The organism is Streptomyces sp. CCM_MD2014, assembly GCF_000772045.1.
Lineage (GTDB): Bacteria > Actinomycetota > Actinomycetes > Streptomycetales > Streptomycetaceae > Streptomyces > Streptomyces salinarius.
Map to the genome: position 1 here is coordinate 622,091 of NZ_CP009754.1, position 460,420 is coordinate 1,082,510.

368 protein-coding genes, 3 tRNA genes, 8 pseudogenes and 1 riboswitch (2 of these 380 cut by a window edge) are annotated in these 460,420 nt (G+C 72.5%); of the genes and pseudogenes, 151 read left to right on the forward strand and 228 right to left on the reverse strand.

The window, feature by feature from the left end; all coding sequences use genetic code 11:
• The 5 genes from NI25_RS02890 to NI25_RS02910 all read right to left on the reverse strand — a co-directional run.
• On the reverse strand, window positions 1-318 hold the beginning of the coding sequence (locus tag NI25_RS02890) for an NADPH:quinone reductase (protein WP_061440909.1). Its footprint begins 684 nt before the window's first position; 318 of the gene's 1,002 nt are visible here — the first part of the coding sequence; the start codon lies at window positions 316-318; the stop codon falls past the left edge of the window.
• A 147-nt stretch (window positions 319-465) separates the two neighbouring features.
• Complete coding sequence (locus tag NI25_RS02895) at window positions 466-2,160, reverse strand: hypothetical protein (protein WP_061440910.1); 1,695 nt, start codon at window positions 2,158-2,160, stop codon at window positions 466-468.
• Between the two features lie 34 nt (window positions 2,161-2,194).
• Window positions 2,195-3,313 carry a DUF4185 domain-containing protein gene (locus NI25_RS02900; RefSeq protein ID WP_061440911.1) on the reverse strand — a complete coding sequence of 373 codons (1,119 nt, stop codon included), beginning with the start codon at window positions 3,311-3,313 and terminating at the stop codon, window positions 2,195-2,197.
• Window positions 3,314-3,406: 93 nt separating this feature from the next.
• Window positions 3,407-5,041, reverse strand: a complete 1,635-nt coding sequence (locus tag NI25_RS02905; RefSeq protein ID WP_061440912.1) for a fucose isomerase — start codon at window positions 5,039-5,041, stop codon at window positions 3,407-3,409.
• 105 nt (window positions 5,042-5,146) lie between these two features.
• A complete protein-coding gene (locus NI25_RS02910; protein ID WP_061446719.1) occupies window positions 5,147-6,625 on the reverse strand; it encodes an FGGY-family carbohydrate kinase in 1,479 nt (492 codons plus the stop codon).
• A gap of 281 nt (window positions 6,626-6,906) precedes the next feature.
• Between NI25_RS02910 and NI25_RS02915 the strand changes: the two genes are divergently transcribed.
• The 4 genes from NI25_RS02915 (at window position 6,907) to NI25_RS02930 (ending at window position 11,285) form a co-directional block, all read left to right on the forward strand.
• Window positions 6,907-7,998: a glycoside hydrolase family 172 protein gene (locus tag NI25_RS02915; RefSeq protein WP_061440913.1), complete on the forward strand. Its 1,092-nt coding sequence runs from the start codon at window positions 6,907-6,909 to the stop codon at window positions 7,996-7,998.
• 68 nt (window positions 7,999-8,066) lie between these two features.
• The gene (locus tag NI25_RS02920) at window positions 8,067-9,452 is read left to right on the forward strand and encodes an ABC transporter substrate-binding protein (protein WP_061440914.1); all 1,386 of its coding nucleotides are present in this window, start codon (window positions 8,067-8,069) and stop codon (window positions 9,450-9,452) included.
• On the forward strand, window positions 9,449-10,411 hold the full coding sequence (locus NI25_RS02925) for a carbohydrate ABC transporter permease (RefSeq protein ID WP_061440915.1): 963 nt from the start codon (window positions 9,449-9,451) through the stop codon (window positions 10,409-10,411). The genes NI25_RS02920 and NI25_RS02925 overlap by 4 nt, the downstream gene beginning before the upstream one ends.
• Complete coding sequence (locus NI25_RS02930; protein WP_061440916.1) at window positions 10,401-11,285, forward strand: carbohydrate ABC transporter permease; 885 nt, start codon at window positions 10,401-10,403, stop codon at window positions 11,283-11,285. The genes NI25_RS02925 and NI25_RS02930 overlap by 11 nt, the downstream gene beginning before the upstream one ends.
• Before the next feature lie 72 nt (window positions 11,286-11,357).
• Here NI25_RS02930 and NI25_RS02935 read toward each other — a convergent pair whose 3' ends face one another.
• Window positions 11,358-12,401 carry a LacI family DNA-binding transcriptional regulator gene (locus NI25_RS02935; protein ID WP_228954125.1) on the reverse strand — a complete coding sequence of 348 codons (1,044 nt, stop codon included), beginning with the start codon at window positions 12,399-12,401 and terminating at the stop codon, window positions 11,358-11,360.
• A gap of 30 nt (window positions 12,402-12,431) precedes the next feature.
• Window positions 12,432-12,968, reverse strand: coding sequence for a DUF2269 domain-containing protein (locus NI25_RS02940; protein WP_107072000.1), 537 nt, complete (start codon window positions 12,966-12,968; stop codon window positions 12,432-12,434).
• A 191-nt stretch (window positions 12,969-13,159) separates the two neighbouring features.
• Here NI25_RS02940 and NI25_RS02945 point away from each other — a divergent pair, with 191 nt between their 5' ends.
• The gene (locus NI25_RS02945; RefSeq protein ID WP_061440919.1) at window positions 13,160-13,585 is read left to right on the forward strand and encodes a hypothetical protein; all 426 of its coding nucleotides are present in this window, start codon (window positions 13,160-13,162) and stop codon (window positions 13,583-13,585) included.
• A gap of 13 nt (window positions 13,586-13,598) precedes the next feature.
• Here the strand turns inward: NI25_RS02945 and NI25_RS02950 are convergent, their stop codons facing one another.
• Both NI25_RS02950 and NI25_RS02955 read right to left on the reverse strand, forming a co-directional pair.
• Complete coding sequence (locus tag NI25_RS02950) at window positions 13,599-14,666, reverse strand: sugar kinase (protein WP_061440920.1); 1,068 nt, start codon at window positions 14,664-14,666, stop codon at window positions 13,599-13,601.
• A complete protein-coding gene (locus NI25_RS02955; protein WP_061440921.1) occupies window positions 14,663-15,295 on the reverse strand; it encodes a bifunctional 4-hydroxy-2-oxoglutarate aldolase/2-dehydro-3-deoxy-phosphogluconate aldolase in 633 nt (210 codons plus the stop codon). The genes NI25_RS02950 and NI25_RS02955 overlap by 4 nt, the downstream gene beginning before the upstream one ends.
• 390 nt (window positions 15,296-15,685) lie before the next feature.
• On the opposite strand from NI25_RS02955, the gene NI25_RS02960 reads away from it, so the two are divergent.
• Together NI25_RS02960 and NI25_RS02965 are read left to right on the forward strand one after the other, a co-directional pair.
• On the forward strand, window positions 15,686-16,087 hold the full coding sequence (locus NI25_RS02960; RefSeq protein ID WP_061440922.1) for a hypothetical protein: 402 nt from the start codon (window positions 15,686-15,688) through the stop codon (window positions 16,085-16,087).
• A gap of 122 nt (window positions 16,088-16,209) precedes the next feature.
• Complete coding sequence (locus tag NI25_RS02965; protein WP_061440923.1) at window positions 16,210-16,704, forward strand: GNAT family N-acetyltransferase; 495 nt, start codon at window positions 16,210-16,212, stop codon at window positions 16,702-16,704.
• Between the two features lie 43 nt (window positions 16,705-16,747).
• On the opposite strand, the gene NI25_RS02970 is transcribed toward NI25_RS02965, so the two are convergent.
• Both NI25_RS02970 and NI25_RS02975 read right to left on the reverse strand, forming a co-directional pair.
• A complete protein-coding gene (locus NI25_RS02970; RefSeq protein WP_061440924.1) occupies window positions 16,748-17,668 on the reverse strand; it encodes an alpha/beta hydrolase in 921 nt (306 codons plus the stop codon).
• Window positions 17,669-17,766: 98 nt separating this feature from the next.
• A complete protein-coding gene (locus NI25_RS02975) occupies window positions 17,767-18,327 on the reverse strand; it encodes a quercetin 2,3-dioxygenase (RefSeq protein ID WP_061440925.1) in 561 nt (186 codons plus the stop codon).
• A 202-nt stretch (window positions 18,328-18,529) separates the two neighbouring features.
• Here NI25_RS02975 and NI25_RS02980 point away from each other — a divergent pair, with 202 nt between their 5' ends.
• The gene (locus NI25_RS02980; RefSeq protein WP_107071603.1) at window positions 18,530-19,435 is read left to right on the forward strand and encodes a helix-turn-helix transcriptional regulator; all 906 of its coding nucleotides are present in this window, start codon (window positions 18,530-18,532) and stop codon (window positions 19,433-19,435) included.
• A 149-nt stretch (window positions 19,436-19,584) separates the two neighbouring features.
• Here NI25_RS02980 and NI25_RS02985 read toward each other — a convergent pair whose 3' ends face one another.
• The 4 genes from NI25_RS02985 to NI25_RS03000 form a co-directional block, all read right to left on the reverse strand.
• Window positions 19,585-20,451 carry a hypothetical protein gene (locus tag NI25_RS02985; protein ID WP_061440926.1) on the reverse strand — a complete coding sequence of 289 codons (867 nt, stop codon included), beginning with the start codon at window positions 20,449-20,451 and terminating at the stop codon, window positions 19,585-19,587.
• Window positions 20,448-25,661: a caspase family protein gene (locus NI25_RS02990; RefSeq protein WP_061440927.1), complete on the reverse strand. Its 5,214-nt coding sequence runs from the start codon at window positions 25,659-25,661 to the stop codon at window positions 20,448-20,450. Before NI25_RS02990 ends, NI25_RS02985 begins: the two co-directional genes overlap by 4 nt.
• 257 nt (window positions 25,662-25,918) lie before the next feature.
• Window positions 25,919-27,532: an MFS transporter gene (locus NI25_RS02995; protein ID WP_061440928.1), complete on the reverse strand. Its 1,614-nt coding sequence runs from the start codon at window positions 27,530-27,532 to the stop codon at window positions 25,919-25,921.
• A 133-nt stretch (window positions 27,533-27,665) separates the two neighbouring features.
• Window positions 27,666-28,673, reverse strand: a complete 1,008-nt coding sequence (locus NI25_RS03000) for an NAD(P)/FAD-dependent oxidoreductase (RefSeq protein ID WP_061440929.1) — start codon at window positions 28,671-28,673, stop codon at window positions 27,666-27,668.
• Window positions 28,674-28,765: 92 nt separating this feature from the next.
• On the opposite strand from NI25_RS03000, the gene NI25_RS03005 reads away from it, so the two are divergent.
• On the forward strand, window positions 28,766-29,380 hold the full coding sequence (locus NI25_RS03005; protein ID WP_199560805.1) for an XRE family transcriptional regulator: 615 nt from the start codon (window positions 28,766-28,768) through the stop codon (window positions 29,378-29,380).
• A gap of 130 nt (window positions 29,381-29,510) precedes the next feature.
• Window positions 29,511-30,404 (forward strand): class I SAM-dependent methyltransferase, encoded by an 894-nt coding sequence (locus NI25_RS03010; RefSeq protein ID WP_061440931.1) that lies wholly within the window; start codon window positions 29,511-29,513, stop codon window positions 30,402-30,404.
• A 221-nt stretch (window positions 30,405-30,625) separates the two neighbouring features.
• Here the strand turns inward: NI25_RS03010 and NI25_RS03015 are convergent, their stop codons facing one another.
• Complete coding sequence (locus tag NI25_RS03015) at window positions 30,626-31,591, reverse strand: pirin family protein (RefSeq protein WP_061440932.1); 966 nt, start codon at window positions 31,589-31,591, stop codon at window positions 30,626-30,628.
• A gap of 163 nt (window positions 31,592-31,754) precedes the next feature.
• Between NI25_RS03015 and NI25_RS03020 the strand changes: the two genes are divergently transcribed.
• A complete protein-coding gene (locus NI25_RS03020; protein ID WP_061440933.1) occupies window positions 31,755-32,102 on the forward strand; it encodes a tetratricopeptide repeat protein in 348 nt (115 codons plus the stop codon).
• Between the two features lie 86 nt (window positions 32,103-32,188).
• Window positions 32,189-32,845, forward strand: a complete 657-nt coding sequence (locus NI25_RS03025; protein ID WP_061440934.1) for a peptide deformylase — start codon at window positions 32,189-32,191, stop codon at window positions 32,843-32,845.
• Between the two features lie 51 nt (window positions 32,846-32,896).
• Here the strand turns inward: NI25_RS03025 and NI25_RS03030 are convergent, their stop codons facing one another.
• Window positions 32,897-34,330 (reverse strand): dihydrolipoyl dehydrogenase family protein, encoded by a 1,434-nt coding sequence (locus tag NI25_RS03030; protein WP_061446720.1) that lies wholly within the window; start codon window positions 34,328-34,330, stop codon window positions 32,897-32,899.
• A gap of 120 nt (window positions 34,331-34,450) precedes the next feature.
• Between NI25_RS03030 and trxA the strand changes: the two genes are divergently transcribed.
• The gene (gene trxA / locus NI25_RS03035) at window positions 34,451-34,846 is read left to right on the forward strand and encodes a thioredoxin (protein ID WP_061440935.1); all 396 of its coding nucleotides are present in this window, start codon (window positions 34,451-34,453) and stop codon (window positions 34,844-34,846) included.
• Window positions 34,847-34,865: 19 nt separating this feature from the next.
• Here the strand turns inward: trxA and NI25_RS03040 are convergent, their stop codons facing one another.
• Window positions 34,866-35,900, reverse strand: a complete 1,035-nt coding sequence (locus NI25_RS03040) for a LacI family DNA-binding transcriptional regulator (protein WP_061440936.1) — start codon at window positions 35,898-35,900, stop codon at window positions 34,866-34,868.
• A 72-nt stretch (window positions 35,901-35,972) separates the two neighbouring features.
• Window positions 35,973-36,677 (reverse strand): TetR/AcrR family transcriptional regulator, encoded by a 705-nt coding sequence (locus NI25_RS03045; protein ID WP_061440937.1) that lies wholly within the window; start codon window positions 36,675-36,677, stop codon window positions 35,973-35,975.
• A gap of 140 nt (window positions 36,678-36,817) precedes the next feature.
• On the opposite strand from NI25_RS03045, the gene NI25_RS03050 reads away from it, so the two are divergent.
• Complete coding sequence (locus NI25_RS03050; protein WP_061440938.1) at window positions 36,818-37,381, forward strand: NAD(P)H-dependent oxidoreductase; 564 nt, start codon at window positions 36,818-36,820, stop codon at window positions 37,379-37,381.
• Window positions 37,382-37,441: 60 nt separating this feature from the next.
• Here the strand turns inward: NI25_RS03050 and NI25_RS03055 are convergent, their stop codons facing one another.
• A complete protein-coding gene (locus NI25_RS03055; protein WP_061446721.1) occupies window positions 37,442-38,347 on the reverse strand; it encodes a LysR family transcriptional regulator in 906 nt (301 codons plus the stop codon).
• Between the two features lie 193 nt (window positions 38,348-38,540).
• On the opposite strand from NI25_RS03055, the gene NI25_RS03060 reads away from it, so the two are divergent.
• A complete protein-coding gene (locus NI25_RS03060) occupies window positions 38,541-38,744 on the forward strand; it encodes a hypothetical protein (protein WP_061440939.1) in 204 nt (67 codons plus the stop codon).
• 66 nt (window positions 38,745-38,810) lie between these two features.
• Here the strand turns inward: NI25_RS03060 and NI25_RS03065 are convergent, their stop codons facing one another.
• Window positions 38,811-39,764, reverse strand: a complete 954-nt coding sequence (locus tag NI25_RS03065; protein WP_061440940.1) for a TerC family protein — start codon at window positions 39,762-39,764, stop codon at window positions 38,811-38,813.
• A 155-nt stretch (window positions 39,765-39,919) separates the two neighbouring features.
• On the opposite strand from NI25_RS03065, the pseudogene NI25_RS03070 reads away from it, so the two are divergent.
• Window positions 39,920-41,119 (forward strand): annotated as a pseudogene (locus tag NI25_RS03070) (polysaccharide pyruvyl transferase family protein); the annotation flags it as partial.
• A 66-nt stretch (window positions 41,120-41,185) separates the two neighbouring features.
• Here NI25_RS03070 and NI25_RS40720 read toward each other — a convergent pair.
• Window positions 41,186-41,536 (reverse strand): annotated as a pseudogene (locus NI25_RS40720) (hypothetical protein); the annotation flags it as partial.
• Window positions 41,537-41,679: 143 nt separating this feature from the next.
• Here NI25_RS40720 and NI25_RS03075 point away from each other — a divergent pair.
• Window positions 41,680-43,119 carry an FAD-dependent oxidoreductase gene (locus tag NI25_RS03075; protein WP_061440941.1) on the forward strand — a complete coding sequence of 480 codons (1,440 nt, stop codon included), beginning with the start codon at window positions 41,680-41,682 and terminating at the stop codon, window positions 43,117-43,119.
• Between the two features lie 62 nt (window positions 43,120-43,181).
• Here NI25_RS03075 and NI25_RS03080 read toward each other — a convergent pair whose 3' ends face one another.
• The 5 genes from NI25_RS03080 to NI25_RS03100 form a co-directional block, all read right to left on the reverse strand.
• Entirely contained in the window at window positions 43,182-44,201 is a 1,020-nt protein-coding gene (locus NI25_RS03080) for a sigma-70 family RNA polymerase sigma factor (protein WP_061440942.1), read from the reverse strand.
• A gap of 41 nt (window positions 44,202-44,242) precedes the next feature.
• Window positions 44,243-44,587, reverse strand: coding sequence for a DUF6343 family protein (locus tag NI25_RS03085; protein WP_199560806.1), 345 nt, complete (start codon window positions 44,585-44,587; stop codon window positions 44,243-44,245).
• 68 nt (window positions 44,588-44,655) lie between these two features.
• Window positions 44,656-45,081 carry a CBS domain-containing protein gene (locus NI25_RS03090; RefSeq protein WP_061440943.1) on the reverse strand — a complete coding sequence of 142 codons (426 nt, stop codon included), beginning with the start codon at window positions 45,079-45,081 and terminating at the stop codon, window positions 44,656-44,658.
• Between the two features lie 88 nt (window positions 45,082-45,169).
• Window positions 45,170-45,604 carry a PPC domain-containing DNA-binding protein gene (locus tag NI25_RS03095; RefSeq protein ID WP_061440944.1) on the reverse strand — a complete coding sequence of 145 codons (435 nt, stop codon included), beginning with the start codon at window positions 45,602-45,604 and terminating at the stop codon, window positions 45,170-45,172.
• Window positions 45,605-45,749: 145 nt separating this feature from the next.
• Window positions 45,750-47,762 carry an AfsR/SARP family transcriptional regulator gene (locus tag NI25_RS03100; protein ID WP_061440945.1) on the reverse strand — a complete coding sequence of 671 codons (2,013 nt, stop codon included), beginning with the start codon at window positions 47,760-47,762 and terminating at the stop codon, window positions 45,750-45,752.
• A 213-nt stretch (window positions 47,763-47,975) separates the two neighbouring features.
• On the opposite strand from NI25_RS03100, the gene NI25_RS03105 reads away from it, so the two are divergent.
• Both NI25_RS03105 and NI25_RS03110 read left to right on the forward strand, forming a co-directional pair.
• Window positions 47,976-48,854, forward strand: coding sequence for an alpha/beta fold hydrolase (locus NI25_RS03105; protein WP_061440946.1), 879 nt, complete (start codon window positions 47,976-47,978; stop codon window positions 48,852-48,854).
• 83 nt (window positions 48,855-48,937) lie between these two features.
• Entirely contained in the window at window positions 48,938-50,221 is a 1,284-nt protein-coding gene (locus NI25_RS03110) for an MFS transporter (RefSeq protein ID WP_078884485.1), read from the forward strand.
• A 487-nt stretch (window positions 50,222-50,708) separates the two neighbouring features.
• On the opposite strand, the gene NI25_RS03115 is transcribed toward NI25_RS03110, so the two are convergent.
• A complete protein-coding gene (locus NI25_RS03115; RefSeq protein WP_061440947.1) occupies window positions 50,709-51,137 on the reverse strand; it encodes a VOC family protein in 429 nt (142 codons plus the stop codon).
• 237 nt (window positions 51,138-51,374) lie between these two features.
• On the opposite strand from NI25_RS03115, the gene NI25_RS03120 reads away from it, so the two are divergent.
• The 3 genes from NI25_RS03120 to NI25_RS37185 all read left to right on the forward strand — a co-directional run bounded on the left by NI25_RS03120 (window position 51,375) and on the right by NI25_RS37185 (window position 54,418).
• Window positions 51,375-51,746: an ArsR/SmtB family transcription factor gene (locus NI25_RS03120; protein ID WP_061440948.1), complete on the forward strand. Its 372-nt coding sequence runs from the start codon at window positions 51,375-51,377 to the stop codon at window positions 51,744-51,746.
• A complete protein-coding gene (locus NI25_RS03125) occupies window positions 51,743-52,057 on the forward strand; it encodes a hypothetical protein (protein ID WP_061440949.1) in 315 nt (104 codons plus the stop codon). Before NI25_RS03120 ends, NI25_RS03125 begins: the two co-directional genes overlap by 4 nt.
• A gap of 222 nt (window positions 52,058-52,279) precedes the next feature.
• On the forward strand, window positions 52,280-54,418 hold the full coding sequence (locus tag NI25_RS37185) for an MMPL family transporter (RefSeq protein ID WP_078884486.1): 2,139 nt from the start codon (window positions 52,280-52,282) through the stop codon (window positions 54,416-54,418).
• Here NI25_RS37185 and NI25_RS03135 read toward each other — a convergent pair.
• Together NI25_RS03135 and NI25_RS03140 are read right to left on the reverse strand one after the other, a co-directional pair.
• Window positions 54,348-54,770, reverse strand: coding sequence for a PPOX class F420-dependent oxidoreductase (locus NI25_RS03135; protein WP_061440950.1), 423 nt, complete (start codon window positions 54,768-54,770; stop codon window positions 54,348-54,350). The two genes, NI25_RS37185 and NI25_RS03135, sit on opposite strands and share 71 nt — an antisense overlap.
• 85 nt (window positions 54,771-54,855) lie before the next feature.
• A complete protein-coding gene (locus NI25_RS03140) occupies window positions 54,856-55,746 on the reverse strand; it encodes an NAD(P)-dependent oxidoreductase (protein ID WP_061440951.1) in 891 nt (296 codons plus the stop codon).
• A 134-nt stretch (window positions 55,747-55,880) separates the two neighbouring features.
• Between NI25_RS03140 and NI25_RS03145 the strand changes: the two genes are divergently transcribed.
• Window positions 55,881-56,387 (forward strand): type II toxin-antitoxin system PemK/MazF family toxin, encoded by a 507-nt coding sequence (locus tag NI25_RS03145; protein ID WP_061440952.1) that lies wholly within the window; start codon window positions 55,881-55,883, stop codon window positions 56,385-56,387.
• Here the strand turns inward: NI25_RS03145 and NI25_RS03150 are convergent.
• A complete protein-coding gene (locus tag NI25_RS03150; RefSeq protein ID WP_061440953.1) occupies window positions 56,372-57,211 on the reverse strand; it encodes a TIGR02452 family protein in 840 nt (279 codons plus the stop codon). The genes NI25_RS03145 and NI25_RS03150 overlap by 16 nt on opposite strands.
• A gap of 286 nt (window positions 57,212-57,497) precedes the next feature.
• Between NI25_RS03150 and egtA the strand changes: the two genes are divergently transcribed.
• Genes egtA through egtD form a run of 4 tightly spaced genes read left to right on the forward strand, consistent with a single transcriptional unit; the run spans window position 57,498 to window position 61,898 of the window.
• Complete coding sequence (gene egtA, locus NI25_RS03155; RefSeq protein ID WP_061440954.1) at window positions 57,498-58,796, forward strand: ergothioneine biosynthesis glutamate--cysteine ligase EgtA; 1,299 nt, start codon at window positions 57,498-57,500, stop codon at window positions 58,794-58,796.
• Window positions 58,796-60,130, forward strand: coding sequence for an ergothioneine biosynthesis protein EgtB (gene egtB / locus NI25_RS03160; protein WP_061440955.1), 1,335 nt, complete (start codon window positions 58,796-58,798; stop codon window positions 60,128-60,130). The genes egtA and egtB overlap by 1 nt, the downstream gene beginning before the upstream one ends.
• Window positions 60,130-60,930 (forward strand): ergothioneine biosynthesis protein EgtC, encoded by an 801-nt coding sequence (egtC, locus tag NI25_RS03165; RefSeq protein WP_061440956.1) that lies wholly within the window; start codon window positions 60,130-60,132, stop codon window positions 60,928-60,930. The genes egtB and egtC overlap by 1 nt, the downstream gene beginning before the upstream one ends.
• Window positions 60,927-61,898, forward strand: coding sequence for an L-histidine N(alpha)-methyltransferase (gene egtD / locus NI25_RS03170; RefSeq protein WP_061440957.1), 972 nt, complete (start codon window positions 60,927-60,929; stop codon window positions 61,896-61,898). The genes egtC and egtD overlap by 4 nt, the downstream gene beginning before the upstream one ends.
• Window positions 61,899-61,943: 45 nt before the next feature.
• Here the strand turns inward: egtD and NI25_RS03175 are convergent, their stop codons facing one another.
• Window positions 61,944-63,212: an extracellular solute-binding protein gene (locus NI25_RS03175; protein WP_061440958.1), complete on the reverse strand. Its 1,269-nt coding sequence runs from the start codon at window positions 63,210-63,212 to the stop codon at window positions 61,944-61,946.
• A gap of 251 nt (window positions 63,213-63,463) precedes the next feature.
• Here NI25_RS03175 and NI25_RS03180 point away from each other — a divergent pair, with 251 nt between their 5' ends.
• Window positions 63,464-63,679, forward strand: coding sequence for a dodecin (locus NI25_RS03180; protein WP_061440959.1), 216 nt, complete (start codon window positions 63,464-63,466; stop codon window positions 63,677-63,679).
• A gap of 1 nt (window position 63,680) precedes the next feature.
• On the opposite strand, the gene NI25_RS03185 is transcribed toward NI25_RS03180, so the two are convergent.
• Window positions 63,681-64,172 carry a hypothetical protein gene (locus NI25_RS03185; RefSeq protein WP_061440960.1) on the reverse strand — a complete coding sequence of 164 codons (492 nt, stop codon included), beginning with the start codon at window positions 64,170-64,172 and terminating at the stop codon, window positions 63,681-63,683.
• A 98-nt stretch (window positions 64,173-64,270) separates the two neighbouring features.
• Here NI25_RS03185 and NI25_RS03190 point away from each other — a divergent pair, with 98 nt between their 5' ends.
• Complete coding sequence (locus NI25_RS03190; RefSeq protein ID WP_061440961.1) at window positions 64,271-65,290, forward strand: LLM class flavin-dependent oxidoreductase; 1,020 nt, start codon at window positions 64,271-64,273, stop codon at window positions 65,288-65,290.
• Between the two features lie 40 nt (window positions 65,291-65,330).
• Entirely contained in the window at window positions 65,331-67,676 is a 2,346-nt protein-coding gene (locus NI25_RS03195) for an ATP-binding cassette domain-containing protein (protein WP_061440962.1), read from the forward strand.
• 45 nt (window positions 67,677-67,721) lie between these two features.
• Here NI25_RS03195 and NI25_RS03200 read toward each other — a convergent pair whose 3' ends face one another.
• The 6 genes from NI25_RS03200 to NI25_RS03225 form a co-directional block, all read right to left on the reverse strand.
• Complete coding sequence (locus NI25_RS03200; protein WP_061440963.1) at window positions 67,722-68,633, reverse strand: PRC and DUF2382 domain-containing protein; 912 nt, start codon at window positions 68,631-68,633, stop codon at window positions 67,722-67,724.
• A gap of 72 nt (window positions 68,634-68,705) precedes the next feature.
• On the reverse strand, window positions 68,706-69,533 hold the full coding sequence (locus tag NI25_RS03205; protein WP_061440964.1) for a lysophospholipid acyltransferase family protein: 828 nt from the start codon (window positions 69,531-69,533) through the stop codon (window positions 68,706-68,708).
• Complete coding sequence (locus NI25_RS03210; protein ID WP_061440965.1) at window positions 69,530-70,315, reverse strand: GNAT family N-acetyltransferase; 786 nt, start codon at window positions 70,313-70,315, stop codon at window positions 69,530-69,532. Before NI25_RS03210 ends, NI25_RS03205 begins: the two co-directional genes overlap by 4 nt.
• 202 nt (window positions 70,316-70,517) lie before the next feature.
• Window positions 70,518-71,267, reverse strand: coding sequence for a succinate dehydrogenase/fumarate reductase iron-sulfur subunit (locus tag NI25_RS03215; RefSeq protein ID WP_061440966.1), 750 nt, complete (start codon window positions 71,265-71,267; stop codon window positions 70,518-70,520).
• Window positions 71,264-73,213 (reverse strand): fumarate reductase/succinate dehydrogenase flavoprotein subunit, encoded by a 1,950-nt coding sequence (locus NI25_RS03220; RefSeq protein WP_061440967.1) that lies wholly within the window; start codon window positions 73,211-73,213, stop codon window positions 71,264-71,266. The genes NI25_RS03215 and NI25_RS03220 overlap by 4 nt, the downstream gene beginning before the upstream one ends.
• Window position 73,214: 1 nt before the next feature.
• A complete protein-coding gene (locus tag NI25_RS03225) occupies window positions 73,215-73,886 on the reverse strand; it encodes a succinate dehydrogenase (RefSeq protein WP_061440968.1) in 672 nt (223 codons plus the stop codon).
• A 131-nt stretch (window positions 73,887-74,017) separates the two neighbouring features.
• Between NI25_RS03225 and NI25_RS03230 the strand changes: the two genes are divergently transcribed.
• Window positions 74,018-74,902 (forward strand): LysR family transcriptional regulator, encoded by an 885-nt coding sequence (locus NI25_RS03230; RefSeq protein WP_061440969.1) that lies wholly within the window; start codon window positions 74,018-74,020, stop codon window positions 74,900-74,902.
• An 18-nt stretch (window positions 74,903-74,920) separates the two neighbouring features.
• On the opposite strand, the gene NI25_RS03235 is transcribed toward NI25_RS03230, so the two are convergent.
• The gene (locus NI25_RS03235) at window positions 74,921-75,820 is read right to left on the reverse strand and encodes an NAD(P)H-binding protein (protein WP_061446725.1); all 900 of its coding nucleotides are present in this window, start codon (window positions 75,818-75,820) and stop codon (window positions 74,921-74,923) included.
• Window positions 75,821-76,002: 182 nt separating this feature from the next.
• Between NI25_RS03235 and NI25_RS03240 the strand changes: the two genes are divergently transcribed.
• The gene (locus NI25_RS03240) at window positions 76,003-76,839 is read left to right on the forward strand and encodes a LysR family transcriptional regulator (RefSeq protein ID WP_061440970.1); all 837 of its coding nucleotides are present in this window, start codon (window positions 76,003-76,005) and stop codon (window positions 76,837-76,839) included.
• 525 nt (window positions 76,840-77,364) lie between these two features.
• Here NI25_RS03240 and rmdA read toward each other — a convergent pair.
• The 3 genes from rmdA to NI25_RS03255 form a co-directional block, all read right to left on the reverse strand.
• On the reverse strand, window positions 77,365-79,509 hold the full coding sequence (gene rmdA, locus NI25_RS03245) for a cyclic Di-GMP phosphodiesterase RmdA (protein WP_061440971.1): 2,145 nt from the start codon (window positions 79,507-79,509) through the stop codon (window positions 77,365-77,367).
• Window positions 79,506-80,318 carry an SAM-dependent methyltransferase gene (locus NI25_RS03250; RefSeq protein ID WP_061440972.1) on the reverse strand — a complete coding sequence of 271 codons (813 nt, stop codon included), beginning with the start codon at window positions 80,316-80,318 and terminating at the stop codon, window positions 79,506-79,508. Before NI25_RS03250 ends, rmdA begins: the two co-directional genes overlap by 4 nt.
• 226 nt (window positions 80,319-80,544) lie before the next feature.
• The gene (locus NI25_RS03255; RefSeq protein WP_061440973.1) at window positions 80,545-81,495 is read right to left on the reverse strand and encodes an SCO0930 family lipoprotein; all 951 of its coding nucleotides are present in this window, start codon (window positions 81,493-81,495) and stop codon (window positions 80,545-80,547) included.
• A 746-nt stretch (window positions 81,496-82,241) separates the two neighbouring features.
• On the opposite strand from NI25_RS03255, the gene NI25_RS40450 reads away from it, so the two are divergent.
• The 3 genes from NI25_RS40450 (at window position 82,242) to NI25_RS03270 (ending at window position 83,876) form a co-directional block, all read left to right on the forward strand.
• Window positions 82,242-82,373, forward strand: coding sequence for a hypothetical protein (locus NI25_RS40450; RefSeq protein WP_042822795.1), 132 nt, complete (start codon window positions 82,242-82,244; stop codon window positions 82,371-82,373).
• A 16-nt stretch (window positions 82,374-82,389) separates the two neighbouring features.
• A complete protein-coding gene (locus NI25_RS03265) occupies window positions 82,390-83,154 on the forward strand; it encodes a DUF4239 domain-containing protein (RefSeq protein WP_107071605.1) in 765 nt (254 codons plus the stop codon).
• A 200-nt stretch (window positions 83,155-83,354) separates the two neighbouring features.
• On the forward strand, window positions 83,355-83,876 hold the full coding sequence (locus tag NI25_RS03270) for a hypothetical protein (RefSeq protein WP_061440976.1): 522 nt from the start codon (window positions 83,355-83,357) through the stop codon (window positions 83,874-83,876).
• A gap of 83 nt (window positions 83,877-83,959) precedes the next feature.
• On the opposite strand, the gene NI25_RS03275 is transcribed toward NI25_RS03270, so the two are convergent.
• Entirely contained in the window at window positions 83,960-84,454 is a 495-nt protein-coding gene (locus NI25_RS03275; protein WP_061440977.1) for a hypothetical protein, read from the reverse strand.
• Window positions 84,455-84,784: 330 nt separating this feature from the next.
• Between NI25_RS03275 and NI25_RS03280 the strand changes: the two genes are divergently transcribed.
• Window positions 84,785-85,450, forward strand: a complete 666-nt coding sequence (locus NI25_RS03280; RefSeq protein WP_061440978.1) for a class F sortase — start codon at window positions 84,785-84,787, stop codon at window positions 85,448-85,450.
• 33 nt (window positions 85,451-85,483) lie between these two features.
• On the opposite strand, the gene NI25_RS03285 is transcribed toward NI25_RS03280, so the two are convergent.
• On the reverse strand, window positions 85,484-86,323 hold the full coding sequence (locus NI25_RS03285) for a polysaccharide deacetylase family protein (protein WP_061440979.1): 840 nt from the start codon (window positions 86,321-86,323) through the stop codon (window positions 85,484-85,486).
• Window positions 86,324-86,433: 110 nt separating this feature from the next.
• Here NI25_RS03285 and NI25_RS03290 point away from each other — a divergent pair, with 110 nt between their 5' ends.
• Together NI25_RS03290 and NI25_RS03295 are read left to right on the forward strand one after the other, a co-directional pair.
• Window positions 86,434-86,895 carry a universal stress protein gene (locus NI25_RS03290; RefSeq protein WP_007389268.1) on the forward strand — a complete coding sequence of 154 codons (462 nt, stop codon included), beginning with the start codon at window positions 86,434-86,436 and terminating at the stop codon, window positions 86,893-86,895.
• Window positions 86,896-87,017: 122 nt separating this feature from the next.
• Complete coding sequence (locus NI25_RS03295) at window positions 87,018-88,424, forward strand: amino acid permease (RefSeq protein WP_061440980.1); 1,407 nt, start codon at window positions 87,018-87,020, stop codon at window positions 88,422-88,424.
• Here the strand turns inward: NI25_RS03295 and NI25_RS03300 are convergent.
• Window positions 88,421-89,236 (reverse strand): alpha/beta fold hydrolase, encoded by an 816-nt coding sequence (locus NI25_RS03300; RefSeq protein WP_061440981.1) that lies wholly within the window; start codon window positions 89,234-89,236, stop codon window positions 88,421-88,423. The two genes, NI25_RS03295 and NI25_RS03300, sit on opposite strands and share 4 nt — an antisense overlap.
• A 58-nt stretch (window positions 89,237-89,294) precedes the next feature.
• On the opposite strand from NI25_RS03300, the gene NI25_RS03305 reads away from it, so the two are divergent.
• Entirely contained in the window at window positions 89,295-89,768 is a 474-nt protein-coding gene (locus NI25_RS03305; protein WP_061440982.1) for a MarR family winged helix-turn-helix transcriptional regulator, read from the forward strand.
• A gap of 1 nt (window position 89,769) precedes the next feature.
• Here NI25_RS03305 and NI25_RS03310 read toward each other — a convergent pair whose 3' ends face one another.
• The gene (locus NI25_RS03310; protein ID WP_061440983.1) at window positions 89,770-90,924 is read right to left on the reverse strand and encodes a CapA family protein; all 1,155 of its coding nucleotides are present in this window, start codon (window positions 90,922-90,924) and stop codon (window positions 89,770-89,772) included.
• A 252-nt stretch (window positions 90,925-91,176) separates the two neighbouring features.
• On the opposite strand from NI25_RS03310, the gene NI25_RS03315 reads away from it, so the two are divergent.
• The 3 genes from NI25_RS03315 (at window position 91,177) to NI25_RS03325 (ending at window position 93,221) form a co-directional block, all read left to right on the forward strand.
• Window positions 91,177-91,731: a sigma-70 family RNA polymerase sigma factor gene (locus NI25_RS03315; protein ID WP_061446726.1), complete on the forward strand. Its 555-nt coding sequence runs from the start codon at window positions 91,177-91,179 to the stop codon at window positions 91,729-91,731.
• Between the two features lie 140 nt (window positions 91,732-91,871).
• The gene (locus NI25_RS03320; protein ID WP_061440984.1) at window positions 91,872-92,387 is read left to right on the forward strand and encodes a hypothetical protein; all 516 of its coding nucleotides are present in this window, start codon (window positions 91,872-91,874) and stop codon (window positions 92,385-92,387) included.
• A 183-nt stretch (window positions 92,388-92,570) separates the two neighbouring features.
• Window positions 92,571-93,221, forward strand: coding sequence for a zf-HC2 domain-containing protein (locus tag NI25_RS03325; protein WP_061440985.1), 651 nt, complete (start codon window positions 92,571-92,573; stop codon window positions 93,219-93,221).
• A gap of 30 nt (window positions 93,222-93,251) precedes the next feature.
• On the opposite strand, the gene NI25_RS03330 is transcribed toward NI25_RS03325, so the two are convergent.
• Together NI25_RS03330 and NI25_RS03335 are read right to left on the reverse strand one after the other, a co-directional pair.
• The gene (locus NI25_RS03330) at window positions 93,252-94,115 is read right to left on the reverse strand and encodes an Fpg/Nei family DNA glycosylase (RefSeq protein ID WP_061440986.1); all 864 of its coding nucleotides are present in this window, start codon (window positions 94,113-94,115) and stop codon (window positions 93,252-93,254) included.
• Window positions 94,116-94,155: 40 nt separating this feature from the next.
• Complete coding sequence (locus tag NI25_RS03335) at window positions 94,156-96,246, reverse strand: SpoIIE family protein phosphatase (protein WP_061440987.1); 2,091 nt, start codon at window positions 96,244-96,246, stop codon at window positions 94,156-94,158.
• A 116-nt stretch (window positions 96,247-96,362) separates the two neighbouring features.
• Here NI25_RS03335 and NI25_RS03340 point away from each other — a divergent pair, with 116 nt between their 5' ends.
• Window positions 96,363-97,784 (forward strand): lipase maturation factor family protein, encoded by a 1,422-nt coding sequence (locus NI25_RS03340; RefSeq protein WP_061440988.1) that lies wholly within the window; start codon window positions 96,363-96,365, stop codon window positions 97,782-97,784.
• A 57-nt stretch (window positions 97,785-97,841) separates the two neighbouring features.
• Here the strand turns inward: NI25_RS03340 and NI25_RS03345 are convergent, their stop codons facing one another.
• The 5 genes from NI25_RS03345 to NI25_RS03365 all read right to left on the reverse strand — a co-directional run bounded on the left by NI25_RS03345 (window position 97,842) and on the right by NI25_RS03365 (window position 105,418).
• The gene (locus tag NI25_RS03345) at window positions 97,842-100,865 is read right to left on the reverse strand and encodes an alpha-mannosidase (protein ID WP_061440989.1); all 3,024 of its coding nucleotides are present in this window, start codon (window positions 100,863-100,865) and stop codon (window positions 97,842-97,844) included.
• Between the two features lie 62 nt (window positions 100,866-100,927).
• Window positions 100,928-102,220, reverse strand: coding sequence for a glycoside hydrolase 5 family protein (locus NI25_RS03350; protein WP_107071606.1), 1,293 nt, complete (start codon window positions 102,218-102,220; stop codon window positions 100,928-100,930).
• A gap of 49 nt (window positions 102,221-102,269) precedes the next feature.
• Window positions 102,270-103,190, reverse strand: a complete 921-nt coding sequence (locus NI25_RS03355; RefSeq protein WP_061440991.1) for a carbohydrate ABC transporter permease — start codon at window positions 103,188-103,190, stop codon at window positions 102,270-102,272.
• Complete coding sequence (locus NI25_RS03360) at window positions 103,187-104,119, reverse strand: carbohydrate ABC transporter permease (protein WP_061440992.1); 933 nt, start codon at window positions 104,117-104,119, stop codon at window positions 103,187-103,189. Before NI25_RS03360 ends, NI25_RS03355 begins: the two co-directional genes overlap by 4 nt.
• Before the next feature lie 6 nt (window positions 104,120-104,125).
• Window positions 104,126-105,418 (reverse strand): ABC transporter substrate-binding protein, encoded by a 1,293-nt coding sequence (locus NI25_RS03365; RefSeq protein ID WP_061440993.1) that lies wholly within the window; start codon window positions 105,416-105,418, stop codon window positions 104,126-104,128.
• A gap of 225 nt (window positions 105,419-105,643) precedes the next feature.
• On the opposite strand from NI25_RS03365, the gene NI25_RS03370 reads away from it, so the two are divergent.
• Both NI25_RS03370 and NI25_RS03375 read left to right on the forward strand, forming a co-directional pair.
• Window positions 105,644-106,690 (forward strand): LacI family DNA-binding transcriptional regulator, encoded by a 1,047-nt coding sequence (locus NI25_RS03370; protein ID WP_061440994.1) that lies wholly within the window; start codon window positions 105,644-105,646, stop codon window positions 106,688-106,690.
• A gap of 149 nt (window positions 106,691-106,839) precedes the next feature.
• A complete protein-coding gene (locus NI25_RS03375) occupies window positions 106,840-108,183 on the forward strand; it encodes an amidase (protein ID WP_061440995.1) in 1,344 nt (447 codons plus the stop codon).
• 6 nt (window positions 108,184-108,189) lie between these two features.
• On the opposite strand, the gene NI25_RS03380 is transcribed toward NI25_RS03375, so the two are convergent.
• Window positions 108,190-108,672: a GNAT family N-acetyltransferase gene (locus NI25_RS03380; RefSeq protein ID WP_061440996.1), complete on the reverse strand. Its 483-nt coding sequence runs from the start codon at window positions 108,670-108,672 to the stop codon at window positions 108,190-108,192.
• Window positions 108,673-108,727: 55 nt separating this feature from the next.
• Window positions 108,728-108,904 (reverse strand): hypothetical protein, encoded by a 177-nt coding sequence (locus NI25_RS38250; RefSeq protein WP_061440997.1) that lies wholly within the window; start codon window positions 108,902-108,904, stop codon window positions 108,728-108,730.
• A 476-nt stretch (window positions 108,905-109,380) separates the two neighbouring features.
• On the opposite strand from NI25_RS38250, the gene NI25_RS03390 reads away from it, so the two are divergent.
• Window positions 109,381-109,824 (forward strand): hypothetical protein, encoded by a 444-nt coding sequence (locus tag NI25_RS03390; protein WP_061440998.1) that lies wholly within the window; start codon window positions 109,381-109,383, stop codon window positions 109,822-109,824.
• A gap of 7 nt (window positions 109,825-109,831) precedes the next feature.
• Here NI25_RS03390 and NI25_RS03395 read toward each other — a convergent pair whose 3' ends face one another.
• From NI25_RS03395 to NI25_RS03425, 7 genes are all read right to left on the reverse strand, one after another.
• The gene (locus NI25_RS03395) at window positions 109,832-111,334 is read right to left on the reverse strand and encodes an SDR family NAD(P)-dependent oxidoreductase (protein WP_061440999.1); all 1,503 of its coding nucleotides are present in this window, start codon (window positions 111,332-111,334) and stop codon (window positions 109,832-109,834) included.
• Between the two features lie 103 nt (window positions 111,335-111,437).
• Window positions 111,438-112,778 carry a wax ester/triacylglycerol synthase family O-acyltransferase gene (locus NI25_RS03400; RefSeq protein WP_061441000.1) on the reverse strand — a complete coding sequence of 447 codons (1,341 nt, stop codon included), beginning with the start codon at window positions 112,776-112,778 and terminating at the stop codon, window positions 111,438-111,440.
• A 219-nt stretch (window positions 112,779-112,997) separates the two neighbouring features.
• Entirely contained in the window at window positions 112,998-115,316 is a 2,319-nt protein-coding gene (locus NI25_RS03405) for a GH92 family glycosyl hydrolase (protein ID WP_061441001.1), read from the reverse strand.
• Window positions 115,317-115,380: 64 nt separating this feature from the next.
• Window positions 115,381-117,999 carry a glycoside hydrolase family 2 gene (locus NI25_RS03410; protein ID WP_061441002.1) on the reverse strand — a complete coding sequence of 873 codons (2,619 nt, stop codon included), beginning with the start codon at window positions 117,997-117,999 and terminating at the stop codon, window positions 115,381-115,383.
• Window positions 118,000-118,143: 144 nt separating this feature from the next.
• On the reverse strand, window positions 118,144-119,364 hold the full coding sequence (gene glgC, locus NI25_RS03415; protein ID WP_061441003.1) for a glucose-1-phosphate adenylyltransferase: 1,221 nt from the start codon (window positions 119,362-119,364) through the stop codon (window positions 118,144-118,146).
• 50 nt (window positions 119,365-119,414) lie between these two features.
• Entirely contained in the window at window positions 119,415-120,578 is a 1,164-nt protein-coding gene (gene glgA, locus NI25_RS03420) for a glycogen synthase (RefSeq protein WP_061441004.1), read from the reverse strand.
• 37 nt (window positions 120,579-120,615) lie between these two features.
• A complete protein-coding gene (locus NI25_RS03425) occupies window positions 120,616-121,443 on the reverse strand; it encodes a (2Fe-2S)-binding protein (RefSeq protein ID WP_061441005.1) in 828 nt (275 codons plus the stop codon).
• A gap of 227 nt (window positions 121,444-121,670) precedes the next feature.
• Here NI25_RS03425 and NI25_RS03430 point away from each other — a divergent pair, with 227 nt between their 5' ends.
• The gene (locus NI25_RS03430; RefSeq protein WP_061441006.1) at window positions 121,671-122,807 is read left to right on the forward strand and encodes a DMT family transporter; all 1,137 of its coding nucleotides are present in this window, start codon (window positions 121,671-121,673) and stop codon (window positions 122,805-122,807) included.
• Here the strand turns inward: NI25_RS03430 and NI25_RS03435 are convergent.
• Complete coding sequence (locus NI25_RS03435; RefSeq protein WP_061441007.1) at window positions 122,797-124,074, reverse strand: transglycosylase family protein; 1,278 nt, start codon at window positions 124,072-124,074, stop codon at window positions 122,797-122,799. The genes NI25_RS03430 and NI25_RS03435 overlap by 11 nt on opposite strands.
• Before the next feature lie 286 nt (window positions 124,075-124,360).
• Here NI25_RS03435 and gndA point away from each other — a divergent pair, with 286 nt between their 5' ends.
• Window positions 124,361-125,800 carry an NADP-dependent phosphogluconate dehydrogenase gene (gene gndA, locus NI25_RS03440; RefSeq protein WP_061441008.1) on the forward strand — a complete coding sequence of 480 codons (1,440 nt, stop codon included), beginning with the start codon at window positions 124,361-124,363 and terminating at the stop codon, window positions 125,798-125,800.
• A 584-nt stretch (window positions 125,801-126,384) separates the two neighbouring features.
• Here the strand turns inward: gndA and NI25_RS03445 are convergent.
• The 3 genes from NI25_RS03445 to NI25_RS03455 form a co-directional block, all read right to left on the reverse strand.
• Window positions 126,385-126,729 (reverse strand): GNAT family N-acetyltransferase, encoded by a 345-nt coding sequence (locus NI25_RS03445; protein WP_061441009.1) that lies wholly within the window; start codon window positions 126,727-126,729, stop codon window positions 126,385-126,387.
• A gap of 56 nt (window positions 126,730-126,785) precedes the next feature.
• On the reverse strand, window positions 126,786-127,205 hold the full coding sequence (panD, locus tag NI25_RS03450; RefSeq protein ID WP_061441010.1) for an aspartate 1-decarboxylase: 420 nt from the start codon (window positions 127,203-127,205) through the stop codon (window positions 126,786-126,788).
• A gap of 531 nt (window positions 127,206-127,736) precedes the next feature.
• On the reverse strand, window positions 127,737-128,366 hold the full coding sequence (locus NI25_RS03455) for a helix-turn-helix domain-containing protein (RefSeq protein WP_233520669.1): 630 nt from the start codon (window positions 128,364-128,366) through the stop codon (window positions 127,737-127,739).
• 441 nt (window positions 128,367-128,807) lie between these two features.
• On the opposite strand from NI25_RS03455, the gene NI25_RS03465 reads away from it, so the two are divergent.
• Entirely contained in the window at window positions 128,808-129,800 is a 993-nt protein-coding gene (locus NI25_RS03465; RefSeq protein ID WP_061441012.1) for an Acg family FMN-binding oxidoreductase, read from the forward strand.
• 182 nt (window positions 129,801-129,982) lie between these two features.
• Window positions 129,983-131,509, forward strand: coding sequence for an AAA family ATPase (locus NI25_RS03470; RefSeq protein ID WP_061446727.1), 1,527 nt, complete (start codon window positions 129,983-129,985; stop codon window positions 131,507-131,509).
• Window positions 131,510-131,813: 304 nt separating this feature from the next.
• Here NI25_RS03470 and NI25_RS03475 read toward each other — a convergent pair whose 3' ends face one another.
• Window positions 131,814-132,212 (reverse strand): DUF302 domain-containing protein, encoded by a 399-nt coding sequence (locus NI25_RS03475; RefSeq protein WP_061441013.1) that lies wholly within the window; start codon window positions 132,210-132,212, stop codon window positions 131,814-131,816.
• A gap of 257 nt (window positions 132,213-132,469) precedes the next feature.
• Window positions 132,470-133,345, reverse strand: a complete 876-nt coding sequence (locus NI25_RS03480) for a universal stress protein (RefSeq protein WP_233520670.1) — start codon at window positions 133,343-133,345, stop codon at window positions 132,470-132,472.
• Between the two features lie 956 nt (window positions 133,346-134,301).
• Here NI25_RS03480 and NI25_RS03485 point away from each other — a divergent pair.
• Both NI25_RS03485 and NI25_RS03490 read left to right on the forward strand, forming a co-directional pair.
• The gene (locus tag NI25_RS03485; protein ID WP_061441015.1) at window positions 134,302-134,760 is read left to right on the forward strand and encodes a cyclic nucleotide-binding domain-containing protein; all 459 of its coding nucleotides are present in this window, start codon (window positions 134,302-134,304) and stop codon (window positions 134,758-134,760) included.
• Between the two features lie 34 nt (window positions 134,761-134,794).
• Window positions 134,795-135,457 (forward strand): CBS domain-containing protein, encoded by a 663-nt coding sequence (locus NI25_RS03490; RefSeq protein WP_061441016.1) that lies wholly within the window; start codon window positions 134,795-134,797, stop codon window positions 135,455-135,457.
• 215 nt (window positions 135,458-135,672) lie between these two features.
• Here NI25_RS03490 and NI25_RS03495 read toward each other — a convergent pair whose 3' ends face one another.
• Window positions 135,673-136,383: a CBS domain-containing protein gene (locus tag NI25_RS03495; RefSeq protein ID WP_061441017.1), complete on the reverse strand. Its 711-nt coding sequence runs from the start codon at window positions 136,381-136,383 to the stop codon at window positions 135,673-135,675.
• A gap of 176 nt (window positions 136,384-136,559) precedes the next feature.
• Here NI25_RS03495 and NI25_RS03500 point away from each other — a divergent pair, with 176 nt between their 5' ends.
• Both NI25_RS03500 and NI25_RS03505 read left to right on the forward strand, forming a co-directional pair.
• Window positions 136,560-137,879 (forward strand): nicotinate phosphoribosyltransferase, encoded by a 1,320-nt coding sequence (locus tag NI25_RS03500; RefSeq protein WP_061441018.1) that lies wholly within the window; start codon window positions 136,560-136,562, stop codon window positions 137,877-137,879.
• A 114-nt stretch (window positions 137,880-137,993) separates the two neighbouring features.
• Window positions 137,994-138,452: a universal stress protein gene (locus NI25_RS03505; RefSeq protein WP_061446728.1), complete on the forward strand. Its 459-nt coding sequence runs from the start codon at window positions 137,994-137,996 to the stop codon at window positions 138,450-138,452.
• Between the two features lie 119 nt (window positions 138,453-138,571).
• Here NI25_RS03505 and NI25_RS03510 read toward each other — a convergent pair whose 3' ends face one another.
• Both NI25_RS03510 and NI25_RS03515 read right to left on the reverse strand, forming a co-directional pair.
• The gene (locus tag NI25_RS03510) at window positions 138,572-139,225 is read right to left on the reverse strand and encodes an OsmC family protein (RefSeq protein WP_233520671.1); all 654 of its coding nucleotides are present in this window, start codon (window positions 139,223-139,225) and stop codon (window positions 138,572-138,574) included.
• Window positions 139,226-139,357: 132 nt separating this feature from the next.
• On the reverse strand, window positions 139,358-140,266 hold the full coding sequence (locus tag NI25_RS03515; protein WP_061441020.1) for a pyridoxamine 5'-phosphate oxidase family protein: 909 nt from the start codon (window positions 140,264-140,266) through the stop codon (window positions 139,358-139,360).
• 182 nt (window positions 140,267-140,448) lie between these two features.
• Between NI25_RS03515 and NI25_RS39945 the strand changes: the two genes are divergently transcribed.
• The 3 genes from NI25_RS39945 (at window position 140,449) to NI25_RS03530 (ending at window position 143,095) form a co-directional block, all read left to right on the forward strand.
• Entirely contained in the window at window positions 140,449-140,811 is a 363-nt protein-coding gene (locus tag NI25_RS39945) for a CBS domain-containing protein (RefSeq protein WP_107071611.1), read from the forward strand.
• Between the two features lie 323 nt (window positions 140,812-141,134).
• Window positions 141,135-141,716 carry a hypothetical protein gene (locus NI25_RS03525; protein ID WP_061446729.1) on the forward strand — a complete coding sequence of 194 codons (582 nt, stop codon included), beginning with the start codon at window positions 141,135-141,137 and terminating at the stop codon, window positions 141,714-141,716.
• Between the two features lie 494 nt (window positions 141,717-142,210).
• The gene (locus NI25_RS03530) at window positions 142,211-143,095 is read left to right on the forward strand and encodes a universal stress protein (protein ID WP_061446730.1); all 885 of its coding nucleotides are present in this window, start codon (window positions 142,211-142,213) and stop codon (window positions 143,093-143,095) included.
• Between the two features lie 434 nt (window positions 143,096-143,529).
• Here NI25_RS03530 and NI25_RS03535 read toward each other — a convergent pair whose 3' ends face one another.
• The 6 genes from NI25_RS03535 to NI25_RS03560 form a co-directional block, all read right to left on the reverse strand.
• The gene (locus NI25_RS03535) at window positions 143,530-144,600 is read right to left on the reverse strand and encodes a zinc-dependent alcohol dehydrogenase family protein (protein WP_061441021.1); all 1,071 of its coding nucleotides are present in this window, start codon (window positions 144,598-144,600) and stop codon (window positions 143,530-143,532) included.
• Window positions 144,601-144,790: 190 nt separating this feature from the next.
• Window positions 144,791-145,642 (reverse strand): universal stress protein, encoded by an 852-nt coding sequence (locus NI25_RS03540; RefSeq protein ID WP_061441022.1) that lies wholly within the window; start codon window positions 145,640-145,642, stop codon window positions 144,791-144,793.
• A gap of 26 nt (window positions 145,643-145,668) precedes the next feature.
• Window positions 145,669-146,571: a universal stress protein gene (locus NI25_RS03545; RefSeq protein WP_061441023.1), complete on the reverse strand. Its 903-nt coding sequence runs from the start codon at window positions 146,569-146,571 to the stop codon at window positions 145,669-145,671.
• A gap of 168 nt (window positions 146,572-146,739) precedes the next feature.
• Window positions 146,740-147,477 (reverse strand): FAD:protein FMN transferase, encoded by a 738-nt coding sequence (locus NI25_RS03550; RefSeq protein ID WP_107071612.1) that lies wholly within the window; start codon window positions 147,475-147,477, stop codon window positions 146,740-146,742.
• Window positions 147,470-147,913: an FMN-binding protein gene (locus tag NI25_RS03555; protein WP_061446732.1), complete on the reverse strand. Its 444-nt coding sequence runs from the start codon at window positions 147,911-147,913 to the stop codon at window positions 147,470-147,472. Before NI25_RS03555 ends, NI25_RS03550 begins: the two co-directional genes overlap by 8 nt.
• An 8-nt stretch (window positions 147,914-147,921) precedes the next feature.
• On the reverse strand, window positions 147,922-149,292 hold the full coding sequence (locus tag NI25_RS03560) for a ferric reductase-like transmembrane domain-containing protein (RefSeq protein ID WP_061441024.1): 1,371 nt from the start codon (window positions 149,290-149,292) through the stop codon (window positions 147,922-147,924).
• A gap of 145 nt (window positions 149,293-149,437) precedes the next feature.
• On the opposite strand from NI25_RS03560, the gene NI25_RS03565 reads away from it, so the two are divergent.
• From NI25_RS03565 to NI25_RS03575, 3 genes are all read left to right on the forward strand, one after another.
• On the forward strand, window positions 149,438-150,169 hold the full coding sequence (locus tag NI25_RS03565) for a response regulator transcription factor (RefSeq protein WP_061441025.1): 732 nt from the start codon (window positions 149,438-149,440) through the stop codon (window positions 150,167-150,169).
• Entirely contained in the window at window positions 150,166-151,632 is a 1,467-nt protein-coding gene (locus NI25_RS03570; RefSeq protein WP_061441026.1) for a sensor histidine kinase, read from the forward strand. Before NI25_RS03565 ends, NI25_RS03570 begins: the two co-directional genes overlap by 4 nt.
• Before the next feature lie 164 nt (window positions 151,633-151,796).
• Window positions 151,797-152,330, forward strand: a complete 534-nt coding sequence (locus NI25_RS03575; protein ID WP_061441027.1) for an ester cyclase — start codon at window positions 151,797-151,799, stop codon at window positions 152,328-152,330.
• A 39-nt stretch (window positions 152,331-152,369) separates the two neighbouring features.
• Here NI25_RS03575 and NI25_RS03580 read toward each other — a convergent pair whose 3' ends face one another.
• Entirely contained in the window at window positions 152,370-152,972 is a 603-nt protein-coding gene (locus NI25_RS03580; protein ID WP_061441028.1) for a DUF4383 domain-containing protein, read from the reverse strand.
• Window positions 152,973-153,137: 165 nt separating this feature from the next.
• On the opposite strand from NI25_RS03580, the gene NI25_RS03585 reads away from it, so the two are divergent.
• From NI25_RS03585 to NI25_RS03620, 8 genes are all read left to right on the forward strand, one after another.
• On the forward strand, window positions 153,138-154,097 hold the full coding sequence (locus NI25_RS03585) for a hypothetical protein (protein ID WP_233520672.1): 960 nt from the start codon (window positions 153,138-153,140) through the stop codon (window positions 154,095-154,097).
• A 21-nt stretch (window positions 154,098-154,118) separates the two neighbouring features.
• Entirely contained in the window at window positions 154,119-155,690 is a 1,572-nt protein-coding gene (locus NI25_RS03590) for an SDR family oxidoreductase (protein ID WP_061441029.1), read from the forward strand.
• A gap of 48 nt (window positions 155,691-155,738) precedes the next feature.
• Window positions 155,739-157,112, forward strand: a complete 1,374-nt coding sequence (locus tag NI25_RS03595) for a cryptochrome/photolyase family protein (protein ID WP_061441030.1) — start codon at window positions 155,739-155,741, stop codon at window positions 157,110-157,112.
• An 11-nt stretch (window positions 157,113-157,123) separates the two neighbouring features.
• Complete coding sequence (locus tag NI25_RS03600) at window positions 157,124-158,620, forward strand: cryptochrome/photolyase family protein (RefSeq protein WP_061441031.1); 1,497 nt, start codon at window positions 157,124-157,126, stop codon at window positions 158,618-158,620.
• Window positions 158,621-158,756: 136 nt separating this feature from the next.
• Window positions 158,757-159,899 (forward strand): polyprenyl synthetase family protein, encoded by a 1,143-nt coding sequence (locus NI25_RS03605; RefSeq protein ID WP_061441032.1) that lies wholly within the window; start codon window positions 158,757-158,759, stop codon window positions 159,897-159,899.
• Window positions 159,896-161,467: a phytoene desaturase family protein gene (gene crtI, locus NI25_RS03610; RefSeq protein WP_061441033.1), complete on the forward strand. Its 1,572-nt coding sequence runs from the start codon at window positions 159,896-159,898 to the stop codon at window positions 161,465-161,467. Before NI25_RS03605 ends, crtI begins: the two co-directional genes overlap by 4 nt.
• Window positions 161,454-162,449, forward strand: a complete 996-nt coding sequence (locus NI25_RS03615; protein WP_061441034.1) for a phytoene/squalene synthase family protein — start codon at window positions 161,454-161,456, stop codon at window positions 162,447-162,449. The genes crtI and NI25_RS03615 overlap by 14 nt, the downstream gene beginning before the upstream one ends.
• Window positions 162,446-163,456, forward strand: a complete 1,011-nt coding sequence (locus NI25_RS03620; protein WP_061441035.1) for a DUF5914 domain-containing protein — start codon at window positions 162,446-162,448, stop codon at window positions 163,454-163,456. Before NI25_RS03615 ends, NI25_RS03620 begins: the two co-directional genes overlap by 4 nt.
• A gap of 13 nt (window positions 163,457-163,469) precedes the next feature.
• On the opposite strand, the gene NI25_RS03625 is transcribed toward NI25_RS03620, so the two are convergent.
• From NI25_RS03625 to NI25_RS03645, 5 genes are all read right to left on the reverse strand, one after another.
• Complete coding sequence (locus NI25_RS03625) at window positions 163,470-165,038, reverse strand: FAD-dependent oxidoreductase (protein WP_061441036.1); 1,569 nt, start codon at window positions 165,036-165,038, stop codon at window positions 163,470-163,472.
• Complete coding sequence (locus NI25_RS03630) at window positions 165,035-165,775, reverse strand: methyltransferase domain-containing protein (RefSeq protein WP_061441037.1); 741 nt, start codon at window positions 165,773-165,775, stop codon at window positions 165,035-165,037. Before NI25_RS03630 ends, NI25_RS03625 begins: the two co-directional genes overlap by 4 nt.
• The gene (locus NI25_RS03635) at window positions 165,772-166,989 is read right to left on the reverse strand and encodes a lycopene cyclase family protein (protein WP_061446733.1); all 1,218 of its coding nucleotides are present in this window, start codon (window positions 166,987-166,989) and stop codon (window positions 165,772-165,774) included. The genes NI25_RS03630 and NI25_RS03635 overlap by 4 nt, the downstream gene beginning before the upstream one ends.
• Window positions 166,990-167,228: 239 nt before the next feature.
• Window positions 167,229-168,488 (reverse strand): NAD(P)/FAD-dependent oxidoreductase, encoded by a 1,260-nt coding sequence (locus tag NI25_RS03640; protein ID WP_061441038.1) that lies wholly within the window; start codon window positions 168,486-168,488, stop codon window positions 167,229-167,231.
• A 236-nt stretch (window positions 168,489-168,724) separates the two neighbouring features.
• The gene (locus tag NI25_RS03645; RefSeq protein WP_061441039.1) at window positions 168,725-169,732 is read right to left on the reverse strand and encodes a MerR family transcriptional regulator; all 1,008 of its coding nucleotides are present in this window, start codon (window positions 169,730-169,732) and stop codon (window positions 168,725-168,727) included.
• Window positions 169,733-169,893: 161 nt separating this feature from the next.
• Here NI25_RS03645 and NI25_RS03650 point away from each other — a divergent pair, with 161 nt between their 5' ends.
• Together NI25_RS03650 and NI25_RS03655 are read left to right on the forward strand one after the other, a co-directional pair.
• A complete protein-coding gene (locus NI25_RS03650; protein ID WP_061441040.1) occupies window positions 169,894-170,502 on the forward strand; it encodes a sigma-70 family RNA polymerase sigma factor in 609 nt (202 codons plus the stop codon).
• Window positions 170,503-170,607: 105 nt separating this feature from the next.
• Window positions 170,608-171,464: pseudogene (locus NI25_RS03655) on the forward strand (DUF4397 domain-containing protein).
• 784 nt (window positions 171,465-172,248) lie between these two features.
• Here the strand turns inward: NI25_RS03655 and NI25_RS03665 are convergent.
• From NI25_RS03665 to NI25_RS03700, 8 genes and pseudogenes are all read right to left on the reverse strand, one after another.
• The gene (locus NI25_RS03665; RefSeq protein ID WP_061441042.1) at window positions 172,249-172,689 is read right to left on the reverse strand and encodes a pyridoxamine 5'-phosphate oxidase family protein; all 441 of its coding nucleotides are present in this window, start codon (window positions 172,687-172,689) and stop codon (window positions 172,249-172,251) included.
• Between the two features lie 177 nt (window positions 172,690-172,866).
• Complete coding sequence (locus NI25_RS03670) at window positions 172,867-173,385, reverse strand: flavodoxin domain-containing protein (protein ID WP_061441043.1); 519 nt, start codon at window positions 173,383-173,385, stop codon at window positions 172,867-172,869.
• Window positions 173,386-173,401: 16 nt separating this feature from the next.
• Window positions 173,402-174,133: a CBS domain-containing protein gene (locus tag NI25_RS03675; RefSeq protein WP_061441044.1), complete on the reverse strand. Its 732-nt coding sequence runs from the start codon at window positions 174,131-174,133 to the stop codon at window positions 173,402-173,404.
• A 12-nt stretch (window positions 174,134-174,145) separates the two neighbouring features.
• Window positions 174,146-176,834: pseudogene (locus tag NI25_RS03680) on the reverse strand (GNAT family N-acetyltransferase).
• A gap of 147 nt (window positions 176,835-176,981) precedes the next feature.
• Window positions 176,982-177,845, reverse strand: coding sequence for a universal stress protein (locus NI25_RS03685; RefSeq protein WP_061441045.1), 864 nt, complete (start codon window positions 177,843-177,845; stop codon window positions 176,982-176,984).
• Between the two features lie 5 nt (window positions 177,846-177,850).
• A complete protein-coding gene (adhP, locus tag NI25_RS03690) occupies window positions 177,851-178,873 on the reverse strand; it encodes an alcohol dehydrogenase AdhP (RefSeq protein WP_061441046.1) in 1,023 nt (340 codons plus the stop codon).
• A gap of 38 nt (window positions 178,874-178,911) precedes the next feature.
• Window positions 178,912-179,817: a universal stress protein gene (locus NI25_RS03695; protein WP_061446734.1), complete on the reverse strand. Its 906-nt coding sequence runs from the start codon at window positions 179,815-179,817 to the stop codon at window positions 178,912-178,914.
• Window positions 179,818-179,969: 152 nt separating this feature from the next.
• Window positions 179,970-180,590 (reverse strand): DoxX family membrane protein, encoded by a 621-nt coding sequence (locus NI25_RS03700; protein ID WP_199560807.1) that lies wholly within the window; start codon window positions 180,588-180,590, stop codon window positions 179,970-179,972.
• A gap of 271 nt (window positions 180,591-180,861) precedes the next feature.
• On the opposite strand from NI25_RS03700, the gene NI25_RS03705 reads away from it, so the two are divergent.
• Entirely contained in the window at window positions 180,862-181,845 is a 984-nt protein-coding gene (locus NI25_RS03705) for an Acg family FMN-binding oxidoreductase (protein ID WP_199560808.1), read from the forward strand.
• A gap of 95 nt (window positions 181,846-181,940) precedes the next feature.
• Here the strand turns inward: NI25_RS03705 and NI25_RS03710 are convergent, their stop codons facing one another.
• The 7 genes and pseudogenes from NI25_RS03710 to NI25_RS03735 all read right to left on the reverse strand — a co-directional run bounded on the left by NI25_RS03710 (window position 181,941) and on the right by NI25_RS03735 (window position 190,176).
• Window positions 181,941-182,609: an OsmC family protein gene (locus NI25_RS03710; RefSeq protein WP_233520673.1), complete on the reverse strand. Its 669-nt coding sequence runs from the start codon at window positions 182,607-182,609 to the stop codon at window positions 181,941-181,943.
• A 246-nt stretch (window positions 182,610-182,855) separates the two neighbouring features.
• The gene (locus NI25_RS03715) at window positions 182,856-184,613 is read right to left on the reverse strand and encodes a GAF domain-containing protein (RefSeq protein ID WP_061441048.1); all 1,758 of its coding nucleotides are present in this window, start codon (window positions 184,611-184,613) and stop codon (window positions 182,856-182,858) included.
• A 121-nt stretch (window positions 184,614-184,734) separates the two neighbouring features.
• A pseudogene (locus tag NI25_RS37195) lies at window positions 184,735-185,108 on the reverse strand (type I glyceraldehyde-3-phosphate dehydrogenase); the annotation flags it as partial.
• 172 nt (window positions 185,109-185,280) lie between these two features.
• Window positions 185,281-185,979, reverse strand: a complete 699-nt coding sequence (locus NI25_RS03720) for a response regulator (RefSeq protein WP_061441049.1) — start codon at window positions 185,977-185,979, stop codon at window positions 185,281-185,283.
• Window positions 185,980-186,072: 93 nt separating this feature from the next.
• Complete coding sequence (pflA, locus tag NI25_RS03725; RefSeq protein ID WP_061446737.1) at window positions 186,073-186,825, reverse strand: pyruvate formate-lyase-activating protein; 753 nt, start codon at window positions 186,823-186,825, stop codon at window positions 186,073-186,075.
• Window positions 186,826-186,830: 5 nt separating this feature from the next.
• Entirely contained in the window at window positions 186,831-189,089 is a 2,259-nt protein-coding gene (pflB, locus tag NI25_RS03730) for a formate C-acetyltransferase (protein WP_061441050.1), read from the reverse strand.
• 142 nt (window positions 189,090-189,231) lie between these two features.
• Window positions 189,232-190,176: a universal stress protein gene (locus tag NI25_RS03735; protein WP_061441051.1), complete on the reverse strand. Its 945-nt coding sequence runs from the start codon at window positions 190,174-190,176 to the stop codon at window positions 189,232-189,234.
• 231 nt (window positions 190,177-190,407) lie between these two features.
• Between NI25_RS03735 and ppdK the strand changes: the two genes are divergently transcribed.
• The 5 genes from ppdK (at window position 190,408) to NI25_RS03760 (ending at window position 197,826) form a co-directional block, all read left to right on the forward strand.
• Window positions 190,408-193,110 (forward strand): pyruvate, phosphate dikinase, encoded by a 2,703-nt coding sequence (gene ppdK / locus NI25_RS03740; protein WP_061441052.1) that lies wholly within the window; start codon window positions 190,408-190,410, stop codon window positions 193,108-193,110.
• Window positions 193,111-193,245: 135 nt separating this feature from the next.
• Window positions 193,246-193,626 (forward strand): hypothetical protein, encoded by a 381-nt coding sequence (locus tag NI25_RS03745; RefSeq protein WP_061441053.1) that lies wholly within the window; start codon window positions 193,246-193,248, stop codon window positions 193,624-193,626.
• A gap of 117 nt (window positions 193,627-193,743) precedes the next feature.
• Window positions 193,744-194,364 (forward strand): CBS domain-containing protein, encoded by a 621-nt coding sequence (locus NI25_RS03750; protein ID WP_051851093.1) that lies wholly within the window; start codon window positions 193,744-193,746, stop codon window positions 194,362-194,364.
• A gap of 232 nt (window positions 194,365-194,596) precedes the next feature.
• Complete coding sequence (gene adhE / locus NI25_RS03755; protein WP_061441054.1) at window positions 194,597-197,239, forward strand: bifunctional acetaldehyde-CoA/alcohol dehydrogenase; 2,643 nt, start codon at window positions 194,597-194,599, stop codon at window positions 197,237-197,239.
• A 158-nt stretch (window positions 197,240-197,397) separates the two neighbouring features.
• A complete protein-coding gene (locus NI25_RS03760) occupies window positions 197,398-197,826 on the forward strand; it encodes an STAS domain-containing protein (RefSeq protein WP_078884833.1) in 429 nt (142 codons plus the stop codon).
• A gap of 107 nt (window positions 197,827-197,933) precedes the next feature.
• Here the strand turns inward: NI25_RS03760 and NI25_RS03765 are convergent, their stop codons facing one another.
• The 3 genes and pseudogenes from NI25_RS03765 to NI25_RS03775 all read right to left on the reverse strand — a co-directional run.
• Window positions 197,934-200,318 carry a phosphoketolase gene (locus NI25_RS03765; protein WP_061441055.1) on the reverse strand — a complete coding sequence of 795 codons (2,385 nt, stop codon included), beginning with the start codon at window positions 200,316-200,318 and terminating at the stop codon, window positions 197,934-197,936.
• A 339-nt stretch (window positions 200,319-200,657) separates the two neighbouring features.
• Entirely contained in the window at window positions 200,658-201,578 is a 921-nt protein-coding gene (locus NI25_RS03770) for a universal stress protein (RefSeq protein WP_061441056.1), read from the reverse strand.
• Window positions 201,579-201,703: 125 nt separating this feature from the next.
• Window positions 201,704-202,233: pseudogene (locus NI25_RS03775) on the reverse strand (carbamate kinase); the annotation flags it as partial.
• A gap of 1,112 nt (window positions 202,234-203,345) precedes the next feature.
• Here NI25_RS03775 and NI25_RS39595 point away from each other — a divergent pair.
• Entirely contained in the window at window positions 203,346-203,771 is a 426-nt protein-coding gene (locus NI25_RS39595) for a hypothetical protein (protein WP_061441058.1), read from the forward strand.
• On the opposite strand, the gene NI25_RS03785 is transcribed toward NI25_RS39595, so the two are convergent.
• Both NI25_RS03785 and NI25_RS40725 read right to left on the reverse strand, forming a co-directional pair.
• Window positions 203,747-204,295, reverse strand: coding sequence for a GNAT family N-acetyltransferase (locus tag NI25_RS03785; RefSeq protein WP_033275420.1), 549 nt, complete (start codon window positions 204,293-204,295; stop codon window positions 203,747-203,749). The genes NI25_RS39595 and NI25_RS03785 overlap by 25 nt on opposite strands.
• 312 nt (window positions 204,296-204,607) lie before the next feature.
• Window positions 204,608-205,032 (reverse strand): annotated as a pseudogene (locus tag NI25_RS40725) (transposase); the annotation flags it as partial.
• Between the two features lie 144 nt (window positions 205,033-205,176).
• On the opposite strand from NI25_RS40725, the gene NI25_RS03790 reads away from it, so the two are divergent.
• The 3 genes from NI25_RS03790 (at window position 205,177) to NI25_RS03800 (ending at window position 207,189) form a co-directional block, all read left to right on the forward strand.
• Window positions 205,177-205,482, forward strand: a complete 306-nt coding sequence (locus NI25_RS03790) for a hypothetical protein (RefSeq protein WP_061441059.1) — start codon at window positions 205,177-205,179, stop codon at window positions 205,480-205,482.
• Between the two features lie 638 nt (window positions 205,483-206,120).
• Window positions 206,121-206,528, forward strand: a complete 408-nt coding sequence (locus NI25_RS03795; protein WP_061441060.1) for an FKBP-type peptidyl-prolyl cis-trans isomerase — start codon at window positions 206,121-206,123, stop codon at window positions 206,526-206,528.
• Between the two features lie 331 nt (window positions 206,529-206,859).
• Window positions 206,860-207,189 carry a hypothetical protein gene (locus tag NI25_RS03800; protein WP_061441061.1) on the forward strand — a complete coding sequence of 110 codons (330 nt, stop codon included), beginning with the start codon at window positions 206,860-206,862 and terminating at the stop codon, window positions 207,187-207,189.
• A gap of 23 nt (window positions 207,190-207,212) precedes the next feature.
• Here the strand turns inward: NI25_RS03800 and NI25_RS03805 are convergent, their stop codons facing one another.
• Window positions 207,213-207,869: a TetR/AcrR family transcriptional regulator gene (locus NI25_RS03805; RefSeq protein WP_061441062.1), complete on the reverse strand. Its 657-nt coding sequence runs from the start codon at window positions 207,867-207,869 to the stop codon at window positions 207,213-207,215.
• Window positions 207,870-208,017: 148 nt separating this feature from the next.
• Here NI25_RS03805 and NI25_RS03810 point away from each other — a divergent pair, with 148 nt between their 5' ends.
• From NI25_RS03810 to NI25_RS03820, 3 genes are all read left to right on the forward strand, one after another.
• The gene (locus NI25_RS03810; RefSeq protein ID WP_061441063.1) at window positions 208,018-209,028 is read left to right on the forward strand and encodes a hypothetical protein; all 1,011 of its coding nucleotides are present in this window, start codon (window positions 208,018-208,020) and stop codon (window positions 209,026-209,028) included.
• Between the two features lie 65 nt (window positions 209,029-209,093).
• Window positions 209,094-209,567, forward strand: a complete 474-nt coding sequence (locus tag NI25_RS40730; RefSeq protein WP_061441064.1) for a transposase — start codon at window positions 209,094-209,096, stop codon at window positions 209,565-209,567.
• 44 nt (window positions 209,568-209,611) lie between these two features.
• Complete coding sequence (locus NI25_RS03820) at window positions 209,612-210,337, forward strand: DUF4097 family beta strand repeat-containing protein (RefSeq protein ID WP_061441065.1); 726 nt, start codon at window positions 209,612-209,614, stop codon at window positions 210,335-210,337.
• Between the two features lie 210 nt (window positions 210,338-210,547).
• Here NI25_RS03820 and NI25_RS03825 read toward each other — a convergent pair whose 3' ends face one another.
• The 12 genes from NI25_RS03825 to NI25_RS40455 form a co-directional block, all read right to left on the reverse strand.
• Complete coding sequence (locus tag NI25_RS03825) at window positions 210,548-211,033, reverse strand: phospholipase (RefSeq protein ID WP_061441066.1); 486 nt, start codon at window positions 211,031-211,033, stop codon at window positions 210,548-210,550.
• Window positions 211,034-211,177: 144 nt separating this feature from the next.
• Window positions 211,178-211,795 carry a hypothetical protein gene (locus tag NI25_RS39040; protein WP_061441067.1) on the reverse strand — a complete coding sequence of 206 codons (618 nt, stop codon included), beginning with the start codon at window positions 211,793-211,795 and terminating at the stop codon, window positions 211,178-211,180.
• 30 nt (window positions 211,796-211,825) lie between these two features.
• Window positions 211,826-212,779, reverse strand: a complete 954-nt coding sequence (locus NI25_RS03835; protein ID WP_158508428.1) for a trypsin-like serine peptidase — start codon at window positions 212,777-212,779, stop codon at window positions 211,826-211,828.
• 49 nt (window positions 212,780-212,828) lie between these two features.
• On the reverse strand, window positions 212,829-213,992 hold the full coding sequence (locus tag NI25_RS03840) for an NAD(P)/FAD-dependent oxidoreductase (protein ID WP_267886328.1): 1,164 nt from the start codon (window positions 213,990-213,992) through the stop codon (window positions 212,829-212,831).
• A gap of 5 nt (window positions 213,993-213,997) precedes the next feature.
• Window positions 213,998-214,747 carry a thioesterase II family protein gene (locus NI25_RS03845; protein ID WP_158508429.1) on the reverse strand — a complete coding sequence of 250 codons (750 nt, stop codon included), beginning with the start codon at window positions 214,745-214,747 and terminating at the stop codon, window positions 213,998-214,000.
• Window positions 214,744-216,072 carry an L-lysine 6-transaminase gene (gene lat / locus NI25_RS03850; RefSeq protein WP_061441071.1) on the reverse strand — a complete coding sequence of 443 codons (1,329 nt, stop codon included), beginning with the start codon at window positions 216,070-216,072 and terminating at the stop codon, window positions 214,744-214,746. The genes NI25_RS03845 and lat overlap by 4 nt, the downstream gene beginning before the upstream one ends.
• A 35-nt stretch (window positions 216,073-216,107) precedes the next feature.
• Window positions 216,108-216,308: an MbtH family protein gene (locus tag NI25_RS03855; RefSeq protein ID WP_061441072.1), complete on the reverse strand. Its 201-nt coding sequence runs from the start codon at window positions 216,306-216,308 to the stop codon at window positions 216,108-216,110.
• Between the two features lie 66 nt (window positions 216,309-216,374).
• Complete coding sequence (locus NI25_RS03860; RefSeq protein ID WP_061441073.1) at window positions 216,375-218,003, reverse strand: cyclic peptide export ABC transporter; 1,629 nt, start codon at window positions 218,001-218,003, stop codon at window positions 216,375-216,377.
• Window positions 218,000-224,509, reverse strand: coding sequence for a non-ribosomal peptide synthetase (locus tag NI25_RS03865; protein WP_061441074.1), 6,510 nt, complete (start codon window positions 224,507-224,509; stop codon window positions 218,000-218,002). Before NI25_RS03865 ends, NI25_RS03860 begins: the two co-directional genes overlap by 4 nt.
• Window positions 224,506-227,661 carry a non-ribosomal peptide synthetase gene (locus tag NI25_RS03870; protein ID WP_061441075.1) on the reverse strand — a complete coding sequence of 1,052 codons (3,156 nt, stop codon included), beginning with the start codon at window positions 227,659-227,661 and terminating at the stop codon, window positions 224,506-224,508. The genes NI25_RS03865 and NI25_RS03870 overlap by 4 nt, the downstream gene beginning before the upstream one ends.
• Complete coding sequence (locus NI25_RS03875; protein WP_158508430.1) at window positions 227,658-228,779, reverse strand: TauD/TfdA family dioxygenase; 1,122 nt, start codon at window positions 228,777-228,779, stop codon at window positions 227,658-227,660. The genes NI25_RS03870 and NI25_RS03875 overlap by 4 nt, the downstream gene beginning before the upstream one ends.
• A gap of 162 nt (window positions 228,780-228,941) precedes the next feature.
• Complete coding sequence (locus tag NI25_RS40455; protein ID WP_158508431.1) at window positions 228,942-238,226, reverse strand: non-ribosomal peptide synthetase; 9,285 nt, start codon at window positions 238,224-238,226, stop codon at window positions 228,942-228,944.
• 342 nt (window positions 238,227-238,568) lie between these two features.
• Here NI25_RS40455 and NI25_RS03885 point away from each other — a divergent pair, with 342 nt between their 5' ends.
• Window positions 238,569-239,831: a helix-turn-helix domain-containing protein gene (locus NI25_RS03885; RefSeq protein ID WP_061441078.1), complete on the forward strand. Its 1,263-nt coding sequence runs from the start codon at window positions 238,569-238,571 to the stop codon at window positions 239,829-239,831.
• Between the two features lie 112 nt (window positions 239,832-239,943).
• Here the strand turns inward: NI25_RS03885 and NI25_RS03890 are convergent, their stop codons facing one another.
• Together NI25_RS03890 and NI25_RS03895 are read right to left on the reverse strand one after the other, a co-directional pair.
• Window positions 239,944-240,648 (reverse strand): 4'-phosphopantetheinyl transferase family protein, encoded by a 705-nt coding sequence (locus NI25_RS03890; RefSeq protein WP_158508432.1) that lies wholly within the window; start codon window positions 240,646-240,648, stop codon window positions 239,944-239,946.
• A 124-nt stretch (window positions 240,649-240,772) separates the two neighbouring features.
• Complete coding sequence (locus NI25_RS03895) at window positions 240,773-242,998, reverse strand: MMPL family transporter (protein ID WP_078884496.1); 2,226 nt, start codon at window positions 242,996-242,998, stop codon at window positions 240,773-240,775.
• A 182-nt stretch (window positions 242,999-243,180) separates the two neighbouring features.
• Here NI25_RS03895 and NI25_RS03900 point away from each other — a divergent pair, with 182 nt between their 5' ends.
• From NI25_RS03900 to NI25_RS03910, 3 genes are read left to right on the forward strand one after another with little or no spacing between them, the layout of a single operon-like run.
• On the forward strand, window positions 243,181-244,455 hold the full coding sequence (locus NI25_RS03900) for a sensor histidine kinase (RefSeq protein ID WP_078884497.1): 1,275 nt from the start codon (window positions 243,181-243,183) through the stop codon (window positions 244,453-244,455).
• Window positions 244,456-244,460: 5 nt separating this feature from the next.
• A complete protein-coding gene (locus NI25_RS03905) occupies window positions 244,461-245,138 on the forward strand; it encodes a response regulator transcription factor (RefSeq protein WP_199560809.1) in 678 nt (225 codons plus the stop codon).
• Window positions 245,139-245,160: 22 nt separating this feature from the next.
• A complete protein-coding gene (locus NI25_RS03910) occupies window positions 245,161-245,985 on the forward strand; it encodes a DUF4097 family beta strand repeat-containing protein (RefSeq protein ID WP_061441081.1) in 825 nt (274 codons plus the stop codon).
• 71 nt (window positions 245,986-246,056) lie between these two features.
• On the opposite strand, the gene NI25_RS03915 is transcribed toward NI25_RS03910, so the two are convergent.
• The 5 genes from NI25_RS03915 to NI25_RS03935 all read right to left on the reverse strand — a co-directional run bounded on the left by NI25_RS03915 (window position 246,057) and on the right by NI25_RS03935 (window position 253,155).
• Entirely contained in the window at window positions 246,057-247,586 is a 1,530-nt protein-coding gene (locus NI25_RS03915) for an aldehyde dehydrogenase family protein (RefSeq protein WP_061441082.1), read from the reverse strand.
• Window positions 247,587-247,655: 69 nt separating this feature from the next.
• The gene (locus NI25_RS03920) at window positions 247,656-247,934 is read right to left on the reverse strand and encodes an acyl carrier protein (protein ID WP_061441083.1); all 279 of its coding nucleotides are present in this window, start codon (window positions 247,932-247,934) and stop codon (window positions 247,656-247,658) included.
• Window positions 247,935-248,015: 81 nt separating this feature from the next.
• Complete coding sequence (locus tag NI25_RS03925) at window positions 248,016-249,701, reverse strand: acyl-CoA dehydrogenase (RefSeq protein WP_061441084.1); 1,686 nt, start codon at window positions 249,699-249,701, stop codon at window positions 248,016-248,018.
• Window positions 249,698-251,383: an acyl-CoA dehydrogenase family protein gene (locus NI25_RS03930; RefSeq protein ID WP_148315101.1), complete on the reverse strand. Its 1,686-nt coding sequence runs from the start codon at window positions 251,381-251,383 to the stop codon at window positions 249,698-249,700. The genes NI25_RS03925 and NI25_RS03930 overlap by 4 nt, the downstream gene beginning before the upstream one ends.
• Window positions 251,380-253,155 carry a fatty acyl-AMP ligase gene (locus NI25_RS03935; protein ID WP_061441086.1) on the reverse strand — a complete coding sequence of 592 codons (1,776 nt, stop codon included), beginning with the start codon at window positions 253,153-253,155 and terminating at the stop codon, window positions 251,380-251,382. Before NI25_RS03935 ends, NI25_RS03930 begins: the two co-directional genes overlap by 4 nt.
• Window positions 253,156-253,611: 456 nt before the next feature.
• On the opposite strand from NI25_RS03935, the gene NI25_RS03940 reads away from it, so the two are divergent.
• Window positions 253,612-254,154 carry a DUF1707 SHOCT-like domain-containing protein gene (locus NI25_RS03940; RefSeq protein WP_061441087.1) on the forward strand — a complete coding sequence of 181 codons (543 nt, stop codon included), beginning with the start codon at window positions 253,612-253,614 and terminating at the stop codon, window positions 254,152-254,154.
• A gap of 13 nt (window positions 254,155-254,167) precedes the next feature.
• Here NI25_RS03940 and NI25_RS03945 read toward each other — a convergent pair whose 3' ends face one another.
• The 12 genes from NI25_RS03945 to NI25_RS04000 all read right to left on the reverse strand — a co-directional run bounded on the left by NI25_RS03945 (window position 254,168) and on the right by NI25_RS04000 (window position 279,470).
• Window positions 254,168-254,566, reverse strand: a complete 399-nt coding sequence (locus NI25_RS03945; RefSeq protein WP_199560811.1) for a TM2 domain-containing protein — start codon at window positions 254,564-254,566, stop codon at window positions 254,168-254,170.
• A 362-nt stretch (window positions 254,567-254,928) separates the two neighbouring features.
• A complete protein-coding gene (locus NI25_RS03950; RefSeq protein ID WP_061441088.1) occupies window positions 254,929-255,558 on the reverse strand; it encodes an aromatic ring-opening dioxygenase LigA in 630 nt (209 codons plus the stop codon).
• A 218-nt stretch (window positions 255,559-255,776) separates the two neighbouring features.
• Window positions 255,777-257,237, reverse strand: a complete 1,461-nt coding sequence (locus NI25_RS03955; RefSeq protein WP_061441089.1) for a salicylate synthase — start codon at window positions 257,235-257,237, stop codon at window positions 255,777-255,779.
• Window positions 257,238-257,313: 76 nt separating this feature from the next.
• Window positions 257,314-259,071 carry an ABC transporter ATP-binding protein gene (locus tag NI25_RS03960; protein ID WP_061441090.1) on the reverse strand — a complete coding sequence of 586 codons (1,758 nt, stop codon included), beginning with the start codon at window positions 259,069-259,071 and terminating at the stop codon, window positions 257,314-257,316.
• Window positions 259,068-260,957 (reverse strand): ABC transporter ATP-binding protein, encoded by a 1,890-nt coding sequence (locus NI25_RS03965; RefSeq protein ID WP_061441091.1) that lies wholly within the window; start codon window positions 260,955-260,957, stop codon window positions 259,068-259,070. The genes NI25_RS03960 and NI25_RS03965 overlap by 4 nt, the downstream gene beginning before the upstream one ends.
• Window positions 260,954-261,682 carry a class I SAM-dependent methyltransferase gene (locus tag NI25_RS03970; protein WP_061441092.1) on the reverse strand — a complete coding sequence of 243 codons (729 nt, stop codon included), beginning with the start codon at window positions 261,680-261,682 and terminating at the stop codon, window positions 260,954-260,956. The genes NI25_RS03965 and NI25_RS03970 overlap by 4 nt, the downstream gene beginning before the upstream one ends.
• 111 nt (window positions 261,683-261,793) lie before the next feature.
• Window positions 261,794-262,651, reverse strand: a complete 858-nt coding sequence (locus NI25_RS03975; protein ID WP_061441093.1) for a thioesterase II family protein — start codon at window positions 262,649-262,651, stop codon at window positions 261,794-261,796.
• Window positions 262,648-263,916, reverse strand: a complete 1,269-nt coding sequence (locus NI25_RS03980) for a cytochrome P450 (RefSeq protein WP_061441094.1) — start codon at window positions 263,914-263,916, stop codon at window positions 262,648-262,650. The genes NI25_RS03975 and NI25_RS03980 overlap by 4 nt, the downstream gene beginning before the upstream one ends.
• Window positions 263,917-263,924: 8 nt before the next feature.
• Window positions 263,925-266,066, reverse strand: a complete 2,142-nt coding sequence (locus NI25_RS03985; RefSeq protein ID WP_061441095.1) for a Gfo/Idh/MocA family oxidoreductase — start codon at window positions 266,064-266,066, stop codon at window positions 263,925-263,927.
• Entirely contained in the window at window positions 266,063-267,214 is a 1,152-nt protein-coding gene (locus NI25_RS03990) for a saccharopine dehydrogenase NADP-binding domain-containing protein (protein ID WP_061441096.1), read from the reverse strand. Before NI25_RS03990 ends, NI25_RS03985 begins: the two co-directional genes overlap by 4 nt.
• Window positions 267,211-272,781: a non-ribosomal peptide synthetase gene (locus tag NI25_RS03995; protein WP_061441097.1), complete on the reverse strand. Its 5,571-nt coding sequence runs from the start codon at window positions 272,779-272,781 to the stop codon at window positions 267,211-267,213. Before NI25_RS03995 ends, NI25_RS03990 begins: the two co-directional genes overlap by 4 nt.
• Window positions 272,778-279,470: a non-ribosomal peptide synthetase gene (locus NI25_RS04000; RefSeq protein WP_078884499.1), complete on the reverse strand. Its 6,693-nt coding sequence runs from the start codon at window positions 279,468-279,470 to the stop codon at window positions 272,778-272,780. The genes NI25_RS03995 and NI25_RS04000 overlap by 4 nt, the downstream gene beginning before the upstream one ends.
• A 129-nt stretch (window positions 279,471-279,599) precedes the next feature.
• Here NI25_RS04000 and NI25_RS04005 point away from each other — a divergent pair, with 129 nt between their 5' ends.
• Window positions 279,600-281,249, forward strand: a complete 1,650-nt coding sequence (locus NI25_RS04005) for a (2,3-dihydroxybenzoyl)adenylate synthase (protein WP_061441099.1) — start codon at window positions 279,600-279,602, stop codon at window positions 281,247-281,249.
• A gap of 84 nt (window positions 281,250-281,333) precedes the next feature.
• On the opposite strand, the gene NI25_RS04010 is transcribed toward NI25_RS04005, so the two are convergent.
• From NI25_RS04010 to aztB, 9 genes are all read right to left on the reverse strand, one after another.
• Window positions 281,334-282,914, reverse strand: a complete 1,581-nt coding sequence (locus NI25_RS04010) for an ABC transporter ATP-binding protein (RefSeq protein WP_061441100.1) — start codon at window positions 282,912-282,914, stop codon at window positions 281,334-281,336.
• Window positions 282,911-283,771: an ABC transporter permease subunit gene (locus tag NI25_RS04015; protein WP_061441101.1), complete on the reverse strand. Its 861-nt coding sequence runs from the start codon at window positions 283,769-283,771 to the stop codon at window positions 282,911-282,913. The genes NI25_RS04010 and NI25_RS04015 overlap by 4 nt, the downstream gene beginning before the upstream one ends.
• Complete coding sequence (locus NI25_RS04020) at window positions 283,768-284,718, reverse strand: ABC transporter permease (RefSeq protein WP_061441102.1); 951 nt, start codon at window positions 284,716-284,718, stop codon at window positions 283,768-283,770. The genes NI25_RS04015 and NI25_RS04020 overlap by 4 nt, the downstream gene beginning before the upstream one ends.
• Window positions 284,715-286,301, reverse strand: coding sequence for an ABC transporter substrate-binding protein (locus tag NI25_RS04025; protein ID WP_061441103.1), 1,587 nt, complete (start codon window positions 286,299-286,301; stop codon window positions 284,715-284,717). The genes NI25_RS04020 and NI25_RS04025 overlap by 4 nt, the downstream gene beginning before the upstream one ends.
• A gap of 112 nt (window positions 286,302-286,413) precedes the next feature.
• Window positions 286,414-286,632, reverse strand: a complete 219-nt coding sequence (locus NI25_RS04030) for a ferredoxin (protein ID WP_061441104.1) — start codon at window positions 286,630-286,632, stop codon at window positions 286,414-286,416.
• 102 nt (window positions 286,633-286,734) lie between these two features.
• Window positions 286,735-287,934, reverse strand: coding sequence for a zinc metallochaperone AztD (gene aztD, locus NI25_RS04035; RefSeq protein WP_061441105.1), 1,200 nt, complete (start codon window positions 287,932-287,934; stop codon window positions 286,735-286,737).
• An 87-nt stretch (window positions 287,935-288,021) separates the two neighbouring features.
• Complete coding sequence (gene aztC / locus NI25_RS04040; RefSeq protein WP_061441106.1) at window positions 288,022-288,984, reverse strand: zinc ABC transporter substrate-binding protein AztC; 963 nt, start codon at window positions 288,982-288,984, stop codon at window positions 288,022-288,024.
• The gene (locus NI25_RS04045; protein WP_061441107.1) at window positions 288,981-290,213 is read right to left on the reverse strand and encodes a hypothetical protein; all 1,233 of its coding nucleotides are present in this window, start codon (window positions 290,211-290,213) and stop codon (window positions 288,981-288,983) included. Before NI25_RS04045 ends, aztC begins: the two co-directional genes overlap by 4 nt.
• Before the next feature lie 9 nt (window positions 290,214-290,222).
• On the reverse strand, window positions 290,223-291,107 hold the full coding sequence (aztB, locus tag NI25_RS04050; RefSeq protein WP_061441108.1) for a zinc ABC transporter permease AztB: 885 nt from the start codon (window positions 291,105-291,107) through the stop codon (window positions 290,223-290,225).
• Window positions 291,108-291,121: 14 nt separating this feature from the next.
• Between aztB and aztA the strand changes: the two genes are divergently transcribed.
• Entirely contained in the window at window positions 291,122-291,865 is a 744-nt protein-coding gene (gene aztA / locus NI25_RS04055; RefSeq protein WP_078884500.1) for a zinc ABC transporter ATP-binding protein AztA, read from the forward strand.
• Between the two features lie 185 nt (window positions 291,866-292,050).
• Window positions 292,051-293,091: a LacI family DNA-binding transcriptional regulator gene (locus NI25_RS04060; RefSeq protein WP_061441110.1), complete on the forward strand. Its 1,041-nt coding sequence runs from the start codon at window positions 292,051-292,053 to the stop codon at window positions 293,089-293,091.
• A 612-nt stretch (window positions 293,092-293,703) separates the two neighbouring features.
• Here NI25_RS04060 and NI25_RS04065 read toward each other — a convergent pair.
• Genes NI25_RS04065 through NI25_RS04075 form a run of 3 tightly spaced genes read right to left on the reverse strand, consistent with a single transcriptional unit; the run spans window position 293,704 to window position 297,214 of the window.
• Window positions 293,704-294,414: a sulfite exporter TauE/SafE family protein gene (locus tag NI25_RS04065; protein ID WP_061441111.1), complete on the reverse strand. Its 711-nt coding sequence runs from the start codon at window positions 294,412-294,414 to the stop codon at window positions 293,704-293,706.
• Window positions 294,411-295,883, reverse strand: a complete 1,473-nt coding sequence (locus tag NI25_RS04070) for an amidohydrolase family protein (protein ID WP_061441112.1) — start codon at window positions 295,881-295,883, stop codon at window positions 294,411-294,413. Before NI25_RS04070 ends, NI25_RS04065 begins: the two co-directional genes overlap by 4 nt.
• Window positions 295,880-297,214, reverse strand: a complete 1,335-nt coding sequence (locus NI25_RS04075) for a uracil-xanthine permease family protein (protein WP_061446741.1) — start codon at window positions 297,212-297,214, stop codon at window positions 295,880-295,882. Before NI25_RS04075 ends, NI25_RS04070 begins: the two co-directional genes overlap by 4 nt.
• 853 nt (window positions 297,215-298,067) lie before the next feature.
• Here NI25_RS04075 and NI25_RS04080 point away from each other — a divergent pair.
• Window positions 298,068-302,924, forward strand: coding sequence for a hypothetical protein (locus NI25_RS04080; protein WP_061441113.1), 4,857 nt, complete (start codon window positions 298,068-298,070; stop codon window positions 302,922-302,924).
• A 22-nt stretch (window positions 302,925-302,946) separates the two neighbouring features.
• Here the strand turns inward: NI25_RS04080 and NI25_RS04085 are convergent, their stop codons facing one another.
• Complete coding sequence (locus NI25_RS04085; protein WP_148315102.1) at window positions 302,947-303,366, reverse strand: hypothetical protein; 420 nt, start codon at window positions 303,364-303,366, stop codon at window positions 302,947-302,949.
• A 185-nt stretch (window positions 303,367-303,551) separates the two neighbouring features.
• On the opposite strand from NI25_RS04085, the gene NI25_RS04090 reads away from it, so the two are divergent.
• Together NI25_RS04090 and NI25_RS04095 are read left to right on the forward strand one after the other, a co-directional pair.
• A complete protein-coding gene (locus tag NI25_RS04090) occupies window positions 303,552-305,066 on the forward strand; it encodes a hypothetical protein (RefSeq protein WP_061441115.1) in 1,515 nt (504 codons plus the stop codon).
• On the forward strand, window positions 305,063-306,580 hold the full coding sequence (locus NI25_RS04095) for an SAV_2336 N-terminal domain-related protein (RefSeq protein ID WP_061441116.1): 1,518 nt from the start codon (window positions 305,063-305,065) through the stop codon (window positions 306,578-306,580). Before NI25_RS04090 ends, NI25_RS04095 begins: the two co-directional genes overlap by 4 nt.
• Window positions 306,581-306,755: 175 nt before the next feature.
• On the opposite strand, the gene NI25_RS04100 is transcribed toward NI25_RS04095, so the two are convergent.
• The 4 genes from NI25_RS04100 to NI25_RS04115 form a co-directional block, all read right to left on the reverse strand.
• Window positions 306,756-307,349 carry a GNAT family N-acetyltransferase gene (locus tag NI25_RS04100; RefSeq protein ID WP_061441117.1) on the reverse strand — a complete coding sequence of 198 codons (594 nt, stop codon included), beginning with the start codon at window positions 307,347-307,349 and terminating at the stop codon, window positions 306,756-306,758.
• A 123-nt stretch (window positions 307,350-307,472) separates the two neighbouring features.
• Window positions 307,473-308,402 carry a hypothetical protein gene (locus NI25_RS04105; protein ID WP_061441118.1) on the reverse strand — a complete coding sequence of 310 codons (930 nt, stop codon included), beginning with the start codon at window positions 308,400-308,402 and terminating at the stop codon, window positions 307,473-307,475.
• 4 nt (window positions 308,403-308,406) lie between these two features.
• The gene (locus tag NI25_RS38270) at window positions 308,407-309,510 is read right to left on the reverse strand and encodes a C40 family peptidase (protein ID WP_061441119.1); all 1,104 of its coding nucleotides are present in this window, start codon (window positions 309,508-309,510) and stop codon (window positions 308,407-308,409) included.
• Window positions 309,511-309,687: 177 nt separating this feature from the next.
• On the reverse strand, window positions 309,688-311,412 hold the full coding sequence (locus NI25_RS04115; protein WP_061441120.1) for a carbohydrate-binding module family 20 domain-containing protein: 1,725 nt from the start codon (window positions 311,410-311,412) through the stop codon (window positions 309,688-309,690).
• 461 nt (window positions 311,413-311,873) lie between these two features.
• On the opposite strand from NI25_RS04115, the gene NI25_RS04120 reads away from it, so the two are divergent.
• From NI25_RS04120 to NI25_RS04160, 9 genes are all read left to right on the forward strand, one after another.
• Entirely contained in the window at window positions 311,874-312,818 is a 945-nt protein-coding gene (locus tag NI25_RS04120; protein ID WP_078884501.1) for an endonuclease/exonuclease/phosphatase family protein, read from the forward strand.
• Between the two features lie 38 nt (window positions 312,819-312,856).
• Window positions 312,857-313,867, forward strand: coding sequence for a LacI family DNA-binding transcriptional regulator (locus tag NI25_RS04125; protein WP_061441121.1), 1,011 nt, complete (start codon window positions 312,857-312,859; stop codon window positions 313,865-313,867).
• Window positions 313,868-314,129: 262 nt separating this feature from the next.
• A complete protein-coding gene (locus NI25_RS04130) occupies window positions 314,130-318,422 on the forward strand; it encodes a discoidin domain-containing protein (RefSeq protein WP_078884502.1) in 4,293 nt (1,430 codons plus the stop codon).
• Window positions 318,423-318,481: 59 nt separating this feature from the next.
• Window positions 318,482-319,495 (forward strand): LacI family DNA-binding transcriptional regulator, encoded by a 1,014-nt coding sequence (locus NI25_RS04135; protein WP_061441123.1) that lies wholly within the window; start codon window positions 318,482-318,484, stop codon window positions 319,493-319,495.
• Window positions 319,496-319,646: 151 nt separating this feature from the next.
• Window positions 319,647-321,062 (forward strand): extracellular solute-binding protein, encoded by a 1,416-nt coding sequence (locus tag NI25_RS04140; RefSeq protein ID WP_061441124.1) that lies wholly within the window; start codon window positions 319,647-319,649, stop codon window positions 321,060-321,062.
• A gap of 67 nt (window positions 321,063-321,129) precedes the next feature.
• Entirely contained in the window at window positions 321,130-322,089 is a 960-nt protein-coding gene (locus NI25_RS04145; RefSeq protein ID WP_061441125.1) for a carbohydrate ABC transporter permease, read from the forward strand.
• Window positions 322,090-322,107: 18 nt separating this feature from the next.
• The gene (locus tag NI25_RS04150) at window positions 322,108-322,983 is read left to right on the forward strand and encodes a carbohydrate ABC transporter permease (RefSeq protein WP_061441126.1); all 876 of its coding nucleotides are present in this window, start codon (window positions 322,108-322,110) and stop codon (window positions 322,981-322,983) included.
• 146 nt (window positions 322,984-323,129) lie between these two features.
• Entirely contained in the window at window positions 323,130-324,734 is a 1,605-nt protein-coding gene (locus NI25_RS04155) for a glycoside hydrolase family 13 protein (RefSeq protein WP_061441127.1), read from the forward strand.
• Window positions 324,735-324,847: 113 nt separating this feature from the next.
• The gene (locus NI25_RS04160; protein ID WP_061441128.1) at window positions 324,848-326,629 is read left to right on the forward strand and encodes an ATP-binding SpoIIE family protein phosphatase; all 1,782 of its coding nucleotides are present in this window, start codon (window positions 324,848-324,850) and stop codon (window positions 326,627-326,629) included.
• A 16-nt stretch (window positions 326,630-326,645) separates the two neighbouring features.
• Here NI25_RS04160 and NI25_RS04165 read toward each other — a convergent pair whose 3' ends face one another.
• Window positions 326,646-328,520, reverse strand: a complete 1,875-nt coding sequence (locus tag NI25_RS04165) for an ABC transporter ATP-binding protein (RefSeq protein WP_107071617.1) — start codon at window positions 328,518-328,520, stop codon at window positions 326,646-326,648.
• 195 nt (window positions 328,521-328,715) lie between these two features.
• Here NI25_RS04165 and NI25_RS04170 point away from each other — a divergent pair, with 195 nt between their 5' ends.
• Window positions 328,716-329,615 carry a lysylphosphatidylglycerol synthase transmembrane domain-containing protein gene (locus NI25_RS04170; protein WP_061441130.1) on the forward strand — a complete coding sequence of 300 codons (900 nt, stop codon included), beginning with the start codon at window positions 328,716-328,718 and terminating at the stop codon, window positions 329,613-329,615.
• A gap of 37 nt (window positions 329,616-329,652) precedes the next feature.
• Here NI25_RS04170 and NI25_RS04175 read toward each other — a convergent pair whose 3' ends face one another.
• The 3 genes from NI25_RS04175 to NI25_RS04185 all read right to left on the reverse strand — a co-directional run bounded on the left by NI25_RS04175 (window position 329,653) and on the right by NI25_RS04185 (window position 334,263).
• Entirely contained in the window at window positions 329,653-330,894 is a 1,242-nt protein-coding gene (locus tag NI25_RS04175; RefSeq protein ID WP_061441131.1) for an NAD(P)/FAD-dependent oxidoreductase, read from the reverse strand.
• Window positions 330,891-332,294, reverse strand: a complete 1,404-nt coding sequence (locus tag NI25_RS04180; protein WP_061441132.1) for an FAD-dependent oxidoreductase — start codon at window positions 332,292-332,294, stop codon at window positions 330,891-330,893. The genes NI25_RS04175 and NI25_RS04180 overlap by 4 nt, the downstream gene beginning before the upstream one ends.
• Before the next feature lie 529 nt (window positions 332,295-332,823).
• Window positions 332,824-334,263: an FGGY family carbohydrate kinase gene (locus NI25_RS04185; RefSeq protein ID WP_061441133.1), complete on the reverse strand. Its 1,440-nt coding sequence runs from the start codon at window positions 334,261-334,263 to the stop codon at window positions 332,824-332,826.
• A gap of 276 nt (window positions 334,264-334,539) precedes the next feature.
• Here NI25_RS04185 and NI25_RS04190 point away from each other — a divergent pair, with 276 nt between their 5' ends.
• The 4 genes from NI25_RS04190 (at window position 334,540) to NI25_RS04205 (ending at window position 340,682) form a co-directional block, all read left to right on the forward strand.
• Window positions 334,540-335,580 (forward strand): hypothetical protein, encoded by a 1,041-nt coding sequence (locus NI25_RS04190; RefSeq protein WP_061441134.1) that lies wholly within the window; start codon window positions 334,540-334,542, stop codon window positions 335,578-335,580.
• 31 nt (window positions 335,581-335,611) lie between these two features.
• Window positions 335,612-337,126: an amino acid permease gene (locus NI25_RS04195; protein ID WP_061441135.1), complete on the forward strand. Its 1,515-nt coding sequence runs from the start codon at window positions 335,612-335,614 to the stop codon at window positions 337,124-337,126.
• Between the two features lie 154 nt (window positions 337,127-337,280).
• Window positions 337,281-338,360, forward strand: coding sequence for a mechanosensitive ion channel family protein (locus NI25_RS04200; RefSeq protein ID WP_061441136.1), 1,080 nt, complete (start codon window positions 337,281-337,283; stop codon window positions 338,358-338,360).
• Between the two features lie 102 nt (window positions 338,361-338,462).
• Window positions 338,463-340,682 (forward strand): NADP-dependent isocitrate dehydrogenase, encoded by a 2,220-nt coding sequence (locus NI25_RS04205; RefSeq protein WP_061441137.1) that lies wholly within the window; start codon window positions 338,463-338,465, stop codon window positions 340,680-340,682.
• Window positions 340,683-340,748: 66 nt separating this feature from the next.
• Here the strand turns inward: NI25_RS04205 and NI25_RS04210 are convergent, their stop codons facing one another.
• Window positions 340,749-341,090 carry a DUF5713 family protein gene (locus NI25_RS04210; protein WP_061441138.1) on the reverse strand — a complete coding sequence of 114 codons (342 nt, stop codon included), beginning with the start codon at window positions 341,088-341,090 and terminating at the stop codon, window positions 340,749-340,751.
• A gap of 79 nt (window positions 341,091-341,169) precedes the next feature.
• On the opposite strand from NI25_RS04210, the gene NI25_RS04215 reads away from it, so the two are divergent.
• Both NI25_RS04215 and NI25_RS04220 read left to right on the forward strand, forming a co-directional pair.
• Entirely contained in the window at window positions 341,170-341,967 is a 798-nt protein-coding gene (locus tag NI25_RS04215) for an N-formylglutamate amidohydrolase (RefSeq protein ID WP_061441139.1), read from the forward strand.
• Between the two features lie 83 nt (window positions 341,968-342,050).
• Complete coding sequence (locus NI25_RS04220; RefSeq protein WP_061441140.1) at window positions 342,051-343,274, forward strand: cytochrome P450; 1,224 nt, start codon at window positions 342,051-342,053, stop codon at window positions 343,272-343,274.
• Window positions 343,275-343,297: 23 nt separating this feature from the next.
• Here NI25_RS04220 and NI25_RS04225 read toward each other — a convergent pair whose 3' ends face one another.
• The 3 genes from NI25_RS04225 to NI25_RS04235 all read right to left on the reverse strand — a co-directional run bounded on the left by NI25_RS04225 (window position 343,298) and on the right by NI25_RS04235 (window position 345,875).
• Window positions 343,298-343,798: a hypothetical protein gene (locus NI25_RS04225; protein ID WP_061441141.1), complete on the reverse strand. Its 501-nt coding sequence runs from the start codon at window positions 343,796-343,798 to the stop codon at window positions 343,298-343,300.
• On the reverse strand, window positions 343,795-344,370 hold the full coding sequence (locus NI25_RS04230; RefSeq protein ID WP_061446743.1) for an RNA polymerase sigma factor: 576 nt from the start codon (window positions 344,368-344,370) through the stop codon (window positions 343,795-343,797). The genes NI25_RS04225 and NI25_RS04230 overlap by 4 nt, the downstream gene beginning before the upstream one ends.
• 71 nt (window positions 344,371-344,441) lie before the next feature.
• A complete protein-coding gene (locus NI25_RS04235; RefSeq protein WP_061441142.1) occupies window positions 344,442-345,875 on the reverse strand; it encodes a S8/S53 family peptidase in 1,434 nt (477 codons plus the stop codon).
• Window positions 345,876-346,080: 205 nt separating this feature from the next.
• On the opposite strand from NI25_RS04235, the gene NI25_RS04240 reads away from it, so the two are divergent.
• A complete protein-coding gene (locus tag NI25_RS04240; RefSeq protein WP_233520833.1) occupies window positions 346,081-348,957 on the forward strand; it encodes a CHAT domain-containing protein in 2,877 nt (958 codons plus the stop codon).
• Between the two features lie 29 nt (window positions 348,958-348,986).
• Here the strand turns inward: NI25_RS04240 and NI25_RS04245 are convergent, their stop codons facing one another.
• A complete protein-coding gene (locus NI25_RS04245; protein WP_078884503.1) occupies window positions 348,987-350,831 on the reverse strand; it encodes a LuxR C-terminal-related transcriptional regulator in 1,845 nt (614 codons plus the stop codon).
• Between the two features lie 72 nt (window positions 350,832-350,903).
• Between NI25_RS04245 and NI25_RS04250 the strand changes: the two genes are divergently transcribed.
• Window positions 350,904-351,983, forward strand: a complete 1,080-nt coding sequence (locus tag NI25_RS04250; RefSeq protein WP_061446744.1) for a hypothetical protein — start codon at window positions 350,904-350,906, stop codon at window positions 351,981-351,983.
• Between the two features lie 229 nt (window positions 351,984-352,212).
• Here NI25_RS04250 and NI25_RS04255 read toward each other — a convergent pair.
• Window positions 352,213-352,286 (reverse strand) — tRNA-Pro (locus tag NI25_RS04255).
• Window positions 352,287-352,395: 109 nt separating this feature from the next.
• Here NI25_RS04255 and NI25_RS04260 point away from each other — a divergent pair.
• Together NI25_RS04260 and NI25_RS04265 are read left to right on the forward strand one after the other, a co-directional pair.
• Window positions 352,396-353,373 carry a bile acid:sodium symporter family protein gene (locus NI25_RS04260; RefSeq protein WP_061441145.1) on the forward strand — a complete coding sequence of 326 codons (978 nt, stop codon included), beginning with the start codon at window positions 352,396-352,398 and terminating at the stop codon, window positions 353,371-353,373.
• Between the two features lie 420 nt (window positions 353,374-353,793).
• A complete protein-coding gene (locus NI25_RS04265; RefSeq protein WP_061441146.1) occupies window positions 353,794-354,957 on the forward strand; it encodes a Gfo/Idh/MocA family protein in 1,164 nt (387 codons plus the stop codon).
• Here NI25_RS04265 and NI25_RS04270 read toward each other — a convergent pair.
• Together NI25_RS04270 and NI25_RS04275 are read right to left on the reverse strand one after the other, a co-directional pair.
• The gene (locus tag NI25_RS04270) at window positions 354,935-355,576 is read right to left on the reverse strand and encodes a TMEM175 family protein (protein ID WP_189747718.1); all 642 of its coding nucleotides are present in this window, start codon (window positions 355,574-355,576) and stop codon (window positions 354,935-354,937) included. The genes NI25_RS04265 and NI25_RS04270 overlap by 23 nt on opposite strands.
• 63 nt (window positions 355,577-355,639) lie before the next feature.
• Window positions 355,640-356,674 carry a LacI family DNA-binding transcriptional regulator gene (locus tag NI25_RS04275; protein ID WP_061441147.1) on the reverse strand — a complete coding sequence of 345 codons (1,035 nt, stop codon included), beginning with the start codon at window positions 356,672-356,674 and terminating at the stop codon, window positions 355,640-355,642.
• Between the two features lie 130 nt (window positions 356,675-356,804).
• Between NI25_RS04275 and NI25_RS04280 the strand changes: the two are divergent.
• Together NI25_RS04280 and NI25_RS04285 are read left to right on the forward strand one after the other, a co-directional pair.
• A pseudogene (locus NI25_RS04280) lies at window positions 356,805-357,967 on the forward strand (phytanoyl-CoA dioxygenase family protein).
• A gap of 72 nt (window positions 357,968-358,039) precedes the next feature.
• Window positions 358,040-359,044 (forward strand): Gfo/Idh/MocA family oxidoreductase, encoded by a 1,005-nt coding sequence (locus NI25_RS04285; RefSeq protein ID WP_061441148.1) that lies wholly within the window; start codon window positions 358,040-358,042, stop codon window positions 359,042-359,044.
• A gap of 37 nt (window positions 359,045-359,081) precedes the next feature.
• On the opposite strand, the gene NI25_RS04290 is transcribed toward NI25_RS04285, so the two are convergent.
• The 5 genes from NI25_RS04290 to NI25_RS04310 form a co-directional block, all read right to left on the reverse strand.
• Window positions 359,082-359,495: a VOC family protein gene (locus NI25_RS04290; RefSeq protein WP_061441149.1), complete on the reverse strand. Its 414-nt coding sequence runs from the start codon at window positions 359,493-359,495 to the stop codon at window positions 359,082-359,084.
• 119 nt (window positions 359,496-359,614) lie between these two features.
• Window positions 359,615-360,517 carry a sugar phosphate isomerase/epimerase family protein gene (locus NI25_RS04295; protein ID WP_061441150.1) on the reverse strand — a complete coding sequence of 301 codons (903 nt, stop codon included), beginning with the start codon at window positions 360,515-360,517 and terminating at the stop codon, window positions 359,615-359,617.
• 2 nt (window positions 360,518-360,519) lie between these two features.
• The gene (locus tag NI25_RS04300; RefSeq protein WP_061441151.1) at window positions 360,520-361,521 is read right to left on the reverse strand and encodes an ATP-binding cassette domain-containing protein; all 1,002 of its coding nucleotides are present in this window, start codon (window positions 361,519-361,521) and stop codon (window positions 360,520-360,522) included.
• A gap of 5 nt (window positions 361,522-361,526) precedes the next feature.
• Window positions 361,527-362,603, reverse strand: coding sequence for an ABC transporter permease (locus NI25_RS04305; RefSeq protein WP_061441152.1), 1,077 nt, complete (start codon window positions 362,601-362,603; stop codon window positions 361,527-361,529).
• Window positions 362,603-363,625, reverse strand: coding sequence for a sugar ABC transporter substrate-binding protein (locus NI25_RS04310; RefSeq protein ID WP_061441153.1), 1,023 nt, complete (start codon window positions 363,623-363,625; stop codon window positions 362,603-362,605). Before NI25_RS04310 ends, NI25_RS04305 begins: the two co-directional genes overlap by 1 nt.
• Before the next feature lie 253 nt (window positions 363,626-363,878).
• On the opposite strand from NI25_RS04310, the gene iolC reads away from it, so the two are divergent.
• Genes iolC through NI25_RS04335 form a run of 5 tightly spaced genes read left to right on the forward strand, consistent with a single transcriptional unit; the run spans window position 363,879 to window position 369,402 of the window.
• Window positions 363,879-364,841 (forward strand): 5-dehydro-2-deoxygluconokinase, encoded by a 963-nt coding sequence (gene iolC / locus NI25_RS04315; protein WP_061441154.1) that lies wholly within the window; start codon window positions 363,879-363,881, stop codon window positions 364,839-364,841.
• A gap of 13 nt (window positions 364,842-364,854) precedes the next feature.
• Window positions 364,855-365,751: a Cgl0159 family (beta/alpha)8-fold protein gene (locus tag NI25_RS04320; protein WP_061441155.1), complete on the forward strand. Its 897-nt coding sequence runs from the start codon at window positions 364,855-364,857 to the stop codon at window positions 365,749-365,751.
• Window positions 365,752-365,791: 40 nt separating this feature from the next.
• Window positions 365,792-366,688 (forward strand): 5-deoxy-glucuronate isomerase, encoded by an 897-nt coding sequence (gene iolB / locus NI25_RS04325; RefSeq protein ID WP_061441156.1) that lies wholly within the window; start codon window positions 365,792-365,794, stop codon window positions 366,686-366,688.
• Window positions 366,685-368,559 carry a 3D-(3,5/4)-trihydroxycyclohexane-1,2-dione acylhydrolase (decyclizing) gene (iolD, locus tag NI25_RS04330; RefSeq protein WP_061441157.1) on the forward strand — a complete coding sequence of 625 codons (1,875 nt, stop codon included), beginning with the start codon at window positions 366,685-366,687 and terminating at the stop codon, window positions 368,557-368,559. The genes iolB and iolD overlap by 4 nt, the downstream gene beginning before the upstream one ends.
• Window positions 368,560-368,616: 57 nt before the next feature.
• On the forward strand, window positions 368,617-369,402 hold the full coding sequence (locus NI25_RS04335; protein WP_061441158.1) for a GntR family transcriptional regulator: 786 nt from the start codon (window positions 368,617-368,619) through the stop codon (window positions 369,400-369,402).
• A gap of 18 nt (window positions 369,403-369,420) precedes the next feature.
• Here the strand turns inward: NI25_RS04335 and NI25_RS04340 are convergent, their stop codons facing one another.
• Window positions 369,421-370,407 carry an aldo/keto reductase gene (locus NI25_RS04340; protein WP_061441159.1) on the reverse strand — a complete coding sequence of 329 codons (987 nt, stop codon included), beginning with the start codon at window positions 370,405-370,407 and terminating at the stop codon, window positions 369,421-369,423.
• A 97-nt stretch (window positions 370,408-370,504) separates the two neighbouring features.
• Here NI25_RS04340 and NI25_RS04345 point away from each other — a divergent pair, with 97 nt between their 5' ends.
• Window positions 370,505-370,927: an ankyrin repeat domain-containing protein gene (locus NI25_RS04345; protein WP_061441160.1), complete on the forward strand. Its 423-nt coding sequence runs from the start codon at window positions 370,505-370,507 to the stop codon at window positions 370,925-370,927.
• An 80-nt stretch (window positions 370,928-371,007) separates the two neighbouring features.
• Here the strand turns inward: NI25_RS04345 and NI25_RS04350 are convergent, their stop codons facing one another.
• The 4 genes from NI25_RS04350 to NI25_RS04365 all read right to left on the reverse strand — a co-directional run bounded on the left by NI25_RS04350 (window position 371,008) and on the right by NI25_RS04365 (window position 375,835).
• Complete coding sequence (locus NI25_RS04350) at window positions 371,008-371,457, reverse strand: hypothetical protein (RefSeq protein ID WP_061441161.1); 450 nt, start codon at window positions 371,455-371,457, stop codon at window positions 371,008-371,010.
• A 121-nt stretch (window positions 371,458-371,578) separates the two neighbouring features.
• Window positions 371,579-373,420, reverse strand: coding sequence for an asparagine synthase (glutamine-hydrolyzing) (asnB, locus tag NI25_RS04355; RefSeq protein WP_061441162.1), 1,842 nt, complete (start codon window positions 373,418-373,420; stop codon window positions 371,579-371,581).
• 321 nt (window positions 373,421-373,741) lie between these two features.
• The gene (locus tag NI25_RS04360; RefSeq protein ID WP_061441163.1) at window positions 373,742-375,478 is read right to left on the reverse strand and encodes a SpoIIE family protein phosphatase; all 1,737 of its coding nucleotides are present in this window, start codon (window positions 375,476-375,478) and stop codon (window positions 373,742-373,744) included.
• Window positions 375,479-375,761: 283 nt separating this feature from the next.
• Window positions 375,762-375,835: transfer RNA gene (locus tag NI25_RS04365), tRNA-Pro, on the reverse strand.
• A 100-nt stretch (window positions 375,836-375,935) separates the two neighbouring features.
• Between NI25_RS04365 and NI25_RS04370 the strand changes: the two genes are divergently transcribed.
• From NI25_RS04370 to NI25_RS04380, 3 genes are all read left to right on the forward strand, one after another.
• Window positions 375,936-376,475: a DUF309 domain-containing protein gene (locus NI25_RS04370; RefSeq protein WP_061441164.1), complete on the forward strand. Its 540-nt coding sequence runs from the start codon at window positions 375,936-375,938 to the stop codon at window positions 376,473-376,475.
• Between the two features lie 66 nt (window positions 376,476-376,541).
• Window positions 376,542-377,315 carry a precorrin-6A synthase (deacetylating) gene (gene cobF / locus NI25_RS04375; RefSeq protein ID WP_061441165.1) on the forward strand — a complete coding sequence of 258 codons (774 nt, stop codon included), beginning with the start codon at window positions 376,542-376,544 and terminating at the stop codon, window positions 377,313-377,315.
• A gap of 123 nt (window positions 377,316-377,438) precedes the next feature.
• Entirely contained in the window at window positions 377,439-379,559 is a 2,121-nt protein-coding gene (locus NI25_RS04380) for an MDR family MFS transporter (RefSeq protein ID WP_061441166.1), read from the forward strand.
• Here NI25_RS04380 and NI25_RS04385 read toward each other — a convergent pair.
• The 3 genes from NI25_RS04385 to NI25_RS04395 all read right to left on the reverse strand — a co-directional run bounded on the left by NI25_RS04385 (window position 379,486) and on the right by NI25_RS04395 (window position 383,090).
• Window positions 379,486-380,259 carry a sulfite exporter TauE/SafE family protein gene (locus tag NI25_RS04385; RefSeq protein WP_061441167.1) on the reverse strand — a complete coding sequence of 258 codons (774 nt, stop codon included), beginning with the start codon at window positions 380,257-380,259 and terminating at the stop codon, window positions 379,486-379,488. The genes NI25_RS04380 and NI25_RS04385 overlap by 74 nt on opposite strands.
• A gap of 61 nt (window positions 380,260-380,320) precedes the next feature.
• A complete protein-coding gene (locus NI25_RS04390) occupies window positions 380,321-381,844 on the reverse strand; it encodes a long-chain-fatty-acid--CoA ligase (RefSeq protein ID WP_061441168.1) in 1,524 nt (507 codons plus the stop codon).
• Between the two features lie 58 nt (window positions 381,845-381,902).
• Window positions 381,903-383,090: a thiolase family protein gene (locus NI25_RS04395; RefSeq protein ID WP_061441169.1), complete on the reverse strand. Its 1,188-nt coding sequence runs from the start codon at window positions 383,088-383,090 to the stop codon at window positions 381,903-381,905.
• Between the two features lie 192 nt (window positions 383,091-383,282).
• Between NI25_RS04395 and NI25_RS04400 the strand changes: the two genes are divergently transcribed.
• The 8 genes from NI25_RS04400 (at window position 383,283) to NI25_RS04435 (ending at window position 389,670) form a co-directional block, all read left to right on the forward strand.
• A complete protein-coding gene (locus NI25_RS04400) occupies window positions 383,283-384,092 on the forward strand; it encodes an alpha/beta hydrolase (RefSeq protein ID WP_061441170.1) in 810 nt (269 codons plus the stop codon).
• Window positions 384,093-384,161: 69 nt separating this feature from the next.
• Window positions 384,162-384,482, forward strand: coding sequence for a WhiB family transcriptional regulator (locus NI25_RS04405; RefSeq protein ID WP_233520834.1), 321 nt, complete (start codon window positions 384,162-384,164; stop codon window positions 384,480-384,482).
• Window positions 384,428-384,760: a DUF3140 domain-containing protein gene (locus NI25_RS04410; protein WP_061441171.1), complete on the forward strand. Its 333-nt coding sequence runs from the start codon at window positions 384,428-384,430 to the stop codon at window positions 384,758-384,760. Before NI25_RS04405 ends, NI25_RS04410 begins: the two co-directional genes overlap by 55 nt.
• Before the next feature lie 2 nt (window positions 384,761-384,762).
• The gene (locus NI25_RS04415) at window positions 384,763-385,413 is read left to right on the forward strand and encodes a hypothetical protein (RefSeq protein ID WP_061441172.1); all 651 of its coding nucleotides are present in this window, start codon (window positions 384,763-384,765) and stop codon (window positions 385,411-385,413) included.
• Between the two features lie 102 nt (window positions 385,414-385,515).
• The gene (locus NI25_RS04420) at window positions 385,516-386,385 is read left to right on the forward strand and encodes a hypothetical protein (RefSeq protein WP_061441173.1); all 870 of its coding nucleotides are present in this window, start codon (window positions 385,516-385,518) and stop codon (window positions 386,383-386,385) included.
• 126 nt (window positions 386,386-386,511) lie between these two features.
• Complete coding sequence (locus NI25_RS04425; RefSeq protein WP_061441174.1) at window positions 386,512-387,912, forward strand: glutamine synthetase family protein; 1,401 nt, start codon at window positions 386,512-386,514, stop codon at window positions 387,910-387,912.
• A 1-nt stretch (window position 387,913) separates the two neighbouring features.
• On the forward strand, window positions 387,914-389,062 hold the full coding sequence (locus NI25_RS04430; RefSeq protein WP_061441175.1) for an amidohydrolase family protein: 1,149 nt from the start codon (window positions 387,914-387,916) through the stop codon (window positions 389,060-389,062).
• An 80-nt stretch (window positions 389,063-389,142) separates the two neighbouring features.
• Window positions 389,143-389,670, forward strand: a complete 528-nt coding sequence (locus tag NI25_RS04435) for an NUDIX hydrolase family protein (RefSeq protein WP_061441176.1) — start codon at window positions 389,143-389,145, stop codon at window positions 389,668-389,670.
• 12 nt (window positions 389,671-389,682) lie between these two features.
• Here the strand turns inward: NI25_RS04435 and mnhG are convergent, their stop codons facing one another.
• The 20 genes from mnhG to NI25_RS04535 all read right to left on the reverse strand — a co-directional run bounded on the left by mnhG (window position 389,683) and on the right by NI25_RS04535 (window position 408,318).
• A complete protein-coding gene (gene mnhG, locus NI25_RS04440; protein ID WP_061441177.1) occupies window positions 389,683-390,048 on the reverse strand; it encodes a monovalent cation/H(+) antiporter subunit G in 366 nt (121 codons plus the stop codon).
• Window positions 390,045-390,362, reverse strand: a complete 318-nt coding sequence (locus tag NI25_RS04445) for a monovalent cation/H+ antiporter complex subunit F (protein WP_061441178.1) — start codon at window positions 390,360-390,362, stop codon at window positions 390,045-390,047. The genes mnhG and NI25_RS04445 overlap by 4 nt, the downstream gene beginning before the upstream one ends.
• Window positions 390,359-390,958 (reverse strand): Na+/H+ antiporter subunit E, encoded by a 600-nt coding sequence (locus tag NI25_RS04450; protein WP_061441179.1) that lies wholly within the window; start codon window positions 390,956-390,958, stop codon window positions 390,359-390,361. Before NI25_RS04450 ends, NI25_RS04445 begins: the two co-directional genes overlap by 4 nt.
• Window positions 390,955-392,652, reverse strand: coding sequence for a Na+/H+ antiporter subunit D (locus NI25_RS04455; RefSeq protein WP_061441180.1), 1,698 nt, complete (start codon window positions 392,650-392,652; stop codon window positions 390,955-390,957). The genes NI25_RS04450 and NI25_RS04455 overlap by 4 nt, the downstream gene beginning before the upstream one ends.
• A complete protein-coding gene (locus NI25_RS04460) occupies window positions 392,649-393,413 on the reverse strand; it encodes a Na(+)/H(+) antiporter subunit C (protein ID WP_061441181.1) in 765 nt (254 codons plus the stop codon). Before NI25_RS04460 ends, NI25_RS04455 begins: the two co-directional genes overlap by 4 nt.
• Window positions 393,410-396,313, reverse strand: coding sequence for a Na+/H+ antiporter subunit A (locus tag NI25_RS04465; RefSeq protein WP_061441182.1), 2,904 nt, complete (start codon window positions 396,311-396,313; stop codon window positions 393,410-393,412). The genes NI25_RS04460 and NI25_RS04465 overlap by 4 nt, the downstream gene beginning before the upstream one ends.
• A gap of 116 nt (window positions 396,314-396,429) precedes the next feature.
• A tRNA-Pro gene (locus NI25_RS04470) sits at window positions 396,430-396,503 on the reverse strand.
• 105 nt (window positions 396,504-396,608) lie between these two features.
• The gene (locus NI25_RS04475; protein WP_061441183.1) at window positions 396,609-397,937 is read right to left on the reverse strand and encodes an MFS transporter; all 1,329 of its coding nucleotides are present in this window, start codon (window positions 397,935-397,937) and stop codon (window positions 396,609-396,611) included.
• A 157-nt stretch (window positions 397,938-398,094) separates the two neighbouring features.
• Window positions 398,095-398,454 (reverse strand): MmcQ/YjbR family DNA-binding protein, encoded by a 360-nt coding sequence (locus NI25_RS04480; RefSeq protein ID WP_007389074.1) that lies wholly within the window; start codon window positions 398,452-398,454, stop codon window positions 398,095-398,097.
• 30 nt (window positions 398,455-398,484) lie between these two features.
• Entirely contained in the window at window positions 398,485-399,042 is a 558-nt protein-coding gene (locus NI25_RS04485) for a GNAT family N-acetyltransferase (RefSeq protein ID WP_061441184.1), read from the reverse strand.
• Window positions 399,039-399,617 (reverse strand): helix-turn-helix domain-containing protein, encoded by a 579-nt coding sequence (locus NI25_RS04490; RefSeq protein WP_061441185.1) that lies wholly within the window; start codon window positions 399,615-399,617, stop codon window positions 399,039-399,041. The genes NI25_RS04485 and NI25_RS04490 overlap by 4 nt, the downstream gene beginning before the upstream one ends.
• Window positions 399,618-399,663: 46 nt before the next feature.
• Window positions 399,664-400,566, reverse strand: coding sequence for a LysR family transcriptional regulator (locus NI25_RS04495; protein WP_061441186.1), 903 nt, complete (start codon window positions 400,564-400,566; stop codon window positions 399,664-399,666).
• Window positions 400,567-400,597: 31 nt separating this feature from the next.
• Window positions 400,598-401,791 carry a glycine C-acetyltransferase gene (locus NI25_RS04500; protein WP_061441187.1) on the reverse strand — a complete coding sequence of 398 codons (1,194 nt, stop codon included), beginning with the start codon at window positions 401,789-401,791 and terminating at the stop codon, window positions 400,598-400,600.
• 31 nt (window positions 401,792-401,822) lie between these two features.
• A complete protein-coding gene (tdh, locus tag NI25_RS04505) occupies window positions 401,823-402,851 on the reverse strand; it encodes an L-threonine 3-dehydrogenase (protein WP_061441188.1) in 1,029 nt (342 codons plus the stop codon).
• A 268-nt stretch (window positions 402,852-403,119) separates the two neighbouring features.
• Window positions 403,120-403,695 (reverse strand): GAF domain-containing protein, encoded by a 576-nt coding sequence (locus NI25_RS04510; RefSeq protein WP_061441189.1) that lies wholly within the window; start codon window positions 403,693-403,695, stop codon window positions 403,120-403,122.
• Window positions 403,692-404,321, reverse strand: coding sequence for a GTP-binding protein (locus NI25_RS04515; protein ID WP_061441190.1), 630 nt, complete (start codon window positions 404,319-404,321; stop codon window positions 403,692-403,694). Before NI25_RS04515 ends, NI25_RS04510 begins: the two co-directional genes overlap by 4 nt.
• A complete protein-coding gene (locus NI25_RS04520; RefSeq protein ID WP_061441191.1) occupies window positions 404,299-404,673 on the reverse strand; it encodes a DUF742 domain-containing protein in 375 nt (124 codons plus the stop codon). Before NI25_RS04520 ends, NI25_RS04515 begins: the two co-directional genes overlap by 23 nt.
• Before the next feature lie 2 nt (window positions 404,674-404,675).
• On the reverse strand, window positions 404,676-405,113 hold the full coding sequence (locus tag NI25_RS04525) for a roadblock/LC7 domain-containing protein (RefSeq protein ID WP_061441192.1): 438 nt from the start codon (window positions 405,111-405,113) through the stop codon (window positions 404,676-404,678).
• A 122-nt stretch (window positions 405,114-405,235) separates the two neighbouring features.
• Complete coding sequence (locus tag NI25_RS04530) at window positions 405,236-407,125, reverse strand: sensor histidine kinase (RefSeq protein WP_061441193.1); 1,890 nt, start codon at window positions 407,123-407,125, stop codon at window positions 405,236-405,238.
• Between the two features lie 242 nt (window positions 407,126-407,367).
• Window positions 407,368-408,318 carry a LysR family transcriptional regulator gene (locus NI25_RS04535; RefSeq protein ID WP_061441194.1) on the reverse strand — a complete coding sequence of 317 codons (951 nt, stop codon included), beginning with the start codon at window positions 408,316-408,318 and terminating at the stop codon, window positions 407,368-407,370.
• A 126-nt stretch (window positions 408,319-408,444) separates the two neighbouring features.
• Here NI25_RS04535 and NI25_RS04540 point away from each other — a divergent pair, with 126 nt between their 5' ends.
• Genes NI25_RS04540 through NI25_RS04570 form a run of 7 tightly spaced genes read left to right on the forward strand, consistent with a single transcriptional unit; the run spans window position 408,445 to window position 415,238 of the window.
• A complete protein-coding gene (locus NI25_RS04540) occupies window positions 408,445-409,446 on the forward strand; it encodes a fumarylacetoacetate hydrolase family protein (RefSeq protein WP_061441195.1) in 1,002 nt (333 codons plus the stop codon).
• A complete protein-coding gene (locus tag NI25_RS04545; RefSeq protein ID WP_061441196.1) occupies window positions 409,443-410,405 on the forward strand; it encodes a cyclase family protein in 963 nt (320 codons plus the stop codon). The genes NI25_RS04540 and NI25_RS04545 overlap by 4 nt, the downstream gene beginning before the upstream one ends.
• Before the next feature lie 23 nt (window positions 410,406-410,428).
• Window positions 410,429-411,559, forward strand: coding sequence for an FAD-dependent oxidoreductase (locus NI25_RS04550; RefSeq protein WP_061441197.1), 1,131 nt, complete (start codon window positions 410,429-410,431; stop codon window positions 411,557-411,559).
• A 5-nt stretch (window positions 411,560-411,564) separates the two neighbouring features.
• Entirely contained in the window at window positions 411,565-412,563 is a 999-nt protein-coding gene (locus NI25_RS04555; protein ID WP_061446746.1) for an amidohydrolase family protein, read from the forward strand.
• Between the two features lie 4 nt (window positions 412,564-412,567).
• On the forward strand, window positions 412,568-413,506 hold the full coding sequence (locus tag NI25_RS04560) for a VOC family protein (protein WP_061441198.1): 939 nt from the start codon (window positions 412,568-412,570) through the stop codon (window positions 413,504-413,506).
• A gap of 11 nt (window positions 413,507-413,517) precedes the next feature.
• Window positions 413,518-414,489: a fumarylacetoacetate hydrolase family protein gene (locus tag NI25_RS04565; RefSeq protein ID WP_061441199.1), complete on the forward strand. Its 972-nt coding sequence runs from the start codon at window positions 413,518-413,520 to the stop codon at window positions 414,487-414,489.
• Window positions 414,486-415,238 carry an SDR family NAD(P)-dependent oxidoreductase gene (locus NI25_RS04570; RefSeq protein WP_061441200.1) on the forward strand — a complete coding sequence of 251 codons (753 nt, stop codon included), beginning with the start codon at window positions 414,486-414,488 and terminating at the stop codon, window positions 415,236-415,238. Before NI25_RS04565 ends, NI25_RS04570 begins: the two co-directional genes overlap by 4 nt.
• 208 nt (window positions 415,239-415,446) lie before the next feature.
• Here the strand turns inward: NI25_RS04570 and NI25_RS04575 are convergent, their stop codons facing one another.
• The gene (locus NI25_RS04575) at window positions 415,447-416,574 is read right to left on the reverse strand and encodes a saccharopine dehydrogenase NADP-binding domain-containing protein (protein ID WP_061441201.1); all 1,128 of its coding nucleotides are present in this window, start codon (window positions 416,572-416,574) and stop codon (window positions 415,447-415,449) included.
• Between the two features lie 143 nt (window positions 416,575-416,717).
• On the opposite strand from NI25_RS04575, the gene NI25_RS04580 reads away from it, so the two are divergent.
• Window positions 416,718-417,305, forward strand: a complete 588-nt coding sequence (locus NI25_RS04580; RefSeq protein ID WP_061441202.1) for a TetR/AcrR family transcriptional regulator — start codon at window positions 416,718-416,720, stop codon at window positions 417,303-417,305.
• A 746-nt stretch (window positions 417,306-418,051) separates the two neighbouring features.
• On the opposite strand, the gene NI25_RS04585 is transcribed toward NI25_RS04580, so the two are convergent.
• Window positions 418,052-419,245, reverse strand: a complete 1,194-nt coding sequence (locus NI25_RS04585; RefSeq protein ID WP_061441203.1) for an MBL fold metallo-hydrolase — start codon at window positions 419,243-419,245, stop codon at window positions 418,052-418,054.
• Window positions 419,246-419,397: 152 nt separating this feature from the next.
• Here NI25_RS04585 and NI25_RS04590 point away from each other — a divergent pair, with 152 nt between their 5' ends.
• Window positions 419,398-420,018 (forward strand): TetR/AcrR family transcriptional regulator, encoded by a 621-nt coding sequence (locus NI25_RS04590; RefSeq protein ID WP_061441204.1) that lies wholly within the window; start codon window positions 419,398-419,400, stop codon window positions 420,016-420,018.
• 223 nt (window positions 420,019-420,241) lie between these two features.
• On the opposite strand, the gene NI25_RS04595 is transcribed toward NI25_RS04590, so the two are convergent.
• Entirely contained in the window at window positions 420,242-421,027 is a 786-nt protein-coding gene (locus tag NI25_RS04595) for an SGNH/GDSL hydrolase family protein (RefSeq protein WP_061441205.1), read from the reverse strand.
• 219 nt (window positions 421,028-421,246) lie between these two features.
• Entirely contained in the window at window positions 421,247-422,164 is a 918-nt protein-coding gene (locus NI25_RS04600; RefSeq protein ID WP_061441206.1) for a M23 family metallopeptidase, read from the reverse strand.
• Between the two features lie 4 nt (window positions 422,165-422,168).
• Window positions 422,169-422,326: riboswitch (cyclic di-AMP (ydaO/yuaA leader) on the reverse strand.
• 425 nt (window positions 422,327-422,751) lie between these two features.
• Here NI25_RS04600 and NI25_RS04605 point away from each other — a divergent pair.
• The gene (locus NI25_RS04605) at window positions 422,752-423,549 is read left to right on the forward strand and encodes a tyrosine-protein phosphatase (RefSeq protein WP_061441207.1); all 798 of its coding nucleotides are present in this window, start codon (window positions 422,752-422,754) and stop codon (window positions 423,547-423,549) included.
• Window positions 423,550-423,569: 20 nt separating this feature from the next.
• On the opposite strand, the gene NI25_RS04610 is transcribed toward NI25_RS04605, so the two are convergent.
• From NI25_RS04610 to NI25_RS04705, 20 genes are all read right to left on the reverse strand, one after another.
• Window positions 423,570-423,689 (reverse strand): DUF6126 family protein, encoded by a 120-nt coding sequence (locus tag NI25_RS04610; protein WP_061441208.1) that lies wholly within the window; start codon window positions 423,687-423,689, stop codon window positions 423,570-423,572.
• A complete protein-coding gene (locus tag NI25_RS04615) occupies window positions 423,686-424,300 on the reverse strand; it encodes a helix-turn-helix domain-containing protein (RefSeq protein ID WP_061441209.1) in 615 nt (204 codons plus the stop codon). The genes NI25_RS04610 and NI25_RS04615 overlap by 4 nt, the downstream gene beginning before the upstream one ends.
• 64 nt (window positions 424,301-424,364) lie before the next feature.
• On the reverse strand, window positions 424,365-425,750 hold the full coding sequence (locus NI25_RS04620) for an aspartate aminotransferase family protein (protein WP_061441210.1): 1,386 nt from the start codon (window positions 425,748-425,750) through the stop codon (window positions 424,365-424,367).
• A complete protein-coding gene (gene dxs, locus NI25_RS04625; RefSeq protein WP_061441211.1) occupies window positions 425,751-427,703 on the reverse strand; it encodes a 1-deoxy-D-xylulose-5-phosphate synthase in 1,953 nt (650 codons plus the stop codon).
• Window positions 427,704-427,728: 25 nt separating this feature from the next.
• Window positions 427,729-428,883, reverse strand: coding sequence for a flavodoxin-dependent (E)-4-hydroxy-3-methylbut-2-enyl-diphosphate synthase (gene ispG / locus NI25_RS04630; RefSeq protein WP_061441212.1), 1,155 nt, complete (start codon window positions 428,881-428,883; stop codon window positions 427,729-427,731).
• A 4-nt stretch (window positions 428,884-428,887) separates the two neighbouring features.
• Window positions 428,888-429,910: an adenosyl-hopene transferase HpnH gene (gene hpnH, locus NI25_RS04635; protein WP_061441213.1), complete on the reverse strand. Its 1,023-nt coding sequence runs from the start codon at window positions 429,908-429,910 to the stop codon at window positions 428,888-428,890.
• A gap of 6 nt (window positions 429,911-429,916) precedes the next feature.
• Entirely contained in the window at window positions 429,917-430,558 is a 642-nt protein-coding gene (locus NI25_RS04640; RefSeq protein WP_061441214.1) for a 1-hydroxy-2-methyl-2-butenyl 4-diphosphate reductase, read from the reverse strand.
• Window positions 430,558-432,600 (reverse strand): squalene--hopene cyclase, encoded by a 2,043-nt coding sequence (gene shc, locus NI25_RS04645; protein ID WP_061441215.1) that lies wholly within the window; start codon window positions 432,598-432,600, stop codon window positions 430,558-430,560. The genes NI25_RS04640 and shc overlap by 1 nt, the downstream gene beginning before the upstream one ends.
• Window positions 432,601-432,716: 116 nt before the next feature.
• A complete protein-coding gene (locus NI25_RS04650) occupies window positions 432,717-433,781 on the reverse strand; it encodes a polyprenyl synthetase family protein (protein WP_061441216.1) in 1,065 nt (354 codons plus the stop codon).
• A 68-nt stretch (window positions 433,782-433,849) separates the two neighbouring features.
• Window positions 433,850-435,286 (reverse strand): hydroxysqualene dehydroxylase HpnE, encoded by a 1,437-nt coding sequence (hpnE, locus tag NI25_RS04655; RefSeq protein WP_061441217.1) that lies wholly within the window; start codon window positions 435,284-435,286, stop codon window positions 433,850-433,852.
• Window positions 435,283-435,441, reverse strand: a complete 159-nt coding sequence (locus tag NI25_RS39970; protein ID WP_061441218.1) for a DUF6380 family protein — start codon at window positions 435,439-435,441, stop codon at window positions 435,283-435,285. Before NI25_RS39970 ends, hpnE begins: the two co-directional genes overlap by 4 nt.
• Window positions 435,441-436,391, reverse strand: coding sequence for a presqualene diphosphate synthase HpnD (gene hpnD, locus NI25_RS04665; protein ID WP_061441219.1), 951 nt, complete (start codon window positions 436,389-436,391; stop codon window positions 435,441-435,443). The genes NI25_RS39970 and hpnD overlap by 1 nt, the downstream gene beginning before the upstream one ends.
• Entirely contained in the window at window positions 436,388-437,290 is a 903-nt protein-coding gene (hpnC, locus tag NI25_RS04670; RefSeq protein ID WP_061441220.1) for a squalene synthase HpnC, read from the reverse strand. Before hpnC ends, hpnD begins: the two co-directional genes overlap by 4 nt.
• Window positions 437,291-437,649: 359 nt before the next feature.
• The gene (locus NI25_RS04675; protein WP_061441221.1) at window positions 437,650-438,429 is read right to left on the reverse strand and encodes an ABC transporter ATP-binding protein; all 780 of its coding nucleotides are present in this window, start codon (window positions 438,427-438,429) and stop codon (window positions 437,650-437,652) included.
• Window positions 438,422-439,351, reverse strand: coding sequence for an ABC transporter permease (locus NI25_RS04680; protein WP_061441222.1), 930 nt, complete (start codon window positions 439,349-439,351; stop codon window positions 438,422-438,424). The genes NI25_RS04675 and NI25_RS04680 overlap by 8 nt, the downstream gene beginning before the upstream one ends.
• A 97-nt stretch (window positions 439,352-439,448) precedes the next feature.
• Window positions 439,449-440,321 carry a glycosyltransferase family 2 protein gene (locus NI25_RS04685; RefSeq protein ID WP_061441223.1) on the reverse strand — a complete coding sequence of 291 codons (873 nt, stop codon included), beginning with the start codon at window positions 440,319-440,321 and terminating at the stop codon, window positions 439,449-439,451.
• 8 nt (window positions 440,322-440,329) lie between these two features.
• Complete coding sequence (locus tag NI25_RS04690; RefSeq protein ID WP_078884505.1) at window positions 440,330-441,109, reverse strand: CDP-alcohol phosphatidyltransferase family protein; 780 nt, start codon at window positions 441,107-441,109, stop codon at window positions 440,330-440,332.
• The gene (locus NI25_RS04695) at window positions 441,087-442,148 is read right to left on the reverse strand and encodes an iron-containing alcohol dehydrogenase family protein (RefSeq protein ID WP_061441225.1); all 1,062 of its coding nucleotides are present in this window, start codon (window positions 442,146-442,148) and stop codon (window positions 441,087-441,089) included. Before NI25_RS04695 ends, NI25_RS04690 begins: the two co-directional genes overlap by 23 nt.
• Window positions 442,136-442,888, reverse strand: coding sequence for a sugar phosphate nucleotidyltransferase (locus tag NI25_RS04700; RefSeq protein ID WP_061441226.1), 753 nt, complete (start codon window positions 442,886-442,888; stop codon window positions 442,136-442,138). The genes NI25_RS04695 and NI25_RS04700 overlap by 13 nt, the downstream gene beginning before the upstream one ends.
• The gene (locus NI25_RS04705; RefSeq protein ID WP_061441227.1) at window positions 442,885-444,741 is read right to left on the reverse strand and encodes a DUF5941 domain-containing protein; all 1,857 of its coding nucleotides are present in this window, start codon (window positions 444,739-444,741) and stop codon (window positions 442,885-442,887) included. The genes NI25_RS04700 and NI25_RS04705 overlap by 4 nt, the downstream gene beginning before the upstream one ends.
• 476 nt (window positions 444,742-445,217) lie before the next feature.
• On the opposite strand from NI25_RS04705, the gene NI25_RS04710 reads away from it, so the two are divergent.
• Window positions 445,218-446,156 (forward strand): cation diffusion facilitator family transporter, encoded by a 939-nt coding sequence (locus tag NI25_RS04710; RefSeq protein WP_061441228.1) that lies wholly within the window; start codon window positions 445,218-445,220, stop codon window positions 446,154-446,156.
• 304 nt (window positions 446,157-446,460) lie between these two features.
• A complete protein-coding gene (gene idi, locus NI25_RS04715) occupies window positions 446,461-447,054 on the forward strand; it encodes an isopentenyl-diphosphate Delta-isomerase (RefSeq protein WP_061441229.1) in 594 nt (197 codons plus the stop codon).
• A gap of 63 nt (window positions 447,055-447,117) precedes the next feature.
• On the opposite strand, the gene NI25_RS04720 is transcribed toward idi, so the two are convergent.
• Window positions 447,118-447,570: an ATP-binding protein gene (locus NI25_RS04720; protein ID WP_061441230.1), complete on the reverse strand. Its 453-nt coding sequence runs from the start codon at window positions 447,568-447,570 to the stop codon at window positions 447,118-447,120.
• A gap of 236 nt (window positions 447,571-447,806) precedes the next feature.
• Here NI25_RS04720 and NI25_RS04725 point away from each other — a divergent pair, with 236 nt between their 5' ends.
• Entirely contained in the window at window positions 447,807-448,562 is a 756-nt protein-coding gene (locus NI25_RS04725) for an enoyl-CoA hydratase/isomerase family protein (RefSeq protein ID WP_061441231.1), read from the forward strand.
• On the opposite strand, the gene NI25_RS04730 is transcribed toward NI25_RS04725, so the two are convergent.
• Entirely contained in the window at window positions 448,549-449,184 is a 636-nt protein-coding gene (locus NI25_RS04730; RefSeq protein ID WP_061441232.1) for a DJ-1/PfpI family protein, read from the reverse strand. The genes NI25_RS04725 and NI25_RS04730 overlap by 14 nt on opposite strands.
• A gap of 44 nt (window positions 449,185-449,228) precedes the next feature.
• A complete protein-coding gene (locus NI25_RS04735) occupies window positions 449,229-450,206 on the reverse strand; it encodes a GlxA family transcriptional regulator (RefSeq protein WP_061441233.1) in 978 nt (325 codons plus the stop codon).
• 113 nt (window positions 450,207-450,319) lie between these two features.
• On the opposite strand from NI25_RS04735, the gene NI25_RS04740 reads away from it, so the two are divergent.
• From NI25_RS04740 to NI25_RS04745, 3 genes are all read left to right on the forward strand, one after another.
• Window positions 450,320-451,189, forward strand: a complete 870-nt coding sequence (locus NI25_RS04740) for an SCO6745 family protein (RefSeq protein ID WP_061441234.1) — start codon at window positions 450,320-450,322, stop codon at window positions 451,187-451,189.
• 143 nt (window positions 451,190-451,332) lie between these two features.
• Window positions 451,333-451,464 carry an LPFR motif small protein gene (locus NI25_RS40460; RefSeq protein WP_007389050.1) on the forward strand — a complete coding sequence of 44 codons (132 nt, stop codon included), beginning with the start codon at window positions 451,333-451,335 and terminating at the stop codon, window positions 451,462-451,464.
• A gap of 113 nt (window positions 451,465-451,577) precedes the next feature.
• Window positions 451,578-453,920, forward strand: a complete 2,343-nt coding sequence (locus tag NI25_RS04745; RefSeq protein WP_061441235.1) for a Tex family protein — start codon at window positions 451,578-451,580, stop codon at window positions 453,918-453,920.
• A 163-nt stretch (window positions 453,921-454,083) separates the two neighbouring features.
• Here the strand turns inward: NI25_RS04745 and NI25_RS04750 are convergent, their stop codons facing one another.
• Window positions 454,084-455,727: an ABC-F family ATP-binding cassette domain-containing protein gene (locus tag NI25_RS04750; RefSeq protein ID WP_061441236.1), complete on the reverse strand. Its 1,644-nt coding sequence runs from the start codon at window positions 455,725-455,727 to the stop codon at window positions 454,084-454,086.
• Window positions 455,728-455,841: 114 nt separating this feature from the next.
• Here NI25_RS04750 and NI25_RS04755 point away from each other — a divergent pair, with 114 nt between their 5' ends.
• Window positions 455,842-456,804, forward strand: coding sequence for an FAD-dependent oxidoreductase (locus tag NI25_RS04755; protein WP_061441237.1), 963 nt, complete (start codon window positions 455,842-455,844; stop codon window positions 456,802-456,804).
• A gap of 38 nt (window positions 456,805-456,842) precedes the next feature.
• Here the strand turns inward: NI25_RS04755 and NI25_RS04760 are convergent, their stop codons facing one another.
• Window positions 456,843-458,579, reverse strand: coding sequence for a BCCT family transporter (locus NI25_RS04760; RefSeq protein WP_061441238.1), 1,737 nt, complete (start codon window positions 458,577-458,579; stop codon window positions 456,843-456,845).
• A 256-nt stretch (window positions 458,580-458,835) separates the two neighbouring features.
• On the opposite strand from NI25_RS04760, the gene NI25_RS04765 reads away from it, so the two are divergent.
• On the forward strand, window positions 458,836-460,347 hold the full coding sequence (locus NI25_RS04765; RefSeq protein ID WP_061441239.1) for a M1 family metallopeptidase: 1,512 nt from the start codon (window positions 458,836-458,838) through the stop codon (window positions 460,345-460,347).
• A gap of 38 nt (window positions 460,348-460,385) precedes the next feature.
• On the opposite strand, the gene NI25_RS04770 is transcribed toward NI25_RS04765, so the two are convergent.
• Window positions 460,386-460,420: the 3' end of a macro domain-containing protein gene (locus tag NI25_RS04770; protein ID WP_061441240.1), read on the reverse strand. The gene runs 451 nt beyond the window's last position; only the last 35 of its 486 coding nucleotides appear in the window; its start codon lies off the right edge, out of view — the gene reads right to left on this strand; the stop codon is at window positions 460,386-460,388.

The window sequence follows — 460,420 nt, forward strand, 5'->3', positions numbered from 1 at the left end:
GGAGCCCTGCCGACCTCCGTGGCCCAGGCTGTTGCACCACACCCGCTGTCCGACCGTGCGGCCCGCGGCACCGGGCCCGGTCGCGACGACCTCGCCCACCAGGTCGCGGCCGACGACGAACGGCGTGGGCAGCGGTGTGGCGTACGCGCCGGACCGTACGAAGGTGTCCACGGGATCGGCGGCGACGGCCGACACCCGCACCAGTACGTCCGTGGGCCCGACCGGCGGTACGGGCAGTTCCCCGTACCGGATGGCGTCGGCGGGTCCGACGGCGTCGATGTACGCCGCCCGCATCCTGTCCGGAACCGTGCCGTTCATGACCTCATGCTACGAACCGCCCGGTGGTGACGCAGCGGAGCGCCGAGCGCCCCCTGGGGGGCGTCGTTTGGATCTTGCCGGGGGGCGGGGTCTGGCACGCACATCTGCGGCGTTGCCTTGAGTCGGCCTGATCCGAACGACACCCCCCTAGCGGTGGAAGACCTCCAGTTCGGCGATCGACGTGAACGTCTGGGTGCCTCCGCTGCCTCCGACGACGCGCACGCCGTCGCCGCTGGTGGTGGCGAAGTCGAAGAGGTACGTGCGGTGGGTGCCGGCGGCCGACGAGGTCGGGTAGGCGGGTGTGACGCGCTGGGCCTCGACGTCGCGCCAGACGCCGTCGCGGCGGACCTGGATCCTGGGCGCGCTGCTGAACCAGCCGCCGTCGCCGAACATCGTGCCGGTCGTGTACGCCACCTGGTTGACGTGGTACTGGCGCGGCCAGGTGTAGCCCCACCAGCTCGTCGCCTTGCGTTCGTCGTTCCAGTCGTCCTCGTTCTGGGCCTTGTTGCCGTCGTTGTAGACCGCGGTGCCGAAGTGCGTGGCGCGCTCGACCGGGACGGTGCCGGGTTCGCGCGCGAGGTTGCGCGCGCCGTCGGGTGCGTTGCCGGGCGTGGTGGGCTCGTACGGGGTGAGGGACATCCTGCGCAGCGAGTACGTGTAGGCCCAGAAGTCCCCGCCCGGGTAACCGCCGCCGCAGGGGCAGACGTTGGACTGGAGCCACATCGACCGGCCGTCGGCGCTGATGTACTTGGACGGGATGGTGGTCGCGTAGCCGCCGTGCTTGGTGTGGGTCCAGGGGTAGCCGCCGAAGTCCTTGGGGGTGAAGCGCTTCCACGGGCCCCAGGGGCTGGCCGCCTCGTAGAACTCGAAGGTGTACTCCGTCCACGAGGTGTAGATGTAGCGGTTCAGCGGCTTGTTGTAGACGACTCCGCCCTGGCTGATCACGCTGAGGTCCCTGACCCGGCCGGGAGTGCCCACGTTCTGGTAGACGCGGCGGTCGTCGTGCAGGACCGCGACCCGCTGGTCGATGTCGGGCGTCCAGCGCGGGGTGCCGCCGCCGTCACCGGCGTAGAACTGCCAGGTGGACCTGTCCTGGACGGAGTCGGCGGGCACCCGGGCCAGGTAGAGGTCGGTCGGGTCCGGGTCGGGGTCGAAGGTGTCGCGCCAGTTGTGGTCGAGGCCGTAGGCGTAGACGTATCCGTCCGGGCTGTTCGCGTTGTCCCTGCCGTAGTCGAGGAACATGACGGTGGTGAACTTCTCGTCCGAGAACATCGGCGTCGTCTTGTCCGACGTCCATGTCGCGCCCTTGTCGGTGGACTTGACGACGGTGGCGCTGGGCGCGTTGTCGAGCGTGCCGCGTTTGAGGTCCTGGACGGCGAGGTACAGGTCGCCGTTCACGCAGGCCATGCCGGTGGGTTTGCGGTAGTACTGCTGCGGGTCGCCCCAGATCCGGCCGACCCGGTCGCCGGCCGCGCGCTGGGTGCCGGTCAGGTTGCCGGGCATGCCGCTGACCCGGGCCACGCCGATGTCCTGCCAGGTGTCGCCGAATCCGACGCCGTCGCCGTACGCGGCGTACACGTTGTCGTCGTCCGACCAGCACGACGGCCACAGGTCGCCGTGCTCCTTGTTGTCGCCGACGGCGGGGGCTCCGACGGTGGCCCCGGGGTCGATCTGGACCGTGGAGAAGTAGGTGCTCTCCGGGGCGTTCCCGAGCGTGGAGGTGTCGGCGGCGCGGGCCGACGGGGTTCCGGTGTCGGCCTGGACGGCGGGGATGGTGGACGCCGTGACGGCGGCCAGCCCGGTCACCAGGGTGATCAGCAGTCTGCGTCTGCGGTGGCGCACGAGTACTCCTCGGTGGGTCGGACGGGGAACGTACTCAGACCGCGAGGCCGTTGATCCGGTACTGCATGACCCGGTAGTTCCGGGCGTCGTACCACTGGCTCACGGTGATGTCGAAGTCGCTGAAGGTCGATCCGGGGACGATGAAGCCGCCGTAGGGGCTGGCGACCGCGTTGCCCGTCTCGTGGCCCGGGGTGGTCGGGACGATGACGGTCTGTTCCGGGGTGGTGAACAGGTTGCTGGTCGGGAGCGCGAAGATCTGGGCGCGCATCGACAGGGGCTCCATGTTCAGCCAGGTCAGGGCGTACCGTCCGCCCATCGCGCGGAAGCAGATCTCGCCCCAGCGGCGGCGGGCCGTGATCGTGGTCGGATAATTGCCCCACGCCCAGGCGCCGTTCGCGTAACCCCACGGCTGGTAGGCCGCCGGGTCGCCCACCCGGTCCTGGCGGACGCGGTGCAGCAGGAGGTCGGAGGCCACGTCCCGGTTGAACACCGTGGACAGGACATAGCAGTAGCCGTCGTCGGCGACCGCGTAGGTCTTCTGCTGGAACTGGCCGCCGTACTGGTCGCCCGGCCACTGGCACAGGTACTGCCAGGTCTGGCCGTTGTCCGTCGAGCGCCAGAAGTCGGAGTGGTGAGTGCGGTACAGGACACCCCGCATCAGGTGCATGTACATCGTGCCGCCGACGGTGAAGACGTCCGACGGTATGGCGGTGGTGTTGTTCTCGTGGCCCTCCGGGACCAGCCCGACGGCGTGCGCGCCGCCCACGCTGTCGTCGACGACGAGGGCGTCGAGGTCGGGGTGCCGGGCGCGCAGGCCCACCGGGGCCCGCCAGTCGCCGTCGCCCACGCCGGCGCCGTCGAAGGTGTCGCCGCAGACGAAGAGCATGGTGCCGTCGGGACAGCGGACCGGTATGCCGAGGTCGGTCCAGGCCGCGCCGAACGGGCCCGTCTCGTCGGGGCCCGTGAGGTTGCGGATCTTCCTGCCGGTGACGGCGACGGTGCTCGCCGGTGCCGCGCTCGCGGTCGCGGTCGCCGCGCCGATGGTGAGCCCGGCCGCCGTCAGGCCGAGGCCCGTGCGGAGCAGGAGGCGCCGGCTCGGCCCGCCGGTCGCCGGCGGTTCACCGGCCTGCCCTGAATGTTGTGAACCTGTCATTTGTACCATGCGGAACTCCTCGGATTCGTGGGGGTGTTCCGCCCGTCGCAGGCAACGGGCGGAACGCCGGGAGCGGTCGGTACTACAGCGCCACTACAGCGCCACGTCCCCGCACAGGTGCACCTCGACGCCCAGTTCGGCGAAGAGGGCGGCTTTGGCGCGCAGCGCCTGGTCGGCGGTGGCCGCGTCGGGCGCGTAGGCGACGTTGAGGTGGTTGGCGCGGTGGCGGGCCATGAACTGGTCGCGGGTGACGCCGTGCAGGACCGCGTGCATGATCGGCCACTGCGGGTTGGTGGCGTCCAGCCGGCGCCGCGTCTCCTCCTCGGGCAGCTCGACGGCGGTCGCGCGGCCGAGGTCGACGTGGAGGCGGCCGTCCATGAGGAAGACCCGCGACCAGACGATCTCGCCGGGCTTGGAGACACCGCTGAGGGTGCCGCCGCCGAGCGGGAAGAACATCGGCGGCTGCCGCATGCTGTAGGACTTGTCGTAGCCGCCGTGGTGGGAGGCCGGGACGGAGCCGGAGATCTCGAAGACCCAGACGAACCGGCCGTCGTACTCCTCGCCCCAGCGGATGTCGTGCAGCGTGGTGGCCGGGTCGAGGCCCATCGCCGTCCAGATGCGGTTGGTGACCAGGGAGTCGACGGCGACGCCCTCGTCGACCTCGTTGAAGTGCGGCAGCGGCGCTCCGGCGTACAGCTCGCGGGCGCCGTCGCGGCTGCGCACGGGCGGGCGCTGGACGTTGTTGAGCAGTCCCTCGGCGAGGTCGCTGGCCGGGACCGTGTCCTTGAGGCCCTGCTGGTACTGGATGCCGACCGCGTCGAGTCCGAAGTCGTCGGAGATGCGCAGCGCGGCGATGTACATCTTGAACTGGCTGAGCAGCTGCGCGTCGGTGAGTTCGGTGGCCTCGTCCGTGCCGGTGTGGAAGGTCATGCCGGCGTCGTCGAGCCAGGTGCGGACGGCCTGGGCCTCCGCGTCGGAGACCTTGTTCATCTCCGCGACCAGGGCGCTCTGCGAGAGGCGCTCCTTGTAGATGCCGAGCGGGTTGAGGAACTCGTCGTCGATGATGGCGTTGTACATGCCCATGCAGCCCTCGTCGAAGACGCCGATGATCGCCTTCTCCTCGCGCAGCTGCCGGGCGAGGGCCGTGCCGAGTTCGGTCTCGGCGTCCTTCGGCAGCTCGGGCAGCGGCCGGACGTGGCTGGTGTCGTGGGCGAGGGTGCCCGTCTCCAGCCAGGTGCGCAGGCCCTCGCGCGCCCAGTCGTCGGTGAAGTCGGGGCTCCACAGGACCGAGTAGTCGATGCCCGCCTTGGTGAGGCTCCCGGCCAGGCCGAGCAGGCCGACCAGACCCGGGAACTCGCCGCTCCAGTTGGCCACGACCAGGATGGGGCCCCTGTGGTCGCGCAGCCCGGCGAGGACGTGGTGGCTGTACTGCCACACCGCCTCGACGACGATCAGCGGGGCGTCCTTGGGCAGGTTCCTGAAGACCTCGATGCCGGCGCGCTGGCTGTCGATGAACCCGTGTCCCTTGGCCTCGTCGACGGGGTGTCCGCGGCGCACCTGCCGGCCGAGGGCGGTGACGGCCGCCGCGAGGTCCTTCTCCAGTTTCTCCTGGGTGGGCCAGCAGGTGGTGTTGGCGGCGGGGCGGAGATCGCCGCTGGCCACGGTGTAGACGGTGGCCGGCTCGGCGGCCGGCGGCTGGTGGAGTACGGGCAGGGTGTACGCGGTCATGCGGTCTCCGTAGGTTGTGCGTCCGGCCGGTGGGGCCGGCGGGGTCGAGCGGGTCCTGCGCGGCGGTCCCCGGGCGGTCGGTCGGTGGCCCGGGCGGGCCGTCGGTCAGCGTTCCTGATACGTCGCCAGGGTGTGGACGATCTCCGAGGTGGCCGGGTAGAGGCGCCGGTAGAGGGCGTAGAGGTCGTCGTAGCGTTCGGTGTGCTCGGGGCGCGGCGTCACCGTTTCGCGCACCGGGTTCCAGACGTCGACGGAGACGTCCTGGACGAGCCCGGCGGCCAGCAGCGCGCCGCCGTAGCTCGCGCCGATGGTGGTGGTGCGCAGCTCCTGCGGGCGGCCGGTGATGTCGGAGACGATCTGCGTCCACAGGTCGCCCCGCGTGCCGCCGCCGACGGCGACCACCCGGCGGATGTCGCCCCCGGCCGCCTCGATCACCTCGATGTTGTGCCGGACGCCGAAGCCGGTCGCCTCCAGGGCCGCCCGGTAGAGGTCGCCGCGGGTGTGGGACAGCGTGAGGCCGGCGACCACGCCGCGGGCGTCCGGGTCCATGACCGGGGTGCGTTCGCCGGAGAAGTACGGCAGCATCAGCAGGCCGTTGGCGCCGGGCCCCGACTCGGCGGCCAGGCGAGTCAGGCCGGCGTGGTCCTCGTCGGCGAACAGGTCCCGGAGCCAGTTGGTGACCGCCCCGGAGGTGGCCATGCCGCCGGCCAGGTTGCGGGTGCCGGGCAGGGCGCCGACCGTGCCCCACAGGGACTCGCTCGTGAGGGGCTCGGGGACGGTGTGGACGAGGAACATGGTGGTGCCGTACATCAGCATCAGGTCACCGGTGCCCTGGGCGCCCACGCTCAGCGCCTCCGCCCAGGCGTCGATCGTGCCGGTGGTCACCGGGATGCCGGCGGGCAGGCCGGTCTCCCGGGCGGCGTCCGCCGTGACGGTGCCGGCCGCCTCCCCGGACCAGCGCAGCGGCGGCAGGTCGATGCCGGGGGCGATTTCGGCGGCCCAGGGGGCGTACCACTGGCGGGCGTGGGTGTCGTAGAGCGGCGTGCACTGGCTGGCCGAGTGGTGGTCCAGGACGTAGGTGCCGGTGAGCCCGCGGACCAGCCAGGAGCTGGGCATGTAGAGGCGTCGGGCGCTGGCGTAGTGCCCGGGTTCCTCGTCGGCGATCCAGGCGATCTTGGGTCCGGCCGCCTGGGTGGTGAGGGCGGAACCGCCCCGGCGGATGATCTCCTTCGCGCCGAGCCGGGCCTCGATGCGCTCGATCTGGCGGACCGAGCGGGTGTCCACCCCGTAGAGGATCGCGGGGCGCAGCGGTGTGTCGTGCTCGTCGGTGAGCAGGACGCACGGTCCCATTCCGCTGACGCCGACGGCGGTGACGGTGACGTCGCCGGGGGCGGTCAGTTCGCGGGCGATCCCCGTGAACTCGTCCCACCAGACGGCGGCGTCCATCTCGAAGCGGCCGGGGCCCGGCCTGGCGGGGGTGTGCTCCCGTACGGCCGAGCGGATCAGGGTGCCGTCGGGACCGACGAGTACGCCCTTGCTGCTCGAGGTGCCGATGTCCACACCGATGACTGCGTTGCGAGGCATGGCGAGCACGCTTGCAGAAATCGATTTCAGCGTCAAGAGAGCGCACACATGACGCTACGTGCCTCTAGAAGGCCGGGTCAGGCGGGGCGCGTGAAGCACAGAGGCGCACGACCGTCTCAGCTCTTGACACCCCCTGGAGGCCGCTCTACGTTTCGGTGAAATGGATTTCAGGGACGCCGAAACGCCGCGTCGCCACGACGACGGCGTAGCGTCCTCCCTCGCGCACCATGCCCCCTCGGGCCACGGCGCACTCCGCAACTCCACCTTGAGGGCAAGACACGATGACGACCTTTGGACTCGACGGCATCTCCCGCAGGACGCGTGCCGTGAGCCGCTCCATCAGTGCCGAGAACTTCACCGGCGCCAGGGCCGGCGGCGGCCGGGCAACGGAGGGCACGGGGGCGGTGGCGGCGAGCCGCCTGGGACCGGGCTGGAAGATCTCCCCCAGCATCGACATCGCCGCCGGCGAGACGGCCGTGCTCGCGGACATCGAGGGCCCCGGCACCATCCGTCACCTGTGGTGCACCACCGACCCGCACGGCGCGTGGCGCGGCACCCTGCTGCGGATGTACTGGGAGGGGGAGGAGACCCCGGCCGTCGAGGTCCCGCTCGGGGACTTCTTCTGCAACGGCTGGAACGTCTTCAGCCAGGTCTCCTCCGTGCCGGTCGCGGCCAACCCCAACGGGGGCTTCAACGCGTACTGGCCGATGCCCTTCCGCCGCGCGGCGCGCATCACCCTGGAGAATCTGACCGCCGAGAAGGTCACGCTGTACTACCAGGTGGACTACGAACTGGACGAGGTCGGCGAGGACGCCTCCTACTTCCACGCCCAGTGGCGCCGCAGCCACCCCGTCCCGTTCGGCGAGGTGCACACCCTGCTCGACGGCGTCACCGGCGCGGGCAGCTACGTGGGCACGTACCTGGCGTGGGGCGTGAACAGCCCCGGCTGGTGGGGCGAGGGCGAGCTGAAGTTCTACCTCGACGGCGACGAGGAGTACCCGACGATCTGCGGAACCGGCACCGAGGACTACTTCGGCGGCGCCTGGAACTTCGACGTACCCGGTCAGGGCTACACCGCGTACACCACCCCGTATCTCGGCCTGAACCAGATCCTGCGCCCCGACGGGCTGTACCGCAGCCAGCAGCGGTTCGGGATGTACCGCTGGCACGTCCTGGACCCCATCCGCTTCGCCGAGGACCTCCGCGTCACCGTGCAGAGCCTCGGCATCGGCCCGGGGCAGGGCAACGGCCTGCCGCACCGCTACCGGCACACCAGCGACGACATCGCCAGCACCTCGCTCTTCTACCTGGACGCGCCCGCCTGCGCGTCCCGTCCGGCCACTCCGGACCTGCTCACCCTCGAAGTCGACTGACCCCGCTCGCCCTCTCCCCACACCTCCCCCACAGCCCCGTCCCATCCCACTCCGACAGGAGCGCACGCATGCTCCAGCACGGCAACGACGCCGGGCAACCGGCGCCGGCTCCGTCCCCGGCCGGCGCCTCACGCCGGCGCTTCCTCACCGCCATGGCGGGCACCGGCGCGGCCGTCGCGGCCCCGGCCCTGCTCACCGGGTGCGGCACGGCCCGGGCGAAGGGGGGCAACCTCCAGTTCTGGAACTTCTACGGACCCCAGCGCTCACCCGACCCGGCGATCAACGCGCAGTCCAAGTGGTTCACCGACATGGTCGGGAAGTGGAACGCCACCCACGCACGGCAGATCGACCTCGTCTATCTGCCGCAGCCCACCTACCTCAACGGGTTCAAGCTGCCGTCCGCCTTCGCCACCGGCGAGGGCCCGGACATCTTCATGCTCTCCCCCGGCGACTTCCTGCGGTACTACAACGGTGGCGTCCTGGAGGACCTCACCCCGTACATGGAGAAGGCGGCCGTCGACGACTTCGGCTCCGCCCTGGACAGTCGCAAGGTCGGCGACAAGGTCTACGCCCTCCCCATGGAGGTCGAGCCGCTGGCGATGTTCTACTCCCAGCAGCTCTGGGAGAAGGCCGGCCTGTCCGAGGCCGACATCCCCACCACGTGGGACCAGATGCTCGACATCGGCGACAAGCTGGGCTCCCGCACCACGGCGGGCCTCGTCTTCGAGACCAACCCGGGCTACTACCAGAACTTCACCTGGTATCCGTGGATGTGGCAGGGCGGCGGCGACGTCCTCGACGAGCGCGGCGACGTGGCCTTCGACTCCAAGGCCACGCGCCAGGCCCTCGCGCTGTGGCAGGACGCCGTACGGCACGGCATCGCCCCGCGCACCGTGCCGGCCGCGGGCGACGTGATCGGCGGTTTCAAGGGCGGCAACGTCGGCATGTGGCAGCAGGGGATCTGGAACGTCTCCAGCTTCAAGGCCTTCGCCCCCGACTACCCGTACGGCGTCTTCAGGCTCCCCACTCCCCCGGGCGGCGACTACGTCACGGCCCTGGGCGGCTGGTCCTTCTGCGCCAACGCCCAGGGGCGCGACCCGGAGGCCGCGGCCGAGTTCTGCGTCTGGGCGCTGGGCTCCATGGAGGACGAGTCCGTCGACCGGATGGTCGACTGGTGCGTCGGTGCCAAGTCCGACGTGGCGCCCCGCGCCACCGCACTGGAACGCGGCGCGGCCAAGGGCGGCTACGACTCCGAGGTCATGCGGAAGTTCAAGGACGAGATCTTCCCGGGAGGGCGTGCCGAACCCCGCTACCCCCCGGTCGTCTACAAGGCGATCTCCGACGCCATCCAGGGCACCATGCTCGCCGGACGCGGCGTGGGGAGCGAGATCGAGCGGGCCACCCGGTCCATCGAGGCGTACACCAAGAGCTACAAGGGGGCGAGCCTGATATGAGCAGCGTCGCCGCCAAGGAGCGCCGGGCCGCCGCGGCCACGGCCGAGGCACCGGTCTCGACGAGAGGCCCCGGGCTCAGCCGCCGGCACCGCGAGTGGCTGGCCGCCGCCCTCTTCCTCGCCCCCGACGTCCTGGGGCTGCTGGTCTTCGTCGCCGTCCCGATGGTGCTGTCCATCGCGCTGAGCTTCTTCCAGGTCAGCGGCTTCGGCAGCTACGAGTGGATCGGGCTCGGCAACTACGAGCGGATGATGAACGACCCGCTCTTCTGGGACTCCATGAAGATCACGGGCCTGTACGTGGTGATCCTCGTGCCCGTGCTGTTCTGCGTGAGCCTCGGGCTCGGCCTGCTGGTCAAGCAGAAGCTGCCCGGCATGGGCGTCTACCGCACGGCGCTGTTCCTGCCGTACGTCATCAGCCTCGTGGTGGTCGGCGTGCTGTGGAAGTTCCTGCTGGACGAGCAGACCGGCGCGGTCAACCGGGCCATGCGGGCGGCCGGTCTGGACGGCGAGTCCTGGCTGGGCAGTCCCTCGCTCGCCCTCGGCTGCGTCATCGCGGTCATGGTGTGGGTGATGATGGGCTACTACATGATCATCTTCCTGTCGGGACTCCAGGAGATCCCCAAGGAGTACTACGAGGCCGCGAAGCTGGACGGCGCGGGACCGTGGACGCAGTTCCGCTCCATCACCTGGCCGCTGCTGCGCCCGACCAGCTTCTTCGTCCTGATGATGTCCACGGTCGCGGCCATCACCGGCGGCCTCGATCTGATCTTCGTCCTCACCAACGGTGGGCCGGCCAACGGCACGTCACTGGCCATCTTCTACATCTACCAGCAGGCCTTCGGGTTCGGTGAGTACGGCTACGCGTCGGCCATGGGCTCGTTCCTGGTGCTGATCATGGTCGCCGTCTCCGCGGTGATCTTCAAGTTCACGAGGGGCGGGAGGTTCGACGATGGCGAGTGACACCCTGACGTCGACGGCAGGACGGGCCGGCGGGTCCGGCAGCGGCGAGGGTCCCGGCCGCCGGCGGCCGCTCTCCCCGCGCGCCGCGCTGACCGCCCTGGCCGTCCTCCTGTCCGTGATCAGCGTCCTGCCCGTCCTGTGGATGCTCACGTCGTCCTTCAAGACGCGCGAGACCGTCACCGACGGCAGGCTGATCCCGACGGACTTCACCGTCGACAACTTCGTGTACGTCTTCACGGAGGTGCCGTTCGCGCGTTACCTGTGGAACAGCTTCTTCATCTCCGCGGTGATCACGATCGCGGCCCTGTTCTTCCACTCGATGGCCGCCTACGCGCTGGCCCGGCTGCGCTTCCCCGGCCGCGAGAAGCTCTTCGGCGCCATCTTCGCGACCCTGCTGGTCACCGCGCCCGTGGTGCTGATCCCCCTGTTCATGGTCGCCCGCGAGCTGGGGCTGCTGGACAGCTACGCCGGACTCGTCATCCCGGCGATCTTCAACGCCTTCGGCATCTTCCTGCTGCGCCAGTTCTATCTGGGGCTGCCCAAGGAGCTGGAGGAGGCGGCCGTCATCGACGGCTGCGGCCACTGGCGGGTCTACTGGAACATCGTGCTGCCGATGTCCCGGCCGATCCTCTCCGCGCTGGCGATCTTCTTCTTCCTCGCCAACTGGAACGCCTTCGTCTGGCCGCTGGTCGCCACCAACGACCAGGACCTGACGGTGGTCCAGCTGGGCATCGCCTCGTTCCAGACGCAGTACACGTCGAACTGGAACTACATCCTGGCCGCGGCGACGGTGGCCGCGCTGCCCATGCTGATCCTCTTCTTCGTCTTCCAGCGCCAGATCGTCGAGTCGATCAAGACGTCCGGCATCAAGTAGCGGGGCCGTGGAGGGGCCCGCTCCTGCGGCGCCGCACCGGTTGAGAGACCGGTGCGGCGCCGCTCGGCGCGTTCACGGGCCGGCCGGGCCGCCGGTGCTCTCCCGGACCTGGAGCGTCGTGCGCAGCACCACGGTCTGCAGGGGCGCGTCGCCGCCCTCGATGCGCTGGAGCAGCAGGTCGGCCGCCGTGCGCCCCAGCTCGTACGAGGGCAGCTCCACGGCCGACAGGGACGGCCGCACCAACGACGCCCAGGGGACGTCGCCGAAGGAGAGGACGCCGATGCCGGGCGGGGTGAGCCCGGCCTCGCGCAGGGCGTCGAGTACGCCGATGGTCATCAGGTTGTTGGCCACGAACACGGCGTCGGGCGGCTCGGGCAGCGACAGCAGGTCGCGCATCGCGGCACGTCCCCCTTCGACCCGGAAGTCGGCGTGGCGCACGTAGGTGTCGTCCACCGCGTCCTCCGGCCGGGCCGCCCGCAGCGCGCTCCGGTGACCGGCCAGGCGTTCCTCGGAGGTCGAGGCGCCCTGGGGTCCGGTGATGCAGGCGATCCTGCGGTACCCCGCCCGCAGCAGGTGCCGGGTGGCGGCCTCGCCGCCGTGGCGGTCGTCGAGGCGGACCGCGTCCACCTCCGCGTCCCGAGGACGGCGGTCGACGGCGACGACCGGAACCCCTCGGGCGATCAACGGTCCGAGGTCCGTCTCGTCCTGGGAGGCCGCCGCCACGATCACGCCGGCCATCTGCTCGCCGAGCGCGACCTCCAGATAGCGGCGCTCCTTGTCGGTGTCCTCGTCGGAGTTGCACAGCACCACCGAGAGACTGGTGCGCTGCGCCGCGTCCTCGACGCCTCGGGCGAGCGAGGTGAAGAACGGGTTCTCGATGTCCGGGATGAGCAGGGCGATCACGCTGGAACGCTGTTTGCGCAAGGACCGGGCCAGGCGGTTGGGCGCGAAGCCGAGCGCCGCCGCCGCCTGTTGCACGGACTGGGCCCGTGCCGGGGTGACATTGCCGCCGTTGAAGACCCGTGAGACGGTCGCCGGGGATACTCCGGCGGCTCGCGCCACGTCCTGGATGGTCACCACCTGGGTCCGCGCCCTCTCACCGTGCGTAAGGTCCACCCGCTCACCCTACCGTGTCTGAAAAGGATTTCACCCTGCCCCTGAGCGGGCGAGGGGCGAACGGCCCCTGTCGGCACGCGCGCGGAGACGGCGACCGCGCCGGGTGAGTCCCCAGGGCTTGAGGAGCGAGATCACGGTCATGAACACGTACGCCGACAGGGAGACCACCGGTCCGAAGAGCACGTCCCCCGCGTCGGGCAGCGGCTCGCCGGCGGCCACGGCGGCGGCCGCGGAGTTCACGCCGGGGCGCAGGGCGAAGAACGTGGCGACGGTCGTGCCCGTGGTGAGCCAGAACTTGGTGTACACCCACCGGTGCCGGGCGAGTCCCCACGGCGTGCCGAGGGCCAGCACCAGGCCGCTCGCCAGGGTGAGCAGGGCCAGGGGAGGCAGCAGCCAGTCGGCGAACAGCTTCATGCAGCGGACGGCGGCCTCCACCGTCTCCGGGGAGGCGTTGGCCGCCGCTGTCGCGCCGAGCGCCAGCAGCCCGAGGGTGAGCCCGAGCCAGGAGGCCGAGGCGACGGCATGGACGACGAGGCAGGCCCGGCGTGCGGGGCGGTTGAGTTTCACCCCGCCCACGCTGCCGGTCCGCGGCCGCCACGGCGTCCCACGACGGGAGTAACCCGCCGTACCGACCCGGGCGTACGCGACGGGGCGGCGCCGTGCCCCGGTCGGAGCAGACCGCGGCCGCCCGCGCTGCGCGCGGGACGCGTGCCTCGTAGCCTGAGCGTGTCTCCGAGGAAACGCCGCTAGGAGTTCCCATGCGTCTGCCCATCGAGCTCAGGCATGTCGCCCCACGACTGGCCACCGGGGCTTTCATCCTCAATTCCGGTCTGGCCAAGCGGGGAGCCGACGAGCAGACCGCCGCCATGATGCACGGCATGGCGAAGAACACCTATCCGTTCCTCGGCAAACTCCAGCCCACGACCTTTCTCCGGCTGCTCTCCGCCGGTGAGATCGCGCTCGGCTCGGCGCTGCTCCTGCCCGTCGTGCCGACGGCGCTGGCGGGCATCGGCCTGACCGCCTTCTCGGCCGGGCTGGTGGGCCTGTACCTGCGTACTCCGGGGATGCGCGAAGAGGGCAGCCTGCGTCCGACGCAGGAGGGGACGGCTCTGGCGAAGGACACGTGGATGCTCGGCATCGGCGTGGGATTCGTCGTCGACGGAGCCACGAACAGGTCGTGCTGACGGCCGGTTCGCTCTACCGTGCCGGCGCCCGGCACCAGTCCCGCTCGGTGAGGGCCAGCATGGCTTCGACGGTGTCCCCGTCCGGCAGGGGCCCGTGGTCGCCCACGACCTTCAGCGCGGAGGCCGCGGTGATGTGGCCCAGGCGCAGGGCGCGGGTGAGGTCGGTGCCGCGCCACAGTCCGGCGAGGAATCCGGCGGCGAACGCGTCGCCCGCGCCGACCGGCTCGACGACCTTCGCGGCCAGGGCGGGCACGGTGCACACGCCCCGTTCCGTGAACGCGGTGGCGCCCCGCCCGCCGTCCTTGACGACGAGGACGCGCGGGCCGCTCAGCAGCCTTCGGACGTCGGCTTCGCTCAGGCCGGCGCCCCACAGCTCCTGTGCCTCGTCCAGGCCGACGAAGACGATGTCGGCGCGATCGGCCAGGTCCCGGAGCACCGCGGGCGCCGTGTCCGGCGGCCACAGCGCGGGGCGGTGGTTGACGTCGAAGCTGACGGCGTGAGTGCGCCGCGCCCGCGGTGTGTCCAGCGCGCGTTCGACCAGGGCCCGGCAGGACGGTGACAGGGCCGGGGTCACCCCGGTCAGGTGGAGGAGGGCGGCCCCGCCGACCCGTGCGTCGTCCAGGACGTCGGGGCCGAGGGCCGAGGCCGCCGATCCCTGGCGGTAGTAGTGCACGCGGGTCCCGGCCGCGCCCGGGTCCTTGAGGAGCAGGCCGGTCGGCCGGGCCGGGTCGGTGCGCACGCCGGAGACGTCCACGCCGGCCCCTTCGACGGCCGCCCGCACCCGCCGGCCGAGTGCGTCGTCGCCGACCGCGGAGAGCCAGGAGACGGGCAGGCCCAGGTCCGCGAGGTACATGGCCACGTTCGACTCGGCGCCCGCCACCGACAGGCGCAGTGATTCCGCGCCGTCCAGCGTGTGCGGCGGCGCCGGGGCCATGGCCGCCATGGTCTCCCCGAGGCACACCACGGGTCCCCGCCCCGGCCGCCAGGGGCTCGCGGCCGGCGGTTCGGTGTCGGGGCCGTTGCCGCGCGTGCGTAGGGAGGTGTCGTCGTCCCCGTCGGACCCGGGCCGGGCGCCGGTCACGGCCGGGCCTCCCGCACGGCGGCGCGGAAGGCGCGGGCGCGGGCGCGGAGGGCGTCGACGCTGCCTCCGTCGGCGGCGTCGCCGATCAGCGGGGAGCCGACCCCGACGGCGGTGGCGCCGGCCGCCAGGTAGGCGCGGGCCGCCGCCTCGTCGACGCCGCCGACGGGTACGAGGGTCTCGTGCGGGAAGGGTCCGCGCAGGGCCTTGACGTACGCGGGCCCGCCGGCCTGGGCCGCCGGGAAGATCTTCAGCGCGCCGGCGCCGAGGGTGCGTGCGGTGATGACGTCGGTCGGTGTCATGACGCCGGCCAGGACGGGCATGCCCAGCTCACGCGCGGCCACCACACCCTCTCCCAGCCCCGGCGTGACCGCGAAGTCGGCGCCTGCGCGGTGGGCGGCCACGGCGTCGTCGGCGGTGAGGACGGTGCCGGCGCCGAGGGGCCGGTCGGGTCCGAGAGCGGCTCTGGCCCGTTCGACGACCCGGAGGGCGTCCTTGCCGGTCAGCGACACCTCGATGAGCTCGACCCCCTCCTCGGCCAGGGTCAGTACGGTGCGCAGCGCGGCGTCGGCGTCGTCCCCGCGCACGATGGCGACGAGGCGGTGGGCGGCGAGGGTGGCTCGCAGATCCACGGGCGAGGCTCCTTCTCCGGGGGATCGTGGGGATGTCGGGTCGGTCGGCGCACGGCGGCACGCGGCGACCAGGGTAGAAGGCACTCGCGCCCGGTCCGGAGGCCGGGGGCCCCGCAAGTGCCGGTGGGGAGGGACGGCCGTGCGGCACCGGCGACCGTACGGGCGTCGCCCCGTGCCGTCGGCAGACGTCACTTCTCCCACCGGGCGGGGAGGGTGACACCCCGTCATGGTCAGGGCGCACCCGGCACGGACGGTCCCACTCGCAGCGGCGGCTCCCACCCCCGTGCCGGACAGCCGCCGCACACATCCGCCATGTGCACGTTGCGTGTTTTGCACCATTCGTCATGGTGACCCGGGTGGAGGACATCCACGTGCGACGAGGTGAGAAACATGCTGGTGCTGGGTCTCCTGCTCATGGCGGGCGCCGCCGCCTTCGCAGGCCTGCTGATCGCGTACAACCTGTCCGGCGGTCCGGACTACACCGTGACTCTGCTGGGGAGCGAGCCATTCACGATCAGTACGCTCGGGGCGTTTCTCGGCGGTATCGCCCTGACACTGATCTTCGGCCTGGGCATGTGGATGCTCATGGCCGGGACCGTGCTGGCGCGCCACCGCGGCAAGAAGCGCCGCAGGGAACGCGAGACCGCCAGGCAGGCCACCGCCGAGCGCGACGCACTGGCCGGCCGTCTGGAGGGCCGGGGCAGCAGCACGACCGCCGCGGAGGAGCCGGCCGGACAGCGCCGCCCGGCGTCCCACCGACCGCAGTGGCTGCGGCCGCACGGCCACCACTGACCGACCGGGAGCAGGCCGGCCGGCCCGGCTCACCGCCGGGCCGGCCGGCCTCCGGGTCGAAGGGGCCGGCCTGCGGCGGAAATCCGGGTGGTCCCGGGGCCCGGTCCCGGTAGAGTCGGGAGGTGCCCGAGCTGAAGCGGCTGCATGCCGACCACGCCCCGGCGGTCCTGGCCTTCGAGCTGGCGAACCGCGCCTACTTCGCGGCCTCGATCCCCGACCGCGGCGACGACTTCTTCGACCGGTTCCCCGACCGGCACAGCGCCGCGCTGGCCGAGCAGGAGGCCGGCGTCTGCGTCTTCTATCTGCTCGTGGCCGAGGACGGCTCGGTACTCGGCCGGTTCAATCTGTACGACCTGGAGGACGGCACCGCCAGACTCGGCTACCGGGTCGCGGAGCACGTCGCCGGCCGCGGGGTGGCGACGGCGACCGTCCGGGAACTGTGCCGGACGGCGGCGGCGGTTCACGGCCTGCGCACCCTGCGGGCGGCCGCCTCCCACGACAACGCCGCGTCCCGGAAGGTCCTGACCGGGGCCGGGTTCGTTCCGGTGGGTCCCGCCGCCCCGGCCGATCTCGGCGGCAAGTCCGGCACCTGGTACCGGCGCGATCTCCAGCCGTAGGCCCCGGCGCCCAGGAGGCGGCCCGCGCGCCGCGGCTCCGGTGTCAGGCGCTCGTACAGCGGCGGGCGAACTCCAGGGTGCGCAGGTAGCAGTCCTCCACGTCCTCGTCGGACAGGCCCGCCCACAGGTGGTTGCCGCCGGTGAGGAGGCGCAGGTCCGGTCGGTGTCCCGCCGCCCGGAGGGCCTCGGCGAGACGCACGGACTGCCGGGCGGGCACGAGGGTGTCGTCGGTGCCGTGCAGGATGAGGAACGGCGGTGCGTCGGGGTTCACGTGGGTGACCGGGCTGGCGTCGCGCGCCGCCTCGGTCCGCTCCGCCAGGGCGCCGCCGAGCAGCAGGGACTCACGGGAGGCCGGGTCGTTCGGGTCGTACGCGCCCTCGGGGTGGTCCTCGGCGAGTCCGGTCAGGTCGGAGGGGGCGTACCAGGTGACGCACCCGGTGACGGTGGCACCGGCGGCACGGGTGTGCCGGGTCAGCGCGGTCAGGGCGGCGAGGTGCCCGCCGGCGGACTCGCCCCACAGCACGGTCCGCCCGGTGTCGAGGCTCAGGTCGGCGGCGCGGGTGTGGAGCCAGGCCAGTACGGCGGCCAGGTCGTCGGCCTGCGCCGGGTGGGGTGCCTCTCCGCTGAGCCGGTAGTCGGGGCAGGCCACGGCGAAACCGGCCTGTGCCAGCCGGGCGAAGGGGCCCGGCTGCCAGTGGCGGAAGCGGGGGCCGGCGTCGTCGCGCAGACCCTTGCGCCAGCCACCGCCGTGCACGAAGACGACGACCGGCACGGGTCCGGCGGCGTCCTCGGGCAGCCACAGGTCGACGGCCAGGGGTCGGCTGCCGTCCGGAATGCCGTAGACGGCGCCGCGCAACAGGCGGACTCCGGCGGCGGGGCGGGCCGGGTGCGGCAGGGGCAGCTCGGCCGGGTCGGGCGAGGCGAGCAGTGGCAGGGGGAAGGGTTCGGAGCCGTTGTCGGTCACGACGGTGTCCTTCGTCGGTCGGTGCGGGCGCCGGTCGGTGCCGACGACGTTCGGCGGGAGGGGAAGCCGACGGGGGCGGGGAGCCGACGGGGGCCGAGTCAGCACCCCGTACGCCACTGGTGGCCGGGCAGGAAGGTCACGTCGTACTGCTGGGGCACGGTCCCGAACTTCTGCGGGTCGGGGATGTACGGCGTGCGGGGCAGGCCGCGCTCGTCGGTGGGTGTGCCGAGGTTCTCGAAGAACCGCTCGAAGGTGCCGCCCGGCCCGGCCGCCACGCCGACGATCCGGCTGTGGTGCCGCTCGATGCGATAGGCGTGGGGGCAGTTCTTCGGGACGAAGCCGAAGTCGCCGGCCGTGAGCAGCTTCTCGTACTGCTCCCCCTCCAGATCCTCGACGAACAGGCGCACCGCGCCGTCGGTGACGTAGAAGACCTCGTAGGTCTCCGGGTGGGAGTGGGCGGGGATGATGTCGCCCTTCGGGCCCTCGCAGGTGAAGAAGTTGAAGGTGTTCTCGGTCTGCTCGCCGCCCGCGTAGATCGTGAACATGTCCGTGAAGAGGTGGGCACGGTCGCCCATGTCCTTCTCGATGAAGTACGGCCTGCCCGGCTCGGGCGGGATGTGGGAACGCCGGCGGTAGCGGGTGGCGAACTCGATGGTCATCGTGGGCCTTCCTGGTTCTGGGCAGCACTCGGCCGGGCCGGGCGCGTGAGGGAGTGCGGCCGTCGCGGGCCGCGGGAGGGCGGCACCGCGCGCGGGCGCCGGCCGGTGCGCCTGCGGGATGTGCGCGGCTCTCCGCGGCGCGGCCGCTTTGATCAAACTAGGACCGGTGGGTGGGGGTGTGCGGCATACACTCGGGCACGCGATGAAGAAAAACGGACAGTTCGCGGCCGGCCGCCGGGCGACGGGCATTCCGACCGTGTCCTACCGCCCGACGCCGGGAAGGCCGCCGGGCCTGGAGGTCCTCGACCTGCCCGGACTCGCCGCCCGTGCCGACGCGAGCGAACGGCCGCTCACCGTGCCCGTGCGCCCGGCCTTCCATCTGCTCGTCGCGCTGCGGAGCGGGCGGCTGGCGTGCTCGGTGGACTTCACCTCGTACGTCCTCGAAGCGGGCGACTGGCTGTGGGTGTGGCCCGGGCAGGTGCTGCGGTTTCCCGGCGGTCCCGGGGCCGCCGACGCGACCGTACTGGTCTTCCCGTCGGGCTTCCCCAGCGCGGCGACCGACACCCTGATCCGGGGCTGCGAGCACACCCCGTACCGCCTCGTCACCCCGGACAGGACACGCCAGACGGCCCTGCTTCGCATCCTGGACGCCCTGGTCGAGGAGCATGCCGACCTGTCCGGCCTGGGGCCGGAGGCGTACGTCGAGACGCTGCGCCACCTGCTCGCGGTGATCCTCGTCCGGCTCGTCCACCTGATGGATCCGCGACACCCAACGAGGCCCGGCGGCGGCGAGCCGTTCCACCTGTTCCGTCAGGCCGTCGAGGAGGGCTTCGGCCGGACCCACCGCGTCGAGGACTACGCCGCCCGGCTCGGCTACAGCCCCCGTACGCTCACCCGCGCCACCCGGGCGGCCCTCGGCTGCGGCGCCAAGCGCTTCATCGACGACCGTGTGCTGCTGGAGGCGAAACGCCTGCTCATCCACACGGATCTGCCACAGGCCGCCATCGGAGAACGCGTCGGGTTCGCCCATCCGACCGCCTTCAGCGCCTTCTTCCGTCAGCACACCGGCATGACACCGACCGAGTTCCGGTCCGTGACACAGTCGTGAGGGTCACGCCCGGCAGGAGGGAACCGGTGGCCGGTGGAGCCAGCCCTCTCCCCGAGGGAGGTCTCCCTCTCGGCACGCCGACTCGCCGCGGCCCGACACCTGCCCGGCCCCCTCGTGACCGTCCGCGCCGGGCCGGCGCCCGTGCCTCATCACCGGGACGTGTCGGACTGGTTCAGGGCACGGGCCACGGCCGCCCCCGTCTCGCGAGCCGTGAGGTAGGGGCGGGCATCGTGAGCTCGGGCCCCATTGTGTACAGGGACGTCATTGATCCGTCGCCCGAAGGCGGGCGCCAGTTCTTTGACCAGGGCCACCGCGTCGCCGGCATCGGCGACGTTCGTCCACGCCTTGACGGGCACCGGCCAGCGGGCGGCGCCGTCGGCCGGGGGCGGCACGAGCCTGTCGAAGACCAACTTGCGCACCCCCAGGGGCGAACCCAGCGTCACCAGCGTGAGGTCGCGCCACCCAGGGTGCGCGCACAAGGCCTCATAAGCCACCACCGATCCCAAGGAGTGCGCCACTACGACTTCCGTGCGGTCCGTGACGCGTTTGGCGAACTCGTCCTGGACGGCTGACCGTACATCGGGTTCCGTGAAGTAGCGGCGTACCTGGCGTGCCGCGTGCACCATCAGACTCTCGCCGAGTCCGGCGAAGAACGCCGAGTGGCTCAGGGCGTTGAGCGCACGCTGGACCAGGCGAGGCGTGCGCAGCCGGGCCGGCTCCTCCGGGCCGGGAACCCGCCGCTCGGCAGCTGCGGCCGCCTCCCACCAGCCGAGCAGCAACTCCTCCTCCAAGCCCTGCTCGACGTCGAAGGCGTCGAGCGGTGGCAGTCCCAGGGCACGATGGCCGGCCGGCCGGAACACATGGCCCCAGAAGGCCATCGAGACCTCGGTCCGGCCGATGGGCACGGCACCGGCAAGCGCCAGTCCGTCGCACAGTGCCGGGTACCACTCACCGAGAAGGCTTTCCTCCCCCTTGGTCTCCTGGGCGATGCCGTGGACGAATACGACACGGGTCATCTGCTGGTCACATCCTTCGCAGACGGCGGAAGGTGGAGACTGAGGGCAGCGAGGCCCATGTCGGTGGCTACGCAGACTCGGCCGGTCTCGTCGACTGTGATGTCGTTGATGCCGCTGCCGATGTCCAGGGTCAGGTTCCAGGACGGCGAGCGCAGGTCCCACACCCGCATCTGCCCGTACCGATCGCCGGCGACGAGTACGGCTTGATCGCTGACGGGGATGGCGGCGAGGGCGGTGACGGGCGAGGCGAACGGCTCCGGCTCCAGTGCCATGCGGTCGCCTTCGGCCAAGTCCCACACGAGTACCCGGCCGCTTCCGGTGCCGCAGACGGCGATGTCGCGGTCGAGCCGGACCAGCTCCAGCGATGCCGCGCCCATCTCGTGTCCGTGCAGAGTCGCCGTTGTCACACCGGTGGCGAGGTCCCAGAGACGGAGCGTCCCGTCCAGGGAGGCGCTGACCAGACACGGACTGCCCTGCTCGGGGACCCAGAAGCGCAGGGCCCGCACTTGTGCGGTGTGCCCCTTCATCACCGGGCAGAGCGGGACTCCGGTCGTCGGTTCCCAGGCGTGGACGTCGTACGATTGACTCGTTGCCGCTGCGGCTGCCCAGCGGTTGTCCAGCGCGCCCAGCGCCGGGGTGTCCGTGCCGGGCGGACGACTCATCAGTCGCCGCCGTTCCTCCAGCGCCCATACCTCGACGGCGCTCGAAGCGCCGCGCAGCAGCAACACCCGTCCGTCCACCTCGGCGGTGGCGATGCCTCGGCTGTCGTACGAGGTGCTGGTGAGCGGATTGCCGACCGGACGTCCGTCGCGGAGGTCGTGCAGGCGGAGTGCTCCGTCCCGGCCCTCGGCGGCCACCGCGTCGAGTCCGTCCGACGTCCGGACCATCAGCGTCCGGCTCACACCGCGGTCGGCCCCGCAAAGCGCCTCGCCCCAGGGCTGGAGGCCTTCGATGTCCCAGATGCGTACGCTCCCGGAGCGACCGCTCGTCAGCAGCACATCCACTGCGCCGATCCGGCCGAACACCGGCTTGACCGTGTTGTACTCGTAGTAGTCCTCGAGGGGTTGTGCATACGGCTGGGCCGTCGTCACGTCCCACAGCCGTACCGTGTCGTCCCAGGATTCAGTGGCCATCACTTCCCGGCCGGCCACCCGGCCAAGGGCGGCACTCCTGACGGTTCCGGTGTGACCGCAGAAGGGGCCCGCGACCCGTCCGCCTGTCGCCACGTCCAGAATGTGCACGTTGTATCCCTCGACCGCACACACCACGAGCGGCCGCCCCTGGCTGAAGGCCGCACTCACCGGGTGAGCGGACTGGGAGTAGTCGTCCAGAAAGAGGTGTGCGATGACGCCTCCGCAGGTGTCCCGCACGTAGCAGTGCCGGGAGGAGGTGACCAGGACGATGCGCAGTGCCGGTCCGTCCTGGTGCAGTGCGAGGGTGTCCACCCCGCCGATGTGCCCGGCGAGCGGCTCCCCGACCGCTTCTCCGGTTTCGCCGTCCCAGACCCGGACCGTGCCGTCCTCGCTGCCGCTGACCACCACGGGCCGGCCGTCCAGTTGGCCGGCGGCCAAGCAGGTGACGGTGTTGGTGTGGCCGGTCAGCACTCGGCCCACGGCTCTTCCGGCAGCGGCGTTCCACAGCCGGATGGTCGTGTCGGCGCCGCCGGTGGCGGCGAAGGCCCGTCCGTCGCGCACCCAGAGGGCGCAGGCGCGGACCGGTCCGGTGTGTCCTTCCGTCGCCGGGCCGATCTGGCGGCGGTCGACGAGGTCCCAGAACCGGGAGGTGCCGTCCGCGGACGCGGTGAGCGCCACCGTCCGGCCGTCCAGTGTCGCGCAGGCCAGGGCGCTGATTCTGCCGACGTGCTCGTCCTCCGGCTGCTCGGTGGTCAGGTCCCAGACCCGGGCTGTGCGGTCCTCGCTGACGGTCACGGCCATGGATTCGGTGTCCCGGACGTTCAAGGCCGCAGCGGTGATGTTCTCGACATGGCCGAGCAACGGGCGGCCGATCTGCTGCAGGGTGTGCAAGTCCCACAGCCGCACGTCGTCGAAACCGCTCGTGAGAGCCACGGCACGACCCTGGAAGCGGCCGATCGTCACGGACCTCACCGAACTCCCCGACCGCGACATGTGCGCGAGCACGGGCTCACCGATCTGGCGGCGATCCGCCAGGTCCCATCTGCTGAGCAGACCGCTGGAGTCGCCCACCAGTGCCACCGCGCGCCCGTCCACCTCTGCGACCCGCAAGGCCGTGATGTCGCCGGGTGTGCCCAGCAACGGCAGTCCGTCGATGCGGGCGTCTCCTCCCCCGGGTACGTCGCTCAGGTCCCAGATGTACACCGCCTGGTCCGCACCGCCGGTGACGGCGATCGGTTGACCGTTGAGTTCTCCCAGGTCGGCGTCGTTGACAGTGCGTTTGTGCGCGGCGAGCGCACTGCCGAGTTGCCGGCGGGTCTGCAGATCCCACAGGCGGGCTGTGCCGTCGGCGCTGGCGGTCAGCGCCACGTCGGTGCGGGCGATGCGGCCGGTCACGATGCTCTCGACCCTGTTGGTGTGGCCGGTGAGGGGATCGCCGTGTTCCTGGCCGACCGACAGGTCCCAGATGCGGATGGTGCCGTCCTCGGCCCCGGTGAGTACCAGGGTGTAGTCGTCGAGTTCGCTGATCTCGATCGCGCTGACGGCTACGCCGACGGCCAGGGGCACGCCGATCTGCCGCTGGGAGATCAGATCCCACAGGCGTGCAGTGCCGTCCTGACTGCCCGTCACCGCGACGGGCCGGCCGTCCAGTTCGCCTACCGCGGTGCACTCGATGGACTTGGTGTGGCCGCTGAGCAGCCGGTGAACGCCGCTGGCGGACCACCAGGCCCAGGTGGCCGACCACGGCATCGCCAGTTGGAGCCCGTCGATCCGACGGGCCAGCTCGTCGGCGCCGCAGCGGCGAGCCGACAGCTGAAGGTCGGCGGCTCGCTCGCCGAGTGGTCGATCGGCGGTGAGCCGGTGGGCGACCTGCTCGTACGCGCCACGGATACGGCGTGCCGAGCTCTGACCGCCCACCGAGGCGAACGCCCGCAGCAGGGCGAGGGGTTCGGCAGCGAGCAGGAATCCGGGATCCTCCATCAGCACGTCCAGAGTGCCGGCTGCCGCGGCATGGGTGGACAGGTGCATGCGAACGTACGGCGGAGCAGCCAGCCAGTCGGGGCGGCCGTCGGCGGCGCTCGGCACCAGGGCCTCCAGAGCTTGGCCGACTGATCGCTGAACGTCCGCGGCGGATCGTCCGGCGGTTGCGCGGAGGTGCTCGGCAAGCGCCTTGTGGTACAGCCGGTAGGCCGAGCGCCGGTCGTCGTCGATCACCTCGGCGATGTACGCCTCGGCCACGTCGAGGGCCCAAGTGACATCCTCCTCCGTGCAGGCGACGCCGGACAGGACACTGCTCAGCTCGGTCCAGACCCGTCCCCGGGGCAGGCCTTTGCCCTCGGAGAACGCCAGCGCGAGCAGCATCCGGCGCACCCGCTGCTCGTCCGCGCCGAAACGGGCCAGGTAGTCGTCGAAGGCGCCGCCGACCTCGCTGGGCAGGGCGTCCGCCCAGCCGGGCCGGCTCACATCGACCGGTGTCCGGTCGGAGCGCAGGGTGCGAGCAGTGGTCCGCGCGTACAGGTACACGCCGGCTGCTTTGGCGGCGACGCCGCGGGCCACGGTCCGGGTGAGTTCCGGCTCGTCCCGGTAAGGCGTCCGAACCTCGGGTTCCTCGGAGGCTGCGAGGACGCGGGCGACATAGCCCGCCACGTCTTCTTCACTGGCACGGTAGCGAGGCAGATCAAGGTCGAGGGTGGTGAAGGTGGGCCCGAGGGAAGCGATCAGCTCCTGTCGTGTACCGACGAGGAGCCGAACTCCGTGGATCTCCGACATCGGGCGCAGGAGTTCGCGACTGATCCGGCGGGGCTCGCCGTGCCCTCCGGCATCGGCAGCGGTGTCGGAGCCGGCCTCGTCGAGAGCGTCGACGACAATGACCAGCGGCGGTCCCTGGCGACCGCGTCGGGACAGCTCCTGGAGCAGGGCGGCCGAGCCGTCGGCCTCAATGCCCAGGGCATCTCCGATGCGCTCCACGATCTCTTCGAGGCGCTTGTGGCGCGCGTGCACCGCCGCCCCCACCAGTCCTGCCGGCACCACTGTTGCGGAGTCGACGCCGGAGAGGTCGAGGGCCGCCCGGTAGCCGACGTCGGACAAGGCGACGATCCGGCCGAGGACGGCGGACTTGCCGCAGCCGGGACTGCCGGTGACGATCCGGCCGCGGCCATCGTCCTCCTCGGCGGTGAGCCAGGCCACGAGTTCGGAAAGGACGCTGGCCCGGCCGCTGAAGTAGAGGCCCTGCTCCGATTCGAACTCCACCCCGCGCGAGCGCGGCCCGAAGTGCTCGGCGAGGTCACGGCCGGCCACCCGGCGCTGGATCTCCAGGTCGGTGCCGAGCGGAGGCAGTTCGGGGCGGTAGCCGGCGTTGGGCAGGAACGGCGCGAGTCCCGTGACCAGGCCGCTGGCAAGCTCGGCGCGCTGGGCGCGTCCGGCGGCGTCGAAGCGTTCGTTGATCGCTTTGACCAGCTCGGTCAGATCGAGGTACTGCTGGCGTTGGCCGGTCCGCCCGGTAGTGGTCGCGACAGCCTCGGCGAGGGCGGCGGTGAACTGCCCGTCTGTGGCGATGTCCTTGCGCCGGGCTGAGGCGAGGAACCACAGCCCGCTGTTGGCGGATCCGCTCGGGGTGCCGTAAACGAGCCGCTGCAGCGCGAGTGCCGCGGCCTCCGCGCTGCCGGCCCCGCCCGCGCAGGTGTCCAAAACCAGCAGCAACTGGCACAAGTCACCGTTGCACAGGATGCGGACGAGGTCCTCGGTGGCAAGGGCGGTAGCCGCCAGGTCGTCGGGGGACGAGTCCCAGCAGAACAGATAGTGCCGGTCGCCGGGAGCGGTGACGCCGTGGCCGGCGAAGTAGAGGACCACGATGTCGTCGCTGGTCAGAGCGGTGTCCGTGGCCCAGTGCCGGAGCTTCTGCCTGATCTGCTCGGCACCGTCGTACTCGCCGAGCCCGGGGAGTGCCGGTTCGTAGCCGAAGTCGCAGAACAGCCGGGTGGCGGCCTGTTTGTCCTCCTGGACGAACTCGAGTTGCTCCGCGTCGGGGAGGTGCTGGTAGCGGCCGCTGCCCAGTGTGATGAAGAACCGCCGTTCCATCCCGATGCGCCCCCTGCCGTGCTTGCCGCACGGTGCTGCTCGTGTCCCGACCGCCCCTGCAGACAACTGTATCGGCGGCGCGACGCTTCGTTCAGGGTTGCGAGCGACTTCGGGGGATCTTGCCAGTGCCCGCGCCGGCGCGGGCGCGGGCGCGGGCGCTGTACGGCCTTCGGGTACACCGCGAGGTCGCGGTGTACCCGGAGGCCTGCGGCGGCGCGGGCGGCGTCGTGCTCCGTCCGCACGGGGTTTCGGCGAGGTCAGCGAGCGGCGACGTTGTCCGCGACCCCGGTCTCGGGGGCTGCCTCGGCGCCGGGCTGACGGGGTGCGGTGTTCTTCGGGCCGCGCAAGGCGACGTAGACGAGCAGCACGGCCATGACGGCGGCGCCGACCCACATGGACTGCTGCCAACCGTCGACGAAGGATTGCCGCGCGGCGTGGATCAGATCCTGGGCGTGGCCTCCGGTGGTGGGCGCGACCTCTATGGCGTTGGCGATGCCCTCGCGTGCGGTGTCCGCGGCCCCGTCGGGGATGCCGTCGAGCTTGCCGTCGATGGCGCCGCGGTAACCGCCGGCCAGGAGCGCGCCGAGCATCGCGACGCCGAGAGCGGTGCCGAACTCGCGGGTGACGTCGTTGAGCGCGGAGGCAACGCCCTGCTTCGCGCGGGGCAGGGAGCCGGTGATGGCTTCGGTGGAGGGCGTCATCGACAGGCCCATGCCGGCACCCATGACGATCATGCCGGCCAGGATGGACGGGTAGCCGCCGTCCACGGACACGAACAGCGCCATCAGCGCCAGGCCGAGCGCGGACAGGGCGACGCCCACCGTCATGGTGGAGCGGGCACCGATTCCGGCGGCCACCTTGGGGGCCAGGCCCGAGCCCGTCATCATCATGACGGCCATCGGCATCAGCGCCACGGTCGACAGCAGCCCCGACATGCCGAGCACGGCCTGGAAGAACGGGAAGAGGACCACGGCGATACCGGCCTGGACACCGAAGACGACCAGCAAGGTGATCGAGCCGCCGGCCAGGCCCCGCTCACGGAACAGGCGTACGTCCAGCAGCGAGGCATCGCGGCGGCGCAGCTCCCAGACCACGAAGGCGATGGCGGCGGCGACGCCGACGGCCAGGCTGACCAGCGTGATGGGGGCGGTCCAGCCGCGCTCGGGGCCTTCCTGCAGGACGAAGATGAGACCGGTCACGGCGACGACGGAGAGCAGCGCGCCGATGGTGTCGAAGGAATGGGCGGAGCGTTCGCGGGAGTTGGGAACCGACTTCAGTGTCATCACCAGCGCGACGGCCCCCAGGACCACGGGCAGCACGAACAGCCAGCGCCAGTCGGCGACGTCGACCAGCAGGGCGGACAGGAACATCCCCACGATGCCACCGCCTCCGGCGACACCGGTCCACACACCGATGGCCTTGCCGCGTTCCTCCTCGGGGAAGCTGGAGGTGATGACGGCCAGGGTGACCGGCATGATCATCGCGGCGCTGACGCCGGCGGCCACCCGGGCCGCGATCATCGTCCCGGCCGTCGGGGCGAGCCCCGCGACGACGCTGGCGGCGCCGAAGACGACCAACCCCGCGATCAGCATGGGCTTGCGGCCCAGGCGATCACCGATGGCGCCGAGTGGCAGCAACAGCGCGGCCAGGGCGAGGGTGTAGCTGTTGATCATCCACAGGACGGCGGTCTGCGAGGCGCCGAACTCGACGGCCAGGTGGGTCTGGGCGACGCTCAGCCCCGACACCGAGGCGATGACGGCCATCAACGCGATCGAGACGGTGATCAGGATCGCGCGCAGCTGACGTGCATCCGGCGCGCCCTCGTCGCCGGCCGGCGTGGCCGCCGCCTGATGAGGCTGATGAGTACTCATGGTGTCCTTCCGAAAGGGCATGCGGAATCAGCGCCGGGACAAGACCGGTCGCCGGTTGGGTGAGACAGGGACTTGCTCATCGCGCGGACCGCTCGATGGCGGCCGCGCGGTTGTTCAGCGGCGGGCGTACGTGTCAGCCGGTGGCCCTCTGTGCGGCGGCGAGCGCGGCGTCGGTGTCCGCCGCGGCCAGCATCGCGTTGATGTGGGAGGCGGCCAGGGCTCCGGCCGCCGCGGAGGCGCCGACCTGGGCGGCGAGGTCGGTGGCGTTGCCCGCCACCCACACACCCGGGATCTCGGTGGTACCGGCCGTGGCGGAGGCGAAGCGGCGGCCCATGTTGTCCGGCAGGTCCTCCATGGGCAGTTTCAGCCCGTCCAGGCCCTCAGTGCGGGCCTCCATCCTTGTGGTGACGGCCAGGACCCGCCGCTCGACGAGGGTGCCGTCGGTCAGGCGGACACCCACGAGGGCACCGTCGGTGTCGTTGACGACTTCCCTCACGTCGGTCTCGACGACGCGGATGCCCCGGGCGGCGAAGCGGGCGAGGGTCTCGGAGTCCGGTTCGGTGCCGCGGGCGAAGTAGATCAGGTCGTCCGTCAGCTGGCGGAACAGCCAGGCGTGGTGAACGGAGAGAGGGCCGGTGGCGAGGATGCCGATGGGCTCGTCGCGCACCTCGTAGCCGTGGCAGTAGGGGCAGTGCACCACGCTGTGGCCCCAGTGCTCGGCCAGGCCGGGCACCTCGGGCAGCACATCGCGCAGGCCGCTGGCCACCAGCACACGGCGGGCCGTCAGCGCCCGGCCGTCGGCCAGAGTGACGGCGAACCGCAGATCGCCGTCCGCCGACGGGGCGGCGGGTTCCGCCGCGGCCACCTCTCCGAAGACGATCCGGCCGCCGTACTGGCGTACCTGCTCGCGTCCGCGTCCCAGGATCTCGGACGGCGGGGTGCCGTCCAGAACGATGAAGCCGTGCATGGCGGCGGCGGGGGCGTTGCGCGGGGTGCCGCTGTCGATCACGATGACCGAGCGGCGCGAGCGGGCCAGCATCAGCGCGCCGTTCAGGCCCGCGGCGCCGCCGCCGATCACGACGACGTCCACGGTCTCGGCGGGCATTTCGTCGCTGTCGTGGCGGGGAGTCTGCGCAGACATGTCGTGCCCTTTCGTCGTACCCGGCCCCGTGGGCCGGACCATCTGCGTTCGACGTTAAGCGCATGTTGCACCATGGGCATACCATGTTGCTTATGACGCAAGAAGATGGGCAGCTGGACAGCCTCGTACGCAAACGGATCCGCGCACTGCGCGTCGCGCAGGGCTGGTCCCTGGAGGAACTGGCTGGCCGGGCCAACCTCAGCCAGTCCTCACTGAGCCGCATCGAGAACGGTCAGCGCCGCCTCGCCCTGGACCAGCTCGTCACCCTCGCCCGCGCCCTGGACACCACCTTGGACCAGCTCGTGGAGAACGCCGCCGACGACGTCGTCATCAGCCCGATGATCGACGGCGCCCACGGGGTGATGCGCTGGCCCGTGAAGGGCGACCCCGGCATGACCGTGATGCGCCAGCGGATGACCGACCCGCCGCCCGACAACCCGGCCCGCATGCGCGCCCACCCCGGCCGCGAATGGCTCGTCGTACTGTCCGGCACCGCCGTCCTCATGCTCGGCCACCGGCGCTTTCGTATCGAAACCAACCAGGCCGCCGAGTTCCCCACCATGATGCCGCACGCCATCGGCGCCGAGGGCGGTCCCTGCGAGATCCTGGGCATCTTCGACCGCGACGCCCGCCGCGGCCACCAGAAGGACACCGACACCGACGACTCCGAAGCCGACCGCCCCGGCACCCAGGCCCCCTGCGCGTAGCGGGCCGTGGCCGGGCGGGAGGCCCCGGCAAGGCGGGCGGCCTTGCGCGCCGGGCAGTGCGCCGAACGAACTTCTTGCTTCCTACGCAACGAGTCGTGCGGGACGAGCATGGCCAGCTTACGGTGAAGTCATGACCCACACTCATCAGCACACCCCCCACCACGGCCACGGCGGTCACCACCCCGGTCACGGCCGGGGCGGACACCACGAGGGCGGCAACGGCGGCCAGGCAGAGCTCCTCGACCTGGACGCCGAGGTGCTCGCCGAGCACCTCGCGTCGATCACCGCCTGGCTGCCGCTGGAGGACGAGCCGCGCCACATCGCGGACCTGGGCTGCGGCACCGGAGCGGGAACCTTCGCCCTCCTCGAACGCTTCCCCGACGCGCGCGTCACCGCCGTCGACACCTCCGCCGAGCACCTGAAGCTCCTACGCGAGAAGGCGTGCGCCCGCGGCATCCAGGAGCGCGTACGGACCGTGCAGGCCGACCTCGACCACAGCGACTGGCCCGACCTCGGCCGACCGGACCTGGTGTGGGCCTCGGCCTCGATGCACCACATGGCCGACCCCGGCCGCGCCCTGCGTATCGTCCGCGAACTGATCTCCCCCGGCGGCCTGTTGGCCGTCGTCGAGCTCGCCGGCGTCCCCCGCTTCCTGCCCGCCCACGCCCCGGCGAACCGGCCCGGCCTCGAAGAGCGCGCCCATGCCGCGACCAACAGCTTCCACGCCGAGCGCGTTCCGCACCGCGGCGCCGGCTGGGGCCCGATGCTGACCGCCGCCGGCTTCACCGTCGAGGACGAACGCACCCTCACCGTCAGCGTCGCAGGGGCGCGCAGCGAAGCGGTCGGCCGCTACGCCTACGGCGTTCTGCAGCGCGTCCGCAGCGTCGCTGCCCCCGCTCTCGGCCCCGAGGACCTCGCCGCGCTGGACGAGCTCCTGGACACCGGCAGCCCGAACAGCCTGCTGCTCCGCGAGGACCTTGCCCTGCGCACCGAGCGCACGGTGTGGGCCGCCCGCCGTGCCTGACGCCCGGCCAGGTGCGACGGTTCGGGCCGGGGATGCCGACGTCCTCCGGAAACACCACCATCTCGTGGTCGCTGCAGGCGGTCCCGAACCGCCTTCCGGCACCGGCATCGCACGCTCACGCGCCGGCCCCCCGGTCAGGGCGCCCGTGCACCACGAAGGCGGCGCGAACGGCCCGGCCTACTTCCGCCCCACGGCCGCCGAAGACGACGAGTATCAGCAGGTCAGCGCACCCTTCCCCGCGGCTTCAACGGCACCGGCGGCAGTTCCGGTGCAGGCAGTGGCGCCCCGTCGTACCCCTTCACCTCGCCGAACCGGGAGCCTTCCATCCAGTCCCGCCGGGCCTGGACGATCTCCTCCTGGGAGCGCCCGATCCAGTTCCAGAACATGATCAGCTCCTCCTCGAACGGCTCGCCGCCCAGGAGCATCAGGCCCGCGTCCGAGTCGGCCCGCAGGGGAAGTTCGTCGCGGCCGCAGCCGAGGTAGAGCATCGAGCCCGGCACCAGGGGCACCCCGTCGACGTGGGCCTCGCCGCTCATGGCCAGTACGGCGTACTCGAAGTCCCGCTCCAGCGGCAGGCGTACGTCCGTGCCGGCGGCGAGGGTCAGGTCGGCGCCGACGAGCGGGGTGTAGGTCGTCCCCGGCGAGGTGGCCGTGTCGAGGGTGCCCATGAGGACGGTGGCCGTCAGGCCCGGGGCCGTGACCCGGGGCAGCTCCGCGTGGAACTCGAAGTGCGGGTCGGTGTGGCGGTGGGTGTCGGGCAGGGCCACCCACAGCTGGGCACCGTGCAGCAGGCGGGCGTGGGAGCGCGGGCTCTCCTCCGAGTGGCTGATCGCGCGACCGGAGGTCATCAGGCCCAGCTGGCGCGGGCGGATGGTCTGCAGGCTGCCGGTGGAGTCGCGGTGCAGCACCTCGCCCTCGTGCAGCCAGCTCACCGTCTGCAGACCCATGTGGGGATGCGGGGGCACCTGCATGCCGGGCTCGTCGGCAATGTCGTCGGGACCGTAGTGGTCGACGAAGCACCAGGCGCCGACCATGCGCCTGCCCAGGTTGGGCAGCAGACGGCGGACCTCGGTGGACTCGCCGAGCTTGACGTTGCGAGGGCTGAGGAGTTCACGCACGGGCTCCGCCACCACGAAGCCGCGGCCGCCGCACAGGCTGGGAACCGCATCCCGGTCAAGGTTGCTCATGCCGCACAACGTAGCCCCCGCGCGGCCCTCCGTGCGACGCGGTCCCCGAGGCGTCACCGTGGCGGGCGACGCGGGACCCGTCGGCGGCGGGATCAGGCGGCGAAAGCAGGTAGTGGAATGTTCAACCGTGTGGCGTGGTTCAGTGGGTCGAAGGAGGTCTCACGTGGACACGACGTACTACGACCACGGAACGCCGGCGGAGCGCTGGGAGCGCGCGCGGATGTTCTTCGACGCCAAGGACTACGCCGCCGCGGCCCGCGTCCTGGACCGTCTGGTCGCCGAGGTGCCCGAGCAGACCGGTCCGCGGCTGCTGCTGGCGCGTTCCTACTACCACTCGGCCCAGCTGCGGCGGGCTGAGGCGGAGCTGCGGATCGTCGTCGAGCGCGATCCGGTCGAGCAGTACGCCCGGCTGATGCTGGGCCGTACCCTCGAGCGGCAGGGGCGGCAGGAGGAGGCCGACGCACAGTTGCGGATCGCCTCCGCCCTCGCGGGTGACTTCGCCGAGCTCTGAGCGGGGACGACGCACACGGGCCCGTGCCGGGCGTTCCCGGCGGCGGGCCCGTGGCGCCGTGGCATCCTGGCGCGATGGGAACCGCGATGGGAACTCCGAGTGATGGTGCCCCGCTTGCCGAGCGGGTCGAGGAACTGCTCGCCGTCGGCGGCCCGTTGCCGATCGTCGCGGCCGGGGATCCGGTCCTGCGGCGCGCGGCCGAGCCGTACGAGGGGCAGTTGGCGCCCGCGCTCCTGGCGCGGTTCGTCGAGGCGCTCCGGCTGACCATGCACGCGGCGCCGGGTGTGGGCCTGGCCGCGCCGCAGGTCGGGGTGGGTCTCAGGATCGCGGTGATCGAGGATCCGGCGCCGGTGCCGGACGAGGTGCGGGTGGCGCGGGGGCGGGTGCCGCAGCCGTTCCGGGTGCTGGTCAATCCGTCGTACGAGCCCGTCGGCGCCGGGCGGGCCGCGTTCTTCGAGGGGTGTCTGAGCGTGCCGGGCTGGCAGGCGGTGGTGGCGCGCCACGCCGAGGTGCGGCTGCGGGCACGGGACGAGCACGGGCGGGCGGTGGACGAGGTGTTCGCGGGCTGGCCGGCCCGGATCGTGCAGCACGAGACGGATCATCTCGACGGCATCTTGTACCTCGACCGGGCCGAACTGCGCTCGCTGGCCTCGAACGCGGCGATGGCGGACCTGTGGGCCCAGCCGACGCCGGAGCGGGCGGCGTCGGCGCTGGGGTTCGAGCTGCCCGGCCCGGCGGCCTGACCGGCCGCCGGGCCCGCGCTCGCGCTCGCGCGACAGCTCGCCTCCAGTCCGTCAGCTGTCCCGGTACGTCTCCAGGAGCCTGAGCCACACCTCGCTGATCGTCGGATACGACGGGACCGCGTGCCACAGGCGGCTGACCGGGACCCGGCCGGCGACGGCAATCGTCGCGGAGTGGATCAGCTCGCCGACGCCGGGTCCGACGAAGGTGACACCGCGCACGATCTCGTCCTCCAGGTCGACCACCATGCGGGCGCGGCCCCGGTAGCCGTCGCCGTACAGGCTGGAGCCCGCCACCGCGATGGGGACGTCGACGGCGCGGACGCGGTGTCCGGCCTGCTCGGCCTCGGCGAGGGTCAGGCCGACGGAGGCGGCCTCGGGGTCGGTGAACACCACCTGGGGCACGGCGTCGTGGTCGGCGGTCGCGGCGTGCGCGCCCCACGGGTCGGACTCCAGGATCGGCACCCCGGAGGCGCGGGCCGCGATCGCGGCGCCCGCGATGCGCGCCTGGTACTTGCCCTGGTGGGTGAGGAGGGCGCGGTGGTTGACGTCGCCGACGGCGTAGAGCCAGTCGTGGCCCGTCACGCGGAGGCTGTCGTCGACCGGCAGCCAGGAGCCCGGCTCGAGGCCGACGGTCTCCAGGCCGATGTCGCCGGTGCGGGGGGTCCGGCCGGTGGCGAAGAGGATCTCGTCGGCCTCCAGGCGGTCGCCGGTGTCGGTGACGGCGACGACGGTGCCGCCCTCGCGGGTGACGGACTCGACGGAGACGCCGGTGCGGATGTCCACGCCGGCCTCGGTGAGCGCCTCGGCGACCAGTTCCCCGGCGAATGGCTCCATGCGGGCGAGCAGGCCGCCGTCGCCGCGCACCAGCATCGTCACCCGGGAGCCGAGGGCCTGCCAGGCGGTGGCCATCTCGACGGCGACGACCCCGCCGCCGACGACGAGGAGGCGACCGGGCGCGCTCTCGGCGCTGGTGGCCTCGCGGCTGGTCCAGGGGCGCACCTCGGCGAGTCCGGGCAGCGGGGGCAGGGCGGCGGCGCTGCCGGTGCAGACGGCGACGGCGTGGCGGGCGGTCAGGGTCCGGCGGGTGCCGTCGGGAGCGGCCACCTCGACCGTGCGCGGTCCGGCGAGCCGGCCCTGGCCGCGGTACAGGTCGGCGCCGATGCCCTCGACCCACTGAACCTGGCCGTCGTCCTTCCAGTGCGAGGTGAACTCGTCGCGACGGGCGAGGACGGCCCGGGCGTCGAGGGGGTCCCGGACGGCCTCGGCCAGGCCGGGCAGGCGTCGGGCGTCGGCGCGGGCGATGACCGGGCGCAGCAGCGCCTTGCTGGGCATGCAGGCCCAGTAGGAGCACTCGCCGCCGACCAGTTCGCTCTCCACGATCGCCGTGGACAGCCCGGCCGCGCGGGTGCGGTCGGCGACGTTCTCGCCGACGGGGCCCGCGCCGATCACGACGACGTCGTACACGAGGGAATCCGATTGCGTCATGAGGTCAGTCTGGTGGGTGGTGTGCGACGTGGCCACATGGGTACGTGCGCGGAATACCCACCCGGTCGGCAGTGTTGTGCCGACGGCTACTCCCCCGAAACCAGGAAGAGGGAATACCTCATGACCAGCACCGTGGAACTCACCAAGGAGAACTTCGACCAGACGGTCACGGACAACGAGTTCGTGCTGATCGACTTCTGGGCGGAGTGGTGCGGTCCGTGCAAGCAGTTCGGCCCGGTCTACGAGAAGGCCGCCGAGGCCAACCCGGACCTGGTGTTCGGCAAGGTGGACACCGAGGCGCAGCCCGAGCTGGCGCAGGCCTTCGGCATCCAGTCGATTCCGACGCTGATGATCGTGCGGGACCAGGTGGCCGTGTTCGCGCAGCCGGGCGCGCTGCCGGAGGCGGCCCTCACGGACGTGATCAGCCAGGCCCGGAAGCTGGACATGGACGAGGTCCGCAAGGCGGTCGCCGAGCAGCAGGCGCAGGCCGGGCAGAACGGCCAGGAAGGCCAGTAGCGGGCGGGTCGGCCGCCGGTCAGCTCGACTCCCGGTGCACCACCGTCGCGCCCAGCACCTTGTGGCGCTCGGGCGGGGCGGCGGGGTCCTGCACGGCCCGGTCGACGAGTGCGGCCAGGTCACGGCCCGCGGGCAGCTCCAGGTGGACGGTGCTCAGCCGGGGCCGCAGCAGCCTGCCGAGCATCAGGTCGTCGGCGCCGATCACGGCGGCGTCGCCGGGGATGCCGAGGCCCTCGTCCTGAAGGGCCCGCATCAGCAGCATCGCGTACTCGTCGTTGTACGCGAACACCGCGTCCAGCCCGAGGGGACGCCAGCGCGCCGCGAGGCGGGCGGCGTCCCCTTCGTCGTAGGCGAGGGGCAGCTCGGTGACGGTGGCGTCGGTGCCGGAGACGGCCTCGCGGGCGCCCGCGAGGCGCGGTGCCGAGAAGACGTCGAGGCCGCGTTCCGCCGGCACGACGACGCCGATGCGGCGGCGTCCGCGGTCGTACAGGTGGCGGGTGGCGCCGCGGCCGACGCCCTCCTGGTCGGTGAGCAGGGCGTGCGCTCCGTCGACCGCCTCGGGACCGAGGGTGAGGACCGCCCGGGCGCCGGAGCGTTTGAGGATCTGCACCCCCCGCGGGCCGAGGTCGGAGCCGGGGGCGAGGACGGCTACCGGGCGCAGCTCGGCCCAGGCGCGGGCGGCCTCGTCGCCGTGCACGCCGACGGTGCCGTGCTGCACGACGGTGTAGTCCAGGCGGCCAAGCGCCCACTGGAGTTCGGTGAGGAAGCGGTTGTAGAGCGGGCCGGCGGGGAAGGACGGCGCCGGCATCAGGACCATGCGGCTGTGTCCGGCGCGCAGTGAGCGGGCGGCGGCGTGCGGAACGTATCCGAGTTCCCGGGCGGCCTCGCGGACGCGGCGGCGGGTGGGTTCGCTGATCCGTACGGCGTCGGCGTTGTTGAGTACGTAGGAGACGGTCGCGCGCGAGACGCCGGCCAGGCGGGCCACATCGGCGCTCGTGGGGGCGGAGCGCGGTGCGGGGGGCTCGGGGGCCGGCTGATTCGGTATCTGCACCATGACGTACGGCATCCTGACAGAGGCCGGACGCGGGGCGGCGGGCGGGGCAACATCGGCCGCCCCGGAGGGAGTTCAGGCCGTCGGCTCGGTGGCCGGGGACTCGCTCCCCCGGGCCGGGGATTCGGTGCGGGTGACGCGTGCGACCAGGTCGAGCCAGCCCGCCCGCACGCGTTCCGTGGGCAGCCCGCGCTGCTCGGTGAGGTGATGGATCAGGGGAGCGTCGAGGTAGGCCATCAGGGTGTGCGCCAGAAGCTCGCAGTCGGCGTCCGGCACGGCCTCCCGCAGCAGCAGTGTCACGTGTTGGTGCAGGAATCGGCGCGGGGGAAAGGCGTGGCGTCGCTCGGCGCTGGGCTCCCCGGCCAGGAGCAGCTCGAGTTTGTCGACGGAGCGGTCCAGCAGCGCGCAGCCGAAGGCCCGCAGCCGCTCCACCGGCGGTGCGCCGGGACCCAGCGGCGGCGGACCGCTCAGGAGCGCGGCCTGGAACTTGCGCTCGGAGTGGTCGAGGAGCGCCGCGAGCAGTCCCGTGCGGTCGCCGAAGCGGCGGAAGACCGTGCCCTTGCCCACGCAGGCCGCCGTGGCCACCGCCTCCATGGTGAGGGCGGCCGCGCCGTGCTCGGCGACCAGACGCTCGGCGGCCTCCAGGAGGCGGGCGCGGTTGCGCGCGGCGTCGGCGCGCAGGCAGGGCTCGTCCTCGTCGATCCCGGTGCCGAGCTGCAGCAGCTCAAGCGGACCGACGTTCTCCTGGGGTCGGGGGAAGGGCGGCAGGGCGGCGGACATGAAGCCAGCGTAAAGCATCGGGAAGAAAACTGGACCGCGGTCCGCTTGGGATGTTAGAAATTAAACGGACCCCGGTCCGGATCGTTGCCCGCAGGGTTTCGACCCGCCCGTCACCATCTGTTCCAGTAGTGGGAGTACTCATGTCTGTCCGCATCCTCGCGCTCGTCGGCAGCCTTCGCGCCGGTTCGCACAACCGCCAGCTCGCCGAGGCGGCCGTCAAGTTCGCGCCGGAGGGCGCCGAGGTCCAGCTGTTCGAGGGCCTCGCCGAGATTCCCTTCTACAACGAGGACATCGACGTCGAGGGCAGCGTCCCGGCCGCCGCCGCGAAGCTGCGCGAGGCCGCGCAGGGCGCGCAGGCCTTCCTACTCTTCACGCCGGAGTACAACGGCACCATCCCGGCCGTTCTGAAGAACGCCATCGACTGGCTGTCCCGTCCCTTCGGCGCCGGCGCCTTCACCGGCAAGCCGGTCGCCGTGGTCGGCACCGCCTTCGGCCAGTACGGCGGCGTGTGGGCGCAGGACGAGGCCCGCAAGGCCGTGGGCATCGCCGGCGGCAAGGTGATCGAGGACCTCAAGCTGTCCATCCCCGGTTCGGTGACCCGCTTCGCCGAGACCCACCCGGCGGACGACGCCGAGGTCGCCGCGCAGCTGACCGAGGTCGTCGCCCGGCTGCACGGTCACGCGGACGAGGCCCTCGCCGCCTGACCGGCACGGCCTGACGCACGAAGGGACCGGAGCTCGCGCGAGCTCCGGTCCCTTCGTGCGTCAGGCCACCGCGGCGGCGGCCAGGGTGCGCAGTTCCTCGAGGGCGACCGCGACCGCCGCGCGCCGGTGGCCACCGGCGCGCGTGCAGGTCATCAGCTTGCGGTGGGGCCGGTTGGCGCAGGGCACCCGGACGACCGGCAGCTCGGGGGTCAACCGGGCGAGCCGGGGGACCAGGGCGACGCCGAGCCCGTTGGCGACCAGGTGGGCGGTGACGTTCCAGTCCACCGTGTGATGGACCACGTCGGGGGTGAACCCGGCGGCACCGCACGCCGACATGATGTGCGTCCGGCAGGGCGTCTGCGGCATCGGCGCGATCCAGGCCTCGTGCGCCGCGTCGGCGAGGTCGGCCACGTCCCGCCCGGCCAGCGGATGGTCCGCGGGGACGACCAGGTCGAACGGTTCGTCCAGCAGCGGCCGCTGGTCGAAGCGCGCGTCGGCCGACGGCGGGCTGGAAGGGGTCGCCTCCACCACCGCCAGGTCGCTCTCCCCCTCGAAGAGCAGGTCGAAGCTCTCCACCACCTCGACCTCGCGGATCCGCACCGACAGCCGCGGGCACCGCTCGCGCAGCCGCGCCGCCATCGGGGCCAGCAAGACGCAGACGGCCACCGGGAACCCCGTCACCCGCAGCGGCCCGGCCGGCACCCCCTCCCCCGCCCGCAGCTCCAGCTCGGCCTCGTCCCAGCGGGCCTCGATCGCGTCGGCATGTCCCAGCAGGCTCTCCGCGGCCGGGGTGAGCCGCACCCCGCGCCCCTGCGGCTCCAGCAGGTCGACGCCCAGGTCCCGGGACAGCTGCCGGATCTGCTGCGAGGCGGCGGAGGTGGTGAAGTGGAGGGCGCGGGCCGCCGCGGTGACGGTGCCGTAGTGGGCGACGGCCCGCAGCACGTGCAGCCTGCGCAGATCAATCATGAAGTACACGCTTCACGGTGGAGTCCGTAAAGTCAACCTGGACGTGAACGGATGCGTGGCCGCACCCTGGTCAGTGGCGCCACGGTGGGATCGATGTCCCACAGCGGCCTTCCGACGCACCACCGACCCCTGACGCATCACTGCCGCATACGCAACGCTGCCCCTGACGCACCACCGACCACGAGGAGTCGCCATGCCCAGCACGACCGGTGTCGTCTGCCCGCACTGCGGGTGGCCCGACAGCGCCGAACCCTTCCAGGTGCTGTCCGCCCACCCCACCGGCGCGGGCGGCACCCTGTGGACCCGCTGCGCATGTGGTTCCCTCCAGGCCCGCCTCGTCGACGAGCACGGCAGCCGGGTGGTCTCGCGCGGCAGGCCCACACCGGCGGGCTGCTGACGCGCTGCCAGGAGGCGCGCGAGACGCTCGACCGTCCGCGGGTGGGACCGGTTCCGTGGGCAGGCCTCACGCCCGCCCACGTCGCCGCGTGACCCACAGGCTCGTCGCCGTGGTGACCGCGAGGACGAGCACGATGAACCCGAGCGAGAACGGGATGCCGATCTCGGGCACGTGGACGCCGGACTCGTGCAGGGCGTGCAGCACCAGCTTGACGCCGATGAAGCCCAGGATCACGGACAGGCCGTACGAGAGGTGCACCAGCTTCTTCAGCAGGCCGCCGATGAGGAAGTACAGCTGGCGCAGGCCCATCAGGGCGAACGCGTTGGCCGTGAACACGATGTACGGGTCCTGGGTCAGCCCGTAGATGGCGGGGATGGAGTCCAGGGCGAACAGGACGTCGGTGAACCCGATGGCGAGCATCACGACCAGCATCGGGGTCATGACCCGCCTGCCGTTCTCCTCGACCCACAGTCTGGTGCCGTGGTACCGGTCGGCGACGCCGAAGCGCCGCTCGATCGACTTCAGCAGCTTGTTCTCCTCGTACTCCTCCTGCTCGAGCCCGCCCTTGCGGGCGTCCTGGATCAGTTTCCAGGCGGTCCAGATCAGGAAGGCGCCGAAGAGGTAGAAGACCCAGGAGAAGGCGGAGATCATCGCCGCACCGGCCGCGATGAACGCGGCGCGCAGGACGAGGGCCACCAGGACGCCGACCATCAGCACCCGTTGCTGGTACTGCGAGGGCACCGCGAACTTCGCCATGATCAGGACGAAGACGAAGAGGTTGTCCACGCTGAGCGACTTCTCGGTGATGTAGCCGGCGAAGAACTCGCCGCCCGGGCCGCCGCCGCGGAACACGAGCAGCCCCGCCCCGAACAGACAGGCCAGCACCACCCAGACGGCCGTCCAGATCCCGGCCTCCCGCAGCGACACGTCGTGCGGCCTGCGGCCGATGAAGAAATCGGCGGCGACGAGGACGCACAGGGCCGCGACGGTCAGCAGCCAGACGCTGAGGGAGACGTTCACCGGTGCTCCTCGTGCGGGGACGGGGTCGCGTGCGGGGTGGTTCCTGATCAGGGTGTTTCCGGCATGCCGGGCAGGCAACCCGGCACCGTGCGCGGCACACCGCGCGGCCGGACCGGCGCGCGCGCCGGCCGACTCCGACGTGACGGGAGTTACGGATGACTCTTCGGCCCTCGCATCCGCACTCCGCCCGCCGAGGCCCGCGCATCGGCGTCCTGGGCTCCTACGGCGGCTTCAACACCGGCGACGAGGCGATCCTGACCTGCGTACTGAGCTGTCTGCGCGCCCGGCGCCCGGACGCGCACCTGGTCGTCCTGAGCCGGAACGCCGAGCACACCCTCGCCCATCACCCCGACGCGGACGAGGTGGTGCCCTGGGAGGGGGTGAGCCGCAACCACGTCCTGGACGTGCTGCCCGGCCTGGAGCTGCTGGTGCTGGGCGGTGGAGGCATCCTCTACGACGGCGAGGCGCGGCGCTATCTGCGGTTGGTGCGCGCCGCGCAGATCCGGCGCGTGCCCACCTTCGCCTACGCCGTCGGCGCCGGGCCCCTCACGGACGCCGAGGACCGGGACGCGGTGCGCACGGTGCTGGCGGAGATGGACGATGTGGTGGTGCGGGACGAGGAGTCGCGGCTGGTGCTCGAGGAGGTCGGCCTGGAGCGGGAGGTCACGGTCACCGCGGACCCGGCGCTGCTGCTGGCCCCGGAGCCGTTCACCGAGGCGATGATGCGGGAGGAGGGCATACCGTCCGGCGCCCGGCTGGTGGGGATGTCGGTGCGCGAGCCGGGGCGGGCGGCCGAGAAGCTGGACGAGGGCGACTACCACGCCCTGCTCGCCGACGTCGCCGACTTCCTGGTCCGCCGGCTGGACGCGCGCGTGGTGTTCCTGCCGATGGAGCGCCACGACGTACGGCACGCGCACGCCGTGCTGTCCCACATGACCGCCCCGGACCAGGGCCGCATCCTGCACGGCGACTACAGCCCGGGGCAGGTGCTCGGCTTCATGCGCCACCTCGACGTGGCCGTGGGCATGCGGCTGCACTTCGTGATCTTCGCCGCGCTCACCGGCGTGCCGGTGCTGCCGCTGCCGTACTCCGGCAAGGTCTTCGACTTCGCGCGCCGGCTGGGCGCCCCGGCCCTGGTGGGGGTGGCGCGGGAGCAGGCCGGGCTGCTGCTCGCGGAGGTGGACCGGCTCTGGGACGAGTATCCGCAACGCCGGGACGACCTCGGGGCCCGGATGGCGGAGCTGTCGGCGTCGGCCCGGGAGACCTGCGAGCGATGCGGGGCCCTGCTCGACCGGATCGGCGCCGCGCGCGACACGGCCGGCGACACGGCGCCGGCTGCGGGGTCGGCTGCCGCATCGGCCGCCGAGGGCACGACGAGCGGCGGCCCGGCGGGCGGCCGGCTGTCGGGCGACGGGCCGGCGGACGGCAGCCCGCCGGACGACGACCTGACGGGTGACCGGCCTGCGGACGGCAACCCCACGGACAGCGACCGGGCGGATGACAACCCCTCGGACCACACCCCCGCGGACGGCAGCCCGCCGGACGACGACCTGACGGGTGACCGGCCCGCGGACGGCAGCCCGCCGGACGACGACCTGACGGGTGACCGGCCCGCGGACGGCAACCCGCCGGACGACGACCGGGCGGATGACAACCCCTCGGACCACACCCCCGCGGACGGCAACCCGCCGGACGACGACCTGACGGGTGACCGGCCTGCGGACGGCAACCCGCCGGACGACGACCGGGCGGATGACAACCCCTCGGACCACACCCCCGCGGACGGCAGCCCCGCGGACGGCGACCCGGCCGGCGGCGGCCCCACGGGGGACGGCCTCGTCGACGGCGGCCCGGCGGACGGCAGGTCGTACCGGGCCGAGCCGCGGCCGTTGAGTGCCTGACCCGGAGGTCTGCGATGCCGATCCTGGAAGAGCCCCGCGAGTCCCGCACCGTCACGCTGCCGCCCCGGTCGGCCGGACACGGAGGCCGCTGCGACGTCCTGGTGGTGGGCGGCGGTCCCGCCGGGTTCGCGGCCGCGGTCGGCGCGGCCGACGCCGGGGCCGACACCGTGCTGGTGGAGCGGTACGGCTTCCTCGGCGGCAACGCGACCGTGGCGCTGGTGATGCCGCTGATGTCGTTCCACAACGAACACAAGCAGGCCGCGTTCACCGAGGCCGGGGACACCTCGCGGCTGCTGCCCACCGACCACGGAGAGGGCGAGCCGGTGGTGGCCGGCGTCCTGTGGCAGCTGCTCGACCGGCTCATGGGCCGCGGCGGCTGTCTGCCGCCCTCCCCGAAGACCGGGTACACGGTCCCCTTCGACCCGGAGCTGTTCAAGCTCTCCCTGCTGGAGATGATGGACGAGTCGGGGGTGCGGATGCTGTTCCACTCGTTCGCCTCCGGCGCGCTGCCGCTGGAGGACGGCTCGGGCTGGCGAGTGGTGTTCGAGACCAAGTCGGGACCGGTGGTGATCGACGCGGGGGTGGTCGTGGACGGCACGGGCGACGGCGACGTGGCGACGGCCTGCGGGGCGCCGTACGAGATCGGCCGGCCCGAGGACGGACTGGTGCAGCCCATGACGCTGATGTTCCGCGTCGCCGACTTCGCCCGGCCGGACTTCGCCGCCTATGTGCGCGAGCATCCCGACCAGTGGCGGGGCGTGCACGGGCTGTGGGACCTGATCGAGGAGGCCAGGGCGGGCGGCGAACTGCGGCTGCCGCGCGAGGACATCCTCTTCTTCGCGACCCCGCATCCGAGGGAGGTCGCCGTCAACAGCACCCGGGTGAACCGCGTTCTCGGCACCAGTGTCTGGGACCTCACCCGCGCCGAGTACACGGCCCGGCGCCAGCTGGCGCAGATCGACCGCTTCCTGCGCACCCGCGTACCCGGCTTCGAGGAGTCGTACGTGGTGCAGAGCGGTACGCACGTCGGTGTGCGGGAGAGCCGGCGGGTGCTCGGCGACTACCAGCTGACCGGCCACGACATCCTGGGGGCGCGCACCTTCCCGGACGTGATCGCGCACGGCGCCTATCCGGTCGACATCCACAACCCGCGCGGTTCCGGCACCGTCCTCAAGCGGGTGCCGCGGGGCAGCTTCTACGACATCCCGCTGCGCTGCCTGCTGCCCCGGGACACCGACCGGCTGCTGGTCGCGGGGCGCTGCATCTCCGGGACGCACGTCGCGCACTCGTCGTACCGGGTGATGCCCATCGCCATGGCCACCGGGCACGCGGCCGGGGTGTGCGCGGCGCTGACCGTCCGGCACGGGCGCGGGCCGCGTGGGCTGCCCTACCGGCTGGTCCAGCGCGAGCTGCTGCGGCAGGGGGCCCGGCTGCGGACGGAGCAGTCCGGCTGACGCCCTGGACCGCTCCGAGGGGCAGACACCGGCCCGTGGGGGTCGGCTCGCCCAGTCGGGGGTCAGCTCGCCCAGTCGACGAGGCGTTCCCGGTTCTCGGGGGCGCGCAGGTGGGCGAGGGAGGCCTTCTCGAGCTGGCGGACCCGTTCCCGGGTGAGGCCCACGTGCTGGGCGACCTGCTGCAGGGTGCGCGGGCGGCCGTCGTGGAGGCCGTAGCGCAGGCTGAGGATCAGGGACTCGCGGGGTGCGAGGGTGCCGACGGCCTCCCGCAGTTCCGCCGCCAGCGCCTGGAACTCGGCGACCTCGGGTGCCCGCAGCACCTCGGTGTCGGGGATGAGATCGCCGACGACGGTGTCTCCGGTCTCGTCCACGGGGGTGTCCAGGCTGACCGCGTCCCGTCCGACCCGGCGCAGCCAGACGACCTTGTCCGCGTCGATGCCGCTCTCGGCGGCGACCTCCTCGGTGGTCGGCTCGCGGTCGAGGCCCGCGCGGAGCTTGCGTTCCACCTTGGCGAGCTTCTGGAGCTGCTCCACGACGTGGACGGGCAGCCGTACCGTGCGCGCGTGGGTGGCCAGGCCCCGCTCGATGGCCTGGCGGATCCACCAGGTGGCGTACGTGGAGAATTTGAAGCCCTTGGTGTGGTCGAACTTCTCCACGGCCCGGATGAGTCCCAGGTTGCCCTCCTGGATGACGTCGAGGAGGGGCAGACCGCGGTGGGCGTGGCGCTTGGCCATCGACACGACGAGCCGGAGGTTGGCCCGCACCATGTGGTCCTTGGCCTCCTGGCCGTCGTGGACCGTCTCCTCCAGCGCGCGGCGCCGTCCGGGCGCGGGGACGGGCTCGCCGGTGTCGGCCGCCTCCAGTTCCTCCCTGGCCCGGACGCCGGCCTCGATACGGGTGGCGAGCCGGACCTCGTCCTCGGCACTCAGCAGGGGTGTGGCGCCGATCTGGGTCAGGTACTGGCCGAGCAGGTCGGGTTCCTCGTCCGGTTCGGGGATCCGGCTGCGCAGCCGTGCGGTGCGGGTGGCGGCACGGCGGTCGTCCCGGGTGCGTGCCGCGGGTGTGCGTGCCGTGGGAGCCATGTCGCTTCCTCCGTCTCCCTCCCCTGCTCGGGTCCTGGGAATCAGTGCGGTACGGGGGTGCCGCGTTCGCTCCGCAGCCGGCGGATCACCACCAGCAGGTCGGCTGCCGCGAGGAGGGCGAGCGCTGCGCACACCACGGCGATGACCACGAGCATGCCGCGGCCCGGACTGTCGCCGGTGCCGGTGCCGGCCGCCCACTGGCCGAAGTAGGCGGCCCCCGCGAGGAAGAGCGGCAGGAAGACCGCCGACAGCAGCAGTCTCAGCCGCAGGGCGCTCTGCGCGCGGACCGGTTCGGTGCCGGTGCGCGGGTGGTGGCGGCCGACCGTGCCGGAGCGGGAACGGGGGGCGGGTTCCGTGGCCCGGTGCGGGCTCCGTCGGTCGTTCATGCCGTTCCTCCCCGGTGCTCGGGGTGTCGGTGCCCGTGCGTCTTCGGCCGGGCTCGGGTGGCCGCGCTTCAGTGTCCGGGTGCGGCCCGGCTGATGTCCGCGAGCGCGGAGTGCGGGTCGTCGGTGGTGGCGAGGTCGCCGAGGGTGACCACGCCGACCGGGACGCCGCCGTGCTCGACGACGGGGAGCCGGCGCACGGCGTGACGGCGCATCAGCTCGGCGGCGCGGTCGGTGGTGTCGTCGGGTTCGAGGGTGACCACGGGCGGGGGTGTGCACACCGCGCCGACGGTCGTGGCGTCCGGGTCGCGGCCGTCGGCGACGCTGCGGAGCACGATGTCGCGGTCGGTGAGCACGCCGAACAGGTCGCAGTCGTAGGTCACGAGGACGTCGCCGACGTCCTCCTCGCGCATCAGCCGGGCCGCCCGCGCCACCGTCGTCATGGGCTCGACGGCGACCGTCGCCGGCGACATCACGTCTCGGACGCTCCGTGTCATCTCGCGCCTCCCGGGGGTGTCGGTACGGGACTGCCTGCGGGCCGCGTAGCCCGCACCCGGGCCGGTAAACCGTCCCGCGACGCCCGGTTCAGCCCAGGTCGATCAGGGCCAGGCCGATGTCGGGGCGGTGGGTCTTGGCCAGCTCGGCCGGGCTGTCCCGCACGACCACCTCCAGCGTCGGCCAGACCCGGCCGGACAGCAGGTGGCCGCCGCGCGTGGAGCCGTCGGACAGGCCCAGTACGGCGTGCAGGTGCGGGGTCGGTCCGTCGTCGGCGACGGCGATGTCCCCGATGAGCGACAGCACCTCGCACTGTTCGTCCACCGGGATGGGCCGGTAGTCCTTGGCCTGCCGGTCGAACCAGCCGACGACCGCTTGGGAGAAGGCGCCCACGGCGGTCACCTGGGAGGCCCCGAGCGACCGGTCGCGGGCGAAGGCGGTGAGCTCGGCGACCGGGTCCTCGCCGGGGTCGAGCACCGCCACGTACACCGCGGACGGACCGTCCTGCACCTGCTGCCACTTCATGGCCGGGCGGGTACCCGGGGCGGGCCCGGGCAACCCCGGTCCGCGTGGCGCACCGTCCCCGACTCGCGTCGGGGACGCCGGGGAACCGACGGCGGTACGGGAGCAAGCGTGACGCCGGCGGTCTCGCCGCCTCGCTCTCCCGCCGTCACGCCTCCAGCGCCCGGCGGATCGCGGCGAGCCACCCGTCGACCGGTCCGAACGTGAGCAGTCCGCTGCCCGCGCCCGCGAGTTCGCCGGCCGCGGGCAGCAGCCTGTCGTACGTCCGCCGCAGCGCCGGGCGGTCGCCGAGGGCGAGGGCGAGCGCTGCCTCGGCGCAGCACAGGGCCTCGTAGAGGAGGTCGGGCGGGGGTTCGGGCAGGGCCCGCAGGGCGCCGCGGGCCTCGGTGTCGCGGCCTTCGGCCAGGAGGGCGAACGGCTCGGCCCAGGGCCGGTACGGTCCCCAGTCCGCGCGCGGGTCCACCTGCGCCGGTCGGCCGCGGGACAGGCGCAGGCCGAGCAGCGCGAGGGGCAGCAGTCCGCGTTCCAGACCCGGCATCCCGGCGCCGTCGAGCCGTGCGGCGGCCGACCGGTAGGCGGCCTCGGCGCCGTCCTGGGTGCTGCCGGAGGAGTCGGGCGAGTCGGAGGGGGCGGGGGACGAGTCGGCGCGGACGGCCTCGCGCAGAGCCCGGTACCAGGCGGTGAAGACGGCCACCAGGGGGCGTTCGTGCCGCTCCGCGAGGCGGTCCGCGGCCCTGGCGTGCTCGTCGGCGGCGGTGAGGTCGGCGAGGGCCGCGCGGGCCTGGAGCCGGATCAGGTGGCCGAGCACCTCGTGGTTGACCAGGCCGTGCCGCAGTCCGAGAGTGACGAGTTCGGCGCCGATCGCGTCGCGGCGCGGCGCCAGCCCGGCGCGGGTGCAGGACTGCATGAAGACGCCGTTGAGGGCGAACGCGAGCAGCGCGGGGTCGTCCAGGCGGCGGGCGATGTCCTCGGCCTCGGCGGCCGCCTGCGGCCCGCGCGGGGAGCGCACGCCCCGCGACTCGAGGGCGACGGTGGCCAGCAGGCGGCAACGTGCCGCGTCGGCGGACGGGGTGTCGGGCAGGACGACGAGGGTGCGTTCGGCGGCCTCGACGATCCGCCGGGCCAGTTCGGGGTCGTCGCTGCGGGTCCAGTTGGCGGGGACGTCGTAGGCGCCGATCACCCGGGCCGCGAGGTCCGCGTCGCCGGTCTCCTCCGCCGCCTGGACCACCGCCGTCCGGTGTTCCCGGGCGGCCTCCAGGCCACCGCCGCCGGTGACCGCGAGGCTCCGCAGCAGGCCGACGGTGGACTCCAGGCGGGCCCGGGCGCCGGCGGCGACGGTGCGGTCGTACGCCTCGGTGGCGCGGGCCCACAGCCGGGCCGCCGCGTCCGCCGGTTCGCCCGGCGGGTCCAGGTCCGGGTCCTGGGCCAGGATGCCGGCCTCCAGGCGGCGCAGCCGGGGCCCCGGATCGATGCCCAGCCGGCCGGCCAGCAGGGCGCGGGCCCGGCGCAGCACGGCGAGGGCGTCCGCCTGCCGCCCGGTCCGGTACAGGGCGAGCGCGAGCAGGCGCCAGGACTCCTCGCGCCAGGGGTGCTCGGTGAGGTGGGCGTCGAGGTCGGGGACCGCCTCGGCGGCGCGGCCCAGTTCCACCAGCAGCTCCGCGCGGCGTTCGACGGCGCGCAGCCGCAGTTCGGTGAGCCTGGAGCGCTCCCCCCGGGCCCAGTCCTCGGTGCCGAACTCGGCGTACGCGGGCCCCCGCCACTCCCCCAGGGCCGCCCGCAGCCGGTCGGGTGCCTGGGCGGCGGGCAGCCGGTCGGCCTCGGCGACGGCGGTCTCGAAGCGCCAGGCGTCCACGGCGTCCGGCGCGGCGCGCAGGGCGTATCCCGGGCCCTCGGTGACCAGCAGGCGGGCCGGGGCGCGCGGCGGGCGGTCGGGTTCCAGGGCGCGGCGCAGGTCCCCCACGAAGGTGCGCACCGCTCCGACGGCCCGCGGCGGCGGTGTCTCCCACAGGTCCTCGACCAGGCGGGCGACCGGGACGACCCGCCGCCTCGCCAGGATCAGCCGGGCGAGCACGGCGCGGTGCCTCGGGCCCTTGAGGGCGAGCGGGTGCGGGCCTCGCCCGGCGGTGACGGCGCCGAGCACACCGAACGTGACCGCGTCCATGTCCCGTGTTCCGTCCGCTCCGATCCACCACCGTTCGTGCGCTCACCACGGTACGCGTACGGGCCGGTGCCCGGCCGGGCACCGCTCGGTCGCCGCTCGGTCGCCGCTCGGTCGCCGCTCGGCGTGCTGATCGGTTGCTGATTCGCCCGCGGGAGGCTCGAGGACGTCACGAGGACCTGTGACGCGAACAGCGAGAAAGAGGCACCGACCACCATGGAACCCACCATCCCCGGCTTCACCCACGACCGTGTGACGGTCGCCGACGGCGTGGACCTGCACGTGGCCGTCGGCGGCACCGGCAGCCCCGTCGTACTGCTGCACGGATTCCCCCAGACCCACCTGATGTGGCGGCACGTCGCCGCCGACCTGGCCGCGGACCACACGGTCATCTGCCCCGACCTGCGCGGTTACGGCGCCAGCGACAAGCCCGCCGACCCGGACGGCACCGCGTACGCCAAGCGGGCCATGGCCGCCGACGTGGTGGCCCTGGCCCGGGAGCTGGGGCACGAGCGGTTCGCGCTGGCCGGTCACGACCGGGGCGCGCTGGTCGCGGTGCGCGCCGGGCTCGACCACCCCGACGCGGTGACCCACCTGGCCGCGCTGGACGTGCTGCCGACGCTGGACATGTGGGACGTCCTGCACGGCACGACGGCCGCGGTGGGCTTCCACCTGTACCTGATGGCGCAGCCGCCGGGCCTCCCCGAGGAGCTGATCGGCGCCGCGCCGGACGCGTTCTTCGGCCACTTCCTCGACCTGTGGACCCGGGATCCGGACGCCCTGCCGGCCGACGTCCGGGCCGCCTACCTCAAGGCGTCCCGCGAGGCGGTGCCCTCCATCGTGGCCGACTACCGGGCGTCGGCCGGCATCGACGTGGACCACGACCGGGCGGACCGGGAGCACGGCAACCGGCTGCGGATGCCGGTCACCGTCCTCCAGCAGGACTGGGGCGCCGCTCTGGGCTACGACGCCGCCGCGCTGTGGCGGGCGTGGGCGCCGGACCTGCGGCACGAGACCGTGGGCTGCGGGCACTTCATGGCGGAGGAGGCGCCGGACGAGGTCGCCGGGGCGCTGCGCGCGCTGCTGACCCGGTAGGGCAATCCGGAGGCGCGTGCACAACGATCGGTTGTACCCGCCGCCCGGCCGGTTGTTTGATCCGTCCGGCCCGGATCGCTTTGATGTCGGGCGTGACGGAGTCGGGTGCGGTCGAGTCGGATGTGGTGGGCGGCGGGTCGCTGGGGAGGGGGTTCCGGTGGCTGTGGGCGGCGTACGCCGTCAGCACGTTCGGCACGCGGCTCGCCTTCGACGCCTTTCCGTTGATCGCGGTCGTGGTGCTGGACGCCGGTCCGGGGCAGGTGGCGGCGCTCGCTGCGGCGGGTCTCGCGGTGGGCGCCGTCGTGGCGGTGCCGCTGGGGCCGTGGGTGGAGTTCCGGCGCAAGCGGCCGGTCATGGTCGCGACGGACCTGGTCCGGTGCGCGGTGCTGCTGAGCGTGCCGCTCGCGTACGCCTTCGGACGGCTCGGCTTCGCCCAGTTGCTGGTCGTGTCGGTCGTCGTCGCCGCGGCCGACATCACGTTCCGGGCCGCCTCCGCCGCCTGCCTCAAGGCCCTGGTGCGCCCACCGGACCTGCTGACCGCGAACGGCCGGTTCGAGGCGACGACCTGGACCGCGACCATGCTCGGGCCGCCGGTCGGCGGGGCCGCGATCGGGCTCTTCGGCCCGGTGGTGACGGTCGCGGTCGACGCCGCGAGCTACCTGCTCTCCGCGCTGGGAATCCGTGCGATCGGCGGCGCGGAGCCGCGCCCGCGGCGCACGGAGGCGGCCCGGTTGCGCGCCGGCGACCTGCTGGACGGCTGGCGGTACGTGCTCGCCTCGCCGGTGCTGCGTCCGCTGTTCCTCAACACGGTCCTGGTCAACGCGCTGATCATGGCCACTGCGCCGCTGCTCGCCGTGCTCATGCTGGGCGAGTTGGGTTTCGCTCCCTGGCAGTACGGTCTCGCCTTCGCGGTGCCGTGCGTGGGCGGGCTGGTCGGCTCGCGGCTGGCCCGCCCGCTCGTGGCGCGCTTCGGGGAGCACCGGGTGCTGGTCGTCAGCGGGGTGCTGCGCGTGTGCTGGCCCGTCGGGCTGGCCTTCGTCGGCCCGGGGACCGCGGGCCTGGTCCTGGTGATGGTGGTGGAGTTCGGGCTGATCGCCTCCGTGGGCGTGTACAACCCGGTGTTCGCGACCCGTCGGCTGGAGCTGACGCCCGCGGACAGGGTGGCGCGCACCCTGTCCGCCTGGACGATCAGCGGGAAGCTGACGACCGCCGCCCTGACCGCGGTGTGGGGTCTGCTGGCGGGCCTGACCGGAACGCGTACGGCGGTCGCGCTCGCGGGCCTGCTGATGCTGGCGACCCCGCTGCTGCTGCCACGACGGACCCGCACTCCGGCACCCGCACCGGTCCAGCCGGCCGCCGACGGATGAGGCTCGCCCTCCGCGCCCGCTTCGCCCCCTCCACCGGAGCCCGGGCCGAGCACCGACGAATCCGCCGAGCCGAGCGCGCCGGCCGGTACGCCACGCACACCCCCGCGGGGCACCCGCCCTCTCCCGCCCCGGCGGACGCGACGGAGCCGTCGGCCGCCCCGCCCCACGCGCCCGGCGACGTGTCCGCGCCAGGTCCGGGAAGCACCGCTCGAGGCGGTCAGCGGCCGGAACGACGCCTCCACCACGTCCTCCCAGCGGCCCTCGTGGGGCGGCGCGGTGCCGTGCGCCTCGACGGTCAGCGCGACTCTTCCGCCGCTGAGGCCCGTGCACAGGAAGAGACAGCCCGCAACGGCCGCGCCGCACAGGCCGTTGGTCCGTCCGGCACGGGCCTCCCCCTCGCATATCCGGCACGCCGAGGCCACCAGTATGCGCAGGGGGTCTGACAACCGTTCCGAGGACGGACGCGCGACGGTGTCGGGGGCGACGGTCAGCGGGCCCCGGGCACGTCCTCGGTGACGCCGTTCAGCGGCGAGGACGGGTCACTGCCGTACGGGCGGGTGAATACTTCCATGCCGTGCCCGGAGGGGTCGGTGAAGTACACGCCCCGGCCGCCGTCGTTGCGGTTGATCCGGCGCGGGTGCCGGCCGTGCGGGTCGGCCTGGATGGGGATCCCGCCCTCGACGAGGCGGGCGAGGACGGCGTCGAACTCGTCCTCGGAGACGAGGAACGCGTAGTGCTGCACGGGGATGTCGATGTCGACGGTGGCGAAATCGAGGGTGACGCCGTTGGCGGTCGACACGGGCAGGAACATCCCGGCCGGTTCGCCGACCTCGAGACCGAGGACCCCGGCGAGGAAGTGGGCGGACGTCTCCCTGTCCTGGGAGAGAACGATGGTGTGGTTGAACTGGACTGACACGGGTCAATGCCTCCAGGGGCATCTCCGCGGCGCCTCCATGCCTCACCCGGACGGTGACCGACACGCGATGCCGCGCGGAGATCTTACGTCCCGGACCCGTCGCCGGCCCACCCCTTGTCCGCCCCCGAGGGACCCCCGACGTGTCCCTGATGTGTCCCTGATATGTGTCAGGAATCTTTGACAGGTGACAGCGGTCCCTGTCAGCGTTTCCTGACAGGTACGACGGAAAGGGGTGCGATGCCCGAGGCCCCACCTCCGGCACCGACCGGTGACGAGTTGCTCAAGGTGCTCTCCGCGCTCGGCAACCCGCACCGCATGCGGATCGTCGCGGCACTCATGGAGAGCCGGAACTACGTCAGCGCGCTGGCCCGGCTGATCGGCATGGGCCGTCCGCTGCTGCACATGCACCTGCAACGGCTGGAGGCCGCGGGACTGGTCGCCGGCACGCTCGAGGTCGCGGAGGACGGCAAGACGGTGAAGTACTTCGACGTCACGCCGTTCTTCTACGAGCTCACCCCGCGGGTCGTCGCGCAGGCGGCCGCGACGATCACCGACACCACCGAGACCGACCGGACCGCCGGCCGGAGTGCGAAAGAGGAAGCGAAGTGAACGAGGACCTGGTGAGTCTCGCCGCAGGGGGAGAGGAGCTGGGGGTCCTGGTCGGCGCCGTGGGCGCGGCCGGGTTCTTCGGCCTGATGATCGTGATCGTCTGGCAGGTCGCCGCCACCTGGCGGGCCCGGATGCTGGCGGCGCGCGAGGAGCAGTACAAGGAACTCGCCACGCGGTACGCCCGACTCCTGGAGGACACGGTGGAGTTGCAGCGCCGCACGGCGGAGGAGCAGCGGCAGACCCTCGACGAGCTGACCCAGACCCGGCTCGCGGTCGGGTCGATGGAGAAGATGATGCGCGAGATCGAATAGCCGCCGCCGGCAGGCGCCGCCGCACGGGTACGGCCGGGAGCGGCAACTCCCGGCCGTACCACGGCGGAACACACCCGGCATCGCATCGATGTCGTACCCGAGACACACACCCGTCCCGTACACCGCGGCAGGCCGACACACCTGAGCGCCGCGGTGCGGGTCCCGTGCGCCCCGGCGCCGGTCGGCGACCGGCGGGCGCGTTCCCCATGAAGGAGATTACTCATGCGTGCGCTGTTGCGGCATGTGGCCCGTGCCCCCGGTGGGCGGCGCGGCAAGTGGTACGTACTGGCGGTCTGGCTGATCGTGGCCGTCGCGCTGGGGCCGCTGGCCGGCCGGCTGGGCGACGTCGAGGACACGGGGGCCAACGCCTTCCTGCCGCGTGGCGCGGAGTCCGCGCGGGTCAACACGGAACTGGAGAGGTTCCGCACGGACACACTGGTGCCCGCCGTCGTCGTCCACACCGGTGAGGGGGCGAAGGCGCAGGCGGCCGCCGACCGGGACCTCCTCGCCCGGTACGCCGCCGCGGGCGAGGAGGTGTCGCCGCCGATCCCGTCCGAGGACGGGAAGGCGCTGATGACGGTGGTGCCGCTGGACGGCGACGACGACGTCACCGGCACGATCGACGAACTGCGCGAGTCCGTGGGCGTGAACGCGCCGCCCGGCGTGGAGGTCGTCGTCGGCGGACCGGCGGGTTCGCTCACCGACCAGGTCGCCGTCTTCGACAGCCTGGACACCACCCTGATGCTCGCCACCGGGCTGGTGGTGGCCCTCCTGCTGCTCATCACGTACCGCAGCCCCGTGCTGTGGCTGCTGCCGCTGCTCTCCGTGGGCTTCGCGGCCGTCCTCACCCAGGTCGGAACCTATCTGCTGGCCCGGTACGCCGGGCTGCCGGTGGACCCGCAGAGTTCGGGCGTGCTGATGGTGCTCGTCTTCGGTGTAGGCACCGATTACGCGCTGCTCCTCATCGCCCGCTACCGCGAGGAGTTGCACCGCCTCGCCGACCGGCACGAGGCGATGCGCATCGCGCTGGTCCGCTCGGGTCCGGCGGTCCTCGCGTCGGCCGGCACCATCGCGGCGGGCCTGGCCTGTCTGGGCTTCGCCGACATCAACTCCTCGCGCTCGCTGGGACTGGTGGGCGCCGTGGGCGTGGTCTGCGCCTTCCTGGCGATGGTCACCGTGCTCCCGGCCCTTCTCGTCGTCACCGGCCGCTGGGTGTTCTGGCCCTTCGTGCCGCGGGCCGGTACACCGGCCCGCGCGTCGCGCACGGTGTGGTCGCGCATCGGGTCCGCGGTCGCCCGGCGCCCGCGCCGGTCGTGGCTGATGTCGGTGGCCGTCACCGGTGTCCTCGCGGTCAGCACGGCCGGCGTCTCCATGGGGCTGACCCAGGAGGAGATGTTCCAGGACAAGCCGGAGTCCGTCGTCGCCCAGGAGCGGATCTCGGAGCACTACCCGTCGGGCGCGTCCGATCCGGTGAAGATCGTCACCGCCACGGCGCACGCCGACGCGGTACGGCGGGCCGCGGCGGACGTCAGGGGCGTGGCCCGGGTGGAGGCCGGAGGCGACCGCACGCCCGACGGCGGCCGCACCCAGCTGTCGGTCGTCCTGGCGGACACCCCGGACAGCGAGCGTGCCAAAAACACGGTCGACGCCCTCCGGGACGCCGTGCACCGGGTGCCGGGCGCGGAGGCGCTCGTCGGCGGCACCACCGCCCAGTACCTGGACACCCAGCGGGCCGCCGGCCGCGATCTGACCACGGTCGTTCCGATCGTGCTCCTGGTGGTCCTGGCCGTCCTGGTCGGGCTGCTGCGCGCCCTGGTCGCCCCGCTGCTGCTCCTGGCCACCGTCGTGCTGTCGTACCTGGCGGCGCTGGGCGCGTCGAACCTGCTCTTCGAACACGTGCTGGGCTTCGCCGGGGTCGACTGGTCGATTCCGCTGATGGGCTTCGTGTTCCTGGTCGCCCTGGGCATCGACTACAACATCTTCCTCATGCACCGGGTGCGTGAGGAGACCGCCCGGCTCGGTCACGCCCGGGGCGTGCTGGAGGGCCTGACCAGCACCGGCGGTGTCATCACCTCCGCCGGCGTCGTCCTCGCCGCGACCTTCGCCGTCTTCGCCGGACTGCCGCTGGTGACCATGGCGCAGATGGGCGTCCTGGTGGGGATCGGCGTCCTCTTGGACACCTTCCTGGTGCGCACGGTGCTGGTGCCCGCTCTCGCGCTCGACCTGGGCCGCCGTTTCTGGTGGCCGGGCGCGCTGTTCCGGCGCCCGGCCCGGGAGGAGACGGCGGCCGTCAGCCCGACTGGGAGCTGTCCTTCATCGCCCCCCACCCGTGCCAGCGCTCCACCTCGATCCAGGCACTGACCCGGGGCCGCTCCCGGTTCGGGTACGGGTTGCCCGTGTAGTGCCGGGAGAGCCGGTCGATGCCGGAGAGGTCCTCGTCGTCGCGCATCTCGGCGACGCGGCCGATCAGGGTGACGTGTGTGTACCAGTCGTCGCCCGCGAGGACGGTCAGGGTGACGCGCGGGTCGCGGCGCAGGTGTCCGAGGCGCACGCGGCCCGCGTCGAGGTTGACCAGCACGCGGCCGTCGTCGTCCCAGAGGTACCAGGTGGGCGTGGAGACGGGGGCGCCGTCCGAGCGAAGGGTGGCCATGACGCAGGGGTTGGGGCGGCGCAGCAGTTCGACGGCCTCGCGCGGCAGCGGCGGCTTGGACATGCGGGCTCCTCACGTTCGGTGTGGTCCGGCACCGGTTCCGGTGCCGGTGTGGGGGTGTCTCGTGCACCCGGTACCCCGGGCGGGCTCAGTCGGTCGCCTTCTCCTCGAAACTGGCGAAGTACGCCGCCGCCATGTCCTCGTCGCCGTGTCCCTGGGCGGCGGCGCGGGCGAACCGCTGCGCACCGGCCGCGGCGAGGTCCAGCCGGACGCCGTTCGCCTCGCCGGCCTCGACGATCAGGCGGGCGTCCTTCTCGGCGGTGGTGACGGCGAACTGGGCCGGCGTCAGCGCGCCGTCGCGGATCAGGCCGGCCTTGGCACGCAGGTAGCCCATGTCGAGCGGGCCGCCGGCGACGGCGTCGAAGAAGGCGTCCGGGTCCACGCCCAGCGCCTTGGCCAGGGCCAGGACCTCGCCGACCGCGTTGGTGGCGGCGAGGACCCAGCTGTTGGCGACCAGCTTCAGCCGGGTCGCGCTGCCGGCCGCCCCGTCCTCGCCGGTCCACACGGTGCGGGAGCCCACGGCGTCGAACACGGGCGCCACCCTGTCCCGCGCCTCGCCGGGACCCGCGGCCAGCACCAGCAGTTGACCGGCCTCGGCGGGCTGCCGGGTGCCGAGGACGGGGGCGTCGAAGAAGACGAGCCCGTGCTCGTGGGCGAAGGCGGCCAGGTCGGCGACCGCGTCGACGCCCGCGGTGGTGGACTGCGCCCACACGGTGCCGGGGCGCAGGCCGGGCGCGGCCCGCCGCATGACGTCGAGGGCGGCCGGGCCGTCGTAGAGCATCGTGAGGACGACGTCGGCGCCGTCCACGGCCTCCTCCGGGCTCTCGGCGACGTGCGCGCCGTCGGCGGCCAGTGGCTCGGCCTTGTCCCGGCTGCGGTTCCAGACGCGGACGGCGTGTCCGGCGCGGGCGAGGTTGCGGGCCATCGCGGCACCCATGATGCCGGTGCCCAGGACGCTCACGGTGAGCTGGTCGGTCATGACGTCGCTTTCTGCCTCGTACTGACTCGATGTCGCCGGTGGCCGGGCTCCTGCGAGCCGGGCCCGGGGGCCCAGCCTGCCACCGGACGCGGGTCCCCGCGCGTCCGGGCGAGCCCGTCGCGTACGGTACGGCCGTGAGCGCCTTCACCGACGACATCGACAGCAACGGCGGGACGGTCCCGGGCCGTTACGGACCCTACGCCACCACGGAGGCCGACCCGCGGGAGGTGGGCCGGGTGCGGACGGAGTACTCCCCCGCGCACGACGGCGACCCCGATCCCGGCGAGATCGTCTGGACGTGGGTGCCCTTTGAGGAGGCGGACGGCCGGGGCAAGGACCGGCCCGTGCTCGTGGTGGCCCGGGAGGATGCCGGGACGGTGCTGGCCGTGCAGCTGTCCAGCAAGCGGCACGACGGGGCAGCAGGGGGCGCGGCGAAGCCGCTCCAGTGGAGCCGGGGCTCGCACCGGTGGGTGCCGATCGGGAGCGGGCCGTGGGACCGCTCCGGGCGCGACTCCTGGGTGGACGTGGACCGGGTCCTGCGGCTGCACGACGCCGGGATGCGCCGCGAGGCGTGCGCCCTGGACCGGATGCGCTTCAACCTCGTACGGCAGCGGCTGCGGGAGCGCTACGGCTGGAGCTGACCGGGACGGCCGGCACCTTCGGGGAAGGCGTGCTCGAAGGCCGCCCGGACGGTGGCGCCCGGGGTGCGGTCCAGGATGCCGAACGCCACCCGTTCGAAGGCACCGGCGAATCGCCCGCCGGGACCGAGCAGCGTCCGGAACGCGCCCGCCACCCGGGCGGGGTCGTTGCGGAACACGCCGCAGCCCCAGGCGCCCAGCACCAGCCGCCGGTACCCGTGGGCCGCGGCCGTCTCGAGGACCCGCTCGGCGCGCACGGTGAGGGCGGCGGGCAGGTCCGCGGCGCGTTCCGGGGCCGTGCGCAGCACCACACCCGCGTTGGGTGCGGCCGAGGTCAGGAATCCGGCCGTGAACGGCTCGTCCAGCAGGCGGCCCCGGTCGTCGCGGAAGACGGGCACGCCGGGCGAGTGGACGACGCGGTCCGTGTAGAACGGGTCGCGGTGGGCGCGGTGGTGGTCGTAGAACTCGCGCGCCCGCAGCAGGCAGGTGTACAGGGCGGAGGCCCGGCACAGGGCCTCCTCCTGGGCCTGGGCGCCGTTGAGATAGCCGCCGCCCGGGTTGCGGGCGGAGGCGAAGTTGAGCACGGCGACCTCACCGCCGAGGCGGCGGGCGGCCTCCAGGCTGCTCTCGCCGGTGACCTCGAAGACCGTCCGTCCCCGGTCGGGGACGGCCACCTCGACGGGCCCCGGTCCGTACATCCGCGTACCGTCCCTGGCCGCGCCGACCGCCGCCGCGAGGGACACCTCGCGGCCGTCGGACGTGCGGTAGGACCCGGCCGCGACGATCTGCTCCGTCTGCTGTGCGATGCCCCGCAAACGCGCGCTCACGGCGCCACCCCCGTGGACGCCGTGACCGCGCGCGGGGCGGTCTCCCCCGTCGTGCTCATGAGGGAATCCTGGGCGATGCTGGGGATGCGGTGCAACGGAGTTTCCCGACCGGCGAACGACGTGGAAATCCCCTGGAAACAGGCGGAGCGCGGAGATTACCGAGCGGGAACGTCCCGAAATGCATCCTTGTGCGGAGCGGCACGAGGGTCTTGGGTGGGACGAGTGTGCCGGCCCGGCCCACCGCAGAAGGGCCGGCGGCATGGTGGAATCTCAGGAGGATCCCGACATGTCCGATTCGGTTGGTGGCTGCGTCCGGCCACGTACCGCGGTCAGTGAGGCCGAGGTCGAGGCGCTGGTCCGCGGCATCTGCTTCAAGACCGGTCCACCCAGGCTCCTCGGTGTCGAGGTGGAATGGCTCGTCCACGAGCTGCGCGCGCCGCGGCTCCCCGTGTCACCCGAACGGCTCCACGCGGTGTACACCGCGCTGCGGGCCGTGCCCCTGAGGTCGGCGCTGACCGTCGAACCCGGCGGCCAGCTGGAGCTGAGTTCGCTCCCCGCCGCCTCGCTGACGGAGTGCGTCCGCTCCGTCTCCGCCGATCTCGACGCCGTCCGCGCCGTACTGCGCGAGGACGGTCTCGCCCTGGTCGGCCTCGGCCACGATCCCTGGCAGGCGCCGCGCCGCTATCTGCGGCAGCCGCGCTACGACGCCATGGAGTCCTGTCTCGACCGCACCGGCCCCGGTGGCCGCTTCATGATGTGCGCCTCCGCCTCCGTGCAGGTGTGCGTGGACGCCGGGCACGAGGAGCCCGGCCCGATGGGTCACGTACGCCGCTGGTGGCTGGCCCATCACCTGGGCGCCGTCCTGCTCGCCGCGTTCGCCAACTCCCCGCTGTCCGGCGGCCGGCCCACCGGCTGGCGGTCCACCCGGCAGCTGCGGTGGACGCAGATCGGCCGCGGCCGGGCGGGCGGCCCCCCGCTGAACACCGACCCCCGCGGCGCCTGGACACGGCACGTGCTGGACGCCCCGGTGATGTGCGTACGCCGCGACGGCGGGCCGTGGGACGTGCCGGAGGGGCTGACCCTGCGGGAGTGGACCCGTGAGCTGGTGCCGAGGCCGCCGACCCGGGAGGACCTCGACTACCACCTGACCACACTCTTCCCGCCGGTCAGGCCGCGTGGCCACCTGGAGCTGCGGATGATCGACGCGCAGCCCGGGGACGACGGCTGGATCGTGCCGCTGGCGGTGACCGCCGCGCTGTTCGACGACCCGGAGGCCACCGAGACCGCCTACCGGGCCGTCAAGCCGCTGGCCGAGCGCACGCTGGGGCTGCCCGCGCCGCACAACCCCCTGTACGAGGACGCGGCCCGTGCCGCGCTGACGGATCCCGAGCTGTGCGAGGCGGCCGTCACCTGCTTCAGGGCGGCGCTGGCCGCCCTGCCCCGGCTCGGTGCGGGCACCGAGGTGACGGACGCCGTCGCCGGGTATCTGGAGCGCTACGTGCTCAGGGGCCGCTGCCCCGCCGACGATCTGCTGGACATGCCGGGCGGCGCGGACCGTGGCCCGCACGGGAGGGAGACCCGCTGATGACCGACCCCACCCACGCGCCCACGACCACCACCGCCGAGGCCCTGCGCGAGCGGGCCCTGACCACGCTGGTCACCGCCCGCGAGCGCACCACGCTGCTGACCGGCTGTGTGGAGGGCCCCGACCTGACCGCCCAGGTGTCGCCGCTGATGTCCCCGCTGGTGTGGGATCTGGCGCACATCGGCAACCAGGAGGAGCAGTGGCTGCTGCGGGCGGTCGCCGGGCAGGAGGCGATACGCCCGGAGATCGACAGTCTGTACGACGCCTTCGAGCATCCCCGCTCCGAGCGGCCGAGCCTGCCGCTGCTGTCGCCTGCCGAGGCCCGCCGGTACGCGGCCGACGTGCGCGGCCGGGCCCTGGACGTGCTGGAGCGGACCGCGTTCGACGGGACGCGGCTGACGGAAGCGGGCTTCGCCTTCGGAATGATCGCCCAGCACGAGCAGCAGCACGACGAGACCATGCTGATCACGCACCAGCTGCGCAGGGGTCCGCAGGCCCTGACCGCACCCGATCCCGATCCGGCGGGGCTGTTCACCGGACCGGCCGAGGTCCTGGTGCCGGGCGGTCCGTTCACGATGGGCACCTCGGCCGAGCCGTGGGCGCTGGACAACGAACGCCCCGCGCACCGGCGCGAGGTCGCGCCGTTCTTCATCGACACCACCCCCGTGACCAACGGCGCCTACCAGGCGTTCATCGACGACGGCGGCTACGACGACCCCCGCTGGTGGACTCCCCGAGGCTGGGACCACGTTCGCCGGCACTCCCTCACCGCCCCGCTGTTCTGGCGCCGGGACGGCGGGCAGTGGCTGCGGCGCCGCTTCGGGGTCACCGAGGCGGTCCCGGCCGAGGAGCCGGTGCTGCACGTGTGCTGGTACGAGGCCGACGCCTACGCCCGCTGGGCGGGACGCCGGCTGCCCACCGAGGCCGAGTGGGAGAAGGCCGCCCGGTGGGACCCGGCCGGCGAGCGCGCCATGCGCTACCCGTGGGGCGACGCCGACCCCGGCCCGGAACACGCCAACCTCGGGCAGCGGCACCTGCGCCCGGCACCCGCGGGCAGCTACCCGGCGGGCGAGTCGCCGCTCGGCGTACGGCAGCTGATCGGCGACGTCTGGGAGTGGACGTCGAGCGACTTCGCCCCGTACCCGGGATTCGAGGCGTTCCCGTACCGGGAGTACTCGGAGGTGTTCTTCGGCCCCGACTACAAGGTGCTGCGCGGCGGTTCCTTCGCCGTGGACGCGGTGGCCTGCCGGGGCACGTTCCGCAACTGGGACTACCCGATCCGGCGGCAGATCTTCTCCGGGTTCCGCACGGCCCGTTCGGCGGAGGGTTCCTGATGTGCCGGCACCTGGCCTACACGGGCCCCGGGGAACCGCTCGGCGCGCTCCTCGTGACGCCGCCGCACGGTCTGTACCGCCAGTCCTGGGCGCCCCGGCACCAGCGGTACGGCACGGTCAACGCCGACGGGTTCGGCGTCGGCTGGTACGCCGAGGGCGACCCCGTCCCGGCCCGGTACCGCAGGGCGGGGCCGATCTGGGCGGACCAGTCCTTCGCCGACCTGGCCCGCGTCGTGCGCACCGGCGCGCTGCTGGCGGCCGTACGGGACGCGACGCTGGCCGGCGCCGACGCGGAGGCGGCCGCGGCACCGTTCGCCGCGGGGACCTGGCTGTTCAGCCACAACGGCGCCGTGCGGGGCTGGCCGGACTCGCTGGCGCCGGTGGCCGCGACGCTGCCGCCCGGTGAGTTGCTGTCGCTGGAGGCGCGCAACGACTCGGCGCTCGTGTGGGCGCTGGTGCTGGCCCGGCTGCGCGCCGGGGACGACGAGGGCCGGGCGCTGACCGAGACGGTGCTGGAGGTCGCCGCGGCGGCCCCCGGTTCCCGGCTCAACCTGCTCCTCACCAACGGCTCCACCGTCACCGCCACGACCTGGGGCGACACCCTGTGGTACCTGGCCCGTCCGGGCGGCGGCACGGTCGTCGCCTCGGAGCCCTACGACGACGGTCCCGGCTGGCAGGAGGTCCCCGACCGCACCCTGCTGACCGCGAGCCGCACCGACGTGCGGCTCACCCCGATCAAGGACCCGGGCGAGACCGCCCCCGCAGACGCTTTCGCCTCTGACAAGGAGCCTCGAACGTGAGCCAGTTCCGTCTGACCCGGACACTGCCCGAGGACGCCACGGACGCCGCGCTGCGTGCCGACGTCCTGGCGGGCCTGACGAGCACGCCCAAGTGGCTGCCGCCGAAGTGGTTCTACGACGCACGGGGCAGCGAGCTGTTCGAGGCGATCACCGCGCTGCCGGAGTACTACCCGACCCGGGCCGAGCGGGAGATCCTCGTCGACCGGGCCCGGGAGATCGCGGACGCGACCGGTGCCCGCACCCTGGTCGAGCTGGGCTCCGGCTCCTCGGAGAAGACACGCGTCCTGCTCGACGCGCTGACCGAGCGGAACGGGCTGCGCGGCTACGTGCCGGTCGACGTGAGCGAGAGCGCCCTCACCCAGGCCGGGCAGGCGCTCGTCGCCGAGCGTCCCGGCCTCCAGGTGCACGCGCTGATCGCCGACTTCACCGGAGGGCTGACGCTGCCCGACACACCGGGCCCGCGGCTGGTGGCGTTCCTCGGCGGCACCATCGGCAACCTGCTGCCCGAGGAGCGCGGCGCGTTCCTGGCCTCCGTCCGCGCCCTGCTCTCGCCGGGCGACGCTCTGCTGCTGGGCACGGACCTGGTCAAGGACGAGGGGGTGCTGGTCCGCGCGTACGACGACGCGGCCGGGGTGACGGCCGAGTTCAACAAGAACGTGCTGTCGGTGGTGAACCGCGAACTGGAGGCCGACTTCGTGCCCGCGGCCTTCGCGCACGTGGCGCTCTGGAACGCCGAACGGGAGTGGATCGAGATGCGGCTGCGCTCGCGCGCCGCGCAGACCGTCAAGATCCAGGCGCTCGACCTGGTCGTGGACTTCGCGGACGGGGAGGAGTTGCGCACCGAGGTGTCCGCGAAGTTCCGGCGGGAGGGCGTGCGGGCCGAACTGGAGGCCGCCGGGCTCGATCTGGCCCACTGGTGGACGGACCGGGAGGGGCGCTTCGCCCTGTCGCTGAGCGTGGCGCGCTGAGGTGCGGCGAGGCGGGACCGTCGGGCCGGCCCCGCCTCGCCGCGGTCAGCGCGTGTTGGGGTCCAGCAGTTCGGTGATGCGGTCGGAGGCCTTGCGGGCCTCCGACTTCGCGTCCGCCCCCTTGAGCACCCTCGTCATGTACGCCTTGATCGGGTTGTCCGCCTCGACGGCGCCCCACTGCGGCGTACCGGGGGTCGCCCGGCCCTGTGCGGCGCCGGCGGCCATGGCCTCGGCCCCTTCCTCGCCGGAGACGGCCTCGGCGAGTGTCTTCTTGTTGGGGACGTAGTTCATGGTGCGGGCCAGGTCGGTGTTCCACTTCTCGCCCGCGAGCGCCTCGACCACGGCGAGGGCGCCTTCCTCCTGGTCGGTGTTCTTCGGGACGACGAGGTCGGAGCCGCCGGTGAAGACGGCGCCGGGCTTGTCGGCGCTCTTGCCGGGCACGGGGAAGAACCCGATCTTGCCCTTGAGGCCGGGGTTCTCGCGCAGCACGGACTGCGCCTGGCCCGGCACCGCGATGATCTGCGCGACCCGGCCCTTGGCGAAGACCCCGGCCTGCGGCGGGTGTTCCTCGTCGGCGTCGACCGGTCCGTCGCCCAGTGCCTGCAGTTCGCGGTAGAAGTCCATGCCGCGCAGGGCCGCCTCGGAGTCGAGGGCGCCCGTCCAGACACCGCCCTCGCCGGCCTGGGTGGCCAGTTCGCCGCCCTCGTCCCAGATGAAACCGGAGAGCGTGTACCAGTCCTGGCCGGCCAGGTAGATGCCCTGGTCGCCGTTCTTGTCGAGCTTCTCCGTGGCGTCCAGCCACTCCTCGCGGGTGCGGGGCGGCTCGTTGATGCCGGCCTGCTCGAAGAGGTCCTTGCGGTAGATGACGACGCGGTTGGCGGCGTACCAGGGCACGCCGAACTGCTGGGACATCCACTGCCCCGGTTCGGCGAGGCCCGGCAGCCAGTCGCGGATGCCCCAGTCCCGCATCGACTCCAGGGTCAGGTCCTGCAGCCGGCCGCCCTCCGCGTACTGCGGGACCTGGGTGTTGCCGACCTCGATGACGTCGGGTCCGTCCGAACCGCCGGCCTTCAGCGCGGCCTGCACCTTGTCGCCGATCCCGGTCCACTCCTGGATGCGGATGTCGAGTTCGAGGCCGGGGTGGTCGGCCTCGAAGCCCTCGGTGAACCGCTTCAGGAAGTCCTGGGAGGCGCTGTCCTTCATGAGCCAGACGGTGACGGTGTGCCGATCGCCCCCGCCGTCCTGCGAGATCAGGCCGCAGCCGCTGAGCACGGAGGCGGACACACAGACAAGGGCGAGGAGGCGACGTCTCACGAGGGGTCCTTCTGACTGACGAACAGAGGGCGGAGGCAGGTGCGTCCTGCACACGCGAAGGGAGACCCGACGTGGGGGACGAGCCCGAGGCTCGAACGGGTGTCTGGGATTTTGGTATGGACCATTACAAAGGTCAAGGGGAACCAACGGGAGGATTCCACCCCGAAGGCAGACGCCTCGCGCTCCGTCCCGACTTGGGGCACGGTGGAGTGACGCAGGGCACACGGCTGCCCTGGGAACGGAGCACCCGCATGTCGAACCACACCTACCGGGTCACCGAGGTCGTCGGCACCTCACCCGACGGCGTCGACCAGGCCGTCCGCAACGCCATCACCCGTGCCTCGCAGACCCTGCGCAGGCTGGACTGGTTCGAGGTGACGCAGGTGCGCGGCCAGATCGAGGACGGGCAGGTCGCGCACTGGCAGGTCGGTCTCAAGCTCGGCTTCCGTCTGGAGGAGTCGGACTGACTCAGGTGCGCCCCTCGCGCTCCTGCGCCACGCGCAGCTCGGCCGACCGGGCCGCCCAGCGGGCCCGGAGCACGGTGAAACCGGCCCGCTCCGCGTCGTCGCAGACCAGCTCGTCGTCGTCCACCAGGACCCGCACCTCGCGGGTCCGCGCGAGACGCCGCAGGATCTCCAGCTTGGTGCGCCGGGCGGGCCTGCGGTCGGCGTTGCCGCGCATGTGCACGGCGCCCTCGGGCAGGCCGTGCGCCGCCAGCCAGTCGAGCGTGTCGCGCCGGCAGCGCTCGGGCCGGCCGGTCAGATAGACGATCTCGCACTCCTTCGCGCTCTCCCGCACCAGTGCGACGCCCTCCGCGAGCGGCGGATCGTGCGGCGCGGCCGCGAAGAACGCGTCCCAGTCGCGCGGCCTGCGCTCCAGGAACCGCTGCCGGTGCGCGGTGTCGGAGAGGGTGTTGTCCAGGTCGAACACGGCCACCGGGGGCTTGCTGCTGTCGCTCACGCGGTCACCCTAGAGGGCGCCGCCGGAAAAGGGACGCCGGACTTCCGTACGGAGGGCCGCGTCGGGAATCTGTGCCGGGCGCGGGCGTTGAACCTCATGTGACCACCTCGATCGCCACCACCCGCTTCTCCGTCCTCGACCGCTCCCGCATCCGCGCGGGCCGCAGCGCCGGGGAGGCGCTGCGCGACACCGTGGAGCTGGCACGGGAGGCGGAGCGGCTCGGCTACCACCGGTTCTGGGTGGCGGAGCACCACGGCGTGCCCGGCGTGGCCGGGTCGGCTCCGACCGTCCTCGCGGCCGCCGTGGCGGGGGCGACGCGGCGCATCCGGGTCGGCACCGGGGGCGTGATGCTGCCCAACCACCGGCCGCTGGTCGTCGCCGAGCAGTTCGGCGTGCTGGAGTCGCTCTTCCCCGGCCGGATCGACATGGGGCTGGGCCGCTCGGTGGGTTTCACCGACGGCGTCCGCCGGGCGCTGGGCCGGGAGAAGGACGACGCGGAGGACTTCGACGCGCAACTGGCGGAGCTGCTCGGCTGGTTCCGCGGCACCTCGCACACGGGCGTGCACGCGCGCCCCGCGGAGGGGCTGACCGTACCGCCCTTCGTGCTGGCGATGGGCGAGGGCGCGGCCGTCGCCGCGCGTGCGGGCCTGCCGATGGTCATCGGGGACCTGCGCGACCGGGACCGGATGCGCCGCGGCATCGACCGCTACCGCGCCGGCTTTCGCCCCTCCGAGTGGAGCACGGAGCCGTACGTCGTCGTCTCCGGCACCGTGGCGGTGGCCGCGACACCCGAGGCGGCCCGGCGGCTGCTCGTCCCGGAGGCGTGGTCCATGGCCCACGCCCGCACGCGCGGCTCCTTCCCGCCGCTGGCCCCGGCCGAGGAGATCGAGGCCCGGACGATGACCGGCAAGGAACGCGACCTGTACGAGGCGGGCCTCGCGGGCCACCTCGCCGGCACGGAGGAGCAGGTCGCCGACGAGCTGGAGACGCTCGTGAAGGAGACGGGCGCGCAGGAGGTCCTGGTCACCACCAGCACGTACGACCGCGAGGCGCTGCTCGACTCCTACCGGCGGCTCGCCCGTGTCACCGGCACCGGACCGCTCGGTTCCCCGGCGTAGAATCGCGGAGTTTGTCCCCCACCGTACGGAGCTCCCCGCGATGCACAGCCCCCACGACCCGTACGTCCGCGTGCGCGACGCCCGCGAGCACAACCTGAAGGGCGTCGACGTGGACGTCCCCCGGGACGTGGTGGCGGTGTTCACCGGCGTCTCGGGGTCGGGGAAGTCGTCGCTGGCGTTCGGGACGGTCTACGCGGAGGCGCAGCGGCGCTACTTCGAGTCGGTCGCACCGTACGCCCGCCGGCTCATCCACCAGGTGGGCGCGCCGAAGGTGGGCGAGATCACCGGGCTGCCGCCCGCCGTGTCGTTGCAGCAGCGGCGGGCGACCCCGACGTCCCGGTCCTCGGTGGGGACGGTCACCAGCCTCTCCAACTCCCTGCGGATGCTCTTCTCCCGCGCGGGCGACTACCCGCCGGGCGCCGAGCGGCTGGACTCCGACGCCTTCTCGCCGAACACGGCGGCCGGTGCCTGCCCCGAGTGCCACGGGCTCGGCCGGGTGCACCGCACCACCGAGGAGCTGCTCGTCCCGGACCCCTCGCTGTCGATCCGGGACGGCGCGATCGCCGCGTGGCCGGGAGCCTGGCAGGGCAAGAACCTGCGGGACGTCCTGGACGCGCTGGGGTACGACGTGGACCGGCCCTGGCGCGAGCTGCCGGCCGAAGCGCGGGAGTGGATCCTGTTCACCGACGACCAGCCGGTGGTCACGGTGCACCCGGTGCGGGACGCGGGCCGCATCCAGCGGCCGTACCAGGGCACGTACACGAGCGCCCGGCGCCATGTGATGAAGACCTTCGCGGACTCGAAGAGCGCCGCACTGCGGGCGAGGGCGGAGCGCTTCCTGACCAGCGCGCCCTGCCCGGTGTGCGGTGGCGGCAGGCTGCGGGCCGAGTCCCTCGCGGTGACCGTGGGCGGCCGCACCGTCGCCGAGCTGGCCGCCCTGCCGCTCACCGAGCTGGCCGCCGTGCTGCCGACCGAGGGCGAGACGGCCAGGGTGCTGACCGAGGACCTCGTCTCGCGGATCGCGCCCGTCGTCGAGCTGGGACTGGGCTATCTGAGCCTCGACCGGCCCACGCCCACCCTGTCGGCGGGCGAGCTGCAGCGGCTGCGGCTGGCGAGCCAGCTGCGCTCCGGGCTGTTCGGGGTGGTGTACGTCCTCGACGAGCCCTCCGCGGGGCTGCACCCGGCGGACACCGAGGCCCTCCTGACGGTGCTGGCGCGGCTGAAGGCGGCCGGGAACTCGGTGTTCGTGGTGGAGCACCACCTGGGGGTGATGCGCGGCGCCGACTGGATCGTGGACGTCGGTCCGCGGGCCGGCGAGCACGGCGGGCGGGTGCTGTACAGCGGCCAGGTCGACGGGCTGGCCGAGGTCGCGGAGTCCGCCACCGCCCGTCACCTCTTCGGCCGCGCCCCCGCGCCCGCGCGCGAGGTGCGCGTGCCGCGGGGCACGGTGACGGTGGGTCCGGTGACCCGGCACAACCTGCGCGGGGTGACCGCGCGGTTCCCGCTCGGGGTGCTCACGGCCGTGACGGGCGTGTCGGGCTCCGGGAAGTCGACGCTGGTCGGCGAGATCACCGAGGACCTGGCGGGGGTGGACCGGCTGGTCTCGGTCGACCAGCGGCCGATCGGCCGCACGCCGCGCTCCAACCTCGCCACCTACACGGGCCTGTTCGACGTCGTGCGCAAGGTCTTCGCCGCCACCGACCAGGCCCGGGAACGCGGGTACGGCGTGGGCCGGTTCTCCTTCAACGTGGCGGGAGGGCGCTGCGAGACCTGCCAGGGCGAGGGTTTCGTCAGCGTCGAGCTGTTGTTCCTGCCGAGCACGTACGCGCCGTGCCCCGACTGCGGCGGGGCCCGCTACAACCCCGAGACGCTCGAAGTGACGTACCGGGGGCGGAACATCGCCGAGGTGCTGGACCTGACCGTGGAGGGCGCGGCGGAGTTCTTCGCGGACACCCCGGCGGTGGCCCGCAGTCTCGCCGCGCTGCTGGACGTCGGTCTCGGTTATCTGCGGCTCGGCCAGCCGGCCACGGAGCTGTCCGGCGGGGAGGCGCAGCGCATCAAGCTGGCGAGCGAGTTGCAGCGGGGGCGGCGCGGTCACACCCTGTACCTGCTCGACGAGCCGACCACCGGTCTGCACCCGGCCGATGTCGAGGTGCTGATGCGGCAGTTGCACGGTCTCGTCGACGCCGGGCACACGGTGGTCGTGGTCGAGCACGACATGGGTGTGGTGGCCGGCGCCGACCACGTGATCGACCTGGGGCCCGGCGGCGGTGACGCGGGCGGCCGGATCGTGGCCGCGGGGACACCCGTCGAGGTGGCGGGCGCCGAGGGGAGCGCCACCGCTCCCTATCTGGCCCGGGCCCTGGGCGGCGGGAAGCGCCGGTGAAGTCGGGTCACCGGCGCGTGGTCCCGCGCTGACGCCGGGGGACGGTCACTCGCGGCCCCGCCGCTTGCCGCCCCGCCGGGTCTCGTCCTCGGCGAAGGTTTCGGTCTCGGCCTCGATGCGCTCCTTGCGGACCTGGCCGCGCACCGTCTCGTTCTCCGTGAGTTCCTCCGTGGTCATCCGGACGCGCTCCACCGGCACCGTCTCCGTCTCCACGACGGGGCGCTCCGCGTGCAGCGTGACCTCGTGCTCGGCCTCGCCGATCTCGGGCCCGGCCATCGCCTCGTCACGGTTGGCGTCCGTGATCGGCTCGCGCACCACGCGCACTTCCTCGTGGGTCACCGGGACGGTCTGCTGCACCTCTTCCGTGACGACGTACTTGCGGAGCCTGGCCCGGCCCGACTCGTGGCGTTCGACGCCGACGCGCATCTGCTCCTCGGAGCGGGTCATCGCCTCGCCACCGCGCATGGCCTCGCGCCGCGCGGCGTCCTCGCGGCCGGTCGTACCGCCCGGCGTCGTGTCGGCCACGCCCGCGGCACCCGCCGCTCCGGCGGCTCCGGCGGCTCCGGCGGTGCCCGCCGGGCCCGGGCCCGCGGCGAAGCGTCCGTCGTCGGTGCGCTCGGCCTCGGACAGCACGCTGTCCCAGTTGATGCCGTAGTAGTCGTAGAGCCGGTGCTCCTCGGTCTCCGACAGATGGCCGCCCGCGTCGACGTCGACAGAGGGCGCGCCCTTGACCTGGTCCTTGCCGTAGGGAACCTCGAGGTGGTCCTGCACCAGCGCGGCGTCGCGGATGGGCACGAAGGACTCGGCCGAGCCGAACATGCCCGTCTTGACGCTCACCCACTCGGGGCGCCCGGTCATGTCGTCGAAGAAGACATGCTTCGCGTCGCCGATCTTGTTGCCGTCCCCGTCGTAGACCGGCTGGTCCAGGACGTTGGCGATCTCTTCACGGGTGATCATCTGCCATCACCCTCCTTTCGGGTGCCTGCTTTCCGATTGTCCGCATCCAGCGGTGAGGAAACGGCACAAACATCACAAACTGCACATACTTTTCGAATGTGCTTTCTCCTGGTGGCCGTGGACCGCCTGCTCCGCGGCCCGGGCCAGGGAACGGCGGTCAGGGTGACGGCCGGGCGGTACGGCCGGACACACCTGTACCTCGGCGGTCAGTCCCCGTGCCGACGCCACCCGCCAGAGGGAGGCGAGCAGCGTGTCCGCGCCGACGAACGCGGGCGTCGTGCTCACCGCCCGCTCCCCGGCCAGGTACCGGATCCGCACCGGCTGGACCGGCACCCCGGCGTCCAGGGCGGCCTGGAACACCGCCCGGCTGAAGGGTCCCCGGGCGCGTCCGCACCAGGTGCTCCCCTCGGGGAAGGCCGCCACCGCGGCGCCCGCGCCGAGGGTCCGGGCGATCGCGTCGACCGTGTGCGGCAGGGCCCGCATACGGTCCCGTTCCACGAACAGCACCCCGGCGCGTGCGGCCGGCCCGCCCGCCACGGGCCAGTGCCGGATCTCGCTCTTGGCCAGCATCCTGGCGGGCCGTACGGCGGCGAGCAGGGGGATGTCGAGCCAGGAGACGTGGTTGGCGACGAGGAGCAGGCCGCCCTCGGGGGCAGCGGCGCCCGTGACGCGGACCCGGACGCCCGCGGCCCGTACGACCCACCGGCACCAGTTTCGCACCAGGGCGGCGGGCAGCCTGCGCCGCAGGCCGGACGGCGCGAGCACGGCGGCGAACCCGGCGAGCAGGAGCGCGGCGACGGCGGTGAGCCGCAGCGCGGCGCGCGGCACGGCCGCGGCGCCGCGGGACGGTTCCACGCACGCCCCGGGGGTGCAGGGCGCGACGGGCAGCCAGCCGCTCACCGTGCCGGGACCAGCGAGAGGAAGTGGCGCAGGTAGCGCGGGTCGACCCGGCTCATCGGCAGCAGCACGTACAGGTCGGCGACGCCGAAGTCGACGTCGTGGGCGGGCTCCCCGCAGACCCAGGCGCCCAGCCGGAGGTAGCCGCGCAGCAGCGCCGGCAGCTCGGTGCGCCCGGCGGGCGCCGCCGGGCGCGGGACCGGGCGCGGGACCCACGGCAGCAGCGGCCGTACCCGGTACTCCTCGGGCGCCAGATGCTTGGCCCGCACCCGGTCCCAGGCGCCGGCGGCGAGGCTTCCGCCGTCGGCCAGCGGGAGGGAGCAGCAGCCCGCCAGCCACTCGTGGCCCCGGTCGGTCATGTACCGGGCTATGCCGGCCCAGATGAGGCCGATGACGGCGCCGTCCCGGTGGTCGGGGTGCACGCACGAGCGGCCGACCTCGACGAGCCCGGGCCGGATCGCGTCCAGCGCCGCGAGGTCGAACTCGTTCTCGGCGTACAGCCGTCCGGCGACCGCCGCACGCTCCGGGGGCAGCAGCCGGTAGGTTCCGACGACCTGCCCGGTCGTCTCCTCGCGCACGAGCAGGTGGTCGCAGTACGCGTCGAAGGGGTCGACGTCGTGTCCGGGCTGCGGGCTCGCCAGCAGCGCGCCCATCTCTCCGGCGAAGACGTCGTGCCGCAGCCGCTGTGCGGCGCGTACGTCGTCCTCGTGACGGGCGAGGGTGATCGTGTAGCGGCGGGGCGCGGCGGGATTCTGGGGGCGGTCAGCGGTCAGTACGCCGGTCATGGGTGCTCTCCTGGGCCGGGGACGGGTCCGCCATATTTCTTCCGACGTCCGCTGTACTGCACATGACGACTGCCGGGAGCACGGATGTGCGCTTCCTGAATGCCGGTCTCCCGGACAGGGGTCCGGGCAAGCGAAACGGGGCCGGGAGGAGCACCTCTCCCGGCCCCGTCCGTCCGCACCTGTCGGCGAACGTCGTGGGGGGCTACTTCTTGGCCGCCTTGCGCGTGGCCCGCAGCCATTCCCTGTTCATGCTGGTGATGGAGACCAGGGGGATGCCCTTGGGGCATGCGGTGGCGCACTCGCCGGTGAGCGTGCAGCCGCCGAACCCCTCCGCGTCCATCTGCCCCACCATGTCGAGCACCCGCGTCTCCCGCTCGGGCGCGCCCTGCGGCAGCACGTTCAGGTGGTTCACCTTCGCGGACGTGAACAGCATCGCCGCCCCGTTCGGGCACGCGGCGACGCACGCGCCGCAGCCGATGCACTCCGCGTGCTCGAAGGCGAGGTCGGCGTCCGGCTTCGGCACCGGCGTGGCGTGCGCCTCCGGCGCGGCACCGGTGGGCGCGGTGATGTAGCCGCCGGCCTGGATGATCCGGTCGAAGGCCGAGCGGTCGACGACCAGGTCCTTGACGACCGGGAAGGCGGAGGCACGCCACGGCTCGATGTCGATGGTGTCGCCGTCCTTGAAGGACCGCATGTGGAGCTGGCAGGTGGTGGTGCGCTCGGGGCCGTGGGCGTCGCCGTTGATGACCAGCGAGCAGGCGCCGCAGATGCCCTCGCGGCAGTCGTGGTCGAAGGCGACCGGGTCCTCGCCCTTGAGGATGAGCTCCTCGTTGAGGGTGTCGAGCATCTCCAGGAAGGACATGTCGCTGGAGATTCCGTCCACCTCGTACGTGGACATGGCGCCTTCGGCGTCGGCGTTCTTCTGCCGCCAGACGCGCAGGGTGAGCTTCATGCGTAGCTCCGCTGGGTGGGGTGGACGTACTCGAAGACCAGGTCTTCCTTGTGCAGGGTGGGGGCCTCGCCGGTGCCGGTGAACTCCCAGGCGGCGGCGTAGCCGAACTCGTCGTCCTTGCGGGCCGCCTCGCCGTCGGGGGTCTGGGACTCCTCGCGGAAGTGGCCTCCGCAGGACTCGGAGCGGTGCAGCGCGTCGAGGCACATCAGCTCGGCGAGTTCCAGGTAGTCGACGATGCGGTTGGCCTTCTCCAGGGACTGGTTGAACTCCTCGCCGGTACCGGGGACCTTGATGCGCCGCCAGAACTCCTCGCGGATCTGCGGGATGCGCTCAAGCGCCTTGCGCAGTCCCGTGTCGGTGCGGGCCATGCCGCAGAACTCCCACATCAGCTCGCCCAGTTCACGGTGGAAGGAGTCCGGGGTGCGGTCGCCGTCGACGGACAGCAGCAGGTTCAGCCGGTCCTCGGTCTCGGCCAGCACCTCCTGCACCACGGGGTGGTCGTCGTCCACGTCGTCCCGGTGGGGGGTGCGGGCGAGGTAGTCGTTGATGGTGGCCGGCAGCACGAAGTAGCCGTCGGCCAGGCCCTGCATCAGCGCGGACGCGCCGAGCCGGTTGGCGCCGTGGTCGGAGAAGTTGGCCTCGCCGACGGCGAACAGGCCGGGGATCGTGGTCTGGAGGTCGTAGTCGACCCACAGGCCGCCCATCGTGTAGTGCACCGCCGGGTAGATCCGCATCGGTACCCGGTAGGGGTCCTCGTCGGTGATCCGCTGGTACATGTCGAAGAGGTTGCCGTACTTGGCCTCGACCGCCTTGCGGCCCATGCGCTCGATCGCGTCGGCGAAGTCCAGGTAGACGCCCTGGCCGCCGGGGCCCACTCCCCTGCCCTCGTCGCAGACGTTCTTCGCGGCGCGGGAGGCGATGTCGCGGGGGACGAGGTTGCCGAAGGAGGGGTAGATGCGCTCCAGGTAGTAGTCGCGCTCGTTCTCGGGGATCTTGTTCGGCGGCCGGTCGTCGCCCTTGGCCTTCGGCACCCAGATCCGGCCGTCGTTGCGCAGCGACTCGCTCATCAGCGTCAGCTTGGACTGGTGGTCGCCGGTGCGCGGAATGCAGGTGGGGTGGATCTGCGTGAAGCAGGGGTTGGCGAAGTACGCGCCGCGCCGGTGCGCCCGCCAGATCGCGGTCGCGTTGGAGTTCATGGCGTTGGTGGAGAGGTAGAAGACGTTGCCGTAACCGCCGCTGGCCAGGACGACGGCGTCGGCGAAGTAGGTGTCGATCTTCCCGGTGATCAGGTCGCGGGCGACGATCCCGCGGGCCCGGCCGTCCACGACGATCAGGTCGAGCATCTCGGTGCGGGCGTGCATCTCGATGTTCCCGGCCGCGATCTGCCGGCTGAGCGCCTGGTAGGCGCCGAGCAGCAACTGCTGGCCGGTCTGGCCGCGGGCGTAGAAGGTGCGGGAGACCTGGACGCCGCCGAAGGAGCGGGTGTCGAGCAGCCCGCCGTACTCGCGGGCGAAGGGCACGCCCTGGGCCACGCACTGGTCGATGATCTCGACGGAGATCTGCGCCAGCCGGTGCACGTTGGACTCCCGGGAGCGGAAGTCGCCGCCCTTGACGGTGTCGTAGAACAGGCGGTGGATCGAGTCGCCGTCGTTGCGGTAGTTCTTGGCGGCGTTGATGCCGCCCTGCGCGGCGATGGAGTGGGCCCGGCGCGGGGAGTCCTGGTAGCAGAACTGGACGACGTGGTAGCCCTGTTCGGCCAGCGTCGCACCGGCGGAGCCGCCCGCGAGGCCGGTGCCGACGACGATGACGGTCTTGCCGCGCCGGTTGGCGGGGTTGACCAGCTTCGCCTCGAAACGGCGGGTGTCCCAGCGCTCGTTGACGGGGCCCGCGGGGGCCTTGGTGTCGGCGATCGGCTCGCCGGTCGTGTAGTCGGCGTAGGTTGTCATGTCAGCTCACCACTCCGGTCATGACGCCCACGGGTACGGCGACGAAGCCGATCGTGAGCAGCAGCGCGAGGACGTTCGCGGTCGTCTTCAGGGCACGGTCGCGGGTGCGGCTGGCGGCGCCGAGGGTCTGGGCGGCGCTCCAGAAGCCGTGCCGGATGTGCAGGCCGAGGGCGAGCATCGCGACGATGTAGATGACGTTGCCGTACCAGGTGGAGAAGGTGTCCACGACGTTCTGGTAGGGCTTGCCGGTCTCGAAGCCGCCGGAGTGCACGGTTCCGGTGGTCAGGTCGAGGATGTGCCACACGATGAAGAGGCCGAGGATGATCCCGCCCCAGCGCATGGTGCGCGTCGCGTAGCTGGAGCGGGGTTTCCTGTGCACGTACTTGCTGGGCCGCGCCTTGATGTCGCGACGGCTGAGCTGGTACGCGGAGACGGCGTGGGCGACGACGGCGACGACCAGCACGACGCGGATCAGCCAGAGCGTCCACTCGTAGTGCATGAACGGTTCGCCGACCGTGCGCAGCCAGTGGGCGTAGTGGTTGAACTCCTCGGTCCCGAAGTAGATCTTCAGGTTCCCGATCATGTGGGCGACCAGGTAGAGCAGCATGACGAGACCGCTGACCGCCATCACTGTCTTCTTGCCGACGGTCGAGTCCCACACGGTGCGCGCCATGGACGGCCGTCGGTCCGTCCGCGTTGCCAGAGCCATGTCACAGGACGTTACGGGGACCGGGCCCCATCGGTCCAAGACATGGAATGCCTGGATTCCATAGGGCATGCCTATCGAGGCCGTATGCTCACGGTATGCAGTTGCAACAGCTCCAGTACTTCGTGGCGGTCGCCGAGACCCGGCACTTCACCCGGGCCGCCGAGCTGGTCCACGTGGCGCAGCCCTCGCTGTCGCAGCAGATCAAGGCGCTCGAGCGGGAGCTGGGGGCCGACCTGTTCCTGCGGGCGCGCGGCAACATCACGCTCACCGATGCCGGGGAGGCGCTGCTGCCGCTGGCCCGGCGCATCCTGGCGGACGCGGACACCGCGCGGCACGAGGTGCTGGAGCTGGCGCAACTGCGCCGCGGCCGGGTCCGGCTGGGCGCCACCCCGAGCCTGTGCACCGGCCTCCTCCCGGACGTGCTGCGCGCCTTCCACGACCGCTATCCCGGCATCCGGCTGCTCATCGAGGAGAGCGGTTCGCACGATCTGGTGCGGGAGCTGGCGCGCGGCGCGCTGGACCTGGCCCTGGTGGTGCTGCCGCTGCCCACCGCGTCACCCGCGCTGACGACGGTGGAGCTGCTGCGGGAGGACCTGGTGGTGGTGTCGTCCCCGGAGTCGCCCCGGCCGGGCGGCGGGCGCCGTGCCGTGCGCATCACCGACCTGGAGGGCGAGCGGCTGGTGATGTTCCGGCACGGCTACGACCTGCGGGAGCTGACCGTGGCCGCGTGCCGCTCGGCCGGGTTCGAACCGGACTTCGCCGTGGAGGGCGGGGAGATGGACGCGGTGCTGGGCTTCGTGCGGGCCGGGCTCGGCCTGGCGGTCGTCCCGCGGATGGTGGCCGCCCGCTCCGGGCGCGGGCTGCGGGTGACCCCGCTGGCCCGGCCCGGCCTGTACCGGACCATCGCCCTGGCCCACCGCAGCGACGTGGCTCCGCCGAGGGCGGCTCGGGAGCTGCAGCGGATGCTGCTGGAGCGGTGACGGTCCCGCCCCCGCCCGTCAGACGAGCGCGGCCGGACTGAGGACCTCCTCGCACCAGCGGCGGAAGCTCGTGGGCGCGGTCTCCGGGGTGCTGGGCTCGGCCGCGCCGTAGAAGTCCTGGGCGTCCATCGCCGAGGCCATGTCGGCAAGCCCCTGGGCGCCCGCCTCACTCGCCCCGAACCGCAGGGCGGACGCCCGGTACTCCTGAGGGGTCGTCTCCCGTACCCGTACCGGACGGCCCAGTACCTCGGACAGGACTTCCGCCATGCCCGCGGGGGTCAGCGCGTCGGGGCCGACCAGGGGGACGTCGGCGCGGCCGGTCCAGGTGCCGTCGAGGAGCAGGCGGGCGGCCGTGGCGGCGATGTCGGCGGTGGCGCAGGTCCGCAGGACGCGGTCCGCGGCGTACGCCATGCGGAACTCCCCGGTGTCGCGGAGGGCGGCCGCCTGGCCGAGCAGGTTCTCCATCAGGAACGGCGGGCACAGGGCCCGGTAGTGCACGCCGGTGGCCGCGATGCGGTCGTCCATGGCGAGGGAGGCGGTGATCGGTCCGGCGTCCTTGGCGACACCGCGGCCCAGGCTGGAGACGGCGACGACCCGTGCGACGCCCTGCCGCGCGATCACCTCGCACAGCGGCAGCGTGAAGGCGCGGAAGTGTCCCTCGACGCTGTCGGCGCCGGGCGCGGGCGGCACCAGCCAGAACACCTGGTCGGCACCCTCGCAGGCCGCGCCCAGGACCCCGGGGTCGGCGTGCGAGCCCTGGAACACCTCGGCCCGCTCCCGGGCCCGCGCGGTGAGGCGGGCGGGGTCGCGGGCGATCACTCGGACCGCGGTCCCGCCGTCCTGGGCGTCGAGGGCGTCCAGGACGTTGTCGAGGACCTGTCGGCCGATTCCGCCGGTCGGGGTGGTGATGACGATCACGAGCACAACTCCGGTTCAGGGAAGGAGAAGAGAGGATCGCGCCGGGGCGGGAATCCCGTTCCGTTCGCTTCCCGGCGCTCTCCCATCCTGTGCGCCGGCCCGGCGGAACTGAAGGATCGATCGGATCCCGCTTGTTACCCTGAAGGCAATACCGGGCGGCATCGGACGGCGGGAGGCGGAGCGTGGAGTCACGGTCCCTGCGCTACTTCGTGGCGGTCGCCGAGGAACTCAACTTCGCGCGCGCCGCCGAGCGGCTGGGCATCTCCCCGCCGCCCCTGTCCAGGGCGATCCGCCGCCTCGAGGCCGAGCTGGGCGTCAGCCTGTTCGAGCGCACCACGCACCGTGTCACCCGGACTCCGGCCGGGGACGTCCTGCTCGCCGAGGCCCGCGTCGCGCTGGACGCCCTGGAGGCGGCGGGGCGCCGGGCCAGGCGCGCGGCCGGGGAGCCGAAGCTGGTGCTGGCCGTGAAGGCCGACGGGGACGCGGGGCTGCTGGAGCCGATCCTGGCACGTTACGCGTCCCAGCCCGGGTCCGTACCGGTCGCCGTCCGGCTGTGCGGGTGGCAGGAACAGCCGGGGCTGCTGCGCAGCGGTGAGGCGGACCTCGCCCTGGTGCACGCGCCGTTCGACCGGACCGGCCTGGACACGGAGACGCTGGCCTCCGAACCACGCGTCGCCGTCCTCGCCGCGGACCATCCCCTCGCCGCCCGCGACCGGCTGGAGCTGTCCGACCTCGGCCTGGACGCCGGCAGCGTGGAGCGGCACATCGCCGAGGCCGCGCGCGGTCACGGCGACCTGGCCCAGGTACTCACGGCCGTCTCCCTGGGCAAGATCGTCACGCTGCTGCCCGCGTCGGTGACCGCCCGCTACCCACGCCCGGGCGTCGCCTACCGACCGGTCCGGGACGCCCCGCCGGTCGTCCTGGCCCTCGCCTGGCCCCAACAGTCCCGTTCCACGGCGACCGCGGCCCTCGTCCGCACGGCAACCGAGGTCGCCGAGGCGGCCCGCACGGGGACGTGACCCGGGGCGCCGGGGCGGGAGCCGAGCCCCCGCCCCGGAAGGGGAGCCGAGCCACCCGCACCGCGAGGAAAGCAGACGCATCCGCGCCAGGACACGATCCGAACCACCCACGCCGAGGCGGAAGCCAAGCCACCCCCTCCAGGACAGCAGCCAAGCCACCCGCACCGCGAGGAAAGCAGACGCATCCGCGCCAGGACACGATCCGAACCACCCACGCCGGGGCGGAAGCCAAGCCACCCCCTCCAGGACAGGAGCCGAGCCACCCGCACCGCGAAGAAAGCAGACACATCCGCGCCAGGACACGATCCGAACCACCCACGCCGAGACGGAAGCCAAGCCACCCCCTCCAGGACAGCAGCCGAGCCACCCGCACCGGGACGCGACCCGAGCCACCCCGCGGCAAGCCCGGGCTGGGCCGCCCCGGCGCTGGGGGTGTCGCACAGGCACATGGGCAAGGCCCGGAACGCCCGGGACGGGGCCTGAGCCGGCCATGACGGGCGGCTGTGGACCGACCGGCGGCTCCGCTCAGCCCGTGGCGTCCACCAGCGCCAGCTCGTGCAGCCGCTCCGGGGGGCCCGGGCGGGCGTAGTACCAGCCCTGGGCCGTGTCGCAGCCCAGTATGCGCAGCTGCTCGGCCTGGGCGCCGGTCTCCACGCCCTCCACGGTGACCGCGAGGTCCAGGCTGTGGGCGAGGGCGACGATCCCCTCGACGATCTTCAGGTCGACGGGGTCGGCCGGGAACTGCTGCATGCTCTGCGTGAACGAGCGGTCCAGCTTGAGGACGCTGACGGGCAGCCGCCGCAGGTTGGCGAGGTTGGAGTAGCCGGTGCCGAAGTCGTCCAGCGCGATGTCCACGCCCATCTCGGCCAGCCGGCGCAGCGGTTTGAGCAGGTCGTCGTCCGCGCCGATCAGCGCCGACTCGGTCACCTCCAGGCACAGCGCGTCGGGCGTGACGCCGGCCCGCTCCAGGATCTCGACGGTGTCCTGGACCAGGCCGGGGTGGGTGAGCTGGCAGGGCGAGAGGTTGACGTTGATGCGCAGCGGGCCCGCGGCGCCGCCGTCGCCGTACCGCTCCCGCCACAGGCGGGCCTGGCGTACGGACTGCTCCAGGACCCAGCGGCCGAGCGGCACGATCAGCCCCGTGTGTTCGGCGAGCGGGATGAAGCGGTCGGGGCCGAGCACCCCGTGCTGCGGGTGCAGCCAGCGCACCAGCGCCTCGGCGCCGCGCACACTGCCGTCACCGAGGTGCACCAGCGGCTGGTACTCGATGAAGAACTCGCCGCGTTCCAGGGCCGCGGGCAGTGCGGTGGTCAGCCCGTGCCGGGTGATGACGCGGGCGTCGGCCTCCGGGTCGGCCAGCTCGAAGCGGTTGCCGCCCGCCGACTTGGCCCGGTACATGGTGATGTCGGCGCTGCGCAGCACCTCCGCCGGGCTGCGCTCCCCCGCCGGGCCCTCGACGATGCCGATGCTGCCGCGCACGGTCAGTTCCCGGCCGTCGACGCTGACCGGGGCGAGCAGCGCGTTCATGATGCGGCCGGCCAGCTCGTCGACCTCGTGCCGGGTGTCGGGGCCGGTGGTCAGCGCCACGAACTCGTCGCCGCCGAGCCTCGCGACCATCTCTCCGGGGGCGGTGGCGCAGGCCTGGAGCCGGTCGGCGACCTCCACGAGCAGCCGGTCCCCGGCCGCGTGGCCGAGGCTGTCGTTGACCGTCTTGAAGCCGTCGAGGTCGAGGTAGCACAGGCCGAAGCGCTGGCCCGGGCCCGCGCTCAGGGCCTTCTCCAGACGTTCGAAGAAGAAGCTGCGGTTGGGCAGGCCGGTGAGCGCGTCGTGCGTGGCCTCGTAGCGCAGCCGCAGGTTGAGCAGTCGCCGCTCGGTGGTGTCCTCCATCAGCGCGAGCTGGTACTGCGGGGTGCCGTCGGCGTCGCGGAGCAGGGAGACGGTGAGGTTGGTCCACAGGACGGTGCCGTCGGGCCGGTAGAAGGCCTTCTCCACGTGGTAGTGCTCGCGCTCGCCGCGCACCAGCTCCTCGTAGAGCCGCCAGGTCTGCGGCGCGTCGTCGGGGTGCGTCCACTCCGTGGCCCGGCGACCGCCCAGCGTGGGGTCGGCGATGCCGAACATGCGCATCAACGCGTCGTTGACCTGGAGGACGTTGCCGTCCAGGTCGGCGATGCCGATGCCTATGGCGGCGCCCTCGAAGACCGCGCGGAAACGCGCCTCGCTGGCGTGCAGGGCCTCGGCGACCACGCCCTGCGCCTTGAGGGCGGCCTGCGCGATGGCCTCCTGTTCGGCGAGGGTGCGGGCCCGCAGCGCCCCTGCGAACCCGGCGGCCATCGCGTGCTGGAGCCGGGCCGAACGCGCCCGCAGGTCCTCCGCGTCGCCGTCCTCGCCGCAGTAGAGCACCAGGTAGGCGTCGACGCAGTCCAGCGTCCGGGAGAGCGCGTCGGGGTCGGTGCAGTGCGCGTCGACGAGGGCGGCGCCGACCTCCCTGGCCTCGGCCGCGTCGAAGCTCCGCGCGCGCAGCACCTCGCTCAGCCGGCGGGCCAGCGGCAGCAGTTGCGCCTCGAACTCGGGCCGGGTGGACGAGGTCGAGGTCACCGGGAACACCGCCCGGCTCCAGATCGTCGCGAACCGGCGCAGTCTGTCCTCCGGCCCGTCCGGCTCCGCGCTCACGCCGTACGCCCCACGCCGGCGAACCCGGAGAACGCGTACGGATCCTCTTCCTCGGGCTCCCCCTCCGGCCTCCAGCGCGGCATCGGAACCAGTCCGGGCTCCACCATGTCGTACCCCTCGAAGAACCGCGCGATCTGCTCGCGCGATCGCATGATCAGCGGATTGCGGATGTCCTTGTACACGTCCACCGCGCCCCCGGCCCGCTCGGCGGGCAGCGGGATGTTCTCGTACGAGGCGTGCGTGAGGACGAGCAGGCTGCCCGGGGCGAGCGCGTCGCGCAGCCCGGCCACCGCCGCGTACGGGTCGTCCTCGTCTTCCACGAAGTGCAGTATGGCAACCAGCAGCAGGGCGACCGGTCGATTCAGGTCGATCAGCCGCTCCACCTGGGGGCTGGCCAGGATCTCGGCCGGCTTGCGGAGGTCGCCGGCCACCACGTCCGCGTCGTCGACGCCCGCCAGGACCGCCTCGCTGTGCGCGACCGCGACCGGGTCGTGGTCGACGTAGACCACGCGGGCGCCGGGACGGATGCGTCCGGCCACCTCGTGGACGTTTCCGAAGGTGGGGATGCCGGAGCCGATGTCGAGGAACTGGTCGATGCCCTGGTCGGCGGCGAAGCGCACGGCCCGGCGCATGAACGCCCGGTTGGCCTGCATGATCTTGGGGAGTCCCGGCATGAACTCCATGGCCCTGCGGGCCGCTTCCCGGTCGACTTCGAAGTTGTGCGAACCGCCCAGGTAGAAGTCGTAGATCCGGGAGACGCTGGGCACCGAGATGTCGATGCTGCGAGGGGCCCAGGCGGGACGCTCCATCTAGCACTCCAAGGCATAGGCGATCCGGTGTTCGAGCTGAGGCTACTGATCGCCCGCCAAACGGGCGAGTCCAAACGGAAATTGACCGTCCGTTCCCGGTCACTGCCCGGGGCACGTGCCGTGGGCGAAGGCATGCCAAAGCGCACGAACGGGGCCGTCCCCTCCGCCTGGGTGCGAAGGGGACGGCCCGCTGGTCGTGCGCCGAAGGGTGGCGGGCGGGAGGTCGCTACTTCTTCGGTGCGCCGACCGGCTTTCCGTCGGGCTTGACGGCGTACCAGGTGCCGCCGACGCCCTGACCGTTGGTGTCCCCGGCCTTCTTGTCGCCGGCGAAGGTGTAGATGGGCCAGCAGTCGATCGTCTGCTGGGCGGCGCCGTCGGGCCGGGTGAAGCTCATCAGCCCCTTCTTCTCCACGCCCTTGGTGTCGTTCGCCTCGACCGGCGCCACGACCGGCCACTTCTCCAGGCAGGCGCCGGTGCAGGCGGACACCGGCTTCGGCCAGGCCTCGTCCTTCATGAAGCGGTAGACGGTCATGCCGTTCTTGTCGACGACGATCTCGCCGAGCTTGGGATCGTTGCGGGTGGACAGCCCGGCGGCCGGCTCGGCCTTGGCCTTCTTGCCGTCGGCGGCCAGCGCGTACCACTTCTTGCCGACGCCCTGGCCCTTGACGTCTCCGGGGGAGGTGTCCTTGGCGTAGCGGTACGCTGGCCAGCCGCCGATCGTCAGCTGCTTGGTCCCGTCGGGGCGGGTGACCTCGCCGAGCAGGTCCTCGTCGATTCCCTCGCCGGCGATGGCGTCGTCCGCGGCCACGGGCGGCCACGTGCTCGCGCAGTCGTTCTCGCAGGTCGTCTTGGGCGGTTCGGCGGTGTCGGCGTCGAAGCGGTAGAGGGTGCGGCCCGCTCCGTCGGTCACCAGCTCGCCGAGGTCGGCGTTGGCCGACACGGACAGTTTGCCCGCGGGCTCCGGCGCGCTCGCCGAGGCCTGCCCGGCGCCGGCTCCGGTGCCGACTCCGTCACCGGAGCCCGCGCCGAGGTCGCCGACGTCGCCGGGCGCGGCCGTCGCGCCCACGTTCTGGCTGCCGCCGGCGGCGGCGCCGCCGTCCTGGCCGCACGCCGTCGTCAGCGCCAGCACCGCCGCAGCGCTCGCCACGAGTGAGGCGCTCCGCCAGGAGGTCTTCATCGTCAATCCCCGATCGTCACGAAGGTGTTGGGGGCCCTGCCGGCCGCCGCACGACACTGGGTACGCGCGGGGCAGCCCGTTGTGTTCAACGGGGCCCGGGATTTCTTCCGCCCCGGCACCGTCGGGCGGCGCCTCGTACGCACATGCGAGCTCCGGCGAGTGCGGGTCCGCCGCCGTCAAACCCCAGGTGGGGGCATGTCCCTCCTTCGGGGCAATCGCAGGGCACTCGGGCCTGGGACGGGGCGCCAGGCTTCATGATCTGCGTCGTGCATGGACCCGAACCGACCCGATCCGCAGCCGCCGGGCGGGTGTTGGCCCTGGTGACGCTGACGTTCACCCTCGTCGGCATACCGGCCGGCCCGGCGCAGGCCGACGCCTGCGCGTACGCCTCGACCGGACCGGGCGGCACCGACGCCGTGGCGGTCGCCGGGAGCCTCTCCTGGCCCACCTTCCCGCCGTGCCCCCGGCCCACCCCGACACCCACGCCCACCCCCACTCCGACACCCACGCCGCCTCCGCCCGAGCCCCCTCCCCCGCCGCCGCCCTCGCCGAAGCCTCCCCGGCCCGCGCCACCGACGCCGAAGCCCGAGCCGCCGCCCGCCCCGGCTCCGCGCCCGGCGCCGCCCCGGCCGACGCCCACCCCGACTCCGGCTCCGACGCCCCGTCCCACTCCGCCGCCGGTCCGGCCCGAGGCGCCCGCGCCCTCTCCGTCGGTCACGCCGACGCCCCGGCCGTCGCTCCGCCCGGTGCACTATCCGCGCCACCGCGCCGCCCGGCCGCCTCAGCGGTCCTCGCGCGGGGCCACGTCGCCGCTCGTCTTCGTCCTGCTCATCACGGTGCCCGCGGTGGTCGCCGTCGCCGCGCTCCGTGCGCGCTGATTCCTGGAGGCCTCTCTTGCCGGAATGGCTTGTTCTCACCCTCGCGATGCTGGCCGCCTGTGTCGTGGTGGTCGTCATCACCCTCCTACGGCACCGTACGGCGTCCGACGACGAGGACATCACCGAGACGCCGGACGTCATCGAGTACATGACGATGTGGATCGGCGTGGTGTACGCCATCGTCCTGGGCCTGGCCATCGCCGGGGTCTGGGAGGCGCGCAGCGCCGCCGAGGCCGACGTGCAGACGGAGGCCGTCGCGCTGCACGAGGTCTCGGAGCGGGCCCGGGTCTACCCGCCCGAGGTACGTGACCGCATCCGTGCGGATGTCAACGCCTATGTCGGACACGTCGTCACCACCGAGTGGAAGGCGATGGCCGACCACGGCGAGGTGACCGACCGCGGCACCGAGCTGCTCGACCGCGTCCGCGCCGACGTCACCGACTACGAGCCGAAGTCGGACTTCGAGGCCCAGGCGTACCAGCCTCTCGTCGACCAGGTGGCCCTCGCGGACCAGGCCCGCAACTCCCGGGCGCAGTCGACCGGGGCGACCATGCCGGGGGTGGTGTGGTTCGGGCTCATCGCGGGGGCCGTCATCACCATCGGCATGGTCTTCGCCCTGCAGATCCGGCGCACACCCCGCGAACTGGTCCTCGCGGGGCTGTTCTCCGCGCTGATCGCCTTCCTGCTCTTCCTCATCTGGGACTTCGACGCGCCCTTCAGCCGGGGTGTCTCGGCGTCAACCGACCCGTTCCTGAGCCTGTTCCCGGGGGCCGGGGACTGACCGGGGACAGACACGCCGCCGGGGACGGTGGCGGCCGACACGCCGTCACCGTCCCCTGAGCGGCCCACACTCTTGCCCCATTCGCGCGACAGAGATCGCGGCGATGCGCACGGCTTCCTAGCGTTTCGGACATCGAGGTGCATTCCTGGCGCGAGCGGAACAGGTCCGCCGCTGCTCCTCGGGGACCCGGAGGATTCACCATGCGCGCGATACCCGTCGCCTCGGTCGCACTGCTGGGCGCCGCCGCACTGTCCGCCTGTGTGCCGGCCGGGGCCGTGGGCTCGAACACGTTCGGCTTCACCGTCTCCCCCGCCACCGTGGCGCCGGGCGGGGAGGTCACGCTGGGAGTGGGCCGTACCGCCGCGGGCTGCCACGGGCGGGTCACGGTCACTTCCCCGGTGTTCGACACGGTCACCATCCCCCGGCACGAGTCGTCCGCGACCGCGCGGGTCGACCGGGACGCCCGGCGCGGGGCGGTCTACCGAGTGACGTTCGCCTGCCGGGACAAGACCGGCACCGTGGACCTGACCATCGCCGGCGGCGGCGGCTCGCACCATCCCTCCGACGAGCCCTGGCGGTCCAAGGGCGTGCACGCCGGGGAAGGCGGCAGCGTCGCCGGGTTCGACCTGAAGCAGATCGGGCTCGGCGCGGCGCTCATCGCGGCGGCGGTGGGCACGGCGTACCACCTCTCGCGCCGCCGTTCCGGCGAGGACGGCGCCTGACCCGCCCGCACCGCGCGCGGCACTTCGCCCCGGATCCCCACCGGATCCGGGGCGAAGTGCCGCCGCCGTCCTGCGCCGTGCGGTCAGATCCGCCGCTCGGACCGGCGCCGCAGCCAGAACAGTCCGCCGCCGGCGACGGCCGCGGCGACGAGCCCGCCGCCGATCGCGATGTCGGTCGAGGTCGCCCCGCTGGAGCTGCTGCCGCCGAGGCCGCCGCGGACACCGCCGATGACGGTGAAGGCCGCCGGCCGGGTCAGCCGCCGGCCCGAGCAGTTGACGGTGATGTCGTGCGAGCCCGGCCTGGCGTCCTGCTTGATGGTCGCGGTGCCCTTCGACGTCTCGTTGGCTCCCCTGACCGGCGTCAGGTGGGTGGTCCGGAAGGCGTCCGAGGTCATGGTGCCGCCCTGGGGGCAGCCGTCGACCGTGACGGTCATCTGGCCGCCGCGGGCGATCACACTGGGCAGGGCGACGATGTTGCTCGGCTGGTTGTGGTCGCCGCCCGCGGTGGCCGCGGGGGCGGCCAGTCCGAGGACAGCGACGGCGGCGCCGGCTGCCGCGAGGGCACGAGTGTTGCGCATGTGATCCTCCGCGGAAGACGCCCCGGGTCCCGTCCCCGGTCGATCGGCGAGAAGCGTCTCCCAGAAAGACCCTCAGTTGACCTGCGCGCAGCCGCATTTCGGGAATGGTCCGTCCTGGTGAGAGGGGTGCCGGGCCGAAACCGCGCGAGTGGATATCGCCGCAGGTCACGCACCGTCAGAAAATCTCCGTCGGCCGCCTCCCGGATGGCGCACGGAAGGAGGCGCGCACCACCCGTTCGCCGCCGCCCCGTCGCCGGTCCCCCGCACCCCGCTTAGCGTGCTCGTATGCGCGGATGATCCGGCGACGGCCGGATCGAGAGGGGAAGGCGAATGTACGACTCCGAGTTGGCCGAAGAGGAGGAGCGGCGGAGGAAGCGCGCTCCCTGGGGCGTGATAGCGCTTGTTCTGCTGACCGGTCTCGCGCTCATCCGCAACGGCTCGGGGGAGTTCGACGTGGGCCCGCCCCAGCCGGCGTCGGCCGCCGCCCCGGACACCCGCGCGACCCCCGGCGACGCCGCCGCCCCCGGCGTCAAGCCGCTGCCGTACTCGGTGCCCGACCAGGTCTCCATCCCCGCCATCCAGGTGGACGCCCCGGTCATGGGGGTCGGTCTGGACCCGGACGGCTGGGTCGACGCGCCGCCGCCCGAGGACCCGAACCTGGCCGGCTGGTTCACCGGCGCGGTGTCCCCCGGGGAGAAGGGCACCGCGGTCGTGGTCGGTCACGTCGACAACCAGCAGGGCCCCGCCGTGTTCTACGGACTCGGCGCCCTGAAAAAGGGAAACAAGGTGGAAGTGCACCGCCAGGACGGGAAGACGGCGGTCTTCGAGATCTACGGCATCGAGGTGTTCGAGACGGACAACTTCCCGGGCGACCGGGTCTACGGCTCGAAGGGCACCCCGGAACTGCGGGTCATCACCTGCGGCGGCGGTTTCACCAAGGAGAACGGCTACGACGGGAACGTCGTCGTGTTCGCCCGCCTGGTCGAGGTCCGCTGAGCGGCCCCGGCCGGGCGGGTGCGCCGTCGGCGGTCAGATCAGGCGCCGCCGGGGGACGGTGAGGTGGTAGCCGGAGTCGAGCAGTTCGGGCAGGTAGCGACGCAGGGCGCGCACGCTCTGCGAGCGGTTGCCCCCGGCGTCGTGCGAGAGCACCACGACGCCGGGGGCCGCGCCTTCCTCGACCCGGTCGACGATGGTCCCGGTGCCGGGTGTCGTCCAGTCCAGGGTGTCCACGGTCCAGGCGAGCGGCTCCATGCCGAGTTCCGCGCCGAGCTGGAAGGTGTCGCGGTTCCAGGCTCCGTAAGGGGCCCGGAACCAGCGGGGCGCCTCGCCGTAGGCCTTCTCGACGACCTCGCTGGTGCGCTCCATCTCGGAGCGGACGCGGCGCCGGCTGAGCTTGGTCAGCAGCGGGTGCGACCAGGTGTGGTTCCCGACCACGTGCCCCTCGTCGTACATCCGCGCGAGCAGGTCGCGGTTCCACTCCGCCATCTCCCCGCACACGAAGAACGTCGCGTGCACCTTGTGCTCGGCGAGGGTGTCGAGGATCTCGGGGGTGTATTCGGGGTGGGGGCCGTCGTCGAAGGTGAGCAGCATGGTGCGGCCCCGGCCGGTCATGCGCAGGATCGGCTCGCTGCGCACCGGGGGCCGCCGGGGCGCGGCACGCGGTGCGTCGTATCCGGTCAGGGGCTGCAGGCGGTAGGCGGAGGGCTTGAGCGGGCTGCGCTGCCCGGGCCCGGGCGCGGGTACGGGGGCGGGCGGCTTCGCCGGGCCGTTCCCGAGGCCCGCGGCGAGTGCGCCGGCGGTTCCGGCCGCGCCCAGGGCCGCGACGCCGGTGAGCAGGGTGCGGCGGGTGAGCAACTGATCCTTCTCCATGACTCATCAGTCGCCCGGCGACGGTGCGCCGCACCTGAGCAACACCGGTGCGGGAGCGTGAAACCACCCGCCCGGCTCAAGATCACGCAAGTCTCCGATAGCCTCGCCGCGTGACGGAACAGCACTCCCATCAGTTCGAACGCGGCACGGACGGACCGAAGGTCATCGTCGTCGGTGTGGACGGCTCCGACTCCTCGCTGCGGGCCGCGGCCTACGCCGGCGGGCTGGCCAGGCGGCAGGGCGCCCTGCTCGCGGTGGTCTACGTACAGCCGGTGCTGGCGGGGGGTGCGGCGCTCGGGGCGTCGGTGGCGGAGACGACCGACGAGATCGCCGAGGAGCTGGTGGCCCAGATCCGGGAGGCGACCGAGCGGGTGAAGGGGATATTCGACATCCGCTGGGAGTTCCACACGTTCCGCGGCGACCCGTACAGCGGCCTGGTGCAGACGGCGGACGAGCTGAAGGCGGACGCGGTGGTGGTGGGCGCCTCCGAGCAGGCCGGTCACCGGTTCGTCGGCTCGGTGGCGGTGCGGCTGGTGAAGTCGGGACGCTGGCCGGTGACGGTGGTGCCGTAGCGGGTACCGGTTTCCCGCGCGCCCGTCTCCGGCCCGTCGTGCGTCGTGCCTTCCGTAGCGGACGTGTGTGAGTCATCATGATCCACCGTCAGCCGTTTGCCGATCACAAAGAGGTGAGGCGCATGGCCGGGTTCCGCATGGGCGAGGGCGTTCTCCGCCGCAAACCCATCGAGCGCATCGAGGAGACGGAGAGCGGCGGCGGCCTGGTCCGCTCGCTGGGGCTGTGGCAGCTGACCGCGATCGGCGTCGGCGGCATCATCGGCGCCGGCATCTTCACGCTGGCCGGCACGGTCGCCAACGGCACGGCGGGTCCGGCGGTCCTGGTCTCCTTCCTCATCGCAGGCGTCGCGAGTGCGGCGGCCGCCCTGTCGTACGCGGAGTTCGCCGGGCTGATCCCGAAGGCGGGCTCCGCCTACACCTACGGCTACGCGGTCCTGGGCGAGCTGGTGGGCTGGTTCATCGGCTGGGACCTGCTCCTGGAGTACACGGCGATCGTGGCGGTGGTCGCGATCGGCATCTCGGGCTACTTCAGCTTCCTGGTCGGCGAGATGGGCGCCGACCTGCCGAACTGGATGCTGGGCGCGCCGGGCACCGGCGACGGGCACAAGGTCGACCTGTTCGCGGCCGTGCTGTGCCTGCTGATCGCGTATCTGCTGACGCTGGGCATCAAGAACGCGGCCCGCTTCGAGATGATCGTGGTCGTGCTGAAGGTGCTGGTGGTGCTGCTGGTGATCGGGGTGGGCGTCTTCCACATCAACAGCTCGAACTACCACCCGTTCTTCCCGTTCGGGGTCGGCGGGGCGTTCACCGGCGCGGCGACGGTGTTCTTCGCGGTCTTCGGCTACGACGCCATGTCGACGGCGGCCGAGGAGTCCAAGGACGCCCAGCGGCACATGCCGAAGGCGATCATCTACTCGCTGATCATCTCGATGGTGCTGTACGTGGCGGCCTGTCTGGTGCTGACCGGTATGCAGAACTACAAGGAGATCGACCCGGAGAGCGGCTTTTCGACGGCGTTCAAGTCGGTGGGGCTCAGCTCGCTGGCCGACATCATCGCGGTGGGCGCCATCATCGGCATCCTCACGGTGATGTTCACGTTCATGCTGGGCGTCACGCGCGTGTGGTTCTCCATGTCGCGCGACGGGCTGCTGCCGAAGTGGTTCGCCAAGACGCACCCGACGCGGCACGTGCCGACGCGGGTCACCTGGATCGTCGGGTGCGCGTCGGCCGTGATCGCCGGCTTCCTGCCGATCGGCGAGGCGGCGGAGCTGACCAACATCGGCATCCTGCTGGCGTTCGTGGTGGTGTGCGCGGCGGTGATCGTGCTGCGCTACCGGCAGCCGGAGCTGCCGCGCTCGTTCCGCACGCCGTGGATGCCGTTCGTGCCGGTGCTGGGCATCGTCTTCTCGATCTGGCTGATCACGTTCCTGCAGTGGCAGACCTGGGTGCGGTTAGCCGTGTGGTTCCTGGTCGGCCTGGTGATCTACTTCGCGTACTCGTACCGCAAGTCGGAGCTGGCCGGTCGTTAGAGGCCGGCCAGGAAGCCGGCGACCAGTTCGTTGAACGCGTCCGGACGCTCCATGTTCGGGTAGTGCGCCGTGTCCCCGACGGTGACGGAACGCCCGTGGGGGACGGTACGCGCGAGCCGGTCGGCCATGCGCAGGTGGTCCTCGCTGTCGACGCCGCCCCGCACGGCGAGCACCGGTACGCCGATGCCCGGGAGCCGCTCCCAGGTGTCCCGGACGGGGATCCTGTGGTCCGGCTCGTCGGCGGTGTGCTTGCGGACGGTGCCGAGCGCCATGTCGCGCTGGCGGCGCACGACGGCGGGGTCGACGTCGTCCGCCGTCCGGTGCGGGCCGGGCACGAAGCGCAGGAACGCCTCCACCCAGGCGTCCACGTCGCCCGCGGCCAGGGCCCGGCCCCATTCGGTGAGCACCGAGACGGTCCACGGGTCCTGGAAGTCGGGCTCGCTGGTGCCGGCCCCGCACACGACCAGGGCGCGCACGAGTCCGGGGTGCTCCAGGGCCGTGTCGACGGCGACGCCGCCGCCCATCGAGAGGCCGACCAGCACCGCGGAGTCGATGCCGAGGTGTCCCAGCAGGGCGGCGACGTCGTCGGCGGGCCGGTAGGGGCGGGTCGCGTTGGCGGAGGCGCCGTGACCCCGGGCGTCGGGGATCACGACCCGGTGGGTCGCCGCGAGGGCGCTCACCTGGTCGTCCCACATGCGGTGATCGAGGAAACCGCCGTGCAGCAGCACCAGCGCGGGCCCCGAGCCCGTGTCGCGGTAGGCGAGGTCGCCGTCGGCGGAGGCGAAGTAGCGGAGATCCGCGGCAGCAGTCATGACAACCAGGGTGTCATCATGCGACGGTTTTTGACAACCGAGATGTCATAATGGGCGGGTGACGGACTTGGACCCCCCACTCCCACCCGAGCAACTCGCGCGACGCCTCACCCAGGTGTACGACCTGGTCGGCCCGGTCTACCGGCGCGCGCAGCGCCTCGTGGAGCAGGGCCTGGCGCCCGAGGGGCTCTCCGTGGGCGTCCGCGCCGTCCTGGCCCTGCTGCACCGCAACGGCCCCATGACCGTGCCGCAGATGGGCCGGGCACAGGCGATCAGCCGCCAGTTCGTGCAGCGGATGGTCAACGACGCGGCCGCCCGGGACCTGGTGGAGAGCGTCCCCAACCCCGCGCACCGGCGCTCGTCGCTGATCCGGCTCACGGCCGAGGGCCGCACCGTGGTCACCGCCGTCCTCGACCGGGAGAACGTGCTCCTGGGCCAGGTCGGCGGCGACCTCACGGACTCCGACCTCACCACCTGCCTGCGCGTGCTCGGGGCCATGCTGAGCGCGCTCGACCACGTGGAAGACGTCTGAGCTACTCCCCCATCACCAGTCCGTCCTCGGCGGCGCCCCGGCTGAGCACCACGTCGCGGATGCGGTCGCGCACGCCCCGCAGTTCGGCTCCCTGGTCCAGTGCACGGTTGAGGTTCACCACCCGGCCCGCGTCGACGTCGAACAGCTGCGGGACGAACTCGGCCTTGGTGACCTTCCAGCGTTCGCCGGTCCGGTCGGGCGGGGCGAAGGTGAAGCGGCCGATGGTCGACTGGTTGCCGCGCGGGTCGCGAACGCCCCGGTCGTTGACCATCTCGCCCGCGATCTGGTCCCCCATGCCGTAGACCACCCAGGTGCCGTTGACCTTCTCGTAGGCCTGCGGGACGTGGGCGTGGGTGCCGAGGATCAGGTCGATGTCGGGGCGGTCGCCGGTGCGGGCGGCGGTCAGGCTCCGGGCCAGGGCCACCTGGTCCTGGTCGGGCGCGTCCTGCCATTCGGTGCCCCAGTGCAGCGACACGACGACGACGTCGGCGCCGGCCTCCCTCGCGGCCCGCGCGTCCTCGACGACGCGCGCCTCCTCGATCAGATCGACCGCCCAGGGCTGCCCGTCGGGAAGGGGGTGGCCGTTGGTGTGCAGGGTGTAGGCGAGGTGGGCCACCCGGGCCCGGCCCGCGCGCAGGACCGTCACGGTGTCCGCCTCACCCTCGGTGCGCGCGGTCCCGGCGTGCCGTACGCCGGCGCGGTCGAGCGCGTCCAGGGTGCGCCGGATGCCGGCCGCGCCGTCGTCGGCGCTGTGGTTGGAGGCGGTGGAGCAGCCGTCGTAGCCGGTGGCGGCCAGCGCCTTCGCCACCTCGGGCGGGGACTTGAAGAGCGGGTAGCCGCTGTAGTCGCCGTTCGCGCCGTAGATGGTCTCCATGTGGCACAGGGCGAGGTCGGCGCGCGAGACGACGGGCCGGGCGCCGGCGAGCATGGGGCGGAAGTCGTAGCCGGTGCCGCCGGCGTCGAAGCGGGCCCGCTCGATGATCGAGTCGTGCGGGAGCACGTCCCCGGAGGCGGCCAGGGTGAAGGAGCCTTCGACGGCGGCGGGCGGGGCCGGGGCGGGAGGTTTCGGCGGTTCGTGGTCGCGGGCCTGGCAGGCCGCGCCCGCCGTGAGGAGGGCGGTCAGGGCCAGGGCCACCTGCCGACTGCGTGTGATCATGCGTTCACTCCGCTGGGTCGCACACACCGATGAAAAGTCACATTTACGTATGAACAGGTAAAGAGGCACGGCTCGTCACGGGCGTCTTCGACACGCCCATTAGCCCGTCCGGCGGGCGCGAACGGAGTGCGCGGCGCCCCGCCGGCCGTGTGCCGACCGTTCGTCGAACCGTTCGTCGACGCGATCGACCGTCCGCCGCACACCCGTGCGTACGCCCTGTCCCCGTCCGGCCCCCTGCGATGCCATACGGCCATGACGGCCGGAATCACCCTCACGGACACAGCGAACGGGACGACCGCCGAGCACGAGCTCGCCGCACTGCAGCGCGAGCACGGCCGGCCGCTCTTCGCGCTGCTGCTGCGGCTCAGCGACGGCGACCGGCAACGTGCCGAGGACCTCGTGCAGGAGACCCTGGTCCGCGCCTGGCAGCACCCCGAGGCCCTGCGCGCCGACGACTTCGACTCCGTACGGCCGTGGCTGCTCACCGTGGCCCGGCGGCTCGCGATCGACGCGCGCCGCGCCCGCCAGGCGCGCCCCGCGGAGGTCGGCGACGCCGTGCTGGAGAACGCCCGCGTCTGCGCGGACCACGCCGAACGGGCCGCCGCGGCCCTCGACGTGCGCGAGGCTGTGAAGACACTCACTCCGGAGCACCGTGAAGTCCTGGTGCTGGTGTACTTCCAGGGGGCGAGTGTGGCGGAAGCCGCGACAGCCCTCGGCATCCCACCCGGTACCGTGAAGTCCCGCGCGTACTACGCGCTGCGCGCCATGCGCAGGGTGCTACCGGGATACGCCGCCGACCTGCGGTGAAACCGACCCTTTGGTCAAGCCTCCGTAAAGCGCCTTGCCCAGGACCCCGGTTGGGCAGTCGGCTGTCCTCATCCGTGTTCCGGACGGGGGTCCACGACCCGGTCGGGCGACGCGCACGTACCGGAGGAAGGCAGGAAGGGATGCCGCACAGAGGCCAAGAGAGCACGGACGGCACCGGCGGGGGCGAACTGAGCGTTCCCATGGCGTGGTTGTACGCCGAGTACATCGCCGACGAGCTGCTGCGGACCGGCGACCTGATGCCGCCGACGTCCTTCGAGTTCCGCGCCGGGCGCGACGCGCTGGCGCTCACCGTCTTCCTGTCCGACACCGACGGCGAACTGAGCGGCATCCGGGTCGTCACCCATCTGGAGACCTGGCTGTCCCTGACCGCCTACGACCAGCCCTGGCACGAGTGGGTGCACGGACGGCTGGCCGAGGCCACGGCCGACGCGGTCGCCGCCGGACGCCACTCGCCGGACCTGGACCTGGCCCGGGCGGCCTGGCGCTGGCTCCAGGACACCGAGTTGCTGGCCCCGGACCTGAACGCGGTCCCCGGCGGTGGGGCGGTGACCGGTGAGGACGAGGGTCCGAAGGTGTGGACGCCTGCCTGGCAGCTCGGGCTGCCGCTGGGGCACCTCGCCATCCACCTGTTCTAGCCGTCCCCGCCGGCGTCCCGGCCGGCCCGCCGGCTTTCCCCGGGGACGGACCAATCCGCGGCGCGGACCGCTCCGAACACCTTGGTTGCGATTCGATCGCGGCTTGAGTGATTCGGCGGTCGGGTGCGTACGGGTGGGAGCAAGGAGTAACCCCACCCGCACCCAACGGTACGAGGATTCGGCATGAGGTCCCTGGAAAGTCATGGTGACGTCGGCGCCTACGCGCTCGGCGTGCTGGACGAGGCGGAAGCGTTCCGCTTCGAGGACCACCTCATGGAGTGCCCCCGGTGCGCGGCCCAGGTGACCGAATTCGGCCCCGCCACCCGCCAGTTGATGCTGTACCGGCAGGCGACGCCCCGACTCGTCCACCCGATGGCCAGGCCCGGACCGCGACTGCTCGACCGGCTGCTGTCCGAGGTGGCCGGCCGGCAACGGGCCGGCCGTCGCCGGGTGCTGTACGCCGTGGCCGCCGCCGTCGTGTGCGCCGTGGCCGGGCCCGGTGCCGTGCTGTACGCCCACCAGGGCGAGTCGGCCGCGCCGCTCACCGCGACCGACGCCCGGACCGGGGTGTGGGCGCGGATCACGGCCGAGGACGAGGCCTGGGGCACGGGCGTAAGGCTCGAGGTCAAGGACGGGGCCGGACCGCGCTCGTGCCGGCTCGTGGCCGTCGGCCGCGACGGGTCCGAACAGACGATCACCAGCTGGATGGTCCCCGGGGACGAGGACCGGCCGCACACCGTGCGCGGCGGGGCCGCCCTGCACCCGGACCAGATCGACCGCTACGAGGTGCGGACGGCGGGCGGGGAACACCTGGTGACCCTGCCGGCCGGATGACCGCCGCCGTGACCGCCTTCCCCGGACCCGTCACTTCAGCAGCCGGGACATCCTGCGGTCCGCCAGCGGTTTGCCGCCGGTCTGGCAGGTCGGGCAGTACTGGAGCGAGGAGTCGCTGAAGGAGACCTCGCGGACGGTGTCGCCGCACACCGGGCAGGGCTCACCCGTGCGCCCGTGCACCCGCAGCCCGCTCTTCTTCTCGGCCTTCAGGCGTCCCGCGGCGACGCCCCGGGAGCGTTCCACCGCCTGGGTGAGCGTGTCGCGCAGGGCCGCGTACAGGCGCGCGGTCTCCTCGTCGGTGAGGGAGGCGGCCAGTTTGAACGGGGACATCTTCGCGGCGTGCAGGATCTCGTCGCTGTACGCGTTGCCCACGCCCGCGATCAGGCTCTGGTCGCGCAGGGCGCCCTTGAGCTGCCGCCGCTCACCGTCGAGGAGGGCGGCGAAGCGTGCCTCGTCGAAGTCGTCGGCGAGCGGGTCGGGGCCGAGCCGGGCCACGCCGGGCACCTCCTGCGGGTCGGCCACGACGTACACCGCGAGCCGCTTCTGTGTGCCCGCCTCCGTCAGGTCGAAGCCGGCGCCGGTCTCCAGGGCGACCCGCAGGGCGAGCGGGCCCTTGCCCGGCCTCGGCATCCCAGTGGGGAGGCCGTCCTTCCAGTGCAGCCAGCCGGCCCGGGCCAGATGGGTCACCAGATGCGGGCCGCCCTCGGTCTCGACGTCGAGGAACTTGCCGTACCGGTGCACGCCCGCCACCCGGTGGCCCTCCAGGGCCGTGAGCGGGGGGTCGTACGTCTTGAGGACGCTGATCGCCACGGGCAGGACCCGGACGATCTCGCGGCCGGTGAGGTGCTCGGTCAGGAAGTCGCGGAGCGCCTCGACCTCGGGCAGTTCTGGCATACGTCAAGAGTGCCACCGGACGCCGGCGGTGCCAGTGGGGTCAGCCCGCGCCGTGCGCCACCACGAACTCCGCCCAGACGACCTTGCCGCCGCCGCGCGCTTCCACGCCCCATCCGTCGGCGAGCGTGTCGACCAGGAGCAGCCCGCGCCCGGAGACCCCGTCGTCCCCGGCCTCGCGGCGGCGCGGCAGGGCGCTGGAGGAGTCCTCGACCTCGACCCGCAGCCGCCGGTCGGTCCCGGTCAGCAGCCGGAGCGTGACGATCGCGGACCCCTCGGTGTGCATGAGGGCGTTGGTCATCAGCTCGTCGGCGACCAGTTCGATCTCGTCGCTGTGGTTCTTGGCGCCCCAGGAGCGGACCGCGGCGCGGATCATGTGCCGGGCCTCGGTGAGGCCCTCCGGGTCGCCCGGCGAGACGTGCTGCTGGACCCGGCCGAAGGTCCTGGGGGCGCCCGCGCCGTGGCGGCGCAGCAGGAGCAGCGCGACGTCGTCGTCGCCGCGGCGCTCGTCGACGACGTCGATGAGCCGGTCGGCCAGGTCCCGCACGTCCTGGGGTCCGGAGCTGATCAGCGCCGTGAGGACCTCCATCCCCTCGTCGAGGTCGGCGCCCGGCTGCTCGACCAGGCCGTCGGTGCACAGCAGCAGGGTGTTGCCCGGGTCCAGCTCGAGGGTGGCGACCGGGTAGGCGAGGCGCCCGAACTCGGCGGACAGGCCGAGCGGCAGCCCGCCCTCGACGCGGACGAGGCGGCAGCTGCCGTCGCCGAAGCGCAGCAGGGGGTCGATGTGTCCGGCGCGGACCATCTGGACCACGCCGGTGCCCAGGTCGGCCTCGGCGTACAGGCAGGTCGCGAAGCGGTCGGTGTCCAGCTCGTGCAGGAAGACCGACGCCCGCGCCATCACCGTGGCCGGCGGGTGGCCCTCGGCGGCGTAGGCCCGCAGCACGATGCGCAGCTGGCCCATGACGGCGGCGGCGTGCGTGTCGTGGCCCTGGACGTCGCCGATGACGGCGCCGACGCGGCCGCCGGGCAGCGGGATCAGGTCGTACCAGTCGCCGCCGATGTCCCGGCCGAGGGTGCCGCCGATGGAGGCGGCCCGGTAGCGGACGGCGACGTCGCAGCCGGGCACGCTGGGGATGGTGCGCGGCAGCATGGCCTGCTGGAGGCCTTCGGCGAGGTCCATCTCCTGCTCGTAGAGCATGGCCCGCTGCAGGCTCTGCGCGATGCCGCTGCCGAGCGCGACGAGGACGTTGCGGTCCTCCGCGGAGAAACCCTGCCGGTCGCTGTAGAGCAGCCCGATGGCGCCGATGGGCCGGGCCTGGGCGATCAGCGGGAGGTAGGCGGCCGCGGTGATGTTCAGGTGGGTGATGTCCTTCCACAGCCCCGGGTAGCGCTCCGCGAACTCCTCCGGCGACTCGATGAAGCGGGGGCTGAGCGTCCGTACGGCCTCGCTCATCGGGTACGGCTCGTCGATGCGGGTGACCCGGGTGCCGGGGACGAAGCTGTTCTCGGGGCCGTCGGCGACCAGCCGGATGCGGCCGGCCTCGACGAGGCCCATCACCAGGCTGGTGGCGCCCAGCCGGGTGAGGCCGTGGGTGTCGCGCAGCACCTCGATGACGTCGTCCACGGTGCGGGCGTGCGCGAGGGCGGCCGTGGCGAGCTGGACGACGTTGGTGAGCCGTCGGCGGGCCTCGTCCAGCGCGGCCTGGTCGCGGTTGGCCGCGCTGTCCGCCATCTCCTGGGTGGCGTCGCGGACGATGCCGATGATCCGGCGGGGGCGGCCCGTCTCGTCGCGGCGGATGTAGCCCTGGGTACGGGTCCAGCGCAGGGAGCCGTCGCGGCGGCGCAGCCGGAAGTAGGTGCCGTAGGTCTCGCTGCCGTCCTTCATGGCCTGGGCGACCAGGGCGTCCAGGCGGCTGCCCTCGGCCGGCGGGACACGCACGGCCAACGACTCGGGGCGCCCGTCGTACTCCTCCGGGCGCAGGTCGAACACCTCGTGGGCCTGGGCGTCCATGTGGAAGAGTCCGGCGTCCAGGTCCCAGTCGAAGCTGCCCATGCGGTTGAGCGCCAGGATCGGGTCCGGGTGGGCGGGCCAGTCGTCCGGGAGTGACGGGGCGCTCGCTCCCCGATCAGACATGGACCCCACCTTGCCAGGATTTGCCCGAATCTTCGACTCTTGGCCCGCCGGACAGCCGGGAGGAGGGCCGGGTCGCCGGGACGGGTACACGGAGCGGGTACGAGAGGAGCCCGGCCGTGGAGTGGTTCACCGCACCCGATTACTGGCTCGCCCGGCTGGTCTTCCAGCGGGCCCTGGCCGTCGTGTACCTGGTCGCGTTCCTGACGGCCGCCCTGCAGTTCCGGGCGCTGCTCGGCGAGCGCGGTCTGACGCCCGTCCCCCGCTTCGTCGAGGGGGTGCCCTTCAGGCGGGCGCCGAGTCTGTTCCAGTGGCGCTATTCGGACCGGCTCTTCGCGGGCTGTGCCTGGGCGGGCTGCGCGGTGTCGGCGGCGCTGGTGGCGGGTCTGGACTCGCTGCTGCCCCTGTGGGGCGCGATGGTGCTGTGGCTGGTGCCGTGGGCGCTGTACCTCTCGATCGTCAACGTCGGACAGACCTGGTACTCGTTCGGCTGGGAGTCGCTGCTGCTGGAGACCGGCTTCGTCGCCGTGTTCCTGGGCAACGAGGAGGTGGCCCCGCCCATCGTGGTGCTGTTCCTGCTGCGCTGGCTGCTGTTCCGGGTGGAGTTCGGGGCGGGGCTGATCAAGATGCGCGGCGACGAGTGCTGGCGGAAGCTGACCTGCCTGGACCACCACCACGAGACCCAGCCGATGCCGGGCCCGCTGAGCTGGTTCTTCCACCACCTCCCTGGGCCGCTGCACCGTGTCGAGGTCGCCGCGAACCACGTCACCCAGCTGGTGGTGCCCTTCCTGCTCTTCGCGCCGCATCCCGTGTCGACGGCCGCCGCGGCACTGATGATCGCGACCCAGCTGTGGCTGGTGCTCTCGGGCAACTTCTCCTGGCTCAACTGGATCACCATCGTGCTGGCCCTGTCGGTGGTGCGCTTCCCGGCCGATCCGCCGGGTACGGCAGCCGCGCCGCTCTGGTACGAGGTGGTGGTCCTGGCGGTGGCGGCGCTGCTGGTGTTCCTGAGCCACCGGCCGGTGCGCAACATGATCTCCCGCCGCCAGGTGATGAACCGCTCCTTCGACGCGCTGCACCTGGTCAACACCTACGGCGCCTTCGGCTCCGTCAGCCGGGTCCGGTACGAGGTGGTGATCGAGGGCACCGCCGACGAGGTGGCCAGGAAGGACGGGGACTGGCGGGAGTACGAGTTCAGGGGCAAACCCGGTGATCCGCGCCGCTGGCCGCGCCAGTTCGCTCCGTACCATCTGCGCCTGGACTGGCTGATGTGGTTCGCGGCGCTGTCGCCCTCCTACGCCGGATCGTGGTTCGGCACCTTCGTGGAGCGGCTGCTGGAGAACGACCGGGCGACGCTGCGGCTGCTGCGCGGCTCCCCCTTCCCGCCCGACGCGCCGCCGCGCTTCGTGCGCGCCCGGCTGTTCCGGTACCGGTACACGACCTGGCGGGAGCTGCGGGAGACGGGAGCGTGCTGGGAGCGGACGTATGTGCGGGAGTACCTGCCGCCGACCCGGCTGACCGGGGCGCCGGACCGGTCGTGACCCCGCGGGCCCGGCCCACCGCTACCGGGTGGGCCGGGCCCTTTGGGGGCGACGGTGCTACGCGCGCTTCAGCCGCAGGGTCATCAGCTGGAAGGGACGCAGCCGTACGGCGATCCGGTCCCCGTCGAGGCGGGGGGCCTCCGCGTCCGCCAGCGGGCGCTCCAGCAGGTCGGTCACCTGCACGCCGGTGGCCGCGAACCCGGTGGTGAGCGTGGCGCGGGCCCGGCCGCCGTGGGCCTCGTGGAAGCGGACCACGACGTCGCCGCTGCCGTCGTCGGCGAGCTTGACGGCGGTGACGACGACCTCGTCCCGGTCGACCGTGACGAGCGGCGCGATCTCGGCGGTGCCTCCGGTGAGGTGCCGCTCGGGCACGTTGATCCGCCAGCCCTCGCGGACCGCGTCGCCGATGCCCGCGCCGGGCACCAGCGCGTGCCGGAACCGGTGCACGCCCTGGTCGGTCTCCGGGTCGGGGAAGCGGGGGGCGCGCAGGAGGGAGACCCGCACGGTGGTGGTCGTACCGGCGTCGCCGCCGGTGCGGACGGTGCGGGTGACGTCGTGTCCGTACGTCGAGTCGTTGACGACGGCGACGCCCCAGCCGGGCTCCTCCAGGTGCACGAACCGGTGGTTGCAGGCCTCGAACTTGGCCGCCTCCCAGCTCGTGTTGGTGTGGGTGGGCCGGTGGAAGTGCCCGAACTGGGTCTCCGACGCGTACCGTTCGGCGTGCACGTCGAGCGGGAAGGCGAGCTTGAGGAACTTCTCCGTCTCGTGCCAGTCGACCTCGGTGTCCACCTCCAGCCGCCGCTCCCCCGGCGCCAGCGTCAGCACCTGGGTGACGCGGGAGGAGCCGAAGGAGCGGACGATCCGCACCGAGGCGCCGTCTTCGCCGGGGGCGACCTCGTCGGCGTCGGTGAGGTCGGTGACGGTGTGGCGGTAGAACTCGTCCACGTCCCAGGCGTCCCACATGTTCGGGAAGTCGGGGTGCAGCTGGAGCAGGTTCCCCGCGCCGCCCGGCGCGATGGTCTCGCGGTCGGCGGTGATGTCGTACGCGGAGACGATCAGCCCTCGCTCGTCGATCTCGACGCGCAGCAGGCCGTTGTCGAGGACGTGGCCGCCGCCGGGGCGGGGGGCGCGCTCGGTGGTGCCGTCGGTGACCGGTGCGGCGGCGCCGCCCGCCCCCACGCCCGCCCGTGCGTGCGGGGCGGAGTTGAAGAGGAGCGGGGTGTCGCCCTCGCCGGCCAGGGCGCGCTGGGCGGCGTCGATGATCGCGTTCAGCTCGGCGGCGACGCGGTCGTAGGTGGCGCGGGCTTCGCGGTGCACCCAGGCGATGGAGGAACCGGGCAGGATGTCGTGGAACTGGTGCAGCAGGACCGTCTTCCAGATGCGGTCCAGGTCGTCGTACGGGTAGGGGAACCCGGCGCGCACGGCGGCGGTGGCCGCCCACAGTTCGGCCTCGCGCAGCAGGTGCTCGCTGCGGCGGTTGCCCTGCTTGGTCTTGGCCTGGCTGGTGAGGGTGGCGCGGTGCAGTTCGAGGTACAGCTCGCCCACCCAGACCGGCGGCTCGGGGTTCTCGGCCTCGGCCTTCTCGAAGAAGGCGTGCGGGGTCTCCCACTCGACCGTCGCCGAGCCTTCGAGGTTCCGCAGCCGGGCCGCCTTGGCGACCATCTCGCGGGTGGTGCCGCCGCCCCCGTCGCCCCAGCCGGTGGGGGCCAGGGAGTGGCGCGCGACGCCCTTGTCCTTGAAGTTCTTCGCCGCGTGGGCGATCTCGCTGCCCTTCATCGAGCAGTTGTAGGTGTCGACGGGCGGGAAGTGGGTGAAGATCCGGGTCCCGTCGATGCCCTCCCAGCGGAAGGTGTGGTGCGGGAACTTGTTCGTCTGGGACCAGGAGATCTTCTGGGTCAGCAGGTACTTGGCACCGGCCGCCTTGATGATCTGCGGGAGGCCCGCCGCGAAGCCGAAGGTGTCCGGCAGCCACGCCTCGTCGTTCTCGACGCCGAACTCGTCGAGGAAGAACCGCTTGCCGTGCACGAACTGCCGGGCCATCGCCTCCGAGCCGGGCATGTTGGTGTCCGACTCCACCCACATGCCGCCGGCCGGCACGAACCGCCCGTCCGCGACGGCCTTCTTGACCCGCGCCCACACCTCGGGCCGGTGGTCGCGCACCCACGCCCACTGCTGGGCCTGGGACATGGCGAAGACGAAGTCCGGCTCGTCCTCCAGGAGGGCGGTCATGTTGGAGGTGGTCCGGGCCACCTTGCGCACCGTCTCGCGCAGCGGCCACAGCCACGCCGAGTCGATGTGCGCGTGGCCGACGGCGCTGATGCGGTGCGCGGAGGGCACGGCGGGGGCCGACAGCACCTCGGTGAGGCGGGAACGGGCCTCCTGTGCCGTACCGCCCACGTCCTGGAGGTCGACGGCGTCCAGGGCCCGGTCGACGGCGCGCAGGATCTCCCAGCGGCGCGGCGACTCCACGGGCAGCTCGGCCATCAGCTCGCCGAGCACCTCCAGGTCGAGCACCAGGTTCCACACCGTCTCGTCGAGGACGGCGAGGTCCATCCGGGTGAGGGTGTACTGCGGTTCGCTGCCCGCGGTGTCCTTGTCGCCGAGCTGCGTGGGCACGAAGGGGTGGTAGTCGAGGATCACGGGGTTGGAGGCCGCCTCGACGTGCAGCCGGACCTCCTCGCCGCCCTCGACGGGGGCGCCGATCCGCACCCACTGGTTGCGCGGGTTGAGGCCCTTCACTGGGGTGCCGTCGGGGCGGTAGACCAGTCCCTCGCACTGGAAGCCGGGCATGTTCTCGTCGAAGCCGAGGTCGATGATCGCCTCGACGGTCTTCCCGGCCCATTCCTCCGGCACGGTGCCGGTGACGCGGAACCAGCTGGTGCCCCAGGGCGCGCCCCAGCGGGCGCCGACCTCGATGGGCTCGGGTTCGGCCGCGAGTCCCTCCTCCACGGGCACGGGTTCGCCGGGCGCGTTCCAGACCGCCACGTGCAGCGGTACGGACTGGGGGTAGAGGGCGGGGCGGATGCGCTCGTCGAGGACGCGCTTGAGGCGGGCTTCGACCAGGTTGCGGTCGTCATGCATGAGGGTGCTCCGGGGTCGGGGGCGGGTGGTTGCCAGGGTGGGTCACGACGACGGGGCCGACGTCAGGTACAGCTCCCCCGCCGTGCGCGGTCCGAATCGTCCGGGGCCGGGGCGGCGAGTACGTCGCCGGGAGTGACGACCTCGGTGATGCCGCGCGCGGCGAGGTGTCCGGTGTCGGCGGTGTGCGTGTCGAGGACGGTGGTGGGGCGGGCGCCGTCGGCGACCAGCCGGAAGAAGGCGTCGAAGACGGCGCCGCCGGGGGCGCAGGCCGAGCGGGCGGCGGGGTCTGCCGGGACGGCGAGGGCCGTGGTGCGCGGGGCGGGCGCCGGGCGGGCTCCGTCCCGGGCCGCGCGCGCCGCGCTCGCCAGGACCCGTGCCGTGTCCTTGGGGCGGCGGTCGTTGGTGAGGAGGCCGAGCCCGTACTCCAGCTCGGGGAAGTCGGCCAGTGCCCGGGACACGTCGTGGGAGCACCACCAGGTGACGCCCCACAGGCCGGGGCAGTCCAGGGCGTTCTCGACGGTCGCCTCGGTGAAGGCGGCGGCGTGCTCGGCGGGGACGAGGGGCGCGGGGGCTCCGACCTCCTGGAGCCAGACGGGACGGTGCGGGTCGTCGGCCCAGGCCTTGCTCAGCTCGATCAGGTAGGCCGCGTGGTGCTCGCTGGGCACGGAGGCGCGGCCGTGGCGCTGGGCGGTGCCGTTGAAGACCCAGGAGTGCACGGCCGTGACGGCGCCGCGCCGGGCGGCCTGGGCCGGGGTGAAGGGCTGGTCGTCCTGGTACCAGGTGGCGTCGTACTCGGCGTGCAGGTGCATCCGGCCCGGGGCGCCCTCCTCGCAGGCGGCCAGCATCCGCTCCAGCCAGGCGTCGATCTGGTCGGCGGTGGCGCGGTCCGGGTCGGGGTGGGGTCCGGCGGAGAACTGGTTGACCTCGTTGCCGAGGGTCATGCCGAGGAAGCCCGGCCGGCCGGCCAGGGCGGCGGCGAGGGTGCGGAGGTAGGTGGCCTGGCCGTCGATGACGTCGGGGTCGGTGAACAGGTTGCGCCGGTGCCAGGTGCGGGTCCAGGCCGGCAGGAAGTCGAAGCTGCTCAGATGGCCCTGGAGGCCGTCCACGTTGACGTCGAGGCCGCGTTCGCCGGCCGCGTCGACCAGGGCGACGAGGTGCTCGACCGCGCGTTCGCGGATCAGTGAGCGGTTGGGCTGGAAGTAGGGCCAGAGCGGGAAGACGCGGACGTGGTCGACGTCCAGTGCGGCGATGGAGTCCAGGTCGGCGCGGACGGAGTCGAGATCGAAGTCGAGCCAGTGGTGGAACCATCCCTCGCTCGGGGTGTAGTTGACGCCGAAGCGCACGGCAGAAGGCATGCGGTGTCCTTGATACGGGGTAGTACGGGCCCTGGGCGGCGGATGACGGTCAGCCCTTGACGGCTCCCTCGCCGACGCCGCGGAAGAAGTACCGCTGGAGACAGGCGAAGAGGACGATGAGCGGCGCCACGGCGATGATCGTGCCCGCGGCGACGAGGCGTTCGTCGTTGGCGAAGGTGCCGTGCAGGTAGTTGAGGCCGATGGTCAGCGTGAACCTGGACGGGTCGCTCAGCACGATCAGGGGCCACAGGAAGTCGTCCCAGGCGCCCATGAAGGCGAAGATCGCGACGACGGCGAGGGTGCCCTTCACCGCGGGCAGCGCGATCCGGTAGAACCGCTGCCAGACGTTGGCGCCGTCGACGAAGGCGGCCTCCTCGATCTCGTAGGGGAGGTTGAGGAAGGCGTTGCGCATGAGGAGCACGTTGAGGGCGCTGACGCAGCCGGGCAGCAGGACGCCGACGAGGGTGTTGTTGAGGCCCAGCTCCCGCATGGTGGTGAACTGGGCGATGATGATGCCCTCCACGGGCACGAGCATGGCCAGGATGAACACCAGCGTGGCGACGCGCCGGCCCCGGTAGCGCAGCCGGGCCAGGGCGTAGCCGGCGAGGGCCGCGCCGACGCAGTTGGTGACGACGTTGGCGGCGGCGACCTTCAGCGAGTTCAGGGCGTAGTCCCACACCGGGATGGTGTCGGCGACCCGCTCGTAGTTGTGCAGGGTCGGGTCGGCGGGCAGGAACTTCGGCGGGGAGCTGAAGATGTCCTCGGTGGGGCCCTTGAGCGAGGTCGACAGCTGCCACAGGAACGGGCCGATGGTCAGGGCCAGGACACCTATGAGCAGCAGGTAGCGCAGGACCAGTTCCCACCCGCGGATGCGGCGGCCGTGCTCGTCGGTGATCCGGGGTTCGCGTTCCCGCGCCCGGTCGCCCTCCCCCGGCTTCTGGGCGGGCCGGGTCCGCTCGGCGAGGCTCACGACTCCTCCTTCCGGTCGGCCCGCAGGACGAGCAGCATCAGGACGACGGTGACGACGAAGACGACGACGGAGATGGCGGAGGCGTAGCCGACCCGGCCGGTCAGACCGGTGCCGGTGCGCTGGACCAGCATCACCAGGGTGGTGTCCTCGCCGGCCGGGCCGCCGTTGGGGCCCGCCATCAGGTAGACCTCGGAGAACACCTTGAAGGCGGCGACCGAGGAGAGGGCGGCGACCAGGACCATGGTGGAGCGGACGGCGGGCACCGTGACGGTGAGGAACCGGCGGACCGCTCCCGCGCCGTCGACGGCGGCCGCCTCGTGCAGCTCGCGCGGCACGTTGGCCAGCGCCGCCAGGTAAATGATCATGTAGTAGCCGAGGCCCTTCCAGACCGTGACGCCCATCGCGCTGAGCAGGATCAGCCACTGGTCGCTGAGGAAGCCGACCGGACTCGCGCCGAGCGTCTCCAGCAGGGAGTTGACCAGGCCGCGCTCGTCCAGGAGCCAGACCCAGATCAGCCCGACGACGACGATCGAGGCGACGACCGGGGTGTAGAAGGCCGAGCGGAAGAAGGTGATGCCGGGGATGTTCTTCTGCACCAGCAGGGCGAGCAGCAGCGGCAGCAGGACGAGTGCGGGGACGACCCCGAGGACGTACAGGGAGCTGTTGCGCAGGCCGATCCAGAACATGTCGTCGTGGAGCAGCTCGCGGAAGTTGGCGAGGCCCACGAACTCACCGGGGACCAGCGTGCGGCGGTCGGTGAAGGAGTTGACCAGCGTGGAGACGAACGGGTACAGGATGAACGCGCCGGTGATCAGCAGACCGGGCGCTGCGAAGAGCCAGGGACTGGCGGGCAGTTGCCGCCGCACGCGCCGGGCGCCGCCGCTCTTGCGGGCGCCCGGGGTGCCGGTGGTGAGGGTGGGACTCGCCATGACGTGTCAGCCCTGCTGCTGAAGGAGCCGGTCGCACGCCTTGACAGCGTTGTCGAGGGCTTCCTGGGGGCTCTGCTTGCCCTGGAGCGCCTTGGCGACCTCGTTGCGCAGCTCGGTCTTCATCTGCTCGCTGAACAGCACGGGCGTGTAGTCGACGGCCGTCTTCAGCGACTTGGCGGAGGCGACCCGGACGCGGGTCTCGTCGGTGCCGTCCTCCTTGGTGAAGTACGGGTCGTCCAGTGAACCGGCGGTGCTCGGGAAGATGGCGACCTTCTTGGCGAACGACATCTGGTGCTCCGCGTCGGTGACGTAGTGCGCGAAGGCGACCGCGGCGGGCTTGCGCTCGCTCTGCGCGTTCACCATCAGGCCCATCACGTACATGTTGACGTGGCCCGTGCTGGTGATCTGGTCGGTGATGCCGATGTTCTTGTACAGGCTCGGCGCCTGCTTCTTGAAGTTGGCGAGGTCGAGCGCGCTGCCCGGGTTCATGGCGACGGCGCCCGTGAGGAACTTCTTGCCGGTCGACTCGGGGGTGGCCGTCAGCGCCTGCGGGTCCAGCGCCTTGGCGTCGTACAGCTCCTTGTAGCGGGTGAGCAGTTCGACGCCCTTGGCGTCGTTGAACGCGAAGGCGGTGCCCTCCTTGTTCATGAGCGACGCGCCGTAGCGGCCGAAGTCCTCGATGGTGGGCACGTTGGCGAGCGTCGCGACCTCGCCGTCGGTCTTGCCGGCGATCTTCAGGGCGGCGTCGAAGACCTCGTCGTACGTCTTCGGCGGCTGCTCGGGGTCGAGGCCGGCCTTCTTGAAGAGGGACTTGTTGTAGAAGAGCGGGCCGGTGTTGAGGTACCAGGGGAAGGCGTACGTGCCCTCCATGCCAGGTATGCGGTGACTGGCCCAGGCCCCTTCCAGGTACTCCTTCTCGTACTGGCCGGCGGCCTTGTCCAGGTCGAGGGCGAGGCCGGCCTTGGCGAGCGGGGCGACGAGGTCCGGGGAGACGTTGACGACGTCGGGCAGGGTGCCGCCGGCGGCGTCGGCGCTGATCTTGTCGGCGTAGCCCTCGCCGGGCTGGTCAACCCACTTGACGTGGGTGCCGGGGTACTTCTTCTCGAAGTCGGCGATCAGGCCCTCGAAGTAGTCCTTGAAGTTGGCCCGCAGGTTCCAGGTCTGGAAGGTGATGTCGCCCTCGACCTTGCCCGAGGCGTCGGTCGAGCCACCGCCGTCGCCCCCGGAGCCGCAGGCGCTGAGCGGCAGGACGAGGGCGGCGACGGCTGCGGCGGCGAATGTTCTGCGCGAGGTGGGCACGGTGACACGTCTCCCTGAAGGACGTCGGCGGTGGGATGCCAGCGACCATGCACGGCGTTTCCGTGGAAAGTCAATGGATTCCGGCCAACTAAAGCAGAGCACATGGCATTAGTCCAGGTCAGAGCGGTATCGATGGACACTTGCCAGTAACTACTAATGCGCTTTAGGATCTTGCACTCAAGCGCTTTAGCTCTCACTGCTCTCACCGAGGAAAGGAGCGCGCGCATGCCGGCCAAGCGGCCCGCCGCGCGCCGGCCGACGATGAAGGACATCGCTCGGCGGGCCGGGGTCTCCGAGAGCGCGGTGTCGTTCGCGCTGAACGACCGGCCGGGGGTCTCCGAGATCACCCGGGACCGGGTGCGCCGGGTGGCCGAGCAGCTCGGCTGGCGGCCCAGTACGGCGGCGCGCGCCCTGTCCGGGGAGGGTGCGGCGACGGTCGGCTTCGTGCTGGCGCGGCCCGCGCACACCCTGGGTGTCGACTCTTTCTTCCTGCAACTGGTGTCGGGCATCCAGGAGGTGCTGGCCGGGCGGCACCTGGGGCTGCTGTTCCAGGTGGCGCGGGACGTCGAGGACGAGTGCGCGGTCTACCGGCGCTGGTGGGCCGAACACCGGGTGGACGGCGTCCTCGTGGTGGACCCGCGCACGGACGACCCCCGCCCGGACCTGCTCGACGAACTCGGCCTGCCCGGTGTGGTGATCGGCGGCACCCCGGACGAGCGCCATCCGGGACTGTCGACGGTGTGGGCGGACGACGCGGGTGCGATGGCCGCGCTGGTGGACGGGCTGCACGCGCTCGGGCACCGGCGGATCGTGCACATCGCCGGGCTGCCGGACCTCGCCCACACCGAACGCCGCATCCGCGCCCTGCGCGCGGAGGCCGGACGGCGCGGTCTCGGCGAGGTCGAGTCGGTGACCACCGACTACTCGGACGCCGAGGGCGCGGCCGTCACGCGCCGCGTGCTGGAGGCGCCGGATCCCCCGACCGCCCTCATCTACGACAACGACGTGATGGCCGTCGCCGGGGTCGCCGCGGCGGCCGGACTCGGCTTCTCGGTACCGGCGGACGTGTCCGTGGTGGCCTGGGAGGACTCGGCGCTGTGCCGCATGGTCAAACCGTGGCTGTCCGCCCTGTCCCGGGACAGCGTGGAGTTCGGCCGCACCGCGGCCACGGAGCTGACCGCCCTGCTCGACGGCGGCCCCGCCCGGACGGTGCGCGTGCCGGTGCCGCGGCTGATCGAGCGGGACAGTACGGGCCCGGCCCGGCCGGTCTGAACACGGCCGGGCGGGGTCCGGGCCGGGCCGCGCTCTCGACGTGCGCGCTTCGGACGGGCAGAGTGATGTCCTGCGTACTCACCGGTAACAGCAGAGTCCGCGAGCAAGCCCGCATCCGCATCCCGTCACCGCACCCCTAGGAGCCCTCCGTGACCGACTGGGCCGGCCGGACCGCCGTCGAGATCGCCGCCGCCGTACGGGAGAAGCGGGCCACGCCCCGCGAGGTGGTGGCCGGTCACCTGGACCGGATCGAGCGGCTGGACGGCCGCGTCGGCGCCTTCCGGGCGGTGCGGGCCGAGGCGGCGCTCGCGGAGGCGGAGGAGGTGGGCGCCCGGGGTGATCTGGGCGAACTGCCGCTGGCCGGCGTGCCGGTGGCGGTCAAGGACAATCTCGCGGTGCGCGGGGAGTCCACCCGCGTCGGCTCGGCCGCCACTGTGCACACGCCCGCCGACGCCGACCATGTCACCGTGGCCCGGCTGCGGGCGGCGGGCGCGGTGGTGGTGGGGCTGACGAACGTGCCGGAGCTGTGTGTGTTCGGCACCACGGAGGGGGTGCTGGGCACCTCGCGCAACCCGTGGGACCCGGCCCGCTCGGCGGGCGGTTCGTCGGGCGGCAGCGCGGCCGCGGTGGCCGCCGGGATGGTGCCGCTCGCGCTCGGCAACGACGGCATGGGCTCGCTGCGCATCCCCGCGGCCAACTGCGGTCTGGTCACCCTCAAGCCGGGCCACGGCGTCGTGCCGGCCGGCATCGGCGAGGGCGACTGGTTCGGCATGTCCGAGAACGGACCGCTGGCCACGACGGTCGCGGACGCCCGCCTGATGCTCGCCGTCCTCGCGGCCGGGGCGCTCCCCGGCCGCGAGGACTCCGGCGCCCTGCGCGTCGCCGCCTCGCTGCGCAGTCCGCTGGCCGGCGTCCCCGTCTCCCGGCCGTACGCGCGGGCCGTGCGCGAGGCGGCCGGGGTCCTCATGAAGGCGGGCCACCAGGTGCGACGGGCGGACCCGCCCTATCCGGCGTCGCTGGGCGTGACCGCCCTGACCCACTGGACGGCCGGTACGTCGGTGGACGCGCGGGGCCTGGACCGGCGGCTGCTGACCGGGCGCACGCGGGTGCACGCGGCGCTCGGGCGGCACTTCGTCGGCCGGGCGGCGGACGGCGGGGACCGCGAGCGGCTGCGCGGACGCCTCGAGCCGTTCTTCGCCGAGTACGACGTCCTGCTCACCCCGGCGCTGGCCCGCCGCTCCCCGCAGGCGGGGCCCTGGCACCGACGGGGCTGGCTGCGCAACGTGGTGGCGAACTCCGCGTACTCGCCGTTCACACCGCCGTGGAACCTGACCGGCTGGCCCGCCATGTCGGTGCCGTTCGGCACGCTGGACTCGGGCGCGCCCTGCGCCGTACAGCTGGTGGGGCGCCCGGGCTCGGAGGCGACGCTGCTGGAGCTGGCGGAGCGGATCGAGGCGCTGCGGCCCTGGCGGCGGACGGCGCCGATCGGCTGAGGCCGCCTACAGGGCGCGGTGCATGATGTGGAGGCCCACCCGGCCGTGCCGCGGGTGGTCGAAGGCGTCCGGGACCGTGCCGAGGATGGTGAAGCCCAGGGAGGTCCACAGCCGTACGGCGGGGTTGGTCTCGACGACGGCGTTGAAGACCATGCCCCGGTATCCGTCGGCCCTGGCGGCCTCGAGGACGTACTCGGCGAGGGCCCGGCCGGTGCCGCGTCCGGCGCGGTCGGGGTCGACCATGAAACCGGCGTTGGCGATGCGGGCGGCGGGGCCGCCGTAGTTGGGGGTGACGTAGGCGGAGCCGACGACGGCGCCGGTGTCGTCCTCGGCGGCGTAGACGCGTTTGGCGGGGTTCATCCACAGGGCCCGGGCGTCCTCCTCGGAGGTGGCCGGGTCCCAGGCGTAGGTCTCGCCGGCGGCGACGATGCGGTGCCAGAAGGGCCAGATGTGCGGCCAGTCGCCGGCGGTGGCTTCCCTGATCAGCATGGGCGTGAGTGTGGCACGCCCATGCGTCCGGCGACCTCGGTGGGTGGCGGGCGGGTCAGTCCACGCTGGGCAGGATGTGCGGCTCGGCGAGGTCGTCCTCGTAGCCCGCGAGGCGGATGGGGGCGGAACGCGCCCACACGTCGAGGCTGCCGATCTCGCCCGGGCGGCGGCCCGCGCGCCCGCTGCGTTCCTCGGTCCGTTGTTCTGGCTTCGTCGTCGTCTCCGGTGTCACCGCGCACTCCTTATGTGTCGGGTCACCCTCGCGGGCTGTCGGCGCCGGTCTTCCGTCCGGCACCCGGCGCCCGCCCGGGTGTGAGTCGAAATGCGGTTCGGACGCGGTGGCGCCGGTACCTCGTGCGGGAACAAGCCGTTGTGGACCGGCCTGTCCATGACGGACCTCGGGTGTGGGTAGTGCCCTGTGCCGCCGCCCGTCCGATCCAGATTAACCAGATGAGCGGGGGTGCGCTCTATGGGGCTCAAAACATGGGAGAACCATTGCCCTCCGGTTCATGCGCAGTTGGCCCAAGTCTGACCTGATTCCTCCGGCTCCGCACCGCGCGCAACTCACCCGTTCGGCCTACACGAGCGCCCACACCTTCGAATGCCGCCGGGTGGCGGGACGGCAGTTAAGTTGCCGTTGGCTGCTTCGCAAGCTCGCCATGGTCTGCTGCCCGTCGGCAACGGCTGTCTCGTGGGGAGGACCGAGGCATGGAACTGCGCAGCGTCGAGGAGCTGATGGACCTGCTGTACGCCTGCCGGGCCGAGCGGCCCGCCGCCGATCCCGGCGGTGGCCCCGCCGATCCGCACGGGCACGCGCTGCGGACGGCCGCGCTGCTGCGCCGGCGCCGCCCGGCCGACAAGGAACTCCAGGTCGCCGGACTGGTGTCGCCCGTGGGCCGGCTGCTGTGGCCGGGCGACGCGCCGGCCCGGACGGCCGAGGCGGTACGGCCGCTGCTCGGCGCGCGCGTCGCCCGCCTGGTGGGCCGCCGGGCCCACCCCGAGTCCTGGGCCCACGACGACGACCTGGTCAGTCTGCGTCAGGCGGACGACGAGGCCCGCACCGCCGACTTCGACGCCGGGGTGCTGGAGGACTGGCGCACGGTACTGGAGCTGACGGCGGCACGGAACGCGCGGCTGGGTCTCGTGGACTGAGGGCCCGTCACCACTTGCCGGGCGCGTAGTCCTTGAGGAAGACGCCGTACAGGTCCTCGCCCGCCTCGCCGCGCACGACGGGGTCGTAGACGCGGGCGGCGCCGTCGATCAGGTCGAGCGGGGCGTGGAAGCCCGCCTCTGCCAGGCGCAGCTTGTCGTAGTGGGGACGCTCGTCGGTGATCCAGCCGGTGTCGACGGAGGTCATCAGGATCCGGTCGGTGTCGAACATCTCCTGGGCGCTGGTCCGGGTCACCATGTTCATGGCCGCCTTGGCGGCGTTGGTGTTCGGGTGGCCGGCTCCCTTGTAGCCGCGTGCGAACACGCCCTCCATCGCCGAGACGTTGACGATGTAGGCGCGTCCCGACGACGCCTTGCGCGCGGCCTCGGCCATGGCGGCGCGCAGCGCGCTGATGAGGATGAACGGCGACGTGTAGTTGCACAGCTGGGTCTCCAGCAGCTCCACCGGCGAGATCTGCTCGATGGTCTGGACCCAGGTGTTGGTGTCGACGACGTCGGGGACCAGGCCGCCCGCGTCGATGGCGGTGCCCTCGCGGTGCCGGACGACGCTGGCGTTGCCGGCGACCAGGGCGAGGTCGGCCACCTTCTGCGCGTCGAGCCCGGAGGCGCCCAGCGGCAGCGCGGCCAGGCCGTCCACCGCGCCGGAGTTGAAGGCGCCGATGACGTGGTGGGCGGGGAGTTCACCGGCGGGCAGCGGGGCGCTCTCGCCCTCGACCAGCGCGGCGTACGCGGACGGGAGACGCCGCACGGTCTGGGTGGCGTTGTTGATCAGGATGTCGAGCGGTCCCTGCTCGGCGACCTGCTCGGCGAGGGCGACGGCCTGGGCGGGGTCGCGCAGGTCGATGCCGACGACCTCCAGGCGGTGCATCCAGTCGGCGGAGTCGTCCATCGCCTTGAAGCGGCGGATGGCGTCCTTGGGGAAACGGGTGGTGATCGTGGTGTGCGCGCCGTCGCGCAGCAGCCTGAGCGCGATGTACATGCCGATCTTGGCGCGGCCGCCGGTGAGCAGCGCGCGCTTGCCGGTGAGGTCGGCGCGGGCGTCGCGGCGGGCCCGGTTCTCGGCGGCGCAGTTCTGGCAGAGCTGGTGGTAGAAGTAGTCGACCTCGACGTAGCGCTGCTTGCAGATGTAGCAGGAGCGGGGGCGCTGGAGTATCCCGGCGATCGTGCCCTCCTCGGTGCGGGAGGAGGGCAGCAGGCCTTCGGTCTCGTCGTCGATGCGCTCGGCGGAGCCGGTGGCGGTGGCCTCGGTGACCGCCTTGTCGTGGGCGGTCTTGGCGGCGCGGCGCTCCTGGCGGCGGCGCTGCTTGACCATGCGGTAGATGTGCGAGGTGGCCCGGCGGACCGTGATCGCGTCGGGGTGGTCGACGTCCAGCTCGTCGAGTTCCCTGAGCACGTCGAGGCAGACGGCGAGCCGTTCGGGGTCGATGCCGGGGCCGTACCCGGAGGCGGCCGCCTCGTCCGTGGTCGCCGAGCCGTCCTGTGTCACCGTCATCGCCGTTGCCGTTCCCTGGTCACCGTTGCGGCGCTCCGGGAGGCGACCGCTGTCGAACAGCGGATTTTATTCAGCGCGCGGCGCGGATCCAAACCCGCCGGGGTCAGGGACGGCAGGCCGTGAGCAAGGTCTCCACCTCTTCGGTCACCGCGAGCGCGAACCGGTCGAGGTCCGGCACCGCCTTCCCGTCGGCGACCAGGCCGAAGTGCACCTGCCCGCGGTACGTCGAGACGGCCACCGCGAGCGAGTGTCCGCGGGCCAGCGGCGCCAGCGGATAGACCTGGGTGAGCGGGTGGCCGCCGAGCCGCAGCCCCAGGCTGGGCAGGGGCACGCTGGTGACCAGGATGTCGAACCACAGCCGGGCGGCCCCCGAGACCAGCGGCCCGCCGAGCCGGTGGCCGAGCGCCGGCACGTGGTCGGCGAGCAGGGCGACGGCTCCGGCGCCGCGGCCGGGACCGGCGTCCTTGTTGCGGTCCATGGCGGCACGGACCGTACCGAGGCGGGAGAGCGGGTCGGGGTCGCCGACCGGAAGCCGCAGCAGGTACCCGGAGAGCCGGTTGCCCTGGGGGTGTGCGCTGCGCGGGCGGCGCTTGGAGACGGGGATGAGCGCCCGGGGCGCCACGCCCTCGCTGCCGTCGCCGCGGTCGTCCAGCCAGCGGCGCAGGGCACCGGCGACGACCGCGATCAGCACGTCGTTGACGGTGCCGCCGGTGGTCTTGCGGACGTGGTGCACGTCGTCGAGGTCGACGGCCGCGCCCGCGATCCGGCGGGTGCCGGAGGACTCGGCGGCGAGCGCGGGCGAGGAACGCACGTCGAGGGTGGACAGCGCCGCGGCGGCACCGATGTCGAGCGCGCGCCCCGCGTCGGACAGGGCGTCGCGCAGCCGGTCGGGCAGCGCGCGCACGTCCGGCACGAGGCCGCGCCGCGGTGGCTCGGGGCGGGGCCGGGGCGCGGGCAGGTCCATCGGGTCGAGGACCCCGGCGGCGAGGGTCAGGGCGCGCAGGCCGTCGGCCAGGGCGTGGTGGAACTTGAAGAGCACGGCGAAGGTCCCGCCGTCGGCGCCCGGCAGCACGTGTGCCTCCCACGGCGGCCGGCCGCGCTCCAGTGGGCGTTCCATGAGGCGGCCGGCCCGGGCGTGGAAGTCCGTGGCCGGGGCGTGCAGCCGCACGTGGTCGAGCGGGTCGAAGCGTGGGTCGGGCTCGCGGGTGGCGCCGCCGAACGCGAACGGCCGCCGCAGGGACAGCGGCGGCTGCCAGGTGTCCCGGATCCTCATCCGCAGTCCGGGCACGGCGGGGGCACGGGCCGCGAGCAGGTCCGCGGCATGGGCGCCCGCGGTGGGCGAGTCGGCCTCGAAGACGCCGAGCGCGCCGAGGTGCATGGGGTGCTCGGCGGACTCGATGTTCCAGAACGCCAGGTCGAGGGGAGCGAGCGGATCGGGAGTCAAGGGCTGGCCTCGCAAGGACGACGCAGGGACGACGCAGGGGCAACGCGGTACGGCGGAGGGGCGACGGGTGGACGGCGGGTGGACAAGCAGTCAATCGCCTTCCGTCGATTACGGTCAAGTACGATCAAGCTACGCACAGTTAACAGGAGATTAAAGTCCCGCCCCTTTCGGCCGGGGCGGGACTGCTGTGACTCATGGGGCGTCTGTGCTCACATCACCTCACGTCAGCGGCGGCGGCCCCGCCTCCGGCGAGGTTCCCCACCCGGACGGCTGCGGGCCGACCGTGAACGCGAGCGACCGCACGGACCGCAGGGCGTCCGTCGTCAGCCACGTCCGGGCGTAGGCCGAGCCGTCGGTGCGGGCCGACTGGACGTACCGGTCGGTGTCCGAGGTGCCGGGCGCGGTGATCGTCAGGGCACCGCGCGGGTAGTAGCGGCGGTCGAGGGTGAGGTCGACGCGGTCGAAGACCGGGGTGGACAGGCCCCAGGTGTCGTATCCGGGCTGGATCGGGAAGATCCCGATCGAAGACAGGACGTTCCAGGCGGACATGGTTCCGAGGTCGTCGTTGCCGGTCATGCCGGTCGGCGTGTCCGTGAACAGGGTGAGCGCCGCGTGCACCACGTCGGTCGTCTTCCAGGGCTGCCCGGTCGACAGGTAGGTGTACGGGGCGATCAGGTCGGGCTCGTTCTGCGGGTTGTACTTGTCGGCGTTGTAGTAGTCGTACGGACCGTTCACCCACACCTCGCGGGCGGTCTTCGCCGGGTCGGCGAGGAGCTGCTCGTAGGCGAAGAAGGAGTCGAGCCGCTCGTTCGCGGCCCCGGTCCCGCCGATGAGGCCGATCATGCCCGGCAGGTCCTGCGGCACCAGCCACTGGTACTGCCAGGACGTGCCCTCGTGGAAGCCCTCGCTCTGCGCCGGGTCGGCCGGTCCGGTGAAGGCACCCTCGGCGTCGCGGGCGCGGAAGAAACCGGTCGAGGGGTCGAAGACGTTGCGGTAGCTCTGGGCACGCTCGGCGTACCGCTGCGCGTCCGCGTCGTGGCCGAGGTCGCGGGCCATGCGGGAGAGCATGGCGTCGGACAGGGCGTACTCCAGGGTGGCGGAGGCGCCGTGGTCGTAGTCGGAGTCGCCCGGCTTGGCGTGCGGGCGGCCCTTGACGTACGGCGCGAAGCCGTCGGCGAGGTACTCGCGGTTGGCCTCCCGGCCGACGGCCGGGGAGCCGGCGGGCGGGACGCCGTCGGCGTTCTTCTTCAGCGCCCGGTAGGCCTTCTCCTCCCAGCCGTGCAGCAGGCCCTGCTGGTAGGCGTTGGTGAGGAAGGGGGTCACCGGGTCGCCCGTCATGATGTTGGTCTCGACGGTGCCGTAGCCCCACTTGGGCAGCCAGCCGCTCTCCTCGTCGATCTTGATGACGGAGATCGCCATGTCGCGCGCCTCACGGGGTGCGAGCAGGGCGAGGAGCTGGGACTGGGTGCGGTAGGTGTCCCACAGGGACCAGTTCTGGTAGTACGTGAAGCCCTTGGCGCGGTGGATCTCCTGGTCCCAGCCGGTGTAGCGGCCGTCCACGTCGCTGCCGATGTTCGGCGCGAGGAAGGACCGGTACAGGGACGAGTAGAAGGTGCGGCGCAGGGTGTCGTCGCCGCCGCGGACCCTGACGTCCTCCAGCCGCTTCTCCCAGGTGCGCTCGGCGCCGCGGCGCACGGCGTCGAAGGAGTGCCCGCCCTCGGCGCGCAGGTTGAGCGCGGCGCCGCGCGCGTCCACGTACGACAGCGCGGTGGTCGCCTCGACGGTGCGGTCCTTCGTGGTGTCGAAGCGGACGTAGGCGCCGTCGCCGCCGGTCCTCGCGCCCGCGGTCACGGTGCCGTCGTCCCAGATGCCGTAGGAGGCGAAGGGGCGGTCGAAGCGGGTGATCGTGTAGACGGTGTACGGCTCGGTGTCCTGGCAGAAGCCGCTGCCGGTGATCGCGGTGCGCACGGTGCGGCTGTCCAGGACCTCGACCTCGGTCGAGATGTTCTTGTGCAGCGACTGGCCGGCGTTGAGCAGGACGTTGGCCTTGTCGGTGGCCGGGAAGGTGTAGCGCTGCACGCCGGTGCGCTCGGTGGCGGTCAGTTCCGCCTCGACGCCGGAGTCGAGGCCGACGCGGTAGTAGCCGGGGCTCGCGTCCTCGTCGTCGTGGCTGAAGGAGGCGGCGTACTTCGCGTAGTCGGTCTCGGTGACGTCGCCGGTGGTCGGCAGCACCGGCAGGTCGCCGCCGAGTCCGCAGCCGACGCCGGAGAGGTGGACGAGGGAGAAGCCCCGGATGTGGTCGTCGGAGTAGTCGTAGCCGACGTTGTGGCCGGTGTCCGGCGAGAACTGCACCATGCCGAAGGGCACGGCCGCGCCGGGGTAGGTGTTGCCCTCGTTCTCGGTCCCGATGAACGGGTTCACGAGGTCGGTCAGGTTCTGGTCGGTCGTCGGGGCGGCCTGCGCCGCCGGGGCGGTGAGCAGCGCGGACGCTGCCACCACCCCGGCCACGCACAGCCGCAGACGCCGGGTGGCTCTCATGTGCGGGTGACCTCCGGAAGGTCTGCGGTGTCGTGCGGTTCTTCTTCTGGCGAAGTGCGGGTGATCAGGCGGTGCAGCCCGCCGGGACGGGCTGGGACGCGTCGTGGATGAGCGCCTCGTGGGCGGCCCTGACCCGCTCGACGTCCGGCTTGAGGACCTTGCGGTCGTAGGTCGTCAGGCCGTTGAGTTCGCCCTCGACGTCCGAGATCTGCGTGTAGACCGCGCCGTTGCCGCCCCGGCAGACCAGAGCACGGACCTCGTCGAGCTTGGTGAGGTAGTCGTCCGTGTACGTCTGCGGGTCCACGTCGACGTACGACTGCTGCACGGACCAGGCGTGTCCGGGCACCGCGAGGCCCAGGCCGCCGTACTCGCCGGAGACCAGGGCGCGTTCGCCGTCCGGGGAGGGCGGCAGGGCGGGACTCGGGTAGCCGTGCTCGTCCATGATGTCGCCGGCGCCGCCGTCGGCCCCGAGGTTCAGGCCCGACTGGTTGTTGACGAGCCGGGTCGGGTCCCAGGCCTTGGCCTGCGCGGCGACGCGGCCGATGTCGTACTGGCCCCAGCCCTCGTTGAAGGTGACCCACATGATGATCGACGGGTGGCTGACGTGCTCGTCGATCATCTCCTTCATCTCCCGCTCGTACTCGGCGCGGGCGGCCGTGGACGGGTTCTTCCCGGCGGTCATCGCGGGCATGTCCTGCCACACGAGCAGGCCCAGTCTGTCGGCCCAGTAGAACCAGCGGTCGGGCTCGACCTTGATGTGCTTGCGCACCGAGTTGAAGCCGAGCTGCTTGTGCAGCTTCAGGTCGTACGCGAGGGCCTCGTCGGTGGGCGCGGTGTGCAGTCCGTCGGGCCAGAAGCCCTGGTCGAGGGTGGCCATCATGAAGACGGGCTCGCCGTTGAGCATGGTGCGCGGGACGCCGTTCACCTTCTCGACGGCGATGGAGCGCATGCCGAAGTAGCTCTCGACGCGGTCGCGTCCGACGGTGACCTCGAGGTCGTACAGGAAGGGATCGTCCGGCGACCACAGGTGCGGGTCGCGGATCTTCAGGGTCAGCGGCTCGCCGGTACGGCCGCTGACGGTCGCGACCTTGCGGTGCCCGGCGTACGCCGTGGCCTTCACGCGTACGCCGTCGCGCACGCCCTCCGGCTCGACGGTCAGGGTGCTCGCCGCCCCGTCGACGTGCGGGGTGAGCTTCAGCGAGTCCACGTGGTCCGGGGCGACCGGTTCCATCCAGACCGTCTGCCAGATGCCGGAGCTGGGCGTGTACCAGATGCCGCTCGGGTCCAGGCGCTGCTTGCCGAGCGGCGGGTTCTCGCCGTTCGCCGCGTCGGTCGGGTCGTAGACGCCGACGATCAGCTCCTGGGTGCGGCCGGGCTTGAGGGCGTCGGTGACGTCGGCGCTGAACTTGTCGTAACCGCCCTTGTGGTCGGCGACCTTGACGCCGTTGACGTAGACCTCGGACTGCCAGTCGACGGCGCCGAAGTTCAGCCTGAGCCGCTGGCCGTGGCCGATGTGCCAGTCGCGGGGCACGGTGAAGGTGCGGCGGTACCACATGCGGTCCTCGTGCCGCTGGATGCCGGAGAGCTGCGACTCCACCGGGTACGGGACGAGGATGCGCTCCTCGAGGTTCTTGCCGACCGGCGGCTGCTCGCCGGCCTCGGCGGCGGCGAACTGCCAGCGGCCGTTGAGGTTCTGCCAGTCGTCGCGCGTGAGCTGCGGACGCGGGTACTCCGGGAGCGCGTTGTCCGGCCCGACCTCGTCGGCCCAGTCGGTGCGCAGCTCGTAGGTGGACTTGTTGCCGCCGCTGCTCCAGAAGGCGTTGACAACGTTGCCTTGGGCGTCGGTGAGGCCGCCCTCGCCGTCGTAGCGGACGTCGGCGGTGCCGGGGGCGTCGCCGTCCTTGTTGCCGACGACCGGCTGGTCGAGGGCGACGAGCAGGGCACTGGGGTCGGCGGGGTCGAGCTTGCTCTCGCCCAGCGGCCAGGTGGCGCCGCCGATCACCGCTTCGAGGTGGTCGGTGAGGCCGGCCGGGGGCGCGGCGAGCGGGCTCGCGAAGTCGAGCTTGAGGGTGCGGCCGGTGGACTGGACGGTGGTCGCGGTCGCGCCGTTGTAGTCGAAGCCGTCGGGCAGACGGAACGCCGACTGCGGGATCGCCTCCTTGCTGCCGCCGGGCTCGGTCCAGCGCAGGTGGAGGTTGGAGCCGCCGTAGTGCTCGAAGTACTCCAGCTTGATGTCGTAGGACTGGCCGGCCGTCAGCTCGATGGGCTGGGCGGTCTGTTCGCGGTCCCAGTCGTCGACCCAGTGGTCGATGGCGAGCTGTCCGCCGATCCAGAGGCGGAAGCCGTTGTCGCCGATGATCGAGAAGGTGTGGGCTCCGGTCTTCTCCGGGACGAGCTTGCCGGTCCAGCGGACGCTCACGTCGTCCGACTGCCCGGTGGCGAAGGCGAGTCGCGGCTCCAGGGTGTTGAAGTCGAGTTGCGGGTCGAAGCCGGTGGCCTTGAGTTCGTGGAAGTCGAAGGCGCCGGGGGCGGACTGGGTGTAGTACTCGCCCTTCAGGCCGTGGATCTCCGCGGTGTCGTGGTCGTCGGCCGCGTTGGCCGCCGGGACGGCGGCGAGGCCCGCGACGCCGAGCGCGGCGGCCAGCAACAGGGCGAGTCTGTCTCTGAGTCGTTTGGTGCGCACTGACCCTCTCCTCGAGAACGGGTGGTGGCTGATGGCTCAGACATCGATGTCATACATCGATGTAACTGCGGATGTGCAGTGGCATGACAACACGGATTCCGCTTGACGTCCAGGGACATGACAACGCCCTCGACGGTCCGTCCGTCACGGCACCCGCTGCCCCTTCCCCAGCGCGATCACGCCCCTCTTGGAGACGGTGTACAACTCCCCGTCCCGCTGCGGGTTGACGCCGATCGTCGCACCCGGCGGCACCTCCACGTTCTTGTCGAGGACCGCCCCGCGCACCACCGCACCCCGGCCGACGTGCACGTTGTCGTGCAGCACCGAACCCTGCACGACCGCCCCCGGTTCGACCACCACGCCCGGGGAGAGCACCGACCGGGTGACCTGGCCCCGGATCAGGCAGCCCGCGCTGATGATCGACTCGCCGGCGATGCCGCCGGCGTTGAAGCGGGCGGGCGAGAGCTGGGTGGAGTGGGTGTAGATCGGCCAGTCCCGGTTGTAGAGGTTGAAGGCGGGCCGCTCGGCGATCAGGTCCATGTGCGCGTCGTAGTAGGCGTCCAGCGTGCCCACGTCCCGCCAGTAGCCCTGGTCCCGGGAGGTCTCCCCCGGCACGTGGTTGGCGCTGAAGTCGTACAGCGCGGCCTCGCCCCGGTCGGTGAGCCGGGGCAGGATCGAACCGCCCATGTCGTGCACGGAGTTCTCGTCCTCGGCGTCCCGGTGCAGGGCCTCGACGAGGGCCTTGGTGGTGAAGACGTAGTTGCCCATCGACGCGAAGACGCACCCGGGGTCGTCGGCGAGGCCGGGCGGGTCGGCGGGCTTCTCCAGGAAGCCGGTGACGGTCTGCCCGTCGGAGCCCGGGGTGATCACTCCGAAGGACGGCGACTCGGCCCGCGGGACCCGTATGCCCGCGACGGTCACGCCCGCGCCGGACTCGATGTGCTGGGCGAGCATCTGGCGCGGGTCCATCCGGTACACGTGGTCGGCGCCGAAGACGGCGACGTACTCCGGCTGTTCGTCGTACACCAGGTTCAGGGACTGCAGGATGGCGTCGGCGCTGCCGAGGAACCAGCGCGGGCCCAGGCGCTGCTGGGCCGGGACGGGGGTTACGTAGTTGCCGAGCAGGCTGGACATCCGCCAGGTGGTGGTGATGTGCCGGTCCAGGGAGTGCGACTTGTACTGCGTGAGCACGCAGATCCGCAGGATGTCCCCGTTGACCAGGTTGGAGAGCACGAAGTCGACGAGCCGGTAGGTTCCGCCGAAGGTGACCGCGGGTTTGGCGCGGTCGGCGGTCAGGGGCATCAGGCGTTTGCCCTCTCCGCCCGCCAGCACGATGCCGAGCACCGAAGGACCTCCACGACGCATGGCCGCTCCCCTCACCGTCGTTCACCCTCGGCCGCCCCGGGCGGGACGGCTCAAGCCCGCTTGAGGATCTCCTCGTAGAGCCGGACCGTGCGGCGTGCGACCGCGTCCCAGCCGAACTCCTCCACCGCGCGCGTCCGGCCCGCCTCGCCCATCCGCCGGGCGGCGTCCGGGTCGCCGAGCACGGAGTCCAGTGCGCGCGCGAGACCCGCCTCGAAGTCGTCGTCCGCGCCGTCTTCCCTCGGTACGAGCACACCCGTCTCGCCGTCGGCCACGACTTCCGGGATCCCGCCCACCCGGGAGGCCACCACGGGAGTGCCGCAGGCCATCGCCTCCAGGTTGACGATGCCGAGGGGCTCGTACACGGAAGGGCAGACGAAGACGGCGGCGTGCGTCAGGAGCTGGATCACCTCGGGGCGCGGCAGCCTGCGCGGGATCCAGTGCACGCCCTCGCGGGCACGGCTCAGTCCGGCGAAGAGGCCGCGGAACTCCTGGTCGATCCCCGGGGTGTCCGGGGCGCCCGCGCACAGCACGACCTGCGCGGCCGGGTCGATGCCCCGCACCGCGCGCAGCAGGTGGGGCACGCCCTTCTGGCGGGTGATGCGCCCGACGAACAGGACGTACGGGCGGGAGCGGTCCAGGCCGATCCGGTCCAGCACGCCGGTGTCGGGGTCCGGCCGGTAGAGCCGGGTGTCGATGCCGTTGTGCACGACGTGGACGCGGGAGGCGTCGAGGGCCGGGTAGCAGCCGAGGATGTCCTCGCGCATGGCACCGGAGACGGCGACGACCGCGTCGGCCGCCTCGACCGCGGTGCGCTCGGCCCAGCGGGACAGGGTGTAACCGCCGCCGAGCTGCTCGGCCTTCCAGGGCCGCAGCGGCTCCAGGGAGTGCGCGGTCATCACGTGCGGGATCCCGTACAGGAGCTTGGCGAGGTGACCGCCGAGGTTGGCGTACCAGGTGTGGGAGTGCACGAGTTCGCGCCCTTCGAGGGCGGCGGCCATCGCGAGGTCCACGGAGAAGGTGCGCAGCGCCTCGTTGCCGCCGTCCAGCGCGGACCAGGGGCGGTGCCGCACGACGCCGTCGGTGCGCCCCTCGCCCCAGCTGTGCACGTCCAGGTCGACGAGGCGGGCGAGCTCCCGGGCGAGGAACTCGACGTGGACTCCGGCGCCGCCGTAGACGTCCGGCGGGAACTCACGGGTCAGCAGTCCCACGCGCACCCGGAACCTCCCGTCTCGGCGGCTGGTTCCCTCATGGTCACCCAGAGCGGGCGCCTGGGGAAGAGCGCGGGGCCCGCGGGGGGCGGGAGAAGCAGCAGTCCCCGCAGACCCCGCCCCCGGGCACCCGGTAGTAGAGGCAGCAGCTGCGGCGCCGGAACGAGATGTCCGGGGAGGCGGCGGCGAGGGCGCCGGTCCCGGTGAGCAGGGGGTGCGCGAACAAGTCGGCGGTCAGGGACCGGGCGCGGGTCGCGGTGTCCGTACGGCCGTGGCGGCGGGCCCAGCGGTCCAGTTCGCGTCCGGCGCCGGCCAGTGCGGAGGCCGCGTTGCCCCACAGCAGGCCGGCCGCCACTCCGTACCGGGCGTGCACGGCGGCGGTCAGAGGTGCCAGGTGGGCGGTGAGCACGACGTCCGCGACGGTGGCGGGGTCCCCCGGCAGCGGGCGCACCTCGGCGAGCCACAGGTCGTCGGGGGCGGTGGCGCCGGGGTCCCAGTGCAGCAGGCAGGGGTCGAGGTCGGGGACCGCGCCGTAGAGGGCCGCGCAGGCCAGCGTCACCGACCACAGGCGGGCCGCCAGCCCCTGGTGGGCCACGGAGGCGGCGACGCGGGACTCCTCGGTGCCGAGGGCGGCGGCGACCTTCCGTACACGGAAGCCCAGCGGGTCGGCGGCGACCGGGAGACGAGCCTCGGGCACCCTGTCCTCGTGTCCGGGTGCGTTTCCGTGTCCGGGTGCGTAGGCCCGTGCGAGCGGTGCGGCGGCGTCCGGCCGCCGGGGCGGCGACGGCGGCCGCGACGTGTGCAGGACGGAGAAGCCGCCGAGCGGGCGGAGGGCCGAGAGGCCGGGATCGAGGCCGAGGTCGAGGTCCACGGAGAGCAGTAGTATCAGGGTCCTCAGGGGACCGGGCCAGGGGTCGGGGCCGGAAGTCGCCCACCCTGGGGAGGACGGCGGCGCCGTCGTACTCCATCGGCAGTAGGACCCAATGAATGCTCAGGGACGACGACGGGAAGACCCCGAGACGGCATCGTGTTGTCCATGGATGACGACAGTTCGCCGCGCCGGGCCCAGCGCCCCCGCCTCACGCAGAGGAGCAGCCGATGAGCGCCCTCGCGTTGTCCGTGCTCCTGTCGCTCGTCTCCGCCGTGGCGTACGCGGGCGGGGCGATCGTGCAGGAGCAGGTCGCGGCGTCGTCACCGGGTGCTCAGTACGCTCCGCTGCGCCGCCCCGGCTGGTGGGCGGCGGTCGGCCTCAACGGCCTCGGCGGTCTGCTGCACGTCGTCGCCCTCGCGCTCGGTCCGCTGAGCCTGGTGCAGCCGCTTGGAGCGCTCACCATCGTGTTCGCGCTGCCCATGGCGGCGGTCTTCGTGGGCCGCAGGGCCGGTGCGACCGCCTGGCGGGGCGCGCTGATGGCCACGGTCGGTCTCGCCGGTCTGCTGTCCCTGGTCGGTGCCTCCGACGCGCAGTCGCTCGACACGGCGCAGCGGGTCGGGGCGGCCCTGGTCACCGGTGGTGCGATCGTGGCGCTGATGATCGCGGGCCGGGCCGCGCACCGGCACCCGGCGGTCCGCAGCATCCTGCTGGCGACCGCGTCCGGCATCGCCTTCGGCATGTCCTCGGTCTTCACCAAGACGGTCGCGGTGGACTGGACCGGCGGGGTGTCCGCCGCCGACCTGCCGTCGCTGACCGTCATCGGCGTACTCGCCACCGCCGGCATGGTGCTGTCGCAGGCCTCCTACCGCGGCGCCGGACTCGCCGCACCGCTGGCCACGCTGACGGTCGTGAACCCGGTGGTGGCCGCCGTGGTCGGCATCACGATGTTCGGCGAGACGTTCCGCTACGGCACGACCGGCACGGCGCTCGCCCTGAGCTGCGGTGTGGTGGCCGCCGGCGGACTGATCATGCTCACGACGGAGCGGATCGCGCGGGAGGGCGCCGCCACCGGCAGGGCTGCGGCCCCGGCCGAAAACCTCCTGGGGACCGGGGAGCGCTTGGAGCTCGTCGAGGCCGGAGCGGCAGTGGTCGGGGCCACGGCGCCCGGGCCGGCGCCGGTCAAGGTCCTCGTGCCCTCCACGGTGGCATCGACGGTTCCGGACACCGCCCCCGCCGAGGAGGCGTACGACACCCGGCTTCCGGCGGGGGGCGCCGACACGACGCTCCCCTACGCCCCCTTCTACGGCGGGCCGTTCGTCCCGCCGCCCATGTTCAGCCGCCGGCGGGTCCGGATCAGATCCTGACGCCGCCGGCCCGGAGGTACGCCACCGGGTCGACGTCCGAACCGAAGCCGGGCCCGGTCCGCACCTCGAAGTGCAGATGCGGGCCCGTGACGTTGCCCGTGGAGCCGGAGCGGCCGAGGCGCTGACCGACGCCCACCGACTGACCGGCCTTCACGGAGATCGCCGAGAGGTGCGCGTACTGGGAGTAGCGGCCGTCGCCGTGCCTGACCACCACCTGGTAGCCGTACGAACCGCCCCACCCCGCGCTGACGACCCGGCCGGCCGCGACCGACTTGACCGAGGTGCCGGTCGGGACGGGGAAGTCGACGCCGGTGTGGTAGCCCTTGGACCAGGAAGAACCCGCCTTGTGGTACGGCGTGCCGGTGGCGGCGTCGACCGGGGCCACGACCGCCCGGTGGGTGGTGGCCTTGCCGCTGCCGGAGGGCGACTTCTTCGGCGCCTTCTGCTGCTCTTGCCGCTTGTGCTGCTTCGTTTCTGGTTTCTGCTCGTCCTTCTGCTGCTTCTCCCGCTTCCGCGGCCTGTCCTGCTCGGCCTGCTTTCCGGGCTGGGCGCCGGACGCCTTGGTGGCCGTCCCCCCGCCGCGCAGTGACAGCCGCTGGCCGGGCAGGATCAGGTCGGGATCGGCTCCGATCTCGCCGCGGTTGGCCGCGTACAGGCGCTGCCAGCCGCCCCGGACCTCGTGGGCATCGGCGATGCCGGAAAGGGTGTCGCCGGTGACCACCGTGTACATACGGGCCTGTCCCGCCCGGGACTGGGGTGTGGTCTGCGGCTGGACGCCCTTGACCGGGTCGGCCTTCTTCCCGGGGGCGGCAGCGGGCCTGCCGGCGGACTTCCCGCGGGGTTCCTCGGCCCCCGCTCCCCCGGCCGGCCGGAGGTCGGGGGTGGCGCCGCCGCGGGTCAGTCCGGCGCGCTGCGAGCACACCGGCCAGGCACCGGGCCCCTGCACGTCCAGCACCTTCTCGGCGACGGCGATCTGCTGTTCCCTGGTGGCGAGGTCGGCGCGCGGCGCGTACCGGGTGCCGCCGAAGGCCTCCCAGGTGGACTGGGTGAACTGCAGCCCGCCGTAGTAGCCGTTCCCGGTGTTGATGTCCCAGTCGTCGGTGGACTCACAGGCGGCGACCTTGTCCCAGGTGGCCGCGTCGGCCGCGTGGGCCGTGCCGGTACCGACGAGGGGGAGGGCCAGCCCCGCGCTCCCCGCGGTGACGGTCAGTGAGGCGCGGTTGATCCTGTTCGGCTGATACCGGCGGTGCCGGCCGCGTACGGCCATGGAGGTCCCCCTCGACATTGCGTCAGGAGCGGCAAAAGTAAGCGCCGCGAACCGGCCATGACAAGACGGCAACCGGCCGGTTGGCCGCCCGGTGGCCGGGAACGGGCGACGGTTGGCGCGATGAGGTGTCCGCCCGCTGAGTCACGGCCCCGCTCCCCGCCGTACTGGAGTCCTGGAAGCACGAAGTGCGACCGCGTACCGGCACGTCAGCCCGGCCGAGCGGCGGAATTGGCGATACTGACGCACACGGGCACCACAGACACCAAGGTCACTAGGAGCCAACGCAATGAGCACTACAGCGCAGATCGGCGTCACGGGTCTCGCGGTCATGGGCCGCAACCTCGCGCGCAATTTCGCCCGCAACGGCTACACGGTCGCGGTGCACAACCGGACCGCTTCGCGCACGCACGCGCTGGTGGAGGAGTTCGGGAGCGAGGGCGACTTCGTCGCGACCGAGACCGCGAAGGAGTTCGTGGCGGCGCTGGAGCGGCCGCGCCGCCTGGTGATCATGGTGAAGGCCGGTGACCCGACCGACGCGGTGATCCGGGAGTTCGCGCCGCTCCTCGAGCCCGGCGACATGATCATCGACGGCGGCAACGCGCACTTCGCCGACACCCGGCGCCGGGAACGCGAACTGCGCGAGCAGGGCATCCACTTCGTGGGCACCGGCATCTCCGGCGGCGAGGAGGGCGCACTGCACGGGCCGAGCGTCATGCCGGGCGGCTCGGAGGAGTCGTACGCATCGCTGGGCCCGATGCTGGAGAAGATCTCGGCGAAGGCCGCGGACGGGGCGCCGTGCGTCACACACGTCGGCCCGGACGGCGCGGGGCACTTCGTGAAGATGGTGCACAACGGCATCGAGTACGCCGACATGCAGCTGATCGGCGAGGCGTACCAACTGCTGCGCGACGTCGCCGGGTACTCCCCCGCGCAGATCGCGGAGATCTTCCGCACCTGGAACACCGGCCGTCTGGACTCGTACCTGATCGAGATCACGGCGGAGGTGCTGTCGCACGTGGACGCGGCGACGGGCAAGCCGTTCGTCGACGTGGTGGTCGACCAGGCGGAGCAGAAGGGCACCGGCCGCTGGACCGTGCAGATCGCCCTGGACCTGGGGGTACCCGTGTCCGGCATCGCGGAGGCCGTCTTCGCCCGCTCGCTCTCCGGTCACGCGGCCCTGCGCGAGGCGTCGCGCGGCCTGGCGGGCCCGAAGGCGTCGCCGCTCGGCGAGTCGGAGGCGGCGGCCTTCGCCGACCGGGTCGAGCAGGCGCTGTACGCGTCGAAGATCGTGTCGTACACGCAGGGCTTCCACGAGATCGCGGCGGGCAGCGAGGAGTACGGCTGGGACATCGACCTGGGCGCGGTCTCCGCGATCTGGCGCGGCGGCTGCATCATCCGCGCGGCGTTCCTGGACCGGATCCGGGCCGCGTACGACGCCCGGCCGGACCTGCCGAGCCTGCTGTCGGACGAGACCTTCGCCCAGGAGATCGCCGCGGCGCAGGACGACTGGCGCGAGGTCCTGGTCGCCGCTACCCGGCAGGGCGTACCGGCCCCGGGCTTCGCCGCAGCCCTCGCCTACTACGACGCCCTGCGCGCCGAGCGGCTCCCCGCCGCGCTGACCCAGGGGCAGCGGGACTTCTTCGGGGCGCACACGTACCGCAGGACGGACCGGGACGGCGCGTTCCACACGCTGTGGGGCGGGGACCGGTCGGAGGTCACCGCGTAACCCCTCTCCCGGGCCGGCCCTCCCCGGACCCGGGAGACCCGTCACTCAGGTGAGCGGTGGCCCCGGCTCGGGGTTGGGCACGGGCTCGGGCCCCGGCGGAATCGGGGACGGCGAGGGCCCGGGGGGCCCTGGAGGATCGGGCGGCGGCTGCGGACCGGGGCCCGGGGGCGGGGGCGTCGGCTGCGGTCCGGGGCCGGGAGGCTGCGGGGTGGGCTGCGGACCCGGCCCGGGAGGCTGGGGCGTGGGCTGCGGACCGGGGCCCGGGGGCGGAGGCGGCGGAGTCGGTTCCGGGCCGGGGACCGGCGGCGTCGCCGGGTCGGGCTGCGGATGCGGCGGTTCCGGGTCCGGGCCGGGAGTGGGCCCCGGGGTGGGACCGGGCGGGACGGGATCCGGATACGGGTTCGTCATGGTGCTGTCCTCCGGCCAGTCGGTCGACGTCGGCTCTCTGGACTTGTCCCCCGCCTACCCGAGGGCTGCCGCCCCACTCACCCTTCCGCACGAGCGCCCGGGCCCGGGCGGCCCAGCCCGGTACGGCGGGTCCCGATGGCCTGGCCCCCGGAAGGGTGAGTTTCTCCGCCGCAGGGTCAGAACAGCCCGGGGTGCGCCACGAGCCACTCCTTCGCCGCGCGCAGCAGCTCCGGGTCGGCGGCGGGCGCCTCGTCCGGGTGGCGCTCGGCCCACTTCACGACGTACGGGCACAGCGGCGCGACCGTGACGCCCTCGCGGCGCGCGATGGCGTACAGCTCACGCGCCAGGGAACCGGCGATGCCCTGGCCCTCGTGCGCCGGTTCCACGATCGTGTGGACGGGGACGAGGGCTCCCTCGGGGGCGTCGAGCACGAAGTACTCGATGCGGCCGACGACCTCGCCGGCCGCGATCGCCCTCAGCCGCCCGGCCGCCCGGTCGTCACGGATCTCGATGTCACTCACGGCCACGCTCCTCGTCCCACGGGGTCGGCAGATCGGAAGACCAGTACACCGTTACGTCAGGCCGACACGGCCTGAGGGCTGCGTTCCTGGTCCGAGCCCGGCACGGGCTCGGAGGCGTCGGCTCCCAGGGCGACGATACGGTTGTCGCCGTCCACGTGCACGACCCGGGGCTTCAACGCCCGTGCCTCGGCATCGCTGACCTGCGCGTAGCTGATGAGGATCACCAGGTCACCGGGGTGCACGAGGTGGGCCGCGGCCCCGTTGATCCCGATCACGCCGGACCCGCGCTCCCCCTCGATGACGTACGTCTCGAGCCGGGCCCCGTTGGTGATGTCCACGATGTGCACCAGCTCACCGGGCAGCAGATCGGCGGCGTCCAGCAGGTCGGCGTCGATGGTCACCGAGCCGACGTAGTGCAGGTCGGCCTGGGTGACGGTGGCGCGGTGGATCTTGGACTTGAGAACAGTGCGCAGCACTTTGGACTCCTATGTGACGGCTCCCCGCCGCTTTCTGCAGGTCAGGGGCGTTGTTCACTGTACACCGACACCACTCGCACTCGAAGATGCTGAGGAATATAGATCCCTCTTGGCAAGAAGGTTCAAAAAGGTTCCCCGCCTGCGCTTCCGCGGAGAGTCCGGCTGACACCTGCCTCGGAGAGTGCAGGACCCATGCTGACCAGATGCTGACTTACCTGACGATGCGCCAGGCAGGCACTTCGTTGCACACGGAGGCATCCTCTGAATCGACCTGGAAGCCGTCCAACGCACCCGTCAGCCTGGGACTTCACCCGGCGCCCGAAGATCAAGGCGGTCGAGTGGGCCTGCGACTGGCTGATGCCTCACCGGCGCCTGTGAAACACCCGATCCGGGCAACCGTGATGCGAACCAGGTCCCGGTTGTTACCAGTTGCCGCTTGGTATACAGATGCCGCGCATCCGCAGAACCGGACCGCCGGTGCGCAAGGCCCGAAACCCGCATCGGGCAAGGGCCGGCGGACACGGGCGACGCCTACGCTTCCCGCAGGGACTGGATGACGCGGCCGCTGACCTGGTGCGGCAGGACACGGACCCACAAGTCGCGCCTTCCCCCCGCCCAGGGGCCGGCCCCGCGCCTTCGTGCCAGGGCCTCCAGCGACTCGTGTTCAGTCGGGTGCTCGGCGGTGCCTGCCAGCAGGACGCTCCAGCCCAAGCCGGTCTGCTCGTCGACGTGGTCGGCCTCGAAGGCGACTGGCTCTCCGGCTCGGATGCCCGCCACGCCGGCCGGATCCGTGCGGTAGACGACGCTTCGCCCGTCCACGAGGAAGTTGACCGGCACCACCACCGGAGCTTCCTTGCCCGGGTCGGCCGTGTAGGAGATCCGGCCGATCCCGTGCGTTCCCAGCCGCTGCCAGCACTCCTGCTCGGACAGCCGCACCAAGACCGGATGCGCGGCCGGCCCTCCCCGGCCCTGCGGTGCGTCGGTCCGGCCGGTCGTCAGCTCTTCGTAGGACACCTTCAACACGACCGCGAGCCGTGCGAGCGCCTCGGGGTCGAAGTCGCCGGCCCGGCTCTCGATCTCCCCCAAATACTTCGTGGACATGCCCGCCCGCCTGGCCAGCTCGTCGCGAGAGATGCCCAGCTGCTGGCGCCTCACCGCCATCCGGTCGGCCATACGGCCGGCCTCGGAGGAGGGCTGAGCCCTGTCACCTGACCGTTCTGGATCGGCGTGCACGACTGTCCGCTCCGTTCCTTCCGCCTTCCTTAAAGAGGAACAGAAGCACCGTCCGTTCGCCAGCGCAGTGAACCGCGGCGGAGTCGACCGCACGGCGGGTGGCCGGACCCGTTTCCGCACGGGACTCGTGCGCGCCGAAGGTCCCGCGGGCCGGGGCCGGGCGGAACCGATGGGTGGCCCGTATGGCCTTTCCCGCTGACCGCACGCTCGATGAACACTGGAGGTGGCGAAGTAAGTCGTGCGCCGAGACGGCCGTGGCACGTCCTGCGGGCGCCGCGAGCACAGAACGGAAGCCGACGGAAGACAACCTCAGCACCCTGATGTCCGGTCGGGGGGCCGGGCCGTCGGCGGGGTCACCAGGAGGGCTCCATGGTTCAGGTTCAACTCGACCGGCAGACGGTGACCACCTTGGTGGCCGAAGCCACGGCAGCCCCGTCCATGCACAACGCGCAACCGTGGCGTTTCCGTTTCCTCGCAGCCGAACGTCTCGTACTGTTGCGCGCCGACCCGGATCGGGCCATGCCCCGGTCCGACCCCGGGAACCGGGCGCTGCACATCGGCTGCGGGGCGGCTCTCCTCAACCTTCGCGTCGCCGCGGTGCACGCGTCCCTGGTGCCACGTACCCGATTGCTTCCCGACCCGCGGGACCCGCTGCTTCTCGCGTCCGTTCAGCTGGCCGATCTGTCGGAGGCACCGCAGGAGAAGGATCTGTGGCGGCTGCACCCGGCGATACGACAGCGGCGCACAAGCCGTCACCCGTTCTCCGAGAAAGACGTCCCCGAGAGCGTCCGGGCCACGTTGCAAGCGGCCGCGGCCCGAGAAGGGGCGATTTTGCTCTTCCCAGGTGCGTGGCACGTCGAAACCCTGCTCGAACTGGTCCGCGATGCCGAGAGCCGCGACCTGGAGCGCGCGGAAGGTAACGAGGAGCTGGTGCGCTGGACAAGGCTGGGCAGTGGGGTGGACACCGCTGTCGACGGCGTCCCCGCGTACGCCTTCGGGCCGCGCAGGCGGGACGGCAAGGCCCCGGTGCGCGACTTTTCCGGACAGGGGCAGGTGCCCGACCGAGGAGATGCGGACTTCGAGCGCACTCCCCGTCTGGCTCTGCTCGGTACCCGCAGCGACGGACCCAGGGACTGGCTGATGGCCGGCCAGGCACTGGAACGCGTTCTGCTGGAGAGCACCCTGGCGGGTCTGTCCACGTCCTTGACCTCGCATCCGCTGGAGGACCGGGAGCTACGCCTGCTGGCCCGGGACCCCGGATCAGGGGTCGGCCATGTACAGATGGTGCTTCGTCTGGGCTACGGACCGAAGGGGCCGGCCACGCCTCGACGGCCCGTACCGGATGTATTGAGTATCGGCTGAGGGACGCTCTCCCCCACGCGGGCCGGCCGGCACGGGCGACGCACTGGGCCGGCCACGCCCGGATGCAGCACGAAGGGCGATGAGGTACCCCTCAAGGAGAACGCAGCATGTTCACACAGAGCGGAGGCTGCCTGTGATGACGTCAACCGTCGGTGCGGGCCCTGCCGCACGAAAGGTTCGCCGTGCCTGAGCCGGTGCGCCGCGAGGATCCGGCCGTGGTACAGCGCGCGGACGTCCGCGAGACGCACACCGCGGTGGTCTTCTTCGTGGAAGATCGCGTGTACAAGCGCAAGAAGCCGGTGGATCTGGGGTTCCTGGACTACACCACCCTGTCGTCGCGTCGCGCCGTGTGCGAGCGCGAGATCGACCTCAACCGGCGGTTCTCTCCGGACGTGTACATGGGCCTGGGCGAGCTCCGTACCCCGGGTGAGCAAGAGGCCGAGCCGCTCGTGGTGATGCGGCGGATGCCCGATGATCGCCGCCTGTCTCACCTCGTACGGACGGGAGCACCCGTCGATGAGGCGCTACGGGCAGTCGCCAGGCAACTGGCCGCTTGGCACGCCACCGCGCCCCGTGGTCCCGGCATCGCGGACCAGGGCACACGGGACGCCCTGGCGTCGCGTTGGGAGGCCGGCTTCGCGCAAGTCGACGCCATGGCGACCGAGGGTCCGACGCCGGGCGAGACGGCGGAGGTCGAACGGCTGGTCCGCCGCTATCTCGCGGGACGCAAGCCCCTGTTCGATCTGCGCATCGAACAGGACCGGGTGCTCGACGGGCATGGTGACCTCCTCGCCGACGACATCTTCTGCCTCGACGACGGGCCTCGAATCCTCGACTGCCTGGAGTTCGACGACCGTCTCCGGTACGTCGACGGTCTCGACGACGCCGCGTTCCTGGCCATGGACCTCGAACTGCTCGGTGCGCCCGAGTCCGCGGCGTTCTTCCTCACCCAGTACAGCGAGTACTCAGGTGACCCCGCGCCGCCGTCCCTGTGGCACCATTACGTCGCCTACCGTGCCTTCGTCCGAGCCAAAGTGTCCCTGATCCAGGCGCGGCAGGGCGCGCCCGGCGCACAGGCGGCGGCGCGGCGGCTCGTCCTGATGGCGCTGCGCCATTTGAGGGCCTCGGCCGTCGGCCTGACGCTCGTCGCCGGGCTGCCGGGCACGGGGAAGTCCACGCTGTCCGGCGCGCTGGCCGACCGTCTCGGAGCGGTACTGCTCAGCAGTGACCGCCTGCGCAAGGAGATGGCGGGGCTCTCCGCGCAGCAGACCGCCGCGGCCGACTACGGCGAGGGGCTGTACACCCCCGAGTGGACGGCCAGGACCTACGCCGAACTGCTGGAGCGGGCAGCGGCCCTTCTGGCCATGGGCGAATCCGTGGTTCTGGACGCCACGTGGGTCGACTCGGCCCAGCGCGAGGCAGCGCGGCGCACCGCCGAGAACGCCGGCGCCGACCTCGTGGCCCTGCACTGCCACGTGCCCGGTGCCGTGGCAGCTGCCCGCCTGACCACCCGTACCCCCGGCGCTTCCGATGCCGACCTCGGCGTGGCCGACGCCATGGCGGCCGAAGAACAGCCATGGGCCGAGGCGGTCGGCGTCGACACCAGCGGCTCCCTGGGCTCCGCGGTCGCCCAGGCTCTGGCAGCTGTCCGGCCCTGGGGCCCGGACCAGGCCAAGGTGTTCCGGCGTCCCTACATGGAGCCGGGCTGACGTCCGACAACGTCCGACCGTCCCTGTGAGGGGCCGATCGTCACTCGCCCCGGGGGACGCGCCGCGCTTCCATGGAAGGAGCGGAACGACGTTGACGCGCCGCACGGACCGAGGTGCCCATGAACCGCTTCCTCCTCGTCGCGCGAGTACGCAGCTCGACGGCGGCGCTCGCATCCCCCGACTGGAGCACGGCCTCCTCGTCGTCACGACTGCGGCTCTGGTGGGTGGGGGCTTCGCCCATTTCGCCCCGTGACGTGGGCCCCACGCCGAACCGGCTGTGCTTTCAATGCCCTGCCCGCGGCGGTCAGGGCGCCGATGGCCCGAGTGAACTCAGTGCCGCCTCGAGACGGCGGCCGGCCTCCTCGGCGACCGCCGCCATGGCGTCGAGACCCGTGAGGGCGACCATGGTTTCGGGGTCGATGGCCTCCACAATCACCCGGTCGCCGTCGCCACGAACGACGACGTTGCAGGGCAGGAGGAGCCCTACGGAGCGGTCGGCGTCCAGCGCTCGGTGCGCCAGAGGCGGATTGCAGGCTCCGAGAATCAAATAGGGCTCCATGTGCTGGTCCAGCTTGGCCTTGAGGGTGGCCTGTACGTCGATCTCGGTCAAGACTCCGAAACCCTGGTCGGCCAGGGCCTGGCGGACGTCCTGCTGCACCTGCTCGAAGGGCCCTTCCAGCGTGATGGCACGGCCGTAACGCATGGTCTTCCTCCCGGCTTCCGAGGCTATTGGGGTACCCGGCGCGCGGACTTCTTCACGCGCGCCCCATGGGGATGGTTCGAGCAGGTCAGGCGCAGGCTGAGGGTGGCGCGGACAAGCCGGTGAGGCCGTCGGAACGCCTCCATCGACGGGCTACGCGCAATCTCCCCGGACCGGCAGACGTACGTCCGGACCACGCGGCTCACTTGTGTGAGGGTCCCCGACGCGGCCTCGGGTTCCGAGGCCGCACATCGAAGGCGTCAGGTCGTCTGTGGCACCACGGCGACCGGGCAGGCCGCGTGCTGCAGCAGCGTGTGGGTGACCCGCCCGAGCTGAAGACCGAAGTGTCCCGACCTGTGGCGTGCCCCAAGGACGACGAGGTCGGCGGCGGCCGTCTGGTGGACGAGCACCTTGCGGGCCGGCCCTTCGATCGTCGTCTTGCGCACCCTCACGCCCGGGTGTTCCGCAGCGGCTTCGGCCACCAAAGTGTCGATCAGAGCGGATGCCCGTTGCTCGTGCTGATTTTCGGAGTCTCCGCTCGGTGCCCCGTCGTCGGCGTTCTCGTACGCCGGGCACCGCCAGGCCCGTACGACATCCAGCTCGCAACCTCGTACATCGGCCTCTCGGAAAGCGAACCGCACGGCCGCACCGCTGGTGTCGGGGTCGCCGGCGCCCAGCAGGACACGCTCGTGGGAGCCGGACAGCGCCGACTTCTCACCCCTGACGACGACCACCGGGCAGTCGGACCGGGAGGCGACGGCGAGGCTGACCGAGCCGAGGAGGGCCCCCTTCAGCTCGCCACGACCTCGTGATCCGGTGACCACGGCGGCGGCGTGCCTGCCTTCGGCCAGGAGGGCGGACACCGCTTCGGCCGGCACCGTGTCGGTTTCGACCGTGAGGCTGGGATCGTATCGCCGGACGCGCTCCGCAGCGGTGCCGACAATGTTCTCAGCCATCACCTGCTCGGAGGGGCGCTCTCGGCCCATCGCCAGCAGTGCTCCCTCGTACCGCTCCCAGAGAGAGGCATAGATCAAGCGCAACGTGAGCCCGTGGCGCTGTGCCTCGTCGACCGCCCAGTCGATGGCCAGGAGGCTGCCGTCCGAGCCGTCGACGCCTACCACCAGGGGAAGTGCCATCTTCCCCACCGCCCTTCTCTCTTCTTGCCGGTTCGCGCAGCCGGGGCTGCACCTTCACGGTGACACCGGGCGCCCGGGTCCGGCAGGGGCGATCGGGTCACTACGAGGGACCTTCGGCCCCAGTGACCGGTTCTCCGGCGGGGGTGTGTCCGCCGCGCTCCGCGGGCCATCACGACGGAAGCGGATGGGCTGATGGTCACCTTCGCGTTGTCCCCCGTCGCCAGTCACGGAGCTGGGCCGGTCGACCCACCCGTACAGGCCGACTCGGCCCCGTACCGAGGTCGGCGGACCCATGGCCCGCAGCAGGCCCCCGGAGGGATCATGCAGACAGGGGCAGCGCGAGACGAGGCGATCGTGATGGAACGGATCCAGGTGACAAAGCGGCCCCGACCGCCACGACGGCCGGATCCTCCTGACCTGCGCACGCCGTCGGGCCGACGGATGCCCTACTAGGGCCTGTCCCCCGGCTCAGGTCCCGGCGAAGAACGTGGTGCGCCATCGGCGTACGCGGGATCTGGTGCGTGCCTGTGCGAGGGCGCGTGGGCGGCAGCACGATGGGGCCGGTCGGCCCTTCCACCCCGGCGATCCGCATGGTGTGCTGGAGGTGGCGGGAAGGACAGCAGGGACACGGGGAAACAGTCGGAATCCGTGCACCGTGCGATCAGGATCCGCGAGAAGCGGATGCCCTTCCCGCTCTTGATGCGCCCTGGCTGCACCTCCCTTGTGCGGCATCTGCGGCGGCCCGGACCCTCTCCCTCTGCCCGGGCCGGGCTGCTCTCTCCGTCGTGGCACCCGGATGGCCCCACTTGCCCGGGGCCGACGGTCCCTCGGCAGTGCCCGGAAGGCCCGTGGTGCCAGGGGCGCACACGCGACAGGCTGGTACCGGGGAAGAGCAGCCGCACATGGCAGCCGCCCGAACGACCGCTCCCCGAGGGCCGCGGGAAGGAGACGCAACGATGACCTCCACAACCACCCTCCCGATAGCCATGCCGGCGCAGCACCGCGAACGTCTGCTGCGACTCGCGCGCGAAGTCTCGTTCCCGTCGGGTGCGCGGCTGTTCGAAGAGGGCCGGCCGGCCGATCGCTTCTGGATCATCCGCACTGGAACGGTCGTTCTGGACATCCGCGTCCCCGACGGCCGCAACGCCGTCGTCGACTCGCTGGGCCACGGCGAACTGCTCGGCTGGTCCTGGCACTTCCCGCCGTACCAGTGGCACCTGGGCGCCGAGGCACTCAGCCCGGTACGGGCCTGGGAGTTCGACGCGAAGACCGTCCTGACCGTGGGTGCCGAGCACCCCGAGTTCGGCCGGGCGGTCGCGACCTGGGTCGGTCAGGTGGTGGCCGACCGCCTGCAGAAGACGCGCATCCGTCTGTTGGACCTGTACGCCCCGCACGGCAGCGGAATCCTGCCGTGAGTAGGGCTCCTGAGACCGGGCCGAGGAGGAAGCCATGCTCAACAGCCCTCACACGGTGAGTGACGTGATGACGCACACGGCCGTGGCCGTGGGCCCACAGGCTCTGTTCAAGGACATCATCGCGCTCATGGACCAGTGGAAGGTCAGCGCTCTGCCCGTACTCGAGGGCGAGGGACGAGTGATCGGTCTCGTTTCCGAGGCCGACCTGCTGCCCAAGGAGGAGTTCCGGGACAGTGACCCGGACCGCTTCACTCAGATGCGCCGCCTTACCGATCTGGCCAAGGCGGGCGGTCTGACCGCGGCGGACGTGATGACGGCTCCGGCCGTCACCGTCCATCCCGACGCCACCCTCGCCCAGGCCGCGCGCATCATGGCGCAACGGAAGGTCAAGCGGCTGCCCGTCGTCAACGCCGAGGGACTTCTCGAGGGTGTCGTCAGCCGAGCCGACCTGTTGAAGGTGTTCCTGCGCACGGACGACGACATCGCCGAAGAGGTCGGCCAGGAGGTCGTCGCACCGCTCTTCCCCTCACCGGCGGACGCCGTCCGGGTGGAGGTGTCGGACGGCCTCGTCACTCTCAGGGGAAGGGTCAAGGACACCTCGTTGGTGCCCGTGGCCGCCCGCCTGGTGCGCGCCGTGGAGGGTGTCGTCGACGTCCGGTGGGACCCGACGGACGTCGAAGCCCCTACCGAGAGGTGAAGGGACTCATCAAGTACCTGACCAGCGCGAACTCAGTCCGACCTGCTCCGATGGCGATTCGCGTCTACGCGTACGGCGATCACCGACCCGGAGTCCGTCTCGTACCGGTACGCACCCGTGGTGAGCTTGTCGAGAGCTGACGGACCGCCGCGGGCGATGTCCATGGTGCGACGGACAGGGCGCGAATGGCCGGATGTTCGCCTTCGCCCCACCCATCACCTGCCCTCCGACGTGTGCCTGTGCTCCTCCTGCATGAGATCCGGTTCCGTGACCGGGCGGTGCCGGGGGCCAGTCAGCGCGCACCGCACGTCCACGACGCCCTCGACCGAGCGCACCAGCCGTTCGGCCAGCGGAACGAGCGAGGTGTCCGGCACCCGGCCGGTGAGGGTGACGACTCCCTCGTGCACCTCCACACGCACCGATCCGAGTCCTTCCGGGAACCGGCTTCCGACGATCTCCCGGCGGACCTCCTCGGCGATGTCGGGATCGGACCGCAGGAACACCCTGAGCAGGTCCGCGCGGCTGACGATGCCCTGGAGTACGCCTTCCCGGTCGACGACGGGGAGGCGCTTGACCCTGTGACGTGCCATGAGGCGGGCAGCCCGGGCCACAGGTGCCTCCGGCTGGACGGTCACGGCGGGAGTGGTCATCAGGTCCTCCGCGGTGACAGCCCGCGCCTTCGCCAGTGCCCCGGGGGTCCGGCTCCGGGGGCCGCGCTTGTGGTCGCTGTCGCGGAATTCCTCCTTGCGCAGCACGTCGGCCTCGGAGACGACACCGATCACATGGCTTCCGGAGTCGATGACGGGAAGTGCACTGATCCGCTGCGTCTCCATGGTCCTGACGATGTCCTTGAACGTCGCTCCACCGGCCAGGGCGATGACCCTGCGGGTCATGACGTCGTCGACTCTGTAGACGTGGCCGTCCATGGCTTCCTCCCACCCGGGTGGAGAGTGTCCCGACACCTACAGGGTCCGTCACCGTTGCCGCGGACGCATGGGGCCGAGTGGCCACGGGGAGTGGCCGGCCGGCCCTTCCCCACGCCCCGGGGCGCCGGTGAGGCTTGTGGTGACTGGGCACGAGTGGCTACGGGCGGGTGAGGACCATGTCGGATGTGACCACTACGGACCTGTACGAAGTCACCATGGCCCTGTCCTACCTACTCGAAGACATGAGCCGGCCCGCGACGTTCAGTCTGTTCGTGCGTGACCTGCCCCCCGAACGCGGGTTTCTCGTCAGCGCGGGCATCGAACCGGCGCTCGACTACCTCGGCGCCTTCCACGTCACCTCGGCGGACGTGGAGGACTTCGCCTCCGCGCTGCACCGGCCGTACGCCGACCTCTCCCCGCTGTGCGGGACGACGTTCACCGGCGAGGTCCGCGCCATACCCGAGGGACGTGTCGTGTTCGCCGGAGAACCACTGCTGGAAGTCACCGCGCCGCTCGCGCAGGCCCAGCTCGTGGAGACCTTCCTGCTCAACCAGGTCTCGCATCAGACGGCCGTGGCGTCGAAGGCGGTGCGGTCCGTCCTGGCCGCCGCGGGGCGTCCGGTGATCGACTTCTCCCTGCGCCGCACCCACGGGACCTCCGCGGGAATGCAGGCCGCGCGCACGGCGTCGCTCACGGGTTTCGCGGGAACCAGCAACGTGGCGGCGGCGGTCCGCTGGGGGCTGCCCGCGTCCGGAACGATGGCGCACTCGTACGTCGAAGCCTTTCCCGACGAGGAGGCCGCCTTCCGCGCCTTCGCCCGCGCCCACCCGGGGCCGGCGACGTTCCTGGTGGACACGTACGACTCGGTACGCGGGGTCCGGACAGCGGCTCGTGTCCTGCGCGACCTCGGGCGAGGGCCGGGGTGCGCCGTACGGCTGGACAGCGGTGACCTCGGTGATCTCGCCCGTCGTGCGCGCGCCGAACTGGACCGTGCCGGCCTTCCCGACGTCCGTGTCGTCGCCAGCGGCGGCCTGGACGAGTACGGGGTGGACGCCCTCGCCCGTTGCGGAGCGCCCGTCGACGTGTACGCGGTCGGCACCCGTGTCGGCACGTCAGCCGACGCTCCGTATCTGGACTCGGCGTACAAGCTCGTGGAGTACGACGGCCGCCCGGTTATGAAACTGTCGTCCGCCAAGGTGACGTCGCCAGGACGCAAACAAATCTTCCGGCGCCGGGGTGGTGACGACGTCATCGCCCTGTGGGACGAACCGGGTCCGGCCGGGGCGGAGCCACTGCTGCGCACGCTCATGCGTGACGGCCGGCGTCTCGGCCCACCGGACACCCTGCCGGAGGGACACGCCCGGCTGACGGCGGACCTGGCGAGCCTGCCCGCCGACGCTGTGCGTATCCGGGCTCCCCGGCCGGCAAGAGCCGTGTTCTCCGAACGGCTGTCCGAGCTGACCGCGGACCTCACCGAGCGCCTCCGCTCGTCATAGCCTCCGCCCGCGTAGCCCTGGCACGAAGTCGGGCCGGCCCTCTCTCCGCTGGCGCGGTGGCGTGCAACCGGGCAGCGTGGACAGGGGCGGACGACGCTTGTGAGTGAGGTGACCATGCAGTCCTCTGAGCCGACAGCACGGGTGGTCGTGGGGGTGGACGGGTCTCCGTCCTCCTATGCCGCGCTGCGCTGGGCCGATCAGTACGCACGTTCCGTCGGTGGTGTGGTGGAGGCGATCCACGTCTGGGACACACCGTCCGCCGTCGGTTTCACCGGTCCGGCCATCGATCCCGACTTCGACCTGGAGCAGGCGCGCGAGCGTTTCGCGGCGGAGCTGGACGTCATCTTCGCCAAGGAACGGCCGCCGGGTTTGCGGGAGGTCATCGTGGAGGGCGACCCGTCCGAGACCCTGATCCGCGCTTCCCAGGGGGCCGAACTCCTCGTGGTCGGCCGCCGGGGCAGGGGCGCGTTCGCGCGGGCGATGCTGGGCTCGGTGAGCCAGCGCTGCGCTCAGCACGCGGCCTGCCCCGTCGTCGTCGTCCGCCAGGAAACGGAGACCGACCCGGCTCACTGATTCGTCTCCCCGGCGGACCGTTGGGCGACTGAGCCGGTGGCCACCCGGAAACGCGGGGTCCTCGCACCGTCGGCCGCGAGGCGGTCACGACGGGCGGGAATCGTCTTACCCGCTCAGCTTCAGCCGCTCGTCTCCGTGCCGAGGTCGGTCTCCCCGGAAGGTGTCCCGCGCACCTCCAGCATCACCTCGGGCGCCTGGGCCAAGGTGTTGGTCACGGTGCAGTGCGACACCACCGCACGCAGGGCGGCCAGCTTCTCCGCCGGCAGGCTGGGGGCTGTCACGGTCAGGCGCAACGACGCGACGCGCGGCGGCCGGTCGTCCGCCATGCGGAACCCGGCACGGACGGAGAAGCCGTCCCGACCGGCACCGTGCCGGTTCAGGAAGCGCCCCGCGTAGTGCGCGGCGCACGAAGCCACCGCCGCCACGAACAGCTCCACGGGCGTGGGAGCGGTGTCCTTTCCTCCGTCGGCGAGCGGTTGGTCGACGGTCAGGACATGCCCGCGGACCCGGACCTCGTAGGCGTCTGCGACGACCGGCACCACATCGACGACTCCGGGTGCGGCACTGGGCTCCGGTTCCACGGCGGCTGCCTGGAACAGCAGCAGACCGGCGAGACGCCTTGCCTCCTCTGCCGTGAGCGACGTCCACAGTTCGTCCTCGTCGTAGGAGGCGAAGGACGTGTCCAGGACGACGCGCCCCATCCGCTTGGGCAGCCCCCGGGGAGTGAACCGGGTGACATTGATCGTACGACCACAGTGTGTGTGCAGTTTCATCTCGTCTCCCGCCGGGTTTCGCCGGTCGGCCTCACCGCGTCGGCCGGTCCCGGTCCGGTCCGACGCCACCCGGGGCGCGTGTTTCCGGGACCGGAGGGCCCCGCCTCGTGCGCCGTGCGAGCACCACCAGTCTCAGGAGCCGGACACGGAAGTGATACGACGTCCTGTCAGACGTTCCGTCTCCACGGCGAGCCACATGGTGCGTCGTCCGCCGGGCCATGGCTCGGTGTGCGCGTGCTCCGCCAGCCGACGTGCCTCCTCCGCATCCGTCACGGCCCGGCATCGACCGACCACGAGAACGCTCCATCCCTGACTCATGGGTTCGTCGATGTGGTCGACCTCGAAGGCCACCTGGCTGTCCACGGCCGCGGCAGTGGCCGCGTCGGGGTCGGTACGGAACGCGATGTCTCCCTCCGACACCACATAGTTGAGGGGGAAGACCGCTGGGCCGTCGGGTGTGTTCAGCGCGAGGCGGCCCACTCCGTGCGTCGAGAGCAGGGCGCGGCACTCCTCCTCGTCGAGGTCGCGCAGCATCGGGTCGCGAAGTGCCACTCCCTGCCCCGGTGGACGGTCGGCGCCGCCTCCCTGCAGCTCGACGTAGGTCGTACCCAGGGCATCGGCCAGTCGCACGAGGCTGCCGAATCCCGGATCCGCGGTGTGCGTCTCCAGGTAGGCCAGGTACTGCGGCGCCATCCGGGCCCGTTGGGCCACCTGCTCCAGGCTCAGCCCTTTGCGTCGGCGCGCCGCGGCCAGGCGTCGACCGACGTCGCCGGCCTCGGCAGCGGCCAGGGGGGATTCGACCCCTTCGCCACGGGGCACGCCCGAAGGCGCTCCCTCCGCCCCCCTCACTTCTACCGACCCATGGCTCACACGTGCGTCGGGGCCGGGGAACACCAGAGTGACATCCCCGGTGTCGGACCAGCGCACGTCGTAGGGCGGAGTTCCGTCGTCGTGGTGGAGGCCGACTATCTCCCCGTCCCGCCGCGTGACGCCGGTGGACGGGCTTTCGACGATCAGCCGGTCGCCGAGGTGTGCGTACATGACCGCGCCCTCTCCGTCGAAGGGGTTCCTCACTCCAGCCTCGCGCGCGGTCGCCGCGCCCACCAGACGGCCGACGGTCCCGGCGGACCTGCCGGACGGCCCTCGTCGTCGGCACGAAGTCCGGCACGAAGTCCAGCACGAAGTTCCCATGTCAGGGGCAGCACCGAGCGGTAGGAGATCTCATGCCCCGGCCCGTTGTCCGCGGTCGAACTGACATTTCTTTCAAGGCGGTCGCCGAGGCCCTGACCCACAACGACGTCACCGCCGTCCCAGTGGTGGACGATATCGGTCGCCCCGTCGACGTCGTGTCGCAGGCGGAACTGGTCCGCAAGGTCGCTCGGCGCCCCGATCCCGCCGGGCCGGTCCGGCTCCCCGAGCCGACGGACCGCTCCGCCGGTGGGAATGTCACGGTCGAGGAGCTGGACGACGCCCTGCCGGAGGAGATGTCCCGCGACGTCCTGGTCCGGATGCCGGGTCTGGCGCCCACCGACATGACGGTGCACGTGGAAGAAGGCCAAGTGCACCGTCGAGGGCCGCTTGGATAATCAGCAGCTCGTTCCCGTCGTCGAGCGGCCGTACCTGGGCGTCGACGGCGTCGTCTCGGTCGACCTGCACGTGTCCGGCCGAGGAGGCCGCACGCGACGTCGAACCCCTCGGCCGGGCTCGCCCCGAGCACGCTGCAGCCGGGAACGCCATGAGTCGGAATCCGACGGTCCACGCCGGAGCGGCGGCCCCGCTCCCCCTGGCCCTCAGCCCCGAGAGGTCCGGGGCCGGTCGACCCACCGGGTCCCGAGGCGGTGCCCGAACGGCCCCTGGTTCACAGACCGCCGCTGCGTGAGGCTGAAGACGACAGCCGGAGGTGGTCACGATGCGCACAGGCACAACCATTCGGCGGTCCCTGTGGCGTTGGCGCCGCAATCCGCTGCGCCGCCGCGAGGACGTACTCGAGGCCTGGATCCTCCTGATCGTCTGGCTCGTCATCGCCCTCGCGGGTCCCGTGGCCGGAGTGCTGGGGGCGCACGCCGCGGCACACAGCGCCGCACAACGACGCGCGGAGCGGCACTCCGCGACCGCCACCCTCGTTTCGGACGTGTCCAGCAGTTCCCTGTCCACGGGGACGACCGGAGGCCGGATCGACGCCACCGTGCGGTGGACGGCACCTGACGGCACCCGGCACTCGGGCAAAATCCCCGTCGACGAGGGTATGAAGGCGGGCTCGAGGGTCACGGTCTGGACGGATCGCCAGAACCACCTGACAACGGCCCCGCCCGCCGCCACCCAGGCGGGGGTGGACGCGGCGTTCATGGGTGCCGCGTCCTCCTTCGCCGTCGTCACGGCGGCAGCCGCCGGCTACTACGGCGTGCGAATCGTCCTCAACCGCCGCCGTCGCGCCGCGTGGGAGCACGAGTGGCGGGACGTCGGTTCCCAGTGGGGACGCGCGGCCAGTTGAACCAGGGCGCGTCGTGCGGCGTTCCGCGGACGCGGCGTCGAAGGTGCTCGGGCGGTGAGGAGCCCGCGAGGCGGAAGGAGGATTGATGAGCGGTCTCATGGGCATGGGCGCGGACGGTTCGGCGCCAGGTCTCGAAGCAGTCGTATGGACGGCACGTGAGGCGGAAGTCCGCGACCTGACGCTTCGGGTCGTCCACTGCGCCGGCCCGGCCCGCGCGTCTGCCCCTGGATGCCTCACTGCCCAATTCGGCCCGAGAACATTGCAGGCCGGGGGCGGACGCCTTGCGGAGGAAGCGCTCCTCCGGGCTCGCGCGGAGGCTCCGCATACGGACGTGTCCAGCCTGGTCGTTCCCGGAGGATTGCTCACCGTGCTGCCGGCGCAGGCTCGGTCGGCCGGGCCGTCCTTCAACACGCGCACAGCCCGGTCGCGGTCGTACGGGCCTGAGGGGCCCGGCGGCACGGCCGGCCATGACCTTTGGAGTGGAGGTGCCCAGCATGCACACCGACATGAATGCAGTCCCCATCGTGGTCGGCGTCGGTCCCGGTACCGAGCGGCGCACGGCTCTGGCCTGGGCCGCCGACGAGGCACAGCGTCGTCGGCTGCCGCTGAAGCTCGTACACGCCCAGGGTGAACCGCTCCCGGGCAGCAGTCAGGAACGCGGTCTCCCCTCATGGCAACGGTGGCGCGAAGAAGCACACGCCACGGGCAACGCCGTGCTCGACGACGCACTGGCCTTCGTCGAAAAGCGCTGCCCCGGCGTCGCGACGGCCACGCTGCTGGCCGAGGGGGACCCCGCATGGGTTCTGGCGGAGCAGTCGCACGACGCCACCCTGGTGGTAGTCGGTTCACGGCAGTCGGGGGCCGCACGTGAGCTGTTCTCCTCCACCGCGGTCTCGCTGCCGCTGAGCGCGCGGTCGGCATGCCCGGTCGTCGTCCTGCGCGAGGACGAGCACACGACCCAGCAACCGCCGTACTTCGTTGTCGGCGTGGATGGCAGCGCCGACTCGGCTGCCGCCGTGGACTTCGCGTTCGACGAGGCGGAACTGCGCGGCGTGAACCTGCGCGCCTTGTACGTCTGGCACACCCCCCTGCTCGGTGTGCTGGACGAGAACGCCGCGCTGCATGAGTGCCGCCGGGTGCTGGCCGAGACGACGGCGGGGCGTACTGCGGCCCGTCCGGGCGTGGAGCTGCACCATGAAGTACTTGAAGGACACCCGGTCCAGGAACTGAGCAGGGCCGCTGAGCACGCCCGCGGTCTGGTCGTGGGCACCCGGGGCCACGGCGGCTTCCGCGGCATGCTCCTGGGCTCCGTCAGTCAGGGCGTCCTGCACCACGCCAACTGCCCGGTGCTCCTCGTCCCCCACCGGCGACACCAGTGATCCTCCTGAAGCTCACCATCAGGGAAGGTGCCCGGTCATGACGGCTGCCGTGGTGGTGGGGGCGGGCGGCTTCCCGTCGAGCTTCGCAGCGGTGGGGAGGCGGCCCGTGAGGGCGGAATCACGCGGCACCGCACTGCGACTGGTGCACGCCTTCGGCTGGCCGATGCCGAACGGCCGGCGCACCCAGCGGCCCCCAGGCGTGGAGACCACATACCACCTCACGGTGGGTAAGCCTGTGATGGCCCTGGAGATCGAGCCTCGTACGTCTCTCGCGTATGCGTGTGGCGGGTACGCCTTCCTTCTCCGGTCCGGACGAAGATCGAGACCGCGCACGCCGGTTTTCCTGCGGATTGCCCCGCGGGTGACCGGCTCCGACGCGGCCGGCGGCGCGCCCGGCGAACGCTCCGCCGGACGCGTCGGACGGCCGGGCCGTGTCAGACCGCGTCCGCGGCGACGACTTCGCGCCGGGGGCCACCGAGGACCACCTTCAGCGCCCCCGTGTCGGCGGCCGCGGAGAAGACCTCGTACGCCTCCTCCATGCGATCGAGCGGGAAGGTGTGGGTCACCAGCTGGCCGGTGGGGAGCCGTCCGGCCGCGGTCATGCGCAGCAGCGTCGGCGTGGAGCGGGTGTCGACCAGGCCGGTGGTGACGGTGACGTTCTTGATCCACAGGTCTTCCAGGTGCAGGGTCGCCGGCCTGCCGTGCACGCCGACGTTGGCGACGTGCCCGCCCGGGCGCACCATACGGGTGCACATCTCGAACGTCTCCGCAACGCCCACGGCCTCGATGACGACATCGGCGCCGAGTCCCCCGGTCAGGTCGGCGACCAGCTGCTCCGGGTCCTCGCGGGCGTCCGCCACGGCCTCGGCCCCGAGCTTGCGGGCGGCCTCCAGCCGGGCGGTGGCCAGGTCCACGACGACGATCCGCTCGGGTGCGAACAGCCGTGCCGTGGCGACCGCGGCGAGTCCTACGGGGCCGGCGCCCACCACGACGACCGTGTCGCCGGGACGGACGCGCCCGTTGAGCACGCCCACCTCGTAGGCCGTCGGGAAGATGTCGGCGAGCAGCACGGCGTCCTCGTCGGTGACCGCGCCCGGCAGCGGGTGCACGGAGAGGTCCGCGTACGGGACTCGCACGTACTCCGCCTGAGTGCCGTTGATCAGATGGCCGAGGATCCAGCCGCCCCCGCCGAGGCACTGGCCGTAAACGCCCTCACGGCAGTAACGGCACCGTCCGCAGGCGGTGATGCAGGACACCAGGGCGCGGTCTCCCGGCCGTACGGTGCGTACGTCCGTGCCGACCTCGACGATCTCGCCGACCGCTTCGTGACCGAGGACGGTTCCGGGCCGCACCTCGGGGACGTCCCCTTTCAGAATGTGCAGGTCCGTCCCGCAGATGGTGACGGCGTCGACCCGCACGATGGCGTCGGTGGGCTCCTTCAGTTCCGGATCGGGTGTGTCCTCCCAAGCGGACCGGCCCGGACCGTGGAATACGTAGCCTTTCATCGTGATGCTCACTCTCCTAGCGCTCGGGAGCATCCGGGGCCACGGTGACCGGTCCGCGCCGGGCGGGCCCACGACCGTCGGTACGACGGGGATTGCCCCACAACTCCAGACTGTCCCCGGCAGCACGGACGCCGCTTGGGCCGGTCGGCCCCCGCCCGCCGCTTGTCGGCCCTCGGCCCGCTCGGCGTGCTCACGTCCGCTCCGGCACGACGACGACCGGGCAGGCCGAGCGGTGCAGGACGGCGTGGGCGACCCGGCCGAGCCGCCCCTGGGTGCGACGGCCGATCACCAGCAGGCCGGCTTCCGCCGAAGCGGCGGGCAGCACCGCGCGTGCCGGGCCCTCGACGGTGTGCCGGCGCACGGCGACATCGGGCGGCGCGTCTTCCAGGGCTGCTTCCAGTTCCCTGGCTGCCCGCTCCTCGTACAGCCGGGCGGGTTCTCCCGTCAGCAAGGGATGGTCGATCGTCTCGTGGGCGGGACAGCGCCAGGCCCGAACGGCCGCAAGGGGCACATGACGCAGACGTGCTTCCGTGAAGGCGAGCCGCAGGACGGACGCCGCCGGCTCGCCGACACCGACGACGACGCGGCCGTCCCGTCCTCCGAGGGCGTGGTTGTCGTGGTTGCCGCGCAGCACGACGACCGGGCAGTCGCTCCCGGCGGCCACGGTCCGGCTCACGGAGCCCAGCAGCCTGTCGGCGATGCCACTGCGGCCTCGGCTGCCCACGATGATCATGGACGCGTTGCGCCCCGCGCAGACCAGGGCGTGCTCGGCCTCGTCGAGCACCGTCTCGGTGGTGACGACGAGATCGGGATGCCGTCGCCGGGCACGCCGGGCGGCGGCGTCGAGGATGTCGTCGGCCCTCGTGTCGGCGGGGGTCCCGTCCAGCTCGCGGGCGAGGGCGGCGCCCTCGTACCGCTCCCACAGGGTCCCGCAGACCACCAGGAGGGGAACTGTGTGCAGGGTGGCCTCGTCGGCCGCCCAGTCGACGGCTCGCAGGCTGGGCTCCGAGCCGTCGACCCCGACCACCAGAGGCAGATACATGACGCCCTCCTCTCGACCGAAATGCGTCAGGGATGCGCCACGACGGCGACGGGTGCACCGACGTGGTGCAGCACCGCGCGGGCGACCGCACCGATGTGCGCGCCGAGCGGGGCGGGCCGGATGCGCCGCCCGACGACCACCAGGGACGCCTCCTGCGAGGCGTCGACCAGAAGGTGGGCGGGGCTGCCGGGGCGGGACACCTCGACGACCTCGACATCGGGGTACGTCTGCCGCCAGGGCAGGAGCAGCCGGGTGAGGTCGGCGGCCTTCCTGCGGGCCACCCCTTGGTCGGCCACCACACCCGCGGCCAGTGAAGGGTAGTAGGGCGGTGGCTGCCAGCCGCTGACCACGTGCACGGCCGTGCCGCGGCGCTGTGCCTCGTCGAAGGCGAAGGCGAGCACACCGTCGTCGGGACTGCTGACGTCGAGTCCGACGACGACCGGCCGGAAGGCGGTGGCCGCGGACGGCACACCGACGCAATCCGTGACGTGTTCGTCGGCCTCCTGCTCACCCGCACGCACGAGTACCACGGGAGCATCGCTGTGGGCGATCACGGACTGTCCGACGGAACCGGCCAGGAAGCCACCGAGTCCGCTGAGCGCGCGCGTGCCCAGGACCAGCAGTTCCACCCCGTCGGCGTCCCTGACCAGCGTGTCCGCCGGTGGGCCGGACCGCTGGTCACTGGTCACCACGACACCGGGGTGGCGCAGCCGGAGCCCATCGCCCACTTTCTGGGGGACACGCTCCGTCCAGTGCTGGTGGGTCTTCGCGCCGAGGACCGGATCCTGGGCCAGGACCGCTGGAGCCGGCTCCCACACGTGGAGCAGGCGTACCGGCAAGTCGCGCAACTCCGCCTCACGGGCCGCCCACTCGGCGGCGGCGTGACTCTGGGGCGAGCCGTCGATTCCCACCGTGATCGTGCGGGTCATGTCGCACACCTCCCGTGTCGGCCCTTCCGACTCCAGCGTGTCGCGCGACGGAGGCGCCGGGGTAGGGGCCACTCGTCCCCGGACGCGACCGAGGGTCCCTTCGGCCAGCCCCTGCGGCCGAACCGGAGGTCGGCATCGGTCCCGACGCCCGGCGGGCCGCCTTCACGCTCAGCCCTTGCCGGTCGTCCAGGTCTGTCCGTCCGGCATCACCGCGAAGGCGGCGACGCCGGGCAGGGTGCCCAGCCACCCGCGGGCTTCGGCGCCCATGCAGTACGCAGCCGTCGCGAGCACGTCGGCCTCCGTGAGCGAAGGAGCGGTCACGGTCAGCGAGGCGAGGCCGTCCGTGGGCGGCGCGCCGGTGCGCGGGTCCACGATGTGGCATCCCCGCTCGCCGGGTCCGGACGTGGCGATTGCCAGCGGGCCTCCGGGCGACTCGACCACCGCGGCGCAGGTGCCGGGCCGGAGGGGATGGGTGATGCCTACGCGCCAGGGCCCGCCGTACAGTTGCACGTCCCCTCCCCCGTTGAGACACACGTGCTCCGCCCCCGCCTCGCGGAGCAGAACCGCAGCACGCTCCACCGCCCATCCCTTGACGAGACCGCTCGGGTCGAAGTCGCCCGAGTGCCACGCCGCGAACCGGCCGCCGGTGCGCCGGTGGGCGTCCGCACACAGGGCGAGGATTTCGCGCAGTTCCGGCTGCCACTCCCCGGGCACGGGCCGCCCGTGCCTGACGCGACTGACGGCGCTGTCCGTCCGAAAGGGCGAGAAGACCTCGTCGACGTGGTGCAGCAGGCTTTCGGCCGCGTCGAGGGCCCGGCGGAGGCTGGGCGCGGGTTCGGCGCGCACCGTGCAGGTAAACACCGTGCCCATCGTGTGCACCACGCGGTGCAGTTCCGGCTCAGGCACGAGCCTGGTCCAGCGCGCTCTGCAGAGAGCTCATGTAGCCCTCGCTCGTGTAGGTCGCGCCCGAGACCGCGTCGAGGTGGGCGCTCTGGGCGTCCACCGTCTCCTTCATGAGAGCGGGCACCGCCGAGGCGTTGATCTGCCGGCTGCGGGGATCGCCGCCGGGAGACTGCACGGCGCGCGCGGCGACGATCCGCGAACCGTCGAACGTGAGCTGCACCTGAACGGGTCCGTAGCGGGTCTGGACCGTGGGGCCTGTGACCGTACGGGTTCCCGAGGAGGTTCCCCCCGTGCCGGTGCCGCTGCTCGGCGTGGGCGTCGTGGCGGGCGGCAGGGCGCCGACCGGCGGATGGTGGGGCTTGAGGGACAGCGCGAGGACCGTCACGGTGACGGTGGCGGCGCAGGTCAGCGCGGTGCGGCGGACGGGGTGGGCGCGCATGGCGGGGCTCACAGTTCGAAGGACTCGTGGTGGATGCGGGACGCGGGCACCCCGGCGTCACGCAGGGCGTCGTACACGGCCAGGGACAGTCCCCTCGGCCCGCACAGGTACACGTCTTGCCGGTCGATGTCCGGCACGATCGCCGTGAGCCGTTCCGCGGTGATCCGGACGCGCGAGCCGTCCGGGTTGTTGAGGACGTACACGAGACGGGCTCCGCGTGCGGCGGCGACGGCTTCCAGTTCCCCGCTCAGCGCCAGCTCGTGCGGGGTGCGCGCCCGGTAGAGCAGCGTCAGGTCGCCGGGCGCGGCGGGCAGCGTCTCGAACAGCGTGCGCAGCGGGGTGATCCCGGTGCCGCCCGCGATCAGCAACACCTTGCGGCGGCTGCGTCGTGCCGCGGTGAGGGCGCCGTACGGCCCTTCCGCCCACACCCGGGTGCCGGGGCGGAGGGCGGCGACGGCCGCACTGTGATCGCCGAGCGTCTTGACGGTGATGCGCATCAGGTCGTCGCGCGGCACGGCCGAGAGCGAGTACGGATGGCTGGCGCCCCGCATGCCGGGGGTCAGGAAGCGCCAGCGCAGGAACTGCCCCGGCCGGGCGTCGAGCCGGTCGAGCCGGCGACCCCGCATCCAGACGGAGTACACACCGGGCGCCTCGGGCACGACGGCCTCGACATGGATCCGGTGCCGGAGATTGAGCCGCACCGGGATGAGGACCCGGAAGTACAGGACCAGGCAGGCCACGGAGACGTACAGCGTGTACCAGGCGGCGCGGGCAGGCGGGTTGCTCACGAAGTCCGCCCCGACGGCCAGCTGGTGCGAGAACCCGAGGAAGACCGCCGCGTACGTGAGAAGGTGCAGGTGGTACCAGGTCTCGTAGCGCATCCGGCGACGTACCGCGCGCACCGAGGTGTAGCCGACGGCGAGCAGTATCAGGGCGCCTGCCGTGGCTTTGAGCATCTCCGGCAGATCGAACACGATCGTGCCGAGTTCTCTCAACGCCCCCACCTGTGCCTGTGCCGCATAGCCGAGGACGATCAGCAGGATGTGCGCCAGGAGCAGGCCGATGGTCCAGCGACCCGCCGAGGCGTGCCAGCGCGCGGCACGGTCGCTGCCCACCCGGCTCTCCAGCCACGGCACCCGCGCCATCAGGGCGACCAGCAGGGCGCACATGTAACCGCACAGGAGCCCCGTGATGCGCCCCGCACCGGTGAGCCAGCCGGCCGCGCCGACGACCGAGCCCGTGTCCCTCCACCACAGCGCGAGTACGGCGATGCCTCCTGCCCACGCGGCCGCCTGGAGCGCCGCGGCCGGTGATGCCCGCCACGGCGTGGCGGGGGCGCGGTGCCGCGCCGGGGGCGGTCGGTCGGTCGCGGTGGCCATGGACGTCTCCTCGGGCAGGGGCTGTCCACTGTGGCGCCGCGACCTCTGAGCCGGCTCTGAGCCGCACCCCGACCGTGACGGTACGAGGGGGCGCAGAAGACGTTCAGAGGAAATCCAGAGGGTTACGGGGGATGCTGGGACGGCCATGAACACACCCAGCGCAGTCCTGACCCGTGCCGACGGCACCCCCGTGCGCGTCCTCGTCGTCGACGACGAACCCGATCTCGCCGAGGTCGTCACCGGGGCCCTGCGCTACGAGGGCTGGGACGTCCGCGCGGCGGCCTCGGCGGATGCCGCCGTCCGTGAAGCCCGCGCCTTCCGGCCCGACGCCGTCGTCCTGGACATCATGCTGCCGGACCGCGACGGGCTGTCGGTCCTGCGCGACCTGCGCGCCGAGCAGCCGCACGTGTGCGTGCTGTTCCTCACGGCGCGGGATGCCGTCGAGGACCGCATCACCGGGATCACGGCGGGCGGCGACGACTACGTGACCAAGCCGTTCAGCCTCGGGGAGCTAGTCGCGCGACTGCGCGGCCTGCTGCGCCGCGCCGGGATGACACGCGAGCGGGCGACCGACTCCCTGCTCGTGGTCGGGGACCTGGAACTGGACGAGGACGCGCACGAAGTCACCCGGGGCGGCGATCTGATCGACCTGTCGCCGACCGAGTTCCAGCTGCTGCGCTGCCTCATGCGGCACGCTCGTCAGGTGTTGAGCAAGACGCAGCTTCTCGATCTGGTCTGGTCCTACGACTTCGGAGGCGGTGCCCACGTCGTCGAGCTGTACATCTCGTACCTTCGCAAGAAGATCGACTCGGGCCGCGCCCCGATGATCCACACGGTGCGGGGCGCCGGATACGTCCTGAAGCCGGCGCCCCAGTGAGGTGGACGCGCCTTCGTACGCTGCGCGCCCGCCTGACCGCCGGGCTGCTCGTGCTGCTCGCCGTCGCGTGCGCCACGGTGGGCGGGGCGGCCGTACTGGAACTGAACGGGTTCCTCACCGACCGCCTCGACCAGCAGCTGGCCGACACGGGCAGCGCTTTCGCGGCGAGTCTGGAGCACCCGGACACGGACCACGACGACCACGACGGAGACGAACGCGGTGACACCCGCCGCCAGGCCGCCGAGACGCTGGGGGTCCGGATCGCGGACGGCCGGGTGACCAACGCCGCCGTGGTCCGACAGGGCGACGCACCGGCTGACGTGGTCACCCTCGAGGTCGACGCCGACGACGCCCGGGCCCTCGCGGCTGTGCCCACGGACGGACAGGGCCACAGCGTCGAGCTGACCGGCCTCGGCGACTACCGGGTGAGGGCATGGCAGGGGCGGGACGGCGACACGCTGATCACCGGCCTGCCGCTGGAGCCGGTCGAAGCGGCGGTCCACCGGCTCGAACTCGTCGCGGGCAGCGTCTTCGGGCTGGCGCTCGTCGGTGCCGGCGTCGCGGGTGCGCTCTGGGTGCGCTGGTCCCTGCGCCCCCTCAGCCGCATCGCCGACACCGCGACCCGGGTCAGTGAGCTTCCCCTCGCGAGCGGGACGGTCGCGCTGCCCGCGCGCGCCCCCGACACCCGGCCACGCAGCGAGGAGGTCGACCAGGTCACCACCGCGTTCAACCGGATGCTGGGACACGTGGAGCATGCCCTGACCCAGCGCCAACGCAGTGAGGAACGTCTTCGCAGCTTCTCCGCCGACGCCAGTCACGAACTGCGCACCCCCGTGGCCTCGGTGCGCGGTCACGCCGAGCTGGCCCTGCTCCACCGCGGCCCCCTGCCACCCGAGGTGGGCCGCGCGCTGGAGCGGATCGCCGCGGAGTCGGCCCGGATGGGCGCCATGGTCGACGACCTCCTCCTGCTCGCCCGCCTGGACGCCGGCCGCCCCCTGGAGGACGAACCCGTCGACCTGACGCGGCTCGTGCTGGACGTGGTCGACGACGCGCGCGCCGCCGGTCCGGATCACCGATGGTCCCTGGAACTGCCGCGGGAGCCGGTCATCGTGTCGGGCGACCGGCACCGCCTTCACCAGCTTCTCGCGAACCTCACGGCCAACGCCCGGCTGCACACACCTCCCGGTACCGCGGTGACCGTGGGCGTACGGCGGGACGACGACGGCACGGCCTGCCTCACGGTGACCGACGACGGGCCGGGTGTCCCGCCCGCCCTGCGCGACCACCTCTTCGACCGCTTCGTCCACGGAGACGGCCCCCGCGGCGCCGACGGGGGCGGCACGGGGCTCGGGCTGTCCATCGTCGCCGCGGTGGCCGCCGCACACGGCGGCAGCGCGACTGTCACCGGCGGCCCGGGCACCACCACGTTCACCGTGCGCCTGCCACGACGACCGCCCGGGTAGCCCGGCCGGCACTAGAGCGCAGCGTCGCAAGGGCCACGGACCGTGGCCGCCGGGGTGCGCCGGACGTGCTGAGGATCCAGTCTGGAAAGGAAACCGGCAGTGGTTCCGTCAGGCACTCCGCCGGGCTTCCGGCGCGTGCCCTCCACCGACTTCAGGAGGCGGCCGTGAATGCAACAGCGCACAGCGTCGACCCGGTCGACGTGGCCCGAGCGGCGTTCCGGTCCGTGGCCGCCGGGCATCTGGACCACTTCACCGAACTCCTCCACGAGGATGTCGTCTTCGACGTCGTCCCCGTGGGTCTGCGCCGGGGCCGGCAGGCTGTGCGGCGGTACTTCGAAGAGGTCCGCCTGGCCATGCCCGACCTGGTGATGACCATGGAACACGCCGTCGGAGACGACCGGTACGCAGCGGTGGAATGGCGCATGACCGGTACCTTCGACGGAGCGCCGTACCAGGGTCTCGCCCCCACGAAACGGCACATCGCCCTGCAGGGTGTCGACTTCGTCGAAGTGGACACCGGACGCATCCGGCGTTCCCGAACCATCTTCGACGGCGCCGAACTGGGCCGCCAGATCGGCCTCCTCCCCTCCCGCGGTTCAGCGGCCGACCGTGCCACGACCAGGGCGTTCAACGTGAAGACGCAGGTGACCGACCGCTGGCGGGAGCGTCACGCGCGTCAACGCAGCCACGCTCCGTAGCCCCCGCCGGGCGCATCGGCCCCGCACGCGGGCCGGCCGTCAGCGCATCCCGTTCCTGGGAGGACGCCAGGCGGGTGATCGTGGTGCCCTCGCGCCCTCGGGGTCCTGTCCTGCGGGCAGAGCGTGCCCGCCCCGTTCCGCGTCCGGCAGGGCGGCGGCCGCCTCTCGTTCCCGAGCCGCCTGCTCGGGATGACGACGCTGCCAGTAGGGGTTGTCGTGCGACAGCTTGCTGGACACCCGGCCGTACATGCCGAACGTGGCGATGACCAGTCCCATGACGAAGCTGAAGATCACGTTGGTCATCCCGAAGTCGAGGACGTTGGCGCGACGGTCCAGTACGAAGACGTGGAAGAACCCGCTCAGGACGAAGAGCGCGCCGACCGTCATGTTGAGGACCGAGGCGAAGTTGCCGCCGACGGCCGCGCCGGCGAGCAGCGTGAGGCCGACGACGGCGGAGATCACGCTGAGCGCGACGTTGGTGGTCATGCCGGCGATCGTGTCGCCCGCGGTGTCGAACGGGCTCAGCGCGTCCGCGAAGCCGAGACATGCGAAGACCAGCAGGACCAGCCCGCAGAAGCCCGCACCGTAGCGGTAGACGGTGGCCAGATGGTGATCGACGGGCATTTCGTCTTTTAGCCTCATGTCCGCTGTTTCCGCGTGTGTGCTCGCTTCGGATGCATGTCCGGCGACAGGGTCCCGGGCCGGTACCGGGGCGTGCATCCGCCGCGGACCCTGTGTCCGAAGTGGGCAGTGACGACCTGGTGCGCGCAGCGGCCGCACCGCCCGGCCTGCCGGCAGGAGACGCTCATGCACGAGGTGGCGACGGACCAGGCGTTCGACGCGCGCGGCCGGCGGCACGACGACGGCGTCGGTGACCGTCCGGCGCCGGAGCCGGTGATACGGCAGGTACCGCTCACCTGGCGCGGCCTGGGTCTGGACACGATGGCGTCGCTGCTGGTGGAGTCCTTCGCCCGCCTCGGCAGGCGCTGCTTCGCGGCCCGTTGCCAGTGGCCCCGCCTGCATCCGCTGAACGAACGCGCGCTGGGCGCGGTGGCGCACCATCCGCTGATCATGGCGGAGTCCGCCCGGCAGCTCGCCCTCGCACTGGAGTACGGCCGTCCTCCGGGAGCGGTTCGTGCTCGGCTCGAACCCGTCTCGGTCCGCCTGGGACTGCGGCTGCGGTCGTGGCCCGTGGAGCGGGGCGGCGCCACCGACGTGGACGTGCGGATGAGCGTGAGCGATCTGGTGACCGTGGCCGGTCGGCCCGTGTCCCATCGCGTCACGGCCGAGTTCCTGCACACGGGGGAATCCTTCGGGTCGTGCACCATGCGGTTCGCCCGCCCGGCGGGCTCGGCGGTACCCGTGGAGGGAGCACCGCTTCCGGGTCTGCTGCATCCCCCGGCGGCCGCGGTCGGTGCCACGGCCGACGGTGACGTGATGCTGGCGCGAGCACCTCAAGGACGACTGGTGACCGCCCCGCGCGACCCCGGGCACCCGGTGCTCCTGGCCGGCCGGCCGGCGCGCATGCCCCTGTTGGCGGTCCTGGAGGCGGGGCGGCAGGCGGTTCTGCTGGAGAGTGGGATGACGGCTGCCGCGGTGATCGGACTGCGGGCGGACGTGTGCGCACCGGTGCCGTCGCGCGGCGCCCTGATCGAGACCTCGGCGGAACCGGGCGGATCCCGGTTCCTGGTCACGGCCGCGGGCCGCCGCGACGGGCGCGGTGACGTTGTGGGGCAAGTGATCGGAAGTCCCGGCATGGTGTGGTGAACGGACTGGAAGGAAAGAGCCGTGGCGGCGAACGGACGGCAGGACCAGCAACGACTGCTCTGTCTGGTGACCGGGGCCTCCGGGTACGTCGGCGGACGCCTCGTGCCGGAGTTGCTGGGGGCCGGTCACCGGGTGCGGTGTCTGGCCCGCACCCCGGCCAAACTCCGTGACCAGCCCTGGGCGTCCGATGTCGAGAGCGTGCGGGGAGACGTCACCGACCCGCGTTCCGTCGCCGAGGCCATGCGCGGCGTCGACGTCGCCTACTACCTGGTGCACGCCCTCGGGTCGGGCTCCGGCTTCGAGGACACCGACCGTCGTGCGGCGCGCGTCTTCGCCCAACAGGCGTACGAGGCGGGCGTGCGGAGGATCGTCTACCTGGGTGGTCTGACTCCGCGGGGCGTTCCCGAACGCACGCTCTCCCCTCATCTGCGGTCACGCGCGGAGGTCGGCCGCATCTTCCTCGACGCCCCCGTGCCCGCCACCGTGCTGCGGGCCGCTGTGGTCATCGGATCGGGGTCGGCGTCCTTCGAGATGCTGCGCTACCTGACCGAGCGGCTTCCCGTCATGGTGACGCCCAGTTGGGTGCACACCCGTACCCAGCCCATCGCGATCCGCGACGTGTTGCACTACCTGGTCGGGTCGGCCACCATGCCGGACAACGTCGACCGCGCCTTCGACGTCGGAGGGCCGGACGTGCTCACCTACCGCGAGATGATGCGCCGCTACGCCACCATGAGCGGGCTCCGGCGGCGGATCATCGTGCCGGTTCCGGTGCTCACTCCCGGGTTGTCCAGCCACTGGGTCGGCCTCGTCACGCCGGTCCCGGCCGCCCTCGCGCGGCCCCTGACGGAGTCCCTGCGTCATGAGGTGGTGTGCCAGGAGCACGACATCGCCCGGTACGTCCCTGACGCTCCCGGCCGGCCCCTGCCGTTCGACGAAGCCCTGGCGCTGGCCCTGCGTCGGGTCCGGGAGGCCCAGGTGGTCACGCGCTGGTCGTCCGCCTCGGTCCCCGGAGCCCCCAGTGATCCCCTGCCCACCGACCCCGACTGGGCCGGCGGCAGTCTGTACCAGGACGAGCGGGAACTGCGGGTCGACGCGTCTCCGGAAGCCCTGTGGAAAGTGGTGGAGGGCATCGGCGGGGACAACGGCTGGTACTCCTTCCCGCTGGCCTGGGCCGTCCGCGGCTGGCTGGACCGGTTCGTCGGCGGTGTCGGGCTGCGCCGCGGCCGGCGGGACGCCCAGCACCTGCGGGTCGGCGACTCGCTGGACTTCTGGCGGGTCGAGGAGATCGAACCGGGACGGCTGCTGCGGCTGCGTGCGGAGATGCGGCTGCCGGGACTGGCGTGGCTGGAGATGCACGTCGAGACGGACGCGGAAGGCCGTACCCGCTATCGGCAGCGTGCCCTGTTCCATCCGCGTGGGCTGCTCGGCCACGCCTACTGGTGGTCCGTGTCCCCCTTCCATGCCGTTGTCTTCGGCGGCATGGCGCGCAACATCGGTCAGGCCGCCGCCAAGGGCCTGACCACCCGCAGGAGTGATGACCGTTCGCGGCGCATCCGGCGTCGACGCAGCCCGCGAAGTGTGGAGCACTGAGCCTTCGTCCAAGCACCACTCAAGCACCACTGCGCCAGGAGTGACGCCATGACCGTCGCGGTCGTCCTGTTCACCTCGGACCTGCGTCTGCACGATCACCCGCCTCTGCACGCCGCGCTCGAGGCGGCGGACGAGGTGGTGCCGCTGTTCGTCCTCGACGCCGGCATCCACGAGGCGGGGTTCGACGCCCCCAACCGCAGGGCCTTCCTCGTCGACTGTCTCAGCGACCTCGACTCCTCGCTGCGCCGCCGCGGTGGCCGGCTCGTGGTCCGCGACGGACCGGTCGTCCGGGAGGTCCGCGCGGTCGCCGCCCGGTGCGGGGCCACCGAGGTGCACGTGGCCGCGGGTGTCACCGCGTACGCCCAGCACCGCGAGGAACGGCTGCGCGAGGGGCTGGGCGAGGACGGCGTCGCACTGCGCGTGCACGAGACGGTGATCACCGCCGTCGCCCCGGGGGCGGTGACGCCCTCCGGCTCGGACCACTTCGCGGTGTTCACTCCCTACTTCCGCCGCTGGTCGCAGGTCTCGTCGAGAAAGCCCCTGGCCGCTCCGCGCACCGTGCGTGTGCCGGACGGAGTCCGCGGCGAGCCGCTGCCCGACCGCGCGGACGTGGCCGGTGCCTCGCCCGGTCTTCCGGCCGGAGGGGAGACGGCCGGGCGCGACCGGTTCGCACGGTGGTCGCGCTCTGGACTGTCCCGCTACGAGGAGCGGCACGACGACCTCGCGGACGATGCCACGTCCCGGCTGTCGCCGTACCTCCACTTCGGTGCGCTCTCCCCGCTGGAACTCGTCCACCGGGCCCGCGCGCACGGCGGGCCCGGCGCGGAGGCGTTCGTCCGCCAGGTGTGCTGGCGGGACTTCCACCACCAGGTGCTGGCGGCCCGGCCCGAGGCGTCGGTGAAGGACTACCGCACCCGGCACGACCGCTGGCGTGACGAGGAGGACGCCGCCGAGGACATCGTCGCCTGGCGGGGCGGACGGACGGGTTACCCGGTCGTCGACGCGGCCATGCGCCAGTTGCGTCACCAGGGCTGGATGCACAACCGGGCACGGTTGCTGGTGGCGAGTTTCCTGACCAAGACGCTGTACGTCGACTGGCGGATCGGCGCCCGGCACTTCCTGGACCTCCTCGTGGACGGCGATGTCGTCAACAACCAGCTCAACTGGCAGTGGGTCGCCGGCACCGGCACCGACACCCGCCCCCACCGCGTCCTCAATCCGCTCGTCCAGGCCAAGCGGTTCGACCCGGACGGCACGTACGTACGGCGCTGGGTCCCCGAACTCAGGAGTGTGACCGGCAGGAAGGTGCACGAACCCTGGCGCCTGTCGGCAGCGGAACGAGGAGAACTCGACTATCCGGACCCGCTCGTCGACCTCGCCGACGGGCTCGCGCGCTTCAAGCACGCCCGCGGCCGGGACTGAGGGGACGCGTCGTGCACTGGCTCTTCGGTGACCAACTGGGTCCGCACTTCCTCACGCCGGGCGAAGGGGGACCCGGACCGGAAACCCGGTTGCTCATGATCGAGGCGCGCTCCGTCTTCCGGCGGCGCCGATTCCACCGGGCCAAGGCCCACCTGGTGCTGTCCGCGATGCGCCACCGCGCGGCCGAACTGGGCGACCGCGTCACGTACGTGCGTGCCGACACCTACCGTCAGGGCCTCGAACGGGCGGCGCGCGGGCGCCCGGTCGGCGTCCACCACCCCACCTCGCACGCGGCCCTGCGCCTGGTGCGCACCCTGCCCGGAGTGACGGTGGGCCCCGCCCGCGGCTTCCTCGTGCCGTTGGCCGACTTCACCGCCTGGGCCGACGGCCACGGCGGCAGGCGCCTGCGGCAGGAGGACTTCTACCGCTGGGTCCGCCGCGGGCACGACCTGCTCATGGACGGCGAGCAGCCCGCGGGAGGACGGTGGAACCTCGATCACGACAACCGGGAACCCCCGCCCCGCGAGGCCACCTCACTCCAGGTCGGCCGCCCGTACCGGCCCCGCGAGGACGACATCGACGAGGAGGTCCGCGACGACCTCGACCGCTGGGAGCGCGAGGGCGACGTTTCCTTCGTCGGACGGGACGGGCCCCGCCTGTTCCCCGCCACCCGGGCGGAGGCGCGACGGGCACTGCGGCGTTTCGTCGAACGCCGGCTCGCCACGTTCGGGCCCTACGAGGACGCCATGCTCGCCGGCGACCCCGCGATGAGCCACAGCCTCCTCTCGTCCTCCCTGAACCTCGGCCTGCTCGACCCGGCCGAGTGCGTCGAACGGGCAGAGCGTGCCTGGCGCGAGGGTCTGGCGCCGCTGAACAGCGTGGAGGGCTTCGTGCGGCAGATCGCCGGCTGGCGCGAGTACGTCTGGCAGGTGTACTGGTACTTCGGCGAGGACTACCGGCGCTCCAACACGCTCCGGCACACCGCGCCGCTGCCGGACTGGTGGAGCGGCCTGGACGCGGACGCCGTGCGGGCGAACTGCCTGCGCACGGTCTTGGCCCAGGTGCGGGACACGGGCTGGACGCACCACATCCCCCGACTGATGATGCTCGGCAGTCACGCGCTCCAGCGGGGCTGGGACCCCGCCGCCGTCACGGACTGGTTCCACCGCTGCTTCGTGGACGGCTACGACTGGGTCATGCTCCCCAACGTCGTCGGCATGTCCCAGTACGCCGACGGCGGCCGGATGACCACCAAGCCCTACACGTCGGGCGGCGCGTACGTGAACCGCATGAGCGATTTCTGCGGCCCGTGCGTCTACCGGCCAGGCGAGCGCACCGGCGAGCACGCGTGTCCGTACACCGCCGGCTACTGGGCGTTCCTCGACCGGCACCGGGAACTATTGGCCGGCAATCAGCGCGTGGCCCGGCCGGTGCGGCAGTTGGACCGGCTCGGCGACCTTCCGGAGGTACTCGAACAGGAGCATGCGCGGGGTGACACACCGCCTTGAACCTCTCACCGTTGCGCCGGCGGGGTGAAGTCGGACCGGACCCGGCGCCGGAGCGGGCACAAGTCAGTGCATCCGCAACAGGGCACCCGGTGGAAGCAGTGGCGTGCGGACAACCAAGAGTGAGAAGGGGCTGCGCATGCCTGGACTGCCGCCGATGGTGGCCCCACCGGCCGAACGGGTCGACGACCCCCTCACCGCGTCCGACGCGGCGAACGCGGTCGGCACCGTCCTCGAGGAGGTACTGGACGAACGACTGCGGCACTCCCGTGCCGTCGACCCCGTCTTCGCCCGGGAGCTGGCCGACCGTCTCGCGGCGCTGACCGCGCGGGGTGGAAAGCGGCTGCGTACCGCGTTCGCCCACTGCGGCTGGCTCGCCGCGGGCGGCTCAGGAGACGCCACGGCCGTCCTGCGAACGGGAGCCGCACTCGAACTGCTCCAGGCGTGCGCTCTGATCCACGACGACGTGATGGACGGCTCGGTACAGCGACGCGGCGCACCGGCCCTGCACGTCGACCTGGCCCGCAGGCACTGGGCAGCGGGCATGCACGGCTCGTCGGAGTCCTTCGGCACCTCCGCCGCCGTCCTGACCGGTGACCTGGCCCTCGCCTGGGCGGACGATCTGCTGGCCGAGACGGCACTCGGTACGCCGCACGGCACACGCCTGCACGGCGAGTGGCGGGCGATGCGCACCGAGATGGTCGCCGGGCAGTACCGCGATCTGCACGCGCAGGCCGCCCGGTCCTCCGGCGTCGACGAGGCGCTGACCATCGCCACCTTGAAGAGCGCCCTGTACACCGTCGCGCGGCCCCTCGCGCTGGGAGCCGTGCTGGCCGGAGCCGACGGGGACGCACTGGACGCGCTGCGGGCGGCCGGCCGGTGCGCCGGGCTGGCCTTCCAACTGCGCGACGACCTCCTGGGCGCCTTCGGCGACCCCACGCTGACCGGGAAACCGGCCGACGACGACCTGCGCTCCCGCAAGCTCACCTACCTGCTCGCCGTCGCCGTCCGGCTCGCCGATGCCGCCGATGACCACTTGTCGGCCGCGGCGCTGGCTCCGGACGCGGACCCGAAGTCCGACAGGGCCGTCCGGCAGGTGCGGTCCGCGCTGGTGCGCACCGGTGCCCGGGACCTGGTCGAGGCGAAGATCGGGGAGCTGACGGACATGAGCCTCGCGCACTTCGACCGCTGCGGCGCGCGCCCGGCCGTGCGGCACGAGTTCGCCGCGCTGGTCGGGCGGGCCACGGGCGCGGTCCCGCGTGGTGACGGGGAGGTCGCGTGAAGCGGGTACCGGGGCCGACCGACCACGTCGTCGTGGTCGGGGCCGGGCTGTCCGGGCTGGCGTGCGCCCTGCACCTGCTGGGTGCGGGCCGCAGGGTCACCGTCGTCGAACGGGACGCCGTCCCCGGCGGCCGGGCCGGCCGGGTGCGGCGGGCCGGCTACGAGATGGACACCGGTCCCACGGTGCTGACCATGCCGCACCTGGCCGACGAGGCGTTCGCCGCCGTCGGGGACAGCCTCCACCGCCGCGTCGGGCTGACGGCTCTGGATCCGGCCTACCGGGCCTGTTTCGCGGACGGGTCCTCACTCGACGTGCACACCGACGGCGAGGCGATGGAGGCCGAGGTGCGCCGCTTCGCCGGACCTGCGCAGGCGGCCGGTTACCGCGACCTGCGGCAGTGGCTCGAACGGCTGTACCGGGTGCAGATGCGCCGTTTCATCGACACCAACTTCGACTCCCCCCTCCAGCTGCTGCACCCGGACCTGGCCCGGTTGGCGGCACTGGGGGGGTTCGGACGCCTGGACGGCCGCATCGGCCGCTTCCTGTCCGACGAGCGCCTGCGCCGCGTCTTCTCCTTCCAGGCGCTGTACGCCGGGGTGGCCCCCGCCCGCGCACTCGCTGCCTACGCGGTGATCGCCTACATGGACACGGTGGCCGGCGTCTGGTTTCCCAAGGGCGGCATGCACGCACTCCCCCGAGCCATGGCCGACGCGGCGGCGGACGCGGGTGCCGATCTGCGCTGGACGGCCGAAGTGGACACGCTGGAGCGGTCCGCGGGCCGGGTACGGGCCGTCCGCCTGGCCTCCGGCGAGCGCATCGCCTGCGACGCCGTGGTGCTGACGTGCGAACTGCCCGTCGCCTACGGGCTGCTGGGACGGGCACCCCGGCGTCCGGCACGGCTGCGGCACTCGCCGTCCGCCGTGATCCTGCACGCGGGCACCGACCGCACCTGGCCGCACCTGGCCCACCACACCATCTCCTTCGGCGCCGCGTGGGAGCGCACCTTCGAGGAGCTGACCCGTACCGGAGAGCTGATGAGCGACCCGTCCTTGCTGATCACCCGCCCCACCACGCACGACCCGGCCCTGGCACCGCCCGGGCGCCACCTCCACTACGTCCTGGCGCCCTGTCCCAACACGCACGTCGGTCCGGAGGCGGCCGCGTGGCGTGACCTCGGCCCGCGCTACCGCGACAGCCTGGTCGGCGTATTGGAAAAGCGGGGGCTGGAGGGGTTCGCGGACAGTGTCCAGGAGGAGCTCCTGGTGACGCCGCTCGACTGGGACGCGCAGGGCCATGCGGCGGGCAGCCCCTTCTCGGTCTCCCACACCTTCGCCCAGACCGGCCCCTTCCGCCCGCGCAACCTCGTACGAGGGCTGGACAACGTGGTGCTCGCGGGCTGCGGGACCGCCCCGGGAGTCGGCGTTCCGACCGTACTGGTCAGCGGCAAGCTCGCCGCCGCGCGTATCACCGGCGGCGCCCGCTCCCGGCCCGCCCGAACGCGTCGGTACCCGGCCGTTCCCGCCGCGTATCCCGCCCCGGCCCCGGCAGGTACCGATGAGCCGTCGTGAACTGGACGCGGCGGGGATCACCGATCCCCTGCTGCGCGCCGCCTACACCCGGTGCCGCCGGCTCAACGCCCGCCACGGCAAGACCTACTTCCTGGCCACCCGCCTGCTGCCACTCGAACGCCGCTCCGCCGTGCACGCCCTGTACGGCTTCGCCCGCTGGGCGGACGACATCGTGGACGACCTCGACCGGCACCGCACGCCCGAGGAACGCGACCGGTTGCTGCGGCGCCTGGAGAGCGACCTGGCCGACGGGCTGCTCACCCGGGCGGGCCGCGAACCCGTGGTCAGGGCCGTGGCGGACACCGCCGACCGGTACGGCATCGATCATGCGCTCTTCGCCGACTTCCTGTCCTCGATGCGGGCCGACCTGACCGTCACCCACTACCCGACCTTCGCCGATCTGCAGGGGTACGTGCACGGTTCGGCGGCGGTCATCGGCCTGCAGATGCTGCCGGTCCTCGGCACGGTCAGGGCCCGGGAGGAGGCGGCGCCGCACGCGGCGGCGCTCGGCGTGGCGTTCCAGCTCACCAACTTCCTGCGCGACGTCGGTGAGGATCTCGACCGCGGGCGGGTCTACCTGCCCGGTGATCTGCTGGCCGCGCACGGCGTGGACCGGTCCCTGCTGGAGTGGAGCAGGCGTACCGGGCGCCGCGACCGCCGCATCCGGGCCGCTCTCATGGCGGCGGAGGCCATGACGCGGCGCGTGTACCGGACGGCGGAGCCGGGCATCGCCATGCTCGATCCGCGGGTGCGTCCCTGCATCCGTGCCGCGTTCACCCTCTACGGCGGGATTCTCGACGCGATCGCCGAGCAGGATTACAGCGTGCTGCATCGTCGTGCGGTGGTGTCGCGCCGGCGTCGGGCGGCAACGGCCGCTGCCGGGGTGCTGCGCGTAGCCGGTGCCCGGTTGCGTGCTCGTACGGAGGACCGCGTGGCTCGGGCAGGAGCGTCGGCAGTCGAACGGAAGGGTCCGGTGCGGTGAGTGGTCGAGGGAACGGCAAGCGGTGGTCGCCACCCTTGCGCCGACGTGCTTCCGGTCCCCACTGGGCGGCTCAGACTCCGACGTGGCGACAGGCACGTCCCGCGCTCATCGCCGACGCGCTCAAGAGGGCGTCCGCCCGTCCGTCCGGCAACTGGTTCGTGGTCGGCGCCTCCCGGAACGTGCGCGCGGGCGACCGGCCCTACGGCCGGACGGTCGGTGGTGTGGAGGTCGTGCTGTGGCGGTCGGAGGACGGCGAGCCCCATGCCGGTGAGGGCATCTGCCCGCACCTGGGTGCTCCGCTGCGCGACAGCCGGGTGGTGTGCGGCACGCTGGTCTGCCACTGGCACGGGCTCGCCCTGGACGGTTCCGCGTCCGCGGGCTGGCGGCCGTTCCCGGTGCACGACGACGGCGTACTCGTCTGGGTGCGGCTGGACGAGGTGGGCGGCGAGGAGCCCGGCGCGCGGCCCGTCGTGCCCGCCCGGCCCGTGACGGGCCGTGGGGTGGACGCGGTGTTCACGGCGGTGGGGCGGTGCGAACCGCAGGACGTGGTGGCCAACCGGCTCGATCCGTGGCACGGCTCGTGGTTCCATCCGTACTCGTTCGTCGACCTCTCGGTGGCGCGGGAGCCGCAGGGGGACGAGGACGACGCCTTCGTCGTCGACGTCTCCTTCCGGGTGGCCGGGCGGCTCGTGGTCCCGGTGCGGGCCGAGTTCACCGCGCCGGAGCCGCGCACGGTCGTCATGCGCATCACCGACGGGGAGGGCGCCACGTCCGTGGTGGAGACGCACGCGACGCCGCTGACCGGGCCGGACCACGAGCGTCCGCGCACCGCCGTGGTCGAGGCGGTCGTCGCCGCCTCGGACCGGCCCGGCTTCGCCGTGGCCCGGGCCGCGGCCCCCGTGCTGCGCCCGCTGATGCGCCGTACGGCCGGACGGCTGTGGCGCGACGACCTTGCCTACGCCGAACGGCGCTGGACGCTGCGCAGCACCGGTCGGTTTCCCGGCTGAGGGCGGCCGCCGGTCAGGGCGCCGAGTGGCGCCCTGCGGCGGCCCCGAGCGCTCGCAGCACGGACGACCGCCCCGTCCGGGGAACCGTCCACAGGGTCTGGCCGCGCACTCCACGGTCGGCGAGCAGGGCGTTCGCGGCCAGGAAGCCGGTGGTGGCGGCCCGTTCCATGAGGGCGACGGGCAGGTCGCAGCGGATTCCGTCGCCGGCCAGGGTCAGCCACGGGTGGGGGGTGCGCACGGTGGGGCGCAGCCGGTGGGAGCCGACCTCGAACAGCGGGCAGTCCGAGCGCCACTCGTGCCGGGCGTCGACGACGCGCGCCTCACGGGTTTCCGGGTACACCTGGTGCAGCCGGTCGACGAGTTCGTCCTGCACCTGCTTCGGTTCGGCCGCCGGGTCCACGGCGTAGGCGTGCAGTTCCACGACCGATCCCCCGCTCCGCGCGGCCCAGCGGGCGGCCTCGCCCTCGTACCGCTCCAGGACGCTGACGTTGTCCAGTCCGTCGAAGCCGCTGGTGCCGAGGAACCCGGGCCGGTCGGCGTCGACCGGCCGGTCGAGCCAGAGCCGCGAGACGAGGAACGGCGGCGCGGTGCGCAGGGCCGCGATGCCGTCCCGCCAGGCGTCGGTGCCCAGGCCGGGTGACGCTGCGACGGTCTGCCGCAGCCCCGCGGTGTCGAGGGCCAGTACCACCGCCTGGTGGCGGTCGGCACCGGTGTCCGTGATCACGTCCGCTCCGCCGCCGTCGCGCGGACGGACCCCTTGCACAGGGGTTCCGGTGCGCACGTCCACTCCGAGGCGCCGGAGGTAGTCGCCCAGCGGGTCCCACAGTGCCTGGGGGAAGGGTTCGTCCGGTACGTCGAAGAGCAGGCCCTCGGCCGATCCGAGGAAGTAGATGTGGAACATCAGCAGCAGTTCCGCGGCGGACAGGCGCCGCGGATCGGCGAAGAAGCTGCGGGAGAACACCTCGAAGGCCAGGTGGTGCGCCGCTTCGGGGAAGCGCACGCCTTCCAGGAAGCCGGTGGCGGTGACGGTGTCGAAGCGTTCGTAGACCTCGGGCACGCGCACGTCGAGGAGCGGCAGTGCGGCCCGCGCGTCCATCGCGGCGAGGTCCCGCCACCCGAAGGTGGGGCTGAGCGCGACGAAACCGAGCGCGCTGAACGGCGGGGTCCGCGGGACACGGGCGAAGCTGTCGGTCAGACCGCCGCTGTGCCGCAGCGGGTAGTCGGGCAGCGGGGTGAGGCGCTCCAGGCCGGGGTCCGTGCGGCGGAGCAGTCCGCGGAGGTTGTAGTACTGGCGGAAGAAGGCGTGGAACCCTCGGGTCATGGTCACGGGGGTGCCGTCCGTCAGGGTGGTGCGCCGGCCGGAGAGCCGACCACCGAGTGAGTCCCCTTTCTCGTACAGGGTCACGCGGGCGCCGCGTTCGGCCATGAGCGTGGCCGCGGCCAGACCGGCGATCCCGCCGCCGATCACCGCCACGGACGGCTCGTCACCGCGTCGGAATCGGTCCGCACCGGGTGCGGGGAAGACGATTTCGGCCTTGCGGTCGCGGCCCCGTCGGGCGGCGGTGGTGCGGCGGGCGGTCACCGGACGTGCTCCTCTGTCGTCCTGGGCTCGCCGTTGCGGGCGAGGAAGGTGTGCACGATGCCCGTCTGCCATCCGGCGACGGGGGCGACGCGCACCGAGGTCAGGCCCGCCCGCGTCAGCCGGGCGGCGAACTCGGGTGCGGTGTCGAAGGCGACGACGCTGTGCCGGAGATGGCGGTAGAGGGTGCGGTCGCCGGTGAGCGTGCCCGCGGGGACGACGAGCCCGTGGCACACCGCCGACCACAAAGCCCGGTGCACCGGTGAGCCGCTGAGGCTGTACTCGTGTGCGGCGAAGCGTCCGCCCGGCCGCAGGAGTCCGCGGACGCTCCCGAGGACCGCGTCCGGGTCGGTGACGTTGCGGAACAGGTAGGCGCCGAAGACCGCGTCGAAAGGGCTCTCGCCCTCGCGGGCCGCACCGACTTCCTCGGCGGTCAGGTGGAGGAAGCGCACGCGTGCGGGCCACGGTTTGGCCAGTGCTCGGCGCAGCATGCCGGCGGACGCGTCCACGGCCGTGATCCGGGCCCGTGGGGCGGCCCTGAGCAGGGCCCGAGTGGAGGCGCCGGTGCCGCATCCGAGGTCGAGCAGGTGCAGTCCGGCTCCGTCGTCCGGGAGCGCGAGACGTCGGGCCGAGCGCAGGAGGCCCGCACGGTAGCCGGGATTGAGGGCCGTGAGGTGGTCGTAGGTGTGGGAGGCGTGGTCGAAGGCGCGGGCCAGGTCGTGGTCGCGCAGGAGCGTCATCGGGTGTGTCCTCCGGTTCGGTCGGCGGGCCGGGAGCGGCGCGGGAGGAAGGGCACTTCGGCCGCGGTGCGCAGCATCGGCCGGACGGGGGTGCGCAGCCCGATGCCCCACTCCTCCCGGAGCGAGGTCGTGCCGTCGAGGAACCTCAGCAGACGCTCGGCAGGGACCCGGCGGAACAGGTCGGTGAAGAAGCGCGGCCCGTCGATGCGACCGGTGTCCAGGGCGCGCAGCAGGATCGCGTCCATGGCCAGTGCCCGCAGCCCGTGCGGTGCCGGGAAGCGGTCGTGTCCGTCACGCAGGGCGGCGGCGATGGCCCTGCTGTGGCGTTGCACCGCGGCGAAGGTGTAGCCGGTGGCGGGACGAGTGGCACCGCCCGCGGTGCCGATACGGAACACGGCGTGCCCGGCACGCCGTGGAAAGCGGGCGTCGGTCATGGGGATGACGCCCTGCTCCGTCCGTTCCACGGTGAGTCGGCCGAGTCCGAGGATGTCGCGGCAGTAGTGCCCGAGTGCCGACTCGTACGCCGCGGTGGTCAGCACCTCGCGGGAGAACTCGGTGTACTCCACGAGCGCCCGGTCCGGCGCCAGCGGCAGGACGTAACCGAAGGCGAGCCCGTGGGCCGGCTGCGGAACCCGGAAGTCCATCAGATCCGCGACCGCGGGATCGAACCGGTCGGTGTCGGTGCGCACGAACCAGCCGCGGAAGTGCTGGAGCAGCCGCGTACGCGCCGGCGGCAGACCGGGCAGCGGCCGCGAGTCGAAGACCCTGCGGGCGGGCAGCGTCAGGGGCCGGCCTCCCGGCAGCGCGCACCGGACCTCCGCGCCCGCGGGTACGGCGCGCACCGCTTCCGCCGTCCCTCGCAGAAGGCGCGCTCCCTCCGTACGGGCCAGGCGGCCGTGGACCATTCGCTCGAAGTCCGCGGAGCGCACCATGCGGTAGGTGAACGGGGCCGGATCGACGGTGACCAAACCGCCGTCCGCGCCGTGCAGACGCAGTACGGACCAGGTGGCGCTGACCGCCTCTTCGAGGCCGTCGGTGCCCGCCCCCCAGTAGCACCAGGTGCGCTCCGCGGGGCGCAGCGGGCCGTCCGGCGGCTCCACCAGGGTCACGGCGGTGGCCGTGCCGCTCTCCGTCAGCCGGTGAGCGAGGCTGAGACCGGCCGCACCGCCACCGAGGACGAGCACGCCCGAGTCCTCGGTGCAGCGGGGTGTCACCACGGTCGCCGTTCGACGACCGGGCTTCCGTCGGAGCCCGGGTGCCGCAGCCCGCCGTGCACCTCGGAGCCGGTGGCCGGCGTGCCCGGACGGGCCCCTGCCGCTCCTGCCGCCAGGACACGCGCGACAAGCACACCCCTCGGATCCACGTCTCACCCCTCAGTACGGACAGCTATTCCGTCCGGTCGCCATGGCTTCGGGACCGAGGCCGTCCATGGATGCGGCCGGGCACCACTTCATCACTGGCGTCGCCCCTGCGGTTCCAGGTCCGCCCGTACCTCCCGCGCCGCGCGCGTACCCGACGCCAGGGCACCCTGAACGGAGCCGGTCGCCCGGTGGTCCCCGCACACGTACCTCCCTGGGCCGCGGCGGGTGGTTCGGCTCAGCGGCCAGGGCGGAAGCATCGCGGGCAGCGCGCCGTCGACGGTGCGGGCGGCGATCTGCTCCCAGCCGCTCGTGTCGGTGCCGTACAACTCGGCCAGCCGCCGGAGCACCGCCTGTGCCCTGCCGGGGAGGTCCGTGCCCAGCACGGAGGTGGAGATCAGTGCGGTGCCGGGGGGCGCGTGCGTGGGAGCGACTTGGCTGAGGACGCAGGTGTTCAGGATCGCTCCGGTGCTGTCCACCATGAGGATCGGGTCGGCCGTCGGCGGACTGTCGGTGGCGTGGTAGTAGGTGGTGACGGTGCGCGTGGCCGGAACGGACAGGTCCGGGAGCAGGCCGGCGGCGGTCGCCGGGTCCGTCGCCACCACGACCGCCCGGGCCGGCACCTCGCCACCGTCGCCGAGCAGCACTCCGGCGTCCGTGATCTCCGCGACGGGCGAACCGAGGCGCAGGACGCCGTCGGGCAGGCCCTCGGCGAGCTGGGCCGGTACGGCGCCGATGCCCTCGGCCGGCAGGCACAGGGAGCCTCGGGCCATGCTCCGCCAGACGAGGTGGAAGAACCGGGCGGAGGTCTCGAGCCGGTTCTCCAGGAAGACGCCGGACAGGAACGGCCGCAGGATGCCGGCGATCGCGGCGTCCGACAGTCCCGCCCCGGACAGGGCTGCCGCGGTCGAGCGGTCCCGGCACCGGCGGGTGACGGAGACGGGCAGAACGGCGTCCCGTGCGGTGAGTGCCGCCAGCGCGGTCAGATCGCGGGCCGACAGGGCTCGCCCCGGCAGCAGGGTCCGCGCCGCACGGGTTTCCCTGGTCGGGTCGGCGAGACGGATGGGCCCGCTCGGCGTGTGCGCCACGACGCCCGCAGTGAACGGCCTCAGTCGCAGGCCCTTCAGGGCCATACGCCGCTTCACCTGTGGATAGGAGGTGTTGAATACCTGGAATCCGCGATCCAGCAGGAAGCCGTCCCGCCGGTCCGTGCGCATACGGCCCCCGACACCGTCGGACGCCTCCAGGAGTGCCACCCGCCATCCGGCACGGCACAGGTCGAGGGCGCAGCCCAGGCCTGCCAGCCCCGCACCGACGACGACCACGTCCGCTGGGCGGCGATGTCCGTCGCTCATCTGTCTCCTCACTCGACGTCATGTCCGTGCTGCCCAGGCGATGGAGGCCGGCCGGTCGGCTCCTCAGCCTCGGCCGACGTCCCACGCAGTTCGGTACGGTCCGGGGCCGAAACCCTGTGCGAGTCGCGGCGAAACGCCCGCCGGCCGACGACCGGGCCACGACCACCAGGTCAGCGGACCACGTCACCCGGCCGATGCCCAGCCGCCACGACGAAGGACAGTCGGACGACAACACCTCACGGGTACAGCGACGACTCCAGAGCGGCGACCGCTTCGGCAAGCCCCGACGGACGCGCCAGACCTGCCACCGGCCGGCCCGCCCATCCGGGTCCCAGGGTGAGGACGACGGGCCGCCGCCGGGCTCCGCGCACGCCCCACTCCATGGCGGCCACGTGCTGGGCCAGCGGTCGGCTGGCGGTGGTGCGGGACTGCGCCCACAGTCCCACCGCGGCCGGCCCGGTCCTGCGCACCGCCGCGACGAGCGACTCGACGGGCAGCGCACCGCCGAACATCCGCACCGGGATTCCTCGCTCCGTGAGTGCCGCCGACAGTACCTCCAGCGGCAGCGTGTGGTTCTCCCCGGGCACGCAGGCAAGCACCGTGGTGGCACCGGGGCGGTCCTCGACCGTGCGGGATGTGGCGCGTCGGAGCGCCCCCGACACGTGCCAGGACAGGAAGTGCTCGACCTCGACGTACTTCTCGCCGGACGTCTCCCACTTGCGACCGACGGCCTGGAGCGTGGGCACGATCACCTCGGTCCAGGCGGCGACCAGCCCGTGTTCGGCGATTGCGGCGAGCAGCAGTTCGTCCAGGACGGCGGCGTCCAGGCGCAGGGCGGCTCTCGCGATCCCCCGGCACTCCTGTCGTACGTCGCCCAACTGCAGGCCGCTCCCCGCCCGGCTCCGACGCCCGGCGGAAGCACGACGAGCCGCGTCGGCACCTCGGGGCCGGGCAGTCGCCGTCGGGGCCTCTTCACTGCGTGCGAGCCGTGCCGACTCGGCCGGTGGCAGTCCGGTCGCCGTCAAGGCGCACATCCGCTGCAGCCTCGCCACGTCCTGCGCCGTCCAGCGCCGGTGCCGTCCATTCGTGTGCGCGTCCGGTCCCAGCCCGTACCGGCGGTCCCACGTGCGGACCGTGGTGGGCGCCACGCCCAGACGCCGGGCCACCTCGCCGGTCGTCAACCCGCCCCGGCGCGGACCGCCCTCGTCGACCGGGGCGTCACTGTCTCCCGTATGCGTGCTCACACATCCACTATACGACGCACAAACGACGCATGTTGCCTGCGTCGTTTGTGCGTCCAACACTGGAGCGACGCACCCGTCAGCCACGCAGGGCAGACCGGAGACGTGCCGCTCGGCGAACGGCCCCTCCCGTCCCCGTACGGCGCACGGCAGGAGGAACGGCCATGAACACGCGCACACGACCGACCACCACCTTGCTCTCGCCCGTGGAGGAGACGCAGTACGAGGAGGAACTGGCTCAGGGCCTCGTCAAAGCCGACGAGGAGGCGTTCGCGGCCATCTACCGGCGCTGGGGATCACTCGTGCACACCATGGCCACCCGGTCCCTCGGCGACACTCACGAGGCCGAGGACGTGACCCAGCAGGTCTTCGTCGGCGCGTGGCGCGGGCGGCGCGGTTTCCGGCCCGAACGGGGCACACTCGGCGCCTGGCTCGTCGGCATCACGCGCCGGAAGATCGTCGACGCGCTGGCGGCCAGGACACGGCGCCTGTCCCTGGTCGAGTCGGCCGGACAGGAGGTCACGCCCGCCCGTCTCGTCCAGCCGGCACCGGACGAGGTACTCGACCGCGTACTGCTCGTGGAGGCCCTGTCCCGCTTGCCGCAGGCCCAGCGAGAGGTGCTGTGCATGGCTTTCTACGAGGACCTGACACAGGCCCAGATCGCGGAACGCACGGGGGTCCCCCTGGGCACGGTCAAGAGCCACGCCCGCCGCGGCCTGCATCGGCTGCGCACGGCAGTGGAGCCGGGCACCGCGCATGACCCATGCGTCTGAACAGGTGGAGCGGAGACGCACGGGCGCATCCACGACCCCGGTCACCCGCGAAACACCTCTGAGACTGCCCAGCGGGCGGAAACTCCCCACGAAGGAATGATCCACATGACTTCCCGGACCACCATCGCCGTCGCCGCCTCGGCCGGGACCTGTGCCCTGGCCCTCGGCCTGACCGCACCCGCCGCCATGGCTGCTCCCGGACAGGCGCAGGACACGGGCCTGGTGTCCGTCTTCCACGGCATCCCCGGCATGACGGTCGACGTCTACGCCAACGGCGACGAACTGCTCAGCGACTTCGAACCCGGCACGGTGACCGATCCGCGGTCCCTCGACGCGGGGACCTACGACATCGAGGTCTTCGAGGCCGGTCAGGATCCCGACGGCACACCGGCCCTCGAGAAGGAGGTGAAGGTGACCGAAGGGGGCAACGCGACCGTCGCCGCCCATCTTTCGACCGACGGCGAGCCCCGGCTGACGACGTTCACCAATGACGTCTCGAAGACGGACGCCGGCAAGGCGCGCCTCACGGTGCGCCACGTCGCGGCCGCGCCCGCCGTGGACGTACGGGCAGGCGGGCAGCCCCTCTTCACCGACCTGGCGAACCCCGACGAGGACACCGCGTCCGTCGACGCGGGCACCGTGAACGCCGACGTCGTGCTCGCCGGCACGGACACCGTGGCCATCGGGCCGGCCGAACTGGATCTCAAGGAGGGCACGACCAACGTCGTCTACGCCTGGGGCAGCGCCGAGGACAAGAATCTGGCGCTGGCCGCCCAGACCCTCAGTGGCATGGAATCGGCGCCCAACGCGGCTCACCCGGGCGGCAACGGTGCGGCAGCAACCCCGAACTCGTCCGACCACTGGCAGGCATGGGCCGCGATGCCGGGGCGATCGCGCTGACCGGCGTCCTGGTGGGCCACCGAGCCAACGGCCAGCGGGGCGGACACCGTGCGATCGACTGACCGGGCCGGCGACGGCGGCTGGCCGCACGGACAGCCGCCGTCGCCGCCTCCGGCCGGAGGGTCGCCACCCGACACCGCAGTCACGGAGGCATCGCCCGACCGCGGCGGCCCCCGTCCTCACACGGATCATGTGTGCGCCGCCATTCGAGTCCGTGCGCGGACGCTACCCCGACTTCTCGTCGTCACCGCGGAGCCGGCGCGCGAGTGACCATGCCCCGCCCACGCCAGAGCGGCGTGTACGGGATGGACGACGAAGCCCGAGACACAGGAGAGCGCAGTGGGTCACGTGCACCCGTCGCACCTGGTGGAGCTCGCACTCGGTCACACGAGTGGCGACGCGGACGTCGGCGCCTTGCGGCATGCCGCGTCATGCCCACGCTGCGGCGAGGAACTGCTGCGGTTGACCCGCGTGGTGACCGCTGCGCGCGGCGCGGAAGCATCGGACCTGCCAGTGGCTCCGCCCGAGCGCGTGTGGCAGCGCATCGCCCTCGAAGTACCCAAGAAGACCGACGGGCGGCCCCCTCTTCGGGAACATCCCGCTCACGGGCCCGCCGACGAGAAGACTCGCAGGTGCCGGCGCCGGTGGACGGACCGCGTGGGCCAGGGCCTCCTGGGACTGGCTCTGGCTGCCGCCCTTCTGCTCCGGCGGTGGCTGATCAGGGCCCGTTCGGGGGGCTGATCGGGAGTCCGACGCTGAGGCGGGACGCATGTGGTGAGCGACGTCATGAATCCCACCTTTCTCCGCATCCGCCCGCACGTGGCGGCCCGTTGCCGGCGGCGGGGTTCAGGACGGCAGTTTCAGTCCGTACAGGGTGCGTCCGCCGACCAGCTCCCGGCCGGTGACCAGTTCCGGCTCGACGCGCACGAAGACCTCCACGGGCCAGGGCACCCAGGAACGGGGACCGGTGCGGATCAGTTGCTCGTGTTCCTCGGGATCGGTGACCACCGAGGCGAGGCCGGTGACGACGACGCTCCAGCCGGAGTGCGTCGCGGTGTCGACTTCGTCGGCCTCGAAAGCGACTACGACGCCGTCGATGGCGCGGACCAGCTCCGAGGCGGCCGACGTGCGCAACAGCACGGCACCGCTCTCCTCCAGGAGGAAGTTGACCGGCAGGACGGCGGGCAGGGCGTCGCGGGTGTGCACGATCCGGCCCACGGACGCGTCGGCCAGCCGCTGCAGGCTTTCCTGCCGGCTCAACTCGCGGAATCCGTCGTTGCGGTACATCAGTCGGTCGTCTTTCCGTGTGTCGTCCGGTGCGGGGACTCCCATCCTCAACGAGGTGAGCGGCGGTGGCGAGGGCCGACAGTCCCTGATCTGTCGCAGGACGACCTTCGTCCCAATGAGGGGTCTGAGGGGCCGTTTCGCCCGCGGCACGCGCTGAACCGTGTGGGCCGTATCTACTCACGAACGCTGTGCACGGTGTGTCATGGCACCAAGCTCCTTCGCCACACCCGCCGCCCAGTGCTCGATTGCGGCGAAGTCGCGGAAGTCACCGCCCTTGCCGTCGCGAAGGATCATGCGGGCGATGCGGCCTTGCGCGCCTTCGGTGAGGCAACCGCCGAAGGTGACATGCCCGCGGGCGTCGAGCCTGGCCATGGCCCTCTTGACCCCCGGCACGGGCGGAATGTCCCGCTGCGAGGCCGTCGAGTCGAGCGGCCCGGAGCTGAAGAACCACACCGGCCGGTGCGCCAGAGCTCCGCGGTGCCGCCGTACGAAGCGCCTGGCGTCCTTGTGCCAGCGCCCGGCGTACAGGGCTCCGCCGACCACCACAGCCTCATAGCGGTCCAGCTCCGTCACCGACCGGGCGGGCAGCACCTCGGCCGTGATCCCCGTCGTCCGCAGCACCTCCGCCACGGTCTCGGCGATCTCCTGCGTCGATCCGTTGGCCGTCCCGTGGGCGACCAGCACCTTCTGCTCCATGGTGGTCCGCCTCCTCTCACAAGCGCCGCAGCCAGTCGTCCGCGACGCCTCCCGGCAGGCGCGCGTCGTCCCGGAACTCGGAGTCGTCGAAGCGGTGGGTGAGCCTGTCCACGACGTCGACGACTCCGTCGGTCCTGCGGGTCATGGCCACCGCTATCTCGGTTTCGCTCTTCCGTTCCAGCTGCCCTTCCAGCGTGACGACTCCCTCCGTGACGGTGACGTCGACGCTGCCGTTGACCAGCCACAGTCCGCGTTGCAGCACCTCGTGAATCACTTCCTCGCGGATCTCCGCGTCGGGTCGCAGGAAGGTCCGCAGCAGGTCGTGCCGGGTGACGATGCCGACCAGGCGGTCGTCCTCGTCGAGTACCGGGAGCCGGTTCACTCGGTGCTCGACCATGGTGCGGGCTGCCTCCACAATGGTGTCCTCGGCGTGCACGCTGACGGCGGGAGCGGTCATCAGGCGGCCGGCCGTGCGCGCCCGGGCCTTGGCCGCCTGCCGACGGGCGCGGGGTGTCAGCCGTGCGAGGCGGAACCGCGGGGGCGGCTCGTAGGCGAGCGGCGTCGCGGCCTGGTGGAGCATCAGGTCCGTTTCGGAGACGACGCCGATGACGTGCTGGTCGTCGTCCACCACGGGCAGTCCGCTGACGCGGTGTTCCGAGAGCAGCCCGGCGACGGCCTTGAAGGGGGTGCCGTACTCGGCGCGGATCACCTGGGTGGTCATCACGGAGCCGACCTTCTGGTTCCTCATGTCTGTTCCTCCTCAGCGCAGTCGGCGCAGATAGGGGTCCTGCGGCCGACGGGGCAGCAGGCGTATCCGCGCGTCGAGAACGGTGATCCCGCCGGGTGTGGCGAGGACCGGGTTGAAATCGGCTTCGGCGAGCTGCGGCAGGTCCACGGCCATCCGGGACAGCCGGTGGAGTACCTGTTCCAGCGCCTCCAGGTCGACGGGGCCGCCGCCCTGCGTGCCGAAGAGCAGGGGGGCGCAGCGCGGGGCGGTGATCAGGTCGTGCACGTCCTGTCCGGTGAGCGGGGCGAGGCGGGCGGCGTGGTCGGCGAGCACCTCGGTCGCCGTGCCCCCCAGGCCGAAGACGACGAGGGGGCCGAAGACGCCGTCCTGGACGACGCCGGCGAACAGCTCGGTGCCGCGGGGTGCGAGGGGCTGGACGACGACTCCGGTCATGAGTCCTTCGAAGCGGGTGCGCAGGTCCTGGAAGGCCGTGCGTACTTGGGCCTCGTCACGCAGGTCGAGGTGTACGGCGTGCTGGAGGCTCTTGTGCACGAGTCCGGGCCAGTGTGCCTTGAGGACCACTCGGCCGTCGGTGCCGCGCAGGCGCTCGGCGGCGCGTACGGCGTCGTCCTCGGTCTCGGCCCAGGCCCAGGGCTGCTGCGGGATGCCGTAGCAGGAGAGGAGTTCGGCGCAGGCACGCGGGTCCAGCCAGCCTCCTTCCGGTCGCCGGCCGAGGAAGTCGTTGGCCAGGGCGTGCGCGCGGGAGGTGTCGATGCCGTCCGGGTCCGGCACCGTGCCGACGGGCCGGGCGAGCCAGGCGGCCCGTCGGGCGGCGTGGGCCAGCGCCCGTGCCGCCGCCTGCGGTTCGGCGTACGAGGAGATCGCCTCGCCGTCGGGGACGGGCAGCAGGGTGACCGGCAAGTCCTGTTCCAGGCTTACGACGATGACGGGCTTGGCCCGGCGGCCGGGACCCCGGGTGACGGCCCGGACCAGGTCGTCGCCCGTCGCGGCGGCGACCGCGGTGGGGACGAGGGCCACCAGGACCGCGTCGACGGACGGGTGACCCGCGAGCCGCTCGACGCAGGTGTGCAACGCGTCCTCGGTCACGGCGGCGGTGGCGTCCACGGGATTGCCGGCGCTCGCTCCGGCGGGCAGCGCGGCGAGCAGGTGGTCGGCCAGTCCGGGGCTGGGCGGGTTGAGGGTCAGGCCGGCTTCGGCACAGGCGTCGGCGGCCAGGACTCCCGCGCCGCCGGCGTTCGTGAGCACGGCGACGCGGGGGCCGGCCGGCAGGGGCTGTGCGTGCAGCAGGGCCGCCGCTTCCAGCAGCTCGCCGACGGAGCGGGTCGCGGTGACGCCTGCCTGGGTGAACAGTGCCTGGCGGGTCATCGTGCCGGTGGCCGCGGCTGCGGTGTGCGAGGCGGCGGCCGGCGTCGGTGCGGCCGGCGTCGACGGTCAGTACCGGCATGCGCCGGGTGACGCGTCGGGCGGTGCGGGAGAAGGCCCGCGGGTTGCCGAAGGACTCCAGGTGGAGCAGGGCGAGGTCGGTGTGGCCGTCACTCTCCCACCACTGGAGGAGGTCGTTGCCGCTGACGTCGTACTTGTCGCCGAGCGAGGCGAACGTGGAGACGCCGATGCCCAGCCGGGACAGTCCCTCCAGCAGGGCGATGCCGATGCCGCCGGACTGCACGGCGACCCCCGCGGTCCCGGCGCGGGGGTGTGCGGCGGCGAAGGTGGCGTCGAAACGGTACCCGGGGCCGGTGTTGGCCACGCCGAGGCAGTTGGGGCCGACCATGCGCATCCCGTGGGTTCGGCAGGCGGTGAGCAGGCCCTCGGACTGCTCCGTGTCCAGTCCGGCGGAGACCACGACGAGGGCGCGTACGCCCGCCTTGCCGCACTCCTCGGCGACGGTCGGCACGGTCGCGGCCGGGCTCGCCACGACGACCAGGTCGGGGGCGACGGGAAGGGCGTCGACGGAGGGGTAGGACGGTACGCCGAGAATGGCGGTGGTGGCGGGGTTGACCGCGAACAGGCGGCCGGTGAAGCCGTCCTCGTGAAGGTGGTGCAGCAGGGCGCGTCCCACCGAGCCGGGACGGCGGCCGGCCCCGACGACGGCGATGGACCGCGGCTTCAGCAGTGGCTCGAGGCTGGCCACGTCGGCGGTCCGTCCCCGGGCCTCCGAGGCCGTCAGGTAGGTGTCGTCGACGTGCAGGTCGATGGTGCAGTGCACCTCGGGGCCGTCGAAGTGCCGGGTCGCGGTGAGGCCGAGGTCGGCGAAGAGCCGCAGTACCTCGTGGTTGTCGCTGAGGGCGTCGGCGGTGAAGGCGGTGATGCCGTCGGTCCGGGCGGCCGAGACGAGGTGCTCGACGAGCAGGGTTCCCACGCCCCGGTGGTGCAGGCCGTCGGCGACCGCGACGGCGAGTTCGGCGGTGTGCGGCGCGTCGTCGGCGGCGTGGTACTCGGCGAGGCCGATGACCTGTCCGGCGCGTTCGGCGAGCAGGGCCCGGTGCCCGGTCCGGGCCGGCGCGCACACGGTGTCCACGGCCGGGCCGGCGGAGCGGGAGCCGGCTGAGAAGAAGCGCAGGCGGCGGTTGTCCGTTGACATCTCCGCGTAGAGCCCCTCCAGTTGGTCGTGGTCGCCGGGCTCGACGGGGCGGATGCAGACGGTGGTGCCGTCCGTGAGCAGCGCGTGGACTGCGGGGCGGTGTGGCGTGTCGTCCTTCATGGCGGTTCTCCTTCGAGCCGCTCGGGTCCTTGGCCTGTCGAGCGTCTGTCACGACGTCGGTCGCGCCCAGGGACCGACCGGGGGTGCCCGCAGGGCCGGTCGGTCCCCGGTCTCCCGCCGGTCGTCCCGGGCGGCGTCTCCGGGCGGTCACTCCGTGTCGGGTACGACCGCGACCGGACAGGCGGCGTGGTGCAGGAGGGTGTGGGCGACCCGGCCGAGGCGGTGCCCGAACTGCCCTGGACGCCGTCGGCCGAGGACCAGCAGGTCCGCCTCGTGCGAGGCGGTCAGCAGCACTCGGCGGGCGGGTCCCTCGGCCGTGTGGCGGTGCAGGCGCACGTCCGCCGGGGCGTCGGCGAGCGCGGCCTCCAGTTCCTTGGCCGCCCGTTCCTCGTGCACCCGCTCGGGCGTGTCTGCGACCAGCGGGTGGTCGACCGTGCCGTGGGTGGGGCATCGCCATGCCCGTACCGCGTCCAGGGCGGCGCCGCGCCGCCGGGTCTCCTCGTAGGCGAAGCGCACCGCCGCGGTGGGTGCGTCGGCCACGCCGACGACCATGCGGCCGCGCCGGCCGCCGGCGGCCCGGTTGTCGTAGTTTCCGCGGATCACGATGACCGGACAGTCCGCCGTGGTGGCCACGGCCAGGCTGACGGAGCCGAGCAGGAGGTCGGCGAGTTCGCCGCGCCCGCGGGTGCCCACGATCACGGCGGAGGCGTTGCGCGCTTCGCGCAGGAGGACGTACTCCGGTTCTTCGGCCACCGCCGCGATGGTTACGGCGAGGTCCGGGTGGTGACGACGGGCTCGGCGGGTGGCGACGACGAGGATGTCGTCGGACGTGACGTGACCGGACGGCTTGCCGAGTTCGCGGGCGAGGGAAGCCCCCTCGTAGCGGTCCCAGCGGTAGGCGTGGACGATCCGCAGGGGTACTCCGTGCAGGGCGGCCTCGTCGGCCGCCCAGTCGACGGCCCGCAGGCTCGACTCGGAGCCGTCGACTCCGACAACCATGGGCAGGTACATCGTGCTCAGCCCCCCGTGACGAGGTCGAACACGATCCGGGCCTTGACCTGGCCGCCGAGGACCTCGTCGATGCAGTCGTTGACGGCGGCGAGCGGACGGGTCTCCCGGATGACCTTCGTGCGGCCCTCGGCGTGGAGCTGGAAGACCTCGGCGAGATCCTGCCGGGTGCCGACGATGGAGCCGATGACCGAGGTGCCGTTGAGGACGGTGTCGAAGATCGGTACTTCGAGGGTGCCGTGGGCCGGCAGGGCCACCATGACGAGTTTCCCTCCGCGCCGCAGACCGGAGTTGACGGCCTGGAAGGCGGCCGGGTTCACCGCGAGGGCGAGGGCGGCGTGCGCGCCGCCGTGCCGCTTCAGCTCGGCGCCGACGTCCTGGGTGCGGGCGTCGATGACGATGTCCGCGCCGAGCTCCCGGGCCAGTTGCAGCTTGTCGTCGGTGACGTCGATCGCGGCCACCCGCGCTCCGGCGATCTTCGCGTACTGCACCGCGAGGTGCCCGAGTCCGCCCACGCCCGAGATGGCGACGAGCTGGGCGGGCCGGACGTCCGCGACCTTCAGCGCTTTGTAGGTGGTGACGCCCGCGCAGGTGAGCGGGGCGGCGTCGAGGGCGCTGACGCCCTCGGGCACCGGCTGGGCGAAGTCGGCCCAGGCCAGCATCCTCTCGGCGTACCCGCCGTCGCAGCCGTACCCGGTGTTGACCTGGTCCTCACACAGGGTCTCCCAGCCGGACCGGCAGTGCTCGCACCGTCCGCACGCCCTGCCGAGCCAGGGCACGGCGACGCGTTGTCCCACGGCGAGATGGGTTACTCCGGCGCCCAGTTTCTCGACCAGGCCGACGCCCTCGTGCCCGGGGACGAACGGCGGGGTGGGCTTGACCGGCCAGTCGCCGTGCGCGGCGTGGATGTCGGTGTGGCACAGGCCGGATGCCTCGACGGCTACGAGCACCTGCCCCGGACCGGGCTCCGGATCGGGCCTGTCCTCGATGACCAGGGGCTTGCCGAACTCCCGGACGACCGCTGCCTTCATGGTCCTGCTCCTTCTGTGCTTGCCTTCGGTGTGCCGCGTCAGTCGTGCGCGACGACGGCGACGGGGGTGGTGGCGTGGTGCATGACCGCGTGGGCCACGGCGCCGATGTGCACGCCGAACGGGCTGCGGCGGATGCGGCGACCGACGACGACGAGGGAGGCATCGCGGGCCGCGTCGATGAGGTGCTCCGCGGGACTGCCGAGGTGGCAGGTCTCGGTCACCTCGACGTCCGGGTACTTCTCCCGCCAGGGCAGCAGTGCCTCGGTGAGTGCTTCGGCCTGGGCGCGTGCCAGTTCCTCGCGCGGGTCGAAGCCGGCGGCAATGCTGTAGGTGTAGGAAGACGGCAGGTTCCAGGCCCTCACGGCGACGAGTGGGGCCCGACGGCGCCGCGACTCCCCGAAGGCGAAGGAAAGGACCGTCTCGTCGGGGCTGCCGGTGTCCAGTCCCACGACCACCGGCCGGAAGCCCGTGGCGGCCGACGGTATGCCGGTGGGGTCCTTGAGGTGTTCGTCGGCGGCTTGTTCGCCCGCTCGGACGAGGATCACCGGCGCCTCGGTACGGGCGATCACGGACTGGCCGACGGATCCGACCAGGAAGCCCGTGAGCCCGCTCAGGGCGCGCGATCCCAGCACCAGCAGTTCCGCGTCACGGGCGGCGGCGAGCAGGACGTCTGCCGGGGTGCCGGTCGCCTGCTCGGTGGTCACCTCGACCCCGGGGTGCCGCAGACTCAAGCCCTCGGCCGTGTCCCGGGGGATCCGCTCGGTCCAGTGCTGGTGGGTCTCGGCGCCGAGGAGCGGAGCCTGGGCCATGGGCTCCGGTACCGGCTGCCACACGTGGAGCAGTCGTACCGGCACCTGGCGCAGCGCGGCTTCGCGGGCCGCCCACTCCGCGGCTGCCCGGCTCTCGGCCGAGCCGTCGAGTCCTACGGTGATCGTGCGGGCCATGCCGGCCACCTCCTGTGTCATTGGTTCCGTTCTCAGCGTCTCTTCGGGCGGTCCCGGGGGGCAGGGGCCTGTGGTCCCGGAGTGGGGCCGACGGTCCCTGCCGGCGGGCCGGTGGGGCGGGTCCTTGGGCGGTCCCGCCCCACCAGTCGTGTTCAGCGCAGCCACGCGTGGTCGCGGACGATGGGGAGCCTGGCCCACCACCGGCCCAGACCCAGCGCGTCACCGGCCGAGACGGCGGCCAGTGCGATCAGCACCACCGCGTACACCAGGTGGTAGTCGGCGAACGGGTTCGTCGACATGCTCGCCGACCCGTCGGACAGGTGCTTCGCCGGCGGCCACTCCGCCACCCACATCAACGCCATCATCACCGTCCCCGCGAAGGCCGCCAGACGCAGCGCCACCCCCGCGGTCAGGGCCAGCCCGATCCCCAGCAGACCCAGCATGAACAGCCAGTCCGCCCACGCCGCCCCGGCCCACGAGTGGAACGTCGACTCCATCGGACCGACCGCGACATGCCCCAGGAAGCCCTCCGTCGGCGAACCACCGTCGACCCAGCCCTTCCCGGACGCGGTGGCGTAACCGAACCCGAACGTCTTGTCCAGGAACGCCCACAGGAACACGAACCCCATCAGCACCCGGGCCGACGCGAACACACAGGCCCGCGCCGTGAGCGCGCCGGCCTCCACCGACCCGGGCGCGGAAACCGCGCCGTCACGACGGAACGACGGCAGACGAAAACCCGAACTACGATGCGTGGACTGGTGCACGGCCATGACAGTGACTCCTTCGGAGAAGATCCGGCTGGTTCCTGACACCGCTCACTCTCCCGCCCCCCACCACCCGGCACCCGACGCCGAAGGTCCACACCCCATGGACTCAACAGCCCCAATCCACAGGGACCTTCGGCCACCACGGAACGACGAGGCCCAACGGTGCCGGGCGGTGACCGTACGGCCCCTTACGGGCGCACCGACGGGGACCAAGGCTGAGAAGGGTTCACAAACCAGCCCAGCCGCACTCGGACATGGGCGGGAAGGAGTCCCGATGAGCTCGCCGACCCTCGACGCCCCGGCCGTGGAACGGCTGGTCGCGGCGGCCGTGGCCGCGCCGTCCCTGCACAACACCCAGCCCTGGCGCTTCCGGCTCGATACCGACACCCGCACGGTACGGATCGACGCCGCCGCTGACCGGGCGCTACGCCACACCGATCCGGTGGGGCGGGCGGTGCACCTGTCGGTGGGCTGCGCGGTCCTCAATCTGCGCGTCGCCGCCGCCCACTTCGGCTGGGAGCCGGTGCCCCGGCTGCTCCCGTGCCCGGACCGTCCCGCTCTGCTCGCCACGGTCCGGCTCGCCGAAGCGGTGCGTGGTGCGCCGTCGACCGGCTTGTACGAGGCGGTGTGGCGCCGGCACAGCAGTCGTTTCCCGTTCTCCGGGCGACCGCTGCCGACGGACCTGCTCGCCGAGCTGGCCGAGGCCGCCCATCTGGAGGGTGCGACCCTGCGTTTCCCGGGGCGCAAGGACACCGAACGGGTGTTGCGCGCCACGCGTGAGGCGGAGTGGCGCAACCGGGCGGACGCCGACCGCGCAGCCGAGAGCCGCCGACTCGTCGGTAGCCCGCACTCGCGGTCGCTGGGACTTCCGTCAGCGGCCGTGGGCCCGCAGGACGCGCTGGACCGCATGCCGATGCGGGACTTCGGGGCCCACCGGCACCCGGAGGTGCTGCCCGCCCGTACCTTCGAGACGCGTCCGACGCTCGCGCTGCTGTCCACGACGCACGACCGACGGACGGACTGGCTGCGGGCCGGCCAGGCCCTGGAACACGTGCTTCTGCTGGCCACCCGGCGCGGGGTGCGCGCGTCGCTCTTTCACCAGGCCATGGAGTGGCCCGATCTGCGCCGGGCCCTCGACGGTCTGCCGACCGACGGTCCTCGCGTGTACACGCAGATGGTGATCCGGCTCGGGTACGGACCCGAGGGTCCCGCCTCCCCGCGCCGCCCGGTCGAGGAGGTAGTGGACGCCGACGTGTGAACACACGTGCCGCCCGGTCCCGTCGATGACGCGACCGGGCGGTGATCTTCCGAAGTCGGTCCGCGTGAGCACTCCGTGCCCGTCTGCCGCCCCTGTCACCCCGCATCGACGCGCCCGTGTTCCACGGCCTGTGGTGTCTCCGCACTGTCCGGCTCGCATCGGACGTGCACCCGCATGTCGGGAGCGTCGGCCAGTGTGTTGCTCACCGTGCAGTGCGAGACCACCGCACGCAGCGCGGTCAGCCGCTCGGCGGGCAGGGACGGGGCGTGGACGGTCATCGACAGGGAAGCGACCCGTGCGGGGCGGTCGTCGGCCATGCGGAAGTGCGCCCGGACGGTCAGGCCGTCCCGGCTGAGGCCATGCCGGTCCAGGTACCGGCCCGCGTAGTGCGCGGAGCAGGAGGCCACGGACGCGATGAAGAGTTCCACGGGCGTGGGTGCCGTGTCCCTGCCACCGGCGGTCCGTGGCTGGTCGACGGTCAGGACGTGTCCCCGTACCCGCACTTCGAAGGCGTCGCCGGCGACAGGCGTCACGTCGACGCGTCCGGCCGGCCCGTCAGGGGCGGGCTCCACAGCGGCGGCCTGGAAGAGCAGCAGACCGGCCAGGCGCCGCGCCTCCTCGGCCGTCAGCGACAGCCACGGGGCCCGGCTGTCGTGCGGGGCACGGGCAGCGTCCAGGACGACGCGTCCCATGGAAGCCGGGAGATCCTGGGTCGCGAGTCGTGTGACGTTGATGGTGCGTCCGCAGCGGCTGGTCATCTTCATGACGTCTCCCGGCCGGGTGCCTTGCCCTCGAGCCTGAAGCGTGCTCGACGCGGCTGCTCCGCCCACCCGAGCCGGGCCGGCGGGCCGGGCCGGCCCCGGTCGTCCGCCTCGGCACCTCAATGGGACCGCGGTCGCGGTCCGCCGTCATGGGCCGGGGGACCCGCGCGCTGTGTGCCGATGGTCCCGGTGCGCCAGTCCCCGTTCGGCAGGGGCCTCAACGCGCCGCTCGCCCGGAGGCACCGTGCGTCACCGGGCGGACCGGCCGCTCTCCGCCGCGTCCTGCAACTGCGCCAGCGGCGCGTGCCACACCAGCCGCGTCCCCTTGCCGCCGGGGCTTTCCAGCTCCAGGTCGCCGCCGAGCTTCCGTGCTCGCTCGGCCATGTTGGTCAGACCGCTGCGGCGGCCTCCGTCCGGAATGCCGACGCCGTTGTCCGTGACCGTCAGGCGGACCTGCTTGCCGTCCGTCTCCAGCACGACGTCGGTGCGGTCGGCGCCGGCGTGCCGGGCGACGTTGGTCAGGGATTCGGTGAGGACGGCCATGACGTGGTCGGCGGTCTGGGCGGGCACGTGCGTGTCGAGCAGGCCCTCCATGCGGACGCTGGGAGCGAAGCCGAGGAGCGGGGCGGCCTCGCCGATCGCGCGCACCGCGCGGGAGCGCAGGCCGGGCGACGTGTCGTCGTCGCGGGAGCGGAGGCCGAAGATCGTCGACCTGATGATCTTGATGGTCTCGTCGAGGTCGTCCACGGCCCGCAGGATCCGCTCGGAGGCCATGGCGTCCTGGACGCGGCGACCGGCGCTCTGCAGGGTCATGCCAGTGGCGAAAAGCCGTTGGATGGCCAGGTCGTGCAGGTCTCGGGCGATCCGGTCGCGGTCCTCCAGCAGGGTGATCTGTTCGGCGTCCGCGCGTCGTTCCGCCAGTTCCATCGCGACGGCGGCCTGGGCGGCGAAGACCTGGAGCGGCTCGGTCTCCTTCTCGGAGAACTCCCGGCCGCCGGACTGCCGGACCAGCAGCACCACACCGCGGGCCTCGTCGCCCGTGCCGATCGGCACGGCGACGGCCGGCCCGAGCCCTTCGAAGCGTGGCGGACCGGCTGAGACCCGGGAGTCGCACGAGACGTCCGGGCTGCTGACCGGTGCCCGCTGGACGAACGCCTGCCCGATGAGCGTGCCCTCCGTGGGCAGTACGATCCCGCGCCATGCGTCGGCCTCCTGGCCGATGGCGAGTTCGACGGCGAGGTTGTCGGTTCCGCTCACCGGCATGGCCACCACGCTCAGGGCGGAAGCGGTGATCTCCCGGGCACGCTCCGCGATCAGCGCCAGCACACCGCCCTGGTCCGCGCCGGACATCAGGGTGTGGGTGATCTCGGCGTTCACCTGGAGCCAGCGCTCGCGCAGCCGGGACTCCTCGTAGAGACGGGCGTTGTCGATCGCGACGCCGGCCGCCACGGCCAGCGTCGCCAGCACCGACTCGTCGTCCTCGTCGAACTGCTGCCCGCCACGCTTCTCCGTCAGGTACAGGTTGCCGAAGATGTGGTCACGCACCCGGATCGGTACGCCGAGGAAGGTGTTCATCGGCGGGTGGTGGGCCGGGAACCCGTAGGAAGCGGGGTGGTCGGAGAGCTTGGCCAGGCGCAGCGGCTCGGGGTGGCGGATCAGCTCGCCCAGGATGCCGTGACCCTCCGGATAGGGGCCGATGCGCGCGATCTGCTCCGCGTCGACGCCCACCGTGTGGAAGGCGGACAGCCGCTTGCCGTCCGGACCGATGACCCCGAGCGCCGCGTACTCCGCGTCGACCAGGGCCGCCGCGGCCTCGACGATGCTGCGCAGCGCCTGCTCCAGGTCGAGCTCGCGGCCGACCGACAGCACGGCCTCCAGGAGGCTGTGGACCCGGTCGCGGGTGCCGCGCGCCGCGTCCAGCCGGGCCTGCAACTCCTCCAGCAGCTCGTCCAGCCGCAGCTGGGGCAGCCGCACCCGTGCCTCGTGGGCCTCGTCGGCGTTCTCCACCGCTGCTCCTCCAACGCCTCACCGCATGTCGGCAGCCTCACCGTGCACCTGCCACGGTAGCGGCTCGAACGGGGTGACGATAAGGGATCAGCGCAGCCGCAGGGCCGGCTGGCCGGAACCGTCAGCTCCGGGGCAGTCGGGCCGCGACGTACGAGGTGAGGTCGAGCAGGCGGTTCGTGCAGCCCCACTCGTTGTCGTACCAGCCGAAGACCTTGACCAGGTCTCCGTGGGTCTGGGTGAGGGGGCGTCCAGGACACAGGAGGCGGGATCGCCGACCACATCGCGGGAGACGATCGGGGCGTCGGACACCCGCAGGACGTCCTTCAGCGGTCCCTCGGCGGCCTCGCGGTAGGCGGCGTTGATCTCCTCCGCGCTCACCGCCCGCTCGAGTATCACGGTCAGGTCGGTCAATGAGCCGTCCTCGACCGGAACGCGTATGGCGCTGCCGTCCAGCGTGCCCGCCAGCTCGGGCAGGACCAGGTCCCCACTCGCACGGTCATGTCTACCGTCCTCCCCTTGATGCGGCGATGCCCGGCGGTGTTCCGGGACCGCTCTCAGCCTGCCGCCCGGGAGCCCGTCCGGGGATGGGCCGTGAGACCGTGGATGGCGGGGACCTTCGGCCCCCGACTGCGGACAGGGCGCGAGGCAGACCGGCGGCTCCGTCCCCCTACTGGCCTTCGCCGCGCATCCGGTCGCGTGCCTGGGTGGCGATGACGGCGGCCTGGATACGGCGTTCCACGCCGAGCTTGGCGAGCAGGCGGGAGATGTGGTTCTTGACCGTCTTCTCGGCCAGGTAGAGCCGCTGGCCGATCTGCCGGTTGGTGAGCCCTTCGCCGATCAGTTCGAGGATCTCGCGTTCCCGGTCGGTGAGACCCGGCAGCATCTCCGGCTCCTCGGCCGGCTGCTGCCCGCCGCCCCGCAGCCGTGCCATCAGCTTGGTCGTGGCGCTGGCGTCCAGCAGCGACTGGCCGCGGGCCACCGTGCGCACGGCCGAGACCAGGTCCGAGCCCTGGATCTGCTTGAGGACGTATCCGGCCGCCCCCGCCATGATCGAGTCCAGCAGCGCCTCCTCGTCGTCGAAGGAGGTCAGCATCAGGCAGGCCAGGTCCGGCATCTGCGACCGCAGCTCGCGGCAGACGGTCACGCCGTCTCCGTCGGGCAGGCGCACGTCGAGGACGGCCACGTCGGGGCGCAGGGCGGGGACCCGGACCAGCGCCTGTTCCACCGTCGCGGCTTCTCCGACCACGGTGATGTCCGGTTCGTCGTCCAGCAGGTCGTGCACCCCGCGTCGTACCACTTCGTGGTCGTCCAGGAGGAAGACCCTGATCGGGCTTCCCGTGCTGTCGCCCTGCTCGCTGTGCGCCATCGAATGCTCCTCGCCATGCCTCGGTCTGTGTCGGAATCCTTTCTTCCCAGGATGGCCGAGGTCCAGGGCCGGTCGGCCCCGATTTCGCCTGCGTCAGTGAGCCATGAGACCGCGCTCGCGGAACTGGCCACGCACCCGGTCCACCAGCGCCCGATCCGGGACCGGGGCGTCACGCAGGGGAAAGTGGATGCCCAGGGCGTCGTACTTGGCGGCGCCGAGCTTGTGGAACGGCAGGATGTCGACCCGCTCCACGCAGGCGAGGCCGGAGAGGAATCCGGCGAGTCCGTCGACGGCCTCCTCGTCGTCGGTCCAGCCGGGCACCAGGACGTACCTGATCCACACGCGCTTGCCCAGCCCGTCGAGACGGGTGGCGAAGTTCAGGGTGGGGGCGAGGGCGCCGCCCGTCAGCTTCCGGTACGTCGGGACGTCGAACGACTTGATGTCCAGCAGCACCAGGTCGGTGTCGGCCAGGAGCGTGTCCGTGGCGCGGGCGCCGAGGAAGCCGGAGGTGTCGAGGGCGGTGTGCAGGCCGGCCTCCTTGCAGCGGCGCAGGACCGCCGCGGTGAAGGCCGGCTGGAGCAGGGGTTCGCCGCCGGTGAGGGTCACTCCCCCGCCGGCCGTGACGAGGAAGTCCCGGTACTTGTCGATCTCCGCCAACACCTCGTCGACGGCGGCCCCCCGGCCGTCTCGCATGTGCCAGGTGTCGGGGTTGGCGCAGTAGAGGCAGCGCAGGGGGCAGCCGCTGGTGAACAGGACGAACCGGGTCCCGGGACCGTCCACGCCGGTGGACAGGTCCCAGGAGTGGATCCGTCCGGTGACCGGTCCCGGTGCCACGGTCGGGGGCATCGTGCTCACAGCGATCCGTGGAAGGTGCGGCTGATCACGTCGAGCTGCTGCTCGCGGGTCAGGCGGACGAAGTTCACCGCGTAGCCGGAGACCCTGATCGTCAGCTCGGGGTACTTCTCCGGGTGTTCCATCGCGTCCTCCAGCACGGCGCGGTCCAGCACGTTGACGTTCATGTGGAAGCCGCCAGCGGACATGTAGGCGTCGAGGATGCCGACCAGGTGACCGGCCCGCTCCTCGGGGACGTGGCCCAGCCCTTCCGGGGTGATCGTGGTGGTCAGGGAGATGCCGTCGCGTGCCGCCTCGTAGGGCAGCTTGGCCACCGAGAGGGCGGAGGCGGCCACGCCGTGCTGGTCGCGGCCGTTCATCGGGTTGGCGCCGGGCGCGAAGGGCTGTCCGGCGCGGCGACCGTCGGGGGTGTTGCCAGTGTGGTGGCCGTACACGACGTTGGAGGTGATGGTCAGCACCGACTGCGTGTGTTCGGCGTCGCGGTAGGTGGGGTGCTTGCGTACCTTCGCCATGAAGGACTCCACCAGCTCGACGGCGATCGCGTCGGCCCGGTCGTCGTTGTTGCCGTACGCCGGGAAGTCGCCCTCGGTGTGGAAGTCCACGGCCAGTCCGGTCGCGTCGCGGATGATCTTGACCTGGGCGTGCTTGACGGCGGAGAGGCTGTCCACGGCGACGGACAGGCCGGCGATGCCGCAGGCCATGAACCGGTGCACCGGGTGGTCGTGCAGGGCCATCTCGATGCGCTCGTAGGCGTACTTGTCGTGCATGTAGTGGATGACGTTGAGTGCGTCGACGTAGGTCTGGGCCAGCCAGTCCAGTACGCGGTCGTAGGCGGCCGACAGTTGGTCGTAGTCCAGGTACTCGCCGGTCAGCGGCGGCATCTCCGGGGTGATCTGGTCGCCGGTCATCTCGTCCCGGCCGCCGTTGACGGCGTACAGCAGCGCCTTGGCGAGGTTGACGCGGGCGCCGAAGAACTGCATCTGCTTGCCGACCGCCATCGCGGAGACGCAGCAGGCGATGGCCGTGTCGTCGCCGGTGCGCGGGCGCATCAGGTCGTCGGACTCGTACTGGACGGCGCTGGTGTCGATGGACACCTGGGCGCAGAACTCCTTGAAGCCGGCCGGCAGGCGGGGCGACCACAGGACGGTCAGGTTCGGTTCCGGTGCGGGGCCGAGGTTGTAGAGGGTCCGCAGGAAGCGGAAGGAGGTGCGGGTGACCAGCGGGCGGCCGTCTGCGCCGATGCCGCCGATGGACTCCGTCACCCAGGTCGGGTCGCCGGAGAACAGGGCGTCGTACTCGGGGGTGCGCAGGAAGCGCACGATGCGCAGCTTGATGACGAAGTCGTCGATCAGCTCCTGGGCACGCCGCTCGTCGAGGAGCCCCTCGTCGAAATCGCGCTGGAGGTAGACGTCCAGGAAGGTGGAGGTACGGCCCAGCGACATGGCCGCGCCGTTCTGCTCCTTCACCGCGGCGAGGAAGCCGAGGTAGAGCCACTGGACGGCCTCGTGCGCGGTGGTCGCCGGCCGGTTGACGTCGCAGCCGTATGACGCGGCCATCTCGGCCAGCTCTCCCAGTGCCCGGATCTGCTCGGCGAGTTCCTCGCGGTCGCGGACGACGTCGGCGGTGGACGGCCGGGTGTCCAGCAGGGCCCGCTCGGCACGCTTGGCCTCGGTGAGCCGGTCGGTGCCGTACAGGGCGACGCGGCGGTAGTCACCGATGATCCGGCCGCGGCCGTAGGCGTCGGGCAGGCCGGTGATGATGCCGACCTTGCGGGCGGCGCGCATGGCGGGGGTGTAGGCGTCGAAGACGCCCGCGTTGTGGGTCTTGCGGTAGGTGTCGAACACCTTCGTGACGAACGGGTCGGGCTCGTAGCCGTACGCCTTCAGCCCGTTCTCCACCATGCGCAGGCCGCCGTTGGGCATGATCGCCCGCTTCAGCGGGGCGTCCGTCTGAAGGCCGACGATCAGCTCGCGGTCGCGGTCGATGTAGCCGGGGGCGTGCGAGGTGATGGTGGAGGGGGTGGCGGCGTCCACGTCGAGCACGCCCCTGCGCCGCTCCTCGGGGAACAGCGCGCTGACCTTCTCCCAGACCGCTCGGGTGCGGTCCGTGGGGCCGGCCAGGAAGGAGGCATCGCCCTCGTAGGGCGTGTAGTTGGCCTGGATGAAGTCGCGCACGTCGATGCGCTCACGCCACCCGCTCCCGGCGAACTGCCGCCAGGCGTCGGCGGTCCGGGGGCCGGCTGTCACCGTCGCGGTCATCACAGGTCCTCTCGTCGTACGGTCTTGTCACTGTCGATGCTCGTCGTGCGGGTCCGCGGCGAGGAGTGCCGGACAGGGCACCGGGTGGTCCCGTGCGGCCCCGACCGGCCGGGACCTTCGGCCCCGACCGGCCGCCGTGGTGTCAGTCGTGCGGAACCACGGCGACGGGACATCCGACGTGGTGCAGGACGGCGTGCGTGACCGGCCCCGTGAAGACACCGACCTGGTGATCGAGCCCGCGGCGGCCCACCACCAGGAGGCCCGCGTCCTGAGCGGCCCGCACCAGAACCACCGCGGCGCGCCCCTCGGTGACCGTCTCGGTCACGGGGACGGCCGGGTACTTCTCCCGCCAGGGACGCAGTACCGCCGCCACGGTGCGCTCCTGGTCCGCCGGCGCCTGAGCCTGCGGCCACGGAACGGGAGCCGGGCCCTCCGGAGCCGCGGACACCAGGGGCACGGACGGAACGGGGGCGGGCCGGAAAGCGGTCCGGAAAGCGTGGACCACGGACAGGCCGGTGCCACGCCGGCGGGCGGCGTCGAAGGCGAACTCGATCAGTTCGTCGCAAGGACGGTCCGTCTGCAACCCCAGGACCACGTGACGGTAGGGCGTCTGTGGTATCTCCTCGGGGGCGACGCCGTCGGTGGCCGGCAGGTGCTCGTCGGCGGCGGACCGTCCCGCGCGGACCAGGACGACCGGGCGGGTGGACCGGCCGACGACTCGCTGGGACACGGAGCCCGTGAGGAAGCCGCCCACAGGCCCGAGGCCGCGGGAACCGAGGACCAGCAGGTCGGTGTCGGCCGCGGCCTCGAGCAGGCCGGCCACCGTGGCGTCGCACACGAGTCGGCCGGTGATCCGTAGCCCTGGGTGGGCGGCCCGGACACTGCGTACGACCTCGCCCAGGAGCTGCTCGGCCCACTCGCGCTCGGTGCTGTCCATGGGGACGTACGGCGCGGGTCGGGCGTGGCGGTGCCAGACGTGGATCACGCCGAGTCCGGTTCCTCGCCGCTGAGCCTCCTGGGCAGCCCAGTGTGCGGCGGCCAGTCCTTCGGTCGATCCGTCGATCCCCACCACGATGTCGTGCGGCATGACGTGTCCCCTCCCTGGTCGTCGACATCCGATGGCTTCGAGCCTCGGCCCGGCCGTGCCGGTGGTCCACGGGCCGTACAGCCCCGGCAGGGCGCCGATGGTCCCTCCGGCACGGCGAACGCTCATCAGGGCCGACCGGTCCCTCACACGGGACGGCCGGCACCTCGCGCCGGGCCCACCCCCGTCCGACGCTGGAAACATCACGCCCCAACGCCCGAGGAGCGCAGCGTCATGGTCCGATACGTGTACGACTTCACCGAGGGCGGCCGCGACATGGCCGATCTCCTCGGCGGCAAGGGATCGAACCTGGCGGAGATGACCCGGCTCGGGCTCCCCGTACCGCCGGGATTCACCCTCACCACCGAGGCGTGCCGCGCCTTCCTGGAGACAGGTAGCGAACCCGCGGGCCTGTGGGAGGAGGTCTCGGCACACCTGGCGGCCCTCGAAGCCTCCGCCGGCCGTTCGCTGGGGCAGCCGGACGACCCGCTGCTGCTGTCCGTCCGGTCCGGCGCGAAGTTCTCCATGCCCGGCATGATGGAGACGATCCTCGACATCGGCCTCAACGACGACTCCGTCCTCGGGCTGGCCAAGGTCTCCGGCAACGAACGCTTCGCCTGGGACTCCTACCGCCGCCTCGTCCAGATGTTCGGCAGCACGGTCATGGGCGTCGACTCCTCCCGCTTCGAGCGGTCCCTCGCCCTTCTCAAGGACCTGCGCGGCGTCCAGGACGATGTGCACCTGACGGCATCCGACCTGGCCGAGCTGGTCGAGACGTACAAGAACCTGATCCGCCTGGAGACAGGTGACCACTTCCCCCAGTCCCCCGCCGAGCAGCTGCGCCGGGCGATCCAGGCCGTATTCGAGTCCTGGAACGGCGAACGCGCCCGCCTGTACCGGCGCCGCGAGCACATCGCCGACGATCTGGGTACCGCCGTCAACGTCCAGCGCATGGTCTTCGGCAACCTCGGGGCCGACTCCGGCAGCGGCGTCGCCTTCACCCGCGACCCGGCCACCGGCCGCTCCGGCCTGTACGGCGACTACCTGCCCGACGCGCAGGGCGAGGACGTCGTCGCCGGCATCCGCAACACCGTGCCGCTGGCCGAGCTGAAGCGCCTGGACGCCAGGTCCTACGACGGGCTGCGCACGCACATGCGCACCCTGGAACGCCACTACCGGGATCTGTGCGACATCGAGTTCACCATCGAACGCGGCACCCTGTGGATGCTCCAGACCCGGGTCGGCAAGCGCACCGCCGAGGCCGCCTTCGTTCTCGCCGCCGAGCTGGCCGACGAAGGGCTCATCACCCCGGACGAGGCGCTGGCCCGGGTGAGCGGCGAGGGCCTGGCCCGGCTGATGTTCCCGCGCTTCGACGCCTCCGCGACCGGTTCCGCACTCGCCCACGGCGTCCCGGCCTCTCCCGGCGCGGCGGTGGGTGCCGTGGTCTTCGACTCCGCCCAGGCGGTGCGCCGCGCCGCGGCCGGCGAGAAGGTGGTCCTGGTCCGCCAGGAGACCACCCCGGACGACCTGCCCGGCATGATCGCCGCTCAGGCGGTCCTCACCAGCCGGGGCGGCAAGACCAGCCACGCGGCCGTCGTCGCCCGCGGCATGGGCAAGGTCTGCGTGTGCGGCGCCGAGGAGCTCACCGTGGACACCGAGGCCCGGCGCTTCACCGCCGCGGACGGCACCGTGGTCGAGGAGGGTACCGTCGTCTCGGTGGACGGCTCCGCCGGAGCGGTGTACGCCGGTTCGGTGCCGCTGGTGGACTCGGCGGTGATCCGGTATCTGGAGGACGGCGGGGGCGGCGGTGGCTCGCAGGGCGTGGACGTGGTCGACGCGGTGGCCCGGGCGCTGGCCCGCGCCGACACCGTGCGGCGGCTGGAGGTGCGGGCCAACGCCGACACCCCGGAGGACGCCGTCCGGGCCCGCCGGTTCGGAGCGCAGGGCATCGGCCTGTGCCGCACCGAGCACATGTTCCTCGGTGACCGCCGCAAGCTGGTCGAGCAGATGATCCTGGCCGGCACGGACGCCGAGCGCGACCGGGCCCTGGCGGACCTCCTGCCGCTGCAACGGCGGGACTTCGTCGGCATCCTGGAGGCCATGGACGGTCTGCCGGTCACCATCCGGCTGCTGGACCCGCCCCTGCACGAATTTCTGCCCGACCACACCGAACTGGCGGTGCGGATCGCCACCGCTCAGGCCCGTGGCGAGGAGCCGGACGCGCACGACGTCGCACTGCTCGGCGCGGTGAACCGCATGCACGAGGAGAACCCGATGCTCGGGCTGCGCGGCGTACGCCTGGGCCTGGTCGTGCCCGGCCTGGTCGCCATGCAGGTCCGGGCGATCGGTGAGGCCGTGACCGAGCGCCTGTCGGCCGGTGGCGCACCCCAGGCGGAGATCATGGTCCCGCTCGTCGGTGACGTCCGTGAACTGCGCCTCGTGCGCGCGGAGGTCCAGCGGGTGCTGGCCGAGATTTCGCGGGCGGCCGGAGTCGTCCTCGACTGCCCGGTCGGCACCATGATCGAGTTGCCCAGGGCCGCCCTGACGGCGGGCCGGATCGCCGAGGAAGCCGAGTTCTTCTCCTTCGGCACCAATGACCTGACCCAGACGACCTGGGGCTTCTCCCGCGACGACGTCGAGGCGGAATTCTTCTCCGCCTACCTGGACAAGGGCGTCTTCTCCACCTCCCCCTTCGAGGCGCTCGACCGCGAGGGGGTCGGCCGACTGGTGAACATCGCGGTCGCCGAGGGCCGCGCCACCCGCCCGGACCTCAAGATCGGGGTGTGCGGTGAGCACGGCGGCGACCCCGACTCGGTGCACTTCTTCCACACCGCCGGACTGGACTACGTCTCCTGCTCGCCGTTCCGGGTGCCGGTGGCGCGGCTGGAGGCGGGGCGGGCGGCGCTGGAGGAGACCGAGGGGAGCGACAGCAGGTGAACCGCGGGGCGGGGCCGCTCGGCCCTCATGCCAGGGACCGGCCGCTCCGCCCTCCAGGGCCGGTCGCCCCTGGGACGGGAGCGACCGGCGCAGCAGGCTTGAGGCGACGCAGAACGATCACAGGGAGTGGAACACATGACCGCCAAGGACATCGATGCCCGTGAGACCGCCGCCGTGCTGGTCCGCGCCGACGGCGAGGTGGACGAGGAATCTCTCGCCTACCTCCACGAGAAGGTCGCCGCCGCTCTGGACCGGCCCGGCCTGCCGCCCGTGAACGGTGAGGTGCGCGTACGGCGGGCATCGGCCCACCACGTGGAACTGCCCTGGTCCGGCCGCACCGACATCCGGGTCGGCAGCGACCTCGTCGTCGTCCACGCGCGCGAGGCGAGCGCCCGCGAACTCGCCGACCGGCTCCACGACCGGCTGCGCTCCGCCACCGAACGCGTCACCCACCGAAGCGACACCACCCGCCGGACGGCCGCCCCGCCTCCGTGGCGCGGCGGCCCGCAGAAGTAGGCGCCACACGGCGCCCGCCCGACCTGGCGGGGAGCCGGAGCCGAACCGGGCTCCGGCTCTCCCCGCCCGCGCTCGTGAAGGAGATCCGCCGTGACCGCTCACATCGTCGGCGAGGTAATGACCAGGGACGTCGTCCACGCCCGCCGGACGACACCGTTCAAAGAGGTCGTCCGGTTGCTCGACCACCACCGGATCAGCGGACTGCCGGTGGTCGACGCCGACGACAAGGTCCTCGGCGTCCTGTCCGGCAGCGACCTCGTACGCAACCAGGCGCACCGGGACGGCCCCGCTCCGCCGCCGTCCGTGACGGCGGGCGACGTGATGTCGAGCCCTGCCATCACCGTGCACCCCGAGCAGACCGTGCCGGACGCCGCCCGGCTCATGGAGCGCCGCGGCGTCGAGCGACTGCCCGTGGTCGACGAGGCCGACCGCCTCATCGGCATCGCCACCCGCCGTGACCTGCTACGGGTCTTCCTGCGCGCGGACGACGACATCCGCCGCCAGGTGACCGAGGAGATCGTCGTGACCGCGATGGGGCTGCCGTCCGACGCGGTCCGCGTCGCTGTCCGCGACGGCGTCGTCACCCTCGACGGCCGGGTGGAAGCGCGTAGCCAGGTGCCGGAACTCGTGCACGCCGTCTGGCGGCTCGACGGCGTGGTCGGCGTGGTGAACGGCCTGGGCTTCCGCATCGACGACCGCGAGTCGCCCACCCCGTCCCACCGGACCGGGAGCCCGTGACCTCAGCGGCCGGCGCCGACGTGCGGCGGGCCGGGCGGGCCGGCCGTGCCGGGGCCGACGGTCCCTGCCCCGCCGGGCCGGACGGACGCGAGAGGGGCCCTTCGGCGCCTGCCACGGCACCGGGACCCGTCGGAGAGTGGAGCCAGGGAGGGGCGCCGGTCCCCCGCGGTGTCCCTCCCGTCCCGAGCCGCCGCATGAGCACGGCGGTCCCTGACAACGGAGGCACACCACCATGACCCGACAGGACGTGCGGACCAAGGACCGCGTCGGGATCGACGCCCCGTCCGACACCGCGGTCGCCGTGGACCGTCTGGTCACGGCCGGCCTCAAGGCTCTCGCCGACTACGAGGCCCTCTCCCAGGAACAGGTCGACCACATCGTCAAGAAGGCGTCGGTCGCCGCCCTGGACCAGCACACCGCCCTGGCCCGCCTGGCGGTCGAGGAGACGGGGCGCGGGGTCTTCGAGGACAAGGCCGCCAAGAACATGTTCGCGTGCGAGCACGTCACACACAGCATGGGTCACACGAAGACCGTCGGCGTCATCGGCCGGGACGACATCGAGGACATGGTGGAGATCGCCGAACCGGTGGGCGTGGTGGCCGCGGTCACCCCCGTCACCAACCCGACCTCGACCACGGTCTTCAAGGCGCTGATGGCGCTGAAGACCCGCAACCCGGTGATCTTCGCGTTCCACCCGTCCGCCCAGCGGTGCAGCTCCGAAGCGGCCCGCGTCGTGCGGGACGCGGCCATTGCCGCCGGAGCGCCGGAGCACTGCGTGCAGTGGATCGAGGCCCCGTCCGTCGAGGCCACCCGCACGCTCATGCATCACCCGGGCGTCTCGCTGATCCTCGCCACAGGCGGCAACGCCATGGTCAAGGCCGCCTACTCGGCCGGCAAGCCGGCCCTCGGGGTCGGTGCCGGCAACGTCCCGGCCTACGTCCACCGCAGCGCGAAGCTGCGCCGGGCAGTCAACGACCTCGTGCTGTCCAAGTCGTTCGACAACGGCATGATCTGCGCCTCCGAGCAGGCCGTCATCCTGGACACGGAGATCTACGACGCCGCGATCACCGAGTTCCGCTCCCTGCACGCCCATCTGGCCACCCCGGAGGAGAAGGCGAAGCTGGAGTCGTTCCTCTTTCCCGCCACCGGCGGTTCGGGCGCCGGCTGCGAACCCAAGGTCAACGCGGCCGCCGTCGGGCAGAGCCCGGCGTGGATCGCCGAGCGGGCCGGATTCTCGGTGCCGGCAGACACCTCGGTCATCCTGGTCGAGGCCGAACGGGTCGGCCCGGACGAGCCGCTGACCCGTGAGAAGCTCTGCCCGGTCCTCGCCGTACTGCGCGCCGAGGACGAGCGCCGCGGGTTCGACCTCGCCGCCGACATGGTCGCCTTCCACGGCCAGGGCCACAGCGCCGTCATCCACACCGAGGAGCCTGCCGTGGCGGAGGCGTACGGCATGCGGATGAAGACGGTACGGATCATCGTCAACTCGCCGTCCTCGCAGGGCGCGATCGGCGGCATCTACAACGGTCTGCTGCCCTCGCTCACGCTGGGGTGCGGTTCCTGGGGCAGCACGTCGGTGTCCAACAACGTCTCCGCCGCCCAGCTGCTCAACGTCAAGCGGGTCTCCACCCGCCGCAACAACCTCCAGTGGTTCAAAGTCCCGCCGAAGATCTACTTCGAACCGCAGGCCATCCGCTACCTGACCTCCATGCCGGACGTCCACCGCGTCACCATCGTCACTGACGTCACCATGACCCGCCTCGGATTCGTCGACCGGATCAGCCGCGTCCTGCAACGGCGTCGGGAGCCGGTCACCCTCCAGATCATCGACAACGTCCAGCCCGAACCCAGCATCGACTCCGTCCAGCACGGCGCCGACCTCATGCGGGACTTCCGCCCCGACACGATCATCGCGCTCGGCGGTGGCTCTCCCATGGACGCCGCCAAGGTCATGTGGCTGCTGTACGAGCAGCCCGGCATCGACTTCGCGGACATGCGGCAGAAGTTCTCCGACATCCGCAAGCGCGCCTTCCGCTTCCCCACCCTCGGCAAGCAGGCCCGCCTGGTCTGCGTGCCCACCACCTCCGGCACCGGCGCCGAGGTCACCCCGTTCGCCGTCATCTCCGACCCCGCGACCGGCAAGAAGTACCCGCTCGCCGACTACGCCCTCACCCCCAGCGTCGCGATCATCGACCCCCTCCTCACGACCGCGTTGCCCCCGGCGCTCGCCGCCGACAGCGGCTTCGACGCCCTCACCCACGCCATCGAGGCGTACGTGTCCGTCTACGCCAACGACTTCACCGACGGCCTCGCCCTGCACGCCATCCGCCTGGTCTTCGGAAACATCGAGGCGGCCGTGAACAACCGTGCGGGCGCCGCGGAGGCCCGGGAGAAGATGCACAACGCCGGCACCATCGCGGGCATGGCCTTCGGCAACGCCTTCCTCGGCATCGTCCATGCCATGTCGCACACCCTCGGCGCCACGTTCCACATCGCGCACGGGCGCACCAACGCGGTCCTGCTGCCGCATGTCATCCGCTACAACGGCACCGTCCCGACGAAGCTGACCGGCTGGCCCAAGTACGAGAACTACCGTGCCCCCGAACGCTTCCAGGACATCGCCCGCGTCCTCGGACTGGCCGCGTCCACTCCTACCGAGGGCGTGGAGTCACTCGCCGCGGCCGTCGAGCGGCTCCGCGACGCCGTCGGCATAGAGCCGACGTTCCAGGCCCTCGGCGTCGACGAGCGCGCCTTCCTCGACGCCCTGCCCCAGCAGGCCCTCAACGCCTACGAGGACCAGTGCGCGCCGGCCAACCCGCGCATGCCGATGCTCGACGACATGCAGGAGCTGATGCGCACGGCGTACCACGGCTGAACAGGCCGTGCCGGAGGCCGCCGCGCGGGAGCCTGACAACCTCCGCGCGGCGGCTTCGCCATGCCCGGCGGGACTGACGTCCCGAGGGGTCGCACGGGCCCCTGCGCATGGGCCATCGGACCCTACTGCCCGGCGAGCACCTGGTCTTGGCTGTCCCTATGACGCACGAGCACGCCCGCACCGGCCCGATCCGCTCCGAGTACACCGTCGGCCACACGACCGTCCTGGAACTGCGTGGAGACCTCGACATCTCCGTGACACCGATCGTCACGGACCGGCTGGACGCCCTCACCGCATGCCCACACCCCGATCTGGTCGTGGACCTCCGTCCTGTGCCCTTCCTGGACTGCGCCGCGCTGGGAGTGCTGTGCAGGGCACGTAAGCGGATCCGTGAGCGGCACGGCAGGCTGCGTCTCGTCTCCGGCAGCGACCGCTTACGCGACATCATGCGCCGCACCGGACTGGCGGACTCCTTCGATGTCTACAGGTCGCTGACGGACGCCCTGGCTGTCCAGCCCCGCGGGTACCGACGCGTCGTGCCGGCCTTCGCCGACCGCTCAAGAGGGGGCTTCAGCCGGTCTCGCTGACGGGCGGGCAGTTCTCCGCGGTCGCCACCCACTCGCCCAGGGAGCGGACGCAGCAGGGCCCGGACAGCGGATCCGACGTCCGCGGTCCGGGCCCCTCGGGGTTCCTGTCAGCCGTCCCACGTCCAGTCGGCCACCTCCGGAAGGTCGACACCGTGCTCGCGGATGTACGCGTGGTGGCGCAGCCGGGTGTCCTCCATCCCCTGGCGCACGGCCGCCGCGCGCACCGCGAGGCCGGGGACACGGTCGATGACGTCCATGACCAGCCGGTAGCGGTCCAGGTCGTTGCGGACCACCATGTCGAACGGTGTGGTGGTCGTGCCCATTTCCTTGTAGCCGCGCACGTGCAGGTGCTGGTGGCCTGTGCGGCGGTAGGCCAGTCGGTGAATCAGCCACGGGTAGCCGTGGTAGGCGAAGACGACCGGCTTGTCGGGGGTGAACAGGCCGTTGTACTCGAAGTCGCTCATTCCGTGGGGATGTTCCTCGCTCGGCAGCAGTCGGGCGATGTCGACGACGTTCACGACCCGGACGGCCAGCTCCGGCAGGTGGTGCCTCAGCAGCTGTGCGGCGGCCAGTACCTCCTGGGTGGGGACGTCGCCCGCGCAGGCGAGGACCACGTCGGGTTCCCGGCTGCCGTCCTCGGTGCCGGCCCAGTCCCAGATGCCGGCGCCGCGCGCGCAGTGCACCCGGGCCTCCTCCATGGTCAGCCAGTCGAAGCAGGGCTGTTTGCCGGCGACGATCACGTTGACGTAATCGCGGCTGCGCAGGGCGTGGTCGGCGACGGAGAGCAGGGTGTTGGCGTCCGGCGGCAGGTAGACCCGTACGGCTTCGGGGCTCTTGTTGAGGATGTGGTCGACGAAGCCGGGGTCCTGGTGGGAGAAACCGTTGTGGTCCTGGCGCCACACGTGGGAGGTGAGCAGGTAGTTGAGGGAGGCGATGGGGGCGCGCCAGGGCAGGCGGCGGGTCACGCGCAGCCATTTGATGTGCTGGTTGACCATGGAGTCGACGATGTGGACGAACGCTTCGTAGCAGGAGAACAGTCCGTGCCGGCCGGTGAGGAGGTATCCCTCCAGCCAGCCCTGGCAGGTGTGTTCGGAGAGTATCTCCATCACCCGGCCGTGGCGGTCCAGGTGCTCGTCCACGTCAAGGGTGCGGGCCTGCCATGCCTTGCCGCTGGCGCCGTAGACGGCCTGGAGGCGGTTGGAGGCGGTCTCATCGGGACCGACGACGCGGAAGTCACGTCGGTCGGCGGTCTCGCGCATGATGTGCTCCAGCAGGTCGCCGAGGACGCGAGTGGGTTCGTGCAGGGTCGCGCCCGGCTTGTCCACCGGGACGGCGAACCTCTCCAGAGGCGGCAGCGGGAGTTCGCGCACCAGCAGGCCGCCGTTGGCGTGCGGGGTCGATCCCAACCTGCGTGCGCCGTCGGGGACGCACGTCAGGACGTCCGGGCGAGGTGCCCCGTGCTCGTCGAACAGCTCTTGCGGCCGGTAGGAGAGCAGCCATTCCTCGAGCTGCCGCAGGTGGTCGGGGTTGTCCCGGACGGCTGACAGGGGGACCTGGTGAGCTCGCCAGGTCCCTTCCACGGGAAGGCCGTCGACCTCGGCGGGGCCGGTCCAGCCCTTGGGGGTACGCAGAACGATCACCGGCCAGCGGGGCCGCCCCGTCTCCCCCTCCTCGCGGGCGGCGCGCTGAACAGCGGCGATACGGTCCGCGGCGGTGTCCATGGCCTGGGCCATCGCGCGGTGGACGGCGGCCGGCTCGTCTCCGGTGACGTGGATGGGCTCGTGTCCATATCCCTTGAGGAGTTCGTCGAGTTCGGACTCCGGAAGACGGGACAGCACGGTGGGATTGGCGATCTTGTAGCCGTTGAGGTGCAGGATCGGCAGGACGGCACCGTCCTGCACGGGGTCCAGGAACTTGTTCGAGTGCCAGGAGGCGGCCAGCGGCCCCGTCTCCGCCTCACCGTCACCGATGACACAGGTGACCAGCAGGCCGGGGTTGTCGAAGGCGGCGCCGTAGGCGTGAGAGAGGGCGTAGCCGAGTTCCCCGCCCTCGTGGATGGAGCCGGGCGTCTCCGGGGCCACGTGGCTGGGGACGCCTCCGGGGAACGAGAACTGCCGGAACAGCCGGGCCATCCCGGCGGCGTCCCGGGTGATGTCCGGGTAGGTCTCCGTGTACGACCCTTCCAGCCAGGAATTGGCCACCACGGCGGGGCCGCCGTGACCGGGCCCCCAGATGCAGAGGGCTTCCAGTCCCCGGGAGCGGATGAGTCGGTTGAGGTGTGTGTACACGAGGTTGAGGCCAGGTGAAGTGCCCCAGTGACCGAGCAGCCGCGGCTTGACGTGCTCAGCGCGCAGCGGCTCGGTGAGCAGAGGATTGGACATCAGGTAGATCTGGCCGACGGACAGATAGTTCGCTGCACGCCAATGGGCGTCCAGCCTCCTTAATTCCTCGTCCGAGAGCGGACTGGACACCTGTTGCGAATGGGCGCACATCTTGGGTTCCCTTGCGATCGATGGTCGGCTCGACGGAGAGCCCTGCGAGGTCTTTCGTCTCACCCTGCCCCGTTCACCGGGTACCCGACAGGGCCGACCGGCCCCTTCCGTACACGCCGCTTGCGGCCGCCCGGTGCTCGATCGAGTAGGGGGAAGGCTCACGCGAACGCCCTCTGATGGAGCCGCAGGTCGGACCGACCGCCACATGCCCCAAGGCCGCCGGCGATGAAACAGTCCGCCCGCACGCGGCGTGTCACACGCACCGCGTACAGGCGGGCTGAGGAACGGACAGGGAAAGCCTCCCTCGTTGCCTTCGCAGTCCTGGGCAGTCCTTCTCGGTCAGTCGTGCGAGATCACCGCCACCGGAGCGACGGCGTGATGCAGCAGCGCCTGGGTCACCGGACCGATATGAGCGCCTACGGCCGCCCGACGGTTCCGCCTGCCCACCACCACGAGTGCGGCGTCGTAGGAGGCGTCGACCAGGTGGCGCCCGGCACCACCGATCGTGGCCTGCGCGTGAACCTCCACAGCGGGGTACCTGTCCTGCCACGGTCGCAGGACGTCGGACAGTTCGCTCCGTACCTGCTTGACCATGCCGTCGTTCAGATCGGGCATGAGCGCACCGCCGTAGTAGTAGGGCGGCAGCGTCCAGCCGTGAATGATCCGTAGGCGTGCGGCGCGCCGTGAAGCCGCGTCGAACGCGTAGGCGATCACCGCGTCATTGGGGTTGTGCAGATCCAGGCCCAGGACGACGTCACGGTGGCCGGAGACGGCGGAGACCTCGCGTGCCGAGGTCTCCGGCGTCGCCTCCTCCTCGCTGTGCTCGGCAGCCCGGACGAGGACGACGGGCCGCTCGCACGAGGCCAGGACGGCATGGGAGACGGAACCGAGCAGGTATCCCGCCGCCTTGCTCAGTCCGCGGGAGCCCAGTACCAACAGTTCGGCCTCCTCGGCGGCCTTCAGCAGAGCCGGGACGGGCAGACCGGCGATCTCGTCCGTGTCGATCCGCAACCCGGGGCGGGTCTCGCCGACGCGGGAGCGCGCCTGGGCCAGCAGGTGCTGTGCCGATGCCCGCTGGAGGTCGCTCGGCGGCACCGGTACGCCGAGTCCGGTCGCCGGTGCGAAGGCGGGGGCTTGCCACTCCCACGCGGTCACGAGCCTCAGAGGCAGGTCCCTGAGCTGTGCCTCGTGCGCGGCCCAGTCCGCGGCAGCCAGGCTCGCCGGCGAACCGTCCAGTCCGACGGTGATGGTGCGGGTCATGGAAATCCTCCTTCAGTCCGCTTCGAGTCTTGGTCCCGTCGGGCGGCGACAGCAGAGGCCACTGGCCCCTGGCCAGGAGCCAACCGTCCCGGAATCCGACTCTCCGGTGCGCCGCCTGCTGCTTGTCATCCGATGGGGAGTTCGGGTCGTACGAACGTCGTCGATGTTCCCTGGACGATGGCGTACGCGGCGTCGAGGGCGCCGATAGCGCCCAGGCCACCGGTCCATTCCACGAACCGGGCAGCGGCCTCGGTCTTGGGCTGCATCAAACTCTCGGGGGAAGGCCCTGTCCCGAAGTTCCCGGAGGGCTCGTCGAGCACGGGCTGCTGGCGAGGCGTGCCGTAGTCGGCGGACACGTTCGGGACGTCGGTGAGGATGAGCAGGGAAGCGGCGGTGAAGTCCTTGTCGACGACGGCTTCGACTCCGGTCAGCGCCCCGGTGTCGTGATCGGCCCTGACGGGGACGCCTCCGCCGCCGGCGCAGACGACCAGCCTTCGCCGCTCGGCATGGCGTGGACGGTGTCCGTCTCCACGACGGCCTCCGGCGCTGGGGACGGGACGACGCGGCGCCATCCCGTGGTGTCCTCGGCGATGTACCAGCCGCGCTTGCGGGCGAGGACGTGCGCCACCTCCCGCGAATAGACCCGGCCGACGAACTAGGTGGGCCGCTCGGAGGCGTTCCGTGCTGGGCACCAAGGTGTCCAGGAGCGCAGGGAGTCGGCCAGGCCCTGATAGACGGCGGAGGCCTTCCCGGTCGACCATGGTCAGGACGGTGTCCAGCGCACGTACATCCGTGTGGCGGGAAGCCGGACCGCCGTCTTCTCCGCATAGATCTGCGTCAAGCGCTCGATCGCATCGTCCTGCGTGGTAAAGCCGCCCTCCTCGGCCTGCTCCTCCCGACCATTGCGGGAACGGATCGTGAACGGGTGCGGGCACCGCGTCGGCCCAGCACGGCCGCGGTCCTTGCAGAACGACCCCTACAGCGAGCGAGCTGACGAGCCACGTCACGCACCTTCCAGACGGAAGCCAGGCGTCCGGGCCCAGAGCACCGCTGTGGCGGCCCCGGGTCAGCACCGCAGGACACTCCCGCACCCGATGCTGACCACTTGCTGACCTGAGCGACCGTATAACGCCTCTGACCAGCGTGAATGCCCAGATGCTAGATCTTGGACTTGAACATGGTGCGCAGCATGTCTGACTCCTGGAAGACGGCTCCCTGCCTGCTTTGTGCAGGTCAAGGGCGGTCTCGACCCTACACCGACGCCCCCGTTCGACGTTTGTGAGGAATATCGCTCAGGCGGGACGGCTTCCTCCCTGGGCTTTCGCGCCGTCGCCGGCAACCTGTTCAGGCCGTCCTCCGGGAACGCCCGGCGACTCATGCTGACCGGATGCTGACTTGCCTGATGAGTCATCAGGCCTGCGGAGGCCCCTCTACTACACGGACGACGTGCGTCCACGCTCCACCGACCTGTCGAGCACCGACATCACTCTGGTTCATGGAACTCGGCCCCATTGGGCATCAGCCGGTCGACGCTCGACCGCCCCGGAAGCCGGCTCGCTGCCTGCCGCCCGCTTGAGGCGCCCCTCAGCGGCGTGGGACTCGCGAGCGAGGCGGGGCCAAGGCGCCGACTCCGGCCCGCCCGGGCCGGACTCCAAGTCACGCGCCGCTGTGCGCTTGCGTGCGCCGCTCCTCCCTTCCGTACGGTCCAGCCGATGGCGAACCGCCCTCGCACACCGCGAAGGAGAGCCGTCGAAGCCGACCGAGGAAGTGCTCCAGGACCTGACCCAGTCCTCGAACGTCTCCGTCCACTCCGAGGACGCGCTCGTCGGGAAGGTGAAGGCCGCCATCACGGCGGACGACGAGAAGCGGAAGGAGAACGAGGACGAGCCGCTCCGCCGGAAGCCCGCCCTCGTCCCGATCCTGCCGACGGAGCTGCCCCGGCAGTTCGAAGTGACCCTCTGGGACGTGCTCCACACCCTCGCCCGGGCCGGTGCCGCGACGGCCCGCACCGAGTGCCATGCCCGCCGGTGCACGCACGGCCGCGAGTCGTCCCGGCGCCGGGTTGGCGCCCGGTGTGCGGTCCCGGACGGAGGCCCGGCCCGGCTGCTGACCGTCCCGGTCGCGCCGGGCGCCGGGGCCACTCCGTCCGTGTGCCGTCCGCTGTCCGCTCAGGGGCAGGGCATGCTCATGTAGAGCGCCTGCTCGCCTTCGGAGGGGGTGCCGTCATAGAGGGCGGTGTCCAGCCCGCAGAAGGCGAAGCCCATCCTCCGGTACGCGTGAATCGCGGGTGCGTTGATGTTGGTGACCTCCAGCCAGAGGTGTCCGGCGCCCCGCTCGCGGGCGAACTCCACCGCGAGCCCCATCAGCGCCCGGCCGACGCCCCGTCCCCGGTGCTCCGGGGCGATCTCGATGTCCTCCACGGTCAGCCGGCGGTTCCACCCGGAGTACGAGACGGTGACGAACCCGGCCAGGTCGCCGGCGGCTCCGTGGGCGACGAAGGTACGGGAGTCCGCGTCGTCGCCGTCGTACTCGTCCTCGGGGAACACCTTGGTCAGGGGCGGGTCCACCTTGACCTCCCGCAGGGCGAACCCGTCGTCGGCGACGGTCACCCGGAAGACCGTGTCGGTGGTGAAAGAGCCGTCCAGGGCCTCGATGGCCTCGGCGTCCTCGGGGACGGCGGCGCGGTACCGGAAAGCGGTGTTGTCAACGGTGGTCACGGCACGACGTTAAGGCCGCTCGGACCACGACAGGACGGCTTTGAACGTCGTTTGGCACGACAAGCAGGCAGGACAGCTCCGGTGCTCGACCGGTTCTGCGCCCACGGATGCCTAGCCGTTCAGCGGTACCTATGTGGCTTCCGACGACCTGGGTCCGGTCATCGAAGGATTTCCGGCCGACAGCGAGCCAGGCTTCATCGCCTGGTCGGACCCGGATGACGCGCAGAGTCTCTCAGAGCTGACCCAGACCGAGCCGGAGATACCGAGCCGGAGATGAGGCCATTCGGTGTCTGGGTCAGCGGTGTCGGACCCTCACACTGACTGGTGCGGCCCGTCCGCACGGACGAGCCGGCCGTGACACATGAGGGCTGCGGCTATGCCGGCGAAAACGAGGACATGTTCTGCCTTGCGTTCGTAGCGGCGGTGAAGCCGCCGGCAGCCGGCGAGCCAGGGCACGGTCCTCTCCACAACCCATCGGTGGCGGCCGAGCCGCTGGGAGGGCTCGATCCCTTTGCGGCGATGCGGTGGCGGATACCCCGCTTGGGGTGCCATTGGCGCAGATGGTCGTAGTCGTAACCTTGGTCGGCGTGCAGCTTCGCCGCCCGGCAGCGGTTGCGGTCGGAGGCCCGGGCTTTGGGCAGGGAGAGCTCCCGGTCCACCAGGGCCCGGCCCGAGCTGGTGGCGTAGGCGGCGAACACCCATGGTCGGCCGACCCCGGCCGAGGTGGTGCCGGCACGCTGCGCGCATCCTTGCCACGTGGGGGTGAGCGTGAGCGTGCCGGCTGCCCCTGGCCTGCCGTGCGAGTCCCCGCCGTTGCCCCGGGTCGTGGTCCTGCGGGGCCACCGCACCCGGTGTCGGCCCGGCGTGCCAACATCGTCCGGATGACCGACAGCTACTCACACGACAGCCATGAAGACGCCGTCCACATGGTGGCCGAACTGCTGGAAGCCGACTTCGGAGACTGGGAGTTGGCCTCAGTGAAGCAATGGGCGGCTGCCCGGCCCGGCTGGGAGTGCGGCGGAGCGGGCGACGGCCGGGTGACGCTCGTCTCGGGCCGTGCGGGTATCTCGTTGGTCCTTGATGCGGGCAAGGGTCGGGCGGCCGACCGCCATTCCCTCGGGCATCTCCCCCAGTGGGCGCTTGGCACATCATCGCCTACCCGCGTAGGCCCCCAGGTGGCGCGGTAACCGGCTGCCCTGCAGACCCGGGACCAGCCCCGCTCGCGGGCGCGGGTGATCATGACGCAGTAGGTCACGCGAAGGGCCGCCTCAGTGGAGTCGGCTGCGGCTTCGGTCTCGGTATCGGAAATAGCGACGGTGCCGAAACCGGGGCCCATGGCGCCAGCGCATGCCGCGGACGAGCGCCGAGTAACGCAGCGAACGTCCCAAGCGGGAGCCAGGCACCTGTGTCCAGGTCCCCATCATGACGGCCACCTGGACAGCAAGCCGGGACGCTCCCGCACCCGATGCTGACCGTTTGCTGACCCGAGTGGGCCTATCAAACCTCTGACCTGCAAAAACACCCTAATGCTAGATCTGGGACTTGAACATGGTGCGCAGCATGTCTGACTCCTGAAGACGGCTCCCGAGCAGACGTCCCGCCCGATCTTGTGTGCGAGGCAGGCTGCGGTGACACTGCGGACCAGGCGCTTGTCCGGGTAGCCGTCTCGGACAGGTCGCCGTGCGCCGGACCGCCGCGCGCGGTCACTGGATCTGGTGCGCTCCGGAAACCGGTGTGCGCGTTAGCGTGATCCTCTGCCGCATGGAGTGTCCATCGGCCGGGTCGGCCCGCGCATGGGTCTGCGACGGAGAGTGACGGAACCGCGATGAGTGAACTGACGAAGCCCGAGGTCGACGTCCCGGAGGGTGCTGCGCCTGCCGAACTGACCGTCCGGGACCTGGTCGTCGGGGACGGGGCCGAGGCGAAGCCGGGCACGGTGGTCAGGGTCCACTACGTCGGGGTGACCTTCGAGACCGGGAAGGAGTTCGACTCCTCCTGGGACCGTGACCAGCCGTTCAAGTTCACTCTGGGCGGCGGCAGGGTCATCAAGGGCTGGGACCGAGGATTGAGGGGGATGAGGGTCGGCGGTCGGCGCGAGATCGTCGTTCCCCCGCGTCTCGGCTACGGCAACCAGTCGCCCTCGACGTTGATTCCGGCGGGCTCGACCCTGGTCTTCGTGGTCGACCTGCTCGACTTGTACTCCAGCACAGGCGGCTGGAGCAGCGCCCGCTGACCCGGACCGTTCCTGCTTCCGCCCCTCGCCCCAGGCATTACCGTCATGGCTTCGGCGAGGATCCGGCGCTGCAGGAGGACCACCAGGCCCTCGCGCAGTCCTTCGGCAAGGACGGTCCGCAGAGCGTCGTGCGGGACTGCGAACGGTCCAGGGCGTAGCTCGTCCGCCCCGACCAGACAACGGGGAGCGGCAGGTCCACGCGATCCGGCCGGCCAGCCGCGAACGCGCCGCCGTTGAACAGAGGCTCCGCCACCTAAGAGGTCGTTTCCTTCGGGTGCGGTGCTCCAGGACGGCGGTAGACAGCTGTGGTGTTGGCCTTGATCATCGGCGGGTGACCGACGACGAGATAGTGGAACAAGTTCGGGGCTATGCGAGAGCCCAGGAGCTACCGCCGCCTGCGCCTCCCCAGGCGGTTGCTGAGGTTGAGGCCGTCGTGGGGTACCCCATGCCGGAGTTGCTGCGGCGTTTGTATCTGGAAGTCGCCAACGGCGGCTTCGGTCCGGACGGAAGCATTCTGTCCCTGATCGACGTGGGCGAGTGGTACAGCGATGAAGAGTCGCTCCTCCAGCTTGTACGTGACTGGTGTTCGGAGTCCGATCCGGAACCTCCGCTCCAGCCGCTTCATGTACCACCGCTGGTGACACTAGTACTCCAGTCGTAGATCGTGACCTGACATAGCGTCATCTACATTGAATCGGCTTGCTCGGCGGCGTCGAACGCGGGCGCGAGCGGGGCCAGCGCAGTGCGGAGCTGGTCGGACAGTGAGCCGGAGGGCACGACCAGTCCTCCGGCAGCGAAACTCTCGGCGGCCTCTGCGTTCTGGGCCGGCCGGAGCCAGCCCTCCAGCGCGATGCGAACTGCCGCGGCCACGCTTGCCGCGAGGACGCGGGCCGCGTGCGCTTCAGCGTCGTCTAGGCGTTCGGCGATCACCGCCGTGAGAGGGGGCTCGATGCCGGCGGTGGTATCGAGGAACGCGTCGCGCAGCGCGGTCTGAGTGGTGATCAGCAGCAGCGCCTTGTGTTCGCGCTCGCCGGTGTTCGTGTACTGCTCGACCACTGCTTCGGTGATGGCCTCAGCCAGGCGCACTCCTGCAGGCCGGGCCGCGACCGCCGCCGCGATGCGCACCTCCCGGTCCGCGGTAACGGCAGAGACGATCGCCTGCTCGCGGCTGGCGAAGTAGTTGTTGTAGGTGCGCGGCGAGACCCCGGCCGCTTCGGCGATGTCCTCGACCCGCACCTGGTCGGGTCCGCGCTCCATGGCTAGGCGCAGGGCCGCCTCGCGTAGCGCATCGCGCGTGGCCTGCTTCTTCCGCTCCCGCAGCCCTGGTGGTGGTGTCGTCACGGCGTCAGCGTTCCACGCAGGGCTGCGTGCGCGCAAACTTGCGTGCGTGCAAACTTGCGTGTACGCAAAGTTGCGTGCACGCATTTTTCCTGTCAGCCTCGACCTGATCGAGACCGACAGAGAGGACGTCACCATGCGAGCAAGAGGAATGACCTACGACACCGGATTCGTCGTGCACGGCCAGATATCCCGCGAGCACTTCGACCCCGCGGTGGTCCGGCGCGAGCTCGCCATCATTCGTGACGACCTGCACTGCAACGCGATCCAGATCATCGGCGGCGACCCGGATCGACTGGAACTGGCCGCCGGTGCCGCCGCCGAGCTCGGCCTGGAGGTCTGGTTCTCGCCCTACCCGCTGGAGCTGGATCCGCAGCAGATCCTCACGCTTTTCCGCGACTGCGCCGAGCGAGCGGAACGGCTCCGGCAGCAGGGGGCCACCGTCGTGTTCGTCGCAGGGGTCGAGCTGAGCGTGATGAACCGCGGGTTCCTGCCCGGAGAGAGCCCCGAGGAACGGGTCGAGCAGCTGATGAGCCAACCCGAGCGGCGGGCCGAAGCGATGCGCGAGCTCGGCGTGCGCATCAACGCATTCCTCCGCGACGCCGCGGCCACGGTCCGCGAGCGCTTTCAAGGCAAGCTCACCTACTCATCCATCCAGTTCGAGCAGGTCGACTGGACTCCCTTCGACATGGTGACGTTCGAGCTGATCCGCTCCGCCGAGGTCGCCCACCGGTTCCGGGACGCTGTGCGCACCCTGGCCCAAGGCCCGAAGCCGCTCGCCATCACCGGGTTCGGCACCGCGGCCTACCGCGGCGCGGGAGACCGCGGTGGGCGAGTGCTGGAAGTGGTCGAGTACGACCCAGAGACCAAGGCCCCTCTACGGCTGAACGGCATATACGAGCGTGACGAGGCCGGCCAGGCCGCATATCTGAGCGAACTGCTGGAGATCTTCGAGACCGAGGGCGTGGACAGCGCGTTCGTGTTCTTGTTCGCCCTACCTGGCTACCCGCATCGCCCGGACGGCGACCCCAGGGACGACTTGGACCGGGCTGGCCTGGGCATCGTCAAACTCCTCGAAGGGCGCCGGGGGCAGACCTACCCCGACATGGAATGGGAACCCAAGGCCGCCTTCACGGCAGTGGCGCAGCGGTATCGGAGGTGACAGGCCCCGCGCACGGTGACCACTGCTCGGGATCTGCACTGCGCCGCAGTGCAGATCCCGAGCAGATGGAAGCGGTATTCGCCGCAGACGTCGCACCGGTCTACCGCCGCCGCGACCTGCGGGCCAACGGAGTGTTGGACCTGCGCGGGTTACTGATGCCAGGCGTTTCGGGCAACTGCTGGTCGATCGCGGAGGCAGTCGGCCTGGACTGGCCGTATCGCCTGCACCACCTGCTCGAACGCGCCCGCTGGGAGGAGGACGCCGCGAGAGACGTGGTGCGCGCGTTCCTGGCCCGGCGCCTCGGCGCCGACGGCGGGGTCCTGATCTTCGACGAGACGGGGCAGGCGAAGAATGGGGACGAAGACCGCGGCCGTGGGCCGGCAGTATTCCGGCACGACGGGCCGGGTCGAGAACGTGATCGTCGCGGCGTCGTAGCGGGGTGGAGCCTGCGGCAGCCGGCCAGCCAGTCCGCACTGGGGGTAGCCGGTGGTCGGAAGGTGGGGGTAGCACTGTCGCCGTGCCCGGCCGTACGCAGCTAGTTTCGTTGCCGACCGCCAGCGTCCGAGGACTTGGAGCCACCGACATGACGATGCGCGTTCGCTCACTCTGGACCGTCCTTGCGGCCGGGCTGGCTGCAGCCGGGCTCAGCGGTTGCGGCCCCGGGGAGACCTTCGAGGACGACGCGTCGCTGCGGGAGGAGGTCACGTCGGTCCGGCTGGAGACCGGAACCGGCAGCGTCACGCTCCGCGGCAGAGAGGACCTCGACGAGATCACCGTGCACCGCGAGATCACTTACCACGGGGACAAACCCGATGGAGCGACCCACCGGGTCGATGAGGGGCGGTTGACCCTCGATGGCTGCGGCGACGACTGCAAGGTGGACTACACGGTGGACGTACCCGCCGGGGTGACGGTCGACGGCGAGACGTCGAAGGGCGATGTCAGTCTGTCCGAGGTGGGACCGGTGGACCTCAAGACGGGCTCCGGTGACGTCACCTTGGAAGGAGTGGCCGGCGAGGTGAAGGCCCGGACCTCCAACGGGAACATCGACGGGAAGGACCTGCGGGGCAGCCGGATCGACGCGGAGACCTCCAACGGCGAGATCGACCTGACCCCCGGGAAGGCACTGGACATCCGCGCCAAGACAACGAACGGCGGGCTCACGCTCAACCTCCCCGACAGCAGTTACCGGATCTCGGTGAAGACCGGCAACGGGGACAAGGACATCGGTGTCCGCAACGACCCGTCCGGTGACCACCGGATCGAACTCACCACCGGCAACGGAGACGTATCCGTCAACCCCGCTTGACCTCTCCCACCGGCTCCGGACTCGGTGGCGGACCGTCGTTCACTTCCGCCGGCGCTCGGTCTCCGCGAAGAACTCGTCGATCGGAGTCGCACGCCCGGGCTCATGCCGTCCGTCCCGGCCTGTGAACGCGCCGCTTGTTTCCGCGTACGCCATCGGCAGCCGGCCCGGCTCGCCCCGCTGGGCGAGCCGGGCCGTTGCACCGACGAGGGATCAGGCGGCGAGCCCGCCGTCCAAGGCGGCAGAGCGGCCGAACTTGTCCACCGCCTGGTAATACGTCCAGGCCGTCGCGTCGCACGCCGTCTTCTGCGCACCGCTGTAGCGGGCGCACACCCTCTTCAGGTCCGCGTAGAAGGCACTGTCCAGGCGCGCCTTGTTCGCGTCGAAGGTGCCCGCCGCCTTGTAGTTGCGGTACCCGAAGTCGTGCCGGGCACAGGAGGTCTGGAAGGGGAAGCCGAAGGGGTTGTCGGGAGACGAGGAGCAGTAGTCCGTGGACCAGTCGAACCCGTAGGCGCTCCAGGCGCCCTGGTTGGCACGGGCCGCGACCCAGGCGTTGTAACTGCTCGCGTCCGTCTGGGTCCAGCTGCTGAGCACCTTCGCCTTGTCGGCCGGTGCGGCGGAGGCCGGTGCGGCGGAGGCTCCGATCGCGAGAGCGACGCAGGCCGCGCTGACGGCAAAGGCGGAGAGTCTACGGTGCATGATGCTTCCTCCAGCGAGAGTGACACTGACAGTGGCGATGTGCATACGGTTCGTACTGGGTGGACGGCGCCGTCGGTTCGGACCGGCCCGCCGACGGACTGGAAAGGTGTGGACCGTGGCGGTGCGCGGGCGTGCTCGTGACGCTCAGGAGCCGTCGCGGTCGCGTTCCTGCCACACGACGGAGACGACCCAGCCCGGCTGCCAAGGCGCGTCGACGTACCGAACGGTCCGCGCCACACCGGTTGTTCGCGGTTCACCGCACGGCCCGCGGGAGACGGCACCTGCGGCCGCCGCGAGCCTGGCCGGCTTGCGGGCGGCCCGCAGCGCCTCACGGTCACGCCCGGCGGCCAGGGCGAGGCCCAGGCCGACCGGTGTCTCCGCCAGGGCGTGGACCGCCCGGTCGCCCTGCCGGACGGACGCGAAGTACACCGGGGACGTCGGACCGCCGTTCGCCAAGGCTGCGGTGCACCCGTGGACGACGCCGCAGTACGGGCACGGTCCGTCGTCGATCGCGACGCCGTCCGGGTCCGCGGCCCCCAGCGCGCCGGACAGCAGGAGCCCCAGCCCGGCACGGCTCTCCCCCGCCCACCCGGTCGGGTGCGAGGTGAGGTGGTGGGTGTGCAGTTCGACCGTGGAGATGGGGCGGTTCACCACCGGCGGCGCGGCCGTGAGGTCGAGCGGGCGCGCGAGCAGCGGTGCATGCGCTCGCGCCCATCCGCCGTCCGGGTTCGTGGGCGGCAAACGGAATCCGCTCTCGTCCATGGCGTCGCTCCTCCGGGTGGGTGGGGTGAATCAGGGCCGGGCGCCCGCTATCTGCTCCATGAGTGCGACGAACTCACCCGCCCTGGCATCGAAGCGCGGCGAGGCCATGAAGCCCTGGGTGTCGGAAATGCTGTTCAGACCGCCGATGTAGCCGGACCCGGTGGCGTAGTCGTAGTCGAGGAGCCAGGGCGAACCACTGGAACCGGGCGTCATGTTGGCGCACTCCACTTGCCACATGTTCAGCGGTGGCACCGTGGGTTCGATCAAGTCCGCACAGAACTCCTGGTGTTCACCGTCGTACGGCGGGCCCGAGTAGCCCATGACCGACACCTGCTCGCCGGTACGGGCGTCCGGCACGATCTGATACCCGCCCGCGGCCTCGACCACCGTCTGCCCCGCGGCGTTGTCGTTGGTCACGACCATGCCGTAGTCGTGCTCCCAGTCCGGTTTGTCACCGCTGGCCCACAGAGACGACGTGGCGACGTTCCAGGCGGTGAACCTGCCGAACGGCTCGTCGCCGTGGTGGCGCGCCGGAATGAAGACGACGTTCTTCGTCCACGTACCGTCCGGACCTTCGTGGAGGCAGTGCGCGGCCGTGAGCACGAGGATCTCGGATTCGCTGTTGACGGCGGTTCCGGTGCAGTGGTCCGGCCTCCCGTCGGCATGCTCGAAGACCAGCTTGCCGACGGCGGTGGAGTACGGCCCTTCCACGGCGGCGGTGACACGCGGATCGACGCGTTCGCCGGCGGGAGCCCCGTTCGGCCCGTCGTTCCCCTCACCGGTGGCGCGGCGCACCCGTTCCGGCGTCCAGTAGTCGAGCAGGGCCTGCTGCTTCTGCGCGGCGGTGCCGCCTTCCGCGCCTGGTACGTCGATCACTGCGGGCCGGCTGACGGCGCCCGTCCCGCCGGGGGCCGAAGCCTGGGCCGGCGAGCCGATCACCAGCCCGGAGGCGGCGACGGCCAGAGCGGCCAACAGGGTTCTCACGCGGCTTCTTCGCCCGGGACCCGGCCGAGCCGGGGCACTGCTGCGGTCCTCAGACACAGTTGAGCTCCTTTCGTGGTGTGTCGTGGACGAACCGGTCGGCGGACAGGGCCGAGACGTCCACGAACGGCCGACGTCCCAGGTAGAGGTCGCGCACTACTTCGCCCACCGCCGGTCCCTGCAGGAAGCCGTGGCCGGAGAAGCCGGTCGCGTACAGGAACCGGCCCGGTCCGGGAGCCTCGCCGATGAGCGCGTTGTGGTCGGGGGTGACTTCGTAGAGACCGGCCCACCCGGTGGCGATGTCCGCGTCGAGGAGCCGTGGGGCCCGTACGGCCATCGCCTCGGAGAGCCGGGGAAGCCAGCCGTCCGAACGGGACAGGTCGAACCCCGGGGGCTCGTCGGGATCGGACATGCCGAGCAGCACGCCCGGTCCCTCACCGTGGAAGTAGAAGCTGGTCGAGAAGTCGATGGTCATGGGGATGCGCGAGGGCGCGTCAGGCATCGGTCCGGTGACGAGGATCTGGCGCCGGTAGGGCACCACGGGAAGGTCGACCCCGGCCATCCGGCCGAGCGATGCCGACCAGGCCCCGGCCGCGCAGATCACCGTTTCCGCCGTGACCGTGCCGCGGTCCGTGACGACACGGGTGGCGCCGGAGGCGGTCACCCCGCGCTCCAGGTCCGTGACGCGGCACCTCTGCACCAGGCGGGCGCCGTGCCGCCGTGCGGCCGTGGCGTATCCGAGCACGACCGACTCCGGTGAGCAGTAGCCGTCGTCGGGTGAGTACGCCGCTGCCAGCACGCCGTCCGTCGAGATCAAGGGGGACAGCTCCCGGGCTTCGGCGGCGTCCAGCATCCGGCTGGGCACACCGAGCGCGTTCTGCACGGCCACGCTGCGTTCGAACTCGGCGACGTCCTCCGCTCGCGTGAGCAGGAAGAGGTACCCCTCCCGGTGCAGGTCGATCTCCTGGCCCGGCCGGCTGCCGAAGTCTTGGAACAGCTCCAGACCGCGGGCGCCCAGCCGGATGTTGACAGCGTCCGAGAACTGCGCCCGGACACCGCCCGCGGCCTTGCACGTGGACCCCGACCCCAACCCGTCCCGATCCAGGAGGAGGACGTCCCGGACCCCGGCCTCCGCCAGGTGGAAGGCGATGCTGACGCCCATGACGCCGCCGCCGACAATCACCACCTCCGCGGCGGTGGGGAGCGCCTCGGCCACCCCCATCAGCCGGCCAGCCCGGCGGTGGCGTCGGACGCGAGGAGAGGCATGTGGCGCGGCAGCGTCCCCCATACCCGCGGCGTGAAGAAGTGCCCGCCGGGCAGGACCGCCTGCGAGTACGGCCCGTCCGTCAGCTCCGCCCAGCCCTCGTGCAGCGGGCTCGACTCGGCCTCGCCCACCAGGAGGTGGATGGGGACTCGCAGCCGCTCTCCGCGGTCGAACCGGTAGGTGGAGTACACGGTCATGTCCAGGCGCAGCAGATCGACGGCGAGGGACCGCAGGTCCGGGTCGGCGAGCACGGCGCGTGGGGCTCCGCCCGTAGCCTCGAGCCAGGACGCCAGTTCCTCGTCCGAGGCGGTCGCCAGGGCGGCGGCGCGGGTGCCGGTCCAGTGCTGCGGGGCGATGTGCCCGGACAGGACCAGGCTCTCCGGCCCTTCGACGCCCCGGGCCTGGAGCGCGCGGGCGGTCTCGAAGGCGACCAGCGCACCCATGCTGTGCCCGTACAGCACGTACGGTGCGCGTACCTCGTTCTGGAGAGCCGTCGCACAGTCGTCGACCAGGCCCTGCCAGCCGCCCGCGACCTGGTCGCCGAAACGGGATTCACGACCCGGGTAGCACAGGGCACGCAGCTCGATGTCGACCGGCAACTGCTGTGCCCAGGGACGGAATCCGACGGTGCCGCCACCCGCGAAACTGAGGCAGATCAGGCGTCGGGACGCCCAGGGACGCGGGTGCGGCCGGGTTATTCGGTTCACGATCGCTCCTCGACTGCGGACTCTTCCTTGAGTACGTCGCGCAACGCCTCGAGGGCGGTGGCGAGTTCGGCCTCCGACACGGACAGCGGCGGCCGCAGGCGCAGTTCGCGCTCGCCGGATCCGAGGAATATCACCCCGTGCTTGTCGAAGGCCCGGGCGACAACCCGGTTGCGCACCTCGGGGTCGGGCAGGGTGATGGCGCACATCAGGCCGCGACCACGCGGTGCGCTGACGAGTTCAGGCAGGTCGGCGGCGAGTTCGCGCAGACCCTTGAGAAGGTACTCGCCCGTCGTCCGGGCCGCGGTGAACAGCCCTTCCCGCTCGACGACCTCCAGGATCCGGGTGGCCCTGACCATGTCGGTCAGGTTGCCGCCCCACGTGGAGCTGAGGCGGCTCGAGGCCCGGAAGGCGTTGTCCGGGACTTCGAGGACGCGCCGGCCGCCGAGGACGCCGCACACCTGTGTCTTCTTGCCGAAGGCGATCAGGTCGGGCTTGAGGCCGAGGGTGTCGCAGGCCCAGCGGTCACCGGTCAGGCCGAAGCCGGTCTGCACCTCGTCCGCGACGAAGAGGGCATCATGGGTGCGGCACAGTTCGGCCATGGCGGTCAGGAACTGCGGGCGCAGGTGACGGTCTCCGCCCTCACCCTGGATGGGCTCGAAGATGAAGCAGGCGATCTCGTCGGCGTAGCGGCGGAATGCCGCTCCGGCCGCAGCGAGCGCCTGCAACTCCTCGTCCAGGAGTCCCGGTTCCTCCCAGCGATCCATGTCGTTCACGGCCGGGCTGGGGATGCGCGGCCAGTCGAAGACCGGGAAGTCCCGGGTCTTGGACGGGTCGGTGTTGGTCAGCGACATGGTGTAGCCGGTGCGGCCGTGGAAGGCGGACTCCAGATGCAGGACGCGTGAGCCGCGTACCGCGACGCCGCGCTGCGCGTTGTGCTGGGTCTTCCAGTCGAAGGCGACTTTCAGGGCGTTCTCCACGGCCAGCGCGCCGCCGTCGATGAAGAAGACGTAGGGCATGTCGTCCGAGGCGAGCGCCTTCATGAAGGCGTTGGCGAATCTGATCTGCTCGCCGGTGCCGAAGTCCGGGTTGGCGGGCTTCATCCGGGAGGCGGCGAGCAGGGACTCGTCGAGCGCCGGATCACCGTGCAGGCCGGGATGGTTGTGGCCCAGCGGAGCCGACGCGTAGAACATCGACATATCGAGGTAGCGGGATCCGTCCCGCTCGTCCACCAGCCAGCAGCCGTTGCTGGCACGGACGTCCACCAGGACGTCGGAGAAGTCCCCGGTGACATGGGTGCGGAGATAGTCAAGCGTCGTGCTGCTCATGGGTTCTCCTGGGAGTGTCGGTTGCGGAACGGGTGTCACGCGTGACGGGCATGGCGTTCGCGGACGCTGCGCGGGCGGATGTCGGTCCAGATCCGGTCGATGTGAGCGACGCACTCCTCGCGGGAGCCGCGGGTTCCCTCCCGGTGCCAGCCGGCCGGGAGTTCACGCTCGGCCTCCCACAGGGAGTACTGCTCCTCGTCGTTGAGGACGACGTCGTAGAGGGTGGACTCGGACATGACGGTGCTCCTCGAGGTGTTGGAACAATGGGTCGGGCCGGTGCTGACGGCGCCGGGGGGTCGGGGTCAGGGGGCTGCGGGTGCAGCGACGGGCGCGGGGTCGACGACCTTGCCGCGGTCGAGCTTGAGGATCCGGTCGGCGACGCCGAAGTACCGGTCGTCGTGGGTGATGGCGATCACGGTCTTGCCCTGTTTGCGCAGAGCGGGCAGGACTTCGGTGTAGAAGTACTCCCGGAAGTCCGGGTCCTGATCGGCGGCCCACTCGTCGAAGAGCAGCACGGGCCGCTCGGAGAGCAGGGCGCTGACCAGGGCGAGGCGTTTGCGCTGGCCGGTGGAGAGCGTAATGGTGGAGAACTCCCCCTCACGCACGGTCACTTTGCCGTCCATGCCGAGCTGGGCGAGCAGACGGTTGGCCTCGCTGTCGCCCTGCGGGTGGGCCGGCAGAGTGCGGAAGAGGTGGACGTCGGAGAACACCCCGGCGACGCTCTGCCGCAGCTCCGCGAGCCGGTCTCCTTCCACCGGTGTGCCGTCGAGGACGATCTCGCCGTCAGTGGGCGGGTAGAGCCCGCAGATCATCTTGGCCAGTGTGGTCTTGCCGCTTCCGTTGCCTCCGACCAGGCAGGTGATGGTGCCGGGTGCGAAGTCGGCGTCGATGGGGCCGACCCGGAAGCCGGTGTCGTCAGCGCCGGAGTCGTAGTGGAAGACCGCACCGCGCAGCCGCACCCGCGCACCCGCGGCCCGTCGGCCACCCTGTCCCTCAGGTGCTCGCAGGCCGCTCTCGTCACCGAGGTCGAGGGCGTTGAGGGAGCGCAGCGCCGTACCCGCCCGGCCGATCACCGGGATCAGGTTGAGCACGGTGACCAACGGCGTGTTGATGTAGATGACGGCGAGGGTGAAGCCGGTCAGGTCGTCCGCGGGGATGTCGAAGCGAGGCCCCGCGAACAGCATGATGCCGATGCAGGCGAGAAAGAGCAACTGCCCCCAGGATCCCGCCACGGTGTACAGCGAGACGCCGCGGGTGGTGTCCCGCACGAGCAGCCTGCCCGTGGCACCGACGCCGCCGTCGAGGACCGCGGTGCGGCGTTCACGGTCCAGCTTCAGCTCCTTGGCACCGCGGGTGACGCTTTCCAGATGGGCGTGCATGACGTCCTGGTGCTCGCGAGCCCGGCGCAGATGGACGCCGGCCCGGCGCACCGGAAGCTGGTAGAGGACCAGGCCGACGGCGAGCACGGCAAGCATGCCGAGCAGCACCTTGAGCGAGAGCACCCCGATGTACACGAACGCGCCGATCACGATCGCGCCGTTCATGGACAGCAGGGGCACGCTGCTGACCGCCCCCGTGATCACCTGCACGTCGTCGGTGAGGGCGGACTGGAGCCGGGCGGGCCCGATGCTCTCGATACGCCGCATCCCGCTGTCCAGGATCCGTCTGCACAGTTCCATCCGCAGTTCCTGGATGGAGCGTTGCGCCAGCCGGATCAGCAGGACGGAGGAGACTGCCCCGGCGAGCAGGACCGTGACCGCCGCCGCGGCGAAGGCGGCGATCAGACGGACGCCCGGGTCGTCGAGCCGCTCCAGGACCTGCTGCAGCACGGCGATGAGGCCCACCGTGGCGGCACCGGACACCAGCCCGGCGACCAGCGCCGCGATCACCGTCGCCCGTGACCGGCTCACGAGCAGGGAGAGGAACTTCATCGTCGCCCTTCTTCCGGTGCCGAAGCGGTGGGCGGCGACGTGTCCGTCTCCCGCGACGCCTCCCTGATCAGGTCGGCGAGGCCCGCCACGGTGAAGTCCGCCATGGCCTGCTGCACCCGCAGCGCCACCCCGAACTGGCGCCGGATGCGCAGCAGCAGTCGGGTGGCCAGCAGTGAATGACCGCCGGCGTCGTAGAAGTGGTCCCGGATCCCGAGTCCCTCGAGGCCGAGCAGCTCGTGCCACAGGCCGAGCAAGGCCCGTTCGGTGTCGTCCCTTGCCGACTGGGAATTCCCCGAGGTGCCCAGGAAGTCGTCGGCCGTGGGCGCGGGCAGACGACGCCGGTCCAGTTTGCCGCTCGCGGTCTGCGGGATCTGCTCGATCGGGCGGATCGCCGCGGGCAGCGCGTACCGGGGCAGCCGCCCGGCCGCCCGGGTCCGCAGCTCCGTGCGATCCAGGTCCGGCCCCTCGGGCACCACGTAGGCGACCAGACGGGGCGACGCCCCTGTGGCCCCGTGCACCACGACGACGCAGTCGGCCACGCCCGGGTGGTCGAGCAGCGCGGACTCGACCTCGCCGAGTTCGATGCGGTGACCACGGAGTTTGATCTGGTTGTCGAGGCGGCCGAGGAACTCCAGCTGGCCGTCGGCCCGGTGGCGGGCGCGGTCACCCGTCCGGTAGAGACGCGAACCCGGAACGCCGGAGAACGGGTCGGGCACGAAACTCGCGGCGGTGAGGCCGGGGCGCCGCCAATAGCCCCGTGCCACCTGTGCGCCTCCGATGAACAGCTCGCCGGCGGTACCGGGCGGAACCGGTCGCATCTGCTCGTCCAGGACCCAGATCGTGGAGCCGGGCACCGGACCTCCGATGGGCGCGCGCTGCCTGCGGGTCACCTCGGCGGTGAGTTCGGCGACGGTCATCAGGACGGTGGCCTCGGTCGGTCCGTACCAGTTCAGAACCTGACAGCCGCGCGCGGAAGGTCCCGCGAACCAGTCCGCGAACCTGGCCGGCACCACCTCCTCGCCGGCCAGGAGCAACGCCCGCAGTCCGATCGGGGCACCACCCGTGTCGGGGGTGCCGTCCACCGCCGCCAGTTCCTGTGCGATCGTCGGCGTGGTGGCCAGCATGGTGACGCCCTGGGCCCGCAGGTGGGCGTGGAGCTGCTGTGCGTCGGCCGCCACGTCTCCCGGCACAAGGTCGATACGCGCCCCGGCCACGAGTCCGGCGAACAGTTCCCAGACCGACAGGTCGAAGGTGAAGGTGGAACGGACCGCGACCACGTCCTGCGCGGTGGGCTCGACCACGGAGGCGGAGGCCGTCAGGTAGGCGAGGACGTTGCGGTGGGTGACGCCGACACCCTTGGGGACACCGGTGGACCCGGACGTGTAGATCACATAGGCCAGGTCGTCGCCGTCGGCCCGCTGTGGGGCGGCGCCCGTGAGGGCGGCGGCGTCGGCGACGGTGCGCACCGTGACCTCCTCCTCAGCGAGGAGCGCGAGCACCGGGGCGTCGTCGTCGGCGAGGTGGGCGGCGAGCGCGGTACGGCAGCCCGAGTCGCGGATCAGGTGAGCGATCCGCTCGAGGGGCAGCTCGGGGTCGATGGGCACGTACGCGGCGCCCGCGGCCATCGCGGCGAGGAGTCCGGTGACGAGGTCGACACCGCGCCGGGCGACCACCGCGACCAGGTCGCCGCGGCGCACGCCGGTGGCAGCGAGACCGGTGGCGGCGGCCGCGGCCCTCTCGGTCAGCTCGCGGTAGGTGAGGGTTCCGCCGGGGCCGGTGACCGCCACCGCACCGGGGCGGGCCGCGGCGACGGCGGTGACGGCCTGGTCCAGGGTTCCGGCGGGCACGTCGAGCGTGCCTCCGTCGGCTCTGCGGGCCGCGGCGTCGGCGTCGTAGGGCAGCAGGCTCGCCGCATCGTGCGCGGCATCGGCGTCCGCCGCGAACCGGCGCAGCGCCTGCCCGTACATCTCGGCGAGATCGGCGGCACGCTCGTCGGAGACCCGGTCGCCGTCGTAGGCCAGGATCAGTCCGAGCTCGTGCGCGGGCGGGTGCACCGAGTAGGTCGCCATCACCGCGTAGTTGGTGTCCTCGGCGGACGCAGGATGGTGGTCGAGGAGTTCCACGACGCCGGTGTCGAGAACCTCGCCCAGCGCGTGGAAGCGTACGAAGTTGACGCCCACGTCGAACAGCGGGTCGTTGCCGAGTGCCTGCTGCACGCTGATCAGCGGGGTGTGCCGGTGCTTCAGGAGGGAGCGCTCCTCCTCGAACGCGCGGTGAGCGAGGTCGCGCCAGCTGCCGCCGGGAACCGACACGGAGGTCGGCAGCATGTTGATGAACAGACCGCGCAGGTCCTTCGCCCCGGGCAGGTCGGGCCGGCCGTGCATCACCATGCCGGTGACCGGGTCGGTCACGGCCAGGGCCTCGGCGAGCACCTTGAAGTGCACGGCCACGGCGAGGCTCTTGAGAGGCAGGCCCTCCTCCTTGGCGAGCGCGGCCAGACGCCGGGAGGTGTCCGCGTCGATGTCGACCTCGATGCGGCGTACCCGGGGGGTGCCGGCCGGACGCAGGTCCTCGATGGCGCGCGGCTCGGCGTCGGCCAGCCGCTCCCGCCACACCGCACCCGTGTCCGCTCCCCCGGCTGCCTCCCGTTCTGTCTTCACGAAGTCCGCGTAGGTGAGCGGGAGCTGGGGCCAGCGGCTGTGGTAGTCGGGCGCTCCGTCCAGCAGCGCCGCCTGACGGCTGAGGACCTCCGCCAGGGTGGAGGTCCAGCTCCAGCCGTCGAGAATGGCGTGGTTCTCGCTGACCGTCAGCTGGAACTCGTCGTCACCGAGTTGGTGGACGGCGAGCCGTTGCAGCGGTGCGGACTCCAGTTCGAGGTGCTCGACGCGTTCGCGGGCCACGAACGCGTCGATCTCGGCCCGCTGCTCTTCGGCGTCCAGGCCGGACAGGTCGAAGAAGGCGAGGCGGGGCGCCACGTCGCGGTGCACGATCTGCAGCGGTTCGGAGTACCCGTCCATGGAAATGCTGGTGCGCAGGACCGGGTGGCGGGCCATCGTGTCGGCAAGGGCCTGGCGCAGCAGTCGCGCGTCGATGCGTCCGCGCATCCGCACGCTGACCGTGTTGTGGTAGATACCCGCTTCGGGATGCAGATGCAGGTGGTACAGCATGCCCGACTGGGTGGCGGTCAGTGGGTAGGCGTCCTCCGCGTCCGCGGGGAGAGCCGCGTGGTCGTCGGCGCCGATCATCTCGAACGGCTGGGCGCGGTCGAAGGGCTCGGCACGGTCTTCCGCGAGGTGGGCCGCGAACTCGGCGACGGTCTGGTGCCGGAACACGGCGTGCACGCGGGTCTCGTGCCCGAGGGCACGCAGGGCGCCGGTGATCTCCACCGCGCGGATCGAGTCGCCGCCCAGCATGAAGAAGTTGTCGTGCACGCCGACCCGCGGCACGTCCAGGACATCGGCCCAGACACCGGCGACGGTCGCCTCCAACGGGATGCGCGGCGCGGTGTACTCGGTGCCGGCGTCGAGCCGGGCACCCGCCGGATCCGGCAGGGAACGCCGGTCCGCCTTGCCGTTGACGGTCAGGGGGACCCTGTCCAGCGCGGCGAAGACCGCGGGCACCATGTACGTGGGCAGCAGTGCGGCGGCGTGCTCGCGCAGTTCGGGCACCGCCGGCAGTTCTCGGCCCGCCGCGGGCACCAGCCACACCACGAGCTGGTCGCCGCGCACGTCGGCGACCGCGGCCGCGACGCCCGGGCAGGTGGCGAGAGCGACTTCCACCTCGCCCAGTTCGATCCGGAAGCCGCGGATCTTCACCTGGGCGTCGGCTCGGCCCCAGTACTCGAACTCGCCGTCGTCGGTGACCCTGGCCAGGTCCCCGCTGCGGTACAGACGGGCACCCGGGGTGCCGGAGAACGGGTCGGGCACGAACCGTTCGGCGGTGCGCGCCCCGCGGCCGCAGTAGCCGAGGGTGACGCCCGCCCCACCGACGTGGAGTTCGCCGACCATGCCGGGGGGCAGCGGGTTGAGCGCCTCGTCGAGGACGTACAGGGACAGGTCGTCGATCGGCAGGCCGATGGGGCTGCCGGTGCGGTCGCCGAGATCGGCGGCTGTGACGACACGGAACGTGGAGTGCACGGTGGTCTCGGTGATGCCGTACATGTTCACCAGGACGGGAGCGCGGTCGCCCCGTGCCTCGATCCAGGGGCGCAGGGTGTTCACGTCCAGCCGCTCGCCGCCGAAGACGACATGCCGCAGGCCGAGTTCACGCGTGGATCCCTCGGCGGTGTCGGCGGCCACCACGCCCTTGAAGGCCGAGGGGGTCTGGCTGAGGACGGTGACGCCGAGCTGCTCCACGAAGGCGAGCAGGTCCTGCGGCGACTTGGCCGTCTCGTCCGGCACCAGGGCCAGCTTGCCGCCGTACAGCAGCGCCCCCCACAGCTCCCAGACGGACACGTCGAAGGCGTACGAGTGGAAGAAGCTCCACACGTCGTCGGGACCGAAGCCGAAGTGCCGCGCGGTCGCCGAGAACAGCCGTACCACCTGGGAGTCGGCGACCTCGACGCCCTTGGGGCGGCCGGTGGAGCCCGAGGTGTAGATCACGTATGCGACGTCGCCGGGATGCCGTTCGGGCAGCTCCGTCCCGGTGGTGTCCAGGTCGGTGCGGGGGCGGCCGTGCGCGTCGACGGACACCTGCCGCAAGCCCTCGCCGATGCTTCCCGCGCCCCGCTCCCCGCAGACCACGACGCGTCCCCCGCTGTCGTTCAGGACGTGCCGGATGCGGTCGACGGGGTTGCTCATGTCGATCGGTACGTACGCGGCGCCCGCCCGCAGGACGGCGAGGATCGCCACCACCTGGGCGGGCCCGCGCTCCAGGTACAGCGGGACGCGGTCGCCCGGTCGCACGCCTCGGGCCACCAGGTGCCGCGCCAGGGTGTCGGCGCGATCCGCCAGTGACGCGTAGGAGACGACCTCTCCCCGCCAGTGCAGGGCCGTGCGCTCGGAGTGAAGGCCGACCGAGCGAAGGAACGCCCGGTCGAGGGCGTGCTCGACCACGGGCTCGGCCAGTGGTCCCGGCCGCGCTCCGGGTTCCGCGAGGGGCAGGAGCCGCACGCCGCGGTCGGGGGCCGCGAGCCCCTCGGCCAGCAGCCGCAGGTAGGCACCGAGGAGCGCGCCGGCGGTGGAGTCCCGCAGCAGCTCGGTGTCGTACTCCAGCATCAGCTCGAAGTCGTCGCCGCGGTTGACCACGCTGAGCGTGACGTCCGTCTTGGAGGTGGCGGTCTCGGTGGTCACCGGAGTCATGACGGCCCGGCCCAGGCGCAGCTGGGAGCGGTCCTCACCGAGGTAGGCGAACATCGCTCCGAACAGCGGGGACCCGGTACCGCCACCGACGGCCGCGGTCACCTCGGCGGTGGGCACGTGCTGGTGGTCGAGGGAGGCGGCGATCGTGCTCGCCGACTCCTGGGCCAGCTCGCGCAGCGTCGCGCCGCCGCGCAGTCTGCTGCGCAGCGGCAGGGTGTTGATGAACGGGCCGACGGTGGACCGGAGTTCCGGGCGTACCCGGTTGGCCACCGGGACACCGATCACGAGGTCGTCGGTGAGGGCCGCCCGGTGCAGCACGGCGCGCCAGGCGCCGTACAGGACGGCGAAGACGGACACACCGCAGCCCGCGGCGAACTTCTCGATTCCGTCGCGCAGGGCGGGCCCGGCCCTGCGCACCAGGTGGCGGCCACGGCGCCCCGGGGTGTCCGGGCGCGGATGGTCGAAAGGCAGGCTCAGGCCGCGCGGGGCGCCCTCGAGCTGCGCCCGCCAGTGGGCCAGCGACGCTTCCCGTGCGGGCGCGTCCTCGCTGTGCTTCTCCCACCAGGCGTAGTCGGTGTACGACGGCCCGTCCGATGCCGGTGGCGGGGTCTCGCCGGCCTGGAAGGCCTCGTAGGCGGCGGTGAGTTCCCGGATGAGGATGCTCACGGACAGGCCGTCGACGACGAGGTGGTGGAAGGCGGCGACCAGCCGGTGGCGGTCGGGCGACAGAGTGATCAGCACTCCGCGCGCCAGCGGCCCGCCTCCCTCCAGGTCGAACGGGGCACGCAGCTCGGCCTCGGTCAGCTCGTCCCTGCGCCGCTCGGCGGCTGCCGGGTCGGTGCCGTGGATGCCCGTCAGGTCCGCCCGGCGCAGCGGGGGTGCCTCGGGGAGCAGCCGGGCGTGTGCCTTGCCGCGCACGTCGTCGGTGACCAGGCGCAGCCCTTCGTGCCGGGCGAGCATCCAGTCGAACGCCCTCGCCAGCGCGTCGGCGTTCAGGGGGCCCTCGATGTCGAGCGCGGCCGGCACCGTGTAGGCACTGCCGGTGGGGTCGAGGGCGTGGGCCGTCCACAGCTGGAGCTGGCTCTCCGACAGGACGACCTGTGCGGGGTCCGGCCTTCGCGGCACACGCGAGGTGTCGGACTGCTGCCGGGGCCGGCGTGCGGCCAGTGCGCGCCGGGCTCGTTCGAGGCGTTCGGAATCGGTCATGTCTGGTCCTCGGTGGCGTCGTCTGTGGAGCCGGAGGTGGTGCGCGCCTCGGCGTCCTCGTCGAGAGCTGCGAACGCCTCGGCGAACTCGCGGACCGAGCCGTCGTGGTCGTGCGCGAGCAGCAGGTTCGCCTGGTCGGCGACGGTCGGTGCGCCGAGCAGTTCGCGCAGGGGGAGTTCGGTGGCCATCAGGTCACGGACGCGGGCGACGGTGTGCATGGCGCGGATCGAGTCGCCGCCGAGCGCGAAGAAGTTGTCGTGTGCCCCTACGCGGTCGGCGCCGAGGACGGTGCGCCAGATCTCGGCGACGACCCTCTCCACCGGGGTGCGCGGCGCGGTGAACTCGCCGCCCTGCTCCAGGTGTCCGTCCGCCGGGTCCGGCAGCATGCGCCGGTCGGTCTTGCCCTGCGCCGTGAGCGGTATCCGTTCCAGCGCGACGAAGACCGCGGGGATCATGTACGCCGGGAGGACCGCGCAGTGTTCGCGCAGTTGCGCCACGGTGGGCGGACCCTGCGGTCCCGGCACCAGCCAGGCGACCAGGCGGTCGTCACGCGCGTCGGCGACGGCTGCGCTCACGGCGGGGTGCCGCAGCAGGACCGCCTCGATCTCGCCGGGTTCGACGCGGTGGCCGCGCACCTTCAGCTGGCCGTCGGCGCGCCCGCAGAACTCCGGCAGGCCGTTGGCACCGATACGGACCAGGTCGCCCGTGCGGTACAGACGGGCGCCCGTCGTGCCGGAGAACGGGTCGGGCACGAACCGCTCGGCGGTCAGTCCGCCCCGGCCCGCGTACCCGCGAGCCACCCCGGCGCCACCGACGTACAGCTCGCCGACCACGCCGGGCGGCACGGGTGTCATCGCCTCGTCCAGTACGTGGAGCGTGGTCGCGCCGACCGGCCCGCCGAGGCTGACCCGGTCGCCGGCGGCGACCGTCCCGGCACTTGCGTTGGCGGTGGTCTCGGAGGGTCCGTACAGGTTCCACAGACGTGCCCCCGGAAGGAGCCGGTGGGTGCGCTCCACCAGGTCGGCGGTGAGTGCCTCGCCGCCGAGGAGCACGTCCAGGTTCCGCCGGTGCGGGGCGGCCGTACCCTCGGCGGGCTCGAGGGCCCGCAGCGTCTCGTCCCACAGACGCGGGACGGTGTTGACGGTGGTGACGGCGGCGCCCGCTCCCGTGCCGGTGAGCGCATCGGCGAGGGTCTCGGCGGGGCTCTCACCGGCCGGCGGCAGCACCACCGTGCCACCGAGGACCAGGGGCCCCCACACCTGCTTGACGGCTGCGTCGAAGACCGGCGCGGCGGTCGCGGGCAGTACCGTGTCCGGCCCGATCAGGCCCGCGTCGGCCAGCCAGCCGAGATAGTTGACCACGTTGCGATGGGTGACGGCGACGGGTTTGGGCCGCCCGGTGGAACCGGAGGTGAAGAGCAGGTAGGCGAGGTCGTCCGGGCCGCGGGCCCCGGCGCCCTCGCGGCGCTGCTCTGCCTCGTCGAGAGCGGCACCCTCCTCGCCGCCCGACTCGCCCGTCCCGTCCTCTTCCTCGACGAGGATCAGGGCGTAGCCGTCGCCGTCGCCCAGCCGGGACGCGGTCTCCGCCGTGGCCAGGCAGTGGCGCACGGACGCGTCGGCCAGCAGACCGGCGATCCGCTCGGCCGGATCGTCCGGGTCGATCACGAGGTAGGCCGATCCCGCGCGCAGTGCGGCCAGCTGGGCCACCAGGCGGGTGACCGGGTCCGGCACGATCACCGCGACGACGTCGTCGGGGGCGGCGTCGACGCGCGCCGCCAGTGAGGCGGCCGAGGAGCAGAGTCGCCGGTACGTCAGTTCCCGTGTCGCGCAGCGCACCGCGACCGCCTCGGGGGCACGCGCCGCGGCGCGGGAGACCAGGTCGGTCAGGGTGGCCTCCGCCCAGTCCGCGGCCGTGGGGGTCGCGGGCGCGGTCGGCGGTGCGGCCGGGACGCCGAGCCGCACCTGGCCGATCGGAGTCGAGGGTTCCCGCATGCCCTGCTCGGCGACCGTGGCGACGGCGTCCAGGATCCGGCCCGTCACATCCGCGCCGAGCTCCGGGGCTTCGGCACCGTCGAGGCGCAGTTCGACCAGGTCGCCGCGGCGCACCGCGGTGAGGCGGAGCCCCGGCCCGGTGCCCCGTGCCGCGAGCGACACGACGGACCAGCCGCCCACCCGTTCCGGCACCTCCAGGTACGAGAACCCCAGGGGTGCGTTCACCGCTGACAGGTCGCTGGTCAGTTCGACGACCTCGCGCTGAGCGGCCCGCGCAGTCCGTACCTCGGCCACCACGTCGGCGAGGGTCCGACCCGCCTCGAACTCCTGCCTGACCGCGGTCCAGGCGGTCAACGGGCCGAGCACGGGCTTCAGCTGGGGGACTTCACGGAGCCCGGTGCTCACGCGGACGGCAAGCGCCTGGGCGCCGCCGAACCTGTGCAGGGCCACCAGCCAGGCGGCGAGGAGCACCGCCTCGGTGTCGGCCGCCGGGTGGTGCGGGCCCGGCAGTGCGACCCTCCGGACCGGTGCCGCCGTGGCACCGCTGTTCGATGCCGTCCGCGCGGGCGCCAGCGAGCGCACCCGCGCCACCGTCTCCTCCGCGTCGTCGTACCCGCCGTGCGCCTTCTTCTGGCTCGCGCGGGCCTCGGCCGCCTCCGGGTCGGCGAGCACCTCGTGCAGCCACTCGGCGACGTCGACGTACTGGAGAGGTCCGTCCTCGCCCGTCCCGGCCCGCTGGGCGGCGGCGGCCGGCCCGGCTTCCAGTTCACGTGCGAGTTCACCCGCGAGCAACCACAGGCCCTCCGCGTCAAGGACACGGGCGGACGCCGTCAGTTCGATGCGGCCGCCGGCCGCCGGGGCCGCGGTCCAGAGCCTGCCCGCGCCGTCGGGTCCCCCGGGCAGCGGGCCGGGCGATACTCGCTGGGTGGGCGCTCCCCCCGCCGGAGAGGGCACGAGCGCGGTGCGCAGCACCTCGTACCGCCGCGTGACCGTTTCGACCGCGGCGGCGAGCTCCGCTCCCGTTACCGGGGCCGGAGCCCGGAGCACGAGTGTCGTCACGGTGTCGTCGCGGGTGGCGTCGTGCTGGTGCGGTCCCGCGCGGAAGGTCTCCGCGGCGGGAGCGGGCGTCTTGGCGTCCGCTGTCGAAGTTGCCGTGTTCACCGTCTTCCCCCGTTCGTCTGTGTGCCGGTGCCGTCCTGTGTCTGTGTGCCGGTGCCGTCCTGTGCGGGGGTGCCGGCCTGCGCGGGCCGCGTCTGCACGTCCTGCCAGTCGGCCGCGGCCGCCATGGCGACGCGGATCTCCCGTTCGCCCGTGAACGGAGCCCGGCCGTGCGAGGCCAGCAGGTTGTCGACGACCAGTACGTCACCGAGCTGCCAGTCGAAGGCCGTCGACTCCGCGGCGAACGCGGCGCGGATCGCTGCCAGTTCCGGCTTCGTGAACTCGCTGCCGTCGCCGGCCCTGCTGGTCTTGGGCACCCGCTGCGGGCCGACCTGGCCGAGCAGTTCGGCGGCGAGTTCGTCCCCGATGGTGCTCAGGTGGAAGCTTGTGGCCTGGTTGAACCAGACCCACTCGCCGGTGTCCGGGTGCCGCACCACGGCGGGTCGCACCGCTTCCGTGCGCAGGTGGTCCTCCGCGAGGCGCTCCACCCGCACCCTGCTCCGTTCGGCGTAGGCGTCCAGGCCGCTCTCGTCACAGCCCAGCGCGTGCTGCCACGGAATGCCGACGCCGGGTGTGTAGTTGCGCACGTAGCTCACCCCGTGCCGCTCCAGGCGGGCGACCAGGTCACCGGGAAGCCGCCGCAGCACCTTGCGGGAGTCGGCCAGCGGGGTCTGCCCTCCGGTCCGGGGGGCACGTGCGCAGGCGAAGCCCAGGACGCGTGGCCAACTCCAGCTGTAGCAGGCCTCGTTGTGCATCTCGATGGTCTGGTCGGCGGGGTACTCGGTGGAGGAGTAGATGCCGTCGCCGAGCTCGCTGCGCGGCGTGGCGCCGTCCTGGTACGCCAGGGCGCCGTCCCCGCCGATGGCCTCCACGACCGGGCGGAGAGCGTCGGCGCCCTCGTCGAAGCCTCTGAAGAGCACGGCGCCGTGCCGGTGCAGGTACTCGCGCACGAGGTCCCCGTTGGTCTGCACCCACGTGGTCAGGGGGACACCGGGGCGCTGCGGCGTGGCGAGGGCGGGCAGGGCCTCGGGCTCCAGTGAGCCGAAGGTGACGGCCGAGGGATCGGTCAGGGGCCGCCGCCTCGACGGCACTTGGGGCATGCGGGACGTGCGAAGGGACATGTGTTCTCTTCTCCGAAGGTCGTCGGTGGCCCGCGAGGGCTTGCGCGGCATCCGGGCAGGTGGAGTCGGACCGGCCGCACGGATGCATCGCCACCGGTCCGATGGCGACGGGACGGGCCGGCCCGGGGTGGCGCGATGGCGGGATACGGGTCGGGGCCGGGCTCAGCCGCGCGAGCGGGCGGACGGCCCCAGGCGCCCGGCACGACGGATCCGGCCGGCCGCGCGCTCCTCCAGGACGCGTTGCCGCAGCCTGGCCCGGATCTCGCCGACGGTGGCGGTTCCGTCCGCGAGGGCCGTCAGGGCGAGACAGAATCGGTCGGCGAGTGCGGCAGCCCGGGGGGTGGGTACGCGAACGGTGTCGTGGTTCAGCGCGATGACAAGCCGGTCTCCCTCGGGGGCGGCGGACAGGGTGACAGGAAGTTCGGTCTGCTCCAATGTCTCGGAACGCACCACGGACAGGCCGGGGAGCCCGGTGCCCAGGTCGGCGAAGGGGAAGTTGGCCACAATCACCGAGGTGTCGAAGAGGTCGGAGGAGCTCGCCCTCCCGCTCCATACGGCGATCTTGGCGAGCGGCGTGTGAATGTGCTCCTGGGCCTGGTTGAGGGCCTGCTGCACGTCCCCGGCCCAGGTACCGACCGGGAGGCCGGCCGGCAGCCGGGTGCGCAGCGGAACGGTGTTGATGAACATCCCCACCATCCGGTCCACGTCCTCCAAGTCCGTGGGCCGCCCCGAACCCACGCTGCCGAACACCACGTCGTCGGTGCCGGCCTCGGCGGCGAGGGTGAGCGCCCACGCCGCGTGGACCGCGCCGCCGAAGGTGACGCCGAAGCGTGCCGAGGCCTCCCGCAGCCTCTCGGTGTCGTCGGCTGGCAGCCGGACCACGTAGTCCCGGTGGACCGCGGGAGCGTCCGCCGGCGGGGCGATGGGTACGGGGTCGAAGCCGGCGAGCACACCGGACCAGTACTCTCGTGAGGCGTCCGTGTCCTGACGGGCCGCCCACCGGACGAAGGACCCGAAGTCCGCCGCAGGGCCGGGCGTCCAGCTCTCGCCCCGGCAGGTCGCGGTGTAGTGATCGAGCACCTCGCCCAGGAGGATGGGCAGCGACCAGCCGTCGAACAGTACATGGTGGTTCGTCCACACGAAGGCCCAACAGCCGTCCTCGAGGCGGATCACCGTGAGCCGGGCGAGCGGTCCTTCTCGCAGGTCGAAGCCGGCTCGCCGGTCCTCGCGCACCAGGGCTTCCAGCCGTGCCTCGGGGTCTGCCGGAACGTGCCGCACCCCGGTGTCCGCCCGTTCTCCCCCGCCCGTGTGATCCTCGGTGAAGTCGACGAAAGCGATGGGCAGTTCGCGCGCCGACGGCACCACCAGCAGTGGGCGCGGCACGTCTTGCCACACGCACACGCCACGCAGCACGGCATGCCGGTCGACGGCCGCCTGCCAGGCCCGCGCGAACGCGTCCTGGTCCAGATCGCCTTCGAGGACGCAGACGAGTTGCTCCACGTAGACTCCGCTGCCCGCCGAACCGTCCTCGGTCAGGCTGCGGAAGAGCATGCCTTCCTGCGTGGGCGTGAGCGGCCACACCGCGGTCAGGTCGCCCCAGCGGGCGGCCCAGTCGCGTACGGCGGCGACCGGTGCGACGCCGTGCCGCAGCCCGGAGCCGAGGCGGGGCACGTCACGCGCGGCGGTCAGCGAGCGAAGCTCCTCCAGGACGGCGTCCACGAGCGCGTCGGCGGCGTCCTGTCCGGTGTGCTCGACCTCGACGGCCAGGCACCCGTCGGTGACGAGACTCTCCACCACGATCGCGGACGGACGCGTTCCGCGCGGGTCGCGGACCTGGCCGAAGCCCGGTGCGCGGAGTTCGAGCAGGGCTTTGGGGTCGGAGCTGGTGCTGACCCGGCCGAGGTAGTTGAAGTTGAGGTGGGGTCCGGGCACCGTCTCCGAGCGGCGTGCCAGCTCCGCGTCGTGAGCCAGGTGGCGGACCACTCCGTGGTCGATGCCCCGGTGCACCAGTTCCCGCAGCCGGCTGCGAACGTCCCACAGGGTTCCGAGCGGGCCGTCCTGCGCGATGGCCACGGGGAAGGGGACCAGAGAGGTGAACCAGCCGACCGTGCGGGACAGGTCGATGTCCGGGTGCAGGTGTTCGCGACCGTGACTCTCCAGCTCCACGACCACCGTGCCGAGCCCGGCGACACCGGCATGGGCGCGGGCCACCGCTGTGATGAGCCCCTCTTCGAGGGTGCCACCGAGCCGGTGCGCGAGAGCACGCTGCAGTTCGTCCGTCTGCTCGGCGGTCAGCTCCCGGCGAGCCCGTCGCGCGGCGCCCTCGGTCCCGGGTGCGGACCCGGCCGGTGCCGGACCCGCCGGCCCGGAAATCTCGGCGACCTCGGCGATCTCGGCGATCTCGGCGCGGACCCGGTCGATGATCTGCGGGTCCAGAGACCGGCGGCGGAGTTCGGCGGTCCACTGCCGGTGCGTGGTGCCCTCGGGCTGGAGCGCGGGGGTGCGGCCGTGCCGCACGGCGTCGAGCGCGAGTTCCAGGTCCTCCAGGACGATTCGCCAGGAGACCGCGTCCATGACCAAGTGGTGAGCCGCGAGCAGCAGCCGCTGCGGAGTCCGCGGGCCGAGGTCGGCCAGGTGTGCCCGCAGGAGCGGGCCGTGCGCGGGGTCGAGTCGGGTGTGCAGCCGGTCGGCCAGCTCACGCAGTCGCGGCCCGGCTTCGTCCAGGGGTACGGCGGACAGGTCGGTGAGGTCCACCGGGACGTCGACCGACGCGTCGACCACGGCCCGCACTCCACCGCCGTCGAGGTCGACGAAGCGGGTACGCAGCGCCTCGTGGGCGCCGGCGACGGCGTTGAGCGCGGCGGTCAGCTCGTCGGGCCGGACCCGGGTGCGGACGTCGAGGAGCACGTCCATGTTCCAGTGGTCCGGTGCGACCAGCTCCAGGTCGTGGAACCACCGCTGAATCGGGCTCAGCGCGTCGGTGCCGTCCTTCCGGGCGTGGATGCCCGCCGCCACGCCGGTCTCGACGTGCGGTGCGAGACCCGCGATGGTCGGGTGCCGGAGCATCTGGCGGGGGGTGATGTGCATGCCGAGCCTGCGGGCCTTGGCGACCACCTGGATCGACAGGATGGAGTCCCCGCCGAGCGCCAGGTAGTCGTCGTGCACGCCGACCCGTTCCAGGCCCAGCACCTGGCACCACACCTCGGCCAGCCGCCGCTCCACCTCGTTGCGGGGAGCGACGAATCCCTCGTCGGCCGCCTCCCAGGCGGGGGCCGGCAGTGCGCGACGGTCCACCTTGCCGTTCACCGACAGGGGCAGCGCGTCGAGGACCACGACGGCGGCGGGCACCATGTGCGCGGGCAACCGCTCCCCCGCCCACGCCCGCACCGTCTCCGGATCGCAGACGGCACCGGTGCGCGCGACGACGTATGCCACCAGTCGGGCCTCGCCGCCGCCGGGCGGCGGCACGGCGGCCACGGCGGCGTCGGCCACCCCGGCTGCACCACGCACCACTGCCTCGATCTCGCCCAGTTCCACGCGGAAGCCGCGTACCTTGACCTGCTCGTCCACACGACCGCAGAACTCCAGGGCCCCGTCCGCGCCGAAACGCACCAGATCACCGGTGCGGTACAGACGCGCACCCGGCACCCGCGAGAACGGATCCGGCACGAACCGCTCGGCGGTCAGACCACCCCGCCCCGCATACCCACGCGCCACACCCGCACCCCCCACGAACAGCTCACCCACACTGCCCGCAGCCACCGGACGCAACGACCCGTCCAGCACGAACACGGTGCGACCCGGAAGCGGCCGTCCGAGCGGGACGGTTCCGGTGGTCGCGCCTCCCGGCACCTCGCCGGCGGCGACCTCGTGGACGGTGGCGGTGATGACGGTCTCGGTGGGCCCGTAGGCGTTGATGACGCGGCCGCCCACGGCGGCCCGCCAGATGGCGGTCTCGGACGCGGGCATGGCGTCACCGCCGACGACGGTGAGCCGGAGGTCCAGTGCCGCGGGCACGGCGGCGCCGTCGGCGAGGGCGGTGGCCAATTGCCGCCACAGGCCGGTCGGCGGGTTGAAGACCGTGACCCGATGGGCGGCCAGGAAGGCGAGCAGCTCCTCGGTGCCCAGAAGTCCGTCGGGCCGGATCACGGCCGCACCGCCCCCGGCCAGTGGCGCGAACAGCTGCTCGGTGCTGACGTCGAAGGAGAAGGAGCCGAAGACCATGACCCGGTCACGGGCGGTCAGACCGAAGGACTCGGTGATCTGTGCGAGGTGAGCGGCCAGTTGGCCGTGGGTGACGGCCACGCCCTTGGGCCGGCCGGTGGAACCCGACGTGAAGACCAGGTACGCCAGATCGTCCTCGTGCGCCGCGTCCAGCCCCGCCCGGTCCACCTCCACCGTCAGATCAAGACCATCGGCCTCCACCACCACCGTCCCCGCAGGCAGCAACCCGTCGAGCAACCCCGCCTGACCCCCACCACGGACAACGACGGCACAACCCGCCTCCCCCACCATCAACCGCAACCGCTCAACCGGATACGAAGGATCAAGCGCCAGCCAGGCACCACCGGCCCGCAGCACACCCAGCATCGCCACCGCCATCAACGCACCACGAGGCAGACACAGACCCACCACCGAATCCGGCCCCACACCCGACTCACGCAAACGCGCCGCCACTACCGCCGACGCACGCTCCAACTCCGCATAAGTCCACTCACCCCCACCATCCACCACAGCCACATCACCAGGCGCCGAACCCGCCAACGCCACCACCGCCTCGAACACCGGCCGCCCCACACCCACGGCCCCCACCCCCACACCCGACCACGACGACACCACCCCACCGACACCGGCGGCCAGTTCCCCCACAGTGGCCCCCGGGTCTCCGGTGAGCGCGTCCAGAGAGCGGTCGAGGTCGTCGAGGAGGCGCTGCGCGCCGGCGGGGTCGAAGGCCGTGGCGTCGACGCACAGCCGCAGCTCCAGGCGCTCGCCGCCAGGCATCACCTGCACACTGACCGGGTAGTCGGTGCGCTCGACGAGGCGCGCGCCGTCCACGGTGAAACCGTCGGTGGCGGTGCCCTCGATCGGGTAGTTCTCGACGACGACGATGGAGTCGAAGAGGCGGGCACCCGCCGGGGCCCCGCCCCAGGCGCTCACTTCGGTGAGCGGGGCGTGCTGGTGGTCGGTGAGGTCCTGCAGGCCCTGGTGGACGGAGGCGAGCCATTCGTCGGCCCGCATCCCGTCGGAGATTCGCACGCGCAGCGGCAGGGTGTTGATGAACAGGCCGACGGTGCGCTCGATGCCGTCGATCTCGGCGGGGCGCCCGGAGAGCACGCTGCCGACCGCGAGGTCCCGGGCACCGGTGCGCCGAGCGACCACCAGGGCCCACGCGGCGTGGACCAGAGCTGCGACGGTGACGCCCCGTTCGCGGGCGACGTCGCGCAGGATTCGCGAGCGCTCCTCGGACAGCCGGAGGGAGGGCTCGTACGGGGCGGTGCGGGGGTCGGCGGCCGTCGCGCGCACGGGGGCGAGCAGCGCCGGGGCGGTGAGGCCGGAAAGCTGCTTGCGCCAGAAGGCCTCGTCCTCGCCGGCGTCACGGCTCGCGTTCCAGCGCACGAAGGCGCCGTAGTCGGGGGCGGGTGCGAGATCGGGCTCGGCGCCGGTGCGCAGGGAGGTGTGGAGGGCGAAGGCGTCACCGGCGACGACGGGCAGCGACCAGCCGTCCATCAGGATGTGGTGGTTGGTCCACACGAAGGTCCACTCCTCCGCGGCGGTGCGGAAGAGCGCGAGGCGCACCAGGGGACTGCCGCTCAGCTCGAAGCCGGAGCGCCGGTCGCTCGCCAGGAACTCGTCGAGGCGCTCCGCCGCGGACCTGCCGGTACCGTCGTCCACGGCCGTCCAGTCCTCGTACACCGCGGGCACGTCGATGTCCCGTGGCACCACGAGCAGGGGTGCGTCGACCTCCTGCCAGGCGCAGTGGGCACGCAGGGCGGAGTGCCTGTTCACGGCACGACGCCAGGCGTCGAGGAAGACCTGCGGGTCGAGTACGCCGCTCAGGGTGCACACCAGTTGTTCGGTGTAGGCGTCCGACTCGGGCTCGGCCAGGGCGTGGTAGAGCATGCCCTGCTGGAGTCCGGTCATGGGCCACACGGCGTGCAGCGGACCGTGGGCGCGTTCCCAGGTGGCGAGCAGTTCCGTGGGCAGCGGCCCGGCGGCGACGGCGTCGGACGACGTGCCGTGGAGGCCGTCGCCCCGGTCGCCGTCGCGTTCAGAAGGCAGGTCCTCGGCCTGCGGGGCCAGGGCGGCGATCGTGGGGTGCTCGAAGATCTGGCGCGGGCTGATGCGGATGCCGGCCCCGCGGGCCTTGGCGACCACCTGGATCGACAGGATGGAGTCCCCGCCGAGCGCCAGGTAGTCGTCGTGCACGCCGACCCGTTCCAGGCCCAGCACCTGGCACCACACCTCGGCCAGCCGCCGCTCCACCTCGTTGCGGGGAGCGACGAATCCCTCGTCGGCCGCCTCCCAGCGGGGTGCGGGCAGCGCCCGGCGGTCCACCTTGCCGTTCGGGGACAGCGGCAGTGCGTCGAGGCCGGTGATGGCGGCGGGCACCATGTGCGCGGGCAACCGCTCCGCGACCCACGCCCGCAGAGCGGTGGTGTCCACGGGGAGGCCGTTCGGGGTCACCACGTAGGCGGCGAGACGCAGTTCGCCTCCCTCCGGCGCGGCCACGGCCGTCACCACCGCGTCGGTGACGTCCGCGGCGGACCGGAGCACGGCCTCGATCTCGCCCAGTTCCACGCGGAAGCCGCGTACCTTGACCTGCTCGTCCACACGACCGCAGAACTCCAGGGCCCCGTCCGCGCCGAAACGCACCAGATCACCGGTGCGGTACAGACGCGCACCCGGCACCCGCGAGAACGGATCCGGCACGAACCGCTCGGCGGTCAGACCACCCCGCCCCGCATACCCACGCGCCACACCCGCACCCCCCACGAACAGCTCACCCACACTGCCCGCAGCCACCGGACGCAACGACCCGTCCAGCACGAACACGGTGGTACCGGCGATCGGGGTGCCGATGGGCACGTGGCCGGAATCGGTGTCCACGCAGACGTGACCGGTGGCCCAGACGGTGGCCTCGCTCGGTCCGTACTCGTTGACCAGGTCGCTGTCCGGAAGCACGGCCCGGTGTTCGGCGAGCAGGTCGGCGGGACAGGCCTCACCCGCGACCACAACGGTGCGCAGGGTACGGCCGGGACCGCCCGGCCGGCTGAGCAGAGCACGGTAGAACGAGGGCACCGTCAGGGTGTGGGTCAGTGCGTGCCGCTCCACCAGGGCGGCCAGTTCGTCGGCGTCCTTGACCTGCTCGGCGTCGGGCACGACCAGGGTGCCGCCGAACGTGAGGGTCCAGAAGACGCCCGCGTAGGAACTGTCGAAGGCGAAGGGCGAGAGCAGCAGGAAGCGTGGCGGCCGCGGTCCGTAGAAGGCGGCGCGTGCCGCGGTGGACCGGGAGAGCGTGCGGTGGGTGACGGCCACGCCCTTGGGCCGGCCGGTGGAACCCGACGTGAAGACCAGGTACGCCAGATCGTCCTCGTGCGCCGCGTCCAGCCCCGCCCGGTCCACCTCCACCGTCAGATCAAGACCATCGGCCTCCACCACCACCGTCCCCGCAGGCAGCAACCCGTCGAGCAACCCCGCCTGACCCCCACCACGGACAACGACGGCACAACCCGCCTCCCCCACCATCAACCGCAACCGCTCAACCGGATACGAAGGATCAAGCGCCAGCCAGGCACCACCGGCCCGCAGCACACCCAGCATCGCCACCGCCATCAACGCACCACGAGGCAGACACAGACCCACCACCGAATCCGGCCCCACACCCGACTCACGCAAACGCGCCGCCACTACCGCCGACGCACGCTCCAACTCCGCATAAGTCCACTCACCCCCACCATCCACCACAGCCACATCACCAGGCGCCGAACCCGCCAACGCCACCACCGCCTCGAACACCGGCCGCCCCACACCCACGGCCCCCACCCCCACACCCGACCACGACGACACCACCCCACCGACACCGAGCTCGGCGACGGTCGTCGTCGGGTCGGAGACGGCCTGGTGCACCAGGTTCTCGAAGAGCCGCGCGTAGCCGGCGACGGTGTCCGCGTCCAGCCGGGCCGGGTCGTAGTGGAGCACCCCGCGTATCTCGTCGTCGATCTCACCCGCCTGCATCCGCAGCGGGAACTGTGCCACCTGCTGGCGGACCGGCACGGGCTCGGTGTCGTATCCGGCGATGTGTACGGTGCCCAGCCCGCCGAGGATCGACCTGGTGCCGTAGGAGAGGCGATCCGACTCGAACTGGAAGCTCACCTGGTAGAGCGACTGACCGGAGAGCGCCGACCCCGGCGTCAGACGCCCCAGCACCGTCGGCGTGGGCAGGGCCCGGTGCCGTACGGCACCGACGTGTGCGGCGCGGGTGGCGGCCAGGACCGAGTCGAAGGCGTGGTCGGCGGCGACCGGGGTGCGCAGCAGCAGGGAGTTGGTGAAGTGGCCAACGGTCCGTTTGAAGGACTTCTTCCGGCCCTCCACCGGGAAGCCGACGACAACGTCGTCACAGCCGGTGAGCTTGTGCAGCAGCACGTTGAAGGCGGCGAGGAGCACCGTCGCGGTGGTGCTGCGACTGCTGTCGGCCAACTCCTTTGTTCGAGACAGGAGTTCGCTGTCGAGCCGGAACGGGACGTGGGCAGGCGCGTCCGGATCGGCCACCGGACGGGGCGCGGTCATCCCGGGCAGATCGAGAGCGAACGCGCAGTCCTCGAGCTGCCGCGCCCAGTAGTCACGCAACCGCCCGGAGCGCGGACCGTCCAGAAACGCACGCTCCGCGGCCACGTGACGCGCGTAGGAGGTGTCGGGTTCGACAGCCGCGCCCGCTCCCCCGCCCGCGTCGGACCGGTAGGCGGTGAGCAGGTCTTCCAGAACGATGAAGAGGGAGCTCATGTCGCCGGCGACGTGATGCAGAACGAGGTTCAGGGTGCTGGACTCGGCGTCCTGGTAGACGAAGAGCCGGGCGGGCGCCTCGCGGTCCAGCACGAAGGGGCGCTCGTAGTCGCGGGCGGCGAGCACCCGGAGATCCCCGGGGGCGATTCCCGGTGTCCGGCGGACGGTGAAGGGGGCGTCGGCCACTTGCCAACGCTGCACGTAACCTTCGGCCCGGGGTGCGACGACACTGGTGAGCACCGGGTGACGGGCGCAGACGGAATCCCAGGCGCGACGCAGCCGCTCGGCGTCGAGAGGCTCGGCGACCGTCACACATCCGGCCACGTGGTAGGCGGCGGCCTCGGGTGCCAGCTCCTGGAGGAAGAAGAGGGAGGCCTGCCCCACGGAAAGCGGTACCTCGAAGCCCTCAGATATCCGCTCGGCCTCGGAGCTTTCCCCAGCATGCATGACATCCATTGCGACGCCCTCCCCGTAAGCTGTCACACATGTGACAGAACCCGTCACATGTGTCACGACTGTAGACAGCTACCTGTCACAGTTCAAGCCAGATTTTGCACGAGGATTGCCAGGAAGCTCTTGACCTGCGACACCTTCAACTTTTTGCCCAGACCCTCTCGAGTGCCGGCCGCAGTTCGACAGCTCAACCGCACGAGCCGTACCCTGCCGCCGTAAGAACCGGTGACCATGCTGCACAGCGCATGCTTGACCAAGAGCGATGGCCACGTGGCCGGACCTTGTGGCAGTCGCTTGCCGCCTCCCGGCAAGCCGAGGCGATCCCGGAGGACGATAATGATCGAACAGCCCGCGTTCGGACGCAGACTGAGGCAACTGCGGGTACAACGCGGCCTTTCCCAGAGTGAACTGGCGGGCGACGAGGTGTCGGCCAGCTATGTCTCTCGCGTGGAAAGCGGGCAGCGCTCGCCCAACGATTTGATCGCGGCCTTTTTCGCCCGCCGGCTCGACGTGCCCCTGGAGGCCCTGGCCAGCCCCGGCCCACAAGAAGAGGGGGAGCTGCGCAGCCGCCGTCTCGACATAGCCGGCCGGCTGCTCGAGGCACGGGCCCTGCGCAAGGACGGTGAACTGGCGGATGCCGCGGGGGTACTGCGCGGCATCTGCGCGGAGGCCGGGGGGCACGCCGAGGAGGATGTGCTGTGGGAGGCGGCGTGGGACCTCGCCGACATCTTGCGGGAGCTGGGCAATGCCGCCGAGGAGCACACCGTCCTCACTGACCTGTCCCAGGCCACCCTGTCCCAGGAGACGCCCCGGCTGGCAGCGCGCGTTGCCACCGCGCTCTCCAGGAACCTGCACCGCCAGGGGCGACTGGGGGAAGCCGTCCGCGCCGCCGAACACGCCGTGTCGGTCACCGTCGCACTGCCGCCCACCGCACACGAACGGGTGGGCGCGATGCTGGCTCTTGTCAACTCTTATGCCGACAGCGGGGAACTGGAGAACGCTTCGAACCTCGCGGACACGCTCCAGGAGATCGCTGAGGACATCCCGTCCCGGCAGCTGCGCGGCCAGGTGTACTGGGCGGTGGGCAGCGCCCGCTTCCTGTGCGACCGGCCCCGAGACGCGACGCGGTTGCACGAGCAGGCGTTCGACTGCTTGCACCCGGACGCGAATCTGGCGGCCTGGGCCCGGCTGTGCCGCGCGTCCGCGGCGCTCCGTCTCGAGTACGACCCCTCGGACGACGCCGCGCAGCAAGCGGCGCGGCTGCTGGCACGCGCACGCCAGGCCCTCGAACTGGTGGGCCGCGAGGACGACATGGCCGACCTGATGCTGGCCGAGGCCCAGCTGGCCCTGCGTCTGGAGAAGCCGGAGCGAATCCTGGAGCTGACGGCCAGGATACGCGAGGGCGGTGTCACACTCCCGCTGGCCGGGCAGGGTCAGTGCCACCTGCTCGCGGCGCGGGCGCACACGATGTCCGGTGACGTGGACGCGGCCAAGGAGTGCTATCGGCACGCGGCCGAGATCCTGGACCGGGCCGGCGCCTACCGTCAGGCCTCGGAGGCCTGGAGGCAGTTGAGCGAACTGCTCACGACCGGCCCCTGAGCGGGGCCGGTCGGAGCCGGCCGGCTGACCGGACGTGAGCGCGCCGGGGGATTGTCGCGCCGAGTCCGGTCAGCCGGGGTTCAGTGGGCAGAGCGCCCGTGTCCCTCGGGGTTCAGTGACAGTGCGCCTGCTGGAGGGACAGATCGAAGATCCAGGTGTGCAGGGCGCTCACGGGGCCCGCAACCGCGGCGGCGGCCACCGCGCCACGCCCGCCCGGCAGGTCACGCACCTGCACCTCGACGACCCCCGCGCCGTCCGGCAGTGGCACCGCCACCGCGCCCGCGCCGTCCTCGACGAGCACGTCCACCTCCTCGGGCGGCACCCGCAGTCCGTAGCCCGTCGCGCGCAGCACCGCCTCCTTGCGGGTCCACAGGCTCAGGAAGAACATCCTCCGTGCGGACGGCGACAGCCGGCGGAGCAACCGCTGTTCCCACTCGGTCAGGGACAGGTGCAGATTCTCGCCGTACGCCACTTCACCGTCCTGGACGTCGACACCGACCTCGCTGTCCAGCGACACGGCCACCAGCTGTTGTCCGCCTCCGTAGGCGGCGCTGAAGCACACCTCGCGGTCCACCAGAGCGGGCCGTCCGTGCTCCGAGCGGCAGAACTCGATGTCGACCGGGCTGCGTCCGAGGACCCAGCCGAGCACTCTGCGGGTGAGCGCTCGCGTGCGTAAGAAGGCCGCTCCGTCACCGACACGGCCCAAGGCCTCCGCCATGTCCCGCTCCTCGTCGGTGACCAGGCCCCGCGCTTCCTCGACGTCCTGGCCGGACGGCCCCGGCGGGGCTTTGAAGACGTGGAGCTCGCCCGATCTCACCACCAGACCGGAAGGAACCGTGGCCCACCCACCCATATCCCTGATCTCCTTAGTTCGCCGGCCGCCGGGCTGGGGGGAGGGAAGGCCCCGGCAGGACTCCGGCCTTCCCTCCTCGGACATCCGATCAGTCGTGGGAGACGGCTGGAACCTTGCGCATCGACCGCGGCTCCTTCCATGCCCGTGAACCCAGCAGAGTCAACGCGGCGGGGAGCAGCACACCGCGGATCAAGGTGGCGTCGAGAAGGATGGCGACGGCCAGGCCCACACCCAGCTGCTTCATCTCGAGGGTGGACAGCGTCGCGAAGACCGCGAACACCGCGACCATGATCACGGCAGCCGTGGTGACCACGCCGGCGGATGTGAGGATGCCGTGCCTAACCGCCGCATGTGTGGAGCCCCCCAGCTTCACGCCCTCACGAATCCGGCTCAGCACGAATACGTGGTAGTCCATCGACAGGCCGTACAGGACAACAAACAGGATAAGCGGAAGCCAGGAAACTACCGCTCCGTTTGAGTCAAAGCCCAGGAGATTCTCGGCCCACTCGTTCTGGAAGACGAGGACAAGCACACCGTAAGCGGCCGCAACGGACAGGACGTTGAGCAGTCCGGTCAGCAGCGCGAGCGCCACCGAACGGAACGCGAGCAGCATGATCCCGAGGCAGAGCAGGGTCACGAAGCCGATCACCAAGGGCAGCCGGTCCTCCAGCGTCTGGGAGAAGTCCGCCGAGAAGGCCGTTTCACCACCGACGGCCCACTTGTCGACGTCCGTGTCCGCGAAGGCCTCCGGAGCAAGCTGCGAGCGCAGCAGCGTCAGCGTCTCCTTGGCCTCGGAGCCGCCGGCGTCGCCGTTCACGTGCAGTTCGAGCCGGGAGACCGTCCCGTCCTCGGAGACGGCGAGGTCGGGCTTCTCGGACTCGGCGAACCTGCCGGTGGCCATCGCCTTCTCGTGCAGCTCGGTCAGTACGCCGGCCACCTCGCCGGAGTCGGCCTCGTCCGTCTCGACGGCCACGTCGTGGGAGGTGCCCTCGCTCGGGAAGGCCTCGACCACCCGGTCGTACGTCTTCATGATCTCGTAGGAACGGGGCAGGTCCTCGTCGCCGGGCATCTTCAGCTTCATGCCGAGCGCGGGCGCGGCCAGGGCCAGCATCGCCACCAGGCCGACGGCCAGGCTCGCCCCCGGTGCCTTCAGGACGGGACGAAGCACCGCGGCCCACAGCTTGCTCTCCTTGCCCACGGCGGTGGTGCGCCGCCACAGCAGCGGGATCCTCGGCCGGTCGATCTTGTCTCCGAGGCCCGCCAGCGCTGCCGGGAGCACCGTCAGGGAGCCGAGCACGGCCACCAGGACCACCAGGACGGTGCCCAGGGCCAGCGAGGAGAAGAGCATGCTGCCGGAGAGGAACATGCCGGCCATGGCGATCGCCACGGTCAGACCGGAGACCAGGACGGCCCGCCCCGACGTGGCCGCCGCGATGCGCAGCGCCGCGTCCGGGGACTTGCCGAGCGCCCGCTCCTCGCGCCGGCGCCGGATGTAGAAGAGCGAGTAGTCGACCCCGACCGCGAGGCCCATCAGCAGGATCAGACTGGCCTGGTTCTCGTTCACGGGGACCAGGAGTGACGTCACACCGGCCAGGCCGAAGGCGAAGACCACCGAGGTGATGCCGAGCAGTACCGGAAGTCCGGCGGCGAGCAGTGCGCCGAAAGCCACCAGGAGGATCACCAGCGTCAGCGGCACGCTGATGAACTCCGCCCGCCGGAAGTCGGCTCCCAGCTGGGTGCTCAGCTCCTTGGTGACTGAACCCTTTCCGAGCTGCTCGACGCGCAGGTCGGGGCGGGCCTCCTGCTCGGCTTCAGTCGCCTCCAGCATGGGGCCGACCACGGCCTTGGGCTTCTTCTTCTCGTCGCCGCTGCCCAGCTCCAGGGTGACCGGCAGCAGTACGCTGCGCCCGTCCTCCGAGGAAACGGGGTCACCGACCCGGGTCACTTCGTTCACCGCGTCGTAACGCTCGCGCAGCGACGCGACCACGGACTCGGCCGTCTGCGCCGGCAGCTCGCCGTTGCGGGCCTGGATCAGCACGTTCTCGACGCCGTCGTCGGCGAAGTCGGCACCGTCCAGCATCCGTTCCGCGACCGCGGCCTGCCCGGTCAGGTTGTCGGCGTCCTCCTGGTCCTGGATACCTGTGACCATGCTTGCCGCATACGCCAGGACCACCGCCACGATCCACAGGAGAATGGTGCTCTTGCGGTGCGCCATGCTCCACGCGGCCGTGCGCTCCACGAACCCGCGTGGGGGCGGCGCCCCCGAGGTTTCGGGGCGGGCGTGGGGGGTGTCCTTCTCTTCGGTGACTGACATCGTCAGAGCTCCTCGTCAAGGGGTACGCCGTGACGCTACGCAGCGGTGCGGCCGCTGTCGGGCGTGCGACCACCCGTGGACGGGTAGTGCTGCCACTACCTCGAAAGGGCGCGTCTGCACGCTCGGAGCGGCGCGGCCCCCTGCCTAAGATCCTGTCCAGTCGATCTGAATCGGAGGGCGTCATGCGGCTGAGGCCACCGCGCATTCGAGTCGCCCTGTACCGCGTCGCACGGGGCCTGCTCTCGAGGAACACTCGCGACGACCTGTTGCAGCTGCTGACCACGCTCGCGATGTCGCCGCTGTACGTCGTTCCCATCGTGCTGTTCACGCTCGGGGCCGCCCTGACCCCGCTGCTCCTGCTGGGGCTGCCGCTGGTGCCCCTGGCCATGAAGCTGGCGTCCTGGATCGCCAGGCTCGATCGCGAACGCCTGTACATCCTGCGGGACTTCACCATCGACACGCCGGTCGTCACGACGGGCAAGGGCTGGAAGGACCGCCTGGAGCGGCTCTTCGGTCAACGCGCCTGGCGCGAGCTGGGCTTCACCGCCGTCATGTCGCTGTGGGGACTCGGCGCGGGCGGTCTGGTGATGATGGTGCTCGCGGCCGGCCTGCTGCTCGCCCTGCTGCCCTTCGTCGGCCCGCTCATGCCGGACGGTTCCTCCCTGCTCGGTCTGGACGTGGCGACCCTGCCCGGTGCGGCGGTCGGCGGCGTCGTCGGGCTCGCGCTGCTCACCGCCGGGCTGTGGCTCGGCGGGCCGCTCGCCCGTACCGAGTCCGCCCTGGTCACCCGGATGCTCGGAGCCAACCGCGTCGACCACCTCGTACGCCGGATGCTGGACCTCGAGGACAGCCGCTCGCGGATGGTGGACGCCGCGGAGCTGGAGCGTCAGCGCATCGAACGCGACCTGCACGACGGAGCCCAGCAGCGGCTGCTCTCGGTGGCCATGAGTCTGGGCCGCGCGAAGTCCCGCTTCGCACGGGATCCGGAGAAGGCCCAGGCGCTCGTGATGGCCGCGCACGAGGAGGCCAAGGCCGCCATGCAGGAGCTGCGGGACGTCACGCGCGGCCTGCACCCGGCGATCCTCACCGAGCAGGGCATCGAGCCTGCCCTGACCACCATCGCGGCGCGCTGCCCGATCCCGGTGGACCTGTCCGTCCAGCTTTCGCAGCGCCCCAGTCCGCGGGCCGAGGCCGTCGCCTACTACGTCGTCTCCGAGCTGCTCACCAACATCGCCAAGCACGCCGCGGCCGACCGGGCCGCCGTCACCGTCCTGCGTGATGAGAACCTGTTGCGGCTCACCGTCACCGACGACGGAATCGGCGGCGCCGACCCCGCCCGGGGGTCGGGCCTCAGCGGGCTGCGGGACCGCGTCCGGGCGGTCGACGGACACCTCACGCTCTCCAGCCCCGTCGGCGGACCCACCGTCGTCGACGTCACACTGCCCTGGAGGGCCTAGCAGACATGTTGCGCGTCGTGATCGCCGAAGACTCCGTCCTGCTGAGGACTGGCCTCGCCAAGCTGCTCATGGACGAGGACATCGACGTGGTGGGGCAGGCTGGAGACGGCGACGAACTGCTCGCGCTGGTCGCCGACCTCGCCCCCGACCTGTGCCTGGTGGACGTACGCATGCCTCCCACGCACACCGACGAGGGGCTGCGCGCCGCTCTTTCGATCCGCGCCACCGACCCGGCCCAACCCGTCCTCGTCCTTTCCCAGTACGTGGAGGCCCGTTACGCTTCCAAGCTCCTCGCGCACGGCAGCGTGGGCCTCGGATACCTGCTCAAGGACCGCGTCGCCGACGTGGACGAGTTCGTGGCCACCCTGCACCGCGTCGCGGACGGCGGCACCGCACTCGACGCCGAGGTGATCAGCCAGATCTTCGCGGGCAATCAGAAACAGGACCGTCTCGCACCGCTCACCGCGCGTGAGCGGGAGGTGCTCGCCCTGATGGCCGAGGGGCTCAGCAACGGTGGCCTCGCGGCACGCCTGTTCATCACCGAACGCTCCGTCGAGAAGCACATCCGCTCCATCTTCACCAAGCTCGACCTGCTCCCCGACGACCAGGGCCACCGCCGCGTCCGTGCCGTCCTGCAGTATCTCGACTCCCCTTCGAACGATCACCCCACCGAACCGCGCTGACCACCGGATACGGGAGTAAGACATGCACCAGACCCTCAGCTCGACCGGTTCGGCACCACCGCTTCGGGGGCCCTCCCGGCGCCCCCGCGTGCGGCGCGTCCTCCGCCTCCTCGCGATCCTCACCGGCATCACGCTCGTCGGCGGAGCGGCGTGGTACATGCTGTTGTTCCTGGTCACCCGTTCGGACACGGACACCGCGGCGATCGACGAGTCGGTGCGGACGGTGGAGGTGGCGATCGACAGCGGCGACGTTCGGATCGACGTGGCCGGGCAGGGCGAGAAGACGGAGCTGCACAAGAAGCTGACGAAGTCGCTGCGCTCCCCCGACGAGAAGATCGAGCAGGACGGAGACACCCTGCGCATCACCACCACGTGCGGGGAGGGCATGGGCAAGTGCGGGTCGGACTACTCCTTGACGGTGCCGGCCGGCACCCGGGTCGAGGTCGGGACACGGCTCGGCGACGTGTCCGTGGCGGGCGTGCGGGCGTCGGTGGAGGCACGCACCCGGATCGGCGACGTCCGCGTCGAGCACGTGATCGGCGACCGGATCGTCGCCTCCAGCAAGACCGGCGCCGTCACGCTCAGGGACGTCGACTTCGACAGCGCCGAGGCCCGATCGGAGACGGGTGCCGTCCGGGTCGAAGACATCGAGCCGTTCAAGAGGCTCGAGGCCGTCAGCAAGTTGGGGGACGTGGAGCTGCACCTCCCGTCTGCCGCGGGCCCGTTCGCGGTGGACGCCCTCACGGAGATCGGCGACCGGAAGGTCGACGTGGAGGTGGACACCTCCTCGTCCACGGTGGTGGAGGCCCGCACGAAGATCGGTGACGTGACGCTGCGCAACGACTGACAGCGGTCGACGCCGAGGCACCGCCCGGGAGTGCTTTCCCGGGCGGTGCCTCCGTGTCGTCCGCGGGACGTTCAGGGGAGCCGGAAGCCGAAGTCCGCTTCGATGTCCTGGACGTCCATCTGAGCGCGCTGCAAGGTCCCCGCGTAGTCCCAGTTCATCGACTGCCACGCGGTGAACTGGTCGATGACCCAGATGCCCGACTGCCTGCTGCCGTTCCCGGACAGACCGTTGCCGCCGAACGGCAGATGCGCCTCCGCGCCCACCGTCGAGTTGTTCACGCTGACCATTCCGGCCGAGCAGCGCTCGCCGAAGGAGAACGCCGTCCGCGCCGACCCCGTGTATATGGCCGCCGACAGTCCGTACCCGTGTCCGTTGGCGAGCGCCACGGCCTCGTCGAACGTGTCGTACGCCATGACCGACACGAGCGGGCCGAAGGTCTCGGTCCGGTACAGCTCGTCGTCCGGCCGCACCCCGGCCACGATGGTCGGGTGTGCGAACACTCCGGCGTCCGGGTCGCCCACGAAGCCCTTGCGCGGGCTTGCGGAGGTGATGCGGCCGGTGTCACTGGATCCCGACAGGCCGTGGTGGGGCCGTACGAGTTCCAGGGAGCCGAGGAAGTTCTCCAGGTAGCCCTCGCCGATGAGCGGGCCGTAGAAGACCTCGTCCCGTCGGGGGTCCCCGACGACCAGAGCCTCCACGGCCGCGCCGAAGCGGGCGAGGAACTCGTCGTGCACGTCACGGTGGGCGATGACGGCCCCGAGCGAGGTACAGCGCTGCCCCGCGGTGGCGAAGCCGCTGAACACGGCTCCCTGAACGGCAAGTTCGAGGTCCGCGTCGTCCGTGACTACGAGGGGGTTCTTGCCCCCGAGCTCCAGGCACGGGGACTGCAGGTGCCGCCCCGCGAGCTCGCTCACCCGGCGTCCGGCCGCCGTCGAGCCGGTGAAGCCGACCTTCTGGACCAGCCCCTCGGTCAGAGCCCGTTCGAGTCCGGCGTACGTCGTCTCGCCGTCGGCGTGCACCAGACGCAGGACGTCCTTCGGGACCCCGCCCGCGCGGAACAGCGCGGCGAGCGCCTCCGCGACGGCGACCGCGGACTCCGACGGCTTCCACACCACGGTGTTGCCGCAGAGCAGCGCCGGTACGAGGTACCAGGCGGGCACCGCGGCGGGGAAGTTCGCGGCGGTGATCACCGCGGCGGTGCCCAGGGGTCTGCGGTAGGTGAAGAGCTGCTTGTCGGGCATCTCGCTGGGCACGGTCTGGCCGTACAGCCGCCGTCCCTCGCCGAGGAAGAAGTCGCAGGTGTCGATGACCTCCTGGACCTCCCCCAGGGACTCTCCGTAGGGCTTGCCGACTTCCCGGGTGATCAGCGCGGCGAGCGCCTCCTTGTTGTCCGCGACGAGCCGGCCCACGTTCTGCGCCACCCGCCCACGGAGCGGCGCCGGCCACGAGGCCCACGCCCGCTGTGCTTCGTGGGCGGCACGTGCGGCCTCGACCACGCCGTCCGCGTCGCTCAGCATCCGCTCCGCGACGATGTCCTCGAGCTCGGCCGGATTGCGCGACACGGTCAGCCGCTCGCCGCCCGCCTTCTTCAACTCTGCCACGTCGGAAAGCCCTCCCCCTCGGGTGTTGCCGTCGGTTCTCGTGCAGGTGTCGTCACGGGTGCCGTGCCATCAGGCCGTCCCCGCCTGATCCCGGCCCTCCAGCAGGAACTTGGCGAGTTGGGCGATCGTCGGGTGGTCCCACACGGCCGTGGGCTCCACCTGGACGCCGAGCCAGTCCTCCACATCGGCGGTGAACGCCACGACGGCGACGGAGTCCAGGCCGTACTCGCCCAGTTCCTGGTGCGGGTCGACTGCCTCCTCCAGGTCGGGCACGTACTCACCGACACGGGCGATGAGCCAGTTCTCCAGTTCCTCAAGGGTGATCGGATCGGATCCGGGGTGAGCCATGGGATTGCTCCTCGGGAGTCGGATGTCGCTGTTCTGGCTGAGTTGGCTGAGTTGGCTGAGCTGGTCGGAGCGGGCCGACGGTCACCGGTACCGGCGTGCGGAGAGACCGAAGCTCACCGTGCGGTCGTCGCGGTCCAGCAGTTCCTCGACGAGCGCGTCCTCCACCTCGGCCGGCACGTCGTCGGGCCGTCCGGAGTCGATGCCGGCGAGTCGGGTCAGCGCGGCGACGAGCCACTCCGGACGGGCCAGGAAGTCGCCGGCCGGCGCGTGCCGCCACACGCCGACGCATGCGGCGGCGGCGAGCACCGTGGTGTACCGGGCCGCGAGATCTCGTACCTCGACCGCGGCGGCGATCGACAGGTCCCGCGGCCGCAGACCGGCGCAGGCCCGGGTGAGCGATGCCAGGCGTCGCGCATGGGTCTCGACGAGTGACCGCAGCGGCTCCGGGAGGTCCTCGTCGAGCGCGGCGTTGAGGTCCTGGGCCAGCCGGTCCCGGCCTCCTGCCACCACCTGCAGACCGGCCAGGTCGAGCGGTGGCAGTTCGGCGTCCTCGACGAAGAGCGCGGCCGGGGCCGGAGCGGCGTCCCGCCACGAACGGCGTGCGAGCACCGGGAGCTGCGGAAGGACGGCGGACAGGCAGGCCGCGCGGGCGATGTGGCCGAAGCCGACCGGCTTGATGTCCCGTGCCATCTTCTGGAACACCGCGTGTTCCCCGTCGCGGCGGTAGAACTCGGCTCCCATCACCACCGACAGCTGCTCCATTGCCTCGAGCAGCACCCCGGCCAGAAGGTACTTCACGGCGGGTGCGTACACGCTGCCGGACTCCGGCAGTACGTGCAGCGACCTGGCGGCAACCGTCGCGAACGCCTCACACAGCAGCTGGTCGGCGAACGCGTTGGCCAGCGTGGTGCGCACCATGGGAATGGCCGCGACGTCCCGGCCGTAGAGACGACGTCTGCGAACGTGGTGCAGCGTGACGCGCAGCGATGTGTCCAGCATCGCGGTGCTCATGGCGGGCATGGCGATCCGTGTCAGCTGGAAGGCACGGGCCACGGTCTCGATGCCGGAGCCCGGAGCCCCGAGAACCGCCTCCGCGTCCACCGGGCAATCCCGCGTCTCGATCCCGCCCAGGCGCACACCACGCATCCCGACCGACCGGAATCGCGGAAGGAACCGGAAGCGGTCGGGGTCCAGATCCGCCACCCGCACGAACAGCTGCGAGCAGGCGCGCGGGCCGCCGGCGGGATCGGAGCGGACCAGGAACACCACGCCGTGGGCGCGGTCCAGGTTGGTGATCGACTCCTTGCGGCCCGTCAGCGACAGGCGGCCGTCCACGGGCGTGGCCGCGAACTCGACGGAGCCGATGTCGTTCCCGTGTGCCAGTTCGTGGAAGGCGCAGGAGATCTTCTTGCCCTCGAGGAGCAGCTCGGCCGCGTCGCGACGCTGCCCGGCCGATCCCGAAGTCCATATGTTGACCGCGCCGAGCAGCGAGCTGGAACAGTGACCGAGACCGAGACCCGGGTCACGCCGGTAGACCGAGCGCATCAACTCGACCAGGTGGTCCACGCGTTCGAGTCGGCCACCGAGCGACTCCGGCACGAACTCGGCGAGGATCCCGAACTCGTCCAGTGCGCCGACGCCGCCTTCCGGAACGTCCTCGCGCTCGTCCGCGGCCACGACGGCCGCGAAACCGGCCGGGTTGTCGGGGTCGAAGGGGTCCCCGAGGCGCTCTTCCAGCGCTGCCATGCGCGTATGGATGTCACTCATGCCGACACCTCCGCCGGCATGCCGAACAGCGAGACGCGGTCCCCCGCGTCACCGAGCAGAAGGCTGCCGAGCTCGTCGAAAACGTCTGCGGCCCCTGGAGGCGACGCGCCGAGGCCTTCCAGAACCAGGGTGAGACAGCCGCGCAGCCAGAGACCGTCGCGCCACCAGTCACGGTCGTGATGCCGCGGGTTGGCGACCCACAGGGCGAGGGCCGCGGCGCCCGCATGACACCACTCGTAGCGTTCCGCCAGCCGCATCGTCGCCGTGGGCGGCGGGCCGGCGGTCGGCCGGAGGGCCGCTATGTGGCCGTCCAGTTCGCTCTGTGCCTCCAGCAGCCGCGCGGCCAGGCGGTCGGCACCGCGCGGTGCGTCCGTCGCCAGGCGGGCCACGAGGTCCCCGAGGCTGCCGAGCACCGTGTTGTCGCGCGCCATCACCCCCAGCCGGTGCGGGTCGAGGGGGGCGGGTTCGTGCTCCTCCCGCAGCCACTCGTGCACGGGAGGACCGACCCGCGTGGCCTGCCGGCGGCCGGGCCGGAGCGCCGGGAGGCTCGATGCGAGCGCGCTGCGGTTGACCCACGTGCTGCCGTCGAAGATGCCGACGATCTGGTGGTCCCGCTCGACCTTCGCGAAGCCGCCGTAGCCCTCGACTCCGGTGAGGAAGCCGCGTGCGCCGAGCAGTTCACCGACAAGACGCAACTGCCCCTGGACGAGCGTCGGCACGAGCGCCTTGGTGATGGCGGACACGGCACTCAGCTCCTGCGGCACTTCGTGGACCGCTCGCGCGGCCGTGCGGGAGACGGCTTCGGCGAGCAGCAGGCGCGCCACCGACCTGCCGGCGACGGTGCGCGCGTGCGGCAGTTCGGAGAAGGGCCGGCCGTGCAGGCGGCGCTCGGACAGGAATCGCCGGGCGATCCTCAGGGCGTGGTCGCCCGCGCCGAGGGACAGTGCCACACAGGCGACGCGGGTCAGTTGCAGCGACTTGAGTACCAGCTCCAGACCTTCACCGACCCTGCCGACGAGCGCGTCGGCGGGGATCCTTGCGTCGAGGAACTCCACCCCGCTGATGTCGGCGCTCCGGATGCCGTGTGTCGGCATCTTCGGCAGGTGCCGCACGGTTCCGGGCGCGGTGGCCCGCTTGTCGACCAGGAAGACGCTGAATCCGCGCGGCCCGCCGCCTGGGTCGGTGCGCGCGAGTACACAGACGAAGCGTCCGCGCGTCGCGTTGTTCACCGGCCACTTCCGGCCGGTCAGACGCCAGCCGGTTCCGTCCCGGGCCGCGGTGAGTTCCCCGGCGAGCAGGTCGCTGCCGCCGCCCGGCTCGGTGAGTCCCCAGGCCACCGCCTGGCCCGCCATGATGTGCCGGGCCAGGGACGCGGCCGTTTCTCCGTCACCCGCGGTCCACACGGAGGCCGCGCCGAGGAACGTCTTGCCGTGCGCGACCGCTACGGTCAGATCCCGTGACGCGACCGTGCGCAGCAGCGCGTGGACCTCGTCGAGGCGTGCGAGGCGCCCGCCGAACCGGCTCGGTACGTAGTAGTCGGGCAGCCCCCACCGGTCCAGCGCGGCGCACGCCTCGGCCGGGAAGGTCTCGGCCTCGTCGTGTGCGGTCAGCAGCGCCGGATCGAAGGGGCCGCCGGGCGCCGACCACGCGTCGACTTCCCTGGCGAACACAGAGGTTCTCAACTCGCTTCTCCCGTCTTCGCCCAAGCCTGCCCAGCCTGCCCGGTCCGCGGTCGGTAGCCGTCCGCCCACAACGGCTCCAGCTCGCCCCTGGTGTAGAGCGAGCGCATCGCGGACCGCTGGACCTTGCCGCTCGTCGTGCGCCGCACACCTCCGCGTCGCATGATCAGCACGGAGTGGGCCCGGAGACCGAATTCGCGGGATATGGTCTTGCGCATCTGCGCCGCCAGTTCGGCCAGTTCCGGCTCGGGGGACCTGCGGCGCACCTCGTGAATCACCACGAGGTGTCCGTCCTCGCCGTCTTCCGTGGGCACCGAGACGACCGAACCCACGGTGTCGCGCAGCGGTTCGTGATGGAGCCGGAGCTCGTGCTCGACGTCGTGCGGGTAGATGTTGCGGCCCCGGATGATCATCATTTCCTTGATGCGGCCGGTCACATAGAGCTCGTCGTCGACGAGCACGCCGAGGTCCCCGGTACGCAGGAAGCCGCCCTCGTCGCCGAGCCGCCGGCCGAACGTGGCATCGGTGGCCTCCTCGTTGCGCCAGTACCCGCGTACGACGGACCTGCCGCGCAGCCAGATCTCGCCGACCCGGCCCGGCGGGAGCTCCCGGAGCGTCCGCGGATCGACTATCCGGGCGTCCATGTCGCGCGGCTCGCCGCAGCTGACGAGGGTGCGCCCCGTGCCGCCCGCGCTCGTCGGTGCCACGCGGCCCTGTTCCAAGGCCTCGGGGTCGCACTCGAGGACGACGGGGCGACGGCGCGGGGAACTCGAGACAAGCAGCGTCGCCTCCGCCATGCCGAAGCACGGAGCGAAGTTCTCCGGTTTGAACCCGGTGGCAGCGAACCGCGCGGCGAAGTCGTCGAGCACACTCGCCTTGACCGGTTCCGAGCCGCTGACGGCGTACTTCCAGCGCGACAGGTCGAGGTCACGGACATCGTCGTCGGACACGCGGGCGACACACAGTTCGTACGCGAAGTTCGGCGCGGCGGAGACCGCGACGTCGAAGTGGTCGATCAGCTGGAGCCAGGTACGGGGGCGGCGGAGGAAGGCGGCAGGGCTCATCAGGACCGTGCCGTATCCGGCGAGGAGCGGTGACAGGATCAGGCCCATCAGGCCCATGTCGTGATAGTTGGGCAGCCAGCCGCCGAACTTCGCCCCCTCCGCCAGCGGGAACGTCGCCGCCGTCGTCGCCGCGTTCGCCAGGAGGTTGCCGTGGGTGACCACACTGCCCTTGGGGTCGTTCGTGGAGCCGGACGTGTACTGCAGCACCGCGGTGGTCTCGTGGTCGGCGTCGTGCACCCGGAAGTCGTCGGCACGGACGGTCAGGTCGATCCGCGGGGACAGCACCGGCACGTTGATGCCCTGCTGCTCGGCCCAGCCGAGCACTCCTTCTCGCTCGTCCGCCGCGGTCAGCACGGAGGCGATGCCGGCGTCGTGGGCGATGCCGAGCACGCGCCGCTGGTCCTGCTTGTAGCGTCCGGGCATGGAGGACGGCACCGCCACCAGGCCGGCGTAGAGGCAGCCGAGTACCGACGCCACGAACTCGGCGGACGTCGGCTGAAGCAGCAGCACGCGCGAGCCCGGCGGGCACACGTGCCGCAGCTGCCGCGCGAAGACGCGTGCCGCCTGGTCCAGTTGGGCGAAGGTGAGCGTCTGCGCGGACGCCGGGTCCGTGGGGTCGCCGACGATGGTGACCGCCGGCTGGTGGCCGCGTTCGCGAGCGTGCTGTTCGAAGATCTCGGACACGCTTCCGGCGCCGAGGAGATCCATCATGCTTCGTCTACTCCTGGTATCGAAGGGATCGAGGACTCCGTTGGCGGGCTCACGAGTCCTGCGAGATGGCGGTTGCCGAGTCGACGGGTGGACGGATGGCACCGGAAACCCTCCGGACGACGACGTCGGCAACGACCTCGTCGATCTCCAGGCGTCGGTGGGTGGTGCCCCGGAAGAGTGCTCGAGCCGATCGGGCGCCGGCCCCGGCCTACGGTTCCTCGGTCCGGCGACCTTCTCCGTCGTGCACGACAGCCATTTCGACTCCCCCCTGAGCCGTCACAGAACTTGTCATCACTTCGTCACTTGAGTCACAAGACTAGACATGAAATCTGTCAAACCTCAAGGCAATATTGGCAGGATCTTACTCTCCCGGCGTGACCAGCGGTGACACGCGGGGGGCGCTCAGACCGGCAAACGCTGGACCGTCCTCAGGCAACCGACGCTATGGTTGTGGGCATGTCCTCCGTGCCAGAAAACCTGCCGTCGCGGATCTCCGAAGTCGATCGCGACCTGGCTGTCGAACGACTCCAAGAGGCGTTCTCCGAGGGGCACATCGCCCAGGAGGAGATGGACGCGCGACTGCACGTCGCGCTCACCGCCACGACGCCCGGCGAGCTGACGGCGGCCCTGGACTCACTGCCTGCCGGGGACGAGGGGCCGACGGTCGTCGTGGACTCCGTCGGCGGGCTGATCCGGCGGCGCGGCGCATGGCAGGTGCCGAAGCTCTTCAGGGCCACCTCCCAGATGGGCAAGGTGTACCTGGATCTGTCACGAGCGACCATCAAGCACGCGGTCGTCGACATCGAGTTGCACCTGGAGTACGGGTGGGCCTGGATCGTGGTACCTCATGAGGCCACGGTCGACTACGGGGGCCTGAACGCCGCCTGGAAGCAACCGTCCTACAAGGCCCCGCCACGCGGCGGAACGAGCGGACCACGCATCCGCATCTCCGGGACCATGGGGTACGGACGGCTGCGGATCAGGCATCGCCGCGGCTGACGGGTGCGGGCCGTCAGCCCCGCAGGACGCGGCCCTCGGAGTCGGTCTTGCCCTTGACGGTGAGCAGGAGGATGCCGTCGATGAGCGTCCAGACGCCGAGGCCTCCCAGCGTGAAGAGCTGACAGAGCGCCATGGCGTTGTGGCCGGTGTAAAAGCGGCCGAAGCCGAGCGGCCCCAGGAAGATGGAGAGCGCTCCCGCGACGTGCCTGGACTTGTCCGAGTACGGCCGCCCGAACGGGTCATACCCGTATGGGGCCAGGCTGTCGGCCCTGTGACCGGCGGTTCCGGGACCCGGCGTCGCGGCGGGCCGGACCTCACCGAGCGGGCTCTCGTCGATGTGGCGGTCGGGCTCGGCCTGACCGAGTGACCGCGGCGGCCGGCCGTGCGGATCGTTGGGGATCTGGTGGCTCACGGGGATGTCCTCCGAACGGACGTGGCGCGTGGGCTGGGGCGACGACAAGGGCTAAGCGGTGCGTGTCCTCTCGGCCGCAGAGTCAGCGCCTCCTTCAGACTGAACAGTCGGCGTCGACGGAGTCCAGCCCGGTTCCGGACGTTCGTCCCAGGCATGGCCTACCGTCCTCGACGAGGTGGCGACCGAACACAGCAAGGATGTTGCTGAGGGTGAGTCACTCCCCCGTCATTTCTCGTCATGATTCTGTCATAGCGGAGGACGGCGTCCCACTGGAACGGATCGCTACCCGGCGTCGGCGTCCGCCGGATCGCTCCGTCCCACGCGCACGCGTGCTGCACCCCCCTGACCGGATCGGCACGCTCTTACGCGGGGACGGGCAGCCCGTGCGCGCGAGCGTATGCCGCACGGCAGTTCTTCGCGCAGAACCCCAAGGTCCTGCCTTCGTGCTCGAGAGTGACGGCCCCCCGCCCCAGCCGCACGTGCATGCCGCACATCGGATCGACCGTGACCCCTTCGGGAAGGCCGGCCTCGGCGGCATCGGTTCGCACCCGGTACTCCGCGGTCATGCGGCCGACGACCTCGTCGGCGGTGCCGGGCTTGCCGTCCATCCCGATACTTCCGTCGGCGATGCCGACGACGTTGATCCACAGATGCCCCTCGGGGCGCCGCCACCCGTGCGAACGGTCGAGGCGACGCACCGCGCGACGCACCATGCCGACAGTGGTCCGCGACATCTCGGCGCGCCACGCCTCCGGCACCGTGAGTGTGACCCACAGCGGCGGCACGTCGCCGGGCCTCCATGGGCCGTCACCGGTCGTCCAGCTGTCGAGTTCGCGGAAGCCGACGTGCGTCATCGCGCGCGCACGGCGCATGGTCTCCTCCGCCACGCCCTCTTCCGCGCCGACCAGCACCCGGCAGACGTCGCCGGCGAGTTCCTCTCGGTCGTCAGCCGTCAACGCACCGCGTGGGCACGCGATCTCGATGAGGAACATCCGGGTCCTCCCAGAGCCGGAGACCGTCACACGATTATACCCCTGGGTGGTATCAGGCGCTCGGAACCGTGCGTTCTCCGTTTACGTACCGTCCGGACCTTCGTGGAGGCGGCGCGCGGGGGTGAGCACGAGGACTTCGGCCTCGCTGCGGGCGGGTGGCACCGCGTGTGTGGGCTGCGGACCGGTGCTGGGCGTCCGGGCCGGACGGCCCGGGGACGTCAGGCGGAGGAAGTGGCTTCGAACCGCAGGTGCGGGGCGACGCTGCGAAGTTTCTCGCAGGTCTCCTCGACCTCCCGTTCGGGGCGGGAGTGGGCGGTGACTCCCGCACCCGCGCGCAGCCATGTGCTCTCGCCCTCGCCGATGAGGGTGCGCAGGACGAGGGCGGCGTCGAGGGCGCCGTCGGTGCTGCCCCTGAAGACCGCGCCGCCGTACAGGCCGCGCGGTCCGTGCTCGTGGCGGGCCAGGGCCTGGAGGGCGGCGCGTTTGGAGACACCGGTGGCGGTGATCGCGGGGAAGAGGGAGGCGAAGGCGTCCCACGGTCCGGCGTCCTCGCGGAGGCGGCCGGTCAGCCGCGAGGCCAGGTGCTGGACCGGGCCGCGCGGCCGGACGGCCATGAACTCCTCGGCCACCACGGAACCGGGTCGGCACACGGCGGCCATCTCGTCCCAGGCGAGGCGTACGGACACGGCGTGTTCGTGTATCTCCTTGGGGTCGGTGAGCAGTTCTCCCCGCAGGCGGTCGTTCTCCGCCGGGTCCGCGCCGCGTGCGCGGGTGCCCGCGAGGGGCTGGGTGCTGACGCGACCGTCCCCGCCGACCTCGAGCACGGTCTCCGGGCTGAATCCGGCCGCCCGGTAGCCGCCGAGGTCCAGCAGGTAGGAGCGGGCCGGGGTGTTGGCCCGGCGGCCGGCGAGGTAGGTCTCGGGGAAGTCCACGGGCGGCACGACGGGCAGCGGGACCTTCCGGGAGAGGACGGCCTTCTCCAGAAGCCCGGCTCGGATGTCCTGGACCGTCCGGGCCACCGCGCTGCCGTAGGCGTCGGCGCCGGCGGCGATGACGCCCTCGGCGCCCTCGGGACCCTCAGCGCTCCCGGGCGTCGCCGCGTCGGGTGCGGGCCGTCGTGCCGGCGGCTCCGCGAGCAGATCGGCGGCCTTGCGTGCCCATGCCTCGTCCACCGCGCGGACCACGGTGCGGTCGCCGGTGAGGGTGACCTCGACGGACGGGACCAGCGCGTGCAGCAGCGGCCCGTGGCCGGTGGCCGCGGGGTCGGCGTGCAGGAGGTGGGCGAGTTCGAAGGCCGCCCAGCCGTAGAAGTGGCGCCCGCCGTCGTGTCCCCGGTGCGCGCAGTCCCCGCCGGACGCGCCGCCCGGGCCGGACAGGGCGTGCAGCGCGGCCGCGAACTCCGTCAGCGGGTCGCCGTCGGTACGGGAGGTCCAGGTGCGTCCGGCCGCCCGCGCGGTGACGGCGTCCGCGTGCGCGGTGAGGCTGACGGCCGACCCCGCAGCGAAGTGCCAGACGCCGCCCTCCCCCTCGTACACCACGTACTGGTCGGCGAGAGCGGCCCGGGCGAGGTGCGTCGCCGTGGCCGCGGCGTCGTGGCTGGGCTCCAGGGTGCTCGCGGACGTGAGCGGCGGGACGGAACCCGCCCACGCGTCCCAGGTGTTCCGGGGGCCGTCGTTCATCGTGTCGTGCCTTCCTCGTGCTGCTGTCGCTGTCGCTGCCGCCGGGTTCCGGTGGAGTGCGGGTGCCGGTGCTCGGTCATGGGCGTGCCGCCTCCAGTCGCCAGCCGTGAGCCCTGGTGCGCCGGTGCCAGAAGGAGGCGTACGTGCCGCCGGCCGTGACCAGGTCGTCGTGCGTGCCGCGTTCGGTGATCGCGCCGTCCTCCAGGACGAGGATCCGGTCCGCGTGGACGACGGTGCTCAGCCGGTGCGCGATGACCAGCAGCGTCTTGCGGTCGGCGAGGGTGCGCACGGCCTCGGCGAACAGCGCCTCGTTCTCCTGGTCGAGTGCGGCGGTGGCCTCGTCGAGGACGAGGATCGGGGCGTCCTTGAGCAGGGCCCGGGCGATGGAGACGCGCTGGCGCTGGCCGCCGGACAGCCGCGCGCCGCCCTCCCCGGTCTTCGTGTCCCAGCCGTCGGGCAGTTCCGCGATCACCTTGTCGAGCCCGGACAGGGCGGCCGCCTCGGCCAGTTCGGCCGGACCGGCGTCCGGGGCGGCGATCCTGACGTTCTCCTCGATGGTGCCGTCGAAGAGGTAGACGTCCTGGAAGACGAGGGAGACGTGGTCGGCCAGGTCGTCGGCGGCGATCTCACGGACGTCCACGCCGCCGATGCGAACGGTGCCTTCCGTGGCGTCCCGGAAGCGGGCGATCAGCGCGGCGACCGTGGTCTTGCCCGCGCCGGAGGGCCCCACCAGGGCGGTCGTGCTGCGCTCGGGCAGGCGGAAGGTCACGTCCTTCAGGACCGGGCGGGAGGACGGGTCGTCCGCCCCGCCGGTGTCGTAGCGGAAGCCGACCCCTTCGAACTCGACGCTCGCGTCGCGGGGTGTCCTGGGCCGGGCGGGCTGGGGGAAGGGCGGCTCGTCGAGGACCGCGCCGAGCCGTTCCAGGGTGTTGCGGGCGATGCGCATGCCCGCTCCGGCCTCGGCGGCGGACGACACGCTCTCGATCAGGCGGACCAGCAGCACCAGGAGCGCCAGCAGGGTGGGGACGGTGAGTGACCCGTCGAGCTGCCAGGACACCCCGAGGGCGAGCAGCAGGGCGAAGACGAGCCGGGTGGCGAAGGTGAAGGAGACCAGGCCGGGCAGGCCGCGCACGATCAGCCGGCGGTCGGCGCGCGCCTCGGCCGCCAGGGCGTCGTCCAGCGCGCCGTAGCCCTCCGCGGTGCGGCCGAAGGCCCGCAGGACCGGCTGGTTGCGGGTGTACTCCAGGACCCGGTCGGCGGACTCGCCGATCGCGGCGTCGCGGCCGAGGTCGAGGCGGCGCATCAGCGACGTGCTCGCCTGCTGGACGGCGTACAGCACGGGCGCGCAGAGCAGGAGCACCAGGGCGGTGCGGACGTCGAAGAAGAAGGTGGCCGCCACCAGTGTCACGGGGGTGAGGAGGGAGCTGATGAACGGACGCAGCAGGTGGGCCGGCGTGCTCATCACCTGGATGACGTTCTGTCCGGCCAGCCTGCTGAACCCGGCCGTGCGGCCGGCCGTGAACCAGCCCAGCGGGAGGCGCAGCGCCTGGTCGGCCATGCGGCGGTGCAGCGCGCGGGAGAGCCGGGAGCCGACGGTGAACCCGCCGCCGACGGCGGCGCCCTGGAGGACGGCGTGGGCGAGGACGCAGCCGGTGAACGCCGTCAGCCAGGGCAGGACGTCGCCGGGGTCCGTGCCGAGCAGGGCCTTGAGGACGGGGACCAGGAGGGCGAAGGCGACGCCCTGGAGGACGGACGCGGCGGACTGGAGCACCAGCAGCCGGTTCAGCGGCCGGGAGCCCTCCGGGCCGAGTACGCGGTAGAGCTGACGGATCATCGTGCACTTCCCTCTCGGACGTCGTCCGCCGCCCGGTCCGCTCCCGCGGGGGCGGACCGGTGACGCGGTGCGCCGTCGGTCTCGTCCGGGCCCGCGGCGCGCTGGGCCTCCCACAGCGCGGTGTAGCGGCCCCCGGCGGCCAGCAGGTCGTCGTGGCGGCCCTGTTCGGTGACGCGTCCGTCCTCCAGCACCACGATCCGGTCGGCGGTGCGGATCGTGGACAGCCGGTGGGCGATGACGAGCAGGGTGCGGCCGGCCGCGAGCGCGGACAGCGCGTCCTGGATCAGCGCCTCGGAGTGCGGGTCCGCGTAGGCGGTCGCCTCGTCGAGGACGAGGACGGGTGCGTCTGCGAGCAGTGCCCGTGCGATGGACAGGCGCTGCGCCTCGCCGCCGGAGAGGGCGACGGCCGTGCCGAGTTCGGTCGCGTATCCGTCGGGCAGTTCCGTGATCCGGTCGTGGATGCGAGCGGCCCGGGCACACCGTTCGACCTCCGCGTCGGTGGCGTCGGGGCGGCCCAGGCGGATGTTGTCGGCGACGCTCGCCCGCAGCAGCCGTACGTCCTGGAGGACGAAGCCGACCCGGCGGTACAGCTCGCTCGCGGGGATGTCCCGGAGGTCGGCGCCCCCGAGGGTCACCGTGCCGGCCGTGACGTCGTGGAAGCGGGGCAGCAGCGAGGCCAGGGTGGACTTGCCCGAGCCGGAGGGGCCGACCAGCGCGGTGACGGTGCCGGGCGCGAGGTCGAGGTCCACGTCGCTGAGGACGTCGTCGTGCCCGTCGTAGGAGAAGGACACTCCGCGCAGACGGACGTGGTGGCCGTCGGGGAGGGCGGGGGTCTTCGGCTCGGGGAGGGTCGGGGCGGCCAGGAGCCCGGTGACGCGTACGGCGGCGGCCTGACCGGCCCGGATCTGCTGGATGCGGGGACCCACGACGCCCATGGGCGCGGCGACGGCGGGGCCGAGCAGGAGGAAGGGGACGAGTTCGGCGCCGGTCGTCCAGCCCTGGACGACGAACAGCGCGCCCGGTACGGACAGGAGCAGCAGGACCACCGCGGGGGCGACCACCATGATCGCGGCGGTGGAGCAGGCCAGGGTGGACCGGACCCAGCCGGCGAAGAAGTCGGCGAAGTCCTCGGTCGCGCGGAGGAAACGCTCGTGGGCCTTGCCGCCGCGCCCGAAGCTCTTGAAGACGGCGATGCCGGAGGCGAACTCCACCGCGGCGGAGGAGATCCGGCCCACCGCGGCGCCGAACTCGGCCATCTGTGCCGCCGCGCCCGCCATGGCCCGGCTGAACAGGAACACGCCCAGCAGCAGGGGCACCACACCCACCAGCGCCAGCCGCCAGTCCACCGTGCACAGGTAGACCAGGGTGAGCACGGGAGCGGTGAGTACGGAGACGACGTCGAGGAGGGTGTGGGCGAACAGGGTGTGCAACGCGCTCACGTCGTCCTGCACGGCCTGCTTGACCTCGCCGGTGCCCCGGTCGGTGAGCCGGCCGAGCGGCAGCCGCCCGATGTGCCGGGCGAGCCGGCGGCGCAGGGCGAGCTGGAGGTCGTTGTCGGCGAGATGGGCGAGGGCGCCGGCCGCGGTGCCGCACACGAGGGCGACGAGGCCCGCCGCGCAGGCCAGTGCGACCAGCGGCCAGAGGGCGTCGCCCTCGGCCGGGGGCCCCGCGGTGAGGCGCTCGGCGATGCGTGACACGGCGATGAAGGGAACGACTCCGGCGAGGGCGGCGACGGCCTGGAGGCCGACGGCGACCGCGAGCCGTCCGCGGACGGGCTCGGCCAGCGTGCGCAGCGGATGGGGCGGGGGCGGCGGGGTGGCGCCGGTGCCCGCGCCACCGGCTGCGGCGTCCGGGGCCGGGCCGGGCCCGGGCGGTTGTGACTTCACTTGACGAGTACTCCGATTTCGGGGACGGGCCTGCCTCCGGCCTCGGTGATCCGGCGGCTGGTCATGCCCGCCTCGCGGGCCAGTCGGGCGACGTCGAAGGTGTGCCAGACGTAGCTGTCGGCGACCTCGCGCACGGTGCGGCCGTCGCGCAGGACCTTCCAGGTGGTGGTGAACCGCATGGCGTCGCCCTCGGCGGGTTCGCCGCCGATCCACCACTCGTACGTCTGGCGGCCGATGGTCTCCCTGAGGGACATCACCGGCGGGATGACGCGCGGGGAGGAGACACCCATCAGTTCGACGACGACGGGTGCGCCGTCGGGCAGGCGCTCCGCGAGCCGTTTCCACAGCGTCACGCGTTCGGGGACGGTGAGGTGACCGGCCACGCCGAAGACGACGACGGCGGAGAGGCGTTCGGGCAGGACGAGGTCCTGGGCGGAGCCGTCCACGACGGTCACGCGCCGGCGCAGGTCCGGGTCGCGGGCGACACGGGAGGTGAGCATGGCGCGCATGGTGGCCGACGGCTCGGCCGCGAGGATCTCCGCCTCGGGCAGGGCGGCGGCGATCACCTCGGTCACGCGTCCGGTGCCCGCGCCGATCTCGAGGACGGGGCCGTGCGACACGTCCAGGCCGGTGAGGACGCCGGTCAGCGGGGGGCCGCTGCTGGCGGTGTGCCGGGTGGCGACCAGTTCGTAGAACTCGGCCGAGGTCGAGTAGTAGTCGATCACATCGGTCTCCGGGCGTCGGGGGCGAGGGTGGGTCTGAGGTCGGGGGTGGGGCCGGGGCCGGGTAGGGGTGAGGGGTCACGGGTCAGAGGCAGGAGGCCGGGCCGGAGCGGGTCAGGGGGTGCTCGGCCAGGTGTGGGCGCCGCCGGCGGTCAGGGAGGGGTCCAGCCTGCGCACGACGGTGGCGACCACCTCGCGGCGGCGCGGGGTGAGGTAGAAGTGGTCGCCGGGGAAGACGCGGACCTCGGTGCGGGCGGTGGTGAGGTCCGCCCAGCCGCCCGCCCCCTCGCGGCTCCGCTCCTCGCCGAGCTCCGGGTCCGTGCTGCCGGTCAGGACGTGCAGCGGGCAGGACAGCGGCGGCCGTTTTGCCGGCCGGTACGTCTCGATGACGCGGTAGTCGTGGCGTACCGCCGTGAGGACCAGCGAGCGCAGCCCGGGATCGTCCAGGACCTCCCGGCTCGTGCCGCCCAGCCGGGCCAGTTCGGCGCTCAGGGCGTCGTCGTTCTCGCGGTGGAGTTGCCCGGTGACCGCCGTGCCGGGGGCGGCCCTGCCCGACGCGAACAGGCGGCGCGGGCCGGGCAGTCCGCGGTGTTGCAGTTCGTGGGCCAGCTCCCAGGCCACGGCGGAGCCCATGCTGTGCCCGAAGAGGGCGTACGGCCGGTCCAGCAGCGGTCCGACGGCCTCGGCCACCGCCCCCACCAGCTCCTCCATGCCGGCCGCCCCGGGGTCCTCGAAGCGGTCCTCACGGCCGGGGTACTGGATGGCGAGGAGTTCCACCTCGGCCGGCATCAGGGCCGCCCAGGGCCGGTAGAAACCCGCGCTGCCGCCCGCGTGCGGCAGGCAGACCAGCGTGAACCGGGGCGCGGCGCCGTCGCTCCAGCGCCGGATCCAGGGGTTGTCGGCGCGGGCGGCGCGGGCGGAGGGCCGGGCGCCGTACGGGACGGGCCCGCTCGGCGGGACGGGCCCGGTCACCAGGTCACCATCATCTCTTCGAGGCCGAAGGTGGCCGAGTCGTGCTTGACGGTGACGTCGTCCCGGTCCCCCGCGAGACGGAGGGTGGGGACGCGGCGCAGGAGTGTCTCCAGGGCGACCTCCAACTCCAGCCGGGCGAGGTGCTGTCCGACGCACTGGTGGACGCCGTAGCCGAACGCCACGTGGTGGTTGTCGGTGCGGTGGAAGTCGACCCGCCCGGGATCGTCGAACTGCTCGGGGTCGTGGTTGGCGCCGGCGAGGAGGGCGATCACGCCGTCGTCGGCGGGGATCGTCCGGCCGGACAGGTCGATGTCCTCGGCGGCGACGCGCAGCGGGATGGAGTCGGCGACGGACAGGACGCGCAGGAACTCGTCGACCGCGGCGGGCATCAGCGAGCTGTCCCGGCGCAGTTCCTCCCTCAGCCCGGGCCGGTCCAGCAGGAGCAGGGTGCTCAGGGCGATCATGCTGGTGGTGGTCTCGCGGCCCGCGTTGATGGTGATGCCGAGGGTGGACAGGAGCTGCTCCGTCGTCACGTCGCCGGGGACCAGGTGGTCGGTGACCAGCTTGGAGATCAGGTCGTCCCGGGGCTCCTCGCGCCGCTCGGCGACGAGTTCGGCGAGCAGGCCGAAGAGGCCGCCGAGGGCTTCGGAGACCTGCTCGGCGGTGCTGTGCCGGGAGCCGGAGATACGGGTGACGTCCCGGAAGTACTCCAGGTTCTTCCGGGGAATGCCGAGCAGTTCGCAGATCACCGAGGTGGAGACGGCGTTGGCGTAGGCGGAGACGAAGTCCACCGGGCCGCCTGCCGCCAGCATGCCGTCCAGGATCTCGTCCACGCGGGCCTGCACGGCGGGCCGCATGGCCCGCACCCGGCGCACCGTGAACACCGGCAGGAGCATCCGCCGGTACTTGGTGTGCTCGGGGGCGTCGGTGCGGATGAAGGGGCGGAATCTCGCCCCGGCCTCCTGCTCGCCCTCGCCGAGGGCGGGGAAGTTGGGGCGGCGGATGTCGGCGCTGACCCGGGGGTCGGAGAGCAGTTCGCGTACGTCGTCGTACCGGGTGACCACCCACGCTTCCCTCCGGGTCGGCAGGGTCACGCGGGCGACCGGGTCGTGGGTGCGCAGCGCGTCGTACTCCGCGGGCGCGGCGAAGGGGCAGCCGCGCCGGACGGGGAAGTCCCGGGGCGGGGCGGCGGGGTCCGGTGCGGCGTCCTCGGCGGCCCGGCCGGGAGCGGCCGACGCCATGGGGGTCGTCTCGGGGGTTGTCATGCGGGTTCCTAGCCGTCGGTGGTGGAGGAGGAGAAGACGTGCCCGGTGGTGGGGTGCGGGCCGTCCGGGGCTTCGGGCGCGGTCCGGGCGGGCGGCGGGCGCGAGCCGGCGGCGGGTTCGCAGACGTCCGGACCGGCGGAGTCCGGTGTCCGGGTGAGCACGGCCAGCGGAGGTGCTCCGGGGCGGGTGGGCAGGGTGCGTGCGGCCATGCCGGACTCGGCCACCACGTCCGCCAGCGCGAAGGGCGTCCAGCGGTAGGAGTCGTGCACCTCGCGTTCCGGCTGCCCGGCGCCGTCCCGGTAGACGCGCCAGGTGGAGTGCAGGCGCATCACGCCGTCCTCCGTCTCGTCCGGTGCCCCGGCGAACGACCACTCGTAGCGTTGGCGCCCGGCGGTGGCGGTGGCGAGCCGGGTCTCGGGAAGGGTCGTCGGCCGTTCGAACTGCATGAGTTCGACGACGACGAGCCCGCCGGGGGCCAGTCGCCGGTTCAGCCGCCGCCACAGCCCGGCCCGCGCGTCGGCGTCGAGGTGGCCGAGGACGCCGCAGAGCAGGACGACGCTGATCCGGTCGGGGAGGTCGAGGTCGGGAGCGGTGTCCGCGGTGACGGTCACCCGGGTGCGCAGGTCCTCGTCGCCGAAGACCCGGCTGGTGAGGACGGCACGCATGCCGGCCGACGGTTCGCAGGCGATGATCTCCGCGTCCGGCCGGGCCCGCGCCACGGCCTCGGTCACCAGCCCGGTGCCGGCGCCGATGTCCACCACCGGCCCGGTGCTCAGGTCGGCGTCGGCGAGGAGGGCGGCGACCGCCGGGGCGCTCGAGGTCGCGGTGTGCTCGGCGGCGACGAGGTCGAAGAACTCCGCCGACGGCGAGTACGGGGCGGTGTCCGCGGGCCGGGGCGCAGCCGCTTCCGCCGAGGGGTGTCCCGCACCCCCGGCCCGGCCGGGGCCCGCGGCGGCTTTCCCGCCCGTCGGCGAGTCCCGGCCGGGCCGGGGAGCGCTGTCGCGCGGTGCCCGCTTCGGCGCGGGGAAGACGTCACCGACGGGCACGGGCACGGGGCCTGCGGCACCGGCCGGCGCGGGGAACACGTCGCTGACCGCCAGGGGCCGGGGGGTGGCCGGCCGGACGATCTCGGGCGGCCCCAGCCGGGCCGCGAGGTCGGTCCAGATACGGCACACGGCCAGCTCGTACTGGCCGTCGCGCAGGGCGTCGGCGCCCTGCGCGACGGCCTCGCGGAGCCCGTCCAGGGCGGTGCCGATCGCTTCGGGCCACAGGTCGGAGAAGACCGTACGGAAGGTCCCGGTGTTCCCGATCACCGCCGTGGTCCCGAGCCCCAGGCTGCCGGTGCCCGTGCCGTCCAGCACGAAGCGCCGGTCGGCGTCCCGCCCGATGTGCAGGCGTGGGCTCCACAGCACCGGGCCGTGGGTGTCGGCCAGGGTGAGGACCCCGCCTTCGGTGCCGAGGGAGATCCGGTGCCAGTGCAGGGCGTGGTTGTCGCGGTCGGACGGGTCGAGCTGGTGGTGCACCCGCAGGGTGAGGGGTGCGCCGGCGAACACGCCCTGCAGGGAGCGGAACGGCTGCGGTCCGGTCCCGGGGGGCAGCGGTGCCGGGTCCGCGAACCGCCAGGGCCGCAGCGTGCCCATCGCCCGGCCGAGGATGTCCACCAGCGGGTGCATCAGGTGGACCGGGGTGGCGGCGTCCAGGAAGAGCGGTCGCTGCCGTGCGAGGAGCCGGCGGGCCGCGTCGACGAAGGCGCGGACCGGGGCGACGTGCGGGTAATGGGTGTTGAGGCGGTACTGCACCCCTCGGCGGCGGGCGTGGGTGAGGTTGCCGGTCAGCTCGGTCAGGTGGACGGGGTGTTCCTGGAGGACGTGGATGCCCCGGTCCATGAGCGCCCTGGCCAGTTCGGTGCCCTGGCCGCCCGAGATGGAGGAACTCACCGCCACACAGGCCGCGTCGATGCCGTCCGGCAGGTCGCCGACGTCCGAGTGGAAGGGAACGCCCAGGCTCTCGGCGTACGCCCGGGAGGCGGCCGATCCCCGGCTGAGGATGCCGGCCAGGGTGTATCCGGGGCGCCGGCGTACCGCCTCGGCGTAGAAGCGCCCGAAGTTGGTGCCGCAGACCAGCACGCGCAGCGGCCTCGGTTCGCTCACAGCACGCCTTCTTCCGTCTGCTCGGCGCCGGCCGCCGCGCCGGTGAGCCGGAGGTCGGCCACCGCGTGTTCCCGCAGGTGCCGCACCACGCGGTCGGGCTCCAGCACGTCGCAGGCGAAGTGCACCCCGGCCGGCGCCTCCCCCCGCAGCACCGCGTCCACCGCCAGGGCACCGACGGCGGCGGTCAGCCGGTAGCTGCTGGCCGCCCGCAGGGTCAGGCCCGCCGTCGCCGGCGTCCCGGACGCGGTGCCGGTCAGGGCGAAGTCCATGACGTAGTAGGGCTTGCGTCCGGCCAGGTCGAGGTCTGCGGCGAGGATCAGCCGCTCCGCGAGCCGGTCCGGGTCGTCCCCGGCTGCGAGGCGGCCCGGCAGGAGGTTGAGCAGGGCGCGTACGGCGGGGCCGGGGTGGACGTTGTACCAGTCGAGCCGGTCGAGGCCCAGGGCGGTGGCGAGGCGTTCGCTCTCGCCGCTGAGGTAGGGCTGTACGGCGACCCGGCCGGGGAACGCCTCGTGGACGGCGTCCTCGTCGGCGCGCAGCGCGCGCGGCACGCGCCGGCCGCCGCGGACGGCCGCGAGAGGCTCGCCGTAGGCGGCGCCGTCGGCGCCTCCCGAGCTGAGGGAGAGCATGAGGTCGTGCGCCACCGTCGGCGAGCAGGTTTCCAGGCCGCCGCAGTACGCGGTCAGCGTCGCCGCGCTGTCCAGGCCCTGCCGGGCGAGCCAGCGGGGCAGGAGGCCGGACAGGCCGGGCAGGGCTCCCGCCGACAGGACGACGGTGCGGCCGTCGCGGGAAGGGGCGCCGCTCCCGAGGAGGTCCTCGGCCGCCGGGTCGTCGCCGGCGACGTCGACGCAGCGGGCGCCGGCGGCGAGGGCCGCGGCGGCCACCGTGGCACGGAGCCGGTAGGTGGGGCCGACGCAGTTCAGGACGATGTCGCAGCCGTCGGTGAAGGCCCGCAGGCCGTCCGCCGCGGTGGCGTCGGCCCGGACGGTCTCGTCGTGGCCGGCGGGGTCCTCCGCGGCGACCGCGGACAGGGCCGAGGCGGTACGGCCGCCCAGGCGCAGCCCGGTGTGGCCGAGCGCGCGCAGTTCCCGCACGGCGGCACGGCCGACCGCGCCGGAGGCGCCCAGGACTCCGATCACAGGGCCGGTCATCGGGTGATCGCCCCCTGGGTCAGCTCGCCGAGGGTCTTGAGGATGCCGGGCGCGTGCTCGACGGACAGGCAGCTGTAGTGGTCGCCGCCGATGTCGACGATGTCCAGGTCGCCCAGGGTGAGTTCCTCCCAGTAGGCGGTGACGGCGTCCTTGCTGCCCGGGAAGGGGTAGGCGCCGTCGTGCCGCAGGAAGGTGATGTCGCCCGCGTAGGGCTCGGCGTCGTAGCGGGTGATGGCGAAGACGCTCTGCCGGAAGGCGAGGAACAGCCGCGTCATGTGGTCGGGTGTGTAGGTGCCGGCGGAGGCGGGCACCGCCTCGCACATCCGGGCGATGCGTGCGGCGCGCGGCGTTTTGGCGAGTTCCCGGAAGCGTCCCGCGACGTCCGCGAACTCTTCGGGCAGGGCGGCGAGTCCGCCGTCCCGCAGCACGCCCGGACTTGCCGCCAGGACCGCGTCGGCGGCAGCGGCCACCCGGTACTGGTCGTCCGGGAAGCCGAGGTCGGCCGGGTCGATGCCCATCATGACGGCGAAGGAGTACTCGGCGAGGAGTTCGTCGTCGAGCCGGAAGCGGGGGCTGTGGCTGCTGATGACGGTGAGGCTCTCCACCTCCGCTCCGGACTCGGCCAGGTTGCGGGCCACTTCGGTGGCGATCAGGCCGCCCAGGCAGTAGCCGACCACGTGGAAGCGGCTGCGTCCGTCCGCCGTCAGGGCCCGCGCGTAGTCGGCCGCCATCTGCTCGATGAGTCCCTGCGGCGGTGCGGTGAGGAACCCGTCCAGGTCCGGGACCTCCAGGCCGACGACCTCGGCGAGGCCGGGTGAGCGGCGGCGGATCTCGGTGATCAGCGCCCGGTACGGCATGATCGTGGCGGTTCCGGCGTGCACCAGGACGGTGGTCGGCTCGTCGTCGGAGCGGGCGCCGTGCAGCGGGACCACCGGGTCCGTGCGTACGGAGGTGGCCGGCGCGTCCTCGGGGCCCGCCTGCCCGCGCAGGAACGCGGCGAGCCCGGCGACGGTGGGGCGGCGCAGCATGTGGCGCAGGACGACCTCCCACTCCAGGTCGGCGGCCCGAGGCACGCGTTCACGCAGCCGGCCCACCATGCGGGCGACCAGGAGCGAGTCGCCGCCGAGGTCGAAGAAGTCGTCGTTGCGGGTGACGCGTTCGACGGAGAGGAGTTCCGACCACAGGTCGGCGAGGGCGTTCTCCAGGTCGTCCTTCGGCGTCTCGGCCACGACCGCCGGAGCGCTCTCGCGGGGCAGCCAGGTGCGCAGGCGGGCGCGGTCGGTCTTGCCGTTGGCCGTGCGGGGCAGGGTGTCGACGACCTGCCACACCGAGGGGAGCATGTACTCCGGGAGCCGGTTCGCCGCCGTGCGGGCCAGTTCGCCGACGGGGACGTGGTGCCGGTCGTCCTTCAGGGTGGCGAGGAAGACCTCCTGGCCGGTGAGCGCCAGCGTGTCCCCCGGCTCGGGCAGCGAGGTGACCTCGGACGCGGCGTGCCGGTCGAGGAGTTCACGCCACTGGGTGTGGGTGAGGAAGGACTGGCCGGTGTGCTCGCGCACGTCGGTCCAGGTCCGGCCGGCGACCTCCAGGAACTCCATGGAGACCAGCAGCGGGAGGTTCTCGTCGCGGGTGTTCTCCACGAACACGAGCTGTCCGCCGGGCACGAGCAGTTCCCGCAGCCGGCCCACGGCCGTGTCGGCGTCGGCGGCGGCGTGCAGGGTGTTGGCGCAGATCACGACGTCGAAGGTGTTGGGCAGCAGGTGCTGGGCGCGCGCGTCCTCGTCGATGTCGAAGCGCCGGTAGCGGACCCAGGTGTGGTCGGCGAAGCGCTCGCGGGCCTCGTTCAGGAAGAACGCGGAGGCGTCGGTGAACAGGTAGTCGACGCCGTACTCGGCGAGGACGGGCACCAGTTCACCGGTGGTGCCGCCGACGCCGCCGCCCACTTCCAGGACGCGCAGGCGTTCCTCGCCGGTGTGGCTCGCGGCGATCTCGCGCAGGGCGGCGACCACGGCGCGGTTGAGGTGGCGGATGGCGAGGTTGTCGCGGTAGGCGGCGTCCGCGGCCTCGGTCGCCGCGCCGGGGAAGAGCAGCTCCCGGATGCCCGTCTCGCCGCAGACGAGCTCGGGCAGCCGCGCTGCGCAGGTGCGCATGACGGTGAGCAGTTCCGTGCTCCAGCCGACCTCGTGCTCCAGTTCCTCGGCCCGCTGCCAGCGGCGCTCCGCCTCGGCGGCGGTGACGGGGACCAGGCCGGTGTAGGTGTCGTCCGGCTCCCGGTGGGTGAGCCGGTCGCGGGCGGCCAGGGCGCGCAGCCAGCGCCGCACGATGTGCCGGTGGCGGGATGTGGCGCGCAGTGCCGTGCCCACCTCGTCGGCGGTGCGCGGTGCTCCGTCGGCGAAGGTTCCGGAGGCGGCGAGGACGCGGGTCATCTCGGCAAGCGCCACGTCGTCGAGGGCGGCCAGGAACTCCGTGAGCCGCGCGGCGTCGACGGCCGCGGAGGCGTCCCGTACGGCCTCGGCCGCCGCCGCACGTGCCCGGGTCCGTGCCGCGGCGCTGCCGTCGGCGCCACGGCCGCCGGCCGGGCCGGTGCTCCCGGCCGGCCGGCCGTCCTTGCGGGCCGTCTCCACGAAGGCGGCCAGGCGGCGGCCGCCGGACGTCGAGTCGTCGACGACCACCGCGCCCGCCGCGACGTCGGGGTGGGCCTGCACGGCGGCCTCCACCTCGGCGAGTTCGACCCGGTAGCCGCGGATCTTGATCTGGGCGTCCTCGCGGCCCAGGAACTCGATGGTCCCGTCGGGGAGGTACCGGCCGAGGTCACCGGTGCGGTACAGCCGTTCCCCGGTGACCGGGTCGGTGGGGAAGCGTTCCGCCGTGCGCCTCTCGTCTCCGAAGTAGCCCAGGGCGACACCGGCCCCGCCGATGTACAGCTCCCCCGGCACCCATTCGGGCCGGGGCCGAAGGTGCCGGTCGAGCACGGCGAAGGTCTGGTTGGTCAGGGGCGTGCCGTACGGGATGCTCGGACGGGTGGTGTCCACCTCGCCGACGGGGTGGGCGATGGACCAGATCGAGCCCTCGGTGGCGCCGCCGAGGGAGACGACCTCCAGGCCGGGGAGGAGTTCGCGGGCCTGGTCGGGCAGGGTGACCGGGATCCAGTCGCCGGATATCAGGGCGAGTCGCAGCGAGGCGTCCCCGGTGGGCGGCTCGGAGCGCAGCCAGTCGCACAGCATGTGGAGCTGGCCCGGCACCGAGTTCCACACGGTCACCCCGAAGTCGCGGACGAGTTCGGCCCAGTGGGACGGGTCGCCGCGCCGGTCCGCCTGCGGCAGGACGAGGGTGGCGCCCACGGCGAGGGGTCCGAACAGGTCGTAGACGGACAGGTCGAAGCCCAGTCCGGCGATGCCGAGTACCCGGTCCCGGTCGGTGACCGAGTGGCGGCGGTTGATGTCCTCGACGGTGTTCAGGGCGGCCCGGTGGCTGATCATCACGCCCTTGGGCGTGCCGGTGGAGCCGGACGTGTAGATGATGTAGGCGAGTTCGTCCGGGTCGCGTCGGGGCGCACCGGAGCCGGGTGCGGTCGCGGTGTCCTCGGGCAGGAGATCGACGGCGAGGGCCGTGACGCTCGCGGGGAGGTCGTCGATGTCGGCGAGCCAGGACTGGGTGAGGACCGTGCGGACGCCCGCGTCCGCGATGATGGTGTCCCGGCGGGCCGGTGGCTGGGCCGTGTCCACGGGCAGGTAGGCGCCGCCGGCCATGAGGGTGCCGAAGACGGCGACGACCTGTTCCCAGCCCTTGTCCGCCCAGATCGCCACGGGCTCCCCGGACCGTAGCCCGGATGCCGTCAACTCCTGGGCCAGGGCGCTCGCGCGGGCCACGAGCTGTCGGTAGGTGAGGGTCAGCCCGGGGGTGCGGACCGCGATCGCGTCCGGTGTGGTCCGCGCCTGCGCCAGGACGGGTTCGTGGAGCAGGGCGTCCGGCAGCGGTCCCCCGGTCGCGTTGACCGCGTCACGTCGTGCCGCCTGTGCCGCGGGCAGGGGGACGCGGACCGGCGCGTCCCAGGCCGCCTCGCCGGCCTCGCCCTCCGCCGCCAGCGACCGCACCAGCGCGGTGTACGCCTCGAACATGGCGTCGGCGACGCCCTGGGCGAGGGCGCCGTCGCGGATGTCCCAGGAGAGGCCGAGCGCGTCACCGCGGTGCATGACCTGGCAGTCGAGCCACACCTGCGGCGTCCGGGTCACCGCGTACGTCACCTCGGGGGGCACGCCCTCGGAGGTGGCGCCGGTGCTCAGGGCGCTGGTGAAGACGACCGGCATGAGCACCGGCGCGCCGGCCCTGCGGGACAGCTCGGCGAGGACCTCCGAACCGGTGAACAGCGGGTGCTCCAGGTCCTCCAGGAGCTGTTGTCCCACGGCTCTGGTCCGCTCGGTGAAAGTGGCCGGTGCGTCGAGGTCGACGGCGAGCAGTTCGAGCGAGGTGAAGTCGCCGACGAGGCGGCCGATGTCCGCGTGCAGGGCGGGCCGGTCGACCGTGGGCACGTTGAGCGTGAAGCGGCTGGTCCGCGACCAGGCCCCGACGGTCTCCGCGTACGCGGCGAGCAGGGCCGCGGACAGGGTCAGTCCGCGCCGCCCGGCGCGTTCGGCGAGCCGGTCCCGGTCGGCCGCGGGCAGCAGCACCTCCCGTCTGCGGAACCTCACCGCGCCGCCGGACACCGCCGGGCCTCCCGCTTCCCCCGTTCCGCTCACGCCGGCCTCCCACGCTTCGGCGAGGGGCAGTTCGGGGGCGGGCGGCAGGGTGTCGAGCCGTTCGGTCCAGTAGGTGCGGTCCCGGGCGTGGGCGTCGGTGTCGGCAAGGGCGCGGCGGGCCAGGACGTAGTCGCGGAAGGTGATCCGGGGTGCGTCGGAGAGGGGTTCACCGCCGTAGCCGCGCCGGAACTCGGCGAGCAGGAGGCGCAGGCTGGCGTGGTCGACGACGAGCATGTCGAAGGAGAGGTGGAGCACCGCCCGTTCGGCGGTCCGGCTCACGTGCACGTCGAAGAGGGGCCACTGGTCGGTGGGCGTCTCACGTGCGGACAGCCGGGCGCGGGTGCGTTCCACCTCGGCCGCGGCGGCGTCGGCCGGGAGGGCGGTGAGGTCGTCGGCTCCGACGTCGAGGGCCGGCACGTCCGCCAGGACCTGCTGGTAGCCGTCGTGGTGGACGACGGCGCGCAGCATGTCGTGCCGCTCGGCCAGCTGCCGCCAGACGGCGGTCACGCGGTCGACGTCCAGGTCGGGGTACTCCAGTTCGACGTAGGCGTGGCAGCCGACGCCGCCGTAGGCGTAGGCGTCGGTGCGGCCGATGAGATAGGCGGCCTGGATGTCCGTGAGCGGGAACGGTTCGTGGCGGCCCGCCGGGTCGCCCCGCAGCTCGGGTTCCCCCGCTTCCAGGTGGCGCAGGACGGCTTCCTTGTGGGCACGCAGTTCGGCCCGGTGCGCGTCGGTGAGACGGCCCTGCGGGGCGCGGAAACGCAGTTGTCCGTCCTGGGCCCACAGCACCACGCCCTCGGCGGCGTAACGGGCCAGCAGTTCAGGGATGTTCACAGCTCTCCGGTCTCGTAGGCGGTCTCGTGGACCGCGAGCGTGCGGGTGACGTCCGCGGCGAGCGCGGCGACGGTCGGGGCGGCGAAGAAGCGGCGGGCGGGCACGGCGGCCCCCAGGCGGCGCTCGATCGCGGTCAGCAGGCGCAGCGCGGTGAGGCTGTCGCCGCCGACGGTGAAGAAGTTGGCGTGGCGGTCCGGGACCCGGCCCGGGAGGTACTCCTGCCAGAGCGCGGCGAGGGCCTCCTCGGTCTCTCCCCGGGGCGGTTCGGCCCCCGAGGAGTCCGTCTCCGGTGCGGCCAGAGCGGCCAGGGCCGGCCGGTCGACCTTGCCGTTGGCCGTCAGGGGCAGGGCGGGCAGCAGTCGGATGCGGGAGGGGACGGCGTGCGCCGGCACCCGCTCGGCCAGCAGGGCGAAGAGGCTCTCGATGAGTCCGGGGTCCTCGACCCGGTCCGCGGGCGCCTGCTCGCCCGTGGGGAGTTCCTGGGGGACGGCGAACGCGGCCAGGCGCTTCGCGGTGCGCTCCCCCACGGCCACGACGGCGGCCCGCGCGATCGCCGGGTGGGCCTCCAGCGCGGCCTCGATCTCGCCGGCCTCGATCCGGTGACCGGCGATCTTGAGCTGGCTGTCGAGCCTGCCGAGGAACTCCAGCAGGCCGTCGCCCCGGAACCGGCCCAGGTCACCCGTCCGGTACCAGCGTCTGCCGTGCTGTTCGACGAACTTCTCGGCGGTGCGGGCCGGGTCGGCCAGGTATCCGCGGGCCAGTCCCGCGCCGCCGATCCACAGCTCGCCGGGCGTCCAGTCGGGGCAGTCCCGCCCGTCCCGGCCGACGACCCGGTAGTACTGCCCGGTCAGGGGGCGCCCGTAGGGGATGGAGACCCAGCGGGGGTCGGGCTCGGTGACGGTGAGCGTGTTGGACCAGATGGCGGCCTCCGTCGCCCCGCCCATGGCCACGAAGACACAGGGCCGCACGGTCCTTGCCCGCAGCCGGGCGGGCAGGTCGAGGCCGATCCAGTCACCGGAGACCAGCGCGGTCCGCAGCCCCGCGATGCCGCCGCGTTCCGGCGCCCGGTGCTCGTCGGCGTCGAGGAGCAGGTCGAGCAGGGCCGGGACGGTGTTCCAGACGGTCACCCCGTACCGGTCGACCAGGCCGGGCCAGCGGGCCGGTTCGCGGCGCTGGTCCTCGGTGGGCAGCAGGAGGGAGCCTCCCGCCGCGAGCAGCCCGAAGACGTCGTAGACGGACAGGTCGAAGTCGAGTGCCGACAGCGCGAAGACGCGGTCGTCGCGGGTGACGCCGTGCCGGGCGTTGATGTCCGCGACCGTGTTCCAGGCCGCCGCGTGGGTCGTCTCCACGCCCTTGGGCTCGCCCGTGGAACCCGAGGTGAAGATCACGTAGGCGAGCGCTCCGGGAGACGTCTCCCGTGGGGCGGGCAGCGGTTCGTGGCGCTGCGTGTCCTCGAACGGCAGGAGGCGGCAAGCGGCCGGTTCGGGCCAGTCGCCCACGACGACGCGGAAGGCGGCGGTGGCTCGCACCCGCTCCAGCCGTGCGGCGGGCTGTTCGAGGCTCAGCGGCACATAGGCGGCTCCGGCCGCGAGGACGCCGAGTACGGCCGCGATCTGCTCCGGCCCCTTGGGCAGGGTGACCGCGACGAGGTCGCCCGGCCGCACGCCCGCCCCGCCGAGCGCGGCAGCGGTGCGCAGTGCCTGGTCGGCCAGGGCCGCGTACGTCACCTCCGCGCCCCCGGTCGTGACGAGGGCGGTCCGGTCGGGGGTGGCCGTCGCGTGGGAGAAGAACCCCTCGTGCAACGGGCGCGGGGCCACCGGTTCCAGTGCGGCCTCCCGTGCGGCGGCGGCCCTGCGCTCGCGCTGGGAGGCGGGCAGCAGGTCGGGCAGCGGCGCCTCCCAGTCACCGGCCACGGCATACCGCAGCAGCCGCTCGTAGGCGCCGAACATCGCGTCCAGCACGCCCTCGGGGAACAGCTCCTCGACGGCGTCCCAGGTGACGACCAGGTTCCCGGACTCCTCGGTGACCTGGTTGTCGAGGCACACCTGCGGCGACTGGGAGATGCCCCAGACCTTCGCGGGGAGGCCGGCGCCCGGCCCGGCGAGCGTGGCGTCACCGACACCGACGGCGCTGGTGAACACCACGGGCGCGGCGGCGTCGACCGTGCCCGTGCGGCGGCCGAACTCCCGCAGCAGCCAGTCGACCGGCACGTCGGCGTGGTCCAGGTCCTCCGCCTGACGCCGTTGCAGCGCGACGGCCGCCGCGAGCCAGGAGGCGCCCTCGCGCCGGTGGCCCGCGAGGGACAGGGAGGTGAAGTCGCCCAGGACCCGGTGGATGTGCGGGTGGACGTCGCGTCGGTTGAAGAGGGTGAGCGTCACCGTCAGCGCGTCCGTGCCGCTCCACGCCGCGAGGACTTCCGCGTACAGGGCCAGCAGGACGGTCGAGGGTGTCAGTCCGTGCCGGGCGGCGTCCCGTTTGACCGCCTGCCAGTCGTCGGCGGGCAGGCTCGTGCGGCGGCGGGTGAAGACGGGCGCGTCGAGCGTCGCCGGGTCCCTTTCGAAGGGCAGGGCGGGCGGGGGCGGCAGTTCGGCCAGCCGTGCCCCCCAGTGGGCCCGGGCCCGCGCGGCCGACTCCGGGTCGGAGGGCAGCCCGGTCAGGTAGTCGCGGAACGTCACGTCGACGGGCGGCAGTGCGTGGTCCGGGTCGGCGTAGAGGGTGTTCAGTTCGGCGTAGAGCGTGGTGATGGAGAGGGCGTCCAGTACGAGGTAGTCCAGGCCGATGCCGACGCGGGTCCGCGGCGCGCCGTCGTCCGCGCGGTAGCGCACCGCCTCCACGGCGAACAGCGGCCACCGGGCCGGGTCGCGGACCTGCTGGGACAGGCGGGCGCGCAGGCCGGCGAGGGCCTCGTCCGCGTCGCCGGGCGCAACGTCCTCCACCGGTATGCGCAGGGGCGGTACGTCGGGCAGGACGCGCTGGTGTCCGTCCGTCACGACCGCGCGGAGCATGCCGTGCCGGCGGACGAGGGCGTTCCAGGCGCGCTCCAGCCGGCCCAGGTCGACGTCCGTTCCGTCGAACTCGGTGTAGTGCCAGGTGCCGACGCCGCCGAGGGTGAAACGGGGGTCGCGGCCCGTGTGGTATGCGGCCTGGACGTCCGTCAGCGGGAAGGGCTCGTGCGCACGGTCCGGGTCGGGCACCAGTACCGGCGTGGCGACCGGTACCGGCGCCGCGGCCGCTTCCGTGGCGGGGCGCAGTGACTCGCAGAAGTGCTGGAGCACGGGGCGGGCGAAGAGGTCGGCCACACGGGCCCCGGGGAACCCGGCGGCGCGCAGGCGGCCGATCACGCGGGTCGCGACGAGCGAGTCTCCGCCCAGCAGGAAGAAGCTGCTCTCCCGGCCCACTTCGGGCACGTCGAGCAGGCCGGCCCACTCGGCCGCCACGGCGGTCTCCACCGGGCCCTGCGGCGCCGTCGTACGGGGCAGGTCCTGGCCGGCGGCCTCGCTCAGCGCCTGGCGGACTGCGGCCCGGTCGAGCTTGCCGTTGGCGGTCAGCGGCAGGTCGCGCAGGACCAGGACACGCTCGGGGACCATGTGGGCGGGGAGGCGTTCCGCCGCCCGGAGGCGGACCCGGCCCGGTTCGGGGGGCTCGCCGGCGGGGGACACGGCCGCGGCGAGGTGACGCACCGGTGTGTCCAGGACTGCGGCGACCGCGTGCAGGACCGCGGGATCGTCCTCGAGGGCCGATTCGATCTCGCCGAGTTCGATGCGGTGGCCGCCGAGCTTCACCTGGTGGTCGGCGCGGCCGAGGAACTCCAGGACACCGTCGGGCCGGTAGCGGGCCAGGTCGCCGCTGCGGTACCAGCGTTCACCGTCGTACTCGACGAAGCGCTCGGCCGTGCGCCCCGGGTCCGCGCGGTAGCCGTTGGCCACACCCGGGCCGCCGATCCACAGTTCCCCGGGGACCAGGTCGGGGCAGTCCCGTCCCCGTCCGTCCACGACGCGGGCCCGCATGTTGCGCAGCGGAACGCCGTAGGGGACGGACTTCCAGGCGGGGTCGGTCTCCGCGACCTCGAACACCGTCGAGTGGACCGCCGCCTCCGTCATGCCGCCGAGCGCCACGAAGCGGCAGCCGGGCACCAGGGCGCGCAGCCTGCGGGGCTGGTCGAGGCCGACCCAGTCGCCGCCGAGGAGCACCATGCGCAGGCGGTCCCCGAGGCCGTCGTCCTCTCCCGCGGCCATCAGCAGGTCGAGCAGCGCGGGTACGCACTGCACCAGCGTCACCCCGTGCTCGCGCACCAGGCGCGCCCAGTGGTGGGCGTCGCGGCGGTGCTCCTGGCCGACCGTGACGACCTGTCCGCCCAGGGACAGCGGGGTGAAGATGTCCCAGGTGGCGAGGTCGAAGTCGAGCGCGGAGATCGCGAGGGTGCGGTCGGCGGAGCCGAGACCGAGCTGCTCCGCCATCGCCTCGACGGTGTTGACGACCGCCCGGTGCGGCACCTCGACGCCCTTGGGCAGCCCGGTGGAGCCGGAGGTGAAGAGGACGTAGGCGGGGAGTGCCGGGTCCGGTCGGCCGACGGGTCCGGGCTCCATCGCCGTCGCGTCCTCGAGGCACAGCACCGGGGCCGAGGGGACGTCCGCGCACAGGTGGGCGTGGTCGCGGTCGGTGAGTACGGCGGACGCGCCGGCCACGGAGTGGATGCGTTCCCGGCGTACGGCGGGCTGCTCCACGCCGACGGGGGCGTAGGCCGCGCCCGCCGCCAGGATGCCGAGCACCGCGGTGATCTGGTCCTCGCCCTTGGGCAGGGTCACCGCGACCGTGTCGCCCTCCCGCACGCCGTGCTTGCGCAGCAGGGCGGCGATCCGCCGGGCCGCGCGGGCGAGTTCGCCGTAGGTGAGCGTGTCGCCGGCGGTGCGGACGACGGCGGTGCGTTCGGGCTCGGTCTCGGCGAGCCGGAAGAACCGGGTGTGCAGGGCGCGGTGCGGGACGGGTGCGGGCGGCAGCGCGGCCACCGCACGCCGGGGCAGGACGTCGGGGGCGAGCAGGCCGTCCACCGGGCGGGCCCAGGCGTCGGGCTCCGTGATCAGGCGGGTGACGAGGCGGCGGTAGGCGTCGAACGCGGCGTCCGGAACCCCGTCCTCGAACAGGCCGTCCCGCACGTCCCAGTTGAGCAGGAGGCCGCCGTCGAGTTCGGTGACCTGCGCGTCCAGATGGACCTGCGGACCCTGGGAGATGATCCAGGACGGCCGGCCGAAGGACTTCTGCACATCCTGCTCGAAGATCTCCCCCAGTCCGATGGCGCTGGTGTAGACGACCGGGGCCAGCACCGGGGCCCCTTCGGAGCGGGCCAGGTCGCGCAGCACCTCGACGCCGCCGTAGGCGCCGTGGGAGATGCCTTCCTGAAGGCGTTCCTGCAACAGGCGGGCCTGCCGCGAGAACGGCAGGGGCGCGCTCAGGTCGGCGTCGAGCAGGACCGAGCTGCTGAAGTCCCCCACCAGGCAGGCGGCGTCGGGGTCGGTCGTGTCCCGGTCGAACAGCGGAAGGTTGAGGAGGAAGCGCGGGCCGTCGCTCCAGGCGGCGACGACCTCGGCGAAGGCGGTGGCGAGGGCGGCCGCCGGCGTGATGCCGTGCCGGCGGGCGGCGCTGATCAGGGCCGCCTTGTCGGCGGGTCCGAGCCAGTGGTGCAGGCGGCGGGAGTGGGTCAGGACGGTGTCTTCCCCGCTCACGGGGGTCAGCGGGTCGACGGTCGTGGGCAGGCGTGGGGCGCGGGGCAGGTCCGGCAGCCGCTCCCGCCACCAGGCGGCGTGCTCCTCGCGCTCCGCTCGCCGCCGGGCGTCGTGCCCGGCGAGGTACCGGCGGTAGTCGAGGGCGAGTTCGCGCGGCGGGTCGTCGGGGGTCTCGTAGAGACGGCGCAGGTCGGACAGGAGCACCCGCAGGCTCAGCGCGTCCCCGGCCATCATGTCCAGGTCGATCTGCAGTCGGGTCCGGCCCTCGGGGAGCAGGCACAGTGCCGCGCGGAAGACGTCACCGGTGGTGACGTCGGGGCGGGCGTGGGTGTTGCGCTCCCGGAGCAGCTCCAGTTCCGTCTCCGCGTCCTCGGGAGCGTGGTCGCGCAGATCGTGGACGGTGAGGCGGGCACGCCGGGCGCCGTAGCGCTGCCGGCCGTCCTCGTCGAAGACGGCCCTCAGCATCCCGTGCCGCTCCACGAGTGCGCGCAGCGCGGCGTCGAGGCGGTCGGGATCGACCTCGTGGCCGTCGAGTTCGACGTAGAAGTGCGCGGCGACGCCGCCGAGGGGCTGTCCGTCCTGGCGTCCGATCCAGTAGGCGTGCTGCATCGTGGCGAGCGGGAAGGACTCCGGCGGCTCGTCGGCCGCCGCCGCGTCGTGCGGGGCGGTCGACGGGGCGGCGGGGGCCCCGGCCCGGCGGTGCCGGCCGAGCAGGGCCGTCCAGGCGGCGAGGGTCGGGGTGCGGGTGAGGTCCTGGAAGGTGACGGTGCTGCCTTCACGCCGCCAGGTGCCGACGAGGGACATCAACGTCAACGAGTCGAGGCCGAGTTCGAAGAGGTCGCGGTCGTCCTCCAGCTCGTGCGGCGCCATCCGCAGCGCACGTGCCACCGCTTCGCGCACCGTGGCCGGGTCGCGAAGGGCACGCCCACCTTCCGCTGCCCGTACCTGGACGACTGCTTCGTCGCTCACTGATGGGACCTTCCGATCGGATGGGGAGTCGCCTCTAGTTTGAAATGATTATCATTTCAATGCTTCACATCGTAATCACACAACGGGCCGCGGCACCAGAGCCCTGGTCCACCGGGGAGGAAGAATCACGTGACGGACACTCAAAGGACCTGGTCCGAGGCGGAGTCGGCGCGATACCGGGCTGCCGGGCACTGGCAGGGTGTGACCTTCGGAGCGCGCCTCCGGCAGGCGGGCGCCGACCACGGAGCCCGCGTCGCCCTGGTCGACGGCGACCGGCGGTGGACCTACGCGGAGCTGGATGCCGAGGCCGACCGCGTCGCCCACGGACTGCGCCAACTCGGCATCGCGCGGGGTGACCGCGTCGTGGTCCAGCTGCCCAACCGCGCCGAGTTCGTACTCGTCTGGTTCGGGCTCCAGCGGCTCGGGGCGGTCCCGGTCCACGCCATGCCCGGTCACCGGCGCCGGGAGATCGGTCATCTGGTGCGCGCGTCCGGTGCGGTGGCCTGTGTGGTGCCCGACCGGCACGCCGGGTTCGACCACCGGGAGTTGATGCGCGAGGTGTGTGCGGAACTGGGGCCGGACGGCTCGCCGCGGACCGTCGTCGTGGTCGGCGATCCGGGCCCGGACAGCGGCTTCGTCCCGTTCGACGCCCTGCGGGCGGTCCCGGCCTCCGCCCCGGACGACTCGCCGGTGCCCGGCGCCGACGACGGCGGTGCGGACCCCGCCGACCTCGCGCTCCTGCTGCTGTCCGGCGGCACGACCGGCCTTCCCAAGCTCATCCCGCGGACGCACGACGACTACGCCTACAACGCCCGCGCCTGTGCCGAGGTCTGCGCGCTCGACGCAGGGACCGTCTACCTGGCGGTACTGCCGATCGGGTTCAACTTCACCTTCGCCTGCCCCGGCGTGCTGGGCACCCTGATGGCCGGAGGAACCGTGGTGGTGGCCCCGGACCCCAGCCCGCAGACGGCGTTCGCGCTCGTCGAGCGGGAGGGCGTGACCCTGACGTCCCTCACCCCGCCGCTCGTCACCCACTGGGTGGACGAGGCCGGCGCCGGTTCCTGGGACCTGGACAGTCTCACGGTGGTGCAGGTCGGCGGGGCACGGCTGCCGGAGGAGCACGCCCGGGTCCTCGGTCCGGCGCTCGGAGCGACCGTGCAGCAGGTCTTCGGCATGGCTGAGGGGCTGATCAACCTGACGCGTCTCGACGACCCCGACGACCTCGTCCGCACCACCCAGGGCCGGCCCGTCTCCCCGGACGACGAGGTCCTCGTGGTGGACGCCGACGGCAGGCCCGTGCCCGACGGTACGGCGGGCGAGCTGCTCACCCGGGGGCCGTACACGCTGCGCGGGTACTACCGCGCTCAGGAGCACAACCGCACCGCCTTCACCCCGGACGGCCACTACCGGACCGGCGACGTGGTGCGGCGGCTGCCGACCGGCCATCTCGTGGTGGTGGGCCGGATCAAGGACCAGATCAACCGCGGCGGCGAGAAGATCGCCGCGGTGGAGGTGGAGGAGCAGTTGCTCACCCATCCGGCGATCACGGCGGCGGCACTGGTGGGGGTCCCGGACGAGCAACGGGGGGAGCGGACGGTCGCCTTCGTGGTCTGCGACGGCGAGGCTCCTGGCGTGCGGGAGGTGGCGGCCCATCTCGGGGAACGCGGGCTGGCCGGCTACAAGGCGCCGGACGAAGTCGTCCGGGTGCCCGGCCTCCCGCTCACCGCGGTCGGAAAGGTCGACAAGGCGGCGCTGGCGCGGGAGCAGCTCCGGTCGTAAGACGTGGCGCGGCGGAGCGCCCGCTCGACGGGACGCTCCGCCCGGCCGCCGCGAGGATGTCCGCGCGAGGCCCTCCACCCCCGCCTACTCCCGTACCGCGAGGGCGGTGGGACCGTCGCCGGAGGCGAGCAGTGCCCGGGTGACGGGGTGCTCCGGGTGCGCCAGTACGCGTCCGGCGCGGCCCGCTTCGACCACCCGTCCCGCGTCCAGGACGACGATCTGCTGTGCGCGGGCGGCCGCGGCCGTCAGGTCGTGGGTCACCATGACGACCGTCAGGCCCAGCGTGCGCCGCAGCGAGTCCAGCAGGTCCAGGACGCCCTTCGCCGTGTCCGGGTCGAGCGCCGAGGTGATCTCGTCGCAGACCAGAGCCCTGGGCTCGGCGGCCAGCGTCCGTGCCAGGGCGACGCGTTGACGCTGGCCGCCCGACAGCTCCCCCGGCCGGCGCGCCAGTACGCCGGCTTCCAGCCCGACGAGCCCGAGCAGCCGTACGGCCTCGGCGGACGCCTCCCGGGCCGACCGGTCCCGTACGCCCCGCAGGGGGCGCGTCAGCGCGGCACTCACGGTCTCCCGCGGGTTGAGCGCACCGCGGGTGTCCTGGGCGACGAGCTGCACCGGAGCCCCGCGCCCTCGCGGCACGCCGTCGTCCCTCCAGTCCACACTCCCGCGCACGGGCGGGTGGAGCCCCGCGAGACAGCGGGCGAGGGTGGTCTTCCCCGACCCCGACGCGCCCACGACGGCGGTGCAGGAGCCTGCCGGGAGGCTGAGCGAGACGTCGTGGAGCACCGGGACGCGGCTGTGCGCGGCGTGTAGGCCCCGCACGTGAAGTCCCCCGCCGGCGGGGCCGTCGGCGGCGACCCGTGACACCTCGTGGCGGAGGGCGCCGGCCGGGGGCGCCTCGGCCGAGCGGACGGGCGGCGGCGTCCCCGGCGGCCCGTCCTCGACGATCCGCCCGCGCTCCAGTCGTACGACGCGGTCCGCCACGGAGGCGGTCCACGCCGGGGCGTGGCTGACCAGCAGCGCGGCGCGGTCGCCCGCGGACAGGACGTCGGCCAGCAGCCCGCGCATGCCGTCCGCCAGGACCGGGTCGAGTCCGCTGGTGGGCTCGTCCAGGACCAGCAGGCCGGGACGGCCCGCCAACGCCAGGGCGAGGGCCACCCGTTGGGCCTGTCCCCCCGACAGCTCCCGGGGCAGGCGTCGCCGGAACGCCCGGTCGGCGGGCAGCCGCACGGACAGCAGCAGCTCACCGACCCGCGTCCGGACCTCGTCCGTGCCCCTGACGGACGAGCGCAGCCGCACCGCCTCGGCGATCTGGGTGCCGATCCGCAACGCGGGGTTGAGCGAGGAGGCCGGGTCCTGCCCCAGGAAGGACACCACCCGGCCGCGCAGCCTGCGGGAGCCCGCAGGGTCGAACGGGTCGAGGCCCGCCACCCGGACGGTTCCGCCGCGCACCTCCAGACCGGGGCGGACGTGCCCGAGCAGGCCGTGCGCCAACGTGCTCTTGCCCGACCCCGACCGCCCCACGACGGCCACCACCTGCCCGCGCGGCACCGACAGGCAGGCGTTCTCCAGGACGGGCGGCCCGCCGGCCACCGGCCCGACCGTCAGCCCGCGGATCTCGGCGAGCGGGCCGGGGTCCGGCAGCCGGGACGTCGCGCGGCCCGTCATGCGGAACCCCGCCCCACCAGGTCCGCCAACCGCCCGGCCAGCAGGCCGACACAGACCGACAACAGCACGAGCAGCAGCGCCGGGGCGAGGAACGGCGTCGCGGCCAGTGTCGCTCCGGGGGCGTTCTCGCTCACCATGCGTCCCCAGTCCGGCGCCGCTCCGCCCGGTCCGAGGCCGAGGAAGCCGGCGGTGGCCGTGAGGTGCAGCGAGGCGACCAGGCGCAGTGCGGTGTCCATCAGTGCCGGTCCGGCGATGTTGGGCAGTACGTCGTGGCGCAGCACGGCGCGCCGGGTGTCGCCACGCGCCAGGGCCGCTTCGACGTACCCGCTGCTGAGCACCGTGTCCGCCGCGGCACGCAGCACGCGGGTGGAGAAGGGGGCGGTGGCGAGGGCGACCGCGGCCACCAGGGCCGTGTCGCTGCCGGGGAAGCCCGCGGCCAGGACGAGGACGACGAGGAGGGCGGGGAGGACGGCCAGCGCGTCCACGCAGCGCAGCAGCAGATCGCCCAGCCGTCGGGAGGCCATGGCCGCCAGGACGCCGGCCGTCACGCCGACGGCTCCGGCCGCCGCCGTCCCCGCCAGGGCGGTGAGCACGATGGTGCGCCCACCGCTCAGCACGCGGCTCGTCACGTCCCGGCCCAGCACGTCGGTGCCGAGGAGGAACCGGCCGTCGGGCTGCTGGAAGGGGGCGGCGAGCTGCTCGGTGGGACTGTGCGGCGCGGCCAGGGGGCCCAGCAGGGCGAGCAGGAGGATCAGCCCGGTGCCCAGCCCGGCGAGGAGCGGTGGCCGGGGGCGCCCGGCCGGGCCGGGCCGGGCGATTCGGGCCCGCCTGCCCGGTGGTGTGAGGACCGTTGTCATCGCCCGTGCCCTTCCCGTGCGCCCAGCAGTCGCGCGCAGACGTCGCCCGCCAGCAGTACGAGGAGCATCACGCCGGCGAGTGCGGTGGCGATGCCCTGCACCATCGGTATGTCCCGTGCCGCGACGGCCAGTTGCAGTTCCCGGCCGATGCCCGGGTAGTCGAAGACGTTCTCCGCCACCACCGCCGAGCCGACCAGCGCCCCCGTGGTGAGGGTGAGGGCCTGCACGGCGGGGCCGGCCGCGTTGGGGAGGACGTGACGGACCGCGAGGCGCACCCCGCGCACGCCGTTGAGCCGTGCGGCCTCGGCGTAGGGGGAGGCCGCCGCGTCCGCGACGGAGACCCGCAGCAGCCGGGTGGCCACCGAGAGACCGACCGCGCTCAGCGTCAGTACGGGCAGAACCAGCGCGTGCGGCACGTCGAGCGGCGTACCGCCCAGAGGGATGACGGAGACGCGCGGGAGGATCTCCAGCCACACCGCCAGCACCGCGACGAGCAACGCGGCCATGACGAACTCGGGTACGGCGGCCAGGACCTGCGCGGTCGTCGAGACGAGGCGGTCGGCGGCGCCCCCGCGCATCCCGGTCCACAGGCCCAGCAGCACGGCGAGCGGCGCGGTGACCGCGAGCGTGAGTCCGGCCAGGAGCAGGCTGTTGGGCAGGCGGGTGGCGAGGACCTCGGTGACCGGCCGGTCCCCCACGAAGCCCCGGCCCAGGTCGCCCCGGACCGCGCCCGCCACCCAGATTGCGTACCGTTCGGCGGCCGGGCGGTCCAGCCCGAGTTCGGCCCGGACCTCCGCGCGCTGCGCCTCGGAGGCGTCCACCCCGGCGACGGCGCTGACCGCGTCCCCCGGAAGGACGGCCGTGGCGGCGAAGATCAGCGCCGAGAGTACGGCGAGCAGGACGGCCCCCGCAGCCAGGCGACGGCCGACGAAGACGGTCAGGCTCACGCCAGCGACGCCTGTGAGAAGCCGGGAAACTGCTCGAAGAGATCGTCGCGTATGCCCCGGACGCCCTTGGCCTTGGCGTTCAGGTTGGGTTTGAAGACCGGGAGCACCTGATTGCCCTCCTCCCAGCGGGTGCGCTGCGCCCGCGTGCCCAGCTTCTTCGCCTCGGCCGGGTCGCTCTCGGCCCGGGCCCGGGCGACGAGGGTGTCGGTGGCGGACTCCTTCCAGCCGAACGCGGACGGCGACCCGCCCGCCGTGCTCATCTGGTAGGTCGACAGCGCGGGGACGGGCATCTGGTACGCACCGGCCAGCGGCAGCGCCGCGTAGGCGGAAAAGTCCGCGTAGAGCTGTCCCGCGGGCAGTTCCCGCAGCGACGCGCGGACACCGGCCTTCTTCAGGTCCTCGACGAAGAGGGTGGCCGTCTCCACCATGCCGGGCGTCTCGGGGCCGGTCGTCAGCGTCACCTCCGTCCCGTCGGCCCCGGCCTGCTTCAGCAGCGCGCGGGCCCGCTCCGGGTCGTGGGCGCGCTGGGGCAGGCCCTCCGCGTAGTCGGGGAAGCCGATGGCGGGCAGGTCGTTGCCGACCTGTGCGCTGCCGTAGAACACCGTCTTCACCATGGCCTCGCGGTCGACCGCGAGCTTGAACGCCTCTCGCACCCGCGGGTCGTCGAAGGGCTTGACGCCCATGTTCATCTGGAAGGACAGGCCGACCAGGTAAGGACTCCTCGTGGGGACGAGCTCGACCGCGCCGTTGTCGTCCAGCGTGCGCGCGGTGACCGGAGAGAGGTCGTGCGCGAAGTCGATCTCACCGCTGGTGAGCGCCCCCGCCCGGGCGGTCGAGTCCGCGATCGACCGCAGTTCCAGGCCGTCCAGGCGGGGCACGTGGCCGTAGTGGTCGTCGTAGCGCTCGAACGCCGAGCCCTGGCCGGGCGTGAACTCGGTCAGCCGGAAGGGGCCGCAACTGGGCATGCCCTTTTGGAAGTCGACGGTGCCGTCCTTGACGACGAGGAAGTTGCCCTGGCAGAGGATCATGCGGCCGTCGGCGATGGGCCGGAGCGTGGGCAGTACGACCTTCAGGTCGCCGTCGGCCTTGGCGTGCGCGAGGTCGAAGTTGGCGGCGGCGAGCCGGTACACGGGCAGCTTGCTCCCGGCCGCCAGGACGCTGAGCGAGTGCAGGATGTCGGCGGCGGTCAGTTCGGAGCCGTCGGTGAAGCGGACGCCGGGCCGCACGTGCAGGGTGTAGGCCGACAGGTCGTCGGAGACGTCGATGCCTTCGAGCACGCCGTAGCGCACCCCGTCGGGCCCGCTGGGGTCCAGGTTGCCCAGTGTGCCGTGCCAGGCCCGCGCCCGCACCAGGTCCAGCGCGGACGGGCCGTTGAAGAAGTCGAGCGTCTCGGAGGCGCCGCCGCCGACGAAGGCGGCCCGGAGGGTGCCTCCCGAGCGGGACGAGGAACCCGGGCCCGGCTTCCGGTCCGGGCCGGGCTCGTCGGTGGAGCACGCCGCCAGCAGGCCGGAGCCCGCCGCCAGAGCCGCTGCCCCCGCCGCTCCGCGGCGGAGGAAGGCACGGCGATCGATCTGTCTGGACATGCTTCTCCTTGACGTTCTGCTGAGCCGGTCGGAGCGCCGTGGGCGGTCCACGGCGGGTGAGGTGGGGCCGACGGGGGGCAGGGTGCCGTGCGGGCCGGTGGTGTGCGACGCCCTAGCGCAGGGCGAGAGCGCCGGACGGACAGGCCCGCACGGCCGCGCGCACGGCTTGGGCGCAGGACGCGGAGGGCTCTTCGTCCAGGACGAGCACGAGTCCGTCCTCGTCCTGGTCGAACACGGCGGGCGCGGCGAGCACGCACTGCCCGGCACCCACACACCGGTCCCGCTCCGCGCCGACCTTCCCGGCACCGCGCGCCTTGTCCGCCGAGGTCATGAGGCCCCCTCCCCTGTCGGTGCACAAGCGATCGCCCGTGCACCGGTCAGAGATTATTCGGTAATGACTTCCATATTCAATAAGTCGGGCGGAACGCGTGGATCAGTGGCCGGCGACCGTGCCGGAGAGTTCGTTGGTGCTCTTCGGCAGCGTCACCGACGTCAGCTTCTCGCCCGACTCCAGGTCGAAGGCGTGCAGCCGGCGCTTGCCGGGCTCGGAGACGTACGCCGTGTGGTCACGGACGAACAGGGTGGGCCTGGGCTGCTGCCAGTCCAGGGGCTCCGTCCAGTCGCCGACCGCGTCGATCTTCTTCTCCACCTTGCCGGTCTCCGGGTCGACGACGTGGAGGACGCCGTTGGTGCCGAGGACGAGGGCCTCGCCGTGCGGGCCGCGGGCGAGGGAGCGGAAGGAGTAGCTGGTGCCGAGGTCGACCAGCTTCATCTTCGCGGTACGGGTGTCGATCAGCGCTATGCGGGTGGGTCGTTCCAGTTCGGCCTCGGGGTCGGTCTTGTAGTCGCCGAGGAGGATCGGGGAGGCGTCGCTGCCGGCCTGGTTGCCGGTGCGGGCATACTCGTCGGGGGCGTCGACCTTGGTGAACTTGCCGTCCTTGTAGAGGAGTACGCCGTCCTCGCAGCCGAATCCGACCACCTCTCCCCCGGCCGCGGCCTCGCCGTGGACACCCGGGCAGTTCTCGGCGCGGGCGATCTCCTTGTCGTTCTTGTCCAGCACCAGGGCGCCGGTGCGCTTCTCCTCCGTGCCCAGGGTGGTGACGAGTTCGCCGTCGGCCAGTTCGATGGCGACGCCGTGGTGGGGTTCGGCGGAGGTGTAGGTGCGGGTCTGCGGCTTGGCGCCGCCGCCGAGGCCGGCCGGGTCGAAGACGTTCACCTCGCCGGTGCCGTCGGTGAACAGGACCGTCCTGCCGGCGTGACGCACGACGTGACCGGGCTTGGCACCCTTGAACTCGGCGTCCGTGAAGGTCTGCCGGACGGCGTCGAAGACCCGGAAGCCGCTGTCGGTGGAGACGACGACGTGGTCCTCGTCGCCCGCCGGGTTGACCCGGTTGAATCCGGGCAGCTCGACGGTCTTCGCCAGTTTCAGGGTCGCGCCGTCGAGGACGTACAGTCCCCCGTCGTAGGTGGCGACCAGCGGGTTGTCGACCGCGGCGGCCCGGCTGCTCCTCGTCTGCTTCGGCTCGGCGTCGGACGAGGCGTCGTCGCTGCCGCCGCAGGCGGTCAGCGCCATCGATGCCGTCAGGACGAGGGTTGTCGCCGTCAGCTTTCCGGCGCGCGTCGGCTTGTTCATCGCGTGTGGTTCCTCTCCGGCCCCGTGCGGGGCGGTTTTCGGGGATGGAGCGGCCGGCACCCGGTGTGCCGCGCCGCGGGGGTTCGTTCAGTTGCCGCTGAGGCCCTCGGTCATCGCCGAGGTGTTGGCGCGCATCATGTCCAGGTAGGTACCGGCGCCCCCGCCCTTCTCGGTCAGCGACTCGGAGTACAGCGCGACGACGTCCACGTCGCCGCCCATCTCCCGGCGCAGGACCTCGGCCAGCCGGGTGGGCCGGGAGGAGTCGGCGAAGACGGTGCGCACTCCCGCCTTCTCCATGGCCCGGGTGAGGGAGCGCAGGTCGGAGGAGCTGGGTGAGGCGAGGGTCGTGCCGCTGGGGATGACCGCGCCGATCACGCGGAAACCGAAACGGTCGGCGAGGTAGCCGAAGACGTGGTGGTTGGTCACCAGGGCGCGCCGGTCCTCGGGGATGGCCGCGAAGGACTTCTCCATCCAGGCGGTGAGGCCGGCGAGTCGGCCGTCGTAGCGTTCGGCGTTGTCCCGGACGGCCTTCTCGTCCACGCCGTCGACGTGCTCGACGATCTCGTCGGCGATCAGGCCGGCCGCCTTGCGCACCCGGTCGGGGTCGGTCCAGAAGTGCGGGTCGGGCTCCCCCGCTTCCTCCGCGGGACCCCCCTCGTCCCCGCTGTGGAAGGTGAGCGGGTCGGCCGCCTCGCCGGCCGCGAAGGTGGCCACGCCCGATGCTCGGGCCGCCTCCACGTGCCGCAGTACGTTCTCCTCCAGCCCGAGCCCGTTGTAGACGACCAGGTCCGCCTGCTCCAGTTCGGCGGCCTGCACGGCCGACAGACCGAAGGAGTGCGGGTCCGCGTTGGGTTTCATCAGCACGCTGACGCTGGCCTGGTCCCCGGCGATCTCCCGGGTGATGTCACCGAGGATGTTGGTCGTCACCACGATCCGCGGCCGGTCGTCGCCGCCGCTCGCGCAGCCGGTCGCCGTGCCGGCCAGAACGCAGAAGCTGACCAGGCTCAGCACCAGGGCGCGCACCCGCGCCACCCCCACGCGCACGCTCATCGGCCCGTCTCCGCCATCAGGGACGGCCTGACGTCCAGCTCGAACGTGCGGGCGATGCGGAGGTAGTCGTTGTAGTCGATCTCGTACACGCGCCTGCCCGAGGGATCGTTGAGGTACGCCCGGCTGCGGTCGACCTCGATCACCGGCGCCGCGGACGTACCGGAAGCGGCGTCGGAGGCGCCCTTCAGCAGGGGCTTCGTGACCGCGATCTCCTTGCCGTCGGCCGTGTCGTAGCCGTGGAGGGCTCCGTCGGACTCCAGGACGAGCAACGGCGCGCCCTCGCCGGCGGTGTTCGCGGCGACCACGGGACCGGTCTCCACCCGGGTCCAGGCCTGCTCAGTGACGTCGAGGACCCAGACGGCCTCCTTCCCGGCGGGTGCGGTGAGCGTGCTGCTGCCCGGACGGTGCCGGAACCGTGTGGCCCGCTCCGTCTTCGGTACGTCCTCGCCGTACGGGATCTTCTCGACGCCGAAGGCGCCGTCGTCCTCGTGGACGAGCAGGGCGCCGTCGGCGCAGGCGAGGACGATCCCCCGCCGGGTGACGGCGTCGCCCTCCGGGTCCTGGCACTCGGACTCCGGGGAGGCGACGCGCCGGCCGGACCGGTCGAGCACGACCACCTGCGCGGGGCCCTCGCCGTCCCCGGTGAGGGCGACGAGGTGTTCCGCGTACGGGATCACGGGCCCGGCGTAGGCACCGGGGAGGGCGACCGGTGTGCCGATCTTCCCCTTCTCCAAGTCTCCACGGTCATACGCGCCCGCCTTTCCGTCCTCGCCCGTCACCACGGTCACGCCGGTGTCGCTGCGGACGCTCGTGCCGGACCCGCCGGGGAGTTCGCCCACTTCCCTGGTCTTCGCGCGGTAGTAGTGCACATGGTCTCCGTGGTCGACCATCCACGCGCCGCCGTCGAGGACGTGGGTGCCGTCGGTGCCGTGGAAGTAGCCGAAGCGGCCGTCCGTGGTGAGTCCGGTGACGCTCGCCCTGCGTGCCGTCTCGTGCACCTTGCCGGTGATCAGGTCCAGCACCCGGGTCTCGCCCGTGGCGCTGTCCCCCAGCAGCAGCCGGGACTGCTGCTCGGCCGCCTCGCTCGCGCCTTCGACGTAGCCGTGGGGGGCGGGCGCGGTTTCCGACGGGGGCTCGGGGGCGTCGTCCCGGCCGGCGCACCCCGCGGTCAGCAGGACCGCGGACAGGAGTGCCGGCGCCAGGAGCGTGACGTTTCTTCGGACGAACATGGGACCGCCTCAGATGTCGTTCGGTCGGGTCGTGGGGGCGTTCGCGAGGGCGGCGGCGGGTCGCGGGGCGCGGGTACGGCGTCGGTGCCGGATCGCGGACGCCAGATGGGACAGGAAGAAGAGGCCGACGGCGAGGGCCGAAACGGTCGCGCCGGCCGCGGTACTCAGATGCCAGGACAGGAGCAGGCCGCCGAAAGCGGCGGTCGCGCCCAGGGCCGCGGCCAGGACCATGACGCCTCGCACGCTGCGCGCCCAGGGCAGGGCGGCCGCCGGCGGGGCGATGAGCAGTCCGAGGACGAGCAGCGTTCCCACGATGTGGAAGGAGGCGACGATGGCCAGGGCCAGCAGACCGAGCAGCACGGCGTGCGCCAGACGGGGACGCAGGCCGAGCGTCCTGGCCTTGCGCTCGTCGAACGCCAGCGCCAGGAAGGCACGGTGACCGAGCACCGAGACGACCAGTGCCGTCGCCAGCGCCACCCCGAGGAGGGCCAAGTCGCTCTCGCGTACCGCCAGTACGTCACCGAAGAGGAACCCGGTGAGGTCCACGGCGAAGGACTGCGAGCGCGACACGATGATGACGCCGAGCGACAGCATGCCGACGAACAGCAGCCCGATACCGGTGTCCTGGGAGAGTCTCGGAGTGCGGTTGAGTGCCGTGACGCCCGCCGTCATGACGGCCGCGCTCACCACCGCCCCCACCAGCAGGTTGCCTCCGAGCAGGGCGGCGACCGCGACGCCCGGCAGCAGGCCGTGGGACATGGCGTCACCGAGGAAGGCCATCCCCCTCAGCACCACCCACGTCCCCGCGAGGGCGCAGATCGCCGACACCAGAATCCCGGCCCACAGGGCACGCTGCACAAAGGCCACCTCGAACGGGGCCGTCAACCACTCCATGCCCCGACACTACAATGACAATCATGTTCAATAAACACCGCCCGGAGCCTCGCGCCGCCGGCACGGACCATCGGCGCATACGCGTCACCGACCTGGACGCGGGTTACCCGGGCAGGCCCGTCCTCCACCAACTCACCACTGACATACCGGCGTTGGCCATGACGACGCTCGTCGGACCGAACGGCAGCGGCAAGTCCACGCTGCTCGGCGTGCTGGCCGGCGTGATCACCCCCACATCCGGACGGCTCCGGTACGCGCAGGGCAGCGCGCCGGCGTTCGTCCCACAGCGCGGCGCCGTCGGTGACGCGCTTCCCCTCACCGCGCGGCAGACGGTGGAGATGGGCCGCTGGGCCGAGCGTGGGCTGTGGCGGCGGCCGAGCCGCCACGACCGGGAGGCGGTCGATTCCGCGATGGCGCGTATGGGCGTCGCCGACCTCGCCGCCCGCCAGCTCGGCGAACTGTCCGGCGGGCAGCGCCAGCGTGTTCTGATCGCCCAGGGCCTCGCCCAGCAGTCCGACCTGCTGCTCCTGGACGAACCGACCACCGGGCTCGACCCCGAGTCCCGGGAGCGGATCACGGTCCTGCTGACGGACCTGGTCGCCGACGGCACGACCGTCGTCCAGGCCACGCACGACCTGGAGGCCGCCCGCGCGTCCGACGCCTGTCTGCTCCTCGGCGACGGACGGCTGCTCGGGCAGGGGCCGCCCGAGCGGGTCCTCACCCCCGCGGCCCTGTCCAGGATCTGGCAGCCCGCCTGAACCGGCCGCACCGGACCGACGTGCGGCCGTAGCGGTCCCCTCGCCGCCGCCCCCGCCGGTGAGCAGGGGTACGGCGGAGGACGTCGAGCCGGGCGGCGATCACCGGAACCCCGATCCCCGTCGGGCGGGGCGTCGGCGAAGATGGTCACGTCCACCGTCCACGTCAGCGAGGAGCTTTCGCGCAGATGGCCACTTCCGCACCCGGTCCGAGGCCGCCGACGATCGCCGACGTCGCGCGCCTCGCCGGTGTCTCGCGCACGACCGTGTCGCACGCCCTGAACGGACTGGGCAAGGTCGACCCCCGGACCCGGGAGCGTGTCCGGCAGGCCGCGGCGGAGCTGGGCTACCGTCCCAACCTGCGCGCGCAGCGCCTGCGTCGGGGGCAGGCGAAGGCCATCGCGCTTGCCTCCTCCATGCCGTTCGCGGTGGCGGGCGGGCCCTCCCGGCTCGGGTTCTACATGGAGGTCGCGGCGGCCGCCGCCGAGAGTGCCCTGCTGCACGACTACGCCCTCGTGCTCGTACCGCCCGTGCAGTCGGGTTCCGCGCTGTACTCCGTGGACATCGACGGAGCCATCGTGGTCGAGCCGGAGGTGGACGACGCGGCGGCCGCACAGCTGCGCGAACGGGGGTTGCCGTACGTGGCCCTCGGCCGGCCCGTCTCGCCGGACGAGGACGCCCCTTACGTCGATCTGCGCGGCGGCCTGGTGGCGGAGCTGCTCCTCGATCATCTGCGCGCACGGGGAGCGCGGCGGCCCGCGTTGATCGTGGGCTCCGGCTCCCGGCACTCGTCCGTCGACGCGCTCGCCGCCTACCAGCGGGCCACCGACCGCTACGGCTGGGAGCCGGTCGTGGCGCGCGTCGTGGAGTCGGGCGGCGAGCAGGCCGGGTACGAGGCCTGTGCCGCCCTGCTCGCCGAGCACCCGGAGACCGACGCCGTCTGCGCGCTCGTCGACGCGTTCGCGGTGGGCGCGGTGCGGGCGATCCGGGACAGCGGGCGGACCGTGCCGGACGACGTCATGGTCGTCACCCGCTACGACGGCCTGCGCGCCCGCACCTGCGAGCCACCGCTGACCGCCGTCGACCTGCACCTGGACCGTGCCGCGTCCGACGCGGTGGAACTGCTCCTGGCCCGGCTCCGCGGGGACACGGCCCCCGCGGCGACGACGGCGCCCCCACCACCACGGGTGATCGCCCGCGCGTCATCGGCCCGGGGGGCCGGGGCCTGAGGCGGGACCGGGGTCTGCCCGGGGACAGGGCCTGATTCCACCCGGGACCCGGCACGGGGACGGAGCCTGAAGCCGTACGGGACCCGACACGGGGACGGAGCCTGAAGCCGTACGGGACCCGGCACAGGGACGGAGTCTCAACCCGTACAGGACCCGGCACGGGGACGGAGTCTCAACCCGTACAGGACCCGGCACAGGGACGGAGTCTCAACCCGTACGGTCTCGCCCCCAATTCGGGGACGTGGCCCTCGGATTCGGGGGCGGCCCCCGAGCCTCGGGGCGGGTCCCCGGCTCGGGACCCGACACGGGCCACGGACCGCCATGCGACAAGCACCGGGTGATCCGCCACGGGCCGAATGCCAGGAACGGACCGGGAACCCGACACGGGCCGCCGTTCGGCGTGGCCGGGAGACCGGACATGGGCCGAGGATCCGCCGCGTACCGCCGCCAGACGCGGACCGGGAACGCACCACGGACCGGAGTGTTCAACACGGGCGCCGCCCGCCGGCATCGAGGGCCGGCACAGACCGGGGGCCGGCACGGACCGAGGCCCCAGCACGGTCCGGACCGGCCTGTCCCAGGCCGACAGTGGCAGGCCGGGCGGACCTGACCTCAGCCCCCCAGCATCAGCACCACCCCCGACACCAGCGCGAAGACCAGGACGAACAGCCGCATCCTGCGGGCGTCCAGGCGATGGTGCACCAGGCGGCTGAGCCAGGCGCCGAGGGCGATCGCCGGGAGGAGAAGGGCCGCCTGGCCCAGTTCGGCGGGTGCGGCCTTTCCCGTCGCGAAGAGCAGGAGCAGGGAGGCGACCTCGCCGACGAGGAAGCAGGCGGCGACCGTCGAGCGCAGTTCGGCGGGCGGCCGGTGCTGGTAGACCAGCGCGAGCGGCGGACCGCCCACCCCGGTCGCGGTTTCCGTCAGTCCGGTGACCGCCCCCGCGCCGACGTACGCCGCCCGCCCCGGCGCGAACGTGGGCGCCGCCAGGCTGACGACTGCCGCGAGCACCGTGGCGACGCCCACGAAGAGGCCGAGGCTGTGTTCCGGGATCAGCCAGAGCAGGGCCAGCCCGGCCGGCGTGGCGGCGAGTCTCGCCCCGGTGATCCAGCCGGCGCCGCGCAGGTCGAGCGAGGACCGTTCACGCCAGGCGACGTAGAGGTTGAGCGGGATCATCGACGCCAGGACGAACACCGGGACCAGACCGGGGTCGATGAACCCGGCGACGGGCGCGACGATCAGGGCGAAACCGAGTCCGCTGCTGCCCTGCACGAACGCGGCGACGACCACCGCCACGGCGAGAACCGCCAGCATCTGCGCACTCAACGCCGTGCACTCCCCTTCCGGACCCTCTGATCCCTCTCATCCTTCCGGGCCTTCTGGACTCCGCTGAGCGCCCGGGCCGCCGTCGACGTGGGGTGGACCCGGGTGACGTCGGCCCCGGCGACGGCGGCGCGGGCCAGTTCGGCCGCCCGGCTCACCAGCGCGGCCCCGTCCCAGCCGGCCGGCCGGCCCTGCCACATCCGCAGGCGTCCGCCGACGAAGACGGCGGTGATCTGGTCCCGGTTGCCCCGCCGGACGAGTTCCCACGGCAGGTCCCAGGTCAGGGCCAGTTCCGGGGTGTCGACGTCGACGAGGAGGAAGTCCGCCGCCTTGCCCCGTTCCACGGTGCCCGTCAGGGCGCCGAGGCCGAGGGCGTCCGCTCCCCCGTGGGTGGCGCGCTCCAGCCAGGTCCAGCCGGCGCCGCACGACGAGTCGCCGGTCGCCAGGCCGTACGCGAGCCGCTGGGCGAACTCGGCGGCGTCCGCCAGCCGGAAGCCGTCGCCGCGGGTGCCGTCGGTTCCGACGCCGAAGCGCACGCCGCGCTCGGCCAGCGCCGTTGCGGGCGCGACCGCGTTGCCCTTCCAGGCACTGGCGACGGGGTTGTAGCTGACGGCGGTCCCCGTGTCGGCGAGCAGGGTCACCTCCCGCGGGGTGAGGAGCGTGGCGTGCGCGGCGAGCAGCTGGGGGCCGAGCGCCCCGACGCTGTACAGGTGCTCGAGGGGGCGCAGTCCGTGCCGTACCAGGGAGCGTTCCACCGCGGCGAGGTGTTCGTTGACGTGGATCTGGACGACGGCGCCCGCTTCCGCGGCCATCCGGGACGCCTCGCGCAAGGTGTGTTCGGTGGCCGCCTCGGGGATCGACACGGCCAGCGAGGGATGCACGAGGGGGTCGCCGGTGTAGCGGGCGAGGTGCTTCTCCGCGTTCTCCAGGACCGCCGGGTCCGCGGGGGCGCCGGCGCCGTCCGCGTCGGCCGTGCCGTCCGCGTCGTTGCAGATGAGCCCGAGTACGCAGCGTATGCCGGCGTCCCGCGCGGCCGAGGCGACCACGTCCACGTCGACGTGGGCGCGGGTGCCCGCGTCGGCGATGGTGGTGAAGCCGCCGCGCAGTGCCTCCAGCGCCGCCAGCTTGGCCGCGGTGTAGGCCGACTCCTCGTCCAGCGCGCCCTCCAGCGGGACCCAGACGCGGCGGAAGATCTCGGACGGCTCCCCGAAGGCGAGCGCGGCGCCGAAGCTCTGGGTGAGGTGGTGGTGGGTGTCGACGAAGCCGGGCATCAGCAGGTGGCCGGGGGCTCGGACGGCGTTCAGGCGGGGGTGGGTGCGGGCCAGTTCGTCCGCCGGTCCCACCGCGGTGAAGCGGCCGTCGTCGACCACGACCGCCCAGCCGTCGACGGGGCCTTCGGGCAGCAGCACCGAGCCCGGTACGAGCAGGAGCGGGCCGGGGTGGGCGAGGGCGTCTCGGTCGGGTCGGTTCATCGGTCGCTTTCTGTGCGCGGTGTGGTCAGGCGGGCGACGACGCCGGGCCTGACGTGGTGGAACAGGATGTTGAGGACGACGGCCGTGAACGTGCCGACGGCCACGCCGCTTTCGAGCAGGATGCGGACGTTCGGCGGGAAGCCCCCGTACACGCCGGGCACGAGGATGGGCAGCAGGCCGAGGGCGAGGGCGACGGCGCAGACGAACGTGCTGGTGTGCTTGTCGAGGTCGGACCGGCCGAGCATCTGGACGCCGAGGACGGTGATGACGCCGAAGACGACCATGGCGGTGCCGCCGACGACGGGGGTGGGGATCACACTGATCGCGCGGGTGACGGGGGCGAGGACACCGATGGCGATGAGCACGACGCCGGCCGCGGCGGTGACGAAGCGGCTGCGTACGCCGGTGACGCGGACGATGCCGATGTTCTCGCCGCTGGTGACCATGAGCGGCAGGCCGAAGAAGCCCCCGAAGAGCGAGGTGAGCGCGTCACCGCGGACGGTTCTGGGGACGTCGGTGCGGGTGTCGATCCGCTTGCCGACGGCCTCGGCGTTGATCACGGTCTGGCCGGTGGCCTCGGCCATGGAGGCCAGGGTGTAGAGCATGAGGGGCAGCGCGGCGACGAGGTTGAACTCGGGCGAGCCGAAGGGCATCAGGTGCGGCAGGTTCACCAGGCCGCCGCCCACCGCACCGGCGCCCGACCCGTCGATCGCGCCGGTCGCGGCCGCGAGGACGGCTCCGGCCAGCAGGCCCAGCATGACGGCGAGTTGACGCAGGACGCCGGTGAAGAACAGGTAGAAGGCGACGGTGAAACCGATCGTGGCCATGCCGAGGCCCAGGTTGCCGGGGTCTGCGAAGCCGGGCGAGCCCGGTTGGCCGGTGACCAGCACGGCACCGACCTTCACCAGGTTGACGCCGACGATGACGATCATCGTGCCGATGACGAGGGCGGGGAAGTACGCGAGGAGGCGGGAGAAGAGGGGCAGGACGACGAAGGTGAACACCGCCGTGAGGATCACCGCCCCGGTGGCGGTGCGCAGGCCGTGCTGTTCGGCGATGGCGAGGAAGAGGATGAGCGGTGCTCCGCCCGGCAGCATCACGAACGGCAGCCGGGGACCGAACTTCCAGATGCCGAGCGACTGGACGAGGGATCCGACGCCGGAGAGGACGAAGGCCGCCGAGAGCAGGTCCACGGTGAGACCGGTGCCGAGCCCGAGGGTGGCGCTCATGAGGAAGATCGCCGAGATGGGGGTCGCGGCCATCACGAGGACGTGCTGGACGCCGAAGAGCAGGATCCGGCCGAGCGGACGCGCCTCGTCCACGGGGTGCACCCCGTCCCGGGCGCCGGCCTCCCCGGCCGGGCGCGGGGCGCCGACGTCGGACGGGGGCGGGGGGCAGCCGTCGGACGGGGGCGGGGGGCAGCCGTCGGACGGGGAGAGGCCGGACGGAGGCCGGGGGCCGTCGGGGCCGGCGCCCTCGGCGCGGGGGTGCCCGTCCGGGCGGGCGGTCCGCACGGTGTGCGACTCGGGGCTCTGCGGGGCCGGGCCGGGGCTCGGCACCGGGTCTGCCGGGGGGCGGTTGTGACGGGGACTGGACACGTTTCGGGCTCCGTTCGGGCATACGGGCACGTTCGGATTCTCAGCCGCGATCCGGCCCTGGACGGAGAGCCAAATCGATTTGGCCAAATCGATTTGGCCGTCAGTATGCGGAGCCTCCCGCGTCGCGTCAAGGGCCGGGGGCGGCACTCGCCCGTCGCGTCAGGCACCGGGGGCGGCGCCTGGCGACTCCCGGCCCCGGCTCCTCCACGGTGATACGGAGGCCGTCTGGGGCCGGCGACGACGGGCCGTTCACCGGCCCCGCGCCCGCCTTCTCCGAGCGGATGACGCGCTTTTCCTTTACAGCGGCAAATCATGGAACTCGAAAGCCGGAGTTTCCGCCGGATCGGGTGAGCATATGCCCCGAACCGCTACACTCCCCGCACGTGATGCAGCCGACAAGTGGTCCGTCCCATCGGTCGGTCAGGGGGAAAGTGTGCGCAAAGAGAGTTGGACCGTCGAATTCGAGCGGCCTTCCGATTTCGAAGCGTCGGTCCAGCGGGAGATCCGCGGTGCCCTGCGGAACATCCCCCTCGGCACCGATGCGTCACAGGACGGACACTGGCCAAAGGGCCTCAGGGAAGTGCGGGTGCTGCGCCGGCTCTCCGGGGGACGCAGCGGCTCCGCGGTCCTCGAGATCCGCCTGCTGCTGGAGGACGGGGACAGCCTCCTCCAAGTCGCCAAACTCTCCGACCGCGACCACGCCGTGAAGGAGTACCGGGCCGCGGCACCGGTGGCGCGGCCAGAGCGCTTCCCCATGCATCTGGACATCGTCGCCGCCAGCCGGGACGTCCTGGAGGCCGGTCCCGCGAACCCGTACGCCTCCGGTCTTCAAGTGGTCGTCTACCAGCATCTGGAGGACCGGCACGGCACGCGTGGCGACACCCGGTCGCTGGAAGAGGTGGTGGCGCAGGGCGTCGCCGACGAGGCATTCACCGAATCGGCGTGCGAGTCGTTGCGTCATACGCTCACCGACCTGGCCGACCAGTTCCACCGGGTGGCGCAGAAAAGCAGTCTTTCCCTGGGGCACCTGAACAGCACGCTGGGAACGGACCTGCACCTGTATTTCGAACGGATCAAGCCCCAGGACGGCCAAGGTGTCGATCTCGACCTGGGAATCACCGCTCCCAGCCGTGAGGAAGTCGAGGCCGAACGCTGTGACGAGGAGGACGTGCTCCTCAGCTCCTCCTCGCCCCCCGGCGACAAGCGCACGATCTGTTCCGGTCGCCGGGTGACGCTCCTTCTGGAGGAGCCGGCCCTGGGTCGCGAGAAGCTGGTCGGCCGCATCGACCGGGCGCGCGTCGAAGCCGTGGCCCAGGGCAGCGCTCGCGAGAAGGACCTCCGCCGGGAGCTGGAGGGCAGCTCCCCGCTCCGCGTGAGTGCGAACGTCCTGCACACGCGTGCCGAGCTCCGCTCACAGCTGCTCAAGACCAAGCTCTCGTCGTTCGGGCACGTCGAGGAGACCGCCGAGGAGCTGGCCTGCGACGGCGTCCGCGTCGCCCATCCGCTGCGTGAGCTGTACGCGATCCTGCACCGCGCAGAAGATGCTCGCGTCACCGGCACCGTGCACGGCGACCTGAACCCGCGCAACGTCCTGCTCCGGGGCGACCGCACCTATCTGATCGACTTCGCCGACGCCGAGCCGGACGGTCTGACGCTCACCGACTACGCATGGCTCGAGGTGTGCCTCCTGCGGGAACTGGAGGACTCCGGTCTCGCCTGGCGCGAGCTGCTCGTCCTGCAGCGGCAACTGGCCGTGATGAGCAAGTTGTTCGTCTTCGTCGACGACGAGTGCCTGGACAAGATCCTCGCCGCGCTGGTCGACGCCGGTCCGGGTCCTCTTGGACGGTGCCTGGCCCTGCTGTGGGAGATCAGACGCGCGGCTCTGCTGCTGGAGCGGCGGCACTGCTCGCCCCAGGACGCGCAGCGGCACCTCTTCGAGTACCTGACCCTGGCGGCGTTACGGCCGTTGAAGTTCCCGGAGGAAGAACAGAGCCCGTTCCGGGTGGCGGTGTGCGCGGCGACGGCCGGCGTGGCGGCGGAGGCCCTGCGGGGGGAGCCGGCCGGCCTGTTCTCCTCGTGGGAGCCCGATCAGGCGGCCACGCTCATGCGCGCACTGCTCGACTCCGGGCAGGCGCACCGTCCCGGCGCCGTCGACCTGCTCATCGGCGCCCGGGAGGCGGCCTGGACGGCCGGGCACGAGGAACTGGACGTCGACGGCGACCTGTTGGGTGCCCTGTTCCGGGGACCGCTGTCGGAAACCCTCGATCAGCAGCGTGAAAACTGCGCGAACCCGGTCCCGTTCATCTCGTTGACCGGTCGAGTCCTGCGCCCGGGCGAACCTTTCGTCCAGCAGGGCGACGGGGCGCTCGCCATGGACCCCAGGCCCGCCACCGAACTCCTGTGGTCCCACGAACGCTCGGTGCTCGTCGGCGACTGCGGGGCGGGGAAGAGCGCGACCGTCAGGGAGTTGCAGGCACGGCTCATCAGGGGCGGGATCGAACCCCAGTACCATCTGGACTCCCACCCGCCCTTGTGCTGGCCTCTCGAGCTGAACGCGCTGCGCGTCAGCGAGTACCTGCGCACATGGCGGACCGCCGCCGCAGACGCCGCCGAGGCGGTACCCGGCGCCGCGAAGCCCGCCGTCGAGCAACTCCTGTGCGAGTGTGCCGAGCTGGGCGATGTCGACGGGTCCGTGATCACGGCGGTGCTGCGGCTGGGCGGCGTGTACGCGGTCTTCGACGAACTGCACAAGGTCGACGCCGAGGAGAAGCCCTTCGTGCTGGACTGGATCCGGGACCTCGGTGCCGCCTTCCCCGCCCTGCGCATGACGGTCTGCCAGCGCGGCGGTGACTACCAGCCCAGCGCTCTGGGGTGGCCTGCGGTGGTGCTGCACAGGGTCAGGGCCCCTCAGGCGCGCGAGTACATCGAGGACCGGATCCGCCGGCGGGACCAGGTGACGTGGCGGACCCGCGTCGACAGTCTCCAGCAGGCGGTGTTCGACGACCCGGAGGCGGGCAGTCTGCGCGACCTCGCCGCCAAGCCGCTGTTCCTGCGCATCCTGGTCGACCGCTACCTCGAGGAAGAGGCCGTCAGCACCACCAACCCGGGCAAGCTGGTGGAGGAGTACACCCGGGGTCTCATCGCCGGCGTCGACGACCGGGAAGTCGAACGTCGCATGAAGCTCCTGGCACACCTGGCCGGCGACATGGACGCCTTCGGCGCGGCCATCCGGTACGAGGACGCGGTGAAGTCCCTGGAGCGGTTACGTCCCTTCAACGCCAGGGATTCCCTCGAGGCGCTGCTGCGCAGTACGGCCGTCGTCACCGACCCGTCGGGCAGATGGGTGGCTTTCGACAACCCGGTCATCCACGCCTACTTCGCGGCCACCGTCCTCGCCCAGGAGGAGGACTCCGACAAGGTCGCCGATCGCATCCTTCAGTTCCACTGGCGGGAGGCCGCCCAGCTGCTGGTGGCCAATCCGCAGACGCCGCAGGACATGGTCGAGCACATCCTGCGGACCGCGCTGGACGCCAACCTCGTGTACGGGGCGTGGTTGCTGCAGGCCGCCCCTCCCGGCCGGTTCGGAAAGCTGCGGGACCGGCTCCTGCGCACGCTCACCGCGCAACTGGAGGCCGGGGACAGCGGCCAGCCGGCCTGGCGGCAGGCGGCGTACGGCTTCGCGAAGTACGGCACCCCGGACGCGCTCCGGGCACTGCGGACGACCGCCATGGACGCTGCGGCACCGGCGGCGGCCGAAGCGCTGGACGGCCTGGTGATGATGCACCAGTGGTTCGTGCCGGGCGCCCGGAAGGCACTCACGGAGGTCGTGAGCCACCTGCTGGACGCACAGCCGGACGACGTCGATCAGGACCTGACCGTACGGGCCGTACGGTCGATCGCCACGACCCGGCTGTACGAACTCGTCGGCTACTTGTGGGACCGCGTCCGGACCGACGCACCGTGGCCGGTCATCCGGCAGGCCTGGCAGGCACTGGCCCAGTTGAACGTCCGGCCCAGCGACGCCGTGCGCCGGACCTACACCGAGGCGTGCCGACGCAGACTTCCCGAGACGCTCACGGAGCTGTCGCGGACCGCCGATGCCACGACCGTCCATCAGCTCCATCTCGAACAGCGGGACATCCTGACCGTCCTGGCCGGCATCGGTGATCTCTCCACCCTGCTGGAGTACCGCTTCCGGACCGGCCTGGCCGACGACATCACCTGGCACCCGCTGCTGACCACCGCGGCGGAGCACTGCGAGGACACCGGTCCGGCACGGCTGCTGCGCGACGGCGAGGACGTCGACTGGGACGCGTTGCTCGACCGGGACGACGACACCACGATGGTGCTGGCCTGCCACATGCTGCTCCATCGCGGCCGGACGCTGCCCGTCACCCGCGTGCAGCAACTCGCCGCCGACGCCTCGCCCACGCGGCTGCTGGCACTCGCCGCCTTCGTGCACACGCTGAACGGCCACGAGATGCCCGCCGTAGATGACATCGTGCACGCCTACACGGACCGGCTCGACGAGGGGTATCTCGAACCCTTGTCGGCGCTCGTCCGCGCGGTCAGCAGCCACGACCTGGAGGCCCGGCCCCGAGCGGCCCTGCTCCTCGACGAGGCCACCCGTCGCCCGGGCCGCGCTCCGAGCGTGTACTGGCCGTGGGCCCCGGCATGGCGCGAGAGCGTCCCCGACCGCTCCGAGATCGACCTCTTCGCACAGGCTCCCCGTCTCGACGACGGCGAAATGCTCAAGTTGCTCGGCACCACCGACGTCCTGCTCGACGCGCCGCCCTTCGACCCGGTGCCCCTGAGCGAGGAACGGCGCTCGCGCCTCGAGCGACTGCAACCGGACGACCCCGGCGGTCTGGACGCGCACCGGTTCGTGATGCTGGCCGCCAGCACGGGACTCCACCAGGCGCTGAGCTTCGTCCGCGCGGCGGCGGGCCACCCCGGCAACCGGACCACCACCGTGGTGCACTCCCACCCGCTGCACGGCGTCCAGACCGTCGTCCCGGCCGCCCACGCCGTCGCCGCGATCGGCTACCTGAGCCTCCTGGCGGCCGAGGAGCACCCCACGGCCGGCCGGCTCGTCTCCACCGCGTACAAGGAGCTCAACAGCATGATCCTCGCTCCGGACGAGGCCCATCCGAGTCTGCGGCGGGCGCGTCTGGTGGGCATGGGCTTCCTCGGCGACTGGACGGAGATCCTCGAAGGGCTGGAGCCCGACGATCCGGTGATGCACCACGCCGCCTGGAACATCGTCATGCACTGGGTGCCGGGACCGTGGACGCCCCCTTCGGAGGACAAGGACCCGCTCGTCAGCGTCGCGCGCTCGATCAGCGAGCGCTTGCGGCAGAGCGGGATCCCGTCCCCCACACGAGCGGCGCTCGTCCACATCCGCGACAGTGCGGAGACACGAATGGGGCGCTATGTCCGGTAAGTTCCGTGCGGTGTCGTCCGTCTCACAGGCCCATCTCCTTCTTGGCGGCGTCGATCACCGCCCGCCGGGCCCGGGACGCGGCCGCCAGCGCCTCGTCGCGCTCCGGCCCCGCGGGCACATCGTGCACCTGACGCTGCCGGCGCAACAGCGACTCCCCCGCGTCCACCACTCCGTCGGCGGCCAGCAGCCGCAGCCGCGTGAGCTGACTGCGCATCTCCCTGTACTCGGCCAGCAGCGGCTCGGCGTAGGCGTCCGTACCCGCCGTCCCCCCGGCCGTGTCGGAATGCCGCCAGCTCGCCTCGAGGAAGGCCACGAAGGCGTCCGTCAACGCGTCCCGCGCCCACCGGTGCCGTTCACGTCGTCCGCCGACGACCGTCGTGACGACCAGCGTCGCCAGACTCGTCACGGCCGCGGCCCAGGCCGCCCATGCGCTCGCATCCATAGGGCACTGATTGTCGCAATACGGCAGCCCGCGCACGGCAGTTCGCTCCAGAACGCCAAACTCACCCCTTCGCGCTCTAGCCGAGCCCCGTCGCCATGCCGGACCATGGGCGGGCACGGCACCCCCGCACCGGTCGACCCACACGCCAACACCTCGCCAAACCGGCATCGCAGGAGTGACCAGCCATGACGGATTCCGCAGCAACAGCGCCCACGACCGGCTCGCCGAGCCGGACGGTCGCCGACCTTCAGCGCGCCCTGGCCCAGCGCCTCGCTTCCAATCCGCTGTTGAACAGTGAATCCGGATGGCGCTCCCTGACCGCGCGCCTGGCCCGGCAGGGCGGGCCGTTCCCGCCGGCCCCCGCCCCCGCCGACGGCGACGGCGACGGCGACGGCGCACAACCGGCGGACCGCATCGGTGAGCTGGTCGCGGCCTGCGGTGACCAGGCGGACGACGCCGAAGCCCTCGCCGACGCCCTCGACCACGTCACCCGCGATCCGGGCCTCGCCCTGCCCCTGCGCACCGTCGCGGACTGGCTCACGGCCAGGACGCTGCTGTCCGACGCCGAACTGGACGAGCTGAGAGGCCTTCTCGACCAGGTGCCGGCCCACCAGGCCGCCGCGGCCGCCCAGGCGTGCCTGCCCTTCCTGGCGGCCGACCTGCCGGCGCACTGCACCGGAACCTGGCCCACCACCCTGCACCTGCTGCGCCGCAACATGCTGCCGACCGGCCTGCCTCCCCTCCTGGCCTACCTGGAGCACCTGGCCGCGGCCAGACCGGCTCAGGCGAGCGCCTTACACGCCTGGGCGGGGAGCAAGGCCGAGGACTGGGGGCTGACCGAGGAACTCCAGGCGTGCCGCACCGCGGCCGCCGACTTCGTCCTGCCCGAACGGTCACCGGCCCGGGTCATGTTCGTGCTGTTGCCCGACGGGCTGCAGAAGGACACCTACACCCTGCGCATGTGGCACCGCGAGGGGGCACGCGCCAAGCCGGCGCTGCGGGACGAGGACACCCAGGCCGTAAGCCACACCGAGCTCAGGCCCACCGTCGCGCAACGCCTGAGGCAGTGGGTGCAGGAGACCAGTGAGGCCGTCCTGGACGACATGTGCGTCGAGTTCTGGCTTCCGCTGCCGCTGATCAACGAGCCCGTCTGGGACTGGTGCGCGGATGCCACCCAGCCGGCCCGCCCGGCGCGCACGGTGCTCATCCGAAGCCTGGACCGGCTGCAGATCCCCACGATCCAGTCGGCGTGGCGCGCCAGGTGGGACAGCCTCATGCACGCTTCGGAGGAAGCGGAGTCCCCGGACCGGGGCACGGCCGTCTCCGCCCCGCACGACGCCGAGCCGGACCGGGAGTCCGCCGCGTCCCGGAAGTCACAGGACCCCGTCATCCTCAAGAGCCCGCCCAGTGACAAGGAGGGACGCCTGCAGTTCCTCGACGCCCTGCGCAACGGGGCCCCGGCCATCCTGTGGCACCGGCTGGACTGTTCGGCCGCCTTCCAGAGCGCCGCCCTCCGGCTGATCGGCGCGGGCCCGCTCCAGGAGTTGCCGGACCGCATCAGCGCGCTGCGCGCGGACCACCGGCGTTCGACCTCCGCCGACGACGCCGTCACCGACATCACGCTGCTCTGGGACGATCCGACCCACACTCTGCCCACCCTGCACAGTCTGGTCGCCCCCAGCGAGGCCAGGGTGCTGTGAACACTCATCCGGACGGCAACTGGCTCATCACCAGCACACCACAGGACAACCGGCGCCAGTTCTTCTCCCTGCGCCCACGTCCCTTTCCGGCGCCCGATCTCTTCTCCGAGCCCCCGGACGACTGGCCGCGTCCGGCTCCGGTGCCGGCCGTGCCGGCGGCGGCCAGTGCCCTGCGGGCCCTGGAAACTCTCGATCCGACGGCGCAGGCGAACACCCCCACACTTCCCAACCTGCCCGGCGCGAGCCCCTATCCCCGGGCGAGGCCACCGGCGTGGGACCTGGTCCTCATCATCGACACCGGTGCCTCCATGGCGGCGTGGTACGACAGCATCAAGGCCTTTGTCGAAAGTGCCTACAAACTCGCCCACTTCGCGCACATCCCGGTCATCAGCCTCCACAGTCAGGGATTCGATCCGATGCGCCCGGTCTTCGACGCGGCGGAGGTGGGGCGGGCGGGTCTCGGGGACGAGACACGGAAGAAGATCATCCTCGTCATCACCGACGCGGTGGGGCCGGCCTGGGAAGGAGAGCCGCTGAAAAGCCGGCTCGCCGGCTGGGCGGCGGTCCATCCCCTGGCCGTCCTCCACGTCGCACCGCACCCCCACTGGAGCCGGTCCGCCCTGGCCACCCGGCCCCTGAACCTCAGGTCTCCCGAACTCGGCGGGCCGAACACGACGTTCGAGGTGCAGACCCCGGACGACGCCGCCCTCGACGCACTGGTGCCGGCGGAGCCCGTGCCCGCGAACAGCGTCGTCATCCCCGTCCTGGAGCTCAGCAAGCGCTGGATCGAACAGTGGTGCCGACTGCTCAACTCCAGCAAGTGGGTGAGCCAGCAGGCCATAGTGGTCGGCCCTGGCGCCGACGCGGGGGAGGGCCCGGACGGGGTGAACCCGGCGGACGCCGCCCGGGCGACCCAGCCCCGCGTGCCGGCACCCCGGCAGGAGGCGTGCGCCGAGCCGACCGCGGAACAGCGTGTCGTCGAGTTCCTCGAGAAGGCGCTCGGCGACACCTGCGAGCTGACCGTGCTGCTGGCGGCCGCTCCCCTCAACCGGCACATCATGCAGCTCATCGCCTATCACCTGATGCCCCAGACCGGCCCGGAGCATCTCGCCGAGATCCTCAGCAGCGGTCTGCTCCAGGTCGTGGACGCGAACGACCCCCGCAGCACTCCGTACCACCGCATCGTCTTCGACTTCCTGCCGGGAGTGCGGATGCAGTTGCTGTCCCGGCAGCGGGACGGAAGGCGGGACTGCTACGAGGTGGCGCAGCTGATCGACAGGTACCTGTCGCCGGCCGTTCCGGAGGTCGAAGGTCTCGCCGTACGCATTCGACAGCTCACGCCGCCGGACTCCGTCGACGTGACCTACGAGAACCTCCATTTCCTGGAGGTGGAGCGGGACATCTTCCACGCGCGCATCCCGCACGCCCGGGCCGACACCGTCCATCGCCTGGGAGAGAGGATCGATCGCTTCAAACGGGGCGGGACCCGGGATCAGCCGCCCACCAGTCGTTGACAAGTGCGCCCTCGGCCCGAATTCTGGCATGAGCACGTCCAGCACCACGCATCACGTGCACCAGGGCACCACCACGCGGCGCGGTCACACCGCATTCAACGGAAGGACGCTCCATGGCGCAGAAGATCGAGATCCGTCCGCTGGACAAGAAGGAAACCACCGGCGACAGCAACAGTCAGGGCGCCTGAACCAGGGGGCGTGGTCCGGCGCCGTCGCGGCGCCAGACCATGCTCTGCCCGGCCTCGGCCGCGGTCTGCGGCTCGTCCGGTTCGACCCGGAGCAGCCGGTAGCCGATACGGGGCGGGATGCCGGCGCTGCGGACGTTGGCCCGGTCGCAGTGGATCTCCATGGCTGTGACGCCGGGGAGCCCCAGTCCCTCCTCGGTCAGCGCGGCCGCGGCCCGGGTGGCGAGGCCGCGGCCGGTGGCCGGGGAGCACACCCAGTAGCCGATCTCCAGGACGCCCTCCTCGCCGTTCGGGAACATCGCGCCCCCGCCGATCACCCGGTCCCGGCGGCCCGGCGGGGTCAGTACGTAGACGAAGGACCGGCCGGCGTCCCAGTCCGCGTCCTGTTCGGCGCGGAAACCCTCCGTCTCCTCGCGGGTGGGCGGGTGCTGGGCCCAGCGAAGCCACTCCCCCAGGTGCTCGACGTCGGCGGCGACCGCGTCGATGAACGCGTCGTCGGACACCAGGGAACGCCGTCGCAGTACGCAACCGTCCGGCAGTTCGATGTTCTCTCGCGGAAGCCTGGAAAGAGTTCCCTCTGTCATGCCAGCATCTTGGCCCACCCGACCGCCCACTTGAAGGGGGCCCGCACGGGTCCGCGCCGCGATGCCCCACCGCGAAGCCCCCGGTCTCAGGCCTGCGGCCGCTCGGGTCTGCGCCCGGCGGTCTCAGGCCGGCGCCCCCGGTGACCGGCCGGCCCGCCGGGTGAAGCGCCGCAGGCCGCGGCGGGTGGGCTTGAGGGGCTTGTCCTCGGGGGCGGCCGGGGCCGGCTCCGCACCGGAACCCGCGGGCAGGGCCGCGGGCGCGGACGCCGGCGGCGGTACGGAGCGGCCGCCCTGTGCGAGCCGGCTCCGTACGGCCTGGGCCATGGCCTGGTGGGCCGGTTCCTGCAGCAGCCCGGCCGCGGACAGCCGCTCCCACATGTGCAGGAGTTCCTGCCCCCGGGTGGCCACCTGCCCCTCGTCCCACAGCCGTTGCCATGCCGCGGTGGCCCGGGCCACGTCGGGAGCGGCCCGGTGCAGGTCGGTGCGGCAGCGGATGCGGGCGACGGTCAGCGCGAGGACGGTGGAGAGCATGTGGTCGCCGCGCTTGTACGCGAGATACGCCTCGATCGCCCGGGCCTCCAGCGACAGTTCGTCCTCGGCGCCCCGGCGCAGCGTGAGGTGCTCCCGCAGCGCGCTGGCGAGGACGAAGGCGGCGTGCAGCTCCTCGCGCTGCGCGTGCTGGATGATGCGCCCGACGCGGGCGAGCGGAGGGAAGGCGGCCTCCTCCGCGGCGGTGCGCTCGTGCCCGGGCGGCAGGTCGTCCTCGTCGGCGATGGTCCGGCTCGACCCGTCGGGATGCACCCGCAGCCGCGCCACCTGCTGCACGGTGCGGTCGATCACGGTGGCCGCCACCGGCGCCCCCAGGGTACGGGCGAACATGGCGACGGCGTCGAGGATCGCCTCGTTGGGCGGCCGCATGCCGCCCATCTCCAGCAGGTGACCGTTGACCACCGTCGACCCGTCCTCGGCCACGTAGGCGTCGAGGCGGATCAGCGGCGCGGCGCCGAGCGCGGGCAGGTTCCCCTCGTCACGGGGGGTCAGCGAGTGGGTCATCCGCTCAGACTCCGGGTCGTACGACGCCGAGGACGGGCATGGAGGCGGCCGGCGCGGTCGTGATGGAGCGGCCGGGCCGCGGTGCGTGGACGATCTGTCCGCCTCCGATGTACATGCCCACGTGGGTGGCGTCGTTGTAGTAGATGATCAGGTCCCCGGGGCGGGCGGAGGACAGGCCGACGCGGGTCAGACCGCTCCACTGTGCCTGCGAGGTACGGGGAATGGGGTGTCCGGCCGCCGCCCACGCCGCGGAGGTGAGTCCGGAGCAGTCGTACGAGGACGGGCCCACGGCGCCCCACACGTACGGTTTGCCGATCTGCGCCATCGCGAAGCCCACGGCCTTGCCGGCGGCCCCGCTCACCTGCGTCCCGCCGCCGGGCCCTTTCCCCTTGCCCTTGCCCTTCCCCGCCGAGCCGCCGGAGGAGCCGCCCGAGTCCGTCCACCTGGCCTCGGCCTCTTTCTCCCGCTCCTTCTCCAACTGGGCCAGTCTTCGGGTCTGTTCCTCTTCGAGTCCCGCCTCGATCCGCTCGGCCGTGGCGATCTTCTTCTCGATCTTCTGCTTCGCCGCCGCCTTGTCCGCGCGGCTGCTCTCGAGCTTCCGCAGCTCCTTCGTGGCGGCCTCGGTCTGCTCGCTCAGCTCCCGACGGGCGGTCTGCTGGGTCTCCGAGACGTTGACCAGTCCGCGCATGGCCTGGCGGGCCTGGGACGCCTCGTCGAGGGCCGACTCCGGGTGGTCGCCGAGTAGCAACTGGATACCGGTGGCGGCGAGATCGCCCCCGCGGTACTGGGTGCGCGCGGCCGCGCCGGCGAGGGAGTGCAGGTCCTTCACCCGCTTCTCGGCACGGGTCAGGTCCTTGCGGAGGGTGGTCAGTCGTTTCTCCTGCTCGGTGGCCTTCTCGTTGGCGGCGTTGTACGCCTCGGTGGCCACCTCCGCCTCACGGTACAGGCCGTCCAGTTCGTCGCGGATGTCCTCGATCGACTGGCCGGTGTTCGGGTCGGGTTCGCCCGGGGCCGCGTAACCGGGGCCGGGCAACAGGACGATCGCGCAGACGAGGGCCGCCGTGGCGCCCCGGCTCCGTAACCGTCTGCCGCCGGTCGACACGTTCATGAGCTCCACTCTCAGAGGTCGCGTGCGGGCGGCCCGGACGGCTGCCGTCGCGCTCGCCACCGCAGGTCACGCGGTGGGCCGTTCGAGCCTTGAACACACTACCTTCCCCCGAACGGCCCACCCCGGTCTCCCCGGGCGTGTCAGCTTGCTCACACGCAACTGTTCATCGAGCGGTACTCAGTCGTGCCAGGTGTCGTCGAGAGTGATCCTCGTGGAGTTCACCGTCGCGATGCGGTTGGCGCCTCCCTCCCAGGTGACGTCGCCCGCCTCGTCCTTGCGGATGTACTTGTACTCGAAGGACGTGCCTTCGGGGAGTTCCACGTCCCGCTTCCACACCGGGTAGGCGGCCGGGTCGAGCGGGATCGCGCCGGCCGGGTCCCAGTCGCCCAGCTCCGGCCGGTTGCCGGTGACGTAGATGTTCTGGCCCCAGCTGGTGGTGGCGTTGACCGCGAAGGACACGCCGGAGGTGACCGGGTCGGGGTCGCCGGGAGCGGTTCCGCCGTCGCAGGAACGGGCGCCCACGTGCAGGGCCACGGCCGTGTTGGCACCCAGGGTGGCGGTGAACCGTCCTGCCCCGTCGACCGTGACACCCTTGCCCGACTGGACGTCGCAGTAGTCCCCCGCGGGCAGCGACGTCTGGAACGTACGGGTCAGCGCGGTGCCCTCGTGGTTGATGGCGACGTACGCCTTCGAACCGCGCCCGAAGGCGATCTGGTCGCCGCCGTTGTCCCACCAGTCGGTCACGGCCTGGCCGCGGGCGGTGTTGCGGAAGCCGACCATGGAGGAGATCTCGCGCCAGGCGTGCTGGCACTTCCAGCCGTCGCTGTAACAGGCGTTCACCTGGCCGCCGTCCGGCGGACCCGCGTCGTGGTCGGTGAACTCGTAGCCGGAGTGGACGTCGGGGCTGCCGTACGGCCAGGCCAGCATGAACACGTGCGCCAGGGTGTAGGTGGCGCCGTCCTTGTAGGTGAGGGTCTCGCCGTTGCGTTCGGTGTCGTGGTTGGCGACGAAGACGGCGGCCTGGTCCGAGGGCAGGTAGCCCCATGACTCGCCGAAGTTCTTCAGGTAGGCGAGGTTCTCGTTGTTGAAGACGCGTTTGAGGTCGCGCGCGTAGCGGAACTCCTGTACGTCGCCGCTGCCGAGGTACTCGGCCGGGGACACGGCCTCGCCCGCGCCGTAGATGGCCTCGTGCTTCCAGTACACGTCGGGTTTGCTGAGCCGGGACTTGATGTCGGCGAGGTCGGCGGCGGCCATGTGTTTGGCCGCGTCGATGCGGAAGCCGTCGACGCCGAGGGAGAGCAGGTCGTCGAGGTATCCGGCGATCTTCCCCCGTACGTAGGGCTCGCCGGTGTCCAGGTCCGCGAGGCCGACCAGCTCGCACTCCTGGACGTTGAAGCGGTCGCCGTAGTTGTTGATCTGCGAGGTGCAGTTGTCGAGGTCGTTCGACGAGTACAGGCCGGGATAGTCGTACTTGGTGTACGACGAGCCGCCGGTACCCGTGCCGTTGCCGGCCGACATGTGGTTGATGACCGAGTCGGCGACGACCTTCACGCCGGCCGCGTGGCAGGTGTCGACCATGTTCTTGAACTGGGCGCGGTCACCGAGGCGGCCCGCGATCCGGTAGCTCACCGGCTGGTACGAGGTCCACCACTGTCCGCCCTGGATGTGCTCCTGGGGCGGCGAGACCTGGACGAAGCCGTAGCCGGCCGGGCCGAGGGTGTCGGTGCACGCCCGGGCGACGGACGTGAACTTCCACTCGAACATCACCGCAGTGACGTCCTTGTCCCCGGGCGGGGCCGCCTGGGCCGGCGCCGCGGTGGCGAGGAGGCTGCCGGCCACGCCGGCGGTGAGGGCCAGCGCGGTGGCGGTCACTCTTCGCGCTGTGCTGGTGTTCCCGTGCATGGAGTCTCCCGTGTGAGGATGCGGGTGTCTCGGGGGGCAGGGTGCCTACGGGTGTCCGGGGAGTCGACATCCGTCGTGAAATGCGTTGCAGAAGGGGTCTGCAAGAGGTTGCGGTCGTGACCGTAAGGGCGCCGTTCAACGAAGGTCAACCCTTCGCGCAGCCCGAGAAGTTGAAGCGCGACCTCTTTACGAAGCCACCGGGTACGGGTAACTTCCGGCTGCCGTAAGAGCTTTCTGCAACTTTCCATCCCCCTTTCCAACTCCTGGGTGTGCGATCGTCCGCGACCCGCGCCGCCTGCCTGCCGGCGCCTGCCTGCGCGACCTCGGCCGTGTGCCGGAAGCCCGGCGCTTGTACGCCTCCGGTCCCCTGGGCGGCGGGTAGTCCACGAGCCGGAACTCGCGCCGTCCCTCCCCCGTCCTGACTGGTGGGAATGCCGGCGAGGACGAGGGAACGGGGTGTGATGACCGACTGGACGGCCTGGACGGGCGGGCGGGGTCGGGTGCTCGCCGGGGCTGGGGTGGTCACCGCGCTCCTGCTGTCGTTCCACGGGGCGGTGCCCAACCGCGTGGGAGGGCTGGGGAGTCTGCTGGAGTCCTTCCTGCCGTGGCTCGGCGCGGTCGTCGTGGTGCTGCTCGTCCTGGCGGTGGTGCGTCGCTCGGCGTTCGCCCTGGTGGCTCTGCTGCTGCCGGCGGCCGCCTGGACGTACCTCTTCGGCGGGCTGCTCCTGCCCGCGCCGGACCCCGCCCCCGACGACCTGGTCGTGGTGCAGCACAACGTCAGCGACGAGAACACCGACCCCGCCGGCACGGCGCGTGCCCTGGCCCGTGCCGAGCCCGACCTCGTCGCGCTGGAGGAACTGGTGCCGCCCGCGCTGGAGGTCTACGCGCAGACCCTCGCCCCCGACTATCCGTACCGGGTGGTCCGGGGCACCGTCGGGCTCTGGTCCAAGTATCCGCTCTCCGGCTCCCGTCCCCTCGACATCAAGCCGCGGGGCATCGAGGAGGAGTGGGAGCGCGGGCTGCGGGCCGTGGCGCACACTCCGCGCGGCGACGTGGCCGTCCATGTCGCGCACCTGCCGTCGGTGCGGATGGGCGCGGGCGGACTCGCGTCGTCCCGGCGGGACGAGAGCGCCGGTCTGCTGGGCGACGCCCTGGCCGCGGAGGAGTTGAGCAGAGTGGTGCTGCTGGGCGACCTCAACGGCACGGTGGACGACCGGGCGCTGGATCCCCTGACCGCCCGGCTGAACGTGGCCGAGCGGGGCCTCGCCCTCAGCTTTCCGGCCGGCTTCCCGCTGGTCCGGATCGATCAGGTCATGGCTCGCGCGGGGACCGTCGGCGCCGTCCGGGCCCTGCCCGCCACCGGCAGCGATCACCTTCCGGTCCTCGCCCGGATCAGCTGGCACTGAAGCAAGCCACTTGCGGCGTTTGCGTTAGCCTTTCGTCTGTGACGCGACGACTTGCTCAGGTGGCGAAGAAGGTTGGGGTCAGCGAGGCCACGGTCAGCCGGGTGCTCAACGGCAAGCCGGGGGTTTCCGAGGCGACCCGGCAGTCCGTGCTGAGCGCGCTGGACGTGCTGGGCTACGAGCGGCCCACCCAGTTGCGGGGCGAGCGCGCCCGCCTGGTCGGGCTGGTCCTGCCCGAGTTGCAGAACCCCATCTTCCCCGCGTTCGCCGAGGTCATCGGCGGCGCGCTGGCCCAGCAGGGGCTGACCCCGGTGCTGTGCACGCAGACCAAGGGCGGCGTCTCCGAGGCGGACTACGTCGAGTTGCTCCTCCAGCAGCAGGTCTCCGGCGTCGTCTTCGCGGGCGGACTGTTCGCGCAGGCCGATGCCCCGCACGACCACTACCGGCTGCTCGCCGAGCGCAACATCCCCGTGGTACTGATCAACGCGTCGATCGAGAACCTCGACTTCCCTTGCATCGCCTGCGACGACGCGGTGGCCGTCGAGCAGTCCTGGCGGCACCTGGCGTCCCTCGGTCACGAGCGGATCGGGCTCGTGCTCGGCCCCTCCGACCACATCCCCTCCCGCCGCAAGCTGGCCGCCGCCCAGGAGGCGGCCCGGGCCGCGGACGCGGAACTCCCCGAGGAGTTCGTCGAGCGGGCCATGTTCTCCCTGGAGGGCGGCCAGGCAGCCGCCACCCGCCTCCTGGAACGCGGCGTCACCGGCATCATCTGCGCCAGCGACCCCCTCGCCCTCGGCGCCGTCCGCGCCGCCCGCCGCCGCGGCCACCACGTCCCCCACGACGTCTCCGTCGTCGGCTACGACGACAGCGCCTTCATGACCTGCACCGAACCACCCCTCACCACCGTCCGCCAACCCATCGAAGCCATGGGACGCGCCGCCGTCGACCTCCTCTGCGCCCAGATCCAAGGCACCGAAGTCCCCCACGGCGAGCTGCTCTTCGAACCCGAACTCGTCGTCCGCGGCTCCACCGCACAGCCGTCCGCCGGCTAGCAGAGGTCTCATCACCCCCCTTTGGCCGCAAGTTCCTTGCGGGAATTGACAGCCGCTTGCGAGTACCCGACGTAGCTCGTGAAAGCCGCTGATCCGCGGCATGCCCAGGCGCCTGTCCGGCCCTCATCGACCCCACCGTGCCCTGCCGTACGGTGACTTCACGCTGCCCATCCTGTAGACGACTCAACATTTCTCTGCAACTCTGCGAGCGCTCAACGTAAATGACAGAGAACATTCGCGTGTCTACCTGATGTGGGGACAGATGAGAAACCGGAACTGGAGATCACGTGCCCTGTGCACGGTGGTCGCGACCAGTCTCCTGGCGCTGGGAGGACCGCTGCTGTCGGCCACGGCAGCCGGTGGCCCCAACATCGCCGTGGGGGACGCCACGGCGGCGAGCAGCTCGCACGCCGAATACGGAGCCGCCAACATCACCGACGGCAATCAGAGTTCGTACTGGCAGAGCGCCGGCAGCAGCCTGCCCCAGTGGGTCCAGACCGACCTCGGCGCCACCGAGCGCATCGACGAGGTCGTCCTGAGACTGCCCGCCGGCTGGGAGAGCCGCAGGCAGACCCTCTCCGTGCAGGGCAGTGCCGACGGCACGGGCTTCAGCACGCTGAAGACGTCCGCCACCTACGCCTTCGACCCGGGTGCGGACAACACGGTCACCGTGTCCTTTCCCGCCACGCAGACCCGGTTCGTGCGAGTGAACATCACCGCCAACACCGGCTGGCAGGCGGCCCAGCTCTCCGAGCTGGAGGTGCACGCGGCCGGAGAGTCGTCCACCAACCTCGCAGCCGGCCGACGGCTGACGGCGAGCAGTTCCACGGGCGCGTACACCCCGGGCAACGGCAACGACGGCAACAAGGCCACCTACTGGGAGAGCGCCAACAACGCCCTGCCGCAGTGGCTCCAGGCCGACCTCGGCTCCTCGCGCCGGGTCGACCGCGTCGTCCTGCGGCTGCCGGACGGGTGGCCGAACCGCAGCCAGACCCTGAAGATCCAGGCCAGTGAGAACGGCTCGGACTTCACCGACCTGACCGCGGCCAAGGCCTACACCTTCGACGCGGCCGGGGGTCAGTCGGCCACGATCACCTTCGACGCGGCCACCGCGCGCCACGTGCGGGTCCTGGTGACGGCCAACACCGGCCAGCCCGCCGCGCAGGTGTCCGAGCTGGAGGTCTACGGTCCCGAGACGGGCGACACCCAGGCCCCGACCACCCCCGCCGGCCTGGCGTTCACCGAGCCGGCCACCGGGCAGATCAGGCTCACCTGGAACGCGTCCTCGGACGACACGGCCGTCACGGGGTACGACGTCTACGCCAACGGCGAGCTGCTGACCTCGGTCGCGGGTGACGTCACCACGTACACGGACACCAGGCCGGCCGACACGACGGTCACCTACTACGTGCGCGCCAGGGACGCGGCCGGCAACCAGTCCGGCAACAGCAACACGGTCACCCGCCGGGCCGACACCGGCGACACACAGGCGCCCACCGCGCCCGCGAACCTGGCCCTGACCGAACCGGCCGCCGGGCAGATCAAGCTGACCTGGACCGCCTCGACCGACGACAAGGGCGTCACCGGGTACGACGTCTACGCCAACAACCAGCTCCGCAAGAGCGTCGGCGGCGACGTCACCACCTACACCGACACCCAGCCGGCGTCGGCGAACGTGACCTACTTCGTGCGGGCCAAGGACGCGGCCGGCAACGAGTCGGGCAACAGCAACTCCGTGACCCGCACCGGCACCGGCGGCGACGGCTCGAACCTGGCCGTCGGCAAGCCGATCAGCGCCTCGTCCCACATCCACACCTACGTCGCCGAGAACGCCAACGACAACAGCACGTCGACCTACTGGGAGGGCGCGGCGGGCAGCTACCCGAACACGCTGACCCTGAAGCTGGGCGCAAACGCGGACGTCGACCGCGTCGTCCTCAAGCTCAACCCGGACAACAGCTGGTCCAAGCGCACCCAGAACATCCAGGTGCTCGGCCGGGACCAGGACGCGTCCGGCCTCACCTCCCTGGTGGACGCGAAGGACTACGTCTTCGACCCGGCGAGCGGCGGCAACAGCGTGTCCATACCCGTCGGGAAGCGGGCCGCCGACGTCCAGCTCAGGTTCACCGCCAACAGCGGGGCGACGGCCGGGCAGGTCGCCGAGTTCCAGGTCGTCGGCACCCCGGCGCCCAACCCGGACCTCGAGGTGACGAAGCTGACCACGTCACCGGACTCCCCCGTCGAGTCGGACGAGATCACGGTGGCCGCGACGGTCCGCAACAGTGGCGCCGCCGACGCCCCCGCCGGCAAGGTCGCCGTCCGGCTGGGCGACACCAAGGTCGCCACCGCCGACGTCCCCGCCCTCAAGGCGGGTGCCCAGACCAGCGTCAGCGCGTCCGTCGGGGCCCGCGACGCCGGTTCGTACGAACTGAGCGCGGTCGCCGACGAGGCGAACGAGATCATCGAGCAGAACGAGACCAACAACACCTACACGCGGCCCGAGCCGCTGGTCGTCAAGCCCGTGCAGAGCTCCGACCTGGTCGCCGCCGCCGTCTCCACCGCACCGTCCAGTCCGGCCGCCGGTGACGACGTGACCTTCAAGGTCGCGCTGAAGAACCAGGGCACCCAGGATTCCGCGGGCGGCGGCCACCCGGTGACGCTCGCCCTGCTCGACGCCAAGGGCAGCACCGTCAAGACCCTGACCGGCGAGCACTCCGGCGTCATCGCCGCCGGCGAGACGGCCCCGGCCGTGAGCCTCGGCACCTGGAAGGCGGCCAACGGCTCGTACTCCCTGAGGGTCACCGTCGGCGACGACGCGAACGAGCTGCCGGTCAAGCGGGAGAACAACACCTCCACGCAGCCGCTGTTCGTCGGGCGCGGCGCGAACATGCCGTACGACATGTACGAGGCGGAGGACGGCACGGTCGGCGGCGGTGCCACCGTGGTCGGACCCAACCGCACCATCGGCGACATCGCGGGCGAGGCGTCCGGGCGCAAGGCCGTCCACCTGGACCAGACCGGCGAGTACGTCGAGTTCACCACGAAGGCGGACACCAACACCCTGGTGACCCGCTTCTCGATCCCGGACGCGCCGGGCGGCGGCGGCATCGACGCCACACTCAACGTGTACGTCGACGGCGTCATGAAGAAGGCGCTGCCGCTGACGTCGAAGTACGCCTGGCTGTACGGTGCCGAGGCCTCACCGGGCAACTCCCCGGGCGCGGGCGCCCCGCGGCACATCTACGACGAGGCGCACATCATGCTGGGCGAGACCGTCCCGGCGGGCAGCAGGATCCGGCTGCAGAAGGACGCGGCGAACACCTCCGACTACGCGATCGACTTCGTCAACCTGGAGCAGGTCTCCGCGCTGCCGAACCCCGACCCGGCGGCGTACGCGGTGCCGGCCGGGTTCACTCACCAGGACGTGCAGAACGCGCTCGACAAGGTCCGCATGGACACCTCGGGCAAGCTCGTCGGGGTGTACCTGCCGCCGGGCGACTACCAGACGTCGAGCAAGTTCCAGGTGTACGGCAAGGCGGTGAAGGTGGTCGGCGCCGGTCCCTGGTTCACCCGGTTCCACGCGCCCACGACGCAGGACAACACCGACATCGGCTTCCGTGCCGAGGCGAGCGCCAAGGGCTCGACGTTCGCGAACTTCGCCTACTTCGGCAACTACACGAGCCGGATCGACGGGCCGGGCAAGGTGTTCGACTTCTCCAACACCTCGGACATCGTGATCGACAACATCTGGAACGAACACATGGTGTGCCTGTACTGGGGCGCCAACACCGACCGGATGACGATCAAGAACTCCCGGATCCGCAACATGTTCGCCGACGGCATCAACATGACCAACGGCTCGACCGACAACCTGGTCTCCAACAACGACGCCCGGGCCACCGGCGACGACAGCTTCGCGCTCTTCTCGGCGATCGACGCGGGCGGCGCGGACATGAAGAACAACCTGTACGAGAACCTCACGACGACGCTGACCTGGCGTGCCGCGGGTCTCGCCGTCTACGGCGGCTACAACAACACCTTCCGGAACATCCACATCGCGGACACCCTGGTCTACTCGGGCATCACCATCAGCTCGCTGGACTTCGGCTACCCGATGAACGGCTTCGGCACCGATCCGACGACCTTCGAGAACGTCTCGATCGTCCGGGCCGGCGGACACTTCTGGAACGGGCAGACCTTCCCGGGCATCTGGGTGTTCTCGGCGTCCAAGGTGTTCCAGGGGATCAGGGTCAACAACGTCGACATCGTGGACCCGACCTACAGCGGCATCATGTTCCAGACGAACTACGTGGCAGGTCAGCCGCAGTACCCGATCAAGGACACGGTCTTCACCGACGTCTCCGTCACGGGCGCGCACAAGAGCGGTGACGAGTTCGACGCCAAGTCCGGCTTCGGCCTGTGGGCCAACGAGATGCCCGAGAACGGGCAGGGACCGGCGGTCGGTGAGGTCACCTTCAACGGGCTGAAGCTCAGCGACAACGCCGTGGACATCCGGAACACGACGTCCACCTTCAAGATCATTCGCAATCCGTAGTCCCGTAGGGCACTGACTGGCGCAAGTCTCTTGCGGAGACTTGCGCTAGTCTTGCGTTTGTGACGCGACGACTTGCTCAGGTGGCGAAGAAGGTTGGGGTCAGCGAGGCCACGGTCAGCCGGGTGCTCAACGGCAAGCCGGGGGTCTCGGCGGCGACCCGGCAGTCCGTGCTGAGCGCGCTGGACGTGCTGGGCTACGAGCGGCCCACCCAGCTGCGGGGCGAGCGCGCCCGCCTGGTCGGGCTGGTCCTGCCCGAGTTGCAGAACCCCATCTTCCCCGCGTTCGCCGAGGTCATCGGCGGCGCGCTGGCCCAGCAGGGGCTGACCCCGGTGCTGTGCACGCAGACCAAGGGCGGCGTCTCCGAGGCGGACTACGTCGAGTTGCTGTTGCAGCAGCAGGTCTCCGGTGTCGTCTTCGCCGGCGGCGGGCTGTTCGCGCAGGCGGACGCCCCGCACGACCACTACCGGCTGCTCGCCGAGCGCAACATCCCCGTGGTGCTGGTCAACGCCTCCATAGCGGACCTCGGGTTCCCCTGCATCGCCTGCGACGACGCGGTGGCCGTAGGACAGTCCTGGCGGCACCTGGCGTCGTTGGGTCACGAGCGGATCGGGCTCGTGCTCGGCCCCTCCGACCACATCCCCTCCCGCCGCAAGCTGGCCGCCGCCCGGGAGGCCGCGGCGGCGGCCGGCGGCGCCCTGCCCGACGCGTACGTGGAGCGGGCCATGTTCTCCCTGGAGGGCGGCCAGGCAGCCGCCACCCGCCTCCTGGAACGCGGCGTCACCGGCATCATCTGCGCCAGCGACCCCCTCGCCCTCGGCGCCGTCCGCGCCGCCCGCCGCCGCGGCCACCACGTCCCCCACGACGTCTCCGTCGTCGGCTACGACGACAGCGCCTTCATGACCTGCACCGAACCACCCCTCACCACCGTCCGCCAACCCATCGAAGCCATGGGACGCGCCGCCGTCGACCTCCTCTGCGCCCAGATCCAAGGCACCGAAGTCCCGCACAGCGAGCTGCTCTTCGAACCCGAACTCGTCGTCCGCGGCTCCACCGCACAGGTGTCCACCCGGTAGCGGGATCTCAACTTCTACGACGGACTGTCAAACAATTACGAAATCAGCGCGAGATATTGCGTTCACTTGTTCACGGTGGTTGAGTGAGCGGCGCCCCACAACGCATCGGCGGTGGGGCGCCTTCCACGTTCATGCCCGAAGGGGACCACCCATGAGAAGTGCTCGGTTCCGCCGTACTCGCCGTGCCGGCGCCATCACGCTCGTCTCCGCTCTCACCCTGACCGCTCTCGCCGCCTGCGGCACGAGCAGCAGTGACGACGGCGGCGGTTCCGAAGGCGGCAGCGGGTCGTCCGACCCGGCTGCCCCGCTGGACCCGAAGACCAAGGTGACGATCACCATCGACTGCATGCCGCCGAAGGCGAAGGCGGCCGAGCTCAAGGAGTGGAAGGAGGACGTCAAGGCGTTCAACGAGATCTACCCGAACGTCACCATCGAGGGCCGCTCCACCCCGGGCCAGTGTCTGGAGCCGCCGCGCTTCACGGCGATGCTCAAGGCCAAGTCGCAACCCGACGTCTTCTACACCTACTTCACCGACCTGCCCCAGGTGCTGGACAACGACGGCGCCGAGGACATCACGGCCTACGTCAACGACAAGACCGTCCCGGCCCTGAAGGACATCGACCCGAACGTCCTCGGCTCGCTCAAGCACGAGAACAAGCTCTACGGCCTGCCCACCAGCAACTACACGATGGGTCTGCTGATCAACCGCAAGCTCTTCGAGAAGGCCGGTCTCGACCCGGACACCCCGCCGCGGACCTGGGACGAGGTCCGCACCGCCGCCAAGAAGATCGCAGACCTGGGCGACGGCATCGCCGGCTTCGGCGAGTACAGCGCGGGCAACACCGGCGGCTGGCACTTCACCGCCCAGATGTACAGCCGCGGCGCCGAAGTCGTGGACGAGAGCGGCAAGAAGGCGGTCTTCAACAACGAGGCGGGCAAGGAGGTGGCCGAGAACCTCCACGCCATGCGCTGGGAGGACGAGAGCATGGGCAAGACCCAGCTGCTCAAGTGGGGCGACCTGCAGAAGCAGATCGCCACCGACAAGCTCGGCATGTTCCTCGCCGCGCCGGACGACATCACGTACATGGTCCAGCAGCTCGGCGCCGACTACGAGAACTTCGGCATGGGCCCGATCCCCGGCGCGAAGAACACCCTCGCCGGCGGCAACAGCTACATGATCAAGAAGGGGATATCCCCCGACAAGATCAAGGCGGCCGTCGCCTGGCTGAACTTCGAGAACCTCACCGTCGGCAAGGGGCAGTTCGACTGGGCCCGCAAGAAGAAGGACGACCTGCCGGTGGGGCTCCCGCAGCCCAACTTCTGGCTGAACGAGTCGAAGAAGAAGGACGACGCGGCCCGGCTCGAGCACGCCACCATGCCGGTCGAGAACTTCAAGTCGTTCATGGACAACCCGGTCCCGGGCATGGCCGAGCCGCCGAAGGCCCAGGAGGTCTACAAGGTCCTGGACAACGTGATGTCCGGCCTCCTCACCAACGAGGACGCCGACATCGACAAGCTGCTCTCCACCGCGGAGCAGCAGGTCAACCAGGTTCTGGCCACGCAGTGACCGGCTCCCTCGGGGGGCGGGCCGCACCGCCCCCCGGGGCCCATGAGATCAGCCCCAAGGAGCGACGATGTCGGCCCCCAGCCTGACCCCGAGCAAGGCGGCCAGAGCCCGCCACGCCCAGCCGCCGGTGGACGGCCCGCCCCAGCGCGGCGGGTCGTTCGGCAGGAGCCTGAAGCGCAACCTCACCGCGCACGGATTCCTGATCGGAGCGGTTCTCTGCTTCGCGTTCTTCTCCTGGTACCCGATGGTCCGGGAGTTCTTCCTCGCCTTCCAGAAGACGGACCAGGGCGAGGTCTCCTGGGTCGGCCTGGAGAACCTGGAGACGGTCTTCAACGACCCGGCCTTCTGGCAGGCCTGGCGCAACACCGCGCTGTTCACCGTGCTGGCCCTGGTCCTCGGCTTCGCCGTGCCGTTCGTCGTCGCCATCGTCATCAACGAACTCAGGCACGGCAAGGGGTACTTGCGTCTGCTCGTCTACCTTCCGGTGATGCTGCCCCCGGTCGCCTCCGTGCTCCTGTTCAAGTACCTGTACGACCCCGGTTACGGCCTGCTCAACGAGGTGTTCGGCTTCTTCGGGCTGCCCGAGCAGCAGTGGCTGCAGGACCCCGGCCTCTCCATGCTGTCCGTGGTCATCGCCTCGACCTGGATGAACATGGGCGGCGCGGCACTCATCTACCTGGCCGCGCTCCAGGGCATCCCCGGCGAGCTGTACGAGGCGGCGGAGCTGGACGGAGCCGGGCTGCTGCGCAAGATCTGGCACGTCACCATCCCGCAGACGCGGCTCATCCTCTCGCTCATGCTGCTGATGCAGATCATCGCCACCATGCAGGTCTTCGTGGAGCCCTTCCTGCTCACCGGCGGCGCCGGCCCCGAGGGCTCGACGACCACGGTCGTCTACCTCATCTACCAGTACGCCTTCAACTTCAACAACTACGGTGCCGCGGCGGCCCTCGGCCTGCTGCTCCTCGTACTGCTGGCCGGGTTCTCGGCGGCGTACGTGAAGCTGAGCCGCGCCGAGGACGAGTAGAGCCGGGGGAAAGCACAGATGTCCACACGCACACTCATCTCACCGGCCCAGCTCGCCCGCCCGCGCGGCAAGGCGCTGTACTGGGTGGTGTTCGGTCTCGTCGTCGCCCTGTTCACCGTGGTCTTCCTCGGCCCGATGTACTGGATGGTCTCCAGCGGTTTCAAGAACACCCAGGAGGCCGTGCAGACCCCGCCGACGCTCTTCCCCGAGTCCTTCCAGCCCGACAACTACTCGCAGGCCTGGGACGTCATGGACCTGGCGAGCCTGTTGGGGAACACCCTGTTCTACGCGTTCGGCGCGCTCGCTTTCCAGCTGGTGTTCGACGTGGCGGCGGCCTACTCGCTGTCCAAGCTCCGGCCGGTCCTCGGCAAGGCGATCCTCGGTCTGATGCTGGCCACGCTGATGATCCCGGCGACCGTGCTGGTCGTGCCGCAGTACCTGACGGTGCTCGACGTCCCGGTCTTCGAACGCAACCTGCTGAACACGCCGTGGGCGATCTGGCTGCCGTCGGTGACCAACGCCTTCAACATCTTCCTGCTGAAGCGGTTCTTCGACTCGATCCCGCGGGAACTGCTCGACGCCGCCTCCATGGACGGCGCCTCGCCGATGCGCACGCTCTGGTCGATCGTGCTGCCGATCTCCCGGCCGATCCTCGGCGTGGTGTCCATCTTCGCGATCGTGGGCGTCTGGAAGGACTTCCTCTGGCCCATGCTGACCCTGCCCGACCCGGCCAAGCAGACCCTGAACGTCGGGATCTACTCCCTGTCCAACGGGGTGCCCATGAACGTGCTGATCGCGGCGCTCACCATGGCCTCGCTGCCCACCCTCGTCATCTTCCTGATCTTCCAGCGCAACATCATGAGCGGACTCACCGCCGGAGGACTCAAGGGCTGAGGGCCGAGGGCCGAGGCGCTCCTCGCCCCCTCCCGCTCCCCCGCCTCCCGGCAGCACGTCCCGTCAACCTTCGCCGCCGGCCCGTCCGACGCCCCGCTCTGTCCGGGCCGGCGGCGAAGATCCACCCTGCCCGAAAGGACCGTCACGTGGCAGCCCCCAACTCGCACCGCACCGACGACTGGTGGCGCGACGCCGTCATCTACCAGGTGTACCCCCGCAGTTTCGCCGACGGCGACGGCGACGGCACCGGTGACCTCGCGGGCGTGAGGGCGAGACTGCCCCACCTCGCCGAACTCGGCGTGGACGCCGTCTGGTTCACCCCCTGGTACGTCTCACCGCTCGTCGACGGCGGCTACGACGTCGCCGACTACCGCACCATCGACCCGGCCTTCGGCACCCTGGGCGAGGCCGAGAAGCTGATCGCCGAGGCCCGGGAGCTAGGCATCCGCACCATCGTGGACATCGTCCCCAACCACGTGTCCGACCAGCACGCCTGGTTCCGGGCGGCGCTGGAGGCCGGTCCGGGCAGCCCGGAGCGGGAGCGGTTCCACTTCCGTCCCGGCCGCGGTGCCCACGGGGAGCTGCCGCCCAACGACTGGCCCTCGCAGTTCTCCGGCCGCACCTGGACCCGGGTCCCGGACGGCGAGTGGTACCTGCACCTGTTCACCCCGGAGCAGCCCGACCTGAACTGGGCCCATCCCGAGGTCCGCCGGGAGCACGAGGAGGTCCTGCGCTTCTGGTTCGAGCGCGGGGTGGCGGGCGTACGCATCGACTCCGCGGCCCTGCTCGCGAAGGACCCGGCGCTCGCGGACTTCGTGGAGGGCGTCGACCCGCACCCGTACATCGACCAGGACGAGCTGCACGACATCTACCGCTCCTGGCGCAAGGTCGCCGACGAGTACGGGGGCGTCTTCGTCGGCGAGGTGTGGCTGCCCGACGCCGAGCGCTTCGCCCGCTACCTGCGCCCCGACGAGCTGCACACCGCCTTCAACTTCAACTTCCTGTCCTGCCCCTGGGAGGCGGACCGGCTGCGCCGCACCATCGACGACACGCTGGCCGAACACGCCCCCGTCGGCGCCCCGGCCACCTGGGTGCTCTGCAACCACGACGTGACGCGCACCGTGACCCGGTACGGCCGCGAGGACACCGGCTTCGACTTCGCGAAGAAGGCCTTCGGCACCCCGACCGACCTGGCCCTGGGCACCCGGCGCGCGCGGGCCGCCGCGCTGCTGACGCTGGCCCTGCCCGGCTCCGTCTACCTGTACCAGGGGGAGGAACTGGGCCTGCCCGAGGCCGACATCCCCCTCGATCGGATCCAGGACCCGATGCACTTCCGTTCCGGGGGCGTCGACCCGGGGCGGGACGGCTGCCGCGTCCCCCTCCCCTGGGAGGCCGACGCACCGTACTGCGGGTTCGGCTCGGAGACCGAGCCCTGGCTGCCGCAACCGGAGGGCTGGTCGGCGTACGCGGCGGACCGCCAGAGCGCGGACCCCGGCTCGATGCTGTCGCTGTACCGCGAGGCCCTGCGCCTGCGGCGCTCCACCGAGGGGTTCGGCGACGGCCCGCTGGACTGGCTGCCGGCGCCGGACGGCGTCCTCGCCTTCCGGCGCGCGGGCGGCACCGTGTGCGTCGTCAACCTGTCCGCCGCGCCGGTCGAACTGCCCGGGCACCGGGATGTGCTGCTGGTCAGCGGGCCCCTGGACGACTCCGGCCGGCTGCCGGCGGACACGGCGGTGTGGCTGCGCGCCTGAGCCGTCCCGAGGGGCGCCCCTGCCCGTGTGGACGCGGACAGGGGTGCCGCCGTCGCCGGTCGTCCCGTGGCAGGGCAGAATCGGGACAGGAGGCCGTGGGAGGAGGCGGACGCGTGCGGGAACGACCGTGGCTGGGCGGGCTGCGCCGCCCTCCGAATCCCCTCGTGAGCGGACACCGGGCGGCGCGGGGCGCGCTGCGGTCGGTGTCGGAGGCACTGGGCGCACGCAGGCGGCTGGCCTGGCTGAACGCGGCGGACCTGAGTATCGGCACGACGCTCGACGTACGGCGCACGGCGGAGGAGCTGGCCGGCTTCACCGTGCCGGAGCTGGCCGACGGCGCCGCGGTGGACCTCCTCGACTCGGTGCTGCGGTTCCAGGACGGCGAGCGGGCCGGCGGAGGGGAGGCGCCCCGGCTCAGGGCCATGGCGGTGTCGGAGGTCGAGGGCCTGAACCTGGCGCCCGATCCCGTGGGCGAGCTGTCGGTGCACACCGCCGACCGCCTGGGGCAGCGGTGCCTCACCACCCGCCGGCCGGTGCTGGTGTCCCGGATGACGCGGGCGGACTTCGCGGTGATCGCCCCCTCGCGCGAGTCGTCGGACATCATGCGCCGGGCGGGTGTCCATTCCTACCTGGCGGTGCCCCTGATCGCGCGCGGGGTGCTGCTGGGGCTCGCCGACTTCGTCCGGGCCGGCCACCGGGCGCCGTTCAACCGGACCGACGTGGCGCTGGCGATGGAGCTGGCTTCCAAGGCCGCCGTGTACATCGACAACGCACGGCTCTACGGGCGCGAGCGCGACCATGTGGTCACCCTCCAGCGCGCGCTGCTCCCCCGCTCCAGCCCGAGCACCCCGGGCCTGGACGTGTCCTCGTGCTACGACCCGGCCGCCGATCCGGCCGCCGTGGGCGGCGACTGGTTCGACGTGGTCGCGCTGCCCAGCGGCCGTACGGCGCTGATGGTGGGCGACGTGATGGGGCGCGGCCTGGCGGCCGCCGCGACCATGGGGCGGCTGCGCACGGTGGCCCGGACCCTGATGGCGCTGGACATCGCGCCCGAGCGGCTGCTGGCCCGGCTCGACCTGGCCGCCCGGGATCTGGAGGAGGACCAGGTCGCCACGTGTCTGTGCGCGGTCTACGACCCGTACGGCAGCACCTTCCGCATCGCCAGCGCCGGGCATCCGCCCCCGCTGCTGACCGGGCCCGACGGTGCCGTCTCGTTCCTGGAGGTACCCGCGGGGGCGCCGCTGGGGACGGGGGTGATCCCGTACGACCAGGTCGAGCGGCAGGTGCCCGAGCGGAGCCGGCTGACGCTGTACACGGACGGGCTGGTCAGGTCGCGCACGGCCGACCTGGGGACCCAGCTGGAGCGGCTGCGCGAGGCGGTCGGCGGCGGGGTGCCCGAGGACGGGACCGAGTGCCGGGCGGTGGCCGAACGGGTCGGCGGGGACCGGTCGGACGACGCGATCGTGCTGGCCGCCTTCGTCCGGCCGCTCGCTGCGGACTGCGACGTGTACGTACGGGCGCTGCCGCCGGACGGCAAGGCCGCCGGACAGGCCCGTACGGCGGTGCGCGAGCAGTTGGAGCGGTGGGGCCTGGAGGAACTCGTCGACACCACGGAGCTGGTGGTGAGCGAGCTGGTCGGCAATGCCCTGCGGTACGGCAACGCCCCCGGGGAGCTGCGGCTGCTGCGGCACGAGCGGCTGTCCGTGGAGGTCTCGGACTCGGGTCCCGACCTGCCGCAGATCCAGCACGCGGACGTGAGCGACGAGAGCGGGCGCGGTCTGCAGCTGATCAACATGATGTGCCGGCGCTGGGGCTCGTGCCGCACGCCCGGCGGGAAGGTCGTGTGGGCGGAGCAGGACCTGCCGGTGCGGGCCGGGGCGTCCGGCCCGCAGTAGCGCTTCCGCGGACCGCCTATGCGGCCTTCTCCAGGGCCGGACGTTCGAACTGGGTGCGGTGCAGTTGGGCGTAGCGGCCGCCGGCCGCGAGGAGTTCCTCGTGGGTGCCGCTCTCCACGATGCGGCCGGCCTCGACGACCAGGATCCGGTCGGCCGCCCTGACGGTGGACAGCCGGTGCGCGATGACGACGGCCGTCCTGCCCTGCAGGGCCTCGGTGAGGGCCTCCTGGACGGCCGCCTCGGAGGTGTTGTCGAGGTGGGCGGTGGCCTCGTCGAGGATGACGACGCGCTGGCGGGCCAGCAGCAGCCGGGCGATGGTCATGCGCTGGCGTTCGCCGCCGGAGAGCCGGTAGCCGCGCTCGCCGACCACGGTGTCCAGCCCGTCCGGCAGGGACCGTACGAGGTCGGCCAGGCGGGCGCGGCGCAGCGCCTCCCACAACTCGTCCTCCCCGGCGCCCGGCCGGGCGAGCAGCAGGTTGGCCCGGACGGTGTCGTGGAAGAGGTGGCCGTCCTGGGTGACCATGCCGACGGTGTCGCGCAGCGACCGGGCGCTCAGTTCGCGCACGTCGACGCCGCCGACGCGGACGGTGCCCGCGTCGGTGTCGTACAGGCGCGGCAGGAGCTGGGCGATGGTGGACTTGCCGGCGCCGGACGAGCCGACGAGCGCGATGGTCTGGCCGGGTTCGGCGCGAAAGGAGAGGCCGTGCAGGACCTCTTCGCCGCCGCGGGTGTCCAGGGTGGCGACCTCTTCGAGGGAGGCCAGGGAGACCTTGTCGGCGGACGGGTAGCCGAAGCGGACGTCCTCGAACTCGACGGCGACCGGGCCGTCGGGGACCGGGCGGGCGTCGGGCTTCTCGTCGATGAGCGGGGCCAGGTCGAGGACCTCGAAGACCCGCTCGAAGCTGACGAGGGCGCTCATGACCTCCACCCGGGCCCCGGCGAGCGCGGTCAGCGGCGCGTACAGCCGGGTCAGCAGCAGGGCCAGGGCCACGACGGCGCCCGGGTCCAGGGTGCCGCGCAGGGCGAAGAAGCCGCCGAGGCCGTAGACGAGGGCGAGGGCGAGCGCGGAGACCAGGGTGAGTGCGGTGATGAAGGCGGCCTGGGCGGTGGCGGTGCGCACCCCGATGTCGGCGACCCGGCGGGCACGGTCGGCGAACTCGGCCGACTCCTCCTCCGGGCGGCCGAACAGCTTGATCAGGGTGGCGCCGGGCGCCGAGAAGCGCTCGGTCATACGGGTGCCCATGGCGGCGTTGAGCGCGGCGGCCTCGCGCTGCATTCGCGCCATGCGGCGGCCCATGCGCCGGGCCGGGAGCACGAACACCGGGAGCAGTACCAGCGCGAGCAGGGTGATCTGCCAGGACAGGGTCAGCATGACGGCGAGGGTGAGCAGCAGGGTGACCACGTTGCTGACGACGCCGGACAGGGTGTTGCTGAAGGCGCGTTGGGCGCCGATGACGTCGTTGTTGAGACGGGAGACGAGCGCTCCCGTACGAGTGCGTGTGAAGAACGCGACCGGCATGCGCTGCACATGATCGAACACGGCCGTGCGCAGATCGAGGATGAGTCCCTCCCCGAGCGTCGCCGAGAGCCTGCGGGAGAGGATGCCGAGCACCGCCTCGGCGACGGCGATGAGCGCGATGAGCAGGGCGAGGCGCACCACGGTGCCTTCGTCGCCGTCCGACACGATCGCGTCGACGACCTTTCCGGCGAGCACGGGGGTGGCGACGGCGAGGAGTGCGGTCGCCACCCCGAGCAGCAGGAACCGGACGATGCGGCGGCGGTGCGGGCGGGCGAACGCGCCGATGCGGCGCAGCGTGGCGCGGGCGAAGGGGCGGCGCTCGTCTTTGGCGTGCATGACGCTGTACAGCTGGGTCCACGCCGTGGTCTCCATACTCATGCGGGTGACCGTAGAACCTCGACCGACCTTGAGGTCAAGGAGACACCTCCCCCGGTCCGTAAGTCCTTGTCCGCGCGTCGGCCATCCGTAGTTGGCGCTGCTGGGGGAATGTCTTGTGGTGTGACGACAGCGGTTCGAGTCTCCGAGAAGCCACTCCTGCACCGCGTCCCGGTCCGCCGGGTGCTGTGTGTGCTTCCGCTGCTCCTGGTGGGCGTGGTGGCCGTGCGGCACCGGTCCGTGCTGGCCGAGGGGTTCGGCCATCTCGCCACGGCCCGCTGGCCCTGGCTGCTGGCCGCCGCCGGGGCGACCTGTCTGACCTGGGTGGCCGCCGCCTGCACCCGGCAGGGCGCGGTGGTGGAGCGGCTGCCCCGGAGGCGGCTGCTGGCCACGCAGTTCGCGGCGGGCGCGGCCAACCACCTGCTGCCGACCGGGCTGGGCGCGAGCGCGGTGAACCTGCGCTTCATGACCGTGTGCGGGCTGCCGCTCGCCCGTTCCTCGGCCGCCCTCGCCCTGTATCTGCTGGCGGAGAGCGTCGGCCGCCTCGCCCTGCTCGGCGCGCTGCTGATCGCGTTCCCCGGCGCGCTGCGGCTCGGGGCGCTGCTGCCCGATGCGGCCGTGGGACCGCTGCTGACCGTCGCGGGCGCCGTCCCGGTGGCGGCGGCGGTGGCACTGGCGCTGCTGCCGCGGCTGCGCGGGGCGCTGGCCTCCTTCCTGCGGACGGCCCTGGGCGAGGCCCGGTCGGTGCACGCCCGTCCGGCGCGGGCACTGGCGCTGTGGGGCGGCGCGCTGGCCTTCCCCGCGCTGCAGGCGTCGGTGCTGGTGCTGGTGGGGCGGGCGCTGGGTCTCGAGGTGCCGGCCGGGCACATGGCGGTGGCGTATCTGGCGGCGACGGTGGCGGTGGCGCTGGTGCCCACGCCCGGCGGCATCGGCTCCGTCGAGGCGGCGCTGGTCGTGGCACTGGTGGCGGCGGGCGGCCCGGCGGCCGTGGCCACCGCGGTGGTACTGGCGTTCCGGCTGCTGACGGTGTGGCTGCCGCTGCTGCCCGGTGCGCTGACGCTGGCGGCGCTGGTGCGGATGCGGGTGATCTGAGGGCCTGAGGCGGCCTGGGTGCCGGGAGGCGGGCACGTCAGGCGACGGTGACGTGCACCGGGCCGCCGGCGGGATCGACCCGGTGCGTCCAGCGCGCCGTCAGCGTCAGCGGGCGGTGCGGGACGGCCGTGGTGAGGGGGAACCGCTCGCGGTGCAGGGGGCGGCCGTCCTGGGTGACGTGCAGGACGGGGCGGGGCAGGGGGAGCGCCGTGCGCAGGAGGTACGGGAAGCGGTCGCCCGGGGTGACGCGGTTCGGGGCGATGCGGCGCAGGGGCGGGTCGGCGACGAGAGGGACGCCGGTGGGCCAGTGCAGGCCCTCCGCGCCGGGTGCCGTGCCGTCCGTGAGCCAGTCGCGTACGGCGGTCGCGGCGTGCGCGCCCTCGCGGGCCGCCGTGGCCGCGCTCTCGGCGGCGTGCAGCACGCTGCCGACTGCGAAGACGCCGGGCCGCGAGGTGCGCAGGGCGCCGTCCACGGCGGGCCCGCGGGTGCCGGGGTCCAGGGTCAGCCCGCCGCGCCGGGCGAGTTCGTGGTCGGGGACGAAGTCGCCGGTGAACACGACGGTGTCGCAGGGCAGTATGGCCGTACGGCCGTCGCGGTGGCGTACGCGTACGCCCGACAGGCGGCCGTGGCCGAGGAGTTCGGTGACGGTGGTGCCGGTGAGCACGGGGGTGCGGTGCCGCAGCCGGGCGTCGAGGGTCCGCGCGGGGGCCGCGGGGGCCCGGGCCGGCTCCGTGACGAGTGCGACGACCTCGGCTCCGGCGGCCCGTACGGTGCCGGCGGCGGCGTGGGAGACGGCCTCGGCGCCGACGATCACCGCACGGGTGCCGATGTGCTGCCCGTACAGGTGGACCGCCTGCTGGAGTTCGCCGGTGGTGTAGACGCCGGCGGGCCGGGTGCCGGGTACGAGGCGGGCGGCGCGGGGGCGTTCGCGGGCGCCGGTGGCCAGGACGACGGCGCGGGCGGTCACGGTCTCGGCGCCCTGGGGGCCGACGGTGGTGAGGGCGCGCGGGCCGGCCCAGTCGAGGGCGGTGACGCCGGTGCGCACGTCGGCTCCGGCGTGCTCGGCCGACGCGGCGAGGATGCGGGCGTGGTCCGGGCCGGTCAGCGCGTGCGGCCAGGTGCCGAAGCCCCGGTGCGCGCAGTGCCTGGGCACTCCGCCGGGCGACTGCTCGCGCTCCAGGACCTCGACGCGGGCGCCGGCCGTCGCGAGCAGGGACGCTGCCGTGAGTCCGGCGGGGCCGGCCCCCACCACCAGGACGTCGACCCGCCGGCTCGTCACCGCTGCGCCTCCTCGAACAACGCCCGTACCGCCGCGCCGCAGGAGAAGCCCTGGCAGCGGCCGGCGCGGGCCCGGGTGCGGCGGCGCAGCCCGTCGAGCGAGCGGGGCGGGATCGGGCCGGCGAGGGCGTCGCGGATCTCGCCGCGGGAGACGCGTTCGCAGTGGCAGACCAGGATCCCGTACTCGGGGTCGGCGGCGACGACGTCCGGTTGCTGGTGGGGGCGGGGAAGGGCTTCGCCGAGGTTGGGCATGCGGACCGGCTCCGGCGGGCGCCGGGGGCCGAGGGCGAGACCGGTGTCCGCGAGCAGGCCGGTGACGTGCTCGGCGATGGCGAGGGAGGCGGTGAGGCCGGTGGAGCGGATGCCGCCGACGGTGACGTAGCCCTGAGCGGAGTGGGCGGCGATCCGGTAGTCGTCGTGCCCGGTGGCCGCGCGCAGGCCCGCGTAGACGGCGGTGACCTCCTCCTCCAGCAGGGCGGGGAGGATGCGGCGGCCCTGCTCCCGCAGCCTGCGCAGTCCCTCGGCGGTGGAGCCGGTGGCGTGCTTGTCGTCGAGGTCTTCGGCGGTGGGGCCGAGCAGGACGTTGCCGTAGACGGTGGGGGCGACCAGGACGCCCTTGCCGAGGGCGGTGGGGACGGGCAGGAGGATGTGGCGGACGAGGGCGCGGGCGAACTTGTCGTGGACGACGAGCTGACCCCGGCGCGGGGTGACGGTGAAGTCGTCGTGACCGAGGCTCCGGTCGAGGGTGTCGGCGTGCAGCCCGGCGGCGTTGACGAGCCGGCGGGCGTGCAGCGGTCCGCGCGGGGTGTCGAGCCGGTGGACGCCGTCCGTGTGACCGGCGTGCGTGACCGGCGCGCCGAGGTGCAGGTCGGCTCCGGCGCGGACCGCCTGGACGGCGTACGCCAGGGTCGTCGTCCAGGGGCAGATGATGCTCTCGCCGGGCACGTGCAGGGCGCCGAGCGCGCCGGGGCCGAGGTGGGGTTCGCGGGCGTAGAGGTCGGCGGGGCCGAGGAGGCGGGTGTCGTGGTACTCGTTGCGCACGGCCTTCTCCGCCAGGCGGGGCAGGGTCGCGAGCTGCTCCTCGTCCCAGGCGACGAGCAGGGCGCCGACGCGTTCGACGGGGATGCCCGACTCGGCCGCGTACGCGGCGAGTTCGCGGGCGCCCTCGCGCACGAGCCGGGCCTCCAGCGAGCCGGGCACGGCGTCGAAGCCGGTGTGCAGGATGGCGGTGTTGGCCTTGGAGGTGCCCTGCCCGACGTCGTCCTGCGCCTCGACGAGGGCGATCCGCAGCCCCGGGTGGTGCGCGAGCCGCCGCGCGATCGCGCACCCGACGACCCCGGCACCGACGACCGCCACGTCGTACGGCTCGACGGGCAGGTGCCCCGAGACGGTGACGGTCACGCGGAACCCCCTGCGCGCGACGCGCCGCCCGGGGCATGGCACGTCACCGTCCCGCGGAGCGGCGTGCCCGGCAGCCGGCCGGTCCGTGACCGCCCCGTGCCACCGCGCCCGGAGACCCTCTGCGCACCGGCGCCCGTCCACCCGGGCCCTCGCCCCGGCAGGTATCCGCAGGCGTCCGGCGCAGGCGCCGCAGACGGTGCGGCAGGCCGTTCGACGGCAAGCCGGGACCGCCCGTCACCCCGCGCGGCGCCGGACGCCACCGGACTCGACGCCCCGGTACCCGAGGGCGTCGCGCCGAGCGCCCGCCCGGCGCCCGGCCGGCCCGTGACGCACCGCCCCGCGGTCCTCCCGGCACGCGGTGCCGCCGGCAGCGGTGGCGCGGGCACCGAAGCATCGGCAGACCGCTGCCGTGCGGGCCGGGACGAGCGCTTCGCCCGGCCGGGCACGGGCTCGTCGGGCGTGTGCGTGCCCGGTGCGGCAGGTGTGGGCCGTGTCGTTGCGGGGCGGCGGTCGCCGCGGGGGCCGCTCGTCATGGCGCGCCCCCGGCGAGCAGGGCGGCGACCGCCGTGCGGAAGCGGGCGCGGCGTTCGCCGGCCTCGTCGGGGGTGATGCGGGGCTCGTACACGGTGGTGGGTCCGGTGTCGGGAAGGGCCTCGGCGAGGGTGAGGGACGGGTCCGCGCCGAGCCGGGCGAGCGCGCCGACGCCGAGGGCGGTTGCGTCCGGCAGCGCGGACACCTCGACCGGGCGTTGCAGCAGGTCGGCCTGGGTCTGCATGAGGAGGGCGGAACGGGTGAGGCCGCCGTCGGCCCGCAGGGCGGTCAGCGGACCGTCGAGGTCCGCCGCCGCGGCGTCGGCGAGTTCGGCGACCTGGGCGGCGAGGCCCTCGCACAGGGCGCGCACCAGGTGCCCCGGGGTGGTGTCCAGGCCGAGACCGGTGAGCGAGCCGCGCAGGTCCCCGCGCCACCAGGGGGCGGCGAGCCCGGCCAGCGCCGGGACGAAGGTGACGCCGCCGGTGTCGGGGACGGCGGCGCCCAGGCGGTCGAGGTCGGCGGAGCCGGTGATGACGCCGAGGTCGGTGAGCCAGCGTACGGCGGAGGCGGCCGTGTACACCTGGCCGTCCAGGCAGTGGTCGGTGCGTCCGCCGAGCCGCCAGGCGACGCAGGCGGCGAGGCCCGAGGCGCCCCGGCGTGGTGTGCCGCCGGTGTGGGCGAGGAGGAACGCGCCGGTGCCGTAGGTGCACTTGGCGGTGCCGGGTTCGGTGACGCGCTGGGCGAGCAGTGCGGCCTGCTGGTCGACGGCGAGCCCGGTGAGCGGGAGTTCGGGTCCGAAGGCCTTGGTGGTACCGACGTGGGCGGCGTTGTCCACGATGTGCGGGAGACGTTCGCCGGTCAGCCCGTACAGCTCCAGGGCGCGCGGTGACCACTCGGTGCGGTCGAGGTCGAGGAGCTGGGTGCGGGAGGCGGTCGCGGCGTCCGTGACATGGGCGCCGGTGAGGTGGTGGACCAGCCAGGTGTCGGAGGTGGTGACCCGGCCGGCGCCGGTGAGGTGCCGTCGGATCCAGGCCATCTTCGGTGCGGCGAAGTACGGGTCCAGCGGCAGACCGGTCAGGTCTCGCAATTCGTCCGCGTGGTCGCCGAGTTCGCCGCAGAGAGGTTCCGCCCGGCGGTCCTGCCAGACCAGCGCGTCGGTGAGCGGGCGGCCGGTGTCCGGGTCCCAGGCGAGGACCGTCTCGCCCTGGTTGGCCAGACCGAGCGCGCCGGCCGGCTCGCCGGCGTCGGCGAGCGCCTGACGCCCGGCGTCGACCACCGAGCCGTACAGCTCCTCCGGGTCCACCTCCACCAGGCCGCCGGGCAGGTACCGGGGACGGACCTCGGCGAATCCGGTGCCGACCACGCCGCGTTCGGGGCAGATCACCAGGGCCTTGGTGCCGGACGTGCCCTGGTCGACGGCGAGCACCGGGTCCGGCATCGCGCACCTCCCGGCTCCTCCGGCGCCGACGGTCTCGGCGATCACTGCGCGCCAGCCTGCCCCCGCGAGCACACTGCGTCAAGTGCGACTGACTGCCAGTCAGCTCTCCCTGGTGGCAACGGATTTGCCTCACCCGGTCAAAACTGAACAGAGGCGGAACCTCCGCCTCTATAGTGTGCGCCGACCGCTCGACCATCGCACCGCCGCCCCCGGGGAGGGCTGTTTGTCACGCCATGCCGCCGTCCGGCCCGTTCCGCTTCCGACGGCGGGCTGGTGATGGCCAGAGACGGAGCACAGCCCGCCTACGATCCCGCCGGCCACGACACGGCGCTGCGCTCCGCCCTGCAGGAGGTGCGGGCCGGGCGCTGGATGTCGATGCGCATCCTGCTGGAGCAGACCGGTTCGTGGTCGCAGTGGACGCGGCGCACCCAGGTGCTGGCCGCCTCGGCGGCCGGTACGGACGTGGTGCGGGCCTGGCTCGCGGAGGAGCCGCACAGCGTGGCCGCCACGGTGATGCACACCCGGGTGGTCGTGGAGCGCGCGCTGCGGGCCCACCGCGAGGGCCATCCGCGCACGCGCGAGCTGTGGCTGCAGGCCTGGCACGCCTGCGACGCGGCGACGCGGGCCGCGCCCCACGACCCGGTGCCGTGGGTGTGTCTGCTGGCGCTGGCCCGGCTGGACGAGGGGCAGCGCTGGGAGGAGCACCGGATGGCGCCGCCCGAGCCGATGCTGCCCCCGGGGCCGTGGGGGCTGCTCGCCGAGGCCGGCAAGCGGGACCCGTACAACCGCGAGGCACACCACCGCATGCTGCAGTTCCTGTATCCGCGCGGCGACTCCGAACGCCTGGCCCAGGCGGCCGGGTTCGCGCACTGGGCGGCGGGGTCGGCGCCACCGGGCTCGGCGCTGCACATGCTGCCGCTGTACGTACGGGTGGAGCGCTACCGCCGCTCCAGCGCGCGGGCGGCGGCGCTGGATCTGCACTGGGTGGCGGAGGACGCCACCCGTGAGGCGGGGCAGGCGTTCGACTCCTGGTTCACGCTCTGCCCGCGGGACGAACGCTCCCTGCCGGACCTGAACCACCTGGCCCACGCCCTGTGGGGCGCCCTCAGGTTCCGGGAGGCGAACCAGGTGTTCGACGCGCTCGGCCCCTACTGGACCCCGCTGCCCTGGGCCTGCCGGACCCCGGGCGACGGTTCGGCGAGGCGGGCGGTGGAGGTCTTCCTCCAGGCCCGTGCACGCAGCCGCTCGGCCGCCGGCGGCCGTGGTCGCGGCGAGAGACGCGGCCACGCCCGCGACCGTGACCGCCGGCATCCCTGACCCCCCACCCTTGCGTCCCCGGAGGTTTGCCATGTCCCGCTCTTCCGAACCGTCCGCCACCGACGAGGAACACCGCCTGCGCGAACTCGGTTACCGTCCGGTGCTGGCCCGCCGCATGGGCGGCTTCGGCAACTTCGCGATCAGTTTCTCGGTGATCTCGATCCTCTCCGGCTGCATGACCCTGTACGGCTTCGGCCTGGGCACCGGCGGCCCCGCCGTGATGCTGTGGGGCTGGGCGGGCGTCGGTCTGTTCGTGCTGTGCGTCGGAATGGCGCTCGCTGAGGTGACCAGCGCCTATCCGACGTCCGGTGCGCTGTACTACATGGCCGACCGGCTCGGCGGACGGCGCTGGGGCTGGTACACCGGCTGGCTGAACCTGCTGGGGCTGCTCGGCGCGATCGCCGGGATCGACTACGGGGCGGCGCTGTTCACCGGCGCGTTCCTGAACCTCCAGTGGGGCTTCGAGCCGACGCCGGAGAAGACGATGCTGATCTTCGTCGTGATCCTGCTGCTGCACGCCACGCTCAACCTCTTCGGCGTACGACTGGTCAGTGTGCTCAACTCGATCAGCGTGTGGTGGCACCTGGCCGGTGTCGCGCTGATCGTCGGCGCGCTGGTGATCGTCCCGGACCACCACCAGTCGCCATCCTTCGTCTTCACGGAGTTCGTCAACGACACCGGCTGGGAGAACCCGCTGTACGTGGCCGCGATCGGCCTGCTGCTCGCGCAGTACACCTTCTCCGGCTACGACGCCTCCGCACACCTCTCCGAGGAGACCTCGAACGCCTCGGTGTCGGCGGCGCGCGGCATCGTGCGGGCCATCTGGGTGTCGTGGCTGGCGGGTTTCGTGCTGCTGGCCGGGCTGACCTTCGCCATCCAGGACTACGACGCGACCCGCGACACCGCGACCGGGGTGCCGCCCGCGCAGATCCTCCTCGACGGGCTGGGCACGGACGGTGCGAGCGCGCTGCTCCTGGTCGTGATCGTGGCGCAGTTGTTCTGCGGCAACGCCGAGGTGGCGGCCGCCAGCCGGATGGTGTTCGCGTTCAGCCGGGACGGCGCCCTGCCCGGGTCGTCGCTGTGGCGCAGGGTCTCCGCCCGCACCCAGACCCCGGTGGCCGCGGTGTGGCTCTCGGTGGCGGTGGCCTGTCTGCTGGCGCTGCCGTCCCTGTACTCGGCGACGGCGTACGGCGCGGTGACCGCCATCAACGTCATCGGCATCACCCCGGCGTACGCGATCCCGGTGCTGCTGCGGCTGCGGGCCGGCGACCGGTTCACGCCGGGACCGTGGCACCTGGGCCGGTGGAGCAGGCCGGTCGGGTGGGTGGCGGTGGTATGGGTGGCGTTGGTCACCGTGCTGTTCTGCCTCCCCCAGTCGTCCCCGGTGACCGTCGACACGATGAACTACGCCGCGGTCGCCCTCGTCGTCGTACTGGTATTGGCCACGGTGTGGTGGTTCGTCGCCCGCCGGTCGTACGGCACTCCGACGACCGCGGCCTACGGCGACGACCGTGAGCAGGCGGAACTCGCCGAGGGCATCGTCTGAAACGCCCCGTTCCGCTCCTCGGCGCGGTACGGAGCACCGCCCGGGATACGGCAGGATGAGCCCGCGATCCGGTCGAACTGCCTTGCGGTTCCCCCGGATCGCGCATCCCCGACATCCCGTGGGCATTCCGTAGTCATTCCGTTGGAGGCGGCCGGTGACCGAGGACCTGACCGTGGACCATCTGCTGCCCGCAGGCATCGCGCTGGGCGCGGGCCTGCTGGGCGCGTTCCTGCTGCGCCTGCTGCTGCGCTGGCTGGCGGGGCACGCCGACCGCACCCGCTGGAGCGGCGACGACGTCATCGTGGCCGCGCTGCGCACGGTGGCACCGTGGGCGGCGGTCGCGGGCGGTGTGGCCGGCGCCGCGGCGGCGCTGCCGCTGACCCGGACGGTGCAGCACAGCGTCAACCAGGTGCTGCAGGTGCTGCTGATCTTCGTGGCGACGGTGACGGCGGCACGGGTGGTCGCCGGCCTGGTACGCACGGTGACGACCTCGCGCTCCGGGGTCGCCGGGTCGGCCACGATCTTCGTCAACATCACCCGGATCCTGGTGCTGGCCATCGGCTTCCTGGTGATGCTGCAGACGCTGGGCGTCTCCATCGCGCCGATGCTCACCGCCCTCGGCGTGGGCGGTCTGGCGGTCGCGCTGGCCCTCCAGGACACGCTGGCCAACCTCTTCGCCGGCATCCACATCCTCGCTTCGAAGACCGTGCAGCCGGGCGACTACATCCAGCTCAGCAGCGGCGAGGAGGGCTACGTGGAGGACATCAACTGGCGTCAGACCACCGTCCGCGAGCTGTCCAACAACCTGGTCGTGATCCCGAACGGCCAGCTCGCGAAGTCGAACATGACCAACTTCATGCGTCCCGAGCAGCGGCTGACGGTCCTGGTCCAGGTCGGGGTGTCCTACGACAGTGATCTGGAGCACGTGGAGCGGGTGACGACCGAGGTGATCGCCGAGGTGATGACCGAGGTCGGCGGCGCGGTGCCGGACCACGAGCCGGCGATCCGCTTCCACACCTTCGGCGACTCGCGCATCGGCTTCACCGTGATCCTGGGCGTGGGCGAGTTCAGCGACCAGTACCGGATCAAGCACGAGTTCATCAAGCGGCTGCACAAGCGCTACCGCGCGGAGGGCATCCGGATCCCGTCGCCCGCGCGGACGGTGGCGCTCCAGCAGGGTGCCGTGGTCCTGCCGCAGCAGCGGGCGGGCGAGGAGTCCGTCCCGCTCGGCTGAACCGGAGGTGGCCGGAATCTCCCGGCCACCCCTGTCGAGCCGGGGTCGATCACGAGATATCTTGATGTCGAGCAATGTTGCAGACGTGGAGCGGAGCACCCGGTGACTGACTCGACCATCATCTATACACACACTGACGAGGCCCCGGCCCTGGCGACGTATTCGTTCCTGCCGGTGGTCCGGGCGTACGCCTCGCAGGCGGGTGTCGCGGTCGAGACCCGCGACATCTCGCTGGCCGGCCGCATCATCGCCCTGTTCCCGGAGTACCTCACCGAGGACCAGCGCATCCCGGACGCCCTCGCGGAGCTCGGCGAGCTGGCCAAGACGCCCGCCGCCAACATCATCAAGCTGCCGAACATCTCGGCGTCCATCCCGCAGCTCAAGGCCGCCATCGCCGAGCTGCAGGGCCAGGGCTACGCGCTGCCGGCCTACCCGGACGACCCGAAGACCGACGAAGAGCGCGACGTCCGCGCCCGCTACGACAAGGTCAAGGGCTCCGCGGTCAACCCGGTCCTGCGCGAGGGCAACTCCGACCGCCGCGCCCCGGCGTCGGTGAAGAACTACGCCAAGACCCACCCGCACCGCATGGGCGCCTGGACCGGCGAGTCCAAGACCAACGTGGCGACCATGGGCGAGAACGACTTCCGTTCCACGGAGAAGTCCGTGGTGATCGCCGAGGACGGCGCCCTGCGGATCGAGCTGGTCGGCGACGACGGCACCACCACGGTGCTGCGCGAGTCGGTACCGGTGAAGAAGGACGAGGTCGTCGACGCCTCCGTGCTGCGCGTCGCCGCGCTGCGCGAGTTCCTCACCGCGCAGGTCGCCCGCGCCAAGGCCGAGGGCGTCCTGTTCTCGGTGCACCTGAAGGCCACGATGATGAAGGTCTCCGACCCGATCATCTTCGGCCACGTGGTCCGCGCCTTCTTCCCGAAGACCTTCGCCCAGTACGGCGAGACCCTCGCCAAGGCCGGCCTCACCCCGAACGACGGCCTGGGCGGCATCTACAAGGGCCTGGAGTCCCTGCCCGAGGGCGCCGAGATCAAGGCGTCCTTCGACGCCGAGCTGGCCGAGGGCCCGGAGCTGGCCATGGTCGACTCCGACAAGGGCATCACCAACCTGCACGTGCCCTCGGACGTCATCATCGACGCCTCCATGCCGGCCATGATCCGCACCTCGGGTCACATGTGGGGCGCGGACGGCGGCGAGCACGACGCCCTCGCCGTGATCCCGGACTCCTCCTACGCCGGCGTGTACCAGGCCGTCATCGAGGACTGCCGCGCCAACGGCGCCTACGACCCCTCCACCATGGGTTCGGTTCCGAACGTCGGCCTCATGGCGCAGAAGGCCGAGGAGTACGGCAGCCACGACAAGACCTTCGAGATCCCCACCACGGGCACGGTCCGCCTGGTGGACGCCGCGGGCAACGCGGTGCTGGAGCAGACGGTCTCCGCCGGTGACATCTTCCGCGCCTGCCAGACCAAGGACGCGCCGATCCGCGACTGGGTGAAGCTCGCCGTCACCCGCGCCCGCGCCACCGGCGACCCGGCCGTCTTCTGGCTGGACGAGGGCCGCGCCCACGACGCCAACCTGATCGCCAAGGTCAAGGCGTACCTGCCGGAGCACGACACCGAGGGCCTGGACATCCGGATCCTCGACCCGGTCGAGGCGACCAAGCTGTCGGTGGAGCGCATCCGCCGCGGCGAGAACACCATCTCGGTCACCGGCAACGTGCTGCGCGACTACCTGACCGACCTGTTCCCGATCCTGGAGCTGGGCACCAGCGCCAAAATGCTGTCGGTCGTCCCGCTGATGGCGGGCGGCGGCCTGTTCGAGACCGGCGCCGGCGGCTCGGCCCCGAAGCACGTGCAGCAGCTGGTCAAGGAGGACTACCTGCGCTGGGACTCCCTCGGCGAGTTCTTCGCCCTGGTGCCGTCCCTGGAGCAGTACGCCGAGGCCACCGGCAACGGCAAGGCCAAGGTCCTCGCCGACACCCTCGACCGCGCCACGGCGACCTTCCTCAACGAGGACAAGTCCCCGACCCGTCGCGTCGGCGGCATCGACAACCGCGGCAGCCACTTCTACCTGTCCCTGTACTGGGCGCAGGAGCTGGCCGGGCAGACCGACGACGCGGACCTGGCCAAGGCCTTCGCCCCGCTCGCCGAGACGCTCACCGCGAACGAGCAGAAGATCGTCGAGGAGCTGAACGCCGTCCAGGGCAAGCCGGCCGAGATCGGCGGCTACTACCAGCCCGACCCGGCCAAGGCCGCCAAGGTCATGCGCCCGTCGGCCACCTGGAACGAGGCCCTGGCGTCCCTCGCCTGATCCTCCCCGGGCCCGCACGGACCCCGGCACCCCGTCTCCGTCCCTCGGAGGCGGGGTGCCGCCGCTTCACCACTCCCGCGGCGCGATCAGCTCCTCCGGGTCCGCGTCCGCGAAACCGTAGGCCCCGGCGACGAACCAGAAGGCCTCGCCGATCTCCTCCCGGGCCGTGGTCTCGATCTCGCTGCCCGCCTCCTCGAAGGCCGCCTCCAGCTCGTTGAACTCCTCGGTGGCCGCGTGGGTCAGCGCATAGAGCGCCGTCAGGCCGTCCGGCCGGTCCGCCTCCACGCGGGCGCACAGCCGGAGCAGGATGTCGCGGCCCCGGTCCACCACCCGGTCCGGGAAGTAGTCGTCCTCGTACAGTCCCGCCAGAAACCGGTGTGCGGCCACCCGCTGGTTGGTGATCGGCATGAAGCCCCCTGTCCTCGCTGCCCGCTGCCGTCCCCCTGATCCTGCCGCACCCCACTGACAACGCCCTCGGAGCCGCCCCGTGACCGACGCCCCGCCCGCCTTCGAACTGCTGCCGGGTGCCCCGCACTCCCCCCTGCTCCTGCACGTGCCGCACTCGTCCCGGGACATCCCGGCGGACGTCCGGCCCGGCATCGTCCTGTCCGACGCGGAGCTGGAGCGGGAGCTGGACCACATGACCGACTCGCACACGGCCGAGATCGCCGGGCGGGCCGCCGAACTGGCCGGCCTCACGCCGTGGCGGTTCGTGAACCGGGCCTCGCGGCTGGTGGTCGATCCGGAGCGGTTCCCGGACGAGCGGGAGGAGATGACGGCCGTCGGCATGGGCGCCGTGTACACGCGGACCTCGCACCGTGAGGTACTGCGTCCGGACGGCACCGACCCCGAGCCGCTGATCGAGCGGTACTTCCGGCCGTACGCACGGGCCATGACCGAGGCGGTCGCCGACCGGCTCGCGGTCACCGGACGGGCCGTGATCGTCGACGTGCACTCCTATCCCGCCGAGCCGCTCCCCTACGAACTGCACGGCGAGGGTCCTCGCCCGCCGGTCTGCCTGGGCACCGACGACTTCCACACGCCGTCCGGGCTGCTCGGCGCCGCCCGGGAGGCGTTCGCCGCGTGCGGGGAGACCGGCCTGGACAGTCCGTTCGGCGGGACGTACGTGCCCCTGGACTTCTACGGGAAGCGTGCCGAGGTCCACGCGCTGATGGTGGAGATCCGTCGGGACACCTACATGACGGAGCCGGGCGGTCCGGCCGGGCCCGGGCTGTCCCGGCTCGCCGAGTCGCTCGCGGCGCTCGTCGACGCCGTGTCGGGCTGAGGAGTACCCGCCCGCCGGTCCGCCCACCACCGGCTGGAGCACTCCCGCGCGACAGCCGGGCGGGGCGCGGTGAGGGTGGGGGGATGACGCAGGAGACCACCACCCTCACCGGTCAGTCGCCGCCCCCGGTACGGGACTGGCCCGCCCTCGACCTGGACGGCCCGGAGTTCGACCCGGTCCTCGCCGATCTGATGCGCGAGGGGCCGCTGACCCGCGTCCGGCTCCCGCACGGCGAGGGCTGGGCCTGGCTGGCGACGCGGTACGACGACGTGAAGGCGATCACGAACGATCCGCGCTTCGGACGGGCGGAAGTGACGAAACGGCAGGTCACCCGTCTCGCCCCGCACTTCAAGCCCCGCCCCGGCTCGCTCGCCTTCGCCGACCAGCCCGACCACAACCGGCTGCGGCGTGCGGTCGCGGGAGCGTTCACCGTGGGCACGGCGAAGCGGCTGCGGCCCCGGGCGCAGGAGATCCTGGACGGTCTGGTCGACGGCATCCTCGCCGAGGGACCGCCCGCGGACCTGGTCGAGCGGGTCCTCGAACCCTTCCCGATCGCCGTCGTCAGCGAGGTGATGGGTGTGCCGGCCGCAGACCGGGAGCGGGTGCACTCCTGGACCCGGCAGATCATCTCCACCTCCGGCGGCGCCGAGGCCGCCGAGCGGGCGAAGCAGGGCCTGTACGGGTGGATCACCGAGACCGTCCGCGCCCGTGCGGACAGCGACGGCGACGACGTGTACTCCATGCTGGGTGCCGCCGTGGGCCGCGGCGAGGTCGGTGAGACGGAGGCCGTCGGGCTGGCGGGGCCGCTGCAGATCGGCGGCGAGGCCGTCACCCACAACGTCGGCCAGATGCTGTACCTGCTGCTGACCCGTCCCGAGCTGATGACACGGATGCGCGAGCGGCCCGAGGCACGCGGCACGGCGCTGGACGAGCTGCTGCGCTGGATCTCGCACCGCACCTCGGTGGGCCTGGCCCGCATCGCCCTGGAGGACGTCGAGGTGCACGGCGTGCGCATCGCCGCCGGTGACCCGGTGTACGTGTCCTACCTGGCCGCCAACCGCGATCCGGACGTCTTCCCCGACCCCGACCGCATCGACCTGGACCGCGATCCCAACCCGCACCTGGCGTACGGCAACGGGCACCACTTCTGCACGGGGGCCGTGCTCGCCCGGATGCAGACCGAGCTTCTGGTCGGCACGCTTCTGGAGCGGCTGCCGGGGCTGCGGCTCGCGGTCCCCGCCGACCAGGTGGCCTGGCGCCGCAAGACCATGATCAGGGGACCGCGCACGCTGCCCTGCACCTGGTAGCACCGCCGTCGGGCGGGGCGCGCTCAGGCCCGCAGCCACTCCGTGACGACCACCTCCCCGCCGGTCCGCAGCCGCAGCGCGAACGGTCCGGCGGGCGGGGCGTCGCCGGTGAACCGGCCCATGTCGTCGGCCGTCAGCCGTGCGTGGGCCCGCGGGCCGCTCAGCACCTCGATGCCGGCCGGCCCCGGCGGCAGCAGCTGGCCGATCAGGCCGTCCGCGCTCACCTCGACGTCGACGGTCAGCCCGTCCGTGCTGAAGGTCAGCATCCGCGGCGGGTCCGCAACCCCCCTGACGGGGATGCCGTCCAGCAGCGAGTCGAAGGTCAGCTCGGCGACGCGGGCGTCCAGGTCGTGCAGGGCGAAGGCGTCGACCGCGACGCGCCGCAGCTCGGCCGGGACCGGGTCCAGGATCGCGGCGGCCTGCCGCAGTTCCTCCTCCAGCAGACCGTCGTGCAGCTCCCCGTCGCGCTCGTCTCGTGCGTCGTACGCCTCGCGCTCGTCGTACTCGTCGTTCAGATCGCTCATTTCGTCCCCCGTGCCTCCAGCCGGGTCCGCAGCCGGCGCAGACAGCGCTGGCGCATCGGCCCGATGCTGCCCACCGCGATCCCCAGCGCGGCGGACACCTCCTGATAACTGGGCGGTGGCGAGGAGATCAGCACCCGCAGCAACTGACGGCACCGCTCGCCCAGTTCCTCGAACTCCTGCCACAGCAGCCGTACGCGCTCGGTCTGCGCGGCGGCCTCCTCGGAGTCGAGCACGGACTCCTCCGGCGTACGGTCCTCGCTCGGCCGGTCGAGCAGCTGCGGATCGTCGGTCGGCGTCCACCGCTTCGACGCCTTCAGCAGCTTCAGGCACTCGTTCCGTGCCGTGCTGGCCAGCCAGGAGCCGGTCTTCTCCGGTTCGCGGATCCGCCCCAGGTGCTGGGCGAAGCGGAACCAGGCGGTCTGGTACACCTCGTGGGCGTCGGCGTCGGACAGCCCGTGCGAGCGTGCCACGGACCACACGAGCGGGCCGAGCCCGTCCACCAGTGACTTCCAGGCCGCCGCGTCCCCGTCGGCCGCCGACTGGACGAGCGCCCCGACATCTGCACGGTCCACGGTCCCACCCCTCGTGTACGACGTGCCATCGTACGCCGTGGAGCAGGTGGTTCCGACCGGCAGCAGGCCGTTCACGACCCGCCGGCCGACGGGTCGACGGGAACCGGGTGCCACGTGGGCGGCAGCAGCGCCGGTACGTGCGCCCCGCGCACTTCCGCGTACTCGGTGGTGGCCGCGAGGAGTTGCCGGCCGGCAGCCCGCGGGTCGGTCTCCCGGTGCGCCGTCATGTGGGAGGCGACCAGGCCCGCGACCACGGGGGTGGCGAAGGAGGTGCCGCTCCACTGCGCGTGCCCCTCGAACATCACCTGGTCCGGTTTGGCAGGCGCCTCGCCCGGCTCGCTCAGCACCCCGTTGTGCCGGGGGGACTGGCAGGTGCAGGCGTAGGCGAAACCGAACCGGCAGGCGTCGTAGGTGGAGTGCTGGTAGACGTACGGCACGGGTGAGGCGAAGCCGGTCAGGGGGCCGATGAGGCGCTCACCCGGGGCGTAGGCGCGCACCCAGCCGCCGTGGTTGCTGAAGCAGGCGCCGAACTCGCCGTCGGAGCGCAGTGCCCCGATCGACAGCACCGAGTCCTCCCAGCCGGGCAGGGTGGCGTAGGCGGCGGGCCAGAAGGGCGTGGCACTGGCGTTGTTGCCCGCGGCGGCGACCAACAGGGTGCGCCGGTCCCGGAGTTCCTCCATGAAGGCGTGCACACCGAGCAGGCCGTCGGTGCGGCCGTTGGAGGTGCCCGCGGAAAGGCTGAGGACATCGGGCCAGCCGCTGCGGTCGACGGCCTCGAAGAGCTTCTCGCCCAGCTCGGACTCCAGGATCGCGCCCGCGTCGTTGAGGGTGTTGCGGACGGTTACCTCGGTGTTGGGCGCGACGGCGGCGACCAGCCCGGCGATGAACGTGCCGTGCCCGACGTACTGGCACAGGACGCCGTCGTCGTCGCACTCCCTGATCTGGGCGTCGCCCTCGGTGTGGGCGAGCAGCGGGTAGGACCGGTAGTCGTGCATGAGGCCGGTGTCGATGACGAGGACGCCGACGGCGGTCCCGGCGTCGTACGGCGTCCCGTCGGGAGCAGGGTTGGGCGGCTCGCTCAGCGGGACGGGCACGGGTTCGTCGCCGGGGCAGGCGTTGACGGCGATGGACACGACGTGGTTGCGGCTGATCAGCCGGCGTCCCGCGCGGCCCTCCATCGTCCTGAGCGAGCGCAGGGCGTGGGCGACGGTGGGATCGCCCACGCCGTCGCCCTGGCCCGGGTCGGCGACCTGGATGCGGGTGATGCCGGTGCGGTTGGTCTCGGGGCTCGCCCGGCGCACGTGGTCGGGCGTCAGTCCGGACATGGTGGTGAAGTGGTCGCGCACGGTGTCCTCGACGAGGCGGGCCTCCTCGCCGTCGCGGGCGAGGACGACGCCCTTCTCGTAGAAGAACTCGGCGGAGTCGTCCGGTCCCATCGCCAGCGGGACGTCCGGCATCGAGCGCTGGATCTGGTCGAACTGCTCGCGGAAACGCTGTGGTGCCATGCTTGTCCTCCACTGGGTCGGTGGCGGTGACGGCGTTCGGAGCCGCGGTCGTGACCGGGAACATGACCACGGTGGTGGCAGCGGTCGTCAATCAGAGTCCCGGGGCGGCCGATTGATACAGACTCGAACCTGTGTGGCGTGGTTCCGGAGCACTACCATCCGTGGGGTGACAGCGCGAAACGACTCGGTTCTCGAACTGCTGCCGATGGTGTTCGCCGCCCCGGGCGAAGCGCTGGCGCGGGCGGAGGAGTTGCTGGGCGGCGACCCCTCGCCGCTGCACGCCTCGGTCGCCCATCAGGTGATCGGCATCTGGCAGCGGGACTTCGGCGACACCCGGCGGGCCCTGGCCCATCTGCGGCGCGCCCGCGACCTGGCCGCCCGCGCGGACTCGGCCGAGCGGGAGGCGGACGTCCTGGCCACGCTCGGGGTCGCACTGGTGCACGCCGGGCGTACGCGGGCGGGGCTGGCCGCGTTCGAGCAGGGGGTCGCGCGCGGGAGCGGTCACACGCGCGCGCGAGTGCTGTACCGGCGGGCGTACGTGTGGTGGGTGCTGGGCCGGCACGGCGAGGCGCTTGAGGACGTGCGGCGGGCGATCCCGGTGCTGCGGCAGGCCGACGACGTGATCTGGACGGCGCGGGCGCTGACGCTGCGGGCGACCGTGCACCTGGCGCAGGGCTCGGTGGAGCGGGCGGACGCCGACTTCACCGCGGCGGAGGCGCTGTGGGACACCACGGGCCAGGAGCACGACAAGGCCGACGCGGTGGAGAGCCGGGGCCTCGCGGCGTTCCGGTCGGGCGACGTGCCGGCGGCGCTGCGGCTCCTCGACGAGGCCGCGGAGCGGTACGCGAAGCTGGGCACGCCGACGTTCATGCTGACCATCCGGCGCTGCGAGGTGCTGATGGCGGCGGGGCTCGCCACGGAGGCGCTGGCGGAGGCGGACGGGGCGATCGCGGTGCTGGAGGGGATCGGCGGGCAGTCCACCCGCAGGGCCGAACTCCTGCTGGTGGCCGCGCGGGCGGCCCGGCTGGCGGGCGAGCCGCAGACGTCGCTCGCGCGCGCGGCGGTCGCGGTGCGGCTGTTCGCCGGGCAGCGGCGGACCTGGTACGAGACGCACGCCCGGCTGGTGCTGATCGAGGCGCGGGCCGCCACGGGGCGGGGGTCGGGCCGGCTGGTCGCGGACGCGGCGACGGTGGCGGAGCGGCTGGCGGCGTTCGGTGCGCCGGCCGCGCCCGAGGCCTCGCTCCTCGCGGGCCGGATCGCGCTGGACCTCGGCTGGACGGCCGACGCGGAACGGCATCTGGCGGTGGCCGCGCGCAGCCGGCACAGCGGGCCGCCGCTGGCGCGGATGACGGGCTGGGCGGCACAGGCGCTGCGGGCGCGGGCGGCGGGGTCGGCGCGGGGCGTGCTGGAGGCCTGCCGGCGCGGTCTTGACGTCCTCGACGACCACCGGATGACGCTGGGCGCCTCGGAGCTGCGGGCCCGGGCCACGGCGCAGGGCGCGGAACTGGCGGCGCTGGCGCAGCGGGCGTCGCTGGTCTCGGGCGGGCCGCGGCGGCTGCTGGTCTGGAGCGAGCGCTGGCGGGCGACGGTGCTGTCGGCGCCGCCGACCCGGCCGCCGGCCGATCCGGTGCTGCTGACCGCCATGACGGCGTTCCGGGAGCTCGCCGCCCGCGCGGAGGAGACCCGCTCGGACGGCGGCCGGCCGGCGCCCGCGCTGGAGCGCGAACAGCGGCGCCTGGAGCGGGAGATCCGCTCCCGCACCCTGCACATGCGGGGCGAGGCGCCCGGCGACGGCGACCGGTTCGACGTGGGGCGGCTGTTGCGACGCCTGGGCGACGAGGTGCGGCTGGTGGAGCTGGCGGTGCTCGACGGGCGCGTGCACGTGCTGCTGTGCGGGCAGGGGCGGGTGCGGCGGTTCGAGGCCGGGCTGCTCGCCGAGGCGGAGGCGGAGGCGGAGCACGTCCAGGCGGGTCTGCGGCGGCTGGCCCATCCCGGCGCCGAGGCGCGGCTGCCGCTGGTGGAGGCGGCCGGCGCCCGGCTTCAGCACCTGCTGTTGGGGCCGGCCGCGGCGCATCTCGGCTCGGGTCCGGTCGTCGTGGTCCCGCCGGGCCGTCTGCACCGCGTGCCGTGGGCCCTGCTGCCCTCCCTGCGCGAACGCGTCCTGAGCGTGTCGCCGTCGGCCGGCAGCTGGCTGCGCGCGCGGGACACCGCTCCCCCGCCCGGCGGCCGCCAGGTCCTGGTCCGCGGCCCCGGCCTGGCGAGCGGCGGCGCCGAGATCCCGGAACTCGCGGAACGGTACGGGGCGGCGCGGGCACCGGAGGGCGGTACGGCGCGGCACCGGCCGCCCGGGCACGGGTACGGCCCGGGCGGCAGCTCACTGGAGGCTCGGTCGTCCGGCACCGAAGCGGAGGGGGCAGGGGGCCGTCCTCCGCGGGAAGGTGCGGCGCGGTCCCCCGGCGTCCCGGACGACCGGCCGCCCGGGCACGGGTACGGCCCGGGCGGCAGCTCCCTGGACGCTCGGCCGTCCGGCACCGAAGCGGAGGGGGCGGGGGGCCGTCCTCCGCGGGAAGGTGCGGCGCGGTCCCCCGGCGGCCCGGACCGGCGCGGCGGGCCCACCGTGCTGGAGGGGGACGAGGCGCGGGTGCCGACGGTGTTGCGGGAGCTGGACGGGGCCGCGCTGGCGCACATCGCGGCGCACGGGACCTTCCGGGCGGACAGCCCCTTGTTCTCTTCGCTGCGGATGGCGGACGGGCCGCTCATCGTGCACGACTTCGAGCGCCTCGACCGCAGCCCGTACCGGATCATCCTGCCCTGCTGCGACACCGCGCGCTTCGCGTCGGTCGGCGCCGACGAACTGCTCGGCCTCGTCACCGCGCTGCTGCCGCTGGGCACGGCCGGGGTGGTGGCGTGCACCGCGCCGGTCAGCGACGCCGCCGTGGTGCCGCTGATGCTCGCCCTGCACAAGGGCCTGGACGCGGGCCTGTCCTTGGCGGAGGCGTTGCGTGACGCGCGCGCCTCGCTGCCGGGCGACGCGGTGCACCAGGCGACGGGGTGGGCCTTCACGGCGTTCGGGGCGGCCTGAGACCGATACCCGGGCGTCCGCTCGTGCCCTCAGGCGGTCAGCGGTTCGGGCAGTTCCGTCAGCCAGGGCAGGGCGCCGCGGTCGCCCGCGCCGAGGCGCGTGTAGGCGCCGTAGAGGTGATTGCCGACGGTACGGACGGAGAGGGTGAGCCGCTCCGCGATCTGGCGGTTGCTCAGGCCCGCGGCGGCGAGGGTGACGATCTGCCGCTGACGGGCGGTGAGTTCGCCGAGCACCAGGCCGGAAAGCGCCGGGGTGCGGGCGCCCTGGCAGCGCCGCGCGAGGGCGGCGGCACGGGTACGGGCGGTGCGGGCGGCCCTGGGGTCGCGGTGGGCGTGTACCGCCTGGGCGCTCGCCTCGGCCGCGAAGAGCAGGAAGCCGCGCCGTTCCAGTTCCCCGGCGACCTTGTCGAGCGCCGGCCCGTCCCGGCGCGCGAGGGCGTCGGCGTGGGCGGCGAAGACACCGGTCAGGCGGCCGGTCGCCCGCTCGGGCGCACCGAACCGGACGGCGTCGTACGGGTGGTCCGCGGCGGCCGCCCGGACCGCCTCGCCGAGGTCGCCCCGTGCGGCGGCGGCCCAGGCCGCGCAGGCACCCGCCGTACCACTGCCGGCTCCGGTGCCGTCACCCGACTGTGCGAGAGCCAGGGCGAGTTCGCCGAGGCAGGCGTCGTCGTCCCCGGCCCGCAGCCCCTCGCGCGCCCAGGCCGCCGCGTCGCGCAGCCGGCCGCGCAGCCGTGCGTACCGGGCCCGCAGCGCCGCGTACGGGGCCGGCACCGGCGCCCCCTCGGCTGCCAGCCAGTCCCCGACGGGCGTCTCGACGGGCCGTACGTCCGCCTGGTCGATGCGCAGGGCGAGGACGGCCCGCTCCGCCTCCAGAGCGGGACCGGTCCGCTCCGGGGTGCGGGCCAGGCGCCGGGCCCGCAGCCGGCCCGCGGCGGCGCGCAGGACCGGGCCGTGCAGCGGGTGGGCGAGACGGGCGGCGCCGTGGTCGTCGACGGTGACCAGGCCCTCGGCCTCCAGGTTCTCCAGAACCCGCAGGTCGAGGTCGTCCCGGCTCGGGTCCAGGGGCAGCGGTTCGGCGAAGGCGAGGCGGTCGAGGGCCTCCCGCTCCTCCGCGCGGTCGCGGACGCGGTCGAGGACCCGGGCGGTGCGCTCTCGGACCGCCCGGGTGATCGGCACGGGCCCCCGCCACGCGCGGCGGTCCGTGCCCGGTACCGGCACGAGCAGTCCCTCCTCGCGCACGGCGGTCAGGAGTTCGCGCAGCAGTCGCAGGTCCCCACGGCTCAGACGGTGCAGGCGGTCGACGGTGAGCGGTTCCAGGCCGGTGTCGGCGCCGGCCGTGAGGAGTTCCGCGGTCTCCTCGCGGGGCAGCGGTTCCAGGGCGAGGCGCGGCAGCAGTTCCCCGGACCACAGCCGGGCCACCGCGTCCGGTGCGGGGTCCCCGTCGGTGGCGACCACCAGGAGGCGGGTGCGGCCGTGTACGGCGAGTTGGTGCAGGAGGGCGGCGGAGGAGTCGTCGAGCAGGTGTGCGTCGTCGAGCAGCAGCAGCCGTACGCCGGACAGCAGGTGGACCGCGCGGTGCAGGGTGACGGTCTCCGGCAGCAGGTGGGCGAAGGCGGCGAAGGGGATGCCCCGGGTCTCGGGCGTCCCGGCGGCCCGGGCGCAGTCCGTGCCGCGCACGGCCTCCGTCACGAGCCTGGTCTTGCCCGACCCGGCCGGTCCCGTCACCACGAGGCCGCCCCGTCCGGCCGCCACGGACCTGCGCACCAGCTCCAGTTCGTCCGCCCGCCCGGTGAACGGCCAGGGGGCGCCGGGTGGGGTCGTGTCCCGCAGAGAAGTCGTCACAGTCGTCACGGGAACATGAGTCGGCCTACTCATCCCTGATACAGGGTGACTTGAGTACCCCTCGACTCAGGCGCCGGCGGCGGGCCGGACGGCACCATGACGGCCATGACCGCACGCTACTGCTCGCTGCCGCGGCAGCCTGCCCCCGTGCTCGCGCCGGGGCTGGCCGCCGAGCGCGTCGCCGCGCTCGTCGGCGGGCAGCGCATGTGGGTCAACGGAACCGTGCTGCACTACTGCTTCCTCGGGGGCGACGTCGACGCCTCGGTGGTCCCGATGCCGGGCGCCGGCCGGCCCCGGCGGGGTTCGTGGGCCGGGACCGAGGAGCAGCGGGACGTGGTGCGCGACTGCTTCCGGGAGTGGCGGGACCTCGGCATCGGGCTCGACCTCACCGAGGTCCGCGACCGGTCCGAGGCGGAGCTGCGCATCGGCTTCGAGCCGGGCGACGGGTCCTGGTCGGCGGTGGGCAAGGACGCGCTCCGGGTCGGTCTCAACGACCGTACGATGAATTTCGGCTGGGACCTGACCGCGCCGGGCGAGCGTGCGACGGCCCTGCACCAGATCGGGCACGCGCTCGGGATGCTGCACGAGCACCAGAGCCCGTTCGCCGGCATCCTCTGGGACGACGAGGCCGTCTACGCCGAACTGGCGGGCCCGCCCAACCACTGGAGCCGGGAGCGGACCTTCCACAACATCCTGCGCAAGCTCGACGGCGACGAGGCCAACGGCCCGGTCTGGGACCCGCAGTCGATCATGGAGTACCCGTTCCCGTCGGGTCTGATACTGGAGCCCGAGCACTACCGTTCCGGCCTGTACCCGCCCGGTGTCCTCTCCGCCGCCGACAAGGAGTTCGCCCTGCGCTGGTACCCGCCCACCGGCCGGCCCGGTCCGCTGGTGCCCTTCCGCTCGGTGCCGCTGGGTCTCGGTCCCGGTGAGCAGGCCGACTTCCGGGTGGATCCGCCGGAGACCCGCGAGTACACCGTGGGCACCTTCGGCGACAGCGACGCCGTCGTCGTGGTCTTCGAGGAGCGGGACGGCGTGCCCCGCTACTTCGCCGGACAGGACGACGGGGGCAGCCCCCGCAACGCCACGATCAGGGCCCGTCTCGTCAAGGGCCGCCGCTATGTCGTCCGGGTGCGCCTGTACTCCTCGTGGGGTGCGGGCGAGACGGCGGTCATGTACTGGTGACCGCACGGCTCGCAGACGCCCGGGCGCCGTGGCCACGAACCGGCGCCGGGGGCCGGCCGCGGAACGTCTCCTTCGGGGGAGGGCGGACGTTCCGCGGCCCACGCCGTGTCCGCCGCTGGGGGGCGGCGGGCACGGCCATGCGTTCGAGGCGGACGCGCCGGACGGAACCGGTGCCCCAGACGAAAAGGGTCTGCGCGAGCTTCCGCCCGCGCAGACCCTTCGTACACCGTCGGGACGACAGGATTTGAACCTGCGACCCCTTGACCCCCAGTCAAGTGCGCTACCAAGCTGCGCCACGTCCCGGTGCGCGATCCGCGTTCTCCGTGATCGCGCTGGTCAAGCCTACCCCATCCGGTGATCACATGACGAGACGGCTTTGCGCCGCCTCGCCCACCAGGCGTTACCTCGCACGGTGCGTACCGAAAGAACTCAGAGAGCAGAACGAAACGAACCCCGCGGCGACGACGTGACCGGCGACCGCTCCGCGCGGCGTGCCGTCACCGTCTTCCCGGTCCTCGTCCTCCTGGCCGGCGCCCTCGGCCTGCTGCTGCCCGGGAGTTTCACCGGGTGGGGCGAGGCGGTGCCGTACCTGCTGGGTGTCGTGATGTTCTGCATGGGCATCACCATGACCCCGGAGGACTTCCGCGGGGTCGCGCGGCGCCCCTGGGCGGTGGCGCTGGGGCTGGTCGCGCACTACGTCATCATGCCGGGGCTCGGCTGGGCCGTCGCCCACCTGCTCGACCTGCCCCCGCAGCTCGCCGCCGGCGTGATCCTGGTCGGCTGCGCGCCCAGCGGTACGGCGTCCAACGTGGTGACCTACCTGGCCCGCGGCGACGTCGCCCTGTCGGTCTCGGTGGCCACCGTCTCCACGCTGGTCGCCCCGCTGGTCACCCCGCCGCTGACGCTGCTGCTGGCCGGCGAGTACCTCCCGGTGGACGCGGGGTCCATGGTCACGGACATCCTCAAGACGGTGCTGCTGCCGGTGCTCGCGGGCGTCGTCGTACGGCTCCTCGCGGGACGGTACGTGCAGCGGGCGCTGCCGGCGCTGCCCTGGCTGTCCGCGCTGACCGTCGCCGTGATCGTGGCGGTGGTGGTGGCGGGCAGCGCGGACGCCATCAAGTCGGCCGCGGGGCTGGTCTTCGTCGCGGTCGTGCTGCACAACGGCCTCGGGCTCGCCCTCGGTTACGGCGCGGGGCGCCTGGGCCGGCTGGGCGAGCCCGGCAGCCGTGCCATGGCCTTCGAGGTCGGCATGCAGAACTCCGGCCTCGCCGCGTCGCTGGCCACCGCCCACTTCAGTCCACTCGCCGCCCTGCCGGCCGCGGTTTTCTCCGTCTGGCACAACGTCTCCGGTGCGGTGGTCGCCGCGTGGTTGTCGCGGCGGGGGCGGTGAGCCGGCCTGCGGCCGGCTGAGCGGAGCCGCGGTGCCTGCGGTCGGCTGAGCGGAGCCGCGGTGCCTGCGGCCGGCTGAGCAGAGCCGCGGTGCCTGCGGCCGGCTGAGCAGAGCCGCGGTGCCTGCGGCCGGCTGAGCGGGGAAGCGCCGTTTCGCCGGGGGCCACTGTCCGGCCGCGGGTGCGTTCTGGCCGGTCGGGCTCGCGCGGCGGGGCCGCATGAGGTCACAGACCCGTGCCCCTTCGGGGCGCGGCTGTGGCCGTGCGCAGGGCCGCCGCGCCGATGACGTCGCTCGGCCCGGGCGGCCGTCAGGACGGCCCGTGATGTTTGTCCTGTCAAACGGTTGACATGATGCGGGCGTCCGCCCAGGGTGGCCGGGACGGATCACGCTGGACGGATCACGGACGGATGAGGTGCTCGCATGGTGGACGCGCTCGGTGTCGCGGTCGTCGGTTTCGGCTGGATGGGACGGGTGCACACCCAGGCGTACGCCCGCGTCCGGCACCACTACCCGCACCTCGCGCTGCGCCCCGAGCTGGTGACGGTCGCCGAGGAGGTGCCGGGGCGGGCCGAGGAGGCCGCCGCACAGTTCGGGTTCGCCTCGACCACCCGCGACTGGCGCGAGGTGGCCGCGGACCCGCGCGTCCGCGCGGTCAGCATCACGGCGCCGAACTTCCTGCACCGCGAGATCGCCGTGGCGATGGCCGAGGCGGGCAAGCACATCTGGATCGAGAAGCCGGTGGGGCTGACCGCCCAGGACGCCCGCGCGGTGGCGGACGCGGTGGCCAAGGCGGGGGTGCAGGGCACGGTCGGTTTCAACTACCGCAACGCGCCCGCCGTCGAAGCGGCCCGCGACCTGATCGCCGCCGGGGAGATCGGCGCCGTCACCCACGTCCGCATCCGGCTCTTCAGCGACTACGCCGCCCACCCCGAGGGTGCTCTGACCTGGCGGTTCGAGCGGGAGCGCGGCGGTACCGGGGTACTGGGGGATCTGGCCTCGCACGGTGCCGACCTGGCCCGGTTCCTGCTCGGCGAGATCGCGTCCCTGACCGCGGACACGGCCGTCTTCGTACCCGAGCGGGCCCGCCCGGCCGCGGCCACGGCCGGTCACTCCCGGGCGGCGGGCGGCGAGCCGGGACCGGTCGAGAACGAGGACTACGTCAGCTGCCTGCTGCGCTTCGCCTCCGGCGCCCGCGGGGTCCTGGAGGCCTGCCGGGTCTCGGTCGGCGAGCAGAACAACTACGGCTTCGAGGTGCACGGCACCACGGGCGCGGTGTACTGGGACTTCCGGCGCATGAACGAACTGGGCGTCAGCCGCGGCACGGCGTACCAGGACCAGCCGGTCAGCACGGTCTACGTCGGTCCCGGGCACGGCGAGTTCGCGGCCTTCCAGCCGGGCGCGGCCAACGCCATGGGGTACGACGACCTGAAGGTGGTGGAGGCCCACCGTTTCCTGCGCTCGATCGCGGAGGGCACCCCGTACGGAGCCACCCTCACGGACGCCGTGCGCAGTGCGGCCGTCCTGGACGCGATGGCGCGCTCGGCGGAGCGCGGCACCTGGGTCAGTCCCGAGCCGGCCGGGTGACGGCGCGGCGGCGGGCCCGCATCGCCCACCGGCCCAGCAGCGCTTTGACCGGGACCAGCACGAGCCAGCTCCACATGGCCGCCGGACCGACCGCCAGGGCGAGCGGGACGCTCAGCGCGAAGACCGCCACCGACGCCGCGACGTCCGCGCCGTAGAGCAGGAATCCTTCCTCCGGCGCGGTGTCGCCGCGCAGCCAGGGCCGGTTGGCCAGCACGGCGAGCAGGGCGAGGTGGGAGGCGCCCAGGGCGGCGACCGCCGCCGCGTAGACGGCGACGGAGACCGGCTCCTGCCCGTACTCGGAGATGAGTTTGGTGGGGAAGGGAACGAGTGCCGCGACGCCCAGGCCGATCAGCGACAGGGTGATCACCTGGCCGTCGACCCGCTCGACGAAGCCGAAGATCCGGCGGTGGTCGCGCCAGAAGAGCCCGAGCACGAGGAGACTCAGTACGTACGCCCCCAAGTTGGGTGCCAGATCGCGCAGTTCGGCCCGGTAGGCCGCGGAGTCCAGGTCGCGGGGCACCGAGAAGTCGAGGACGAGCAGGGTGATGGCGATCGCGAAGACGCCGTCGGCCAGCGCCACCACCCGCTCGGGGCCTCCGGCCGGAGTCGATTTCCACATGGCACCGACGGTAGGAGCCAGGGCGCGCCCGGCCGCGTCACACGCCCGGGGCGGCGGGGCGCGTCACACGGTCGCGGTGTCGGGCGGCATGTTGTGCGGGGTGACGACCTGGATCGCCGACGGCTCGGCCGGGCCGGCGGGCGGCAGGGCTCCGTGGGCCCGCATCACGTGGCGGCAGGCCTCGCGCAGGTCCTGGCGCAGGTCGTGGTGGAGGACGACGGACAGGCGCCGCTCGCGCAGCAGCCGGGTGTTGTCCTGGTCGAGGTCGTGGGCGACGAACACGTCGCAGGGGCGGCCGAGATCCGCGAAGGCGCGCAGGGTGGCGATGTTGCCGCCGCCCATCGAGTAGACCGCCCGGATGCCGGGATCGCGTTCCAGCGCGGCCCGGACCAGGTCGTACTGGGTGGCGTCCAGGCCCTGCCCCTCGGCGATCTCGACGAGCCCCCGCCCGGGGTGGCGGGCCCGCATGACGCCGCGGAAGCCCATCTCGCGCTCCTCCTCGTTGCGGAAGAAGCCGCTGCTGAGGCTGGTGAGGACGTTGCCGGGGCGGTCGCCGAGCCACTGGCCCATGAGGTAGGCGGCGGTCGCGCCCGCCGCCCGGTCGTCGATGCCGACGTAGGCCACCCGGGTGCTGGCGGGCAGATCGGTGGCCAGGGTGACGACCGGGACGCCCGCGGCGGACAGCCGGCTCACGGCGGCCACCACCTCGGGGACGTCCGGGGCCTTGAGGATCACCCCCTGGGAGCCGCGGCGGGCGATCCGGTCCAGGGTGTCGGTCAGCCCGCCGGCCGGGCCCGTCTCGCGGAAGTGGAAGCGGCAGCGCACCACGGCGGGGTGCAGGGCGGGCAGTTCGGCCTCCAGCGCGGTCCGCACGGCGGTGGAGAAGCGCTCCGGCGCCTGCATCACGATGTCGCACATGAACGTGCGGCCGACCAGCCGGACCTGGGTGCGCTGGCGGTCCAGGTCGGCGATGGCCCGGCGCACCTCGTACGCGGTGCTCTCGCGCACGCCGCCGCGGCCGTTGAGCACCCGGTCGACGGTGGCCTCGCTCAGGCCCGCCTGACGTGCGATCTCCCGGATCGGGAAGGGGTGCCCCATGACCGGCTCCTCGGCTGCGTCGGCGCGGCACGTTCTGAGGGGTTTTTGATGGCCGCCTGCTGGTTGTTCGACACGTTTGTCAGGACAAGAATGACAGCACCAGGTCGCCCCTGTCAGCGAAAGGACGACGATGTCCGCAGCGCCCGTCGCCGCCCACCGTGCCCGTCTGTCCGAACGCGACTGCGATCTCGGCGCCTTCCGCGCCCTCGTCGAGCGGCCGACCGACCCGGCCGCCTACCCGAGGGCCGCCGCCGTGGAGCGCGACGTCCTCCTGTACGACGCCGGAGGACTGCGCGACGACGCGGGGACGGCGGCCGAACTCGTCCACGCCCTCGCCGACGGTCCCGGCATCGTGGTCCTCAAGGGCGCCTTTCCGGACCCGGCGGTGGTCGACCGGGCCACCGCCGTGTTCGACGCGCTCATCGCGCGGCAGCGCGCCTCGGGCGCCGCCGCCGGGGACCACTTCGCCGCGCCCGGGGCCAACGACCGGGTGTGGAACGCCCTGGAGAAGGCGGCCCTGCACGACCCGGAGGCGTTCGCCGACTACTACGCCAACGACGCCCTGTCCCTGGTGGCCCGGGCCTGGCTCGGCCCCGGCCACCAGGTCACCTCCCAGATCAACGTGGTCAACCCCGGCGGCGCGGCACAGACGGTGCACCGGGACTACCACCTCGGTTTCCTGTCCGCCGGGGCCGCGGCGGCCTACCCGGCGCACGTGCACCGCCTCTCCCCGTGCTCACGCTCCAGGGCGCGGTCGCGCACTGCGACATGCCCGTGGAGTCGGGGCCCACGCTGTACCTGCCGCATTCGCAGAAGTACGAGCCGGGCTACCTGGCCTGGCGGCTGCCGGAGTTCCGGGCGTACTTCGAGGCGCACCACGTGCAACTGCCCCTCGCCAAGGGCGACGCGGTCTTCTTCAACCCGGCCCTGTTCCACGCGGCGGGCGCCAACCGGTCGCCGGACATCCGCCGGATGGCCAACCTGCTGCAGATCTCCTCGGCGTTCGGCCGCGCCATGGAGACGGTGGACCGGGAGGCGGTGGTGAACGCCGTGTACCCGGTGCTGCTGAGGCGGAAGGCCGAGGGTGCGGGCGAGCGGTGGCTGGAGCAGGTGGTCGCCGCGAGCGCGGAGGGATACCCCTTCCCCACGAACCTCGACCGGGACCCGCCGGTCGACGGACTGGCCCCGCCCTCCCAGGCGGACGTCGTACGGCGGGCGCTGCGCGAGGAGTGGACACCCGAGACGCTGCGCGCGCGGCTGCGGGCGGGCCGCGAACGACGAGAGAGCCGGTGAGCGGGACCGCGGGGGGGCACGGGCCCCGGCGCGGACACCCGCCACCGCCCCACGCAAGGAGCAACGGAGCACATGCGTATCGGAATCCTCGGCCTCGGCCGCATCGGCGCTTTCCACGCCGAGACCCTCGCCGGACTCGACGCCGTCGGCTCGCTGGTCGTCGCCGACCCGTTCGCGGACGCCGCGCGGGCCGCCGCCGAGCGGTTCGGCGCCGAGGTCGCGGACTCCCCCGAGGCGGTGCTGGCCGCGGGGGTGGACGGTGTGGTGGTCGCGGCGGCGACCGACGCCCACCCGGGGCTGATCCTCGCCGCCGCGGAGGCCGGCGTGCCGGTCTTCTGCGAGAAGCCCGTCGCCCGCACCATGACGGAGGGCGTCGAGGTGCTCAAGGCGCTCGCGGGCCGGGACGTGCCGGTCCAGATCGGCTACAACCGCCGCTTCGACGCCGGGTTCGCCGCCGCGCGGGCGGCCGTGCTCGGCGGTGAGCTGGGCACGCTGCACACCGTGCGGTCGACCACGCTGGACCCGGCGCCGCCGCCCGCCGCGTACGTCGCCGCCTCCGGGGGCATCTTCCGGGACTGCTCGGTGCACGACTTCGACATCATCCGCTGGGTGACCGGGCGTGAGGTGAGCGAGGTGTACGCCGTCGGCGGCAACCGGGGCGCCGACTTCATCCGGGCGGCGGGCGACGCGGACACCACGGGCGCGATCCTCACCCTGGACGACGGCACCATCGCCGTGGTCTCCAACAGCCGCCACAACGCCCGCGGTTACGACGTACGCATGGAGATCCACGGCTTCGACGACTCGATCGCCGTCGGTCTGGAGGACAAGCTGCCGCTGCGCTCGGTGGAGCCGGGCACGACCTTCCCGGCCGGTGCGCCGCACGACTTCTTCATGGACCGCTTCGCCGCCGCCTACCGGGCCGAGCTGACCGCGTTCACCGAGGTCGTCGCCGGCACGCGCACCTCGCCCTGCACCGTCGAGGACGCGCTGGAGGCGGGCTGGATCGCCGAGGCGTGCACCCTGTCGCTGCACGAGCACCGTCCGGTGAGGATCGCGGAGGTGCGGCGGGGCTGACGGGGCGCGGGCCCCTACCGGCCGGCGGGCTGCTCGGTCAGCTCGCCGGCTCGCTGATGTTCACCATCCAGGGGACGCCGAACCGGTCCGTGCACATGCCGAAGACGTCGCCCCACATCTGCTTCTCCAGGGGAACGGCGACGGAACCGCCGGCGGACAGCTTCTCCCAGTAGCCGCGCAGCTCGGCCGCGTCGTCGCCGCTGAGGCTCACCGAGAAGTTGCTGCCCGGCCGGTACTCCATCCCGGGCGGGGTGTCGGAGGCCATCAGGGTGAAGCCGCCGGGGGTCTCCAGCATGGCGTGCATGACCTTGTCCGCGTACGCGGGGTCCGGCATGCCGGACTCGCCGAACGTGTTCAGCGCCAGGCTGCCGCCGAAGACCTGCTCGTAGAACTCCATCGCCTGTCGGGCGTCGCCGTCGAAACTGAGGTACGGGTTGAGACGCGAGGTCATGGCTGCCTCCCGGAACGGCACGAGGTGCGGTTGTCAGTGCTGCGCACGCTAGCGCGCGGCACTGGCAACGGCCCGCCGAGCGGCGCACAGGCGGTACCCTCCTCGCCGGTGGGCCGGCTTCAGGCCCCGCAGGACCGCAGGAACTTGCGGGTGCGCACCGCGATGGGCAGCGGCTTGTCCGGCTCGCAGGGGTACATGTCCTGCTCGACGATGGCGAACAGGTCCACGCCGAGTTCCTGGGCCGCCGTGAGCACCGGGCCCAGCTCCGGCACGCCACCCGGCGGCTCGCACATCACGCCGCGCTGCACGGCCGGACCGAACGGCACCCCGCCCTCCCGCACGCCGGCGAGGATCTCCGGGTCGACCTGCTTGAGGTGGAGGTAGCCGATGCGCTCCCCGTAGGTCTCGATCAGCTTGACGCTGTCGCCGCCGCAGTAGGCGTAGTGGCCGGTGTCCAGGCACAGGTTGACGAGGTCGGAGTCGGTGGCGTCGAGGAAGCGCTCGACGTGCTCCTCGGTGTCGATGTGGGTGTCGGCGTGCGGGTGGACGACGATGTCCAGGCCGTAGGTGTCCCGCACCTCGCGGCCGAGGCGTTCCATGCCCCGGGTGAGGTGGGTCCACTGCTCGCCGGTGAGCTCCGGCGGCTCGAGGATCTCGGCGGTCTTGTCGTCGCGCCAGAACGACGGGATGACGACGAGGTGCTTGGCGTCCATGGCCTGCGTCAGGGCGGCGACGCGGCCGACCTGCTCCCAGGTGGCGTCCCATTCGGAGGGGCCGCGGTGCAGCCCGCAGAAGATGGTGCCCGCGGAGACCTTGAGGCCGCGCCGGGTCACCTCGTCGGTGAGCCGGGCGGGGTCGGTGGGGAGGTAGCCGTAGGGTCCCAGCTCGATCCAGTCGTAGCCGGCCTCGGTGACCTCGTCCAGGAACCGTTCCCAGGGCACCTGCCGGGGGTCGTCGGGGAACCAGACGCCCCAGGAGTCGGGGGCCGAGCCGACGCGGATGCGGTCGAGGGCAGAGGGCATGCTCAGGCCTTCCCTTCGGCGGTGCCGGATGCGGTGCTGTCGGACGGGACGCTCTCGGTCTGGTCGGTCGTGCGGGCCTTGTCGGCAGTATCGGGCGTGGCGGCCCTCGCCGCACCGCCCGCGTCGTCGGGCAGCGCCCCGACGTCGACGCCGCCGACCTGGGCCAGTTCGTGCTTGAGGGCGGCGAGTTCCGCCCCGCCCGCCATGTGGTTGGTGAGTTCCTCCAGGGTGATGCCGGCGCGGGCGGCGCTGAGTTCGAGGGTGCCCAGGCGCAGCACGCTGAAGTGGTCGCCGACCATGTAGGCGTGGTGCGGGTTGTGGGTGATGAAGACGACGCCGAGGCCGCGCTCGCGGGCGGCGGCGATGTACTTGAGGACCACGCCGGACTGCTTGACGCCGAGGGCGGCGGTGGGCTCGTCGAGGATGAGGACGCGGGCGCCGAAGTAGACGGCGCGGGCGATGGCGACGGACTGGCGCTGGCCGCCGGAGAGCGTGCCGATGGGCTGTTCGAGGTCGTCCAGGACGATGCCCATGTTGCGCAGTTCCTCGTCGGCGGTCCGCTTCATGCGGTCGATGTCGAGGCGGCGCACGGGCCAGGGGCCCTTGGTCATCTCGGAGCCGAGGAAGAAGTTGCGCCACACCGGCATCAGCGGGACGGTCGCGAGGTCCTGGTAGACCGTGGCGATGCCCCGGTCGAGGGCGTCGCGCGGGCTGGCGAAGCGCACCGCCTCGCCGTCGACGAGGAACTCGCCCTCGGTGTGCTGGTGCAGCCCGGAGATGATCTTGATCAGGGTGGACTTGCCGGCACCGTTGTCACCGAGCACACAGGTCACCCTGCCGGGATGGACGGCGAGGTCGACGCCGTGCAGGGCGCGGATGTTGCCGTAGGCCTTGCCGGCGCGGCGCAGTTCGACCAGGGGGCGGCCCTGCTCGGGTGCGGGGTCGGCGAGGACGGCGCCGTGGGTGCCGGGGGTCTGGGCGGTCCCGGGGGTCTTGCCGGTCATTGCGGTCACCTCCGGGTCGCGGCGCGGCGGACGTACAGGTTGATGAGGACGGCGCCGAGGAGCATCGCGCCGAGGAAGGCCTTGAACCAGTCGGGGTTCCAGCCCGCGAAGACGATGCCCTGGTTCACCATGCCGAACATGAAGGCGCCGAAGACCGGGCCGATCGCCGAGCCGTAGCCGCCGGTGAGCAGACAGCCGCCGATCACCGCCGCCGCGATGTAGATCAGCTCCTGGCCGACGCCCTCGCCGGACTGCACCGTGTTGAAGGAGAACAGCTGGTGCATGCCGACGAACCAGGCCCCGAAGCCGACCAGCATGAACAGCGTGATCTTGGTGAAGGTGACCGGCACGCCGACCGCGCGGGCGGACTCCTGGCTGCCGCCGACGGCGAAGATCCAGTTGCCGTACTTGGTGCGCAGCAGCACCCAGGTGGCCAGGGCGGCGAAGACCAGCCACCACACGACCGTGATCTTCACCTCGACACCGCCGACGTCGAAGGACGAGGCGAACAGGGCCTTGGCCTGGTCGAAACCGTCCATGTCGCTGATGTCGTCGGTGGCGACGTTGCCGGTGACGAGCTTGGTGACGGCGAGGTTGACGCCCTGGAGGATCAGGAAGGTGGCCAGCGTCACCAGGAAGCTCGGCAGGCCGGTCTTCACCAGCACCCAGCCGTTGAAGGCGCCGACGGCCAGCGAGGCCACCAGTGCGACGATCACGCCCATCCAGACGTTCATGGTGAGCTGGTAGCTGAGCATGCCGGCGGTGAGCGCCGAGGTGACCACGGCGACACCGGCCGACAGGTCGAACTCGCCGCCGATCATCAGCAGGGCGACGGGCAGTGCCACGATGCCGATGGTGGACGACTGGTACAGCACCGTGGCCATGGAGCCGCCGTCGCGGAGCGTGGGCGCGGCGATCAGGAAGAAGACGAAGACGGCGACGGCGCCGAGGAAGACCCCGACCTCGGGCCGGGCGAGCAGCCGCAGCGCCACGGGGCGCTCACGGGTCCGCCCGTCGGTCTCCTTGGGGCCGGGGGCCGGCGGTGTGGTCACCGCCGGCTCAGCCTGGCTGGCCATGCTCATCACCGGGTGCCCTTCGAGGCGAACTCGGCGACGGCCTTGACGTTGGACTTGTCGACGAAGGCCGGACCGGTCAGCACCGGCTGCTCGCCGCCGCCGCTGTAGTTGCCGTTGTTCTTGTAGAGCCACAGCCCGTCGACCGCGAGGTAGCCCTGGAGGTAGGGCTGCTGGTCGACGGCGAACTCGATGTCGCCCTTCTCGATGGCGCCGGTCAGTTCCTTGTTGAGGTCGAAGGTGGCGACCTTGGCCTTGCTGCCGGACTCGTCCACCGACTGCACGGCGGTCATGGCGAAGGGGGCGCCGAGCGTGACGAGGTGGTCGATGGCACCGTCCTGCTTGAGCTTGGCGGTGATGGTCGACTTCACCGAGGGCATGTCGGTGCCGTTGACGTAGAGGTTCTCGATGGACCCCTCGAAGGTCTTCTTCACGCCGTCGCAGCGCTGGGTCAGACCGACGTTGCCCTGCTCGTGGATGACGCAGACGGCCTTCTTCGCCCCGTCCTCGTTGAGCCGCTTGCCGAGCGCCTCGCCGGCCACGCTCTCGTCCTGGCCGAAGAACTCCATCAGGCCGAGCTTCTTCCAGTCCGCCAGACCGGAGTTGAGCCCGACCACGGGTATGCCGGCCTGCTCCGCCTTGGCGAGGACGCTGCGCAGGGCGTCGGGCTTGGCGAGGGTGACGGCGATGCCGTCGACCTTCTGGTCGATCGCGTTCTGCACCAGGTTGGCCTGGTTGCCCGCGTTCGGGTCGGCGGAGTAGACGAGCTTGACGTTGTCCTTGTCGGCGGCGGCCTGGGCGCCCTTGCGGACGATGTCCCAGAAGGTGTCGCCGGGTGCCTGGTGGGTGACCAGGGCGACGGTCATGCGGGGGGTGTTCGCCTTGCCCGCGGAGGCGCCCGAACCGCCCTCCTCGTCGGCCTTCTTCCCGCCCGAGCTGCTGGAACAACCGGCGAGGGTCAGGGCCGCGGCGGCGGCGAGAGCCACGGCGGGGGCGATTCTGCGGGAGCGGGCGTGCGAAGAGCGGTCCATCTTTTCCTGCACCTCACTGTGCGACTGTGCGACGGGAGAGCCGTGTGCCTGACCCGAGTGCCAGACCCGAGAAGAATGGCTGTTGCTGCGCTGGGACCGGATACAAGTCCTTGAGACGCCCACTGTCAATACTTTGTCAAGACATCATTTCACTCACAGGTCCGAATGTAAGTACAAAGTCTTGACAGTGTCGTCCGGGAGTCATACACCTGGGAAGGCGGCAGGCCCCCGCCCAGCCAAAGGAGCGTCGCACATGGCCGAGTCAGTCCCGCGTTTCGATCTGATCACGATGGGCCGCATCGGGGTCGATCTCTATCCTCTGCAGACGGGCGTTCCCCTGGCGGAGGTTGAGACCTTCGGCAAGTTTCTCGGCGGTTCGGCCTCCAACGTGGCGGTCGCCGCCGCCCGGCTCGGCCGTGCCACGGCCGTGATCACCCGCACGGGCGACGACCCCTTCGGGACCTATCTGCACGGCGCGCTGAAGGAGTTCGGCGTCGACGACCGCTGGGTCACTGCGGTCGCCGCGTACCCGACCCCCGTCACGTTCTGCGAGATCTTCCCGCCGGACGACTTCCCGCTGTACTTCTACCGCCGCCCCAAGGCACCGGACCTGGAGATCCGCCCGGAGGAGCTGGACCTGGACGCGATCCGCGCGGCCTCGGTCTTCTGGATGACCGGCACCGGACTGAGCGAGGAGCCGAGCCGCACGGCGACGCTGGCCGCCCTCGCCCACCGCGCGAAGTCCGGCACCACGGTCTTCGACCTGGACTGGCGCCCCATGTTCTGGACCGACCCGGACCAGGCCCGCCCGTACTACGCCGAGGCGCTCGCGCACGCGACCGTCGCCGTCGGCAACCTGGACGAGTGCGAGATCGCCACCGGCGTGCGCGAACCCCGCGCCTGCGCCGAGGCGTTGCTGGCGGCCGGTGTGGAACTGGCCGTCGTCAAGCAGGGCCCGAAGGGCGTCCTCGCCGTGCACCGCGACGGCCGGTCCGCCGAGGTGCCGCCGGTTCCCGTCGAGGTGGTCAACGGACTCGGTGCGGGCGACGCGTTCGGCGGCTCCCTGTGCCACGGTCTGCTCTCCGGCTGGGAGCTGGAGCGGACCATGCGGTACGCCAACGCGGCGGGCGCCCTCGTCGCCTCCCGCCTCGCCTGTTCCTCCGCGATGCCCACCGGGGCGGAGGTCGACGACCTCCTCGCGCGAGCCACTCCCTGAACGGAGCAACGCCTTGTCCCTCAGCATCTCCAGCATCCCGGACCTCACCGCGGTCAGGGCCCGGCATCCGGAGGCGATCGCCGAGGCCGCCGCGCGCCGGGTGCGCCGGCCGCTGATCGGCGACTCCGGCCGGCTGATGATCGTGGCCGCCGACCATCCGGCGCGCGGCGCGCTCGGGGTCGGGGACCGCGGGCTCGCCATGGCCAACCGGGCCGACCTGCTGGAACGCCTGTGCACCGCACTGTCGCGGCCCGGCGTCGACGGGGTGCTCGCCACCGCCGACGTACTCGAGGACCTGCTGCTGCTCGGGGTGCTGGAGAACAAGGTCGTCATGGGTTCGATGAACCGGGGCGGCCTCGCGGGCGCCGCCTTCGAGATGGACGACCGTTTCACCGGCCACCGCGCCGAGGACATCGCCCGGCTGCGCTTCGACGCGGGCAAGCTGCTGCTGCGCATCGACTACGACGACCCCGGCTCGCTGGCCACGATGGAGGCGAGCGCCCGCGCGGTCGACGCCATGGCCGCACACGGACTGCCGCTGTTCGTGGAGCCCTTCATCTCCCGCCGGGTCGAGGGACGGGTCCGCAACGACCTGTCCGCCGAGGCCGTCACCCGCTCCATCGCCATCGCCTCCGGCCTCGGCGGCACCTCCGCCTACACCTGGCTGAAACTGCCCGTCACCCGGGACCCCGACGACATGGCCGAGGTCCTGGAGACGTCCACGCTGCCCGCCGTCCTGCTCGGCGGCGACATAGGCGGCTCCCCCGCGGACCAGACCGCGGCCTACGAACGATGGCGCAAGGCCCTGAGGCTGCCCACCGTGCAGGGCATGGTGGTCGGCCGCTCGCTGCTCTACCCGGCCGGTGGCAGCGTGGAAGAGGCGGTGGACACGGCCGTCGGGCTGCTGTGAGCAGGCCTTCGACGATCCAGGAGAGGCGGAGGACCGGACGATGACGTATCACCTTCCCGCGGGCACGGCGGCGGCCGACGGCCCGTACGCCGTGGACGTGACGCCCGAGAGCGCGGGCTGGGGCCACTCCAGCCTGCGCGTGGTGAACCTGCCCCCCGGCGGCAGCCACACCTTCGACAGTGCCGAGAGCGAGTGGATCGTCCTGCCGCTGAGCGGCGGCTGCACGGTCGCGGTCGCCGAGGACTCCGGCGCGCACACCTTCCGGCTCACCGGGCGCGACGGCGTGTTCGGCGGCGTCACCGACTTCGCGTACGTGCCCCGCGAGGCCCGTACGACCCTGACGTCCCCCGGCGGCGGCCGGTTCGCGCTGACCGGCGCCCGCTGCACCCGCCGCCTGCCCGCCCGCTACGGCCCGGCGTCGTCGGTGCCGGTGGAGCTGCGGGGCACCGGGAACTGCTCGCGGCAGGTCAACAACTTCGCCGCGGCGGGGACGTTCGAGTGCGACAGGCTGATCGCGGTCGAGGTCGTCACCCCGGGCGGCAACTGGTCCTCCTTCCCGCCCCACAAGCACGACGAGCACCGCCCCGGCGAGGAGTCCGTGCTGGAGGAGATCTACTACTTCGAGTTCGCGGACCACGACGGCACCCCGGGCCTCGGCTACCAGCGCGTCTCCCCCTCCGGACAGGGGCGGGGCACGGACGTGCTCGCCGAGGTGCGCGACGGGGACGTCGTGCTGATCCCCGACGGCTGGCACGGGCCGTCGATGGCGGTCCCCGGTCACCACATGTACTACCTCAACGTCATGGCGGGGCCGGAAGCCGAGCGAGCCTGGCTGATCTGCGACCACCCCGACCACGCCTGGATCCGCGACACCTGGCCCGAACAGCCGGTCGACCCCCGGCTCCCCCTCTACACCGCACCGGAGAGGTCCGCATGAGCGCCACCGCCATCCGCCGACTGACCACCGCACAGGCCCTGGTGCGCTTCCTGGCCGCGCAGTACACCGAACGCGACGGCGTGCGGCGCCGGCTGATCACGGGCACCTGGGGCATCTTCGGCCACGGCAACGTGGCCGGCCTCGGCCAGGCGCTCGTCGAGTACCGCGAGGCGATGCCGTACCACCAGGGCCGCAACGAACAGGCCATGGTGCACGCGGCCGTCGGTCACGCCCGGCAGCTCAACCGCCTCTCCGCCCAGGCGGTGACGACCTCCATCGGCCCCGGCGCCACCAACCTGGTCACCGGCGCCGCACTCGCCACGATCAACCGCCTGCCGGTCCTCCTCCTCCCCGGCGACTACTTCGCCTCGCACGCCGCCGACCCGCTGCTCCAGCAGCTGGAGCACCCCGTCGAGGCCGACGCGTCCGTCAACGACGCCCTGCGGCCCGTGTCCCGGTACTTCGACCGCATCACCCGCCCCGAGTCGCTCCTCGCCTCCGCGCTGAAGGCCGTGCGCGTACTGACCGACCCGGCGGAGACCGGCGCGGTCACCCTGGCGCTGCCGCAGGACGTGCAGGCGGAGGCGTACGACTGGCCGGAGGAGTTCTTCGCCGACCGCGTCTGGCGGGTGCGCCGCCCCGCGCCCGACCCGGAGGAACTGGCCGATGCCGCAGCGGCGGTGCGTGCCGCCGCACGCCCGCTGATCGTCGCGGGCGGCGGCGTCCACCACAGCGAGGCCGAAGACGCCCTGAGGACGCTGGTGGACGCCACCGGCATCCCGGTCGCCTCCACCCAGGCCGGCAAGGGCGCCCTGCGCCACGACCACCCGGCCGACCTCGGCGGCATCGGTCACACCGGCACCGCGGTGAGCGACGAACTGGCCCGCACCGCCGACCTGGTGATCGGCGTCGGCACCCGCTACTCGGACTTCACCACCGCATCCGGCACCCTCTTCCAGCACCCCGGCGTCCGTTTCCTGAACCTCAACATCACCGCCTTCGACGCCCACAAGCTCGCCGCCGGCACCCTGGTGTGCGACGCGCGGGCCGGGCTCACGGCGCTCACTCAGGCGCTGTCCGGCCACCGCGTGGACGCGGCGTACGAGTCGGAGTACCGGGCGGGGAAAGCCCGCTGGGACGAGACGGTGCGGGCGGCCTTCCACGCCGGGGACGACGGCGCGGTGCCGACCCAGACGCAGGTGCTGGGCGCGCTCGACGCGGTGGTCGGCGACGAGGACGTGGTGATCAACGCGGCCGGCTCGCTCCCCGGCGACCTGCACAAGCTGTGGCGGGCCAGGTCTCCGCGCCAGTACCACCTGGAGTACGGATACTCCTGCATGGGCTACGAGATCCCGGCCGCGCTCGGCGTCCAGCAGGCCGCGCCCGGCGTGCCCGTGTGGGCCCTGGTGGGCGACGGCACGTACCTGATGAACCCGACGGAGATCGTGACGGCCGTGCAGGAGAACCTGCCGGTGAAGCTGATCCTGGTCCAGAACCACGGCTACGCCTCGATCGGCGGCCTGTCCGAGTCGGTGGGCGCCGAGCGCTTCGGCACCGACTACCGCCACCGCGTCACCGACGGCTCCTTCACCGGCGCCCCGCTCCCCGTCGACCTCGCCGCCAACGCGGCCAGCCTCGGCATGGACGTCCTGCGCGCCAAGACGGTGCGGGAGCTGCGCGAGGCGCTGGCGACGGCCCGGGCGGCGACCCGCCCGACGTGTGTGTACGTCGAGACGGCGCCCCCGTCGGCCGACCTCCGGGCGGAGGCCTGGTGGGACGTACCGGTGGCCGAGGTGTCCGCCCGCGAGGCGGCCACCGACGCGCGCAAGGCCTACGAGCGCGCGATCGCCGACCGCCGCCACCACCTCTGAGTCCGCCTCCGCTCCCCGTCCCCGACAGCCAGTCACCCACCCAAGGGAGGTACGTCCATGGCGATTTCCGGCGACCCCGCACGTGCCGTGACCGCCCCCGCGACCGGCACCCTGGACTTCGCCCTGGACCGCGGCAGTCCGGTGCCGCTCTACTACCAGCTGGCCCAGCAGCTGGAGGCGGCGATCGAACACGGCGTGCTCGCGCCGGGGAACCTGCTGGGCAACGAGGTCGATCTCTCCGTCCGCCTCGGCCTGTCCCGGCCGACCGTCCGCCAGGCCATCCAGTCCCTGGTCGACAAGGGGCTGCTGGTGCGGCGGCGCGGGGTCGGCACCCAGGTGGTGCACAGCCAGGTCAAGCGCCCGCTGGAACTGAGCAGTCTCTACGACGACCTGGAGGCGGCCGGGCAGGGCCCCGGCACCCGGGTGGTGCGCAACGAGCGCGTTCCGGCCGCCGCCGAGGTCGCGGCGGCCCTCGGTGTCGCGGAGGGCACCGAGGTCACCGTCCTGGAGCGGCTGCGCCTCACCCACGGCCAGCCGGTGGCGATGCTGTGCAACCACCTTCCGGCGGACCTGCTGGAACTCGACGACGCCCGGCTGGAGTCGACCGGCCTGTACCGGATGATGCGCGCGTCCGGCATCACCCTGCACAGCGCCCGGCAGACCGTCGGCGCCCGCATCGCCTCCCGCGAGGAGGCCGAGCGCCTCGGCGAGCGGGAGGGCGCCGCGCTGCTCACCATGCAGCGCACCGCGTACGACGACACGGGGCGGGCGGTCGAGTACGGGACGCACGTCTACCGCGCGTCCCGGTACGCGTTCGACTTCCAGCTGCTGGTCAGGAACTGACCCGACGACCGGCCGGCCTCAGTGGACGGCGTCCAGGCGGGCCCGCTGGTCCGCCGTCAGTTCCAGGTCCACAGCGGCGAGGTTCTCCTCGAGCTGGGCGAGCGACGAGGCGCCGGCCAGCGGCACGATCGGCAGTGCGGCACCGATCTGCCAGGCGAGGACGACCTGGTTGACGGTGGCCCCGGTCTCCCGGGCGACCTCGCGGAGCACGGCCAGCCGGGCCGGGGTGCCCGGGTGGTCGTAGTCCGGCGGCAGCGGCTTGTCCTCGCGGACGTAGGCGCCGGCGAGCAGCGGCGAGTAGGCGACCAGGGTCAGGTCCGGCTCGGCCCGCAGATAGCCGAGGAGTTCGGCGCCGGCGTGGCCGAGGCTGCCGTACGGGGAGAACTCGCTGGGCACGTCGAAGCGGGGCCGCAGGTGGCTGTGCTGGTACTGCAGCACCTCGTAGCCGGGCAGCCCGGCCGCGGCGGCGAGGGCGCGGGCCCGCTCGACGCGCCACACCGCCTGGTTGCTGACGCCGAGCAGTCCGACCGTTCCCTCCGCGACCAGTGCGCCGAACCCCTCCACGGTCTCGCGCTGCTCCACGGTGTAGTCGTCGATGTGCGCGTACAGCAGGTCGAGCCTGTCCACCCCGAGCCGCTCCCGGCTGCGCTCGGCCGCCTCGCGTATCACCTTGGCCGACAGGCCCTCGGGGTTGTCGGTGTAGCCGGTGCCGGGCGCCAGTGGGCGCGCGCCGAGCTTGGTGGCGATGACGACCTCGTCGCCGATCCCGCGGCTGCGCCGCCAGCGGCCGAGGAGTTCCTCGCTCTGGCCGCCCTGGCCGCCGTCGGTCCAGAAGGCGTAGTTGTCGGACGTGTCGATGAAGTTCCCGCCGGCCTCCACATAGCGGTCGAGGACGGCGAACGAGGTCTTCTCGTCGGTCAGTGATCCGAAGAGCATGGCGCCGAGCGCCAGCGCACTCACCTCACGGCGGTGCGCGGGGTCGGTGCCGATGGTGCGGTACTTCATGATGTTCCTCCCCATGTGTGTCCGGTCGTCCGGGCACGGCAGGGAGTCTTCATTTTGAAGTGCGCTTCAAGTCAAGCACCCCGTAGTCTCGGCTCGCGTGAACAGGCGAAAGCACAAGAAACTGTCCCGGCGTCTCACCGACGCCGCGCTCGTCGGCGACGTGTCGCGGGTGCGGGCGGCACTGCGGGCCGGAGCGCCGGCCGAGACGGCGGACACGGCGGGGAGCACCCCGCTGTACCTCGCGTCCGTGAACGGGGACGTCGGCGTCGTCCGCCTCCTGCTCGCGGCCGGAGCCCGGCCCGACACGGAGAGCGGGATCGGCTCGGAGGGCACACCCCTGTGCGGGGCGGCCTGCTGGGGCCACACGGAGACCGTCCGCACGCTCCTCGAGTACGGAGCGGACCCGAACCTGCGCGAGGACCACGGCACCGGCTGGGCACCGCTGGACTGGGCGTCGAACGGCCCGCACCGGGAGACGATGGACCTGCTCGTCGCCGCGGGGGCCCGGCCCCGGGAGTGACCGCCGGCCGAACAACGCCTCCCGCGGCTGCGGAGGGTGACGGCACGCGGCACGGGCCGCGTGCCGTCACCTGAGGCCGGTCAACGGATGGTGGTCACCCGGTGTTCGGCGAGCGCGGCGCAGTTGGAGCCGGTGATCTGGACGCTGACGTTGCCGATGCTGCCGCCCCAGTCCACGCAGTGGGCCTTGCCGTAGACGTAGGTGGGGCCGGCGTACGAGGTGTACGTCCCGTAGTCCTCGTCGTACGCCTGGGTGTCGGGCACGTAGATCCACGCGGACATGTCCGTCGCGGTGCCCGGGGTGTTGCGGATGGTCGCGACGCAGTTCTTGCCGTTGGCGGCGTTGTAGGTGAGGTAGACGGTGCCGCGCGAGCCGACGGCGGCCGAGTTGACGGTCTTGTAGCCGCTGCCGCAGACCTTGCCGGGCGTGGTGTTGGGAGCGGCGGACGCGGGTGCGGCGAGCGCCGTCGCGGTGCCCAGGGACAGGGCCGCCACAGCGGTGACGGACAGGGCGGAGCGTGCAATGCGCATATTTCCCCCTTGCGGTCGTAGGAGTCGTTTGCTCCTGTCTGGTGTGACTACGGGCGGCGGGGATTGGTTGTGCTCCGGATGCGCTTTTTCCGTCGATGCGCCGGCGGTCCGGTTCCGCCCTTCAGGTCAGGTCGAGTTCGGGCTGGTAGAGGTCCAGCCAGAGGGCGAGGTCGAGGGCCCGTTCCAGGCCGCGCCGGTCCGCCTGGCTGTTCATCGGCGCCCTCCGTTCGGCGGCCCGCCGCAGGCGGCCGGGGTCGACGAGGTCGAAGACGGGGTGGCCGGTGCGGGTGAGCAGGTCCTTGGCCTGGTCCTGGAGGGCTGCCGCGTACTGGGGGTCCTGGGTGGACGGGTAGGGGCTCTTGACCCGGTCGTAGACGGACTGCGGCAGCACGTCCGCGGTCGCCTCGCGCAGCAGGGTCTTCTCCCGGCCGTCGAAGGACTTCAGCGCCCAGGGGGTGTTGTACACGTACTCGACGAGCCGGTGGTCGCAGAAGGGGACGCGGACCTCCAGGCCGACGGCCATGCTGGCGCGGTCCTTGCGGTCGAGCAGGATGCGCACGAAGCGGGTCAGGTGCAGGTGGCAGATCCGCCGCATCCGGTACTCGAAGTCGCTCTCGCCGTCCAGGCGCCGGATGCCGGCCACGGCGTCGCGGTAGCCGTCGGCGACGTACGCGGGCAGGTCCAGTTCCGCCGTCAGCTCGGGGCGCAGCACGTCCGTGTCCTCCCCCATGTGGCGGATCATCGACACCAGCCAGGGGAAGGTGTCGGCGCGGCGCGCCTCCTCGTCGAAGAACTGCAGGTATCCGCCGAAGACCTCGTCGGCGGACTCGCCGGACAGCGCCACGGTGGAGTGGTCGCGGATCGCCCGGAAGAGCAGGTACAGGGAGGCGTCCATGTCGCCGAGGCCGGCCGGCAGGTCCCGGGCGCGGACGACCTCGGCACGCACCCCGGGGTCGGCGAGGGCCTGGGCGTCCAGCACGATGTCCTGGTGGTCGGTGCCCGCGGCGCGGGCGACGTCGTGGACGAAGGGGGTGTCGGGGGTGCCGCGGAGTTCGTCGGCGACGAAGTTCTCGGTCCGGCCCGCGAAGTCCACGGCGAAGCTGCGGACCTTCTCGCCGCGTTCGCCCAGTTGCCGGGCGGCGAGCGCGGTCATCGCGGAGGAGTCCAGGCCGCCGGAGAGCAGGGTGCAACGGGGCACGTCGGCGACGAGCTGGCGGCGCACGATGTCGTCGAGGAGCGAGCGGACGTGCGCGACCGTGGCGTCCCTGCCGTCCGTGTGCGGACGGGTCTCCAGCTCCCAGTAGCGGCGCCGGCGCACGCCCGTACGGTCGACCGTGACGACGGTGCCGGGTTCGACCTCGCGGATGCCGTCCCAGACTGCGTGACCGGGCGTCTTGATCATGGTGAAGAGTTCCCGCAGCCCGTCGAGCCGGACCCGGCGGCGGGCCAGCGGATGGGCGAGGACCGCCTTGGGTTCGGAGCCGAACAGCACGCCGTCCGCGGTCGGTTGGTAGTAGAACGGCTTGATGCCCATGCGGTCGCGGACCATGACGAGCTTGTTCTCACGGCCGTCCCAGAGCGCGAAGGCGTACATGCCGTTGAGGCGCTCGGGGAGCGCGTCACCCCATTCGAGGTAGCCGCGCAGCACGGCCTCGGTGTCGGAGTCGGTGGTGAAACGGTGTCCGCGGTCCGTGAGTTCACGGCGCAGTTCGGTGAAGTTGTAGGTCTCGCCCGAGTAGACGAGTGCGACCGTGCCGTGCGGGGTCTCGGTGCTCATCGGCTGCCGGCCGCCGGGCAGATCGATGATGGCGAGCCTGCGGTGGCCGAGTGCGGCGGGTCCCTGCGCCCAGACGCCTCGGTCGTCCGGTCCGCGGCAGGCCATCGTCTCGGTCATCGCGTCCAACGCCGCCGTCTCGGTGCCGAGGTCGCGGTCGAAGGAGACCCACCCGGTGATACCGCACATACACTGCCTCCCGCATCCGGCGCGCCGGGCGACCCCGACTACCAGTCGTTTCGCGACTGCGAGCAGGTCGACGGCGAACCAGTTGTAGTTACCATCTACATTTCGAGCGTGCGTCACGGGAGTACGCGGGGTCAATGCGGCCGTAACGGAGCGGACACAAGCCACCCCTCGTTTTCGGACATCCTTTGCGTTCGCGATACCTTTCGTCGCCCACCGCCAGGGCGTCGGCCGCGCGGAATCGGCCACGCGCAAAGTCTTCGCCAACCGCACGCCCGCCACGCTTGCCGAAGCCCCGGCGGACGGCGGCCCCTGCCCCCCGGGTCACCCGGGTCCGTGCGCTGCCCTCCCGGGTGTGCGCAGCGCCAGGAGGGCGACGTCGTCGAGGCCGGGCGGCCGGACCCGGTGCAGGAGCTGGTCGGCGAAGGCCGGCAGGGGCCGGTGGGCGAGCGCGGCGGCGTGCTGGCGCAGCCGGTCCAGGCCTTCGTCGAGGGTGTGGCCGGGCACTTCGATGAGGCCGTCGGTGTACAGCAGGAGCGTGCAGCCCGGTGGCAGCAGGACGGTCGCGTCCGGACGGGAGGTGCCGAGGCCGGTGCCGAGCAGGAGGCTGTGTCCGTCGGTGAGGTAGTCGGTCAGGCCCTCGCGGGTGACGAGCAGGGGCGGCGGATGACCGGCGTTGGTCCAGGACAGCCGCCAGAGTCCGTCGTCCGTCCTGGTGATGCGGGCGAAGACGAGCGTGGCCATGGAGACGTCGGTGATGGGCATGATCGCCTCGTCCAGCCGTTCCACGACGCGGCTGGGCGGCTCCTGCTGCGACCAGGCGTAGGCGCGGAGCATGTTGCGCAACTGGGCCATTCCGGCCGCGGCCTCCAGGTCGTGGCCCACGACGTCCCCGACGGCCAGCGCGGTCGCGCCGTCGGACAGGGAGAAGGCGTCGTACCAGTCCCCGCCGACCTGGGAGGCGTCGGGGGCGGGCAGGTAGCGGACGGCCATCTGCAGCCCGGGAACGCGCGGCATCTGGGGCAGCAGGTGCTTCTGCATGGTCTCGGCGACGGCACGCTGGCGCTGGTACAGGCGGGCGTTGTCCAGGGCGAGGCCGGCACGTCGGGCGATGTCCTCGAACAGGGGGAGGTCGGGGGTGGAGAACTCGCCCGGTGCGTCGGCCCGCCCCAGGGTGAGGGCTCCCAGGACCTCGCGGGTTCCCCGGATGGGGACGATGGCGGCGGAGCGGATGCCGGTGGCGTCGAACATCCGGCGCTGCTCGACGGCGATGCCGGAGTCCGGGGTGCGCTGATAGGTGTCGGGCGCGGCCAGCGCGGAGGCGACGCCGCGCAGGGCACGGGAGAGCGGCATCGGCGACTCCTCGGGCACCGGCGGCATCGGCCCCTCGAGATCCTCCCGGTGGACCAGGCGGTCCCCCTCGGCATGGACCACGGCGGTGCGCCACACCTCTTCGTGCTCGGTGATCAGGTCGATGACGGCCCAGTCGGCGAGCCGCGGCAGGACCAGGGCCACCAGTCTGCGCAGCGTCTCGTCGACGTTGAGGGTGGAGGTCAGCCGGGTGGTGGTCTCGGCCAGCAGGGCCAGTCGTTCGAGCTCGCTCAGGGGCCGCACGGACCGCTCCGGGGACGGTTCGGCGGGGCGCGCCTGCTCGCCCGGATGGAAGATGACGAGGGTGTGGGCGTCGTGACCGTGCCCGGAGTAGGGGGTGATGAGCCAGGAGACGGACAGGAGGGAGCCGTCGGCGCGGGCGAAGTGGTCGAGCGCGGACTGTCCCGGGCGTCCGGCGTGGAACGCCTGCCGCATCCCGCACTGACTGGCGGGCAGTTGCTGCCCCTCGGGCCCCCGGTGCAAAAGATCGTGGGCGTCCTGGCCGGCCATGTCCTCGGCCCGGCGGCCCAGCAGTTCCTCGGCGCGAGTGTTGACCGCCAGGATGCGGCCCTGCGCGTCGACCACGTACGCACCCGCGCCGATCGCCTCCAGCGCTCGGGTGAGCCGCGGACCGGGCGTGTCGTCCCGGCGCTGCCGCCCACCGCTCTGCGTGTCCGCCGCGCCTGCCATGTCCGGGCTCCTCTTGACCGTGTGCCGCCTCGGTCCCACTCTTGCTCAGGTCGTCCTCTGGAGTCTGCACCTTGATGTATCCCGCGGCGGCACACAAGTCTCACCTCGGCGGCAAACGGGCAGGGGACGGTGCGATCAGCGGTGCGGTGGTGAAGGGGGCGGCGTCGTCCGCCGGCAGGCAGCCGCGCACCTGGGAAGGCGTGGTCCCCGAACGGTCCCGAGAACGATCAAGGGCCGGTTTCGGATACCTCTGAAACCGGCCCTGACCTGCGACTGTCTCCAGTCGGGACGACAGGATTTGAACCTGCGACCCCTTGACCCCCAGTCAAGTGCGCTACCAAGCTGCGCCACGTCCCGGTGTGTTCACGCACGGTGCACCGCGCGATCACGCGGACAGCACTTTACCCCACACACCCGGCGACGCCTAAGCGGGCGTCGGCGAGGCACAATCGGTCCCATGGACAGCCGTGCCGACAGCCCCGTGGACGACGCCGCCTCCGACCGCCCGGCGGGCGGCCGGGACCGTGACGAGGAGGGGCGGGCCCGCAACGCCCGGCCGCGGGACGGGCTCGGGCGGCCGTTGCCGTACGGCACCGACGGCGTGCCGCGCCAGCCCGAGGGGGTCGTACGGGCCCCGGACGAGACCGTGGCCGAGGCGCAGCGGCTGCTGGACGAGGGGAAGCCGTTCCACGCGCACGAGGTCTTCGAGGACGCCTGGAAGTCGGGGCCCGCGCAGGAGCGGGAGCTGTGGCGCGGGATGGCCCAGCTGGCCGTCGGGCTCACGCACGCCGCGCGCGGCAACGTCACCGGCGGAGCCAGGCTGCTGCGGCGCGGGGCCGACGCCGTCACGGCGTGGGCGGCGTCGGAGGCCGGGCGGGAGCGGCCGTACGGGATGGACCTCGGCTCGGTGGCCGGGTGGGCCCGGGAACTGGCCGGTGAGGTGGAGGGCGGCGGGCCCGTGGACGCGGCGGCGCGGGCGCCCGGGCTGCGCGGCTGACCGGTCCGCAGTCCACCGGGGCGGCCCGGCCGGGGCGTCGTCGGAGCCGTACGGCAGACTCGTGGCGTGCGGACAATTCATGTGATCGGAATCGGCGCGGGCGACCCCGAGCAGCTCACCCTCCAGGCGGTCGCGGCGCTGCGGAGCACGGACGTGTTCTTCGTCCTGGACAAGGGCGAGGCCAAGGCCGACCTGGTGCGGCTGCGCCGGGACATGCTGGAGACGCACATACCGGAGGGGACCTACCGGATCGTCGAGGCGCGCGACCCCGAGCGGGACCGGAGCGCGGGCGGTGCGGCGTACTCCCCCGCCGTCGGGGACTGGCGCAGTGCCCGCGCCGGCATCTACGAGCGGCTGATCGCCGAGGAGCTGGGCGAGGACGAGAGCGGCGCGTTCCTGGTGTGGGGCGACCCCGCGCTGTACGACAGCACGCTGGGCATCCTGGAGGAGATCCTGGAGCGCGGGTCGGTGGCGTTCGATTACGACGTGGTGCCCGGCATCAGCAGCGTCTCCTCGCTGGTCGCCCGGCACCGGACCGGGCTGAACCGGGTGGCGCGGCCGGTGCAGATCACCACGGGACGGCGGCTGGCCGAGGGCTTCCCCGAGGACGCGGACGACGTCGTCGTGATGCTGGACGCCCACCAGACCTTCCGGCAGTACGCGGACCAGGACATCGACATCTACTGGGGCGCCTACCTGGGCACCCCGGACGAGATCCTGGCCTCCGGTCCGATCGCCGAGGCCGCGCCCCGCATCGAGCGGCTGCGGGCGGAGGCGCGGGAACGCAAGGGCTGGATCATGGACACCTATCTGCTGCGGCGCAACCCCGGCGACCGCTGACCGGACCACGGCCCTGCCCGGGCCCCGACGGCAACCGGCCGGACCTGACCGGAGAATTCCCGGGCACACCCGGGCGGACCGTCCCCGCATGCGTGGCCGGTGCACCGGTGTGATCGTGGCCGCGTGACAGTCGCCGAGGAAACGCCACGGACCGCCGCCGCCCAGCCGCCCGTGCTGGACCGCCGGCGCCGCAACGTCGTCTTCGTCACGATCATGCTCGGCATGCTGCTCGCGGCCCTGGACCAGACGATCGTCGGCACCGCGCTGCCCACCATCGTGTCGGACCTGGGCGGTGCCGAACACATGTCGTGGGTGGTGACCTCGTACCTGCTCGCCGAGACCGTGGCGACGGTGCTGGTCGGCAAGTTCGGCGACCTGTTCGGGCGCAAGGCGGTCTTCCAGGTGTCCGCGGTCGTGTTCATCACCGGCTCGTTCCTGTGCGGGCTGGCGACCAACATGCCGCTGCTGATCGTCTGGCGGGCGGTGCAGGGCGTCGGCGCGGGCGGCCTGATGGTGACGTCGATGGCGCTGATCGCGGACGTGATCCCGCTGCGGGAGCGCGGCAAGTACCAGGGCGCGATCGGCGCGGTGTTCGGGGTCGCGACGGTCGTCGGGCCGCTGCTGGGCGGGCTGTTCACCGACCATCTGTCCTGGCGCTGGGCGTTCTACGTCAACGTGCCCATCGCGGTCGTCGTCGTGGTCGCCGCCGCCCGCACCATCCCGGTGGTGAAGTCGGCGGCCCGTCCCGTGATCGACTACCTGGGCATCGCGCTGGTGGCGGTCGGGGCGAGCGCGCTGATCCTGGCGACGAGCTGGGGCGGCAACGAGTACGCCTGGGGCTCGGCGGTGATCGTCGGGCTGTTCGCGGGCGGGCTGGTCGCGCTCGGCCTGTTCTGCTGGGCGGAGACCCGGGCGGCCGAACCGATGCTGCCGATGCGGCTGTTCTCCAACCCGGTGTTCACGGTCTGCTCGATCCTCAGCTTCATCGTCGGGTTCGCGATGCTGGGGGCGCTGACGTATCTGCCGACGTATCTGCAGTACGTGGACGGCGACTCGGCCACGGTCTCCGGGGTGCGGACGCTGCCGATGGTGGCGGGGCTGCTGATCGCGTCGGTGTTCAGCGGCAACGTGGTCAGCAAGACGGGGCGCTACCGGCTGTTCCCGATCGCGGGCACGCTGGTGATGGGCGTCGGCCTGTACCTGATGTCGCTGATGGGTCCGGACACGGGCGCGTGGCTGGAGTCGCTGTACATGTTCGTGCTGGGCACGGGCATCGGGCTGTCCATGCAGGTGCTGACCATCGCCGTGCAGAACACGGTCGAGTACTCCGACCTCGGCACCGCGACCTCCGGCGTCACCTTCTTCCGCACGCTGGGCAGTTCCTTCGGCACCGCCGTGTTCGGCACGATCTACGCCAACTCGCTGGGTCCCCGCCTGCGCGACGGGGTCGCGGCGGCGGCCCGCACCGGTGCCGCCGACCCGGCGGTGATCGCCAGGGCGTCGACCAGTCCGGAGGGCGTGCACCGGCTGCCGCCCCCGGCGTCGGCTCCGATCGTCGGCGCGTACGCGGACACCATCCAGACCGTGTTCCTGTGGACGGTGCCGGTCGCGGTCCTGGGCTTCGTCGTCGCCCTGTTCCTCAAGCAGGTCCGGCTGCGCGACAGTGCCCGCGCGGGTTCCACGGACATGGGTGAGGGCTTCGCCTCACCGCACGACGCGAGCAGCAGGCGGGCCCTGGAGGCGTCCGTCGGGAAGGTCATCGGCGGTACGGAGCTGGACACCGCGCGCCGGATCGTCGCGGACAGCGACACGCGGTTGGACGTCGCGGGGGCCTGGGCCGTGATGCAGGTCGAGCTGTTCACGCGGCTGGTCGGGCACGCCAGCCTCGGTCTGATCGCCGCCCGCCGCCGGCTGCCGCCGGAGGTGCTGCTGCCGGTCTTCGACCGGATGGTGGAGGAGGGGTTCCTCACCCGGCACGGCTCCCTGCTCTCGCACACCGACGCGGGCGCCCGCGAGGCCCTGGTGATCGGCCGGGCCTGGGCGGCCTGGCTGGAGGAGCGGGTGGAGCGGGACATCGGGCGGCCGACGGACACGGAGCTGCGCGCCGCCGTCGACGCCATCGCCAAGCGCCTGCTGGTGGAGGACCTCAGCAACGGGCTCCCCCAGCGGATCAGGCAAGGAGAAGCTGCAGACCGCCCACAACCGTCGCCGCGATCACCAGACGCTCGAACAGGCGTTGGTTGATCCGGTCGACGGCCCACTTGCCGAGGAACGCGCCGGGCACCACGAAGACGACCAGCACCGCGTCGAGCAGCAGCGAGTGGCCGTCGATCAGTCCGAGCCCCGCGCTGAAGGGCAGCTTGGAGACGTTGACGATCAGGAAGAAGAACGCCGAGGTGCCCAGGAAGCCGAGCTTTCGGAATCCCGCGGAGAGCAGGTACATCGACATCACCGGGCCGCCCGCGTTGGCGACCATGGTGGTGAACCCGCCCAGGACGCCGTACGAGCGGGCCTTCGCGCGGCCGGTGCGCGAGGCGACCCCGTCCGGCTGCCCGGCGGCGTCGGCCTGCCGCCGGCGCCACACCGTCACCCCGGCCATGAACAGCAGGATCACGCCGATCGACGTGCGCACGACCGCGTCGTCCGCCCACACCAGGAACAGGGTGCCGACCACCACGCCGACGCCGACCGCCGGGAACAGCCGCCACAGGGTGGGCCAGTGCGCGTGGCGCCGGTAGGTGAGGACGGCGAGGACGTCCCCGGCGATCAGCACCGGCAGCAGGATGCCGGTGGAGGCGCGGGCCGGCAGGACAGCCGCGAAGATCGCGAGGCTGACCGTGTTGGCCCCGCTCACCGCGGTCTTGGAGAAGCCGACGAGCAGTGCCGCGAAGGCGAGGGCGGCGAACTCCCAGCCGGTGAGGTGCCAGAGCGTGATGGTGTCCATGCGGGCACCGATGCTATGCGCACCCCACCGGCGCCGTGAGCACCGTCTCGCCCATTGATCCTCAGCGGCCGGTGTACCGCGCCCTCAGCTCCCGCTTGAGCACCTTCATGCTCGGCCCGAGCGGCAGCTCGTCCGCGAACTCCACCCGGCGCGGGTACTTGTGGCGGCCGAGATGCTCCTTGGACCAGTCCGTGATCTCGCCGGCGTCCGGCGCGGCCCCGGACCCGGTGCCCGGGGCGCGCACGACGACGGCGCAGACCTCCTCGCCGTGCAGCTCGTCCGGGAGTCCGATGACGGCGACCTGGGCGATGCCGGGGTGGCGCATCAGCACCTCCTCGACCTCCCGCGGATAGACGTTGTAGCCGCCCCGGATGATCACGTCCTTCTTCCGGTCGACGATCCGGAGGAACCCGTCCTCGTCCTTGGTGCCGAGGTCCCCGGTGCGGAACCAGCCGTCGACGAGCGCCTCGGCGGTGGCCTCGGGGCGGCCGAGGTAGCCGGAGAAGACGTTGTGGCCGCGCACGACGACCTCGCCCAGTTCGCCGGCCGGCAGCAGTTCCACGGCGTCTTCGACGTCCGCGCGGGCGATCTCCACGTCCACGCCCCACAGCGGGTGGCCGATGGTGCCGGGCCGGGCGCCGAACACCGGCTGGTTCACGGCCGCCGCCGGCGAGGTCTCCGAGAGTCCGTACCCCTCGTAGATCTTCGCCCCGAACGCCGCCTCGAACCGCTCCAGGACGGCCACCGGGAGCGAGGCACCGCCGGAGACGCACACCCGCAGCTCGGGCAGGGCCCCGGCACCGGCCGCCGCGGCGGCGAGGGCGACGAACATGGTCGGCACCCCGTGGAAGGTGTTGACCTTCTCCTTCACCATCAGGTCGATCGCGCGTGCCGCGTCGAAGCGCGGCAGCAGGACGAGGGTCGCGCCGGCCCGCCAGGTGGAGTTCAGGGAGACGGTCTGGCCGAAGGCGTGGAAGAGGGGCAGTGCGCCGAGCGCGACGTCGTCGGGGCGGATGTCGTTGGCGTCGAAGGCGTTGACCGTCGCGTTCATCACCAGGTTGAAGTGGCTGAGCACGGCGCCCTTGGGCACGCCGGTCGTGCCGCTGGTGTAGAAGACGACGGCCGGGTCGTCGGCGTTCCGGGTGACGTACGAGGGCAGGGGCTCGGCGTCCGCGGCGAGCTTGCCGAACTCGTCGCCGAGCGTGACCATCCGTACGCCGGTCGCCCGCGCGGCGGCGGCCCCGGTCTCCGCCTGCGCCGGGTGGCACAGCAGCAGGGTGGCGCCGCTGTCGCGCAGGACGTGCTCGACCTCGGCCGCCGACAGCAGCAGGTGCACGGGGACGACGACGGCGCCGGCCGCGGCGGCGGCGTAGTACGCCTGCGGGAAGTCGGCGGTGTTGGGCGCCATCAGGGCCACCCGGTCCCCCGGCCGGACGTCCAGGCCGACGAGGGCACCGGCCTGGGCGAGGGCCCGCCGCCACACCTCGGCGAAGGTCAGGCGCAGGTCGCCCTCGACCAGCGCCTCCTTGTCGGGACGGCGCCGGGCGTTCTCGGCGAGGACGGCGGCGACGGAGAGGGTTGCCATGGGGTGTTGCTCCGTTTCCTTGCTGCGGCTCTGCAGAAATGGCTCCAGGCGGGCGGCCCTAGTGGCGTTCGACCAGGACCGCGCTGCCCTGCCCCACGCCCACGCACATCGTGGCCAGCCCGCGGCCGGCCCCCGTGCGGCGCATGCGGTGGAGCAGGGTGGTGAGGATGCGGGCGCCGGAGCAGCCGAGCGGGTGGCCCAGCGCGATGGCGCCGCCGGTCGGGTTGACCAGGCCGGGGTCGATGCCGAGCCGGTCGACGCAGGCGAGTGCCTGGGCGGCGAACGCCTCGTTGAACTCGGCCTCGGCGAGGTCGCCGACGCTCCAGCCGGCCCGGGCGAGGACCTTGCGGGTGGCGGGGACCGGGCCGATGCCCATGACGTCGGGGTGGACACCGGCCGAGCCGCCGGCGACGTAGCGGCCCAGCGACTCGAGGCCGAGGTCGTTCAGGGCCTCCTCGCTGACCAGGAGCAGGCCGGCGGCGCCGTCGTTCATCGGCGAGGCGTTGCCCGCGGTGACCGTGCCGCCGGGGCGGAAGACCGGCTTCAGGCGCCCCAGCTTCTCCAGGGAGGTGTCCTCGCGGACGCACTCGTCGGTGTCGACGACCACGCCGTCGGGACGCTCGACGGGGAGGATCTCGTCGTCGAAGTGGCCGTTCTTCCGGGCTTCGGCGGCGAGGCGGTGGCTGCGCAGGGCGAACGCGTCCTGGCGCTCGCGCGGGACGCCGTACCGCTCGGCGACCTCCTCGGCCGTCTCGCCCATGGCCAGCAGGCCGTGCAGCTCCTTCATCGCCGGGTTGACCAGGCGCCAGCCGAGCCGGGTGTCGGCGGTCTCCATGCGGTGCGGCAGCGCCTCGTCGGGCCGGGGCAGCACGAAGGGGGCACGGCTCATGGACTCGGAGCCGCCCGCGAGCACGATGTCGGCCTCGCCGGCGGCGATGGTGCGGGCGGCGGCGGTGACGGCCTCCAGGCCGGAGGCGCAGAGCCGGTTGACGGTGGCGCCGGGCACGGTCTCGGGCAGGCCCGCGAGGAGGGCGGCCATCCGGGCGACGTTGCGGTTGTCCTCGCCGGCCTGGTTGGCGGCGCCCCAGTACACGTCGTCGATCCGGGCGGGGTCCAGTGCGGGCACGTCGGCGACCAGGCCCCGGATCACCGCGGCGGCGAGGTCGTCGGGCCGTACGGTCGACAGGGAACCGCGCAGCTTGCCGATCGGGGTGCGGCGGGCGGCCGCGAAGTGGACGGGACGCACGTGGGACTCCTGACCGTCGTCGCGCCGGCTCCGGACGGCGCACCGCCGCCGCGTCGTCCACCGCGAACCTTGATGAGCACTACCCTTAATTAGCACTGCTAGTTTTGGACTATAGACCGCCGGACGGCGTCCTGGGAAGATCCCCCCGACAACGGACAACGCACGACCGTCGCCGACCCAGCCGGAGGAGACATGGCGGAGACCCGCGAGCACACCCTGACCGGAACACGGGGACGGATCGCCGTCCGCGAGTGGCCCGCCGGGCAGCCGCGCTACGTCGCCGTGCTGGTCCACGGGTACGGCGAGCACTCCGGCCGCTACGAAGAGGTGGCCGGCGTCCTCACCGGTCACGGCGCGGCCGTCTACGCCCCGGACCACGTGGGGCACGGGCGCTCGGAGGGCGAGCGGGTGGTGGTCGAGGACTTCGAGGACGTGGTCAGCGACGTGCACGCCGTGGCGGAGCTCGCCCGGGCCGCCCACCCCGGCCTGCCGGTCGTCATGGTCGGACACTCCATGGGCGGTCTCATCGCCTCGCGGTACGCCCAGCGCCACCCCGGGGAGCTGACGGCGCTGGTGCTGTCGGGACCGGTCATCGGCGACTGGGAGCTGCCGCGCCGGCTGCTCGCCCTGGACGAGATCCCCGACACCCCGATCAGCCCGGCCTCGCTCTCCCGCGACCCGGCGGTGGGGGCGGCGTACGCGGCGGACCCGCTGGTCTGGCACGGGCCGATGAAACGGCCGACCCTGGAGGCGTTCGTGCGGACGCTGGAGACGGTGGCCAAGGGCGGCGACGTCGGCCGGCTGCCGCTGCTGTGGGTGCACGGGGACGACGACCGACTGGTGCCGCTGCCCGGCAGCCGCGTCGGCGTCGAACCGCTGAGCGGCGGCGACCTCACCGAGCGGATCTACCCGGGCGCCCGGCACGAGCTCTTCAACGAGACCAACCGGGACCAGGTGTTCACGGACGTCACGCGCTTCCTGGACGGCGTGCTCGCCCGCTGATCCCGGCGCGGCGTCCGCCCGGAGTGCGCCCCGCGTTTGCCCGTGCGCCCCATGGGCACCCGCGCCGGCATGAAGTGGTTGCGCCGCGCCGCCTGCGTGGACGAGGACCCCGATCTGTTCTTCCCGGTGGGCACCGCAGGACCCGCCCTGCGGGACACGGAGGCCGCCAGGCGGGTCTGCGCCGGATGCCCGGTGACCCCCGAGTGCCTGACGTATGCGCTGGAGTCGGGGCAGACGTCGGGCGTGTGGGGCGGCACGGACGAGGCGGAGCGCGTCGCGCTGCTCCGGCTGACCACGCAGCACGCACGTACGCACGACGAAATGAGGGACACCTCATGGCCGACGCCCTCGAACTCGACGCGCTGTGGGAGGACTTCCACCGCGTGGTGAACATGACCTCCGCGGAACTCGCGGACTGGCTCCGGGTGCGCGACTCGGGCGAGCTGACCGAGCCGCTGCCGGACGACGCCGGACCGCCGCTGGGGCAGCACGTCCTGGCGATCCTGCAGAAGCGGCGCACCGACCTGACGGAGGACGACCTGCGGGCGATGCGCAAGGTCGTGGACACCGTCACCTCGCAGACCGACCTGGAGAACGAGCCCGAGGCCGAGGACACCCGTCTGCGGCACCGGCTCATGACGGTCGGTCACGACCCGCTCAAGCCGTAGCCGTGGGCCGCGACGAACGACGGATCGTCGGCGGCCTCGTCGGCGCACACGGGCAGACGTACGCCGACGAGGCGGGCATCCGGTTGAAGAACACGCCGCAGCCGCTGTACCGGCTGCTGGTCCTCGCGCATCTGCTCAGCGCCCGCATCGGCGCGCCCATCGCGGTCGCCGCCGCCCGCGCCCTGAGCGAGGCGGGGCTGCGCGACCCCCGCCGCATGGCCGGCGCCGACTGGCAGCAACGCGTGGACGCGCTCGGCCGGGGCGGCTACCGGCGCTACGACGAGCGCACCGCCACCCAGCTCGGCGAGGGCGCCGAACTGCTGACCGAGCGGTGGGGCGGAGACCTGCGCAAGCTGCGCGACGAGGCGGACGGCGAGGTGTCGGACGAGCGGCGGCTGCTCCAGGAGTTCCCCGGTGTGGGGCCGACCGGCGCGGACATCTTCCTGCGGGAGGCCCAGTCGGTCTGGCCGGAGGCGGCCCCCTACCTGGACCGCAAGGCCCTCCAGGGTGCCGAGCGCCTCGGTCTGCCCGACGACCCGGACCGGCTCCTCTCCCTGGCCGGGACGACGGAACCGGCCGTCCTCGCGGCGGCGCTGGTGCGGGCGGCGGTGGACAAGGACGTCGCCGAGGACGCCCTCCACCACGCGGCCTGAGCGGGGGCGGCCCCTCACCCGAACAGGCCCGTGCGCTGGTGCGCCCCCGGTCCCGGTGATGCCCTGAGGACACCGTTTCCCGTCCCAGGAGGGCATCCCGCGATGAGCCGTCGTCCGTCCCACCCCGTCCGTCTCCTGGCCTCCGCCCTGGCGGCGGGCGCGCTGCTGACCACAGCGGCCTGCTCGGACGGCGGCGGCTCTCGGAGCGCCTCGGACACCGCCGCCGAACAGGCCGGGGTCGCCGAGCAGAACGCGGCGAAGCAGACCCCGAGCGGTTCCCCCACGACCTCCCCGACCGGCTCGCCCAGCGCCTCCCCGGGCACCCTCACCGAGGCCGGCGCCAAGGCCGCCCTGCTCACCGAGGCCGACCTGGAGGGCGACTGGAACCAGGTCCAGGACGCGGACAAGTGGCGCGACCGGCTGCTCGTCGGCGAGGTGGACGTGGCCGCTTTCCTCTCCGCGAAGGCCGAGGCGGCGGAGTGTCAGCAGCTGCTCGACGGGCTCTACCGCGACAACCTGCTGGGCGAGCCCTCGGGGCCGTCCGCGCTCACCGGCTTCGAGCAGGGTGACTCCCGCCTCCTGGAGCAGGTCGCCGGGTACGACCGCGCCGGTCTCGACGACCGCATGAAGTGGCTGGACTCCCTGCCGCAGACGTGCGACGAGTTCACCGCGACCGACTCCGACGGCGACAAGCGCACCGTCCAGGTGACCGAGGCCTCGCTGCCCGACGTGGGTGACGCCCGCGAGGGCCTGCACGTGACCGTGCAGGGAAGCGCCGACGCCACCCCGGTCACGCTCACCCTGGACGTCGCCGCCGTACGCGTCGGCACCTCCGCCCTCACCATCACCGGCGGAGGCCTGGACGGCGGGCAGGCCTCCTCCGTCGAGCGCGGCGTGCGCCAGGGAACCGAGCGCCTGCAGACCGTCCTGGACGGCGGGACCCCCTCGCCGCAGCCCACCAACCTGGACTGACCTCCTCCGGGGCGTCCCGGGCGGCTTTCCCCGCGTCGTGCGCACATCCGGCGAAACCCGGACAGCGTGATCACCGGGCGGCACAATGGTCCGCGACGGACGGCGCACGCGCGAAGGAGCCGAGACGTGAGCGAGAGCGACCCCGTGCCCGGCGGGCGCCCCGGAGAAGTGGAGCGGGCCACCGCGCTGAGCGGCGAGCTGACCGGGCAGGGCGTGCACGGCGTGGTGCTGGCCTACGTCGACACGGCCGGGATCGCCCGGGTGAAGACCGTGCCCACCGCGAAGCTCGCTCCCGCCGCGGCCTGGGGCGTCGGCATGTCACCGGTGTTCGACACCTTCCTCGCCGACGACTCGATCGTCACCACGGACGTCCTCGGCTCCCCCGACGGCGACCTGCGCCTCTACCCCGACCTCGACCGGCTGACCGTGCTGGCGGCGCAGCCCGGCTGGGCGTGGGCCCCGGTCGACCGGATCACACAGGAGGGCGCACCGCATCCGGCGTGCGGGCGCACCGTGCTGCGCCGGACCGTGGCCGGGGCGGCCGAGCGGCACGGCGTCGCCTTCAAGGCCGCCGTAGAGATCGAGTGGGCCGTGGGCCGGGGCGACGCCGAGGGCGACGCGTTCGTCCCGGCGGTCTCCGGCCCCGCGTACGGCGCCGTTCGGCAGATCGAGCTGAGCGACTGCGCAGCCGACCTGCTGGCGGCGCTCGCGGCGCAGGGCGTGGACGTGGAGCAGTTCCATCCCGAGTACGCGGCGGGACAGTTCGAGCTCTCGGTGGCCGCGCTCGACCCGGTGGCCGCGGCCGACCACAGCGTGCTGGTGCGGCAGACGATCCGGGCCGTGTCCCGGCGGCACGGGCTGCGCGTGTCCTTCGCCCCGGCGGTCCTCGGGCAGGGCGTCGGCAACGGCGGGCACCTCCACCTCTCCGCCTGGCGCGAGGGGGCGAACCTGCACGCGGGCGGCACGGGCCGCTACGGCATGACCGCCGAGGCCGAGTCCTTCGTGGCCGGAGTCCTCGGCCGGCTCCCGGCGCTCACGGCGATGACCGCGCCCAGCCCCGCCAGCCGGCTGCGGTTGCGCCCCTCGCAGTGGGCGGGCGTGTTCACCGCCTGGGGCCGGGAGACCCGCGAGGCAGCGCTGCGGATCGTCACCGGCACCGCCGGGATCCGCGACCGCGCGGCCAACCTGGAGGTCAAGCCGGTCGACCTCGCCGCCAACCCCTACCTCGCCCTCGCCTCGGTGATCGCCGCGGGCCTCGACGGGCTCGCCTCGTCCGCGCCGCTTCCGGAGGAGACCACCGGCGACCCGGCCCGGCTCGACCCCGCCGTGGCAAAGGCCCGGGGCGTGCGGCGGCTGCCGGTCACGCTCACGGAGTCGGTGGCGGCCTTCCGTACGGACGACGTGCTCAGGACCGCGCTGGGGCCGGTGCTGGCCGACGCGGTGATCGCCGTGCGGCTGGGCGAGGCCGCCGCGGCCGAGGGACTGGACGACGACGGTGTGGCGGCGGCCTACCGCTGGAAGTACTGAGATGGCCGCCGGGGCCGTGCACGAGCGGCTCGCCGCGCTGGACCTGGTGGACCACCACTGCCACGGCGCGGTGACCGAGGACCTGGACCGCACCGGGTTCGAGGCACTGCTCACCGAGGGCGAGGCGTGGCCCGGCGTCTCCCCCTTCGACAGCCCCGTCGGCCTCGCCGTACGCCGGCACTGCGCCCCCCTGCTCGACCTGCCGCGCCACGCCCCCGCCGACGCGTACGTGGCCCGGCGCGCGGAACTGGGTGCGGCCGAGGTCAACCGGCGGTTCCTGCGGGCCGCGGGCGCCGACGTGTTCTGCGTGGACACGGGGTTCGCCCCGCACCCCGTGACGGGTCCGGCCGAGCTGGCCGCGGCAGCCGGTGCGACGGCGTACGAGGTGGTCCGGCTGGAGAGTGTCGCGGAGGCGGTGGCGGCGGGCGGTGTCGAGCCGGACGCGTATGCGGAGGCGTTCCGCACGGCCGCGTGGGAGGCGGTGCGGCGGCCGGGCGTGGCGGGCGTCAAGTCGGTGGCGGCCTACCGCACCGGCTTCGACCTCGACCCGGCCCGTCCCTCGCCCGCCGAGGTCACCCGGGCAGCCGCGGGCTGGCTCGCGCGCGGCGCGGGCCGGCTCGACGACCCGGTGCTGGTGCGGGAGCTGCTGTGGACCGCCGTGGACCTCGGCCGGCCGCTGCAACTGCACACGGGGTTCGGGGACGGTGACATCCGCTTGCACCGGGTGGACCCCACCCTGCTGACCGACTGGCTGCACCTGACCGCCGGCACGATCCCGGTCCTGCTGCTGCACTGCTGGCCCTACCAGCGCCAGGCGTCCTACCTGTCGGCGGTCTTCGAGCGGGTGTTCCTCGACGTGGGGCTCACGCTGCACCACGTCGGCCCCGCCCGGGCGGGCGCGGTCCTGGCGGAGGCACTGGAGATCACCCCGTTCCGCAAGCTGCTGTACAGCTCCGACGCCTACGGGGTGGCCGAGTTCCACCACCTGGGGGCGCTCGCCTTCCGCCACGGGCTGGCCGGGCTGCTCCAGGAGCGGGTGGACGCCGACGAGCTGTCCCTGCCCGACGCGCTGCGCCTCGCCCGCTGGGCCGGGCGCGACAACGCCCGCCGGGCCTACGGGCTCCCCGGCGGTCCGGCGGACGACGGCTGAGCGGGGTGGGACGGGTCACAGTCCCGGAGCGCCGCCCGGGACTCTCGAACGGCTGAAAGTATGATCAAGCGATGTCTGACATGACCGAGACCACGCCGGGCTGGCTGACGACGGACGAGCTGGAGATGGCACGCGCCCGCATGCCGATCCTGTACGTCGAGGCCGTGCCCGTACGCGTGGACGACAGCGGCGAAGTCACCAGCGTCGGCCTGCTCCTGCGCATCGGGCCCGACGGAACGGTCAGCCGGACGCTGGTCTCCGGCCGGGTGCTGCACCACGAGCGGGTGCGGGACGCCCTGCTGCGCCACCTGGAGAAGGACCTCGGTCCGGTGGCGCTGCCCCGGGTGCCGGCCTCGCTCCAGCCGTTCACGGTGGCCGAGTACTTCCCGACGCACGGTGTCACGCCGTACCACGACCCCCGGCAGCACGCGGTCTCGCTCGCCTACGTCGTGCCGGTGACCGGCGACTGCCGGCCGCGCCAGGACGCCCTCGACCTGGTCTGGTTCGATCCGCGCGAGGCTCTGTCCGAGGCGGTGCGCAGCGAGATGCCGGGCGGGCACGGAGTGCTGCTGAAGCAGGCACTGGCGCACGTGGGCTGCGTGGGCTGACCGCCTCCCGGGCTACTCCTCGTGCCGGTCCCCGTCGCTCAGCTGCGGGTCCAGGTCGTCCCTGAGCAGTCCCCGGGAGCCCGTCTGCCCGGTGCGGTAGGCGGAGCGGGCCACCAGGTGGGAGGCGACCGGGCCGGTGAGGAACTGGAAGAAGACGATGAGCGCGAGCGTGCCCACGTCGGTGCCGTGGCGCAGACGCAGCCCCACCCCGGCGAGGACGAGGAGCATGCCGAGCGTCTGCGGCTTGGTCGCCGCGTGGCTGCGGGAGAGCACGTCGGGGAAGCGGAGCATCCCGATCACCCCGAGCAGGCACTGCAGGCAGCCGAGGAACAGCAGGACGGTCCCGGCCAGGTCGGCGGCCTCGGCCCAGGCGTTCACCGGTGGTCCTGCCTGCCGTCCGGCCGCACCGAGGGCCGGTCGCGTACGGCGATGAAGCGGGCGATGCCCACCGAACCGCTGAAGCCGAGGAAGGCGAGCACCAGCATCACGGGGAAGTAGAAGGAGTCGCGGTCGTGGGCGGCCTTGACGCCGATGCCGGCGATGATGAGCGCCGCGAGCACGTCGAGGGCGACGGCGCGGTCGAGCATCGAGGGGCCGTACCAGATCCGGTACAGCAGCAGGGCGCCGGCGACGAGGATCATCGCGAGCGAGGCGACGAGCAGGGCGTCTTCGACGGCGTGCAGGGTGGTCACGACGGGAGGTCACCTTCCGGTACGGGACGGGCGGCGTCCGCGATGTCCTCGGCGGTGCCGAAGGCTCGGGCGACGAGTTCCTCCATGCGCCACACCTGCCGCCGGGCGCCCTCGATCTCGCCGGGGTTGCCCGCGTCGAGGACGTGCAGGAACAGGGTGGCCGTGGACCGGCGCACCTCGATCACGGAGCCGCCGGGGACGTTGGAGACGGCGACCGCGGTGGCCGTGAGCATGAGGTCGCTGCGCACCCGCAGCGGGACGGCGACGACCGCGGCGTGGTAGGGGCCCTTGGCGAAGATCTGCCGGGTGACCTCGACGCTGGAGGAGAACATGTCGTACAGCAGGTAGGCGGCGAGGCGCAGGATGCCCAGGGGGCGCAGCCTGAGGCCGATGTCCACGGCGGGCAGCGGGAAGGCCAGGCACAGGCAGACCGCGACGAGGACGCCGTTGACGAGGTTGGCCCAGGTCGGGCTGCCCCACAGCAGGATCCAGATGACGGTGAGCCAGCCGACGAGCGGCAGGTCGAGCACGCGTCGGCCGCGGCCGAGGCGGAAGGACCAGCTGTAGGGCGAGCGGTCGCGGAAGAGGTTGCTCACCGGCCGAGCACCGCCTCGATGTAGGGGGTGCGGGCGAGGAGTTCGGTGGCGGCGGCCTGGGTGAAGGTGGTGAGGGGGCCGCCGAGCACCGTGTACGAAAGGCCGAGGGCGACGGCGGCGCCGGTCGCCGCCGTCATGGGCCAGGGCAGCCGTTTGGTGGTGGTGATGGACTGCCCCAGGAAGCCCTCGGAGACCACGGCGCCCGCCGGCACCGGCAGCCCGGCCCCGGCCCCGCTCCCCGCACCGGCGTCCCGGCCCGGGCCGGTGCCTCTCCCCGGGCCGCTCGCCCTCCCCTCCTCCCCGTCGTCCTCGTCGTCGCCCGGTTCGTCGTCCTCGGCGGACTCCAGCACCACGCCCTCCTCCTCGGCTCCCGGCGGAGCGTCGCGCCAGAACGCGAGGTTCCACACCTTCGCCATGACATAGAGGGTGAGCAGGCTGGTCGCCGCGGACCCGGCGACCAGCGCCCAGGCCCAGCCGCCGCCCGCGTCGACACCGGCCCGCATCAGGCCGAGCTTGCCGATGAACCCGGACAGCGGCGGGATGCCCGCGAGGTTCATGGCGGGCACGAAGAACAGCACGGCGAGCAGCGGTGCCGCCTTCGCCAGGCCGCCGAGGCGGGTGAGTTCCGTGGTGCCGTCGCGCCGCTCGATGAGCCCGGCGACGAGGAACAGGGTGGTCTGCACGGTGATGTGGTGGGCCACGTACACGATCGCGCCGCTGATCGAGCCGTGCCCGGCGAGCGCGATGCCGAAGACCATGTAGCCGATGTGGCTGATGAGGGTGAAGGACAGCACCCGCTTGAGGTCGGTCTGCGCCACGGCGCCGAGGATGCCCACGACCATGGAGGCGAGGGCGGCGAGCATCAGCAGGTCGCCCAGGCGGTGGCCGGGGAAGAGCAGGGTCTGGGTGCGCAGCATCGAGTAGACGCCGACCTTGGTCAGCAGCCCCGCGAACACCGCGGTGACGGGCGCGGGCGCGGTCGGGTAGGAGTCGGGCAGCCAGGCCGCCAGCGGAAACACGGCCGCCTTGATGGCGAAGACCGTCAGCAGCATGGCCTCCAGCAGGGTGCGCACCCCCAGCGGCACCTCCTGGAGCCGCAGGGAGAGCTGGGCGAGGTTCACGGTCCCGGCGACCGCGTAGGTCATGGCGATGGCGACCAGGAAGAGCACGGAGGAGAACAGCGAGATGATCACGTACGTCGATCCGGCGCGGATCCGGGTCGCGGTGCCCCCGATGGTGAGCAGGACGAAGCTGGCGACGAGCATGATCTCGAAACCGACGTAGAGGTTGACGAGGTCGCCGGCGAGGAAGGTGCAGGAGACGCCCGCCACGAGGATGAGGTAGGCGGGGTGGAAGACGCCGACCGGCGCCTGGTCGTCGCGGTCGGCCATGCCCTGGCCGAGGGAGTACACGAGGACCAGCAGGGTGACGGCGCTGGAGACGGTGAGCATCAGTCCCGCCAGCCGGTCCGCGACGAGGGTGATGCCGACCGGCGGCGCGAAGTCGCCGAGGTGCACGCTGAGCGGGCCGTGGCGGTCGGCGGCCACCATGAGCACCACGGAGAGCACCAGGACCGCGCCGAGCACCGCGATGCTGATGAAGCGCTGCAGCCGGTGCAGCCGGGGCCCGATGGCCAGCTTGAGGCCGGTGACGCACAGGGGCAGCAGGACGGGGAGCGGGACGAGCGCGTTCACCTGGTTCCTTCCGTGCCGGCGCCGCCCGGGTCGTCGGGCTGGTCGGGCTGCGGGTGGCCGGAGTCCTCGCCGGGGCGGGAGTCGGGCTCGCGACCCGTCTCCTCGGGGTCGTTGGAGGGCCCGGCGATCCGGGCCGGGGCCGGTCCGGGGCGGCCCGCGGCGTCGGTGGAGCCCAGCTCGCGGCCTTCCCGGTAGTCCTCGGGGTCGGCGCCGAGGATGTCGTTCCAAAGGTTGCCGGAGACGTCGTTGGCGCGGGCCTGGTAGGCGCGTTCCCGGCGGACCCGGCGGCGGAGCCGTTTGCGGGCGGCGCGGTAGCGGGCGCGCTGCTCGGCGTCGGCGCCGCCGTCCCCGGCGCGGGCCTCGCGGTAGCGGTCGCGGAGTTGGCCGCGCCGGTCGAGGAACTCGGCGCGCAGGGCGACCAGCCGGTCCTCGGTGTCGTCGCTGATCTCGTCGGAGCCGGTGACCTGGTGGCTGCGGTAGGCCATGGAGAGCAGGAACGCGGTGGTGGCGAGGGTGATGACGATCGCGGTGAGGGCGACGGCCTGGGGCAGGGGGTCGGTGACGCGGTTGCGGATGATGTGCGGGTAGAGCAGCGGAGCCTCGCCCGCACTGCCGGTGGAGGCGAGGACCAGCAGGTTGACGCCGTTGCCGAGGACGACGGCGCCGAGCAGGATCCGGGTCAGCGACCGGGTCAGCAGCAGGGTGGCGCCGACGGCGTTGAGGACGGCGGCGGCCACGAGCAGGGAGAGGCTGACGGTCATGCGCGGCCCGCCTCGGGGCGTGGGGCGGCCCGTTCGATCTGGCGGTCGATCCGGGCGCCGAGGGCCCGCACGATGTCCTGGACCACGCCGAGGACGAGGAGGTAGACCCCGCAGTCGAAGAGGACGGCGGTGGACAGGTGGGCCTCGCCCCACACGGGCAGGTGGCCGTGCCAGGTCCAGCCGTGCAGCACCGTCCCCTCGCCGAGGCCGCCCAGCGCGATGCCCGTGGACAGGAACAGCCCGAGTCCGGTGAACAGACCCGGTTTGAAGGGCACCGCTTCGGCGAGTTCGTGCCGGCCGCCGGCGAGGTAGCGGGCGATGAAGGCGACGCCGGCGGTCAGGCCCGCGACGAAGCCGCCGCCCGGCAGGTTCTCGGCGCACAGCAGCAGGTAGACGGAGAGGACGAGGACGGGGTGGAAGATGAGGCGGGAGACCACTTCCAGGACGAGGGAGCGGCGCTCGGGGGCGAGGGTGGCGCTGGCGGCGAGCCAGGTCCGCTCCGGCGCCCCTTCGTCGCCGCTGGGCAGCCCCGCCGACTCGTACTCGCTCGCCCGCCAGGCGGTGCGCAGTCCGGCGTGCGGGTGGTCGCCGGGCAGCGGCAGTACGGGCTGCTCGGCTCCGTCGGTGCGGCGGTGCAGGTAGATGAGGCTGGTGACGCCGATCGCGGCGGCGGCGAGCACCGCGGACTCTCCCATCGTGTCCCAGGCCCGCAGGTCGACGAGGATGGTCGCGACCACGTCCTTCAGGCCGTGGTGGGCGGTCTCCTCGACCATCGCGGCGCCCGCGCTGTCGGCCCGGCGGTGCCCCGCCGTGATCCATACGACCACGGCGACGGCGGCGCCGCCCGCGAGCGCCACCGGCATCCGCAGCAGGCGCCGCCACCGGCTGAACGTCTCCTCGAAGCGCACCGGCATGCGGCGCAGCACCAGCACGAAGACGATCATGGAGACGGTTTCCACGCAGAACTGGGTGAGCGCGAGGTCCGGCGCGCCCTGGGCGACGAAGAGCAGCGCGGTGCCGTAGCCGGTGAGCCCGGCGAAGACGACGGCCTTCATCCGGCGCCGTACGCGCAGGCACAGCAGGGCCGCGGCACAGGTCAGCAGGGCGACACCGGCCTGGGCCGGATGGTCCCAGAGCCTCGGGGCGGGCACCCCGGTCCAGGGTTCGTCGACGACGAGCACGGCGAGCTGCCCCGCGAGGACCACGCTCATGGTCGTCACCAGGTACACCGACAGCGAACCGCGCTGCACGAGTCCGGTGCATTGCAGGGCGGTGCGTTCCAGGGCGAGCAGCATCCGGCCGAAGACGAGGTCGGCGGAGCGCCAGGCGAGCTTCTGGCCGACCCGCACGACGGGGCTCGCGGCGAGGAACAGCAGGATCCCGCCCGCCCACGCCGCGCCGGACAGACCGAGGGCCGGGCCCGCTCCGTGCCACAGCGCGAGGTGGTAGGGGTGGGCGGGCGCGGGGAACTGCCCGGCGTAGGTGCCCAGCAGGCCCTGGAGCCAGGTCACCCCGGGTCCGAGGACGAGGCAGGCCACCGCGAGCACGGCGGGCGGTGCGAGGAAGACCGCCGGCACGCGGTGCGCGTCGGTGTCGGGCAGGCCGGGCTTGCGGGCGAAGGCGCCCCACAGGTAGCGCAGGGTGTAGGCGGTGGTGAGGGCCGAGCCGAGGACGGTCGCGGCGAGCGCCCAGCGGTCGCCGGTGCTCCCGTCCAGGAGCGCCTGGAAGGCGGCCTCCTTGGCGGTGAAACCGAGCAGGGGCGGTACGGCGGCCATGGACGCTCCGGCGGTCACGGCCACTGCGCACACGGCGGGCAGCCGGCGTCCGAGTCCGGAGAGCCGCCGCAGATCCCGGGTGCCGGTGGCGTGGTCGACGATGCCGGTGACCAGGAAGAGCGGCGCCTTGAACAGGGCGTGCCCGAGGATCATGGCGGTGGCGGCGAGGCCGGTGTCGTGGCGGCCGGCCCCGGTGAGGACGGTGAGGAAGCCGAGCTGGCTGACGGTGCCGTACGCGAGGACGAGCTTCAGGTCGTTCATCCGCAGTGCCCGCCACCCGGCCAGCAGCATCGTCACCGAGCCGGCCGCCAGCAGGAGCGGGCGCCAGGGCGTGACGTCGGCGAAGGCGGGGGCCAGCCGGGCGATGAGGTAGACGCCGGCCTTGACCATGGCGGCGGCGTGCAGATAGGCGCTGACCGGGGTGGGGGCGGCCATGGCGTTGGGCAGCCAGAGGCTGAAGGGCCAGATCGCGGACTTGGAGAGGGCGCCGACGAGGATCAGCACGATCGCCGTGGACAGCGCCGCCGACGGGGGCGGCGGGTCGGCCAGGATCGCCGAGACCCGGTAGGTGCCCGCCTCGTGGCCGAGGAACAGGAGGCCGACGAGCATGGTCAGGCCGCCGAGTGCGGTGACCGTCAGGGCCTGCAGGGCGCTGCGCCGGTTGCGCTTGTGGTCGCTGGACTGGCCGATCAGGAGGTAGGAGAAGACGGTCGTCAGCTCCCAGAAGATGTAGAGCAGGACCAGGTCGTCGGCGAGGACGAGCCCGAGCATCGCCCCGGCGAAGGCGAGCAGGTTGCCGGCGAACCTGCCGAGCTGACGCGAGCGGTCGTCGAAGTACGAGGCGCAGTAGACGAGGACGAGGGTGCCCACTCCCGCGGCGAGCAGCACCATCAGTTCGGCGAGGGCGTCCAGTCTCAGCGCCCAGTCCACCCGGTAGGCCGGCAGCCAGCGCCATGCGACGGTGTCCACGCCGCCCGCGGCCGTAGTGCTCCAGCGGGTGGCGGCCCACACGGTCGCCGCGGCGGGCGGCAGGGCCAGTACGAGAAAGGCACGGGTTCCGCACCGTCTCACCAGCGGCGCGGCGAACAGCGCGAGCGCGAAGTGGCAGAGGATGAGCGCGGACACCCGACAGTGATATATCGGGCATCTCGCCTGAGCGCCCAGGCACGCCGCAGGGAGAACAATCGAGGGGCGGTTCCGGATCTCTCCGGAACCGCCCCTCGGTCAACGACTGTCTCCAGTCGGGACGACAGGATTTGAACCTGCGACCCCTTGACCCCCAGTCAAGTGCGCTACCAAGCTGCGCCACGTCCCGTTGCCCGCCTGACCTGGGGTTTCCCCCGGCCGAACGTGCAGGAAAACCATACCGCACTCGGGCCGGTGGTCGCGCACGGCTTTCCCGGCGCGGCCTCCGGCGGCGTCAGCACTTCTGCGTGCGGGACGGCTCGGTCACGGCCGGGGTGCCGCCCGAGCCCGCCGCGGCCGCCTCCACCCGGACCAGCCCGCGCACCGCCGGTATCAGCAGCAGCGCCGCGCACACGGCGAAGCTGGTCGCACCCGCGACGAGCAGGACGTGGTCGGCGCCGAGGGCGGCCGCGGCCGGGCCCGCGAGAGCCTGGCCCACCGGCATCATCGCCAGCGAGCCCGCCACGTCGTAGGCGTGGATGCGGTTGAGGACGTCCGGCGGGACCTGGGTCTGCACGCTGGTCGCCCACATCACGCCCCAGAAGGACATGCCGGCCCCGGCGACGGCGGCCCCGGCCGCCATGGCGGGTACGCCGAGCCCGGCGCCGACGCTCGCGGGGAAGGCGGCGAAGCCGACGAGGGCGATCGCGCCGGCCCGGAGCATGCGCAGCGGCCTGAGCCGCAGGGCGAGCAGACCGCCCACGACGGTCCCCGCGCCCAGGGCGGAGTTGACCAGTCCGTAGGCGCGCGGACCGTGCTCCTGCACCACCTCGGTGGCGACCAGAGGAACGGTCGGGCCCCAGACGGCGATCATGTAGACGCACCAGACGGCTATGACGCTCCACAGCCACGGACGCGCGAGGAACTCCCGCCACCCCTGGACCAGATCGGCGCGGAAGGCCTTGCTCCCGCGGCCGGAGACCGCCCGACTGCCCGGCGGGAGCGGCGGCAGCCGGAGCAGCAGCAGGCACAGGGCGCTGACCGCGTACGTGGTGGCGTGGGCGGCGAAGACCCCGCCGGGTGAGGCGAAGCCGACCAGGAGACCGGCCACTGCGGGGCCGGCGAGCTGGGCGGCGGACTCGGCCACGCGTATCGCGCCGTTGGCGCCCTGGACGTCGGAGGCGAGCCGGGGCACGGTGCTGGCGACGCCGGGCTGGAAGACGGCGCCCGCGACGCCGTTGGCGAACCCGATGGCGCAGATCTGCCAGAGCACGACGTGTCCGGAGAAGAACAGGACGGCGGCCAGGGTTTGGGTGCCCAGCCGCACCAGGTCGGCGCCGATCATCAGTTTGCGGGTGCTGAAGCGGTCGGCGAGGACTCCGCCGAAGACGACCAGACCGGCGAAGGCGGCGGCGGTCGCGGCCATGGCGAGGCCGACCGCGCCCGCTCCGTACCCGTGCTGGAGCAGGCCTGCGGCGAGGGCGACGGGCAGCATGGTGTCGCCCAGCCGGGCCACGGCCCGGGCGGTGAAGAACAGCGCGAAGTCCCGCGACCAGACCGCTCGCGCCGCGGCCCGCTGCCCGCCCGCGCCCTCGCGCCCTGCGTGTGACGACGTACCGGCCATCCCGCTCTCCCCTCCCCTGCCGGTCCCCGCCGGCGAACCGCCCCTGCACCCCCGTCTCGCGCACCGTGCGTCCGACGGCCGGGACCCCCCTCCGGTCCCGGCCGTCACACACGTCTTCGGATCATGCCACGCGGCACTGACAACGCCCGAGGGGTTTTCAGCCGCCCGCGGGCAGCCCCAGCCGGGGGTGGGCCTCCAGCAGCCGGGTCGGGGCCGCCTGGCGCCAGGAGTCGGCGAGGATGTCGCGCAGCTCGTCCTCGCCCTCCAGGGCGGCGAGCCGGGCCCGTACCCAGGCGAACTGGGCCTCGTGGCCGGCGATCCAGAACTTCTCCGGTTCCGCGAGCACCAGTTCGTCGCGCTCCTCCTTCGGGCAGCGCACCGCGAGGGAGGTCTCCTCCTCGGGGAGCGTCGCGAACATCTTTCCCGCGACCCGGAAGGTGGGCATGCTCCAGGCGATCTTCTCCGTCGTGTCCGGCAGGGACAGGGCGATACGGCGTACGTCTTCTGCGTCCGGCATGACAGGCACGGTATCCGCCGGCACCGACAATCACCCGGCGACGGCGGGTGTGCCCGTCCGGCCGCCGTCCTGACCGCCGATCTGCTTGAAGTACAGCGTCGTCGGCCGCAGTTCCCCGTGCTGGTCCACCGCGTAGTCGGGGATCGTGCCGGCCCGCGTCCATCCGGCGGACCGGTAGAGGTGCTCGGCGGGGCTCCCCGTCTCGGTGTCCAGGTGGAGCAGGGTGACACCGGCCGCCGCGGCCGCCTCCTCGGCTGTGGTCAGCAGCCGGCGGCCCAGTCCCCGGCCGCGGGCCTCGCGGGACACCATGAGCTTGACCAGTTCCGCGCGGTGGCGGCTGTTCGGTTTGTCCGGCAGGGCCAGGCTCACGGTCCCGGTGACCCGGTCCTCCTCCCGCGCCACCCAGACGGCGAGCCGGCCGGCGGCCACCGCGGCGGCCCGCCCCCGCCACCAGTCGGCGGCCTCCTCGTGGCCGAGCGGGGCGAGGAAGCCGACGGAGGCGCCGCCCGCGACGGTGTCGGTCAGCAGACCGGCCAGGCCGTCCAGCAGCCCCGTCACCCCGTGCTCGTCGATGCGGTCCACGGTCACGGCAGGACCACCGCCAGCACGTAGCGCGCGGTCCCGGGTCCGGAGCACCGGAACCGCGTCGGCCCCCACACCCGCATCCGCAGGCAGTCCCCGGCGGCGAGGGCGTGCCGCACGTCCCCCGCCGTGATCTCCAAGGTCCCTTCCAGGAGCCAGACGTGCTGCTCCAGGCCGGGCACGGGCGGCCGGTCGTAGGCGATGTCGGCGCCCGCGGCGAGCCGCCCCTCGACGAGTTCGCCGCGCAGTCCGGCGTGCGGCGGCGACACCGAGCGGCGCGTGAACCCACCCGTGCGGTCCTTCCACACGGACTGCTCGGCCGCCCGCACCAGCGGCGCGGGTTCGCCCTCGACCTCGCCGAGCAGCCGGGACATGGTCCGCCCGTAGACCGCGCACAGGCGGTTCAGCACGGCGGCGGTGGGACTGGTCTCGGCCCGCTCGGCCCTGGACAGGGTGGAGCGGCTGACCCCGCTGCGCTCCGCCAGCTCCCCCAGCGACCAGCCGCGTTCGGCCCGCAGTTCGGCCAGCCGCGCCGCGAGGCGGGCGTCGACCGGATCCGTGCACGCGTCGTCTCGTGTCATATCCGGGAGGCTATCCCGGAAATGAGACAACGGAGTTACGGAAGCCTCACGCCCGCGCCGCCTCGCCGAGGGCCTCCAGCACCGGGCGGATCAGCGGGTGCTCCTCCGCCCCCCGGCGTACGGCCGCGAAGACGCGGCGGGTGGGGGCGACCCCGTCGACCGGGCGGACGACCACGCCGGTGAGGTCGGTGCCGTGCAGCGCCGAGCGGGGGACGAGGGCCACCCCCGCGTCGGCGGCGGCGAGGGACACCACGGCGCGGAAGTCGTCCGAGGAGTGTTCGAGGCGGGGCTGGAAGCCCGCGTTCTCGCAGGCCAGCACGACCACGTCGTGGCACGGGTTGCCCGGGTAGGGGCCGATCCAGGTGTCCTTGGCCAGCTCGGCGAGCGGGACCTCCGCGGCGCCGGCGAGGCGGTGGGCGACCGGGACGACCGCGTCGAAGGGCTCGGCGTACAGCGGGACGTGGGTCAGGCGCGGGTCGTCGGCGGCCGGCGCACCCCGGTACTCGACGGCCACGGCGACGTCGAGTCGGCGGTCGAGGAGCATCGGCAGGCTGGCGTCCCCCTCGGCGTCCTGGACGCGGACGCGGATGCCGGGCGCCGAGGCGGCGAGGCGCGCCAGGGCGGGCGCGACGACGAGGGCGATGCCGGTGGCGAAGGAGGCGACCGTGACCGTGCCGGCCTCGCCCGAGCCGTAGGCGGCCAGCTCCGCCTCCGCCCGCTCCAGCTGGGCGAGGACGGCGTTGGTGTGGCTGAGCAGGATCTCGCCCGCCGGGGTCAGCCGTACGCCCTTGGCGCCGCGCTCGACCAGGCGGTGCCCGGTCTCCTGCTCCAGGGCGGCGAGCTGCTGGGAGACCGCCGACGGGGTGAGGTAGAGCGCGGCGGCCGCCGCCGTCACGGTGCGGTGGTCCGCCACCGCTCGCAGGATGTGCAGCCGCCGCGCCTCGATCATGGGACCGATTCTCTCAGGTCACCGGGGGGTTCTAGGCCGCGAGCTGCTCCCGGGCCGCCACGAAGGCGTCCACCGCGCTGTTCACGTCGTCCGTGGAGTGGGCGGCGGACAGCTGGACGCGGATGCGGGCCTTGTCCTGCGGGACGACCGGGTAGGAGAAGCCGATCACGTACACGCCGCGCTCCAGGAGCAGCTCGGCCATGCGGCCCGCCTGCGTCGCGTCGCCGATCATGACGGGCGCGATGGGGTGGTCGCCGGGGAGGATGTCGAAGCCCTCCTCGGTCATCCGGCGACGGAACAGGGCGGTGTTCTCGGCGAGCCGCACACGCAGGTCGTCGGCCGACTCCAGCAGGTCGAGCACCTTGAGGGAGGCGGCCGCGATCACCGGGGCGAGGGTGTTGGAGAAGAGATACGGGCGGGAGCGCTGGCGCAGCAGGGCGACGATCTCGGCGCGGGCGGCGACGTAGCCGCCGGAGGCGCCGCCGAGCGCCTTGCCGAGGGTGCCGGTGATGATGTCGACGCGGTCCATGACGCCGTGCAGCTCGGGGGTGCCGCGGCCGCCGGGGCCGACGAAGCCGACGGCGTGCGAGTCGTCGACCATGACCATGGCGTCGTAGCGTTCGGCGAGGTCGCAGATCTCGTCGAGCGGGGCGACGTAGCCGTCCATGGAGAAGACGCCGTCGGTGACGATCAGCTTGCGGCGGGCCTCGCCGGCGGCCTTGAGCTGCGCCTCCAGGTCGGCCATGTCGCGGTTGGCGTAACGGAACCGCCTGGCCTTGGACAGCCGGATGCCGTCGATGATCGAGGCGTGGTTGAGGGCGTCGGAGATCACCGCGTCCTCGGGGCCCAGGAGGGTCTCGAAGACGCCGCCGTTGGCGTCGAAGCAGGAGGAGTAGAGGATCGTGTCCTCCTGGCCGAGGAACGCGGAGAGGCGGGCCTCCAGTTCCTTGTGGACCTCCTGGGTGCCGCAGATGAAGCGTACGGAGGCCATGCCGTAGCCCCAGCGGTCCAGCGCCTCGTGGGCGGCGGCCACGACGTCGGGGTGGTCGGCGAGGCCGAGGTAGTTGTTGGCGCAGAAGTTGAGGACCTCGCCGGGGCGGCCGCCCGCGGTGACGTTCACGGTCGCGGACTGCGGGGTGCCGATGACGCGCTCGGGCTTGTGCAGGCCGGCGGCGCGGATCTCGTCGAGGGTGGCGCGCAGGTCGTCGCGCACGGAGTCGAACATCTCAGAGGCTCCTAAGAGGATACGTACGTCTTCACGCGGTCCAGTCGAGGATGACCTTGCCGCCCCGGCCGCTGGCCGCGTCGGCGAACGCAGCCTCGAAGTCGCGGTGGGAGTACCGGCCGGTGATCACCGGGGCGAGGTCGAGGCCGCCTTCGAGCAGCACGGACATGGCGTACCAGGTCTCGAACATCTCTCGGCCGTAGATGCCCTTGACGGTGATCATGGAGGTGACGATGCGGGCCCAGTCGACCGGGAACTCCTCGGCGGGCAGGCCGAGCATGGCGATCCGGCCGCCGTGCGTCATGTTGGCGATCATGTCGCGCATGGCCTCGGGACGGCCGGACATCTCCAGGCCGATGTCGAAGCCCTCGCGCAGGCCCAGCTCGCGCTGTCCGTCGGCGATGGTGGCGTTCGAGACGTTCAGGCCGAGGCTGACGCCGACCTTGCGGGCCAGTTCCAGCCGCTCCTCGCTCACGTCGGTGATCACGACGTTGCGGGCGCCCGCGTGCCGGGCCACGGCGGCGGCCATCAGGCCGATCGGCCCGGCGCCGGTGATGAGGACGTCCTCGCCGACCAGCGGGAAGGACAGCGCGGTGTGCACGGCGTTGCCGAACGGGTCGAAGATCGCCGCGACGTCGAGGTCGACGGGGACCCGGTGCACCCAGACGTTGGCGGCGGGCAGGGCGACGTACTCGGCGAACGCCCCGTCCCGGCCGACTCCGAGACCCACGGTGGCGCGGCACAGGTGGCGCCGGCCGGCCAGGCAGTTGCGGCACTTGCCGCAGACCAGGTGGCCCTCGCCGCTGACCCGGTCGCCGGCCTTGATGTCGGTGACGTCGCGGCCGGTGTCGACGACCTCGCCGACGAACTCGTGGCCGACGACGAGCGGGGTGCGGATGGCCTGCTGCGCCCAGCCGTCCCAGGCCCGGATGTGCAGGTCGGTGCCGCAGATGCCGGTGCGCAGCACCTTGATGAGGACGTCACCGGGTCCGACGACGGGCTCGGGCACGTCCGCGAGCCACAGCCCGGGCTCCGCCTTCTCCTTGACCAGCGCCTTCAACGCTACGGCTCCTGACGGGGTGAGGTCCCGGCGGTGGGCATGCTTAGGGGGTGTCGTTTGGATCTTGCCGGGGTCGGCCACAAGGCACCGTCGTCCGGAGCCGGCCTGATCCAAACGACACCCCCTAGCGGCCCGCGTCCGGGAAGGGGGAGGGGAATCGCACAGCAATCTGCCGTACGACACCGCCCCCGGTCCATCGAGCCTTTCTTAAGCCCGGCCGCAGCTTTCCTTCACGCCGCACGCCCCGGGCAGCCGGTCGACCTGCGATTCACAGCGGGAGCCCGTCCTCCGCGCTGCGCTCGATGCGCCGTACGAGGTCGGCCGCCGCCGACTTGATCGTCGCCAGGCCCGCGGTGCCCCATGCCCGGGGGCGCACGTCGGCGGCGGACACGGTGCCGAGGACCGTCCCCGTGCTGTCGATGAGCGGGGCGCCGAGGTAGGAGCGGATGCCGAAGGCGTCGACGACGGGGTTGCCCGCGAAGCGCGGGTAGTCGCGCACGTCCTCCAGGACCAGCGCCTTGCGCCGGACCACCACGTGCGGGCAGAAGCCGTGGTCGCGGGGCTGGACCCGGCCGAACTCGGGACTGGTGCCGTCGCCCCGCGTCACCGGCGGGACCTCCGGCACCCGCAGCCCGGCGAAGAACTGCCCGCCCTCCACCAGGAAGTTGACCATCGCGTACGGCGCCTCGGCGAGGCCGGCGAGGTGGGCGGCGTAGGCGTCGAGGGCCGGGTCGGCGCGTTCCGCGAGACCGAGCCGGCGCAACCGCCGTACCCGCTCGGGGGCCTCCCGGTCCTCCGGGGTGAGCAGCAGACGTCCGGCCGGGCGCGGCGGGTCGTAGCTCATGGGCGGACCCCGGCGCCGAACCCCGAGGCGGGGGCCGGTGTGTGGGCGATGAGGTGGCGTACGAGGGTGAGCAGTGTCTGGACGCCGGAGCTGGAGATCCGGGCGTCGCAGCGCACGATCGGGATCTCGGGGTGGAGGTCCATGGCCGCGCGCACCTCCTCGGGGTCGTAGCGGTAGGAGCCGTCGAACTCGTTGATCGCGACGACGAAGCCGAGGCCGCGCTCCTCGAAGAAGTCGACCGCCGCGAAGGACTCCTCCAGGCGGCGGGTGTCGGCGAGGATCACCGCTCCGAGCGCGCCTTCGCACAACTCGTCCCACATGAACCAGAAGCGTTCCTGGCCGGGCGTTCCGAAGAGGTACAGGACGTGTTCGGCGTCCAGGGTGAGGCGGCCGAAGTCCATGGCCACGGTCGTTTCGAGCTTGTTCTCGATTCCGTCGAGGTTGTCGGTCGCGGCGCTGACCGTGGTGAGCAGTTCCTCCGTGCTCAGCGGCGCGATCTCGCTGACCGCGCCGACGAAGGTCGTCTTGCCGACGCCGAATCCACCCGCCACGAGGATCTTCAGGGCGGTGGGGAACGGGTCGGCGCCTTCGCCGTGTGCGTGGTCAGAGCTGTCGTCGTAGTCCATCGAGCACTGCCTCCAGAAGGGCCCGGTCCGTGGGATGGTGGTGGAACGCGGCGGGGGGTTTGGTGGTCAGCGCGCCGCAGTCGACGAGGTCCGAGAGCAGCACCTTGGTGACCGCCACCGGAAGCCGCAGACGGGCGGCGAGTTCGGCGACCGGGAGGGGCGCCCGGCACAGGTCGAGTGCCTGCGTGTGCTCGGGTCCGAGGTAGCCGAGGGGGGTCGCCCCGGTGGCCATGACCTGGGACATCAGGTCGAGCGCGACGGTGGGCCGGGTACGGCCGTTGCTGACGGTGAAGGGGCGCACCAGCCGTCCGGCCGCGTCGTCGAGCCAGGGCCCGTCGCCGGCCGCGGCCACCGTCAAGGCCTCATCGCCGGGGGTTCGACGGCCTGCTGCCGGGGTGCGGTGACCAGGTAGGGGCGGACGCTCTTGACCAGCATCGCCATCTCGTAGCCGAGCACGGCCGCGTCGGCCTCGCGGCCGGCCAGCACGGCGAGGCAGGTGCCGGAGCCGGCGGTGGTGACGAAGAGCAGGGTCGAGTCGAGTTCGACGACGACCTGCCGCACGTCCCCGCCGTCGCCGAAGCGGACACCGGCGCTGCGGCCGAGGGAGTACAGGCCGGAGGCCAGGGCCGCCATGTGGTCGGCGCTGTCGGCGTCGAGGCCGTGCACGGACTTCACCAGTCCGTCGGCGGACAGCAGCACCGCGCTGTTGGTGTGCGGCACGCGCTGGACGAGGCCGCTCATCAGCCAGTCGAGGTCGGACACTTGGCCGGTCGTCGGCGCATCGCTCGCCATGGTGGATCGACTCCTTGGGGTACGAAGGTCTGCGGGAGCGCTGGTCGTGGAGGTGATCAAGGGCGTGGAGGCGGGGGTGGTCGCGGGGGCGGAGGGGGAAGGGACCCCGGTCGTACGGTCGGTCATTCGGCAGGCACACCCGGGTCGCCGTGGGTCGGTGTCAGGCGCGCCGCCGGTTCGGCGTGCTGCTGGGCCTCGGCGAGGCCGATGCCGCGCTGGAAGGCCGCCATCAGGCCCGGGTCGTGCCCGGTGTACTGCTCGGGTTCCTGGCGGGGGGCGGGACCGCCCCGCAGTTGCGGCGCGATGTGTTCCTGGGCGCGTCGGCGCGGCAGTTGGGGCTTGCCCATGGTGCCGCGCACGGCGCTGTGCCGCGGTACGGGCGGGGTGACCGCGTGTTCGGCGAGGACGCCCCGGTCGTCGGTCCGCACACCGGGTACGGCGGCGGCCGGGGTGGGCCGGTTCCGGTGGGTGCCGCGCACGGGCAGCGGCACGGGTGCGCCGTCGGCCCGCTGAGCCTCGCCCGGGGCGGCCGCCCCGGGCGCCTCCGGCACCTCGGGAGCAGGGGCGGGAACGGGCGCGGGAGGGGGTACGGCGGGAGCCGGTCCTGCGGGCGTCGGCGCGGCCGGAGCGGGTGCGTCGAGGGTCGGCAGGCCCGGCGCCGGTACGTGCGGCGTGGTGGACGGGCCCGGGGCCTGCGGCGCCGTGGGAGGCACGGCCAGCAACTGCTGCCGGGACGGCGTCCCGGGCACCGGCTCGGCACCGGCGGCCTGCGCCGGCCGGGCCGCACCGCCGGGCGGTGCACCCGGCTCCGTGCCCAACAGCGCCTGGGGCACGACGAGTACGGCCTGGACACCGCCGTAGATGTTGGTCTGCAGCCGGACGGTGATCCCGTGCCGCTTGGCGAGCTGGGAGACGACGAACAGCCCGATGCGGCCGTCCGCCAGCAGCCGGGCGACGTTGACCTGGTCGGGGTCGGCGAGCAGGGCGTTCATCCGGTCCTGTTCACCGACGGGCATGCCGAGTCCGCGGTCCTCGACCTCGACGGCGAGGCCCGAGGTGACGAGGCTGGCGCGCATCAGCACCTGGGTCTGCGGGGCGGAGAACAGGGTGGCGTTCTCGACGAGTTCGGCCAGCAGGTGGATCACGTCGGCGACGGCGTGGCCGCGCAGGGTGCCGTCGATCGGCGGGACCAGCCGGACCCGGGAGTACTGCTCGACCTCGGCGATGGCCGAGCGCAGCACCTCGGTCATGTCGACCGGGTTGCTCCACTGGCGGCGGGAGACGGCGCCGCCGAGCACGGCGAGGTTCTCGGCGTGGCGGCGGATGCGGGTGGCGAGGTGGTCGACGTGGAAGAGGCCCTTGAGGAGGTCGGGGTCCTCGATCTCGTTCTCCAGCTCGTCCAGGATGGAGATCTCCCGGTGCACCAGGGACTGCAGGCGCCGCGCGAGGTTGACGAAGACCTCCAGCTTCTGTTCGCTGCCCGCCTGGCTGGAGAGCTGCGCGGCCCGGACGACGGCGGTGACGGCGCCGTCGTGGGCGCGGGTGAGATCGGCGGCGAGCAGTTCGAAGTCGTCGGCGTCGTCCGGCGGTGCGCCGCGCGGTGTGCGCGGGGACGGGCCCTCGCCGCGGCGCAACGCCTCGACGACGGCACGCAGATCGCCCTCCTGGCGCGCGATGCCGCGGCGCAGGGTGCCGACACGGTCGTGCACGGACCGCGCGGCGCGGTCGGCGGCGAACGCGGCGATGGCGACGGCCGCGACGGTCACCGAGACCGCCCCCGCGAGTACGCCCCACAGGACGGGGCCGGGCCGCGCGCCGGTGGACCGGACGGTGAACAGGACGACCGCGCAGGCGCTGAGGGCGACCGCCACCGGCGGCAGGACGGCGAGCCGCAGCAGTTGGGACCGTATGTGGGTCTCGGTCGCCGCGGCGGTGGTACGCGGGGCCGGCCGGCCGTGCCGCCCGCCCTCGCGGCGGTCTGCGCGCGCGGCCGGTGCGCGGAGGTGAGACATCGGTGTCCTCGTACTGGTCCGTGTACTGGTTGGTCGGCCCTACGTCGCCCGACGGACACTGACAGTAGTCGCCCGGCCCTCATGTGCGGTGGGCAGTTGCCAAAGTCCCCCGGACAACGTCCCGCTCTGGTATGAGGCCTCGTACGACAGACCGATAAGCCGGTGAAGCAGTCGTTCCGGAGGGATCGGGAACGGTCTCTCCCGATCGGAATCGTTCACTGTCGGTGATCAGGGCAAAGGACTTACCCGGCCTCGGGCTCAGCGGGGCCGGCCCGCCTTCCTTCGGGCTCGTCGGCCATGCGCCTGCCGACGCGGGCGGCGGTCTCGCGTAGCCAGATGTGGGCGGCGTCGTGGGTGTGCACGGGATGCCACCACATCGCCTCCCGCAGCGGCACGGTCTCGTACGGCGGCTCCACCACGCGCACGCCGGCGAGCGGCGCCAGGAGCCGGGCGAGGCGGGCCTGGACGAGGGCGATGCGCCGGGTGCCGGCCACCAGCAGCGGGATGACCTGGAAGCTGTCCACGGAGACCTCGACCCGGGGCTCGATGCCCAGCATGCCGAGCTGGCGCACGGCCGGGGCGTCGTAGGTGCGCTGGTAGGTGACCCAGGGCAGCCGGGCCAGGTCCTGGCGGGTGAGGCGGTCGTCGACACCGGGATGGTCGTCGGCGACGAGGAAGACCCAGCGGTCCCCGTACAGGTCGGTGGCGGGGAAGTCGCTGATGACCCCGTGCGGCATCAGCAGGCCGTCGGACGTGCTGAGCAGTGCGTCCGTGGCGTCCACCACCGTGGGCGGGGTCTGCGCGAAGCGCAGCCGGATGCCGGGGGCCTCCTCGTGCACGACACGGGCGAGTTCGGTGCCGAAGACCGCGACCGCGTAGTCGGAGGCGATCAGTGTGAACTCCCGGTGCTCTTCGGCGGGGTCGAAGTCCGCCTGGCTGGCGAAGAGGCGTTCCAGCACGTCGTACGCCGTGGCGGTGCGGTCCAGGAGGACCTGGCCGAGGGCGGTGAGCTCGTAGTGGCCGCCGACGCGGGCGAGGAGGTCGTCGCCGAAGTGGCGGCGCAACCGGGCCAGGGCGGCGCTCATGGCCGGCTGGCTGAGGCCGACGCGCTGTCCGGCGCGGGTGACGTTGCGTTCCTCGAGGAGGGCGCGCAGGGCTACGACGAGGTTGAGGTCCAGGCGACTGAGATTCACGGCGGTTCCCTAGCTGTCCGGCGCCGACCTGCGGAGATTCGCCCCGTGGATGACTGCCATCCACAGAATCGATTTCCGTGATCGTGAGGGGCGGGTCCAGATTAGTGCCATCGCAATCAGGAGGACCTGTCCGTGAAACCTGAAGCCGCGTCCGCCCCCTTCGCCGGACCCTTCGCCCTGGCCACCCTCTCCGCTCCCGAGGGCCCCGCCTTTCCCGCCCTCGTCACCGCCGATGCCCGAGTGCTCGATCTGCGGACCGAGTTCGGCGACGACCAACTGACCGTCCGGACCCTGCTGGAGAGCTGGGAGACGGCACTGCCGCGGCTGCGGGCGCTGGCCGACGACACGGAACGGGCCCGTCAGCCGCTCGCGGCCTTCCGGGTGCACGCGCCGGTGGAGCCGCGGCAGGTGTTCCAGTCGGGGGCCAACTACCGGCAGCACGTGATCGACCTCCACGTCGCCCACCGGGCCCCGGGCGACGACCGGCCGGAGGAGGAGCGGCGCGCGGAGGCCGCGGAGCTCATGGACCGGCGGGCCGCCGAGGATCTGCCGTACGTGTTCATCGGTCTGCCGAGCGCGATCACCGGCCCCTACGACGACGTCGTGCTGCCGGCCTGGGCCGAGAAGCCCGACTGGGAACTGGAGCTGGCGGCGGTCGTCGGCCGCCCCGCCCACCGCGTGTCCGTCGAGGAGGCCCTCGGTCACGTCGCCGGGTACACGATCGCCAACGACCTCACCGACCGCGCCACCGTCTTCCGCCGGGACATGCCGCAGATCGGCACCGACTGGCTGCGCAGCAAGAACGCGCCCGGGTTCACTCCGCTCGGTCCCTGGATCGTGCCGGCGGGATCGGTCGGGGACACGGGCGGCCTGCGTCTGACGCTGAAACTGAACGGCGAGACCATGCAGGACGAGTCGACCGGGGACATGATCTTCGACGTGGCACGGATGGTGTCCTACGCCTCGCAGAGCGCCCGGTTGCTGCCCGGCGACCTGGTGCTCACCGGCTCCCCGGCCGGCAACGGCATGCACTGGGGACGGCTGCTGCGCGACGGCGACGTCATGGACGCCGCCATCACCGGGCTCGGGGCCCAGCGCACCCGCTGCGTGGCGGAGGTGACCCGGTGACGCCGGACCGCACCGACCCCGAGGGCGCGATAGCGCGCGCCGCGAAGGCGTACTCCAACTGGGACCGCTGGGGCCAGGACGACGTCCTGGGCACCCTCAACTTCCTCGACGGGGCGAAGCGCCGGGAGGGCGCGGCGCTGATCCGGCGCGGGGTCAGCTTCTCGCTGTCCCAACGCTTCGACATGAACGGCCCGCAGAAGGGCTGGCGGCGGCGCACCAATCCGGTGCACACCATGCTCGACACCGGCACCGACGCCGCCCTCGGCACCCAGGGCTTCCCGCACGGCATCGGCGGCGCCGACGACGTCGTCGCGATGCCGCTGCAGTGCTCCACCCAGTGGGACGGGCTCGGGCACATCTTCGACCACGGCAGGGCCTGGAACGGGCGTCCGGCCGAGAAGGTCGTCACCTCCGACGGCGACCTGGTCACCGGCATCGAGCACATGGCCCCGCACGTCGCCGGGCGCGGTGTCCTGCTCGACGTCGGCCGCGCGGCCGGCCGGGACGGGGAGCTGCCCGACGGCTTCCCCATCACCGAGGAGCACCTGACGGCGACCGCCGAGGCCCAGGACGTGACCGTGGGGCGCGGGGACATCGTGCTGGTGCGCACCGGGCAACTGGCCCGCACCCGCCGGGAGGGCTGGGGCGACTACGCGGGCGGCCCCGCGCCCGGCCTGTCGTTCACCACGGCCGGCTGGCTGCACGGCAGCGAGATCGCCGCGATCGCCACCGACACCTGGGGCTTCGAGGTCCGCCCGAACGAGTTCGAGCACGCCTTCCAGCCGCTGCACCAGGTCGCCATCCCCCACATCGGCCTGCTGATCGGCGAGATGTGGGACCTGGACGCCCTTGCCGAGGACTGTGCGGCCGACGGACGGTACGACTTCTGGCTCACCGCGGCGCCGCTGCCCATCACCGGCGCGGTCGGCTCGCCCGTCAACCCGATCGCGGTCAAGTAGACCGAGGAACGAAGGAGTTCTTCATGACCCAGCCCCGCACGGTCCTCGTCGTCGGCGGCGGCGCGGCCGGCAACGCCGTGACCGTCCTGCTGCGCCGTGCCGGTCTCGGCGTGGACCTGGTCGAGGCCAAGGACGACTGGAACGCCACCGCCGGCTCCGGCATCACCCTCCAGGGCAACGCCCTGCGGGTGCTGCGCGAACTCGGGGTGTGGGAGCAGGTGGAGGCGTCCGGATTCGGCTTCGGTTCGGTCGGCATCACCACCCCCGACGGCACGGTCCTGCACGCCCAGGACGACCTGCGCACCGGCGGCGACGACCTGCCCGCGACCGTCGGCATGCAACGCCCGCGACTCCAGCGGATCCTCATCGACGCCGTGCGCGCCAGTGGCGCCACCGTCCGCCTCGGCACCACCGCCGAGATCCTGGACAACGGCGCCGACGGTGTCACCGTACGCCTCGGCGACGGCACCGAGGCCCGCTACGACCTGGTGATCGCCGCCGACGGCGTCGGTTCCGCCACCCGCGCCGCGATCGGCATCACCGAGGAGCCGGAGCCCACCGGCATGGCCATCTGGCGCGTCGCCGCCCCGCGCCCGGCCGCCCTGACCCGCACCGACCTCGCCTACGGCGGCCCGGCGTACATCGCCGGGTACTGCCCCACCGGCGAGACGACGCTCTACGCGTACGTCGTCGAGGCCAGCCGCGACCGCGCCTCCATACCGCCCGAGTCGTACGCCGACGAGATGCGACGCCTCGCCTCCGCCTACGGCGGCTTCTGGCCGGAGATCACCGCGCACATCACCGACCCGGCCGAGGTCAACTACACGTGGTTCGACCGGATGCTGGTCGAGGGTGCCTGGCACCGGGGACGGGTGGTGCTGGTCGGTGACGCCGCGCACTGCTGCCCGCCCACCCTGGCCCAGGGGGCCGCGCTGTCCCTGGAAGACGCCTGGGTGCTCGCGCAGCTGCTGACCGGGACCGACGAGTGGGACGACGCCCTGTTCCAGGCGTACTACGAGCGGCGCGTCGCCCGGGTCCGGCCCGTGGTCGAGGCGTCCGTGCGGATCGGGCAGTGGCAGCTCGACGGGGTGCGCGACGCCGATGTGCCCGGCCTGATGGGCCGCACCATGACCATGCTCCGGGAGCTGCCGTGACTCCCGTGTCTCCGCCCACCGTGGACGTGCACGCCCATGTCCTGCTGCCCGAGGTCGACGCCCTCGTCGCCGGGCTGCCCGGACACGCCGGGGTCAAGGAGCTGGACGCCCGTCGCAACGGTTCCGCCGCCCTCGCCGTCAGCGGCCCCATGGTGCGCGAGCGCTTCCCCCGTCTGACGGACGTGACCGTGCGCCTGGCCTCGATGGACGCCCAAGCCGTGGACGTGCAAGTGGTCAGTCCCTCCCCCTCGCACTACCACTACTGGACCGGCGAGGACACGGCCGAGAAGCTGTACAGGCTGGCCAACGAAGCCACCGCCGCGCACTGTTCGGCCGCTCCCGAACGGCTGCGCGGACTCGGTCTGGTCCCCCTCCAGCACCCGGAGCAGGCGGTCCGCGCCCTGGACCACGCCCTCGCCCAGGGGCTGATCGGCGTGGAGATCTCCAGCCACGCCCCCGGACGCGAACTCTCCGACGCGGCGTACGAACCCTTGTGGTCCCGGGCCGAGGAGACGGGCGCGCTGCTCTTCCTGCACCCCTTCGGCTGCACCCTCGACGAGCGCCTGGACCGGTGGTACCTGTCCAACACGGTCGGCCAGCCCGCCGAGAACGCCGTGGCCCTCTCCCACCTGATCTTCTCCGGTGTGCTCGACCGGCACCCCGGTCTGAAGCTGGTCGCCGCGCACGGCGGCGGCTACCTGCCCACCCACATCGGCCGCTCCGACCACGCCTGGTCGGCCCGCTCCGACGCGGGCGCCGGCTGCGCCCACCCGCCCAGCAGCTATCTGAAGCGCCTGTACTTCGACTCCCTCGTCCACGACCCGGGCGTGCTGCGCGAACTGGTCCGGGTCGCCGGTGCCGACCGGGTGCTGCTCGGCTCCGACTTCCCCTTCGACATGGGCGCCGAGGACCCGGTCGGCGCCCTGCGCGCCGCACAGCTGTCCGAGACCGACTTCCACGCCGTCCGGGGCGGCAACGCCGCCGCCCTCCTGAGGAAGGACTGACCCCATGAGCACACGCCTGCTCACCCATCTGCGGCACGTCGATCTCGCCGTGCCCGACTACGACAAGCAGCTCGACTTCTACTCCGGCGTCTGGGGCCTGACCAAGGTCGCCGAGGACTCCGGCATCTCCTTCCTGGCCGCCGAGGGCTCCCCCGAGCAGTACGTCGTACGGCTGCGCAAGGCCGACGAGAAGCGCCTCGACCTGGTCTCCTACGGTGCCGCGTCCGCCGCCGACGTCGACACCCTCGCCGAGCGGCTTCTCGCGGGCGGCGTACGGCTGATCTCCCGTCCGGGCAAGGTCACCACCCCCGGCGGCGGCTACGGCTTCCGCTTCTTCGACGTCGACGGCCGCACCGTCGAGGTCTCCGCCGACGTCGAGGTCAGGCAGCACCGCAGGATCGAGGAGAAGGAGTCCATTCCGGTCAAGCTCTCCCACGTGGTCCTCAACTCCCCCGACCTGAACCGCACCCGGGAGTGGTACGAGCGCCACCTGGGCTTCGCCCTCTCCGACACGCTCGGCTCGCCGCACATGGGCGAGGTCATGCACTTCATGCGGATCAGCAGCCAGCACCACTCCATGGCCATCGCCCGGGGACCGCACACCGCCCTGCACCACGTCTCCTTCGAGATGCGCGGCATCGACGAGTACATGCGCGGCTCGGGCCGGGTCATGCGGGCGGGCTTCAGGAAGATCTGGGGCCCGGGGAGGCACATGGCGGGCGACAACACGTTCACCTACTTCCTCGACCCGCACGGCAACACCGTCGAGTACACCACCGAGCTGGAGTGCCTGGACGAGGACACCTGGCACCCTCACGTCTACGACTTCTCCCAGCCCGAGGTCAGCGACCAGTGGGGCACCGCCAACCCCATGAACGAACTCGTCGCCGAGGAGTCCTTCAACGACCCCGACCGCGGCGTCTTCGTCGCCCCGCCGGTCTAGGGCCGCCGGAGATGCGATTCGCCGCTTACGAGCACCAACAGCGCCGCCGGACAGCGGTGGTGGAGGAGGACGGCACCCTCTTCCCCCTGCCCGGCGTCACCTCGCTCACCGCACTGATCCGGCAGACCTCGGGGCTGCCCGGACTGCTCGCCGCCGGCTCGACGGCCCTCGGCGAACCGCCCGGCCCGCACGTCTCCGGGGTCCGGCTGCTGCCCCCGCTCCAGCCGGTGTCGGTGCGGGACTTCGTGACCTTCGAGGAGCACGTGGAGGGGGTGCGCCGGTCGGTGGAGGGCACCGCCGGCGTGCCCGGACAGTGGTACGAGGCCCCGGCCTTCTACTTCACCAACCCCCATGCGGTCTACGGGCACCGCGACGACATACCGGTGCCGCCCGGGTCGGCCGTCCTGGACTTCGAGCTGGAGGTGGGCGCGGTGATCGGCCGGGAGGGCCGCGACCTCACCCCGGAACGGGCCCGGGACCACATCGTGGGCTACACCGTCTTCAACGACTGGTCCGCGCGCGACCTGCAGGGCGCGGAGATGAAGGTCGGCCTCGGCCCCTGCAAGGGCAAGGACACCGCCACCACCCTCGGGCCGTACCTGGTCACCGCCGACGAACTGGAGCCGTACCGGGACGGCGAAGGCTTCCTGCGCCTGGCCCTGACCGCCGAGGTCAACGGCGAGCAGGTCGGCGAGGACCTGCTGTCCAACATGAGCTGGACCTTCGAGGAGATGACCGCCTACGCCTCCCGCGGCACCCGGGTCGTCCCCGGGGACGTCCTCGGCTCCGGAACCTGCGGCAACGGCGGCTGCCTCGCCGAACTCTGGGGCCGGCACGGCGAGCAGACCCCGCCACCGCTGAAGCCCGGCGACACCGTCACCCTCACGGTCGAGGGCATCGGCACGCTGACCAACACCGTGGTCCCCGGCGCCGAGCCCGTCCCCCTGCCCACGGGCCGACGCCGGTCCCGGGAGCGGCCGTGAGCGAACCGCACGGCAAGAGGCTGCTCGGCAAGGTCGTCGTCGTCACCGGCGCGGCCCGCGGGCAGGGCGCCGCCGAGGCCGAGGCCCTCACCGGCGAGGGAGCGCGCGTCGTCGCCACGGACGTCGCCGAGGCGCCCGGCTGCCGACGCCTCGACGTCACCGACGAGGCGGCCTGGGCGGAACTGGCCGCCGAGCTGCACGAGTCGTACGGACAGGTGCACGGCCTGGTCAACAACGCCGGCATCACCTGGCGGGCCCGCGTCGGCGCCGTACGCCCCGAGGACATGGCCCGCGTCCACGCGGTCGACGTCACCGGCCCGCTGCTCGGCATCCAGCACCTGGCGCCGTTCATGCCGCCGGGCTCCTCCGTCGTCAACGTCGGCTCCTCGGCGGCCCTGACGGCGCACTACCCGGTCGCCTACACCAGCAGCAAGTGGGCGCTGCGCGGCCTGTCGAAGGCGGCCGCCCTGGAGCTGGGCCCGCGCGGCATCCGCGTCAACACGATCCACCCCGGCTACATCGAGACCGGGATGACCGCCTCCGCCGCGCCCGCCTTCCGCGAGGCCAGCATCCGGGAGACGCCGCTCGGCCGTACCGGGACCGTCGGGGAGGTGGCGCCCCTGGTCGTGTTCCTGCTGTCCGACGACGCGTCCTTCATCACCGGCGCGGAGATCCCGGTGGACGGCGGCATGACCGCGCACGGCGGCGTCAAGTCCGTCTCCGACGCCTTGCGCGAGGGGATGCCGTGAGGCGGCGGGGCGCGGGGTGGCGCTGCTGCACCGCACCCCCGCGTCGCCTTCGGCTCGCCGGCTACGGACCCACTTGTAGGCGGCGGTGTGAGAGGTGCCCGTTTCGTCCGCGACGTGCGCCGCCGGGCGTCCCGATCGCCCCCGGTCGATCGGGAGGCGTCTGCCGTGGGCACTGAGGCGGGCGTCCGGGTGAGACCCGGGCACCTCGTCAGTCCGTGACCGGTCCGCCCCCGGTGGCACCGGTCGATTCGGGGAGGAGAAACTGTCCGCCCGCCTGCTCGGCGAGGCCGGCACCGAACAGGGCGCCGGGTGTGTAGGCGCCCGGCCGGCCCTCGCCGCGGGCAAGGCGGGCGGCCACCGAGGCGGCCACGGAGGCGGTGTAAGCCATGCCGTCGCCGGCACGCAGCCAGCCCTCCCGGCGGGTGCCGTCGGCCCAGGTGACCACCGCGTGCCCCCACGAGTGACGGCGAGGTGCCGGGGTTTCCTTCATCTTGGCCTTCGCCGTCCGGCTGAGGGCGAAGCGTCGCAGCGGCTCGATGGACAGCAGCTTTCCGACGAGTGGGGCCACGGCCCGCACGACGGGCGAGGTGGGTGCCATCCCGGTGGTCACGGTGACGGACGGCGCTTTGCTGGCCCGGTGGGCTGCGAGGAGCTCGGCGGTGGGAGCGCCCGCGGACTTCGCGTGTTCCCCGTCGGGGAGGGTGAGGTTTCGGAGATCGGCGCCGAGGCGTGCGGTGACCATGCGTCCGTCGGTGTAACGACGTCCACCGGTGGCGAACATGTCGATCATGGAGGCGGCGAAGGCGGCGCCGACGACTCCGGCGCTGAGAGACACCGAGGCCAGCGCGTCGACGCGCACGGCTGCGGGGGCCGGGCGGTCCTCGCACAGCTTGATCACGACGGCTTCGGTGGCCAGCACGCCGAAGCCCGATCCGGTCACCAGCGTGCTGCCCGCCCGTTCGGCCTCCCGGCCCAGGTCGAGCAGGCGCGGGACGGCGGTCAGGTCGGCGGCCAGGTCAAGGTAGTGCCCACCGGGCATGCACGCCCGGGCGATGACCGGGGCCGTCTCCGCGTAGTTCCCGATGCCGTTGAAGACCACGGCGGGTCGCTGCCGGGTGATCTCGGCCGCGATGCCGTCGATGCCGTTCGCGACGACGACTCGGCTGCCGAGGTCCGCGGCGGTCTTGTGCAGCGCGTCGCCGTCTCTTTCGCGTCCGACCAGTACGGGCTCGAGTCCCTGGGCGGCAAGGTTCGCGGTGACGGCGCTTCCGATGCGCCCGCCCGCGCCGAGGATCCAGATCTCTTCGGGTCGCGCGCTCCGGGTGGTGTCGGTCATGAGCCTGCTCCTGTCGTGCCATGAACGCGGCGGCCACCCGCCTCGCCGAATACGGCGGGCGCCCTTCGCAGTGATGTCTCACTGTGTCATCACTGACTCTAGCACTGATGGCACAGTGAGACATCACTTGCTATCGTCCGACCATGGCCAGATGGGATCCCGGAACCGCGGAGCGCCTCACACAAGCGGCGCTCGAGCTCTACACAGAGCATGGATACGACAACGTGACGGTGACACAGATCGCCGAGCGGGCCGGGATCACCCGCCGCTCGTATTTCCGCTACTTCCCCGACAAGCGCGAGGTCCTGTTCGCCGGGTCGGAGCGGCTGCCCGCCGCAGTGCGTGCGGCAGTCCTGGACGCCGACCCGGCTGCTGCTCCTCTGTCGGCGGCCCTCGCGGCTCTCACCCAGGTCGGCGCCGCCCTTGCCGAGCACATCGACCGCACGGCTGAACGCCGCGCTGTGATCGCTTCCAGTCCGGAGCTTCAGGAGCGGGAGCGAACCAAGCTGGCCGCGGTCACGAGCGCGATCCAGGACGCGCTCCTGCAACGGGGCGTCGACGACGACAGCGCGAAACTGGTGGCGCAGATCGCCACCATCGCATCCCAGAACGCCCTCGACCGCTGGGCTGAGAGCTACGGCGAGAAGGACTTCGCGACCTGCCTCCACGCAGTCGCCGTGTCACTTCGGGACCTGCTCACCGAAGGCATCGACAGCAGCCGCTCCGAGTGAGAACTCCGCCCCCTGCTCTCTGCCACTCGAAGCAGCGGACCAGATGAGTGGGAGGGGCGTGCGGGCGGCGGCTTCGCCCAGGGACAGACCGGCACGTGTCCGGAAGTCCAGTAGGTCTCGCGACTCGGTGGCGAGCCGGTTCGCCTCACGCCCCGGCCCGCTGGGGGGGGAGCGCGGCGAGTTGGAAACCGGGCCGTTGTCGGATGAACGAGAGGCGGGGCGTCTTGTCCCGTGGGAGACGGTGCCTGTCTCGCACACTGGTCCGACGAGTCCCCTCTCCACGCGCCGTCGCTTCCGGGACCCGGGCAGCACGAAGTGGGACTTCCTCGACTCGGTCCTCGTTCGCTGTCCCGGCGGCGCGAAGCCCGCGCACGTCGTGAGCAGGACGTCGCGTTCGTTCATGACTGCCTGCCGTGGGAGGGACGCCGCTCCGCAGCAGTGATCAGGATTTCGTCGACGTGGGTCCGGGCACCGCGTGACGGGAGGGCAGATCCGGTTGCAAGCCCGCCGCTCCGGGACGGCCAGGAGGTCCGGCCGAGCAGAGGTAGCTCAGCGCGCCAGGATGAGTGGTCGGACGACCACCCGAGACGGGCCTTTCCAGGGACGGCAAGGGACTGAATCGCTGAGCAGTGACGCGCACTCCACGCGGGACGCTCCGTCCGAGACGCGCAGCGAACGGTCCTGCTCGTCAGCAGGGAGACGCTCCAGCATCTGGACCGTCTCCCCGAGGTCGTCCCCGACCGACGTCACCGCTCCCCCGCGAGGTCCAGATCCCCCCTGCTCGTCCCGGCCACGCCCTCAGCGATCCGCGGGCGGCGCCACGGGTGCGCGAGCGGCTGTGACACCGCCCGCCACCATGGCTCCACCGGCAGCTTCCCGGTCGGCTCGAACGGCTCGCCCGGCCGCGGGAACGCCACCGTCTGCCCCGCCTCCCCGGCCACGTCCCGCGTCCACTCCCCCGGCTCCGCCCACGCGTGCGGCGCCAGGTTGAACGTGCCCCAGTGGATCGGCAGCAGGGTCCCGTGCGGCCGGCCGCCCTGGAGGTCGAGGTGGGCACGGACGCCCTCCTCGGGGGTCATGTGGATGTCCGGCCAGAACTCGGCGTACGCCCCGAGCTGGATCATCGTGGCGTCGAACGGGCCGTGCGCGGCGCCGATGTCGTGGAAGCCGTCGAAGTAGCCGGTGTCGCCGCTGTGGTAGACGCGGTGCTCCTCCCCGGCGACGGCCCAGGACGCCCAGAGGGTGTGCTGGGTGTTGCGCAGCCCGCGCCCGCAGAAGTGGCGGGCGGGGGTGGCGGTGAGGGTGAGGCCGCCGACGCGGGCCGACTCGTGCCAGTCCAGCTCGCGCAGCCGGCCGGAGGAGACGCCCCAGTGTTCGAGGTGGGCCCCGACGCCCAGCGGTACGGCGAACACGGTGTCCGTGCCGGCCAGCGCCTTGATGGTCGGCATGTCGAGGTGGTCGTAGTGGTCGTGGGAGATGACGACGACGTCGACGGGGCCGAGGGCGGCCAGCGGCAGCGGGACCGGGTGCAGGCGCTTGGGGCCGGCGAAGGGGACCGGGGAACAGCGCTCTCCCCACACGGGGTCGAACAGCACCCGCTGCCCGTCGATCTCGGCGAGCACGCTGGAGTGCCCCATCCAGGTCAGCCGGAGCCCGGTGGCGGGCGGCCGGGCGATGTCGGCCAGGGTGGTGGCGTGCACCGGGATCGAGCCCTGCGGGGACCGGCTCAGCCGCGCCCGCTTGTCGAAGTAGACCTTCGCGAACTCGGCGGCCGAGCCGGACGGCCGGATCCGGGCGGTGCCGCCGGGATTCTGGAAGACGCCGTCGCGGAAGTTCGGGGACCTGCGGATGCGCGCCATCCGCTCGCCACCCGGGTCCGCTCCGAAGGCCGCGGGCCGCGGCAGGCTGAACCCGGGACTCGGGGAACGGAAAGCGGCCACGGTACCTCCAGGTGGAACGGTCAGGCTCTCGTCAAGTTCGTCTTCGTCGCGTCCTACGTCACCTCGAACGACGGACGCCACATCCGTGTTCCCGGCCTGCGGCGAACCGGAGGGCGTTACGGCACGTCGGGGGCCTGTATAGGGTGACGTGTGTGGGGAGAGTCCGGTTGAGCGTGGCGGAGCGCCGCGAGGAGCTGCTGCGCGCTGCCGTCGAGCAGATATCGGCCCGGGGCGTGGCGGCGCTGCGGATCGCCGACGTGGCCGCCGCGCTCGGTGTCAGCAACGCCCTGGTGCTCTATCACTTCTCCACCAAGGAGCGGCTGGTCGCCGCCGCGTTCACGCACGCCGCCGAGGCCGATCTCGCCCATCTGCACAAGCTGCTCGCCCGTCGCACGACGGCGCTGCGCCGCCTGCGGGCGGCCGTGCGGTGGTACGCGCCGACCGGTCAGGCCAAGGGCTGGCGGCTGTGGATCGAGGGCTGGGCGGCGGCGCCGCGCAAGCCCGCGCTGCGGGAGGTCACGCGCGAGCTGGACCGGCAGTGGAAGGCGGCGATCGCCGAGGTCATCGCCGAGGGCGCGGCCGCCGGTGAGTTCTCCTGCCCCGAGCCGGACGCCGCCGCCCTGCGTCTGACGGCGTTGCTGGACGGGCTGGCGGTACAGCTCACGTCGTACGCGGGCACGGTGTCGCGGGCCCGGGCGCAGGAGTGGGTGGACGAGGCGCTGGCCCGGGAACTGGGCCTGGAGCGGGCGGCCCTGGTGCCCGCACGGCGTTAGGGCCTGTCCGGCGGATCATGCCCCGGACGCGGGGCCCGGCACGCGCGTCCGCGGCGTTGTCGTCGGTTGCCGACGCTCCGCGTCGACGCCCTCCTCCGCCTTGCGGCTGCACGCACCAGACCCCGCTCACCAGCGTCGACGAGGTGCCGTGCCTGTCCTGCGACCTGATCCGCCGGACAGGCCCTGGGGGCTGCCGTACGGGACCCGGCCGACCGGTCCCGCCTCAGGCCACCGAGGCGATCCGCGTCTTGATGTCGTCCGGCGACAGCGTTCCCTTGGCCGTCACGTGGTCGCCCGACGACTCGCCGCGCAGCCGGCGTCCGATCCACGGGACCAGGTACTCGCGCGCCCAGTGCACGTCGTCGCGCCGTACGTCGAGCGTGCCGCGGGGCGGCAGGGGCGGCCAGGGCTGGTCGGGGTCGGCCGGGACGCGCAGGCCGAGGGCCTGTCCGGCGCGCAGTGCCACGCGGGTGTGGCCCTCCGGCGACAGGTGCAGCCGGTCGGCGTCCCACGCCCTGCGGTCCTGGATGCTGCGCAGGGACCACAGGTCGAGCACCGGGCAGCCGTAGCGGTCGGCGATGGCGCGCACGTGCCCGTTGTACGTGGCGATCTTGCCCCGCAGGTGCTTGAGGACGGGCACTCCGCGGGTGTCGAACCCGGTGGTCACCAGGACGGTGCCGGCCGCGGCGGACAGCGAGGCCACCGCCAGTTCGAACCGCTCGGCGACCTCGTCGGGGTCGGTGCCGGGCCGGATGATGTCGTTGCCGCCCGCCGCGAAGGAGACCAGGTCCGGCGCGAGGGCGACGACCCGGGGGACCTGTTCCGCCACGATCTGGTCGAGGAGCCTGCCGCGCACGGCGAGGTTCGTGTACGTGAAGTCGCCCTCGGGACGCCGGTCCGCGAGCAGTACGGCCAGTCGGTCGGCCCAGCCGACGAACGCCCCGTCGGGGCCGGGGTCGCCGACGCCCTCGGTGAAGCTGTCCCCCACCGCCACGTACGACCCGATCACTGCTCTGCTGTCACTCTTCGAATCGTCTGCCACGTCGGCCCATGATTCACCTTGGAATGTGACCTACGCGACCGTAGGAAGGGGTTGACGGGCGGTGAGAAAGGCCACGCCTAAAGTGTTCGTCAATTCCGGAATACGCCGAGGTCCGGAGACGCCGAAGGCCGGACCCGGGGATCGGGGTCCGGCCTTCGGGGTGCGGAGGCTGCGCGGAACCGGTCGTCAGACGGAGACGCCGTGCGAGCGCAGGAACGCGAGCGGGTCGATGTCCGAGCCGTAGTCCGGCGTGGTGCGGATCTCGAAGTGCAGGTGCGGGCCGGTCACGTTGCCGGTGGCGCCGGAGAGGCCGACCTGCTGACCCGCCGTCACCGTCTGACCGGCGGAGACGGAGAGCGAGGAGAGGTGGGCGTACTGGGCGTAGTGGCCCTCGTCGAGCTTGATGACGACCTGGTTGCCGTAGGCGCCGCCCCAGCCGGCCGAGACGACGGTGCCCGCGCCGACGGCCTTCAGCGAGGTGCCGGTCGGAACGACGAAGTCGGTGCCGGTGTGGTAGCCGCTGGACCACATGCTGCCGGACTGGTGGTACGGGGTACCGACGGTGCCGCCCGCGACGGGGGAGGTGTAACCGCTGGTGGTGCCCGCGGACTGGCTGCCGGTGTCCGAGGACTCCGAGGCAGCGGTCTTCGCGGTGTCCGTCGACTTCTGGGCCGGCTTCTCGGCGGGCTTCTGCGACTGCGCGGAGGACGGCGCCGAGGACTTGGCGGCCTGGCCGGCGATCGAGAGTTCGAGACCGGGGTGGATCAGCGACGGGTCGGAACCGACGGCCTCGCGGTTGTCCGCGTAGAGCTTCTTCCAGCCGCCGTCGACGTGCTGCTCGTCGGCGATCTTCGAAAGGTAGTCACCGCTCTTCACGGTGTACGTGCGGGATTCCGCGTTCTTTTCGGAGCCGTTCGCGGCCTTCTCGGCAGACGTCGGAACGGACTGCACGGCCTGACCGGAAACGGAGTGCGCGGGGGCGGCGTTGGCGGAGGCGGCGCCCATCAGCGGGAGCGCGAGCGCGGCGCCACCGGTTCCGGCGACGGCGATGGTGCGGGTCAGGCGCATGGCCCTGGTACGGCGGTGCTTACCCTTCGCGGGCATGGCGAATTCCTCTCCGGCGCCTGCGAGGTGAGCTGTCGGGTGCGGGCTGGAGATGCCCGGCCGCGTCGAAACGCGGCTTTACCCCAAGCCGTTCCGGGAACCGGAACAGGCAGTCGTACCTGTGGGTCCCCCGCTCCTGCCGTGTACGGGTGGTGGATGAGTGCGGGCTCCGGTCGGCGGCAGGATTAGGCGTCCGTCCGGATCGGTGGTGAACGTAAGGGACCAAGACGCACAGGGACAAGCGAGAGGTTCCGGCGACAGGCGTTTCCATTGATCCATTACGGGAAAGCCCGGTAACCCTGCGTCGATTTTCCTCGTACCGCTTTCCCTGAATTCCCTTGAGAACGGGCTGAATTACGTGAACATGACGGGCAACGCTCGGTCACGGATATGACGCTGCTCACGCGCCCCTCACCCACCTTCCGCCATTTCAGGGCCAGTTATCACCAATCCTCCAATTCGGACAGAAGGTTCTTACCGGCCCGCAATGCCCCGGCCGGAACGGCTTTCGCCCACCGTCCATGCCGTATCGTCGAATGGCGCCCGCCGGCGAGCAGCGGCGGCGGGGCGGAGTGGGAGGAGCCCCCGTGACGCAGCAGGTCCCGTCGACCGAACCCGAGCTGACCGGTGTGCGCAACTTCCGGGACGTGGGCGGACTGCCGACCGTGGACGGCCGGCGGGTGCGGCAGGGGGTGCTGTTCCGCAGCGGCCACCTGGCCCACGCCACCGGGGAGGACGCCGCGTTCCTCGCCTCGCTGGGCCTGCACACGATCTTCGACTTCCGCAACGCGGCCGACCAGAAGCTCGACGGTCCGGACGTCGAGCTGCCGGGCGTGCGCAACGTGAACCTGCCGCTGAGCGATCCGGCCGACGGCGCCGAGTTCTGGAAGATGGTCCGGGACGGGGATCTCGACCAGCTGCAGGCGATCCTCGGCGACGGCAAGGGCGCCCACCGGATGATCGCCTCCTACCGTGCGATGGTCACGGAGCGCACCTCGGAGCACTCCCGGATCCTGCACGCGCTCGCCGAGGACAGCGTCCCGGCGCTGATGCACTGCGCGGCCGGCAAGGACCGCGCGGGTCTGTCGATCGCGGTCACCCTGCTCGCCCTGGGCGTCGAGCGCGAGGCCGTGGTCGAGGACTACCTGAAGTCGAACGCCGCGCACCGCCGCTACAAGGTGCGCCGCAGCAGCACCGCCGCCTCCGCCTACTCCCCCGAGGTCATGGAGCTGCTCAGCCCGCTGTTCGACGCGCGCGCCGAGTACCTGGCCGCGGCCTTCGAGACGATCGAGGAGACCTGGGGCGGCGTCGACGCCTACCTGGAGAAGGGCCTGCGGCTCAGCGCCGGGACCCGGGAGCGGCTGCGCGAGCGGATGGTGGACTGAGCCGTCCGCTCGCGAACGGGCTACTTGGCGCCCACCTCGAACAGCAGGTAGAGGAAGCCGCCGAAGACGTGCCCCAGGGCGATGTAGATGATCAGGCGCACCCACAGGGCGCGCGGGAACTTGTCCTCGATGGCACTCATGGCGTCTCTCCAGGGGTCGGGCCGAGGCACAGCGCGGCCGTCGGGCTCTGCAGCAGGGTGTGGACGAAGAGCAGCTCGACCCCGTCGGGGTCCTGCGCCGCGATCCGGTGCGGGGTCATGGAGTCGAAGTGGGCACTGTCCCCGGCGGTGAGCCGGTGCTCGGTGTCCCCCAGGCGCAGCCGCAGCCGGCCCCTGAGGACGTGGAGCCACTCCTCCCCGGGGTGCACCCGCACGACGTCGCCCTGGGAGCCGTACGGCACCTCGACGCGCAGGGCCTGCATGCCCCGGCCCGGCGCTCCGGCCCGGTGGTACGTCCAGCCGCCCGCGCTCGTGGCCTCCATGTCGGCGGCGCGCACGACGGCGTCCCGGTCGGCGGCCGTCTCGCCCAGCAGCTCGGCGACGGTCGTACCGTAGACACGGGCGAGGGCCAGCAGCATCGGCAGTGAGGGCTGGCGCTGCCCGGTCTCCAGGCGGGAGAGGTGGGCGGGCGACAGCCCCGCGGCGCGGGCCGCGGCCTCGAGGGTGAGGGCGGCCCGCCGCCGCAGCTCACGCAGCTGCGGCGCGACGGCGGCGACCGTACCCTCGGCGGGGCCGGTCTCGGAGGAGCTCATGCCTCCATTCAGCCCGAGAATTGCCTCACGGGCAAATTTCTTGCCTGTGAGGCAAAAAGGCCGCTCAGCGGTTGGCCACCGCCTGCTTGACCAGGGTCTTCCCGAAGTCCCACATCAGTCCACCGCCATTGTGCGCGTCCTCCATCACCTCCGTGAAGGCGTCGACGAACCGGTCGGCGTCGTCGGTGTCGATGATCAGCGGCGGGATCAGCTTGATCACCTCCAGATGGTCGCCGGACACCTGGGTGAGGATGCGGTGCCGCTGCAGCAGCGGCACGACCACCATCTGCGCGAACAGCCCCTTGCGGGCGGCCTGCAGCATCGTCCAGCGGCTGCGCAGCTTCAGGGAGCTGGGCCGGCCGAACTCGATGCCGATCATCAGCCCGCGGCCCCGGACGTCGGCGAGCAGTTCGTAGCGGTCCACCAGCGCGGCCAGCCGCGACTTCAGCCGGTCCCCCACCGCGGCGGCGTTCGCGACGATCTCCTCGTTCTCCATCACCGACAGCACGGCGAGGCCGGCGGCCATGGCCTGCGCGTTGGACCCGAAGCTGGCCGAGTGGACCTGCACACGGTCCATCGAGGAGTAGACCTTCTGGAAGATCCAGTCCTTGCCCAGGGTGGCCCCCACCGGCACGTATCCGCCGGAGAGCGCCTTGGCGACGCAGACCAGGTCGGGTTCGGCGCCGTCGTCGTGCTGGTAGGCGTAGAACTTCCCGGTACGGCCGAGCCCGGTCTGCACCTCGTCGGCGATCAGCAGCGCCTTGTGCCGGTGCAGCAGCTCCTGCGCGGCGCGCAGATAGCCGGGCGGGGCCTCGTGCACGCCCTTGCCCTGGACGGGCTCCACGATCAGCGCGGCCACGTCGCCCTTCCTCAGCTCCCGGGCCAGGGCGTCCAGGTCGCCCAGCGGGACGGCGGTGTCGGGCAGCAGCGGCGCGAAGCCCTTGCGGAACGAGTCCTCGCCGTTGACGGAGAGGGAGCCGGTGGTCAGTCCGTGGAAGGCGTGCGAGCAGTACAGGATCCGCTGCCTGCCGGTCGCGTACCGGGCGAACTTCAAGGCGGTCTCGACGGCCTCGGTGCCGCTGTTGCCGAAGAAGACGCGGTCCAGGTGGGGGCTGTAGGAGAGCAGCTTCTCCGCCAGCAGGCCGGGCAGCGGCGGGCAGTCGAAGCGGGTCAGGTCCGCGAGCGAGGCGTCGAGGACGTCGTGCAGCGCCTTGCGGACGACGGGGTGGTGGCGGCCCAGGCCCATGACGGCGAACCCGGCGAGCATGTCCAGGTAGTCGTTGCCGTCCGCGTCCCAGAAGTGCGCGCCCTCGGCCCGCTCGTAGACCTTGTCGAAGCCGATGGTGCGCAGCATGCGCGGCTGCTGGTGGTTGAGGTACTTGGCGTGCAGCTCGTACCGCTCGGCCCCGCGCTCGGCCAAGAGCGCGGCGAGGTCGAACTCCTTGGTCATTCAGTTCTCTCCTTGCGCTGGCATGACGATCCGTCCGTCGCCGGACTGTTCCACTGCCGGTTCCCCCGCCCGGTCCACGGCCGGTTCGGCGAGGGCCAGGCTCGCGGCGATCCGGCCGGCGACGTCGACCGGGGTGAGGCCGATGTCCGCGAGCACCTCGGCGCGCTTGGCGTGCGCGAGGAACTGCTCGGGGATGCCGAAGCGGCGTACGGGGACGTCGACCTCGGCGTCGCCGAGCGCCAGGGCCACCGCGGAGCCGACCCCGGCGGCGCGGCTGTTGTCCTCGACGACGGCCACCAGGCGGTGCCCGGCCGCGAGGGGCGCGAGCGCCGGGTCGACGGGCTTGACCCAGCGGGGGTCCACGACGGTGCAGCCGATGCCGCGGGCCTCGAGGAGTTCGGCGGCGCCGAGGCAGACGGGCGCCATCACGCCGACGGCCACGAGCAGCACCTCGGGCCGGTCGGCGGCGTGCAGGACGTCCAGACCGCCGATCCGCCCGACGGCGGGTACGGCGGGACCGACGGACTCCTTCGGGAAGCGCAGCAGCGTCGGCGCGTCGTCGACGGCGACCGCCTCGCGCAACTGGGCCCGCAACTGGTCGGCGTCGCGCGGCGCGGCGATGCGCAGCCCGGGGACGACCTGGAGGACGGACATGTCCCACATGCCGTTGTGCGAGGCCCCGTCGACACCGGTGACGCCGGCCCGGTCCAGGACGAAGGTGACGCCGCAGCGGTGCAGCGCCACGTCCATCAGGAGCTGGTCGAAGGCGCGGTTGAGGAAGGTGGCGTACACGGCGACGACCGGGTGCAGTCCGCCGGTCGCGAGGCCGGCGGCGGACACGGCGGCGTGCTGCTCGGCGATGCCGACGTCCCAGACCCGGTCGGGGAAGCGCGCGGCGAACGGCGCCAGACCGACCGGGTGCAGCATCGCCGCGGTGATCGCGACCACGTCCTCGCGCTCCTCGCCGATCCGGACGATCTCCTCGCCGAACACCGAAGTCCAGGACGGCCCACTGGACGGGCTGAGCGGCTCGCAGGTGAGCGGGTCCATCACGCCGACGGTGTGGAAGTGGTCCTCCTCGTCGCGCAGGGCGGGTTCGTAGCCCCGGCCCTTCTCGGTGAGGCAGTGCACCAGCACCGGGCCGTGGAAGCGCTTGGCGCGGCGCAGCGCCGACTCGACGGCGCGGATGTCGTGCCCGTCGATCGGGCCCAGGTACTTCAGCCCCAGGTCCTCGAAGAGCCCCTGCGGGGCGAAGGCGTCCTTGAAGCCCTTCTTGGCGCCGTGCAGGGCCTCGTACACGGTGTTGCCGACCACGGGCGTGCGCTGGAGCACGTCCTTGCCCCAGGCCAGGGCCCGCTCGTAGCCGTCGGTGGTGCGCAGGGTCGCGAGGTGGTTGGCGAGGCCGCCGATGGTGGGTGCGTACGAGCGTTCGTTGTCGTTGACGACGATGATCAGCGGCCGGTCCCTGGCCGCCGCGATGTTGTTGAGCGCCTCCCAGGCCATGCCGCCGGTGAGCGCGCCGTCACCGATCACGGCGACGACGTGGCCGCGTTCCCCCTGCACCTGGCGGGCCTTGGCGAGGCCGTCCGCCCAGCCGAGGACGGTCGAGGCGTGGCTGTTCTCGATGACGTCGTGCTCGGACTCCTCGCGCGAGGGGTAGCCGGACAGGCCGCCCTTGCCGCGCAGCTTGGAGAAGTCCTGACGGCCGGTCAGGAGTTTGTGCACGTAGCTCTGGTGGCCGGTGTCCCACAGGATGCGGTCGTCCGGCGACTCGAAGACCCGGTGCAGGGCGACGGTGAGCTCCACCACGCCGAGGTTGGGTCCGAGGTGGCCGCCGGTGCGGGCGACCGCGTGCACCAGGAAGTCACGTATCTCGTCGGACAGTTCACCGAGTTCCGCCTCGGACAGCGCCTTCAGGTCGCGTGGTCCCCGGATGTTCTCCAGAATCGTCACGCTCGGGCCCCCTTCGGTCCGCGTTTCAGCTCACGGTGACGGCCGGCGCCCCCGGGGCGCCGCCCTTCTCCATCTGCTCCGCGATCCTCATCGCCTCCTCGATGAGGGTCTCCACGATCTTCGACTCGGGGACGGTCTTGACGACCTCGCCCTTGACGAAGATCTGCCCCTTGCCGTTGCCGGAGGCGACCCCGAGGTCGGCCTCGCGGGCCTCGCCGGGGCCGTTGACCACGCAGCCCATGACGGCGACGCGCAGCGGCACCTCCATGCCCTCCAGGCCGGCGGTGACCTCCTCGGCCAGCTTGTAGACGTCGACCTGGGCCCGGCCGCAGGACGGACAGGACACGATCTCCAGCCGGCGTTCCCTGAGCCCCAGCGACTGGAGGATCTGGATGCCGACCTTGATCTCCTCGACCGGCGGGGCACTCAGCGACACCCGGATGGTGTCGCCGATGCCCTGGGAGAGCAGCGCTCCGAAGGCGACCGCCGACTTGATGGTGCCCTGGAACGCCGGGCCCGCCTCCGTCACCCCCAGGTGGAGCGGGTAGTCGCACTGGGCGGCGAGTTGCCGGTATGCCTCGACCATCACGACCGGGTCGTTGTGCTTGACCGAGATCTTGATGTCCCGGAAGTCGTGCTCCTCGAAGAGCGACGCCTCCCACAGGGCGGATTCCGCGAGGGCCTCGGGGGTCGCCCTGCCGTACTTCTGGAGCAGGCGGCGGTCCAGGGAACCGGCGTTGACCCCGATGCGGATCGGCGTGCCGTGGTCGCGGGCCGCCTTCGCGATCTCCTTGACCTGGTCGTCGAACTTCTTGATGTTGCCCGGGTTCACGCGGACCGCCGCGCAGCCGGCCTCGATCGCGGCGAAGACGTACTTGGGCTGGAAGTGGATGTCCGCGATCACCGGGATCTGCGACTTCTTCGCGATCACCGGCAGCGCGTCGGCGTCGTCCTGGGTGGGGCAGGCCACGCGCACGATCTGGCAGCCGGCGGCCGTCAGCTCGGCGATCTGCTGGAGCGTGGCCCCGATGTCGGACGTACGGGTGGTCGTCATCGACTGCACCGACACCGGGGCCCCGCCCCCGACCGCCACCGGCCCGACCTGGATCCGCCGCGACAGGCGCCGCTCGGCGATCGGCCGGACCGGTACCTCGGGGAGCCCCAAGGGGATGGCGGTCATGACGTCACTCCCGGTTCGAGGAGACGGTCTCGCGCATGGCGCGCAGGGACTCCTTGAGCGAGCCCATGGTGGCCAGGACGGCGGTGGGCTCGTAGCCGCAGTGCGCCATGCAGTTGTCGCAGCGCGGGTCCTTGCCGCGGCCGTACTTGTCCCAGTCGGTTTCCTCGATCAGCTCCCGGTAGGTCGGGACGTATCCGTCGCTCATCAGGTAGCAGGGGCGCTGCCAGCCGAAGAGGGAGTAGTTGGGGATCGCCCAGGCGGTGCAGGGGAAGTCGACCTTGCCCTCGAGGAAGTCGAGGAACAGCGGGGAGTGGTTGAGCCGCCAGCGGGCCCGGTTGCCGCCTGAGAAGGCCTTACGGAACAGCTCGCGGGTCTGCTCCACGCCGAGGAAGTGCTCCTGGTCGGGCGCCTTCTCGTAGGCGTAGGCGGGCGAGATCATCATCTCGTCGACCTTGAGGTCGTCGTTGAGGAAGTTGAGCACCTCGACGATGGTCTGCGGGGTGTCGGTGTTGAAGAAGGTCGAGTTGGTGGTCACCCGGAAGCCGCGGCGCTTGGCCTCCTTGATGGCCTCGACGGCCTCGTCGAACACGCCCTCCTTCGCCACGGACTCGTCGTGCCGCTCGCGCAGCCCGTCGATGTGCACGGCGAAGGCGAAGTACGGCGAGGGCTTGAACTTGTCCATCTTCTTGCGCATGAGCAGCGCGTTGGTGCAGAGGAAGACGTACTTCCGCTTGGCCACCAACTGACGCACGATCTCGTCGATCTGCGGGTGCATCAGGGGCTCGCCGCCCGCGATGGAGACCATCGGCGCACCCGATTCGAGCACCGCTCCCACGGCCTGCGCGACCGGCATGCGCTGCTTGAGCACACCGGCGGGGTGCTGGATCTTGCCGCACCCCTCGCACTTCAGGTTGCAGGCGAAGAGCGGCTCCAGCTCCACGATGAGCGGGAACTTGTCCCGTCGGCGAATCTTCTGTTCGGCCAGGTATGTAGCGACCTTGATGGACTGGCGCAGCGGCATGGCCATCTGGGCTCACCTCCGGGGGAGCAGCAAAGAACGGTGCCATTCGAAAAATGCGGGAAGAACGGATCGAAGAACACGGAAAGCCGATATTCCACCGCGCACGGTGCCGATCCGGACGAGTTCGTGTTCTGGAGCGTCCACGACCACCCGGACGGCCGCAACCGGGCGCGGGCCCGTGCGGACGGCGCTCAGGAGCGTGGCCGCGGACTCCATGTCCACGGCGATCGCGCCGGTCGCGAGCAGGTCGGCGCGTTCGGGACCGCGGACGACGTGGTCCGAGCCGGTCAGCGGCCCGGTGTGGACGGTGCGCCCGGGGACGGCTCGCGCGAGTTCCTTGACCAGCCGGTCGGTCGCGACGCAGGGAACGGTGGAGCGCGGATCCCGGGTCTCCTCGGCGACGACGAGGTCGCCGGGGTGCATGCCGGGGGCGAGTCCCGCGCAGAAGCCGGTGGCGAGCACGGCGGCGGCGTCGAGCACCGGGTCGGCGAGGACCCGGGCGACCGAGCGCTCGGCCGCCTTGGGGCCCATACCGGTGCGCAGGACGGTGACCGGCCCGCCCGCGCCGGCGCGGTCGCCGGTGCGCAGGGCGAGGTGCTCGATGCCGAGCGCGCAGGCGATCAGCAGCGGGGACGGGCCGGTCTGCGGGGTCATCAGCTGCCCTTCACCTCGGCCACGACGGACGCGGCGGGTGCCTCGGCCGCGCGGGACTTCTCGGCGAAGGGCTCCCCGTGGACGTACCGGCCGAGTGCGGTGAGCGGGAAGACCTGGCGGTAGAGGTGGTAGTTGATGGAGAAGTCCCACGGGAAGCCGGTACCCGTGAAGTAGGGCTCGTCCCAGGAGCCGTCCTCGCGCTGGGTGGCCGCGAGCCACGCGACGCCGCGCTCCACGGCCTTGGACTCGCGCTCCCCCGCCGCCAGCAGGGCCATCAGCGCCCAGCCGGTCTGCGAGGCGGTCGAGGCGCCCCGGCCGCTCCACTCCCGGACGTAGCGGTAGGAGCGCAGGTCCTCGCCCCAGCCGCCGTCCTCGTTCTGGACGGACTCCAGCCAGCGCACCGCGCGCCGGATGGCCGGGTGCGAGGTGGGCAGCCCGGCGGCGGTCAGCGCGGGGATCACGGATCCGGTGCCGTAGACGTAGTTGACGCCCCAGCGGCCGAACCACGAACCGTCCGCCTCCTGCGCGTCCAGCAGCCACTGGATGCCGCGGCGGGTGCGGGGATCGTGGGCGAGGCCCTCGACGGCCAGCATCTCGACCACGTGCGCGGTGACGTCGGCGGACGGCGGGTCGATGACCTCGCCGAAGTCGCAGAACGGCAGCCGGTTGGGGAAGGGGCTGGTGTTGTCGACGTCGAAGGCGCCCCAGGCGCCGTTCTTGGACTGCATGCCGAGGTTCCAGCGCACCCCGCGGCCGATGGCCTTCTCCACCCGCTCCGGGTCGTGGTGCCTGACCCGGCGCAGGGCGAGGACGACCTCGGCGGTGTCGTCGATGTCGGGGTAGTTGTCGTTGTGGAACTCGAAGGCCCAGCCGCCGGGCGGGAGTCCGGGCCGCTTCACCGACCAGTCGCCGGGGCGCACGATCTGTTCGCCCAGCATCCAGTCCGCGGCCTTCACCAGCTGGGGGTGGTCTTCGGGCACGCCCGCGTCGGCCAGGGCGATGGTGGCGAGGCAGGTGTCCCACACCGGGGACTGGCAGGCCTCGATCATCCGGGCGCCGTCCTCGCGCCACACGGCGAACCGGTCCAGCGACTCCAGCCCCGCGCGCATCACGGGGTGCTCGAGGTCGTAGCCGAGCAGGTAGAGGGCGATGACCGAGTAGACCGCCGGAGGCTGGATGCCGCCCCAGCAGCCGTCGTTCTCCTGCCGCTCGATGATCCAGCGGGCGGCGCTGTTCATCGCGGCCTTGCGCAGCCGGCGCGGGGCGACCTTGCGGTAGGCGTGCAGGGCCTTGTCGATGCGCTGGAAGGCGCCGTCCCAGCTCGCCGCCGGTGCCATGGGGCGCGCCGGGTTGGGCCGGGCCGGGTCGGTGTGCAGTTCGTCCAGCGGGAACGGCGCGGGACGCACCGGCCGCTTCGCGGAGACGATGGTGAGCGGCACGATGGTCTGCCGGGCCCAGCAGCCGAAGTCGTAGATGTTGAGCGGGACCCAGGTCGGGAAGTAGATGAGCTCCGGCGGGAGTTCGGGCAGGTCCTCCCACTTCCACCAGCCGAACAGGGCCAGCCAGATGCGGGTGAAGACGCGCGACGCGGCGATGCCGCCGCGGGAGCGGATCCACTCCGAGGCCCGCGCCATGTGGGGCGCGTCGGGCGAGTCGCCGGCCAGGCGGAGGGCGACGTAGGCCTCGATGGTGGTGGACAGTTCGCCGGGGCCGCCGTAGAAGGTGGCCCAGGTGCCGTCCTCGCGCTGCTCGCCGCGGATGAACAGCGCGGCGGCGCGGGTGGTCTCCTCGTCCTGGATGCCGAGGAACTGACGCAGGAGCAGGTCCTCGGCGTCCATCGTGACGTTCGTCTCGAGGTCGCCCTTCCACCAGCCTTCGGCGTCCTGCTTGGAGAGCAGGAAGTCGGTGGCGCGCCGGGTGGCGCGTGCGGCGGCTTCGGGTACCCCGGCCGCCGCGGCGGGGATCGTGCTGTCGGTGTCGCTGGCCGAGGCTGCCAGGGGCCGCAGGGAGGCCCCGGTGCTTCCGTCGGTCGTCGCTGTCATGGCTTCCCCTTCGTGCAGTGTGCATGTGGTGCGTCTGCTGGGTCCGCCGTCGGCCGGTGCTCGTGTCTCCACGACACCGGCCGGCGACTACGCGAGGGCTATTCGACCGATAATGATCATCTCTTTCGTACGACGACGAAGTCCGCGAGCGCCGTGAACCGGTCCCGCACCCGGTCGGGCATGTCGACGGCGTCGAGGGCTTCGATGGCGATGGTGTGCTGGCGACGCGCCTCGTCGGCGGTCCACTCCCGCCCGCCCGCTTCCTCGATGAGGGCGGCGCGGGCCGCGAACTCCTCCTCGGAGAAGTTCGCGAAGTCACTGGCCTTGGCGTCGGCGGTGAGGATCTCGCCGAGCCGTTCGGAGGCGGCCCCGCCGGCCGCGAGGGCGGCCACGACCGGCAGCGACTTCTTGCGCTGGCGCAGGTCGCTCCAGGTCTGCTTGCCGGTGGCGTCCGGGTCGCCCCAGATGCCGAGCAGGTCGTCGACGGCCTGGAAGGCGAGGCCGAGGTGGTAGCCGTACTTCTCGAGGGTGTCGGCGGTGCGCTCGTCGGCTCCGCCGAGCACCGCGCCGACGGAGCTGGCGCAGGCGAGCAGGGCGCCGGTCTTGTTGCCCTCCATCTCCAGGCACTCCTCGACGCTGACGCGGTCGCGGTGCTCGTAGGAGATGTCCTGGGCCTGCCCGTCGATCAGTGAGCGGCTGGCCTTGGTCAGGCGGCGGGCGGCGCGGCCGGCCTCGACGGTGCCCAGCTCCAGGAGCACCTCGTTGGCCAGCGCGAACAGGGCGTCGCCGACCAGGATGGCCTGCGCGGGGCCGTGCACCTTCCAGACGGTGTCACGGTGGCGCCGCTGCTCGTCGCCGTCCATCAGGTCGTCGTGCAGGAGGGAGAAGTTGTGCACCAGTTCCACGGCCACCGCGCCGGGCACACCGGCCTCGGGCGCGGCGCCGGTGACCTCGGCGGAGAGCACGGCGAGCGCGGGGCGCACGGCCTTGCCGCCGTCGCCGTCCGCGGGGTTGCCCTGGGCGTCGATCCAGCCGAAGTGGTAGGCGGCGACGGTGTCCATGGGAGGGGCCAGGCGGTCGACCGCCGCCCGCAGGACCGGCGTGGCCAGGGTCCGGCCGCGCTCCAGAAGCGCGGTCACGTCCACCGTGGTCCGTCGATCGGCCGTCGGGGCCGGGGGCACAGTGGGCACAGTCTTTCCTCCAGTTGCGGTGCCGGGAGTGCGGGAGTCGGTCCCGCGCGGATCGGCTTTCACGCCGCCTCCTCGAAGAAATCGGGAAGGAGGCCGCGGGAGCGGCCCAGGGCGCCGAGCGCGGCGGCCGCCGCCCCGACACCGCTGCGAACCGCACTCTCCATGGTCGCGGGCCACCCGGTGGCGGTCCACGCTCCGGCCAGGTAGAGGCCGGGTGCCTTGGTGCGGGCGCCGGGCCTGAGGCGGCCGACGCCGGGGGCGGGGGCGAACGTCGCGGTGCGCTCCCTGGTCACGAAGAAGTCCTTCACCTCGGCACCCCGGGTGCGCGGCAGCAGCCGCTCCAGTTCGGGCAGGTACCGCTCGCGCAGCGCGGCCACGGGCTCGTCGATCTCGTGCTGCGCCGTCGACTGGGACAGCGCCAGGTACTGACCCTCCTTCAGTCCGGAGGCCTCGGTGCGGTCGAACACCCACTGCACGGGGGTGCCGAGCGCCGCGAGGAACGGTGTGGCGAGCACCTTGCGGTCGTAGATCACGTGGACGTTGAGGATCGGGGCGGTGCCGATCCGCAGAAGATTTTCCGGGGCGTCGAGCGCGCCGTCCGGCAGCAGGTCGTGGGCCTCGCGCTGGGGTACGGCGAGGACGACGGCGTCCGCTTCGAGCGTCTCGCCGGGAACCTGAACGCTCCAGCCGCCGTTCCCGTTTACAGAGACGGAGGTGACGCGTGTACGGACCTCGGTACGGACGCCCGCGGAGTCGAGCGCCTTGCGGGCCAGCCGGTCGTGCAGTTCGCCCAGCGGGACGCGGGCCCACCCGATGTCGGCCGCTCCCGGGTCGGACAGCAGACCGGTCTTGAACACCATCGCGGCGAGCCCCAGGGAGGCGTCGCCCGCGACCGCGTTGAGGGTGGCGACCCCGACCAGGTCCCACAGGGCCTCGACGGCACGCGCCGACTGACCGTGCGCGGTCAGCCAGCTGCCGAAGTCCTGGGTGTCCAGGGTCGGATCGGCGAGGTCGAGCCCCTTGAGCGCGAGCGCGGCACGCCCCACCGAGGCGCGTTCGGCGAGGGAGAGGTGCGGATAGGTCGCCAGGCTGCGTCCCAGATGCAGGGGCACGGGCAGCGCGTCGCGCCGCAGTCTGCCGAGCCGGTTGCCCTCGGTCCTGGCCAGGTCGACCACGGGCACGTCGAGACGTTCCTGCACCGGTGCGAGCGCCGCTCCGCCGATCCGGTCGAGGAACCACCGGTAGGCGGTGCAGCAGCGCAGGTACACGTGCTGGCCGTTGTCGACGGTGAGGTCGCCGCGCTGGAAGGAGAAGGCGAGCCCGCCGAGGCGGGGGCGCCCTTCGAGCAGGGTGACGCGTACGCCGGCGTCGGCGAGCGCGAGCGCGGTGGTGACCCCCGCCAGTCCGCCGCCGACCACGACGGCGTGCCGGCCGGGCCCCGAGGCCGGGACGTCCGCGAGCACTCCGCCGTCGCGCGTGCCGTTGCCCTGCGTCATGGTGCGCCCTTCCCTGTCCGGCCGCCGTGGTGTTTGAACGGCGTACGGTCGACCGTCTCAGTCAGGGACGCCGACCGCCACCGGAGGGTTGCCCGCCGCTGCCCGCAGCCGGTTGTGTGCGGGTCCCGGGTGACGAGTGTGCCGGGTGTGTCCATCAGGCGCGCCTCCTGACGGCCCGCCGGGTGACGTGCCGGGCGTCGAGGCCGGACAGGCCGCGCACGGCGACGTACGCCTTCTCCCGTCCGGGCAGGGAGACCCGGCCGCGCAGCACGGCCTCCGGGTCGCGCTCGATGCGGTCGAGGAGGCGGCGGTAGATACCGGCCATGGCGGCCACGCAGGCGCCGCTGCGCCGGTCGAGCATGGGCAGCAGCCGGTAGCCCTCGGCGAAGAGGGCACGGGCCCGGCGCACCTCGAAGTGCACGAGCCCCGCGAAGTCGGAGCCCTCGGGCGGTGTCGGCCCGTCGAACCCGGCCGAGCAGCCGAACTTGGCGAGGTCGTCGGCGGGCAGGTAGACGCGCCCGCCCTCGGCGTCCTCCCGGACGTCGCGCAGGATGTTGGTGAGCTGCAGCGCCAGCCCGAGCGTGTCGGCGTACTCGGGCGCGCGCTCGGTGCCGCGCGCCCCCGGTTCGGTGCCGAACACGCCGAGCGAGAGCCGTCCGATGGCGCCCGCGACGCAGCGGCAGTAGACCTTCAGGTCGTCCCAGGTCTCGTAGGTCTCGCCGCGCAGGTCCATCTGGACGCCGTCGATCAGCTCGTCGAGACCGCCGAGCGGGATCGGGAACCGCCGGGCCGCGTCGGCGAGGGCGACCGCGACGGGGTCGGTGTCGTCCTCGTCGACCGCGCCGTCCTGGATCCGGGCCAGCACGGCCCGGGTCTCGTCCAGCCGGGTGGCCTTGACGTCGTCCGCCAGCACTCCGTCGCCGATGTCGTCGACGCGGCGCGAGAACGCGTACAGCGCGGACATCGCCCGCCGCTTGGGCGTGGGCAGCAGCCGGATGCCGTAGGCGAAGTTGCGCGCCTGCTGACCGGTGACGGCCTCGCAGTAGCTGTAGGCGGCGAGCACCGGTGCCGGCATGTTCGCTGACGACTCCACGGACCCGATCACCCCTCTCCTCGCAGAACCACGCCCGCCTCGCGCAGCAAGGAGACCTTGCCTGACTTGGGCGGGCCGGGAAGTACGTCGTGGTCCGCCGCGGCGATCGCTCGCAGCGCCGCCCTTCCGCCCGCCACGAATCCCGCGAGGAGCAGTCGCAGCCTGCCGTGGACGCTACCCACCAGGGGGGCTCCTTCATTCAGCAGGTCGCGGGCGCGGGCGGCCTCGTAGGCGATCAGTGCCCGCACGGACGCGTTCGCGGTGGGGGCGGCGAGGTCGCTCTCCTGGACGTGGAAACGTTTCATGTCCTCGGCGGGCAGGTAGATCCGGTCCCGGCCGAGGTCCTCGGCGACGTCCTGGAGGTGCTCGACGATCTGCAGGGCGGTGCAGATCTCGTCGGAGCGGCGGATCCGCTCGGGGGTCGAGGTGCCGGTGACGGCGAGGACGAGCCGGCCGACCGGGTTGGCGGACAGCTCGCAGTAGGCGAGGAGGTCGTCGTAGGTCTCGTACCGGGCGACGAGCTGGTCCTGGCGGTTGGCGGCGATCAGACCGAGGAAGGGCTCGGGGGTCAGCGCGCGGCGGCGCACGGTGGGGACCAGGCGGCGCAGCAGCGGGTGGCGCGGGGTGCCGTCGAAGACTCTGCGCAGGTCCTCCTCGAAGGCGTCCAGCATCAGCAGCCGGTCGTCGGCGCGGTCCTCGGGGACGCCGAGGAGGCGGGCGTCGGCGCCGCCGGGGGCCAGGTCGCCGTCGCCGATGTCGTCGACGAGGCGGGCGAAGCCGTACACGGCCATGAGGTCGGTGCGCCAGGCGCGGGGCAGGAAGAAGGGGGCGACGGGGAAGTTCTCGTCGGCGGCCTTGGCGAGGGTGCCGTGCGCGGGATCGACGGCGTGCCCCGTCCCGGTGGCCGTCATCGCGGGCTGCCCTGGGCGGGGACGGCGCACGCCTCGGGGAGCCTGGGAGTTTCCGTAGCCATTGCCGTCACATCTCCCGTTCTACACTGCCGACCCAATACACACTATTTCGGACACGCCGCCCTGCCACCCGCGCGGCAGGCCCGCTTGAGGGTGTCGGGCATTATCGCCCCATGTGCCGCGTTTCGGGACCGGTACAGCTTACGTTGTACAACTCACGGGCGTCCGCCGGGGTGCACAGCGCATCACAACAACACACCCATTGGCTTCAAGATTCCTGAGAACGCCAGGAGTTGACGTTTCCTTTGCAGACGCGGGGCCCCGCCGGAACAGTTGCGGCGGGGCCCCGGCGTGTCGGGCTACTTGCCCGTGAACTTCTCGTACTCCTTGAGCACCTCGTCCGTCGGGCCGTCCATGCGCAGCTCGCCGCGCTCCAGCCACAGGACCCGGTTGCAGGTGTCGCGGATGGACTTGTTGTTGTGGCTGACCAGGAAGACGGTGCCGGCCTCCTTCTTCAGTTCACGGATCCGCTCCTCCGAGCGGGTCTGGAACTTGCGGTCGCCGGTGGCGAGGGCCTCGTCGATCATCAGGACGTCGTGGTCCTTGGCGGCGGCGATGGAGAAGCGCAGGCGGGCGGCCATGCCGGAAGAGTAGGTGCGCATCGGCAGGGTGATGAAATCGCCCTTCTCGTTGATGCCGGAGAAGTCGACGATCTCCTGGTAGCGGGCCTTGATCTGCTCGCGGGTCATGCCCATGGCCAGGCCGCCGAGGATGACGTTGCGCTCGCCGGTCAGGTCGTTCATCAGGGCCGCGTTCACGCCGAGCAGGGAGGGCTGGCCGTCGGTGTAGACCTTGCCGCGCTCGGCGGGCAGCAGGCCCGCGATGGCCCGCAGCAGCGTCGACTTGCCGGAGCCGTTGGAGCCGATCAGGCCGATGGCCTCGCCCCGGTACGCCACGAAGGAGACGCCGCGCACGGCGTGCACCTTGCGCACACCCCGCTCCTCGCCGCGCTTGAGGATGCGGCTGAGCGCGGCGGTGGCGCTGCCCTTGCCGGTCCTGGCGCCGTTGACGCGGTAGACGATGTGCAGTTCGTCCGCGATGACCGTCGGCACCCGCTGGTCCTGCTGCTGCTCAGCCACGGCCGTACCTCTCCTCCGCCTTCCAGAAGTACACGAAGCCGCCCGCGGCGAGGACCACGGCCCAACCGAGCCCGACCGCCCACACGTGCGGCGGCAGGTTCTCGGAGCCGTACCCGTCGATCAGCGCGAAGCGGATCAGGTCCATGTAGACGGCGGCCGGGTTCCACTGGAGCACGTCGGCGAGCCAGGCCGGCTTGTCCTCCAGCATGATCGGGATGGAGAACATGACGCCCGACGCGTACATCCAGGTCCGCATGATGAACGGCATCAGCTGGGCCAGGTCCGGCGTCTTGGCGCCCATGCGGGCCACGATCAGCGCCAGCCCCATGTTGAACAGGAACTGCAGGACGAGCGCCGGGATCACCAGCAGCCAGGACAGCGAGGGGTAGCTGCCGAAGCCGATGACCACCGCGAACATGACGATCATCGAAGCCAGGAGCTGCTGGAGCTGCTGGAGCGCGAACGAGATGGGCAGCGAGGCGCGCGGGAAGTGCAGCGCCCGCACCAGTCCGAGGTTGCCGGAGATGGCGCGCACGCCCGCCATCGCGGAGGACTGGGTGAAGGTGAAGACGAACACCCCCGTCACCAGGAACGGGATGTACACGTCCTTGGGCATGCCCTTGCCCGCGTTCAGGATCAGACCGAAGATCGCGAAGTAGACCAGCGCGTTCAGCAGCGGGGTGGCCACCTGCCACAGCTGGCCGAGCTTGGCCTGGCTGTACTGGGCGGTCAGCTTCGCCTGGGAGAAGGCGAGGATGAAGTGCCGCCGCCCCCAGAGCTGACGGACGTACTCCACGAGGGAAGGTCTGGCACCGCTCACGGTCAGCCCGTACTTGGCGGCGAGCCGGGCCGGTGTGAGGCCCTCGTCGGGCGACACGGGCTTGGTCATGGCGACCGTGCCGTCGTGCGTTGTCTCACTCACTGGTGGATACTTTCGTCTTCGAAAATGCTCGGCCGCGCGGGCCTGCATGGACCTGGTGGCCCCGGTCGGGGCCGGAACGCTCTCGGGTACGAGCTTGTCAGATCACCGGGGGGCGGCCCAGCCGGGTCAGGCGCCACACCGTACGCCACCGCATGGGCCGACGGGGGCCGCACGGGGTGGCCCAGCCCTCGCGGAAGCCCCCGAACCAGGCCTTCAGCGCAGGTCGCGACGGGCGGCGCAGCAGGGTGAGCGCCATCCACACGCCGAGGTAGACCGGGACCAGGAGCGCCGGGAGGTTGCGGCGGGCGAGCCAGACGCGGTTGCGGGCGACCATGCGGTGGTAGACCGCGTGCCGGGAGGGCGCGGTGGTGGGGTGGTTCAGGACCATGTCGGACCGGTAGTCGATCATCCAGCCCGCGTCGAGGGCCCGCCAGGCGAGGTCGGTCTCCTCGTGGGCGTAGAAGAACGCGTCCGGCAGTCCGCCGACCTGGCCGAGGACGCGGGTGCGCACCGCGTTGGCGCCGCCGAGGAAGGTGGTGACCCGGGAGGAGCGCATCGGGTCGGAGGCCCGCAGCCGCGGGACGTGCCGGCGCTGGGTCTCGCCGGTGTCCGGGTCGGCGATGCGGAAGCTGATGATGCCCAGCTCGTCGTCGGCCGCGAACGCCTGACGGCACAGTTCGGCGGTGTCGGTGCGGGCGAGCAGGCCGTCGTCGTCCAGGAAGAGCAGGATGTCGACGTCGCTGCCGCCGGGGCCGAAGGCCTCGATGCCGACGTTGCGGCCGCCGGGGATGCCCAGGTTCTCGGGCAGTTCGACGGTGCGCACGCCTTCGGGCACCTCGGGTACGGGCGCGCCGTTGCCGACCACGACGACCTGGACCGGGTCGCCGTCCTGCTTGGCGACCGAGTCGAGCAGGGCCCGCAGCTCCTCGGGACGGTTGCCCATCGTGATGACGACGGCGCCGACCTTCATGGGCGCGCTCACTTCAGCCTGCTGGAGGCGAGGACGGACACGAGGTGCAGCAGGGTCTGCAGCAGCGCGATGCCGGCGAGTACGGCGGTGCCGAGGCGGGTGAAGAACAGGTCGCCGCGCGCCTGGTCGACGATGGCGAGGACCAGGATGAGCAGGGACGCCTCGATGCCGAGGATCAGCCGGTGGAACTTGAGCGCCCCGGCGGCCCGGCGGGCCAGCGCCATGCCGGAGGAGCGCGGCTCGGAGGCGGCCTCCTTGACCGGGGGCATCCCCGCCTGGTGGCGGGCGACGCCCACCAGGTCGGTCTCGGCCTTGATCAGGATGGCGCCGAGCGCGGCCAGGGTGCCGAGGAAGGCCCACAGCCAGTCGATGCGTCCCGTGCCCCAGATGTCGGCGGCGCGCAGGCCGAGGCCGACCAGCACGGCGGCGTCGGTCAGGTAGGCGCCGACCCGGTCCAGGTAGACCCCGCCGAGCGAGTACTGCTTCTTCCAGCGGGCGATCTCGCCGTCCACGCAGTCCAGCAGCAGGTACAGCTGGACCGCGACCACGCCGAGCACGGCGCCCCAGACGCCCGGCACGAGCAGCGCCGGTGCGGCGAGCACGCCGCAGACGGTCATCAGGTACGTGAGCTGGTTGGGCGTGATCCTGGTGTTCACCAGGTAGCGGTCGATCCGCAGCGAGACCTCGCGCATGTAGAGGCGTCCCGCCCAGTGCTCACCGCTGCGCCGGTCCTTGACCCCCGCGGGATGGACGACCGGGCGTAGTTCAGCTACCGATGGCCTTGACATAGTCGGCGTACAGGTCCTTGATCTGGTCGGTGTTCAGGTCGAGGTGCTCGAGGATCGTGTAGCGGCCGGGCCGCGTCTGGGGGGCGAACTCCACGGCCCGGAAGAACTCCTCGGGGGTGAACCCGATCTCCTCGGGCAGCACCGGCAGCCCGTGCCGCCGCAGGACCTCCGCCATGTGGGCGGACTCCTCGTGGGCCCCGCGCAGGTACATCGCGAAGGCCGCGCCCAGGCCGCACTGCTCGCCGTGGGAGGCCGCGCGGGTGGGGAAGAGCAGGTCGAAGGCGTGGTTGATCTCGTGGCAGGCGCCGGAGGCGGGCCGCGAGTCGCCGGAGACCGACATGGCGATGCCGGTGAGGACCAGGGCCTCGGCCAGCACCTGGAGGAAGTCGTTGTCGCCGATGCCGCCGGGGTGCCGCAGCACGGCCTCGCCGGCCTGGCGGGCCATCGCGGCGGCGAGGCCGTCGATCTTCTCGCCCTTGACCCGGTTGGCCAGCTCCCAGTCCGCGATCGCGGAGACGTTGGACACGGCGTCGCCGATGCCGGCGCGCACGAAGCGGGCCGGGGCGGCGCGCACCACGTCCAGGTCGATGACGACGGCGATCGGGTTCGGCACGCCGTAGGAGCCGCGGCCGGCGTCGTTGTCGAGGGTGGCGACCGGCGAGCACAGGCCGTCGTGCGCGAGGTTGGTCGGCACGGCGACCAGCGGGAGGCCGATGCGCGCCGCCGCGAACTTGGCGCAGTCGATGATCTTGCCGCCGCCGAGACCGACGACCGCGTCGTAGTGGCCGCCCTTCATGGCGCCGGCCAGCTTGATCGCGTCGTCCAGCGTGCCGCCGCCGACCTCGAACCAGTCGGCGCCGGGCAGCGACGGGGCGACACGCTCGCGCAGCCGGGCGCCGGAGCCGCCGCTGACGGCGACGGCGAGCTTGCCCGAGTGGGAGATGCGCTCGTCGGCGAGTACGCATCCCAGGTCGTCGAGGGCACCCGCGCGGATGTCCACGACGACCGGCGACGGGATGAGCCTCGTCAGTACTGGCACGCGATCTCCCTGCCCTTGGCGAGGTCGTCGTGGTTGTCGATCTCGACCCACTTGACGTCGCCGATCGGCGCCACGTCGACCTTGAAGCCGCGGTTGACGAGCTCCTGGTAGCCGTCCTCGTAGTAGAGCTGCGGGTCGCGCTCGAAGGTGGCCTTCAGCGCGTCGGCCAGGTCGGCGGCGGCCTCGCCCTCGATGAGGGTGACGCCGATGTACTCGCCGGTCGCCTCGGCCGGGTCCATCAGCTTGGTGATGCGCTGGACGCCCTTGTCGGGGTCGACGACGACCTTCATCTCCTCCTCGGCGAGGTTCTTCACCGTGTCGAGGGCGAGGATGATCTTCTTGCCGTCGCCGCGGGCGGCGAGCAGGGTCTTCTCGACGGAGACGGGGTGCACGGTGTCGCCGTTGGCGAGGATCACGCCGTCTTTGAGGGCGTCACGGCCGCACCACAGGGAGTAGGCGTTGTTCCACTCCTCGGCCTTGTCGTTGTCGATCAGGGTGAGCTTGACGCCGTACTTCTGCTCCAGCGCCTCCTTGCGGTCGTACACGGCCTCCTTGCGGTAGCCGACGATGATCCCGACCTCGGTCAGGCCGACCTCGGCGAAGTTGGCCAGCGTCAGGTCGAGCACCGTGATGCTGTCCTCCGCGTCCTCGGGGCCGACCGGGACCAGTGCCTTGGGCAGGGTGTCGGTGTAGGGGCGCAGACGGCGTCCGGCGCCGGCCGCCAGCACGAGGCCGATCATGCGGGTTCTCCTTCGTCGTGTACGGCGGGTGCGCCGACCTTGTGGGCGGCGACCCAGAAGCGGATGCTCTCGACGAGCACCACGAGTGCCACGGCCACGGCGAGGACCGTGAGCGCGAGCTTGAACTGCGGGGCGGTGAGCAGCGCGGCCAGCACGCAGATCACCAGCGTGCGGCCCTCGTGCCCCCCGATCGTCCGCACCAGCCACTGCGGCGGCGCGCCCGCGTCGCCGCGGATGCGGTAGACCGTGTCGTAGTGATGGTAGGCGACCGCGGCCACCAGCCCGAAAGCCGCCGGAAGGGCCCCGTTCACGTCGGCTTTCGCCGCCAGGAACAGGACGGTGAGGTATTCGGCGGCCCGGAAGAACGGCGGGACCAGCCAGTCGAGGGCGCCCTTGAGGGGGCGGGCGACGGCGAGGGCCGAGGTCAGGACGTAGACGAGTGCGGCGACGAGCGGCCAGGCGCCGCCGAAATCGGTGAGCGCGGCCGTCGCGACGACGGCGGCGCCGCCGAGCAGGGCGACGGCGGGGGCGGTGAAGCGGGGCAGCCGGCGCGCGGCGGACCGCAGGCCCTTGGCGGCGGCCTCGGCGAGCGGGCCGGAGTCGGCGAGGTCGGCCAGCGCCTTGGCGGCCCGGTCGGTGCGGGTGGCCCTGCGGGTCAGCGAGCGCAGGACGCGGCCGGCGGTGGTGTACGTCGCGGAGAACGCGCAGCCGACCAGCAGCGCGTAGAAGGTGATCCGGGGCGTGGTGAGCGCGGTCAGCACGGCGATCATCGCCCAGCGTTCGCCGATCGGCAGCACGATCATGCGGCGCGCCCATACCGTCCAGCCGACGCTGTCGAGCTTGTCGGAGAGGGCGGCGGTGGGGCTGGTGTTGGCCGAGGCGTCGTGATTGGCCTCGTTGAAGGAGAAGTCGACGACGTGGCGACAGGTCTGGAGGACCATCGCGCCGAGGGCGAGGGCCCATACGTCGTCGCCGCCGCGGGCGGCTCCGAGGGCGAGGCCCGCGTAGTAGGCGTACTCCTTGGCCCGGTCGAAGGTGGCGTCGAGCCAGGCGCCGAGCGTGGAGTACTGCAGGGAGTAGCGGGCGAGCTGTCCGTCGGTGCAGTCGAGGACGAAGGAGGCGATGAGCAGCACGCCGGCGGCGACGAAGCCGGCGCGGGTGCCGGTGGCGGCGCAGCCCGCCGCTATGAGCGCGGTGATCAGCGAGGCGGTGGTGACCTGGTTGGGGGTCAGTCCGCGCCGCGCGCACCAGCGGGCGATGTAGCGGGAGTAGGGGCTGATGAAGAAGGTGGTGACGAAGCCGTCGCGGGCCTTGACCGCCGACTTCAGGCGTACGGCCTCGTCGTCGACGGCGGCGACGGCCTGCCGTGCCTCGTTGCGGGCCTGCGGGTCGGCGGGGACGGCGGCGACGAGACTGCCCAGTTCGGGGCGGTGCACGTCGGCGCCGTCGGCGTCGAGCGCGGCGGTGATCCGGTCGGCGAGGCTGTCCGCCTGCCCCACGCCCGGCCTCGCTCGCGCGGGGGCGCCCCCCTGCGCGGTGCCGCCGCCGACGGCGGAGTTCTCGCGGGCCATCGCGCGGGTCAGCGCCTGGCGGGCGGCCGGCTGGGCGGTCACGGCGCCCGGGATCGCGGCGAGCGGGAAGCGTGGGTCGGTGAGGCCGAGGCGCAGGGCGTGCGGGTGGCCCACGAAGCGGGCGTCGACCACGGCGACCCGGTGCTCGCCCGGGACGCGGGCCAGCAGCGTCTCGGTGTCGGCGGCGCCGGTGGCGAGGTGCACGTCGAAGCCCAGGGACCGCAGCTCGCTCTCGATCGACGAACCGGGGACCGGCTGACCGGTGAGGATGGCGGTCGGCAACCGAACTCACTCCCTGGTGCCGGCGCCTGTGCGCCGGGCCTGTGCATGGTGGAGCGCCCGTGCCTGGGGCACCCGGGCGGCATGTCGGCAGAGGTTATCGGATGCCGGGAACGCCGTGTTCACCGCCCGTTTCACGGTCGGTCGACGCCGCTTGCACCTGCCTTCGCCGCGATCATCATCGTGGATCCGGGGCCCGCCTCACAAACCGCGCTCCCAGACCGGGCATCGCGGACATCGCAGAGCGTCGGCGGTCGTTCGCACAGGGTCAGGGCGGCTTCGCGTGGACGCTGCCGCCATTCGGCGGACGTGACGCTTCCGAATGCCCCGCGGCGCGCTGACCTGCATGACGTTTCCCCAGGTCAGGGCACATGACAACGGTGTTCAGTGCCGCGTTGCCGGATACCCCCCACCCGTAGTTGACTGTCCTCCGGGCACCGGGGGCCGGACGCCCTTTCGGACGAGGAGGCGGCTTTCTCATGGGGGCTGGGCACGATCACGGGCACGCGCACGGCGGGCACGCCGGCGGGACGGTGACCGCCGCGTACCGGGGCCGGTTGCGGGTGGCGCTGGCGATCACCCTCACCGTCATGGTCGTCGAGATCGTCGGCGGTCTGGTCGCCGACTCGCTCGCACTGATCGCCGACGCCGCCCACATGGCGACGGACGCCCTGGGGCTCGGCATGGCTCTGCTGGCCGTCCACTTCGCGAGCCGCCCGCCGAGCGACCGCCGCACCTTCGGCTACGCCCGCGCCGAGATCCTGGCCGCCCTGGCCAACTGTCTGCTGCTGCTCGGGGTGGGCGGCTACGTCCTGTACGAGGCGATCGACCGGTTCATCACGCCGGCCGACACAGCGGGCGGGCCGACCGTCGTCTTCGGCGCGATCGGCCTGGTCGCGAACATGGTGTCGTTGTCGCTGCTGATGCGCGGCCAGAAGGAGAGCCTGAACGTACGGGGCGCCTTCCTGGAGGTGGCGGCGGACGCGCTGGGCTCCCTGGCGGTGATCGTCTCCGCGCTGGTGATCCTGGCCACCGGCTGGCAGCCCGCCGACCCGATCGCGTCGCTGCTCATCGGCCTGATGATCGTGCCCCGTACCGTGCGGCTGCTGCGCGAGACCCTGGACGTGCTGCTCGAGGCGGCTCCCAAGGGCGTGGACATCGCCGAGGTGCGCGCCCACATACTGGCCCTCGACGGAGTGGAGGACGTCCACGACCTGCACGCCTGGACCATCACCTCGGGCATGCCCGTGCTGTCGGCGCACGTGGTGGTGAACGGCGAGGCGCTGAGCGCGATCGGCCACGAGAAGATGCTGCACGAGCTGCAGGGGTGCCTGGGCGACCACTTCGACGTGGAGCACTGCACGTTCCAGCTGGAGCCGAGCGGTCACGCGGAGCACGAGGCACGGCTGTGCCGTTGAGGCGCTGCCGGGTACGGGAGGCGGCCCGCCGCACGGGGCAGGGGGCGCGTGCGCACCGGGGCGCGCTGTCGAACGCCCCCGTCCGCGTCCGGTCCGCCGCCATGCCCTCCCGGGCACGACGACTCGGGGGATTTCCGGAGGGCGGCGCCGGGAATGATCTTCCATCGGACCCCTGCTCGGTGTCCGACCGGACGCCCCCGGTGCCCGTACGGTCACCCGGGACATGCGGGTGTGCCGGGAAGTGCCGAGAGTGCCGGATTCGTACGGCACACTTGGGGCGCGAGGACCGATGTGAAGGATGGGTATGCCGATCACTCCTGCCACCGCGACGCCCAGCTCGTCGAACGGCACCGCAGACGCGATTTTGCTGGAACTGGTCGACGAGAACGGCGTGACGATCGGCACCGCGGAGAAGCTCTCCGCGCACCAGCCGCCGGGGCGGTTGCACCGCGCCTTCTCCGTGTTCCTCTTCGACGAGCGGGGACGGCTGCTGCTCCAGCAGCGGGCGCTGGGCAAGTACCACTCCCCCGGTGTGTGGTCCAACACGTGCTGCGGTCACCCCTACCCGGGCGAGGCGCCGTTCGCGGCTGCGGCCCGGCGGACGTACGAGGAGCTGGGGGTGTCGCCCTCCCTGCTCGCCGAGGCGGGCACGGTGCGCTACAACCACCCCGACCCGGCCTCGGGGCTGGTCGAGCAGGAGTACAACCATCTCTTCGTCGGACTCGTGCAGGCCGGGCTGCGGCCGGACCCGGAGGAAGTGGCGCAGACGGCCTTCGTCTCCCCGGCGGAGCTGACCGAGCGGCACGCGAAGGACACCTTCTCGGCGTGGTTCATGACAGTGCTCGACGCGGCCCGGCCGGCCGTCCGCGAACTGACGGGCGCGTCCGCGGGCTGGTGACGGGACGCCCGCCGCGGGCGTCCCCGCGGCGGGCACCGCGCGGCGGGCCCGCCGTGGAACGTCCTACCGCTGCGCGTGCTTGAGCGGCAGGGCGGCCCAGATCACCTTGCCGCCGCTCGCGGTGTGGGCGACGTCGCACGCCCCGCCCGCCTCCCGGGTCATCTCGCGGACCAGGAGCAGGCCGCGCCCGCCGGTGCGGCCGTGGTCGGTCTCCAGGGCGGTCGGACGGTAGGGATGGTCGTCCTCCACGGCCACCCGCACCCACTCGGGGCCGACGGCGACCTCCACGGCGAGCTCCGGCGAGAGCACCGCCGCGTGCCGGACCGCGTTCGTGACCAGTTCCGAGACGATCAGCAGGAGAGCCTGCGCGACGTCGTCGGAGACCGGCACGCCCTGCCGCGTCAGCAGGTCCCGCACGGCGTGCCGGGCCTGCGGCACCGAGGCGTCCACGGCGGGGGCGGTGAACCGCCAGACACCTTCGTACGGCAGCGGCCCGGCGGGCCCGGTCTCGTCCATGGTCCGGTCGCCACCCCTGGGCTCGATTGTCACCACACCCCTGAGTGTTGGTAACGCGCCGGGCTGCACCCGGGAGCTGAACACAAGTCAGCAGATATCGAACGGTTTCTGATCGTTGACGCATGACACGCGACCGTTCCTGTCCCGCCTGCTCGCCGCATGCCGGCCGTCCGGACGCCGGACGCCCGGACGCCCGGACGCCCGGAACGGAGGGCCGGTGGATAGCATCCGGTTCCATGGAGCCGCAGCTGCTGCACCGGGTCGCCGACTCGGTCGCCACCGTCGTCGTCCACCACCCGGCCAAGCGCAACGCCATGACGGCCGCGATGTGGCGGGCGCTGCCCCGCCTCCTCGACGACCTGGCCGCCGATCCCGGGGTGCGGGCGCTGGTGGTCACCGGTGAGGGCGCGACGTTCTGCGCCGGGGCCGACATCTCGACGCTGCGCGAGTCGGCGGAGGAGGCGCAGAAGCTGGCGGTACGCGCCGAAGAGGCCCTCGCCGCGTTCCCCAAGCCGACGCTGGCGGCGATCCGGGGGCACTGCGTGGGAGGCGGGGCGCAGTTGGCGGCGGCCTGCGATCTGCGGTTCGCCGAGGAGACGGCGCTGTTCGGCGTGACCCCGGCCAAGCTGGGGGTCGTGTACCCGGCGTCCGCGACCCGGCGGCTGGTGGCGCTGACGGGTCCCGCCACCGCGAAGTACCTGCTGTTCAGCGGGGAGTTGATCGACGCCGCGCGGGCACTGCGCACCGGTCTGGTGGACGAGGTGCTGCCGGAGGGCGAACTGGGCAAACGGGTGGCGGAGTTCACCCGGGTGCTGGCGTCCCGCTCGCTGCTGACGCAGTCCGCGGCGAAGGAGTTCGCGAACGGACGCACGGACCGGGACGCCCACTGGGCCGCGCAGGCACGCGGCAGCGGCGACACCGCGGAGGGGGTCGCCGCCTTCCTGGAACGCAGGCGGCCGCGCTTCGGCTGGAGCGGGCCTACGTCAGGATGAACCGGCTCCGGCCGCGGAACTCCTCGACGAGGTGCGCGGGCGCCTTGGCCGGCGACCCGGCGTCGTAGGGCGGCTGGGGGTCGTACTCGGTCAGGAGCTGCACCGCCTGCGCGTGCTCGTCGCCGGCGATCCTGCCGAGCAGGGTCAGTCCCATGTCGATGCCGGAGGAGACACCGGCCGCGGTGACGTACTTGCCGTCGGTGACGACCCGTTCCCCGGTCGGCTCGGCTCCGTACTGCGTCAGGAAGTCCAGCGCCAGCCAGTGCGAGGTGGCGCGTCGCCCCTCCAGCAGCCCGGCGGCGGCGAGCAGCAGGGAACCGGTGCACACCGACGTGGTCCAGGTGCTGGTGGCGTCGGCGGCGCGCAGCCAGTCCAGCAGGGTCTCGTTCTCCATCTGCGTACTCTGACCGGGCCCGCCGGGGACGACGACGATGTCGGGGGCCGGTGCGTCCGTCAGGGTCCGGTCGGCGGTGAGCGCGAGGTTCCCGGTGTCGGTGCGGACGGGGCCGGTGTGCTCGGCGACGAAGACGGTCTCCGCGTCCGGGAGACGGCCGAGGGTCTCGTACGGGCCGACGGCGTCGAGGGCGGTGAAGCGGTCGAAGAGGACGATGGCGATCTGCACGTGTTTCCTTCCGGGGTCGGTGGACGACGGTGCGGGTACGGGTTTCAGCGGGCCGGCGCGGACCGGAACCGGCGGCGGTACTCCGCCGGTGCGGTGCCGAGAGCCTTGACGAAGGCGCGGCGCATGGCTTCCGGCGTGCCGTAGCCGCTGGCCCGGGAGACCTCCTCGACGCCGTCACCGGTGTCCTCGAGCAGCCGCCGGGCGTGCTCCAGACGGACCCGGTCGACGAAGTGGCCCGGCGTCGTGCCGGTCTCCGCCCGGAAGGCACGGGCGAAGTGGCGCGGCGAGAGGCTGGCGCGGGCGGCGAGGGACTCGACGCTCAGATCGGCGCCGGGGTGCTCGGTGATCCACTGCTGGAGCTCCCGCAGCGGTTCGCGCCGTGCGGTCTGGGCGGCGAGCTGGGCACTGAACTGGACCTGGTTCCCGGGCCTGCGCAGGAACACCACCAGGTGCCGGGCGACGGTCAGGGCGACGTCCCGGCCCAGATCCTCCTCCACCAGCGCCAGGGCGAGGTCGATGCCGGAGGTGACGCCGGCGGACGTGGCCACGTTGCCGTCCCGGATGTAGATGGGGTCGGGGTCGACGTCCACGGCCGGGTGGTCGCGGGCCAGCCGGTCGCTGTAGGCCCAGTGCGTGGTGGCACGGCGGCCGTCCAGCAGTCCGGCCCGGGCGAGCAGGATCGCGCCGGTGCAGACGGAGACCAGGCGCCGGGGGCGCGGCCCGTGCTCACGCAGCCATGCGGTCAGGCGCGGGTCGGGATCGCGGGTGCCCTGGCCGCCGGGGACCACCAGGGTGTCCGGCGGCGGCGCCTCGGCGAGCGCCTGGTCCGGTACGACGGTCAGACCGCTGGAGGTGCGCACGGGCGCACCGTCCAGTGATGCCGTGCGGATCCGGTACGTGCCCGGCGTGTGCTTCTCGGCGCCCGCGAAGACCTCCACGGGGCCGGTGACGTCGAGGCTCTGCACGTCGTCGAAGAGGACTACCAGTACGGTCCGCCCGGTGTGCCGGGTTCGCTGCGCCATGCCGAGGATTCTTCGCCCCCCGCGGGACGGCCGCAATGACGAGAACCCCTCCTTTCCTGCCATGCCTCGCACGGACCCGAGGAACGTACTGAGCGGTTGGTAACGTGCGTGGCATGACAACTTCCGCGATCGACGCACGCGCGGGCCGCCGCTGCCACAACGCGCTCAACTCCCTGCACTCGACGCACTACTTCTCCCCCGACCTGGGCCGTGAGCTGGGCGCCCTCGGGGTCACCGACGCCCCGGCCGTCAACTTCGCGGCGCGGGCCGCCGCACTGGGTCCGGTCGGCGCCGGCGCCGTGACGGCGGCGTTCTACAACTACAAGCACGACCTCGTCGCCCGGCACGTGCCCGCCGTGTGGGAGAAGGTCACGCCGGAGCAGGCGCTGGCGGCACGTCTGCGTGCCGTGGACGCGACGCTGCGCCGGCTGCTGGGCGAGGAGGCCGTGGCGTCGTCCGGGATGGCGGAGGCGGCCGAACTGGCCCTGCGCGCCGCCGAGGGCTGCTCGCGCAGCGCCCGCCCGCTCTACTCCGCCCACGCGGACCTGCCCGTGCCCGACGCCCCGCACCTGGCGTTCTGGCACGCGGCGACACTGCTGCGCGAGCACCGCGGCGACGGTCACCTCGCCGCGCTCCTGACCGCGGGCCTGGACGGCCTGGAGGCGCTGGTGACGCACACCGCGACCGGCAAGGGCCTGGCACCGAAGTGGGTCTTCACCACCCGGGGATGGACCCGGGAGGAGTGGGACGCGGCCGTCGGACGGCTGCGCGAGCGCGGGCTGGTCGATGCGGCCGGCGGGCTGACCGAGGAGGGCACGGCGCTGCGCGAGGGGATCGAACGGGAGACGGACCGGCTGGACGCGGCGCCCTACGCGCATCTGGGGGCGGAGGGCGTGGCACGCCTGACGGAACTCGGGTCGGCCTTCGCGCGCACGGCGCTCGGTGCGGGTGCCTTCCCTGCGGACCTGCTCGCCAAGCGCTGACGGGCTGACGGGCTGCCGGGCCGACGACACGCCCGGGCGTGCACAGGCGCGCACAGCGGGCGTGCGGGCGGGCATACGGCGCCGGTACGGAGGTACCCGTATGTCTCCCGGCCTGGGCGGCCGGGAGACGAAAGGGGCAACTCGTGTTCCGTGCCATCGCAGACGTACTGCGCCAGATCGGTGGCGCAGTCGCCACCGTGGTGACGCTTCCCTTCCGGGCCCTGGCCCGGCTGTTCGGCGGGGCCTCGTCCGCCACCCGGGGCCGCCGGGTCTGATCCCGGGCCGCCTCCGCGCGGTTTCCGCCTCCGGGACGGCGCCCTGATCCCCGATTGTCGTCGCCACCTGCCACAATTGCCGCGCAACCTCAGTGAGAAGGCGGTACGGGATCGTGACGACACCCGACGTAGGGTCCATCGAAAGCAGGATCGCCGACGAGCTCGGCGTACGGGAGCGGCAGGTGAAGGCCGCGGTCGAGCTGCTCGACGGCGGCTCGACGGTGCCCTTCATCGCCCGCTACCGCAAGGAAGCGACCGAGATGCTCGACGACGCGCAGCTGCGCACGCTCGAGGAGCGGCTGCGCTATCTGCGGGAGCTGGAGGAGCGGCGGGCGGCGATCCTCGACTCGGTCCGCGAGCAGGGCAAGCTCACCGAGGAGCTGGAGGCGCGCATCCGCTCGGCGCAGACCAAGGCGCGCCTCGAGGACATCTATCTGCCGTTCAAGCCGAAGCGGCGCACGAAGGCGCAGATCGCGCGCGAGGCGGGTCTTGAACCGCTGGCCGAGGGTCTGCTCGCCGACGCGTCGGTGGACCCGCTGGCCGCGGCGGCCGCGTTCGCCGACGCCGACAAGGGCGTGGCCGATCCGCAGGCCGCGCTGGACGGGGCGCGCTCGATCCTCACGGAGAAGTTCTCGGAGGACGCCGACCTGATCGGCGAGCTGCGCGAGCGGATGTGGCAGCGCGGGCGGCTCGCCGCCAAGGTCAAGGAGGGCAAGGAGGAGGCGGGCGCCAAGTTCGCCGACTACTTCGACTTCGCCGAGCCGTTCACCGACCTGCCCTCGCACCGCGTGCTCGCGATGCTGCGCGGCGAGAAGGAGGACGTGCTCGATCTCGTCCTGGAGCCCGAGGAGCCCACCGAGGGGCCGTCGTCGTACGAGGCGATCGTCGCGAGCCGGTTCGGGATCGCGGACCGGGGCCGGCCCGCGGACAAGTGGCTGGGCGACACGGTCCGCTGGGCCTGGCGCACCCGCATTCTGGTCCATCTCGGCATCGACCTCAGGCTGCGCCTGCGCACCGCGGCGGAGGACGAGGCGGTGAACGTGTTCGCCGCCAACCTGCGCGACCTGCTGCTGGCCGCCCCGGCCGGCACCCGGGCGACGCTCGGCCTGGACCCCGGTTTCCGTACCGGTGTGAAGGTCGCCGTGGTCGACGCGACCGGCAAGGTCGTGGCCACGGACGTCATCCACCCGCACGTCCCCGCCAACCGCTGGGACGAGGCGATCGCCAAGCTGGCGCGGCTGGCGAAGGAGCACGCGGTCGAACTGATCGCCATCGGCAACGGCACGGCCTCCCGCGAGACCGACAAGCTCGCCGGGGAACTCATCTCCAAGCACCCGGAGCTGAAGCTCACCAAGGTGATGGTGTCCGAGGCGGGCGCTTCCGTGTACTCGGCCTCCGCCTTCGCCTCCCAGGAGCTCCCCGACATGGACGTCTCGCTGCGGGGCGCGGTGTCGATCGCCCGGCGGCTGCAGGACCCGCTGGCCGAGCTGGTGAAGATCGACCCGAAGTCGATCGGCGTCGGCCAGTACCAGCACGACCTCTCCGAGGTGAAGCTGTCCCGCTCGCTGGACGCGGTGGTCGAGGACTGTGTGAACGGCGTGGGGGTGGACGTCAACACGGCCTCCGCGCCGCTGCTGGCCCGGGTCTCCGGCATCACCTCCGGGCTCGCCGAGAACATCGTGGCGCACCGGGACGCGAACGGGCCGTTCAGGTCGCGGACCGCGCTGAAGAAGGTGCCGCGGCTCGGCCCCAAGGCGTACGAGCAGTGCGCGGGCTTCCTGCGGATCCGGGGCGGCGACGACCCGCTGGACGCGTCCAGTGTGCACCCCGAGGCGTACCCCGTGGTGCGGCGGATGGTGAAGACCGCCGGGCAGGAGGTGGCCGGGCTGATCGGCAACACGTCGGTGCTGCGGTCGCTGAGGCCGGACCAGTTCGTGGACGAGACCTTCGGTCTGCCGACGGTCACGGACATTCTGCGGGAGCTGGAGAAGCCCGGGCGCGACCCGCGGCCCGCGTTCAAGACGGCCACCTTCAAGGAGGGCGTGGAGAAGATCTCCGACCTGTCGTCCGGGATGGTGCTGGAGGGTGTCGTCACGAACGTCGCCGCGTTCGGGGCGTTCGTGGACGTCGGCGTGCATCAGGACGGGCTCGTGCACGTGTCCGCGATGTCCAGGACGTTCGTGAAGGATCCGCGGGACGTGGTCAAGCCCGGGGACATCGTGAAGGTGAAGGTGATGGACGTCGACATTCCGCGGAAGCGGATCTCGTTGACGTTGCGGCTGGACGACGAAGCGGCGCCGCAGGGGGAGCCGAAGAAGGAGCGGGGCGGGCGGCCGCCCCGGCAGCGGCAGCAGCGGCAGGGTGGTGCCGGAGGCGGTAAGGGGCGTCCGGCGTCGGCGCCCGCTCCGTCCAACGGGGCGATGGCGGACGCGTTGCGGCGGGCCGGGTTGGCGTAGGCGCCCGGCGGCCGGGGCGGGGGGCGCGCGGGCCGGCAGTTGCCGGGTGCCTCCCCCGCTCTCGGCTTCGCTCGGGCGGGAGGTGCCCCCACCGCCCACCCGTGCCGCCCTGGGGGCACCTCCCAGGCCGTTCGGGCACTGGGGGAGGCACGACTGCCCACAGCTACGTGCGTTCCACCACCTTGCCGTTCGTCACTTCCAGGCGGCGGGTCACGTGTACCGCGTTCAGCATGCGGCGGTCGTGGGTGACGAGGAGGAGAGTGCCCTCGTAGGCGTCCAGGGCCGATTCGAGTTGTTCGATGGCCGGCAGGTCGAGGTGGTTGGTCGGCTCGTCCAGGACCAGGAGGTTGACGCCCCGGCCCTGGAGGAGGGCGAGGGCGGCACGGGTGCGCTCGCCGGGTGAGAGGCTCGACGCGGGGCGCGTGACGTGGTCCGCCTTGAGACCGAACTTGGCCAGCAGGGTGCGGATCTCCGCCGGTTCGGTGTCGGGGACGGCGGGGCGGAAGGCGTCCAGCAGGATCTCGGGGCCGTGGAACAGCTTGCGGGCCTGGTCGACCTCGCCGAGCAGGACGCCGGAGCCGAGCGCCGCGTGCCCGGCGTCGAGCGGGACGCGGCCGAGGAGGGCACCGAGCAGCGTGGACTTGCCCGCGCCGTTGGCTCCCGTCACCGCCACCCGGTCCGCCCAGTCGATCTGGAGGGAGACCGGACCGAGCACGAAGTCGCCGCGCCTGACCTCGGCGTCGCGCAGGGTGGCGACGACCGCGCCCGAGCGGGGTGCCGAGGCGATCTCCATGCGCAGTTCCCATTCCTTGCGCGGTTCCTCGACGACCTCCAGGCGCTCGATCATGCGCTGGGTCTGACGGGCCTTGGCGGCCTGCTTCTCGCTGGCCTCGCTGCGGAACTTGCGGCCGATCTTGTCGTTGTCGTTGCCCGCCTTGCGCCGGGCGTTCTTGACGCCCTTGTCCATCCAGGCGCGTTGCGTCTGGGCCCGGTCCTGGAGGGAGGCCCGCTTGTCGGCGTACTCCTCGTACTCGTCGCGGGCGTGCCGGCGGGCCACCTCGCGCTCCTCCAGGTACGCCTCGTAGCCGCCGCCGTAGAGGTTGATCTGCCGCTGGGCGAGGTCGAGTTCGAGGACCTTGGTGACGGTGCGGGTGAGGAACTCGCGGTCGTGGCTGACGACGACGGTGCCGGCGCGCAGGCCGGTCACGAAGCGTTCGAGGCGCTCCAGGCCGTCCAGGTCGAGGTCGTTGGTCGGCTCGTCGAGGAGGAAGACGTCGTAGCGGGAGAGGAGGAGGGAGGCGAGGCCGGCGCGGGCGGCCTGGCCGCCGGAGAGCGAGGTCATCGGCTGGTCCAGGCCGACGGTCAGGCCCAGCGCCTCGGCGGTTTCCTCCGCCCGGTCGTCGAGGTCCGCGCCGCCCAGGGCCAGCCAGCGCTCCAGGGCATTCGCGTAGGCGTCGTCGGCTCCGGGCGCGCCGTCCACCAGGGCCTGGGTGGCCTCGTCCATGGCGTGCTGGGCGTCGGTGACGCCGGTGCGGCGGGCCAGGAACTCCCGGACGCTCTCGCCGGGGCGGCGCTCCGGCTCCTGCGGGAGGTGGCCGACGGTGGCGGTGGGCGGGGACAGACGCAGCTCGCCCTGCTCCGGGGTGCTCAGCCCGGCGAGCATCCGCAGGAGGGTGGACTTGCCCGCGCCGTTGGCCCCGACGAGGCCGATCACGTCGCCGGGTGCGACGACGAGGTCGAGCCCGGTGAACAGGGAGCGGTCGCCGTGGCCGGCGGCGAGGTCTTTGGCGACGAGGGTGGCAGTCATCAGACCGTAGATCCTAGTCGCGGCCCGGTGCCGGCTCAGCCGGGTTTCCCCTGCGCCGGCCGCGAGGCGGGGCCGCTCCGGGCCGGGCCCGGGGCGTTCGGTTAACGTCCTGGTGTGGAAACCGAACTGGATGGCGAACTGACCGGTGAAGTCGTCGTGGTCGGCGGCGGGGTGATCGGGCTGACGACCGCCGTCGTGCTCGCCGAGCGGGGCAGGCGGGTGCGGCTGTGGACGCGGGAGCCCGTCGAGCGGACCACCTCGGTGGTCGCGGGCGGGCTGTGGTGGCCGTACCGGATCGAGCCGGTCGCGCTGGCGCAGTCGTGGGCGCTGCGTTCCCTGGACGTGTACGAGGAGCTGTCGGCGCGGCCCGAGGAGACCGGCGTGCGCATGGTCGAAGGAGTGCTCGGCGAGACCGGCCTGGACGAGGTGGGCGCGTGGGCCTCGGCCCGGCTGCCGGGGCTGCGTGCGGCGACGCCCGCCGAGTACACGGGCTCGGGGCTGTGGGCGCGGCTGCCGCTCATCGACATGTCGACTCATCTGCCGTGGCTGCGGGAGCGGCTGGTGGCAGCGGGCGGCACGGTGGAGAACCGTGCGGTGACCGGGCTGGCCGAGGCGGACGCGCCGGTCGTGGTCAACTGCACCGGTCTGGCTTCCCGGGAGCTGGTGCCGGACCCGGCCGTGCGGCCGGTGCGCGGGCAGCTGGTCGTCGTGGAGAACCCCGGCATCCGCACCTGGCTGGTCTCGGCCGACCCCGACTCCGGTGAGACGACCTACTTCCTTCCGCAGCCCGGCCGGCTCCTGCTGGGCGGGACGGCCGAGGACGACGTCTGGTCGACCGAGCCGGACCCGGCGGTCGCGGAGGCCATCGTGCGGCGGTGCGCGGCCCTGCGGCCCGAGATCGCCGGGGCGCGGGTGCTCGCGCACCGGGTGGGACTGCGGCCGGCCCGGGACGCGGTCCGGCTGGAGCTCGGCACGCTGCCGGACGGGCGGCGGCTCGTGCACAACTACGGCCACGGCGGCGCGGGCGTCACCGTGGCCTGGGGCTGCGCGCAGGAGGCGGCCCGGCTCGCCTCCTGACGCCGCGGTCCCGGCCCCGCTCGCGCGGGCGGCCGGGGTCAGTCCTCGTGGTGCTTGCCGATCGGGTCGCCCTCCACCTCCGTGCCGGGGCCGGGGCCGATGCGGATCTCAAAGTCGCCCTCGTACTGCTTGTGGCCCTCGATGACGGCCAGTTCGACGGCTTCGTTGGCCATCTCGCCGCGCACGATGAGCGCGTCGCGGCGCAGGTCGCGCATGAGGGCGACGCACATGAAGATCATCACGATGACGAAGGGCGCCGCCGCGAGGATCGTGAGGTTCTGCAGACCGGTGAGCGCGTCCGCCTCGCCGCTGCCGATCAGGAGCATGATGGCCGCGACGGCGCCGGTCACCACACCCCAGACGACGACCACCCAGCGGCTGGGTTCGAGGGCGCCCTTCTGCGAGAGCGTGCCCATCACGATGGAGGCCGCGTCGGCGCCCGAGACGAAGAAGATGCCGACGAGGATCATCACCAGCAGGCTGGTCGCGGTGGCGATGGGGTACTCCTGGAGCACGCCGAAGAGCTGCCCCTCCGGGGTCGAGTCGTCGCCCAGCCGGTTCTGCTCCTGGAGCCGCATCGCCGAACCGCCGAAGATCGCGAACCAGATCAGGCTGACCGTGCTGGGCACCAGGATGACGCCGCCGATGAACTGGCGGATCGTCCGGCCCCGGCTGATGCGGGCGATGAACATGCCGACGAAGGGCGTCCAGGAGATCCACCACGCCCAGTAGAAGACGGTCCAGCTGCCCAGCCAGTCCGCGACCTCCTTGCCGCCGCTGATCTCGGTGCGGCCGGCCATCTGGGGCAGGTCTCCGAGGTAGGCGAAGACGGACGTGGGCAGCAGGTCGAGGATGAGGATGGTGGGGCCCGCGACGAACACGAAGACGGCGAGGAGCAGGGCCAGCACCATGTTGGTGTTGGACAGCCACTGGATGCCCTTCTCCACGCCGGAGACGGCGGAGGCCACGAACGCCACCGTCAGCACCGCGATGATGCCGACGAGCAGTCCGGTGCTGACCTTGTCCATCCAGTCGAGCTTCTCCATGCCGGAGCCGATCTGCAGCGCGCCGAGACCGAGGGAGGCCGCGGAGCCGAAGATCGTGGCGATGATGGCCAGGATGTCGATGACCCGGCCGCCGGTGCCGTTGGCGTGCTTCTCGCCGATGAGCGGGGTGAACACCGCGCTTATGGTCTGCCTGCGGCGCCTGCGGAAGGTGCTGTAGGCGATGCCGAGACCGACCACCGCGTAGATCGCCCACGGGTGGAGCGTCCAGTGGAACAGGGTGGTGGCCATGGCCGTGGCCATGCGGTCGCCGGAGTCGGCGGGGCTCGTGCCGGGCGGGGGCGTGGTGTAGTGCGCCAGCGGCTCGCTCACGCCGTAGAACATCAGACCGATGCCCATGCCCGCGCTGAACATCATGGCGACCCAGGACACGGTCCGGAACTCGGGTTCCTCGCCCTCGGCGCCGAGGTGGATGCGGCCGTAGCGGCTGGCCGCGAGCCAGAGGGCGAAGACCACGAAGCCGGAGGCGGCCAGCGTGAACGCCCAGCCTCCGTTGTGCAGGAGGCCGCCGAGCATGCTGCTGGAGACGTCCTCCAGCGAGTCGGTGGCGGCGGCGCCCCAGATGACGAACGCCAGGGTCAGTACGGCCGTGACGCCGAAGACGACGCGGTCGGTACGGGGCCTGTGCTCCTGCCCCGGCAGGCCCGCTTCCGCGCCCGGGAGCGTGCCTCTTTCGTGCTCTTCCTTGTCGCTCGGTCGGTCCTGCGTCACAGGCGGCACCTTTCCAGTCGGTGAGGCCGAAAATACCCGTCCGCTAGGCCCATACCACGTAAGACGCGGAACTCACCTCCCCGGCGGCGGATATCGCGGTGACCCCGCGTCACACGGCGCGGCGCGCTCGGCGCCGGGGGTGGCTCATGTCGGCCGGATGACGATCGTGTGACCAAGGTGGCCGTGGACACGACAGCGCACACGGGGGCTGAATAGGCTCCGAACAGACTTCGCGGCCCTACCACTTGGAGCTTTCGTGCACCGCAGAATCATCGTGCCGGGCGCACTGGGCGCCGCCTCCCTCATGCTGGCGATCCCGGCGTCGGCGGCGGCCCACTCCCCCGGCGCTCCGGGCATCGGCGACCCCTACTACCCGGCCTACGGCAACGGCGGATACGACGTCTCGCACTACGACCTGCGCCTGAAGTACCAGCCGGCCACCGACCGGCTGGAGGGGACGGCGACGATCCTGGCCCGCACCACCGCGGACCTGTCCCGGTTCAACCTCGACTTCCTGCTGGACGTCGGCGAGGTGCGGGTGAACGGCGCGAAGGCGTCGTTCACGACCTCGGGCGAGCACGAGCTGGAGATCACCCCGAAGAAGCCCCTGGACAAGGGCGCGCCCCTCACCGTGGTCGTCCGCTACAGCGGAGTGCCGTCCTCGAAGCAGGCGTACGGCTTCACCAGCTGGCACCGCACCCCGGACGGAGGCGTCGGCGCGAACGAGCCCGAGGCCGCCTGGTGGTGGTTCCCCAGCAACGACCACCCGCTGGACAAGGCCACCTACGACGTGTCGGTGCAGGTGCCGGACGGCACCCAGGCCATCTCCAACGGCACGCTCCAGTCGACGAGTTCGCGGCTCGGCTGGACGCGCTGGAACTGGCGCTCGGACAAACCGCAGGCCACGTATCTCGCCACCCTGGCGGTCGGGAAGTTCGACCTCACCACGGGCACCACCGAGAGCGGCGTCCCGGTCGTCAACGCCTACAGCCGGGACCTGGGCGCGAACGACGGCGCGGCCCGGGCCAGCGTGGAGCGGACCGGCGAGGTCGCCGACTGGCTGAGCGGGTACTTCGGTCCGTATCCCTTCAACGCCCTCGGCGGCTACGTGCCGAACACCACCACCGGGTACGCCCTGGAGACGCAGACCCGGCCGTTCTACAGCCCGCGGCAGTTCGCCAACGGGTCGAACGTGTCCGTGGTCGTGCACGAACTGGCCCACCAGTGGTACGGCGACCTGGTCTCCGTGCACGGCTGGAAGGACATCTGGATCAACGAGGGCTTCGCCCGGTACGCCCAGTGGCTGTGGTCCGAGCACGAGGGCGAGGGCACGGCGCAGGAACTGGCCGACTACACCTACGCCTCGCACCCGGCCGACGACGCCTTCTGGACGGTGCGGCCCGGTGACCCCGGCCCGGAGAACCAGTTCGACGCCGCCGTCTACGACCGGGGCGCGCTGGCCCTCCAGGCGCTGCGGAACCGGGTCGGGGACGAGGACTTCTTCGCGATCCTGAAGGGGTGGCCCACGAAGCACGCCTACGGCAACGCGTCCGTCGCCGACTTCCAGAGGTACGCCGAGGAGGTGTCGGGCGAACCGCTGGCCACGCTGTTCGACACGTGGCTGTTCCAGCCGTCGAAGCCGGACGCGCCGGCGGCGCCTTCCGAGTCGCTCGCGAAGACGTCCGAGCCGTCCAGGGGCGCCGAGACGCCCGCGCAGCCCCGTTCGTGGCGGAAGATCGCCGCGACGAACGGCGTGCACGGGCACTGAGCCGTGTGAGCGCGTGAGTACGTGAGCGCCTGCCGGTCCTAGGCGGTGTCCCCGTGGTCGTAGACGGTCACGG

What these genes read in the sequence shown, in the direction of transcription:
- NI25_RS02900 (WP_061440911.1), bottom strand. Translation starts at nt 3,313, where the DNA reads ATGACAGGTTCACAACATTCAGGGCAGGCCGGTGAACCGCCGGCGACC.
- NI25_RS02905 (WP_061440912.1), bottom strand. Translation starts at nt 5,041, where the DNA reads ATGACCGCGTACACCCTGCCCGTACTCCACCAGCCGCCGGCCGCCGAG.
- NI25_RS02910 (WP_061446719.1), bottom strand. Translation starts at nt 6,625, where the DNA reads ATGCCTCGCAACGCAGTCATCGGTGTGGACATCGGCACCTCGAGCAGC.
- NI25_RS02915 (WP_061440913.1), top strand. Translation starts at nt 6,907, where the DNA reads ATGACGACCTTTGGACTCGACGGCATCTCCCGCAGGACGCGTGCCGTG.
- NI25_RS02920 (WP_061440914.1), top strand. Translation starts at nt 8,067, where the DNA reads ATGCTCCAGCACGGCAACGACGCCGGGCAACCGGCGCCGGCTCCGTCC.
- NI25_RS02925 (WP_061440915.1), top strand. Translation starts at nt 9,449, where the DNA reads ATGAGCAGCGTCGCCGCCAAGGAGCGCCGGGCCGCCGCGGCCACGGCC.
- NI25_RS02930 (WP_061440916.1), top strand. Translation starts at nt 10,401, where the DNA reads ATGGCGAGTGACACCCTGACGTCGACGGCAGGACGGGCCGGCGGGTCC.
- NI25_RS02945 (WP_061440919.1), top strand. Translation starts at nt 13,160, where the DNA reads ATGCGTCTGCCCATCGAGCTCAGGCATGTCGCCCCACGACTGGCCACC.
- NI25_RS02960 (WP_061440922.1), top strand. Translation starts at nt 15,686, where the DNA reads ATGCTGGTGCTGGGTCTCCTGCTCATGGCGGGCGCCGCCGCCTTCGCA.
- NI25_RS02975 (WP_061440925.1), bottom strand. Translation starts at nt 18,327, where the DNA reads ATGACCATCGAGTTCGCCACCCGCTACCGCCGGCGTTCCCACATCCCG.
- NI25_RS02980 (WP_107071603.1), top strand. Translation starts at nt 18,530, where the DNA reads ATGAAGAAAAACGGACAGTTCGCGGCCGGCCGCCGGGCGACGGGCATT.
- NI25_RS02985 (WP_061440926.1), bottom strand. Translation starts at nt 20,451, where the DNA reads ATGACCCGTGTCGTATTCGTCCACGGCATCGCCCAGGAGACCAAGGGG.
- NI25_RS02990 (WP_061440927.1), bottom strand. Translation starts at nt 25,661, where the DNA reads ATGGAACGGCGGTTCTTCATCACACTGGGCAGCGGCCGCTACCAGCAC.
- NI25_RS02995 (WP_061440928.1), bottom strand. Translation starts at nt 27,532, where the DNA reads ATGAGTACTCATCAGCCTCATCAGGCGGCGGCCACGCCGGCCGGCGAC.
- NI25_RS03000 (WP_061440929.1), bottom strand. Translation starts at nt 28,673, where the DNA reads ATGTCTGCGCAGACTCCCCGCCACGACAGCGACGAAATGCCCGCCGAG.
- NI25_RS03005 (WP_199560805.1), top strand. Translation starts at nt 28,766, where the DNA reads ATGACGCAAGAAGATGGGCAGCTGGACAGCCTCGTACGCAAACGGATC.
- NI25_RS03010 (WP_061440931.1), top strand. Translation starts at nt 29,511, where the DNA reads ATGACCCACACTCATCAGCACACCCCCCACCACGGCCACGGCGGTCAC.
- NI25_RS03015 (WP_061440932.1), bottom strand. Translation starts at nt 31,591, where the DNA reads ATGAGCAACCTTGACCGGGATGCGGTTCCCAGCCTGTGCGGCGGCCGC.
- NI25_RS03025 (WP_061440934.1), top strand. Translation starts at nt 32,189, where the DNA reads ATGGGAACTCCGAGTGATGGTGCCCCGCTTGCCGAGCGGGTCGAGGAA.
- NI25_RS03030 (WP_061446720.1), bottom strand. Translation starts at nt 34,330, where the DNA reads ATGACGCAATCGGATTCCCTCGTGTACGACGTCGTCGTGATCGGCGCG.
- trxA (WP_061440935.1), top strand. Translation starts at nt 34,451, where the DNA reads ATGACCAGCACCGTGGAACTCACCAAGGAGAACTTCGACCAGACGGTC.
- NI25_RS03040 (WP_061440936.1), bottom strand. Translation starts at nt 35,900, where the DNA reads ATGGTGCAGATACCGAATCAGCCGGCCCCCGAGCCCCCCGCACCGCGC.
- NI25_RS03045 (WP_061440937.1), bottom strand. Translation starts at nt 36,677, where the DNA reads ATGTCCGCCGCCCTGCCGCCCTTCCCCCGACCCCAGGAGAACGTCGGT.
- NI25_RS03050 (WP_061440938.1), top strand. Translation starts at nt 36,818, where the DNA reads ATGTCTGTCCGCATCCTCGCGCTCGTCGGCAGCCTTCGCGCCGGTTCG.
- NI25_RS03055 (WP_061446721.1), bottom strand. Translation starts at nt 38,347, where the DNA reads ATGATTGATCTGCGCAGGCTGCACGTGCTGCGGGCCGTCGCCCACTAC.
- NI25_RS03060 (WP_061440939.1), top strand. Translation starts at nt 38,541, where the DNA reads ATGCCCAGCACGACCGGTGTCGTCTGCCCGCACTGCGGGTGGCCCGAC.
- NI25_RS03075 (WP_061440941.1), top strand. Translation starts at nt 41,680, where the DNA reads ATGCCGATCCTGGAAGAGCCCCGCGAGTCCCGCACCGTCACGCTGCCG.
- NI25_RS03080 (WP_061440942.1), bottom strand. Translation starts at nt 44,201, where the DNA reads ATGGCTCCCACGGCACGCACACCCGCGGCACGCACCCGGGACGACCGC.
- NI25_RS03085 (WP_199560806.1), bottom strand. Translation starts at nt 44,587, where the DNA reads ATGAACGACCGACGGAGCCCGCACCGGGCCACGGAACCCGCCCCCCGT.
- NI25_RS03090 (WP_061440943.1), bottom strand. Translation starts at nt 45,081, where the DNA reads ATGACACGGAGCGTCCGAGACGTGATGTCGCCGGCGACGGTCGCCGTC.
- NI25_RS03095 (WP_061440944.1), bottom strand. Translation starts at nt 45,604, where the DNA reads ATGAAGTGGCAGCAGGTGCAGGACGGTCCGTCCGCGGTGTACGTGGCG.
- NI25_RS03100 (WP_061440945.1), bottom strand. Translation starts at nt 47,762, where the DNA reads ATGGACGCGGTCACGTTCGGTGTGCTCGGCGCCGTCACCGCCGGGCGA.
- NI25_RS03105 (WP_061440946.1), top strand. Translation starts at nt 47,976, where the DNA reads ATGGAACCCACCATCCCCGGCTTCACCCACGACCGTGTGACGGTCGCC.
- NI25_RS03110 (WP_078884485.1), top strand. Translation starts at nt 48,938, where the DNA reads ATGTCGGGCGTGACGGAGTCGGGTGCGGTCGAGTCGGATGTGGTGGGC.
- NI25_RS03120 (WP_061440948.1), top strand. Translation starts at nt 51,375, where the DNA reads ATGCCCGAGGCCCCACCTCCGGCACCGACCGGTGACGAGTTGCTCAAG.
- NI25_RS37185 (WP_078884486.1), top strand. Translation starts at nt 52,280, where the DNA reads ATGCGTGCGCTGTTGCGGCATGTGGCCCGTGCCCCCGGTGGGCGGCGC.
- NI25_RS03135 (WP_061440950.1), bottom strand. Translation starts at nt 54,770, where the DNA reads ATGTCCAAGCCGCCGCTGCCGCGCGAGGCCGTCGAACTGCTGCGCCGC.
- NI25_RS03140 (WP_061440951.1), bottom strand. Translation starts at nt 55,746, where the DNA reads ATGACCGACCAGCTCACCGTGAGCGTCCTGGGCACCGGCATCATGGGT.
- egtA (WP_061440954.1), top strand. Translation starts at nt 57,498, where the DNA reads ATGTCCGATTCGGTTGGTGGCTGCGTCCGGCCACGTACCGCGGTCAGT.
- egtB (WP_061440955.1), top strand. Translation starts at nt 58,796, where the DNA reads ATGACCGACCCCACCCACGCGCCCACGACCACCACCGCCGAGGCCCTG.
- egtC (WP_061440956.1), top strand. Translation starts at nt 60,130, where the DNA reads ATGTGCCGGCACCTGGCCTACACGGGCCCCGGGGAACCGCTCGGCGCG.
- NI25_RS03180 (WP_061440959.1), top strand. Translation starts at nt 63,464, where the DNA reads ATGTCGAACCACACCTACCGGGTCACCGAGGTCGTCGGCACCTCACCC.
- NI25_RS03195 (WP_061440962.1), top strand. Translation starts at nt 65,331, where the DNA reads ATGCACAGCCCCCACGACCCGTACGTCCGCGTGCGCGACGCCCGCGAG.
- NI25_RS03200 (WP_061440963.1), bottom strand. Translation starts at nt 68,633, where the DNA reads ATGATCACCCGTGAAGAGATCGCCAACGTCCTGGACCAGCCGGTCTAC.
- NI25_RS03210 (WP_061440965.1), bottom strand. Translation starts at nt 70,315, where the DNA reads ATGACCGGCGTACTGACCGCTGACCGCCCCCAGAATCCCGCCGCGCCC.
- NI25_RS03215 (WP_061440966.1), bottom strand. Translation starts at nt 71,267, where the DNA reads ATGAAGCTCACCCTGCGCGTCTGGCGGCAGAAGAACGCCGACGCCGAA.
- NI25_RS03220 (WP_061440967.1), bottom strand. Translation starts at nt 73,213, where the DNA reads ATGACAACCTACGCCGACTACACGACCGGCGAGCCGATCGCCGACACC.
- NI25_RS03225 (WP_061440968.1), bottom strand. Translation starts at nt 73,886, where the DNA reads ATGGCGCGCACCGTGTGGGACTCGACCGTCGGCAAGAAGACAGTGATG.
- NI25_RS03230 (WP_061440969.1), top strand. Translation starts at nt 74,018, where the DNA reads ATGCAGTTGCAACAGCTCCAGTACTTCGTGGCGGTCGCCGAGACCCGG.
- NI25_RS03250 (WP_061440972.1), bottom strand. Translation starts at nt 80,318, where the DNA reads ATGGAGCGTCCCGCCTGGGCCCCTCGCAGCATCGACATCTCGGTGCCC.
- NI25_RS03255 (WP_061440973.1), bottom strand. Translation starts at nt 81,495, where the DNA reads ATGAAGACCTCCTGGCGGAGCGCCTCACTCGTGGCGAGCGCTGCGGCG.
- NI25_RS03270 (WP_061440976.1), top strand. Translation starts at nt 83,355, where the DNA reads ATGCGCGCGATACCCGTCGCCTCGGTCGCACTGCTGGGCGCCGCCGCA.
- NI25_RS03275 (WP_061440977.1), bottom strand. Translation starts at nt 84,454, where the DNA reads ATGCGCAACACTCGTGCCCTCGCGGCAGCCGGCGCCGCCGTCGCTGTC.
- NI25_RS03280 (WP_061440978.1), top strand. Translation starts at nt 84,785, where the DNA reads ATGTACGACTCCGAGTTGGCCGAAGAGGAGGAGCGGCGGAGGAAGCGC.
- NI25_RS03285 (WP_061440979.1), bottom strand. Translation starts at nt 86,323, where the DNA reads ATGGAGAAGGATCAGTTGCTCACCCGCCGCACCCTGCTCACCGGCGTC.
- NI25_RS03295 (WP_061440980.1), top strand. Translation starts at nt 87,018, where the DNA reads ATGGCCGGGTTCCGCATGGGCGAGGGCGTTCTCCGCCGCAAACCCATC.
- NI25_RS03300 (WP_061440981.1), bottom strand. Translation starts at nt 89,236, where the DNA reads ATGACTGCTGCCGCGGATCTCCGCTACTTCGCCTCCGCCGACGGCGAC.
- NI25_RS03310 (WP_061440983.1), bottom strand. Translation starts at nt 90,924, where the DNA reads ATGATCACACGCAGTCGGCAGGTGGCCCTGGCCCTGACCGCCCTCCTC.
- NI25_RS03315 (WP_061446726.1), top strand. Translation starts at nt 91,177, where the DNA reads ATGACGGCCGGAATCACCCTCACGGACACAGCGAACGGGACGACCGCC.
- NI25_RS03320 (WP_061440984.1), top strand. Translation starts at nt 91,872, where the DNA reads ATGCCGCACAGAGGCCAAGAGAGCACGGACGGCACCGGCGGGGGCGAA.
- NI25_RS03325 (WP_061440985.1), top strand. Translation starts at nt 92,571, where the DNA reads ATGAGGTCCCTGGAAAGTCATGGTGACGTCGGCGCCTACGCGCTCGGC.
- NI25_RS03330 (WP_061440986.1), bottom strand. Translation starts at nt 94,115, where the DNA reads ATGCCAGAACTGCCCGAGGTCGAGGCGCTCCGCGACTTCCTGACCGAG.
- NI25_RS03335 (WP_061440987.1), bottom strand. Translation starts at nt 96,246, where the DNA reads ATGTCTGATCGGGGAGCGAGCGCCCCGTCACTCCCGGACGACTGGCCC.
- NI25_RS03345 (WP_061440989.1), bottom strand. Translation starts at nt 100,865, where the DNA reads ATGCATGACGACCGCAACCTGGTCGAAGCCCGCCTCAAGCGCGTCCTC.
- NI25_RS03350 (WP_107071606.1), bottom strand. Translation starts at nt 102,220, where the DNA reads ATGCCTTCTGCCGTGCGCTTCGGCGTCAACTACACCCCGAGCGAGGGA.
- NI25_RS03360 (WP_061440992.1), bottom strand. Translation starts at nt 104,119, where the DNA reads ATGGCGAGTCCCACCCTCACCACCGGCACCCCGGGCGCCCGCAAGAGC.
- NI25_RS03370 (WP_061440994.1), top strand. Translation starts at nt 105,644, where the DNA reads ATGCCGGCCAAGCGGCCCGCCGCGCGCCGGCCGACGATGAAGGACATC.
- NI25_RS03380 (WP_061440996.1), bottom strand. Translation starts at nt 108,672, where the DNA reads ATGCTGATCAGGGAAGCCACCGCCGGCGACTGGCCGCACATCTGGCCC.
- NI25_RS03390 (WP_061440998.1), top strand. Translation starts at nt 109,381, where the DNA reads ATGGAACTGCGCAGCGTCGAGGAGCTGATGGACCTGCTGTACGCCTGC.
- NI25_RS03395 (WP_061440999.1), bottom strand. Translation starts at nt 111,334, where the DNA reads ATGACGGTGACACAGGACGGCTCGGCGACCACGGACGAGGCGGCCGCC.
- NI25_RS03405 (WP_061441001.1), bottom strand. Translation starts at nt 115,316, where the DNA reads ATGAGAGCCACCCGGCGTCTGCGGCTGTGCGTGGCCGGGGTGGTGGCA.
- glgC (WP_061441003.1), bottom strand. Translation starts at nt 119,364, where the DNA reads ATGCGTCGTGGAGGTCCTTCGGTGCTCGGCATCGTGCTGGCGGGCGGA.
- NI25_RS03430 (WP_061441006.1), top strand. Translation starts at nt 121,671, where the DNA reads ATGAGCGCCCTCGCGTTGTCCGTGCTCCTGTCGCTCGTCTCCGCCGTG.
- NI25_RS03435 (WP_061441007.1), bottom strand. Translation starts at nt 124,074, where the DNA reads ATGGCCGTACGCGGCCGGCACCGCCGGTATCAGCCGAACAGGATCAAC.
- gndA (WP_061441008.1), top strand. Translation starts at nt 124,361, where the DNA reads ATGAGCACTACAGCGCAGATCGGCGTCACGGGTCTCGCGGTCATGGGC.
- NI25_RS03455 (WP_233520669.1), bottom strand. Translation starts at nt 128,366, where the DNA reads ATGGCGGTGAGGCGCCAGCAGCTGGGCATCTCTCGCGACGAGCTGGCC.
- NI25_RS03465 (WP_061441012.1), top strand. Translation starts at nt 128,808, where the DNA reads ATGGTTCAGGTTCAACTCGACCGGCAGACGGTGACCACCTTGGTGGCC.
- NI25_RS03475 (WP_061441013.1), bottom strand. Translation starts at nt 132,212, where the DNA reads ATGCGTTACGGCCGTGCCATCACGCTGGAAGGGCCCTTCGAGCAGGTG.
- NI25_RS03480 (WP_233520670.1), bottom strand. Translation starts at nt 133,345, where the DNA reads ATGGCACTTCCCCTGGTGGTAGGCGTCGACGGCTCGGACGGCAGCCTC.
- NI25_RS03485 (WP_061441015.1), top strand. Translation starts at nt 134,302, where the DNA reads ATGACCTCCACAACCACCCTCCCGATAGCCATGCCGGCGCAGCACCGC.
- NI25_RS03490 (WP_061441016.1), top strand. Translation starts at nt 134,795, where the DNA reads ATGCTCAACAGCCCTCACACGGTGAGTGACGTGATGACGCACACGGCC.
- NI25_RS03495 (WP_061441017.1), bottom strand. Translation starts at nt 136,383, where the DNA reads ATGGACGGCCACGTCTACAGAGTCGACGACGTCATGACCCGCAGGGTC.
- NI25_RS03500 (WP_061441018.1), top strand. Translation starts at nt 136,560, where the DNA reads ATGTCGGATGTGACCACTACGGACCTGTACGAAGTCACCATGGCCCTG.
- NI25_RS03505 (WP_061446728.1), top strand. Translation starts at nt 137,994, where the DNA reads ATGCAGTCCTCTGAGCCGACAGCACGGGTGGTCGTGGGGGTGGACGGG.
- NI25_RS03510 (WP_233520671.1), bottom strand. Translation starts at nt 139,225, where the DNA reads ATGAAACTGCACACACACTGTGGTCGTACGATCAATGTCACCCGGTTC.
- NI25_RS03515 (WP_061441020.1), bottom strand. Translation starts at nt 140,266, where the DNA reads ATGTACGCACACCTCGGCGACCGGCTGATCGTCGAAAGCCCGTCCACC.
- NI25_RS39945 (WP_107071611.1), top strand. Translation starts at nt 140,449, where the DNA reads ATGCCCCGGCCCGTTGTCCGCGGTCGAACTGACATTTCTTTCAAGGCG.
- NI25_RS03525 (WP_061446729.1), top strand. Translation starts at nt 141,135, where the DNA reads ATGCGCACAGGCACAACCATTCGGCGGTCCCTGTGGCGTTGGCGCCGC.
- NI25_RS03530 (WP_061446730.1), top strand. Translation starts at nt 142,211, where the DNA reads ATGCACACCGACATGAATGCAGTCCCCATCGTGGTCGGCGTCGGTCCC.
- NI25_RS03535 (WP_061441021.1), bottom strand. Translation starts at nt 144,600, where the DNA reads ATGAAAGGCTACGTATTCCACGGTCCGGGCCGGTCCGCTTGGGAGGAC.
- NI25_RS03540 (WP_061441022.1), bottom strand. Translation starts at nt 145,642, where the DNA reads ATGTATCTGCCTCTGGTGGTCGGGGTCGACGGCTCGGAGCCCAGCCTG.
- NI25_RS03545 (WP_061441023.1), bottom strand. Translation starts at nt 146,571, where the DNA reads ATGACCCGCACGATCACGGTGGGAATCGACGGCTCGCCCCAGAGTCAC.
- NI25_RS03555 (WP_061446732.1), bottom strand. Translation starts at nt 147,913, where the DNA reads ATGCGCGCCCACCCCGTCCGCCGCACCGCGCTGACCTGCGCCGCCACC.
- NI25_RS03560 (WP_061441024.1), bottom strand. Translation starts at nt 149,292, where the DNA reads ATGGCCACCGCGACCGACCGACCGCCCCCGGCGCGGCACCGCGCCCCC.
- NI25_RS03565 (WP_061441025.1), top strand. Translation starts at nt 149,438, where the DNA reads ATGAACACACCCAGCGCAGTCCTGACCCGTGCCGACGGCACCCCCGTG.
- NI25_RS03580 (WP_061441028.1), bottom strand. Translation starts at nt 152,972, where the DNA reads ATGAGGCTAAAAGACGAAATGCCCGTCGATCACCATCTGGCCACCGTC.
- NI25_RS03585 (WP_233520672.1), top strand. Translation starts at nt 153,138, where the DNA reads ATGCACGAGGTGGCGACGGACCAGGCGTTCGACGCGCGCGGCCGGCGG.
- NI25_RS03595 (WP_061441030.1), top strand. Translation starts at nt 155,739, where the DNA reads ATGACCGTCGCGGTCGTCCTGTTCACCTCGGACCTGCGTCTGCACGAT.
- NI25_RS03605 (WP_061441032.1), top strand. Translation starts at nt 158,757, where the DNA reads ATGCCTGGACTGCCGCCGATGGTGGCCCCACCGGCCGAACGGGTCGAC.
- NI25_RS03615 (WP_061441034.1), top strand. Translation starts at nt 161,454, where the DNA reads ATGAGCCGTCGTGAACTGGACGCGGCGGGGATCACCGATCCCCTGCTG.
- NI25_RS03630 (WP_061441037.1), bottom strand. Translation starts at nt 165,775, where the DNA reads ATGACGCTCCTGCGCGACCACGACCTGGCCCGCGCCTTCGACCACGCC.
- NI25_RS03640 (WP_061441038.1), bottom strand. Translation starts at nt 168,488, where the DNA reads ATGAGCGACGGACATCGCCGCCCAGCGGACGTGGTCGTCGTCGGTGCG.
- NI25_RS03650 (WP_061441040.1), top strand. Translation starts at nt 169,894, where the DNA reads ATGAACACGCGCACACGACCGACCACCACCTTGCTCTCGCCCGTGGAG.
- NI25_RS03665 (WP_061441042.1), bottom strand. Translation starts at nt 172,689, where the DNA reads ATGTACCGCAACGACGGATTCCGCGAGTTGAGCCGGCAGGAAAGCCTG.
- NI25_RS03670 (WP_061441043.1), bottom strand. Translation starts at nt 173,385, where the DNA reads ATGGAGCAGAAGGTGCTGGTCGCCCACGGGACGGCCAACGGATCGACG.
- NI25_RS03675 (WP_061441044.1), bottom strand. Translation starts at nt 174,133, where the DNA reads ATGAGGAACCAGAAGGTCGGCTCCGTGATGACCACCCAGGTGATCCGC.
- NI25_RS03685 (WP_061441045.1), bottom strand. Translation starts at nt 177,845, where the DNA reads ATGTACCTGCCCATGGTTGTCGGAGTCGACGGCTCCGAGTCGAGCCTG.
- adhP (WP_061441046.1), bottom strand. Translation starts at nt 178,873, where the DNA reads ATGAAGGCAGCGGTCGTCCGGGAGTTCGGCAAGCCCCTGGTCATCGAG.
- NI25_RS03695 (WP_061446734.1), bottom strand. Translation starts at nt 179,817, where the DNA reads ATGGCCCGCACGATCACCGTAGGACTCGACGGCTCGGCCGAGAGCCGG.
- NI25_RS03700 (WP_199560807.1), bottom strand. Translation starts at nt 180,590, where the DNA reads ATGGCCGTGCACCAGTCCACGCATCGTAGTTCGGGTTTTCGTCTGCCG.
- NI25_RS03705 (WP_199560808.1), top strand. Translation starts at nt 180,862, where the DNA reads ATGAGCTCGCCGACCCTCGACGCCCCGGCCGTGGAACGGCTGGTCGCG.
- NI25_RS03710 (WP_233520673.1), bottom strand. Translation starts at nt 182,609, where the DNA reads ATGAAGATGACCAGCCGCTGCGGACGCACCATCAACGTCACACGACTC.
- NI25_RS03720 (WP_061441049.1), bottom strand. Translation starts at nt 185,979, where the DNA reads ATGGCGCACAGCGAGCAGGGCGACAGCACGGGAAGCCCGATCAGGGTC.
- pflA (WP_061446737.1), bottom strand. Translation starts at nt 186,825, where the DNA reads ATGCCCCCGACCGTGGCACCGGGACCGGTCACCGGACGGATCCACTCC.
- pflB (WP_061441050.1), bottom strand. Translation starts at nt 189,089, where the DNA reads ATGACCGCGACGGTGACAGCCGGCCCCCGGACCGCCGACGCCTGGCGG.
- NI25_RS03735 (WP_061441051.1), bottom strand. Translation starts at nt 190,176, where the DNA reads ATGCCGCACGACATCGTGGTGGGGATCGACGGATCGACCGAAGGACTG.
- ppdK (WP_061441052.1), top strand. Translation starts at nt 190,408, where the DNA reads ATGGTCCGATACGTGTACGACTTCACCGAGGGCGGCCGCGACATGGCC.
- NI25_RS03745 (WP_061441053.1), top strand. Translation starts at nt 193,246, where the DNA reads ATGACCGCCAAGGACATCGATGCCCGTGAGACCGCCGCCGTGCTGGTC.
- NI25_RS03750 (WP_051851093.1), top strand. Translation starts at nt 193,744, where the DNA reads ATGACCAGGGACGTCGTCCACGCCCGCCGGACGACACCGTTCAAAGAG.
- adhE (WP_061441054.1), top strand. Translation starts at nt 194,597, where the DNA reads ATGACCCGACAGGACGTGCGGACCAAGGACCGCGTCGGGATCGACGCC.
- NI25_RS03760 (WP_078884833.1), top strand. Translation starts at nt 197,398, where the DNA reads ATGACGCACGAGCACGCCCGCACCGGCCCGATCCGCTCCGAGTACACC.
- NI25_RS03765 (WP_061441055.1), bottom strand. Translation starts at nt 200,318, where the DNA reads ATGTGCGCCCATTCGCAACAGGTGTCCAGTCCGCTCTCGGACGAGGAA.
- NI25_RS03770 (WP_061441056.1), bottom strand. Translation starts at nt 201,578, where the DNA reads ATGACCCGCACCATCACCGTCGGACTGGACGGTTCGCCGGCGAGCCTG.
- NI25_RS03790 (WP_061441059.1), top strand. Translation starts at nt 205,177, where the DNA reads ATGACCGACAGCTACTCACACGACAGCCATGAAGACGCCGTCCACATG.
- NI25_RS03795 (WP_061441060.1), top strand. Translation starts at nt 206,121, where the DNA reads ATGAGTGAACTGACGAAGCCCGAGGTCGACGTCCCGGAGGGTGCTGCG.
- NI25_RS03810 (WP_061441063.1), top strand. Translation starts at nt 208,018, where the DNA reads ATGACCTACGACACCGGATTCGTCGTGCACGGCCAGATATCCCGCGAG.
- NI25_RS40730 (WP_061441064.1), top strand. Translation starts at nt 209,094, where the DNA reads ATGGAAGCGGTATTCGCCGCAGACGTCGCACCGGTCTACCGCCGCCGC.
- NI25_RS03820 (WP_061441065.1), top strand. Translation starts at nt 209,612, where the DNA reads ATGACGATGCGCGTTCGCTCACTCTGGACCGTCCTTGCGGCCGGGCTG.
- NI25_RS03825 (WP_061441066.1), bottom strand. Translation starts at nt 211,033, where the DNA reads ATGCACCGTAGACTCTCCGCCTTTGCCGTCAGCGCGGCCTGCGTCGCT.
- NI25_RS39040 (WP_061441067.1), bottom strand. Translation starts at nt 211,795, where the DNA reads ATGGACGAGAGCGGATTCCGTTTGCCGCCCACGAACCCGGACGGCGGA.
- lat (WP_061441071.1), bottom strand. Translation starts at nt 216,072, where the DNA reads ATGAGCAGCACGACGCTTGACTATCTCCGCACCCATGTCACCGGGGAC.
- NI25_RS03855 (WP_061441072.1), bottom strand. Translation starts at nt 216,308, where the DNA reads ATGTCCGAGTCCACCCTCTACGACGTCGTCCTCAACGACGAGGAGCAG.
- NI25_RS03860 (WP_061441073.1), bottom strand. Translation starts at nt 218,003, where the DNA reads ATGAAGTTCCTCTCCCTGCTCGTGAGCCGGTCACGGGCGACGGTGATC.
- NI25_RS03865 (WP_061441074.1), bottom strand. Translation starts at nt 224,509, where the DNA reads ATGACCGATTCCGAACGCCTCGAACGAGCCCGGCGCGCACTGGCCGCA.
- NI25_RS03875 (WP_158508430.1), bottom strand. Translation starts at nt 228,779, where the DNA reads ATGTCCCTTCGCACGTCCCGCATGCCCCAAGTGCCGTCGAGGCGGCGG.
- NI25_RS40455 (WP_158508431.1), bottom strand. Translation starts at nt 238,226, where the DNA reads ATGCATGCTGGGGAAAGCTCCGAGGCCGAGCGGATATCTGAGGGCTTC.
- NI25_RS03885 (WP_061441078.1), top strand. Translation starts at nt 238,569, where the DNA reads ATGATCGAACAGCCCGCGTTCGGACGCAGACTGAGGCAACTGCGGGTA.
- NI25_RS03895 (WP_078884496.1), bottom strand. Translation starts at nt 242,998, where the DNA reads ATGTCAGTCACCGAAGAGAAGGACACCCCCCACGCCCGCCCCGAAACC.
- NI25_RS03900 (WP_078884497.1), top strand. Translation starts at nt 243,181, where the DNA reads ATGCGGCTGAGGCCACCGCGCATTCGAGTCGCCCTGTACCGCGTCGCA.
- NI25_RS03905 (WP_199560809.1), top strand. Translation starts at nt 244,461, where the DNA reads ATGTTGCGCGTCGTGATCGCCGAAGACTCCGTCCTGCTGAGGACTGGC.
- NI25_RS03910 (WP_061441081.1), top strand. Translation starts at nt 245,161, where the DNA reads ATGCACCAGACCCTCAGCTCGACCGGTTCGGCACCACCGCTTCGGGGG.
- NI25_RS03920 (WP_061441083.1), bottom strand. Translation starts at nt 247,934, where the DNA reads ATGGCTCACCCCGGATCCGATCCGATCACCCTTGAGGAACTGGAGAAC.
- NI25_RS03925 (WP_061441084.1), bottom strand. Translation starts at nt 249,701, where the DNA reads ATGAGTGACATCCATACGCGCATGGCAGCGCTGGAAGAGCGCCTCGGG.
- NI25_RS03935 (WP_061441086.1), bottom strand. Translation starts at nt 253,155, where the DNA reads ATGATGGATCTCCTCGGCGCCGGAAGCGTGTCCGAGATCTTCGAACAG.
- NI25_RS03940 (WP_061441087.1), top strand. Translation starts at nt 253,612, where the DNA reads ATGTCCTCCGTGCCAGAAAACCTGCCGTCGCGGATCTCCGAAGTCGAT.
- NI25_RS03950 (WP_061441088.1), bottom strand. Translation starts at nt 255,558, where the DNA reads ATGTTCCTCATCGAGATCGCGTGCCCACGCGGTGCGTTGACGGCTGAC.
- NI25_RS03955 (WP_061441089.1), bottom strand. Translation starts at nt 257,237, where the DNA reads ATGAACGACGGCCCCCGGAACACCTGGGACGCGTGGGCGGGTTCCGTC.
- NI25_RS03960 (WP_061441090.1), bottom strand. Translation starts at nt 259,071, where the DNA reads ATGATCCGTCAGCTCTACCGCGTACTCGGCCCGGAGGGCTCCCGGCCG.
- NI25_RS03980 (WP_061441094.1), bottom strand. Translation starts at nt 263,916, where the DNA reads ATGACAACCCCCGAGACGACCCCCATGGCGTCGGCCGCTCCCGGCCGG.
- NI25_RS03990 (WP_061441096.1), bottom strand. Translation starts at nt 267,214, where the DNA reads ATGACCGGCCCTGTGATCGGAGTCCTGGGCGCCTCCGGCGCGGTCGGC.
- NI25_RS04010 (WP_061441100.1), bottom strand. Translation starts at nt 282,914, where the DNA reads ATGACGGGCCGCGCGACGTCCCGGCTGCCGGACCCCGGCCCGCTCGCC.
- NI25_RS04015 (WP_061441101.1), bottom strand. Translation starts at nt 283,771, where the DNA reads ATGACAACGGTCCTCACACCACCGGGCAGGCGGGCCCGAATCGCCCGG.
- NI25_RS04025 (WP_061441103.1), bottom strand. Translation starts at nt 286,301, where the DNA reads ATGTCCAGACAGATCGATCGCCGTGCCTTCCTCCGCCGCGGAGCGGCG.
- NI25_RS04030 (WP_061441104.1), bottom strand. Translation starts at nt 286,632, where the DNA reads ATGACCTCGGCGGACAAGGCGCGCGGTGCCGGGAAGGTCGGCGCGGAG.
- aztD (WP_061441105.1), bottom strand. Translation starts at nt 287,934, where the DNA reads ATGAACAAGCCGACGCGCGCCGGAAAGCTGACGGCGACAACCCTCGTC.
- aztC (WP_061441106.1), bottom strand. Translation starts at nt 288,984, where the DNA reads ATGAGCGTGCGCGTGGGGGTGGCGCGGGTGCGCGCCCTGGTGCTGAGC.
- NI25_RS04045 (WP_061441107.1), bottom strand. Translation starts at nt 290,213, where the DNA reads ATGTTCGTCCGAAGAAACGTCACGCTCCTGGCGCCGGCACTCCTGTCC.
- aztB (WP_061441108.1), bottom strand. Translation starts at nt 291,107, where the DNA reads ATGGAGTGGTTGACGGCCCCGTTCGAGGTGGCCTTTGTGCAGCGTGCC.
- aztA (WP_078884500.1), top strand. Translation starts at nt 291,122, where the DNA reads ATGACAATCATGTTCAATAAACACCGCCCGGAGCCTCGCGCCGCCGGC.
- NI25_RS04060 (WP_061441110.1), top strand. Translation starts at nt 292,051, where the DNA reads ATGGCCACTTCCGCACCCGGTCCGAGGCCGCCGACGATCGCCGACGTC.
- NI25_RS04070 (WP_061441112.1), bottom strand. Translation starts at nt 295,883, where the DNA reads ATGAACCGACCCGACCGAGACGCCCTCGCCCACCCCGGCCCGCTCCTG.
- NI25_RS04085 (WP_148315102.1), bottom strand. Translation starts at nt 303,366, where the DNA reads ATGGATGCGAGCGCATGGGCGGCCTGGGCCGCGGCCGTGACGAGTCTG.
- NI25_RS04090 (WP_061441115.1), top strand. Translation starts at nt 303,552, where the DNA reads ATGACGGATTCCGCAGCAACAGCGCCCACGACCGGCTCGCCGAGCCGG.
- NI25_RS04100 (WP_061441117.1), bottom strand. Translation starts at nt 307,349, where the DNA reads ATGACAGAGGGAACTCTTTCCAGGCTTCCGCGAGAGAACATCGAACTG.
- NI25_RS04105 (WP_061441118.1), bottom strand. Translation starts at nt 308,402, where the DNA reads ATGACCCACTCGCTGACCCCCCGTGACGAGGGGAACCTGCCCGCGCTC.
- NI25_RS38270 (WP_061441119.1), bottom strand. Translation starts at nt 309,510, where the DNA reads ATGAACGTGTCGACCGGCGGCAGACGGTTACGGAGCCGGGGCGCCACG.
- NI25_RS04115 (WP_061441120.1), bottom strand. Translation starts at nt 311,412, where the DNA reads ATGCACGGGAACACCAGCACAGCGCGAAGAGTGACCGCCACCGCGCTG.
- NI25_RS04120 (WP_078884501.1), top strand. Translation starts at nt 311,874, where the DNA reads ATGACCGACTGGACGGCCTGGACGGGCGGGCGGGGTCGGGTGCTCGCC.
- NI25_RS04130 (WP_078884502.1), top strand. Translation starts at nt 314,130, where the DNA reads ATGAGAAACCGGAACTGGAGATCACGTGCCCTGTGCACGGTGGTCGCG.
- NI25_RS04140 (WP_061441124.1), top strand. Translation starts at nt 319,647, where the DNA reads ATGAGAAGTGCTCGGTTCCGCCGTACTCGCCGTGCCGGCGCCATCACG.
- NI25_RS04145 (WP_061441125.1), top strand. Translation starts at nt 321,130, where the DNA reads ATGTCGGCCCCCAGCCTGACCCCGAGCAAGGCGGCCAGAGCCCGCCAC.
- NI25_RS04150 (WP_061441126.1), top strand. Translation starts at nt 322,108, where the DNA reads ATGTCCACACGCACACTCATCTCACCGGCCCAGCTCGCCCGCCCGCGC.
- NI25_RS04165 (WP_107071617.1), bottom strand. Translation starts at nt 328,520, where the DNA reads ATGGAGACCACGGCGTGGACCCAGCTGTACAGCGTCATGCACGCCAAA.
- NI25_RS04185 (WP_061441133.1), bottom strand. Translation starts at nt 334,263, where the DNA reads ATGCCGGACCCGGTGCTCGCCGTCGACCAGGGCACGTCCGGCACCAAG.
- NI25_RS04190 (WP_061441134.1), top strand. Translation starts at nt 334,540, where the DNA reads ATGGCCAGAGACGGAGCACAGCCCGCCTACGATCCCGCCGGCCACGAC.
- NI25_RS04195 (WP_061441135.1), top strand. Translation starts at nt 335,612, where the DNA reads ATGTCCCGCTCTTCCGAACCGTCCGCCACCGACGAGGAACACCGCCTG.
- NI25_RS04210 (WP_061441138.1), bottom strand. Translation starts at nt 341,090, where the DNA reads ATGCCGATCACCAACCAGCGGGTGGCCGCACACCGGTTTCTGGCGGGA.
- NI25_RS04220 (WP_061441140.1), top strand. Translation starts at nt 342,051, where the DNA reads ATGACGCAGGAGACCACCACCCTCACCGGTCAGTCGCCGCCCCCGGTA.
- NI25_RS04225 (WP_061441141.1), bottom strand. Translation starts at nt 343,798, where the DNA reads ATGAGCGATCTGAACGACGAGTACGACGAGCGCGAGGCGTACGACGCA.
- NI25_RS04235 (WP_061441142.1), bottom strand. Translation starts at nt 345,875, where the DNA reads ATGGCACCACAGCGTTTCCGCGAGCAGTTCGACCAGATCCAGCGCTCG.
- NI25_RS04240 (WP_233520833.1), top strand. Translation starts at nt 346,081, where the DNA reads ATGGTGTTCGCCGCCCCGGGCGAAGCGCTGGCGCGGGCGGAGGAGTTG.
- NI25_RS04245 (WP_078884503.1), bottom strand. Translation starts at nt 350,831, where the DNA reads ATGAGTAGGCCGACTCATGTTCCCGTGACGACTGTGACGACTTCTCTG.
- NI25_RS04250 (WP_061446744.1), top strand. Translation starts at nt 350,904, where the DNA reads ATGACCGCACGCTACTGCTCGCTGCCGCGGCAGCCTGCCCCCGTGCTC.
- NI25_RS04265 (WP_061441146.1), top strand. Translation starts at nt 353,794, where the DNA reads ATGGTGGACGCGCTCGGTGTCGCGGTCGTCGGTTTCGGCTGGATGGGA.
- NI25_RS04270 (WP_189747718.1), bottom strand. Translation starts at nt 355,576, where the DNA reads ATGTGGAAATCGACTCCGGCCGGAGGCCCCGAGCGGGTGGTGGCGCTG.
- NI25_RS04275 (WP_061441147.1), bottom strand. Translation starts at nt 356,674, where the DNA reads ATGGGGCACCCCTTCCCGATCCGGGAGATCGCACGTCAGGCGGGCCTG.
- NI25_RS04285 (WP_061441148.1), top strand. Translation starts at nt 358,040, where the DNA reads ATGCGTATCGGAATCCTCGGCCTCGGCCGCATCGGCGCTTTCCACGCC.
- NI25_RS04290 (WP_061441149.1), bottom strand. Translation starts at nt 359,495, where the DNA reads ATGACCTCGCGTCTCAACCCGTACCTCAGTTTCGACGGCGACGCCCGA.
- NI25_RS04295 (WP_061441150.1), bottom strand. Translation starts at nt 360,517, where the DNA reads ATGCCCTCTGCCCTCGACCGCATCCGCGTCGGCTCGGCCCCCGACTCC.
- NI25_RS04300 (WP_061441151.1), bottom strand. Translation starts at nt 361,521, where the DNA reads ATGACCGGCAAGACCCCCGGGACCGCCCAGACCCCCGGCACCCACGGC.
- NI25_RS04305 (WP_061441152.1), bottom strand. Translation starts at nt 362,603, where the DNA reads ATGAGCATGGCCAGCCAGGCTGAGCCGGCGGTGACCACACCGCCGGCC.
- NI25_RS04310 (WP_061441153.1), bottom strand. Translation starts at nt 363,625, where the DNA reads ATGGACCGCTCTTCGCACGCCCGCTCCCGCAGAATCGCCCCCGCCGTG.
- iolC (WP_061441154.1), top strand. Translation starts at nt 363,879, where the DNA reads ATGGCCGAGTCAGTCCCGCGTTTCGATCTGATCACGATGGGCCGCATC.
- iolB (WP_061441156.1), top strand. Translation starts at nt 365,792, where the DNA reads ATGACGTATCACCTTCCCGCGGGCACGGCGGCGGCCGACGGCCCGTAC.
- iolD (WP_061441157.1), top strand. Translation starts at nt 366,685, where the DNA reads ATGAGCGCCACCGCCATCCGCCGACTGACCACCGCACAGGCCCTGGTG.
- NI25_RS04335 (WP_061441158.1), top strand. Translation starts at nt 368,617, where the DNA reads ATGGCGATTTCCGGCGACCCCGCACGTGCCGTGACCGCCCCCGCGACC.
- NI25_RS04340 (WP_061441159.1), bottom strand. Translation starts at nt 370,407, where the DNA reads ATGAAGTACCGCACCATCGGCACCGACCCCGCGCACCGCCGTGAGGTG.
- NI25_RS04350 (WP_061441161.1), bottom strand. Translation starts at nt 371,457, where the DNA reads ATGCGCATTGCACGCTCCGCCCTGTCCGTCACCGCTGTGGCGGCCCTG.
- asnB (WP_061441162.1), bottom strand. Translation starts at nt 373,420, where the DNA reads ATGTGCGGTATCACCGGGTGGGTCTCCTTCGACCGCGACCTCGGCACC.
- NI25_RS04360 (WP_061441163.1), bottom strand. Translation starts at nt 375,478, where the DNA reads ATGGCAGGCGCGGCGGACACGCAGAGCGGTGGGCGGCAGCGCCGGGAC.
- NI25_RS04370 (WP_061441164.1), top strand. Translation starts at nt 375,936, where the DNA reads ATGGACAGCCGTGCCGACAGCCCCGTGGACGACGCCGCCTCCGACCGC.
- NI25_RS04385 (WP_061441167.1), bottom strand. Translation starts at nt 380,259, where the DNA reads ATGGACACCATCACGCTCTGGCACCTCACCGGCTGGGAGTTCGCCGCC.
- NI25_RS04390 (WP_061441168.1), bottom strand. Translation starts at nt 381,844, where the DNA reads ATGGCAACCCTCTCCGTCGCCGCCGTCCTCGCCGAGAACGCCCGGCGC.
- NI25_RS04400 (WP_061441170.1), top strand. Translation starts at nt 383,283, where the DNA reads ATGGCGGAGACCCGCGAGCACACCCTGACCGGAACACGGGGACGGATC.
- NI25_RS04405 (WP_233520834.1), top strand. Translation starts at nt 384,162, where the DNA reads ATGAAGTGGTTGCGCCGCGCCGCCTGCGTGGACGAGGACCCCGATCTG.
- NI25_RS04410 (WP_061441171.1), top strand. Translation starts at nt 384,428, where the DNA reads ATGGCCGACGCCCTCGAACTCGACGCGCTGTGGGAGGACTTCCACCGC.
- NI25_RS04420 (WP_061441173.1), top strand. Translation starts at nt 385,516, where the DNA reads ATGAGCCGTCGTCCGTCCCACCCCGTCCGTCTCCTGGCCTCCGCCCTG.
- NI25_RS04430 (WP_061441175.1), top strand. Translation starts at nt 387,914, where the DNA reads ATGGCCGCCGGGGCCGTGCACGAGCGGCTCGCCGCGCTGGACCTGGTG.
- NI25_RS04435 (WP_061441176.1), top strand. Translation starts at nt 389,143, where the DNA reads ATGACCGAGACCACGCCGGGCTGGCTGACGACGGACGAGCTGGAGATG.
- NI25_RS04460 (WP_061441181.1), bottom strand. Translation starts at nt 393,413, where the DNA reads ATGACCGTCAGCCTCTCCCTGCTCGTGGCCGCCGCCGTCCTCAACGCC.
- NI25_RS04475 (WP_061441183.1), bottom strand. Translation starts at nt 397,937, where the DNA reads ATGGCCGGTACGTCGTCACACGCAGGGCGCGAGGGCGCGGGCGGGCAG.
- NI25_RS04480 (WP_007389074.1), bottom strand. Translation starts at nt 398,454, where the DNA reads ATGCCGGACGCAGAAGACGTACGCCGTATCGCCCTGTCCCTGCCGGAC.
- NI25_RS04490 (WP_061441185.1), bottom strand. Translation starts at nt 399,617, where the DNA reads ATGACACGAGACGACGCGTGCACGGATCCGGTCGACGCCCGCCTCGCG.
- NI25_RS04495 (WP_061441186.1), bottom strand. Translation starts at nt 400,566, where the DNA reads ATGATCGAGGCGCGGCGGCTGCACATCCTGCGAGCGGTGGCGGACCAC.
- NI25_RS04500 (WP_061441187.1), bottom strand. Translation starts at nt 401,791, where the DNA reads ATGTTCGACTCCGTGCGCGACGACCTGCGCGCCACCCTCGACGAGATC.
- NI25_RS04510 (WP_061441189.1), bottom strand. Translation starts at nt 403,695, where the DNA reads ATGAGCTACGACCCGCCGCGCCCGGCCGGACGTCTGCTGCTCACCCCG.
- NI25_RS04515 (WP_061441190.1), bottom strand. Translation starts at nt 404,321, where the DNA reads ATGGACTACGACGACAGCTCTGACCACGCACACGGCGAAGGCGCCGAC.
- NI25_RS04525 (WP_061441192.1), bottom strand. Translation starts at nt 405,113, where the DNA reads ATGGCGAGCGATGCGCCGACGACCGGCCAAGTGTCCGACCTCGACTGG.
- NI25_RS04530 (WP_061441193.1), bottom strand. Translation starts at nt 407,125, where the DNA reads ATGTCTCACCTCCGCGCACCGGCCGCGCGCGCAGACCGCCGCGAGGGC.
- NI25_RS04550 (WP_061441197.1), top strand. Translation starts at nt 410,429, where the DNA reads ATGACCCAGCCCCGCACGGTCCTCGTCGTCGGCGGCGGCGCGGCCGGC.
- NI25_RS04560 (WP_061441198.1), top strand. Translation starts at nt 412,568, where the DNA reads ATGAGCACACGCCTGCTCACCCATCTGCGGCACGTCGATCTCGCCGTG.
- NI25_RS04565 (WP_061441199.1), top strand. Translation starts at nt 413,518, where the DNA reads ATGCGATTCGCCGCTTACGAGCACCAACAGCGCCGCCGGACAGCGGTG.
- NI25_RS04575 (WP_061441201.1), bottom strand. Translation starts at nt 416,574, where the DNA reads ATGACCGACACCACCCGGAGCGCGCGACCCGAAGAGATCTGGATCCTC.
- NI25_RS04580 (WP_061441202.1), top strand. Translation starts at nt 416,718, where the DNA reads ATGGCCAGATGGGATCCCGGAACCGCGGAGCGCCTCACACAAGCGGCG.
- NI25_RS04600 (WP_061441206.1), bottom strand. Translation starts at nt 422,164, where the DNA reads ATGCCCGCGAAGGGTAAGCACCGCCGTACCAGGGCCATGCGCCTGACC.
- NI25_RS04610 (WP_061441208.1), bottom strand. Translation starts at nt 423,689, where the DNA reads ATGAGTGCCATCGAGGACAAGTTCCCGCGCGCCCTGTGGGTGCGCCTG.
- NI25_RS04615 (WP_061441209.1), bottom strand. Translation starts at nt 424,300, where the DNA reads ATGAGCTCCTCCGAGACCGGCCCCGCCGAGGGTACGGTCGCCGCCGTC.
- NI25_RS04620 (WP_061441210.1), bottom strand. Translation starts at nt 425,750, where the DNA reads ATGACCAAGGAGTTCGACCTCGCCGCGCTCTTGGCCGAGCGCGGGGCC.
- ispG (WP_061441212.1), bottom strand. Translation starts at nt 428,883, where the DNA reads ATGACCGCCATCCCCTTGGGGCTCCCCGAGGTACCGGTCCGGCCGATC.
- hpnH (WP_061441213.1), bottom strand. Translation starts at nt 429,910, where the DNA reads ATGGCCATGCCGCTGCGCCAGTCCATCAAGGTCGCTACATACCTGGCC.
- NI25_RS04640 (WP_061441214.1), bottom strand. Translation starts at nt 430,558, where the DNA reads ATGACCCCGCAGACCGGCCCGTCCCCGCTGCTGATCGCCTGCGCGCTC.
- shc (WP_061441215.1), bottom strand. Translation starts at nt 432,600, where the DNA reads ATGACAGCGACGACCGACGGAAGCACCGGGGCCTCCCTGCGGCCCCTG.
- hpnE (WP_061441217.1), bottom strand. Translation starts at nt 435,286, where the DNA reads ATGACGCAGGGCAACGGCACGCGCGACGGCGGAGTGCTCGCGGACGTC.
- NI25_RS39970 (WP_061441218.1), bottom strand. Translation starts at nt 435,441, where the DNA reads ATGGACACACCCGGCACACTCGTCACCCGGGACCCGCACACAACCGGC.
- hpnC (WP_061441220.1), bottom strand. Translation starts at nt 437,290, where the DNA reads ATGACGGCCACCGGGACGGGGCACGCCGTCGATCCCGCGCACGGCACC.
- NI25_RS04685 (WP_061441223.1), bottom strand. Translation starts at nt 440,321, where the DNA reads ATGAAGGTCGGCGCCGTCGTCATCACGATGGGCAACCGTCCCGAGGAG.
- NI25_RS04690 (WP_078884505.1), bottom strand. Translation starts at nt 441,109, where the DNA reads ATGTCAAGGCCATCGGTAGCTGAACTACGCCCGGTCGTCCATCCCGCG.
- NI25_RS04700 (WP_061441226.1), bottom strand. Translation starts at nt 442,888, where the DNA reads ATGATCGGCCTCGTGCTGGCGGCCGGCGCCGGACGCCGTCTGCGCCCC.
- NI25_RS04710 (WP_061441228.1), top strand. Translation starts at nt 445,218, where the DNA reads ATGGGGGCTGGGCACGATCACGGGCACGCGCACGGCGGGCACGCCGGC.
- idi (WP_061441229.1), top strand. Translation starts at nt 446,461, where the DNA reads ATGCCGATCACTCCTGCCACCGCGACGCCCAGCTCGTCGAACGGCACC.
- NI25_RS04720 (WP_061441230.1), bottom strand. Translation starts at nt 447,570, where the DNA reads ATGGACGAGACCGGGCCCGCCGGGCCGCTGCCGTACGAAGGTGTCTGG.
- NI25_RS04725 (WP_061441231.1), top strand. Translation starts at nt 447,807, where the DNA reads ATGGAGCCGCAGCTGCTGCACCGGGTCGCCGACTCGGTCGCCACCGTC.
- NI25_RS04735 (WP_061441233.1), bottom strand. Translation starts at nt 450,206, where the DNA reads ATGGCGCAGCGAACCCGGCACACCGGGCGGACCGTACTGGTAGTCCTC.
- NI25_RS04740 (WP_061441234.1), top strand. Translation starts at nt 450,320, where the DNA reads ATGACAACTTCCGCGATCGACGCACGCGCGGGCCGCCGCTGCCACAAC.
- NI25_RS04750 (WP_061441236.1), bottom strand. Translation starts at nt 455,727, where the DNA reads ATGACTGCCACCCTCGTCGCCAAAGACCTCGCCGCCGGCCACGGCGAC.